We start from the raw sequence: 461,373 nt of genomic DNA on the forward strand, positions 1-461,373 counted from the left end.
ATCGGGGATACGGTTCCCAGTTGTTGCTTGAGGTGGAGCGTATTGCGCGCGAGAAATCCTGTGATTTTATTATGTTAAATACATTCTCATACCAAGCACCGGAATTCTACAAGAAGCACGGATATCAATTGATTACAACGATCGAGAATGCTCCAACAGGGCATTGCCATTATTATTTTAAGAAGGACCTCAATTAAGATAGAATATAGAATACCAAATAAGAGAGAACGTCAGGGGGACATAGTATGGTTACGATCAAAGCCATTGAACTACAGGATCTGCCGGGTTTAAGCGAACTGTATGATGAGTTGATAGGAACACCTTCGAACGAGCAGCGGATGAAAAAGATGTTTCATTACATACAGCAGAATGGTCATTATCACGTGCTTGGGGCATTTTACAATGGCAAATTGGTCGGGTCCGTTATGGGCATTGAGTGTATGGATCTGGTGGGTCCATGTAAACCGTTCATGGTTGTGGAGAATGTGATTGTGTCGGATCAGGTGCGCAGACAGGGGATTGGTCAGAAGTTGATGCTCCAGATTGAGCAGATTGCCAGGGATCTCGGTTGTGATTACATGATTCTAGTGTCTGGCGATCAGCGCAAGGAAGCGCATATATTCTATGAGAAACTAGGCTTCAAGGATGAGAAGGTTCAGGGTTACCGGAAGCATTTCTAATTAAACGATCAGATGAAAAGTTCTTACACAAGTGGAAGGATTACTTAATGAGCATGGCGAATAAGGCATAGTCTTAATAAAAGAGATGAATAAGAGGGAGGCACTCTCGTGTTCAAAAAATGGGCTAATGTTTTCATGATTCTGAGCCTGGTATTCGTCGTCTGTTCCCCCACTTCCCATGCGGCTGCCAAAACGGTCAAGGTAACCGTGACGCTGGTAAGCGCAGAGCTTGTGGAGAATAACTCTGTCGGCAATGAATGGGCCATCGGAGCAAGTGTGAACGGCAAAGAGTTGGAAGAGGGCTCGTCGGTTACATTAAACCTGAAATCCACAGGTACATTGAAACTGGAAGCCATCGCCGAAGAACAGGACAAGATTCCTGACTATGGGAGCAAAAGCACCAACGTCAAACTATCTTCGTTCTCCAAATCAACCAACAAGACACTTTCCGTGGTGGTCACCGAGAACAGAGGAAGATATTCTGGTAACACAGCGACTTGGGCGTTCAAGTTTAAGATTAGCAAAAAGTGAATAGGAATCAGTGTGAGAAAGGGAGCTGAGCTCTCTTTTTTGTTATGTGCAGATAATGGTGAACTGTAGGAAGACGACGTTTCGAGCAACGCTGATCTTTGTTAAACTAATGAGAATAACGGTATAGAAATATAAGATGAATTTTCAAAATAATACATAGGAGGCTAACACAATCATGCGTATCGTAGATAACATTAAAGTCTGGGGGGAGCCGCTGGAGAACGCCGTAAGTCAGGCGGTGACTTGCTCGCAATATGGAGATGTACTGGGTGTGGCTCTGATGGCCGACCATCACAAAGGTTACTCACAGCCCATCGGCGGTGTTGTCGCTTATCGGAATATGATCAGTCCGTCAGGAGTCGGATATGATATCGCCTGTGGCAACAAGGCAGTGCGCACGAATCTGATGTGGAACGATATTCGTGATCAAATAGCAACGATCATGGATGATATCAATTCGACCATTTCTTTCGGCGTGGGGCGCAATAATCCAACACCTGTGGATCATGACTTGTTCGACGATGTGAGCTGGAAGCTGTTTGATACCATTGAACCGGGATTACAGCATAAGCTGAAGACACTTGCACGCAACCAACTTGGAACCGTGGGCAGTGGCAATCATTTCGTGGATATTTTTGTAGAAGAAGCAACGGGAAAGGTGTGGATCGCGAATCATTTTGGCAGCCGCGGATTCGGTCACAAAGTGGCGAGTGGATTCCTTAACCTTGCTGCCGGACGTGAGTTCAGTGGCAAAGCTCCCGGTGAATCGATGGATCAGCCGCCTACATTGTTTGACCTGAACAGTGAAATGGGTGATATGTATTGGGACGCAATGACTTTGGCGGGCCGATATGCTTATGCAGGACGTGACTATGTCATTGAACAGGTGCTCGGAATTCTCGGGGCAAGTGCCGAATATGCCGTACATAACCATCATAATTTTGCCTGGAAAGAACAACACATGGGTGAAGAGGTAGTGGTGGTCCGCAAAGGTGCAACGCCGCTGGCACCCGGACAACTCGGTTTTGTCGGAGGAAGTATGGGTGATATCTCGGTAATTGTGGAGGGGATCCATAGCGAGGAGAATACCGAATCCTACCGCAGCACTGTGCACGGAGCAGGGCGTACGATGAGCCGAACCCAGGCGGCTGGCAAAATGAATTACAAACTGCGCACACGCATGGGCGGCGAGATTAGCGAAGCACAGATGCATGAGGCGATTCGTGCCTATGGTGTCGAGCTGCGGGGAGCGGGCACAGACGAAAGTCCGTTTGTGTACAAGAAACTGCAGGATGTACTGAACGCTCATGCGAATACGCTGAAAATTAACCATGTACTGCGCCCGGTAGGCGTTGCCATGGCCGGAGGCAATGAATTCGATCCGTATAAGGATTAGTCAGAAAAGAGGGTGAAACTTCATGAGAAATTGTGCGATATATAGCTCTCAGTTTGACCTGGATCAGCTGTTTGAAGTGGTTCAATCCATTTATCCAGAGGATTCCATTGAGCGCCGGGAAGACAAGACCCATATTCAAGTGACTCAGAAGAAATGGTTCAGTAAGAAAACAAAGGGCTTCAATATCATGACGAGCCAGACACATCCTGAGGAATTTACGACAATGATTCAGGGGATGCTTGGATTTTTGAGTCAGATTGAGGGGCGCAATGCTGCGCTCCAGGAAAAGGTACTGATCAAATGTTCCACACTGAACATGGTGGTTGGTATTGAGACGGAAGAGGATATCTCGGAAGAATTCTTTGGCGAGTTATTGCGGTTGGCTGATGCGCTGGATGCCGTCATTTTCTGGGGAGGGGGATCTCTGCTCAATGCACAAGGCCAGCTATTGCTGGATGTGAATGGTGAATCCGAAGTGGAGGATTACACGGTGACAGCGCACACCAGTTTCCTTAACGATTCCAGACCCCAATCGGAGTCTGCAATTCAACGTAAAGCGCGGTCAGAGCAACTGTTAACTGAACAAGGAGTTCCGTATAATGCGAACTTGCCCGCCAGAGCCGGAGACGAGTACACGACGATTCGAGGTGAAGCGGAAGTCGCACGACGTGCGGTTGCTTTGTGTCTTGCTGCGCTTAAGGGGGAGTGTCTGGGAGCTGGTGAAAGTGCGGAAGATACCGCAGCGTTGGTTCAGGAAGTGATCGACAAGTATGAGGCGACATCTTTCTTTTCCCCCGTAGAGAAGGCATTTATCGATCAGCACGGAGCGGAGCAGCAGGAGATCATCTCCTTCTCCTGGGGATATGAAGCCTACCACGTGATGTTGTGGGCGCTTGGTTATGTGAAGGAACTGTATGCACCAACGGAGTTGTGTAATGTAGGGAAGGATGTCGGTTATTTGCAGCAGAAGGATAGCTTTACCGACTTTCTCTCGGATGCATCCCTGCGTAGCAAGAGCGAGATTTTGGATGAAGCAGATCTGATCTACCGTTACAACTGGGTGTGTGTGGATAGTCGTGTAAATGACAGAACACCTCCCGCTGGTCTGAACGGCGGAGTGGCTTATGAGCGTCATCGTGCATTGAACTGGCTGATCTGTTATCTGGATCAGGCGTGGGATGATGTGCGTACAGATACGTAGAACGGGATGATGTGACGGCCTATTGTAATAGACAATAAATTACACAACATACAACAGTGCAAATACCCCTATAGCCGCACGAATACGGTTAAAGGGGTGTTTGGCGTGCTGTTCTGTGTGGACATAAGCTTTATTCCATATATGCTTTTATCCACTATGCCTGCCAAACTGTTCACGAATAATGACGTCAGCAAGAATTAATTTTTTCTCGACGTTGCTCTCTGGATTCGCAATGCGCCATAACATCTGATCCACTGCACGCGCACCGAGCAACTCCTTGTTCACGTTAACTGTGGCAAGTAATGGGATATTGTCGTATAGATTATCAAATCCCGTGACAACACACTGATCGGGTACACGAATACCCATACTCTCAAGGGCTTCAATGGTGTATAACCCATAGAAATCATTGGCACATACAAAAACTTCAGGCAGATTATCCTCATTGATCACCGAAGTGAACGTCTGGCGGAACTCGTCCAAGGCCTGATTACTCAGCTCAGGAATCTGGTTAACTTCCATCCCGTGACCCATGAGTACAGAAGTGTAAGCAATCCAGCGTTCATAGAAGCTATGAGCATCACTGATATTGCCGACGAACTGGAAGGTTTTGAAGCCCTTGCGGAGCAAATAGAGCATGATCTCACGCATGGATGCAAAGTTATCGGTGAATATGCTGTCGCTGTGGAAAACAGGGTCCAGATGATCCACCATCACGACCGGAATACCAAGACGCTTGATTTCAAGCAGAATTGGCGTCGAGATGGAGCCGACGGTGATGATTCCCCGAATGGCATCCGGATTTAACAAGGTGAATAACTGGTCTGCTGATGGTTCCGTTAGCGTCAGAATATTAATGCCTTTCTGATTTAGCTTGGACGAGATCCCGTTAAATACGGGTCCCCAGTATACGGATTCTTGATTTTGATAACGAACATTGGGAAATAAAATTAAGATCGTACCGCTTGAACGGGTATTCTTCGGGTCCTGAGATTCATTGCTGTTATACAGTTCACCAGACAACATGCTGTTATCTTTGAAATATCCAAGTTTGCCAGCGGCCTTGAGAATGACATCCCTCGTCTGATCGCTAACGCCTGATTTTCCAGACAAAGCCCGTGATACCGCGAATTTCGACAAACCTGTAAAATGTGCAATTTCCTGAATTGTTACCTTCGTCTTCATCATACCATCCTTACACTCGTAGTTCTGCCGTATTCCTTATTTGGAGCGATATCCAACGATTCTAGTATAGCATGATGCATTTCTCTTAATCTAATAACGGACAGAGAATTCAAAATGTTAGTGATGCACAGCATTTTAAGATAGACATTGAACATGAAGGTAAGCACATTTTTAGATAGTATGACGAATTTTGTCTTGGTAATTATTATTTTGTTATTTTTTAAAAATAACAAAATATCGAAAGTGATCCTGATTTCAATAAGCGTGTACTTAGTGGATGTACTCATGAATAAGCTGTAATACAGGAAAATTTGAGCTTAATCAGCATTTTATCAGAATAAATAGAAAATGTTAACAACAAAAATGTTGACGCTTACATTTTGCTGTGTTAAATTTTGTTTGTCAAAAACAAACAAGAAAATAACAAATGGTGGTGGTCGTTTATTTTCGATTGGTTGATGAGCGGGGTTAAGGATGTAGGGTGAACCATGATTGGTATACACATTCGGGGAGGTTGTTAAAATCATGATGAGAAGATGGAATGTTCTACCTCTGATGTTATTGGCTGTATTGCTTTTTGTATCCGCTTGCAGCGGTGGGGGAACAGCGCAGACGGGGACCGATGCAGAGGGAACGACGAACTCAGGCAACAGCACCGAAGTCGCTGAGACAGAGAAAGAAGGCGCAGCGGAAGAAGCTGTAGTGGATGTTCCTGATCTGGGTGGACGTGTCATCAAGGTTGCGGCCTGGTGGGATCTGAAACCGGCAGGAGAGACGGCCTCCGATAAGGCCAGACTCGATAAAATTGCAGAGGTCGAGAAGAAATACAACGTAAAACTGGAATTCATCAACGTACCTTTTGAAGAGTACATGAACAAATTCACAACGTCTGCACTGGCTGGCGAACCGTTCGCCGACATCGTTCAGATGGAATACAAATCCGCACTACCCGCTATCCTCAAAGGGCAACTGTTGCCCATCTCCGAATTCACTACACCTGAGAACAACATCAACCAAGAGGCTAACCTGATTGCAAAATTTCCTGCCATTGCAGGAAATGAATACGCCTTCGAATCTCCAACCAGCATTGGTCTGGGACTTCACTATAACCGTGACTTGTTCAAAAAACTGTCATTGCCTGATCCGCAAGAACTGTATAACCAAGGCGAATGGGATTGGGACAAATTCATGGAACTCGCCAAACAGGCAACCAAAGATACCAATAACGATGGCAAAATCGACGTATACGGATTCTCAGGCTGGGCCCTTGATGTCGTTCGCCATTTTACTGCAGCCAATGGTGGCACGATCGTAGATGATGCAAATAGTAAAGAAGGATTGTCTGATCCGAAAACGATTGAAGCTGCCGAATTCGTCAAACGTCTATATAACGTGGAAAATGTCGTGAAGGTCAAAACTGGCGACAAAACCAACTGGGAGGAAAGCAATACGTTCAAGGATGGAGACGTAGCGTTGTTCACCGCCGCCGAATGGCAGTTGGGCGATCTCACCTTTGCAGTCGGTGTTGTGCCGATTCCGAACGGGCCACAGGGTAGTAAAGAGGTAACCTATGCAAACAACGCGGCATCGGCGAAGTTCATTCCAAAAGGTGTGGAGGATCCACAGATCGTCTACCAAATCTATGAAGAGACCTTCGATATTCCGCAGATTGAAGAGTATCCAGGTCAGGATTATCTGGAAAGTCGTTATACCGACGAGAAGGATATTGCGATCATTCGCGAGCACATCGCTGGAACAGGCCGCATCTTGCTGGATGATGCCTACACAGGATACCCTTTCGGAGACTTTGTGAACGATATCATCAAAAACAATGCTTCCGTGACGGCAACAGCCGAGAAATATAAAGCACAGGCACAAGCGGCCATTGATAAACTCGGCAAACAATAATAACACTTATCACCAGCAAACGATTCAGGCAGGGGGCTCGTGTCGGCAATGTTGCACGGAGCCCCTTTTTCCTGAACCACCAAATCGGCATTGCTGGCATCAGCCTTGATGAGGAGGACTCGTAGGATGGCTGGAATTCTACAACGCAAGACATGGATATTGTCCACAGTGATCATCGTGGCGGCAGCCTGCATCATTCTATATGTAACTTCCGGCGCTGATGTGAAGAGTGCAGACATTCCACCTGGCAGTCTGCCTGCCATTGAAGTGGATGCAATCTTGCAGCAGACCCGGCAGAAAAAGGGTTACGAACAGTATCGATCCGGAACGGATCAGGCTTCGCAGCCGAATGTGGACATCACCATTGAAGCAGGGGATTACATAAGAACCGAAGGTGAAGACGTCCGCAAACTGACTAATTATGAGGGAATGGATGGTGTATCTCTCCATACCGGAGAGACCGGACAAGTCGATTGGACCATTAACGTGCCGGAGACCGGGCTGTATAACCTGTCCGCGATCTATTTTCCCGTTGAGGGCAAGAGTTCGGCCATTGAGCGTGCATTGTACATTGACGGTGAACTTCCATTTGCGGAAGCCGCCTATTTGCAGTTTGATCGAGTATGGGCGAATGAGAAAGATGTCGTTGAACAGGATAACCAAGGCAATGACCTTCGCCCGAGACAAGTGGAGCAACCTCGCTGGATGGAAGAAACGTTTCAGGACTCAGACGGGTACGAACAGGCTCCATTCAAGTTTTATTTGGAAAAAGGGGAACACACGCTAACGCTAAAATCATCGCGTGAACCCATGGTGATCCGGTCCATTCGTCTTTTCAATGAGAAGCCAGCCGTTCCTTACGCGGAGACTGCGGGGGCACAACAGTCGGATTCCTCCGGGCAGCCGAAGGATGTACTGATTCGCATTGAAGGAGAAGCCGCAATTGCCAAATCTTCACCTACGTTATACCCGACGAGCGAAAGGTCAAGTTCTGCTGTATCTCCTTATAGTGCTTCCCAGGTACGCATCAATACGATTGGTGGCTTTAACTGGCGTCTGCCAGGACAATGGATTGAATGGGAAGTGGATGTGCCGGAGAGCGGACTTTATCATATCGGTTTTACCGCACAGCAGAATTTTGTCAAAGGCATCTATTCTACACGCAAACTGACCATTGACGGCGAAGTTCCGTTTGCAGAGATGGCGAAAGCACCTTTCCGTTACCAAAGCGACTATCGCATTGACGTCATGGGAGGCAAGGAAGCATACAAGTTTCAATTGGACAAAGGAAAACATGTGCTACGGCTGGAGAACAGCCTCGGTGACTTTGCACCCCTTATCCGCAATGTGGAGGACAGTCTGTACAACTTGAACTCCATGTACCGACGTATTCTGATGATTACAGGCACGAAGCCTGATGAATTCCGGGATTATCGGGTGGATAAGCAGATCCCGAACCTGCTGGAAGTATTCAGCGGAGAAAGTAAACGTCTCAAGGACGTGGCTGCACAGCTTCGTCTCTTGTCAGGACAGTCCAGCGATCAGGAAGCCTTGATTAAGACGATGGCGCTTCAATTGGACGAGATGATTGACAAGCCAGATACCATTCCAAGACGGCTTGCGGCGTATAAAACCAACACAGGCGGTCTCGGCACATGGGTGCAGCAGGCACGAGAACAACCACTTGAGATCGATGCACTGTACGTCACTTCGATCGACCGCGATATTCCCGGCACAGGCATGGGGCCACTCGCGAAGCTCGGTCATGAAGCGAAGATATTCTATCATTCGTTCTTCATTGATTATAACCAGATCGGCAATGTAGCGACATCGGAAGATCAGCGGACGGTAACCGTCTGGATTGGTAGTGGACGTGACCAGGCGAATACGATGAAAGCGATGATTGACAAGACCTTTACACCAGACAGTGGTATCAATGTCAATCTGAAGCTGGTGAATATGGGAACCTTGTTGCCAGCGACTTTGTCTGGTGAAGGACCGGACGTAGCGATGCAGATCGGCAACGATCTGCCGGTGAACTTTGCGATGCGGAACTCGGCTGTAGATCTGACGCAATTCAGTGATTATAGCAGCGTGGAACAGGAGTTCAGGGAAAGTGCGATCGTGCCGTATGCCTATGATTCAGGCGTATATGCTCTGCCGGAAACACAAACCTTTAATATGCTGTTTTATCGTAAAGACGTGCTTGAAGAACTGGGGCTTGAAGTGCCTCAGAACTGGGAGGATGTTGAAGCTCTGCTCGCGATTCTGAGCAAGAATCATATGGAATTCGGTATGCCAATTGTGACCCAGGCCAATATGCAGGGTGTCAATATTCCGCCGAACTCGCAGTATGCAACGATGCTGCTTCAGAACGGAGGCGCTTTCTATCGTAACGATGACAAAGAGTCGGATCTGGATTCCCGGATCGGAATCGAGACGTTCAAGCAGTGGACGGAGTTCTATACCGATTACAAGCTGGAGCGGGAATATGATTTTGCCAACCGTTTCCGGACAGGACAGATGCCTATTGGACTAACGGATTACACCATGTACAACCAGTTGTCCGTTTTTGCACCGGAGATTCGGGGACTATGGGGATTCGTTCCTGTCCCGGGAACCGTTCAGGCGGATGGAACCTTGAATCGGGATGTACCGGGTGGAGGCAGCGCGGTCATGATGCTGGAGAGTGCCAAGGATCAGGACGCGGCGTGGGAGTTCATGAAGTGGTGGACCAGTACACCGATTCAGGCGGAATTCGGACGGGAGATGGAAGGGCTGATGGGTGCGGCTGCCCGTTATCCAACGGCCAACATCAAGGCACTGGATTCCCTGCCGTGGCCTGCGGAGGATTACGCCAATCTCAAGGCTCAATTCGAAACGGTGAAGGGCATTCCTGAAGTACCCGGTGGTTATTTTACAGGCCGCCATCTGTTCAATGCATTTTACAAAACCGTTGTTGGCCAAGTGGAAGCCAGGGAATCCATTATGGATTATACCCAATATATTCAGGACGAGATTCGCGTCAAGCGTAATGAATTTGGTCTTCCGTAAGCAGAGGGAGGGTTAATCGTGCCACAAATATCACTCCGAGACGGACAAAACAGTCCTCCTGAGAAAGCGTCAAGGATGGGCATGAAATCGTGGTGGAGCTGGAAGCTCCAGGAAATGAAGGCCAGCAAACATTCCTATGTCCTGCTTGCACCTTATATGCTCCTGTTCATCATGTTTACCGTGATCCCGGTTGTCATCTCGATCATACTCAGCTTCACCTACTTTAACATGCTGGAATTTCCGCGTTTTATTGGCTGGCAGAACTATACTCGTCTGTTTCTGGAGGATGATGTATTCCTGATTGCGATCAAGAATACGTTGCTGTTCGCTATTATTACCGGACCAATCAGTTATATTGCCTGTTTCGTCTTCGCATGGATCATTAATGAGTTAACGCCGAAATGGAGAGCGTTCATGACGCTGATCTTCTATGCGCCCTCCATCTCGGGCAATGTATATTTTATCTGGCTGATGATCTTCTCGGGAGATCGTTATGGCATTGCGAATGGGTTGTTGATCAAATGGGGCTTTCTGCTGGAGCCGATCCAATGGTTGAAGACAGAAGCTTACATTATGCCGATCCTCATTCTTGTGCAGCTGTGGCTGAGTCTGGGCACTGGATTTCTGGCCTTTATCGCTGGTTTGCAGACGGTGGACCGGACATTGTACGAAGCGGGAGCGGTGGATGGCATCAAGAATCGCTGGCAGGAGCTATGGTACATCACCTTGCCTTCGATGCGTCCGCAGCTCATGTTCGGCGCAGTCATTCAGCTCACAACCTCGTTTGCCGTGGCCGATGTGTCGATCGCACTGGCCGGGTTCCCGAGCGTGAACTATGCGGCAGAGACGGTGGTCACCCACTTGATCGACTTCGGTACAACACGGTTTGAGATGGGCTACGCCTCGGCGATTGCCACCGTACTGTTCATGATTATGGTGGGCACCAACTTGCTGGTACAGAAACTGCTTCGAAGGGTGGGAGAATAGCTATGGCTGCAATTGCGACAGGCAAAAAGCGGGTAAATCGCTCGCTATCGGGAAGTCTCTCCCTGTTTGCCCTTCTGCTCGTATTTGGTGCCTTCATGGTGCTACCGCTGATCTATGCAATCAACAATGCATTCAAACCATTGGATGAGATTTTCACCTTTCCACCAACGCTATTTGTCAAAAATCCGACGTTCAGCAACTTTACAGATCTGCTGAATCTGCTGAGTGACTCGTGGGTGCCGTTCTCACGTTATATATTCAACACGGTGTTTATAACCGGCATCGGTATCGTAGGCCATGTGCTGCTAGCTTCCGCAGCGGCTTACCCGCTTGCCAAACACAAGTTTCCGGGCAAAGTATTCATGTTCCAAGTGGTCGTACTGTCACTGATGTTCACACCTGCGGTGACGGCCATTCCGAACTATATGATCATGTCATGGCTCGGATGGATCGACACCTACTGGGCCGTTATTATTCCGGCATTTGCCTATTCACTCGGGTTATATCTGATGAAGCAGTTCATGGAGCAGATCCCGGATGCGCTGCTGGAAGCGGCCAAGATTGATGGTGCCAGTGAATATCGGATCTTCTGGTCCATCGTCATGCCCAATGTGAAACCAGCCTGGCTTACATTGATCATTCTACTGTTCCAGATGTTATGGGGCAGTGATGGCAATGGATACATCTACAGCGAGCAGCTCAAGACCCTGCATTATGCAGCAGGTCAGATTATTCAGGGCGGAATATCCCGGGCAGGAGCGGGTGCTGCGGTAGCACTGATTTTGATGAGTGTGCCGATCACGCTATTTATCTTCTCTCAGAGCCGAATCATTGAGACGATGGCGAGTTCGGGCATGAAGGATTAAGGGGGAGCGATATGGCACGCACAGTGAAAAGATGGCTTGTTCTCCTGGCGGCAGTATCTCTGCTGCTAGTGAATGCCGTGCCTGCGGCGGCCTCCCCGGCGCCGTATGAGAGTTATAACTACAACTACTGGAAAGAGGCTGTTCCTTCACCAGATGCCTATCTGCCCGAGCGTACCATATCTGGCCGTGACCTCGGCATTAGTGAGTTCAAAGACCCCGGTGATGTGAATGTTTCACCCTCCGGGTCGATCTATATTTTGGATAGCGGCAACGGCCGAATTGTCGTATTGGACCCAGGCTTTAAGCTGCTGCGCGTAATCGATGGATTCATGATGGAGGGCATCAAGGAGACCTTTAATCTTCCAGGTGGATTATTTGTAGATGAAGAAGAACGCATATACGTCGCCGATACGGGCAACAGTCGTGTAGTTGTCCTGGATGGAGAGGGGACGCTGATACAAACCATCACGAAGCCTGAGTCGGATATCCTATCGACCCAATTCCAGTTCCAGCCCTTGAAGCTGACGGTGGACCATGTAGGCCGAGTGTATGTTGTGGCACAGGGGGTCTACGAAGGCATCATGCAGTTTGACGAGAGTGGGAAATTTATCGGATACGTCGGTACCAACAAAGTGGAGCGGGACTACGGCGAATATATCTGGCGCATGTTATCGACCAAAGCCCAGCGCGCACAGATGGTCCTGTTTGTTCCAACGGAGTTCTCCAATGCGGATATTGATCACAAAGGATTCGTGTATGCGACGAATATTGATCCCGGCTCGAATGAACCGATCAAGCGGCTTAACCCGTCTGGCGAAGATGTACTGAAACGGTTTGGTTATTACGATGTCAAAGGCGATATCCGGTTCCGTAACAATCCCGGTCCATCCAAACTGATTGATGTGAAAGTGCTTGGCAATGGCATGTACAGTGTACTGGATGCGACACAGAACCGGGTGTTCACGTACGACGATGAAGGTCATCTGCTCTACATATACGGTGGCAAAGGAAATCAGGTCGGCACGCTCAAAACACCTGTCGCGATTGAACAATCGGGTGAGCACCACTTGGTTCTGGATCGGGGCAAAAACAACCTTGTCGTCTATGAGCCGACCCGTTTTGGTGCCCGTGTGAATGAAGCGGTGGCACTCCACTATCGGGGCGAGGACACAGAGGCCGTGAATATATGGAGAGAAGTGCTTAAGCTGAATGCTAACTATGACATCGCTTATATCGGTATCGGCAAGTCCTTATTAATGGAGAAGAAAAACGAGGAAGCGCTGGGTTACTTCGAACTTGGAATGGACCGCAAGAGTTATTCTGTCGCGTTCAAGAGGCATCGGCGGGAGATGATGAAGGAACATTTCGGTACATTCCTGACCGCTGCAATCGCGCTGATTGTCATTCTGATCCTGACCCGGGTAGCGGTTAAATGGAGACGGAGGAGGCAGGTTGATCGTGAAGCAGGATTTCATTAAGTTTCCGCTGCATCTCATTTTTCACCCGATTGATGCATTCTGGGACCTCAAGTCGGATAACCGGGGACGGCTTCTTGTTGCTTATGCGACACTGGCGCTTACCATTGTCATGATGATTTTGCAAAAGCAGTACGCTGGATTTCTCGTCAATTACATCGATCCTCGTACGATTAATAGCATCATCGAGATCGCCACGGTTGCGGTCCCTTTCTTTCTATGGTGCACGGCCAACTGGGCGGTAACGACCTTGATGGAAGGGGAAGGCAAGTTCAGGGAAATCGTTCTGGCGACAGGTTACTCGCTCATTCCAATTATTCTGATCTATGCCCCAATGATCGTGATCAGCCGGTTCATGGTGCAGGAGGAGACTGCTTTTTATTATCTGTTCAATAGTATTGCGTTCTTCTGGTTTGTGTTACTTCTGTTCATTGGCATGATGACGGTCCACCAGTACACGGTGATTAGAACAATCATTACAATGGTGCTGACACTCATTGTGATGGGCATTATCGTATTCCTTGGCGCACTGGTCTTCAGCATGCTGCAACAGTTGTACGAATTCGGTTATAACATTTACCGCGAGTTGATTTTTCGGACCTAAAGGAGGCGGCATCCGTGAACAAAAAGCAACGATTATATACGGTGCTGGCTGGTGGTGCAGCTGTAATTATGATTGCAGCCGGGCTGCTGTATATAAACAACAGGGGGGTTCCTGCCGTAGAAGCCGCGGCTTATCTGGATATGACAACCAAAGCCATGCCCGTCACGGAGGACCCGTTGCAGTTCCGTAAGGACTCCTCGCAGGGTGTGCCGGGTATGCAACTGGTCGCCGAAGATCAGAGACTCGCCCTGTATTATAACGAGGAGACAACGGAAATTGCAGTACGTGACGGGAAAAGTGGAGAGATCTGGTATAGCAACCCGAAAGAACGGGCTGAGGACGGTCTTGCTTCCGCTTATGAAAAAGAGGTGCTGTCCTCCCAGTTGAATGTGTCTTTCCGGGATGCGATGGGCACACTGGAGAACTTTCCGAATTTCAGCTCCAGTATTAGCAATAAACAATTCACAGTGGGTCAGATCGATCAAGGGATTCGGGTGAATTATACGCTTGGTGATACGTCACTTGGCATTGATGCGCTGCCTAAACTGATTAGCAAACAGCGTCTGGAGGAGAAAGTGCTTTCCAAGCTGGATGCTACTGTCGCAAGGTACACATCTGCCCGATATTATCCAACCAAGAGCAATCCGGATATTCTGGAACGGCTGGATGGACAGATTTCGAAGCAACTTGTGCTGAACAAGATGCTGGTTGCCTTTGAGACGGCGGGTTACACGGTGGACGATCTGGCTTTTGACAATCAGGAGAATGGAGTCGAAGGCGGAGGTGTATCGGATAAGCCCAGCTTCGTCATTTCTGTGGAATATCGACTTGAGCAGGGGGCACTTGTTGTGACCGTACCTCTGAGTCAAGTAGAAGAAAGTGGGCAATACCGCATTCGGAATATTGATTTGCTCGCTTATTTTGGTGCGGCGGATACGAAGGGTGAGGGTTACATGCTCGTGCCCGACGGTTCAGGCAGCCTGATCCATCTGAACAACGGAAAAACCCAGGAAGAGCAGTATGTACAGCGGGTATATGGCGCAGACCCAAATGATAATTCGCTCAGTCGTCCTCAGGTTAGCGAATCCGCGTATATGCCTGTGTTTGGTCTGAAGAACGGGGAGAATGCCTGGTTTGCAGTCATTGAAAAAGGGGATGGCATTGCCAGTATCTCTGCGGATATTGGCGGCAGACAGAATAGCTACAACCATGTACACGCGACCTTCTCCCTGCGCGGAGAGGATGAGCTAGAGATGTACACCTCGCAGAAAATGCAGGAGATTCAGCTGCTTAGCGATGAGCCTTTCCGTGGAGATATTCAGGTGCGTTATCATTTTCTTCATGGAGAAGATGCCAGTTACTCAGGAATGGCCCGCCTGTATCAGCAGCAGTTGATCGAGCAGGATGTATTGCAGCCACTCTCAGAACAGACGGAGTTGCCGTTTTATGTGGATGTGCTTGGTGCAGTGGACAAAAAGGCTTCGTTCCTGAGTGTGCCTTATCGGACCACCTTAGCCATGACGACGTACGAACAGGCCACCGAAATGGCGGCGAAGTTACAGCAGGAAGGTGTGAACCGCGTACAGATGCGTTATCAGGGATGGTTCGGTGGCGGCATCAGCCATCATACGCCAACCCGGGTGAAATTGGATAGTGAAGTAGGTAGTCGTTCCGAGCTACAAGCATTGTCCGCTAAGCTGGAGCAGTCGGGTGGAGCTCTGTTCCCGGATGTGGCTTTCCAGCACATGTATCACGATGATTTGCGCTTTGCTCCTTCCTCGGATGCAGCTCGGTTTGTAACGAAGGAGACCGCGGAACTGTATCCATACAATCCTGCCCTTAATCGCATGGATCAGAGTAAGGACAGCTATTATTTGCTCTCAGCGGCCAAGCTTCCTTATGTGGTGAGTGAGTTTGCTGACAAATTCAATAAACTGGGCCTTGGTGGATTATCTCTTCGTGATCTCGGGCAGGTCCTGACTTCAGATTATCGGGATAGTCGGGTGATTCATCGGGAGACGGCGAAGAACATTGTGAAGGAGCAGCTGGGCAAGCTGGAACAATCCTATCCGAACCTGATGGTATCCGCAGCCAATAGTTACGCTTGGGGAAGTGCACAACATGTTGTGAATGTACCCGCAGGGTCGAGTCGGTTCAATATTACCGATGAAGAAGTTCCTTTTTATGCGATGGTCATTCATGGATACATGAACTATGCGGCATCTCCGATGAACACGTCGGGGGATCAGGATCTCCGCAAACAGTTGCTGCGCAGTCTGGAGCTTGGGGCAGCTCCATATTTTCAATGGACCTATGAACCATCATCCAGGCTGAAGCTGACGAATTATGATTCGGCCTACGCAACGGAGTATGCATATTGGGTGGATGATGCCGTTGCCTTGTATAAGCAGGCCAATGAAGTGCTGGGAAATCTGGCGAATGAGCAGATTCTCAAGCATGAACGCATTCAGGATGGCGTGGTCCGAATCACCTATACTGGGGGTACATCCATCCTTGTGAATTACAATGCGGATGCAGTAACCGTGGATGGAACAACGGTTGGCGGGACGGACTATGTGGTGGGAGGAATGAACCGATGAGGACCATTCGATTATCGCTGAAGTCACGGAGAGCGCTGCTTGGACTTGCATTTATTTCTCCGTGGTTGCTCGGTTTCATCTTCCTCTTTGCCACACCACTCCTGCAATCGATTCGGTTCAGTCTGAGTAATCTGTCCGTTGCTCCGGGCGGGTACGTTCTGGACTTCGTTGGATTTAAAAATTTCAAGGATGCACTTCTGGTTGACGCTACATTCAACCGGATTCTAGTGGATTCAGTTGGAGCGATGGTACTGAACGTGCCGATGATTCTGTTCTTCAGTTTGTTTACGGCGACATTGCTCAACCAGAAGTTCAGAGGCAGAACGATGGCACGTGCGATCTTTTTCCTGCCGGTTATTCTGGCTTCCAGTGCAGTCGCAGCAGCTGAGTCTGCGGGATTAATCAATCTAATGGGGGATGCGAGTGCGGTGGATGCATCAGCTGATGGCGGTGCTTCGTTCAACGTGGTATCCATTGTGCGGATGCTGGCGGATGTGGGACTACCGATGGCCTATGTGGATTACATTGTAGAAGCCATCATGCGGATCTATGAGATTATTAGTAGCTCAGGCGTTCAGATTCTGATCTTCCTCGCCGCGCTGCAATCAGTACCAGGATCGATGTATGAGGTTGCGAAGATCGAAGGGGCGACAGCCTATGAATCGTTCTGGAAAATTACATTTCCCATGGTCAGTCCGTTGATTCTGACGAATGTCATCTATACGATCATTGATTCATTTGCCGGGAGTCCAGTCACACAGGCCATCTACCAAACCGCATTCAAAACCCAGAACTTTGGCTTAAGCTCGGCGATGTCCTGGCTGTACACGCTGGTCATTGGTCTTGTCCTGATCGTAGTAGGCTGGGTGCTGTCACGGCGGGTTCACTACAACTGACGGTTAACATTAAGGGAGGCTTCAGATTATGGCTGCATCAGGGACAGATCGCATGGTGGTAGTTCCGAAGCAGAATTATCACATGCATCGGGTGCGAAACAAGACATCGGACCTTCTCTATTCTATATTCAGATATGCACTGGTCATCGGTATTTCATTTATTATTTTATACCCGTTATTTCTCAAAGTGTCAGTTGCGTTCAAGGATAAGCAGGATATCTACAATCCAACGATCTATATAATTCCCCAGCACTTTACATTGGATAATATCCGGCTAGCGGCGCAAGTGATGGATTACCTGCCTCTGCTGGCGAACACGTTATTGTTCGTTACCATTACAACGCTTCTGACAGCCATGTCCTGTGCGCTTGCAGGATACGGCTTCGCCCGGTTTACTTTTCCGGGTAGCAATGTGCTCTTTGTGCTGGTAATTCTCACGATTCTGGTACCGACAAGTACGCTCATGGTGCCGATGTATCTGCATTTCCGCAGCTTTGACTTTCTGGGCATCATCCAGTTGTTCACCGGAACAAATGGCATCAATCTGCTGAATACGTACTGGCCTTCCATAATTACGGCCGCTACAGCGGGAGGACTGAAGGCTGGACTGTTCATCTATATATTCCGCCAGTTCTTCAAGGGCATGCCGAAGGAAATCGAGGAGGCTGCACTGATTGACGGCGCTGGTGGATTCAAAACATTTGCTCGAATCATGTTGCCCAATGCAATATCGCCATTGATTACGGTCATTTTGTTCTCCTTTGTATGGCAGTACAATGATACATTCTATTCGGCATTGTTCATGAGTGAAAGTCCACTGATCTCGCTGAAGGTGGCTTCCTTACCTGCTCAGGCGAACCAGTTGATTCCGCAACTGATGGGATTTGGCTCGAACTCGGGCATTAAGGCCGATCCAAACTATGTGGCCATGATCGTGGATACAGGCATTTTGCTGGCGATTGCACCGCTGATTATTTTGTATCTGTTTGTACAGCGCTATTTTGTGGAGAGTATTGAACGTTCCGGTGTCGTTGGTTAACATGGTAAACCCAATTGGAGGTGTGAGTGATGACGGTGCGTACGATCAACAGTGCTCCGGTGAATGAAGCAGCGACATCTGAAGCGAGAGAATTAATGGCGTTTCTGGTCGAGCGTTATGGGAAAGGGATGTTGTCAGGTCAGCAGGATTACAGCAATCTGAACTGGATTAATGAAAACACAGGCCGCAAACCAGCTGTGATTGGCTTTGATCTCATGGAATATTCGCCATCAAGAACAGAGCGCGGCGCGGTCTCTCAGGAGATCCGGGATGCGATTGCATGGCACCAACAAGGTGGCATTGTGACGCTGTGCTGGCACTGGAATGCACCGACGGATCTGATCGATGAACCAGGTAAAGAGTGGTGGCGGGGGTTCTATACGAACGCAACCACCTATGATCTAGCATCAGCGCTGGCAAATCCTGAGTCAGAAGAGTACAGACTTTTGATCCGCGATATCGATGTAATTGCATTTCACTTGCAAGAGTTGAAGGATGCTGGTATGCCTGTTTTATTCCGACCCCTTCATGAAGCGGAGGGCGGCTGGTTCTGGTGGGGAGCGAAAGGCCCCGAACCTGCCATACAATTATATCGGTTGTTGTATGATCGATTGGTTCACGAGCACAAACTGCACAATCTCATCTGGGTCTGGAACTCAGAAAAAACGGAATGGTATCCAGGGGATGATGTCGTGGATATTGTGAGTGTAGATGTATACCCGGAGGCAGGAGATCACAGCCCGCTGGCAGCACGTTACGCCAACCTGCGAGAACTTGTGAAGGACAACAAAATCATTGCACTCGCCGAGAACGGTTCCATCCCTGATCCTGAGCAAATGAAGGAACAGGATGTGCACTGGAGTTGGTTCTGTACTTGGACAGGTCGATTCCTCAGAGATGGGACACATAATGATGTGGCGTTTTTGAAGAAAGTGTATAACAGCGAAGAGGTCATTACGCTCGATCAGTTACCGAAGTGGAGTTGGTTGTAGGGCTGTCATCTGAAAGAATACTCAACGTACAAAAAGCGTCAGCAAGGCATGAGAGAATTATGCCAATGCTGACGCTTTTTATATGAAACGATCTCATGTGAATGGATGCAAGTCTCAATGAATGAGCTAATTTGCTGTGCTGGATACCAAATCGCTAATTTTCGGAAACAATGCTTCGTTAGAAGTGAACAGAATGTAGGATTGATTGGTAGTACGGATCAGGATCGTTTCGGAGGCACCGTACGCTGCTCCTATTCGAACGGCTGATAGTTCGCTGCCACCATATGTATCGTCAAGGGTAACTGACGTAATGTTGGAGATGGGAATTTCAATTTTGGAAAACTGCCACCGGATGACCAGTTGATCTTCTATTTTTTTCACGTTAACACCAAACATAGGATGACCTCCTGTTGTGATTCATATCATTGAAGTAATAGCGTATGTCCAGTTTATCATATTTTGGATAAAATTACCTTATTAATAATGAAAAGTGACGATCTCTATCAACTGATATCAGGGATGGGAACTTGATGAAAAACATACAGGATTAACCATGATACATATCGAATACAAATAGAGAAATTAGAGAACTTATACTCCAACATAAAGGGTGTGCCACATGACGAATCTATTCGAACAATGTTCAGGTCAAACATTATCTGCTAATCTGGGATGGCTGAACGAGCCAGCGGATTGGTCCATTGAAGACGGCAAAGTAACGATAACCGTTTCGCCGATCAGTGACTTTTTCATTGATCCGGGAGGTGACCCGGTCAAAGCCTCAGCACCATTTTTACATACGATAGTAAAGGGAGATTTCAGCATTGTCACTCAAGTACAGGTGGACATGAAAGAACAGTATGACTCGGGTTGCCTGATGGTGAGAGTGGACGATACGAATTGGGCTAAAGTTTGCTTTGAGTATTTCGAAGAACAGCCGTCCATTCTCAGTGTCGTGACTCGTGGTAACTCGGATGATTGTGTATCAGCACCTGTAGAGGTTAGCAAGCCTTATTTACGTGTAGCTCGGGCAGGCAACAGCTTTGCGTTCCATTATTCTCAGGATGGAGAGAAGTGGAAGCTGGTTCGCTATTTCGGTCTCGACTGCCCGGAAGAGATCAAAGTTGGCATTGTGGCCCAATCCCCCATTGGGCAGGGGACGACGGTTACTTTTACAAATGTACAGCTTCAACATGGGGTGACGGGAAGTGTTCGCCGGGTAGAGTAACCGGACAAATGAAAGCACAGCATGACAGGTTATTGGGTTGTTTTTCAGTTATATTAGACATCAAGGAGTGATTAACACATGAACTGGATCAACTCATTACAGGTCGCTATTCAATATATGGAAGACCACTTGCTCGAAAATATGACGACGGAGCAGATTGCAGCGCAAGCCCATATCTCTCCTTTTCATTTTCAACGTACCTTTGCCATACTAACTGATGTTACTGTGGCCGAGTACATAAGACGCAGACGATTGACATTGGCGGCACATGAGCTGCTTCAGAGTGATATTAAAATTATCGATTTGGCGCTTAAATATGGTTTCGATACACCGGAATCTTTCTCCAAAGCCTTTCGTAGACAACATGGTATCGCACCCAGTGAGGCTCGAAAGAATAGTAACGCTGTCCAATCGTATAATCGTCTGGTGATTCAAGTGAGTCTACAAGGAGCAGAACCGATGAAGTATAAAATCGTTGAACATCCCGAATTTACGTTGGTCGGAGTAGAGCAAACTTTCTCATATGCAGATGGAGAACATCTGCAAGGCATGGGAAAGATGTGGCAGGAAGTGTGGACGAGTGGTACAGAGGATCGTTTGTTTGAACTGAACAATGGGGATATTCAAGGATTACTCGGTGTCGTTGTGGATCAGAACGAAATTCAGGAGAAACAGATGCAATACTGGATTGCTACGACTTACGATGGTGAAGTACCGGAAGAATTATCAAGCTTCACTATGCCTGCTTCCAAATGGAGTGTATTTGAAGTAGAAGGCCCGATGCCGGAGAGCATGCAGCTACTGTGGAAACAGATTATTTCGGAATGGTTTCCATCCAATCCTTATGAGCACGCGTATATGCCAGAGCTGGAAGTATACCCGGGACCCAACCAACCGCCGCAAATCTGGATACCGATTAAATAAATATTAACCATTTCAAACGCTATACAAATGTAGCCCATAGACAGTCGGATAACCGAAGCTGTTTATGGGTTATTTGGTTGTGATTAATCAGGGATTCGAAGTTGTACAGAGGATGTTCAAGCGTTGTTCATTTTATTGCAACTAGGTAAACATGATATATTGGAACAAGAGTTTATCGCATTAAGAGAACAATAAGGTGAAGTGCAGGGAGGCAAACGTGTTGCATGTGGAGAAATTCGTTCGAGCGATTATGGAGCATGAGGAATTAATGCACGACCTGCGGCGAGTTCGAAGTCTGCAATTGCCTCAATGTTACATAGGCGCAGGATATGTTCGTAATTATATCTGGGATCTTCTTCATGGATATGCCCTTCGCGAGCTGCATAGTGATATCGATGTTGTCTATTATGATGCGTCAGACCTGCTTGAGGAACGAGACATCCAGTTGGAGCGTCAGCTTCGTGAGTTGACAGGCAATGCCAAGTGGTCGGTCAAAAATCAGGCGAGAATGCATCTGCGCAATGGCACAGTTCCTTATCAATCTACTGAGGATGCTCTTCGCTATTGGCCAGAAGTTGTGACTGCCATAGGAGTACAGCTGGATGAAGAGGATCAGGTGAACATCTGTGCTCCGCATGGCTTGCATGATCTGTATCAACTCGTAGTCCGCAAAAGTCCGTTCTTCACGGATGCCGACTATTATAATCAACGCGTACAGAAGAAGTGCTGGCAGGAACAATGGCCGAAACTAACGATAATAACAGCCTGAATAATAAGGGATATGCGGAATTGCGAGTACAAGAAGGAGTGTCTACGGATTTGATAAAAAAGTTCTTACAAAAAAATGGACTGATCATTGATCTTGTCCTGTTGGCATGTTTTGTGGCATTTCTGATCTTCTGGGGCCAAAGGTTTGCAGTCATGTTTTTCGGAATTATCACGGTGGCTTTTATCGTGCTAAGACGAATCGACTATCAGAAGCATGTTATTCTGAAGCGGATTATCCTCACCGGATTTGGCGTGGTTGCCGTCTCTTTTGTCATTATTGAAGCACTTGTATTCACACAGCTTGGTGCGAATGATCCGGAAGAAGCGGATTATGTTATTATTCTGGGTTCGGGTATCAGAGGAACAGAATTGTCATTGACACTGAAGCAAAGGCTGGATGCCAGTCTGGACTACATTCGCAGTCATCCTCAGACACCGGTCATTGTATCGGGTGGGCAGGGACCTGGAGAATCAATTCCTGAAGCACTCGCCATGAAAAACTATCTGATTGAACAGGGGATTAGCCCCGCCCAAGTCATTATGGAAGATCGCTCCACAAGCACACAGGAGAATTTGGCCTTTTCCAAAAAAATCATTCTTGAATCCGGGCTGGAGCACCCCGAGATCATGATTGTCACCAGTGACTATCATATGTTCCGCTCCAAATACATCGCTGCCAAGAACGGTTATGCGGCAGAATACGGCATATCGGCCCCGTCACCGGGTTATCTGAAACCCATCAACATGATCCGTGAATATTTTGCTACGATCAAAACATTTATCTAACGCACATGATAGAAAAGCGGAAACAGGACGAAGCGGAGATCTATGATCTATGCTTCGTCCTGTTTGCATACAAGGATGCTATTGCTCCTTAACGATAGGTTATTTTTCTGAAGGAGCAGGTACAGTTACTGAAACCTTATCCCCAGGGAGAGCTACGATTTCAGGAGATTCACCCGTAAAAGGAACAGTGGCTGATTCTACAACTTTAGCCTCAGAAGGGTTAGTAGTAGAAGGTTCAGTAGCAGACGGAACTGGCACAGCTTCGGAAACTTCATCCTCAGGGAGAGCCTCGATTTCAGGAGTTTCGGAAGGAGCAGTTACAGCTTCGGAAATTCCGACCTTGTTGGGAGAAGCTACGATTTCAGAAGATTCATCAGTAGAAGGAACAGGCACAGCTTCAGTAGCATGGGCTTCTACTTTAACTGTGTGGTTTGATGCCCATACGGCGGTGGACGTACTTACGCCTGTAATAAGCAGGAGGGCTCCCATACTTAACATCCAATGTTTCTTTTTCAGTTTCTTTACATTAAGCATAATCATCAATCTCCTCTTTAATTGTTTGCCTTCACCCGATAGGGACGAACAAAATTGAGCAGGCATTTTCTTGGTTCCTGCCATCACATTTAAAATCGTCTCACCATATCGTCTCCGCTCTTCATGAGACATCTCTTTCACCACCTCTTCATCACAGGCCAACTCGCTCCAGGTATGAATGTCCCGGCGAATCATATGAGTCAAAGGATTGAACCAGTGCAGGGCACTAACTCCCAGGGTCAAAGCTTTGACCCACAGATCTTTATGTTTTAGATGTACCAACTCATGATGAATCACCATGCTGATGTCCATTTTTACCGTATTTTCTGGTGGAAGATATATCGTTGGTTTGAAGAATCCAACCAGTATAGGGCTCCGTACTACGGTGCTGTGAGCAAGCGTGATATTGCTTTTGAGTCCAAAAGCCTCTTTGATTAATGGTAGTTGTATAGCTGCTTCACTGTGACGAAGGACTGGGGTACGTGTACGTGATAGTTCATTCAGAAATCTCCGATAACAGTACACCTGCCATGCAGAAAAACCAATGACGCCAATGCCCCATATGCATAACAAGAACCAGGCTGTGGTTACAGAAATAGTTTGTTCCGGGATAAACGTTCCAGCAAGTAAGCCTGAAGCTGATGCATTCTCCGTACCCGGTATAGTTGATGTCGTTTGGAATGCAATATCCAAAAGCCATGAAAGGCCAAGAGATACCGGAAACACATAAAATAAGAGAGCCAATTTACCGAGTCTGTAGAGCCATTTGGTCGGAAAAACAGGTACGGGTATAAGTCTCAGCGTCAAAATACAAACAGAAACGATACTTCCCGCCACGGTCAGGCTACACAGAATTTCAAAAAAGATGTTCATCATCTGCACCTACTTTTCCGAAAGCCATTTTTTCAGTTCTGAAATGTCGTCGTCTGAAAGCTTGTCGCCGTCATACATGGCTGAAACCAAATTCTTGACTGAACCTTGATAGAGTCCATCAAGAACATGCTGCGTTTCCTGTAGTTTGTAATCTTCGGGCTGTAGAAGAGGCATATAATCATTGGTTCGTCCACGTCTTGTGACGGTAAGTGCGCCTTTATCCACCAACCGTGACAAAAAGGTAGACATCGTCTGCGCTTTCCACGCTTTTCCCTTATCAGCGAAGATGTCCAATAGTTCTGTCGAGGTGACGGGTGGATCGCATGACCATATCACGACCATTAACTCCATTTCTGTTTCGGATAATTTTTGAATCCGGTTCACCGTGAACACTCCTTCACATCGTTATGCGTCCATAACGATCGTATTACTACACTACGTAGTACGTATAAACTACTACAACTTGTAGTGGATAGTCAAGTTATCCTGATAGCTGATTGCCAAACCATGTTATAATATAGGTCATTAATAGAAGAACGATGTAGGAGTGAATGATCATTACAGCATATCAATTACCTGCTCTATATGAGCAGAAGAAAGTTTCAATGCACGAGATGGAAGAGATTGTACGACTGTTGGCCCAAGCACCGCTACTATATGATGATGGACAGAGCATTCAGGTTCAGGACTACATGGGGGGATTGGAGGTCGAACTTGAGCATGAGGTGCGTCGTGCAGTGACCGAGTTGTATGGACTGGCTGTTCAGGCCTGCCGCGCCTTCGCTGATCCATTGGCGTACGAGCAGTTTCAGGATGCGCTTGGGTTACAGGCTGAGTTATGGCAGGAGGGAGTGCTCACTCTTGCGAAGTGGATGGACTGGTTGAAGCAGATTAGTGAAGGAAAGAAAATACTGCCAGAGTATAACTTTACAGCCATGCTTGGCAACTTGCCAGACGGATTCATGATCCATGACTTTTATGATGAACTCCGATATCAATTAGAACAAAACGCTGCAAACGCATGGGCGATCGAAGAGCGGGATCGTTTGTACGCAGCTCTGGGTGCGAATTAAATCAAACCAAATGGTCACCAGCGGTGTTTAATCTAATATAGGCATTATGCATGCATAGAAGCATTCCAATCTATATCTTGCGATTCTTTACCCAGTATGGGAAATGAGGGGATACCGTGAAGAAGATTGTATTGGCTGGTGGAACGGGATTTGTCGGACAGGATTTTGCACAAAGGTTCAAGAAGCTGGGTTACGAGGTGCTGATCATCTCGCGTCAGGCCGGTCATATTGCCTGGGAGGATCGAGCAGGAATCATAGAGGCACTGGAAGAAGCAGAGATGCTGATTAATCTGACAGGTAAATCGGTGAACTGCCGTTATACGGATGAGAATCGCAAAGTCATTCTGGAATCCAGAACCCGTACTACGCGTATTCTTGGCGAAGCCGTGCTGGCTTGTAATCATCCTCCCGAGTTATGGATTAATTCGAGTACAGCAACCATATACAGACATGCCGAAGATCGTCCCATGACGGAAAAAGAGGGCGAGATTGGCTCTGGCTTCTCGGTTGACGTTGCCAAGGCGTGGGAACAGGCTTTCTTCGAATTCAGTCTGCCATCTACGCGTCAGATTGCATTGCGGATTGCGATTGTGCTGGGGGAGGGCGGCGTGATGGTGCCCATGACGAACCTGGTCCGTTTTGGCCTAGGAGGATCGCAAGGTGCAGGAACACAGCAGTTCAGCTGGATTCATATCGAGGATCTGTTCCGCATGGTGATCTATCTGCAGGAGCATCCACACCTGAATGGTGTGTTCAATGCCTCCTCACCGCATCCCGTTACGAATCGCGAGCTGATGGCAAGCCTGAGAGAGCAGATGGGTGTTCGGATCGGATTACCTTCCCCTCGCTGGATGCTTGAACTGGGCGCACGTTTTATTCAGACCGAAACAGAGCTTGTCCTCAAAAGCCGATGGGTGATTCCCGAGCGATTGGAGAGGGAAGGATTCACTTTCACATACGGTACGCTAGATACCGCTCTTGCCGAGATCTTGAATAAGAAGAAATGACACTTCATACAAAAGAAAACACAACAGGAAGGGCAGAGGCATCTGCCCTTTTGTTATATATGTTCAACTAAACATTTACACGATAACGGAGAGGACAGAAAAAACTTGAAGAAGCGAAGCGTTCGCCTAAAAGCTTTCTGAAAGAATGCTGCATCGGAAGCATATGCTTATCCCCGGATTTCCCCATTTTACAAAAGGATTCAAGAAATCTGGGGGTAACAGCGATCGGAAAGTTGTTCTGTCATCGGAGTATCAGTGTAAATACAATTAGCTGAACTTATAGAGGTTTTTCAAAAAGTCCGCTTTTGATTACGAAGGATGCCTAGTGGCATCATCAGCATCGAATATGGTATTCAGCCGAAATGTCCGTTGCTCACGTAGTTTTCCTACGCTCCGCTACTCCATTTCTAGCTTCATCCCATCTTCTCGGTACTGAAAACCGGTCTTTTTGAATACGAACTTATTATCAGTCAGATGAACAGAAAGAGGTTGGGGAAATGCAACTTAGAAGAGTAAGGATCGCGGGAACGGGGAAGTACCTGCCTGAACAGGAAGTTACCGATGAGGAACTGGACCGTCGCTTGGGCGTGCCTGCCGGCTGGGTTAGCAAAGCAACAGGCGTAGGTATACGCCACTATGCTTCGGGTGAAGAAACCTCTTCCTTCATGGGCGCGCGGGCTGCCGAAGCTTCACTAGCGGATGCAGGACTGCAATTCAGTGATATCGACTGCTTGGTGTGTACCAGTGGCACGAAGGAACAACCGTTACCAAGTACGGCGGTGTTTATCCAGCAGGCCATGGGGCAGGAAGATTCGGGCGTACCTGCCTTTGACGTGGATGCAACCTGCCTGAGTTTCCTGAACGGACTGGATGTGATCTCCTATATGGTAGATGCCGGACGTTACCAGCGAGTACTGCTCGTAGCCACTGAGATTGCCTCAGCCGGACTGAATTGGTCGGATAAAGAGAGTGCGGCCCTGTTCGGAGATGGAGCGGCCGCCGTCATTATTGAGCGTTCGCCTGAAGGATCATCGTCGCAGATCGTCCATGCTTCCCTTCAAACCTACAGCCGAGGTGCTCGCTTCTCGGAAATTGCAGGTGGAGGTACACGGATGCATGCTTCGAATTATAAAGCAGATCAGCCTGAACCGTACCTATTTCATATGGATGGACAGGCGATCTTCCGCATGGCTTCCAGACTTTTGCCTGGATTCATCGGCGATATGCTGCAAGCGACCGGGAATCGAATGGAGGATTTCCAATTGGTCATTCCTCATCAGGGAAGTGCCATGGCGATGAGATTGATCCGCAAGAAGCTAGGGATTGCTGAAGATCGATTCATGGACATCACACGAAATCACGGCAATACGATTGCGGCGTCCATCCCGATGGGTCTGCATGAAGCGATTAGACAGCAGCGCATTCAGCGCGGGGATCGCGTGCTGATGATTGGCACGGCTGCCGGATTATCATTGGGAGGACTCATTTTTGACTACTAGATCTGGGGAAACTGAACATCGTGCATCTGCTTCTCTCCGTGTGTTGCTTACAGGCGGAAGGGCCCCCGTAACGCTCGATCTGGCACGCATGCTTCATCGGGCAGGCCATCGGGTCTATGTTGCGGAGAGTGCCGTACGGCATCTGACCAGATCATCTAGTGCAGTGGAACAGTGTGCTGCGGTCCCATCGCCGCGTCATGACACAAGTGCGTATCTGGCGGAGCTGGAACGGTTGGTTCAGGATTGGCAAATTGACCTATTGATTCCGATGTGTGAAGAAGTCTTCTATGTGGCTCAAGGGGCAGACAGACTGCGTTCATACTGTCGTGTTTTGATCTCTTCATTGGAGCAGCTGCATGAGCTGCATCATAAATATGATTTTATCCAGCTCGCAAGATCACTCGGTCTTTCGGTTCCGGATACACGCCTGATCAACAGTCGGCAGGAATGGATGGAAGCTCAGTCTGTTCTGGAAACGATGGGGGATTGGGTATGGAAACCGGTGTATTCCCGTTTTGCCGCCAAAGTTCGCATGCCGACGTTTATGACAGATGACACGGGGGCAAGGACTGATCAGCAAGGAAATGTAAGCCAAAAGAATCATCGACATATCCGTAACGATCCTCCGGACGAAGGGGAATTATCCTCTGTTTCACCTTGGGTTGCACAGGTATTCATTCCTGGTCAGATGTTATGTACATACAGCATAGCGCATGAAGGGCAACTGGTTGCGCATTCCACTTACGACAGCCGCTATCGTACAGGTAGCGTGGGAGCGAGTATTTTTTTTGAACAGGTGGAACATGAAGGTGCCCTTGCGTGGGTGAGACAATTTGCCCAGGCAACGGGGTTTAGCGGACAGATTGGGTTTGATTTTATAGAAGGTCAGAATGGTCGAGTGTACGCAATTGAGTGTAATCCGAGGGCAACGAGTGGGATTCATCTGTTTCACCCCGGAGGTGACTTGGTACGTGCACTGACTGAACCTGAGACATTGATCAAAGAAAGAAAAATGATCATGCCGGCACAGGGCAGCAAAGCCATGCTCATGCTTCCCATGCTGGGAAGCGGGGTTCAGCAGATCTTCGGCAAAGGAAAGTTCTTTGCATGGATAGCAGCGTGGCGTGGCACCAGGGATGTGGTCTATGCACGACAGGATCTTCAACCTTTAATGGAACAATTCGGAGTGGTGCTGGCCGCATGGCGTCTGGCAAGATCGCAGAAGTGCTCGCTGACTGAAGCTTTGACTCACGACATAGAATGGAACGGTGAACAACAATGAACAGAGCATTGGTTACAGGAGCTACGGGATGTCTGGGTAGGCACCTCGCGATCCGACTTGCAAAAGAGGGATGGGAAGTCACCGGTATGGGCCGACAGCCTAAGGTTGGTGCAGAACTTGAGTTGGCAGGAATCCGATTCCAGAGTGGAGATATACGGGATGAGGCAGCAGTAAACGAAGCGTGTATGGGACAGGATGTGGTGTTTCACTGCGCAGCTCTATCCTCCCCATGGGGCCGATATCGTGATTTTTATAGCAGTAATGTAGAAGGGACACAAAATCTCGTAGATGGCGGTATACGTGGTAATGTACAGCGATTCATACACGTCTCGACGCCGAGTATATATTTTAACTACAACCCGCGATATGACGTACATGAGAATGATCCGCTGCCAGCCAAACCAGCCAATCATTATGCAGCCACAAAGCTTCTCGCTGAGCAGGTTGTGATGAAGGGGCATGCGAAGGGACTTCCGTCGATCATGATTCGACCGCGAGCGATCTTTGGCCCGTATGATCAGACGTTATTTCCCAGAATTGTAGCAGCAAATGCGAAATCGGGCGTGCCCATGATCGGTGGTGGACAGGCATTAATCGATCTGACATGTGTGGATAATGTGGTGGATGCCCTATTATTGTGCCGCGATGCCTCTAGCGAAGCACTCGGCCGAGCTTACAATATCTCCAACGGCGATCCGAGGGCGTTCAGTGAGTTGGTAAGCAGCTTGTTTGGCATGCTGGGTATGCCATTGCGTCGTCGAGACATTCCGTATAGGACGGCATATGGAGCGGCAGCATTGCTGGAGCGAGTTCATGGCTTTATTCCTGCGCTGGGTGAACCTCCGTTGACACGGTACACAGTCGGCTCCTTATCTATTCCACAGACATTGGATATTACAGATGCACGGGAGCGATTGGGGTACATCCCTCGGGTATCTATCGAAGAGGGTTTGCAGCAATTTGCAGACTGGTGGAGGGCTGAATCATGCTGACAACAACTCCGGTGAAACTATATTTGGGTGCGGCGGGTTACTGTACACATCCAGAGTTTCTGACGCTGCGCGGTGGTCGGTTGAGCCCGGTGCCTTTCCCGGCAGGATTTGCCTGCATCATTCATCCCGTACATGGACCGATGCTGCTGGATACGGGTTATAGCTCCCGCTTTTTTGAGGAAACGGCTCATCTGCCCAATGCACTGTATCGGCATATTACACCTGTGGTTTATCGTGAAGAGGATAGTGCCGTTCATTTTCTGGCTGGGCTTGGACTGAAAGCTTCCGATATTCGGTATATCATCCTCTCGCATTTTCACGGCGATCACATCGCGGGTGTACGAGATTTCCCGGAGGCTCAATTCATCTATCTGCCCAGAGCTTATGATGCTGTACGCTCACTCGGTCCGATTGCGGCTGTAAAGGCAGGCTTTCTTGCCGGGCTGTTGCCCGAGGGTTTTACGGCCAGATCATTGCCTGTTACGTGTCAGCCTGAGCGGTTGACGAGAATAGGGGAAGGATTCCCTTTTGATGAGGTCTACGATATCTTTGGCGATGGCAGTGTGCTGGGGGTGGATGTATCCGGGCATGCGGAAGGTATGATGGGGCTCCTGCTGCGTACGGAAGAACACGACTATTTCCTGTGCGCGGACGCGGTGTGGTCGAGTCGGGCTTTTCGTGAACAGCGCAGACCTCATGCGCTCGCGGGTATTATTATGTCGAATCGACAGGAATACCATCGTAACTTTGACCGATTGGTTCAGCTGCATCAGCAGTTTCCTCACATTCGGATTGTGCCGAGTCATTGTCGAGATGTACTAGACGCTTGGGGTACAGGAGGGCAGAAACGATGAGCAATACCCTCCGTATTGTGTTTCATTATGCGCTTGCACGTGGGCTGCGAGCATGGAAAACGCGAGAACAACTGGAGCGCTGGCAAGAGCGGCGGGTTATTCGGCATGTTCATCAGATCCGTGTCCGATCTCCATTTTACCGGAAGTGGTGGGGTAGCTTGAACGCATCCGACTGGAGAAGATTTCCGTTGATTGATAAATCGATTATGATGGAGCACTTCGATACACTGAACACGGTGGGCATCACCAAGGACGAAGCGCTGGCTCTTGCAGGTGAAAGTGAAGAAACGCGTGACTTCAAACCTTCCATTCAAGGCGTGACGGTTGGAATGTCTTCGGGTACGTCAGGGAACCGGGGGATATTTCTGGTGAGTGATCGGGAACAGGATGCGTGGACGGGCACGGTGCTGGCCAAGTTGCTGCCTGGTGGACTGTGGAAACCTGCAAAGATTGCGTTTTTCCTGCGGGCCAACAGTAATCTGTATGAATCCGTGCAGCGTGGCAAATTGCAGTTTCAGTACTTTGATCTGCTGGAGCGTGTGGAGACCTTGGTGAATCGGCTGGAAAACTACCAACCTACCGTGTGGGTGGCTCCTCCATCTATGCTGCGTCTGTTGGCGGACGCCTATGTGGCAGGCAATTTGACCACTGTACCGGATAAAATCATCTCGGTTGCCGAGGTTCTGGACCCCCTGGATCGCAAGGTGCTGGAGCAGGTCTTCGGACAGACCGTTCATCAAGTCTATCAGTGTACGGAAGGATTTCTGGGTGCGACCTGTCGTTATGGCACACTGCATTTGAATGAAGACATCGTGCATATTGAAAAAGAGTTCATTGATCTTGCCACCCGGCGGTTTGTACCCATTATTACGGACTTCTCCAGAACATCACAGCCGATTATCCGGTATCGGCTGAATGATATTCTGACTGAGGCGGCGCTACCATGTGCCTGCGGTTCCCCGTGTACCGCCATTGAGCGGATTGAAGGCCGCTGTGATGACACGCTTTATTTTTCAAACATACATACGGGTGAGGCGGTACCGGTCTTTCCGGATTTCGTGACCCGTGCAGTCATTGCGGCTTCGCCGGATATTGAACATTATCGTGTGGTGCAGCAAGGGAACGGGACAATGGAAGTATCTCTTCGGCTTGCCGGGAGCGGAGTGATGGCTCAGGTTGAGACCAATGTACGGAGTGAACTGATGAAGCTGGGAGAACGGCTTGAATGCACTCTGCCTGAGGTCAGATTCGTTCCGTATACGTTCGAACCGGGAGTCACGAAGCTGCGCAGGGTGGAGCGACGGCATAACGGAGTGGCGGATTAGAAGGAGTCTTGCGATCTAGGTAAGAAGTAAGCAATTTACCGAGGAAAGAAGGTCACGCCGTGACAGTAGAGGAACACTTAACAGAAGCCGGACAGGGACGGATTAACACAGGTTCTGATGCAGCGAAAAAGACGAAGGAGGGAGCTAACGCTCCTGTGGCCTTAATTACAGGTACATCCAGTGGTTTCGGTATGCTTACCGCAATCACCCTTGCCATGCAGGGATATGTTGTGGTTGCTACAATGCGTGACCTGAGTCGAAGAGAAGAATTGGTGAAGCTGGCTGAACAGGCGGGGATATCCGAACGTTTGCAATATGTGCAACTGGATGTGACGGATGCTGAATCGGTGCAGAAAGCTGTGAGGTCCGTACTTCTTAATAATGGCCGAATCGATATGCTGGTGAACAATGCAGGATTTGCGGTGGGCGGGTTCATTGAGGAAGTATCGATGGAGGATTGGCGGCGACAGATGGAAACGAATCTATTTGGATTAATCGCCGTGACACGTGCGGTCCTGCCTGTGATGCGTGAACAGAAGCAGGGACTGATTATTAACTTGTCCAGCGTCAGTGGGTTGTCCGGTTTTCCAGGGTATGCGCCCTATGCTGCCTCTAAATTCGCTGTGGAAGGGTTTACGGAAAGTTTGCGCCATGAGATGTCTTCGTTTGGCGTTCGGGTGGTATTAGTAGAGCCTGGCTCTTATCGCACGCCGATCTGGAATAAGGGTCTGGAGGAAATTCACCGTAACGAACATTCTCCATACAAGCATAAGCTGGATGCGGTTCTTCGTTATTCCAAACATGCGAGTGAAACTGCACCTGACCCACAGGAAGTGGCAGATCTGATTGGCCGAATTGCGCGGATGCGTGCACCAAGGCTTCGATATGCGCTGGGAAAAGGTTCGCGTGTGCTGATCATAGGCAAATCGGTACTACCCTGGAAGTGGCTGGAGCGGATCATCGCCCATGGCTTGAAGTAAAGGACACAAGAATTATGATTATGTAATTTCCAAAAGGGAGGGACTAGCCGTGTTCGAAGTTATAGTCATTATGTTACTTCTTATCATTGTGGGTCTGCTCTTTCATATCAATAGCAAGCTGCCAGCGCGTGACCGGCTGAAGGAAGCGATGGAACGTGATCGGAATCAGAAACATAATTAGGATGCTCCAAATTAAAACGCGGAGGTTACCAATGAAAATTGCATTCGTTTTGTTTGATGGACTGACTTTTCTTGATTTTGCCGGATTTTATGATGTGATCAATCGGTTGAATTTCTTTGAACCAACCAAAGGAACGACGTGGGAAACCTGTGCCATAACAGATCAGGTCACGGATGAGTCTGGTTTAACGTTGAAGGTGGATCGAGTGAAGCCTGACCTATCGGAATATGATCTCGTGTTTATCCCCGGGGGCATGGGAACGCGCAAGCTTCGATATGACGAGGCCTTCGTAGGTTGGCTAAAACAGGCTGAGTCTGTGCCTTTGAAGGTTTCGGTGTGCACAGGCTCTCTGCTGCTGGGTGCGGCTGGTTTTTTATCCGGTAAAAAAGCAACAACACATCCCCGTGCATATGATTTGCTTGAGCCGTATGTCGCCGAGGTAATTCAGAAGCGGATTGTAAAAGATGGAAATGTAATTACAGCCGGTGGAGTAGCCACGTCCATTGATCTGGGGATTTATGTTGTTGGTTTGCTCGCAGGGCAGGAAGCGGCGGCGAATGTGAAACTTCAGATCGATTATCCTTATGAGATGCAGGGAGTGGTAGAAGAATGAACGAAGATCGAAAGCAAGAGACCTATATCATTCGCAATATTCAGCGAGATGAAGCAGACATCTACTGGCCTTTGCGACTGGAAGCACTGAAAACACATCCTGAAGCCTTCGGGGCTTCGTTCGAGTTGTCCATTCAGATCCCCATGAATGAAGTGCAAGAGCGCATACATAATGAGCCCGATGATTATATTCTCGGGGCATACACAGCAGAAGGAACTCTCGCGGGAATGATGGGGTTCAAAAGGGAGTATGGCCTAAAACTCAGGCACAAAGGCATGATCTGGGGCGTCTATGTTGCTCCGTCATATCGTGGAAGTGGCTTAGCTTCGCGCTTGCTCCGCGAGGTGCTGGATCGCGGAAGACATCTGGAGGGCATCAAGCAGATTAATCTGAGTGTTGTTACAACGAATGAATCAGCCCGACGTTTATACGAGCGATATGGATTTGAAGTTTATGGCATCGAACGTAACGCATTGGAAGTCCATGGCCAAGGATATGATGAGGCGCATATGAATTACTTTTATGCGGAGCGTTCAACATTGGATGATGATATCAGCACAGGAGGAGTCCGATGACAGATCATGTTGAACATGAAATCGATGGTGTTTCCTTTGTCTTGAAAGAGTCTCATTCTTTCGAATGGTTACGGCCCTTGGGTATGGTCTTTCGCGTATTTGATCAGCAGGATTCAGGGAATCTCTCCTTCGGTATTGTGCAAAAGGATGGAAAGCGATTGTTCGTTAAATATGCGGGAGCACATACAATTCATGCAAATCATACGGGAAGTCCCCCGGAAGCCATTCGTCATCTGAAATCATCTGTTTCCGTCTACGAAGATTTGGCGCATGACACGTTGATTCGACTAACGGATCATTTTGCAACGGATGAGGGTTATGCCTGTGTCTTCGATTGGGTGGATGGGGAATGTTTGCATTCCCAGTGGTATTTCCCGCCTCCTGCCAAGTATGAAGATCCGCGTTCGCCCTACTATCGGTTCAGACAGCTTCCAGTGAAAACACGTATTCTGGCAATGGAGCAGATTCTGAATTTTCATATCGAGGTGGAACGGAGAGGTTATGTGGCTGTTGACTTGTATGATGGCAGTCTAATCTATGATTTTGACAGAAACTTCATGAAAATTTGTGATATCGATCTATATCGGAAGGGCTCTTTTACCAATACCATGGGGCGTATGTGGGGATCTTCCCGCTTTATGTCTCCCGAAGAGTTTGAACTAGGCGCACCCATAGATGCGGTTACCAATGTATTCAACATGGGGGCAACGGCGTTCGGGTTGCTTGGCGGGGAGAAAGATCATTCCTATGCCAGATGGGATGCCGGAGAAGCATTGTATCAGGTTGTGATGCGTGCGGTGAGTGCCGATCGGTCCGAGCGGTATGCAACGATTGCAGAACTCAGTGAGGCATGGAAAGAAGCTATGATGCAAGGTCATGAGTGAGTGGGCAGAATTTTCGCAAATATGCAAAATCCATTCGTATGTGTGTGTGAAAACCCGTATAATGGAAATTATTAAGGGGGTGCAGACGATGTGCAGATATGCCATGTCAGGACCATATAAAGATATCTATGCCTGCTTCAACTGTCGCAAATCATTCAAACAAGTTTCCCGACACGATCTGAGTCCTGAAGTGGCTGCCAAGCTTGAATATAAGTGTCCGCAATGTGCTGTATCTATGGTTAGTATGGGACAGGATTTTCAGGCACCTAAGCAAAATGATACCAAACAATGGACCAAAGTGATGACGCTGTATCGTCATGGTTTTACCTATCATAATTGCGGGTGCGGGGCAGGTTATCGTCCTGCTGAATTACGTCAATTGCCGGTATTTCTGGAGCAGCAGGAAGCTGGTAAAGGCAGTGTAGGCGAACGATTATTGCAAAGGTTAACTTCATAGCTATGATTCCAAAATCTAACCTGTCGCCTATGGAATTGTTGAAAATACAGGCGAGTACCTTATATACGTTCAACGAGCACCAGCGTCTTCTAAGTATTAACGAACCGGGTGGTGGGCAGGCTCCAGCCATTTTTATCGGTGTGACTTCTGCGGGTTCACTAACCTATTATCATGAGCAGTTACCCCCGAATCTAGTGGCTGAGTTGGGCATCGTTAGCCAGCTTCCATTGGATATTCCGAAAATAATTCAAATGGTGGAAACCTTTGAGTTAGTCAACCGTGTGTGGATGGGACCAGCCTATGCTTTTCCTGAAACATCAGATGAGTGGGATCTGAAGGTTCAGTTGATTGGTCAGGAGCAGCGTTATTTGCTGGCGGAGCATTTTCCGGAATTAAAGGATCACTTGCATGAAAAAAAACCTGTTGCCGCTTATGTTATTAACGGTTCTGCTGTGGCAGTGTGCTTCTCTGCAAGGGTCTCCATTCATGGTGCAGAGGCGAGCCTCTATACGGCCCCTGGTCATAGAGGACATGGATATGCAGCAGAGACGGTAAAGTGCTGGCAGTATTATGTTAAGGAGCGTGGACGCATGCCGATCTACAGTACATCCTGGGATAATCTTGCTTCACAGCATGTTGCCCGCAAACTGGGACTAATTCAGTTTGGTGTGGATTTCAGCATCACCACTCAGAATTCGAGGGAGGGCTGTGACGTCCAATGATCCGCACTTTTGTACAAAAGGATCTGCAATATGTCATTGAAGCGCATATCCGTATTTATCGAAAAGAGTATAATTATGATGATAGCTTTGCTGAATTTATCACAAATGCGGTGAATTCGTTTGGACTTACGGGCAATCACTCAAGGGAGATGTTGTGGATCGTTGAGCTGAATCATTCAGCTTCAGGCTCCATAGCTCTTACTCAGGTGAATGATAATACGGCTCAACTACGCTGGTTCCTGATCGAACCGGAAGCGCGTGGTGCAGGATGGGGCGGTCAGCTTATTGAACAGGCCGTTCTTTTTGCAAAAGAAAAGGGCTACACATCCGTGATCCTGTGGACCAATGAGTCTTTGATCGGCGCGCGTAGATTATATCAATCTGTGGGCTTTGAAGTGAAGGAAGTCCGCAAGCAGATGCTGTCAGGCCAAGAGCTTACCGAAGAACAATGGGAACTTGTTCTGTAGTTTGCCGAGGGCTCAAGCTTTACAGCCGAACCTGTTGCGTTAACTCTTTTTTGATAGGAGTGGTACAGTGAATCGCAGAAGACTGATTCTGGGTCTGTTATCCGTATGCACAGCATTGACGGTAGCTGCGTGTTCGACTCGGACAGAAGACCAAGCATTATCAGTAACCATTGAAAGCAAGCTGCAGCAGATGGTTAGCGACCCTGTCCTCCTGACCAGCAGTAATCCAAATGATTATATTGCTGGTAACCGTGAGGTTTACGATGACATCTTGCATACGGGTGAGGCAGGACTGCTTTTACTGCTACAGCAGCTCGAATTCAGTCCGGATAACGGTCTTAAGGAATGGATCATGGCTCAGGCCAGTACTGAACTGCTTGGAGAGCATAACCCCGTAGAGGCATGGCATAGTGGCAAGGACTGGCTCAGACAGTATAAAATGAGCGTAGAATAATGGCTTATCTTCTCTATATTACCTGACTTAGCGGAAGGAATGGAGGAGGCGGAATCGATTCTGAAGAACGATCCGTAACCGGAATGGTTCCCGCAAGTCGTCAAGCACTGTAGTGTGTGATGAGCCGGAAGTACAAACCTCACCTCCAGTCAGCATGAGCAGCATTGAGAGGTTCCTGGAACCCGAAAGAATACATTATAGAGGTGAAATCCTTGACTAAGAAAATTACTTTTTTTGATTCAGGCATCGGTGGTTTAACCGTTTTGCATAAGGCATTACAACAGTTTCAGGAAGAACAATTTCTGTATTATGCGGATACCTTGCATGTCCCATATGGAACCAAGTCTGCGGATGAGGTTAGAGGACATATTTTTGATTGTGTGGAAGCCATCGTTCAGGAGGATGTCCAAGCAATCGTGATTGCTTGTAATACAGCAACCAGTCTGGCTGTGAAGGATCTGCGCGCCAAATACGATATTCCGATTATTGGCATGGAGCCTGCGGTGAAACCAGCCGTGGAGATGAATCGTGACAGTGGGAAGAGAGTGCTTGTATTTGCTACGGCCCTCACCTTGAGTCAAACCAAGTATAACGAACTGGTATCGCGTGTTGATGATCACCACAGTGTGGATTCCATTGCGCTGCCGGAGCTTGTGGAATGGTGTGAACAGCTGGACTTCGACCCAAGCAAAATCGCTGATTATTTCCGGTTCAAGCTAGCAGATCTTGATCTTCAGGGGTATGGCACAGTGGTGCTTGGCTGTACGCATTATCCATTCTATACGTCCATTCTGCGCACGATTCTGCCCGATCATATACAGATTATTGATGGCAGTACAGGTACGGTGAACCATCTGAAGCAGAGGCTTGGACTGGTGGCTCAGCCTGGAGGCAGAACAGGGGAACAGGTCACTTTCCTCAGTTCATCAGGCCGACCGGAAGAGCAGGAGAAGATGTACAGAGCACTTCAATATCTTGAGATGAACTCCAAATAAGTTACACCATAGGAGGTGATAGCTTTGCAGTCCATTTATCTTATCCGTCACGCCAAGGCCACAGGGCAGGAACCCCATGCAGAGCTTACAGCTGAAGGGCTCAGGCAGGCTGAAAAACTTGCAGATATCTTGGCTCATTATTCCATAACGTATATTGTCTCCAGTCCATGGAAAAGGGCCGTTCAGACGGCTATGCCACTGGGCATAGCAACGTTGCAACATATACATACGGATGAACGTCTCCAGGAGAGGATACTTAGCTCCGTTAATCTGCCTAACTGGATGGATGTGCTGAAACGTACATACGATGATCTGGACTGGGTGGAAGAAGGCGGGGAATCTTCCAGAACCGCCGCTGCAAGAGGGATGTCATTATTGGAAGAGTTATGGAGCAGACCTGAACAGCACGGGGCTGTGGTTACACATGGAAACTTGTTATCACTACTTATTCGTGAGTATGAATCATCCTTTGGTTATGAAGAGTGGACCAAACTGTCTAACCCGGATGTGTATGTGTTGGAGCGACAATGGCCAGATGCAGGGCTACCCACCATCCGTAGAATTTGGACAGATTGAACAGCAAAAGAGTGCTCCAGCGATAGTATATCAGCCAGAACACTCTTTTCGTTTATCACCGTACATGTTTACAATGCGGCAACAATGATCATAACCCATCCAGCTAGAAATGCGACTCCGCCGATTGGGGTAATGGCTCCCAATTTTCGAACACCCGTTACACTTAAAGCGTACAAGCTGCCAGAGAATAAGATGATCCCGGCGAACAACAGCCATCCGGCCAGCATGACGAGTGAAGAGGATTCGAGGCGGTCTGCCAGCAGTCCGATCAGGATGATTCCAAGTCCGTGGATTAGGTGATATTGAACGCCGGTTTCATAAATTTTGATCATGTCAGCGGATAATTTGCGCTTGAGCGCATGTGCGCCAAAAGCACCCAAAGCGACAGCCAGGAACATCATAATACTGCCTAAGATAATCAGGGTTTGCAATGTGTTTTTCTCTCCTTTTAAGGGTAATTAGATACAACATCAAATGAGTTGTCCAGCATGAATGTTGTTTACAGTTTGCGCAATTGAATCTGCCCAATGGAGTGATCGGCTTCCTTTTTCAGAATCAGCCGGGCACGTCCTTTGGTTGGCAAAATGTTTTCATGCAGATTCTTCGCATTGATATCCTGCCAGATCTGATTGGCCGTACGCACAGTTTCTTCTTCATCAATATTGGCGAATCGTTGATGGAAAAAGGAATCTGTGTTTTGAAACGCTGTATTGCGGAGCAGCTTGAAACGCTCAACGTACCAGTGCCTTATATGTTCTTCTTCCGCATCAATGTAGATGGAGAAATCGAAGAAATCACTGACCAGTAAAGGCGTTTCTTTTTTGATCTGGAGCACATTGATGCCCTCAATAATGAGAATATCTGGCTGACAGATCTGTTTTTCTTCCCCTTGAATGACATCGTAGGCGAGGTGAGAATAGACCGGCGCTTTCACTTCGGGTTTGCCTGATTTCACATCACCCATGAACTGAATCAGGGATTTGATATCATAGCTTTCCGGGAATCCCTTGCGGTTCATAATGCCCTTCTCTTGCAGCACGGCATTGGGATATAAGAAACCGTCGGTTGTGACCAGGTCAACCTTGGGGCTATTCTTGCCTCTGGCGAGCAGTGCCTGAAGCAAGCGGGCCGCTGTACTTTTGCCCACGGCAACACTTCCCCCGATTCCAATGATGTAGGGGGTGGGGAGAGCTTCTTTTTTCATAAAGGAGGCCGTCAGTCGATTCAGTTCTCGTGAAACTCTTGCATATAAGTCAATAAAGTGGGTAAGAGGCAGATATATATCTTCGACTTCTTGAATCGATACCTCTTCATTCAATCCCTTTAACTGTTCTAATTCGGCTTCCGTCAGTGGAAGAGTGGTCTGATGTTCTTTAAGTTCAGCCCATTCCTTGCGGTTAAACTCGATGTAAGGAGAGTATAAATTCATGAGATCCCGCTTTCTGTATGTAATATAATCGTGGACACAACCTTTAGTGTACCAAATTTCAGGAAACTGACAACACCTTTACATTGTGCATTCCATAATGCCTTTCGTCAAAATGGAGTGAAAAGCAACTTATAGGAAAGTTTAACCCAATTTATGTTAAAGTCAACGTATACCATGCGGAAGGGTGACAGCAAATGATCATATATGAGAGAGAGCATGATTTTGTTTTGACCGCACAGCATGAGCATGGATTAGTAGCCGGAGAAATGGCTTCCCATTGGAAAAGTGAATTGCTTGCCGATGCTGCGCATCGGGATGATTTAATCCTGGCGGCGAGAGAACATGACCGTGGCTGGATCGAACTGGATTCATCTCCGTTCTGGAATGATTACAGTCAATCGCCGTATTCGTTTCGTGATTTTCCGCTGCGTCCGCGTTTTGTATTCTACCATAAAGGCATTGAAGAAGTTCGGCAGAAAAACCTCTACGCCGGATTACTGTGTAGCTTGATGTATACGGAGCTATTTCAGAAAAATCTGGGGGCCAATGCTCAGGATGATGAAGACATCCGAGATTACCTGAACGAAGAGCTTGAACATCAGTTGAGTTGGGAGAAACAGCTTGGTGGCGATGCTGAAGCACTGAAACGAAGGCTGCAAAGCGATGTGGAAATCATGTTATTCTGTGATCAGCTCAGTCTGTTTCTCTGTATGGAGGAACCGGGAACACCTGCTGCACGTTATGATTTTTTTGCAGAAGGACTCAGTTGTACGTTTGATGCCTGTTCCAGACAACCAATTCAGGCAGAGTGGTTATCCAATGAGAAAGTGGGCCTGTCTTTTTTCCCGTTTGATGAAGACTTTACGGTCGTTTTACCCTACAAATCGGTACCGAAGGCAAGTATCCGCAAATTTGGTATGCAGCAGGCTTATCGTCGGGCGGAGTGGAAGGAACGTCGGGTGTTGATTACGGAATTGAAGTGAGAACTCGAACATCCGAGCTCGAGGAGTGCACAGCTTAGAATATCACAAAACAGGCGGGCTTCTGATGTACAGGGCGTCCGCCTTTCGTATGCATATATCATGATGGAATAAAGAAGGAAAACATAGGTTATTCCCAGAAATGTTAGTGTACAGCAGAGAAGCGCACGTTAGCAGGAGGACGATTATGAATACCAGAATAGAGATATTAACGATGTGTATGGTATGGGACAAAATGAATGATCAGGTGCTGCTCATGAATCGGCCGGATCGCAAAGGATTTCCGGGATACATCGCACCTGGAGGAAAGGTAGATTTTCCAGAGAGTATCGTGGATGGTGCCGTGCGAGAGGTTTTGGAGGAGACGGGACTAGCAGTTAATGAGATTACGTATAAAGGACTGGATGAGTTCTGTGATCCCGAACAAGGATTGCGGTACATGGTATTCAACTATTTGGCAACTTCATTTGAGGGTCAATTATTGCAAGATCCGCCTGAAGGCGAACTGTTATGGGTGCCTATGAAGCAGGTGTTCGATTTACCTATGCAGGATTGGTTTGCTGAACGTATCCCGCGTTTTTTCCAGGCGGGTACCTTTGAGCGGAGCGTGATCTGGGAGAAGTCATACGGACGTACTCTGCAAGAAACATTTATGGTGTATAGCGATTCGGTTCTTGAACAGAGTGAAGTTAGATAAGCCGATAGAAAGGTTGGATACAGCATGTAAAATTTCCATTACATGATGGATCATATTGTATCATCCCTATCTATATATTTATATCCATATATTATGATATAATGAAGTTTACTTTTTTTATGGGAGATGACGAGAGACATTATCAAAATCAATCCGGATCAGAAAGTGGTTAATAGATTGAGTGAACTAGTTTGTTGGAACGAAGAATAATATATTTGTAGATTCGCCATACATAGGCTTCTGCAAACATGACGTAAATGAATATTGTACGATGAAAAGGTGGAGATTGGCATGAAATTGTCGTTCCGGATTTTGGACTGGGAAGAAGAGAAACCGTATGAGCTCTTATTGATGGCTGATCCTTCAAAAGCGATTGTTGACGAATACCTGAGCCGGGGTGTTTGTTTTATTGCCGAATATGAAGGAGAGATGGTTGGGGAGTTCGTATTGTTGAAGACTCGTCCGGAGACTGCGGAGATTGTTAATATTGCCGTACAGGAAGAACTGCAGGGACAAGGTGTAGGCAAACATATGATTAAGGAAGCGATGGAAGCTGCGCGGAGACTGGGCTGCCGAATTCTCGAGATTGGGACAGGTAACTCAAGCTTTCATCAATTGAAATTATACCAACGTTGTGGTTTTCGCATTATCGGGGTCGATCGCGACTTCTTTGTGAGGCATTATGAGGAAGAGATTATAGAGGATGGCATCCGCTGTGTAGATATGATTCGTATGGCCATAGATCTGGATGCTGTTACAGAGGATGAGAAGAAATAGGAGATATTCGCTGGGAGTAAGGACCATCTTACAGACGAGGGGAAGAGATGTAAGTGCAACGGTATACGCATATTGGGGTATATGGCTTGGTCGCTTGGGAGCACCAATTCCTGTTGATTCATAAGGCTCGCGGAGCATATCAAGGGAAATGGGATTTACCAGGCGGAAGGCTGGAATTTGGTGAGCGGCCAGAAACTGCTCTTCATCGTGAGATTGAAGAAGAAACGGGCCTAACCCATTTACAATTGGTAATTCGTTCTGCGGAGTCTAGTCTACTTGAATGGGTGCATCAAGGTGAGCCGGAAGAGTTGCACCACATCGGGATGTTGTATGATGTCGTTTTGACCGCAACCAGTCAGCCGAATCGTATCAAAAAGCAACCCGATGGTGAAGATTCATTGGGCGCAGAGTGGTTTACACTGGAGCAGGTTAGAAGTCTTTCCCTAACGCCGTTTGCAGAGTATATGATTAGTCAAAGTAGAGCTTGATGCGCATCATCAACTATATTGTTGACTCAAACTTGCTGTATGCAAAGAAGCTGCTCGGATCGTTTATGTCTGGGCTGGCTTTTTTCTGTTGAGCTTCTGAAGAAAAAACCAATTATTTGTTGAATGTGATGTCAATTGGTTAATGTTTAACTTGACGGTTTGTTTTTGAACATAATGGACCACAATTCAATTAAGGAGGTAAAATGGGGGATCGTATGCCTATTTGCTGTAATTAATCGTTCGTTGTTCTACTCAAATTGCTCGATTTATTCGATTCATCTAATTTATGCATCAATTGAACTAAAAATAGGAAATGCTCCTGAGCGTAAAAGTTTATAGAATAGATATTAGAACACGGACTTCACTTGAAGAAGAGGAGAAGGTGTAACCTTCGAACGGATCAGGACAGTATTCGACATCTGTGCGACGGTATATACAATCATTGTTTTACTTTGATTTTGAAAACGCAGACAAACCTTGACGGGAGCGTCGGACTAACGTTACTACCACCAACAGCACGATTATTGGACTTCATGAAAAATTTCGCTTAAAATGTTGAACGAACGCAAATTACGGCTTAGTCAATGATTTCCGTCAAAAACTTATGACTAAATCAAGACGGAGGGAACGTCGATGACGATCGTGGAAGGCAACAAGAAGCCCTGGGAAAGTTACTATGGCCCCAATATGGGATACGTACAGGAACAATATGAATTATTCACTCAAGACCCTGGTTCGGTTACACCGGCCTATCGGGAATTATTTGAACAATGGGGTGCACCGCCGATGTCTGGCACAGATGCACGTACAACTTCGAATTTCGGCAACGCCCAATCGGCTTCCGGAAGCGTAGACATTCAATTATTACAGAAAGCGGTTACAGCGGGCAAACTGGTATGGAATATCCGTACGTATGGTCATCTTGCTGCAGATATAGATCCGCTTGGAATCAGTGAAGATACAGATACATCTTTGCTGGAGCCCCAGCATTTTGAATTAAACGAAGAAGATCTGAAAGCTCTACCTGCTTCCCTGATCTGGGAAGGTGCAGATGGGCAGACAGCAACCGGATGGGATGCAATCCAGCGCTTGCGCCAGATTTACACTGGACCCATGGCCTATGAGTTCAGTCATGTGCACGAAGTTCAAGAGCGTGAGTGGCTGAATCGCCGTGCGGAATCTCGGACATCACCTGCCCCGCTTACGCCGAAGGAACGCAAGACGTTGCTGGAGCGTTTGGTGGAAGTCGAGCAGTTTGAAGATTACCTTCACAAAACTTTTGTTGGGCAGAAACGTTTCTCCATCGAGGGTAACGATGTGCTTGTACCGATGCTAGATGAGGCTGTTCGCATCATGGCAGAAGCCGGATCAAGCCACATTTTGATGGGGATGGCTCACCGTGGGCGGTTGAATGTACTGGCTCATGTATTGGGCAAACCGTACAGCAAGATTTTCTCTGAATTCCATCATGCTCCGAATAAAGACATGGTTCCATCGGAAGGTTCAACCGGAATTAACTATGGTTGGACGGGGGATGTCAAATATCACATGGGTGCCAACCGTTTTGTGAAAGACGGTGAGACTGTGCAAGCCCGTCTTACTTTGGCGAATAACCCGAGCCATCTGGAATACGTCAATCCGGTTGTACAAGGGTTTGCGCGTGCGGCTCAGGATGACCGTCGTGACCCTGGGTATCCGAAGCAGGACGTAACGAAGGCAGCCACCATTTTGATGCATGGTGACGCAGCATTCCCTGGAGAGGGGATCGTTGCAGAGACGCTAAACTTCAAAGCTCTGCCAGGTTATCAGAATGGCGGAACTATTCATATTATCGTTAACAACCGTCTGGGCTTCACTACAGATAGCAGTGATTCCCGTTCAACGTACTACGCAAGTGACCTTGCCAAGGGGTACGAAATTCCGATTGTACACGTGAATGCGGACAATCCGGAAGCGTGTATTGCAGCCATTCGTATGGCGGCAGAGTATCGCAATCGTTTCAAAAAGGATTTCCTGATCGACTTGATCGGTTACCGTCGTTACGGCCATAATGAAACGGATGATCCTGAAACGACGCAACCTACCGTTTATGACAAGGTGAAAAACCATCCAACGGTAAGCCACTTGTATCAGGATCACTTGAAGCAAGAATCGGTTATCGATGATGCGTCTATTGCGAGCATTCGCGATGGAGTAATGAACAAATTAAAAGAAGCTTATGACCAGATGAAGAAAAATGAAGTACATGAATATTACCAACGAAAAATCAGCGAGCCGGAAGCTGTTACGATTACGCCAACTGCGGTACCACTGGAAAATCTGCGCAGCATTAATGCCGATCTGCTGAAATGGCCTGAGAATTTCAATGTGTATCCGAAGTTGCAGCGGATTTTGCAGCGCCGGAGCACTTCCCTGAACGAAGGGGAAAAAGTGGATTGGAGCCTTGCGGAGACACTCGCATTTGCAACCATTCTGGCAGATGGCAAGCCAATTCGGATTAGTGGACAGGATGCCGAGCGTGCTACATTCGCTCATCGGAACTTGGTGTTGCACGATTCGGAGAATGGAGCAAAGTTCTGCCCATTGCATCACTTGCCACAGGCAAGAGCATCCTTTGCAATCTATAACAGTCCGTTATCAGAAGAATCCGTTGTTGGATTCGAATACGGATATAACGTATATTCACCAGATACACTGGTTATCTGGGAAGCCCAATTTGGTGACTTTGCCAACTGTGCACAGGTTATTTTTGACCAGTTTGTATCAGCCGGTCGCGCCAAGTGGTCTCAGAAATCCAGTCTGGTTATGTTACTTCCACATGCGAATGAGGGTCAGGGACCTGAGCATACAAGTGCTCGTCTTGAACGCTTCCTGCAGCTTTGTGCAGAAGACAACATGACGGTTGCCAACTTGTCGAGTGCTTCCCAGTACTTCCACTTGTTGCGCCGTCAAGCTTCGTTGACTGAAACGGAAGATGCTCGTCCGCTTGTGATGATGTCACCGAAAAGTCTCATTCGGAATCCGCGTGTTGCTTCACCAGCAGTCGAATTCAGCGAAGGCAAGTTTGAGCTTGTGCTGGAGCAAGCTGGACTGGGTACACAGCCGGATCGCGTGGAGCGCATTATTTTGTGCAGTGGCAAGATTGCCATTGACCTGGAAGATGCTTTTGAAAAAGATAAAGCAGATTGGTCATGGCTTCATATCATTCGAGTGGAACAGCTGTATCCGTTCCCGGCAGAAGAGATCAAACGTGTACTCGCACGTTTCAGCAATGTAAAAGAGCTGGTATGGGTGCAGGAAGAAAACAAAAACATGGGTGCCTGGACATACATGGAGCCTCGTCTTCGTGAAGTCGCCCCGGAAGGCACAACCGTTAGATACGAAGGTCGCCCGGAACATGCAAGTCCTTCCAGCGGTTATCAACTTGTGCATAGTATGGAACAGCAACAGATTATTACATCTGCGTTGAAGCAAACGACGAAGAATAATATTCCACTGGGGAGGTAACAGCTGTGAGTGAAATTAAAGTACCTGCAATGGGTGAGTCAATAACTGAGGGAACTGTATCCAGATGGATGGTCAAAGAAGGGGATACCGTTAATCAGGGTGATGTGCTTCTTGAACTGGAAACGGACAAAGTAAATATCGAAATCAGCGCAGAAGAAAGTGGCGTGCTGGAGAAGATCATTCGTCAGGAAGGGGAGACGGTAGAGATCGGTGAAACGATCGGTACACTCTCGGCTGGTTCTGGAGGAGGAAGCGGTGCACCCGCTTCCGAAGCGGCAGCAGCTGAAGAGAAGAAGGCCGCTACTCCTGCACCTGAAGCTCCAACACCACCGGCACCTGTTGCGGCAGCACCAGAGTCATCCGATAGTGGCAAGACAGCTTCACCATCTGCCCGTAAATTGGCACGTGAGCGGGGTATCGAGTTGGATCAGGTTCAGAGCAAAGATCCGATTGGACGGGTATACCAGGATGATGTGAAGAGCCATAGCAATCAGGCGCCTGCTCCTGCTGCTCCACCTGCAAGTAAAGCTCCAGCAGCACCAAGTGCTCCGGCAGCGGGTAGCTCCACCTATACCAAACCAGTTGAGCGTCAACGCATGTCTCGTCGCCGTGCGACCATTGCCAAACGTCTGGTAGAGGCTCAGCAGACAGCAGCTATGTTGACTACGTTTAATGAAGTAGATATGACTGCTATCATGGATGTACGTAAACGCCGTAAGGACAAGTTCAAAGAGAAGCATGAGATTAACCTGGGCTTCATGTCCTTCTTCACCAAAGCAGTTGTGGGCGCTTTGAAAAAATTCCCGACAATCAACGCAGAGATTGATGGCGAAGATGTTGTGCTCAAAAAGTATTATGATATCGGCATCGCCGTATCTGCGAAGGAAGGACTGGTTGTACCGGTTGTACGTGATGCAGATCGTCTGGGCTTTGCCGAGATCGAGAAGAGCATTGCGGATCTGGCATCCAAAGCTCGTTCCAACACGCTGGCATTGTCTGATCTACAAGGTGGAACGTTCACCATCACCAATGGTGGAACATTTGGTTCCTTGTTATCTACACCAATTCTGAATACACCTCAAGTGGGTATTCTGGGGATGCATAAGATTCAGCTTCGTCCAGTGGCAATTGATGCAGAACGGATGGAAAATCGTCCGATGATGTACATCGCGTTGTCCTATGATCACCGGATTATTGACGGCAGTGAAGCCGTACGTTTCCTGGTGACCGTAAAAGAACTGCTTGAAGACCCGGAATCGCTGTTAATTGAAGGTTAATCCATAAGGTTTGATCATAGCTATTATTCATATTGTTTAACAAGAAAGCCCCTGAACTGGAGCGCAGCGTGAGCTGTACATCCGATTCAGGGGCTTCTTGTAATTGGTTATACAGTTTTCAGATCTTTACACAGTGTCAGCCATCTCAGCATGGCTCACTGCATCGTCGTGTTCACTAGAGTTAGGTGTATTCCGCTCTAGCCAGCTCACAACGTGCTGAGCCACTTCTGTTCGGTTGATCTCATGCAGCATTTCATGGCGTCCATCCGGATACAGGCGATACTCAATATTCTCCAGCTGAAGCTTCTTATACTGGGAGACCAGATTAAGAACGCCTTTGCCATGAAGACCGACAGGGTCCTTTTCACCTGAGAACAGGTAAACGGGTTTGTGTTTGGGTATGCGCTCCATATTGTGTGGAAGATGTACTTCAAGCAGCAATTTGAAGAAGTCGCGGAAAAAGCCTGCTGTACAGACTGCTCCGCACAGGGGATCATCAATGAATCGCTGAACCTCTTGTGAGTCCCGGGACAACCAATCAAATGGTGTCGTTGCAGGGCGGAAAGAGCGGTTAAATCCACCAAATACAATCGCATTAAGTAGCATGCTGGGATGAGTAGCCCCCTGAATGCCACACTGCAAGAAGGCCAGTTTCTCTCCAAACCGGAGAAGACCACGTCTGCCATTGGTCCCGGATAAAATAAAGGCATGGTACCGCTCATGACCAGCGTACATGAGATGCTGTACCAAGAACGAGCCCATACTGTGCCCCATTAGAAACAGAGGCACCCCAGGGTTCTCCTTGGCGGCTACTTCGCCCAGATTGATCATATCACTTGCCATCCAGCGGAAGGCATCGATTCCAGCATTACCGAGCAAGCTGGCATTCTCCACGGTTTTGCCATGACCCCGATGGTCATTGGCATAGACCGCGTAACCGTGTCGGGTAAGAGTGTCGGCAAACTCGGCGTATCGGGCCGCAGTCTCACCCATGCCGTGTGCGATTTGCACGACGCCCTTAACATTGCATTCCTGATCGGGAAGCCAGCGGTACACATGAATACGGGTACCTTCACTACCGACCAAGGCAAAGGTAGATTCCTGCATCTCCTGTAATTCCTCCTTCACAGGTTACATATAAGCTTGATTTATGGCAGATAAGAGCGAAGAACAGTGGTATTTCCATCTAATGTATAAGAACCCAGATTGGCTGGCAAGAGATAACATTGTCCGGCTTTCAATTCAATGTTGTCTGATTCAGCATGTGCCCACGACAGCGTTCCTTCGCCTTCACAGACAACGAGAATTGTGAAGCTATCAGGATTGGTGGAGAGTTCCCAGCGTTCAGTCACGATGCCTTTTTCAACCACAAAATAAGGGCATTCCGCAAGCTTGAGCCATTCACCAGGAGTAGCGTTGTTTGTTTTCATCGTTGAGGCACCTGCGCCCTCATAGGCGGTTACATTCAAAGAGTCTTCAACATGCAACTCACGTGGCTTGCCATCCAGCCCTGGACGATTGTAATCGTAGATCCGATACGTCGTATCCGAGTTTTGCTGAATCTCAGCGACAACCACACCCGCACAGAGCGCATGTACCGTTCCTGCAGGGATAAAGAACGTATCACCAGCTTCAACAGGAACCTGACGAAGGGTATCCATCACCGTACCGTTCTCCAATGCTTCTTTCAATGTTGCACGGTCCACACCTTCATTTAAGCCATAGATGATGTGTGCGCCCGGTTTTGCGTCGAGTACATACCACATTTCTGTTTTGCCAAGCTCGCCAGGAGGAAGTGCCTCGTACTCGTCTGTCGGATGAACCTGAACGGACAGGTCATCGTTACAGTCGAGCAATTTAATCAAAAGGGGGAAGCGTCCACCTTTTTCGGAAACGCCTTTGGTTCCAAGCCATTCGGTGCCCAGTTGTTCACGAACTTCATCCAGACCCTTGCCAGCAAGTGCTCCATTTAATACCTTGGTTGTACCATTGGGATGATCTGCAATCATCCAGCCTTCTCCAATATGTCCTTCAGGGGGCGTAAGGCCAAATTGCTCCAGCGCACGACCGCCCCACACACGTTCTTTGAATTCAGGTTGGAATTGTAATGGGTATGGCGTAGACATCAGTAATCTCTCCTCTAGTATATGAAATGGTGGATCGCTTTAATCAGTCATGGGCATGTAGTCGCCATGAACAAACAAGTGAATACGTTTGCATATGTGTATGTAGAACACAGATCGCAGTAAGAGAACGCCAGTAATGGCTCACCTTGCGACTGTGTCTAGTTTATTGTATTTGGTGAACAAAGGAAATTATTTTTTCTCGATTCCGATCAGAAAAGGAGAAGTCTCTCGCTGTAATTGGCGATACATCACGACCTGTGCCTGTTCTACCGGCAGGGCAGAGGACCATTCCAATACAGCTTCTGCTTCCTGTGCCCCTCCGTCATGACCGGGGTAGAGCACAACCGTAATGATCCCGCGAGGACGTAATAAAGCGAGTGCGGCTTCGAGTGCAGCGATGGTGCTGTCTGTCTCGGTGATGATCGAGGAATCTGCACTTTCTGAAGGCAGGTACCCCAGATTGAACATGACCGCCCCAACTTCACCAACCCATGACTCAGGCACCGCTTCTGCCATGCGATCATGGCTCAGTTGAAGCATGGAGATGGAGCCAAGCTTGGCTTCGTCGTCTTGTTTTCGTATACGTGCTTGTGCCAGCGTGAGAGCTTCACTTTGAATATCAAATCCAATGACTTGACCACGTCTGCCTACTTGTTGTGCCAAAAATAGTGTGTCTGCTCCTGTGCCGACGGTTGCATCTATGGCCAGATCACCTGGCTGCAGACGGGAAGCAATCCACTGATGCGCACAGCTGAGAACTGAAAGAAAGCCCATCTATGCTCGCCTCCAATACTTACCTTGCCAGGAATCCCGCTCTCGCAGCTCACGATCAATGGAGTTCAACACTTCCCATTTGTTCATAGACCACATCGGTCCAATCAGCAGATCACGCGGTGCGTCCCCTGTAAGGCGGTGTACAATCATTTCCGGTGGAAGCATCTCCAGTGTATCTACGATCAGCTTAATATACTCGTCCTGATCCAGAAAACGTAAAAGACCGGCTTCGTATTGCTTTACCATTGGTGTTTTGCGCATCAGATGCAGCAGGTGAATCTTGATGCCCTGTACATCCATGTTGGCGACGGCACGTCCAGTATCCAGCATCATTTCATGCGTCTCTTGAGGCAGACCATATATGATATGTGTGCACACACGTATATTCCGTTTGCGCAGTTTCTCAACGGCTTCTTCGTAACACTTCGTGTCGTGCGCCCGATTGATCAATGTCGATGTGGAATCATGGATGGTTTGCAGCCCCATCTCAACCCACAGGTAGGTGCGCTCGTTCAGTTCAGCCAAATAATCAACGACGTCATCTGGCAAACAGTCCGGGCGAGTGGCGATGGACAAACCAACAACACCGGGTTGCTCTAGAATTTCTTCAAAATATTCGCGCAGCTCCTCAACCGGAGCATACGTGTTGGTATAGGCTTGGAAGTAGCCAATATAATGGGCTGTAGGCCACTTGAGATGTTGTTTATCTCTTATCGTATTGAACTGGGTGACCAGATCTTCACGTCTGCTACCAGCAAAATCACCTGATCCACGCGCACTGCAGAAGGTGCAGCCACCTTTGGCAATTGAACCGTCACGGTTCGGACAGGTGAAGCCGGCATCCAGCATCACTTTGAAAACCTTATTGTTAAATTGGTCGCGCATCTCGTAATTCCAGGTATGGAATCGTTTATCTCCCCACAGAAGAGGGGGCTGTAATGCAGGTGCATTCATCTTTAAGGTACTCCTTTGGCAGTCGAATTACAGTAATCATACGTGAACAAAAGAAGAAGCGCTATGCGATTTCCGTCAATGACGATCGATAGCGATTATTGGTGTCTTCATGAACATGTATCATTGTATCAAAAAACTGAAAAAAAAGGGAATCGAAACGCAAAAATAGGCCGTAAAATCAAGGTTTTCTGCTTGCTATAGTTTACACCTTGTGTTATATTTAAATCAACGTCAGACACCATCTAATGGGTATTATTCATCATAGCATTTGAATCAACGTTGACGTCATGGACCATACTATACCGTGAGGTGATATGAATGAATTCCCAAGTTAAAAACAATGAATTGAATCATGTGTCTGTTGAATTGACGGCAGAAGAAGCCCTGGCATTAACAGGTGTTCGTTTTAATGGAAATCCGAAAGTGAAAGCGGCTGCAAGACAAAAAGTTCGCGATGCTTTCGAAAAGACATTTGATTTTTCACACCAAGATAAGGTAGACTATGAACTACTAAAGTAGTTGGACCCCAATTCCAAATAAATCGAAGAGGGAATCTTTGAGATTTGCCCAAAGTGGCAGATCCGAAGATTCCCTTTTCATTGCTCTTTACAATTTGCCGGTTCTTCGGCAAAATAAGTCTGAGACAAGTATGGGACAAACGGAGGAATAAAATGCGTTTACGTGGCAGAAAAGGGATAAGAGAAAATCTGGAGCAACAAGTCGATCTTGTTGTACTGGACCCCAAGCAGCACAAAGGAAAATGGTCGGAACTGTTTGGCAATGACCATCCGATCTTCGTGGAATTTGGTATGGGTAAAGGGCAATTTATCAGCCAAATGAGTTATAAATATCCGGAATTCAATTTTATCGGTATTGATATGTATGATGAACTGGTACGACGTGCCAGTGAGAAAGCTCGTAATGCATGGAGTCAGGCTGATGTGGAGACACCTCCGAACCTGAAGCTTGCGCTGGCGAATATTGAACAGATTGAAGAAGTTTTTGAGCCGGAAGAACTGGAACGCATTTATTTGAACTTCAGTGATCCTTGGCCAAAAGCAAAGCATGCACGCCGTCGGTTGACGCACCCGCGTTTCCTGAAGAAATATACGGAACTGCTTAATCCAAAAGGACAGATCCATTTCAAAACCGACTCGGAGACACTGTTTGATTTCTCACTCAACGCCATTTCCGACTTTGGTCTGCAAATGACGAATCTGTCTTTGAACCTGCATCGCGATGGACTGAATGAAGAGCATGTAATGACCGAGTACGAGCAGAAATTCATGGGCAAAGGCATGAACATTCACCGCGTTGAAGTGATCGTTGGTGAAGAGGCCTTGCGTGATTATCAGCAGATACGTCTGGACAAGTATAAAGTTCGTGAAGCTTCGGATGAGTCTGGCGAAGATCAGGAACAGGAATAAAATTAAATTGATACAAGAAGAGCGACTAATGAGGTGAATGGTTCATTCTCATAGGTCGCTCTTTTTTTGAATTTACAATCGATGTACATTACTCCATAAACTCAAGTCTGGTATGATTTCAAAAGTTCTCTGAATGAAATTCTTTGCGGCGATAATCGTTTGGTGTAACACCATTGAACTTTTTGAACATGCGGTAGAAATAGGAACTGTTGGTGAACCCGGTTCTCTCGGCAATATCGGCAACGGAGTTCTCTGTCTCTACCAGCAAATGCTGAGCTTTGGCTATCCGTGTTTCGTTAATCACATCCGTGAGCCCTTTCAGGGTGAGCTGTTTGTAGAGTCTGCTCACATAGATGGGCGACATGCCCAGTTCATCTGCAATTGAAGTTAGACAGAGATTGGGATCGGCATAGTCCCGCTCGATAATGCCATTGATTTTACGAATCAACTCTTCATGCTTCAGTGTGCGTTTCTCCTCGACTTTGGAACCAAGCTCATCAAACATCCGATAGAAGTGTTCATGTACTTCACTGATGTCTTCAGCGTCTTTAACAGGCAGCATTAAACCATCGGAGACTGAATTAAGCGTGAGCTGATTGTTCTTCTTGAGGGTATTTCGTACATGATTCAATGTCATCGTCAGATGGGATAAAGCTAGCTGGAAGACGGTAAACGGATAGGCGGCTGTCTCGCCGACGATGTCTGCATAGACTTGTTTGGCTTCTCTCGTCTTGCCTGTCATTAGATAATCGACAAGTTGTCTTTCCTTACCTGCCGGGAATGCGTATTCTTTCGTGTGATAAGCCATGATGTCAGCGGTATAGATTAGACAGCCTGGTCCCATGAACAAACGATGCAGTGAAGCTTCGGCTGATCTGGTGTAGGATGCAATACTGTCTTCCAATGAATCTTCTTCCGTGCCGATGGTGCAGGAGATGGAGCATTTTAAATGGGTCATTACAGCAGCCTGCATCATACGTAGCAATTCTTCGATCCGGTTAGGAGCAGGTTGGCCAAGTTGAGGGATTTCTTCTTTTTCATTGAAGATGAGTGTAATCAGATCGCGGCCCATGTCCACCGCTTCCGCATTATAGTGGAGATCAGCCGTCTCGGTGCATATGTTCATCATGGCGTATTTTACAAGCTGGGTCTCGTCACGATACGTTTCATTGAATTCGGTAAAATGGTCAATCCGCAGTAATACTAGCCTGGAAGCACGTTGAACGTCAATGGAGGAACCATAGAACTTCATTCGTTCTTCCAGCATACCTCCGGTTACTGTTTCACGACCCTGCAGAGCTCCTCGCAGAAAATCCTGCCGTAACAAATGAAGACTGCCACGTCGCTCTGCTTCCATCACACGCAAACGAACAAGCACCTTATCAATGGGATGATATAGTTTTCTGGACACAAGGTAAGAGAGCAGCAAGCCTGCGATGAGAAGTCCGACACAAAACAGAACGGTATGTGTACGCATACTCCGTATATCTGAGGTAATCAGATCATACGGTGTTATTCTCACATAACGCCAGCCCAGGTCATCGGGAGCGGTGTACGTAATGAGTGATTTTTCTCCGTCGACCTCTTCCGTAAAGTAAGCAGACTGCTGCATGTCCTGCATGATCGGCTGCATGAATGCTTCGCTGGAGAGATTTTTCATCAATGCACGGTCGCCAAAGTCAGATAAAAGGTCTCCATTCTCATTCACGATAAAGGTCTTGCCTGGTTGATCCACAGCATTCATATTCGGACTGAGCCAATCATCCTTGATATTAACGATGACGGCATAGTTTAGTTTGGCATTGTCATTGATTGTGTCATAACAGAGATAGGTGTAGCTGTTAACCTCTGTCTCTTCGGTAGAACCGACCTGATATGTACGCGGGATGGGCACAAAAGGTTTATAGTCATGGAAGCTCTGAAGGATACTTGTAATCCCCTGATCGTCGATCTCCGCGAAGGACTGTTGCCCATTGCGCACGTCGGAACTGATAAAGAACTCATTGCTTTTGGAGTTATATACATAGATGGATTCGATAAAAGGAAGGGACATACGGTAGTTGTCGAGCTGCTCCATCGCCGATGTGATCTCATAGATATTGGGTTTGGAATAGAGCAGTAATGAAGAGATGGTGTAGTCTTGATAAATCTGATATGACAATGATTTTGCAGTCTCGGTCATTTTGGCCACTTCACGGCTGGTTTGAGTAAGACTGTTCATATCTGTCCGATATACTTGGCGAAGAGCAATACGATTATAATTGACGTACAAAATAGAGGAAGCCACAAGCAAGGTAGCGACAGTGCTGATAATAATGCCGATCAGAATTCGTGTAAAGACCATCTGACTGTCCTCTGAACGTTTACGCATTCCCTTTCCCCCTCGGACCTCCTGTATTGGGTGAACAACGTAGAACTTCATATACATACGCTAGATTTCATATATGGATGAGCAGAAGAGCAAGAGTATCTTGAATTATATATTATGTATGCGTTTACATCAATGCTGAACAGGCCGTTTTGTCTGTTTTCTCTATATAAAGTTCAACTTTCGCTGGATTGTTCACTAGGTTTAGCCTATGCACGATATCAACATTTGTGAACGGATGTGTGTTCATTTCATGGTTCGTTCGTTTTGTTCATAGTTCATTTCGCAGAATCGTTCATTTTCTGACGGGAAGCTTCAGTATCGATGAGCGGAGCGAGCATCTACAATAAAAAGAGAGCTCCACCAGGCAGCACCGCAAGAAATTCGGGAGGGATCGAGCCATGCTCAAAGAATTGAACAAGAACAAAATCATGTTTCTGATGCTGTTGCCCACGCTGATCTTTTTTCTGATTAACTCGTATTTTCCGATGGTCGGCATCTATTATGCGTTTACCCGGTATGATTTTGAAGGAGGATTATTCGGCAGTCCATTTGTCGGTCTGGAGAACTTTAAGTTCCTATGGCAATCGGGAATGCTGCTGAAGCTCACAACCAACACCGTGGGTTACAATCTCGCCTTCATTATATTAGGAAACGGTCTGGCGATCTTCTGTGCGATCATGCTTAGCGAAATCCGGGGCAGGTTATTCAAAAAAATTACGCAATCCGTGATGTTCTTGCCGTATTTCATCTCGTTTGTACTATTGAGTGTAATCGCTTACAACATGTTTAACTACGAGTCGGGTTTCGTGAACACGGTGCTCAAACGTTTCGAGGCTGGCCCGGTCGATATTTATAACACACCCTGGATCTGGGTGTTCCTGATCATCATCTTTTATCTTTGGAAAAATCTTGGATACAGCATGGTCATCTATCTGGCCGCTATAACGGGGATCAGTGACGAGTATTATGAGGCTGCCCGAATCGACGGGGCCAATATTTTTCAGCGAATCTGGTACATCACGGTACCGATGCTGAAGCCAACCTTTGTCATCCTGTTGTTGTTCTCGCTTGGCAGCATTATGAAGGGGCAGTTCGACCTGTTCTATCAACTGATCGGCAACAATGGGGTATTGTACAACGCGACAGATATCATCGATACGTATGTGTATCGTTCACTGAAAGTAACGTTTGATATCGGGATGGCAACTGCTGCCGGTTTGTATCAGTCGTTATTCGGATTCATTTTGATCATGACCGTCAACTATATTATCCGCAAAGTCAATGAGGACTACGCCTTGTTCTAGAACGCCCGCAGGGCAGGAGGGAGAACGATCATGAACACGCCAATGAATACTCACACGCGTGCGAATACGCGTCTTAGAGATTCCGAATTCACCTTCATGTTTCAACTAATTGCCTACAGTGTCATCATCATTTTATCGATCATGTGTTTGATACCGTTTCTGCTCATTCTATCCGGTTCATTCAGCAGCAACGAGTCCATTGTGAGGGATGGTTATCACCTCTTTCCGACGGACTTTTCCCTGGAAGGCTACAAAATGGTGTTCAAATTCCCGACCCAGGTACTCAAGGCTTATGGGGTAACGGTCTTTACAACGGTGGTGGGGACTACCCTTGGACTTTTCCTCATCACAATGGCCGGATTTGTGCTCCAACGTAAGGACTTTAAGTATCGAAATACCTTCTCGTTTTTTATCTACTTCACAACGTTGTTTGGTGGGGGACTCGTGCCTTGGTACATTATGCTGGCGAACTACTTCAATCTTACGGATACCTACACGGTACTGATTTTCCCGGGGTTGATGACGCCATTTCTCATTATCCTGATGAAAAACTTTATTCGTTCAGCTGTGCCGGATGAGTTGATTGAGTCCGCCAAAATTGATGGAGCGAATGACTTCCGCATCTATTTCAGCATAGTGTTGAAACTGGCGATGCCTGGTATCGCAACCGTAGGTCTGTTTCTGGCACTAGGGTACTGGAATGACTGGTTTACTTCATCCCTTTTCATTAACAACCCGGATATGTACCAGCTGCAATTTTATCTCTATAACACGATGAACACGATTACTTTCATTGACCAGATGGCAATTGGCACAGGGATTACGCTCAGTCAGGATGTGCCTACGGAATCAACCAAGATGGCGATGGCTATCGTTGTGACGGGACCAATTCTGTTCCTGTACCCGTTTGTACAACGTTATTTTGTTAAAGGACTTACCATTGGTGCAGTGAAAGGTTAGAACGTGAACACGCTGTGAGTATCAGGCTTCTGGCATCATCTCCGGTCTGAAGCATGGCGAGTCTGCGCTAACATATAAAGGTTCACCACAAAAAGGGAGGATGCGTATGCGTAACAAAACAATTCGGCACCTGTCTCTGGTACTTGCCCTGATGTTATTCGCCGGGGTGCTTGCCGCATGTAATAACGGTTCGGGGGGATCTACGCAAGGAAGTGAGCAGGGAGGAGCATCCGAGAGCAAAGGCGAGAAAGTCACACTTCAATTTTACATGCTTGGGGATGCTCCGAAAGATCTGCCTGTCATTGAATCCGAGATCAACAAGCTGGCTGAGGCTGATCTGAACGTCAATGTGAAATTCAATTACACCTCCTGGACCGACTGGGATCAAAAATATAAACTGCTGCTGTCTTCCGGACAGCCGATCGATCTGATCTTTACAGCGGATTGGACATTCTACCAGTCCTATGCGAAGAAGGGCGCGTTCCTGCCACTGGATGAAATGCTGCCAACAGCAGCCCCAGCACTGAAGGCTCATGTACCTGAAGATATGTGGAATGCTGTCAAAATCAATGACAAAATCTATACAGTTCCATCGACATGGATTGAGTATGTAACCGAGGGAATTGCGTATCGTGATGACTTGCGCGAGAAGTACAATCTTCCGAAGCCGGAATCGCTGGAGACACTCGAAGCGTATCTGGAGGGCATCAAAGCCAATGAACCGAATATGATCCCGATTGCGGATAGCAATGCCAACCATACCCATGGTATTCGTCAATTGACATCCAAGCTGGTTAATACAGCAGGTCAACTCCCATATGGAATGGATATTATGTATGACACACCATCGACCGTAACGTCCTATTGGGGATCGGCGCAGCATCTGGAAGATCTGAAAACATACAAACGTTGGATGGACAAAGGCTTCTTCCCGAAAAACGTACTGAATGTAAAGGATACTTCCAACTCATTGCTGCAAAATGGAAAAGCGGCAGTTGTTCTCTCGGGGGAGAACCCGAACAAATTTAATGCAGATGTCATCAAGGTGCAGTCTACACATCCAGATTGGAAACTGGCTTATTTCCCATATCCGAATGCGAAAGGGTTTGCACAACCGGTTCACCCGATCCACAACGGATTTGCGATTCCGCGTAGCAGTAAAAACCCGGAAAAAGCATTGGCATTTTATGAGAAGCTCGTGACAGATAAACGCTACAACTGGTTGACTGAATACGGCGTTGAGGGTAAAAACTTTGAGGTAGATAATGGTTACTATAAAATGGTCGGCGATGCACAAACAAACGGCTTCCCACGTGAAGGCATGAATGGCTGGGCATGGCGTAATCCGGAATTCATGCTCTATGATAAAACCTTTGATGATGTCCTGACCATGTTTGAAGATCTCGACAAAATCAAAAAGCCGGATATTTTCACAGGGTTTGCTGAAGACTGGACTCCGTACCAAGCCGAGAAGGCTGCATTAGAGCAAGTGGAAAAACAATATTTGTATCCGCTTAATGTGGGATTGGTGGCAGACGTGGAGGCTGGATTGAACACATTTATGGAGAAGGCTAAGCAAGCAGGGTTGGAAAAAATTCAAGCAGAGTACACCAAGCAGTGGCAGGAGTACTTGAAGTCAGCGGGCATCCAATAGTTTGTACTTTCCTTCATACAGAAAAGGTGCCTTCAGATCCGAAGGCACCTTTTCAATGTGGTTGCAGGCTTGTTTGAAGCCGTTGGTTAGAGGCATGATTGACGAAGAATGCGGGAAGCAGCACCTTATTTGGATAAATTCATAAACGGGCCTCTTCTGCGGATGAAGGACGGACGTCCTCCAGCAGATCGATAATACTTTGAGCGCTCTGCATCGGATGAACCTTGGCGATTTCCGCCAGATGACGTTTGCGTTTACGTACAACATCCGGGTAGTGATGCAACAGCTTGTTCATCCATTTGACCACTACGTCGAGCGAAGTTATGGGTTCTCCCAACCCTCTTGCCGTAAAATAATGGACGTTTTCTTCTTCCTGACCAGGTATAGGGTTGTGGAACAACATTGGAATTCCTTTGGCCAAACCTTCGCTGCATGTCATTCCCCCAGGTTTGGTGATCAGCAGGTCGGATACTTCCATCAATTTGTCTACTTCGTTGGTGTACCCCATAATATGAATGTTTTCTTTGCGATACATGGGGTTCTGTTCCATGCTGATCCGTGCTTTATCATTGCGACCCAGACAAAAAATGATCTGAATATCTTCATGCCAGCGTGTCAGCAGCGGATGGACCAGCTTGTCGCTGAGCATTCCCCAGCCGCCACCCATCACCAGTACAGTAGGCATGTTCTTGAGGTTAAATCTGCTTCGAATCTCTTCTCGCCCGGGATGCTCCCAGAAATTTGGATGTACCGGAATGCCCGTGACTCGAATGTTGTCTGTAGGTACGCCGCGTAGCATTAGTTTGGACTTAACCTCATCTGAAGAAACCAGATAAAGGTCTACTTCACGGTTAATCCACGTCCCATGTGCATCATAGTCGGTGATGACTGTGCATAGGGGAACCTGTACACCCAGACGCTTCAATCTGGAAATGACAGCACTTGGGATTGGGTGGGTGCAGACGATCGCATTGGGACGTAGCTGACGCACGACGCTGCGAGTATGTGTATAGAACAGTTTATGCAGCGCCAGCGTTGTCAGCCGGTTCAATGATTTTTTATATTGATGTCTGTATACGTATCCCACGAGTTTGGGTTGGTTGGTAACCGTTTTTTTGTATGCCGTTATAATAAGAGGTGCCATCTTGGGATTTAAAAAACTTCCAAGTTCGAGCACTTTCGTCTGCACGTCTGGCGAGAGCTTTCGCAAATTGCTGGACAGTGCATAGGCGGCTTGAGTATGACCCGTACCAAAGCCTTCAGATAATAGTAATACTCTTTTTTTCTCCACGCTTGCTTCACCTGTTCCTGCTAGGTTTTTCTGAGTCTAACATATCGGCTTTAAGCCCAGAATGCAACTGTTGCAAGTGCGACTAAAGTACCTATTGTGGCACCTGCAAGAACATCGGAAGGGTAGTGTAATCCCAGGTATATTCGAGAGAATCCGACAATAAGGGCCACAGGCAACAATATTAGCAATAAGATCGGATCAGTGGTCATAAATGGAACCGTGACCGAAAAAATGGCAGTCGTGTGTCCTGAAGGAAACGAGTGGTCCGTCAGGGGATTACGAAACGTGATGGTATCCGGCAAGGCCAGATAAGGCCGAATGCGGGGATACAATTTTTTCGCGATGGCTACGGGAATGTGGCTGATCGCAAGAGCGATACAAGCCTGAAGTCCTGTTGTGCTCCATGGAGCCGGAGCGAGCAGCCAGATTAACAAGGATACTGCAATAGAAGAAGTTGCTCCACCCAGATGGGTGAAATAATACAGCCAAAAATTCATAAAACGATTATGAAGTCGGCCGTTGATCCACATAAAAACATTTCGATCATACTCTTGAAACTTTAAGAATAAACGGCTCATATTGGCCTCCTGCCAGTCAGGCCGCCCGTAATGGCGGCAGTATTTCCGGTGATTTTTCTGCATCCGGTTTCGTCCTGATTAGTATATAACCGTTTTTCGTGAACTTGAGGTTATTTCAGGTATATGTTTATCATATTTTTAAATGTTGTCCTTTTCAAGAAGAACACATGTAAAGAACGTAAAATTCATGTTAAAGAGTGGATATATACCCATCTTAACTTTTTGACTTGGGTTAGCCAAAAAAGATACAATGATTCAACATGGCTGAAATGAGGTAAAAAAAAATGTGAGTTTTGGTTTAAACTTTTTGAGGTCTGTTTGCGTTATTTGTTATAGAGCCTCTGACGAAGAATAACATGCTGATGAAAAAGCAGGGACTTTAGAAATAAAAATCAAGTAAACGGCTGAAAATAAGATATAACAGGCATGAATGCGAGGTTGTGGTATCACGAAGTGTCTATTCAGCGTTTAAAGATCACATTTCTGCTTCAGAAAGTGGAATTGGGGTTTTGACAAATGACTGAAAAGAATACAGAATCGATAAAGCAGCCAACTGATAGCAACCAAGCTTTGAAACATTGCCTGATATATTCACGTAGTACACAAAAGAACAGGGTCATATTCTGCAGATCACAAAAAAATAAATTGCAGAATCAGGAAGAGAAATGCTTGAGTAAACTGGGTTTTGAAAAAAAGGGGGTAACAGAGAACGATGTTGGACGCTATATTCGTCACGATGCAGGTCATTCTGGCACTGCTAGCCGTGTACCAATTCACGTTTTCGCTGTTCGGTCTGATTAAGAAAAAGAAAAAGAAACATTATCCGGCGACAAAATCATTCGCTGTACTCGTCGCAGCACACAATGAGGAACAGGTCATTGGTGCCTTGATGGAGAACTTGAAACAACTTGATTATCCGGAAGATCTGTATGATGTGTTCGTCATCTGTGACAACTGTACGGATGGAACGGCTCAAATTGTCAGAGAACATGGGTTAAACGCTTGTGTACGTACCAACGCTGATCTGAGAGGTAAAGGGTATGCCATCGAATGGATGCTTAAATACCTGTGGAAATTGCCACGTCAGTATGACGCAGTTGTTATGTTTGACGCGGATAACCTGGTTGACCGTAACTTCTTGCTTGAGATGAATGATGACTTGAACAATGGTTCGCGTGTTATCCAAGGATACATTGATACGAAAAATCCGGAGGATTCTTGGATCACTGCAGCATACGGTGTATCTTACTGGTACATCAACCGTCTGTGGCAGTTGTCTCGTCATAACTTGAATATGGCGAACTTCCTCGGAGGTACCGGAATGTGTTTCGAGACCAACCTGTTGAAGGAAATTGGCTGGGGCGCAACAAGTCTGGTAGAGGATCTGGAGTTTACGATGCGCAGTGTGCAACGTAATGTGTATCCTGTTTTCAACTATGATGCCAAAGTATTTGATGAGAAGCCATTAACGTTCAAAGCTTCAGCGCGACAACGTCTCCGCTGGATGCAAGGTCACTTTACAGTTGCACGTAGATACTTCTTCCCACTGCTCTGGCAGTCCATTAAGGAAAGAAGCTTAGTGAAATTCGACCTTGCTATCTATGGGGCCAATGTCTATGTTGTATTGCTTACATTCCTGATGACTGCTGCAATGTGGGTAGACATGGCGATTTTCAATGGTCCGCACATTGCGAATATTTATGGATACTTCCCGTTATGGGTCGGATTCGTGGCCATTGGCCTGAATATTCTGACGTTCCTGTTGTCTATGGCTCTGGAGAAGGTTACCTTCGCCAAAGTTTATCTATATCTGATTTTGTTCCCGATTTACCTGTTGTCATGGTACCCGATTACGTTCTACGCTTTCTTTACGCAGAACAACAAACAGTGGAGTCACACCCAACACACGCGTGTTGTGCGCTTGGATGAGGTACAGAGCAAACAAGGGTAAGGAACACGCAAGCATGACTTTGTCGGCATCGGATATAACAAATGTATAATTTCAGAAAATAAAGTTGTAGGGATGTTGACAATGCATTTCGTGGATGGTATAGTATTCAAGTGCTTTAAAACGGCTTTGAAACGAATAGCAATGGAATCACAAGTAGAAGTCCGACTTCTCACCTGATCAACATGATGTTGGCTGGTCAACGATCCCAATAATTTATGAAGTGTATACTCATGAAGAATTGTGTTGATTACAGGGATGTCGGTAGCTTGACCGGCATCCCTTTTATTTTTGTGTAACAGGATATTCAAAATGACCTGGAGGTGGACGGTTATTAGTAAAGATCACATGATTAATGATGAGATTCGGGCGAAGGAAGTACGCCTTGTCGGAGCTGAAGGAGAACAAATTGGGATTACGCCCATTCGCGAAGCACTGCAAATGGCGATTGACCTAAATTTGGATCTGGTCAATGTGGCACCACAGGCTAAACCGCCGGTGTGTCGCATCATGGACTATGGCAAATTCCGCTATGAGCAACAAAAGAAAGAAAAAGAAGCCCGTAAGAACCAGAAAATTGTTGACATTAAAGAAGTATGGTTCCGTTCCAATATTGAGGAGCACGATTATCAAACGAAGCTTCGTAATGTAGTTAAGTTTTTGAACGAAGGCGACAAAGTGAAATGTTCTGTTCGTTACCGCGGACGTGAAATTGCACATGCCGCGATTGGTCAACGGATTTTGGAGCGCGTAAAGGTAGAAGTTGCAGAACTTTGTACTATTGAACGTCAACCGAAATTGGAAGGCCGCAGTATGATCATGATTTTGGCTCCTAAAGCCTGATAACATTGGAGGAGGAAACACAAAATGCCTAAAATGAAAACACACAGCAGTTTGAAAGGACGCTTCAAAATTACCGGTTCCGGTAAAGTCCTTCGTTACAAAGCTCACAAAAACCACTTGCTTTCCCACAAATCCAAACGTGCTAAGCGCGTTCTGAACGGTAACCCAGTTATGGCTGCCGGGGATGTTAGACGTTTGAAACAAGGTTTGGCTAACTTGAAAGGCTAATTCTAATTAGTACATTCCGTATGGGGGATCGGCTACGGCCGTACACATACCACGGATACATTTATATTTATTTGGGAGGTTCTTTAATATGGCAAGAGTAAAAGGCGGTTTTGTAGTACGTCGTCGTCATAAAAAGGTTTTGAAACTGGCAAGAGGTTATTTCGGTTCCAAACACCGTATTTTTAAAACAGCTAATGAGCAAGTAATGAAATCCCTGGTATACGCATACCGTGACCGTCGCAACACGAAACGTAACTTCCGCAGACTGTGGATCGTTCGTATCAATGCTGCAGCACGTATGAATGGTTTGTCTTACAACAAACTGATCCATGGTTTGAAACTTGCTGGAGTAGACATGAACCGCAAAATGTTGGCTGATCTGGCCGTTAACGACATCAATGCGTTCAACTCTTTGGCTACTGTAGCTAAAGGCAAAATCAACGCTTAAATTGTATGATACAAGCCGCCGTACCTATATGGCGGCTTTTTTTACGGCTTGGAAGAAATCCGAAGATGAATCTCTGAATGAGTAGAGCGAATAGGCTATAGTCTGAAAGGGAACAATGAAACCAGATGACTGGTGAATAACAGACCATGGGAATACATAAAATACGAACGGTGAAATAATACAAATGAAAACAGGGGAATTCCACGCATCACTAAAGTATACGGTATGTTTTTGTTATATAACATCACATCGCTGTAACGTTAGTGTGTTAAATCGCTAAATTATTAAGCGTTTTCAATAAAAAAAGAACAAAAATATGTGATATTTGGTGATGAAACATCTGGATTTTAACACTGGTTGATTGTATAATCACCTCTAGTAGGCTAGTCCTAATTTTTCTCTCCATGTCATAATGTTCGGTTTTTCGACAGATGATAGGATGCTTCAAGGGTGAGAATGCGCTTTTTATGTCGAAGAAACCATACATTCTGCATAAAAGTCATTCCAGCTATCTGTTAACCGTTCAAATGTGGGCTGGATTGGAATGAGGATATATCATTAAGGGGGAAAAAGAGAAAATGAAAAAGATGCTCAGCTTGTCTTTGGTAATGTTGCTGGCGGTATCGGTTATGCTCGCAGGTTGCGGTAGCAAACCGAAAGAAGAAACAAATGCCGGAGGAGATACAGGTGGCACATCCACTGAAACTAAATCCGATCTCAAAATCGGTATGGTTACTGACGTAGGTGGAGTTAATGACAAATCCTTTAACCAATCCGCTTGGGAAGCTCTGCAAGCGACTGAAACAGAAACAGGTACTGCAGTTAAATACCTGCAAAGTAAATCCGATGAAGAGTACATTCCTAACCTGAACGAATTCGTTAAAGGCGGATATGATCTGACTTGGGGTATCGGTTTCCAATTGGCTGATGCAATCAAAACGGTTGCTGACCAAAACGCCGATGCTAAACTCGCGATCATTGACAGCGTAGTGGATTCTCCTAATGTTAAGTCCGTAACTTTTGCTGAAGAAGAAGGATCTTTCTTGGTTGGTGTTGTTGCCGGTCTGACAACAAAAACGAACAAAATTGGTTTTGTAGGCGGTATGGAAAGCCCACTGATCAAAAAGTTTGAAGTAGGATTCAGAGAAGGCGTTAAAGCAGTTAACCCTGATGCTCAATTCATTTCTAACTACACAGGTGCATTTGATAAACCTGACCTTGGTAAAGCAGCAGCAGCAACACTTTACAATGAAGGCGTAGATATTATCTTCCACGCTTCTGGCGCGACAGGTAACGGTGTGTTTAACGAAGCAAGTGCTCGTAAGAAACAAGGTCAAGATGTATGGGTTATCGGTGTTGACAAAGACCAATCTCTTGAGTTTGGTGATGAGATCACTTTGACTTCCATGATCAAAAAAGTTGACGAAGCTGTTAAGCGCGTTAACCAAGAAGTAATCGACGGTACATTTGCTGGCGGTTCCGAGAACCTGACGTTGAAAGAAAACGGCGTAGGTATTGCTGATACTTCTACTGCCAACGTATCTGCTGATATACTTGCAAAAGTAGAAGAGTACAAAGAAAAAATCATCAGCGGCGAAATCAAAGTACCTACTGAGTAATTTGATCTTCGTAGCAAAAGAATAATCATTGGGGCCGGTCTTGACCGGCCTTATGACTGCAAGAACAGGAACATTTGATCAAGTCATCATAACAATTGTACAAGGTCATTGTGTATCAACGCTCCGGTAGGAGCTTTTCTTTCGTTTGCGGAACCACACTATATCAGTTATAAGGGTGATTACATGGGTGCAGCAACCCCCGTCGTTGAGTTAAAACAAATTACGAAGCGTTTCCCAGGCATTGTTGCCAACGACGCCATCAGCCTTCAGCTTCGTAAAGGCGAGATCCATGCGCTACTGGGCGAAAATGGCGCTGGTAAGTCAACGTTGATGAATATTGTATTTGGTCTCTATCAGCCAGATGAAGGTTCCATTGAAGTGAATGGCAAGCCTGTCATCATCGACAGCCCTAACCGAGCAATCGATCTTGGCATCGGCATGGTGCATCAGCACTTTAAGCTTGTACAGCCGTTCACGGTAACAGAGAACATTATTTTGGGATCTGAACCAACGAAGGGTCTCAATATTAACTATAAAAAAGCAGCTGCTGAAGTTCAGCGTCTGTCCGAACAGTATGGACTCAAGGTGAATCCTCATGCCAAAATTCATGATATCTCTGTCGGAATGCAGCAACGTGTTGAGATTGTTAAAACATTGTATCGTGGTGCAGATATTTTGATTTTTGACGAGCCTACAGCCGTATTGACTCCTCAAGAGATCAAAGAACTGATGACCATCATGAAGAAGCTCGTTGCCGAAGGCAAATCGATTATTCTGATCACGCACAAACTGAAAGAGATCATGGAAATCTCCGATACGGTAACGATTATCCGTCGGGGTAAAGTGATTGATTCGGTCAAAACATCGGAAACCAATCCAAATGAACTGGCTGAGAAAATGGTAGGTCGGAATGTCACATTCAAAGTGGACAAAAAGCCGGCTACACCTGGAGCGAATGTGCTCGAAGTCAGCAAATTAACCGCCAAGAATAAAGAAGGCATTGCAGTTCTGAACCAACTTAACCTGAACGTACGTGCAGGAGAGATTGTCGGAATCGCAGGCGTGGATGGTAACGGCCAAAGTGAACTGATTGAAGCCCTTACCGGACTTCGTAAAGTCGAGAGCGGTTCGATTCGTTTGGAGGGCAAGGAGCTGTCCAATCATTCTCCGCGCCATATTTCGGAGTCGGGTGTAGCCCACATTCCGGAAGATCGACATAAACACGGACTTGTACTTGATTTTTCAGTGAGTGAAAATATCGTTCTGGAATCGTACTATAAGGCACCATACACCCGTAAAGGGTTCCTTAACTTCGATGCGATCAAAAAGCAGGCGAAGCGGCTTGTGGAGGCATTTGACGTGCGTACACCAAGCATCGAGACCAAAGCTCGTTCCTTGTCCGGAGGAAACCAGCAGAAGGCCATTATCGCCCGTGAGGTGGATAAAAACCCTGAACTGCTTATTGCTGCCCAACCAACGCGTGGTTTGGACGTAGGGGCTATTGAGTTCGTGCAAAAGCAATTGATTGCACAACGCGATCAAGGTAAGGCTGTTCTGCTTATTTCATTTGAGCTAGATGAGATTATCAATGTATCTGACCGAATTGCTGTTATCTATGAAGGTCAGATCGTTGGCGAGGTGCTGCCGGAAGAAACCAATGACAGGGAGCTCGGCTTGATGATGGCGGGCAGCACCCAAAAGAGAGGTACTGCGCATGAATAACGTATTGAAATGGTTTACCCGAGATTCATTTATTTTGCCTGTAGTCGCCATTGTTATGGGTCTGATTCTCGGTGGGGTTGTCATGCTGATCGGTGGTTACAATCCGATTGAAGCCTATGGCGCATTGTTCACCAAGGTATTTGGAGACATGTACAACTTTGGTGAAGCGGTACGGGAAATGACGCCACTGATCATGACAGGACTTGCATTTGCATTCGCGTCACGTGCAGGGCTGTTCAACATCGGGGGAGAAGGTCAATTTCTCGTCGGTATGACCGCTGCAACATTTGTTGGTGTTAAGTTTGCAGGTTTGCCGATCTACCTCCATGCGCCACTGGCTTTGATTGCGGGTGCATTGTTTGGTGGTCTTTGGGCCGCGATTGCTGGTTATCTGAAAGCAACGCGTGGGGTCAATGAAGTTATCAGTAGTATCATGTTGAACTGGATTGGTCTGTATTTGGCCAACCTTATCGTTCGCCAATTCTTGCTATTAAAAGGCGAGAATCGTTCCGTGGATATCAGTGAATCGGCTTCGATTAGTTTGACATGGCTCTCTGAACTGATGGGCAACTCCCGTGTACACATGGGAACGTTGATTGCCATTGTGATGGCTGTGCTCTTTTATATCTATATGTGGAAAACAAAACAGGGTTATGAAATCCGCGCGGTAGGTTACAACCCTAATGCGGCTGAATATGCAGGTATGCATGTTAACCGGAATATCGTAAAAGCGATGTTCATCAGTGGTATGCTTGCAGGTCTTGGCGGTGCATTCCAGGTGCTTGGGGTGTTCCAGTACCAGACTGTAATGTCTGGTTCACCGGGAACGGGTTTTGACGGAATTGCGGTTGCCCTGATTGGTTTGAATCATCCGTTTGGGGTGTTATTGGGGGCAGTGCTGTTCGGTACCCTCACGTACGGATCTGCAGGTATGAGTTTTGCTGCGGATGTTCCGCCTGAGATTATTCGGATTGTGATCGGTTCGATTATCTTCTTCATTGCGGCACAAGGCATCGTGCGCTGGATACTTAAACCGTTCTATTCGAAGCGTAAGAAAGAGAAGGTGTTGTAGATGGACTTGTTGACAATTGGGCAAATTATCAATACGACGCTTGTCTTTGCTACGGCATTGATTTTTGCATCACTCGGCGGAATTTTCTCGGAAAAATCAGGTGTAACCAACCTTGGACTTGAAGGTTTTATGGTCTTCGGTGCCTTTGCAGCTGGAATCGGGGCCCATTATGCGCAAGAGGCGGGCATGGGCGGAACGACATCTGCCTGGATGGGAGTTTTGCTCGCGATTGTATTGGGCGTACTGGTATCGTTAATTCATGCCGTTGCGTCTATCACATTTAAGGCAGACCAGATTATCAGTGGTATCGTTATTAACTTTTTAGCAGCAGGAAGTACGTTGTACTTGGTTAAACTGTTGTTTGAAGGTTCTGGTGATTCACCGTTGGTTCAAGGCTTCAGCAAGTTTGATGTGCCATTCTTGAAAGACATTCCTTTGCTTGGAGAAGCCTTCTTCAAGAACGTATATCCAACGACATATCTGGCCATTTTGTTCGTATTCCTGACGTATTACATCATGTTCAAAACGCCATTTGGTCTGCGCCTTCGTTCTGTAGGTGAACATCCAAGTGCGGCTGATACGGTTGGTGTTAAAGTGCTTCGTTATCGCTATATTGGCGTTATGATCAGTGGTGCGCTTGCGGCTATTGGTGGAGCTGCGATTACGTTGACGACGACGGGTACATTCTCACACAATACGGTTTCCGGCCAAGGTTATATTGCCATTGCAGCTATGATCTTTGGTAAGTGGAACCCGATTGGTGCCTTTGGTGCTGCTGTGTTCTTCGGATTCTCACAAGCGATCCGGAACTATGTACAGTTGTTCGAATGGTCACAAAGTATTCCCCAGGAAATTATTTTTATGTTGCCTTACCTGCTTACCATCATCGTTCTCGTTGCAGCGGTTGGACGTTCTTCGGCTCCGTCTGCACTCGGTGAAGCTTATGATCCGGGTAAAAGGTAACAACCTTCTCCATATCAGTTTAGTTATTCACAGTTTTGATAAAGGGTCCGCCTTGTGCGGGCCTTTTTTTTGTTTCTTGAGTTTCACCAAGCCACTTTTTCACGCTTGCTTTGGTTCTCGTGCAGATACCCATATTTTCAGGTAGGGACAAAGAAACAGGCGAATTCAGTGATGGACGAATACACTGTTTTGAACGATCCGAGGAGGAGGGGAAAGTATGAAACAACAAGTTACGCGTGATGAAGCGATGAAATTAATAGGCAAAAATATTGTTGCAATCAAAAAAGACGGCACTCGGGTTACGGGAAAGCTGTTGAAAGTATCGGGCAACAAACTGGTACTCAAGCGTTTGAATGGCAAAAAAGTACGTACAAAAGCGATTCTGCCACTGGTATTGTTTGATCTGCTCGCTATTGCCACACTGCCTTATGCTTATGGAGGCGGTCCCGGATTCGGTCCTGGATATGGACCTGGACCAAAACCAGGCCCTGGATATGGTCCAGGCTACGGACCGGGATATGGACCTGGAGGACCTGGTGGCGGATTTGGACCGGGTCCTGGATTCGGCCCTTATGGTCCAGGTCCACGCCCACCAGGATTTTTCTAGGACATTCTATAATGTCTTTTCCATTTCGTAGCAGCGGCTTATCATAATGTATCGAATCGCACTATATCCATTTTTTTGATAGAAATGAAGTCCTTTGGTATTGCCTTCATCCACCATAACTTTCGATCTTTTACACCCCCGAGACGCCGCAAAGCTCTCTGCTTTGAGTAACAAAGTTTGCCCATAACGTTTGCGTTGTTCTTTCGGACTAACAGCCATCATATCGACATAGAGCAGTTCCCCGTGCATGAGAAAATGGATGAATGCGACAGCAGCTTTGTCTGGCTCCGGCGAGACAACAAAGGTCATGCCCCTGTTCATTCGCAGGGGTATTTCTTTGCGGATTTTGTTAATTTCTTTTTCACTCATGTGAGAGAGAGGAACAAGTTGAGTGTCAATCAGCTTCATGATGGCGCCATCATCCAGCTTGGATGTGCGTTGCCGAATCACCATGCGGAGCCTCCTTTCAGGACCAGTGGTGCTGCTCGTATATCCTATGCCCGGAGCAAGATAAAAGGTGACTGAATGAAGTGCTGGGATTAGGGCAACCTTAAAGGCTGAAGAGGGAGGATGGAAGGTTCTCTGAATTTTTATGCAAAACAGGTATTGACTTATCGGTTAGAGGAATCATATAATGTTCCTAACATTTAACGAGAATATTTCATCGGCTATGAAGAGGACGAAGTTTTAAGGGCTCTTTTGCTCAGAGAGTGGCTGGAATTGCTGAAACCACCACCATTATCCCTTATATACGAGCTCACCTCGGAGCTGTTTTCCTGAAAAGCACTGGATGTCACTCCTTTCGCGTATTAGGGAAAATCGTATGTCTGCGTTACAGACAACAGGTATGGGAAACGACTATGTTCGTTTGGGCTATTCGTTTTGTTGTACCTGGTAAGGTCCGTTATTGCGAAATTTCGGACAAAGTTGGGTGGTACCACGGAAGCGATAACCTTTCGTCCCTCGCAAGCATGAACTTGTTTGCAGGGATGGAAGGTTTTTTTGTAACTTTAAATGTCAGAATGGTGTAAATTCCGAGAGGAGGATGACTGATGGGAGCTCAAATTCCAGAAGTGCGGTCAACAGATGAATTACGTGAAAAATGGATGAAGCCGGAGGTCATTAGCGGATCTGAAATTCTGCTGAGAAGCTTGTTGCTTGAAGGTGTTGAGTGTGTATTTGGTTACCCGGGCGGCGCAGTGTTGTACATTTACGATGCGATGTATGGTTTCGAGGATTTCAAACACGTCTTAACCCGTCACGAACAAGGTGCGATTCATGCAGCTGACGGTTATGCACGGGCGAGCGGCAAAGTTGGTGTCTGTATCGCTACCTCCGGACCAGGAGCAACGAATCTGGTAACCGGTATTGCAACAGCGTATATGGATTCAGTACCACTCGTAGTCATTACGGGGAACGTCATTTCGAGCCTAATTGGTTCAGATGCCTTCCAGGAAGCTGATATTACGGGGATTACAATGCCAATAACCAAACACAGTTATCTGGTGAAAGATGTAAAAGATCTGTCGAGCGTAATTCATGAGGCATTCCATATTGCCAACACGGGTCGCAAAGGTCCTGTACTGATCGACATCCCGAAAGATGTATCAGCGAACAAAACATTGTTTGAACCGACAACTGAACCTGTTATATTGAGAGGGTACAATCCACGGACAGTACCGAACAAACTGCAGGTTGACCGTTTGGCTCAGGCCATTCAGGAAGCAGAACGTCCAATGATTCTGGCTGGTGGCGGTGTGGTATACTCGGGTGGACATGAAGAACTGTTCGAGTTTGTTGAGAAGACAGGTATTCCAATTACGACTACGCTTCTTGGTCTTGGCGCATTCCCGAGTGGTCATGAATTATGGACAGGAATGCCGGGTATGCACGGAACATACACTTCCAATCAGGCTATTCAAAAAGCGGACCTGCTGATCAATATCGGCGCACGATTCGATGATCGGGTAACAGGCAAGCTGGATGGATTCGCTCCACATGCCAAGATCGTTCATATTGATATCGATCCGGCTGAGATTGGCAAAAACATTGCAACCGATATTCCAATCGTTGGTGATGTGAAGACGGTACTTGAAATAGCCAACAAAGAGGTTGGGCGTGCAGAGCGTGCAGATGCATGGAGAGACCAGATCAAACAGTGGAAACAAGAGAAGCCTTACAGCTATACGGATTCAGACGAAGTGCTGAAACCCCAGTGGGTTGTTGAAATGCTGAATGATACAACCAAAGGTGAAGCGATTGTGACTACGGATGTGGGACAACATCAGATGTGGGCAGCACAATATTACAAATTTAATCAACCGCGTTCATGGGTAACTTCGGGTGGACTCGGAACGATGGGCTTTGGCTTCCCTTCTGCAATTGGTGCTCAGATGGCCAATCCGGACAGACTGGTTATCTCCATTAACGGGGATGGCGGAATGCAGATGTGTTCCCAAGAACTCGCGATCTGTGCCATTAACAATATACCGGTAAAAATTGTGATCATTAACAATCAGGTACTCGGAATGGTTCGCCAATGGCAGGAGATTATCTATGAGAACCGTTACAGCCACATTGATCTGGCAGGAAGTCCGGATTTTGTAAAACTGGCTGAAGCATATGGTGTTAAAGGATTGCGTGCAACGAATAAAGAAGAAGCGGCGCGTGCTTGGCAGGAAGCACTTGATACACCAGGACCAGTCGTTGTAGAATTCGTGGTACGTAAGGAAGAAAATGTGTATCCAATGGTTCCGCAGGGAGCAACAATTGATCAAATGCTGATGGGGGATGCTGACGAATGATAAGACATACGATTTCAATATTGGTTAACGATCAGCCAGGCGTCCTTCAGCGTGTATCAGGGTTGTTCGGTCGACGCGGATTTAACATTGAGAGTATTACAGTAGGTCAATCGGAAGAACCCGGACTTTCCCGGATGGTTATTGTCACCATTGGTGACGATAAAACGCTGGAGCAGATTGAGAAACAATTGTACAAAATCATCGATGTCATTAAAGTGGTTGATTTCAGCCTGAAACCGATGGTAGCTCGTGAACTTGCATTAATTAAGGTAAAAGCTGAGCCTTCCGAACGTCCAGAAATTCTGGGTGTGGTGGAAACATTCCGCGCATCCGTTGTTGATGTTGGTCCAGGCAGCCTGATTGTACAGGTTGTTGGCGATACGGACAAAATCGATGCCATGATTGAATTGCTCAAGCCATACGGCATTCGCGAATTGTCTCGTACAGGCATAACTGCATTGGTACGCGGCAACGTATAAGGCTATAATGGATGAAGAGGGGACGACGGTTAGCTAACATATACAGTTGATCTTTATGTGAGAGTGTCAGTCCCTTAACAGTTATAATGTAACATTTTAGTGATGTAACGCTTGAAAATATAGCTACATTCCCGCATTAATGGGCGGGTGTCTGAACGGATCGGATCAGACCCAAAGACGCTCTCGACACACTAAGCGAGCCGGTCCATTGAGACACCCGCTCATTAATGAAGGGTTCTTTACAATACAAAGGAGGACTTATAAACATGCCAGTAACTACTTATTATGAACAGGATGCAGAGCTTAACGTATTGAAAGGAAAAACGATCGCGGTAATCGGTTATGGTAGCCAGGGCCACGCCCAAGCTCAAAACCTTCGTGATAGCGGATTGAACGTAGTCATCGGACTTCGTGAAGGTAAATCCTTCGACACTGCAAAAAATGACGGATTTGAAGTTCTGTCCCCGGCTGAAGCAACAAGCCGCGCAGATGTAGTTCAAATCTTGCTGCCTGACGAAACGCAAGCTTCTGTATACAAAAACGAAATCGAACCAAACCTCAAAGAAGGCGCTGCATTGCTCTTCTCACACGGTTTCAACGTTCATTTCGGTCAAATCGTTGCTCCAAAAAACAGCGATGTATTGCTGGTAGCTCCTAAGTCCCCTGGTCACATGGTACGTCGTACGTACGTAGAAGGTTTTGGTGTACCAGGTCTGATCGCGATTGAGCAAGATGCAACAGGTAAAGCTAAAGAAATCGGTTTGGCTTATGCTAAAGGTATCGGTTGTACACGCGCAGGGGTTATTGAAACTTCCTTCCGTGAAGAAACAGAAACAGATTTGTTCGGTGAGCAAGCTGTTCTGTGTGGTGGCGTGAGTGCATTGGTAAAAGCTGGATTTGAAACATTGACAGAAGCAGGTTACGCTCCTGAAATGGCATACTTCGAATGTCTGCACGAACTGAAGCTGATCGTTGACATGATGTATGAAGGTGGACTTGCAAGTATGCGTGATTCCATCAGTAACACAGCTGAGTACGGTGACTATGTAACTGGACCTCGCGTGGTAACTGAAGATACGAAGAAAGCAATGAAAGAAGTCCTGACGGATATCCAACAAGGTAAATTCGCACGCGACTTTATCCTGGAAAACCAATCCGGACGTGCATTCTTGACAGCAACTCGTCGTAACGAAGCTGAACACCCAATCGAAGTGGTTGGCGGACAATTGCGTGAGATGATGCACTGGATCAAGAAATAATTATTAACTTTTAGCACATGAACTTTAAGGTATTCAAGTAAACTTAGAGCTTTAACTGGGAATAGCGGCCGTGCTTATGCGTGAGCCGCTATTGCTGGTTCAGAGAAACAATATAATACAAGTACAGGAGGTGCGAAGCGTGCGTAAAATCTATGTATTTGACACAACGCTGCGTGATGGAGAGCAATCCCCGGGAGTCAATCTGAACACTCGTGAAAAGGTGGAAATTGCCCATCAGCTCGAGCGGCTTGGCATTGACCGGATGGAAGCTGGTTTCCCAGCGGCATCTCCAGGTGACCTGGCAGCTGTCAATGCAGTAGCAAATGCGGTCAAAAATGTGACCGTAATAGGTTTGTCCCGTTCCAGAGAGCAAGATATTGATGCGGTTAAGGAAGCACTTAAAGGTGCACAGGACCCGTGCATTCACGTTTTCCTGGCAACTTCGCCTATTCACCGCCAACATAAATTGCGTATGGATAAAGCGCAAGTACTGGATACGGCTCGTTCCGCGATTCGTTATGCGAAGAAAACATTTTCGAAGATCGAATTCTCACTTGAGGATGCAGGTCGTACCGAGTATGATTTCCTCGTAGAAATGGTGAATATGGCTGTTGAAGAGGGTGCAGCGGTGGTGAATATTCCCGATACAGTCGGCTACCTGAGCCCATATGAATACGGAAACATTTTCAAACATCTCAAGGAGAATGTACACGGCATTGAAAAGGTACAGCTGAGTGCCCACTGTCATAATGACTTGGGTATGGCGACAGCCAACACACTTGCGGCCATTCTCAATGGAGCCGATCAGATCGAAGGTACGATCAATGGCATTGGTGAACGTGCAGGGAACACGGCGATCGAGGAGATTGCTATGGCGTTGGAGACACGTCAGGAATTTTTCCAGGCAAAAACATCGCTGCAGTTGTCTGAGATTGCACGGACCAGTCGTCTGGTTAGCCGTTTGACAGGTATGGTTGTACCTGGCAACAAAGCAATTGTTGGGGCGAACGCCTTCGCACATGAATCCGGAATTCACCAGGATGGTATGCTGAAGGAAAAAACCACGTACGAGATCATGACTCCAGAATCCATCGGTCTGAAGGAAAGCAAGCTAGTACTGGGCAAACATTCCGGTCGTCATGCGTTCCGTGAGCGGTTGATTGATCTGGGATATGAGCTGGAAGAAGAAGCGTTGAATCGTGCTTTTGCCCAGTTCAAAGATCTGGCTGATAAGAAGAAAGAAGTGACAGACGAAGATCTGCTCGCGGTAATTGAAGAGAAATTGCAGGATGCACCTGAGGTGTATAAACTGGAATCGATCTTCGTTACGTATGGAGATGAATCGGTACCAACGGCCAAAGTCCGCATTGCGACGCTTGACGGGGATACGGTTGAGAAGCAAGCAGAGGGTAACGGATCGGTAGATGCGATCTACAATGCGATTGACCAGGTGAGTGGGGAAGACGTAACGTTGTCTGACTATTCCATCAAATCGGTAACGCATGGTAAGGATGCATTGGGTGAAGTACATGTTGTGCTGACTCAAAATCAGGTTTCGGTACAAGGACGTGGCGTGAGTACGGATATACTTGGTGCAAGTGCACGTGCTTATGTGGACGGTCTGAACCAATTGATTGAGAAACGCAAAACATATACGAACCGTGTAAACGTGAACCTATAGGTTCTGGTGCAGAAAGCACGAATCCTTCATTGAACTGAACTTCAAGCTGGAACGCATATAAACTGCCAGGATGATCTGTCTTAATCTTAACGGATATAGAAGATCGTTCAGCCTGCTTTGCTCAGTTCAGTGAGGTACGTAAAGAGTCTGACTCTCTCTTGTGGAGGGTCAGACTCTTTTGGTTTTATTTGAGCATTTTGGCGAGCGGTATAATTCGAATTATGGAAAATGCTGATATATATAATTATGACAGTGAAACACAGTGCATGTTATACGGTTATCTATTGCATTGGCTTACGCTATCAAGCTGTTACCACGCATAAGCATTAGGTGCATGTCCACCTGGACCCGGGAAAATCTCATCCAGACGTTTGAGCACGGCTTCATCCAAAGTGACGTCCAAACATTTGAGCGCGGTTTCAAACTGCTCCAGCGTACGCGGTCCGATAATTGGGGCAGTGACTGCCGGATTGGCTGCAACCCAGGCCAAAGCTACTGTATCCTGTGGTTCACCAAGATCACGACACAGTGCTGCGAAGTCTTCAAGCTGAGCTTGCTGCTGCTCGATCCGTCCAGCGATACCTCCGCTACGTGTTCCTTCCAGCTTCTGCAGCGCATTACGCCCCAGTAATCCACCATCCAGCGGACTCCATGGAATGACGCCGAGACCCAGTTCTTTGGCGGCAGGCAATACTTCCAGTTCAGGCAAACGACAGTTGAGGCTATATTTATGTTGTTCGGACACCAGACCGAGGAAATGACGACTCTTGGCCTCGCTTTGAGCGATTGCAATCTGCCATGCCGCAAAGTTACTGGATCCTACATAACCGATTTTACCCTGATGAACGGCATTCTCGAACGAACCCCACAGCTCGTCCCACGATATGGCAGGGTCCACATGGTGCATCTGGTACAGTTCGATATGATCTGTCTGCAAGCGGCGGAGGGAACCCTCCAGATGACGTCTGATTTTATAGGCGGATAGTCCGGCTTCGTTGTTGGGGCCGTCTGTATCATCATGCATGGAGCCATAGACTTTGGTGGCCAGCACTACTTTTTCACGTCTGCCACCGCCCTGATTGAACCAGCGTCCGATAATTTCTTCGGTAAGTCCGGAATTCTCACCCCAGCCGTAGATGTTAGCGGTATCAAAAAAGTTCACGCCTGCATCGAGTGCTGCGTCCATAATGCGGAAAGCTTCTTTCTCATCTGTAGCAGGCCCGAAATTCATGGTACCAAGACAGATTCGGCTGACCTTAAGGCCTGATTTACCCAAATACGAATATTGCATGTTAACTATCCCTCCTGCGTACTGATTTGATTTCAGCTATATTTTACCCCACCGGGAGGGTAAGGAACAACTTGTGAAAGCTAATCTCTATTAGCTTATAGGTAAAATCTATTAAAGTCATAGATTGTATATCTTGGTCAAATGACCTTGGAATATGATACAAAAGAGAGAGTTAATATGAGACGTTACTTTATGAATAATTAATGAATGAAACATAAGGAGTGGACAACCCATGGCAGACGTGAAAAAAATTGCAGTTATTGCAGGTGACGGAATCGGTCCTGAAGTCGTAGCTGAGGCTGAGAAAGTTCTTAAACGTACAGAGGAAGTATTCGGTTACCGTTTTGAGACAGAGCATGCGTTGTTTGGTGGAATCGCGATTGATGAGAAGGGTACACCTCTTCCAGAAGAAACACTGACGGTATGTAAAAGTGCAGATGCGGTCCTGCTTGGAGCGGTTGGCGGTCCAAAATGGGATAACAACAGCAAGGAACTTCGTCCGGAAACAGGTTTGCTGGGTATTCGTAAAGCGCTCGGATTGTTCTCCAACCTGCGTCCGGCTGTCGTATTTGATTGCCTGAAGGATGCTTCAACTCTGAAGCCTGAAGTACTGGAAGGTACGGATCTGATGGTGGTACGTGAGTTGACTGGTGGGATCTACTTCGGTGAGAAGTTCAGACGTGAAAGTGCACAGGGCGAAGAGGCGGTAGATACTTGTGCATATAATGTAACGGAAGTGGAGCGGATCGTTCGTCAGGCGTTCGAGATTGCGCAAGGACGTCGCAAAAAGCTGGCTTCGGTAGACAAAGCCAACGTATTGGAAACTTCCCGTCTCTGGCGTGAAGTCGTGAACCGGGTAGCACCGGATTATCCGGATGTTGAACTGGAGCATGTACTTGTGGACAACTGCGCAATGCAATTGTTGCGCCGTCCAGCCAGCTTCGATGTCATCGTAACGGAAAATATGTTCGGAGATATCCTGAGTGATGAAGCAGCGATGCTGACGGGTTCCATCGGCATGCTGGCATCTGCATCACTGGGAGAGGGCAGCTTTGGACTTTATGAGCCGGTACACGGTTCTGCACCGGACATCGCTGGTCAAGGCCTTGCTAATCCGATTGCAACCATTCTCTCTTTGGCGCTGATGTTCCGCACAACCTTCGGTTATGCAGAAGGCGCGGACGCTATTGAAGCAGCTGTGTCTGATGTACTGAACGCAGGACACCGTACGAGTGATATTGCTGTAGACAAGAGCACAGCGATCAGCACAACCGAAATGGGCGATCTGATCGTCGCAGCTATTCAGAAACAGGCGTAATAATATTACCAACAACATGGCAGCCCTTTGTTTCCAGTTATGGAATGTACAAAGGGCTGTTCCTTTATCATTTTGGCACGAAAAATCCTTATTTATAATTATTATAAAAAAATAATGTTTATAATCTTGACTTTGGGAAGTCCGGATGATAACATTTTACTTGTACTTGTTATCAAGTATCAAATCATTTTAAATACAGGAAAAGCGTTTCGCGTTTTTCTTGATGATGAGCAATCCGCAAGGATGCTTACATAATCCCAAAGGAGGAATTTTTAGTTATGGCAGAACGTTTGGTTGGTAGACCAGCACCGGATTTCGCAATGGAAACAGTATCGGGAGATGGACAAGATTTCGGTTCCGTTAAACTGTCCGATTATCGTGGCAAATGGCTCGTATTCTTCTTTTATCCTTTGGACTTCACATTTGTGTGCCCAACTGAAATTACAGCTTTGAGCGTTGCTTCTGAGCAATTCAAAGCTTTGGATACTGAAATCCTTGGCGTGAGCGTAGACTCCGTACACAGCCACAAAGCATGGATCAATACACCTGTAGACAGCAATGGTCTGGGTCAATTGAACTTCCCATTGGCTTCCGATATCACGAAGCAAGTAGCTAAAGATTACGGCGTTCTGATCGAAGAAGAAGGCGTAGCATTGCGCGGTCTGTTCATCATCGATCCAGAAGGCGAACTGAAATATCAAGTAGTTAACCACAACGATGTAGGCCGTAGTGTTGAAGAAACACTTCGCGTACTGCAAGCACTGCAATCCGGCGGATTGTGTGCAATGAACTGGAAACCAGGCGACACTAACCTGTAAGCCAGGTTAACTTGAACGGTTTTTGTTCAAGCCCTCATCCCGTTAGGGATTGAGGGCTTTTTGCACCCTTTTGCCGGAAGTTATCACGAAGTTAATCAAAAGTGTTTGAACAAGCAGCTAAACGTGTTAATGATGTATTAGAAGAAAGTCTTCTTTTTATCTGTTGAAAGAGGAATTGATGGCCTTTAAGGCGAATAGGGTATGGAAACCCGGTAAATATTCCGGTGCTCTGCATTTATAATCTGTACATGAATGTGATACACTGATGGAACTATTCCTTTTCGGAAGTGCTGGAAGTGTACGGGATTGCATTTTAATAAAAAAGTCCCGGCACGTAATAAGGAGGGTGAACAAAAATGAGTTACTGTTGTGGGGCAAGTATGGTTGGAACGAAGGGCACGCTGAAGCATTACCGCACCCAGGTTCATAATGTTCCCCTGCTGTTTTGCCCGGTGTGTCATCGGGTTGAGGTGCATTATAAAGTGGAAAATGAATATGAGATTCTCGCAGAATACGCGCATGGAGACGGTGCATCCGAGATCGATTTTCAAGATTATGTAACAGAAGATGAAGATGCTATTTTCGAAAACTGTATAAACCGTGAGAGTGAGGATGCCATGGTCATTGTGCAGCGCCAGATTGATATGGCTCTTGATCTGCTCAGACTCGCGAAAGAAACAAAAGACGAGAAGTGGGAAAGTGAACTTAAACGTCGATTAGCTGTGATGAGTCAGCGCAGACTGAAAATTCAGCATAATAAGACCGGACTATAGATGTTCTCGGATATATCATAAAGTAAAGATATTAAAAACGAAGCTGATTTGCCTCCTGGGCGAAACGGCTTCGTTTTTGTGCATTGATCCGGAACTAATTCGAGGTTTTTTTTAAAATAATTTCCATTCGACACTTTCTCCGATTGACTCTCTTCTATAAACTTGTCTATGATAAAAACAGACTTGCAAAAGAGGCGGAGCAAAAAAATGTTCGTGTTTGGGAATAGGAGAATGTCAGAATGGGACAAACGTATATGATTTTCCGGATCGACTGTTGGTTACCGGGAATAGACCAGCTTGAGTTCCGGACATGCCATCCATATTTTCGGCTCAGCCCCCCAACGAAAGGGCACCGGTAATGAAAAATAAAATCGGCCCTTCCTGTTTCTGTGATGATATGATGTCCGAATGGCAAGTTTATCATTTACGTGAAAAGGAGGAACCTGACATGATTAGTGAATTTCAGGATACAGTGCCTCAACCAACGGATGGATTCCCGCCCGTACATCTGGATAACAACAAGTATGAGAATGTACTGGAACATCTGGATAGCGGTATTATGTTGTTTGACAGCCACGGTGTATTGACGTTTATTAACGTTCAGATGGCAAAATTGTTGGAGCTTCCAAGAAGTCTGTTGAGCGGCTGCACCCTGATGCAAATGCTGCATCATCCGCAGATGAGCCGATTCAAGAAAAAGAAAATTTTACGTATTTATCGGGAAACCATCTTCCACCGTAAGCGCTATCATGAGTTGATTGATGAATATGGAAGGCATTGGCTGGTTACTGTGACGTACGGGGATCAGATGGACGGAGACTTCTTGTTCAGCGTCAAGGATGTATCTGATTATAAACAGATTGAACAGACCGCTTATCAAAATGACAAACTTGCGATGCTGGGGCGCATTTCGGCATCTATTGCTCATGAAATTCGTAATCCGTTAACCGCAATCCGTGGGTTCATCCAGTTACTTCGGCCCCATCTGTTGCAGCTTGGCAAAGACGAGTACGCTCGCATCATACTGACAGAAATTGATCGGGCGAACGACATCATCTATGAATTCTTGAATTCTTCTAAACCGTCAGCCCCTCAGAAGACCGTGATGTCTGTCGACTCTTTGCTCAAAGAGGTGGTCTTGCTGACAGAGAGCGAAGGTTTGATGAAGGGATGCGAGATCACGTTGGATGAAGGGGATGCCCCGCTGAATGTGTCCATCGATGTCAAACAGATTAAGCAGGTTATTTTGAATATGGTGAAAAATGCAATGGATGCCATCGAGGAAGTCGGCGAAGAACACACCGGCCTGATTCGAATATCTACCGCTACGGAAAACAAGTTCGTGCAGATCTCCATCGCCGATAACGGTCAGGGAATGGATCATAACACACTTGTGCGTCTGTTTGATCCATTCTTCACGACGAAGGAGAGCGGAACGGGCCTGGGACTCTCGGTAAGTTACCGGATCATCAAGAACCATGGAGGTACCATCTCTGTGGATAGCAAAAAGGGCGAAGGTACGCGGTTTATGATTATGTTACCCTTGGTATATTGAGAAGAGTGGGGCGTAAAGGAGTCGGCAAATAGCCGACTCCTTTGTTTTATGTTGCCAATTAGGGTTATAGTTAGTAATGAATGCGAATACATAAGCTCCATTAACGGAAGGATGAGATACGATGGAAATCCAAGGAATGGAACGAATGAATCAACAAATGATGGATCACGTGGGAAAAGTGATCGTGGGCAAAGAGCATACCATAGAGCTGGTGATGACAGCGATCATAGCATCAGGACATGTGTTGCTGGAGGATGTACCGGGTACCGGGAAAACGATGCTCGCCAAATCGGTAGCCTCCTCATTGGACTGTACATTCCAGCGTATACAGTTTACACCGGACTTATTGCCATCTGACTTGACAGGTATTCATTTCTTCAATCAAAAAGAAGGGGATTTTGAATTCAGACCTGGCCCCTTGTTCGCCAATCTTGTGCTAGCGGACGAGATTAACCGTGCTACACCGCGTACGCAATCAAGCTTGCTGGAGTGCATGGAAGAGCGCCAAATCAGTATCGATGGTTCAACGAGACAGCTGGAGCGGCCATTTATCGTTATTGCTACCCAGAACCCCATAGATAACCAGGGAACTTTTCCGTTACCTGAAGCGCAGATGGATCGTTTTATGATGAAAATTCGCATGGGTTATCCAAGCAGTGAAGAGAGTGTAGAAATTTTGAGACGTACGGTAGCCAGCCGCTCTGTTGACGATTTGTCGGCAGTGATCAGTCGTGAAGAACTTTTGAAGGCCCAGGATACGTATAAAACAGTGCAAATCAACGAAGATTTGCTACGATATATCATTCAGTTAACCGAAGCGACAAGGCAACATCCCGAGCTCTCGCTTGGCGTAAGTCCACGAGGGGCTCAGGCGTTACTCAAGGCAAGTCAGGCCTGGGCTGCACTGCATGGCAGAGACTTTGTTTTGCCGGATGATATTAAAGTTCTGGCGGAACCTGTGCTGGCCCACCGCCTTGTATTTCGTAACCGGGTTAGACAACAAGAGGGCTTGGCTGAGCGCATCATCCAGGAACTTCTGAATCAGACAGAAGTGCCAACGGAGAACCTCGCTACAAGCGAGCGTTAGTCTTATGGCATTATTATGGCTTGTCCTTGTAGGAGGCATTGTCGTTGGCATACATGGTGTATGGTTCGGGCGACCTGCACTGCGAAAGCTCAAGTACAGCAGACAATTCAGCAAGCTGCGTTGTTATGCTGGAGATGAACTTGAGATGGTCGAGACGATATCGAATGAGAAACGAGTCTCCGTACCGTGGCTCAGACTTGAAGCGATGATGCCAGTGTCGTTTGTATTTCGTTCTGGCTCAGGAATGGATATTAGCCAAGGCGAAATCTATCAGAACCATAAGAGTATTTTTACGTTAAAACCGTTTACTCGTATTACGCGCAAGCATCCTTTTATATGTACTCAGCGTGGAATTTATTCATTAAATACAGCAACAATGACAGGTGGGGATCTCTTTGGCGTGTGGCGTTCCACCAAACCGATTCCTTTGCAAATGTCTATGGTCGTGTACCCTTCATTAGTAAATGCAGAGGATCTTCCTGCAATTTATCAGGTATGGCAGGGAGAAGTGGAAGTATCACGATGGATCGTCGAAGATCCGTTCCTGATTCTGGGTGTTCGCCCTTATGGTGCAGGCGACCCCATGAATCGTATCCACTGGAAAGCGAGCGCACGTACGGGCGAATTACAAGTTTACAAGCAGGGATGGACAGCAGATCCGCAATCATGGATTGTAGTTAACATTCAGGAGTCAGCAGATATGTGGAGTGTAGTCACTCGACCAGAGAAGATCGAACGGGCCCTTCGTTACGCTGCTACAGCTGCAGTGGATGCGATCGGTAGAGGGTTGCCGGCAGGCTTCGCTCATAATGGTTATCATGTGGGTGGAGGTCGCGATGCACTTCGGATTGAGCCGGATTACGGCACACCCCATCTGGAAAGGGTACTGGAAGCCATGGCTGCGACCGAGTTGAAATGCATGGTGCCTATGGAGCAATTCCTGAATGATGAAGTACGTTTGAACGAAGAAGCACAGCAAATCCGCAGCTATCTGCTGATTACATCCTATGTATCTGCCGCTATGGAGCACGAGATCGCCCGTCTGCACGAACAAGGACATCGCGTGACGATTCTTCCGGTAGAAGACGTGAAGGGTGATATGAAGGCGGTGAGTGCATGAGGGACAGACAGGTAGCGACGACCAAGGGACTCATAGCGATGCTTGCCGTCTTGATGGCGGCCATATACCTTTTTCCAATATTTACGATTGCTTCATTTTACGCCATGGAACATTTGCCGTACACACTATTCATCCTGGTTGTGCTAGTGGGTTGGTTGGGACAATTCATTCAGCATAAAATTCCGGTCTTTAGCGAGAAAAGTACATTTATTCGTGGATTAACGGCACTCGTCATAGGGCTTTTCTTCGGACTTGTAATTGGGATAAGCCTCATTCTTCCGATGCCGGATATCATCACCTTAGTGCTGTGTGGAGTCATCTCGGCTTATGCAGGTCTGACCTTCGAGGCAGCTTTTCATTCTGTTTTGTTATGGCGTTTGCAGATTGCGGGGGTAATCAGTGCGATCGTGCTTACGGTTGCTTCGAACCAATTGGAATTCATGCAGCCGATACAAGCCTACACCCTGTGGATCTATGTTGCGGGAGTGATCAGCTTTGCCTTCTGGCTGGTTGGACGATATATGCTGCAACTGGATCAGGCAATGCTCAATGACGGCAAGAGAAAATTAGTATTGCGTGAGTTTGCGCGTGCGAATCATCAGCGGTTCATGTGGATGTTTATTGTCATCGTTGCGATCGGTGCTTTCCCAAGTCTGGCTGCATGGCTGCGGCCGCTACGTGACCGCTTGCTTGCATGGATCAGGGGATGGTTTGGTCCGATTTCCGGCGAGGAGCCACGATTGCCAATGGACAACCCCAATCAGCCGCTAAATATACCGAATGACTGGAGAGAGCCGCCATCCGAGCCCTCAGTCTTCTGGAACATTTTAGGGTGGGTAGTGATGTGTGCTGTAGCAGGAGCAATCCTGTGGCTGCTTCTGAGGTTCGGACAAAAAACGATAAACAGACTTATGGATCGATTCAAGGGAATGCTACAACCAGGTGCGAAGAAGGCAGAACCACGTACGGAGTATATGGATGTCAGTGAGACGCTTGAGGCGCCGGAAAAAGTTCGAAAGACTTGGTTTCGGAAGAAAGAAACGCCACCTGTGCAGGATACTGAACGTGTTCGGTATTACTATCGGACTTGGATTGACAAGGCTGCCCATCGAGGAGTGAGAATACAGGGGACACACACTCCGCTGGAGGCTGCCCAGACCATCATTCAAAATGGTGTGAAGCAAGAAGAAGATGAGCTGTCTACGAAACTGCCAGATACGTATAACAGCGTGCGTTATGGAGGAAAAGTCCCGGATCGTTCCGATATGGTTGAGATTGACCGAATCTGGAAATCTTATCGAAGTAAATAAGTCCGGAATCCCTTTACTTTTCTTGTCACGTTCAAGTATCATGAGAGGAATACACAAGTTGGTCAGAAAAGGAGCAGACATTAATGAAGACAAATCATTGCAAAATTGTAGATTGTACGATCCGTGATGGCGGATTAGTGAATAATTGGGACTTTAGCGTGGACTTTGTTCAACAGCTGTATGCTGGGTTGAATGAAGCTGGCGTTGATTATATGGAAATTGGATATAAAAACTCTCCGAAGTTGCTGAAAGGTGCGGAGGAAGCGGGACCTTGGCGTTTCCTGAATGATGATTTCTTGCGTAAAGTTATTCCTCAAAAAGGAAATACCAAACTGTCTGCATTGGTTGACGTTGGACGTGTGGATGAGAACGACATCTTGCCTCGCAGCGAGAGCATGCTGGATCTGATCCGGGTTGCCTGCTACAGCAAAGATGTAGACAAGGCACTTGCACTGGTTCAAACATTCCATGATCGTGGATATGAAACAACACTGAATATTATGGCACTCTCCAATGTTATGGAGAATGAGTTGCTGGAAGCATTTGAATTGATCAAAGAAAGCTCCGTAGATGTGGTTTACATTGTAGATTCCTACGGTAGCCTCGATCATAATGATGTGAAATACCTGGTAGAGAAGTTCAAGACTCACTTGCCTAACAAGCGTCTTGGGGTTCACACACATAACAACATGCAACTCGCGTTCTCCAACACATTGGTTGCGGCGGAGTTGGGAGTTGAACTGCTTGATGCTTCTGTATATGGTATGGGACGTGCAGCAGGTAACTGCCCAACTGAATTGCTCGTAGCTCATCTGAAAGGTACGAAATACAATCTGCGCCCAGTACTTGGTGTACTGGAACAGCTGATGGTACCCCTGAGAGAAAAAGAAGAGTGGGGCTACATTCTACCTTACATGATCACAGGTGCATTGGACGAGCATCCACGTTCGGCGATGGCGCTTCGTTCATCGGAAGACAAGGATAAGGTTGTTGATTTCTATGATAAGTTAACAACACCAGAAGTGAATTTCGACAAGTAATATAGTCTGAAATACAGTTGCAAACTAGGAAAACATGGACTCTTCCCCGAGATCCATGTTTTTTTAGTTCTTAATGCCTTGTTTTTCTCCATTTTTATGAATAAATATTCCTAGGAGTAACTATTTTTTAGTTCACGTATACAGAATTAAATGTTATTATGTACCAGATAGCATGTGTATGCATGTGAATTGAACGTTGGTAAATATGTTTTTTGTCGAATTGTGTAGTGAGCTTGGCAAGTTTGGTTAATGTAATTCAGGATAGGTGATCCCGGGAAGGAAAACACGGCATGAAGGTTAATCTGCAAGATCAGAGAAAAATAGGTTGGGTCGCTGTATGCGGCTTATTGTGTTTCCTCGCAAGTCAATGGTTTCGTTCTTCTTCAAGCTCTGATCTGATCATATCGGGTTACCCTGTTTTGACACTCTTGGGTGGATTCGCTGCGGCGGCGGCTTGTATCGGCATTTATAATCAAAGCTGGTTGTTTCGGACACAGAAGCTCACCCTGCGGAGGGTGTTGTTGACAACACTCTTTTTATTGATTGGTCTGTTTGAACTGGTTCATATCGTTTCATTTGCAGAAGAGATTCCGAACGGAGCGATGATGGAATCGGAATTCTCCTTAATGATGTCAACCATGGGATCTATGGTATGTTCAGTAGGTTTACTGCTTGTGTATACCATAAATGAGAAGGAAATTGCGTTACCGCGCAAATTCTTACTGTTCAGTGGGACATTGGGTACCTTTGTTATTTTATACACATTGGCTATTCAGGAATGGAGCATGTTGCCGAATATGCTTGAGGGTGAAGTGCTTGGTGGGATTTTCACCCGGGTTCATTTTATGGTCGGATTGCTGTATGGCATTATTGCCGTAATTTTGTTTGTACAATGGAAAAAAACCAAGGATGGTGACTTGCCGTCCATTCTATGCGGCATTCTGTGTTTCTTCTTTGGGGAATGTTATTTTGTTTCCGCCACAGGGGTGAACGATCTCAATCTGCTGCTCGGATTGCTGAGTAACTGTATGGCATATTTTTTCATCCAAAAAGGGTTGTACACGTCCGTTGTGGATACGCCCTTCCTGCAACAGCAGGTTGCTGAAGCCAAGATGAATTACATTGCCCATCATGAGGATGTGACGGGGCTTCCAAACCGTCGTCGCCTTTCGCAGCGGTTGAAAATGATGATGGATGATGCCGTGGTGGAGGAACAGCTTGTCGGGGTGCTCGTCCTGAATATTAATCGGTTCAAGACCATTAATGATTCGCTTGGACAGCAAGCAGCTAACCGGGTTCTGCGCCAGGTAGGTCAACGTCTGAAACATTCGTCACTTCCAGGAGAAGAAGTATTCGGCCTGGGAAGAGATGAGTTTGCATTGACGATGACAGATTTCAGCACAACCGATACAGCGTTGCGGAGAACAAGATCCATTTTGCAACTCTTCGAGAAGCCAGTCCTGGTTGATGGTAATGAGTATCATCTTACACTTGGAATCGGGATGGCTATTTTCCCGCACGATGGCGAGTCACCGCAGGAGATTATTCAGAATGCAGATACGGCTCTGCACAATGCCAAGGAACAGGGCATGGAATTGAACCGTTATGCTCATGCGATGCAGATGAAAGCACAGGAGCGTTTGCAGCTTGAGAATGATCTGCGCAAAGCGTTGGATCGAGGTCAATTCTACCTGGTCTACCAGCCGCAGGTTAATCTGCAAAGTGGACTAATCGTCGGCATGGAAGCATTGGTGCGTTGGCAGCATCCGCAGCGAGGCTCGGTATCTCCGGCGGAATTTATTCCTCTGGCAGAAGAGAGTGGGTTAATTGTACCGCTTGGCGAATGGGTGCTTCGTGAAGCGTGTGCACAGAATAAGCAGTGGCAGGAAGCGGGTTATCGTAAACTGTGTGTTTCGGTGAATCTGTCCATGAGACAGTTCAGGCATTCGCATCTATTGGACAATATCAATGGCATTCTCAAGGAGACTGGGCTTGAGCCGGTATGGCTTGAACTGGAGATTACGGAGAGTATGACATTTGATAAAGACCGAGCATTTGAGCAGTTACGTAAAATCAAAGAGATTGGTGTGCATATCAGTATTGATGATTTTGGAACGGGATACAGCTCGTTGCATTATCTGAAGGATCTGCCGATTGACCGGCTCAAGATTGACCGTTCATTCGTTAACGAGGTCATGGAGGACAGCAATAATGCTGCGATCGTATCCACCATCACTTCAATGGCACATCATTTACATCTGAAAGTAACGGCTGAGGGCGTGGAGAACGAAGATCAGATGGTCTTTCTTCGTAATCAGCACTGTCACGAGGCTCAAGGGTATTTCTTCAGTAAACCAATTGAAGCCGCTGATTTCGAAAAGCGGTTTTTGAGAGATGTGGATAAACCCACAGGATAGGGAACAGCGGGGGCGCGTGAGTGCTCCTGCTTTTTTATAGATGGACGCTTAATGAAAAAAATGGTAAATATGACTTGCATGCTACAGAGAATCATGGTATATTATTTTTTGTAAAATCACTGTTAACTTCCGAACGGAACTTAATTATGAATCATCAATCATGCGGGTGTAGTTCAATGGTAGAACTTTAGCCTTCCAAGCTAATAGCGTGGGTTCGATTCCCATCACCCGCTTAACGAAGCAGTACCCAGAGCCCTTGCGATGCAAGGGCTTTTTTCTTTTGCCCTAAAAGAAATATGGGGGTAACCTTTGCTTTTTAACAATGATCTGGTACAATAACGGAGAAATTGATACTACACATGAATGAGAGGTAACCATACGTCCCATGAAGTAAAACACATGAATTGAACCCCAGTTAACTGCAGACGGTTTTATGACGCAGTCAGCCAGAGCGGCTGAGCATTGAGGGGATTCGTGTGTCCAAATTCAGCTATGGGAAAAGGTATGGAGCAAGTAAGCCTTTGAGGTTTACGTGTACCCTCTGATTGGGGTTTCTTTGTTCATGCCGTAGCTTACCTTAGATCTGTCTTTGAATGCTTGATCCAACCCTAAATTGCCAAACCGCCGGCTGATGCCAGCGGTTTTTTTGTTCAGCAAAAAGGATGCAGGAAGGATGAGGCCTCATGATGACATTGGTACGCTTACATGAAGTATCAAAAGAGTGGAACGGTATTGAATTGTTTACAGGATTGAATTTGGAGATTAATGAGGGCGAGAGACTCGCCATTCTGGGTCGCAACGGATGCGGCAAGACAACGTTGTTACGCATCATTTTGGGTGAAGAGCATGGTGGTGGAAGAATTGAACGACATATCCCGCAGCAGGAATGGGGGTTCATGCGCCAGCGCTCGGAGATTGAGGATGGCATGAATGTACTGGATGCGGTCCGGCGTGAGAGCGGTCAGATCTATGAAGTGAAATGGAAATTGGAAGAACTGGAACAGCGCTTGAGCATTAGCGGTGAGGCTGATGATGAGCTGCTTGCAGCCTATACGCAAGTCATAGAGCAATATGAACAGCTGAACGGTTATATGTGGGAGACCGAAGTAGAGAAGGTGCTGACACGCCTTGGATTATCCGCAGAGCATTGGAACAGACCCTATCTTTCCTTGAGCGGTGGACAAAAAACAAAGGCCCGTTTGGCTGGCCTGCTTGTCAGCAAACCCAAATTCCTGATCCTGGATGAACCGACAAATCATCTGGATGAGGGAAGCATGCGTTGGCTGGAAGAGTGGTTATCCTCATACGAAGGTACGCTGTTATTTGTATCACACGATCGTACGTTTATTGATCAGGTAGCAACAGGAGTCGTCGAGTTCAGTCCAGATGCCCTGACCAAATACAAGGGCGGATACTCTGACTACAAGATCCACAAAGAGCGTGAATTACGCGAACAGGAAACGATCTACCGCAGGCAGGAATTGGAACGTAAGGCGCTGGAAGAAACGATTCGAAATTATCAGGAATGGTTCCATAAAGCGCATAATTCGGCGACTGATGTGGAGATGAAGATCACCCAGAGCTTCTACAAGGCCAAAGCTAACAAGAATATTTCACGTTACCATGCCAAACAAAAACAGCTGGAGCGTTTGGAGCGGGAACGGGTGGATAAGCCTCGTGAAGCTGCAAAGTTAAACATGGAATTACAGATGAATACACTGGCTGCACGCCAGCTGCTTGCGCTGGAAGAGGTGAGTTTTTCATATACAGGTAACCAGCTCTTGCTTCGCGACCTTCGAATCGCTGTGGAACGCGGAGATCGTCTTGCCGTACGGGGCCCTAATGGAACGGGCAAGACGACACTGTTGAAGCTGATGATTGGTGAGCTGGAACCTTCGCAAGGCAAGGTCACAAGGCATCCACAGCTGAGAATCGGTTACTTTTCACAAGAGCTGGAAGGACTTCCCGAGAATCTGACGCTGCTGGACAGCTTGCTTACCCTTCCATCCATGACACAAAGTGCGGCACGTACCATTCTGGGATGTTTCCTGTTTTCCAGGGATGATGTGTTCAAGCGCATTGGGGATTTGAGCATGGGGGAAAAGTGCAGAGTGGCATTTCTGAGACTGTACTTTGGCGGAGCGAATCTGCTGGTGCTGGATGAGCCGACCAACTATCTGGACATCGATACCCAGGAAGTCATGGAGAATGTATTGAAACAGGCTTCAGGTGCTTTGGTGCTTGTATCTCACGACCGGATGCTAACGAAGTCACTAGCGAATCGCTTGTGCGATCTGGAACCTGGTGGCACAGCAACCCTGTTTGAAGGAAGTGTGCCGGATTGGGAGGAGTCCATTAAACTTCGGGAGCTGGCGCTCGAGACCCGGGAATCTGATGACGAACGGTTGCGATTGCAGATGCGCTTATCCGAGTTACTGTCTCCTGTGAGCGCTGTTGGAAAAGACAGTCTGACACTGCCTGAACATGAGAGTGAACGAGCAGTCGAGGCAACGGAGATTCGCGAAATCCAGCAGCGCCTGAAACAATTGAAAGATAAGGGTGCAAGCATAAATTAGAAGATGGACGGCTTGCTATTTCAATCTATTTTGCATATAATTATGAACGATCATCGATGGTTACATCGATATAGGGAAGTGTTCAAAAAGATCGGTTTTCAGTACCAAGAAGATGGGATGAAGATAGAAATGGAGTAGCGGAGCGTAGGGAAAACTACGTGAGCAACGGACATTTCGGCTGAATGCCATATTCGATGCTGATGATGCCACAAGGTATCATTCGTAATCAAAAGCGAACTTTTTGACAACCTCTAGAGGTTTAACTTAAAAGCAAACGTGATGATGGAGATAAGTAAGCAGTACCTCTGGACAGGGAGGAAGCGCCGTAGATTGAGAGCGTTTCTGTAGAACAAGGCTGCCGAAATTCACTCCGAAGCGGTTCCCTGAACCTGTTTGTGTGCAGACACAGAGGCAACAGTAGGGGCAAACGGTTAACGGTCGTTATTCCGTACAAAGTGAGACAGAACGAGTTGCAGGCCAAAGGGGCCGTGCAGCAAGGGATGTCTAACAAGGGTGGTACCACGGTCTTTTCGTCCCTTCAGGGGAGAGAAGGCCTTTTTTTGTTGCAAAAACACCACAAAAAGGGGGCAATTACACATGAAAGAACGTTTAGAGGCATTAAAGATCGAAGCGCTGGAGCAGTTGTCTGGTGTGAATGATCCGCAGACGCTCAGTGATCTGCGTGTGAAGTATTTGGGGAAAAAGGGTGCATTGACTGAAATTTTGCGCGGAATGGGTGCGCTTAGTGCAGAGGAACGTCCAGTTATTGGTCAAGTAGCCAATGATGTTCGGGCTGCCATTGAGGAAGTCATCGACAGCAAGCAGGATCAGTTCCAGAAGGAAGAGACAGCGAAGCGTCTGCAATCCGAGAAAATTGATGTGACCCTGCCAGGACGTCGTGGACGTCAAGGCGGACTGCACCCACTGACTAAAGTGGTACAGGAGATCGAAGATATTTTCATCGGTATGGGATACCGCGTTGCAGAAGGTCCTGAAGTCGAAATGGATTATTACAACTTTGAAGCATTGAATCTGCCGAAGAATCACCCGGCGCGCGATATGCAGGATTCCTTCTATGTTACAGAAGACTTGTTGATGCGTACCCATACGTCTCCGGTTCAAGTACGTACCATGCAGAGCATGAAGGGCGAAGTGCCTGTCAAAGTCATCTGCCCAGGTAAAGTATACCGCCGTGATGACGACGATGCGACGCACTCTTTCCAATTCAACCAGGTTGAAGGATTGGTCATCAGCGAAAACATTCGTATGAGTGATCTGAAAGGAACCCTGCTGCAATTCGTGCGCGAAATGTTCGGTTCCCATACGGAAATTCGTCTGCGTCCAAGCTTCTTCCCGTTCACGGAGCCAAGTGCGGAAGTGGATGTAACGTGTGTACAATGTGGCGGCAGCGGCTGTCGGGTATGTAAGCAAACAGGCTGGCTTGAAATTTTGGGCGGCGGTATGGTTCACCCGAAAGTATTGGAAATGGGCGGCTATGATCCGGAGAAATACAGTGGTTTCGCATTTGGTATGGGTGTAGAACGTATCGCCATGCTGAAGTATGGTGTTGATGATATCCGTCACTTCTACAATAGTGATCTGACCTTCCTGAAGCAATTTGGACGGCTGTAATTTTAAGACAAGATAGATTAACCATATAGAGCAAGCGAATGAACCGGGAACACCAATTTATAGATGAAGGAAGTGAACGTCCATGAGAGTATCGACAGATTGGCTGTCTGATTATATTTCCCTTGAAGGTGTGACGCCACAGGAATTGGCAGAGAAAATCACCCGTGCGGGAGTAGAAATTGATGTAGTGGAGAACCGCAACAAGGGCGTGAATAAAGTTGTTGTGGGTTATGTGAAGAGCAAGGAGAAACACCCGGATGCCGACAAACTTAATGTATGTGTCATCGATGCCGGTCAGGAAGAAGATCTGCAAATCGTGTGTGGTGCGAAAAATGTGGATGCAGGCCAAAAAGTAGTCGTAGCCCTGGTTGGAGCGAAGCTCCCTGGTGGATTGGATATCAAAAAAGCCAAACTGCGCGGTGTTGTATCCCTTGGCATGATCTGTTCCGCCAAAGAGCTGGGCATGAACGACAAATTGCTGCCCAAAGATCAGCAGGAAGGTATTCTCGTTTTGCCGGAACAAACAGAGGTTGGCACGCCAATCAGCCAGGTTCTTGGTCTCGACGATCATGTGCTTGAACTGGACCTGACACCGAACCGTTCCGACTGTCTCAGCATGCGTGGTGCAGCTTATGAAGTGGGTGCCATCCTGGGTCGTGAAGTGAAGATTCCGAGTCCCAAAGATGAACTGGTTGAGGTTGGTGATGCGGCTGCGAATCATATCTCTGTAGAGATTAAGGCACAGGAGCAATGCAGTCACTATGCAGCTCGTTATGTAACAGGCATTAAGCTGGGTGCTTCCCCGCTGTGGATGCAAAACCGTCTGATGGCTGCGGGTGTTCGTCCGATTAATAATATCGTTGATATCACGAACTATGTCATGCTGGAATACGGTCAACCGCTACATGCATTTGATGCAGATAAGTTGGAAAAAGGCCATATTGAAGTGCGGATGGCCAACGAAGGCGAAACGATCGTTACGCTCGATGGTCAAGAGCGTAAGCTGGAGCCGCACATGTTGCTCATCACAGATGGAGTGAAACCGGTAGCCATCGCTGGGGTTATGGGTGGCGAGAATTCCGAGGTGTCGGAAAGCACGGTGAATCTGCTCTTGGAGTCCGCCAAGTTCGATGGCGGAACCGTTCGGAAAACGTCGCGCCAACTGGGGCTGCGTTCCGAAGCAAGCATGCGTTTTGAGAAGGAAGTAGACCCGGGCGCGGTCATTACGGCTTTGGATCGTGCGGCTGAACTGATTCAGCGTTATGCTGAAGGTGAAGTGCACCAAGGAATCGTGGAAGCTGGAGCGGAAGCTGCGGAGAAACGTGTAATTCAATTGTCGCTGGATCGACTGAATCGTTATCTGGGAACCGATCTGTCTTTGCTTGAGGTGAAAACCATTTTCGCTCGCTTGCACTTTGCATGTGGTGATGCTGATCAAGGATTGCTGGATGTGGAAGTACCAACACGCAGAGGGGATATTACGCTCGACGTAGACCTGTTTGAAGAGATTGCACGTCTGTACGGATATGACAACATTCCAACCACATGGATTGAAGGACCAACGACTCCGGGTGCTTATACACGCTCACAAGCAATGCGTCGCACCATTCGTGGATTGCTCTCAGGCAGTGGCTGGCAGGAAATGATCAGTTACTCCTTTGTACACCCGGATAAAGCGACTCTGTTCCCGGCGTTGACACAAGGTAGTAAAGCCGTGAAGCTCGCCATGCCTATGAGTGAGGACCGCAGTGTGCTTCGTACAAGTATTTTGCCGCAAATGCTGGATGCAGCGGTGTATAACATGAACCGTAAACAGGATTCACTGGCTGTATTTGAAGTGGGCAATGTATTCTTCACTGAAGAAGATCAGTTGACCAAGCAACCACATGAGATTCCGGTACTGGGCTTGCTGCTCACCGGGAATCGTGCAAGTCAGCAGTGGAATGTTGGAGCGGAGAAAGTAGACTTCTTCGATCTGAAAGGTGCGCTTGAGCATTTGTTCGCCTATGTAGGTCTGGAACAACGCATTCGCTTGGTAGCAAATAGCCCTGAAGGATTCCATCCGGGACGCTCTGCATCGGTTTACCTGGAAGGGAAGGATGGCGGAGAAGGCACATTGATCGGTACAATGGGTCAATTGCATCCGGAACTGCAACAGCAGTATGATCTGAATGATGTGTACATCGCAGAGATTGCACTTGAATCGATCTACAGTGAAGCAGACGCTGACATTCGTTATCGTGAGCTTCCGCGTTTCCCAGCAATGGAACGGGATATCGCGGTTGTTGTGAATGAGGATATTGAAGCTGGAGATATGCTGCGCGCCATTCGTGAATCTGCGGGTGAGTTGCTGCAAACCGTACAGGTATTCGATGTGTTTACTGGAAGTAAACTGGGTGAAAACAAGAAGAGCGTGGCAATGGCACTAGTGTACCGGAATCGTGAACGTACACTGACCGATGAGGAAGTTACTGAAGTTCATGCACGTGTAGTGGCTCGTCTGGAAGAGCAATTTGGAGCGGAATTGCGTAAATAGGACAGAAGAAGATTTTTTGAACAAAGATTAGCAGGAATTGTTTGAAGTCACATCGAATCCTTAGCATTAGAGGATCGATGTGACTTTTTTGTGATTACAGCTTAGAATCAACATACAGACTTGAAGGAGGGCACAACTGTGACTACACCTGATCGTACACGCGTCACCGTAGATATCTACGGGACTTCCTATAAACTGGTTGGCAGCAGTGCCGACTATATGAAACAAGTAGCTAACCTGGTAGATGAGCGTATGAGCGCGATCTCCAAGCAAAATTCCCGTCTGGATACTCCGCGTATCGCGGTACTGGCGGCTGTACATATGGCTGAACAGTCTCTTCAGACTCAGGAAATCCGGAATGAGCTGAAGATGCTTACTGGAGAACGTACAGAACTGAGAAATGAATTGAATCGGTTGAACGCCATACAAAATGAACATCAACAAGAATTGGAACGGCGTGACCAGTCTCTTGCTGAATTGCAGAAGCTGAAGCTTGAAGCTGAGCAGGCGCTGCAGAAGGTCGAAAAGGACAAGCAAGCCGAAATGGCCAAGTTAAACACATTGCTTGAGCAGGAGCGTACCCAGGCAACAGAGCGAGTGCAGAAATTGCAGGCTCAAGCTACCGCACAACTTAAGGAAGCAGAGACTAAGGCAGCGGCACAACTCAAGGAAGCAGAAGTCAAGGCAACGAGACAGCTGAAGGAAATGGAAGAAAAAGCGGCTAATCAGCTCAAAACTGCACAGGCACAGGCCGCTTCACAGCTAAAAGAAGCTCAGAACCGTTCTGTATCCGAACTGCAGCAGGCGCAGGCCAAAGCTGCAACGCAATATAAGGAATTGCAGGACAAGACTGCAGCTCAATTAAAAGAAGCTGAACGCCGTGCCGTTACAGAACGTCAACAAATTGAAGCCAAGGCCGCACAGCAGGTTCAGACAGCCAAGGAAGAAGCCGAGTCCGCCATTCTGTCCGAGTTGGAGCAGGCTGAGGCCAATTTGAAGAAAGCCCAGGAAGAAGCGGCACTGCAATATAACGAACTTCAACAACAGATGGAACTTCGCCTCCAGCAGGCTGAAGAAAAAGCACTGGAACAGACTCATGCTCTGACGGAAGAAGCGAATCAAGAGCGAGCTGCTTTGCAGGAACAAGCGGAGCAGAAGCGCCTGACTCAGGTGAATCAATTGAATGCGGAGTTCAAAGCGATATCCGAGCAGTCGGAACTCGAATGGATGGAGAAAGAAGCAGCACTCGAGGAACAATTGCAGCAAGCTAAGGAAGCAGCGGCATCTCGCGCAATAGAAGCTGCATCCGCTGCGGAAGCCTTACTGCAAGAAGAACGTGGCAAGCTCATGCAGCAGCTGGAGGAACAACGTAAAGAGGCGGAGACTCGACTATTAGATGTCGAAGAGCAATTGGAAGAAGTGATGACCCAGCTCATCAGTGCACAGGATGTGGTTGCAGAGCAAGAACAGCAGCTTCAGCACGAGCGTGGTCAATTGGAAACATTGCGTCATGAGCATGGGGTCCGAAAACAGGAGCAGGAAGTTCAGACTCGCCGAATCACGGAACTGGAGCAGCAACTGGAACAGTTAAAAGAGGATCGTTCCCAGTTGCAGGAGCTTCTGCGTGAGACGGAGCAAGCCGCCCAGCAATCCCGTGATGCACAGGAACAATGGAAGCAGAAGTATAACGAAACTGTGGATAGGGAAACCTCTCTCACAGCGCAGCTGCGCAAACTTCAGGAGCAACATGCACAGCTTGAACAGGAAGCTCAAAACCTTCGTGAGGCTGAAGTGAAGTCGGAAGAGGAACAGCGCAGGTTGCATAAGGTGCTTGAACAGGCTCATGCTGCGGTGCGTACATTGCAGAATGAGATCGGCACGCTTACGGAACGTGAGCAGTCCTTGAAAGACCTTGCAGAGCAACGGTTGGCTGAGATCGGTGACCTGGAGAACCAAATTCTCGAAGTTGCTGAACAAAATGAAACGCTGGAGTCTGGTGTGCAATCCCTTCATGATGAATTGTCCGTGGTGAAGGAAGAGTCTCGTTTCAACCATGAAGAGGCTGTGCATTATCAGAAGGAAGCAGAGCTTTTGGAAGAGAAACGCAAACAGCTTGAAGTTGAGCTGAATGTTGTTCGGGAAGAGTTGAACCGACTTCAGGAGAATTATAAACAAATACGTAACGACTACAGTGATGCATTACAACGGGAAGAGAATTACAGTTCCAAGCTGGATGAATTGAGTACGGAGAAGCAAGAGATTGTAAGAGTGCTTGAAGAAGCAAGACAATCTTCAGCGAAACTATCCGAGCGCTACTCGGAGCAAGAGAGCCGGCTAGCCCAGACTGAGGAAGAAGCGTTGGAGTGGCAGATCAAACATGAAGAACTGTCAGCCAAACAGGCTGAGTTGTCATCCCGTCTGGAGCAGTTGACGAGACGTGAAGAAGAACTCCGCTCCAGCGTTGCACAAGCAGAGCAGAACGACCAGGTGTGGCAACGCCGTGCAGATGAATGGGCGGCTCAGGAACAATCCTGGCATGAGCGCTGGGCTGCGCTTGAGAATGAACTGACGGTATGGAAGAGAGAAAGCGCGGCAAGTAGCGAGTTGCTGGAGGGACTGGAGCAAGAACGACAGCAGCTGGATCAGTTACGGGCAGAAGCAACTCAAGAGAAACAGATCATGGAAAATGAACTGCTTGAGATGGGCGAGCGTTATGAACTGGCAGCTAATCAATTACGTTTGTTACAGGTTGAACGCGAAATGGAGCAGGAAAAGGCAGAGCAGCTGAATACGGAATATCGTCAGTTGCATGATGAATATACGAAATTGCAGACGGAATATAACGAATGGATTGAATTGATTGAACAGGACCAGACCTAGCGGAATGATTGTGGCAGAACTGGCTCGTGGGCAACGCACTCTGGTACAATTTGTTATACTAAAGAAGGAGCTCCCGTCGCTGCGGGGGCTCCTTGTCTTGAATACTATTCTTCAACGATAATTTTGGAGATCATGCTGCTGTGTCCCGAACCACAGAAGACCGAACAGGACATTTCAAACTCACCGACTTTGTCCGGGGTAATCACTTTGGAACTGTTTCTGGTGTCTAGCATAAGATTCAGCTCAGGCACGAGTATTCCATGATTGCCGTTTACATTTTCATAAACAATGTTAACCGGGACACCTTTTTTAAGATGGTACTCGGGTTGATCGAATTCGTAGTTGCTTGCCTTGATGACCAGTTCTTCGCTGGCTGTAACGCCAGCATCGGACCCGTTACTGCCAGAGTCTGCGGACTGATTCGCCCCTCCGCATGCAGCGAGGACCAGAATTAACATACAGGCAGCGAGCCATGCTATGCCCTTCTTCATCATGTGCCTCCTTATAAGTGATATGAATAAAATGTGAATGATTGCTTCAGTCATCATACCGCAATATATGGATGCCTGTACACGCTGCGTATGTCGTTTTGTTGAAAATTGTACATGCTTGAGTGGATGGTTCGTTACTACTTCAAATGAAATAAACCTCATCCGGCACAGGCCTTCAGAGGTTTAGAAGCATTCATGGAGATGAAAAGGAGAAGCTGGGATTAACTTTTAGAGCTTCGTCCGGCATCAAAAGGGGTGGATACCGGGATGAAGAGATCGATAATCCCAATAACCAGCGCAGCGAGAATGGCACCGAGCAGGCTGACCTCAACATGATCTACAACATATTGACCCAGCCAAATCACCAGTGCGCTAACGATAAATCCGACAATACCGCGACCAAACGGGTTGACCCTTTTGCCGAAGATACCTTCAACGATCCAGCCGAGCAGGGCAATGACAAGAGCAAGCAACAGAGCGCTCCAGAAGCCACCAACGGCGAATCCGGGAACGATCCAGCTGACCACCATTAATACAATTGCAGCGATGACAAATCGCACGACATGTCCCAGGAAATTCATGGTGTGTACCTCCTTTTATTCGGGATTGAACTGAGCAGGGCAACTCCAAGGGGTTCGGAGAGGTTGCACAATCCTGACACCTGTAGTTTGTGATGCTATGGTTGAAGTTATGTGTGGAAGGATTCGTTAAATAGCGCAAGAAAGTTTCTTTCGTTATAATACAGATATAGTTTGGAAGGAGTTGTACACTTGGACACGAAAATTTTACACACACTGGAATATCGCAAAATTTTAAATACATTGCTTAGCTATGCCCAAACCACGATGGGGAAAAAGAAAGCGGAGCAACTTGAACCGATCAGTGAACTTGAAGAAGTGAAACGGTTGCTTCAGCAAACCGATGAAGCCTTTACATTTGATCGCTTGAAGGGCTCGCCGTCTTTTGGGGGAATTGTAGATATTACGGCCTCCATCAAACGTGCTGAAATTGGAGGAACGCTTAACCCTCACGAGCTTTTGGGAATATCCAATACGACCTTTGCTGCACGACGATTGAAACGTCTAATTGCCACTCTGCATGAAGATGAGCCCATCGAATCCTTGTTTTATATCAGTGATCAACTGTCAGAGCAAAAGACGCTTGAGGATGCCATCAAAATCTGTATCGACGATAATGCAGAAGTTGCTGACAGTGCAAGCGTAACGCTGGCGCAGATTCGTCGTGAGCTGAGAGGCGGAGAAGCGCGAATTCGCGAGAAGCTGGATTCCATGATTCGATCCTCTACGGTATCCAAGATGCTGCAGGATCAGCTCATCACGATCAGGGGAGACCGTTTTGTTATCCCGGTGAAAGCCGAATATCGTTCGTACTTTGGTGGGATTGTGCATGATCAATCCGGTTCGGGTGCAACATTGTTCATTGAGCCGGAATCCATCGTTGCAATGAACAACAAATTGCGCGAGACCCGTATTCGGGAAGAGCGCGAAATAGAAATTATTTTGCAGAAATTGACGGCACTTGTCAGTGAACAGGGAGAATGGCTGCTGTATGATGTCGACTTGCTGGGATCGCTTGATTTTATCTTTGCCAAGGCACGTCTGGCTCGTGAACTGAAAGCAACGCTACCACGCATGAATGACCGCGGATTCATCAAACTCAAAAAAGGCCGTCATCCGTTAATACCGATCGAAAACGTAGTTCCAATCGACATTGAACTGGGCAATGATTACACATCCATTATCGTGACAGGTCCGAATACGGGTGGTAAAACGGTAACGCTCAAAACGATTGGATTGCTGAGCTTGATGGCCATGTCCGGTTTATTTGTTCCGGCAGAGGATGGCAGTCAGCTATGTGTATTTGATGCGATCTATGCGGACATTGGGGACGAACAGAGTATTGAGCAGAATCTGAGTACGTTCTCAAGCCATATGACGAACATCATTCGCATTCTGAAGAACATGACGCCAAAAAGTTTGGTATTGCTCGATGAACTTGGAGCAGGAACAGACCCGGCTGAGGGATCCGCACTGGCGATCTCCATGCTGGAGCATATGCACCGGACGGGATGTCGCATGGTTGCAACCACCCACTACAGTGAACTGAAAGCATACGCATATGAGCGCAAAGGCGTCATTAATGCCAGCATGGAATTTGACATTAATACACTGAGTCCGACATATCGCCTTCTGGTGGGTGTACCTGGACGAAGTAATGCATTTGCCATTGCAGAGCGACTGGGACTGCCGGGTTACATTCTCGACTACGCCCGTGGCGAAGTGAAGGAAGAAGATCAACGGATCGAGCACATGATTGCTTCTCTTGAAGAGAACCGTCTTACGGCTGAACAAGAGCGTGAGAAGGCAGAGAGCTTGCGCCAGGACATGGAGAAATTACGCAGTCGTCATCAGACGGAACTGGAGAAGCTGGAACAGCAGCGTGATCGCCGGATTGAAAAAGCAGAAGAGGATGCACGCAGCATTGTGGACAAGGCTCGTGCCGAAGCGGAGAAGATTATTGCAGATCTTCGTCTGTTGGCTATGGAAGAAGGGGCTTCTGTTAAGGAGCACAAACTCATTGCCGCTCGCAAACAGCTGGATGAAGCTGAACCGGAGAAGCGCCGGAAGACCGTCAAGAAAACGGCAACAGCACCGAAGACGCGTGCCATCGGTCCTGGTGATGAAGTGCTTGTCTATAGTTTGAATCAAAAAGGTCATGTTGTGGAGATGTCTGGTAGCAAAGACGCGATGGTGCAGCTGGGGATCATGAAAATGAAAGTATCCCTGGATGACCTGGAACTGCAGCAATCGGCTCCCGCAGCCAAACCGAAGCAGAAACCGGTAACTGGCATGAAGCGCACGCGTGATGACAACGTGAAGAGTGAACTGGATCTGCGTGGTACCAACCTGGAAGAAGCCCTGATGGAGACAGACCGTTTCATTGATGAAGCTTTCCTCGCCAACCTGGGCCAAGTTTATATAATTCACGGTAAAGGTACAGGAATTTTGCGTTCCGGTATTCAGGATTACCTGCGTAAGCATAAACATATTAAAAGTTACCGGCTGGGCAATTACGGAGAAGGCGGAAACGGTGTGACCGTCGCAGAATTGGAATAGCCGGACCATGAATCAATGATATTCTGCGGCCTTATGCATGAAGGTCGCAGATGGGGAGAGGGGAACGGTGCGTGAAAGAAAGCATTGACCAATTGCTGTCTCATCCCTTGGGGATGGTGCTCGGTTTTTTCTCGGTAGCGATTATGGAGCTGCTTGTATTTCTGGCTTGCTTCGAACTGGTGACCAAATATAAATGCTGGACGGAGATCAAGAAGGGGAATGTGGCCGTTGCGATGGCCACTGGAGGCAAGATTTTCGGGATCTGCAACGTACTGCGTTTCTGCATACAGGCTAAATCTTCGGTGTATGAAGCCATGACGTGGTCGTTTGTCGGATTTATTCTTTTGCTCGTTGCCTATTTTTTGTTCGAATTCCTCACACCCGTATTCTCCATTGATAAGGAGATCGAAGCGGATAACCGAGCTGTCGGATTGATATCCATGATTATTTCCGTCTCGTTGTCGTTTGTTATTGGCGCGAGCATTATCTAGGGGGACCGGTCATGAAAATATTGATACGGATTCTGTTTGCGGCATCGATTGTTTTTTTTGCCATCGGTGTCATCTATGTAATGAATACATGATTATATGAAAGAGAAAGGTTGATCAATATGGAAACAACAGTATGCCCTTGGTGTCAGACGGAGATTGTATGGGATGAGGAGCTCGGTCCTGAAGAAGAGTGTCCTTATTGCCACAATGAGTTAAAAGGATACCGTACGTTGAACATTAACATCGATGATGAAGAGAACGATGAAGCTGAGGACGATATCTATGATGTAGACGATGTAACGAACGAGAAACAGACTACGGATCTTTCGGATCTGTGGGGGGATGAAGTCGAACTCAAATTGCCGGAGTTGCGAACGTTAACCAAATACGCGGATGAAGGTAATGATCTGATTCAGTATGAACAAGGTGTACAGCAGCAACTTGATCATCAGGAAGAAGTACCAGAGTGCCCGAATTGCCGTGAATTCATGATTCTCGCAGGTACACAAGCCGCAACACAGGATAACTTCACACCAGTTGCTAACGCTGCTTCAGGTGAAGGGTCACTATTGTCAACACCATTCAAGGTGCTAACCTATGTGTGCTCTGGATGTTTCCAAGTTCAATACAGTCTGTCTGAGGATGACCGTCTACGTCTGATTCAGAATCTAAGTGCGCAGAAATAAGCATTTCCGAAGATTTAAACTAATTTCATAGCAATCCTGAAGATTCATCATGTTTTCCTCTTGCTTGGGGCACGTTAACCCTGAGACTTACCTGTGTACAGTTCATTTCAGGTGGATAAAGGAGGAGCAGATGAAGATTACTTTAGGCCGACAATCCATTCTGCTTTTGGGCGTGAATGGATTGTTTGCGTTAGCCGGAGCATTGTCGGGAACCTTTTTGAATGTGTTTCTGTGGAAAAGCCGTCCGGATTATGCCATGTTGGGTTGGTTCACCATCAGTCAGCAACTGGCTATTGGACTCACGTTCTGGCTGGCTGGCAAATGGGTCAAGGAACACAATAAAATGAGTGCATTACGTCTAGGTACTGCGCTGTCTGGCCTTTTCTATATGATTGTCCTCTGGGCGGGTTCCAACGCTGTAGACTGGATTTGGCCTCTAGGCATACTACTGGGTTGTTCGCTTGGGCTATTCTGGATCGCGTTTAATGTCGTGTATTTTGAAATAACGGATCGGGCAAACAGGGATCTATTTAATGGCTGGGTGGGGTTACTTGGCTCAATGACAGGAATTATAGGTCCATGGTTCTCTGGTCTGGTTATTACCCGAATGACAGACAACACAGGATATCGCTTTATATTTACAATATCACTCGTCATTTATGTCATAGCGGTAGTCTTCAGTTTTTTTCTCAAAAAAAGAAAGGTAAGCGGTACATACCGTTGGTCGGAGCCTTGGACACAGATATCCAAACCGGATAGTCTCTGGAGAACCTTGGCTTTGGGTTTATTCGCTCAGGGCGCTCGTGAGGGTGTCTTTGCCTTTCTGATTGCACTGCTTGTCTACGTGGCTACAGCACAGGAGTACAAATTGGGACAGTTTTCACTCATCACCTCAGCCGTGGCACTTGTAAGTTATTGGGCAGCAGGGAAATGGTTTAAACCACAGTATAGATCAAAAGGCATGTTCATCGGAGCCCTGATTCTGCTGCTTGTGCTCCTTCCTCTTCTCTGGAAAGTCACTTATGGTACGTTGTTAATCATGGGGATTGGTAGTGCTGTCGCAATGCCACTATATGTACTGCCAATGATATCAGCGGGATTCGACATGATGGGCACGAGTGGCGAAAATGTGGAGAAAAGGGTTGAACTTGTCGTTTTGAGAGAATTATGCCTGATGCTCGGCAGGCTTTTTGGATTGGCCGTATTTATTGTAACGGTCATGAATGCTCCGTCTCTACGCATGTTAACCTGGCTTATTATTGTCCTAGGTGCTTTTCCGTTAATCGGCTGGATCTTTATGCACAAATTATTGAACCGAACGGAAGGGCAGGAGCCCTCGGCTTAGAGGACAGTCAATATATCGGGGGTTCGTAACCAAAAGGGTACAGTCCCGGGAAAGAGATAAGTTTCCTGGCACTGTACCCTTAATTATTTATAACGCATGCATAGCTTATATACAGCTCAAATCGGATGTTATACGGGAGATGGTTTACTTGTACGTGTGAGTGAGAATAGATCCATATCAGGGTTCTGCTTGCCAGTTATGGCATCTGTAATCAGGGAAGCAGCAATCATACTGTACACCGTCCCGTTGCCTCCATAGCCTTCCACAAAGTAAGAATGCGGATAATCGGGATGTGTACCGATCAGTGGCAGACCATCATTCGTATTACCAAACACGGCACCCCAGGCATAATCGACTGCAAGACCATCTAAAGGGAAATAGGAACGGACCTCTTCCAGAAGTGTATCTCCCCGGTGCTTTGCCCGAATTTCACGTTGATCCTCCCGAGGTATTTCTTCATCCAAACCACCTGCGATGATTCTTCCATCTGGTGTTGTTCGCATATACAAATAGGGACGTGCGGTCTCCCAAATCATGCTGTGCTCAAACCATTCCTTAAGATCGGGTAGCGGCTTGGTAGCAATCGCATAGGTCGTTTTCAGATAGGCTCCGCGATCCTTTTTGATATCCTGTGTCTCGTAACCGGCAGCAAATATGACTTTGCTGGCACGGATCTTACCGTTAGAAGTGTGGCATACTACACCATCTTCATCGTATTCACAGTGTATCATTTCGGTCTGACCATAGATTCGGGCCCCGCGCTTATTGGCAGATTCAAATAAGGCATGAACGAATCGATAGGGGTTCACTTCCGCATCTCCCCGTGTATACAGTGCAGCTGGTTTACTGAAGGGGAAATGTGTTTTGATTTTGTCGGCATTCCACAGTTCAGCTTCAAAGCCGTAGTGCTTCAGCGTTTGATATTCTTCCTCCAATAGGCTCACATCATCTTCACTGCTTGCAAAGCAAAGACTTGTTCGTGGAATAAACCAAGGATCCGTATCCAGAGTACCTGCAATCTGAGTAAGTTGTTTCATGGCTTCCCGGCAAAGTTCATAAAAACGTACGCCTTTGGCTTCACCAAAGGTATGAATACATGAGGTTAGGGTCTTGTCATTCGTGTATTGCAAAAGACCTGTATTGGCAGAGCTGCTGCCTTGAGCAATATCTCGCTTATCAATAACAACCGTGTTAACACCTTTCTCTGAGAGCAGTTTCGAAGTCAGAGCGCCCCCCATACCACCGCCAATGATGAGGCAGTCACACGAGATGTCTTCTCGAAGAGCAGGATAATTAAACGTTGAATTAAAAGTGGAAGGCCAGAACGGTGTGCCATAGACCAGATCCATTAGAAACATCTCCTTTATGATTTTAAATTTGTATACTTTTGTGTGACCGGGCTAACAATAATTGCGCATAAACTTTATGCCGAGGAGGCCATCGAAACATGCAGAATCAAGCTATGCAAGCGTTGAGTCCCAAGGAATTGAACTACATTGCGGACTCGATTACCAATGAAGAACTGCTGATTAAGCAGTGTGCAGCCACCGCTTCCATCACACATAACCCACAAATTCAACAGGCACTGAATCATTATGTTCGCTCACATGAACAGCATCTGAATACCCTTGTCAATGCGCTGCAGCAACATCAATCTCTTGCCCCAGCGCAAGTTCAGTAATCGAAGTCAATTCTAACTGTATAGGAGGAAAACGCATGTATTCTCAATCTTTATCATCTAATGGCGCTTTTATGCAGGAGCAGGATCTGCTGAAGTCGATTCTTGCAGATTTAAGACGAACCTCGCGCGAATATACGACTGCGACAACGGAAGCTTCCTGCCCCATGACACGTCGAATGTTCACAGATTTAACAAATGACACCCTAAGATTACAAGGGGAACTGTTCAATCTGATGCAGCAAAACAACATGTATTCTGTCTCTTCCAAGGCACTTCGTCAGGATGTGGACAAGCAAATTCAGTCTGCACACCAGACGCAACAGAAGTGTCAGCAATTCATCCAGGAGAAGAATACGCAGAACAGTTCATATAGCCAAGCTCCTAATGTGCCTCAGCATCAGCCGAATTACGGTAACCCTTATTACATGTAACCTGTGGAAATGAGGTTTGAAGCACTTGGCTAACCAAGACCATACCACCGCTTGCCTGAATTCAGGGCAGGCGGTCTTTTGTCTTTGCATCAACGTTAAATTCATGTAATATAAGTATTAATTCATTTTCAGGAACCTGGATGACGCTGGAGGGAAAACCATGAAAGATTTGAACGATCTGCAATTAAAAGTTCTGGATCTGCTGAAGGAAGACGCGAGAAGGACTCCCGCACTGCTGTCGACGCTGCTGGGGGAGTCGGAAGACAAGATCAAGAACGCCGTGGCACAGCTTGAACAAGACCACGTCATCGTGAAATACGCAACTGTCGTGAACTGGAGCAAAATAGATGATGAGAAAGTAACGGCACTGATTGAGGTGCAGATCACGCCGGAGCGTGGTCGTGGCTTTGAAGGGATTGCCGAACGCATTTATCTCTATCCGCAAGTGAAATCCGTATATCTCATGTCAGGTGCATACGATCTGCTCGTTGAAGTAGAAGGTGGTAACCTGCGTGAAGTCGCTAACTTTGTGTCGGAGAAACTGTCTCCGATTGACTCTGTACTTTCAACCAAAACGAATTTTATTCTTAAAAAATATAAGCAGGACGGGATTATCTTTGAAGACCATCAGGAAGACAACCGTCTCATGATCTCGCCGTAAAGGAAGATGTGTCATGATAGTGAATGAACAGACAACCGGGAACAACAAGAAAATGACATCTTATCTGGCACCCCTCGTGCAGCAGATACCTCCATCCGGAATTCGCAAATTCTTTGATCTGGTAGGAGACAACAAGGATATTATCACATTGGGTGTGGGTGAACCCGATTTTGTTACACCTTGGCATATGCGTGAAGCCTGTGTATACTCGCTGGAAAGAGGTATGACCAGCTACACATCCAACGCAGGCATGCCGAAGCTGAGAGAAGCCATCAGCGATTATCTCGATACTCAGTTTGATACCAAATATGATCCCAAGGATGAGATTATTGTTACCGTGGGTGGCAGCGAAGCGATTGACCTTGCTTTGCGTGCATTAATCGTACCTGGCGACGAGATTCTTATTCCTGAACCTTCGTACGTGGCTTATTCACCAATCGCTTCCATCGGTGGTGGTATACCCGTCGGTGTGGAAACTTATGCGAAAGATCAGTTCAAGTTAACGGCAGAAGCACTTGAAGCTGGCATCACACCGAAGTCAAAAGTGGTTATTCTGTGTTATCCGAGTAATCCTACAGGAGCCATCATGACGTATGAAGAGTGGCTGCCTATTGCTGAAGTGATCAAAAAGCATGATCTGATTGTGATCGCTGATGAAATTTACGCTGAATTGACCTATACGCAAAAACATGTTAGCTTTGCAGCTATTCCTGACATGAAAGAGCGGACCATTCTCGTAAGCGGATTTTCCAAGGCTTTTGCAATGACAGGTTGGCGGATCGGGTACATGTGTGGTCATCCTGAGCTTATTGCAGCCATGCTCAAAATCCATCAGTATACGGTAATGTGTGCACCGGCCATGGGTCAGGTTGCTGCGCTTGAAGCATTGACGAACGGTTTGGGTGAGAAAGACCGGATGGTAGAATCGTATAATCAGCGCAGACGTTTGATTGTGCAGGGATTCCGGGATATTGGACTCGATTGTCATGAACCTCAAGGCGCATTCTATGCATTCCCGAGTATTCAAAAGACGGGCATGAGCTCCGATCTGTTTGCTGAGCGATTGTTAACCGAGAATAAAGTTGCTGCAGTTCCCGGCAATGTTTTTGGCCCTCAAGGTGAAGGCTTCTTGCGTTGCTCGTATGCTACTTCTGTAACCCAATTGAATGAAGCATTGGAACGAATCGGAAACTTTGTTTACAAAGTGCAAAAAGAGGGTTAATACTAAAATAGAAGTATAGAAAAACTGTGGCATTGTATTATTGGAAAAAAATAACTTTCTTTTACAAAATATTGTGATATAATTTCAATTTGAAATAAGTTTTCATATATTTGGAAACCATTTTTCCAAGGAGGGGTTGGCTTTGTTTTGTGTTGAATATGATTTACCGACTAATCGTGGGCACTATCTGGCAGAAGGCGATCATGGCGACCGATGGTCGGTGAAACCTGATAACGCATCTTTGCATGACATTTCCTTGGAAGATGAGATTCATATGCTTCGTCGCAAGATGGAACAGATCTTCCTCGAAGAGAAATCATTCACATCCGATATTGTAATTGAAATCAGCAGTTTGCTGGATTTAAAGATTAATGAATACATGAAGGCTAACCCGATTAAAGGAAAATAACGTTTTCGCTGGATTGAAACGTTTCATTTTATTGCGTTAGAAGGAAGACCTGAGAGGGTCTTCTTTTTTGTGTGCATAGCAAGGGTGATCCCCTGATCATACAGGTTATTTTTTTGCGTGGAACAATTGTGATATATTGGACATAGGAGACTAAAGGGGGAACTGGAATGAAGAGATTTTGGGGGCTTACTGCGATCATTTCTATCGTTTTTTTGCTTGCGGGTTGTGGTGGTAAAGATGGTTTTTCCATTTTCATCATTGATAACCAAGGAAATCCATCTGTAATCTCAGAGCAGTTGCAGGCTAATTTGCAACAAAAACTGGGCGAGGAACCCAAGGTGGAAGTGATCACCAGTGCGATGTATGATGTTCAGAAAATTATGGTAGAGTATGCGGCTGGTGGACATGATATCTTCATTTTGCCTGAAGCCGACATGAAACAATATGGAAGCAATGGCTCCAACATTCCGCTGGATGATACCTTTGATCCGAAGAAGTTTGAGCGGGGTGTATTTGAAGGCGGTGTATTGGTGGAGAAAGGTGAGGGAGATGACGGTTCAGATCTCAAGCAGGAATCACATCTTTACGGTATTCCGCTCGAAGACATGAAGATGTTTAAAGATGTAGAATATGCTGCGAGTAATTTGTTCGCCACCATTCCGGTGTCCACGTCTAATGTCGAAGAATCCAAGAAAGTGCTGAAGGCGCTGACAGAGTAAAGAAAATACAGAATGGCTATGGAAGGAGGGAAGCGGATTGTTGATTACGGTCACAGGCGGCATAGGTAGTGGTAAAACCCGGTTTGCCCTCAATTACGCAGCCGGGATTAGCCGGGAGGGCGTATATTTATCCACTGGTGATCATGATCCCGTTATTCCCGAATTGCCATCCGCTCATTATCGTGCCATTCATGCCGGGAACGGTCAGCAACTGACAGAGGTGATCACCCAGATTAATCGGGAATCCAATCTGTTTTTGGCGGATCAGCGCATTGTAATTGTAGACAGTCTGACCTCATGGATGGCTGCCGGTTTCAGGACAACAGATGATCTGAATCATCAGCGTTCAGAGACTCAACTTTTGCTCGATGCATTGTTGTCTTATCAGGGGAAGTTGCTTGTGATTACCAATGAAATGCATGGTACATTGCATCCTACCGAGGAAGAACGGATATTTACAGCGAGAATGGCCTCGGTTAACCGGATGCTGCAGATCCATGCTGAAAAGATGTACATGCTGGTATCCGGTCTGGCTATTGATCTGAAGAGTCAGGAAATGCGGTATGAAGACGAAAGGTAACGAGATGACATAAACGGGTGATATGAAGAAGCCTCCTCGACCACGATCATGGTGGCAAGGAGGCTTTATTTATGAAGTCTATCCTTTTTTTATTTTTGCTTTTTGCTACGTCTGATCCACCAGATGATACATCCGATGACAATGATGGCCAGAATGACGTACACTACAATGGAATAAACGTCCATAAAGTGTAAAATGCTCTCCCATGATGCGCCAAGTGCAGCGCCAACGGAGACAAGAATGACATTCCAGATCAGTGTACCAATGGTTGTAAAGAGAAGGAATAAACCAAATTTCATGTTGGACATGCCTGCAGGAATGGAGATGAGACTACGGACGAGGGGAACCATTCGACAGAACAATACGGTCCACATGCCATATTTGTCAAACCATGCATCGACACGGTGAATATCTTCTTTTTTGATGCGCAGAACATGTCCCCAGCGTTCCACAATTTTCTCAAGGCGTTCGACGTCAATGAGGAGTCCGATACCATAGAGTAACACTGCACCAAGGACGGAGCCGATGGTAGCGGCAATAATTACACCTGGAAGGGTGAGACTGGTATAGGTGGTCATGAACCCGCCAAACGGCAAGATGATTTCGGATGGAATCGGGGGAAATACGTTCTCAAGAGCAATAATGAGTGCAATGCCTATGTAGCCGTATTGTTCCATGAAATCGGTTATCCAGTTTTGCATAATCGTCTCCTTTACTTTTGGTTTCCAAAGATTTGTCGTATACTCGGCAGAGCACACCAATTCTTATATACGTGTAAAGCTATAGACTGGTTTCTGAAAAAATGGCATTCCCGTATTCATTATTATATTAACAATTGGAGGGATAACAATGGGTATATATACACGAACAGGTGACGAAGGACAGACTTCGGTCATCGGTGGACGTGTCATCAAGGATGATGATCGAGTTGAGGCGTATGGCACGATTGATGAACTGAACTGTTTTGTCGGTCAGGCGATCAGCCTTATTGACTCTGCTCAGGGAGAATTCGAAGATCTGCGTGAACATCTGCTGGAAGTTCAGCAGGAACTATTCGATTGTGGGTCCGATCTGGCCTTCGTTAAGATTAGTGAAACCAAATATAAGGTAAGAGATGAAATGGTCACGCGTCTGGAACAATGGATCGACCAGTATGATGCTGAGAATCCAAAAGTGGAACGATTCATTATTCCTGGTGGCAGTCAGCTATCCTCTGCTCTACATGTGTGCCGTACGGTATGTCGCCGTGCAGAGCGTCGCACAGTAACACTTGGACAACATACAGATATTAATCCGTCTGTACGACGGTATCTAAACCGACTGTCTGATTATTTCTTCGTGGTTGCACGGACGGCCAACGCGAGACAACAGGTGGCGGATATTGAATATGTGCGGAGCAAAAAAGTATTCCGCCGCAAAGAATGAGCCAATACTATTCGCCGATTGTCTACACGGTGACCGAACAAGAAGATGGCTGGCTGCTGAAGACCGTGCTTCAGCGCCGGCTGCTGGTGTCGCGCAAGCTTTTGTCCAAAATCAAGCTGACCGAACAAGGTGTCATGTTAAATGGAGAGCGCGTGTATATTAGCGTCAAGGTAGCTGCGGGTGATGTCATTGAAGTTCGGATGGAAAAAGAGGAATCGGATGATATTTTGCCTGAACCTATTCCCTTTACTGTTCTGTATGAAGATGAGCACTTGCTTATTGTCAACAAGGATGCGGGCATCATCGTTCATCCGACGCATGGACATTATACGGGTACTTTGGCAAATGGCGTTGTTCATTACTGGAAAACCAAGGGCGAACGCTTCCGGTTCAGACCGATTCATCGACTTGATCAGGAAACGTCAGGTGTGCTCGCAATAGCCAAGAACCCTTATGTGCATCAGCATGTGTCTGAACAGATGATTGCGGGAACGGTGGATAAGAAATATATTGCGCTTGTACACGGAAGCCCTGTTCCGAATCAGGGGGCAGTGGATGGCCCGATTGATCGTGATCCTGAAGAGCCGCATCGCAGAATCGTTACACCTGATGGCTACGCTGCAAGAACGTTGTACACGACCTTAACCCGTTGGGCAGAAGGCAGCGCCAGTGCAGTAAGTCTTAAGCTGGAAAGTGGCAGAACCCATCAGATCAGGGTACATATGACTTCTATCGGCTGCCCGTTGATCGGTGACCGGATGTACAAGACACTACCTGTGCACGAGATCGATGAGCAGACCATAGCTGTTCGGGATGAAAGGGACAGCTGGATCGAACGCCAGGCCTTGCATGCCTGTGAGCTGACGTTCGAACATCCCATTCTACAGGAACGTATAACGTTCCAGGCTCCTTTTCCAGCAGATATGGCTGCGCTGGAGCAGCGTTTGAATGATGAGGCAGCTCCCAGAGAAGAACTGTAGGAAGCTGCGCCGGGGCGTTTAGTTCTAAACCCTATTCACAGGTACCTGCATGGGCTCGTCCTGCTGTGAGTAACGCTGACTGGCTAACTTGTGTGAGGGATGCTTCATGAACCCGAACAACATGCCGCAGGCTAATCATTATGGTTCTATGGTTTAATGTATTGATGTTTAGCAGTTTCATGTTAAATCTTTTAAGATTTCAAATCTTTTAAAGCTTTTAAAGAGATTAGAGCTGTAAGATTTTGATCCAAAAAATATAGCCGAATGTGTGTTTTTGATCTCATTCGCAAAAGTCAGTAAAATTACATGGCGATGGTATCGATTTGGAGCGACTTTTGGATTTGCGAAGCAAACCAAGGGAAGCGAGGAGTCGAAACCGGAGTCACACGATACCGGAGCATTTGGAGGAACACATACATGAGTAACTTAAAAGTATATCAATATGCCAAATGCGGCACATGCCGCAAAGCTGTGAAATGGCTTGAAGCGCAAGGCCATGAGCTGGAGCTGATCCCTATTTTCGACACACCGCCATCAGAAGTTGAACTAACAGAACTGATCCAAAAGAGCGGATTGGAAGTGAAGAAGTTCTTTAATACGAGCGGGGAAGTGTATAAGGAACAGCAATTGAAGGACAAGCTTCCGGGCATGTCCGCTGATGAACAGATTCGTTTGTTGGCTTCCAATGGTCGTCTGATCAAACGTCCGATCGTTACGGATGGAGAAAAGGTGACGGTTGGATTCAAGGAAGAAACGTACGAACAGGAATGGAATAACGCATAAACGTGCTAAATATCAGCCTTGAATTGTTCAAAATTCAGGGCTTTTTTGGCTGATCGATGGTTGGCGGAACTATGCTATAATGATAGAATTAGTTCGATATTTTATTTGCTATAGAAATTGAACTAAACATTTACACGAAAATGGAGAGGACAGAAATAACCTGAAGAAGCGGAGCGTTCGCCTTTATCCCCGGATTTTCCCCCTTTGGAAAAGGGAATCAAAAAAATCTGGGGATAACAGCGATCAGAAGGTTGTTCTGTCATCGGAATGGTAAGTGTAAATATACTTTAGTTTAATTTCTATAGAATCAGGACAGGAGAGAACAAATTCAAGTGAATCAACGTAATGAACCTACTTTGTTGCTGGTAGACGGTATGGCGGTGTTGTTCCGTGCTTTTTATGCGACATCTGCAAGCGGATATATCAGACGTACAAAGGCAGGATTGCCTACCAACGCAGTCTACGGATTTATCCGTTATTTCTGGGATGCGGTTCAGACTTTTGGGCCAAGTCATGTCGTATGTTGTTGGGATATGGGCGGTAAGACGTTCCGCGGTGAAGAATACGCAGCTTACAAAGGCAACCGGGCAGAAGCTCCGGATGACCTGATTCCCCAGTTTGCCCTGATCCGTGAAGTGATGGATAGCCTGGGTATTCCGAATATAGGTGCACAAGGATTCGAAGCCGACGATTGCATCGGAACGCTTGCTAAGTATTACACCGAAGAGACAGATATGAATGTTATGGTACTGACGGGTGACCACGACATGCTGCAACTGATTAATGACCGGACAAGTATCATAATTATGAAAAAAGGCCATGGCAACTACATGGTGTACAACCCTGAAACGCTGATGGCTGAGAAACAACTGACACCTCGTCAAGTGATTGACATGAAGGGTCTAATGGGAGATGCCAGTGACAATTATCCCGGAGTACGGGGAATTGGTGAGAAAACAGCGTTGAAGCTTGTACAGGAATACGGCTCCATTGAAGGGATTTTGAGCAACATGGATAAACTGACCCCTTCGGTGCGTAACAAGATTGAGAATGATCTGGACATGCTTCATCTGTCCCGCAAACTGGCAGAGATTCATTGTGCTGTTCCGGTTGCCTGTGCGCTGGATATCTGTGAATTGCGTCTTGATCCGGATATGGTGATGGACAAGTTTGAACAACTTGAGATGAAGAGCCTTGGCTCTTGGATGGGAGTGGCAATAGGGTGAGCAACATGAAGAACGTACGAACAGGTAAAAAGTGGTGGACAGGGGCTATGGCCCTCGTCCTGGCCTTGCCCGTAATTCTTTCGGGAGCAGTAAGTGCGCCACAGACAGCGGATGCCAAAGCAGCAATTAGCACCAAAGTACAGAAAGTAAAAGCAGCAGGACGCAATTTTACCGTACAGACGGTTACGATTCCGAAGGGAACACCGGTTACGGTGGGACTCGCGAAGAAGCAAGTGGGCCAAACGGCAACATTGCCATCGATAGTGAAAGCTTATGGCGCACAAGCTGCCATTAACGGAGCATTTTTTGAAGCATATAACGGAGCACCAGATCCATATGGCATGTTAATAGCAAATGGTAAGGTCATACATATTGGTAGATATGGAACATCCATCGGATTTAAGGAAGACGGCTCGGCGATCATGGATTCACTTCAGGTGAGCCTGACAGGTAAAGTGACAGATACGAAAGGCAAATCACGCAGTTGGTATGCAACCTTTATTAATCGAACACCTTCAGCGAACGCGAGCATTACGATGCTGTATACACCTGAAAGAGGTGCTACAGTCGGGTTCAAAGGTGGAACTGCGGTTGTCATGGAGAATGGTGTCGTGACCAAAAAAGTACCCAATACGAATGTAGCGATTCCTAAGAATGGCTCGGTATTGGTGTTCACAGGTAATCAGAAGTCTTCTTCGGACCGTTTCACCGTTGGTTCAACCGTAGAAATGAATTATAAGTATACGAACGCCGCAGGCAAAGAGATCCCTTGGCAAGATGTAGTGACTGCTGTTGGGGCAGGACCCCGTCTGGTGAAAGACGGCAAGGTAGCTGTTAATCCGACGAGCGAAGGTTTCAAGGATGCCAAGATTCTTAATGCTTCGGGAGCCAGAAGTGGTATTGCGATCATGGCGGACGGTTCTGTTATGCTGGCTACCGTTTCCGGAGCGACAGTCAAGGAGTGGGCAGCGGTGATGCAGAAGCTTGGTGCCAAACAAGCCATGAATCTGGATGGCGGTGCTTCCTCGGGTATGTATGCCGGGGGCAAAATGCTAACTTCACCAGGCCGGCTCTTGAGTAATGCACTGGTATTTGGTGGCTCTGTGCGTTAAAAGAAAGTAATTATGGGAGGGATGATGCAAATGACACTCACATCTGATCGAAAGTCAGGGGAAGGCAACACAGCAGTTCTGACTATTAATGTAGGTCTGCCGCAGCCGCTCCCTGGGCAGAAGCGTGAAGTGATGAGCGGCATTGTGAAACATCCTGTAACCGACGCGGTTTTCCTGTCATTCTCTGGAATGACAGGGGATGCCCAGGCGGATCTGGTGCATCATGGCGGACCTGACAAGGCCGTTTGTGTATACGATTACAGTCGTTATCCGGCGTTGGAACAGCTGATGGATCGCAAGCTGGACTGGGGAGCTTGTGGAGAAAATCTGACGGTTGAAGGCTGTGCCGAAGAAGACGTACGGATTGGTGATGTGTACGAGTTGGGCGAAGCCACGGTGCAGGTCAGTCAGCCCAGACAACCTTGCTTCAAGCTGGGTGCGAGGTATGACTATAAGGAACTTCCTGTTTATTTTCAGGAGAGTGGGCATACGGGCTTTTACTTTCGTGTACTGCAAGAAGGGGAGGTAAGGCCTTCGTCGATATTTCGACGAATAAGCACCGACCCTACATCAATGACGGTTCTTGAAGCCAATCGAATTATGCATCAGGGGAAAGAAAATGCCGAAGGTATTCAGGCGTTACTGGCCATTCCTGCGCTGTCAGACAGCTGGAGGCAGACGTTAATGAAACGATTGTCCAAGCTGGAGATTAAGTAGCAGGGTAATTATAGTGTCATCAAGTAAAGCAATATCAATTCCTTTTTAAACTAACTTGGGAGTGTGACTAACATGACGATCTTAGGCGCAATTGAAGCAGGCGGAACCAAATTTGTATGTGGTATTGGCACGGAAAATGGAGAAGTTCTGGAACGCGTAAGTTTTCCCACGACGACACCGGAAGAGACAATGGCTCAAGTGATTTCGTTTTTTGAAGGCAAAGGCATTGAAGCTCTGGGCGTAGGTTCATTTGGCCCGATTGATCCGATTGAAGGAAGCCCAACGTATGGTTATATTACAACAACACCGAAACCACATTGGGGACAGTATAACGTCATTGGCAAGCTCAAGGAGCATTTTGATGTACCGATGACATTTGATACGGATGTGAATGGTGCGGCACTTGGAGAAGCAACCTGGGGCGCTGCACAAGGTCTTGAGAGCTGTCTGTATATTACTGTGGGTACAGGCATTGGTGCAGGTGCTGTGGTTGGCGGTAAAATGGTCCATGGATTGTCACATCCAGAGATGGGACATATCATTGTACGCAGACATCCGGAGGATACATACGAGGGTTTCTGTCCATACCATGGTGACTGCCTCGAAGGTCTCGCAGCAGGCCCGGCCATTAACAAACGTTGGGAGCAACCGGCTTATGAACTGCCAGCAGATCATAAAGCATGGGAGATCGAGGCGCATTACCTTGCACATGCACTGATGAACTATGTTCTGATTCTCTCACCGCAGAAAATCGTAATGGGTGGCGGGGTTATGAAGCAGGAGCACCTGTTCCCGATGGTTCGCAGCAAACTGCAGGAGTTGCTTGCAGGATACGTTCAGCATCCGGCACTTCAATCCGATATTGAACAGTATGTTGTTTCGCCAGGACTTGGCGACAATGCAGGGCTGTGCGGTTCGCTGGCGCTTGCCAAATTGGCGTTGAACAAGTAGAACAATAAGGGATTGACGAATTTTACCATTGTGGTATGATATGGGCAACAGCATAGCACGGTTAATGAGGAAGCACCTCTCTTGCATGGATTTTGCAGGAGAGGTGTTTTTTTGTGCGCCTGTAGGTAGCATAACTAACCGTATAGGCTGAAATGTTAAAGGGAGGGAACGGAAAATGGAAGTTATTTTCATGAACAGATTGTCCAGAACATCAGATCAGAATGCAGAGTATGCGCAGCTATGGATTGGGGAAGAGGATGATAGCTGGCAGCTGGGATGGAGTCGTTACGAGGAAGGAGAGCGTGAGGACAGCATTTGGTACGAAGGGACCTCTTGGGAGGAGCTGCTTCATATCTACCGTCATCAGCTTGCCATACAGATGAGTGAGGGGTACCGACCTCAGTTGCAGGGTTTATTTAACGAGAATGAAGATCTGAAGTCACGCAGTTATGGTGGACAGCGGCTCCATTGTTACAGTGAACTATACGGCAATGAGCAGTTATATACGGATCTGTGCACATGGCGCAGGAAGAGAGCTGTGTCTGACCGGAAGGCACCGTATTTTATTGCAACGAACCGCCTGATGCGTTTGATCAGTGCCTTTGTACCGCAGTCGATAGATGAACTCATGCAACTGCCCGGCGTAGGGGAGAGCAAAGCAACCGAGTATGGTACGGAGTGGATGGAGATTACGAATGGGTTGGAGCGTTCAACGACATTCCCGCTGGACTGGGTATACACAGCACTGAAGGAAGAAGAGTATGAGAGCTGGTTATATAAGCAGAGAGAGCAGAAGTACAAGCAGGAACTCGACAAGTTCACCACGCGCAAGCAAGTGCTTGAAGGTATGAAGGAAGGATATACTTTAGAGGAGATTGTTAATCGATCTGGATTATCCCGACGTGAGTTGATTGAGCTGTTAGAGACACTGGATCTCGAAGGTTATGATACCGATTGTCTTCTGGATGTGGAGCTGGCAGTGATGCCAGAGAACGAACAAGAGGCCGTATGGAGTGCGTATGAGGAGCTGGGAGATACGTTCCTGAAGCCAGTATTACATAAGGTATATGGAGGAGAGAAGCCCGACGGAGGCAGTCTGGAGCAGGTCTATGAAAGACTACGCATGATTCGAATCCGCTTTCGTCGGCATGCAGAGACAGAGCAGAATGTAGGTTAGGTGAAGGAAATGAAAAAAGACGAGGCGTTTCTCCCACAGGAGCGCTTCGTCTTTGTTATTTCATTTCATTCTAGTTCATACCCAGTCTTTTTTGCGGAAAATGAAGAACATGCTCAGGCCCAGTGTGACCATCAGGCCAATCACAACAAAATAGCTGTATTTCCAGTTAAGCTCTGGCATATTCGTAAAGTTCATGCCGTAGATACCGGTAATGACCGTCAGCGGCATGAAGACCGTGGTAATGGCGGTAAACACACGCATGATCTCATTCGCCCGATTCGCAATACTGGATTGGTAGGCTTCTCGTAAGTTGCCCATCAGGTCGCGATATGTTTCAAAGGTTTCAGATATTTTTACAGCATTCTCATAGATGTCACTGAAATACTTTTGCAGCTGATCATCAATGAGACGCAGATCTTTTTTGTTCAGTGTGTTAATAACCTCTTTCTGAGGTCCGAGCACTTTCTTCAGCCACAGAATCTCACTGCGCAGCCCGATGATTTCATTCAGATGTGACTTTTTGGTGTGCATCAGAATGTCTTCCTCAAGCTTCTCGATCCGGGCTTCAATTCGGTCACCTACGGTGAAATAATTATCAACAATCAAGTCAACCAGCAAGTAGAGCAGACGATCCGGTGTGCTGATTTCCTGTTCCCACAGGATGGGTTTCAGTGTGCGCAATTCGCTGACCTTCTGCTTCGTAACACTAATGATGAAATGTCTGCCGAGGAACAAGTTCACCGCACGTAGAAATATCTCTTCATCATCGAAACGAATACTATTAATCACAATAAAGTAATGGTTCTCATAAATTTCAATCTTCGGACGTTGTTCTTCATCACTGAGACAGTCTTCCACTGCCAGATCATGCATCAAGAACAGCGGCTGAAGTACCGCCAAATCATCTACGTCCGCATCAATCCAGTAAAATCCTTCCGCTGGTGGAGTCAGCGCCTGCTGAATGTCGTCCACCGGAATAAATACACCGTTGTTAACCAACCGGATTTTCATCGTTAATCTACTCCTTCTGCACCCGCCAACCTGGCGGATATTATCATTATGGGCGCAAAAAGAACAAATCAGCCGGTCGGCAGCGGAGCCTGGAGATCAGGGCTGCGTTCACTATATAATCAAACGGAAGTCACGTCCCGCTGCCGGCATGCTGATGTCAATTCTCTATGCAGTTTGTCGGAATTCGGCTGCCAGTCAGGCCTCGGGTCGCCATCCATTTAATATGTCACCTCTCACATAAGGGTTTATAACACCTTGTTTAGTATACCGCTGGTACAGGGTGCTTTCAAGCGCAAAAATGTGTCTATTTCGCGCCCTGAGGCAGTGTATGACAACGGATGATGAACGGTTCCGATCTGGAATGCAGACGTAGAACTGCAACTTGACGTGATGGCATTAATGTAATAAAGTAGACGGTGAACCATATTAAATTAAAACTTAATACAGCGAAATCTTATCAAGAGTAGGTGGAGGGACTGGCCCGATGAAACCCGGCAACCGGCGGTATACCGCACGGTGCTAATTCTTGCAGCGACCAAGTGTCCGAGTGACACTGTTGTAACTGAGAGATGAGAGAGGCGCATATCTATTTACATATGACCTTTCTCGAAATCCGAGGAAGGTCTTTGTCATATGCCCCGACTTCTCAGCAGTGATTTTCGCTAAGGAACTTGAGATTGTCGTAACTTTGGATGGAACTTCAATTCAATGTTTGGAGACAAGCTCATGGCAGCCTATAACTGTATTGATGTGAAGACATCAAGCCAGCGGTGGCTGCATCTATTTATGCACAAGGAGGAGTTAGACTTACCATGCCAATCAAAATACCCGATACTCTACCAGCAAAAGAAGTACTTGAAGGAGAGAATATCTTCGTCATGGATGAAACTTCTGCATACAAGCAGGATATTCGTCCACTCCGTATCGCTATATTAAACCTGATGCCTACGAAGGAAACGACCGAAACACAATTACTTCGTCTGGTGGGAAACACACCCATTCAGGTGGATGTCGTTCTGGTGCATCCGAAATCCCATACGTCGAAGAATACGTCACAGGAGTATTTGGATTTGTTCTATAAAACCTTCGATGAGATTGAACATCGTCGTTTCGATGGCATGATCATTACGGGTGCCCCTGTGGAACAGATGGATTTCGAAGATGTGAACTATTGGAATGAAATCCAGGAGATCTTCGAATGGACCAAAACCAATGTGACTTCAACTCTGCACATATGTTGGGCTTCCCAGGCAGGTTTGTACCATCATTTTGACGTACCCAAGGTTGCGCTTGATGAAAAGTGTTTTGGCGTCTTCCCGCATACGATCAACAAGCCTCATGTTCCGTTGTTGCGTGGATTCGATGAAGTATTCAACGTTCCACATTCCCGTCATACGGAAGTGAGACGTGAAGATATTGAAAAGAATGAGAATTTAGAGATTTTGGCTGAATCCGAAGAAGCCGGTATTTTCCTGGTTGCTACCAAAGACGGCAAACAGATTTTTGCCACAGGACATGCCGAGTATGACCCCTTCTCATTAAAATGGGAGTATGACCGGGATGCAGCGAAAGGGTTGGATATCGCGCTGCCTAGACATTATTATCCGAATGATGATCCTTCCCGTGTGCCACCGGCTACTTGGCGCGCTCATGCCAACTTATTATTCTCTAATTGGCTCAATTACTATGTGTATCAAGAAACACCTTACGATATTGGCCCGCAAATCTAATCGAGATTACAGGAGGATGCAGCAATGGAAGACAACAACAAGTTGAAAATCGAAAGCCGCTTAGCACAAATTGGGTCCATCAATGAACCGGTAACAGGCGCCATTAACTTTCCGATCTATCAATCCACTGCGTTTCGCCACCCGAAGCTTGGACAAAGCACGGGGTTTGATTATATTCGTACGACCAACCCAACACGCAAAGTGTTGGAAGAAGCAGCCGCAGCGCTGGAGTCCGGTGATGCAGGGTTCGCCTGTAGCTCGGGTATGGCCGCGCTGCAAACCATCTTTGCCATGTTTGGTCAAGGGGATCATCTGATTGTATCGCTGGATCTGTATGGCGGAACCTATCGTCTGCTTGAACGCATCTTGTCCCGTTTCGGCGTAACTGCAAGTTATGTGGACACGAATGACCTTGCAGCACTGGAGAATGTTCGTCAGCCGAATACAAAAGCTGTATTCATCGAGACACCAACCAATCCACTGATGATGATTACCGATGTTGAAGCTGTCGCTTCCTGGGCGAAAAGTTACAACCTGTTGACGATTGTTGACAACACGTTGTTGACTCCATTTTTCCAACGCCCGATTGAACTGGGTGCCGATATCATCATTCATAGTGCTACCAAATATCTGGGCGGACACAATGATGTGTTAGCCGGATTAATCATAACTAAGGGTGAGGCATTATCTGCGGAAATGGCGTTCCTGCATAATTCAATTGGGGCCGTGTTGTCTCCAAGTGACTCCTACCAGTTGATGAAAGGCATGAAAACGCTGGCTCTTCGCATGGAGCGTCACGAGTACAATGCGCTTACCATTGCCAAATACTTGCTTGAGCATCCAGCGGTGGGTGAAGTTTATCATCCAGGCTTGTCGGATCATCCGGGGTATGAAGTTCAGAATAAACAATCCACGGGTAACACAGGTATCTTCTCTTTCAAAGTGAAGGATGCACGTTATGTTGAACCATTGCTGCGTCATATCAAACTGATCGCTTTTGCCGAAAGTCTTGGTGGCGTAGAATCACTTATGACTTACCCGGCGGTACAAACGCATGCGGATATACCGCTTGAAATTCGTGACGCCGTAGGTGTGGATGACCGTCTGCTTCGATTCTCCGTGGGTATTGAACATGCAGATGATCTGATTGCAGATCTCGGCAATGCTCTGACAGCTGCACAACAGGAAGTGGAAGGAGGCGTGCACTCATGAGTGAGTCCAATAACAAGCCAAATTCCGAGTTGAAATTTGATACCAAATTGCTTCATTTCGGTGATGAGATCGACAAAACAACTGGAGCCTCAAGTGTACCGATCTATCAAGCTTCGACGTTCCATCATTTTGATATTTTCAATCCACCTCAACATGATTACAGTCGTTCGGGTAATCCGACACGTCAGGCTTTGGAAGATTACATCACACTGCTGGAGGGTGGAGCACGAGGATTCGCCTATTCATCGGGAATGGCCGCAATATCCAGCGTGTTCATGATGTTCTCCGCAGGGGATCACATGATTGTAACGGAAGATGTATATGGAGGTACGTATCGTTTGCTTACTTCCATATTAAGCCGTATGCAGATCGAGACGACCTTTGTAGACATGACCAATATAGATGAAGTAAAAGCGGCGCTCAAGCCAAATACCAAGGCGGTTTATATGGAAACACCGTCCAACCCGACACTGCGAATCACGGATATCGCTGCCGTGACTAATTGGTCGAAGGAACACGACCTGATCACGATTCTGGATAACACCTTTATGACACCTTACTATCAGCGTCCAATTGAGCTGGGTGTGGATATCGTCGTACATAGTGCTACCAAGTTTCTCGGGGGTCACAGTGATGTGTTGGCAGGGTTAGCCGTTGCTCGAACGGAATCACTTGGCGTACAACTGAAACAGTTGCAAAATGGACTCGGAACTGTACTTGGTGCACAAGAATCCTGGCTTCTGATGCGCGGCATGAAAACCTTGGGGGCTCGCATGGCTCACAGTGAACAGAGCACAGCCAAACTGGCGGCTTGGCTTAATGAGCGCAGTGATATTACCGCTGTCTTTTATCCAGGGCTGGAGGATCATCCGGGCCGCGAGGCACATGAGCGTCAGTCAACAGGATATGGAGCTGTCGTTTCGTTTGACGTTGGTTCAGGTGATCGGGCAAAAGCAGTCCTTAACCGGGTGAAGCTACCCATTGTTGCTGTAAGCTTGGGAGCTGTGGAGAGTATTTTGTCTTACCCGGCGATGATGTCTCATGCGGCAATGCCGGCTGAGGTTCGCCGTGACCGAGGTATTACAGATGGGTTGCTGCGTTTCTCTGTGGGTCTGGAAGACATTGAAGATCTGATTGTAGATTTGGAACAAGCACTTCAGGAATCCTAGAAAAGAAGGGTACCCGAATATGCCTATGCGTATCGTTTAATATCGAATAAATTTGATTCCATATGTAAAAATTTTTACTTATTTTTAAAGCACCTGTACATAAGGTGCTTTTTTTCACATGTAACCTGTGTTACGATATGTGGAGTACAGAAATACGATGTTGCCACCAGAACTTGCTTCTCTTGAACAAGTTGGGACGGATCGTTATATAATTTCTCTTCATGAGGGAGGCTTTTTTACGATGAGTACGGTAGACCGTATCTTAGATAAAGCCCTTCGGGGCGAACGTTTGGACTTGGAAGACACGATTGAGCTATTTGAATCGAATGAAGTGGACAAAATCGGGGCAGCTGCTAATGTTATTATGAAACGCATGCACCCTGAACCATACAGAACATTTGTAATTGGGCGTAACGTCAACTACACGAACGTGTGTGATGTGTACTGCCGTTTTTGTGCTTTCTATCGCAGACCTGGTTCGGATGAAGGTTACGTGCTTCCGGATGAAGTTATTTTCCAGAAGATTCAGGAAACGGAAGATGTGAATGGTACCGAGATTCTGATGCAAGGCGGAACGAATCCGAACCTGCCTTTCAGCTATTACACAGACCTGTTGAAAGCCATCAAGGAGCGGTTCCCGAACATCACGATGCACTCGTTCTCACCAGCTGAGATTATGAAAATGGTTGAAGTTTCCGATGGTCTTACATTGGAAGAGGTCGTCCGTGCCATTCACGAAGCTGGTCTGGATTCCTTGCCTGGCGGCGGCGCTGAAATTCTCGATGACCGCACACGTCGGAAGATTAGCCGCTTGAAAGGTTCATGGCGGGATTGGATGGACGTTATGCAAACGGCACACCGCATCGGCATGAACACTACGGCAACAATGGTTATCGGCCTTGGCGAATCGATGGAAGAGCGTGCATTGCACTTGCTCCGTGTACGTGAAGCTCAGGACGAATGTATTGCGAACAAGTATGACTCCGAAGGTTTCCTGGCGTTCATTCCTTGGACTTTCCAACCGGATAATACGAACCTCAAACTGGAACGTCAGACGCCGGAAGAATACTTGAAGACTGTAGCCATCAGCCGACTGGTGCTGGATAATATCAAGAACATTCAATCCTCTTGGGTAACCATGGGTCCTGAGATCGGTAAGAAGTCGCTTGAATTTGGCTGTAATGACTTCGGTAGCACTATGATTGAAGAGAACGTTGTATCTGCTGCTGGTGCAACATATAAAGTTAACATTGAATCCATTCTCCGTTTGATTCGGGAGTCCGGTTATATTCCGGCACAACGTAACACGCGATATGACATCGTGCGCATGTTCGACGAAGAGAATTCCGTGCATGAAGATTTCGTAATGCAGAACTAATATTTTTATTAGAAAATACGCTTATCAATACTGATCGTAGATGAGTATTGATAAAGCCAAGTCCGCCGACTACTCCGTTTGGAGAGACGGCGGGCTTTTTTGATTTTATTCTGCGGATCAAGGTCATTAAACAGTACATCTTACGCAATTGGCGATATTTTATATTGAAATTGAACTGTTACAATGAAAGGGAACTTGTTTAGTCAGACACGCTGGAAGGGGTTAACCGATGAAGAGAAGAATACTTGGCAAGACGGAACTGGACGTATCTGTATTGAGCTTTGGAGCTTCCTCACTCGGTTCTGTATTTCGTGACATTGACCGAGACGAAGGGGTTCGCACCGTACATGCTGCCGTTGATGCGGGGATGAATTACATAGACGTTTCACCTTACTACGGACTGACGAAGGCAGAGACGGTACTGGGTGAAGCCATTCGTAGCTTGCCGCGCAGTTCGTATATTTTATCCACCAAAGCCGGACGGTATGGGGAAAGTGAGTTTGATTTTTCACGTCAGCGGATTCTGGATAGTGTGCAAGAGAGTCTGAATCGACTGCATACGGACTATATTGACATTTTATTCCTGCATGATATTGAATTTGTACCAGCAGAGATTATTGTAGAAGAAGCTTTTCCAACATTGCTGCGGCTGAAAGAGCAGGGAGTTATTCGTCAGGCGGGGATATGCGGATTGCCTTTACCGTTGTTCGAGAAGGTTCTGCCACAGATCGATGCGGATGCCATTATATCGTATTGCCATTATTCATTGAATGATACTTCATTGTTATCGTTGTTGCCTTTGTTGGAAAAGAAAGAAATTGGCCTTGTTAATGCTTCGCCTCTTTCTATGGGCTTGTTAAGTACCCGAGGTGCTCCTGCCTGGCATCCGGCAGATGAACGGGTGAAACAGCTCTGCTTGAAGGCTGCCCGCTTCTGTGCAGAACAAGGCAGTGACATTGCCAAACTGGCTGTTCAATTCTCGACGGCGAATGAACAAATTCCCACAACACTGGTGAGCAGTGCCAACCAACGCAATATCATCAATAACGCAACGTGGATAGAAGAACCGATAGATCAGAGTCTGCTGGAGGAAGTGCTGCGTATTCTGGCTCCAATGCATAATGAGACGTGGTCCAGCGGACGTCCTGAATATAATCCAAAGCACAACAACATGTCATCAGAAGCATCCAAGGGGGAACAATGATGAGAGCCATTGTATGTGAAGAGATAGACCGTTTAGAGCTCCAAGATCTTCCTCAACCGGAAAGAGCAGAAGGGGAGGCATTGATTTCCATTCGGCGGATTGGTATCTGTGGAACGGATCTGCATGCGTATAAAGGCAATCAGCCATTCTTTACCTATCCTCGCGTACTCGGTCATGAACTTGCGGCTGTTATTGAAGAGATCGGTCCGAACGATGCAGGGCTAAAGCCAGGGGATCAGGTAAGCATTATTCCGTATCTGCATTGCGGTCATTGTATTGCATGTCGCAGTGGAAAAACCAATTGCTGTGTGTCCATGCAGGTCATGGGTGTGCACGTCGACGGAGGCATGAGAGAAAAAATCAGCGTGCCTGTCTCACATCTGCTCTCAGCAGAAGGATTGACGCTGGATGAGACGGCGATGGTAGAACCATTAAGCATTGGTGCCCATGCCGTTAGGAGAGCAGGAATCAAGCCTGGTGAGCATGTGGTTGTGATTGGAGCTGGCCCCATTGGACTTGGCGTGATGGCATTCGCCAAACAGGCGGGGGCGCGTGTTATTGCCGTTGATCGTAATCTGGACAGGTTGGAGCTTAGCCGGGCTTGGGCTGGAGCCGATGACCTGGTACAGGCCAATGAACATACTGTACAACAAGTGGCTGAAATCACCGGAGGTGACTATGCTACGGCTGTTTTTGACGCAACCGGTAACGTGAACTCTATGAATGAAGCCATTCAATATGTGGCGCATAGTGGTCAACTCATTTTTGTAGGGCTGGTAAAAGCGGATATTACCTTTCATGATCCTGAGTTTCACAAGCGGGAGATGAGCATCCTGGGTAGCCGAAATGCAACCCGAGCAGATTTTGAACAGGTCCTGTCGACCTTGCGTCAAAAGAAATTAAGCATGGATGGGTATATCACACACCGCGTGGAATTTGATGAGTTACCTACAGCAATAGACCAATGGTTATTGCCAGATTCACATGTAGTCAAAGCCATCGTTGAACTATAATCACTATTAAGTCTGATAACAAAAAAACGCTCTCTGACCTTGGTGGACAATACTGTCCATCCATAGGGTAAGAGAGCGTTTTTTATTTTTCCGGATTTGTTACAATGCCCGCATGTGGATCAATGTGACGCACAATGGACTTCAACCAGATCATCTCCAGCACGTGTACCTCATAATAAAGTGCACCCGGGATCTGTTTGATCCACCCATCCGCCATAGCGAGTTGTGTTGAGTCAGAAGCTGCTTCCAGCGTTCCAGGTTCACGGCGCAGCCGTTTGCGTACAGCTTTTTCAACTTGAGAGCTTTGCGTAGTCAAAATGCATATTTTGCGTTTGGAAGAGAATCCCCTGAACGCAATGTACACCATTTCATAAGCTATAAGATAGGCGATTACGGAATACATCGCTTGGTCCCAGCCAAAGACAACACCAGCGGCTGTCAGTATCAACAAGTTAAGCAGCATGATTATTTTTTCGATAAGCATCCGTTTCCCGCTAAATACACGTTCAGGTGGACGGGAAGACGGATCACCGATTTCCAGCGTATCCAGTGTCCCACCATACCGCACGACAAGCCCAATTCCGAGTCCGAGGCATAATCCACCAAACATGGCGGCAGCCAGCGGATGCTCTACAAGTGGCGGCATGGGATGAAGCACAATGGCACCGATCGAAAAGACAACCAGACCTAGAACAGTTACCAGTACAAATTTCTTCTGCACAATCTTGTAGGACAGAAATATAAACGGAACATTGAATAAAAATAGGAACAATCCAATCCTCATTTCGGTCCAGTGGGCGAACAGTGAGGAAATGCCTGTAATGCCTCCAATAATGATCTTATTGGGGTGTAAGAACAATTCAAGTCCCACGGAGGCCAGAATTCCGCCCGCAATCACAAGCAACAAATTTAACCAGCGGCGGGTAGAAGATATTCTGGTCTTGGCGGTGTTTGGCACCGGATTAGCCGATATCAGAGGTGCTTTCATAGGTCAGCCTCCTTTGTGCGGCTTTCGAGCCATTCTCCCTGGGTTAATCACAGAAAGATCGGCGTAGAGCCGCGAAGTACGATATTATGTCTGTTCTGTACAGACATAAGAATTATCCTTCTTTCTGCAGAACCTTCGGTTCTTCTTTCTTTTTACGATTATCTTTGAACTTGAATATTTTATCCAATAAACGGAATACATGTTTGGACTCTTTGGTTAATAGAGGACCCAGAATGGCCAGAATCAGTACATACAACGCGGCAAACGGTTGAATCATTGGTAACAGTCCACCGGCTTTACCCATGTTGGCCAAGATGATGGAGAATTCACCCCGTGACACAATGGTTAAACCAATATTGGCCGATGCTTTGGGAGATAGTCCTGCACTGCGTCCAGCCAGCATGCCTGCCAGGAAGTTACCGAACAATGTAATAACAACTGCAATCAGAGCCAGCCATACGGCTTCGCCACCCAGGGACAACGGATCAATGGACAATCCGAAGCTGAAGAAGAAGATTGCTCCGAAGAAGTCACGGAACGGCAGAATCAAGTGCTCAATCCGTTTCGCATGTTCTGTTTCAGCAAGCACCAGTCCAACCAGCAATGCACCGATCGCTTCGGCGACATGAATGGTTTCAGAGAAACCGGCTACCAGGAACAAGGCTCCGAATACAACGAGAGAGAATAGCTCATTCGATCGAATTTTTAGCAATTTGTTTAAGAGCGGTGTTGCTTTACGTCCAAGGATAATCACGATAAGCATGAATCCGAGGGCAATGAGTGCGGACATGAAGACGCCTCCGATGGAGGATGAATCACTGAGCACAAGTCCGGACAAGATCGAGATATATACAGCGAGGAATACATCTTCAAACATAATGATTCCCAGTATCATCTCTGTCTCAGGATTGGCCGTTCGTTTCAAATCGACGAGTACCTTAGCTACGATGGCACTGGAAGAGATGGTGGTTATACCTGCGATAATGAGTGCTTCTGCAGCCGGGAAGCCGGACATAAAACCAAATAATAATCCCAGCGTAAAGTTAATTCCGATGTAGATCGAGCCGCCAACTGCAATAGAGCGGCCCGATTTAATTAAACGACCTACCGAGAATTCAAGTCCAAGGTAGAAGAGCAGGAACAGAATACCGATCCGACCCATAAAATCAATAAAAGGCTGACTTTCAATGAAACGGAAGTCCAGATGCCAGATTTTCATGGCATGTGGGCCAACGGCCATACCGATCAGAATATAAAATGGAACGACCGAAAATCTTAGTTTTGCCGATAAAAGGCCGGCTGCCGCAATGAGCACAAGGGCCAGACCTACTTCGAATATCAGATGATCCATCTATTTACCCCCTTCCAGTCAGGAGGAGGGATTTAAACAGTTTCTGCTGATTGCGTTCGCCAACGGCTACCACCGTGGATTCTGCACTGATAACTACCTCCGGACCTGGGCTGATATGTTTTTTGTGATTTTTCTCTACAACGGCGATCACCGTTGCCCCAGAGTTTTGACGTACGTCCAATTCACCAATGGATTTACCGATACATCCGAAGGATGCTTCGATTTTGTACCACTCGATAATGAGGTCGTCAAACGTTACTTCAATATTTTCAAGCTGCTTCGGTTTGTAAGTCAATCCGCCAACAATAGCAGCAATCTGTCGTGCTTCGTAATCGTCAAGCGTAATCATCGAGATACTTTGATCGGGATCATCATACTCGAAGTGGTACATTTCCCGGCGACCGTCATCGTGAATAATAATGACGATTTTATCACCGCTGCTTGTTTCAATCTGAAATTTTTTGCCGATTCCCGGCAAGTCTGTTTCGCGTACATCCATGGATTGTTGCCTCCTTATAATTAGGGGCTGGCCACAGAAGACAGGCTTATTTCCCGAAAATGAATAATCTGCTGCTCAAAGGAACATCAAATGATGCGGGTAAACAGAGCCAGAAATTCCTGACACAGCCATATGATTTGAATTTGTCGGTGTGGGTACAACAAAAATAGGTACTGTCATAAACATTCGTTTATCTAACGTGTGCTAAAAGGGTTATAAGTTATGCACAAGAACACCGTCTTAAATACAGAGGTGTCTCCATGCAAAAGCAACCTGTAAATACGTCGTAACGGCTAGTGAAGAGCGTTCACGTATTTTGGTGCCATTGGGGTGAGGGATACATACATGCTGGTAAACTTAATAGGCAGCAGAAATAATCTGCGTTTGAACAGACAATACCACGGTTTAAAGGACAGACCCGTTGTAGGGATTCGCAGCATCAATAACAATGCGAGGACAAGAAAGACAGGCTTATTATGCGTAACCGCAATCAGCTTGGACATGACTTGTGGATATTTGCGAATAACAGGTTTCTGCTGGGATTCGGGTATTTGTAGCAACACTTCCTTATTGGAAGTTGCGTCAACAGACACCCCAACGGCAGACTCGGACTGCATCGGAATAGGGAAGCACAAGGCTTGGAAAACGCACAAAATGATAATAATGGTGTAGTGGAGTATTCTAGGTTGTTGTCTCATTTTGGCTTCCCTCCTTTTCCGTGAAACATACTGTTATTAAAATAATAACACATTTTTGTCTTAACTCCAAACCTCTTCATAATATACTGAGAAATCATGACACGCTTTCCATCAATCCGCTTCGTATATCCCCATCAGCCTTGCCATATACTTTGAACAGGAAGGAAAGGAGTGATTCTTGTGGAACTGTTCGCTGTATGGACCGATGTATCGGGGCAAGAGGAAGCAGATCAATTTTATCGTTGTGTCAAGGAAAAAACCAAAGGTTTACATATAAGTAAAAGAGGATTTCGGCTCACCTTCAAACATAATGATGGAAGAGCAACCTGGGTATGCAGAGGGAATGAGAATCACGAAGACTTCCAGCAATGGCTTCCCCGGATCAGTGATCTGCTCTCCCTTGGACTCGCTGACTTCATTATGGAGACGCAAGAACGGAACATGGTGGAGGATATGATTGCCAAGGCATGTTCTGTCATGGATGAGCACGAGGTGGAAAAGGTTAATCGGATATGTATGCCTCTACTATTAAATGGTGATCTGGATCAACCCGGACTTCGGGAGCGCCGCCGTACTACGTTGGCCAGTGGACTGCGTCAGGATCTGGAGGATGTTCATTTTTTTCATCTCGAAGGCATTATCAATTTCCGCATACGTCCATATAAGCAGGAGCTTCAGGAATTAGTGGAGTATGCGCTGGATGAGTTCTGGATGGATCGGCAGTATGAAGAGTTTATGGGGCTGTTAAAATATTTTGTGTTTTTTCAGGAAGCCAAAGTGCCTCTGGTCCATCTTGTGCACAAGGGAATGCATGAATTTCAGGTGCTTGATGCCGGACTTAATCTGTTACCCGTGCAAAAGGATGAGCAGGTCGTCGTAGAGATGCCGGGTCTGGAATTGGAGATGGATATTGAAGATATGATTGTAAGTACACTCATTTCGATCTCTCCAGAGAAAGTCATGCTCCATACACGCACCCCGGATTTGCCGATCATCTCGACCATATGCCAGATCTTTGAAGACAAGGTGCAAATATGTCATCATTGCCCCGAATGTGAAGTACTGCGTTCAGGATTGTTGACAGGTCTTGACGCAAGTGATCTCGGCAATTATAATAACTGTTGATCCATGATTTTTTCATGTGAACCATTGAACCAAAAGCGTTGACAAAGACAACAACCACACGCAAGATCGGTGCAGAGAGAGGAACCTTGGCTGAAATTTCCTCCGGATATCACGTATGGTTTACCCCTTTGTAGCTGCAATTTTGAAAGTGGAGTTAGAATATCGCCTTTATTGGGGATTATCCGCGAGTAAGGATCTGCCGGGTCATGCCCGTTATCGACATGCCAATGAGGGCTGTATTTCCGAATAGGAATGAATCAGCTGAATTAGGGTGGAACCACGAGTATATGTCACTCGTCCCTTTGCCGGGACGGGTGTTTTTTGCGTTCCTTTGCATACTGACTGGAATAGCAATAGATAATCAGTCCATGAACATCTGGACACGAGAGTTACATTTACAGGAGGAATGAGACAAATGGCAGTTAACATTAAACTACCGGATGGTTCGGTACGTGAGTACGCAGATGGCAGCACTATTGAGGACGTAGCCGCTTCGATTAGCAGTGGATTGCGCAAAAATGCCGTAGCCGGCAAGCTGGATGGTATCGTGGTGGACTTGTCCACAACGCTTCATGAGGGAGCATTGGTGGAGATCGTAACTCTGGATTCACCAGAAGGACTTGAAGTGATGCGTCATAGTACAGCTCACTTGATGGCTCAAGCAGTGAAACGTTTATATGGTAACAAAGAGGTACGCCTTGGTATCGGTCCTGTCATTGAAGATGGTTTCTATTATGATATGGACCTTGAACATGCGCTCAATCCTGAAGATCTGCAAAAGATCGAGAAGGAAATGGAACGTATTGTGAACGAGAACTTGCCAATTGTACGTAAGGAAGTTAGCCGCGAGGACGCGATCAAAACGTTCGAAGAAGTAGGCGATCCGTACAAACTTGAGTTGATTCGTGACTTGCCAGAAGACAGCGTGATTACGATTTATGAGCAAGGCGAATTCTTCGACTTGTGTCGTGGTCCTCACGTACCATCGACTAGCAAAATCAAAGTGTTCAAACTGATGAATGTCGCGGGTGCTTACTGGCGTGGAGATAGCAAAAACAAAATGCTTCAACGTATCTATGGTACGGCTTTTGTGAAAAAAGCACAGCTGGACGAGCATTTGCACTTCCTTGAAGAAGCTCGCAAACGGGATCACCGCAAGCTGGGTAAAGAGCTCGAAATGTTCACATTCTCCCAACTGGTCGGACAAGGCCTGCCAATCTGGTTGCCTAATGGTGCGAAGCTGCGCCGGACTCTTGAACGTTATATTGTGGATCTGGAAGAAAGTCTTGGATACCAGCATGTATACACACCGGTTCTGGGTAACGTGGAATTGTACAAAACATCCGGACACTGGGAGCACTACCAGGAAGATATGTTCCCGAAAATGGTTATGGATAACGAGGAACTCGTTCTCCGTCCAATGAACTGTCCTCACCATATGATGGTGTACAAGTCCAGCATGCACAGCTACCGTGATCTGCCAATCCGGATTGCCGAGCTTGGCATGATGCACCGTTACGAAATGTCGGGGGCGCTAACAGGTCTGCACCGTGTACGTGCAATGACACTGAACGACTCACACATTTTTGCACGCCCAGATCAGATCAAAGAAGAGTTCGCTCGTGTTATCGAATTGATTCAAACGGTGTACAAAGATTTCGGTATCAACGAATACCGTTTCCGTCTGTCCTACCGCGATCCGAAGGATACCGAGAAATACTTCCAAAACGACGAGATGTGGGAAATGTCTCAACGCATGCTGCGTGAAGTTGTGGAAGAACTTGACCTTCCATTCTATGAAGCTGAAGGTGAAGCGGCGTTCTACGGTCCGAAGCTGGATGTACAGATCAAAACAGCACTGGGCAAAGAAGAGACCTTGTCTACAGTCCAACTGGACTTCCTGTTGCCTGAACGCTTTGAGCTTGAATATGTGGGAGATGACGGACAGAAACATCGTCCAGTCGTTATTCACCGCGGTGTAATTAGTACCATGGAACGTTTCACAGCATTCTTGCTGGAGAACTTTGCAGGAGCTTTCCCGCTGTGGTTGTCTCCAGTTCAGGCGAAAGTCATCCCGGTATCTGGAAACTTTGACGATTATGCGCGTGAAGTGGAAGCAAAGTTGAAACGTGCGGGAATCTCTGCTGAAGCCGATCTGCGGAATGAGAAGCTTGGATATAAAATCCGTGAGGCACAGCTGGAGAAAATGCCTTATATGTTTGTTGTCGGTGAGAATGAGCGTAATGCAGAAGCGGTATCCGTGCGTAAGCGTGGAGAAGGCGATCTGGGCATGAAACCGCTCGATGAGATTATCGCTCAACTGAAAGAGGAAATTGCAACACGTTTGGTGTAAATGAACAAATGATCTATCAGATAACCAGTGCATAAGTTGCGCTGATCAATCAGAAAAACGCTTGAATGACATGGGATTGAACTATGTTATTCAGGCGTTTTTTCGTCGTGTTTGTTGTGAAAAGTATAGATTAATTGCTTTTTGGAAAACCTTTGCAGTGAGGGGGAGGTTATACAATGAAAAAGCAATTCTCAATTCAAAAAAAACATATACGGGGTTTACTGGTTGGCTGTGTGATGTTCGCCGGGATGATCATTGGACTGGATCAGGCGGATGCGTATACATTTGAAGAGGAAAGTGCAGTACTGCATATCGAGAGTCGCAACAGCAGCAGTGAAGGTCCGGTTATTGAGACTTACAGCAAGCCTATTCAGGAATTTCCGGAACAGGTCAGCGTTCAATACAGCGATGAGGCACAGCTGACAACGATGGTGTATATGGCTTTATTGTGGTCACCGCAACCGATGGTCATTCCAAGGCCTGAGCTTCCTGAGAAACAAGTGGCAGATCCGTCTATGCCGGTGCTTGCTCCGCGTTCAGAACAAATTCTGGGTACACAAAAGGTTACAGCAACGGGATATACGGCAGGTGTGGAGTCTACAGGAAAAGGACCAAAACATCCTCAATACGGAATTACGTATTCCGGTGTAAAAGTACGTCGTGATAAAGAAACAGTTTCCACAATTGCGGCTGATCCGAAATTATTCCCGATGGGTTCCATTCTGTACATTCCGGGCTATGGATATGGGATTGTTGCAGATACCGGTTCAGCGATCAAAGGCAATAAAATCGATCTGTATTTCCCGACAACGAAGCAAGTGTACAAGGAATGGGGTAAAAAGGATGTGGAGGTCCAGGTGATCAGGCAAGGCGCTGGGAAGTGCACAGAAAAGATGCTCAGCGAATTGGCGGATGCGATTGACGTGTACAAATCCGTACCGGACTCCTGGTTGGACAAGGCCATATAATTTCACATGTTCACATGAATAACTGAAGTGCTCTCTTCACATAATACTGACTGGGGACGAACCCCGCGGTGCAGCAATGCAGCGTAAATATGAAGAGAGAGGTGATTCGTTGTGGCTAAAAAATCACAAGGGTACCAAACGCCAAACGAGAAGTACAATGCAGAGTTTGGAGAAGAGAATGCAGCAGCTAAAGTGAAGCAATCCGCTCAACACAAAGTACAAGATAATTTCCAAACACCTGATGAAAAATACAATGCCGAGTTTGGTGTAGAAAACACAGGCCAAACAAGCCAAGGCAAAGCATCAAAATACAAAAAATAATTGAAGATTCATTAACTAAAATGATGATTCAGCACCCTGGAGCAGCAGCTCCGGGGTGTTTTACATATGTGAAGTTTTTACAAATATATCCTCCCATCTCAGTCTCGAGACCGAGAAGACTTCCATCTGCCGCCGCTGTTCTCATTGTCTTGTCTGAGTTACACTGGATACATAATACAGACGAAGGAGACATGAGCGATGAAACGATCTACGCGTGACCGCTGGTGGGTAGGCATACCTCTTATTGCTATTGGTGCGATGATCTTGTTCAGACAATTGGGATATGACATTGATGTAGGATATATTTTCAGAACATATTGGCCGTTATTTTTAATCTGGTGGGGAGTCAAAGGGATCTCCGAGATACGTCGCAACGGGGGCTATGCCTTCATTGGACCGGTAATTGTACTGGCGATTGGTGGATACTTTCTTGCCCGCAACCTGGGATGGATTGATTACTCCATGGGGGAGTTCATTCGTTATCTGATTCCGGTTATGCTGATTGGCGGAGGACTGTTCGTACTGATTGGGCCGCGACGTCGTGATCGGAAGCATCATGACAAGATGCAGCCACCTCCTGCACCTGAGCAACCTTATAAACCGTTGTCCCCTGAGGATTTGGAGATGCCATCTTCGTTTGACGAACAATTCGAGAAAACATTTGGCAAACCGAAACAGGAACAGGAACAGAAGAACGATTCACATGGCCCTCATTTCACAGGATCGACGGATTCATCATCACAAGGGCATCAATATAAGAAGAAATATCAATCGTATAACTCCAGTGATACCGGATATGAAGAACATTATGACGATGGCTACGGGAATGGTTATGGAGATTATGGCAGTGGAAATACCATTAATAAATCAGCATTCATTGGAGATCTGTACATGGGACAGGAAGTGTTCTCGCTAAAACCGATGAACATCTCGGCCTTTATCGGAGATACCGTGATTGATTTGACCAAAGCACAGATTCCTTATGGGGAGACGAAGATTGTCATTTCTTCATTTATCGGTGATGTAAAAGTATTTGTACCAGAGGATATGGATCTGGGTGTGACAGTGACGACGAATTCATTCATTGGAGACATGTCATTGTTGAACCAGAAACGCGGCGGATTCCTAAGTAGTGCTCAAGCTGAAACTGCTCATTATCGTGAAGCCAGCAAAAAGGTGCGGATTATTGTAAGTGTGTTTATCGGAGACGTCAAAGTCAATAAGGTGGGTTAATGCATGATCCGAACAATTCTCAAGGCCAATAAGTGGGAACTGATGATGTATTTTGCGCTAACCGGTCTGATTACGCTGGGTGGATTCTATCTATTGTATGGAGAGGTATTGATGGGGGCTGGACGTCAGCGGGCATGGACCTATGTTGCCGTTGTTGTGCTGGCCACCGTTATCACCGGATACATTGCTGCTTTGCGGCTTCAGCGCAAGATCGATTTGCTTGATCTCAACATGTTGAAAGTGTCCAAAGGCAATCTGGCGGTGCGCATGCCTGAAGCGGATGATGCTTCGTTCGGTCGTGTATATCAGGAGTTCAATGTCATGATGGATTCAATTGAGAAAAAGATGAGACTGCTTCAGCGCCTCGGTGAGCAGGAAGTCATTGAGAAGGAGCAAGCCTCGGAACGGGCTGTGATTGAAGAGCGCAAACGAATGGCAAGGGATCTCCATGACACGGTTAGCCAGCAGCTGTTTGCCATGCATATGTCGGCTTCATCCTTGCCGCGTTTGCTGGAGATGAATCCGGAGCATGGCGGGAAAGTACTGGACCAGTTGATTCAGATGTCACATGTTGCACAACGGCAGATGCGAGGACTGATTGCCCAACTTCGACCGGTGGAGCTGGAAGGGCGTGATCTCACCGCTGCACTGGATAGCTGGTTTCCCGACTATTGCAGGCAGAATGGTCTCAAAGGTGTGAAAGAGCTGGAACTGGATGGCGGAATCTCGGATGCCATTGAGCACCAGCTGTTTCTTGTTATTCAGGAGGCGGTTGCCAATGTCGTGAAGCATGCAGAGGCAGGACTGGTCAGTCTGTCCATACGGGAGAGTGAACATCAGATCAGCATGAGCATCAGCGATGATGGCCAGGGATTTTTGCAGCAAGCCGAGCGTCCAGGGTCTTATGGATTATCCACCATGCGTGAACGGGCAGAGAAGCTTGGGGGGCAAGTTCAGATTATATCGAAGCCGGGAGCGGGAACAACGGTACGGGTATTCATCCCGAAATTCCCGAACGTTCCTGAGTGAACTAGAGGGGGAGACGGAATGAGCGGTAAAGTAAACGTGATGATTGTGGATGATCATGATATGGTGCGAATGGGGTTGAAAACGTATCTGATGCTGGAGCCTACTTTTCATGTGATGGGGGAAGCTGGCCATGGACAGGATGCGCTTGATCAGTTGCGTAAGTTAAATGATAGTGAAATGCCGGACCTGATCCTGATGGATCTGATGATGCCGGTTATGAATGGTGCTGAGGCGACACAAGCCATCATGACTGAGTTTCCGGGGATGAAGATTGTGATGCTCACGAGTTTCCTAGAGGATGATCTTGTTGTTCAAGCGATTGAAGCCGGAGCGGTCAGTTATGTCCTGAAGACGGTCTCTGCCGAAGAACTGATCTATGCTCTTCAAGGGGCCTATAGAGGCATGCCTGTGATGACAGGTGATGTGTCACAGGCCTTAACTCGGGGAATCAGGCAACGTACAGCGAGAGAGAGTGAATCAGGTCTGACTGAACGGGAGAAGGAAGTGCTGTTGCTTATTGCAGAGGGAAAGACCAACAAAGACATTGGAGAAGAACTACATATCAGTATCAAAACCGTCAAAACACATGTGAGCAACCTGCTGATGAAATGCGAGATGGATGATCGTACACAATTGGCTATCTATGCGCATCGTCAGGGCTGGGTGAAAACGAAAGGGTAAAATGCTGTCATGACGGGGAAAATAATCTATTCTTACGTGCTTTTATCTCCTTTTTAATTGTTTTTAAGGTACGGTTAAGGTTTAAAGTACAAAATAAGGACAGTTAAAGAATATCTCTTGGGAATAAGAGATTGGGAGGTAGAGAGGCATGGACGAACGTAATTATAGATCGAACCGTCAAGACGAGGAAAACGAAACCAAACAAACGGAGAACCGGAATTCTTCCGGAACGGACGAATCCTCCTATTATTATTCTTATGGACCTTTTCAGTCCGTGAATCAGGAAGATACAGCAAATCACATGGGAAGCAATAATCAGCGTGAAGAAGGTAATGTAGAGATTACAAAACCTGATCCGGTGAGACCCGTACCTACTTACTATAACAGTGAACCATCCGAGCAAGCGAAAAGATCGTCCGGAGGCGGCGGAAACGGCTCAGGTAACGGTGGAGATCAAGGGAATGGCGGCAAAGGCAACTGGAATTATAATAACCGCAAGCCGCGTTCTTCCGTAAGATCACTTCTGTTCTCCTTTATTGCCGGCATGCTGGTCATTACCGTTCTCATGTACACAGCTGACAGAACGAACATGTTCACACCGGAGACTGCACTTACGAACACAGGCAGTGAAAGCTCGGGACAGGAAGCGTCCACGAACACAGGCGGAGGCAACAATGTAACAGCGTCGTTACTGCCTACAGGCAAAGAAGATGTTTCTTCTGTAGTAACGAGTACAAGTCCAGCAGTCGTCAAAATCGAAACACTCGCGAAGCAGTCCTCACGTACAGGATTGGGTCAGGGTGGATCAAATACAAGTGATCCGTTGTACCAATATTTCTTTGGTAATGGCGGCGGAACGGAAGGCAATCAAGGCCAAAGCCAGCAACCACAAAGCAGTAATCAGCTTGTGCCTATGGGCATTGGTTCCGGGTTCATTTTTGACAAAGAAGGATATATCCTGACGAACCAGCACGTGGTTCAAGGTGCAGATGTGATTCAGGTTACACTGGAGAACAACAGCAAGCCTTATGAAGCGAAACTGCTCGGAAGCAGCTTCGATCTGGATTTAGCCGTATTGAAAATTGAGAAAAACAGTGGTGACGATGCGTTCCCTGTAGCTCCATTGGGCGATTCCAACAGTACGCAAGTCGGTGAATGGCTTGTAGCTATTGGTAACCCTGAAGGGTTCGAACACACCGTTACAGCAGGTGTATTGAGTGCCAAAGAACGTACGATTAGCATTCCGGATGAAGAAACAGGTAAAACACGTGAATATAGCCACTTGCTGCAAACGGATGCTTCCATTAACCCGGGTAACTCCGGTGGTCCGTTGCTTAACCTGAACGGAGAAGTTATCGGGATGAACGTTGCAGTAAGCGCAGATGCACAAGGAATTGGTTTTGCGATCCCATCAAGCGTGATCTCTGAAGCGGTTAAATATCTTAAAGAGAACAAAGAAGTTCCCAAAGAGCCAGTACCATTTATCGGTGCATCTCTGATGGCTCTCACGCCTGAAGTCGCTAAACAAATGGGAACAGATGTGACCGAAGGTTCCGTCGTAGCCAGCACGATCTTCCAATCACCGGCTTACCAAGCAGATCTTCGTGCATATGACATCATCACAGGTGCCAACGGTACGCCATACGCGACAAGTCAGGATCTGATTGATTTTATCAAGAAACAGGAAATCGGCAGTGAAGTGACATTGAATGTGGTTCGTGACGGTAAGAAAATGGATCTGAAAATCAAAATCGGTAACAAAAATGATTTTGATACTTCACAAACAACGGATACACAACAGCAGCAACCATAATATTGGGTTAAGGATTGGCAGAACGGAAGGGTTTGAAGGCCCTTCCGTTTTTTTTGCCCTGAACGAACGGATAACAATGGAGCACGCTTGGATGGAGACTTTTACTTGAAGATGCAGATTGTGCTTCTGCCTGTTACAATGGGATAAAACGTTAGGATAAAGGAGAAAGACCATGCGCTCAACTATTTTGATTGTGGATGATGACGAAAAAATTGTGTCCATGCTCCGCCGCGGGCTGGCTTTTGAAGGATATGAGGTACAGACCGCTTCCAATGGAGCTGAAGGTCTCAGCAAACTGATGGATAAAGAGCCGGACATCGTTGTGCTGGATGTGATGATGCCGCAGATTGACGGATTTGAGGTATGTCGCAGATTGAGGGAAGCAGGCAGCAAAGTGCCAGTGCTGATGCTTACGGCCAAGGATGAAGTACAGAGCCGGGTGACCGGACTGGACACAGGGGCCGATGACTATCTCGTGAAGCCGTTTGCGTTGGAAGAATTATTGGCACGTGTCCGTGCATTGCTGCGCCGCAAGTCAGATATCGCGGGTACACCGGACAATCGTCTGATGTATGAAGATATCATTCTGGACAATGACTCACGTGAAGTGGTGCGAGATGGGCAACGCCTGGAACTGACTGCCAAGGAATTCGAACTGTTGAATTTGTTTATGCAAAATCCAAGACGGGTACTGTCACGCGATCTGATTATGGATAAAATCTGGGGTTATGATTACAGCGGTGAGTCTAACGTGCTTGAAGTGTACATTGCCATGCTCAGACAGAAGACTGAAGAGTACGGTGGCAAACGTCTAATCCAGACCATCCGGGGAGCCGGTTATATTCTGAGAGGTGACTCCTGACATGTCCATTCGGTTAAGACTAACCGCATGGTATTCTGGCATTTTGGCGGCCGTGCTTATCTTTTGGGGCGTTGTAATCTATGCCTTTGTATACTTTAACTCCTATCAGGAAGTCGAACAGCAATTGAAGGTAAAAAGTGCCCGGATTACGGATCAAATTGGTGTAAATCCTCTTTCGCAGTCGTTGGATTTGGACCCATTTACAGAGAGCCAGCTTCAGGAGGCACAAATTTACATTCAACTCTGGGATTATCAGAGTCGTTCAGGCATAATTTCTGGCAATATGAAGAAACTGGAGATTCAGTTTCCGGTATTGAAATCCAATGAAATTCTTGAAAAGCGTGGCATATCCAAAATCTATGTGGATGGAACACCATTTCTGGTGAATCAGCTTCCCCTTTCTCTTCAAGGAACCAATGAGGTACGTGGAATACTTCAGGTAGGAGCTAACGTAAGTTCACAGGAGCGCTTATTAGAGGCGCTTCTTAATATTTTGGTATTTGGCTGGCTGGTGGCGATGGCTTTGGCTATTACCTCAGGTCTCGTACTGGCTCGGAAGTCGATGCGTCCACTTGTGAATGTCATTGATGCTGCGAACCAGATTCAATCCGGGGATGACTTGAGTGTACGAATTCAATATGCAGGACCGAAGGATGAGATTGGGCGTTTGATCGAAACGGTGAATAACATGCTTGAACGTACAGAATTGTCCTTCCGCGGGTTGGAGGAGACGAATGCTGCCCAGCGCCGCTTTGTATCTGATGCATCGCATGAGCTGCGTACGCCGCTGACGACCATTCGCGGAAATGTTGACTTCCTCAAGAAGCTGTGGGATCAGGAGGGAACCGACCGACCGAATCTGGATGAAGAAACGGTAAGACAGATGTCCGTCGAGGCGTTGGAGGACATGGCCGATGAAGGCAAGCGCATGAGCAGATTGATCAGTGACATGCTGTCATTGGCCAGAGCGGATACAGGCCAGAAAATTGAACTCAATCCGATTCCTCTACAGATCTTGGTACAGGAAGTGGCGCGTAGATCGCAATTTCTGGATCATCATGCGGACTGGCGTCCGGGTGATCTTTCGATACTCAATGGTATCTATGTGAACGGCAGCAAGGATTATCTGCAACAGATGCTGTTTATTTTCATCGAAAATGCGTTTAAATACACACCGGAAGGCTCGGTGACCCTGGATGCTGTATTGTACAAAGGTCAGGTAGGACTACGCATCAGCGACACCGGCATTGGGATGGATCGGGACGAAGTGCCGTTCATCTTTGATCGCTTCTATCGGGCAGATGAATCCCGCGGGGCGACACCGGGCATTGGTCTGGGACTTTCGATTGCCAAGTGGATCATTGAGGAACACCATGGATCGGTTGAGGTTGTGACCAGACGTGGAGAAGGAACCACCTTTATTATCTGGTTGCCGGTTGTCTTTGCTCCGCCTATCGAATAAAGGTATAATAGACAGGACTGCAATTACATCGGCAACGTTGCCGAGAAAGAAAGCGGGTGGCAACCAAGTGGAAGTACTGCGAATTTCGCCGCGGGGATATTGTTACGGCGTTGTGGATGCGATGGTGCTCGCACGTCAAGCGGCACGCAATCTGGATTTACCACGGCCTATTTATATATTGGGTATGATTGTGCATAACCAACATGTGACGGATTCCTTTGAAGATGAAGGTATTATTACATTGGATGGTCCGAACCGGATGGATATTTTGAGTCAAGTGGAGAGTGGCACGATTATTTTCACAGCTCATGGTGTTTCTCCAGAAGTGCGCAAGCTGGCACGGGACAAAGGGTTGACGACAGTCGATGCAACATGCCCTGATGTCACCAAGACCCATGATCTCATTCGGGAGAAGACGGCAGAAGGTTATCAGATCATCTATATCGGCAAAAAGAACCATCCTGAACCAGAAGGTGCTGTAGGTGTTGCACCAGATCTTGTTCATCTGATCGAAAAGGAAGAAGAGATCGATGAACTGAACGTACCTGCAGGCAAAATTCTGATCACGAATCAGACCACAATGAGTCAATGGGACATCAAGCATATTATGAGTCGTCTGCTGGAGAAGTTTCCGGGTGCAGAGATTCATAATGAAATCTGCTTGGCGACTCAAGTGCGTCAGGAAGCTGTCGCTGAACAGGCGGGGCAGTCTGATCTGGTTATTGTTGTAGGTGATCCTCGCAGCAATAACTCTAACCGTCTGGCACAAGTGTCGGAGGAGATCGCGGGGGTTACGGCCTATCGTGTATCCGATGTGGCAGAGATTCAGCAAGAATGGCTAAAAGGTGTAAATAAGGTGGCCGTTACTTCGGGTGCTTCAACACCAACACCGATTACGAAGGAAGTCATCCTTTATCTGGAGCAGTATGAACATGATAAGCCGGAGACGTGGGAAATTAAGCGTACCGTGAACATGAGCAAACTACTGCCACCAGTTAGAGAAAAAACACGTACCCCGTAGGGCAAGGGCATGTAAGTGAAGATCAAAAGTTATAAAAGAATTGAGAAGAACCCTGTTACGCAGAACCGATTTCGGAGTCTGCGGAGCAGGGTTCTTTGTGTATATGGATAAGGAATGTGTACCTTGACGCAATAGGAGAACTATGGTATAGTTACTTTAACGGATAAAAGCTTAAAAGCGAACAAGCGTTTAAGCGCGACAGAGTTTTTGGTATTTTAATCAGACGCACGTTAAGAAATTATGGTGCTCTCATACAAGGAAGGATGGGAATTAATATGATCGTTATTGCAGGCAAGGCTACTCCGGAGGAACAGATTCAGGATATCGTTGCAGTTATTGAAAAAGAAGGGCTTCAGGTACACATCTCTCGCGGAGAGGATCGTACTATTATCGGTTTGATTGGCAAAGTTGAACCTAAAATGCAGGAGCATCTTCGCCAAATGAAAGGTGTCGAGAATGTCGTGAAAATCTCGAAGTCCTACAAATTGGCAAGCCGTGACTTCCACCCTGAAGATACGGTGATTTCCATCAAAGGTGTAGATATCGGCGGGAAAGAACTTGTTGTCATGGGTGGACCATGTGCGGTTGAATCCGCTGCGCAGATTGATGAGATTGCCGGGCTTGTGAAAGCTGCTGGTGGGCAAGTGCTGCGTGGAGGTGCATTTAAGCCGCGTACAGGTCCTTACAGCTTCCAGGGAACAGGAGTAGAGGGATTGATCATGATGGCGGAAGCAGGCAAAAAACATGACCTGCTGACCATTACAGAAGTTATGACACCCGAGTATGTGGATATTTGCGCCGAGTACGCAGATATTCTGCAAGTAGGTACACGTAACATGCAGAACTTTGACCTGCTCCGCAAATTGGGAGAGTGTGGCAAACCGGTATTGTTGAAACGTGGCTTCAGTGCGACATATGATGAATTGTTGAATGCGGCTGAATACATTCTTGCGGGTGGTAACCCGAATGTCATGCTGTGTGAGCGCGGTATTCGTACGTTTGAATCCTACACACGGAATACGCTTGATCTGTCCGCGATCCCTGTTCTGCAGTCTCTGAGCCATTTGCCGGTTATTTCAGACCCGAGCCATGGTACTGGGCGCCGTGAACTGGTGGAACCAATGACGAAAGCTTCTGTTGCTGCGGGTGCCAATGGCCTAATCATTGAGATGCATACCGATCCGGATAATTCCATGACAGGAGATGGTGTGCAGTCCTTGTTCCCTGACCAATTCGCCAACCTGCTGCAGGATCTGGAGAAATTGGCACCAATCGTGGGTAAATCATTCAGCACAGCCAAACAACCGGCAGAATTTTTCCCGGCACGTGTAGGCGTGTAATAAGAATTCCATAGTCAAGGTCTGGATCATCATCCGGGCATCTCCTCTGGTCTCGTTCATTGCAACGGAATCAGATAGATGCTCGGTTTTTTGCATATTTTGCAGTTTTGAACGTATTTATTAATCAATAGTGATAAGAAACATTTATGATGTGAAGTTTTTTCCATGATTTAGGTTAAAATAGGGGTCGCTTTACCGCATTAAACTAGTTAAATGTATATAAAACTAGTTGTTATATGAATTTATGTTATTTATAAAGTGTGAGTATAGCTAACATCTCTTCAAAAAATACCTTACATAAGTATTGACGATGTCATGTTTTAAAATTTATAATGACGACAGAAAAAAATTCGAATTTAGACATTTTCTTAGTGGGGTTGTTTAATGTTCGGAATATTTGGGAGGACGAATACATGTCGGTTGAAAACGTATTGAAATCAATTCAAGAGAACAACATCGAGTGGGTAGATTTTCGTTTTGTAGATTTAGCTGGTCGTGCACATCACATCTCGTTGCCAGCTTCGGCTGTTGATGCAGACACGTTCGTAAATGGAGTAGCTTTTGACGGTTCTTCTATCCAAGGTTTCCGCGGAATTGAAGAGTCCGATATGGTTATGATGCCAGATCCTGAAGCGACTTATGTCGATCCGTTCACAGCACACCCTACATTGAATGTTATGTGTGATATCTTCACTCCGGATGGCGAGCGTTATGAGCGTGACCCACGTAGTATCGCTGTTAAAGCAGAAGCTTATTTGCAAGAGAGCGGTGTAGGTACAGCAGCATTCTTCGCACCTGAATCCGAGTTCTTCATCTTCGACGATGTACGTTATGAGAGCGGCACGAACAGCTCTTCCTACTTCGTAGATTCCGAAGAAGCTTCATGGAACACGAACCGCAAAGAAGAAGGCGGAAACCTGGGCTTCAAAGTTCGCACTAAAGGTGGATATGTTCCAGTAGCGCCAGTGGATACACAACAAGATATTCGTAGCGAAATGTGTCGTCTTTTGGAAGAAGCAGGCCTGTCGATCGAGCGTCATCACCATGAAGTGGCGACAGCGGGTCAAGCCGAAATCAACTTCCGTTTTGATACACTGAAGAAAACAGCAGATAACCTGCTTGCATACAAATACATCGTGCACAACACTGCACGTCAATATGGTAAAGTAGCAACATTCATGCCAAAACCATTGTTCGGTGATAATGGTAGCGGAATGCACGTTCACCAATCCATCTTTGATGGCGATTCCCCATTGTTCTATGACAAAGCGGGATATGCTAACCTGAGTGAAATGGCTTTGCACTACATCGGAGGTATCCTGTACCATGCTCCGGCACTGATCGCTTTGACTAACCCTAGTACGAACTCGTTCAAACGTCTCGTACCTGGTTATGAAGCACCAGTAAACCTGGTTTACTCCAAAGGTAACCGTTCCGCAGCAGTTCGTATCCCGGTTGCAGCGGTTACACCTAAAGGTTGTCGTATCGAGTTCCGTACACCGGACTCCACAGCTAACCCATACTTGGCATTCTCCGCAATGCTGATGGCTGGTCTGGATGGAATCAAACGTAAAATCAACCCAACTGAGCTTGGATATGGTCCACTCGATAAAAACATCTATGACCTGTCTGATGCAGATAAAGAAAACATCCGCAGTGTGCCAGCTTCCCTCGAAGAAGCACTTGATGCATTGGCAGCTGATAACGAGTTCTTGACTGAAGGCGGCGTATTCACGAAAGAATTCATTGAAAACTACATCAACCTCAAACGTGATGAAGCGAAAGCAGTAGCGATCCGCATTCATCCGCACGAGTACAGCCTCTACTTCGACTGCTAATCAGTCGAGGTCGGAACAGATCTTGTTCCAACCTAAAGCCTCCGGGACACGCTCTCGGAGGCTTTTCCTTGAATTAAACAATGTAGCGCTTTAACTTTGCAGGGTGATAAAGGAATTTGATGGCCTGAATTCAACACTTCAGTGCATATTGCCCTTGAAGCAGATAGAGAATACTGATATCATAGCGATAATATTCACTTAATATGTCAGAGTTACGGATGGAAAGGGCGGGGGATTTTGTGACAAAAAGAGCGTATAACTTTAATGCAGGACCTGCGGCGTTACCACTTGAGGTACTGGAGCGTGCACAGGCGGAATTTGTAGATTTTCGTAATACAGGCATGTCGATTATGGAGATGTCTCACCGTGGAGCGGTGTACGAGTCTGTACATAATGAAGCTCAGGAGCGTTTGTTGTCGCTTCTAGGCAATCCAAAAGGATACAAGGTTCTCTTTCTGCAGGGTGGTGCAAGCACTCAGTTCGCGATGCTGCCCATGAACCTGCTCGGAGCAGGACAGACAGCAAGTTACGTAATGACTGGCAGCTGGGCCAAGAAGGCTCTGTCTGAGGCGAAGCTGATCGGCGAGACACATGTTGCTGCATCTTCGGAAGCAGAGAAGTTCATGAAATTGCCGGATGTTTCGAATCTCAGTCTGCCTGAACGTACGGCTTATGTGCATTTGACTTCCAACGAAACGATTGAAGGTACGCAATTCAAATCATTCCCGGATACCGGTTCAGTACCTCTGATTGCGGACATGTCGAGTGATATTTTCTGTAAACCATTCGATCTCAATCAATTCGGCATGATCTACGCAGGTGCACAGAAGAACCTGGGTCCATCCGGAATTACGGTTGTGATTGCTCGTGAAGAACTGGTGAGCGAATCGCCTAAAACGATTCCAACCATGCTTCGTTACAGCACGCATGTAGACAACAACTCCCTATACAATACGCCACCTTCCTTCTCGGTATATATGGTGAATGAAGTATTGAAATGGATTGAAGAACAGGGCGGACTGGCTGGTATTGAGCAAAAAAATACGAAAAAAGCGGAATTGCTCTATAACACGATTGATTCTTCAGGTGATTTCTACCGTGGTTGTGTGGAAGCAGAAGATCGTTCTCTCATGAATGTAACCTTCCGTCTTGCTTCCGAGGAACTGGAGAAAAAGTTCATCAAAGCATCTGAGGAAGAAGGATTCGTAGGTCTGAAAGGACATCGCAGTGTGGGTGGTCTCCGTGCCTCCATTTACAATGCTGCTCCTTATGAGAGTGTTAAGGCACTGACAGACTTCATGAGCCACTTCCAGAAGACAAATGGATAATTAAGTATAGGTACGGTGTCATGGACCTTCGTGTCTAATCCTGTGCCTTACCAGAGCCTTCCACATTGACGTGTGGAGGGCTTTTCTTTAAGATTAGAGGGTTGTCGTCAACATGAAACGAAAAGGAGATTGAACACATATGGCTTTACACATCGTTCTGGTTGAACCAGAAATTCCGGCGAACACAGGGAATATTTCGCGTACTTGTGCGGCGACCGGCACCCATCTGCATCTCGTGCGTCCACTTGGATTTCGAACAGATGATGCTACATTGAAACGGGCAGGGCTGGATTACTGGCATGCCGTTCATATTGAATACCACGACTCATTCGAAGAGGTTCAGGAAAAGTATTCGGAAGGTCGTTTCTTCTACGCAACTACGAAGGCCAAGAATCGATATAGTGATTTTGAATTTCAAGATGGGGATTTCCTTGTCTTTGGTAAAGAGACTAAAGGCCTGCCGCCTGAATTAATTGCTGCGAATCCCGACACATGTATGAAAATGCCAATGACTGGTGACGTTAGATCATTAAATCTGTCCAATTCGGCAGCAATTATTGTGTATGAAGCATTGCGTCAGCTTAATTTTCCGGGGTTAGAGGGTTAAATTAGGGTTATTAATGACGGCTAGAATTCGGTAAAAAAACATTTTTCAAAAAAAAGGACAAAAAATGTTTATTTCCAGCAGGATTCGACAAAATGTTGGCGAATCTATAAACATAGTACAAATGTACCTAGAAATTTAGAGTAAGATAGGAGAGGTGTGCCGTAGCTATGAAGCCAGCTGGAGTAGTTCGCAAAGTTGACCAATTAGGTAGGATCGTATTGCCTAAATCTTTGCGTAAAAGGTATCAAATGAATGAGGGAGATCCTGTAGAGATCTTAGTACAAGGGGACCATATTATCTTGGAGAGATATCGTCCAAAATGTATTTTCTGCGGATCCATCGAGGAAGTCAACGAGTTCAAAGAGCGTTACATATGCGCACAATGTTTAGATGAAATGACTCAGCTTCCACAGCACGGGTAAGAAATAACGTCATGGGGTCCATTGACCCCGTGGCGTTTTTTTGTTTTTTTATTATCCAGCCGATGGTACGGTTCCAAATGAATAAAAGGAAAATACGTAAACTAACGTTGGATGCATATAGGTAATACCTTATCCCATACGGCATTCAGGATGCCTTGCATATTTTCTTCCTCACTGTTAATACATATGACAGCTTCCCTTGAGGGAAGGATGATGCACAACTGACCATAGGCGCCATCAGCGCGGTAAGCATCGTGGGAACACATCCAGAACTGATATCCGTAACCTTTTCCCCAATCACCGTCTCCAGTCGTTTCGATCTGCTGGGACGTAGCCTGTCTAATCCAATCCGCAGGTACAAGCTGTGTGCCTTCCCAGTGGCCCTTCTGCAGCAGTAATTGTCCAAATCGACTTAGCTCCTCATTGCTTATCCAAAGACCAGCACAACCGAGTGTTACCCCCAGTGGAGAGGTTTCCCACTCTACATCATGTATGCCAAGCGGCTCAAATAACCGTGGAGTCAGGTAATCTTTCACGGTTTGGCCGGTAGCAGCCTGCAGCATGGCCGAGATCATAAACGTATCGCCACTGCTGTATGTAAATTGTTCTCCAGGCATCCGGTCCAGAGGTAGAGACATGTAATGTTTCGCCCAATCCTTCTCGGTCAATGAAGCACGTTCATCCGCCCAAAGAGGCGGCGAGTCATGGCCTGAAGACATTCGGAGAAGATCACGTAACTTCAGTTCCCGCGGCGAGGGGAGATGGTCCTGCGCAATGGGGACATGATTATAGGTGAAATAATCACCAAGTGTGGCATCCAGATGTATCAGACCTTCTTCAAGCGCAAGTCCAACGGCCATACAGGTAAAGGATTTGCTGATGGAATGTTGTACCCGGCGCTGATCTGTATCCCGGTCCCAATGGGCAAGCAGGTGTCCTTTTTGTAATATGCGAATGGAGATAACATTCAATTGTTGCTCGGTAATCGCTTGGATGAAGCCTTCGAGTTTCTCAGTCATATTAACCTCCCTAATATCAGGTGAAACCTGAGTAAAATCGGTTGGTGAAACGTTTCCGTAATTCGATTGTAAAATCAGAACCCATGTTAGTATAAACCTGCTTTGGTGTCAATTAAAGTTGTAATAGTACTGACTAAAATTTCATTTTTTCGCAATAATAGTGTCTTTGGGCGCAAATTCAGACTTAAAATAGCATGTTTTCGAGAAAATAACGCGAAATTTGTAAAAAGGTTATTGACAGGATTTACTCATCGGGCTTATGATTTATTCGAAACGATTCGAAGAAATCGCTTCCACATTAAAAGTGTTGTAATGAAGTCCATGTGGATCAACGTTGGTTATGTTTTGAAACGATTCGAGAAAATCGTTTCGATAACCCATCGTTTTACAAGGGAATCTACAACAGCCTGCAATCCAACGCCAGTGAAACGAATGAGTAAAGACAGCAGGCGATGATGAGAGGGGTTACATTATGGCACATATAACGATCGAAACTGGGTCGCCAACCTTATGCATGAATACGAGCATACATGTTGTGTCCAGTGACTCCGGAGAGACTTCAGGCGGTACACTATATCTGTTGCACGGGGCAGGCGATAATGCGAGTACCTGGCAGCGGTTAACCACAATTGAGATGTATGCAGCCCAATACGGCTGTACCGTCATTATGCCAGAAGCGAATCGAAGCTATTACACCGATATGGAATACGGCCTGAATTACTTCCACTACATCACTCAGGAGTTACCTGAAGTATGCAAGCGTCTACTCAATCTGAATCCTGATCCGGAGAAAACGTACATTGCCGGTTTATCGATGGGTGGATATGGTGCACTGAAATGTGGGCTAACTTATCCAGAGCGATATCGCAAAGTAGTGTCTTTATCCGGCGTTACGGATATCCAGACACGCCTTCATGATCCCCATATGCCAGCGACCATGATCAAGGAAATGAAAGCGGTTTTTGGAGAACGGTTACAGGTAAAAGCCGATCAGGATATTTACAAACTGTCAGCCAAGCTGCTGGAACAGGGTGTACCTTTACCGGATATCCTCAGTTGCTGCGGCGACAGTGACCCCTTCGTGGAGATGAATCGCGATTATGCGAAATACATGCAGGGGACGGCCTTTGATTTTCGGTATGTGGAGACGCCAGGGGCTCATGAATGGAGATTTTGGGAGCACCACCTGAGAACGATGTTTGATTTTCTGTACAACGACAAGACCACAGTAGAGTGAGGAGATGCAATGTGAAACCTGCAGCCGAAGGACCTAGCAAAAAGCTGAAGGGAAACGTGAAGGGCAATTCGCTCTGGACTGAAATCTGGAAGCACCGAATGACATACACCCTGCTTATTCCGGGGCTTGTCTGGCTAATCTTGTTTGCCTACATGCCGATGGGCGGCCTGTCTCTGGCATTCAAAGATTACAAGGCCAATCTGGGCATCTGGGGAAGTCCATGGAGCGGATTCGAGAACTTCAAATATGTTTTCCGTGATCCAACCTTTATCGATGCCGTATGGCGTACGCTGTACATCAATATTCTGAAACTGATTATTCAGTTCCCGTTCCCGATCATTCTGGCGTTGTTGCTGAATGAATTGCGGATGCGTAGAGGGAAAAAATTGTTCCAAACCGTTCTTACGTTCCCGCACTTCCTGTCCTGGATCATCGTATCCGGTGTAGTCATCAATGTGCTGGCATATGACGGACTGGTAAACAGCGCGCTCGGATTACTCGGGTTGCCAACGATTAACTTCCTGGGATCCGAATCCAACTTTGTACCGATGTTGCTGTTAACTGATATTTGGAAATCAAGTGGATGGGGCGCAATTATATTCCTGGCTGCCATTTCCGGTATTGACCAGGATCAGTATGAATCAGCACAGATTGACGGGGCTTCCCGTATGCAACAGATGTTCAGAATTACGTTACCGAACATCCTTCCAACTATCACGATCATGTTTATTTTGTCCGTTGGTGGATTGATGTCTTCCGGTTTCGACCAGATCTTCAACTTGGCGAATGCGGCTACCAAAAATGTATCGGAAGTACTCGATGTATACATCTATCGGATTACGTTCCAGTCATCAACCGATTTCTCATTCTCGACAGCGGTCAGCTTGTTCCGTTCCCTGGTGAATATGGCCTTGCTGCTTCTTGCTGACAGATTTGCCAAGTGGCTTGGCGGAGACGGTTTGTTCCGATAAGAGAGGAGGAGAAATGAAATGAGCAAGAAAGCTAACAAAAAACCGAGAATTGGCACGGAAAGAATGACACTTCTCGATTACTTCATATTTGCGATATTACTTGTGCTTGCCTTGATGATTCTGATTCCATTCTGGAATGTCATCATGATCTCGTTTGCAACACAAAAAGAGTATGCTGACAATCCATTTTTGATGTTCCCTAAAGAATGGACATTGGATTCCTACAAGGCATTGTTCGCTGACGGAACGATTCTGTCGGGGTACAAAAATACAATTATTTTGCTAGTCATCGGCTTGCCACTTAGCTTGTTCCTGACAACGAGCATGGCATATGGCCTTAGTCGTAACAAATTTCCGTTTAAGAAATTTATCTTTTTCCTGGTACTGTTCACCATGATCTTTAATGGTGGTATCGTACCCCTCTACCTGATCATGAAATCACTTCATCTTACTGGTACGCTGTGGTCCGTTATCCTGGCGGGAAGCTTCAGTGCGTTTAACATGATTCTGATGATGAACTATTTCTACACCTTGCCTGAATCACTCATGGAATCGGCGAGACTGGATGGAGCCGGAGAGTGGAGAATTTTGTTCTCTGTTGTTCTTCCGCTGGCTACACCAATTATGGCTACAATCACATTGTTCTACGGTGTGGCTTACTGGAACAGTTGGTATGATGCGATGATATTCCTTCGAAAAGCGGATCAGTTACCGCTCCAGAATGTACTCCGAAATATTATCGTGACATCTACGACGAATGCATCCAATGCATCCAGTGTGGATGCTGCCCAAGCGAGCAATTTCTCCATGGGTATGAAGATGGCGGCCGTATTTGTCACCATGGTACCAATTATGTGTTTCTTCCCAATGCTGCAAAAACACTTTGCCAAAGGGGTATTAACAGGGGCAATCAAGACCTGATTATACGTATAGGATTTTGCAATAAAATTCTACTAAAAACATGGGGGTAAAACATGAAAACGAACAAAAAGTTGTCAGTACGAGCTCTCTTTGCCATCACGCTTAGTGTAGTTATGCTGATGGTGACCGCTTGTTCCAGCCAAGGAGCTTCAGGTGGTAACGAAAAAGATGCAGAGGGAAATTACAAAGACAACCTGACCATCTCTGTAGCTAACCTGACAGAAATTAAAAACGGGAACCTGGATAATGACTTCCACAAGTTCTGGACAGACAAATTCAATGTAACTTGGGACTACAACTATATCGATTGGGATTCATGGGGCGAGAAGCTTCGTCTGTGGATCAACTCTGGCGACTTGCCGGATGTAGCGGTATGGAACTACGTACATGGCGATGCCATGAACAGTATTGAACAAGGCTTGTTCTACAAATTCCCGGATGACTGGAAAGAACGCTGGCCTAACGTGGCAGCAGCTTACAATTTGACGGGTCTTGGAGACAAGTTGGAAGAATTGACGGGTGGAACATATGTCCTGCCTAGACCAATCTATTTCGAGAACAAACCAGCTGACCCACTGACGAACCAAATTGGTGTCATTGCGCTTCGTAAAGACTGGGCTGAAGCGGTTGGTTTTGAACTGAAAGATGCGTATACAACAACTGAATTGAACGAATATGCTGCGCTTGTGAAAGAAAAAGATCCAGGCAAAGTGGGTAACAAACTTGTACCTCTGTCTTACAATGCTGGAGATGCAATGACAAACATGATTATGCCGAACAGTGTGCATGCCATGACTGACTCTCCGTTCTACAAAGGTGAAGATGGCCAGTTCCACTGGGGACCAGCAGATCCTGAAACGCTGACAGGACTTAAATTGATGCAAAAAGCTTATAAAGATGGACTGCTCAATCCTGAGTTCTACACATGGAAAAACAATGAAGGTCAAAACAACTTTAAAGTAACCGGTACAGCTGCTGTAACAAGTCTGGGCGGACTCGCTTCGTACAGACAAGGCCTGGATTCTGATATGAGAAAAAATCTGGGTGTAGATAGTGATGAACTGGTACACACAGCAATCGTTGTGGGCGATGACGGGAAATATCGTAACATGGAGCAAGCCAACTTCTGGTCGGCATTGATCTTCAATCCAGACATCAGTGATGAGAAATTCGAACGGATCATGGATCTGATCGATTACTCCGCAACAAAAGAAGGACAGCTGCTTATTAACATGGGCTTTGAAGGAACCGATTGGAAATATGATGAGAACCAAGAACTGGTTAGCTTGTTGCCAGAAGGAACAGTATTGGAAGATAAATATCCAGCACGTTTCGAAGGTCTCTACCTGCTGGGTGACGACTTCAGTGTTGTAAACCCTGCAATTAAAAAGGATTACCGTGATAGAGCCGTGAAATTGTTCGAAGAAAAAGCAAAACTCGGTACAGAAGGCAAATCACTTGCAACATACGATTGGGATGTCAACCTGTATGATTCCAAAGCTAAGAGTCAGGCTTCATTCGACTACCAGAACGAATATGCCAACCTGATCCTCAAAAACGGAGATCTGGAGGCAAACTGGAAAGAATGGGTGAACAGTAAAATGTCCCTGGTTCAACCTTACTTGGATGAGCTAAACGATAAATTCTAGTAATCATTCAGTAATTAATTTTGAACCCGGTGCGCGGTCTCTCCCCGAACGCAGCCGGGTTCTTTATTTCAACAATTTGTAGTGGAGGATACTATTGATGAATAACGAGCAGTTGCTTGACTTGGTAAAACAGATGACGTTGGAGGAAAAAACAGCGCAGCTTCTTCAGTTGACTGCCAACTTTTATGAAGGAACGAATGTTGAAGGCCAGATCACAGGGCCCATGGAAGAGATGGGAATTACGGAGCAGTCCGTGGATGCCAGTGGGTCCATTCTGGGGTTGTCCGGTGCGCAGGCCATCATTGATGTGCAGCAAGCTTATATGAAAAAAAGCCGTTTGGGCATTCCGCTCTTGTTCATGGCTGACGTGGTACATGGATTCAAAACCATTTTCCCGATTCCGCTGGCGATTGGTTGCTCATGGGATACCGAGCTTGCTGAGAAAAGTGCTGAAATTGCAGCACGTGAATCAGCTGTATCCGGTTTGCATGTAACCTTTGCACCGATGGTGGATCTAGTTCGTGACCCGCGCTGGGGTCGTGTGATGGAGACGACAGGAGAAGATCCTTATCTGAACAGCTTGTTCGCAGCTGCGTTCGTAAGAGGATATCAAGGAGATAGTCTAAAAGATGAGCCTGATCGCCTTGCTGCCTGTGTCAAACACTTTGCGGCTTATGGAGCGGCTGAAGGTGGTCGGGATTACAATACGGTGGACATGTCCGAGCGTAACTTGCGTGAGTACTATTTGCCAGCGTACAAAGCAGCATTGGATGCGGGTGTGGAAATGGTCATGACTTCGTTCAATACGGTTGACGGTATTCCGGCAAGTGGCAATGAGAAGTTAATGCGTGGCATTTTGCGTGAAGAGTGGGGCTTTGATGGCGTATTGATCTCGGATTGGGCTTCCATTCGGGAGATGATTGCACATGGAGCTGCGGAAGATGACCGTGAAGCGGCGTATCGTGCCATTCGTGCAGGGGTAGATATGGAGATGATGACACCTTGTTATGTGCATCATTTGCCTGAGCTGATTGAGAGCGGTGAAGTGGAAGAGGAGCTCATTGATGAAGCTGTTTTGCGAATTTTGCAACTGAAAGAAAAGCTGGGATTGTTCGACAATCCGCTACGTGCAGCCGATCCGGAACGTGAGCGCGAAATTGTTTTCTCCAAAGAGCATCGTCAGGTATCGTATGAATTGGCAACGAAATCAGCTGTCCTCTTGAAGAATGATGGTAACGTTCTTCCGCTTCAACCGGAAGCTAATGTAGCCCTCATTGGTCCTTTTGCACAGAGTCCAGACATTCTGGGCTGGTGGTCCTGTGAAGGGATTAAGGAAGATGCAGTTAAGCTGGGAACAGCTCTTCAGGAACGTCTGACGGGTGGGAAAGTTCAATTTGCCCAAGGTAGTGATGTTCATGCGATTACAGCTGAACAAATTGCCGAAGCCCTGGAAGTGGCAAGCAAAGCAGATCTGATTGTTCTCGCTCTGGGTGAAGACTCCGAGATGAGTGGAGAAGGTGGCTCACGCACGGATATCCGTCTGCCAGCGGCCCAATTGGAATTGGTCAAACAGCTCAAAGCAGCCGGCAAACCAATTGCCACCGTTATTTTCAACGGCCGTCCATTGGATCTTCATGGTGTCATCGATGAATCGGATGCCCTTCTTGAAGCCTGGTTTCCGGGCAGTGAAGGCGGAGCAGCGATTGCAGATGTTCTGACAGGTGTAGTGAATCCATCTGCACGTCTGACGATGTCCTTCCCGCAGTCTGTAGGTCAGATTCCGGTCTATTACAACCATTTCAATACTGGTCGTCCACTGAACCCGGAGAAGACGGAAGAGCGATATGTTTCGAAATACATTGACAGCCCGAATGAACCGTTGCTTCCGTTCGGTTACGGTCTCTCTTACACTTCCTTCGCTTATAGTGATCTTGAAGTCTCAAGCAATGAGTTGACTGCTGATGAGTCCCTGATTATCAAGGTACGTGTAACAAACACGGGTGAGCGCGCAGGTGTGGAGACGGTTCAATTGTATGTTCGTGATGTAACGGGTGAAGTGGTTCGTCCGATGCGTGAGTTAAAAGGATATGTGAAACTTGCCCTTGCGCCAGGAGAGAGTGGTACAGCCACGTTTACATTAAATGAAGAACAGCTTCGTTATCACCATTCGGACTTAAGTCATCGCAGTGATAAAGGCGAGTTCCATCTTCTTGTGGGTGCAAACAGTCGGGATACCCAGAAGAAATCATTCAGACTCGTTTAATCAGGGAGATGGAAAGAGTAATGTGTCAGGCCTTTCGCTATGGAAGGCCTGACAAACATAACAGGGGAGCGAAGAATGTGGTCAGTATCAAGGATATCGCCAAACAGGCGGGAGTTTCCATCTCCACCGTGTCATATGCGCTGAATGGCAGCAACAAAGTGACCGATGAGACGAGTTCCAAAATTTTGGCCATTGCCAAAGAGCTGAACTATGTTCCTAATGCCGCTGCAAGAACACTGAAGAAGAGGGAATCCAAAATTCTGGGTGTATTCTTGACCGATTTTAGCGGAGATGTATATGGAGACTTGCTGAGTGGCATGAAAGCCGTATGTAATGCCCAAGGTTATGACCTGATCGTGTGCAGCGGTAAACAATCCCATCGCATGCTTCCGGAACGGATGATTGATGGTGCAATCATTCTGGATCATACCTTTGCAAGTGAAGAACTGATGCAATATGCCGATCGAGGGCACAAAATTGTTGTATTGGACCGTGAGATGGATCATCCCAACATTAATCAGGTTCTGCTGGATAACAAAGCCGGGGCAACACTTGCGATGGAACATCTGATTGAACAGGGACACAAGAAGATCTACGTGGTAACAGGACCGGAAGGTTCGTTTGACTCTGTGCAGCGGATGAAGGCTGTAAGACAGGTCGCTGAACGTGAAGCCGATGTGGAATGGATTGAGATCACGGGTGATTTTGAGAAGAGTGGTGGAGAACGAGCCGCAGATCAGATTGTGCAGGCGTATGATGGGCCCGCAGCGGTATTCTGCCTCAATGATGAGATGGCTATTGGCCTGTGTGATCGTCTGGCGGAAAGTGTACTTGGCGTTGGGCAGGAGATTGATGTCATCGGATTCGATAATATTGAACTAAGCAAATACGTGCAGCCGAGATTGGCAAGCATTGATTATTCCAAACGCAAGTGGGGATCACTCGCTGCTGAACAATTAATCAAAATTATCGCTGGCGAACCCGTCGACCATGAACGAATTTACGTAACATTGGTTGAAGGTGGATCTGTGAGTGGTCCTAACCAATCTGATTCTGTGATATCGCTGCGGAATGACCGGGCGGTTAGCTATTGATCCCGAATACAGCAAGAGACAAGGCTTAGAAGAATTGCATCATTCTTTTAAGCCTTGTCTCTTGCTATTTCGAGGAATAAAGCATTAAAACATTAAAAAAGCCTCTCCGGAGAGAGGCTTGGCCTTTACAGACCTTTTGTTTTGTCATTGTTGTAGGATGAAGTGAGAATGCCTGTAATGAAGAGAGTCAATACGACTGCAATAATCCAGAATGTCAGTGAAAACGACATACCCTTCGCACCTCCTGCACAAGCTCATTTTCTTCTATTATAACCATTATAGGTAGAAAAGAAATGCTTCACCTTATTATTTGTAAAATAAAAAGTGTGTGGGTACCGGTCTAAGGCTGCCATCTGAAGGGTTATTCACAACCCGATTATTCAGAATAAGCGAGGAAGATCCACCGCCATCCAGATTATAGGCGTCGATGACCCCAAGCTTGTACAACCGTCCTTGCAACTCTTCAAGGGTAGCACCGGAACTTCCACCCTCATTATATCCGTCGACCACAATGATCAATAACTGGTCGTCTTTATAATTGCCGATGATTGTACGTGGCGCTCGTTTGGGTGATACCTTCCACTTGGCGGGAATCGCGGTTTTGCGCCCATTCTGTAGTAGTACCGGCACAAAGGTAGCCCCGAATTGCGGTTGCAGGCGATCCAGGGAGTTTTTGTCGAAAAACTTGCCTCCGACCAGCTTGCCGGCATCATTAAGTCCTACAAAGAACAGATCTTTGAAACTGGCCTGAAAACCATTCACGTATTTCCCATCCATGACGGTGGTGCTGAGTGGATAACGTTTGCCACCACTGTCAGCAAATCCGCCTGCGTTGATCCCGGCAATTGCACCGTTACGTTTCACAGCCTGCATGGTCGTCTCGGATCGTCCAGGTTCGCTGTCCAGAGCCATCTGCATGGCCGTGGGATCTTTAAGCTTGATCTTCATGGCATAGCCCTTATAGCTGCCAGGATTGACTCTATACATTTCAATTGTCAATCGGTCACTGTCTACCCGTTCAAATGGAACGCCCAGCTTGGCGGAAATCCGCTTGTTATAAATGGTCTCTGGGCGATCCGCCTGAGCAGTAGCCTTCTGCACAAGTGTAGACATCGTACTCGTTGTTTTATTATAGAGCTGCGTCGTTCTTTTAATAGAAGAAGAAGTTTGGATAGCAGCGTCTTTTGCCCCTGCAAGCTCTTGGCTAATTGCTTGGGTCCGGGGTGTAATCGTATCCTCTGACAGTTCGGCAGGAATCAAACCTCCGGGTTCAAGTGGAGGACGAAGCAGCAGCAGGCATAATATCAATCCAACAAAAGGAGCGAGTGCAAGCATAAAAAAACGATTAACCTGTTTGACGGGTGTAATCATTTGAGCAGGTCCATCTTTTTCTGGAGTGTCTCCAGTTGTTTTTTGACTTCGCTCAGCTGGGTATACAGTTTGTTGCTGTTATCCGTTTTGTCACTTGCATTATCCTTGGTAAAAGTCAGCAATTCATTGAAGGATTGCACCTGTCCTTGCAGGTCTGCGACTTCCTTCGATATCGTTGTTAGCTGCTTTTCGTAGTCGGTTTTTAGCGCTGCAATCTGCTGCTGATTATGGGCCTGAAGCTGGTTAATCATCTGTTGCTGGAGATGGTTACTATAATAGTAGGTTCCAACGACTCCGAGTGCAATGAGAACAATCCACATTACCAGAAACAGCTTGATTGAAGATCCGGCCTTGCCTTTGGCGCTCCGGGTGTGATGGATGTCAGAGGGCGGGGCAGATGGTTTCATATCATCACTCCTGGTCATTTATAGGTACAAAAATTTTTCCAGTCCTCATTCTATCATGCCCCTATTGATTACGCAAAAATGAAATTCTTTACTTAATAGAGTAAAAAGAGATTGCATCGGAAGGAAGTCCTAGGATACAATTTCTTATAGATGCAATAAGTAGGAACTTTGGGCAGGTTTTTCGACTTTTTTAGATAGAAATGCAGGAAAATTATACTATATTTTGACCTTTCCGGGCATGGAAAGATGAACGTCATGGTGTTTTTATGACAAAATACAGTGAAAATAGAGCTTATTTAGCAACTTTACCCTGTATTTTTCTGTTTTTCGACATAATCCGACCTATGCTTCTTCTATACTCGGACTGTCGCATAGACAGTGGAACCATCATGGCAGAAGGTAGAAGTTATTTGTCCAATACATAACAGGGGGAACAACAATGAAAAAAGTATGGCAGGTGGTCATCGTAGATATCCACCCCACCAGCATGCTCGGTACAAAATTGATTTTGGAAGAGCAGCAGGATCTGACGGTACGTGGCATGACTTCGACCGGAACAGAAGGGCTCGATCTGGTGAATATTCACCAGCCTGATCTGATTCTCATGGATTATCGACTTCCAGAGGGCCAGGCAGATCAATATATTGCCCAGATGAAGAATCTGTCGGCACATAGTCACATCATCATTTTGACAGATGAAGACAATGTGAAGCTGTTTCGTCATCTGATGAGTCTTGGTGCAAGCGGCATGCTATCGAAACAGGCTTCCCCTAGCCAGCTGATTCATCTGATCTCGGGGTTACGTGAGGGCCATGTATCCATTCCATTATCGTGGTTAAACAGTGCGGAGTGGGCGCAACCCGTCGAGTCTCCAACCGAAGAACGTGTCATTGAATTAACCGAAACCGAAACTTTTATCATGGAAAGAATTGTTCAGGGTGTAACCTATGATAAAATAGCGAGTGAGATCAACGTTAGCAGGCGCTCGATTGATAATTATCTGCGTAAAATATACGTGAAGCTGGAAGTAAGCAGCAGAGCACAGGCCATTGAACGTTATGCCTTGCATGCAAGGCAGGCGAAGACGGTATCCTGACGAACCGGTTTAGTTCTTCCCATCCTCATAACAGGTCAGGTGTGCATCCGGTCATATTCGATGGCGAGCAGGAATAGGTTGTAGGGCTGCGAACTGCGAGTTCAGTTTCGATAGGGATGAAAGGGGATCGGATCGATGAAATATTTCTTTGCTTCCCGTACCAACAGGCTTTTGTCATCACCGCTGAGGGATATACGTGAGATGTCTGGCAGGGATTATTTCATTTCTCTGGCAGAGGAATTGCCTGCGGAGGAGTTGTTTCCTTTCAAATTGCTGGAAGAAGCAGCGGTGTCTGTCTTTAGTTCAGGCCCTTCCGCATTGCAATATGGAGAACCAGCAGGCTACACACCCTTGAGAGAGTGGTTGAACAAAGACTGGAATGCACGCAAAGGCATACGAACGGTACCCGAGCAGATTCTGTTGACGACTGGTACCCAGCAGGCCATCGATCTGGTGATGCGTCTATTACTTGAGCCAGGGGACTCCGTACTGGTGGAACATCCCACATCTCCAGGCTGTTTAGAGGTTCTGGAGATGCAAGGAGCCAAGATTGTACCCGTAATGGGTGATCGGGACGGGATACTGCCAGACCTTTTGGAGCAGCACATGCAGCAGGTGAGACCGAAGCTGCTTTTTGCTGCACCCAGCTTCTCGAATCCGACGGGTGCTCTGTGGAGTATGGAGCGGCGGGAGGCTGTCCTTGAGCTGTGTTCACGCTATGGTGTGTTGCTTGTGGAAGATGATTCTTACGGAGAGCTTCATTTCGATGGCCTTGAGCCGGCGGAATTCTATCGTAAATATCCTTCACTCTTTGCACTGGATACTGCCGACCAGGGTGGACATGTTCTCTACATCGGTTCGTTTAGCAAAACGGTAGCGCCCGCTCTTCGGACCGGATGGGCTGCTGGACATCCTGCGTTGATTCAGGCCATGGCCTCCGTTAAACGGATTGCAGATGGTCAGTCCAGTCCGATGAATCAGCGGCTGTTGTATCAACTGCTCGCCCATTCCCCTTTTCGATGGAGTGATCACCTGTCCATGCTGAACCGGGAATATAAGACAAGGCTCAAACTGATGCTTGAATTGTTGAAGAGACCGGGCTGGAAAGGGTGTCAGTACAACATCCCTGAGGGCGGTATGTATCTGTGGGTACAGTTGCCGGAAGGATTGGATAGTGGCGCTCTGCTCAAGGCGGCTCTGCCCAAAGGTGTATCTTTTCTTCCAGGCTCGCTATGCTCCACAGGTGTACAGGATCAACGTTACATTCGATTGAACTTTAGCCATCCGGGACGCGATGAATTGCTGCTCGGCATGAACTTGATCAGTGAAGCCATATCCGAATTTACGGCTCGCAGCTGAGTCGAATCAAAATAGATTGTAGCAAAATGCAAATTGGTTCATGAACTTAGTGATTACGTTATTGCATCCACTAACATTTTTATATATAATATGTATTAATGAGTTGTTGGTTTCTTTATATAAGCTGCAATTGTGGTGAATTCAGAAAGAGCACTCATATATTTTATCTAACGGGGGAAAATTCAACATGTCTAATATTTTATTCGTTAAAGCAAATGACCGTCCTGCAGATCAAGCAGTCAGCGTTAAATTGTACGATGCATTCTTGAGCGCATACAAAGAGTCCCACCCAGGTGACACAGTTACTGAGCTGGATCTCTACAATACAGATCTTCCTTACTATGGCAACACTGTAATTACAGGTGGCTATAAAGCAGCAAACGGCATTGAAGCAACTGCTGAAGAGCAAAAAGCTGCAGCACTGGCTGCACAACTGCAAGATCAATTCCTGGCAGCAGACAAAGTGGTATTTGCATTCCCGCTCTGGAACTTCACTGTTCCTGCTCCACTGGTGAACTACATTTCCTACCTGAGCCAAGCTGGTAAAATGTTCAAATACACAGCTGAAGGCCCTGTAGGTCTCGTAGGCGACAAAAAAGTGGCATTGTTGAACGCACGTGGTGGCGTTTATTCCGTAGAGCCAATGGCTTCTGTTGAAATGTCTGTTAAATATGTAACTAACGTATTGGCTTTCTGGGGCATTCAAAACCCTGAGCTGGTTATCGTTGAAGGACATAACGCTGCTGCAGATCGTGCTGAAGAAATCGTTACTGCAGGTCTGAAATTGGCTTCCGAAGTAGCAGTGAAATTCTAATAGCATTCTTTTATATAGTACACACAAAAACACCTGTAGTCTCCACTGGAGATTACAGGTGTTTTTGTATTCTCATTTTTTTGAATACGATACGCCAGATGATTCCGAATTAGATATGGCCTGTATTTTTCAAGTACTGCTCCGCTGCTTCAGCGATGTGCGCAAGGTCGTCCTGGTTCTCACCAGATACAGAATATGTTACATCAAGTTCATTCATGGTTCGTTCGATCATATCATTATCCTCAAGCATGTGTGCATGCTCGGTTAACGCTTGTACTCCCTTGATCGTCAGAATATACTTTCCGCGGGAGAGGCGTTCAAACCAGCCATAATAATTTTTTTGCAGAATCGCCGCTGCAGAGCCTACACCTGTCTGTCTGGCAAGGTTGGCGGGAGAGGATTCTCCGTTCGTCCGTAGAGCGGATGCGACACGTAAGGCCTTCTCACGATATGCGGTGACCAGCTGTCTGCGTGTACTGCCTCCCGTATTGTAGTCTCCACTGCGTTCGTCGAATTCCTTGAGCAAACGTTTCCGCCGAATGCCGCTTTTGCGGGTAACTTGATTGTGGCTAGTGAGGGCCGTCTGGGCAGATGGTTCGCACAGTACATCAATTAGGGGAGCTTTGGTTTTGTAAAATGTGACAGTCAGCAGCCCAAGACCGAGTTGTCTGCATAGTGCGGTCAGTTCGCTCCAACGTTGGTTCACGGCTCCGCGTTTGCTGCGATTACGCTCGACGGCCAGATACACAAACGGGCTAAGCTTCAATCGCTGCATGCCCTGCAACAACAGGGAGAGGTTAAATGTTTTTTTCATTTCCACAATGAGTGGTTCGTCCTGGTCCGATCTGACCCCTACGAGGTCACAATGTCTGACTTCCGCCTTGACGTCGAAGCCACGCTGCTCGAAGAAAGCTTTCACAGGCGAATATAATTCAGTTTCGTATTGCACAGCCATCGTCCGTACTCCTTTCCTGAAGTGGCCTGTCTCTGACCATGTGTTGTCCGGTTTCCTGAATTTAGAACCCTCATTATATCATATTCGTTCTTTTTTTTCTGAGGGCACAAGATGTCTGATAGAACAGGGAAAAGCCAAAATTCGAAGTGGTTGATTGAAAAAAAGAGGTCAACTTATCCGAATTGCCGCATAGGTATGTAATACACTTTTCACAACAAAACAAGACGTTTGGACAGAGGGTGGCGGGACTACACAGGACCGCGAGATTGGTATTCAAGCAGGAGCCGCAATTCTATTGATTTCTTCATACCATTCGGAATGGTTGACAATCACACTAAAGGAGCCATGGGAGGTACCAAGCATGAATATTTTTGAACGCGTTGCGGAACATCGGGCAGAGAGTGACCGTTTGACATGGAACGGAACATTTGAAGATTATATTGCGCTGCTGAGAGAGGACCCGACTCCGGCAATGACGGCTCACGCCAGAGTGTATGAGATGATTGAATCGTTTGGCGTGGAAGAAGTAGGTGGGCATAAGCGGTACAAGTTTTTTGAACAGGAGATCTTCGGACTGGATCGATCGATTGAAAAGCTGGTCGAAGAATACTTTCACTCAGCAGCACGCCGTCTGGATGTACGTAAACGGATCTTGCTCCTGATGGGTCCCGTAAGCGGAGGTAAATCGACGTTGGTGACGCTGCTCAAGCGGGGGCTTGAACAGTTCTCGCGGACAGAGAAAGGTGCCATATACGCCATTGATGGATGCCCGATGCATGAGGAACCGCTGCATCTGATTCCACTGGAGCTTCGTCCTGAAGTGGAAAAGGAAATTGGAGTCCGCATTGAGGGTAACCTTTGCCCATCCTGCCAGATGAGACTGCGTACCGAATATGGTGGTGATATCAGCAAGGTGCCGGTGGAACGAGTCCTTGTTTCCGAAGATAATCGGGTGGGGATAGGAACGTTCAGTCCATCTGATCCGAAATCACAGGACATAGCCGATCTGACCGGTAGTATCGACTTTTCTACCATTACGGAGTTTGGTTCCGAATCCGATCCACGTGCCTATCGTTTTGATGGGGAGTTGAACAAGGCGAACCGTGGGCTGATGGAGTTCCAGGAGATGTTGAAATGTGATGAGAAATTCCTGTGGAATCTCTTGTCGCTCACGCAAGAAGGTAATTTCAAAGCAGGACGCTTCGCCCTAATCAGTGCGGATGAAATGATTGTGGCGCATACGAATGAATCGGAGTATAAGTCCTTTATCTCCAACAAGAAAAATGAGGCGCTGCAATCCCGGATGATTGTCATGCCGATTCCGTACAATCTGAAGGTGTCCGAGGAAGAGAAAATCTATGCCAAGCTGATTCAGCAAAGTGACATGAAGCATGTTCATATTGCACCGCATGCACTGCGGACTGCAGCCATTTTTTCCATACTTACCCGCTTGAAGGAAACAAAGAAACAGGGCATGGATCTCGTGAAAAAAATGCGGATGTATGATGGTGAAGAAGTGGAAGGATACAAAGAAGCCGATCTGCGCGAGATGCAAAATGAGTATCTGGATGAAGGGATGTCTGGCATTGACCCACGGTATGTCATCAACCGGATATCCAGTGCTTTGATCAAGCAAAATCTTCAGTGCATTAACGCGCTGGACATTCTGCGGGCCATCAAGGACGGTCTGGACCAGCATGCTTCCATTACGAAGGAAGAGCGGGAGCGTTATCTGAACTTTATCGCTCTTGCACGCAAAGAGTATGATGAACTGGCCAAGAAGGAAGTACAGAAAGCATTTGTGTACTCATTCGAGGAGTCAGCCAGAACGTTATTCGAGAATTATCTCGATAACATCGAAGCATTCTGCAACTGGTCCAAGATTCGTGATCCGCTCACGGATGAAGAGATGGACCCGGATGAGCGTTTGATGCGTTCCATTGAAGAGCAGATCGGGATCTCCGAGAATGCGAAGAAAGCGTTCAGGGAAGAGATTTTGATTCGAATCTCGGCATACTCCCGCAAGGAGCGCAAGTTCGAATACAGCAGCCATGATCGTCTGCGTGAAGCGATTGAGAAGAAGTTGTTTACCGATCTGAAAGACATCGTCAAGATCACAACTTCAACCAAAACACCGGATGCAACCCAATTGAAACGAATGAATGAAGTGATCAAACGCTTAATTGAGGAACATGGATATACCGCAGCCAGTGCGAACGAACTGCTACGTTATGTGGGCAGTCTGCTTAATCGCTAATCGGCAACGAACCATTCCGGATCAGGCTCCTGATGCCTGCTGTGAGGCTCCTTCACAGCAGGGTCGGGGCCTTTTTAGTTCGATGAGGATCTTATACATCTAAAAAGCTGACAAATAAGGTTAATTTTAAAGAGAATTAGTTCTAATGGTATATGTATATTTAGGTATTTTAGTCTATAATCGATACATATATTTACAATTTAAAGTAATATAGTGTTTATTAAGGAGCTGACTGAACCAGATATGAGCAGTATTTCCGCAACAAGACAGAAGCAACTTGATTACATGGGATTAACCGCAGGGGATTTAGCCCTGCTTGCCGATCATCGGCCTGTTTTTAAAAAAGTCGTTAACGAAGTGGTAGATCATTTCTACAATCATGTGGGAAATTATCCTGAATTGGTAGATCTGATTGCCCGATTCTCTACGATTGATCGTCTCAAAGAAACACAGAAGATGTACTGGTTATCGATGACGGACGGGGTCGTTGACGACGCATATATTGAGCAGCGGATTGCGATTGGACTTGTGCATTCCCGTATTGGTTTGTCCGAGGATTATTATCTGGGCACTTATATGGTCTACCTAGATATCGCAACAAGCATATTCCAACAGGTTATCCCTGATTCCTGGCATCTTGTTATCCAGGCGCTTAGCAAAATGTTCAATCTGGATTCACAGCTTGTCCTTGAGGCCTATGAGAAGAAAGAAAAAGAAAAGTTATCACAGCTTGCAGATGATCAACAACATACACTACAGGCGATCACGCAGATTACGCAAGAACTTACGGGCATGATTAGTGAATTAAATGAAAATGCCCTGGCGATCTCGAGTGTAGCGAAGGAAACAGCGGCTTCTCAGGATCAGGCTCAAGTTCTGCTTACCGAATTGACGGGGGAGATCAATCAGATTGGAAAAATGGGTGAACTCATTCGCGAGATATCGGATCAGAGTCATCTTGTCGGTCTGAATGCAGCGATTGAAGCTGCTCATGCAGGAGAGTTTGGACGAGGCTTCGAAGTGGTCGCCAGTGAGGTACGCAAGCTTGCAGCCAGTTCCCGGGATGCCCAGGGTAAAATTCAGTCTAATCTGGAGCAGATCATGAAGAAACTGAGCAGTGTGCAGCAGGAGTCGGATCATACGTCCCGCGGTGCTCGTAGCCAAGCTTCACGCTCGGCTGAACTCGCTGTATTTGCGACAACAATGGAGAAACTGTCTCTGGATTTGAAGAAACTGGAACAGCAGGAATAGACGTTAAAACCATTAGGAAGCTTCCATACCGTTTCAGGCTGTTTTAAGCTATAATGGGTAGACAAACCTGCCGATGTTATAGAAAATGCAGCCGGAGACAGGGGATTTGAAAGAGGTTGAGGTGATCAGATGGCTTCTATCCATGATGTGGCCAAGGAAGCGGGAGTATCTGTTGCAACCGTTTCCAAAGTGATAAACGATTATCCCGATGTAAGTGAAAAAACGCGCAAAAAAGTAAATATAGCCATCGAATTATTGAAATATCAACCCAATGTGGTCGCACGTGGACTTGTAAAACGCCGTTCATGGACGGTGGGTGTACTGTTAACAGTTCCGTTTACGAACCCGTTTGTGTCGGAGTTGCTGGAAGGAATCAAGACAGCGCTGGAGAACAGTGGATACGATCTGGTCCGGTTGTCTACTCGATTCGACGACCCGACATACTCGTTCATCAAACATTGCCGCAGCCGTAATGTGGATGGCGTTGTAGTATTCGGGGAAGGCAGAGAAAACGCGAGTATTCAGGAACTGGTGGATGCAGAGATTCCGACGATGTTTGTTGATACAGACATGTTAGGTAAGCGTGCCGGATACATTACAACGGATAACGCAAACGGGATCTCCATGAGTGTCAAACATTTGCATGAGCTTGGGCATCACAAAATTGCCTATATCTCAGGCACCCTTGGACCTGCCGTAGCCAATCTGCGATTGGAAGGATATCGGGAAGGGCTGAAAGAATGTGGTATTCCGTATTCTACGGTATATCTGGAAGTCTGCGATTATTCATTCGACGGGGGAAGCAAGGCTGCCCGACGATTGCTGGCACTTCAGGATCAGCCAACGGGGATTGTCTGTGCTTCGGATATGTCTGCCTTTGGTGCGATTCATGAGATTGAAAAGCATGGACTGCGTGTACCGGAAGATATCTCGGTTGTCGGATTCGACAACACGTATTATGCCGAGGTGTTCAAACCAGGACTGACCACGGTGAATCAGAATATCTATTCCATTGGCATTAAGTCCATTGAATATCTGATTGCCATGATCGAAAATCCGGCGTATTCTCCTCCTGTTGTTACGGAACCCTCCAATCTGGTTATCCGTCAGACGACAGCACCAGTCAATGAATCATAATTTGGAACAAACAAGAGCACAGCCATAGGCTGTGCTCTTTTATCGTATCGTCTTGTTATGATGATAATAGATAGTTCATTGATTTTCACCGCTGGATAGAGGGTTAACAACAATTTAAAGGGGGTGTTATTTTCACTTATTATGTGTATTGACAATAAAAGGTATAATAACATAAATTTATTTGTAACCGCTTACTTAATATCGAAAAAGTAAGTATGAGTGGCAAAAGTCATACTCACTCGTAAAGGTTGATGACCATGCATCAGGTGTCCCTGATGCCATCCGTGCAACAATGAAGATTGTTGCCAGCGTAATAATCAACAAGTATATCCATGTATGCAGTACATTGTTGTGAAAGGCCCAACGCTTGGCAGAGTCATAGAACGTTGACATGAACCTACGAGGAGGAGATGGAATGCGCGGGAAATGGTTAAGGTTATGCTTGGTAGCTGTGATGGTTTTCAGTTTGTTACCTAGTATCGGTACAGAAGGATCACGTGTGAATGCTGCAGCAGCCGGGGATATGTTACTGGCTCACTCGTATGAGGATGGTACGACTCAAGGGTGGACGGCGAGAGGCGGAGTAACCGTCGCGGCTACCGGAGATCAGGCATATGAAGGGGCGTATTCACTTCAGACCACGGGACGAACAGCGGCATGGCATGGCCCTGCATTATCTTTGACAGGTGTAGTAGAGAAGGATGCAGTAGTTGAGATCTCCGGATATGTGAAGCTGGTCCCAGGCTCCGTACCTGCCAATCTGAAATTTACGGTGGAACGTCGGGATGGCAACGAGCCTGCGCAGTACGATCAAGTGAATGCAGCTCAGCAAGTGACGGATCAGGAGTGGGTCAAACTGCAGGGTCAGTACAGTTTCCAGCAAGGAACCGATCTGTTGTTGTATCTGGAGAGTGGCGATCCCACCAGTGCATACCTGCTGGATGCGTTCAACGTTCGGCTGGTGACACCTGCACCAGAGAATCCGGGTGAGCCTGGCGCACCTGGCGCACAACTGTTTGCGGCTGATTTTGAAGACGGGAACCTCGGCAGTTGGCGTTCACGGGGCAGTGAGCATTTGGAGGTAGTAACCGGCATCGGTCATAACAGCACACACAGCCTGAAAACCTCGTCCCGGACAGAGACATTCCACGGACCACTGATTGAGGTGCTGGATCATCTGCAAAAGGGAAGTACCGTTCATGTGTCGTTCTGGGCGATGTATGATGAAGGACCTGCGAGTCAGGTTATTAACGGTTCATTGGAAAAGGAATATAACGATGATTCCGCAAGCCGTGAATATGCTTCTTTTGCTTCTACGACCTTGAACAAAGGCGAATGGAAGAAGATTGAGGCAGATATCGTCGTTCCGGGAGAAAACAGCGGAATTACCGGATTAAGGGTATATGCCGAGACTCCATGGAAGCAGTCAGAGCAGGTTACTCCGGCTGACACCATTCCTTTCTACATTGATGATGTGTTATTTACAGCTGCAGAGCAGATTGAGATTGAGGAAGATATCCCGAATCTGGCAAGCACGCTTGCAACATCCTATGCGCTGGGAGCGGCGATTGACTTATCTGCACTGGATGAACAAGATCCACATTCCCAGTTGTTAACGAAACACTTTAACAGTATTACCGCAGGTAACTTTATGAAAATGGATGCTATGCAACCACGCGAGGGTCAGTTTGTCTGGTCCGAAGCGGATCGTCTAGTGAACTTTGCTGAAGCGAACAACATGCAGGTGAGAGGGCATACGCTATTGTGGCACAGCCAGGTGCCAGAATGGTTCTTCACCCATCCGGATGATGCATCACAGCCAGCCACGCGAGAACAGTTGCTTCTTCGGATGAAGACACATATTCAAACGATTATGAATCGTTACCAAGGGCAAGTACACACATGGGATGTCGTCAATGAAGTCATCTCGGACGGAGGCGGACTGCGTAATGAGGCGAGCGGCTCCAAGTGGAGAGACATCATTGGAGATGTGGACGGTGACGGGGATGACAGCGATTATATTGAGCTGGCTTTCCGTTATGCGCGTGAGGCCGATCCCGATGCTGTGCTGGTTATCAATGATTACGGGCTGGAGGGTAGTGCAAGCAAGCTGAATGACATGGTGGAACTGGTTGAAAAGCTGCTGGCCAAAGGAACGCCAATCGATGCCGTTGGTTTTCAAATGCATGTATCCATGTATGGACCGGACGTGCAACAGATTCGAGAAGCTTTTAACAGGGTAGCTGCACTTGGAGTGAACATTCAGGTGACGGAACTGGACGTTTCCATCTATTCAGGGTCTTCGGAACAGGAAAAAGCTGTAACGGATGAATTAATGCTAGAGCAGGCTTACCGTTATCGTGAGTTGTTCGACTTGTTCCACGAATTCGATGAACGAGGTGTACTGGATAGTGTGACCGTTTGGGGACTTGCCGATGATGGCACATGGCTCGATAATCATCCGGTGAAAGGGCGTAAAGATGCACCATTGCTGTTTGATCGAAAATTGAAAGCGAAACCTGCTTATTGGGCATTGGTGGACGCTTCCACTCTGCCGGTATATCGCAATGAATGGATAGCACCTAAGGCTAGTCCTTCTCTCCCGGATCGCAAAGGGCAGGAAGATATGCTTTGGGGTGCTGTAAGAGGACTCAATATTCACCATCTGGCAGATGGTACATCCGGAGTTACCGGTGAGGCGAGATTACTATGGGATGCCAAAAAGGTGAATTTGCGAGTGGAAGTGAAGGATACCACACGTCGCAAAGGTGATCAGGTTCAGGTTTTCCTGGCGGAAGAAACGCAGGACACGGTTGCTGCATCTTCTGGAGATAGTTTATCTGCCAAGAAGAAAAATCCACCGCCTGCAAATGGTCAGTATACGTTCAAACGAGAGGGGGGCAAAGGCAAGGATAAGATTGCATATAGCGTACAGGAGACAAAAACGGGTTATGTTGTATACGCATCACTGCCTTTGTCAGCCGCTTTACTTACCGAAGGCCAGGTCTTGTCTCTGGATTTTCGGATTACGGATGAATATGCTGCCGGAAAGACAGCTACGATCGTATGGAATGATATCTCCGATCAGCAGCCGAATATACCTGCCAATCGGGGCAAGCTGAGGCTGGGCTCTGCACTGAAACATGCGAAGGTCACCTATGGCACCCCGGTTGTAGATGGTCAGAAGGATCGGGTCTGGAAAAAGGCAGCATCGATCACGACAGATGTATGGGCGCTTGGGAATTCCGGAGCAACGGCAACAGCGCAGCTGTTATGGGATGAGCAGTATGTATATGTGCTGGCAGACGTGAAAGATCCTCTGCGGAGCAAATTAAGTTCTAATGCCCATGAGCAGGATTCGATCGAGATTTTTATCGACCCGAGCAAAGATCAGACAACATACTACCAGGAGGATGATGCCCAGTACCGGGTTAACTTTGATAATGAGAGTTCTTTTGGAGGAAATGCACGGAAAGAAAGCTTCAAATCAGCCACCCGATTAACAAGTGGGGGCTATATAGTTGAGGCGGCGATTCCACTAGAGAGTGTTCTTGCTGAAGGGAAAAGATGGATTGGATTCGATCTTCAGGTTAATGATGATGGCGCCGGGGATGGCAAGCGAAGCAGTGTCTCCATCTGGAGTGATGCATCAGGTAATTCTTATCGAGATACTTCCGGTTTTGGCAGTCTGTTACTGACTCGCAAATAGAATATTCAGATAAGGATTTGAATACGAAAATGTCAGGTATGTAACATCCGTATTTCTGGAAAAAAGTGTTGATTTTCAATGCTAGGACGTTTAGACTATATACATTGATATTAAACGGGTTCCGATGTATGACACCGGCTTGAACTAAGTCTGTGTTCACAAGTCAAATGATGCGGAGGGAGTGCCTGTCATCCAGACAGCGCACTCGCTTCTTTTTTACATTTTTGCATACATATGAGGCATTTCCCGGCTGAAAGGAAAGAGTGAGTGGAGCACCTACATGGTACGTACAACTTAGAACTTGTTATTTTATCCTATATTATTGCATCGCTAGCTTCGTACGCAGCGCTTGACCTTGCGGGTCGTGTAAGCCGGACTAGTGGGATGGCGCGAAGTGTATGGCTTACCTGCGGCGCAGTCTCCATGGGTTTGGGAATCTGGTCCATGCATTTCGTAGGTATGCTGGCTTTTGTCCTGCCTACGCAGGTCTCCTATTCCACCGGTAAGGTTGTTCTATCTGTTCTGCTCGCTATTATCGCATCAGGTGTGGCCTTGAACATTGCGGGTAGACAATCCGGCAAGATAAGCAAGCTCATGATTGCTGGAGTACTTATGACAGCAGGGATCAGCTCGATGCATTATGTGGGCATGGCAGCGATGTCGACTCCTGTGACGTATGAGGCGGGCAGAGTGGTATTGTCCATTCTGATTGCAGCCATTGCTTCATTCGCGGCATTGTGGCTCATGTTTTTCTTCCGTTATCGTCAATCCAGACATACCTGGGTTTACAAGATGGGGAGCGGTCTCATTATGGGTGTGGGGATATCCGGAATGCACTATACCGGAATGTCAGCTGCGCATTTCCATCATTCAGATGGGTCGATAACTAGTTCAGGGATGCAGATTGAGCCAGGTATTCTCGCCTATTTGATCGCATCGGGCACATTTATTGCACTTGGCTTGACGTTGTTTGGCATATTTATCAATCAGCGAATGTCACAGAAAGATCGACGGATTCATGAGAATGAGCAGTGGTACCAGGCCCTGTATCATAACCATTCGGATGCCATTATTTCAGTGAATAAGGAAGGTATTGTCAAAGGCATTAATGCGGCTGTAACGACGATCACCGGATATCCTGAAAAAGAAGTCATGGATCGTTCCATTGATGAGATTGCTCAACGGATTGATATCGAATGGATCAGTGAATTTGATTCCATCGACTGGGATGATAATGGGATGGAGCAGGCGCACTACATGGCCAAGATGAGAGACATACAGGGTGAACTTCTGGACCTTAGTATTGTTGTAGTTCCTGTTGTGATTGATGGTAAGCATGTGGGAAGTCACATTCTGATCAAGGACATTACGGAAGAGAAACAGGCTCAGGAGAACATTCGTCACCAGGCTTTGCATGATCCGTTGACGGGGCTGCCCAATCGGCGCAAGTTGGATGAAGTGCTGGCTTATACAATTCAAGATTCAGAAGGAAAAGGAAATTCATTTGCCGTTATGGTCATGGATATAGACCGGTTCAAGATGATTAATGACTCGCTGGGACATTCCATTGGGGATGTATTTCTAAGAGAAGTTAGCAACCGGATCATGGCAGCTATAAAAGCTTCTGATCCCCTGGCTATGGAGAATGTTATGCTGGCCCGCATGGGTGGTGACGAGTTCACATTAGTTGTAACCCATGATCAAGCGACAGAGGTACGCGTGGCAGAACTTGCAAAAGAGATTGTGGAAGCCATTCAGTTACCTTACCGCTTGAAGGAGAATGACTTTTACGTGACAGCTAGTATCGGAATTGCGATGTATCCCGATCATGGCGCAGGCGTGGATGCTTTGCTGAAACATGCGGACTCCGCCATGTATGAAGTGAAGAAGAACGGCAAGAATGGTTTTCAGTTCTACACCGCTCAACTGGATTCGGAACTCTATGAACGTATTGAACTGGAAGGTTACCTGCGTAAAGCGTTGGAGCGCGATGAGATGGTCTTGTACTATCAACCACAGATTCGTACCGAGGATAGCCGTATGATTGGTGTGGAGGCTCTTATTCGTTGGAATCATCCACTCAAAGGTCTGCTTGCACCCAATGTGTTCATTCCGCTTGCAGAAGAGACGGGCATGATCTATGAAATTGGCAACTGGACACTGCGGGAAGCATGCAGGCAGATGAAGCTCTGGCATGCCAGTGGTGGACCGCTCATTCCGGTATCGGTTAACTTGTCCAGCCAGCAGTTCCATCAATCCAATTTGGTAGAACAGGTCAAAAATGCACTCCATGAGACAGGGCTGGATGCTCGATATCTGGAGCTGGAGATTACAGAGAGCATGATGATGGATGCAACAGTATCCACGGCGATCCTGAACGAACTAACGGCGCTAGGTGTCAAGATCAGCCTGGATGATTTTGGTACTGGATACAGTTCACTGAGTTATCTGAAGCATTTCCCGATTCACAAGCTCAAGATTGATCGTTCATTCGTGACGGACATTACAGAGAGTCACAGCGATCAAGCCATTGTGGCGACCATTATATCGATGGCACAGAATCTCAAGATGGAAGTCATCGCCGAAGGTATAGAGACGAAAGGTCAACTGGATATTTTGATGCAGAATGATTGCCGCGAGATTCAAGGGTATTATTTCAGTCGTCCACTGCCGGCAAGTGAAGTAGAGCATGACTTTTTTGTACCGCTGCGGTTGCAGGGCAATGGTACACCACCGGTACAATCCTAAATTCTTTTATATGCCAAGCGGCAAGTCCCCGTGTATGTCGGGAACTTGCCGCTTTTTTGGTGTCTTATCTCTTAATAATCTTATCTACAACCTCACAAAAACTTGCGGTGGTGCTTCTTGCCATCATACGTAAACCAGATTGGTTTATCCTCGACACGTGTCTCTACATGTACCGTACGTCCCCAAAGGCGATACAGATAAGGCAGGGTGCGTTCCATATATTTCAGATCCAGCTCGATGCCCTCATATTGATGTTTGAGCACGAGTTCTCCGGTCCGCAAATAGTCAGCATCTTGCACGACCAGATAAGGGGAACCCCCGTTGACACGTGAAAATACGAGCTGATCCCGTATGTTCTCCCAGGCCTTGTCGGTAATTTTCCAGTCCGGGCCTTTTTTCTCAAATACGTAGAGGTCGAGGTCTTCGGTTAATTGCTTGGTCATGTAATTGCGGATAAATGAGGTATCGGAATCGAATTCACGCACCTCGAACATTTTGGCACGACCTTGGCCTGGTTTGCGGCCCCAACGTTCCTGTTCTTCACGGGTTGGATTATCCCAGCGGCGCTCAATATCCTCGAAAATCTTCAGTCCCAGATAATACGGATTCAGACTTTGTTTGGATGGTTGCACCACGGAGGAGTTGAGTTTGGCAAATTCGATCGTATCCTCACTGTTCAGATCGAGCTCGCGTATAATGCGTTGATGCCAGTAGGATGCCCAACCTTCGTTCATGATTTTGGTTTCCATCTGTGGCCAGAAATAAAGCATCTCTTCACGCATCATACTCATGATATCCCGCTGCCAGTCGGTCAACACTTCCGAAAATTCCTGAATAAACCACATAACATCCTTCTCCGGTTCAGGAGGGAAATGATGGACTTGTATGCCTTCGGCTGGTGCTTCTTCGGCCTGCACGACGTCAAGTGACCATAAATCATCATAGCGACCTTCTGGCCGTGGAGCTTTCTCACCACGTTGCTCCCGCATTTTCATCTCCATGTAACGTTGTTTGTCCAAATGGCGGGGTTTAATCAGCTGTGGGTCCACATGTTCCTGAATTGCGATCACGGCATCGATAAATGCTTCAACCGCTTCCGTTCCGTACTCCATCTCATAATTGCTGATCCGATCGGCTGTAGCGGCCATACTTTCGACCATATTACGATTGGATTTGGAGAAGCGGGCATTATTTTTGAAAAAATCGCAGTGCGCCAGTACGTGGGCTACGATCAATTTGTTCTGAATCAAGGAATTGCCATCCAGCAGGAAGGCATAACAAGGGTTGGAGTTGATGACAAGCTCATAAATTTTGCTGAGTCCAAAATCGTATTGCATTTTCATCTTATGAAATGTTTTGCCGAAGCTCCAGTGGCTGAATCTGGTCGGCATGCCGTAGGCTCCGAATGTATAAATAATATCCGATGGGCAGATTTCGTACCGCATGGGGTAATAATCCAGGCCAAATCCATCGGCAATCTCCATAATCTCGGCAATGGCGTATTCTAGGTCGCGGATCTCATCTGTCATCTAACGCTGCCTCCTTCCCTTTTCTGGAAAAAGCTGCGCAAAGCTTTGTACACTTCGCCTTTTTCTTTGATCACATAATACATGAACTGATCCATCTTGATATGACGGTAAGCCGACATCAGTGTGCTGCTGCGGTTGTACTGATTCACCTCGCCGTATCCAAACATGTTGCTGCGCTTCATTAACTCACCAATCAGCTTCACACACCGTTCGTTATCCGAGGTGAGGTTATCCCCGTCAGAGAAGTGGAATGGGTAGATATTGTAGCTGGAAGGTGGGTAACGACTATCAATAATATCCAGTGCCTTCATATATACAGAGGAGCAGATGGTGCCTCCGCTCTCGCCACGGGTAAAGAACTCTTCTTCGGTTACTTCCTTGGCTTCAGTATGATGGGCGAGGAACACAATCTCGACCTTCTCATACTGTCGGCGTAGAAAACGGGTCATCCAAAAGAAGAAGCTGCGCGCGCAGTATTTCTCAAATGAACCCATGGACCCGGATGTATCCATCATGGCAATAATAACGGCGTTGGATTGTGGAATGATCTTGTCTTCCCATGTCTTGTAGCGCAGGTCATCCGGACTGATGTGATGGATGCCTGGTGTGCCGGTTGTTGCATTGCGGCGCAGATTCTCCATTATGGTACGTTTCTTGTCAATATTGGACTGCATGCCTTTTTTTCGAATATCGTTGAATACCACCGTATGTGTCTCAATCAGGTCTTTATCTTTCTGCTTCAGATCGGGTAATTCCAGCTCAGCGAAGAGCATATCTTCCAGTTCCTCAATACTAACTTCGGCTTCCACAATATCATGACCAGGCTGATCACCAGCTTTTTCGCCTTTGCCGGGCTTCTGTGAAGCAGCAGGATCACGACCGATGACGTCTCCGACCTGACTGTCACCGTCTCCTTGACCGACATGTTTTTGCTTCTGGTAGTTATACACAAAACGGTACTCATCCAGACTGCGGATTGGTACCTTGATGATTTGTTTTCCATCAGACATGATGATGTTTTCTTCCGTGATCAGATCAGGCAGATTCTGCTTGATGACATCTTTCACCTTTTGCTGATGGCGCTGTTGGTCCTGGTACCCTTTGCGGTGAAGCGACCAATCTTCCTTCGACACGACGAACGAGTAAGGCTGGTGTGAATTTGACATGTAGGCACCCCCCATTGATTACGCGGCACAGTTTGGCCTGTCGGTAATTAAGTATATTCACGGGCGAGGACGATATGTGATGAGAGTGGATATAAAATGATACAATTACGCAAGTTCACCTCGGAGGTAAGATGAGTCTTAAGAACAGAACCTGCTCCATTTTTTACATAAACAGTGAACAAGTGTGATATCCTTCCTTTACAATAGGAGGAAGACATCGATATGGCATCTAAATAGAGGTTGTTTAAAAAGTCCATTTAGACTTTTTTAAACACGCACTAATATAGAGATGCATGTAAAGGAAGGATTCATGTGAATAAAAAGGCGATTAAGGCTTGGATTATGTATGATTGGGCCAACTCAGCTTATGCAACAACAGTACTGGCGGCAGTATTGCCTGTATTCTATGCTTCGGTGGCTGCAGCTACGCTGGATACGGATACCGCTGCCTCCTACCTGGCCTATACACATTCCATTGGCATGTTGTGCGTAGCTCTGTTAACACCGCTACTTGGTACGTTGGCTGATTTGTCAGGACGGAAGGGTGACTTCCTGCGTGTATTTGCAATCATAGGCGTCTTTGCTACATTGGGATTCAGCGCAATTGGAGAAGGGGACTGGCTCCTTGCTTCTGTGTTACTGGTCATTTCGACCATTGGTTTTGCGGGTGGTAACACCTTTTACGATGCGATGCTGCCGGATCTGGTTCCCGTGGAACGCAGGGACATGATATCCTCCAAAGGTTATGCCTATGGATATATTGGAGGAGGCTTGCTGCTTGCCGTAAACATGCTGATGATACAGCAACCGGGCTGGTTTGGGATGAGCAGTACACTGGCAGGTACAAGGCTTGCGTTCATCTCTGTATCGTTATGGTGGTTACTGTTCTCGATACCGATCTTTCGCCATGCTCCGAGACGACCTGCATCACCGGACATGCCTGGATCATGGAAAGGGTACGCCGTGGTGGGCGTTCGCAGACTGCGGCAAACCTTCCGTCAGATGCGGCGTTTTCCCCAGTTAATCCGTATGCTGGTGGCTTTCTGGTTTTTTAATGACGGCATTAATACCATCATTCTGATGGCTACGATTTATGGGACAAGTATTGGTATTGGTACAGCCGACTTGATGCTCGCACTACTGCTGACACAGTTCATCGGATTTCCGTGCACCTTGTTATTGGGAGCATGGGCACAGCGCTGGGGAGCGAAGCAGGTATTGATCGTGAGTTTATCCGTGTACATATGTATTGTGATTCTTGGTTATTTCATGACACAAGCGAGCCACTTTTATATACTCGCTGGGCTGGTTGGTGTCGTGCAGGGTGTGAGTCAATCCACAGCTCGTTCCCTGTTTAGCAATCTGATGCCAGCTGGCAGAACGGGAGAGTATTTTGGTTTTGTGAATATTACAGGCAAATTCTCTTCGATCTTCGGTCCATTTGTGTTTGGTTATGTTGGGCAGATCACTGGTTCCACGCGTTGGGGCATTCTGTCACTCATCTTCTTTTTCGTCGCTGGAATTGCTGTATTGTTAACCGTGAAGGTACAAAAGGGGATGCAGGATGCTACACTGGCAGATCAGGAAGAAGAGCAAAAAGGGCGTATCGGAGCTGCTGGGAAAAGTTCAAATGTAAGGTTTACGGGCTAGTTTTTCATCGGTTTTCATACTAACTCCTTAATGGATACTCTTGTGGCTTCAGGCATTGTTCCTCACAGAACATGTCTGGAGCTTATTCGCGTTTGTGCATCCTGCTCAGAATTGCTCATGAATAAGTGCTTAAACGACAGACAGCAGAATACAGTGAAAGAGTAACAATTTATGAAAAGGTGAAAATAAAAGATTGACATGATACATTTTGTATCATAGAGTAAAACTATGAATACATAACGTATCTGAGAGTTGTCGAAAGAATACATGTATTTTGCATCACTCTTGGGTAAAATTCCGACGGAATGTTGCAAAATGCTGACCTATAGCGTTCGTAGTAATCGTTTTGCCAAGCACAAAAGTAGAGTCTGGTCTATCCCGGCTGCATGCTTATTTTAATGAACAGAGGAGAGGCTGCCATTGATCGACGCTCAAGGTAACGGACTTGTTTTCTTACTATGTGTTCCCCGCAGTGGTAGCTCGTTATCCACCGTCATGCTGCAAAATCACAGCCGTATATTTGCCACCCAGGAAATGTGGTTTCTGATGAGTCTCGTCGATCTGCCAAAGACCGATTCACGCGCTTATGGTGGCAGCTCCATCATGCGTCAGTTCTACAATGCCATGGTATCTGAGGATGTCTTTGAAAAGGCGTGCAGAAGTTTTGCTCTTGAGATCTACAATGGATTCCTGGAAGGCAGTGGAGCAGATTTCATCGTTGATAAATCTCCTCGTTATTATTACATGCTTGAATGGCTGGATCGTCTGTTCCCGCAGTCCAGGCGCATTCATCTCCAGCGTAATCCTCTGGCCATCGCAGCATCATTCAAAAAGGTAAACCGTCATACAGGTGAAGGATTCGACCTGACTCATAGTCTGCAGAGTAACAAATTAAATATGAAAGCTGTAGATCTCACACTGGGTATGCTCCGTTTGAATGATTATTTTGCCGAACCACACGCCAATGCGCATGAACTGCAATATGAACAATTGGTCGCCAGACCTCAGGAAGAACTCGAGAAACTATGTGCATTTCTGGGAATTCGATATGAACAGGGTATGGAACAGTATGGACAGTTTCTGGACAGTGCAAAATCTGACATGTTCTACAGTATGGGTGTGGGTGATCCATTCCTCTCTTCGCATCAAGAGGCTCATCAGGGTTCTGTTAACAACTGGAAAAGAATATTAGATCCGCAAGAAGTTGAACTGTATTGCCGTGTGATGGGTGCAGATCTGTTCCACCGGATGGGGTACAGTGAACAGCTGGCGGAAGCTGAACAATGGACGGGTGTTCGTTATGAGGCAAGTCCGGATCAGGAGGTCATTGACCGAATCACGCATCAGTTGACGGTAGCGACCGGTTGCCAGTGGCAGCAACAATACCGGCTGCAGCCAGCTGATTCTGTTGTTCGTGATTCGCTCGCGAATCGGAATGATCCAGTTGGCGAAGGAAAGGAAAAGACAGATCCGACGTTGGCTGCGCTGGCAACGATCAGGCAATTGCAGGCCGCACTGCGTGCAGCAGATCATCGTCTGGAACGGGGATACAGTGAGCGTGAGCGCTTGAAAGTCCAGCTGGCCTCCGCTCAAAGCAAAATACAGCGTATCAAATCATGGGTACCATTTGGTCATCAGATCAGCGCCTGGGCTTCACAGCGCAAGATTCTACGGGGAGGGAAATCATGAGCGCCATAGCAGGAATTGTTCACAACGATGGTCAGCAGGCGCTATGGGAAGACAGCTGGCGTTTGTATGCAAGCCTGGGGCATGTTCCTGCAGATACGACAGGCGTATGGAAGGGACATGAGGCGTTCCTCAGCTGTCATGCCCAGTGGATTACACCGGAATCAGTGAGCGAGAAGCTGCCTTTATATGATGAGGATAGCGGTCTGACTATCACAGCAGATGCCATCCTGGATAATCGGGAACAACTGGCTGATCAATTACACATATCCAGAGCGGAACTGGCTATGCTGGCGGATAGTGAACTGATCTTGCGTGCCTATCAACGCTGGGGAGACGATGTAGCTGTCCGATTGCTAGGGGATTTTGTATTTGCCATCTGGGATGATCGGAATCGCAAACTATATGCAGCAAGAGACATTACAGGCATGAGAGCTTTTTATTACCGACATGATGGTTCACGTTTTGCTTTCTGTACACTCATGAATCCGTTGCTCGGGCTTGAAGGGGTACATAAAGAACTTGATGAGACCTGGTTGTCTGAGTTCCTTGCCATTCCTGACATGCATGATTCAGCAGATATCAACTCGACCGTATATCGGGGAATAAGCCAGCTGCCTTCTGCACATACACTTGTCTTCCGGGACGGGAGGCTGGAACTGAAGCAATACCATCGCTGGGATGAAGTGGAGCCTCTAAGACTTAAGTCCGACGGTGAGTATGTAGAAGCGTTTCGAGAGGTCTTTGGGCAGGCTGTCGGATCACGATTGCGAACCCATAGACAGGTGGCTGCTGCATTAAGTGGCGGGTTGGACTCTGGGGCCGTGGTTGGTTTTGCCTCCGGAACACTGAGAAGTCAGGGCAAACGGCTGCATGCCTATAGTTATGTTCCCGTGCCGGATTTCACTGATTATACGTCGAAAACGTTGCTGGCGGACGAGAGGCCCTTCATTCGTTCCACCATTAATCATGTCGGCAATATAACCGAGAACTATCTTGATTTTGAAGGCAGAAGTCCACTTAGTGAAGTAGATACCTGGCTCGACATTATGGAAATGCCCTATAAATACTTTGAAAATTCGTTCTGGATACGCGGATTCTATGAAAAAGCGAGCCAGCAGGATGCAGGCATTCTGCTCACAGGAGCACGTGGTAACTTCACCATCTCCTGGGGGCCGGCTCTGGATTATTACGCCAGTCTACTGAAAAGTGGTCGCTGGTACCGCTGGTTCCGTGAGATGCAGCAGTATAGTGAACGGACCGGCATGCCCTTCTCCCGTATAGCCAAGATCACCGGGAAAAAGGCATATCCGGATTGGTTCAAGGCTCAATCCAAAGGAGCCAGCCAGGCTGCATCCGTGCAGTTGATCCATCCTGATTTTGCGCAAAGAACGGGTGTACTGGAACGACTCAAATCCATTATTGTTCTGCAGGGTGGTGCTCAGGCGGATGCACTCAAAGTGCGTGCCGAGAAATTCAATAATCTGGCCATTGCGAACAAAAACGGTGCTGTAGCCACGAAATGTTCTCTCCGTTATCGGGCTTGGGAGCGTGACCCGACAAGCGATGCCAGAGTCATTCGGTTCTGCTTGTCCGTACCGATTGAACAATATGTGAAACACGGGACAGATCGCTCCTTGATTCGCCGGGCTACTTCACCAGAGTTGCCTGACAAGGTCAGACTGAATCAGCGGGTACGGGGTGTACAGCCGGCGGACTGGTTACATCGCATCATTCCGAATTGGGATGCCTTTACGGCCGAGTTGCGTGCGTTGTGTTCTGACAGCAAGGTTGCTGGCATATTAAACACGGAGCGTATCAAGTCTGCTCTAGCCAATTTTCCGAGTCCGAGACCTGAACTTGCTTCTCATCCAGATCTGCGATTAATGATGCATAGTCTGATCGTTTATCGGTTCATTCGGAAATTCTGAATGAGGGCACATGAAAGGAGGTGAATACGATGCAAATGGAAAAAAAGGAATGGCAAGCACCAGCTCTTGAAGTGTTGGAAGTCAATCAAACGATGGCCGGTACTGGTTACAGACAAATTGACTGGGTAACGGTTCACGATGCGGATCTGTACGATCCAACTTCCTAAGTTATTAAGTTTTATGAAGTGTCATCATACTTAAAGGGCGGAATGCACTAAATCCAGCTTTTCGCCTCCGCCCTTATATTGAGCAACACGAATATAAGGGCTTTTTTTTACATTTTATTACGAAGGAGGCGTCGTTCATTGTTGCCTGTGCATTATGTAGCGTATGGTTTGCGCTGGTCGAGCCAAATTCCAATGCCTGAATTACAGAGCGTACCCAAGGATGCAGAGATTCGTTCTGATGTCGTGGATGTACACATTGAGTCATCAGATCTGAATACATTATGGGAAAAGTGGGATCTCGGCAACGACAACTTTGTGGCACGGGAAGGCAGCCTTTTTTTCAAAATCGAAGATACAGGTCTGTTTCTAATGGAGCACGGAAAGCGCATCGTTGTATGCCCCCAGCCGGGAGCAGATGAAAAGAAGGTTAGATTATTCATTCTGGGCACATGTATGGCGGTCATTATGATGCAACGTGGCATTCTTCCGCTGCATGGTAGTGCAGTTGTTATTGATGGCTGGGCTTACGCATTTGTCGGACATTCGGGGGCAGGTAAATCGACGTTGTCGGCTGCACTCGCATCACGCGGGTATCCGCTTCTCACCGATGATGTTGTCGCACTGACCTGGGATGCCGGGGGAAGAGCCATCGTATCACCTGGTTATCCGCAGCAGAAATTGTGGCAGCCCAGTCTGGATGGCTTCGGCATGAAGGAACAGGATTATGCAACGGTTCATGCAGAGATTACGAAGTATGCGATACCTGTTCAGCACTATTTTCATGAGATGGCTGTGCCACTGGCAGGGGTATTTGAACTTGCTCCACAACCGGAAGAAGACCATACGTCCGTTCAACTGGTTGAAGTGACAGGGCTGGAACGACTGCATCTGTTATGTTCCCATACGTTCCGTGGTGGACTTGTTGCAAGGCAGGGATTGGCGCAATGGCTGTTCGAGACCGTCTCAAGACTCTCGGCAAGTGTGGAAATTGGCAGATTGACCAGAACCGGTGCTGAGTTTACAGCATTTGAGATGGTGGATCGGATCACAGATCATATACGCAAAGGAGTGCATACAGGACAATGACAGCGACTACGCCGATGAATGTGGATGACCGGGTAACCCGGAAGGAAGGCAATCTGGTCAGTGATATGGGCAGTGAAAAAGTCATGATGAGCATTAGCTCTGGAAAGTACTATAATCTCGGAAGTACCGGCGGGAGAATCTGGGATCTGATCGCAGAGGAACGCACGTTGGGTGAACTGGTTGAGGTGCTGGCTGCGGAGTATGAGATTGAGCCAGATGTATGTCGTGAGCAGGTAGTGCAATTCCTGGAACATCTGTCCCGCGAAGGATTAATCGACGTTACTCGCGGAGTGTAGAACCATGCTGCGCAAAATAAAGGCCTATTTCTCCCTTCCGCGCGCGATGCGCCGACTGATCTGGGAAGCTTATGTCCTCCTGGGTTGGGCGCGAATCCTGAAGGCTATGCCATTTGCCAAAATCGCACCAGGGCTAGGGACGCCCATGGTCGAAACACCGATGACCGGACTCGACCGCAGCGAGGTAATCGCGATACGGAATATTTCCAAAGCGATTGTGCTCGCCAGCAAATATACGTTATGGGAAAGCCGCTGCCTGGTGATGGCGATTGCCGGGATGAAGATGCTTGAGCGACGCAAGATAGAGAGTACGTTATATATGGGGACTGCACGGAATAAGCAAGGACATATGATGGCTCATGCCTGGCTGCGAAGTGGGAAATTGATCGTGACCGGAGCTGATACTATGGACCAATATACGGTTGTCGGTGTGTTTGGCAAACGGTGTCCGGAGAAGGGATCTGGGGAGATTGTCTATGATACATGAAAGTGAACTCTATTCATCAACATTTCCGAAGGAGCTTAAACTGATTTTGAGTATGATTAGAGGTGATCTGACGGCTCTATCCCCTGAAGAACTCAAGGCGCGTTTGCAGGGAACGGATTGGCAGCTCTTTTTGCGGCTTGTCTATCATCACCGCTTGTACTCTGTCCTTTACCTGAAAATGAAAGAACTGAACTCCACGATCATTCCGGCGGATGTTATGGAGAGTCTGCGACAACAATATACAGCCAATACGTTTCGTATGTTACATCTGACAGCTGAGATGGAGCAGGTGTGCGGAGCTTTTCGTGAACGCGGCATCCGCAATATTACACTAAAGGGACCGACGCTCGCACATGATCTCTATGGTGATGTATCCATGCGTACTTCCAAAGACTTGGATATTCTGATTCCATTCGATGATGTGGAAGCGGCTGAAGGCATTCTGGCTACCCTCGGATACGTATCCAAGGAAGGGGAGCGGGCACCTACGGTGCGCAGCTGGAAATGGCGGGAACATCATATCTGTTACACCCATCCGGTCAAACGGACTCAAGTGGAGATTCATTGGCGCCTGAACCCGGATTCGGGCAAAGAAACCGATTTTGAATTGCTGTGGAAACGTAGCCGGTTCAGTTCATACACACAGACACCTGTCCGTATGCTCGAACAAGAAGATCTATGGGCCTATCTCGTAACCCATGGTGCACGACACGGCTGGTTCAGACTGCGCTGGTTACTGGATATCGATCAGATGATCCGCAGCATGCCACTCGATGTGAAGAAAGTAGAGAGACGTCTGAAAGCGGAGGGGCGTTTATCGATCGGTTCACAGGCTCTTTATCTGGTTTCGGAGCTGCTGAACACGCCGCTGGATGTAGAGTACAGGTCCTTGATGTCCTTGAGTGACCGTACAGGCAAGCGATTAGCCAACGAAGGCGCAAAGTTCATGAACGACATGCTGGAAAGTCCGGCTGATATGAAAAATTATCAATCGTATTTGTTTAAACTTCGAAGCACGAAGCAGAAGTGGTTCTTCTTTATTGAACGCTTGTATCCAAGTACATGGGATGTGGATCAATTGCCGCTTCCGCGTTCGTTGTTTTTTCTATACTTTCCGTTACGTCCGTTTCTCTGGTTCTGGCGGCGAATTAAAAGGTATACGGTGACGGAAAGGGGTAAAGTATGATCTCGGAATTAAAGTACTTCATGCGAAAGCTGCATCATGTCACGGGGCCCATTCTATATTGGAATCTGCTAGGAATGATCTGTATCAGTCTCATGGAAGGGATCGGCATCTACATGCTTGTTCCGATGCTGAGTCTGATTGGTATATTTGAGATGGGCTCCACAGGCTTAAACATCCCCTGGCTTGGTGAAGTGTTGAATCGTTTTTCTGAAAATAGCCAATTGTTACTCGTACTGTTCACCTTTGTGTTAATTGTCTCCGGACAGGCCTGGATGCAGCGCCTCCAGACGATCCGTAATACGCGAATCCAGCAGCAATTTGTACGAACGCTGCGCATGGAAACCTATGGTGCCATTATCATGGCGCAATGGTCATTTTTTCTCCAAAAACGAAAATCCGATTTTAACCATATATTAACGACTGAACTTGCACGTGTGAGCCAAGGAACGAGCATTATGCTGCAAATGGCAGCCTCGCTGATCTTTACGGGGATACAGATTGGTCTTGCTTTCTGGTTATCTGCCAAGTTGACGGCACTTGTTCTGGTCTGTGGATTGCTCTTATTTATAGTCTTGAGAAAATTCGTCAAGCGAGCCAAGCAGATCGGGGATCAGACCTCTGAATTCTCGCAAAGTTATTATAACGGCATTACCGAGCATTTCAACGGAATTAAGGATATTAAGAGCAACATGCTCGAGCGTTCACATATGAACTGGTTCGAGCGCATGTGCAGACAGATTGAACGCAACGTCATTCAGTTCAGCCAATTGAACAGTGGAACACAGCTGATTCACCGGATGTCCGCGGCTATCATTATTGCGGCATTCATCTATCTTTCTCTCCGTGTAATGACGGTACCTCCGGCAAGTCTGCTGCTTATTATCCTTATCTTTTCCCGCTTATGGCCCAGATTTACGGCGATTCAGTCCAATCTGGAGTACATCAGCTCCATGCTGCCTGCGTTTCGGGTGGTAAGAGAATTGCAAGCGCAGACGGCGAAAAGTCGTGAAATTAGTGAAGAGATTGCTTCAGCTGGAGATGTTGGAAATGACGGGATTCAACCAATGGCACTTATAGAATCTATCACATGTCAGGATGTCTCTTATCGCTATGAGGGCAGTGATACCTACTCATTAATGAATGTGCAAGCTTCTATTCCGGCAAGGGGCATGACTGCAATTGTAGGCAAATCCGGAGCAGGCAAGAGCACGCTGATAGATCTGATTATGGGCCTCGTCAGGCCCGAGACTGGTCGTATTTTGATTGACGGTATACCTCTGTCAGAAGAGCGATTACTGAGCTGGCGAAGTTCCATCGGATATGTTTCTCAGGACCCATTCCTGTTTCATACGAGTATTCGTGAGAATCTGCGTCTGGTTGATCCAAATGCAAGTGAAGAACAGATGTGGAAGGCTTTGCAGTTTTCATCTTCTGCGGCTTTTGTGCGTAAGTTACCTCAGGGTTTGGATACGATTATTGGTGATCGAGGCATTCGTCTATCGGGAGGAGAACGCCAGCGATTAGTGCTTGCCCGAGCTATGCTGCGTAATCCTTCTGTATTGGTGCTGGATGAAGCAACGAGTGCGCTGGACAGTGAGAATGAACAGTACATTCATGAGGCGCTGGAACGGTTGAAAGGACATGTAACCATTATCGTGATTGCACACCGATTGTCCACCATTCGAACGGCAGATCGTGTGATTGTGCTGGACGAAGGTCGTGTCATCCAGGAGGGCGGATATCAGCAGTTATCTACAGACCCGGTAGGCACCTTCAGCAAACTACTGAACATGCAAGCGGGTGTTGTGGGACAGTAGGTGGTTATGACATAACGTAAAGAGGCGCGCCACGATGGGCGCGCCTTTCATGTAAGTCGTTAATATAAGTAGTAACTGATAATTAATGAACCAGTGCTGAATTGGAAGGAAGCGGCAGTTGAAGAGCACCGATCTGTTCCAAATGCTGTACGATCTCCTGCACAGCGTCCTCAATGGACCATTGCTCCGTATCGATAATGAATGAAGGAGATTTGGGTACATCATAGGGGGCAGAAATGCCTGTAAAATGTGGGATGTCACCATTTCGGGCTTTTTTGTACAGGCCCTTGGGATCACGGCGCTCACATTCTTCAATCGAACAGTGCACATAGATTTCAATGAAATCATCCGGTTCAAATAGCTGTCTAACCATCTCCCGATCCTGTTCATGAGGAGAGATAAAGGCTGAAAGGACGAACAGCCCGGCATCTAGCATTAACTTCGACACTTCACCAATTCGCCGCAGATTTTCTTGACGATCCCCAGCTGTAAAACCGAGATCCCGGTTCAGTCCATGGCGCACATTATCCCCGTCTAGAACATAACAACGCACGCCTTGGTCGTAGAGATACTGCTCCAGGGCAAATGCAAGGGATGACTTTCCTGCACCCGATAACCCGGTAAACCAGATGGCACGACTACGGTGTCCATTATGTTTCTCCCGGTCTTGTCTGTTGATGGTGGATGATTGCCAGGTTATGTTGCGCTCTTCCTTTGACATGAGTATCCCGCCTTTTCCCTACCATGATATGTATAATATTTTAACATATTTACAAGATTATAGCACCTTACAGATTTCTTCAAAATAAGCGTGAATCGACAACATATCGGGTATAGATGTAGTACATACATAGCAGGAGGAACAATGTCATGAGTGAAAACATACAAAACATACAGGTTGGATTTAAGTGCCCGGATTGCCAGCAGGATGTCCGAGTGGAATTTATAGATGAACAGGTTAGCACGGTTCGTTGTAAAGGTTGTGACAGAGCGTACACGCTATTGAAACCAACCATCGGTGATGAGATTCTACTTGATTGGGAGCAGGAGGCTTTGTATCACAAGCTGAGAGCAGAGCGGTCTGAACTGGATAATCACAATATGTCGGCCTTGATTATCAAAGTCATCGAGCTACTTACATGGCGTGATCGGGGAGATGGGCAGACCCGTGCGATACAGACTGTGAGGGAGTGGCTCGCTTCCAGTGGCAAACCCCAGACTTTGCTCGAACTGTTTCATCAAACGCCGCCACAAAATGAAAATAAACGTTTCGATCGTTAATGATTTACATACATTAGCCGTTCCTGTGGCATATTACCTGAAGGTGTTTGTATGAGCAAACCACTAACCGAATTTTTCAGGAACAGGAGCGGATAGAATGAAGCGAATGGTTCTATACATACTGTTGGGGCTATTATCCATCAGTATGGTACCGGCACAGGCTGAAGCATCGCCGGTTACCGGAGCTTATCACTTTGGCTTCAAGAAAAGTCAAAATGGTCAGTTGCCCTCCATTGACCAGGAAGGCTTTAAATCGATTTTACAACATAACGATGCCATTTTCTTGGGGGATACGAAGCAGAAGGAATTGTATCTCACGTTTGATAACGGGTATGAGAATGGGTTCACACCTGCCATACTGGATGTTTTGCGTGCCAAGAAGGTGCCTGCGGCTTTCTTTGTGACTGGTCATTATCTCAAGGATCAACCTGAGTTGGTCAAACGCATGGCGGCTGAAGGTCATATTGTGGGTAACCATTCATGGAGCCATCCAGATATGACCCGCATCTCCAATGAGAAGCTTAGGGTGGAACTGGATAAGGTCAAGTCGGAAGTGAATCGGCTAACGGGTCAACAAGCGACCTTTTTGCGGCCACCTCGTGGAATTTTTAACAATCGTACGCTCGCAGAGAGTCATGCCCAAGGGTATGTGAATGTGTTCTGGTCTGTTGCGTATAAAGACTGGGATACGAATGTGCAGCGTGGTGCACAATATGCTCATCAGCAGGTGTTGAAACAGCTGCATCCGGGGGCTGTCATTTTGCTTCATTCGGTATCCAAAGACAACACGGAAGCTCTGGGTTCCATTATCGATGAGGCGCGTAAGCAAGGATATGCTTTTAAAAGTCTGGATGATTTGCGGACCAAAAGTTATTGATCCATTATCATAATGAGCAATGGACCAAGCGTAGGTCATTCAAAAGTTAGCAAAAATATTAAAGGGCATCCTGAGCGATTAAGCTCGGAATGCCCTTTTTGTGTTGTATCGGTATGTCGGTTGCAAGTATTGGATGTGACCACATACAGATCCAGAAGATAGGATCTAGTTATACGATACAATGTTGTGTGTAACTATATAACTGTATTATAGATAATTCCAATCGTTTTGGGACCGCAGTGACTGCATATTACACACCCAGCAGTGGTTAGTTCCACCCGGGCACCCGTCTGTTCTTGCAAAGACTTCTGCAGGTCGAGCGCATCCTCTTCAGCCATGGTATGCACAACGATTAGCAGGTCGGGATCAATCTGTTCCTTCGCGCTGAGCGTGTTTTGCAGCATTTGTTCGAGGGCTTTCTCCCGTTTTCCGCGCACTTTATAGGCAGGTGCCATCTTGCCATCCGTTACTCGGATAACAGGGCGTATCTTCAACAGACTGCCAATCAGGTTCTGCATGCCTGAACAACGCCCGCCTTTGTGCAGATACTCCAGTGTATCAATGACAAACTCCGTGCGCACATTTGGTTTCATTGCCTCAATCAGGTGTGTAATCTGAGTCAGGTTTTGTCCTTTATCGGCCGCATGTACTGCTTTCATCACCATAAGAGCAATTCCGGATGAGAGATTCTGTGAGTCGATGACGGAAATTCGACCTTCCGGAAACTCGGAACTCGCTAATCGTGCATTTTGGTAGGTAGAGGAAAGTTCAGAGGATAAACTGATATATAGAATTTCATCCCCTTGGTCTATGTAAGGTTGAAATGCCGTCATGAAATCAGCGGGTGAAGGTGCAGCTGTTTTGGGAAGACGCCCATCTTGGCTGACACGTTCATATAGCTGTTCAGGCTTAATCTCAGCACCGTCTTTCAGTGATTCTTCACCGAACACCACATACAAGGGGATGATGCCGATATCGTGTTGCTGGATCCATTGGGGAGCCAGATCACTTGTGCTGTCCGCAAAAATTTTGATTCGTGACATGTCAATCTCCTTTGAAATACAAGAATTTTTAGCAAATTAATATAGATTATATCCAGGTGTAAACCCATTCATTTTAATTATAAGGAAACATGACGCTGATGCAAATGGTTACATCATGCTCATGCCTGCCAAAATAAGACCAATGAATGCCAGAATGATGATCCCATTTAACAGCGTCCCGATAATGGCAAAGACTTTCTTGCGATTCTTGAGGATAAGACCAATGATTCCTAGGATGCCTCCGGCCAGGTTAAGAATCAGGCAAACCAGAATAGATAAAGAAGCCAGAATTACCGCTGGATGCAGGGCAAGCTCTTCTGCTTGCAACGGAGTGAGAACTTCGATTGAATCGTTTAGAGCCATGGCGGCAATAAAGAATATCAGAATGTAACCCACGACTGCAACCAATCCAATGACAAAGCTGGCGATTCCAGGTCCGGAATGTTTTAGTGGAGCCATGGGTTGCCTCTCATGATCTGGAGGGTATGGTTCAACCATGTTGTTATTATATTGATCTGTGTTGTTATAACCTGAATTGTAGGAATTGTGATTATCCATAATTGTAATATCCCTCCCTTAATCATCGTACTGAGTGTTATTAACCTAATCGGCGTAAACCAATCTTTTTGAACTTGCACTTAAAATACAACGAATGCATACCTGTTTACTTTTCCATAATTATCGATAAAAATCAAGGATTTACGCCAGTTTTCTACGATATATAGGGTAGGGATAGGAATAGTAAGTATAAACAGACATATGATCTGTGAAGCTCCGCCCTGACTGGTAAAGGGTGAGTGGATTCGCTACAATAAAAGAAGGGAAGAGTTGAATTAAGGGAGAGAACTTACATGCAACGAAGATGGATGATGCTTGGAGCTGTAATGACCATGTTATCGGTGGCAATCGGTGCGTTTGGCGCACACATGCTCAAGGATACAATTGGACCGGCGGCCATAGCTACATATGAGACGGGTGTGCAATATCACATGATTCATGCAGTGGCCTTGCTCATTATCGGCTTGACAGCGGGTCAGCTTGGGGCATCTGCGAAACTGAAATGGGCCGCGCGTCTGTTGTTTATCGGAATTATCGTGTTTTCGGGCAGCTTGTATGTGCTCAGTATTTCCGGTATCAAGATTCTGGGAGCCATCACACCGATTGGTGGGGTAGCCTTCATTGCCGGATGGTTGTTACTGGCATTAGATGTATGGCAGAGAGGTAAGGATCGCTCATGATCCAGCTGAATCAATCTTGTAGGATCATAATTCATTGAACTTAAAAAGCAACTTGCGTTAGAATGTCACGTCATTCTAACGCAAGTTGCTTTTTGTTTTAATCAGATGAAGTTAGAAGTTAGTTACAGAAACTCATCGATTTCATTGGTTCGGAACGTATACACTTGTTTTTCATCTACATGGTAGATACTCACCACACTGGTATCCCGATCAAAATTCAAAATGCGGCAAGGAATGCTCTGATGTTTACCGTTCTTGTTGTTTACAACAATACGGGTTAGACGATTCTCTTTAATAAGCGTGTCAATCCACGCATCAAACGAATTTCCATCGGAAACATTGGATGTTTGGGGGGCAGGCTTTTTCTCGCTAACTGGTTTTTCTTGCTGATTCTGTGCTTTGACTGGAGCAGGTGAGGCAGGTGTCTGAGTTGCAGTGGACGCCTTCTGTGCTGCGTTGGCTTGTGATTTTTTACGTTCATTGTGAAGTGTGACGAAGGAGTCCTTCTTGGACTGGAGTGTCGCTTCAATAATTTTGCCTAGCTCTATGCCGGATTGAATCCGAAAGTCCGCAATTTGTTCCTCTTTGTTTATGAACTCCAACAGGGACTGCAGTGCCAATGCATTTGAGCGGCTCTTAATAAGTATATCGACATTAAATAGAAAGCCGATTTCCTCTTGATTGGATAAGGTTTCTTTCATTCATCCCAGCCCCGTTAAAAAGTATGTCAGCATATAAAACGCTTCAATACACTATATCATTAAAAAGGCAATAATCATAGTGCTGGAGACGCAGAAATATGCCGAAACGAAATGAACCAAGACCTGAAGTGCCCCTTAATTTCTACCCTTAATAGAACAAATATTCTTCCTTTTTCATCCCCTGATCATCCTGTTTGCCTGCGTCAGTCGTGCGGGTCTAATCTATAATTTATTTAATCAGGACAGGAAGCAACAGGGGGAATCGGGAATGGGCAATGCATATCAGGATCGATTGAGGTACGTATATAAAGTTACATCTTCGAGAATTAGAAAAGCGGATTATAATCTCCATCTGACCTATCAAGAAGCGACAGTAAATGGAGAAGTGGCATCTATTGGAAGCCATCAGGTGTTTCGTTTTATAGATCATATTCGTGGCTACAAGGAGAGAGAGGCAGATCTGGCTAGAATCAAGCTGGACATAGAGCAATTAAAAGCTTTAAAAACTAATGCTGAGCATAAAAGAACAATGAAGAAATTACATGGAGAACTGAAAAATCTGAAATTTGTCGATGATTACCTGCTGGTGGTCATTGAAAATAATAAAGACTACGATCGGCTGAATTCATCGAAAGCCTTCTCCATCAACGGCAAAAAATACAAGCGTCTATTGGCTACAACAGGTGGTGCCAAAAGTTCGACGGTCATCTATGTGAGTGAGGATATTCACCCGCTTTTGGAGAAAAGATTGAATAACGGCAGAGATCCGAATAAAGAGCTGGTTCCTGCCAAACTGGAGGCATATAAAGCTCTAGCCTGTAGTACAAGCACACCTGTGTCACATCCCGAACGAGTATTGGTTGTTCAGGATTGCATAACCGAATTTGGGGCAGACATCATTCAGATTGATGATACCGAGACAGAGTTCCCTCGTATTGAGAGTAGGAAAAATGAGCCTATTCAGATGAACATGAGTGATGGATTCGGTCTAATCTCACCTGCACTTAGTGAACGCTGGGCAGCTGAGCTGGGACATGCATATATCCCGAGTGGATTTTGTATTCGTAATAGCTTCTGTAAAGGTATGGTATTTACATTTGATTATCACGCATTCGCAGATCAAGTTGCAGGCAGGTATATGGTGGATGATGCCTGGGGTAACCCTGTGGATATTCGAGAGGTAGACCTGATCATCACAACGTCTATGCTCAAACTCTGGAGCTCGTACAACAGTATCGACGATTATCTGTTATGTTGCGGTTATTATGGCTACACGTTCAGCGTAACAAAAGTTACACCCGAAGAACTGGAGGACGAGCGTCATTTAAACTACCAGTTCATTCAGTCGCTTCAATTAGATGATAATGAGATTGGTGAACTCATTACTCCCACGGTTAACTCAATTAAAGATGTACTGGGTGAGGACTATCGCAAGGCACTGTTATTCCTCAAAGGAATTCATATCCAAGAGAATGACTACAGAAATAGTCCGGATGATTATATCAAAGGGCTGATGGTAGACCCGCGACTTATAGATGATCCTTTTGTACGGAGCAAAATCCATACATTAATACGTAAACGAATGAATGAAGCCAAGATCGGGGTTCTGAGAGTCAAAGGCAATTTCAGTATTATTTCAGGCGATCCTTATACATTGTGCCAGAGCATATTTGGATTACCTTTAATAGGATTGCTGAGCTCGGGTGAGTTCTACTCCAGATATTGGAATGAGCAGCATGTAGACCGCGTGGCTTGCTTCAGAGCTCCAATGACTTGTCATAACAATATCAAGGTGCTTCGTTTCCAAAACACGGATGAGATGCAGCATTGGTATCGCTATATGAACACGGTCACGATCTTGAATTCATGGGATACGACGACACATTCCTTAAATGGTGCAGATATGGACAGTGATCAGGTTTTAACTACAGATAACACAACGATTTTTGGGGCAATTCAGGAGCTTGATGCGATTGTATGTGTACAGAAAACCTCTGCCAAAAAAATTCCGGATGAGAGGGATCTGATTCAGGCCAACAAAGACAGTTTCGGTGATCTGATCGGTTTTACAACGAACAAAATCACATCGATGTTCGATGTATTAGCCAATTATGAGGAGCATAGTGCAGAATATCAGGAAATGATGTACCGAATTCAATGTGGTCAGCATTATCAACAAAATGCTATCGACCAGGCTAAAGGTATTGAATGTAAAAAAATGCCGAAGCACTGGTATGATATTCGCGCTGCGGTAACGGACGAGTCGGCCTTGAAAATGGTAGCGCACAAAAAGCCTTATTTTTTCATATACAATGATCCGGAACAGAAAAAAGAATATACCATCTATGTAGAAAAAACGAGTCAGAAGTGCTTGCAGTTATTTGGCATGACTGTTGATGAATTAGTTTCAAAGAAGGAGCTATCTCCGGATCAGGAACAGTTCCTTGCACAGTATGAACAGAGAATGCCTGTATCCACGGCACCTTCTGTGATGAACCGGTTATGCCATCAAGTGGAAGACGAGTTCAACAAGTTAAAGTTAAAACAGACCGAGCGTCCGTTTGATCATACGATATTGATGAGTACCAAGAAATACTCCCAGGCTCGTTACAAAGAGATTCAACGATTATATCAGATGCATAACGAAGAGCTACGTAGTTATATGACTAACTTGCGCAAGAGCAAGGTGAAAAAGGAAGAAAGATCAGCCCGATGGCAGTTGTTTGTTTCACGCTTTAAGGAGCAGGCTTTGGAAATCTGTAATAACGAAGAAGATCTGTGCAATATGATTGTGGACATGTGTTATCGAAATGCCGAGAAATCAAAGCAATTTGTCTGGGATGTTTCGGGGGATCAAATTATTCGCAATCTATTGCTCAGCAATGATCATATCATCCATTATCCGGTTAGAGATCCGGAGGGCGATATTGAATACGCGGGAAGAACCTTTAAAATGACCCAAATGTATATGAAGGAGCAACGCCCTTGAAAATCATTCTGAATGAACGTCATCATGCCGAGCAAGCAATTGCACATGGGAAAATGGATAAGAAGCCAACTAAAACGTTAATTTGTTTAGCTAAATACGGGCTTGAACAGGGGAAGAACGCCGAAGATGCGTATACATTGTTAAATCAGTTTATGACCAAATATTATCCAGACTACAATGCTGTCCAGTGGGATACATTTCTCAAGCGTATCATTAAGCAGTCTCAGAAGTACATCAAGATGAGGGAGGAGGCAAGCAAAAGCACGCTAATCGAGATTGATCATGTACCTGTAACGCACGAAGAACTTCAAAAGATCAAACAACTTAAAAGTAAACGACTCGAGAAATTGGCCTTTGTTTTACTGGTCTACAGCAAGATTAATAATCGAATCAATGAAAATGATACGTATTGGATTAATAATGAATGGAAAGAAATCTACGGCGATAGTCAAATGGCGGTAAGCAAAAAAGATCAGGGGTTATTGGTTCACAAACTTATTCAATTAGGGTATCTCAAAGAAAGTAAACGCATCGATTCAACTAATGTACAGGTTTTGTTCGCTGTGGAGCATGGTGAGGTTGCCTTCCAGTTAGTTCGCTTCGATGACTTTGTGTTGGAGTACTCTCGCTGGAAAGGAGAAAATATTAAAAATTGTACCGTATGCGGAAAACGGATGCTGGCAAAATCGAACCGGATGAAATACTGCAAGGAATGCAAAAAAACCGGCATTAATCCTATTAGAAAACTTCTCTAAAGCTAGACACAGCAATGCTTTGCATGGTTGTTCAAGAATTTCTTTAATGATAAGCCAGAGACAGGTTTCCTAGTTATGGGGGAGGTATCAACTTGGAAACAGTCTTATAAAGAAAATATGCTACATAACGCTTAGGTAGGTGAATTATGTCAAATGGGATAACTTTAGCACATGTAGAGTCTTTAATTAGAGAAGCGGTGAAACATAGCGGTCCGGGACAGCCTGGAGATTCTGGGGAAACGGAACTCGCCATCAAACGGGCACTGGAGGCTGCTGGCGAAGCCTTACAGGCTGCTGGAAAAGCAAAAGAGGCTTATCAGACGACTCGACTTGTGTACCAGAGTCCAGTTGCTGATTTTGAAGAGTTAAGTATGCAGTACCCTTCTCCTGAAATAGGCTGGACGGTACAGACGTATAAGGATGGCAAGAGATATCGTTATGATGGACAGACATGGGTAGAGATTGATGTATTTGGTCAAAACCTTCAGGTGGTTAATTCTGATATGGATGGACTCATGAGTAGAGCTGAACACCTGAAACTAAATGAGATTCCGTTGGAAGTACAGGATCGCGTTATGGTCTTTTGCAAAGAATCACGGGTGTACCCGGAAGTACTGGGAATTCTAGCCCCCTTTCCATTCAATGGCGAGATTTTACATGTAAAGGGCTACTGCGGAGTTTCTGGAGATACCGCAACTGAAATAAGAATTGAACGTTCCAAGGATCTCATTCACTGGCAGGATGTGATGGGGAGTCCACTGAAATTTGAAGCATTTCAACATCAAGATGACGGTGAGGCTACATTTGAGACCAAAAAAGTGGAGGCTGGAGATATCTTCAGAATCAACATCGTCGAAGCAGGTTCAAACATTCAACACCTTACGATTCAATTAACCATAAGAACATAAAAAAAGGAGATGGATTATTATGACACAACCAATTATTACATGGATGGACGCAACACACAGCAAGGAGATTGTAGCACCGTTTGATTATGGTGTTATTGATGCAGATACCAAAAGTGAAATTCGTATTTTTAATGTGTGGAACAATAAAGGTGGTGCGACAGATGTGTCCAAAATGGAGGACTGCACTTTTACAACGCGGGATATGGACGGGGGCACTGGTGATACGGTTAAATACGATATTGAAGCTGTTAAAAATAACTGGTTTCATGTGCAAGTGGACTCACTTGGGGAGAACGATTTGGATGAAGAGAGCTCTCGTGTAGGCAAGGACTTTTCGAAGCCTATTGGAACTACGGGCAAAACTACGGTGGATCATTCAGGAACACCTTATGCAACACCGCTAGTACCGGGTGCAAAAGAGATTTTGGGAGTCAACAACAATGGAAATCAACAAGACGCCGCAGGTAACTATGTAACGCTGTCTATTCAATGCGAAGTACCCTTGAATGCTCGTAGTGGTAAACAAGAGTTCAAGAAACGTATCTCCTATCGTTACGTTTAAGAAAAGTTAATGATGCAGACAGGCTATTGTAGCCTGTCTTTTTATTTATCTATGAGGAGGAAAAACTGTGATTTTAGGTCAGAAACAGTACTCTCGTTCACCTGTATCTCAAGCTTATATATGGATTGCCGATTATTATGATGGAACATATCTGAGTGAGTATGATCTTCAGACACAACATGCGCACCGCTTTTATGACATCAACAAAGAGAAGTTGGTGTTATTCGGATTGATAGGTCAAGGATCCCAAGTTTATTACAATGTTTCCAATGGGGTCTTCCACATTAATGCTGATCGTTACTCCATATCTTATGAATGTGAGGAGCAGGAGTACCCTTTAACCGGGAGAACGTTTGTATACAATGACATCATCCAATTCAAAAATGGATCCTCAGAAGCGAATATGGCTGGATTTTCAGGGCAGGGGAATTCAGGGGCTTTCAGAAATACGATTGAATGTTTTAACTTTGGTTACAAAAAAACAATGAATCTGAATGATGCACAAATTAATTTTCAATGCGTATGTTCCCTGCCTCTAAAGGAATCCGTATTCTTTCAAATAAAAATTTCTTCTAACCTGGACTTGCCTGGGCAACTCGTTATTCGTAAAAATGGGTTTGTCGTAGATCGAATCATAGCCCCTCTGAGGGCAAATCATGCAGGGATCATAAACTGGGACATTCGTTGAGCTGGATTTTGAGATGAGATAGGTGGTGAGAGTATGGCAATTCAAGAAATTTTACTAGATATAGATCTGTCTGTAGGTGTTTTTCAAGATACGATAGTTGAGGATCAGAAGTTGAAATTAAGGGAACTGGGTCATGATGCGGACGCGAATTCAATTTATCCTGCTACTGGATCTTGGGAGTCCATCGCGATTCGAATTCAGGATAAAATCGCTTCATTTAAAGGTGTGGCTGCACAGGTAGATGTTACGGAGGGCGCAGCATACAAGATTTACTGGAGTACGTCTGAAGACGGTTTTGAGTGGTTGGAGTATGAGGAAGTCTCATCTAATAGCGCTGTGTCCAAATCTCCTGCAAAGTATGCAAAGGTGAAAATTGAGATTTTTGCAGAAAAGAAATATTCCAACTTTTACATAGACGATTTTAATCAGAAGGATAAATACAGTAATCCTTTTATTGAAAGTGAAAATGGTTCACTAGGCTTAAAGAAAATATATCAATTGAACATGGAACGAGTATCTGACACTCCAACAGGCATGGTGTTACGTCAGAAGGTTGAAAACACGAAATTTAAGAAAGTAGATCGAATCAGAGTGAGTAAGGGGTGATTTTATGGCAGCTCCAGCGACTACAGGGCAGTTGAGAGAAAAGCTATCTGATATGGAAATCGGAGACTACATTGTTTGGAAATACGATAATACAATAAGTGGATACATTTTCGGAGGAAGTACGACTGGTTATACAGAAATCCCACTAACAGGAAATCCATTAGCCAGTATGCCTTTGAAATATTTTTGGTATGCCATCAAAGTGGACAAAGGGCTACTAATAGCAGATAGAGTTATAAGTAACACAGTAGCATGGGATTGGTTAAATTCAAATAAATTCGTTGAAGGTTCGCCACGCATTATTAGTGCCACATCAGGTGTTGTTCGTTGCCCAAGTGGGGGAGTAATATATGCAGATGCGAATGGGAAAAAGTCAAACACTGATTTAGGGTTTGGAGCATTTCCCTCTATAAATGAGTGGGATAAGTATCTCATTAATTTTCCTGTAAACAAGATTCTGTCAGGAAAAATTCTAGACGATGTTTTTCATCATTTAAGTAATTATAGCTGGTGCAGAGAAACACCGAATTATGGCACATGGAGAGACAAAGCTGGAAATTCGACTACAACAGCATCTAATAATCAACGCATTGGAAGAGGTAGTAATACCAGAGCACAGTGGAGTGACATAAACTACTCTGCAAGTGGTGGTTCATATGCCACCTGGGGCTTTCGTCCAGTATTTGAATATAAGGAGGTGTAATATATGGCTACAGTAGGAGATCAACTGGCACTGCCAGAATCAGGATGGAGACGATATGATGATACACATGTTGGTTTAAAGTATACAGGGAGTTGGTACAAAGTAACCAGCACAAATTACTATAATGGCAGTGTGAATGTAACGACTAGAGCGGCAGACAACAACTATGTGGCATTTTCTTTTTATGGAACTAAAATTAGAATCGTCTCTGATATTGCTCAAGATAGACATTCGGATAATACGATTACTGTAGATGGTGTAACGGAATCATTTAATACAAATAAAACAGGGACTGGTGTATTAAATGCAATCGTTTATGAAAAAACGAACTTACCTCTTGGATTTCACACAGTTACAATTACGGTAGGGCATAATCGTACTAACTTCATCATGGATGCTATAGATATTGATGAGACAGGTTACTTATATGGGCATGCTTTAACAGTACCTGAAGATGGTTGGAAAAGGTATGATGATGCTGAACCATTCATCAGCTACACGGGGTTTACTCAAAGAAACAGCGCCGTTACAGGTGCATATGAAGGGAAAAGCTCATATAATGCAAATGGATCTGCGGTAGGAGAAGTGGTTTTCTCTTTCGTAGGAACTAAGGTAAGAATTATCTCTTCAACTACCAATACAAGTAGAGCTGAGAGCGTATCTGTTTCTATTGATGGTAATGTTGAGATGTTTACAGCAAGAAGCGCCACGAATCAAGTACAAACGCTTGTATATGAAAAGCAAAATCTACCTTACGGGACGCATACTGTGAAGATTTTCGACTTCAAGGGTGTGCTGACTGGAACTACTGCCGCCGCTTTCGGTCTAGACGCTATAGACATTGATTTCGATGGGTGGCTAGTAAGATCAATTGGATCTGAGATGTTAACACCAGATGAAGGATGGAAGAGATATGATGATAGTCATCCTGCTTTTCTTTATCTCGGAGAGAATTGGATATTTCAAACTCAAACAGGAACGCCAACTCTGTACAATGCAACCCACCACTATTCTGCCAGAGGAATGGGCGGCAATGAAGTTAGGTTTAAATTTTACGGAACGAAAATGAGACTAATATCAAGTATAGGTGTCACTTTTGCAGATGATATTACAGTCGTCATTGATGGAGTTAGTGAGAAATGTAGTGCAAAAATAGCGGCGAATGCGGCAACAACAGATGAAAGACAGCGGCTAACTTACGAAAAAACTAATCTGCCATTAGGTTTCCATGAAGTTAAGATTATCAGTGGAACTAACGGAGAGTGGAGATTAGATATTGATGCAATTGATATCGATTCCACAGGTCGTTTATATCATCCAGACGAAGTAACTGATCCGATAGATCTCACTATTGGCAAGCGAATTCGCTGTTACTATTCTACAAATAATGGATTGGTGGGAAATTTTGCGTTCTTTGGTCAAGAGACAGCGCCACTTATTGCAACTTCTGCTGGTGCAGGTGGAGACTTGTATTTTATTTGTGTAGACAAAGATCCTGCTGGTCGATTGAAACTTATTGCAGATAGAAACATACAGCATAGTATTAGTTGGGATACGATAAATGCAAGCGGTGTTGCTTCTGGTAGTGGGGTTCCGCTTCCGAAGAAAGGATACTATGTGAGCATGATTCCAGCAATGACATCCAATACAACTCCTCAAGGTGTAGCGGCGGCAAGTACAACTTACAGTGCATCCCTTGAAGCATGGAAGGCGTTTGATAAAAACACCACTGATGCAGGATGGCTCATGGAGAATAGCAAGTGGAACGGAGCTTGGATCAGCTATACATTCCCACAACCAACAGTTATTAATAAATATGGCATAAAAGGACCGAATTCTAATGCAAGTACGGATAGCGCTAAGAGTTGGAGGTTCGAAGGATCTAATGATGGAACTAGTTGGATTGTGCTAGACACCAAGACCAATCAACCAGCATGGTCAGCAGGAGAATATCGGGAGCATGTGTTCACTAATAAAGATACTTATAAAACATATCGCCTAGTATTCACTGCAAATAATGGTGGAGCATACGTTCGAACGATGGCAGTTGACATGTTTCAATTGATCGAAGAAGACTCAATGCCAAGTGTAGGTTTATCAATTCTTCGACTCCCTACTGGTGGTATTAATTCTAGTGACAAAGATAACGAGTGGGATATGTACATTGTAAACTCAACACTAAATGGAACGATCATTGCTGGTGACGATAACGTGTGGAATTATAGTGGTGGATCTTCGTGGACTTCCACTACAAATAGCGCTGGTTCGGTAAACAGAACTGGGCGAGGTGCAAGTGGCAATGCAGGAGCAAGCGGATATAATCCAACCTCTTATGTTGCGGCGGCAACTGCTACTGGATTTAGACCATTGATGGCGATTGAAATTCTTCCAATGATCAGATCGTTCATCCATCATGATGGAGCGTATAAGAAATACCAAACTGAAGCTTTAACTTGGAATACAATTTCAGCAACGTTACCATCAGAAGACACTTTTATTAATGACGGAATGGATGATCTCTCTGTATTAGATAGAAAAAACGAAGAGGTCGTTCAGACTATGACTGCCAATGGATTACTAGGAACAGGTAAATTGTTCAAAGGAAGTATCGATCTGAAAAAGTATTTTGAAATAACGAACGTAAGTGTGAAGTAGGGCATAGATGCTCTACTTCTTTTTGTATGTAATTAATGATGATTTTAAGAGAAAGGAGTTGATTGTGTGGTAAATCATAATCCTCTTTATACACAGTATTTAATGGACAAGTGTGGGGTTGCATGGTTTAAGATGAACGAATCTGCTGGAAATTTGATGGATAGTAAAGGTTCGTTTGTTGGAGTCAATAATTCAACATCTGTAGTTTCTGGATTCAGTGGAAATGGTAGGTCATTTAATGGCACTAGTAGCTATATAAGTTTTCCATCCGGAATGATTCCTTTGGGCAGAAAGAGTGTTCGTTTTAAAATAAAACTTTCTACCGAAGGTATAAATAATTATTCATGGATACTTTCAAGTGGTCATAATGGAGAATCTTCTTTTAACATTCTTTTGGATTTTAGAAGTGCGTCTAAAGGTATTAGATTTACATTAAGAGACGCATCTGGAACTACAGGCGAAATATACACCATTGTCACTAACTATTTTGTTGACAATCAGTGGCATGATTATTTATTTACTTGGGATGGAACTACTAATGTTAATGGTGTGAAAGTATATTGTGATGGCATCATTTCCAGCACTGAAACAGCAAAGAAAAATGAAACTGCCATCATCAATAAACCTTTGATTTTAGGAAATATTCCCGCATTGGGTAGTGCAGAGTATTTTAACGGTCAATTAGATGAGCTAGAGATTTACAATGATGTTATTCATCCTTTTGCTAGTAAAATCTTACTTTCGTCAGGTGATAAGTATTATTCCAAAGTTAAACAAATAAACGATAAATCATCCGTTCCTACAATGAATTCCAATGTATCTCCATCAGGTATTGCGAGTGCAAGTAGCATTTATAGTGTAAGTTATGAACCATGGAGAGTATTTAATGGTGTTAATATTAGCAATCTTGACTGTTGGATTACTAACAATGTGAAAACTGGCTGGTTGATGTACAAGTTTGAAAAAAGTAAACAAATAGTGAAATATTCAATAACCTCTAGGAATGACGCTTCTTTTAGAGGAGATTTGAAAAGATGGACTTTCGAGGGAAGCGCAGACGGAGTTGTTTGGGATGTATTAGACAACAGAATTAATGAACGCGAATGGATTCAAAATGAAAGTAGAAGTTATTATATTTTAGACTATGAAAAAGCTTATTTATATTACAGGATAAACGTTATCGAGACACATGCAGTCGGTAACGCGGCTTATATCACAATCGGTATGTTATCATTTTATGAGCATATGTCTGATGTAATGTTGAAATTATCTGATGATTCAGAAGGAAATTTTATGAAATACGGTTTAGATGGTAAAATTAAGTTTTTTTCTGAAACTGTTGAAAAATACAGTTCTATAAGTAGTTCTGATTCATTGCTAAGTTCAGGAAAAACTTTTGAGCACTTAATTGATATGTCAAAACGCCGAGTGGATAAAATTACACTTGGCTAAATTTATGAGGAACACATCTATATGGTGTGTTCTATTTTATTTTGAGAGGAGATGGTGCGAATGGCAACAGTAGGAGATCAACTGCTCAATCCCGAATCGGGGTGGCAAAGGATTGATGATGCAAATAAGAATATTATATATAATGGTAATTGGATTTCTGCTACGGGAGATCCAAATACGTATGCGGGAACAGCTCATTACTTTACTCTAAGTGGAGCAACAACAAATTCGATCGAATTCTATTTTTATGGAACTAAGTTAAGAATCATTGATATGTATTGGTCGAACAGAGTGAATAATGTAACTGTAGAATTAGATGGGGTTATCTCTTCATACAATCCCAATAACTCTACAAACAAATACAGGGTAATTGTATTCGAAAGACTAAACTTACAATATGGTTTTCACAAAGTAAAGTTAACAACCACAAGTACAAGCAATAACTTTTCTCTAGACGCTATAGACATTGATTCTAATGGCGAAATTACCGCACCTCCTTTGAGTAAATTCTTGATTTCATCCGAAGATAAGCACTATAGCATTACAAATGAATACAAAGATAATGCTATTCCTGCAATGACATCTAACACTAGTCCGAATGGAATTGTAGATGCAAGTTCGTTTTACACGACATTTTATCCATGGAAAGCATTTGATAGAATTATTGATCCAAATGGATGGGTTACTAATATCAATGTTCTAACAGGATGGTTAAGTTATGAATTTGATTCACCTAAAACGATCTCTGCCTATTCAGTTCAAGCAGGAACCACTCCTGTTGGAAGATCGCCTAAGAATTGGACTTTTGAAGGATGGAATGGAGTGAGCTGGATTGTATTGGACAATAAGTCTAATCAGTCAGCTTTTGCAGGATCTGAATACAGACTGTATACATTTGATAATAAGGTTGCTTACAAGAAATACAGGATCAATGTAACTGCCAATCAAGGTGCTGGAGATTTTTTAGCGATTGGCGATTTAGGTATGTATGAACTCGATAAATACATATCTTCCGTTGACACTTCAGAAGTGAGTTTTATTAAACATGGCATGGACAAAGGAATGGTTATTGATCTAGAGGATGAATTCATCGAAAGAAGATCGGTGGTCAAGGAAAATTCACCTCTCGGTTTAGGAAAAGTGTTCAAGCAGAAAATCGACACAGTTAAAACACCAATTAAGAAAGCATCAATCACATAAATATGCAAAATATTCTATCTAATTCAGAGCGCAGAAAGGGGATGAGACAATGGCGACTTTAGGTCAAGCACTGCTGACTCCAGAAGAGGGTTGGCAAAGGTACGATGATACCAGTAATATTTTCAAGTATTCTAGTGGATTTGTTTCCTCTCCAAATGCTGTATATTATAACGGAACTTCAAGGCTTTCATCGTCTATAAATTCAACTGTAGAGTTTCAATTTGAAGGTACTAATATTAGGATAATTGGCAATAGTCATAATATGGGATCACCTAACATCTCTATTATGATTGACGGAGTTACTGAAACTTACAGTCAATATAACCAAAATTCTGTCCTTCAGCAAGTATTGTTATACGAAAAAACATTAGGCAGAGGAATTCACACAGTTAAAATAACAACAAATGATGCTCTTTACGTTCTTTTTGACGCAATAGATATTTATGATAAAAAGTACTATAGTACACTTTTTCATGTTAGTGGGTCATATTACTATTATTCAAATTCATGGAACATGCTATCTAGTGGCACAGCAACAGAACAAGATTACATTGACTATGGTATGGACGACATCTCCATCATACCTGAATCCGCATGGTCACAACTTCAAGGTGAAGTAGAACTATGTTACTACACGGACGACCCAACCAAAGCAGAAGCATCCTTCAACATCGAAACTGCCCCCTTCACCCTAGCAGAAGAATGGGAAGACAAAGAGATCAAAATCATCGAATACACCGATGACCCTAACCAAACCGAGTCGACGATTACAATCGAAACCGAACCGTTTACTCTCTACGACGAGTTGGGTGATAGTGTGGATGTTCTATACTACACAGACGATCCATCCAAAACATCAGCGGAACTGAATATTACGGCTAACTACTCCCCATTGGATGAACTTGAGGGAGATTTTGACGTGGTAACGTGGACGAATGATGAAGAGGTAATCGCCGGAAATCGGGACATGGTGCTGACGTATAACGCGCTACCGTTTGAACAGTTAATTGTGCAACCAACAGACATAGCGTTATATGGAGATGTCAAAAAGGTTATTGCTACGAAAGTAACAGAGAACAGTCAGGAAGGTATATTAAGAATGGCTGCTTCATTCGACTCTGGGCTCACATGGAAGACATACCGTTTCAACAAGTGGTTCGATTTGGATATTCAGAATACAATCCTATTCAAGAGAAAAGGAATGAATCTGGAGACACTCAACGCCATCCCTGAAAAGGATTTAATAGCTTTAACTCGAATCGCCTATTACTTCGATAGCAGTAAGCATTATGAAAACAGCTACTTGCTTGACGAAGTGAAGATGGTCGTTGATGCACCGCGTAATGCAGTGGAGTTGAGCGATATGTCACTACAACTGTTAAACACCACTGCTACAATCAATCTGGCCTTCTCTGGTAACAAACTTACAGGTGTGCTGGATGATGCAGATCAGGGCAAGGTTAAGTACCGCGTGTTGTTGAACGGTAAAACGTATTATCCGGCGGATGGCAATTTTACACGACTAGCAGCTTCTCCATTCAATATTGAACTCAATATTGACGAGAGAAATGTTAATTTTGGCGTAGAGAATACCTTGAAGGTTGAATTTCAGGACTATTGGGGTGCAGTAGATTCCTGGGAAACCAAGTTTATCGGATCGTATTCAGGATTAATGTTTATGGATGAGTCTGGAGACTTTCTGTCAGATACCTTTGGTGGTATTTTGAAACAACTTGATTATGGGGTAATCATTGCCGGACAGACAACGTTAACGAAGAAAGTCAGAATCAAAAACTTGCTAGGATATGCTGTGGATCATGTATACCTGGAGATGGATAAGAAGTTCGAAACGGACGGTGTTGAAGTCCAATTGTCCAGACAGGCCGATCCGTTTCTTCCGATCGATTATCTGACCTATGGTCTGATTCAACCGGAGGGTAGCATCGATTTTTATATTCGTATCGCAACAGATATTCATGCCAAGCCGAATCCTAATGGTAATTTTGAAATGAAGGTCACAGCAGACCGGGTGTAGCTCTCAATACAATGAGACAGGAAGTGAGTGGAATTAATAACGGGGAGACTCTATTAGAAAGTTATATACATATTAAAAGTCCGGCAAATCGTTTTGCAGCAAAGTATATCCTGTACAATCAAGTAGATGAAGAACTGCCTTCGACCCTAATAGCTGCTACAAGAAAAGTGTCCGAGATCGTATCCAGTGTATCCGTACGTGTCAGACGGTCACAGGAATTGAGCAATTCGCTATATGTAATGTACAAGGCGCAAGGAGATCTGAGCGCAACCATTCAAGCGGCATCCAAAGTTGATCTTGAAGGCATGTTGTACGTTCGGCCACATAACCGTGCACACGGCAAATATGAATTACTGGAAGCACCGCGTGTAACTGTTAATCTTAAGCCTGTTGCTGATGCAACCACGCGAAGTCAAACTCACTTGCAGACGATCAATTTTGGTGATACACAGCGTATGATGATCGGCAGAGACGAGATGGAGCAATTCGAATCGTTTATACATTTCGGTGATCTGGATACCAGAATACCTGATCTGTTATATCTGGAAGAAGCTAAATTGAGGTTATATTACACAGGAACCCTGGCACCTGGAGCACACATTGAGCTGCATCAGCCGGATACATTGTGGCGGGAGTACGGGATCACGTATGCAAACAGACCTCATTCCATTCAGCTCTTATCGTCCAGTTATATCATGAATACGACTGAACGTTATGTTGAGTTTGATATGATGGCATTACTTCAAATGTGGAGAGAAGGTATTCTTTCGAATGTTGGAATGATTATTCAGTCTAGCGGTAACACGCCGATATATTTCAACACTCGTGAGTCTTCCAAACCACCTGTTTTGCAGATGAAATATATCACTTCTCAGATTTATTCCATCGGTCGAACCGAAATCGAAAGTGAAGTTTTTATTTATGGTGCAGGTCGCAAAGACATAGCTTCAACGTTAGTTGTACACAGTGATATTGGGCTGGACTGGCTCAAATCCCAGTTGTACGTTCACCGCTATGAGGATCACATGCATCATGATATACCTCAAGTAATAGCGGTCAGCCGTCCGGACCTGGATGTAGATCTGATAATAGCTAAACGTGTAGATGCGGAACTAGATTCGAACGTCTCTATTGCTGAAAGTAGGACAGAAGAGAAGGAAACATGGGTTTCTATTTCTAAGCCCGAACTTCACTCGCAGTTCATTACCGCCATACGGACAACTAGAGATACAGAAGGCAATCTTGCGGTTAGAACAGGTCTGGACGACGAAAAAACTGTAGAAATCGCAGTTTCTCATCCTGACCTACCTTCAGTTATTACGGTAGATAGACAAATGTCTCTGGTTAGTACGTTAACGATATCACAGTTGTTCAATGATGGACGGGATACGAGTTTAATTGTATCCATACCTGATCTTCATGCTTCGTTGGAAGTCTCCAATTATATAAAAGCAACTTCGACGTTGGGGTCTTTGTTAACGGTCATGTACGACTGTGATTCGACTGTGATTTCGGAGATTATGGTTAATAAGCCTGATCTGAATAGCATCCTTCAAGTCAGAGCATTAGATCATGATGAGAGGGCAGGCACTCTTGAGATTCCTTATTTGGAAGAACAGCTTGGGCAATTATATATCTCCAGACCTGATGTACTTTCCAGCATTGAAGTCAAGTATATGGATGTTTTGGATAGCCACATTAGTATCAAGGAAAGAGAATATTTGGATGGCTATCTTCAGGTGCGAGAGTGGAAGGATATGCAGTCTACAGTAGATGTGAGACAGATTGTTGATATGGCTACTGAACTGACAATTTCCAAGCCTGATCTGGCCGCGTATATCCTACCAAGAGTTATTGCGAATGAGGAGTTAGATTCAATCGCAAGTATCCGTAAACGGGATGCCAGTGATATAGTGACCACAGTGATTGTGAAGAGTCCAGGGAATCAAGCCTATTTTTACATTCTATAAAATGATATATCATCAAAGAGGGCATTGGCCCTCTTTTTTTTGCGTTTAGGCTCTTGCCCAACTCTAAGCATCTGTACTTTATTGTGTAACAGTCGTCTTCTCGTTATGTTACAATATGTTCATCATATATTAAGGAATGAAGACCATGCGTCAAGAGGACAGCGTATTTGAACAGATTATGAAGCAGAAGAGATTGAAGCGTATCAAGCCTGAAACAAAAAAACTTCAAGTAATACATAAAAAGAAACTAGCTCAGGAGCAATTAAGTGAATTGGATCTCCAGTTCAAACAGACGGTAGCTGAATCAATAGATCGAAGTGCACTTCATAGACGTGTACTGGGAATTAGAAGAGATTTGACGGAGATAAGGCGATTAAAAAATGATGAACATACGTTTTAAGGTAGGCCTGATTTGACTCACCTTGGGTGAGGTGGCTTTTTAGTATGGAGTTTATTCTCTGCGTTGTAATCTCTGATATCTAATCCTATAGACCTACTCCTTTTGACATGGTATGATGATTCCATAATTTAGGAAACGAGGTCTACGTATGAAGAAGTTGGTTTTATCGTTTTTAGCCTTATTATTATTTATCATTTCAACTACATATGCACCCGCACCAGCGACAGCAGCTACTAAGTATGATTTCAAAAACGTAAATTGGGGCATGACTGTTAATCAGGTTAAAAAGAAAGAAAAATCGAAGATATTGGAAACAGTAAAGAGTAAAGATTTCACTTACGTAGTTTATAAAACAAAAGGATTTAGGAAGAATGCGAATTTGTATTACTTGTTTTACAAAAACAAATTAGTCCGTGCAATGTATGTGTTTGACCCAAACAATACAAATGGAACTACAAGGGACTTGATTAGTGAATATTTCAGTTTAAAAAGAGATCTCTTTGATACATATGAGGGATCTATTAACAACAGAGACATTCTTAATCGGAGCGGCAAGCGTGTTACTCCATATGAAGGCGAAGAGAAAGATTTGGCTGCTGGAAAGATAAGCTACCAATGCTATTGGATAGTAGATAAGAAAAAAACACATATTAGTCTTTCCCTCTCTATCTTTGGAAGCTTCTTAATTAATCGAGTAATCTACAGCGATAACTCTCTGGACTTCGATATCGATGAACTAATGGATTCTATGTAAAGTGTAGGTTAAATCAGTGAAGGAGCTGCCTCATTTCCGAGGTAGCTTTTTATATTCCACTAAGCATATTTCTAATATCTAAGTCTGCGAAGAGAATTACCAACAATGCATTTGAACTGTAAGTACCTACATTTTCTCAAACACGGCAGGTGTCCACACGACAATCCAGAATGAGGCATACAATTATCGTGACCTGTGGAAGAGGAGGTGGATCGGGAAATTATGGTGACGATGGAGCCTATTGTAGTCGGAGAACATGTATTGGTTGGGGTAGAAGTCAAGCTGCCCAAAACAACGTTGTTGACCATTAACACATCCAAAGGATATATCATGTGCGGAGCACTCGACGTGGGATTACTTAATGAGAAGCTCGGGGATCGCAAAATTATTGCGGCTCGGGCGGTTGGTGTGCGTACACTGGAGCAATTGTTGCATGCACCTATGGAATCGGTGACAACAGAAGCCGAAGCCATGGGCATTACGGTTGGCATGACGGGTGTAGAGGCTTTGTTGAAAATGATCTAATCACTAACAAAAGGGCTCCCCATATGGGAAGCCCTTCTTTAGCATTCTAATCCAGAGCCTAGTGCACGTCGGTCGTAATCACCAACTCTATATACACGAACTCTTCTTGAATACTCTTATTAAATTATGCTTCTTCCTTCGCGAACAAGGCAGCCAGATTTTCTTGGAAAGGAGCGCGAACAACGCCTTTTTCCGTGATAATAGCTGTTACATATTCGTTAGGCGTTACGTCAAATGCTGGATTGTATACTTTAACACCTTGCGGTGCGGTACGTTTACCAAATCCTTCAGTGACTTCCTCCGTAGCACGTTCCTCAATCGGAATGAGATCTCCGGATGGAGTGGACAAATCGATGGTCGACAATGGGCTTGCTACATAGAACGGAATATTGTGAGCCTTGGCAAGCACGGCCACGCTGTAGGTTCCGATTTTGTTAGCTACATCACCATTCGCTGCAACGCGATCTGTTCCGACGATAACAGCTTGAATCCAGCCTTTGGACATGACCATGCCTGCCATGTTATCACAGAGCAACGTAACGTCAATGCCAGCCTGCTGTAGCTCAAATGCAGTCAGGCGTGCACCTTGAAGTACAGGACGAGTCTCGTCTGCAAATACTTTGAGATGGATACCGCGTTCCTGTGCGAGATACATTGGAGCAGTTGCCGTACCGTACTTCGCTGTGGCCAGTCCGCCTGCATTACAGTGGGTGAGTACACCCATACCATCTTCGAACAAAGGCAGTGCATTCTCGCCGATCATGCGGCACACTTCTTCGTCTTCCTTCTGAATCAACAGGGCTTCTACTTCAAGAGCAGTATTGCCCTCTTCCAGACTCAGGCCAGATTCAACGACCTCATTTGCTTTTTGCATCATGCGATCCAGTGCCCAGAACAAGTTCACCGCTGTTGGACGGGAAGTAGCCAGATGAGCACATATGGATTTTACATGATCCAGCCAGCCTTGAATGGTCGTTCCGTCATATGACTTCGCCCCCAGTACGACACCAAATGCAGCAGCAATGCCGATCGCTGGAGCACCGCGTACTTTCATGGAGTGGATGGATTCCCATACTTCCTCGGGTGTGTACAATTTCAGCATGAGGATGGTTTCGGGCAGCAGACGCTGGTCAAGCATTTCAAGCTTGTCCTTTTTCCAGATGAGAGAGGACAGAGGCTGATATTCAGGGGTTGTCATGGATGATTCCTCCGTTCCTTATGTTAAGCCTTAGTAGTTGAGACAGCTGTAGATACAATATCCAGCACTTCACCGATGGTATTCAAGCGACGATTGTTTTTGATTAACGCTTTACCAATGGCCAATGATTTACGCTGAGAACGTTCACGTTCGGTCGCATCGGAGATGGTATCTATATCCGCCACGTGAGCGAGGCCTACAATACGACGAACCATTTTGGCACCTGCGAAGCCGATCGAATCTTTGAACAATTGTTGCACATACAGATCCTGGTACCCTGGCGTTTTCGCCATTGGATCAATCAGGTCGTTAGCCCAGAGGGCACGGAAACGGGATTCGAACTCAGTCCATACATCACGAACCATATTCAGCAAAAGCGTTTGACGCTCACGCAAAGCGGTCTCATCCTGAATCCATCCTGGCAAGGATGCGTAATTCAAGAGCAGATTCGCAAGGACTGCACCGACATCGAATCCCATGGGGCCGTAATAGGCAAATTCGGGATCAATGACCTTCGTCGATTCAGGTGTAACAAAAATACTGCCTGTATGCAGATCTCCGTGAAGCAGTGCCTGCCCATGTGTCAGGAATTTTTCCCGCAGCAAGGCCACTTCAAGGTGAAGTTCTCCATCTGTACGAAGGGCTTCAGCTTCATCTTCAATGGAAGAATCATAATTATTTTTCTCGGCGATCCGGTAGGGTTCATCAAAGATCAGATCTTCCGTTATTTTGCATTGGTCCGGATTAATGAATCTGCCCTGTTGTTCCTTCTTCAATTGCTGATCCATGCCCAAGTCGGATGTGAAGAACAGCGTTCTTGCCATGAATTCCCCAATATGCTGTGCAAAAAGAGGATAGGTAACACCTTCGATTAGGCCTTTGCGCATGATCACATGATCACTCAGATCTTCCATAACCGTTAACGCGAGGTCATCATCGTAATGATACACTTCGGGTACCATCCCTGGACACAGACGATACTCTTCCTGAAGAATCTCACGTTCGATTCGGGCGCGCACCAGAGACAGTGGCCATGATTCTCCAACCACTTTCGCATAAGGAAGCGCCTGTTTGATAATGATACTTTTATCGGAGTTCTGATCCGTAATGTGGAATACCAAATTCAGATTGCCGTCGCCGATCTCGTGACAATCCAGATTCGCATCTGCCGCAAATGGACCCGGTAATGTTTTGGCCAGTTCAATTGCATCCTGGGGGGTAAAAGGGTGATATTGGGACAAAGGTGCCACCTCCATATATATGAAGAAACAGGAAAACCCACTTCTTTGCTTGGTATATGTCAGTATATCGGAAATAGCGCGGTTTTTGAACTTTTTTTTGAGACAAGCCAAGGCGATCCTGATTCGAACTTCCTGTTCAAGGGTAAAAACAAATAGGCCGGACGGTTGAGAGAAACGCCGCGAGCAGGCCTCCCCGCTACCAAGCGGTGACACATTATTAACTCTCTGTTATACAGTGCAGGACAACCTGATTACCGCTGCATGACAGACTAATTTTAAATAAAGGATGGGATTAATATGGCTACAACAAACAAAACAGATCAAGCAAAATCAGTGGAACAAGTACTTAATCGTCAGGTGGCTAACCTGAACGTATTGTATGTCAAAATCCATAACTATCACTGGTACGTTAAAGGACCTAACTTCTTCACATTGCATGTGAAATTCGAAGAGTTCTACAACGAAGTTACGGTGCAAATGGATGAAATCGCTGAGCGTATTCTTACGCTGAAAGGCAGCCCAGCGGCTACAATGAAAGAATATCTGGAGCTTTCCTCTATCCAGGAAGCAGCAGGCGGCGAAGACGCGAAAACAATGGTGCAAAACCTGATCGAGGACTTCGCTACACTTTCGAATGAATATCAGGAGGGAATCGAAGTTGCAGATGCAGCTGAAGATCAACCAACATCCGATATGCTGACAGGCTTCAAGGCGGATCTGGAGAAACATATGTGGATGCTTCGCTCTTTCCTGGGCTAATAAATCTACTATTGTAGCCTAATACAAGTGTGTCTCTTACGTAAGCCTTCTGCTCCCCGATCTGTTGTCAGAAATGCCCTGAGCGTCTATACTGCTGACAAGAACGAGAGGGGAGAGAAACGCTTATGTTAGAACCAACGATACCGGCTTTAAAAGAATGGGCTTCTGCAATCAAAGCACTGGAAACGGGTCGTCAGATTATGGTGATGCGCAAAGGTGGGATTGTAGAGGAAACCCGACATTTTGAGCTGAAAAGTCCAGCGTTTTATCTGTATCCGACTTATGAACATCAGCGTAAAGAACTGATTAAGTCCTCGGATCAATCCTATGTTGAAGAATCATTGGCCGAATGGGTGCCCGAAGCTTCGACAATCCGCATTACGGCATATGCTGAAGTAACGCAGGATCTGGAGATACGAGATCAGGAGATGCTGGATCGACTTCTTGACTTTCATATGTGGACAGCGGATTTTGCCGAAGACCGTTTGAAATGGAAACGGAAAGATCCGCTCCATGTATTGATTTTACGTGTGTACCTTTTGAAGGAACCGATGGAGATCCCCGTACTGCCTGAATATAATGGTTGCCGTTCATGGATTTCTATTCCGAATGGTCCGGTGCCGAGCGAAATGACGCCGGTGGTGGACGTTGCGGATTTTGACGAACAGGTACAGAAGATTAACGAGATGCTCAAAATGTAAATGGTAACGTTATTAACGGAGGGACTTGTCCATAATATGGATAAGTCCTTTTTTGGATTAGTCTATAGCAGATAACATAAAAGCTTGAATTGCTGTGATTTTTCTCACTGTACATTTGCAGGTAAGATGTTTTCTAATTTGATTCAATTTGTCTTTTATTATAGAATCAGAAAGAATAATGTTTCCTGCAAGGGACAAAGGTTCTTAGGAAATGACTTGATTATCATTGAGAATCAGTTTAGAATTATTCTAAAGTGTTCTTCCTTTACAGAATCAAGTACAGGAGAAATTCAGGGGAAGCCCTGTTCAGATATAATAGGCGCTTTTTCGTTTTCGACAACAAACATCAATTTAATCAATGGAGGGAAACAATACACATGGCTACGAATTTCGTCATTGAAGGTCTGAAAGCGACGATCGAAGGTAAGGAAATCCTGAAAGGCATCAACCTGGAAATGAAAGGTGGAGAAATCCACGCAATCATGGGACCGAACGGAACAGGTAAATCCACTCTGGCTTCTGCATTGATGGGTCACCCTAAATATGAAGTAACAGACGGTACAATTACACTTGATGGTGAAGATGTATTGGATATGGCTGTAGATGAGCGCGCACGTGCAGGTCTCTTCCTGGCTATGCAATACCCAAGTGAAATTGCAGGTGTTACGAACTCCGACTTCTTGCGTAGTGCAATCAATGCACGTCGCGGCGAAGGTAACGAGATCTCCCTGATCAAGTTCATTCGTCAAATGGAAGGTAAAATGAAAGAACTCGACATGAACCCTGAGTTCGCTCACCGTTACCTGAATGAAGGTTTCTCCGGTGGTGAGAAAAAACGTAACGAAATTCTGCAAATGATGCTGCTTGATCCGAAAATCGTAGTACTTGATGAAATTGACTCCGGTCTGGACATCGATGCTTTGAAAATCGTTGCAAACGGCGTAAACGCAATGAAGAGCGAAGATCGTGGTTTCTTGATCATCACTCACTATCAACGCCTGCTTAACTACATTACTCCTGACTATGTACACGTTATGATGCAAGGTCGTATCGTGAAATCCGGCGGACCTGAACTGGCACACCGTCTGGAAGCTGAAGGATATGACTGGGTTAAGGAAGAACTGGGAATTACAGACGAAACTGTAGGTCAAGAAGCGTAAAGACAAAACGGAGGAGGATTAATCAATGACTACACAAACAATTCTTCCGGTTGAATCTGAAGCGCTTCGCGCCTTGTCGGAAAGCAACAATGAACCCGGCTGGTTGACCGAACAGCGGCTCGAAGCTTTGAAGCTTGCGAGCGGGCTTGCGCTTCCTAAACTGGAAAAACAAAAAATCGAACGCTGGAATGTCAGCGAGTACGGAACATATAAAGCAAGTGAAGCTATTTCTTCTTTGACAGAAGTACCTGCTTCCATTAAAGATCTGGTTCAGGATCAAGCTGAAGGCAGCCTGGTTATCCAGCGCAATTCCGGTACGGTCTACTCCAAGGTGTCTGCTGATCTGGCGGCAAAAGGAGTTATTTTTACGGATCTGGCTACAGCGGTTCGCGAACATGGCGATCTGGTAAAACCATATTTGAACACAGCAGTGAAAGCAGATGAGCATTCCCTGGCTGCATTGCATGCGGCACTTTGGAATGGCGGGGTTTTCCTGTATGTTCCGAAAAATGTGGAAATTGAAGTACCACTGCAAGCAGTGCTGCTTACGGATGATGCATCTGCAACGTTTGCACCTCACGTGCTTGTTGTTGCTGAAGCAAACAGCTCTGTAACTTATGTAGATAACTATGTATCTGGCGAACTGTCCGCACCTGTTTTCCACAACGGTGTTGTAGAAGTATTTGCAAAATCCGGTGCTAAAGTACGTTTCGCATCAGTTCATCAACTGAGTGTGAATGTGACTGACGTTTCCTTCCGTCGTGCAGTGTTGGAGAATGATGCTTCCATCGAGTGGATTGTGGGCGAAATGAATAACGGCGATACAGCGAGCAACACGATGACCGTGCTCAAAGGCAATGGATCAAGTTCTGATTCCAAAGTCATCGCTGTAGGTTCCGGTTCACAGAAAATCAACTACACCACAGAAGCTCGTCACTTCGGCAAGAATACGCCAAGCCAGATGATTACACGTGCAGTTATGCGTGAAGAAGCTTCTGCAATCATTAACGGGATCACGAAGATTGAGAAAGGCGCTACCAAAGCCGATGGACAGCAGACAGAGAAAGTATTGATGCTGAGCCCTAAAGCACGTGGAGACGCCAACCCAATCCTTCTTATTGACGAGGATGATGTAACAGCAGGTCACGCGGCTTCTGTTGGTCAAGTCAATGCCGAGCAGATTCATTACTTGATGTCGCGCGGAATTAACCGTACGGATGCCGAACGCTTGATCATTTACGGCTTCTTGGCTCCGGTGGTGGCGGATATTCCTCTGGAAGCACTGCGTACCCAATTGCAGTCTCTCATTGAACGGAAACTCGGACAATGAACCCGTCCATTCGCGAGCAGTTCCCGATCCTCCACCAGGAAATTAACGGACACCCGCTCGTATATTTAGATAGTGCTGCAACTTCACAGAAGCCTCATGCTGTGATTGAAGCAGTCAAACATTATTATGAGTATGAGAACTCCAACGTGCATCGCGGTGTTCATACCCTTGGAAGCCGTGCAACGGACGCCTATGAAGGCGCACGTGAGAAGGTAGCCAAGTTTATCAATGCCCGCCGTACACAGGAAATTATCTTCACCCGCGGGACAACGACAGCCCTGAATCTGGTGGCTTCATCGTATGCCCGCGCCAATTGCAAAGAAGGCGATGAAATTGTTATCACGCAAATGGAGCACCATAGTAATCTGATTCCTTGGCAGCAGGTTGCCAAGGAGACAGGTGCAACATTGAAATACATCCCGCTCCAGCCTGACGGTCATATTGAATTGGCTGACGTGGAGAAGACGATTACGAACAATACTAAAATTGTAGCAATTGCTTATGTATCCAATGTTATGGGACTAATCCATCCTGTGAAACAAATTGCTGAAATTGCACATCGCAATGGTGCTGTCATCGTTGTAGATGGCGCACAAAGCACACCTCACATGAAGGTGGACGTTCAGGATCTGGACTGTGATTTCTATGCATTATCCGGTCACAAAATGTGCGGACCAACCGGAATCGGTGCACTCTACGGCAAAAAGGCGCTGCTGGAGTCCATGGAACCCATTGAGTTCGGCGGTGAAATGATCGATGATGTAGGTCTGTACGAATCCAACTGGAAAGAGCTTCCTTGGAAGTTCGAAGGCGGAACCCCAATTATCGCAGGTGCGGTAGGCTTGGGAGCTGCCATTGATTTTCTGGAGCAGATTGGTATGGATGAAATTGCACATCATGAAAGTGTGCTAGCAGCTTATGCGACGGAACGTCTGTCCGAAATTGATGGGTTAACGATCTATGGCCCAGCTAAGCGGCATGTGGGTGTCGTTACTTTTAACCTAGGTGATGTTCATCCGCATGATGTGGCAACTGTGCTTGATGCGAGTGGCGTAGCCATTCGTGCCGGACACCATTGCTGTCAACCGCTAATGCGCTGGCTTGAAGTTAGCTCAACAGCTCGTGCCAGCTTCTATCTATACAATAACGAACAAGATGTAGATCGGCTTGTCAGCGCCTTAATCCAGACAAAGGAGTATTTTGGCGATGCAACTTGATGATCTGTACAGACGTGTTATAATGGACCACTACAAAAACCCGCGTAACCGCGGAACATTTGATAATGACGCTGTTACGGTGAATTTGAACAATCCAACGTGCGGCGACCGGATTTCACTGCAAATTTTGCTGAAAGACGGAATCGTTCAGGAAGCTAAATATACGGGTGAAGGCTGCTCCATCAGCATGTCCTCGGCATCGATGATGACAGAGGCTGTCAAAGGCAAAACGATGGAACAGGCACTCGATATCGCTAACCGTTTTTCCTCACTGATGAAAGGTGAAGAAGTCGATTTCGACGATTATGAAGATCTCGAAGCCCTATCCGGTGTGAACAAGTTCCCTGCACGCATCAAATGTGCCACTCTGGCCTGGAATGCATTACGCAAAGGGATTGACGAAGAGAACAAAGTACAATAACGATAGGGAGGTAGAGCAAGATGGCTAAAAAAGCACCAGAAATGGAAGAGTACAAATATGGTTTCCGCGACGAGCACAAATCCATCTTTCAAACCGGTAAAGGTCTGACTGCAGAAGTGGTTACCGAGATTTCCAAGATTAAGAATGAACCGGATTGGATGTTGGAATTCCGTCTGAAATCTTTGAAACAATTCGAAAAGATGCCAATGCCGAAATGGGGCGGAGATCTCGACGGATTGGATTTCAATGAAATTCAGTACTACGTTCGTGCTTCTGAAAAACAAGGTAAAACATGGGAGGAAGTTCCTTCCGAAATCAAGGAAACCTTTGATAAATTGGGTATCCCTGAAGCAGAGCAAAAGTTCCTTGCAGGTGTATCGGCTCAGTATGAGTCCGAGGTTGTCTACCACAACATGCAAAAGGAATTGGAAGACCAAGGTGTAATCTTCATGGATACGGATACGGCTCTCAGAGAGCATCCGGAAATCCTGCGTGAATATTTTGCAACGGTTATTCCGCCAGCAGATAACAAATTTGCTGCACTGAATAGTGCGGTATGGTCCGGAGGAAGCTTCATCTACGTGCCTAAGGGCGTTAAATGTGAAGTGCCTTTGCAAGCCTACTTCCGGATTAACTCCGAAAATATGGGACAATTCGAGCGTACACTCATCATTGCGGACGAAGACAGCTTCGTTCACTATGTAGAGGGCTGTACAGCTCCGATCTACAGCACGAACTCACTGCACAGTGCGGTCGTTGAGATTGTTTGTAAGAAAAATGCACGTGTTCGTTACACAACGATTCAAAACTGGGCACCAAACATCTACAACCTCGTAACTAAACGTGCGGTTGCAGAAGAAAATGCAACGATGGAATGGGTCGATGGTAACATCGGTTCCAAACTGACGATGAAATATCCAGCGGTTGTACTGAAAGGCCGTGGAGCTAAAGGTTCCGTACTCTCCATCGCTGTAGCTGGTAAAAACCAGCATCAGGACGCAGGTGCGAAAATGATCCACTTGGCTCCGGATACAACATCTACGATTGTATCCAAGTCCATCAGTAAACATGGTGGTAAAGTAACGTACCGTGGTTTGGCTTCCTTTGGACGTCAAGCGGAGGGCGCGAAATCCAATATCAAGTGTGATACGCTCATTCTCGATAATGAGTCCACATCGGATACAATTCCTTACAATGAAATCATGAATGATAACATCATGCTGGAGCATGAAGCTACAGTATCCAAAGTGTCCGAGGATCAGCTCTTCTACTTGATGAGCCGCGGTCTGACGGATGCAGAAGCTACACAGATGATCATCATGGGCTTCATTGAGCCATTCACGAAGGAATTGCCAATGGAATACGCTGTTGAGATGAATAGATTGATCAAATTCGAAATGGAAGGTTCTATTGGTTAATCCTTGTAATACAAGGATTGTCTAGTATTAGGGACGCACGCGACCTGAATCCGACCTGAATTAATTCATGCAACGCTGATGAAGATCGAGGGGAGTTCCCCTCGGTCTTTTTCTTTTTGTGTGGAAACAGAATTTCCTTTTAAACATGTAATTAGGGGATAATAACAAATGTTCTATTTATACAAATGAAGCGAGCACATTTATTCTTCTCATAATGAATGTTACATATATTTGAATAGATTCAAATATGAGGAGGTATATGATGCGAAGAAGTATAGTCAAAAAGGGAGCATCCTTGGTATTGTCTGCGGTTGTTGCCTTTACGATCTCTCCATTATTTTCACCAACGGCAAGTGCAGCAGAAGGTGGAACGGTAACCGGTTCATTCAATGTACTTAGTTACAACGTAGGTGGTCTTCCGGATCTGGTATCCAGTTCGAACCCGAAGGAGTACACCGTTCAGATTTCTCCCAAATTAAATGACTATGACATCATTAATGTACAAGAGGATTTTAATTATCATAATGAGCTGATATCTCAAGTCACTCTACCGTATTTAACGAAAACAAGCGGAATTGCCGGTTTTGGCAGTGGGTTGAACAGTTTATCCAAATATCCATTCCATGACCTGAAGCGTATTACCTGGGATAAGAGATCGGGTCTTTTTGACAATGGAAGTGATGAATTGACTCCGAAAGGATTCACCGCAGTTACTTATGAGATTGCACCTCAGGTGAAAGTAGACGTATACAATTTGCACGCGGACGCAGGTGGCGACGATAAGTCGCTTGAGGCCAGACGAGATAATATCAGACAGCTCTCCAACTACATCAAGGAGCACTCGGACGGGAACGCGGTTATCGTATTCGGGGATACCAATGCACGGTACACTCGTGCTGCTGACAATATAGAGTTGCTCATGTCCGAGAATGGTTTAAGAGATCCGTGGATCGATTTGATTCGAGGTGGGAGCATTCCTGCTGATGGAGATGCCCTTATGGATGCAACCCATTTAAATGGTCCGAACTATGAGATTGTGGACAAAATTTTGTATCGAGGAAGCAAAGCATTGTCACTTAATGCGCAGAGCTACCGTTTGGAAAATCAAACGTTTGTTGATCCGAGTGGAAAGCAACTCTCCGATCATTATCCGATTACAGCGGAATTCGTGTACAGTACATCTCCAAAGTACCAACTTAGTTCAACGATTGGAGGGTCCGGGGGAACTGGTTTTAATGATCTCAATCAGATTCCAGATGCCATACCCAGCTCTGTAGTGCTTAACTCGGGCAACCGTGTAGATGGCATTTCAACGTTATATGGGGATGGAACGAACCTGACACATGGCGGCCAATCGAACATTGCCACACTGAACCTGGCAGACGGAGAGTACTTAACTCAGGCTACAATTGGTCAGGGGACACGTAATGGAGATAAACGGATCTTTTTCGTGGAGTTGTCCACCAATCTTGGAAATAAAATTGAAGGCGGACAAAAGACCTCGGATGAAATCAAACTTGAGGCACCAGCTGGTTGGTATATCGCCGGGTTTTATGGAAGAGCAGGACAGGAGTTGGATCAACTAGGTGTCATATACCGACCTCTGAATTAAAGTGAGTAGTGGTTAAAATGAAATAATAATATATACATCTCATAGAGTGTTCATAATGGCATAGCGCGCCGCTTGGAATATGTGTTGGAGAGACCACAAGGTTTTCCCCAATGCTATTCTGAGCGGTGTTTTTTTGTAATAAAATAAGACCAATAGCACAAGCCATTTCATAGATTTAAGCATCTAATGATAGAAAAGGATGTGATTGTATGAGCGTGAACCCTTTCGAGGGATATCGGATTACAAGTTCATTCGGCTATCGGATTCATCCCATTCATGGTGGACAGACGTTTCATCGCGGAATTGATCTCGTGACAGAGCCATGGAATGGTCCCGTATATGCATTTATGGAGGGTAGGGTACGTTTTGCTTCCGAGGGAGTTACAGGCTCTGGATTCGGCGGTTACGGGCTTACAGTAGCACTTCAGGATCATCGAGGCTATTTACATTGTTATGCGCACCTTTCGCGTATTGCTGTGACTGTCGGACAACGAGTAAAGCGAGGTCAGCTTATCGGTAATCAGGGAAGCACGGGTCAGAGCACCGGCCCGCATGTACATTATGAGATTCGTAAAACAAGTGCGCCATCGTACGGGTATACAGCCAGTGAAGATGGTGTGACGGAACCGGGAGCATATCTACAGGCCGAATACGGAACTGCATCTCAGGAACAGGAGGCTCCGCCGATGACCACTGAGCAGAAGAGAATGTTTGAAGCTATGCAGAAGACGCTGGAGATTCAGGGAGGATGGATTCAGCAACAGAAGCAACTTTCCAATATGGCTTGTCCCACATGGGCGCAGGAAGCGTTTGACTATTATCGACCGTATATTATGAACGACACAGGCAGTTATGAATTTTGGCGATTACTCGTCATCATGTACCGCAAGGAAAAGGGCATTCAGGTTCATTCGGATTCCGACATATAGATCCCTGCAAAGAACAGGGAGTAACAAAAGATTGATCCACTCAGGGAGATGCAGGCAGACAACCATTTATCGAATATTGCCTGTTCGCCCGGTTCGTCTGGCGTGGAGTGTCATATGTTAGGGTATACCTGATGAAGAGGAGGCAATCACATGAGCGAAGTAGGATATGGCTGTGGGGGCAACGTAGGCGGAGTAGGCGGCGTTGGTGGATACAATATGTTCACAAACACTGGTGCGATCTTGGTACTGTTCATTCTGTTGGTTATCATCACGAAAGCATTCTGCGTGTAATCCAACATGAACGAATCGAGATAGACAAAAGGGAAGCCGCGATGGCTTCCCTTTTTACATATGCCAACCTATACGTTGGTTATTCAAGCTAATGTTTGTTCCTTCGTATGCATGCCTGCGTGCTGTGCAAAAATGAACCTAATGGCTTGTTGCATGCTTACTGTACATAGATTTCAACGATAGCAATATCTCTTTCCTTCGCTAAATCAATAAAGGCCGTAGAGGTCTGAACGAGTGGTCGGAAATAATCTGCAGGATTATTCATGACAATGAGTCCCGTCTGACCCGTGGTGAGCAGAACCCTTTTACCGATAAAATTAGGTAGCATGTGTTTGATCAGTTCCTGTGTTGCTTCACCATTTAACTGACCGAAGCTAAGGCTGTACAATTCGCACAGAACAGAGATAAGCTCCTGTTTGGTCTGATACACCCGATTGGTCGTCATGGCGCTGTATACGTCCGCTACAGCCGTTATACGGGCATATGGATGGATCTCGTCGCCTCGCAGTCCATGTGGATAACCACTTCCGTCCTCGCGCTCATGGTGCTGAAGGGCAACTGTTGCCAGAATTTCATCCTGCGTGGATTCTTTAATAATATCGTATCCATAGAACGTGTGTTTCTTCATTTCATCGAATTCTTCCGTGGTCAATTTACCCGGTTTATGTAACATTTCAGAAGGAATCTTGGACTTTCCGATATCATGAAGATATCCTGCTTTGGCTACCGTTAGACATTCCTCTGGGTTGTAGCCCATCCAGCCGGCGATATAAAAAGCGAGCATTCCGACTTGCAATGAATGGTTGTAGGTATAATCGCTATCCCCGTCCAGCATAAGCAACAAGGAGACAACATCTTTTTGTTTTTCCAGCTGTCCCGTTAGGGTAATTAAAATCTCATCGACCTGTGTCTCATCAATAAAACCCTTCTCCATCGCTTGCTGAAATAGAGATTCAGTACCTTTGATCGTATCGTTAAACAGATTAGTTAACAGACGGGTTTGATCGGAAGGTAAGGTTTGTTCATCAGAGTGTAGGTCGGATGTTGTATGTTCTACATCTGCGTAATCGATTCCATGTTGCAGCAGCTTGGATAGGTCATCTTCACTGAGGGTGGAACCTTTCATCAGCATGTGGAGACCCGAACTGTTGTATACATCATTTTTTAACAGGTCACCAGGTTTAAGATCAGTAACATGCACTCTCACGTATAAACCACCTTTTCCTCGACTAATATCGACACATATCATTATAATAACAAGAAAAAAATGGGTTGACAACGACTTATTTACTATTAAGTCACTCTGTCGAAAAAGGTGTAAGGACTCATTGTTTAGTTATCCATAGGGTTCCAGGGTCCTAGTTGATGTCCTTTCCATTCAGAACCATCTTCCCAAATTTCCTTTTTCCAGATGGGGACCGTCTGTTTGAGTCTTTCAATGGCGTAGCGGCTTGCATCATAACAGTCGTTGCGATGAGGCGAGGAAACGGCAATGACAACACTAATCTCTGCCACATCCACTTTGCCGATGCGATGACTGATTGCGCACAGTACACCGGGCCAGCGATCGGAGATCTCCGTACCGATGGCTGCCATCTGAGAGAGAGCCATCGGCACATAGGCCTCGTATTCCAGATGAACGGTGCGCTGTTCACCGGTCATTTCGCGAGTCGTACCTACAAAAGTAAGAGCTGCACCGTGATTCGCGGTAATGACCAGCGCCGTTGTAGCTTCCACAGACAGGGCGGACTCGGTAATCAAAAATAATCCATCTTCAGTCCGATGCTCAGGAGAGGTAGAATGATGCTTTTCACCGGGCATATCCGTACCATCGCCTCCGGAGACGGGCGGAATCAAGGCAAGTTCGTCTTCTGACTTGAGTATCGTATCGGCAGGTGCGTACTGCTGGTTAACTGCCAAAAAGGATGTCCGTATCTGAGAAGCTGCCTCCGGGTAATCCAGACTCAGTTTTTCTTTTATATCGGCAGCAGTCGGAGTGTCTCCAGTGTACTCAAACTCCAGAAGGGATGTATTTAGACGTTCCGCAATGCCTGCAAATAGTTGAATTGTAAATTTCATGAATATGACTCACCTCTTTTTGATCTCTAAACCCTTTAAATATATCATAACGAAGCGGAAAATGTTATGCTTATCCATTAGAAGAATGAACGTTTATTGAAGAGTGGGGGAGGCGGTGTGATGAGCACCAGAGAGAAGCAAACATTGACGATTCTGCACACCAATGACATCCACAGTCACTTCGGCTCCATGAGCAACATCGCCGCTATGATCAATGAGGAACGTGAACAAGGTGGGAACCTCCTTGTATTGGATATTGGCGATCATATGGACCGTATGGCCGTTGAGACAGAAGGGACGCTGGGCACGGCTAACGTGGATGTGATCAATCTGACGGGCTACGATGCTATAACCATTGGGAATAACGAAGGACTAACCTTTACGCCTGATCAGCTCGCACAGTCCTACGCTGGACTTCTGTGTCCGGTAGTGTGCGGCAATGTCGTGGAACAAGCCACTGGCCTTCCGCCAGTATGGATGAAAACTTCTCTTATCATGGAGAAAGGTCCATTTCGCATTGGTTTGCTGGGAGCTACTGCGCCCTTCACTACCTTCTATGAACTGCTGGGATGGGATGTTCTGGACCCGATGGAGACGTTAAAAGCTCAAGTTGAAGCATTACGTCATGAAGTGGATGTGGTGATTATTCTCTCACATCTGGGACTTTCCACGGATCGGAGACTGGCGGAGCAGATTGCTGGAATTGATGTTATTCTCGGTGGGCATACCCATCATGTTCTCGAAGAACCATTAGTCATTGGTCAGACCGTGCTGGGCGCAGCCGGCAAATTCGGCCAATGGCTCGGGAAAGTGGTTCTGGAACGAACAAGCGTGGCAAAACCTCTTGAACTGGTAAGCAGCGGATGTGTTGCTGCCGAGAGTATATTACTGGATGATCAAGTCTCTCTGGCAATCGCCACGAATCGCACGGAAGCCGAAAGGGCACTGGATCAGACGGCCGTGATTACGGACCGGATGCTGCCCATCCAGTATGATCGGGAGTCTCCATTTGCCACATTACTTGCGCAAGCTGTTCGTCAATTTACAGGAGCTCAGTTGTCTCTGGTGAATGCGGGCCAGCTTCTCGGAGATCTGCCACAGGGAAATGTTACAAAAGGAATGTTGCATTCCCTATGTCCATCTCCTATAAATGCTTGTACAATATGCTTGAGTGGAAGTCATATTCGTGAAGCACTTGAGCAGTCCTTGTTGGACGAGTTTTCTGGTAAAGCCATTGTCGGATTTGGTTTTCGTGGTCAACTTCTCGGCACGCTGTGTATGGATGGAATGGAAGTTCAATACAATCCACATGCCCCAGCCTATGAGAAAATTCAGACCATTTACATCAATGGGGAGCCTATGGACGATCAATGTGAGTATATCGTTGGAACACTGGACATGTTTACGTTCAATGTGGGGTATCCTTCTCTTGCTCATGGAACCGGTACGCTCTATCATCTTCCGAAATTCATACGCGATTTGCTGGAACTGGAATTAAAACGACCAGGGGCGCTGGACGACAGCCTGCGAGCCCGCTGGCATGAAACTAAATAAAGGACTTGCCTTCTGCTGTAGCGGCGGCTAGTGGTAATTACATCTACGGAGCGGGAGAGGATAGGCTGTGCGTTTAGTACATATAAACTTATTGCAGCCTGGCATGAAGCTGGGGAAACGTATTTATAGTGAAGAAGGCCTGGTATTACTTAGTGAGGATGTTGAGCTGACGAGCCGACTGATTGGGCGTCTCAAGGATCTTGGGGTCGGTTATGTGTATATCAAAGATGCTGCGACCGAGGATATCATTGTTCCAGATATGTTGCAGGAAGAGACCCGAAGGAAGGCACTGGTAGAGATCAAGCAGCAATTTCAGAGCATGTCCGGTATGAAAACGAAGAATCAGATTCCTCATTTCGGCAAAGCGCTTAGTGGTGTGATGAATACCATTCTGGAAGACATCGGCAGTCAGAAGGAAGCCATGATTATGCTGATGGACATGAACTCCAGTGATTTTGACCTGTATAATCATTCGCTGAATGTATGTGTGTATACACTGGTTCTTGGTGTCGCTTCGGGGTACACACGCCAGCAATTAATGGAGATTGGTCTGGGTGCCTTGTTGCATGATATTGGTAAGACACAGATTGCACCAGAAATCCTGAACAAACCCTCCAGATTGAGTGACGAGGAATTCAAAATCATTCAGCAGCACACTACATATGGTCACCGCATTCTCAAAGACGAGCCAGGTATTCCGCTTCTATCTGCGCATTGTGCGTTACAGCATCATGAACGAATTGATGGCAGCGGATATCCCTTTGGCCTGAAGGATAAAGAGATTCATGAGTATGCCAAGTGGATTGCGCTTGCTGATTCGTATGATGCCATGACGACGAATCGGGTGTACAAGCAAGCTTTGCTGCCACATCAGGCCGTAGAGGTGCTGTATACTGGCTCAGGAACGCTTTATGAACAACGCATGCTGGAGAAGTTCAGAGATTGTGTAGCAATCTACCCTGTGGGTCTTTCAGTTACGCTCAGTACAGGAGAAGTCGGGGTCGTCGCATCGATTCATTCACGCGTTCCTCAACGTCCGCTGATCCGGGTTCTCAAGGATGCGGAGGGCCAGACCTTATCTTCGCCTTATGAAATCAACCTTCTGACAGCACTGTCTGTGATGATCACAGGTGTAGAGGGTGTGGAGGATGTACCTTCATTCGCCCAAAATGAACGGTTGGAAAGTTAAATAAGCTTTGAAGATGATTAGCGCTCATGTCGTAATATCGGGGCCGTTTCGTGATTCGGCCCGGAGTTACCTGAGTGTTTTTTGTCATGTAATGGACAGGGTCTACGTATGCCGAAGCATTCAAAATTGTGCTATGATAAAAGATAACTCCAAAAAGAGAAACACAAGGTATGATGTAAATAAAACTTTTTAGGTTAATAAAAGGAATAAGGTGAAGAACAATGACCATGCTAAACTCAGGATCGGTACAACCGATGCCTTTATCTCCGACGAATGATCCGTGGGATCCGATCGGCTCTCTGCGTACATATGGACGCCATGTGTTGACCAGTGTAGAAATGACTGTGACACATCTGTGCAACATGAGGTGTGAGCACTGTGCCGTGGGAGATATGCTTACGATGCGTGAAGCACCGGCTCTTCCGTTACCCCTGATGCTGAAACGATTGGATGAAGTCGAGCATCTGCAGACGATTAGTCTGACGGGCGGCGAGCCAAGCTTTAGCCAGAAAACAGTGGATGAGATGATTATTCCACTGCTTAAATATGCCAAGGAACGTGGAATTCGTTCCCAGATCAATTCCAACTTAACGCTAGATATTAGCCGATATGAGCAACTTTTGCCGTATCTGGACGTTATGCATATCTCATTCAACTACCTGAATGCTGACGATTTCCATCAAGTCGGATTTGCGAATAGTGGCAGACCTGTGAAACGTGAAGTAGCGGTGAAGATGTATGAGAAAATGATTGAAAATTCCCGTAAATTAAGTGAAGCAGGCATGTTTATCTCTGCCGAGTCCATGATTAACTTCCGTACACACGACAAACTGGATGGTATTCATCAATTGATTCGTGAGATGGGCTGTGTTCGTCATGAGGTGCATCCGATGTATAATTCGAACTTTGCTTCTTCCCTGCCTGTGTTATCACTGGACCATATGAGAGCAGCGATTCATCGTTTGCTTGATGTGCGTGACAAGGATATGTGGATGCTCTTCGGAACCCTGCCATTCTTCGCGTGCAGTGCCGCAGAGCAGGATCGGGAACTGATCAACCGACTATACAGCGAGCCAAATGTGACGGTACGCAATGATCCGGACGGACGTAACCGGGTTAACGTCAACATGTTTACGGGCAATGTGTATGTGACGGATTTTGCAGACATCCCGGCATTTGGCAACATTCGTGATCGCAAACTGGATGATGTGTTCCATGAATGGTCAGCTGAACATCCGTTGAATCAAACGGTCAACTGCCATTGTGATATCGCATCCTGTTGCGGACCAAACCTGCTGGTGGCAGATATGTATTACAAAGGTGTGGATTTCAAATCGAGAAAGGCAATCACACGTTGATATTCCAGGTGTATTCCTGAAATAGATAGAAAAGGGGAGTTTCAACTTGGATATTCATACCGAATTTCATCTTGGGCAGCTGGTATTTAATCTGGTCTGTGTCTTTTTGCTCGTATTTTTGAATGGCGTATTTGTCGCAGCGGAATTTTCCCTTGTGAAAGTAAGGCAGACACGCTTAACTCAATTGCAGAGTGAAGGAAACCGTATGGCTGGTTACGCATTGAAGGTGAATAGTAAACTGGATTCCTATCTATCAGCAACTCAGTTCGGGATTACACTGACATCGCTTGGACTCGGGTGGCTGGGAGAACCGGCCATCTCCGAATTGCTCGTTGAGCCACTCATGTATAAGATCGGCGTAGGAGATACAGGGCTTATATCGACAGTGTCTGTCATTATCGGTTTCTGTATCATTACGTTTCTGCATATTGTGCTGGGTGAGCTTGCGCCTAAGTCGTTGGCAATTCAAAAAACAGACGGAGTGGCATTGTTTTTATCTGCACCCTTGCTGTTGTTCTATAAAATCTTTTTCCCCTTCATTTGGGTACTGAATGTATCGGCTAATGCATTGCTGCGTTTGGCGGGTATCGAGCCTGCCAGCGAAGGAGAAGCACACTCGGAAGATGAACTTCGTATTCTGATGAAGCAGAGTGCCAAGAGTGGTGTCATCGATAAAGATGAGATCAAACTGATGGACAACATTTTTGATTTCTCCGATATGCTGGCACGTGAAGTGATGCTGCCACGTACAGACATGGATTGCCTGTATACCCATATGTCTTTGGAAGAAAACCTGAAGATTATTAATGCAACCAAGCATTCCCGGTATCCTGTGGCAGTGGAAGATAAGGATGAGATTATCGGATTTATCCACATCACTGATCTGCTGCTGGCTGACCCGGAGCAACAACATGACCTCGCTTCACTTGTCCGTCCGATCTTGAACGTTCCTGAATCCATGGAAATCAGCCATGTGCTTCGTCTGATGCAGAAGAAACATTCTCAGATGACACTGGTGGTTGATGAATATGGCGGTACAGCGGGGCTGCTGACAGCCGAAGAGATTCTGGAAGAGATCGTTGGAGACCTGTATGACGAGTTTGAGGATGAGCGTCCGCATATGGAACGCAGTGGTGATTCATTTTCCGTTGATGGTCGATCTCTTATTGAAGAGGTTCATAAGTGGACCGGAGCCGTCATTGAGGATGAAGAGGTGGATACCATTGGCGGATGGCTGTTCAAAGAGCTTGGAGGAAGTCCGGCCAAGGGCAGAACGCAGGAAATGAACGGATACGTCTTTGAAGTGGAAGAATCCACTCGTTTGCGAATAACCCGGGTTCGAGTGTACAAGCAATCTGTCCCTCAAGATATGAAATCGGAAGAAAAACCGGCAGAATAGTTCTCGTTACAGGACGCAGATTATTGAAATCTGCAAAGATAGAGACCTTCGGAAGTTACCTGAAAAGGTAGCGAACCGAGGGTCTTTTTTTATTGGAGCGAGAAAGCGGAGAATTTCTGGGCTTCGTTCAGGCGAATTTCGGATTAACTTTGGAGACAGCGTCATATGGTTATAGTGACGGGAAATGGGAAGGACCTCAGTAGTATTCAGTTGCACCAATGATGTAATAAGGAGGCGTTGTTCTGTGAAAGATCCGCAGCTTCGTGCTTACGCCCCTTTTGTGGGGCCGTTTGATCCTTGTCCGCCGGTAGCGATTCGGACGTATCTGGTACCTCCGCAATTATTTATTCCATTTCAGCCCATGGGCTGGCCGCAGTACAGTCCGGCAGAAGCGTTAAGATTGGGAACCTTATGGCCTGCATTGTACAGCCCTTATACACCGGCGAGATCGAAGGGAAGGAAGGTGGAAGTGGATGGAACCTGAAGTGCCGAAACCCTGTGACGCTAAATACTACGAATTGCTTGAAGAACTTCAGGCGCTGGATTTCGTGTTAGTGGAACTGAATCTGTACCTGGACACCCATCCAGGAGACTTCCAAAGCATTGAGCAGTACAACAAGTTCAGCCAGGAGCGAATGCGGGTAGCGCATGAATTTCAACAGTTGTACGGACCGTTGATGAACTTTGGGCATGCGTTCTCCAAATATCCGTGGGAATGGTCTCAGACACCTTGGCCATGGCAAGTGTGACGCATCGGCCCCGGGTTTCCTCGCAAGACTATCAGTTCGGGAAGCTCGGGGCGGCCGAAGAAGGGATGTATTTTGATAACGTAGAGGGAGGCGTCTGGCATGTGGGTGTATGAGAAAAAACTGCAATATCCCGTAAGGGTTAGTAAATGTGATCCTCATATGGCAAAATTGCTAGCGGAACAGTACGGAGGAGCGGATGGGGAACTCGCGGCGGCACTGCGGTATCTGAACCAGCGATATACGATTCCGGACAAAATTATTGGGCTACTGACGGACATAGGCACGGAGGAATTCGCTCACTTGGAAATGATTGCCACCATGATCTACAAGTTGACAAAGGACGCTTCGGTGGAGCAGTTGCAAGAAGCGGGACTTGGGCCGAACTATGCGCAGCGTGATTCTGCCTTGTTTTATACGAATTCCTCGGGAGTACCATTTACAGCAGCTTATATCGCTTCAAAAGGTGATCCGATCGCGGATTTGTACGAGGACATTGCAGCAGAAGAGAAAGCCAGGGCTACATATCAATGGTTGATCGACCTGACCGATGACGTGGATCTGCAGGATAGTCTGAAGTTTCTGCGGGAACGGGAGATTGTACATTCCTTGCGTTTCCGGGAGGCGGTAGAGATTCTGAAAGACGATCGGGAGACAAAGAAGATTTTCTGAACAGGTGAAAATAGGAACCTGGCAGTCCGATGAGGGCTGCTTTTTGCTTTGAAGTTATAGAGACGAAAAGAAGTTACGCGTGCTGAAATGTGGATTGCTTTCCAATAAAAAAGACGATCCACTTTGGAAGAAAAGGGATCGTCCTGGTTATTATTTTGGCGAATAAAGGCCTAATACTCTACCACCATGGCAACATTTTGCCACCCGGCTCCAACGGTCCAGAAGAGCACTTTGTCACCACGCTGAATCTGACCTGATGTAACCGCTCGATGCAATGCGATGAATGGACTGCTGGTGGAGGTATACCCGAATTCGTCTCCGATGTAGACGGCAATATCATCACCGATGCCAACGTTCGCGGAGACAGCCCGAATGTTTCCAATGGATAGCTGGGAGAAGCAGGCGGCTTTGATCTCGTCTGGTTCAATCTCGTTGCGTGTCAGCAGGGTACGAATGGACTCCGAAGCGGCATCTACGCAAATTGAATCATCAAATGGGATGAATTTCACATGAAAAGCACCTGCATCTACACCCGTTTTGCCCAGTTTCGCCAGGCCTTCTGCAGGAAAGAGTGAGTTACCATACACACAGGTATCCGTCTGATAGATGGAATCAATGAAACCGACAGCTTGTTCATCCCGCTCAACAATAACTGCCGCTGCTGCATCACCGAAATTGGCGAAGTATACGGGATCATCCGGACTGGCGTGAGGAGCCACGTAATCCGAGCCGATGATTAAGGCACGCCGAATTCGAGGATTACCCAGCATCTGTCGGCTAACCTGTTCAAAAGCAGCAGTCATGCCTGCGCAGTTCGCGTTACTGTCAATGCAGATCGTGTGAGAAGCTCCGTTAATCAGGCGATGAATCATCAGGGAATTCGTAGGAAAGATGTATTCTGGCGTTTGGCTTGCATAAGCAATCAGATCAATATCTGCACCGGTAAGTCCGGTTTTTTCCAGTAGATTACTGGCTGCCTCAAAGGCCATGCTTAGTGAGTTTTCGTCATCGTTGTCAATTTTATAACGTGTATCACGACCAAGTGCCTTTAACAATCCACGAATATCTACACCTCTTGCATCAAAATGTTCAATATAAAAATCATTGTGCACCTTGGTTGCTGGATGATAGATATCGATATCTACAATACGAATTCCGGCCATCTTCATTCTCCTCTTGAGCGGAAGGGTGAATTCACAGCTTGTCCGCCTGGTTTATTAAGTGGTAACGGTAGATATGATTTCGAGATTGTCCAGGCCTACAGACCGACCAAGTCGGGACAATTGCATTTTTAGAATCGCGTTGTTCTCGAGGGTCAACACGACTTTTTTATATTCATCTTTTTTGAACATTTGAAGGCAGCCTTCCAAAAGAGGAACAATCTCCGGAGCAGTAACATTCAACTTTTTGCAATCGATGTTCAAGTCATACTCCTTGGTGTTAATAGGAGCGATCGTATCCTGATAGGCCGAGATGGAACGCAAACCGTCTTCTTGAGAGAAAGAACCCTCCAGTTCAATGTTTAACACCTTGTTCGGAACGTCAGTCTTAAGAATGAAATTTCCCATGCTTGATCTCTCTCCTTTAAATGAGTTAAGGCTATCCTGCTAATGGATACACAGCCCCGTGGGACCTCTGCTGAATCTTCTAAGATGAGAGCTGGTTTGAAGGATAATTTAACCACATTATAAAGGTAGGAATGTAAAAAGATCAATAAAAAAGTCGAATGGTGTATAAAAATGTAGAAAAGTGAATTACTGTATTTCTTTCAAGGTGGCAAGCAATATATTAAATGCACTTATAATGCGTGGAGCACCTATACAAGGCGCCAGATGTAGCAATATTCCCTTGAGCTGATCCACGGTCACTCCCACGCTGAGAGCCATCGTGTAATGCACCCCCAATTGTTCATACTGTCCTTGGGTGATCAACGAAGAGATAATGGCAACTTCCTTCCATTGATCCGTAATCGTGGTGCGCTGAAAAATATCCCCATATGCTGTCCCCATAATAAATTCGGATAATTCGGGAAAATGCTCTTTGATGGGTGCGAGGGCTTTAGCGCCGTACTCACCAGAAAGTTTAGCAAAACGGTCCAGTCCCTGAGCCACATGTTCACTCATGATATGCTCCTCCTAATTCAAAGTTACGGTGCGATGAGCTGTAGGTGGAATCTCGTCGCGATCGGTCAGTAGCTCAATGACAGCCACCTGATTCAACGTTTGTGCTGTGTTCAGCGCAGATGAGAATTCGGCAAGGGTTTCTGCACGGAATGCAACAGCACCCAGAGATTCGGCAAACTTGGATGCGTCCATAGGAACTTCAAATAGGGTGCCATCGATTCTGCCTGTTGTTTTTTCCATTCCTTTGAGTGCCATATCCAGTTGTTTGTTGTTGACGACAATAAAAATAACATTCAGATTGTTGCATACTGCGGCATTGATCTCCATGCCAAGCATCATAAAGCATCCGTCACCGGTGATGCATACGACGGTCTCTTCAGGTGAAGCGGCTTTCGCACCTATCGCCATACCAATGGCATTACCCATGCAGGCAAAGTACGCGTCAAACACAAAGCTGCCAGGTTTCTTGACTTTATATCGCTGAACCGCATGAAATCCATGGCTGCCATCATCGACAAACAGCTTATGATCGTAAGGAAGCAGTTCACTCATCCCGTCCAGCACAGAAGCCAGAGACAAGCGGGGCAGATCCGGTAAAGGTACAGTGTAAACTATGGGGGCCGTGTTTCTCTTTGGAGAAGAATGTTCTACGAGTGTTCCCAGCAAATATTGCATGTTGTCTTTCAAATCACCCGTGATATGTAAGGTTTGAGCGCTCAGAATCTTACCGACAAACGTAGGATCAGCGTCGAATTGAATGAGATGTTCCGGGTGGTTCTCAGGCTTTAAGTTGCAGATGGTCATATCACTCAGACGTGAACCGAGCACGATATAGAGATCACTTTGGTTCAGCATGTCGTCTGCATGCGGGAAACCTCCAACACCACAAGGTCCATGGTACAGGGGATGGTCCCACGCAATTGCTCCTTTTCCACCAGGAGTCGTAATGACGGGAATGTTGAACGATTCGGCCAAATGAAGCAATTCATCGTGAGCTCTGGCGCGACTTACACCTTTACCAGCAATAATTAAGGGACGTTTGGATTGTTGAATTAGAGGAAGAATGCGATTCAGGTTAGATACGCTAAGAAGAGGTTCCGGTTCGGGAATGACAATTCGGCATTGAGATAACAATTCAGTCTGTACGTCAAAAGGTAGACAGAGGTGAACAGGGCCTTTATTGGGGCCAAGTGCAATGGAAAGGGCATGATTCAGTAGGGTGCCGAAGTGATCTCCGCGTTCTACCAGTTTACTGAACAGCGTGGCAGGCCTGAACATCTCGGCCAGATCAGCCAGATAGGAAGAGGAATCCTGACACTGGGGAAGCCCCAGTTCCTGAATGGATTGATGACCTGTGATAAACAGTACGGGCAGATTGTTGGCCTTCGCATGGGCTGCGGCAGTAAGCAGATTGGTTCCGCCCGGACCGGATGTGGCAAAAGCAACGCCAAGCTTGCCCGTCTGAAGGGCATAACCGGATGCGGCAAAACCTGAGCTGGATTCATGACGGCCTGGAATGAATTCTAATCCGTAATCCACCATCTTCAGGACAGCAGGACAGATGGATTTACCAATAATACCAAAGACATGAGTAACGCCTAGATTACGCAGAGTTTCTGCCAAATAGTCCGCAACTGTTCTCATGCGGGACACCTCGCTTCATGAAATAGGTTATTAGAACCATACGCGTATTCCATTATTTGATTGCAAGTCGTTTTCTAAGGTTGTCAGAGGAAATATATGCTTGTTATTAGGAAGAGTATCTTTTTTTGTGGTTTTTTGTCAACCTATTTTGTAAGTCGAAGTTCCTGATTCTTAAGTTGGTAACGCTTAAAGTGTTGCTGGGTAAAGCGAAAATAAATGGTTATATATTCCTGCAACAAATTACCTAATCGAAACACAGATACAATTAATGTAAAATAATGACTAAAAATGGTGGTTTTCAGTCGTGAAATAACATCGCAGTAAGAGGGAGCTCTTTTTTCCCAATAGTGTATAGCGTTGGCAATACGTCGCTTTCTGCTATACTGGAATGGATTGGGGTGAATGAAGTGACAGTGATGAAGATGGCTTTGATTGGGCTGGGTAAAATGGGATTACATATGGTTCATCAAGTTGAGAATACGAAGATGGACACGAAGATTGAGATTGTAGCGGTGTGTGATGCGAATGAGGAAGGTCTGGCGGCTTTTGCAGATTCTCATCCGGGGGTTAGGACGTATACGGATTACAAGCAATTGATGAATGAACATCAGATTGATCTGCTGTATATTGCAGTTCCGCCGAAATTTCATCATCCGGTTGTCATGGAGGCGCTGGAGCGAAAAATACATGTGTTCTGTGAGAAACCGCTTGCCAATAGTGTGGAAGAAGCGAAAGAGATGCTGGATGCAGCGCAACAATCGGGTGTCGTTCATGCCATCCATTTCTCTATGCCACATGAACCTTCAGTATTGAAGCTGCAAGAGATGATCGAGCAGGGCACCGTGGGCACGATTCGCAAAATAGACCTGATTCTGCAATTCCCACAGTGGCCACGATCATGGCAACAGAATGCATGGATTACGAGCCGTGAACAGGGCGGATTTATTCTTGAAGTGGGAATTCACTGGATTCATATGATTCAAAAAGTGTTTGGTGCAGTCCGGGTAGTAAGCACTCAGGTTCAATATCCCGAAAATGGGGATTGTGAGCTTGAAGTACAGGCTGCTCTGGAACTGGAAGATGGAACCCGAATTCAGCTAAACGGTATTTCTCAATTTGCCGGGGAAGAACGTGTATCCATGGTGGTATACGGGACAGAAGGTACGATTGCTTTGGAAAATTGGGATGAATTAAAGAGTGGCCTGGTGGGGCAACCACTATCTCCAGTGGAAGTGCTTGAATCCGCCAGTGAACTGCCTGTTCTTAAACATGTCATTGCCCGTATACAAGGCAAACCGGCCAGAATATATGATTTTAATGATGGGTATCAGGCGCAATTGGTGCTTGAAGCACTACGGAACACGGAACAATCGAGATAAGAAAAGGAGTGCTCAGGTTTTTCAGATAGAGGTGCCCGGCGCACCTTTTCCTGATTCAGCTCTCCTTAACACAAAGAAGCATCGCAGAGGCTCGTGTGAGTCTGTCTGCGATGCTTCTTTGCTTTGATATATGCAATATGATCCAGCTATATAGATACTCAATCAGTAGGTTGAGTCCGGTTACGCAAGCTTGAATCGTTTAACCAGTTGATCAAGCGCGTCGGACATTTCATTTAACTGTTTGGATGTATCCGACATTTCCTGGAGAGAAGCAAGTTGCTCCTCCGTCATCGCGGATACTTCTTCCGTGGCTGATGCCGTATCTTCCACTACAGCCGATACTTCGGTGATGGACTTCATTACAGCCTCACTTCCGGAAGTGAGTTCCTCGACAACAGCGGATACATCCAGCACCTCACCACTGAGATCATGAATATGCTGAGTAATGGTTGAAAAAGCATTACCTGCATCCTCGATAGTTTGCAATCCTTCATTCACATGAAGTGTGCTCGCATCAACCACCTGCACCGTACTTTGAACACCTGCTACTACGGTTTCCAATATACTTGTGATCTCTTTGGCTGAGGTTGCGCTTTGGTCAGCAAGATTACGGATTTCCGAGGCAACAACGGCGAATCCACGTCCATTTTCCCCGGCGCGAGCAGCTTCAATTCCGGCGTTAAGTGCAAGCAGATTGGTTTGTCTTGCAATACCTGACATGGAATCTGCAATGTTGATCACCTGATCAGACATCTTCGAAATGTCGTTAATGGCTTCCTGTACGGAGAGGAAGGATTGCTCAATGGAACTCATTTTGCCTACAGCATTATCAATACGCTGTTGCCCATCCACAGCAATGGATTCCGTACGTACGGCACGTTCAGCCACATCAGCTGCCGAGGAGGCGACCCGATTAAGCCCAGTGAGGGATTGCTGCATCGCAGCTACCATTGTTTGAGTTAGAGCAACCTGTTCGTCGGCGCCTTCAGCGACGCGTTCCATAGCCGTGGCAACTTCTTTTCCGGCGATATGGCTATCGGAGACCCCTTTATCCAATCGATCCGAAGCTGTGCTCAGAGTCATGGCATTGCTCTGCACGTCCAGCATCATTTGCTGCAAACCAGCGAGCATGATATTGGCTGACTCCGCAAGTTCACGAGTTTCGTCTCTCATTGGGGTAGCGATTCTCAGCGTCAGGTCACCATTGGAAGAACCGATGTCATTCAGGGCTTGCTTCACAGTACGGATGTTTCTGACAATGGCACGGGACAAAATTAACGCAGTGATGAAGGAAATAATGGCGACAACGAGAAGTGCCCCGTACAGTTCCAAGTTCAGTATTTTGTTTTTCTGCTTGAGTGCTTCTGTACGGGTGTCGGTCAACGTAAGCTCGTTGGTACGAAACGTATCAAGGGCGGAGCGTATTTGGTCCATGTCTCGTTTACCTGGATCATCGGCAAAGAAATCTAGAATGGCTGGGGTATTATTCGCTTGGCGAAGGGCGATTACAGGTTCACCAGCGATCTGAATCCAGTTCTCCATATTACTATGTATGTCTTCCAAGAGTGCGGTTTGGGCCGGGTTGTCCGAAATTAATAACGCAAGTTCATCTTTGAGCGTACCCAGCTCTTCTTTTCCTTTGGTGTAGGGATCGAGGTAATTGTCCTCACCAGTAATGACGTAACCGCGTTGCCCCGTTTCCATGTCTACCATGTTTCTTTCGAGCTCATACGTTAGAGCATGTACTCTCATATCGTGATCGACCAGAAAATCCAGTTCCTCTTGAAGCTTACTTGTACTGCTCTGAATCAGGAGAATGCAACCGGCAAGTACAGCCAGTACAAGCAAATAACCCAATCCGATCTTATAAAAAATTTTGAAAGTCCTGCGCTTATTCATGTTTGTTATTCCTCTCTATGGGGTATATGTAATTGTCGAAAAAACTGGAAATTTGATTTTTGTAGGCCTTTAGATCGGATGTCTAAAGCACTATTTTTTAGTATTATACGTAAAGAAAGTTTGTTTGTACATAGTTTGTTTAACTTTCATATAATGTTTGTTGTTTTTGTATAAGGTTAGGGTTGCTGAGGTTTTACAATCGTTGGTTTACACGTTCAGATGTTATGTTTATCATGGAAAGGGAACAATTCAGATGACATATACATATCCCAATCCGAAAGGAACATTGGACATGACCAAAGAGACGGTATTACGCAAACCGGAAGCGATGATTTTTGACATGGATGGTACGCTGTTCCAGACAGAGACCCTGTTGTTGCCAGCGTACCAGCAGTTATTTGATACATTACGTGCTGAAGGACATTTTGAAGGTGAAACCCCACCAGAGGAACGGATGCTGGGAAGTTTGGGCATGTTGCTCGAAGATATATGGAAAGTCGTTATGCCTGAGGCGTCTGAAGCGGCACATCGTCGTGCAGACGAACTACTGCTTCAACTGGAGATTGAGGGGCTCGATGAAGGTAGCTCCCAATTGTATCCTGGAGTGAAAGAAACGCTACAAGCATTGAAAGACCAAGGAATACGGCTGTTTGTTGCCAGTAATGGGCTGGAGGATTATGTGAAGGGGGTAGCGTTCGCACACGAGATTATGCCTTTCTTTGAAGGGGTATACAGTGCAGGCCAGTACAAGACGCCCTCCAAAATCAATTTAGTACAGATTCTGCTGGAGAAACATCGGATTCAGGACGCCTGGATGGTCGGGGATCGCTCCTCCGATGTGGAAGCGGGTAAAATGAACCATCAGACGGTCATCGGCTGTGCCTATGCCGGATTCGGTCGTGATGAGGAGCTAGCAGGCTCGGATGCGCTGATCTCTGATTTTAAGGAACTACTGCGTCTGTATGATGAAGCGGAATAAGCGAATCAACGGATAAGAATGTCGATAATCATACGAGAGCGCCCAGGCCCGATATGTATCAGCGGGTTGGGCGCTCTTTTATTCGTGATCAACAAGATCATCTCTTTTTGCGTGCTTTCTTCAATGCAGATGTTCTGTTGCTTGCAAGCCGGGTTGTTCTGATTTGTTTGACTGGGCGACTTGCCCGGTTACGGTATACCCATAATGCATATTCAAGCGGCTGAGTGATGGCCTTATAATACATATCTCGCTCACCGATGCGGGCGAATACTTCACGTGCAGGCTTGGGGTTAACTTCGAGCAGGTAGATACGACCGCTCTTGTCAATCGCCAAATCCAGTGCCAGCTCGCATAAGTCCCCATAGGTATCTTCCAGAAACGAAGCGACATCAATACCGAATTTCTCGGCCGTCGTGTTAATTTCTGCTCGAAGTTCTTCGTCAGGGATCCATTGCTTCATGAGTCGATTCATCGCTACAGCCTGACCGCCGCCATGCAGATTGGAGGTTACACTTTTCTCTGCACCCATGCGTCCTGCGCATCCGGTAAGTTCCCAATGTCCCTCGCCGTTCTTCTGAACCAGCATGCGGTAATCATGCACCCGTCCATTGGGAAGCTGAAGTTGAATGCCCTTCTGTACAAGATATTTGTCTTTCATATTCCAGTGTTGGAGCAACGCACCTAGGCGTGATAGATGGACTTTGCGTGGCGTGATAATACGACGTTTCTGATCCCGTCCCTGAACAAGGACGGTATTCGCCTCGCTACTGCTGCGTTCAACGCGCAGAATACCACGTCCGCCGGTTCCGTTAATGGGTTTCAGGTAGACCAGAGAAGACGCTTTGAGCATCCGGTTTACATCGGACATATCCTGAAATAACACCGTTTCCGGCAGGTGTTCACGAAAGTTAGCTTTTTCCGAAAGGGTCTGATGGATGGTCCATTTATTACGCAGTGGTCTGTTCAGAAAGAGCAGATGTCCATATTTCTCCCGAAAAGCAAGCAGTTGCTGGAATCTGCGGTTACGCTGAATCCGGCAGCGATCAAAGATCAGATCCGGGAATGATCGCCATTCCCGAGACCAGCCTTTTTCCTCATGAAAAACCATCGCCTCAATCTGTTTGCCTCCTGGGTGTACGTCGGCAGGTGTGAATACATAGATATCGAGTCCCCGCTTGCGCCCCTCAAGAATCATTCTGCGATAGATGCTTCGTTCTTCAAGAGCGCGATGTTCATTTAAGTACAACGTCATAATGCCCAGAACAGGTGAGGACACAAACAATCACCTTCTTTTTGCAGTATTCCTGTCTATCATCGTTTGGACTGACGGGCAAGATAAGCGCTGTAGTGAAATATACGTTCCAGTGACCGCCGCCTGATCTGTGGTTCATCGAACTTCATGGGCTTCGCATTGGCTTCGAAGAACCAGATTTCCCCCAGATCATCAATGCCCAGGTCCATGGACATCTCTCCGAGCGTGTAACCTGACCCTCGTTCTACCTGTCTTGCGATCATCAATGAAGTGGATTTCACACGTTTCATCAGGGTAGTTGTCATTTCTTCGCCGAAAAGTTCGGTCAACAGCTTCTCGGGATCCTCCACACTTCCTCCGCGCGGCACATGAGTGGTAATGCTGCGGGAGCCAGCAAGTCTCGCACCTACACCGGTTACGCTCCATTGACCCTTGCTGTTCTTTTGTACAAGAACACGCAAATCGAAGGGACGTTTACGAGAGGAAGCCAGTTCAATGCCTTGTTGCATGATGTAGGGCGTAAGCCCGGTTTCTTTGCGAATTCGTGCCCATAACTTGGCGAGTGTAGCCGTCTTATAGGTCGTGCTTTTCCGTGTGGTCTGTATTTTAAGCCGATAGGGAAGGCGCTCTTTTTCCTGGAATTTCAGCATCATGATTCCTTTGCCAGCTTTGCCACTCTCGGGCTTGAGGTACAGATAGGGATGTGTCCGCAGAACGGCACCGAGAGAAGAAGCGCTGCGCATCCGCCGAGTATGGGGAATCAGTTGCTGAGTCGATTTGGATTTCTTGAGCCATTCGAACAGGTTCCATTTATTGAAGAAGAATGGGTTATACAGTTCGATTCCCGATTGCATGCATTCGTCAATTTTGCGCTGAACGGAAGGTTTTCCTTCATCTTCCCGGTTGGGAATACGATTGTACAGCACATGGGGAAGGGGGAAAGGCTGTGAAACCCACTTTCCACTCCCCTTGTTGTACGTATATCCTTTCACGGTGGGACCACTCACGTTCAGATCCCGCACAGTCACAATGTACACCACATATCCCATGCTCTCGCCTGTCTGCAGAATATCCTGAAAATTTTGATGATTCCCCCTGAACATCCGCTGATTATCATGCATGGTCAAAACAGCAATGACAGGTTTGAAATCATCATGAAGGCTCATCAAATGCCTTCCTTCTTCCGGAACTTGCTCAAATACAGGCAGTGTTCCAAAATGTGCTCCACCGACGATTTTCCCTCCACCCGGAGTGAAGGGTGACGGAAAATGGAGCGCCCGGGTTTGGCGTTCGCTTCGAACATCCATACATGTTCCTCCTGATCAATGCCCAGATCAAAGCCAATCTCACCAATCAGATGCTGGTGCTGGGTTTCAATCGCCTGGGCCAGTGTAATAGCGACGGATTTGGCCTGCTGAAGAACTTCTCCCGAACGGTCGCCGAAGTTGCGACTGAGAGCTTGCTCAGGGGTCATTAGGGAGCCACCATTTTTGATGTGTGTTGTGACGCTGCCACGTCCTGCCTTTTTGGCGCCAATTCCGACAACAACCCATTGATTGTTACCATTTTTGTGCATGTGAAAACGAAAATCAATCGGACATTCATCAATCTCAATCAGTCGTATTCCCTGTTGAACGACATATCCGCGAAGTTGTTTGCCGTGTCTTCCCTGAAGCATGCGCATCAGACTGTTGAAGGACCCGAAGCGCAGGAGAGCATTACCACCTTTTTTGCGATAACGCGCGAAATATCCACGTTTTGGCGAGTAGGTCAGGCGATAGATCCCATTCCCCAGACTTCCGGCAGTAGGCTTATAGTAGACAAACTGATGGCGTTCCAGCATTTCTTTCATCTGTTCCACAGACGGATTGGTAATCGATTCAGGGATATACCGTCCTGCTGTCGGTTCATTTTCCAGCAATGTATAGATATCCGATTTGTTGAAGAAGCTCCAGTTGAAGAATGGAATTTTCCGGCGAATAAATCGCTCCCGCAGTTGGTTAATCGCTGGTGAGAAGTCTGAACGGCGGCTCGGCAACCGGTTGTAAACGACATCGGGCAGGGGTACCGTTCTGCGGGTGAAGCTTCCGTTATCATTCAGAAAAAAACCGGATACCGTCTCGTTCTGCCAATTGATATCCCGGGGAGTAAAGGCATAAATATAGGATTTCCGGCTGCCTTCCCGGAGTAACTGTTTGATGAACCCTGTACGGGAACCGAATGGATTCGTGCTTGTCGAAGGCCCATCGGAGAGTACGCCGATCAGTGGACCTAACTGGACTTCATCATTTTGCAAGTTCCGGAGATAAATACTGCCCCGTTTGGGAACGTTCATCAGATTACGGATGCCTGAGGCGAGATAGAGATGTTTACCTGCTTTTTTGATTGGTTTGATCGTCGCAGGTACCCGGTCACGCCCGAAGCGAAGGTTCACCGTTTTTTTGCCGGACAGGTTGAGGCTCTTCATTAAAGCGTTGGATACATAAACCACTTTATCCGGTTGCTTGGTGAAATGCAGATTGCAAAAGGTCAAACTCATGATTTATCCTCCTATCCTGAAAAGATCCTTGTGCTCCATGGCAAGCGGGCGCTGCGGGCCTCAGCCGCCGTGAATCGGGATGGGTTTCAGGCCAGCTTTGCTGGATGTATTCGGCATTTTCATTGGACGAATGATGTCCGTGAGAACATGTTGTTGCAACAGATAACGGGCATAGGCAAGCGGCCGGGTATAAGTCAGGGCATGCATGCGTCGGTCGCCCGCTTCTGCGAATGAGGTGCGGCCTGGTTTGGAATTGACTTCAATTAGCCAGAGTTGACCATCGGCATCTGCTCCAAAATCAAGCCCCAATTCGGCTAGCCTGCCGAAACGACTCTCCAGCAGGGTGGGGATAAGAGCGGCAGTCTGCCGGATGCTCTTCAGCAGAGCTTCCGTGCGGACCGTTCCATATCGCTGGAGCAGATATGCATGGGCGGGATATGCTCTACCGCCTCCGTGAAGATTCGACGTGAGCGAGCCCACGGGTCCTTCTCGCACCATGCATCCTGTCAGCGTCCAGCGACCTTGCCCGTTCTTTTGCATTAGAGCCCGTATGTCGAACGCTCTTCCTTGATAGCTGAGCTCCAGATAGGGCTGCACGATCATCTTGCGCTCAGCCTGAAGTGTTGCCAGCCAGGAAGATACGGCCTGAGTGTGATCGAAGGTGATACAAAATTTTTCATTATCCGCGTTACGACCCTCCACGATCCATGTGGCTGGAGTCGCTCCCCGAGACAGGCGAAAGGTATTCTTGCCATGGGTACCTGATACCGGTTTGAAGAACAGTCCCATGGGCCAACGTTCCAGCCATGTTTCCCAGGGGATATGCAACCCGATCCGAGTTGTCGGTGCAAGTTTTGCCCGCAATTCAGGATTTCGGGACAGCACACGGTGCACTTCCCATTTTCCTGGTAGGGAAGCAGACCAATAACGGTGCTGATCTGTGCCATTGGTGGATATCCGTTCCTTGAGCTGCTGTCTAACGTTTCTGGGTAGGGGCCGAAGACAACGGTCCATAATGAGGTCGACTGTAGGAATAAGGATCTTCTCCCACGTCCCTTGATGATAGGCATATCCCCATTGAAGAGGGGAATGGGCTGCATCAACCGATATTGGGATCACAATAACCTGAAGGGCATATCGCACACTCCCCAGACTGAGACGACGGCAGAAAAGTTCATCCGTGAAGGGAGGTGAGCCTTCGGTCGCACGTACCAGAATGGCCAGTGTTTTTGTCTGAGCTGATGGAAACATTACGCTGCACCTCTCCTCTATCAGATTTGTGTCCAATAGGGAATCACTTTTCAAAACCCGGCCAGGTACGTGGAGTATTCCAGCATGGCTTTGACCGAAGGACGGATCTTGCTCTCACTCAGTGGTGTATTGTCGTTCTTGGATGGTTTCGAGTTGACTTCGAGCAGCCATACACGTCCAGTGGAGTCTAGGGCCAGATCAATACCAAGTTCGCCAAAGTGAGCAGGGATGGCACTCTCGATCCCTTTGGCGATATCCAGTGCTGCCGTGTGCAATCCTGCATATGCGGAAGCTTTGGCTGATCCGGACAATTGTGTTTTGGCAACGGCTTCCTTCACGGTGCTGAGACTTCCACCCCGTGCCAGATTCGATACGTAGTGACTTCCGCCGGCAATCCGGGCTACGATGGAGGTTACGCTCCATTTTCCGGTACGATTTTTTTGCACGAGCGCACGGAAATCCACGGGTCTGCCACTGTGATCAATGAGAGTCAGCCCTTGTTGGATCTGGTAACGCGTTGTTTTCATTTTCCCAGACATACTGGCATACAGTTTATCCAGAGAAGCATACGTTTGTTTCCGGGTACCCCCGACACCAGTCGCCAAAGTCAGGAAACTTCCGTCCGTCTGACGTGAGACCCGGATGATGCCTTTGCCTAATGAACCGCGAACTGGCTTCAAAAATACAACCGGATGTCGGTTACACATTGTCTTGAGCATGGAGGAAGTCTTGAGCAAATAGGACTCGGGAAGAACTCGTTTAAGCGTTGAAATGGACTTGAGTGCGTCAAATACTTCGTTTTTGTCCAGAAACTTTTCATTGAAGGTTTGCGTGCCGTAGAGCGATTTTACTTCTTTCATAAAATGCTGTACGCTAGGTTTGTTCTCAAGCTTGCGGGACGTTAGCCGGTTATTGACGACGTCTGCTACAGGCAGAACAGTCTTTTTCCAGCCGTCATCATACACCCAGCCTTTCATATAACCCGTTACCGCTCCAATATCCTCCGGTGTGAAAAAGGATACATAGGCGCCCTGCTTACGGCAGGCGTTCACCAGTTCTTGACAGAACATCGTGATGGAGCCAAAGGGCCGATCGGGCTGATCGGGATAATCTTGGCTAACCAGTACACTGATGTAGGGTCCAAGGCGAAGCGTACGGCTGGCTGAACGATAGGATACCCTCAGGACCGAACGCGGAACAAGACCGGTCTTGCTGGCAACCGTCTGATTGATGCGCAGTCCGTCATACCTTGGTACCGGAATGACAGTGACTTCTCGGCGGAAAGAGCCAAATTGCAGCTGAAGCGGCCTTCCTGAAGGGATTTTAAGTGCCTTGAGCACCCCTTCGCCCAGCATGATGACGTCGTCCTGCAGGATGCCCGAGCCGGTAACCTGAATCGTTACTTTTTTAGTGGACATCACGGATCTCCTTCCGGGCGGCAACTTGATGTCTGATCTCGAAGTTGAACGGCATCTGAACATGGCATGTGCTTCATCATATGAGGACATATAACCCTTGGTGATTGACCCATATGGATTAAATGCATTTCATTAGGGGTACGTTATCGAAGGCTTGTTTCAGATCGCCCTTGTTTGACAGGAGAGAAAAGCGTGTATTAACACGGATGAACAAACCAATCTGAGGAGGAATAATAGTGAACATTTATGACAAAGCCAATGATTTGGCCAAAGCACTGAGAGAAAGCAGCGAGGTGGAAGAGATTACTTCCGCGATGAAGCTGATTGAAGCTGATCCGGATGCAAAAGCAATGCTGGATAACTTCCGTGATCAACAAATGGAATTGCAACAACGCATGATGAGCGGGGATATGCCAGCTCCGGATGAGATGGAGAAAATGGAGAAATTGTTTGAAGTACTGAGCTTGAACCTGAACATCCGTCGTTTGTTTGATGCGGAGCGTCGCCTCAGTGTCATCATTGAAGACGTGAACAAAATTATTGCAGACAGCCTGGGTCATCTGTACGGTGGCGCTGAAGCGTAAATGCTTGTCTTGTTTTTTTACCTAAACCTTTCATATTAGCTCCTTATCGTTCATAGACTAGACATATAGAGTCGATCAAGAACGAAGGAGCTGTGAAGGGTGAAGAGGTTGAAAAAAGCAAAACATGTGATCTATCTGCTTATCGCGTTGTCGATGCTGGTCATTGCACTGCCGCGGATTTCCTTTGCTGGAGGAATGGACTGGGTTAATATTTTTGGCATCGTATGGGTGCTGTTCTCTTTATTAATCGTTGGTGCACATCTGCATTTTATTCTCGGTGTGGATGAAGAGAAGAAACGTGCACTGGAAGCCGTTCGCCGGGCGAAGCTGCGGCAGTGGGAGATGAAACTGCTGGACAAGCAAGAGCGGAGCAAGTCTGTATAAGGAATAGCATTACATTCAGTATGCCAGGGCAGGGCCGACAGATTCGGTTCTGTCTCTGGAAAAAAGACCGGATTCCCCTTCATATCAGGGGGTCCGGTCTTTTGTGTACATATAAGATTAGAGATCAATCGGATGATTGAATTCAAGCGGTGGATTTCCCTATGAGAATGGGGCAGGAGATGGGGTTATTTTCCTAAGGGCGTGTTATAATAGATACAGTATAGTACAGATGCATCTTCGGGGGTGGTACAGATGGACGGACAAGAAGAGAACGTAACGAAGCATGAACAGTTACTTCAACATATTGAACAACTGAAGGTTGGCAGTAAAATATCGGTACGTGGACTTGCGCGGGAGCTGGGCGTAAGTGAAGGGACAGCTTATCGTGCGGTGAAAGAGGCCGAGAACTTCGGGCTGGTCGTGACCAAGGAACGAATTGGGACCGTGCGGATTGAGAAGAGACCTCGGGGCATGTCGGAGCAGTTGACCTTTGCGGATGTTGTGACCATTGTGGAGGGCCATGTGTTGGGCGGAAACGAGGGCCTCGCCAAACCGCTGCACAAGTATGTGATCGGTGCGATGAAAGAACAGGCGATGGCCCGTTATATTGACGCTGGGAGTTTGCTGATTGTAGGTAACCGGGAGGATGCTCATTCTCTTGCCCTCGAACAGGGAGCGGGCGTGTTGATTACAGGTGGTTTCGGGACAAGCCGTGAAGTAAGAATTATGGCTGACGAGCTTGGGCTACCGATTATTTCATCCAGACATGATACATTCACGGTGGCTTCAATGATTAACCGTGCGATCTTCGACCGGCTGATTAAGAAAAAAATTATGCTTGTTGAGGATATCATCGGTCAGAAACCTCGCTTGCAGGTGCTGAAGGTGACCAGTTCAGCCGCAGATTTTCATATGCTGGTTTCGGAAACGGGAGAACACCGCTTCCCGGTGGTGGATGAATGGAACCGGGTCATCGGCATTGTGAGTCTGAAGGATGTCAGTGAGCTTACGGCAGATCAGAGTATTGAGAAATGCGTGATACGCCGCCCGATTACGGCCTCACTGCAGACTTCTCTCGCTTCAGCTGCCCAGATCATGACCTGGGAAGGCATCGACTTTCTGCCGATCGTGGATCGGAACCGCAAACTGATTGCGTCCGTCACACGCAAGGAAGTGCTTCAGGCCATGCGGGATGCCCAGAAGCAGCCCCAACTGGGAGAGACGTTTGATCATCTGATCTGGAATGGGTTTGCCGAGGAGCGCGGAGAACAGAATGAACTGTTATTTCACGGATTCATCATTCCCCAGATGGCAACCGACCTGGGGACGATCTCGGAAGGTGTTCTGTTGAATGTGATGACTCAGGCCGGCAGGCGGGCAGCTTGGGATGTAACAGGGAACGACCATGTGGTGGATAATGTGACGACTTATTTTGTAAGGCCCGTACAGATTGAAGATCAGATTCTGGTTCGACCGGTTATTCTGGAAACGAGCCGTCGTACATGCAAGATGGACATTGTAGTTACTCGTGAAGGCAGTGTGGTATGTAAAGCGGTGATGACATTACAATCCATTGATCATGCCTAATTGGGCGAATGATTCCAGGCATAGACAAAGAGAGTACTCCCTGATCGAGAAGCAATGCTGAGTTCCGTTGAAATCGCGGTTCAGGCAACGCTCGATGTAGGGCAGTACTCTCTTTTTTGCAGACCAAACGATAACACTTCAAGATATCATGCAGATTGTCCAGAGGTTTTACCTGATCCATTACTGGACCGTTGTTGAAGCCTGGCATAGTAACTGCGGTTACGTATTCCGGCGAATACATTGTATGCACCCATAATCAGAAATAGCGCTTCCACAACCACAGATAAGGTGGAACCCGTGAAGACAAACATGAGGATTAGCGCAAGCACGATGAGCATGCTACCCATCCAGATATTCGTCCAAGAGCGGTAAAGACCAGCGCTGGCAGCATCCGAGGTTCTGCGTGAACGAATGCTGTTCAGAGCTGCAAAGACCATGACAACGGCAAAGATAGCGATCAGAGCATATTTGAGTACATCGATGAACACAAAGACGCAGCTCCTTTTCTGGAAAGCATTTACTGCCCTTATTGTACCATGCAGAGATGAAGACAAGGGCAGTTTTTTTGCTATTACGCAGGAACATGCATGCGAATCTGTACCCAAACTTGCAGTACGCCTTCCATAACCAGCATGGTCTTGACCTGAACGGTGTACTCCTTCTCCCTGACAGAATACACTTTCTGATTCAGCATAATTCGCGTCATTTTACTGTACTCGTCGATGTTAAATACATCTCTGCCCCGCAGCACCTCAAGTTCGTCCCCGAGCTTCTGTAACATTACTTTCAGAGAAGCTTCGTCCGGACCTTTATCAGATTCTTCTGCGCGCACCTTGATTTCCTTGATAACGGTTTGGCGTTTACTGTATTTTTTCAGCGTTTTGATATCCTCCTCATTCTGATGCAGCTGAAGCTGCAGCTCCTGATTGTTCAGCCACAACGCATTGTAACTCAGGTGAAATACACCATTGTAGACGACACATCCAGCGATCATTCCAAGAACAAATACAGCGGTCATTCGCATCAGCGGGCGGTAACGGGAGAATGGCGGAATCCTCATGAACGCTGTTCCTGTCTCATATTAGCTCCGGCCTCCGCCGCACACCCATTTCACGAGTTCCGTTCCCATATGCGCGCCCATAAAAGCAGAGATCAGATACAGGATTTGTTTGACCGCCGGAGACAGGTTGCCATCCAGGAAATTGCTCTCGATGACACGCATGGGATCGATGGTTCCACCGACAGCAGCTGCGAGTGCCCATATCTTTATTTTTCCGGAAATATCGAGCATCGTCTGTGTCGGAGGCTGAAGCGAGATCACCGCTCCAATACCTCCGATCATCGCGCCGCCCAGCACGATCCCAAACGCAATAAAGAAATCAAGAATGGCTTTGGACAAAAATGTGCTCATTGGCAACACCCCTTTCAGACCCAGCAGCACACCTCCTGTCTTTGGTCTGTCACAGGGGGAGCGGCTTGTACTTCTATTGTATGGGCGTGCCCCCGAACGTTATGATAAAATAGAATAATAAAGTCTCCTTTTAAGAGGTTGTCACGAATTTTAATAGGTGATTCCATTTTTTTATTTATTTAATTCATATATATGAGAAAGATAGGGCAGCAGATGGATCAGAAGATCGATGCTGTGACTATCTGCGGCGAAAGGAAGAAAAAACATGAGTTCTTTTGTGCATTTGCACGTTCACAGCGAATACAGTTTGCTGGACGGCGCTGCGCGTATTCCGGATCTCGTGGGCAAGGCTGCAGATCTCGGAATGACGACACTTGCGCTGACCGACCATGGCGTGATGTATGGTGCAATTCCTTTTTATAAAGCATGTATGGAGCGAGGCATCAAACCTATTATTGGTTGCGAGGCATACATGACAGCAGGGTCCCGCAAAGAGCGGGGAAGCCGCAAGGATCAACCGATTCATCATTTGATTTTGCTGGCCAAAAACATGACGGGTTACCGTAATCTGATGAAATTGTGCTCCATTGGACATCTCGAAGGTTTTCATTACAAACCACGTGTAGATATGGAAAGTCTCGCTGCCCATCACGAGGGGATTATCTGCCTCAGTGCGTGCCTCGGTGGGGAAGTACCACAGCATCTGCTGCATGGACGAGAAGAAGAGGCAAGACGTGCGGCGTTACGCTACAAAAATATCTTTGGTGCAGACTTCTATCTGGAACTTCAGGATCATGGGCTTTCCGAGCAAAAAAGGGTAAATCCGCAGTTGATCAAACTGGCTGCTGAACTTGAGATTCCACTTGTAGCGACCAATGATGCACATTACCTGTCAGAAGAGGATGCTGAGCTTCAGGATGTGCTGATTTGTATCGGAACGGGCAAGACCGTGGACGATGAGAGTCGGCTTCGGATCGGAACCAATCAGCTCTATCTGAAAAGTGAAGAAGAGATGGCTCGCTTGTTTCCTCATGTACCGGAAGCTTTGGCGAACACCGTCCGCATTGCGGAGTCCTGTGAATTGGAGCTGGAATTCGGCAAATCGATTTTGCCGGAGTACAGACCGCTTCCTGATGGGCTCAGCCCTTCGGCGTATCTGCGTCAGCTGTGCGAAGAAGGAATGAAGGAGCGTTACGCGCAGTCCACACGCTGGACAGACGCGGAGCTTCGATCCGAACTTGAACAACGACTGGCGTATGAACTGGGTGTAATCGACAGCATGGGGTTCTCGGATTATTTCCTGATTGTCTGGGATTTTATCGCCTATGCGCATAAACAAGGGATTGTTACTGGACCAGGCCGGGGCTCCTCGGCAGGTAGTCTGGTAGCTTACACTTTGCACATTACCGATGTTGATCCGATGAAATACAACCTGCTCTTCGAACGGTTCTTGAATCCCGAGCGGATCTCGATGCCGGATATTGATATTGACTTCAGCGATGAGCGGCGGGATGAGGTCATTGATTATGTGGCGCATAAATATGGCAAAGCCCATGTCGCCCAGATTATTACGTTTGGAACGATGGCTGCCCGAGCGGCTGTACGTGATGTCGGGCGGGCACTGAATGTGCCTTATGGCGAAGTGGACAAGGCTGCGAAGCTGATTCCAGCGCAGCTCGGCATTAACATCGAGCGGGCCATGGAAGCTACACCTGAACTGAAGGCGCTGTATGAGACCAAACCGAAAACGCGTGAACTGCTGGATATGGCCATGAAGGTCGAGGGCATGCCGCGTCATGCTTCGACGCATGCTGCGGGAGTGGTCATCTCCCGTGATCCGCTGACCGATGCGGTGCCGCTTCAAGAAGGCAGTGAAGGGACCGCTTTAACCCAGTATTCGATGGAAAACCTGGAGTCGATTGGGTTGCTCAAGATGGACTTTTTGGGTTTGCGTACCCTCTCAATCATTGAGCGTTGTGTACGCTGGATTGGGGAACATGGAGAAATTCCGGATTTCCGCCTTATCCCCGATGATGATCCGTTAACGTACGAGATGCTTGGGCGAGGGGACACGATGGGCATATTCCAACTGGAATCTGCCGGGGTACGCCGTGTGCTGAAAGAGATGAAGCCAAGTGTATTTGAGGATGTAATCTCTGTACTTGCCTTGTACCGTCCGGGCCCAATGGAGTTCATATCCAAGTATATTCAGGGCAAGCATGGACAGATCGAAGTGGATTACCCTCATGTGGATCTGGAGCCTATCCTGAAAGATACGTACGGGATCATCGTGTATCAGGAACAGATCATGCAGATTGCCTCCCGGATGGCGGGTTTCTCGCTGGGTGAAGCAGATTTGCTTCGCAGAGCGGTCTCCAAGAAGAAACGGGAAGTGCTGGATCTGGAGCGTGGACACTTTGTACAGGGCAGTCTGAAACAAGGGTATAGCGAAGAAGAGGCAGACCTGGTCTATGATATGATCGTCAAGTTTGCCAATTATGGCTTCCCGCGTGCTCATGCCGCGGCATATGGTGTGCTCGCGTTCCAGACGGCTTATCTGAAGGCACATTATCCGGTTCATTTTATGGCGTCCATGCTGACAGCTGTGATGGGCAGCCATCGGAAAGTGGCAGAGTACGTGGTGGAATGTCGGCGTATGGATATGGAGGTGCTTCCGCCGGATGTGAATGAGAGCGGTATTCTGTTTACGCCTGTATTTGTGCCGTCCGGCAGTGCAGGAACCGGGGATCAGAGCAATGTATCGAAGCAGACTGCGGGAGTAAATGCAGAGAGTGATACAGGCACATTTACCGAAGAACATGCCGGGAACAGTAACGGAAGTTCCTTCGACGAACATCCCGTTCATGAGCATGATGGGTATTCCGGACAAGCCGAATATGGTGAAGCACCTCTGCCGGATGATCCCGGTCCTGGGCCGGAAGAGGACAGTGGTGGATATGAATGGCAAGCAGCGACATCCATGCCTGAGGCACCGGACAACCGGAAGGAACCGGGATTGGTGACGGCTGCTTCAACGGAAAATGGTAATGACCAGGGGCAAGAAGCGTCTTCTTCGCACGCGGATGATGAAAAATTAACGGGTGCAATACGGTTCGGTCTGGCCGCTGTGAAAAATGTCGGTACCCAAGCGATGGAGAGCATCAGGATCGTAAGACAGGAGAGACCGTTCGACAGTTTGCTCGATTTTTGTCGTCGTGTGGATCTACGTGTATGCAACAAACGTGTAATTGAATCGCTGATTCAGGCAGGCGCTTTTGACACCTTGCCTGGGCACCGGGCCCAATTGCTCGCGATGCTGGATGAGACGGTAGAGGCGGCGCTGAAATGGCGCAAGGAACGCGAGGATCTGCAGATTCAATTGTTCGACTTCGTGGAGACGCCGAACTGGGAGATTGAATATCCGGAAATCCCCCCTTATTCTTCAGGGCAGCAACTGGAGCTGGAGCGTGAGTTGTTAGGTTTGTATCTTTCCGGGCATCCGCTGGATGACTATGAAGATATACTGGAATCGAGTGGGGCTGACCGGATCATGGAGCTGACGGAGGCGGCTGACGATACGATGACCGTCGCCGCGGGAATGGTCGTGTCCGTGAAGTCGATTACGACGAAACAGGGCAAGGCTATGGCGTTCATGGAGCTGGAAGACCAGATTGAACGCTGCGAAGTGGTTCTCTTTCCCGAGGTATGGCGGCGTAGCCAGCAGCATGTCGGGAAAGGTGAACTGCTCGTCGTGCGTGCCAAAGTGCAGCAGCAAGACGAAGGGTTTAAGCTGCTGGCTGAGGAAGTGGCGCCGCTATCACCGGCGGCACTGGAACAGCAGCTGCGCAGCCGTGACCGGCGCGGCAAGCCCGGTAGCGGTAGCTCTTCGCGCCCGGCGCAGGCGGCTTCGCCGCGGCGGCCAGCGGGCGCAGGAGCCGAAGCGCAGCGCAGCAGCGCAGGCGGGGAGGCTTCCGCTGTGCGTAGCAGCGGAAGCCAAGGCTCGGCAGCGACGCGCAGCGATGCGGCGAGCTCGGGCGCAGCCACGGCGGCGGCTTCCCGGGCCGGCGGTGCCGCAGAGGCGGCTGGCAGCCCGGAGCAGAGCCGCGGACCGCGGGCGGTCGAGCAGCGGGTGTTCGTGAAGATCGCCCCGCATGCGGAGAAACCTGAGCTTCTGGCACGTCTGAAGCAGCTGCTTCAGGAGCATCCCGGACCTGTAGCGACGGTGCTCTTCTATGAGCAGCAACAGAAGCTGCTTGCGCTGAGTGATGCCTATCGGATCAAGCCATCACCAGCCCTGTTCTCCGAGATGGAGAAGATGCTGGGTGAAGGCACGGTCAAAATTAAATAAGAGGCTATCCCGCAAGTGATAGCTCTTATTCCTATAATATGAAACCTGTTCGGCTAAATGCTGAACAGGTTTTTTCAATGATTATTTTTAGCGCTATTTATTGACCACAGGGTTTAAATAAACGAATTGCAGACCAGTTATAGGCTAGCTGAAGACCAGAGCGGAATGTACAATCCTTTATCAGTCCAGGATGTTACTGGCATTAACCATCCGCACATTTTATGAACATTTTAACAGGTTGCTGCATACACTTGAGAACACCGAAGGACCTCGCGGTCCTCGGGGGATTGATGCGGGAGGTCGAGATATGTCATATGAAATCGTAGAAGCCATGCTGGCCCGGCGGGGTGTACGGATTGATGCCATCGCAGCAATTGTATACCGTCTGCAAAAAGGGTACCACCCCGAACTGACCTTGGACGACTGTGTAACCAGCGTGAAATCCGTTCTGCAGAAACGAGAGGTGCAATATACGCTCTATACCGGTATTGCTCTCGACGAACTTGCGGAGAAAAAACTCTTGCCTCAACCGTTACAGGCTATTATGGAAGCGGATGAATCCCTGTATGGAGTGGACGAGACTCTGGCCCTCGGCATTACTCATGTGTATGGTATGATCGGTTTAACCAGCTTTGGTTATCTGGATAAAGAAAAAATAGGTGTTATTCATGATTTGAACGAACACGCAACAGCCATTCATGTCTTTTTGGATGATCTGGTCGCAGGGGTGGCGGCTGCCGCATCTGCCCGGATTGCACACAAAAATATTAAAGCCAAAAAATACCCCTCAGACCTGTAACCCCCTGCATTTCCATGCTTATATGCTGTTGTCACTCCAATGGCTCATATGAAGTCATCAAGGGCGGCTGAGGCTGCCCTGATAGGCTTGCTGCTGCTTGTCGGAGGGGCTGCACAAGAAGATTTCGTCAACCATATGAGTTATTCGTGGGGGACAAACGTCCCTCATGATCCCGAATTCTCCCCAAAGGTCCCGAACCCTTTCTTGCAGAAAAAAAGTGAGGTATGTTATCATTAGTCCAATATACGGGCTCTGAACATTAGCTTAGGGGGCGGACAAGGCATGTGGACGGTGATTTACATTGCGCCGACAGCAAAGGTTGCGGACAAGATCAAGACCAAGCTTTCGGAAGAAGGTTTTCTGGTACAGACCCGTCCCATCAGTTTATCCAAGCAGCAATTTGAGATTCGCGTCCCTTCTGGGGAATTGGAAGAGGTCCAGGAAGTGCTGAATTCCATTCTGCATTCCTGATTCGTTCGACATCGACGTGCCTTGGCAGATGAAGAAGTACCATCGGTACATAAGGGACTAATCGCGTAAGCGGAGAGAGGAATCGACTTGCATGTATTGTATGCTGCTGTCCTTCCTTCTTTTTTTGTTAGGACAAGGACCGACCTGGTTGCTCCCGGAGACCCTACCAAGATAGATTCAAACATCGGCGCAACAATCTTTCGGTTATTGCAGGTAACATCAATCGTGCTGACAGAAGCCGCTGATCCTTGCCCTGTACCGGCGGATTTTTTTGTTGTGAATGCTGGACAAGGCCCATGGCAGCGTGTGGGTCGTAAGCGGTTTACCGTAGCACGCGGATGAAGCTGCCACAAGCAGCGAACTGCAGGTTGCGGCCATCAAATCAACGGCTGGAGAGGTGTAGTTGTGTTCAAAGATATATTCCAGAAGAAACGGAAGTACGCTACCATACCTTCCGAGCGTGCGCTTCCCGGCGAAGGCCAGGAAGTCCTAGAACGCCCAAAACGTGAAATACCTGAAGGGCTTATGAACAAGTGCAGCAAATGCGGCACCATTCAATATAGCAAGGAATTGGAGAAAAATCTGAAAGTATGTCCTGCTTGCGGTTACCATATGCGCCTTAACGCTATGGAGCGCATTGCTATGGTACTTGATGATCAAGGGTTTGTTGAGTTTGACGCTGATATGATATCGGTTGATCCACTTGGCTTTCCTGGATATAGCAACAAACTGGAACAACAGCGCCTGAAATCGGGTCTGAAAGAAGCGGTAATTACGGGGGAAGGAACCATTGATGGCCTGCCTGTAGTTGTCGCTGTCATGAGTTTTGATTTCTTCACGGGCAGTATGGGTTCGGTTGTTGGGGAGAAAATCACCCGTGCCATTGAGCATGCAACAGAGAAACGCCTGCCATTGATCATTTTCTCCACATCAGGTGGTGCCCGGATGCAGGAGAGTATTCTCAGTCTCATGCAAATGGCCAAAACAAGCGCAGCTTTATCCCGTTTGGATGAACAGGGCGGGCTGTACATTTCGGTCATTACGGACCCAACGACAGGTGGAGTCTCGGCAAGTTTTGCGAGCCTTGGCGATATTAACATTGCCGAACCTGGCGCTGTATTTGGTTTTGCCGGCAGAATCGTTATCGAACAGACGATCCGTCAGAAGTTACCTGATGATTTCCAGACGGCTGAATTTAATATGCAACACGGTCAGTTGGACATGGTTGTGCACCGGAAAGAACTTCGGGCCACTCTTGGCAAGCTTCTGGATATGCATAGTGAAAAAGGAGGGGTCTAAATGGCGGGTGAGTTGCCATATGAAGCGCCTCTGGTTGAGATGCGCAAAAAGATTGATGAACTCGTACAGTTTGGACAGGAAAAAGGCATCGACTTTACGGACGAGATTGCCCGCCTGGAAGAGCGTTACCATAGACTTGAAGAAGAGATCTACACAGGCATAACGGCAGCTCAGAAGATGCATCTGGCGCGTCATCAGCAGCGCCCAACTGCGCTGGATCTGATCCAGCTGATATTTACGGACTTCATTGAGCTTCACGGCGACCGCATGTTCGGAGATGATCTTGCGGTTGTTGGTGGGCTTGCCAAGTTCAATGGAAAGACAGTAACGGTAATTGGACAACAGCGGGGGAAAGATACGAAGGATAATATCGCCCGCTTTTTCGGGAGCGCTCATCCGGAAGGTTTCCGAAAAGGGCTACGTCTGATGAAACAAGCGAACAAATTTGGTCGCCCTATTATTACGTTTATTGATACTAAAGGGGCGTATCCGGGTAATACTGCAGAAGAGAGAGGTCAATCGGAAGCTATTGCGCGCAACCTGATGGAAATGGCGAAGCTTTCGGTACCTGTTATTGTTGTGGTCATCGGCGAAGGTGGAAGCGGCGGTGCCCTCGCTATGGCTGTGGGTAATCGTGTGTTGATGCTGGAACATGCGATCTATTCTGCGATCTCTCCGAACGGGGCTGCTTCGATTCTCTGGAAGGATGCATCCAAGGCAGATCAGGCGGCTGAAGCGATGAAAATAACAGCCAAAGACCTTCTGGAGATGGAAGTCATTGAAGATATCATCCCTGAGCCACGCGGCGGTGCTCACCGGGATTATGAAGCGTCTGCTGCTTTCATCAGCGAAGCTTTGGTCCGTCATCTCGACGAGATGAAGGGTTGGAGTGGGGATCAGCTGAAACAGGATCGTTATGAGAAATTCCGTAAAATTGGATCGGTCACGTTTGAACCTCAAGCACCCATTGAAGCCCCTCAAGAGCCTGTAGAAGTCGATGTGGCGAGTAATTTGTCGGGAAATGCTGAATAATGTGACGAATTTCCTATACAAATGAGCAAAAGTATAGTAAATTTAATAGTTGGAAAAAGAAAAATAGATAAAGAGATATACCTTTAAAATCGGAGGAAACCCAAAATGCGCAAAACGAAAATTGTATGTACCATTGGTCCATCCAGTGAATCTCTGGAGAACACCAAAAAATTGATTATGGCCGGTATGAATGTGGCCCGTCTGAACTTCTCCCACGGTGATTTCGATGAGCACGGCGGACGGATCATTGCGATTCGCCAAGCATGCGAAGAGTTGAACAAAACAGTAGCAATTCTGCTGGACACCAAAGGACCGGAAATTCGGACAGGTAAACTCGAAGTTGAGCCGATTGAATTGGTTCAAGACGAGTACATCACTTTGACAACAGAAGAAATTCTGGGCACCAAAGAACGTCTTTCCATTACGTATACAGATCTTCCGAATGATGTTGAACCGGGATCTACAATTCTGATCGACGACGGTCTGATCGGACTGACTGTGGTGGAAGTGCAAGGCACCGAGATCAAATGCCGTATCGTTAACGGCGGATCGATCAAAAGCAAAAAAGGTGTTAACGTTCCGGGCGTTGCCATTTCTCTGCCGGGTATCACTGAAAAAGACGCTAACGATATCGTATTCGGTATTGAGCAAGGTGTCGACTTCATCGCCGCTTCTTTTGTTCGTAAAGCGAGTGACGTACTTGAGATTCGTGAACTGCTTGAAAAACACAATGCTGGACATATCCAAATCATCTCCAAAATCGAAAACCAACAAGGTGTCGACAACCTCGATGAAATCCTTGAAGTATCTGACGGCCTGATGGTTGCTCGTGGAGACCTGGGTGTTGAGATTCCTGCGGAAGAAGTACCATTGGTACAAAAACGCATGATCGAAAAATGTAATGTTGCAGGTAAACCGGTTATCACAGCTACACAAATGCTGGATTCCATGCAGCGTAACCCGCGTCCAACACGTGCGGAAGCAAGTGACGTGGCGAATGCGATCTTCGATGGTACGGACGCTATCATGTTGTCTGGTGAGACAGCTGCGGGTAAATACCCAGTTGAATCCGTTCTGACTATGTCCCGTATTGCTGAAAAAGCAGAATCTGCTCTGCCTTACCAAGAGCTGTATCTGAAACAACGTGTTGCTCAACAAACAACCGTTACAGAAGCAATCAGCCAATCGGTTGCCCTCTCAGCTCAAGATCTGAACGCAAAAGCGATCATTACTTCAACTGAATCAGGACACACTGCACGCATGATTTCCAAGTATCGTCCAGAATCTCCAATCATCGCTGTGACAACGGAAGATAGAACTTCCCGTCGTTTGGCTCTGGCTTGGGGTGTAACTCCTGTCAAAGGAAGACTGGTTGATTCCACGGATGCTTTGTTCGAAAATGCAATTGAAGGCGGCGTAAAATCGGGACTTGTTAAAGAAGGAGACCTGGTTGTGATCACAGCTGGTGTACCTTTGGGTCGTTCCGGTTCTACCAACCTGATTAAAGTAAGCCAAATTCCAAACAACGCTTAATTTCGTTTTTGGATGGAGAAGCAACAGGAAAGAAGCAATGGGGCGTTAGTGTCCCGTTGCTTTTTTTCCATCTTAATGACACTTTACAGCGATGTAACACGTATGAATGGTAGAGCGAAGGAGGCCGATAACATGCAGGAACAGATCAACGGTAGCTGGTATGCGGCACGTCTTCGTGTACGCTATCAAGAGAGTGACCAGATGGGCGTGGTCTATCACGCGAACTATTTGAACTGGTTTGAAATCGGTCGCACTGAGATGATTCGCCAAATGGGGTATACATATCGTAAAATGGAGGAACAGGGGTTACTGCTTCCCGTAACCGGACTGGATGTGAAATATCACAAACCTGCCCGATATGATGATGAGATTATCATTTTCACCCGTATTGCTGCATTTAGTGGTCTGCGACTGAACTATGAGTACGACATAAGGCGCATGTCTGAAGAACCTGATGAGCATATGGCGATTGGAGAACGGGTATGGTCAGCGGATGAATCACTCCCCGGTGAACGGCTGGTTACAGGCTCTACCCAGCATGTATGGGTAAATGGGGACTGGAAGCCGGTTCGGCTGGATAAGGCAGCCTCTGAGCTATACAGCGCGCTTGAAAAGGTGTGGCTTTCGGGAAAGGGGTAATACGTCAATGCGAAAATGGATGTGGGCTTTACTATTAATCATTCCGGTGATTGAATTATTTGGTTTCATTCTGATGAGTGACTGGATTGGAGCCGGAAAGACATTGCTTCTCATGATCCTCACGTCCTTGATTGGTATAGCAATGTTGCAGTTTGAAGGGCGAAAAGTACTTGTGGACGCCAAATCCGAGATGGAACGCGGTAAGGTACCTGGAAGAAAAATGGTCGATGGTCTTTTTATTTTTGTCGGTGGTTTCTTGCTATTGATTCCAGGCTTTGTCACGGATCTGATCGGGTTTACACTGGTGTTTCCGTTAACACGTCCGGTATACCGTCTGTTCTTCCTGGGATGGCTGGAGAAAAAAATGAAAAGTGGCAACATCACGTTTTATCGTCGTCCGAAATGAATGAAACATGAGTTGTTATGCAAAAAGGCTCCGCTCAGCAGATGATTACTGTTGAACGAAGCCTTTTTTTATTTGTCCTGCGTGCTCATAAGGTCATGCTTCATCGGACACGTCCGTTGATGATATATGTTCTGAGGTCGCGTAACACGTTAGCCCGATTGAACGCATCGAGGATGACCAGACTGACAGGACCAATAATCAAACCCAGTACACCGAACAGCTTCAAACCTACGAACATGCCAACCAGCGTGGCGAGCGGATCGAGTCCTACACTACTGGCAAGCACCTTTGGTTCAATAATCTGACGGGCAATCAACAAGATAAGATAGATAACACTAATGCCAATCCCCAGATACAGATCCCCATTCATAAACAGATATGCTGCCCAAGGCACCATGACCAGACCGACACCCAGATAAGGAAGCAGATCGACCAAACCAATCATCAGAGCGATGGTGAAGGCTGAATTGACTTGCAATATAAGCAGTCCAATCATGACGAATAGTGCTGTAATCGAGATCATGATCAATTGTGCTCTTGCGTATCCGAACAGTGCCTTCTTAAGGTCAGTCCATATGTCGGATATCGGCTTGCGAATGGAAGAGGGTACCCAACCCGAGACGGTGATGCTATGTCGGGTCCAACTTTTGCTAATGAAGAACGTAGACAACAGAACAACGATTAATACCGCACCCATGTTAGGCAGGGAAGTCAGCAGACTCAGAATCATGTTGAAAAATCCGGTGACCAGATCGGTCACGGCTGTACCTACCGTTTCAGTCGTTTTGCTAATATTGCTGTTGATGGTTTCCTGGTAGTTGGGATTTTCCTTGTAAAATTCATTGATCTGCGTAATCAAGCTCTGAATCGTGTCATTCTGAGTCCAACGTACAAACGTGTCTTTGATCTCATCAACGTGGAGATCGAAACTTGTCGTCAGTGAAATGACTTCTTTCACCATACGGGTAATAGCCGCAGACAGTACCACCGCAATGGCTCCAAAATAAAGGATTAATGAAAGAGTCACAGCGAGCCAGCGGGGAAATCGTGCCCGATGCTGAAGCAGCTTCACCAACGGATTCATGGCATAGGCGATAATCCAGGCGATCGCAAAAGGGTATAAGAGCGGAAACAGCAAGTATATGGCAACGGCGATCAGAACGGTCGCAATAATCACCCATAAGCCGCGGAGCAGACGTTTCATTATAATTCTATCCAAGCATCAACTCTCCTTATTTCAATTAAGCCGACCTATGTATGATGCACGAAGCAGTATTAGAAATAGATGGCTATCTTAATTAATATAGAGCATTTACAAGGTTTTGAAACGCCGGGAGGTTAACCTATACCCGAATCTTTCTTTTGCCTAGAGTATGCCTCAGTATTACAGAATATAGCAATAGAAAGTTCTTCATACGACAGAATTGGTTAAAAAACATTAAATGTCAACCTTGTTTTTGTAAAGGCTTTCAAAAATGCTTTATCACTCCGATAAAGAAGTTTGATGTGCGAATGAACTCTCATCATGTTCACATAAACGACAAAATCCAGTATGATGTTATAAGTAAATACCGATTGACAGATAGGAAAACCGTATTTTGAATTATTTGGTAATTTCAAAATGAAAATGTTTACAAAAAGAGGATAGGTGCATTTTGGCACTTATATGACACTCTGGAATGGTTCCTGATTTCGCTTATTAAAGGAGAGATGTAATATGACAGCTACCAAAGGTCTGGAAGGCATTGTTGCAACAACCTCTTCGATCAGCTCTATTGTAGACGGTGTGCTTACATACCGTGGTTACGATATCGACGATTTGGCTGAACATGCCAGCTTTGAAGAAGTTGCCTATTTGTTGTGGTTTGGTAAATTGCCGACAACAGATGAACTGAAATCCCTTCGCAAAAGCCTGAGCGATTACGCGCCGATTCCGAGCGAGTTGATTGCACAAATCCAATTGTATCCGAAAAACGTCAGTACCATGGCAGCACTTCGTTCCGCAATCTCTGCACTTGCACTGTACGACGAGCAAGCTGATGAGATGACAACGGAAGCGAATGAGAACAAAGCCGTTAAGTTGCAAGCACAGTTGCCAACGATTGTGGCAGCCATCGCCCGTATTCGTCAGGGCAAAGAACCTGTGGCTCCAAAAGAAGGCGCTTCCATCGCAGAGAACTTTTTATATATGATGACTGGTGAAGAACCATCCGAGACCGCAGTAAAAGCATTGGACCAAGCGCTTGTCCTGCATGCGGATCACGAGTTGAACGCTTCGACATTTGCAGCACGCGTAACGGTTGCAACGCTGTCGGATATCTATTCCGGTGTAACTTCCGCCATTGGCGCACTGAAGGGACCACTCCATGGCGGTGCGAACGAAGCCGTTATGAAAATGTTGAATGAGATCGGTACGCCAGATCGTCTAGAAGCGGCTATTCAGGAAAAACTGAACAACCGTGAAAAGATTATGGGCTTTGGACATCGCGTATACAAAAACGGTGATCCACGTGCCAAACATCTGCAGAAGATGTCCAAGGAACTGGGCGAGCTGAACAATGACACACGTCTGTATGATATGTCTGTGAAGATCGAGGAGCTGGTAACAGGACAAAAAGGACTGAAGCCAAACGTAGACTTCTATTCTGCTTCTGTATATACCCAACTGGATATTCAACAGGAATTGTTTACGCCGATCTTTGCCATCAGCCGGGTATCTGGTTGGACTGCGCACATTTTGGAACAGCTTGCGGACAATCGCATCATTCGTCCACGTGCGGAGTACACTGGCCCTGCAGAACAAAAATACGTTTCTATTGAACTTCGCTAATAGCCGCAAAAACAGTATAATAATAAGGACGAGGTGAAGGGCTGGAAAGCAGAGGCGTTACTTGCTTGGGCTCTCAGGACCCTTCCCTCAATAAGACTAGTGGTATTATAAATACTGCACATATGAAACCTAGGAGGAATTTAACTATGAAATTAGAAAAATTTGCTCACCCAACTGAAGGCGAAAAAATTCAAATTGATAACGGTACACTTCAAGTACCTAGTAACCCGATCATTCCATTTATCGAAGGTGACGGTACAGGCCGTGACATCTGGAAAGCTTCCAAGCGTGTATTGGATGCAGCTGTTGAAAAAGCATACGATGGCAACAAAAAAATTGCATGGTATGAAGTGTTTGCTGGACAAAAAGCATTCGATACATACGGTGAGTGGTTGCCGAATGATACGCTTGAAGCCATTCGCGAGTATATCGTAGCGATTAAAGGACCATTGACTACGCCAATCGGTGGCGGTATTCGTTCCCTGAACGTAGCCCTGCGTCAAGAGCTTGACCTGTACACTTGCTTGCGTCCTGTTCGTTATTTCGACGGTGTACCTTCTCCGGTTAAACGTCCTGAGTTGGTAGACATGGTCATTTTCCGTGAGAATACGGAAGATATCTATGCAGGAATCGAGTATGCTGAAGGTTCTGAAGAAGTGAAAAAAGTAATCCAGTTCCTGCAACAAGAGATGGGTGCTAACAAAATCCGTTTCCCTGAGACTTCCGGTATTGGTATCAAACCAGTTTCTTCCGAAGGTTCGAAACGTCTGGTACGTGCAGCAATTCAATATGCAATTGATCATAACCGTAAGAGTGTTACCTTGGTACACAAAGGTAATATCATGAAATTTACTGAAGGTGCCTTCAAAAACTGGGGATACGAAGTGGCTGAAGAAGAGTTCGCTGACAAAGTATTCACTTGGGCACAATATGATATCATCAAAGATAACGAAGGTACAGATGCAGCGAATGCAGCACAAAAAGCCGCTGAAGATGCTGGTAAAATCATCGTAAAAGATGCAATTGCCGATATCGCTCTGCAACAAGTATTGACTCGTCCAGGTGAATTCGATGTGATCGCAACATTGAACCTGAACGGTGACTATCTGTCCGATGCACTTGCAGCGCAAGTTGGTGGAATTGGTATCGCTCCTGGAGCGAACATCAACTACGTAACAGGACATGCTATCTTCGAAGCAACTCACGGTACTGCACCTAAATACGCGGACAAAGATGTCGTGAACCCTGGTTCCGTTATTCTGTCCGGCGTAATGTTGCTTGAGCACTTGGGCTGGCAAGAAGCAGCTAACCTGATCTACAAAGGTATGGAAACATCCATTAACAATAAAACAGTAACGTATGACTTTGCACGTCTGATGGACGGCGCTACTGAAGTGAAATGTTCTGAATTCGCGGATCAAATCATTAAAAACCTGTAAGGGGAGATGTGAATCTTGACTATTCAGCGCAAAAAAATCACAGTAGTCGGCGCCGGGTTTACCGGTGCTACGACCGCATTAATGCTTGCCCAAAAAGAACTCGGGGATGTTGTGCTGGTTGATATTCCTCAACTGGAGAACCCGACGAAGGGGAAAGCACTCGATATGATGGAAGCAAGTCCTGTTCAAGGATTTGACAGTCATATCGTCGGCACTTCCAACTACGAAGATACTGCAGGTTCTGAGATTGTAATCATCACGGCGGGTATCGCCCGTAAACCGGGTATGAGCCGCGATGATCTGGTCAATACGAATGCGGGTATCGTGAAGTCCGTTTGTGAAAATGTGAAAAAATATTGCCCTGATTCCATCGTCATTATTCTAAGCAACCCGGTGGATGCGATGACTTATGCTGCTTATCAGACCCTGGGTTTTCCTAAAAACCGTGTTATCGGTCAGTCAGGTGTTCTGGATACAGCACGTTATTGTACCTTCATTGCGCAAGAGTTGAATGTATCTGTTGAAGATGTTCGTGGATTCGTTCTTGGCGGCCACGGAGACGATATGGTACCTCTCGTTCGTTATTCGAGCGTAGGTGGCATTCCAATCGATACGCTGATTCCGGCAGACCGAATCGAATCCATCGTTCAGCGCACACGTGTTGGCGGTGGTGAAATCGTGAATCTGCTCGGTAACGGCAGTGCCTATTATGCACCGGCGGCTTCACTCGTTCAGATGACCGAAGCGATTTTGAAGGACAAGAAACGCATTATTCCAGTGATCGCTTATCTTGAAGGTGAGTATGGCTATAATGATCTGTTCCTCGGTGTACCAACCATTCTGGGCGGTAACGGCATTGAGAAAATATTCGAACTTGAACTGACCGCGGAAGAAAAAGCAGGATTGGATAAATCTGCTGACTCGGTTCGCAACGTCATTTCGGTAGTAAATCTGTAAGTTTGAAAACTTTTTGAACAGTGATAGAGAGAAAACCTCCGGTAAACCCGGAGGTTTTCTTTTCTTTGGATAAGTTCCCCAGTATAATGGGATGTGATGTATAGCACACCGAAAATGTTGAGGAGGATGAAAATTTTGGGAATGATTATGTATCTGCTCCATATTGTTGGAGCACTGGCGATGGGGTTCTATCTGATTCTGCCATTCGTAGTCGGTAAAATCCGTACTTTGAATGCTGCAGCACAAGAGGGAGCATTTGCGTCGCTACGTTCTTTGAACAAAGTCGCGCAGTATGGACTTGTGATTCAACTTCTAACAGGCGGTTACCTGATGACAAAAGGTGAGTATTCTCATATCTGGATGGCTGTCGTTGTCGTTCTGCTCTTGGCTATTGCGGCTATTGGAGGAATTATGGGTAAACCGCTGCGACTCGCTGCAGAAGGTGTGAAAAACAAACGTGATGTAGGTCCTGAACAAAGCAAGATCCGTATGTTCAGTACACTGTTGGCTGTATTTTTGCTAATCATGGTGTACCTGATGGTGAATAGCCAGGTGATCTAATTAAGTTGAACCCGTTTAATTTACCATTACGGAATGTATTATTAGTGGTATGTTAAGCGTTTGCACATGCAACAAGGACAAGCTGATTAAGGTGTAGATGGTGTATACGTTATAACGAATGAAAAATAGACAGCCTCTTGGGCTGTCTATTTTAGTTGTTGCGATGAAGAGATCGGCAGAGAGTCAGGTTATGTGAACTGGAGCTACAGAGATGGCTATCAAACATGCCACCATACATACCCCATCAGACACGGTCAGTATTGGTTAGACTGTACTCACAGCATGGACACGAACTGCATTCCGACCATTGCGCTTGGACTCGTATAAGGCAGTGTCAGCGTCGCGTAACAAGGACTCCAGCGAATCCACACCTCCATTGTACTGAGCAATACCAAAGCTTGAGGTCAGTGTAATAGGGACTCCCTGAACATCGAGCGGTTCATTCAACAAGGCAACTCTCAGTTGCTCTGCAAGTTTCTCGGCTTCCTGGAGGGAGGTATTCGGAAGAGCGATCACGAACTCTTCTCCTCCATAACGAGCAAACAACATTTCAGGGCTCAGGTAACGATTACAGACGGAGACAACATGAATGATAGCCTGATCGCCAACATCATGCCCGTACGTATCGTTGATGCGTTTAAAGTGATCAATATCAAATAATATAAATGAGGCAGGTTGCAGATTAAGGAGGGCTTCACTTAAAATTTCTCGACCTTTATGCAAAAATTGAGTACGGTTGTAAATTTTAGTCAGACCATCGAAATAAGCCAGTTGCTTCAGTTGTTCTTGCAAGAAACGTTGTTCCGTTATATCGATGAGCATAATTAGACTGCCCACGGTCTGCGCATCTTTGTTATACACGTAAGATGTCCTGACCTGATAACATACGGTCTCTCCATTTAACTGCCAGTACAGATCCATTTGCAATCCTTCCCTGCCGTATTCAACCGGAAAAGTCTCTCCAGCAAGGTTAAGCCATATGTCATCCAAGGGTCGGCCGATCATGGTCGGATTAATCTCCGGCAACATGTCACGCATAGATCGGTTGTAATCGACCAGACGATTGGAACTATCCAGTACGATAACACCTTCACGCATGCTCTCGAAAATACTGTCCTTGGCGATCGGCACGATGGTCAGGAGACGAGAGGATAGAATCGCCCAGATATACATGGCAGATGTGATACACATGAGCACCGGTACAGGGTCCATGCCGCCTGGCGTCAAACCAAGCAAGTACAAAAAAGCTGCGACCATGGGAATAATCTGCGAAGTGATAAGCGTAAGTAATTGACGACGATACATCTTCTTGGTGTGTTTCCATTGTCCGATCAGAATAAGACAGGCACACAACAAACATGAGAACGTGAATGCACCGTGTACAACATACCATTGGCCTACTGCGATATCCATCAGAGGTACCGAACTATCTTCTCTTAGCCATACTTTTTTATAAAAAAGATGATGAAAATCATTGGTTGCTACCATACATAGCGTAATGGAAGGGATTACAAACAGCGCGGCAGTTACCTTTTTGGATAGCGTTCTCCCGGTATATTTTATCATCAGGATGAGACCAAGAGATGCGGAGAAGGGCATGCCTATATACTCCACGGTGGTCCAAAATTTCATCTGTTCCAGCGTGTTGCTGGCCAGCTCAATGGCATACCCGAAGGTATATATGGAGAGTGCTGCTGTGTAGAGAATGAATACTTTGGAACTGGGGATCTCGGATCTTCTGAAATAGGTATATAAACACAAAAAGACATTCAGCACAGCTGAAGTGGCTACAAGTGTTATATATGAATTAATGTGCGATTCCATTGTCAGGTCTCCATGTCAGGTTAGAATGATCAAGCCTGTAATGTTAGTCAAAGCATATCTGTATACTGTACATTGTACATCAGCCCAAGCAGCATAGGAATACACTTTGTATCATGAAACAGTCTAATTTCGAATAAATTTCGAATTTTCGGCAAATTGATGAAGATCAAATATCTCAGTCTTCTTTTTACAAAAGTCGGGATCAGTCTTCATACAACCATGATATTTTAGGATTAGCCTTGTCTAAAGTTGACTGTAGTCAAGATCGATATGTTTCCTCATGAATGGGAATAGTCACCATGTCATCTGTGATATGATAGACCGAGCAAGTTTACTTCAGGAGGACAGTCATATGAAAATGAGCAAACAAAATGCAGCACATTATATATGGGGCGGGCAGTGCGATGGTTGGCACCTCGTTCAAAATGAAACACTCAGCATTATTCATGAACGAATGCCCGCAGGAACGGCTGAAATCCGACATTATCATTCGATAAGCCGTCAGTTCTTTTTTATTCTCAGCGGTGAAGCCTGTATGGAACTTAATGGGGACACGGTTGTGCTGGAACCCCATGAAGGGATTGAGATTCCTCCAGGAGAGCCTCATCAGATGATGAACCGGAGCGATGAAGAAGTGGAGTTTCTCGTTATTTCCAATCCTGGTACCCGCGGGGATCGAATTGAACTGGATTCATTGTAGAGTAAGACATTAGATATTAATCTGATCATAAAGGAAGAGATAGATGAGACCGTTCCGAATTCGCCTTGCCATCATTATGATGGTGCTGATCGGCGTATCCGTCATTGTGGCTGGATATACGATGGGCAGAGTGTTTAAGACTACGCATACGACCGCACTGGAGCAAACGATGGTGCGCGAGATTAATTTGCTCAAAGCAACCTTCCCGTTCCATGATGCAAGTGATCCAACCTCGCAAGCTACACGAAAGTATTATTCAGATCGGGCGCTGGAATTAGATCGCCTAACGGATTCCCGGGTAACTTTCATCAATAAAGATGGCACGGTCATCGGAGATTCCGAGAGTGATCCGGCATCGATGGATAACCACTTGAACCGAGAGGAGATTAAGGGTGCCGTTGGAGATGGATACGGGCAGTCCATACGTTACAGTGAAACACTGGGACAGGACATGCTGTACGTGGCACTACCTGTGAATTCGGATCAAAGTGACATGATTGAAATTCCGAGCGGCAAATTTGATGGCTATATTCGTCTTTCCATGAGTTTGCAGGCTGTTGATCAGGGGCTTCAGCGTGGATGGATGATCATGTTTGCTGCACTGGGACTGCTGTTCCTGATTGTCGCGTTTGTCAGTTATCGGGTTGCACGCGGATTAACCTCGCCGATTGAGCATATTACGAAAGTGGCCCATCGCATTACCAAGCTGGAATACGATGCGAGAGTGGACGTCACGCGTAGAGATGAGATCGGACAGCTGGGGCTTGCGATAAACGGAATGGCAGACAGCTTGCAGTCTCAGCTGAAGACGATTCGTGACAATGAAGCGCTGCTACAGAGTGTCCTGGCGAATATGACCGGAGGCATTGTCATGATCGATGCAGGGCAATCCATTGCACTGGTCAATCGGGAAGCGGAGCGTATGTTAGGTATTCAGGCAGGTAAGGTTACAGGTAAGCCTTATACTGAACTGAAAAGACACTACGAATTAACCCGTACCATTGAAGAGAGTGTTGCCCTGAAAGAACGGATGCATGAAGAAGTGAGTGTATTCAACCCGGAGGAAAAATTGATTCGTATTGATGGGGTACCCATGTCCGAAGATGATGGCGGGTATCGAGGCATGTTGTTCCTTTTACAGGACGTGACGGCGATCCGTAGACTGGAGTCGATGCGTAGCGAGTTTGTCGCGAATGTCTCTCACGAGCTCAAGACACCTGTTGCCGCGGTCAAAGGGTTTGCGGAAACGTTGCTCAGTGGCGGGGTACAGGACAAGGAGACGGAGCGCTCATTCCTGAAAATCATCTATGATGAGGGAGATCGACTTAACCGATTGATCGGGGATATTCTGGAGTTATCCAAAATTGAATCCAAACGCGCGCCGCTGCAATGCTCCCCTGTTCATGTACACTCTTTCTTCGAAATGGTGCTGGGCACTTTATCCAAAGTGGCGGAGAAAAAGCAGATTCGTCTGGAAATGCATGTTCCCGAGGAACTGTACATTGAAGCAGATGAGGACAAAATGAAGCAGATATTCATCAATCTCTTATCCAACGGGATCAACTATACGCCCGATGGTGGCCGGGTGAAGTTGCAGGTGACGATGGATAACGATGAGGAAGTCGTGTTTGCGGTGTCGGATACGGGAATTGGCATACCGAAAAAAGATTTGCCGCGAATCTTCGAACGATTCTATCGCGTCGATAAGGGCAGATCCCGTAATTCCGGAGGAACGGGTCTTGGGCTTTCCATCGTGAAGCATCTGGTGGAATTGCATCATGGCAAATTGTCTGTAGAGAGTGAACTAGGCATGGGTACAACGTTCCATGTTATTCTTCCATTCATTCAGGACGAAGAGATGTAGGTGTCAGGTATCAAATGTAAAAAGTATGTATTGTTTTACACAGCGTTAACAATTTAGTGCTATGATAGAAAAAGTGTTGTGGCAACAGACAACCTATGAAGAGAGAAGGGGTATCATGGCACAGCGTTTGCTAGTTATTGAAGATGAACCTACATTATCAAGATTACTCACGTATAACCTGACACAAGAGGGTTATGACGTTACAGCTGAGGATCACGGATCAGCAGGATATGACCGAGCCTTGTCTCAGGAATTTGATCTGATTTTACTGGATCTGATGCTCCCGGGTATGAATGGTCTGGACATTCTGAACAAGTTAAGAATTCAGGGTGTCAGTACACCAGTTATCATTCTGACGGCGAAGACCGGTGAAGCCGAGGTTGTACAGGGGCTGAAATCGGGTGCCGATGATTATATTACCAAACCATTTGGTGTATCGGAGTTATTAGCCAGAGTGGATGCGGTATTAAGACGTTATTCCAATGGTGAAGATTTACCACAGCCTGAGGACAAGGATGGTTCACGAATTATTTTGGGAGAGCTGGAGATCTATCCTCTGAAGTATGAAGTGACACTGGGTGGACAATCCATCAGTCTGCGTCCAAAAGAGTTTGAAGTACTGCTATATTTGGCCAAAAAGCCAGGTGTGGTGCTCACAAGGGATGATCTGATGAACGCGGTGTGGGGCTTCGATTATATTGGAGGTCAACGAACCGTGGATGTTCACGTCAGCTCATTACGTAAAAAGCTGGAGCTAGACCCGGAATCGGTTCACATTGATTCGATTCGCGGTGTAGGTTATAAATTGGTTGTCAAAAGAAAAACTCCCCATCATTCAAGTTAGCAATGATCGGGGAGTTTTATTTTACGTTCATTTAACATAAAGGAAGATTTTTCTTTACGTAGAGGGAGTAGCATGGACTTATCTGAGTGATACTTTGTACCTACATAACCCACCTCAAGACGGAGCTATTACGTAAAGGAGATTGCGCATTTATGCCTATGTTGCTCGAAGTGAAACCCGATCAGCCTCTCGTTGTTTTACATAATGAAGAATTAACTACACCTGAAATGAAGCATAATGAAGTAAGGGTTGTTGCTGAAGAGCCTGTAATCGATTTGCATGACTATTATCGTCAGGTTCCTGTCGCCGGGGTGCATACAACCTGTGGAGAAGCTGCGACGATGATGAATCAGGATCAGGAGCACCCGTGCATCGTATTATGTGATGAGCAGATGAAACCGACCGGGTTATTGATGCGTGAGACGTTATATCGGATGTTGAATGGTCGTTTTGCCGCAGATCTGTTCTACCGTAAACCCGTCATACAAGTAGCGAATGCATCTCCGGTTATTGCGGATATTCATATGGAAGCCACAACGATTATTGATATTGCACTTGGACGCACTGAACAGCATTTCTATGATTGTCTGCTCGTTACGGAACAAGACAGACTGCTCGGTGTGCTGACGATGCGTGACGTGATGTCTCTATCCCGAAGACTGCAACAGGCTGTTACGGAAGAGCGTATACGTACAGTAACCGAGAGCAGACAGGAGATATCCAGAATCAACGATGCAGTCACCAAGCTGGTGCAAGCGGCTAATCAGACTGTACATGAAGCCCGTGAGATCATGGCATTATCCGAGCATGGAGAAGAGAGTTTGAAGCACGTCGATGCTTCCTATAACCGCGTACATCAGCATATGGAGAGCCAAGGACAACATGCGGATTACATGCTGGATTCGATCAAAACCGGCTCAGGCATGGCACATTCCATTCGATCCCTGGCAGATCAAAGTGGACTCCTTGCGCTAAATGCTTCCATTGAAGCAGCTCACGCGGGTGAATACGGACGAGGCTTTCAAATTGTTGCAGGTGAGATTCGAGCGCTTGCGAAACAGACCCGTGAGGTTGCAGGCAACATGTCTTCATTGCTTGAGAATATTGGTGGGTTGACCCTCCAGACAGTAGAACTGGTTAAGGCAAGCGGAACCGAAATTGACAATAGTTCAGTGCATGTGACCTCTGGGGGAGCAACGTTCCGGCAACTGAACAGTGCAGTGAGAGATTTGTCTCGTATAGCAGAGGAGATCGCCATGGAAGGCGGAAAAGCTGGAGAAGTCGCTGAGCATATTCGAATGAAGCTGGATGAGATGGTTGCGGATAGTGAGTGATATAAAAGCAAATCAATAAGGCAGGCATCAGCAATCAGATTGATCCATCAAGCAGATCATGAAGGTTAAGGATGTCTTTTTACATTCCGTTAACATGAAAGTGATACTGTTTTTACAATGAGAGGGTAGGATATTAAAGATGGCCGAGCAGCGATGAATCATTATCAGCATCGGTCTCAACGTAAAGGGAGTTTCAGTGTCCCTGCAGCGAAGGAGAAGTGAACATCCATGAAGGACCTCATTCACATTGAAAATCTTAATTTATACTATGATACGCATCACGCGCTTAAAAATATATCGATGGATCTGCCGGAAAAAACCGTTACTGCGTTCATCGGGCCGTCAGGTTGTGGTAAATCGACATTGCTTCGCACATTGAACCGGATGAATGACATGATTCCGGGTGTTCGTGTGGAAGGACAGGTTATGCTGAATGGCTCCGATATTTACAGTAATGAGATTGAAGTGGAGACCCTGCGTAAACGAGTTGGCATGGTCTTTCAACAACCGAATCCTTTCCCGAAATCCATCTATGATAACGTCGCTTATGGACCACGCTTGCACGGGGTAACCCAAAAGGCTGAACTGGATCAATTGGTGGAACAAAGTCTTGTCCATGCGGCACTGTGGGATGAAGTGAAGGATGTATTGAAAAAGTCGGCACTTAGTTTGTCCGGTGGACAACAACAGCGTCTCTGTATTGCACGGGCGCTGGCTGTACAGCCTGACGTTCTGCTAATGGATGAAGCAACATCGGCACTCGACCCGATCTCCACATTGAAGATTGAGGAACTGGTGAAGGAATTGCATCACAAGTATACGATCGTTATGGTTACCCACAATATGCACCAAGCGGCACGGGTATCTGGACGTACGGTATTTTTCCTGAATGGTGAAGTGGTGGAGGCAGCTGATACGGAGACGTTATTCTCCACACCGCAAGATTCCCGGACCGAGGATTATATCTCGGGAAGGTTTGGTTAAGCGAGCTGAATTGGAACGATCCCGGCATACCCGGAGATGATGGACAAGGAGGACATGAAATCTATGATTCGCAGAAAAGAATTTGATCAGGAGCTTGAAGAGCTACGTACCTTGCTCAAGCAAATGGGTGAACATGTAGGAGCGGCACTGGATGGTGCCATTGAGAGTCTGCAGACGATGAACGCGGAGAAAGCTCAGGTCATCATCAAGAATGATGCGAATCTGAATGCCCTTGAAGACAAAATTATGGAACTTGGCTCTAAACTGATCATCACACAACAGCCGGTGGCAAAGGATCTCAGACGTATCATCGTTGCTTTCAAAATTTCCAGTGATCTGGAGCGTATGGGAGATCTCGCGCTCGACGTGGCGAAGGTAACCCTTCGGATGGATGGACAGAAACTGATTAAACCTCTGGTGGATATTCCGCAAATGGCAGAAATCGTGAAATCCATGATTGATGAATCCATCGAATCTTTCCTGAAAGAAAACACAGACCTGGCCTATAAGATGGCTCAAACGGACGATCAGGTCGATCAATTGTACAGTCACATGATCAGTGATCTCTACACGTTAATGACGGAGCATCCGAATCAGGCTTCTCAGGCTATGTTGCTGATGATGGTTGGACGTTACATTGAACGTATTGGCGATCATGCGACCAACATTGGTGAGAGCACGGTATACCTGGTAACAGGTAAACGTCCGGATCTGAATCAATAGGAAGAGCATTGTTTTGGAATTGGGGAATCAATGCTTGGCAAGAATAGCAATAATACCGAAATGAAGGACTTTCTCCCGGGTGGCCTGTGCACAGGCTGCCTGCGGAGAAGGTTCTTTTTTGCGAGTAAAAATGATGTGAAAAGATGGCTAATCTTTTTGATGTGACAGGTGGGTATGGTATCATGAGAGTAGTTGTAATTTGAAGAGGTTGACCATATGATACGCGAGGTGCTGGAATGGACAAGTTTATTCTCATAGATGGAAATAGCATTATTTACAGGGCGTTTTTTGCAATGCCGCCTTTGACCAATTCGAAAGGTCTGCATACCAATGCGGTATATGGCTTCACTACGATGCTGCTGAGACTGCTTGAAGAGCATAAGCCTACACATGTTATGGTTGCATTTGATGCAGGCAAAATCACGTTCCGCCACGAAGGGTATCAGGAATACAAGGGCGGACGGGAGAAAACACCACCAGAGTTGTCTGAGCAATTCCCTTTGCTCAAAGAACTGCTGAAAGGACTTGGCATTGCCCAGTTTGAGCTGGCTGGGTTCGAAGCGGATGACATCATCGGAACGTTAACCAAACGCGCAGATGAAGCGGGCAGACAGGTGCTCGTTGTATCGGGAGACAAAGATATGCTGCAGCTTGCCTCCGAACATGTACATATCGGGCTGACGCGTAAAGGGGTAACCGATATCGAACTGTATGATCCTGCTCAGATTAAGGAGCGCTATGGTCTGACGCCGTTGCAAATCATTGATCTTAAGGGTCTGATGGGCGATGCGTCCGATAATATTCCGGGGATTCCCGGAGTTGGAGAGAAGACAGCATTGAAGCTGTTGCACCAGTTCGGATCGGTAGAAGATGTGCTGAACGGCACAAGTGAACTGAAAGGCAAAATGAAGGAAAAGATCGAGGCCCACGCCGAAGATGCCCGGATGAGCAAACAACTCGCGACGATTCACCGCGAAGTGCCGCTGGAGCAGACGTGGGAGGATATGCAATTTGCCGGATTAAAAGAAGAACATGCTGGCCCTGCATTGGCCAAACTGGAATTCAAATCTTTGCTCGAACGCCTGTCATTCAGTGGCAGCATCGGTTCTGAACAAGAAGCGGTCCCTGCTGCCGAGGTGCAATCCTCCATTGCAACAGAGGACACGATCAGTGAGCTGTTCAGTTCGCTTGATTCCATTGATGTACTCCACGTGGAAACACATGGGGATAACCCACACCAAGCGAAACTGATCGGACTAGCTGTAGGTTCTGCTGGAGCCTATACATTCATCGCTCCCGAATTGCTTCAATCCGAGGCAGCGGCTCCGGTGCGGGCATGGCTTGGTAATTCAGAGGAGCCTAAGCGCGGGTATGATCTTCATCGTGTAGATCTGGCCCTGCATGCACATGGCATTGAATTCGCTGGTGCGTCATTCGATGTACAACTGGCGGCGTATTTGCTTGATCCAACGGAATCCAACCAGACGATTAGTGGACTCACGACCAAGTATGGTCTACCTTCGCTCGTAGAGGATGACACCGTTATGGGTAAAGGAGCCAAGTACAAGGTGCCGGAAGTGGAGATCTTGGGCGATTTCCTATGCCGTAAAGCTGCTGCAGTAGCAGCCATTATTCCACTTCAGGAGCAGGTGCTAGAAACGGATGAGATGAATTCACTGTTCTATGAGCTGGAAATGCCGTTGTCACGCATACTGGCAGACATGGAGAAACAGGGCATCAAGGCCAATACAGCCGATCTGCAAGCCTTGGGCAGTGAGTTTGAAGAGCAGATCAGCAGGTTGATGGCTGAGATCTATAAGCTGTCAGGAACGGAATTCAATCTGAATTCACCGAAGCAACTGGGTGAGATTTTATTTGATAGACTGGGCTTGCCAGTGGTGAAGAAAACCAAAACCGGTTACTCCACAGATGCGGAAGTATTGGAGAAATTGGCTCCTTATAATGATGTGGTCAAGCATATTCTGCAATATCGTCAGCTTGCCAAGCTGCAATCCACTTATGTGGAAGGGTTACTCAAAGAGATTTCTGATCGCGATGGCAAGGTGCATACGTATTACCGTCAGACCATTGCTGCAACGGGACGGCTTAGCAGTCAGTTCCCGAACTTGCAAAACATTCCGATTCGGATGGAGGAAGGTCGCAAAATCCGGAAGGTATTTGTTCCTTCCGAGCCAGGATGGTCCATTTTGGCAGCAGACTATTCCCAGATTGAACTGCGAGTACTGGCCCACATTTCGGACGATGAGCGCTTGAAGGAAGCGTTTGTCAACGATATGGATATTCATACGAAGACCGCCTCGGATGTTTTTGGCGTGAAGCCTGAGGATGTGGATGGGGATATGCGTCGTTCCGCCAAGGCGGTTAACTTTGGTATCGTGTATGGAATAAGTGATTATGGTTTGTCACAGAATCTGCACATTACGCGTAAAGAGGCTGCACAGTTTATTGATCAGTATTTTGAAGTATTCCAGGGTGTGCGCCGATATATGGATGACATTGTGAAGGAAGCTCGGCAGGATGGTTACGTCAAAACGTTGTTGGAGCGACGTCGCTACCTGCCAGAGATTAACGCCAGTAATTTCAATCTGCGTTCCTTCGCAGAGCGTACGGCGATGAATACCCCTATTCAGGGAACAGCGGCAGATATCATCAAGCTGGCCATGGTACAGATGGATGAAGCGCTGCGGGAACGCAATTTGAAGAGCCGTATGTTGCTTCAGGTGCACGATGAGCTTGTATTCGAAGTGCCTGCCGATGAATTGGAATTGATGAAAGATTTAGTACCTTCGGTTATGGAAAAAGCATTGGAACTGTCGGTTCCGCTGAAAGCCGAAGTCAGCTTTGGTGATAACTGGTACGAAGCGAAATAAATCAAGCGCTGTGCGGTTTTTCCGGTATTTTACAATAGACCTTTCCATGTTTTCGATATAAGAAAAGGGTCCCGCTGAGCGCTATCTTCCGTTATAATATAGGGGAGGTGAGAACATCATGCCGGAATTACCGGAAGTCGAAACAGTCAGAAGAACATTGAATCAACTTATTGTAGGCAAAACGATTGATCATGTTACCGTTAGCTTGCCGCGGATTATTCAGCGGCCGGACGACATAGATGCATTTGCAATGGAACTCGCGGGACATACCGTTATTGGGGTGGAGCGACGAGGCAAGTTTTTGCGTATTTTGCTGGACGGGCTTGTGCTTGTCTCCCATCTGAGGATGGAAGGAAGATACGGTGTGTACGAGCAGCATGAAGATGTGGAGAAGCATACCCATGTGATCTTCCATTTTAATGATGGTACGGAATTACGTTATAAGGATGTGCGCCAGTTCGGTACGATGCACCTGTTCAATGCAGGTGAGGAACTGGTATCGAAACCTTTGCTGAAGTTGGGACTGGAGCCGCTTGATCCGGCCTTTACAATAACTGCATTCCGTGAGGCGGTTGGCAAGCGCACAACCAAAATTAAAGCTGTACTGTTAAATCAGGCATATGTGGTCGGCATCGGGAATATTTATGTGGACGAGGCTCTATTTCGCGCAGGCATCCATCCCGAGACTATTGCCAAGACACTGACCGAAGCTCAGTTAATTGTGCTGCATGAAGCGATTGTGGCAACGTTGCAAGATGCAGTGAATGCAGGAGGATCTTCCATCAAATCCTATGTGAATGGACAGGGTGAGATGGGCATGTTCCAGCATCAACTGAAGATCTACGGACGTAAGTCAGAGCCGTGTGCAACATGTGGTACGTTAATCGAAAAAACGGTAGTTGGTGGCCGTGGTACGCATTTTTGTCCGAACTGTCAGCCGCTGAACATGAACTGAATGAACGAAATAATGAAATCATAGCACCCTTGGATTCCTCCCTCCATATACTGATATGGCAGAAATAAGCGGGCGTATACCCATACTGGCATCTTCAGTTGGCACGAGTACCGCACAGAGGAGGAATCCGGGGTGCTGCATCATTTTATTTCATTGCTGGCGCTTGCTTTGGCGCTTAGTTTAGATGGTTTTGGAGTCGGGATTACATATGGGTTACGGAGGACTAAGATTCCCCTGTTATCTATCGCTGTTATTTCGATCTGTTCGGGATTGGTTATTGCCTTGTCGATGCAAGTAGGTGTGCTGTTGTCCCATGTGGTGTCACCGGATATCGCTTCGATTGTGGGAGCCGTTATATTGATCGGCATTGGTGCATGGTCACTGTTGCAACTTATTCGAAAGCAAGGCAAAGAACAGCTGGAAACAGACACTAGAACGAACGAGGGAACGGAAACATCAGCAACTGGAGTTGGAGAAACACAAGAGACACTGACGGATACAAAAGGCAGGAACCAGGTGCTTGCGCTAGATCTGGAGCAGTCGGCTTCAGGTGGATCGCTGGAACGCATGGTATTTACACTGGAGCTGCGTAAGCTTGGGGTCGTCATTCAGATCCTTCGCAGTCCCTCCAAGGCGGATATGGATAACTCGGGGAGTATATCTGCCCAAGAAGCGATGTGGCTTGGTATTGCCTTGTCTCTGGATGCGTTTGGAGCAGGATTGGGAGCGGCACTTCTGGGATTCCCTACACTATGGACGGCACTCATTATTGCGCTGTTTAGTGGGGCGTTTTTGTCACTCGGCATGAAGGTTGGACTGCGTTTCTCAGCTCTGCGCTGGATGCGAAGACTGTCTGTATTGCCAGCACTATTGTTAATGATTATGGGAATAATGAAGCTGTTATGAGGTGAAACGATGAATATAGGCTTAACCGGCGGGATCGCGACAGGCAAAAGCAGTGTTTCCGCCTATCTCGCCAGTAAGGGAGCGTTGCTCATCGATGCAGACGTTATTGCCCGGGAAGTTATGATGCCCGGGCATCCCGTGTTGGCCGCCGCTGTTGAGCGGTTCGGACAAGCCATACTGAACGAAGATGGAACACTGGATCGGAAAAAGCTTGGAAGTATTGTTTTTCAACAACCAGAGGAACGAAAGGCATTGGAGGCTATCACACACCCGGCGATCCGTAGAGAGATGCGTGAACGGGCTGCCGCATACGCGTTGCAACATCCGGATAAACTTGTGGTATCTGATATTCCTTTGTTATACGAATCGGGTCTGGAAGATGGTTTCGAGGAAGTGATGGTTGTATATGTTCCCAGGTCAGTCCAACGAGATCGCTTGATGAGTCGGGATGGAATGACTGCGGCACAGGCTGAAGCCCGGATGGATGTACAGATGGATATTGAGCGCAAAAAGCAGCTTGCAGACATTGTCATCGATAACAGCGGCCTATGGCCTGCGACGGAGCAGCAAATTGACTCATATCTACAGCGTAAGGGTTTGTTATGAAAATATTACGCAAGAAACGTGTACTGCTGTTGATGTTTGTGTCTTTTGTACTCGTGCTATTTCTGAATACAAACTGGATGGCATGGTTCTATCCGATTCATTATAAGGAAGAGATTCGCGCCCAATCTCAGAGTTATGAGGTTGATCCGTTTCTGATTGCTTCCATTATCAAGGTGGAGACCAATTTTAAGACAAGCAAGGAATCCAAACGTGGTGCCATTGGGCTCATGCAACTGATGCCGGACACGGCGAACTGGATACTGGAACAAGCTAAAATTCCCGACACTTCGCTGGAGGAATTGAAGCACGAGCCTGAACGAAATATTCAATTAGGCACATGGTATCTGCGCAATCTGTCCGATCAATTCGATGGCAATGAAGCGGTTATGATCGCTGCCTATAATGCGGGTCCAGGCAAAGTAAACAGTTGGCTTAGAGATGGTGTATGGGATGGCTCATTTGATACGGTGAAAGATATTCCGTTTGGTGAGACGCGTCACTATGTACAAAGGGTCATTTACTATTATAATCAGTATGTAAAGATCTATAATACGTTCTAAGTATATAAGTAGAAGCACAGAGCAGGCCGGTTATTCACCGGCCGCTCCATGCTCCTCTGTGTAGCGTAATACGATGCAGATATTATTGGTATTGACCTGCCAATTGCTGTTCTGCAATTGTTACCAGACGCTTCGTGATGTATCCACCGATCGAACCGTTCTCGTAAGAAGTCATGTTACCTTGGTATCCGTCTTGTGGGATGCTGATTCCGAGTTCTTGAGCAACTTCATATTTCAGTTGTTCGAGGGCTGCGGAAGCTTTAGTTACCACCAAGTTGTTGGAGTTACCGTTGCTTTGTGCCATTGCTGTTCACCTCCTCGCGGGTTGGTAAAAGTATTATGTGTCGGCAATGCGTTTTTCATTACAAAATGAGTACAGGGAATATGTGGTAAAAAGTAAAACGTGGGAAGTGATCTGATTTGAAATGTCCTTATTGCGCTTTTCTGGGCACCAAAGTCCTTGATTCAAGGCCGGCTAATGAATCAAAATCGATTCGTCGCCGTCGTGAATGTGAGCAGTGCGCCAGAAGATTTACAACGTTTGAGATGATTGAAGAAACACCACTGATCGTTATTAAGAAAGATGGTAGTCGGGAAGAGTTCAGCCGGGACAAGATTCTCCGTGGGCTTATTCGAGCCTGTGAGAAACGTCCAGTCTCTGTAGAGACGCTGGAAATGATGGTATCTGAGGTAGAAAAGTCTTTGCGTAATACAGCCGATGCTGAGGTCGAGAGTCGCCAGATTGGTGAGCTATTGATGGAGCAGCTGTTTCCAGTCGATGAAGTGGCGTATGTGCGCTTTGCTTCCGTGTATCGCCAGTTCAAGGATATCAATATGTTCATGAAAGAACTAAAATCCCTATTGTCCAAAGACAATCTGGAGGATTAGTGAAGTGGGTAAGGGGAGAAGAGCAGTCTGGGGTTCCAGTCCGTGTGTGCCAGTGAAATCGGTTGTTCTTCTCCAATCACTTTGAAGCTTCAAAAAGTGATTGACAGCGAAAGCTGGATTTTATATGATATAGGAGTCGTCTGCGGAACGTAGCAGTGTTGGACAAGTTGTTAATTTTATATCCTGGGGCCTTAGCTCAGCTGGGAGAGCGCATCGCTGGCAGCGATGAGGTCAGGGGTTCGATCCCCCTAGGCTCCACCAAACATACACATAAACGGCAGAGATACCGTTTTTTTAGAAGCCCAAGCGCTAATGTCGCTTGGGTTTTTTGTGGTTTAAATTAGTGGTGCGCTGAAAAGACAAAAATATTTATGCATAAGTCAAGGAGCGTCCAAAGCTCCATATGTTTATATGGTTTATTTATGGAACTATTTTAAACTAATCGAATTGTTGTGCTTCCTTTATAAACGACGTTCTTTTAAAAAAATATGTTCTTATATTGGTGAAATACTCTCGTCTAATCGTTATGAATTCTAGAAAATGATCAAAAAGCTAACGGTGGAAGACAAGCGAATTGAGTGGTAAGAACTTGAGATGTTTCCCCAGCATATTTTAAACTGCGCAAGCTTAATTAGGCAGCGGCCTCGCAGAAGAAGAAAATGATGCTTAGCACGATTACTGGCATTATCGAGACCCGAAGAGATAGAACGTAGGTACACTACAAACTGCGAATCAGGCAATGCACTGGGAAGATAGTGCTAAGGTAGGTAATCAGGTAGATGCTGTTAAGGTAGTTGACTGGAGCCTATAGGACTAAAGTAAATGATACTCCTGTCGCTTGTGGAGCATTTAATTTGTCGAATATGGGAAAAATTTCTGGATTTTGAAGTTGGAATAGGCTATCATTATTGTAGGTATATTTTCCTGCTTTTTACTATGTTATTACATAGAAGGTGCAAAATTTAGAAAGGTCTTACATCTTCCTTGGTGGAAGACATTGAGTGGATAAATCTAGAACCGGAGGGGTTAGTATGTCAGTAAGCGAAAACTTTAGTCAGTTTTGTTCGAATCTTAGAATGAGTGATTCTATTGTAAGTACAGTACAACAAAGATATAAACAGATTACGAAGCGCATAAATCAAGATTACTGGAACAACTCCTCGGAAACATCGCACAGTCTATATGTTGGCTCTTACGGTCGGGGAACAGAAATATGGACAAGTGATATTGATGTGATCGTACAGTTACCGTATGCTACCTATCAAAAGTTTAACAACTACAGTGGGAATGGGCAATCCGCATTATTGAAGGAAGTCAAAGAAGCCCTTCAGAAAACATATAGTAGCTCTCATGTTAAAGGTGATGGGCAGGTTGTTGGAATAAATTTTACGGATAATATAAACTTTGAAATTGTTCCTGCATTTATCAATGATGCCGATAGTTATACATATCCTGACACAAATAATGGTGGAAGTTGGAAGGTAACTGATCCGCGTAAGGAAATTGATGCTATAAACACAAGAAACAGTAGTACAAATAAAAATTTGAAAAGACTTTGCCGCATGGCTCGTGCATGGAAAAACCACTGTGATGTAAGCATGAGTGGTATTCTTATTGATACATTAGCTTACAAATTCATTGGTGAATGGGAGAATAAGGATAAATCGTTTTTATATTATGACTGGATGAGCAGAGACTTTTTTAAATATCTAAAAGAAATTGATAAAGAGAAGAACTATTGGCTTGCACCAGGAAGTAACCGCTACGTATTTAAGGATAAGAACTTCCAAAGTAAAGCCGCAACAGCCTATGATAATTCTTTGACTGCTATTGAGTACGAAACTAAGGATCAGACATCATCTGCGAAATTAACGTGGAGGAAAATATATGGAACGAAATTCCCGAGTTAGTCAAGGGTATAAATTGGAGTCTCAAATCAGAGAGGCATATGGTCGAATTGTTTATACTTTTACATGTCACAATAAAATTGTCCAGAGAATGCTGTCTAAAAACGAGTTTATTAAAGTGTTTCAAATAGTACTCTCAGCTTTAACTACAGGCGGATTTATTGTTGCGATTATCGTTGACGAGAAAATTGCTAGTATTTTAGGGGCATTGATTTCTGTTCTTCTTCTAATTTTGAATGCTTACACTAAAAATTTTGATTTAGTTGAAACTGCTCAAAGTCATCAAAAAGCTGCAGATGCACTTTGGATAATCCGTGAAGAGTATGTATCTCTGTTAACTGATTTTGAATTGCTGGATGATGTTACAGTAATGACGAAAAGAGATGAACTACAGAATAGAACAGCTGAGATATATGCTCAATCACCAAGAACAGATTCTAAAAGCTATGTTGCTGCACAGCGGGCATTAAAGACAGAAGAGGAGCAAACATTCAGTGATGATGAGATTGATGTTATGCTCCCAAATTCCATACGAAGAAAAAATAGAAACTTGAATGACTGAATTATATTTTTTATTTTTTTGTATGTTTTTTTATGATTAATTCACATTGAAGTGAACGATTCCTAGTTTAGGAAATGCAGAGGTGAAGATCCAAGTTCAAGTGGATAAAATATATTGTGAGAGTATAGTTTATTATCTAAGGAACATCTACATTTAATAATTGAGGAGAAGTGTTAATATGAGTAATAAGTTCACAATTCTACTTTTAGGCCCAGCAGGATCGGGTAAATCTACATTTGTTGCTGCTTTAAGCAAAACAGATATTACAAAATATGTCGCTGCAAAAGAAGAAGGCGGAGCAAATACAACAAAGATTACAACTACATATGAATTTAGTAGTTCAACTACTGAGTTTAATGTAGCTGATTGCATTTGTATGGAAGAGGACAAAAAAGAAGCACTACTTTCTGAATTGCAAGAAATGTGTAAACAAGAAAATGGGATAGAGAAAGTTATTAGTAAAGTCAATGATCCATCATTTGCTCAAGTATGTACTCATATTACAATTACTCTACCTTGTAAAGAAGGTATCATTCCTGATAATTGTATTTTTGATTCCATAGTAGTCAGAGATAGCAGAGGACTTGGCGATATTGATGAAAATAGCGTTCCAAACTTTGATGAGTTGGGCATCACATATGATGTAAATGCAATTTTGTTCTTTTCTATATCTCAAATAAAACAACCAGTTATATTTTCTAAAATTATCGATCAGGTGATGCAATTTAATTTGAAAACCCCAATCTTCTCTTTAAGAAGATATCCTAAAGTCACTAAAAATGATCAGGAATTTGAAGAGAAAATCCTGAGAAATATTGAAGTTAGCGATAGGGATTTATTTGATTCTATAATTAAATTGGGGAATGCTGAAAAGGAATATAGACTAAATAATTTTGTGTTTAATCTTCCTGAGGTTGAACAGTGGGCAGGGGTATTAGATATCGATAATGCTGGTTATGAAAAACAAGTAAATAGTTATACTGATGCAATGAAAGAATTTCTATCTTATTCGATCTCAATGTATAACGAACTCTATAATACTTTGGTTAGTAAGATGCAAGGTCAATATCAAGATAAATTTATAAATTTAGTATTAAATAACTTATTGTCAACAAAAGCATTTGAGACGGCCACTAGGATTGTATCATTACCTCATTCAAAACCAAGTGATAACTATGTGGTATATAGAGATACAAAAGCACTGGCTCTTCCAGTTATGTTATCAACTAAAAGAATAACTGAACAACCATTTAGAAGCGAATTGAAAGCGGCAGGAAATAGGTACAAAGATGGAGTAATACCAAGCTATAGCTATTCATGCGTTAATTTTAGAAATATATTTCACATAATAGTTAATCAACTAACAAAGGAATATTCACTTCGTCCATTGTTCTGTACATTTATTGATATGTATTTAGAAAAGTATACAATTACCGCTTATACAGGGTATCAAAATGAAGCATGTAGTCAAAACGCTTTTAAATTTGATTTTTTCCTTTCAGTAAGAGACGAATGCACAAAAATTTTATTGGATAATAAATTAGCAGACAATGAAGGGAAATGGGATGATTTCACTTTTAAGCCTAAAAATAAAAAATACTCAAATGAAGAAGCAATAGCTGTATTTGTATATTCTAGACTAATAAACAAGTTAAGTTTGGATGATATTAAGCCATCCCTTGATGATACTGCATTTGCTTTTGTTGAAAAAACTAAAAAAACAGAAATATATAAACAATTAAAACGTAATTAGATAAAGTTTATATAGCGGAATGCTAAACTTAATAAAGCCTTAATGATTTTAAGTATATAATCGTCTTATGGGTGTGTAAATGACCATACATGGTAGAGCATATCGCTGCCAGCGATGAGGTCAGGGGTTCGATGCCTCTAGGCTCCATATAGTAGTTAAAGAAAACACGCCTTTGATGGCGTGTTTTTTTATTTTTATCTTAATTATTCGACAGGTTAAACCCATGTTTCATCCAATTACCGCGAAAGGCTCTATGTAACTTTATCATTCACGATCTCCAAACCAAGCGCGATGAAGCGAATGTACGCCCTCTTGAATATCCTCCATACTCAAACCACCGAAACCGATCTGAACCATGGATTGCTCAGCCTGAGCTTGTTGTGCCCAGAAGGGCGATACCGGATAGACTCGGGTACCTTCCTTTTCAGCTGTGGCAATCAATTGCTGCTCGTGCATTCCATTATGTACACGCAGTAAAATGTGAAGTCCTGCATCCTCACCAATGATTGTCACGTTAGAGCCCATCAGCTGCTGAATCGTTGAAATCAGTATGGATTGCTTTTGTCGGTATACTTTGCGCATTTTGCGAATGTGGGCTTCCCAATGTCCATTTCTCATAAAAAGTTCCAAGGTATTCTGGTGAAAACGTGAAACGGTCTGATCATACAAACGGTAGTTATGCTTATTATGAAGCTCCAGCAAGTGTTTAGGCAGAACCATGTAGGCAATACGTATTGAAGGGAGCAGGCATTTTGAGAAAGTCCCCAGGTACACTGTATGTTGATGGCTATCCAGACTCTGCAAGGAAGGTATCGGCTTACCGACATATCTAAACTCGCTATCGTAATCGTCCTCAATAATAATGCCATTCTGGTCTGCTGCCCATTTCAGTAATTGCATTCTCTTGTGGAGAGGCATGACCATCCCATAGGGGAACTGGTGAGACGGTGTAATGTAAACAATGAGGGACTGGCTCTCATAGAGCTGCTGAATATGAAGCCCATCCGTTTCCAACGGAATCGGACTAAGCTGTAGACCATGATGTTGAAAAATCGTTCGAGCACCGTCATAGCCAGGCTCTTCCATCGCTATACTGCGGTTATCGGGTTTTAATAATCCAGATAACACGGCAAGTAGATATTGAATGCCAGCACCTATCATGATTTGATCTGATGAACAATTCACACCTCTTGATCCGTGCAGGTACTTGGCAATTTCCATTCGAAGTCCAGGTTCTCCAAGTGGATCACCATAAGAAAATAAGGCCTGATGGTTTTGCTGTAAGCTGAGGTTGGACAATTTACGCCAAGTAGCAAGTGGAAAATGCTCAGCATCCACATCACCATATCGAAAATTGTACTGGATTGATGGATGAGCCAGTGCGTGATCTTCCCACCCTTGTTTACGAACATGAGGAGATGAGGGCAAGGTATCCAATTGCAGATCCATAACGTATAAGCCACTTCTTGGTTTGCTTAGAACGTAACCTTCTGCTAATAACTGTTGATAGGCCAGATCAACGGTATTACGGCTAATATGTAAGTGTACAGACAGCGAACGAATGGATGGAAGCCGTGTCTGAGCTGGCAACTTCCCGTTCATAATTTCTTTCTTAATATATTGATATAGCTGGGTGTATAACGGCTCTTCAGACTCTCTCTTCAGCAATAAGGTTAAATCGATCATCTATAACCTCCTATTGGTTTTGTCAACTGATCCTATAACATAGTTTAGTTTTGTCACTACTTATGGGGTCAATGGACGATTACAATTATATCACGTCCTGTCTGGGTGGGAACATCACTCAAGACGGGGATCACCACTGCTTTAGGAGGAGACTTGAATTGGATAAAAAAATAGACTCCATTGGACAAATGGAGAGAGGTCAACAATCCGCACTGAATATGGGTGCATTTCATAATCATTCCGGTTTCCGGCGTATGTTTGCCCCGGATCAATTGACAATAGGCCTATTTCTACCGCTTAGATTTTATACAGGTAACATGGATGTTCTGAAGGGTCAGGCTGACCTGGTGGATATAATCGATCAACAACATTTTGCATCCGTGTGGGTGCGTGATGTTCCGCTATTTGATCATGGATTCCGAGATGCAGGGCAGGTATTCGATCCATTTGTTTATCTTGCCTACCTTGCTGCAAGGACCAAAAACGTATCCTTGGTAACAGGAAGTGCCATTTTCACGCTTCGCCATCCGATTGATTTAGCCAAGGCAGCCGCTTCCATTGATGTACTTTCGGGCGGACGACTTGTACTAGGCATTGCATCAGGTGATCGTCCTGCTGAGTTTCCGGCATATGGATTACATGTGGATCATCGGGATGAACGTTTTCGAGATACCGTAAAATTCTTTCGTGAGCTGATTCAGCATAACAGTCCCACCATTCAATCATCGCTGGGTCAAATGAGTGGGCTTGATTTGTTACCTAAGCCTGCAACAGGTGGTATACCACTTGTTGTGACAGGTTCAAGTAGGCAATCCTTAGATTGGATCGCAGAGCACAGTGATGGTTGGCTCACCTATCCCGAAGCGACGGCTAATGACTCCGGTCCCCGCATGCTTGGACATAAGATCAATGCGTGGCGTGAAAAAATACCTAATGGCATGTTCAAGCCGCATATGACGAACGAATGGATTGATCTTGTAGAAGATGTCAATTATCCTCGGACACCACTTCGTGGCGGGTACATATTACGTACAGGACGGGCAGGTCTCATTCAGCTTTTGGAGGAATGGCGAGCAGTCGGCGTTAATCATGCTGCACTTGGTATTCAATTTTCGAGTCGGCCACCCGCCGAGGTGATCCAGGAGTTGGCAGAGGAAGTGCTGCCATTATTTCCGACGCATACAGGTACAGCTCCAATAGCTACCGGGTGGTAAGAGAATGAAGTCAATTCATACTGAAATTAACTGGACAACCTTTACACATACTCTGTTCAACGACTTGCCAGTGAATGTAGCTGCAACGGAGCGAGGATTATGCCTGATATCTATGCCGGATGATACCCATATGAATATGAAGGAATGGGTCGTCAAGAAGTTTGTCCATGCAAATCTAGTTGAAGATCAGAACAGGCTTTCTCCATATGTGGAACAGTTGCAAGGGTATTGTGAGGGGAAAAGTAAGGCATTCGATATTCCTCTTGATCTACAGGGGACGAAATTTCAGATATCAGTGTGGCAAGCATTAATGACGATTCCATATGGTCAGATTCGCAGTTATTTGGAGATTGCGAAGATGATCGATCATCCCAAAGCCATCCGTGCAGTGGGCAGCACCAATGGAGCGAATCCGATTCCCATTGTCATTCCATGCCACCGTGTCATAGGCAAAAACGGAACATTGACTGGTTATAGTGGCGGATTAAAGATGAAAGAAAAGTTGCTTCAACTGGAAGGATACGATAGATACACGGTTTCGGGTCATCCTCGATTCAATTTTTAGAAGGTCAGATTATTTTTATACATTCGCCCATTCCCTCCGCGAATGCCCTTCATACAGTATAAAGTGCCTTGTGTTGCAATACTGTAGAACATTTGTTCAATAGGGAGTGGGACGTGTGAAATCATCAACAAAGCTTACCGGACGGGTTATTTATAAAGGAGATCCGGGATATGAAGCGGCGCGCAAGAACTGGGACCCGCATACCGACAAATATCCTAAAGTCTTTGTATTTGCTCAAAAAACGAAAGACGTCTCCAATGCCATCAAATGGGCTCGTGAAAACAATGTACCGATCAGGCCGCGTAGTGGCAGACATGCGCTTGAGGTCAATCTTTCACAGGTTAACGGCGGAATTGTGATTGATGTGAGTGATCTGAATTCCATTAAGCTTGATAAGAAAAATGGAACCGTTGTTGTGGGGACGGGTAATCGAGTGGGAAGAATTGCGAATACCCTTGCCAAGCAAGGATTCATAGCTCCTTTTGGTGATAGCCCTACCGTAGGGATCGGTGGAATTACATTAGGTGGGGGAATTGGGCCTCTCCAGCGTACCATCGGTCTTATCAGTGATAACTTGCTTGAGGTAGAGATGGTGGATGCCAACGGAAAAGTGATTCGGGCCAATAAAAATCGTAATTCAGATCTCTTTTGGGCCTCGAGGGGAGGAGGCGGTGGTAACTTCGGAGTATACACTCGTTACAAATTCAAAGTGCGCCGTGCTCCAGCGAAGGCTACTGTATTTAAAATCACCTGGCCATGGTCTCAATTCGAAGAGGTACTTAAAGTATGGCAGAGGTGGGCTCCCTCAGTTGATACGAGACTGGGCAGCGAGTTGTCCATCGGACCGAAAAAGGGTGGCAACGTCCTTATGGAAGGGCTGTTCTTAGGCTCTAAAACAGAGGCTCTCCGTTTATTACGGCCAATTACGAGTGTTGGCACACCGACAAGTTCCATTGTTCGTTTGTTACCTTACACAGAAGTTGTGAAGTTCTTATTACAACCTGATCCGACCGAGACTCAACGGTATAGCAACCAGTTCTCGTCCGGTTTTGGACGAAAACCATTCCCCGACAAAGCGATTAAATCGATGCGCGCATTTTTGGAGAACTTGGAAGAGGGACCAGGCGGGTTCTATTTCCTCAACTGGGGCGGAGCGGTAAGTCGCAAATCACCTAGATCTACCGCGTTCTTCTGGCGCAAAGAGAAGTTCTATGTGGAATGGACCAGTACGTGGCTCAAACCATCCCATGCCGCCAAAAATATCGCACTCGCTCGTAATACTCGCAAGAAATTGCAACCATACATTGTGGGTTCCTATATCAACGTTCCAGACCAAGGGATCAAGAATTCCGGTCCAGTGTACTATGGAGCCAACTATGCCAGACTGCGGAGAGTCAAAGCCAAGTATGACCCGAAAAATGTATTCAACAATCCGCAAAGCATCACGCCGGCTCGGAGAGTATAATCCATTGTAACCTGTTCAATGAGTGAAGAAACACGCCTTAATTGGCGTGTTTTTTGCTATGTATGTTAGTATAAATGCCAAAACCAAAAATGAAATCAAGTCATTGATATAGAGAGCAGGTGCACGCCATGATTGATGTAGATCAACTAGCCAACACATTTGCAAGCAGTCATTATGAGATACATGAGGTCAACCGATTGGTGATCCAGCCCAGAAGTATACTGCGTGAATTTAAAACTCTGAAGTACGGGTTTCTTTTTGTAATGCGTGGAGAAGCACGAATGACGGTCAATGGAACGATATACGAACTACAATCCGGGTCAGTGTTTCATGCGGCTCCTGGCATGAAGATGGATTCCCGAGTCATCAGCGAAACCGAGTATGAATACTACGCTGTATTCTATGGGTCGGACAAGATAGATGAGAAAAAAGAACAAGACGTCCACAATGCATTGAAGGTCCATTTCAAAATGGATCAGGCAGTCAATCCGAGGATCGTAGAATTATTGGCGATGTTGCAAGAACATGCTTATCATTCTGGGGGGATGGAAAAGCTTCGAGTGAAGCAACTATTTCTGAGTATCCTGGTCGAGGTTCTGATGGGGTACAGGCAGCGGGAAAGTGTAACTTCTCCGAGTGAACAGGTCATTGAGGAAGCTTTGTCTTACATTAATGTCAATTACATGAATCCGCTGACACTGGACGAGTTAGCAGAGACACATGGCATGAATTCCAAGCAGTTTTCCTATTTTTTTCATAAGTATACGGGATTACGACCCATTGATTATGTCATCCATCATCGTATGGAGAGGGCAAGGGATCTGTTGAAATCGGGGAATTTTCTTATCCGTGATGTAGCCATCAGTGTAGGGTATCCTAATCCGTTATATTTCAGCAGAGTGTTTAAAAATAAATTCGGTGTATCTCCCTCAGCATATGCGGATCAGTTAGAAAGGCATTAATACTAATTTCAACATGTACTTGAATTAAATTAGACAATAATACATATGGAATTCGTGATTTGTGTATTCGCATGAGCGCTCATCCTTGCTATCCTATTTAATGATAATGAGAATCATTATTAATATATGTATCAAATACGTGAACCGGCCCATCATTGGGCAGAACATATTTAGAAATGAGGGCATACAGGATGAACGAGCGTGAAGTATTTGATGTAACCATTATCGGTGGAGGACCCGCTGGTTTATTTTCGGCTTTTTATAGTGGGCTGCGTGAGATGAAAACGAAAATTATTGAATTCCAACCTTATCTGGGCGGGAAGGTACATGTTTATCCTGAAAAGATGATCTGGGACGTAGGAGGGTTACAACCTGTTCCCGGTGCCCAGTTAATCGAACAGATCGTCAATCAGGGACTGACATTTCAGCCAGAGGTAGTTCTTGGAGAAAAGATCACGTCCATATCGAAAGATGAACAAGGGTATTTTGCACTGCACACAGCCTCCACAGAGGTGCATTACTCCAAAACCGTGATCTTGGCTATCGGCGGAGGAATCTTGAAACCAATCAAACTGGAGATTGAAGGAGCAGAACGTTTTGAAGTGTCCAATCTACATTACACCGTCAAATCACTCTCCCACTTCAAAGACAAAACGGTTCTCATTTCCGGTGGAGGGAATGCGGCGATTGATTGGGCGAATGAACTCGCACTTATTGCCAAACAAGTCTATCTGACGTATCGGAAAGATACACTGAAGGGGCATGAAGCTGAAATATCTCGTCTTGGCAACAGTTCGGTCGAGTGCCTGCTTAATACAACGATCGAGAAGTTGGTCGCTACAGATGATCATCAACAGATTGAGACGGTTGTGTTGAAACGCAATGAGGATGGCGCAGCACTTGAGCTGGCAGTGGATGAGGTCATCATTAACTATGGCTATGAGCGTGATAAGGAATTGCTGGTCAACAGTCATATTCAGATTGATATGAAGGATCATTGGATTGCAGGAACGCCGGTCAGCGAGACATCCGTACCGGGCATCTATGCTGCGGGTGATATTTTGCATCATGAAGGAAAGCTTCATCTGATTGCCGGAGCGTTCCAGGACGCAGCCAATGCTGTGAATCGAGCGAAGTTGCATGTGGCACCTGAAGCGAATGCACACGGGATGGTCTCCTCGCACAATGATTTGTTTACTCAGAAAAATCGCGAATTAATGAAAGATTTGTACACCAAGTAATGCGGATCTGAAGTGAACGTATTTTCAAAAGAAAACTAAAAAAGCCGCCCTCGGTCATATGACCAAGAGCGGCTTCTTCACATGCCAACTACGCATGCCAGACATTTAGCAATTAAGCTTTAACTTGTTCTCCAGCAAATACTTCAACGTTCATTGGAGCGGCCATGAATGCTGCAGCTTGTTGTACAAAAGCTTGGAAATGCGCGCTTGTGTTGTGGGAAGCTGTAGCAGCTTCATCTTTCCAGAGCTCGATCATTGTGTATTGTTGTTCTTGTTCTGTGCTCTTCGCCAGGTCATAGCTGATATTGCCTTCTTCTTGACGTGTTGCAGCAATCAGTTCTTTCGCAGATGCGAGGAATGCTTGCTCTTGGTCCGGTTTAACTTGCAGATGCGCGTGAATGATAATCATAGTGTATAACCTCCATATTGTGTTTGTTGGATTGTGTTAAGAATGTAAGCTTATTGACCAATATAATCATGACTTACAGGGAAAGCGTCCCTGATATTATGCCCAAGTTGTGATTGTATCTACGGGCAGACGGTAGGAAGGGTGGCCTTCTTTAGCCGATTTACCGATCGAGATCAACATAACAGGTTGATAACGCTCTTTGTCCATGCCGAATGCTTCTGCAATTTGATCTTTTTCGTAACCACCGATTGGGTTGGTGTCATAACCATGAGCACGTGCAGCAAGCATCAATTGCATGGAAGCAAGACCTGCATCAATCAGGTTAACGTCGCGAAGATCGGCAGCAGGCATGTTGTCATAGTAAGGTTTAACAAATTGAACTTGTGCGTCTTTAACTTCTTGTGGCATGTAACCATGCTCTACCGCTTTGCTGAAGATCTCTTCCAGGTATTCAGCATTATTCATGTCGATAAATACGCCAACCACAGCTGCCGAAGTCAACACTTGATTTTGATTGAATTTAGCAAGAGGCGCGAGTTTTTCTTTGCCTTCAGCTGTATCTACAACAAGAAAACGCCAAGGTTGCATATTAACGGAAGAAGGTGCACGTGAAGCTTCTGCCAGAATTTCTGTCATTTCTTCACGACTGATTTTTACCTCAGGATCGTAAAGCTTAACAGAACGGCGACCGTAAGTAATTTCGTTAAAATCATTAGTTTTTTGGAATTTGCTTTCAATTGTACTCATGGATAAATCTCTCCTCTATATATAGGTTTAAAAATTATTCTGCATACGTTCCAGGTAATCGGCGAGAGCCTGAACTTCATCTTCACTGAAATCCTGCAAAATTTGGTTGATGAAATTGGTCTTCTCTGCTTTGTAGCCTTCAATCTGCTTCCGACCATGGTCCGTCAGACGAACAAAAGTTACCCGATTATCTTCGGGGTTCTTGCGTCTGGTAACCATCAGGTCCGCCTCAAGCTGTTTCAAGTGGCGTGTAATCGCAGCACTATCAATGTTAATGATTTTCTGCAGCATGGATTGGTTAATCTCATCGACCTGATCCAGTTCATGCAGAATTTCAAAGCGAGAAGAACTGATGCCAGTACAGCGTTCGAACTTGGGACTGATTTTGTTGCCCAGCACGTTCAGCAGGTTGATGATCTGTTCTTCTTTGGAAACAATACGTGTCATGACTAGACCTCCCGGGTGAATCTGAATCATGAACAACGGCGTATGTTAACCAATAATGAAAGTTGCAGTATACAATGCCATTGCCTAATGATTATTTGGATGCTCTCGATCATTGATGTATCAATAGTTGATGCCTCAATCATTGATGGCTCAATTAATATATCATGCCTTTTAACATTTTGCAACAGGTTCAGAAGAAGAGGATGATTATACCTGTATTATCCCGGTACATAAGCATTGTCGTCTGTATAGGATGTCCATCTGCATAAGTTTATATCGATTGTACAAGTTATTGAGAATTATTATCAATTAATCTATAATAAAAGAAAATGTACATAACGAGCGAACGTAACAGGCAGTTCATACAACAGATGAGAGGGCATGAAGGTGCATCTGGATCGGAGGATAAGTATCAAGGTGATGAATTTGAATGATCACATCAGGCTGTGGAACCATGTTTTTGTCAAAATACTAGATGTACGCCAAAACGCTTTGCATCCTGGCGAGAAGCTGAAGAATTATCAACTGCCAGCGAGCACCTATCTATATATCATCGATGGAAGTGCTCGGATACGAATGGATCAACACAGATATATCGTGGATGGGTTCCACATTGTTCATGGGGGCAAGCACGCGTACTTAAACATGGAGACGGATTCGGGCGTGGCGTATTATATGATTTTGTACAAAGCCATTCTGGCGTTGCCCTGTGGTATGGAGATTCAGCATCTGATGGACCATGAACGTCCGTTCCAGGACCAATATGCACTTGTACCCACCCGTCCGCTAGACATGTATCAATGTATGGAGGAATTGAAACGGGAGTGGGAACAGTCCACGAAACTCGCAAAGTTACATGCCAGAACCTTATTTCATCAGTGGGTATATTTTTTGTTGGAAGACTTATATAGACAATCCATTCAGCCATATAAACCGGATACAGTCATGCAGGCTATTGATTATATGAACGCACATCTGCATGAACCTATAGCTCTTGATGTAATGGCAGAAGCATTGGAATGCAGTGTGGGACATTTATCCAGATTGTTCAAACAAAAGTTGAACATCAGTCCCATCCAATATCTTGGACAGATCCGAATGGAGAGGGCCGCACATCTTCTGGTGCATACGGGCGCTACGTTGCAACAGATTGCTGAACAGGTCGGTTATCCGGATGCGCATTCGCTGAGTCGCAGCTTCAAAAAAATCAAAGGACTATCTCCAATTCGCTACAAAAAAGGATTAAGCCAACGGTTAAGTAAGCCGCAAAAGGCATTGGAATTGAACCATGAGCAAGATTTGCCCAGTGTGATGCAAGAAAATGCCCTTCATCCGCTACATCCCTCTCTATATAATGATATTGATTATCAATATCAAAAGAATGTTGGAGGGGAATTACTGATGCAAGGAAAATTCAAAATCACAGCACTAAGCATGATGCTGTGTCTCACGCTATTACTGGCGGCCTGTTCCAGTCCTGCACCGTCTGCAAGTAGTACACAAACAGAGACTACTGCGACTACTACACAATCGAGTAACCAAGCAGCGGAATCAGGAAAATCGACTGCACAGCCAGAGACGCGAACCATCTCTACATTAAGAGGAGATGTCGTGATCCCGGCCAATCCGGAGCGTGTTGCTTCAGATCAATATATGGGTTATCTGCTGAAACTGGGCATTATACCGGTTGGTGTGAGAACGTTCATGTTGAACGAATCTTGGATTGAGAAGTCCGATATTCCTGCCGACGTCATAGCCGGTATTGAAGATTTGGGAGGAGAATTCCCCATGAATCTGGAGAAGCTGGTATCGCTTGAGCCAGATCTTATCATCGGTTCCATTGATAAAAATATCGAGGATTACGAGAAAATTGCAACGACTGTCTTTTTACCCTATTGGGAGGGTGAAACGACCTCAGGTCCACTCGAAAAACTGCGCCGGATCGCTGGTGTTTTTGGGAAAGAGAAGGAAGCAGAGGCATGGATTACAACTTATGAAGAGAAGGTCGAAGAAGCCAAGAAACGGATCGATGGTATTATTAAAGATGGCGAGACCGTATCCATTGTACAGATCGGTAACAAAGCGATGTATGTCATGGGCGCAGATGGTGGTAACTACGGTAGTTCCACCATCTATGAGATGCTGAAACTGCCTCCTACCCAGCAGGCATTGGAGATGAAGGAAGGCTTCGAAAGTATCTCCCTTGAAGTGCTGCCGGAGTATATGGGAGATCATATCTTCGTATATGGTTCGGGGGACGCAGACGCAGAAGAGGTACTGAACAGTGAAGTGTGGAAACATCTTCCTGCTGTGCAGAAAGGTCAGGTATATGCTTATGGCTCCTTTGGAGATAAAGGCGACGAGTTCGTGATGGAAGATCCATATTCACTGGAATTGCAGCTGGATACGATCACGAACATATTATTGAAAGCTAAAAAATAGAGTCTAATCAGGCGATTACAGGGTTCGATTTGAACAGGGAAGGGACGTCAGGATGGAAGAAAATGATTGGATAAAACGACTGGAGAAACTTTATTTCACTGCTGTCCACGTCTGCCATTACTCCAGCAATCCGGGGGCTGTCCAGCGCAGGATCTGGAAGAGATTCGCCATTTGCAGGGTCATTGCTGGCAGGGGATCTTTGTCTATGGATAACGTTGTCCATACGGTGTCTCAGGACGAGTGGTTTTTGTTGAAGCCAGGAATGCATGTGGAGTTTCAGACGGATATGGAAGCACCTGTCCGATATCAGATCATTTTATTTTCTTGCGTGGCACTTACCCGGAGTCGGAAGGCCTGGCATACCGAGGTACTTGATTTCCCTGTTACGGGCAAGCTTCATATTCCTTCAAGTACACGTGATATTCAGGAGATGATGGATACTCTGGTGAGTGGAAAACACACTTTCACGAGTCTGGAAAAGACGCGCAGGAAACATCTTTTACATCAGTTGTTGATTCAGTTGATGATTCACGTGAAAGAAGAAACCCCACCTGTAGCAGGTATGGATCGGGCACTTGAATACATGACGCATCAGTATATGAAAGACATTCGAATCGATCAGATGGCCCGCATGGCAGGGCTTAGTGTGAATCATTTTATAAGAACGTTCAAACGGCAATTAAACATGACTCCGATCGAATATATTCTTAAACAACGTATGGCTAAGGCTAAGCAGCTGTTATTTTCTTCAGATAAAATCAAGGAAATCGCGGAGCAAGTAGGTTATAGGGACGAGCACTATTTCAGCAGGGTCTTCAAGAAAAACGAAGGTGTCGCCCCGACGTTGTATATGAAAAATAAAGTGAGTCGCATTGCCACATTGTATTACGGGTTGGATGACTACGTAATAACGCTTGGGATGACGCCAGTGTCCGCACTATCTTATGGTCAGAGAGTGGCCCGACATGTTGCTGTTCCTGCGCTTCAAGCGCACAGTCATCAGGGACTTATCCTGGACAGCTTCAATCAGAACTATGACGGGTTGAGGCGAGTCCAACCGGACCTGATCATTACAAGTGATCGTTTAGAGCCGAATGAATCCCTGCATCATATCGCACCTACGGCGATGCTGGAGCACACCAACCATTTTGGTGAGAGACTTCTGTATATGGCGGACATTATGGGCCGTAGGGAACAGGCTGTACATTGGATTGAACAGCATGCTGAACTGGGCCGGATTCTTCAAGGGCGCGTTCAATCGAGGTGGGGGAAGCAGAGTGCTATGTTCATCCGGGTGTCCTCTCATTTCTACCGAATGTATGGATTGAATAACCAGACAGGCGCTCTCTTGTACGATGATCTGGGATTTCAATTGCCACGTTATTTTCCGGAAAAACAGTGGGCTGTGGAGACGAAAGCTGGCGATTTGCAGTTATACGACACGGATCATATATTTGTAATGGTGGATCCGACGGAAGAGGCGCGGGCTCAATTGCGACAATTGCAGCAATCTAGTGAATGGTTGGCATTAAGGGCTGTTCAAGAAGGCTGTGTCTATAATGCAGGAGATATTTTCTTCAAAACGCTGGGTCCAACCGGACGTATGTGGGCTATGCGATATGTAGCAGAGCAACTGGGTGTTACCGTGCGGTGATATTGTGCAAGTGAAGAGCGTGGAATAATCCATGGCAAGCCCGTTCGCTTTTCCCTACTATAGTGATAATGATTATTATTATTAAATAGTAGAGGGGATTTACTACAAATGGTAAGACAGAGAGTAACAACGATGATACTGTTGGCCTTGCTTGTGCTCGTTCTGGCGGCATGTGGCAAGACAGTGGAAGTAACGGAAGCAACGCCTCAGCCACAGGATACACCTGTGGAAGAGAGTGGTACTCAAACGATTGAACATCTCAAAGGAACAGCGGTTGTACCGCAAAAGATAGAGCGTATGGTTGTATTATCCGCCGCCTACATCGATCACATGCTAACGATTGGTGAAAAACCAGCAGGCGTTAATGTAGAGGTACGTTACGGGGGAGATTACCTGCCTTATCTTGCAGATCAGCTGGCCGGTGTTCCAACGGTAGGGTCGGCAGATAGTCCCAATCTGGAGGCTATCCTGCAGATTGGTCCGGATGTCATCGTTGTTGAGAGTCGAACTGCGGAGAGTACATATGAGCAGTTGGAGAAAATCGCTCCGACGATTGTACTTGGTAACGAATGGCTGGATTATGAAGATGACACAACGTATTGGACACAGGATCTGTTGACCATTGCCGGATTATTCAACAAGGTTGATCTGGCCAAGGAGAAAATCGCTGAGGTGGAACAACAGGCAGAACAACTAACAGCGAAGATCGAACAACTGGATCAGAAAAAGCTGGCTTACTTACGTGTAAGAGAGAAGACCTTGCAAATTTATGCGGAAAAAGGGCATCCAACCAACACATTGTTGTATCATGATCTTGGATTTGTACCCACTTCTGTGACGCCTGCCGAACAACGTGAGGACCTGTCCATGGAGAAAATCGCGGATATCGATGCCAATTTCGTCGTTCTTGAGGTTGATCCGAATGCCGAGGAGTATTTGAACAACATCAACGCAAGCTCACTCTGGAAGGGAGTACCGGCTGTTGGTGCAGATCAGGTCTATACAACAGACTCGTTCTGGCTGTTTAAGGGCTGGGGGGTAATCGGTCGCAGCGAGATTATTAACGAAGTTGAAGATATGATTCAATAGATGGAACGTTATCTAGGGCATAACCATTCAGAGATGTCGGCAACATTACAGCATTTTTTTGTGACGACAATTCGAGCGAACTGCGATGATTTCAAGTATCCTTTCCGTGTGAAGGATCTGCTGAATGAAGAGAAACGAGATTCGATATTGCGTGAACAGGCCATGCAGCAAGGGCTTCAACTGGACGGTAAAGGGAGTGTGGCCGTCGGTACACTTTTTGCCAAGCGCTATTCGGTGCTGGTGATGGCCGTGATCTCTGCATTCAGTCTGTACGACATTCCACTTAGTATGGCAGACGATGATGTGCGATTTGAATTGAATGGAGCAGGTGGCATGCGATATGAGACCCGGTTGGAGAGAATCTCTCTGGAGGGTGAAGATTCTGTTCAGCGCAGGTCAGAGAGTATCTTGCTCAAGAAGAAAATGCTGCTACATCTGGAACCTGTTCTGCGAGCGGTAGCTGACGGTACAGGAGCGAGTTATAACGTCATGTGGACTCTGGTTGCGCATAATGTGCAACAATTGTATGTACGTATGGTCAATGATCAAAGAATATGGAAGACGGATCAACGGCTTGCACAGATCCAGGAAGATCAATGCATATGGCTCGACGAAGTAAATGAAAATGCATTTACTTTTGCCATCGAGCTGAATCGTTTTGATCACCCTGAGTGGCAAGGAACGCCGCTCTTAATACGCCGATATTGTTGTTTGGCTTATCAGGTTGGAGACGGCAGTCATTCACATGGTTATTGCAACAGTTGTCCGAAGCTGGATTCGGAATCCCGATTGCGCAATCTTCTACAGCAGTGAACTGACACTTTTGTACCGCATCGTCCGAATCTGTTTCAGACGATCCATGTTCTCTTCGAAACTGGCACCATTTCCGTTCACTCAAAATGAAATTCATAGCCGGTCCATTCCCATGGATCATGATGTTGCGGAATTCTTCCAAGGAATCCTGCTGAACATCGACATGTTCCACAACCTGCAGCGGCTTGAGCCAGCGTCTGCGGGTTTGTTGGTTTTGGACGGGAAAGTTACTGCCGGGTGTACTGACGAGCAATTCCTGACGAACGATGATGGCATCAGGAAACGGCTGAATCTGGTTCAGTTCGCTCGTGAGAGGGTGCAGCCAGATCATGGACTCATTCATATTTCGCAAGGATTCGTCCTTGCATTCAACCTGACGGTTGAACAGCAGTTATTTCATCAGTCGTTTCAGGCAAACGTATGGCTATAATCCGAGTAAGCTCAAGAGTTAAATGAAGTGTCACTTTATTGCGTTTTGCGTTGATTACATGAATCAGATATACTTCAGGTTATTGATCAATTCATAACTGTGCGTTGGAAGGGGAAAATGATGGCTAAAGATACAGCAGCGTCGGTTAATCGGCGAAATGATATTATCTCTGCAGCAATCGATGTGTTCGCGGAAATTGGCTATTATCGTGCGACAACAGCCCAAGTGGCTGAACGGGCACAGATCTCACAGCCGTATATCTTTCGTTTTTTCAAAACCAAAGAAGCTTTATTATTAACTGCAATTGAGGTCTCATGGACACGGGTGATTGATTCGTTTCGAATTGTGGTGGAGACGGCGACGCCAGATCAGTTGGAGAATGATCTCATTGAAGCCTACGATAAGATTCTGGAATCGCACAAGAGCGAAATTTTGCTTCAGATGCAGGCACAGACGATCCGGGAAGAAGTCATTCGTCAGGCCATGCAAAAAGGCATTAGTGATGTACGAAGCATGGTGCTTGAAGCTTTCACCGTTGCAGGTATTGCTGAACCGCTGAAAAGAACCATGATTTTCCTGGCGATCGGGATGTTATGTAATTTATCTACTGCACTGGATATGCCTGAGCTGAAGGACCGATAGAGAGGGATGGGAATTCCCTTTTTAAATTTTAGTTATTGATCAATCACTAATTATGGTTTATATTGTTTTCAGGTAAGTAATTGATCAATAACTAAATGGGTGAGAGAGGTTGATCTACGATGAAAAGAGCTATTGTGATTGGAGCCACAGGTGGAACAGGTGCAGCAATTACGGAAGAATTGATTAAAAGGGGTATTGTTACAATTGCATTTGGGCGATCCCGTCAGAAACTGGAGCAACTTGCGGTAAAGTTGGGATCACCGGATCACCTGCAAATCGCAGTGGGAGATGCATTTCGGTCGGATGATATTATCGCTGCTTCCCAAGAAACGGATGTCATGTTTCATTGTGCGAACGTCCCGTATAACGAGATGGAGAGCAGGCTGATTCCGCTGGGCGAATCCGTGATGGCGGCAGCAGAACACTTGGGTCTGAATGTGGTGGTAATAGACGGAATCTACCCTTATGGCAGAAGACAAATGAAGGAAGTAACCGAAGAACATCCGAAACAGCCACATACCCGCAAAGGCAAGACACGACTTGCATATGAACAGATGTTATTCAGCACAAGATGGACCAGAGCTCAGGTGATGATTGTTCGCTTGCCAGACTATTATGGCCCATCGGCCAATCAGGCTTCCTATCTGGGTTCAACACTTGAAGCGATAGCAAAAGGAAAGATGGCTTTTTTTATCGGGAATATGAAGGTACCCAGAGAGTACATCTATTTACCGGATGCTGCGGTCATGGTGGTGGAGCTGGCAAGCAGAGAGACGACGTATGGACAGAACTGGAACATTCCTGGATCGGGGATCATCTCGGGTCATGACATCGTGCGATTGGCACAGAAGGCTGCTGGAAGAAGCAAACCTGTGATGGCGTTAGGAAGAGTGGGATTGTCTTTGATTGGACTAGGTGTACCCGTTATGAAAGAAATTGTAGAAATGTTATATCTGACCGAGGAACCCCTGATCTTGAGTAGACAGAAGTATGTGGAACGGATTGGCCCGGTTGTGGCAACATCTTTTGAAGAAGGAATTAAGTTGACGATTAAGGAGTTGGAGTTGCGGGGGGAGTAAAGGGGAATATATTTTTTTGGAGAAAAGTAATTGATTGATCACTAACTTTGAAGGTTTCATAGGTATATTGAATAGGGGGCGCACAAAGCTAGTCCCGGGCATAGAGTGTACTATTGTAAAATGCGGGGATTTGACGTGGTGTACAAGGAGGGGGGATTTTCTTGTGAGCGGTATGTCCAAAAGGAAACGCAAAATTTCCTCAATCAGTACAGGTAAACGGAAAGCAAAAAAATTAAAAAAGCACGCTATCCAAAAAAAGAAGAGTAAATCTTGTAAGAAAAACAGATGTTCGTGCAAAAAAAAGAAAAGCCACAGGATTCCTTTCCTTCGCGGCCCACGGGGTTATCGGGGAATGAGAGGATTCACCGGGGCAACTGGAGCTACCGGGTTAACCGGAGACCCTGGGTCTCCAGGCAAAAGGGGACCAAACGGTCTAACAGGACGGACTGGAGTAACTGGAGCTACGGGTGTTACGGGTTCAACTGGAATCACGGGCAGCACCGGAATAACTGGGGTCACAGGTTCCATTGGAGTTACCGGACTGATGGGCAACACAGGTGTGACTGGAACTACCGGATTTACAGGTCCAACCGGTTCAATGGGTGAGGCGGGAGTAACTGGTTCTACTGGAAGTACAGGAGTTACAGGATTTACAGGTGCAACTGGCACCGGATTGACTGGAGTCACAGGAACAACCGGCGCAACTGGAATTACCGGATTTGGTGTTACAGGCGTGACCGGTGTTACAGGAAATACTGGTATAACCGGCTTTACAGGTCCAACTGGAGTTGCTGGATTAGCTGGGGCCACCGGGTTCACTGGAGCAACTGGTCCAACTGGAATTGGTGTGATGGGACTAACTGGAACTACTGGTGAAACAGGAAGAACGGGATCAACAGGAGCAACTGGTGTCACTGGCGAGACGGGGCTAACAGGTCCGACTGGATTAACAGGTATAACGGGAAGTACTGGTCAAACAGGAGCCACAGGAATTACGGGTGCCACTGGGGAAACGGGGATTACAGGTACGGGCCCAACTGGTGAGACAGGTTTTACTGGATCTACTGGAGAAACAGGTATCACCGGAGTCACTGGTGCGACTGGACTAACTGGTTCTACTGGAACAACAGGCATCACTGGACTGATTGGCGCCACTGGTATTACTGGTGAGACGGGTGTAACAGGCGTAACAGGTACGACAGGTGTAACGGGACCAACCGGGGCGACCGGATCTACGGGAGTTACTGGCGTTACGGGCAACACAGGTGTGACTGGATTTACTGGAATTACTGGTGCTACCGGAATTACTGGTGCTACCGGAATTACTGGTGATACAGGGTTAACAGGACCCGCTGGCACAACTGGAGTCACCGGCGCTACAGGAACAACAGGAGTCACAGGTACGACTGGAGCAACAGGAAGCACGGGTACAACTGGAGTTACTGGCGTAACCGGCACAACTGGCGTTACAGGTATCACTGGTGTGACGGGAGCTACTGGAAGCACCGGCACAGCAGGTATTACTGGATTCACAGGTGTTACAGGGGTAACCGGTCTAACTGGAGAAACTGGAACCACGGGAGTTACTGGCGTTACGGGTACTACAGGTACGACAGGTATTACAGGGGAAATCGGTCCAACTGGAGCAACAGGTTCAACAGGAGCAACCGGTACAACAGGTATTACTGGGTTTACCGGCAGTACAGGTGCAATCGGAGCAACTGGTGCCACTGGAGAAGCGGGGCTAACAGGGGCCACAGGAACGACAGGTGTGATGGGAACGACCGGGGCTACAGGCGAAACTGGAATTACAGGTACGACCGGCCCAACCGGTGAGTCAGGTTTGACTGGATCTACCGGAGTTACAGGTACGATAGGAGCAACGGGAAGTACGGGTACGACTGGTGTGACAGGAACCACTGGGGAGACCGGGTCTACGGGAACTACGGGAGTTACAGGCGTTACGGGTAATACGGGTGTAACCGGAGCTACTGGATTTACTGGTGAGATGGGGTTAACAGGAGTCACAGGACCAACTGGTGTCACCGGCACGACTGGCTTAACTGGAACAACAGGCATCACCGGACTGACTGGAGCAACTGGTATTACTGGAGAAACAGGTAGCACAGGAACAACCGGAGTAACTGGTGCGACCGGAGCCACTGGTGTCATTGGGGAAACGGGAGAAACAGGTACGACTGGAACCACGGGAAGTACAGGTGTTACTGGAGCAGCCGGTGCCACTGGCACAACTGGTGTATCAGGGGTTTCAGGAGTAACGGGAAATACGGGTGCCACAGGAATTACTGGCATCACAGGCACTACAGGCACTACGGGAACAGCCGGAGTAACCGGAGAGACGGGAGTAACTGGAATCACAGGTGTGACCGGAGCTACTGGTGTCACTGGAGAGACGGGTCTAACAGGTATTACGGGTGAGACTGGGGTTACAGGAAGCACGGGTACTTCTGGAATAACAGGCACTACGGGGGCAACTGGATTAACTGGTGAGACGGGAGCGACTGGAAATACTGGTCTAACGGGACCCATCGGTGTAACCGGCACGACAGGATTGACTGGCGTTACGGGTACCACAGGTGTGACCGGAGCCACAGGAACTACTGGTGTCACAGGAGAAACAGGAGTCACAGGTATAACGGGCACCACGGGAGTTACTGGAGTAACGGGCCTAACAGGGGGCACAGGCGTTACTGGTGCTACAGGAACTGGAACTACAGGAGCGACGGGAAATACGGGAACAACCGGCATTACGGGGCCCACCGGAGCTACTGGTTCAACTGGAGAAACAGGAGCAACAGGTGTAACCGGGGCCACCGGCGCAACAGGACCAACCGGCACGACTGGCCTAACTGGAGTTACGGGTATCACGGGTACCACAGGCATTACCGGACTGACTGGCGCCACTGGCGTAACTGGTGTCACAGGGGAAACGGGTCTAACAGGAACTATTGGCCCAACTGGTGTTACAGGATTTACTGGAGTAACAGGACCCACGGGCATCACAGGCGTGACTGGTGCTACAGGAAGTACTGGTGAAACAGGAGTTACCGGCACGACTGGTCTAACGGGATCCACCGGGGTTACAGGCACAACCGGAGTCACTGGCGAAACAGGACCAACCGGTACAACAGGTATTACTGGATATACCGGCCCAACGGGAAGTACGGGTACAACCGGTGCGACTGGTGTGTCAGGACCGACTGGTTTAACTGGCGTTACGGGCAACACAGGTATGACTGGATTTACTGGAACTACTGGTGCTACAGGGTTAACAGGAGTCACCGGCGTTACGGGAACAACAGGAGTCACAGGTACGACTGGAGCAACAGGAAGCACGGGTACAACCGGAGTTACTGGTGTAACTGGTGTCACAGGGGAAACGGGTCTAACAGGAATTACTGGCCAAACTGGTGAGACGGGTCTAACTGGGATCACAGGTGCGACTGGACTGACTGGTGTTACGGGAACTACGGGCATCACCGGACCGACTGGTTTTACTGGCGTAACTGGTTTTACAGGTGCTACAGGAGCAACCGGTCTAACGGGTATTTCTGGTGAAACAGGCGCCACCGGTACTACTGGTCAAACTGGTGAGACGGGAGTAACTGGATTCACTGGGGTGTCAGGTACTACAGGATTTACCGGAACGACGGGAGCAACTGGTGCCACTGGCATCACCGGAACTACGGGTATCACAGGTGTGACTGGAACAACCGGAGCTACTGGCGTAACGGGCACAACTGGCATTACAGGGGAAACAGGTGTAACAGGAATCACTGGTCCAACTGGTGTAACGGGATTAAGTGGAGCAACAGGAACCACTGGTAGTACAGGAGAGACGGGGGTAACAGGCGATACAGGTACGACAGGTGTAACGGGGCCAACCGGTACGACTGGCATAACCGGAGTCACAGGTACTACTGGAGTTACAGGAGAAACAGGGAGTACTGGTTCCACAGGAATAACTGGTGCCACAGGAGTTACCGGTATCACCGGAACGACAGGTATTACGGGGACGACTGGTGATACGGGATTAACTGGAGCCACGGGCATTACAGGAGAGACGGGTGTAACAGGCGTTACCGGCACAACAGGACCAACCGGAGCCACTGGTGTGACTGGCATAACTGGAGTCACAGGAGCAACGGGAAGTACGGGTACAACCGGCATTACGGGGGGAACGGGTCTAACGGGAGTCACTGGTGCGACTGGCATAACTGGAGTCACAGGAGCAACGGGGAGTACGGGTTCCACAGGAATAACTGGCGTAACCGGGCCGACTGGTGCTACTGGAATTACTGGTCCAACTGGTGTGACAGGATCAACCGGAGTTACGGGAGTAACTGGACTTACTGGATTCACTGGGGAGACGGGTCTAACCGGGATCACAGGTGCGACTGGACTGACTGGTGCTACTGGGATTACTGGCGTAACCGGATTTACAGGAGAAACAGGAATAACCGGCACGACCGGCGTTACTGGTACGACAGGTGTAACGGGACCAACTGGTGCGACTGGCATAACCGGCACGGCAGGACCAACCGGTGCGACTGGTATTACTGGCGTAACTGGATTTACAGGTGCTACAGGGGTAACCGGTCCAATGGGTATTACTGGTGAAACAGGACCAACCGGCACGACCGGCGTAACTGGAATTACGGGTGTGACTGGAGCTACTGGAGAGACGGGTGTAACAGGCACTACTGGTACGACAGGTGTAACGGGAGCAACCGGAGCCACTGGCATAACCGGTACGACTGGCGTAACTGGTGCTACGGGTACTACAGGTGCGACCGGAGCGACTGGTCTTACAGGAGCCACAGGAAGTACGGGTTCAACAGGAGTTACAGGTATAACAGGCGCGACCGGAGCAACTGGAGAAACAGGAATAACAGGAGCTGCAGGACTAACTGGTGTAACTGGGACTACAGGAACTACAGGTGCAACCGGCCCGACTGGACCAACTGGTGCTAACGGACTTACAGGAGCTACCGGCATAACTGGTGTAACTAGTGCAACTGGAGCTACGGGAGCAACAGGCATCACAGGAACTACAGGTGCGACTGGGGCAACGGGGCTGACAGGAGCTACGGGCCCAACCGGGCCCAACTTTGCAACACAAGGATTCTCGGCCTTCCTGGCGACACTTTCGACAGCAACGAGCGCACAGTTAACCAACTGGACGACAACGAGTCCTTATTACGGTAATGCCAACTTCAATGCAACAACAGGAAATTACACGGTCCCGGTGACAGGGAGATATTCCATTGTGGCCACGATCAATTATGCAACGACCGCAGCGATCGCCCTATCACTGGGTGCTGGAGTTAACCCAGCCTTTCTAGTCCAAAGGACATCACCGACAGTTACAACTCTGGTTAGTGGTTTATTGCCCGTACTCAATATAGCCGTTACACTACTAACACTGCGGGCAGTACTGGGAAGCGGTGCAGTTACTTTGGCGGTAGAAGTGGCATTGAATGCGGGAGATGTAATTGGACTGTTCTATGCCGCAAACGGGCTGACGATTACGTTGAATCTGGGCAGTGGTGCTACGAATGGCATCGTGTGGTCTGTACACGAGATCACCTAAAAACTTCTTAACGGATTGCGCGCCTATGGACAAATTCGTGAAGTTGTAATAAGTTAGTTTGAAGATATTCGAAATATCTTTCGAGAATTGGACTAACAAGTGAGGTGGATTGCATGATTCCTATTTTGGGACGCATCAATGAATTAAGTCGAAAACAACGCAGCAGCGTCGGCTTGACGAAAGCAGAAAAAAGCGAGCAGCAGGAGCTTAGAAAACAATATTTACAGGCTATTCGAGGTCAGGTGCTGACAACGATGTTGGCAGTATCCGTTGTGGACCCACTGGGTCATGATGTGACTCCTGAGAAATTAACCAATGAAAAATTGCAGCGCCGTGAACAAGCCGGCCAATAGCATTCCTTTAATAAGCCAGACCAAGGTTACATCTTGGTCTGGCTTTTTTATTTTCTGCAAAAGCACCCGTCTAGAAGGAAGCGCACAAGAGGGTGAAGGTACCGTCCAGTTAGCTTCGTGCAGATTAACAAGCATGTCAGTTATTTTTAGTTTTGATGACAATAAAGCTGCCGCGAACTTCAATTCATCCCCGATAACTCATATAATAACGCTAATATATTTCAGAAATACAAGGTGAAATCATAATTATTCCAATATAACTGACAACAAACTCACATCAAAAATAATCAAAAAAAAATAGTTCATATATGTATCTCGAAAGGGTTGATGAATCATGAGCCTGGAAGCTTTGAATGAACGTGTGAAGACTGATCTGGATTATTTGTCATTTGGTGGCGCGAACTGGGTACTTCCAAGAGAACATGCGGATGGTCATGTCTATGATGTCGTCATTGTGGGTGGAGGCCAGAGTGGATTAGGGGCGGCATTTGGGCTTCTTCGTGAACGAATCTCCAATATTGTGGTCATTGACGAGAATACATCGGGGCTTGAAGGACCTTGGGAGACTTATGCGCGAATGGTTACTTTGCGTACACCCAAGCATCTGACTTCCATCGATCTAGGTATCCCCTCGTTAACCTTTCGCTCATGGTGGGAAGCACAGGTTGGGCCCGAAGGTTGGGAAGAAGTAGACAAGATCCCGCGTGGAGACTGGATGAATTATTTGCGCTGGTATCGGGAAGTATTGAATCTGCCTGTGCTTAATGAGGTGAAATTGACACTGGTTGAGCCAACAGAGAACGGAATACATCGGCTTCATGTGAACAAGGCAGGAACTCAGATGGATGTCATACTTGCTCGTAAAGTAGTGTTTGCTACGGGAATACAAGGGGGCGGAGAGTGGCATGTACCTTCCATGATTGCCGATAGATTACCTCGGGAGCTATATGCCCATACGTCTGAAGCGATTGATTTTGAACGGTTAAAAGGTAAACGGGTTGCAGTGCTTGGCGGCGGCGCTTCTGCTTTTGATAATGCGAGCTATGCGCTTGCCACGGGTGTGGCGGAAGCTCATGTATTTGTACGGCGGGAACAGCTGCCTAGTGTTAATCCTATTCGTCAGATGGAACAATCCGGTATGATCGAGCGATACCACGCTCTTCCGGTTGCTGATAAATATGAAGTGATCTCTCATTTCTTCAAATTCAATCAACCGCCAACCAACGATACGTTTAATCGTGCAGCAGCCTGGCCTGGATTCGAATTGCATTTGAACTCGCCTTGGCTCAGTGTAGAAGCATCAGATCAGGGAACAATTGTGCATACTGCACAGGGAGCATATGAATTTGATTTTCTGATCATTAGCACAGGTCTTCTCAGTGATCCGGCACTCCGGCCTGAACTCAGACTTGTAGAGTCGCATATCGCACGTTGGGAGGACTGTTATCAGGCTCCGCCAGAGCATCGTAATGCATTGTTGGACGCACATCCATACCTGAGTTCAGGGTTTGCGATGACTAGCAGAAGTGAGCAGGGTGAGGAACAGCTGCATGGACTCTTCGTATTCAATTACTCTGCACTTGCCAGCTGTGGTCTGTCCGCATCGGCCATATCGGGGACCAAGAGTGCGGTGCCGAAACTGGTCTCTGCCATAGCGGATCAGTTGTTCCTTGATGATCGGGAGGTTATTTTGCAACAATTCTATGCGTATGAAGAACAGGAATTTACGGCTACGTGGGCGAAAACGGGTGCCCTTGGCTGATTAAATGCACTCTATAATATGGTGAACGTGTGGCATCTGATGCTGCACGTTTTTTTGTTTTTCACATGATGAAGGTTACACTTGCCTACAATTTGTTGTAAAATGTCGGTTGGAACATGTTAAAGGCAGGGATAATAGATGAATGAAATGAACTATGAACAATTTAGAGCCCATTTGAAGAAAGCGTCACGTAAACGAAATGTACCTTTGATTAAGATCGTTGCATTTCAAGAGAAATACATGAAGATTGAAGAAGTGCAATATTTTGATGTGGAACAAAATCATATGAGTGTTCAGGCTTGCAATACGTTGTGGATGCATCTGGAAAATAAATCTTTCCGTAACATGGTGTCCCAACATTTGCATTTTTATAGAGACATGGAGAATCTGGGGCGGCATTCCTTTGAGAATCTGATCAAAGAACTATATGATACGTCTGTTCCTGTGCTGCTCGACTACAATCCCGCTCATTATTACACCTCGGGGCAGTTAGCTGAGATTCTGGTCATGGACGAGGAGAGGCTGATTGAACAATTGGAGATGGGCCGCTTCAAGGGGGCTTTTATTAATGAGGATGGCAAATGGCTTAAACCCAAACCGGATGCAATGGTTGTAGAGTCATAAACGCCATGAAGTTTCCATGAAAAGAAAAATCCTGCAACCCCGCGCATCAAGCGCTGGAGGCTGCAGGATTTTTAATGGAGATACGAGGGCCACGAAATATCACCTAAAAGATCATGAAGTAAGTAACTTCGTTCGATCGTTAAATACTCAAGTGTTGCGACGAACTGTAAATCCATCTTTGCACCGATTAGGGGTGCCAGGGATTGAGACGATACCTCGTCCTTGAATCATGATCCCTTTTTGAGAGGTGCGAAAAGCAGGATACTGCCCGTTCAGGCGGCACATGTTGAAGGTTACGGGGGTAAGCCGTGCCATGGAGGCGATGGAGCTTCCTACAGTGGGTGCTTCAACAATCCACTCCGCAGAGGACAGCGGACCTGAATAATACTGAATGGTACGGAAGGTCCAACCTAGGGTTAGATTAGAAAGAGTGATGCACCAGGTTTTGCGCGTTAACTTGGAGATGACTGCCCGAATGCGATGACCAGGGGAAACGGGATGTGGAATGATGGTTTCCGCGTCGGGGAGGATCTCCCACCAGGCATAATAGCTGGGCTTGCCTTGAATCCAGTCGTGACCTGTTCCGGTCTGAATGAGACTGCTGTTCTCGAAGCCATCAATGCCAATCCATGCGGATGAATATGAGTTACGTGTACCAGGTAGAACATAAGGGACAGTCCATTCCGCTGAGATGCGGCGGTATTGGTTCTGTGTTCCTGTACGAGCGTAGCCACTCCAGTTGGAGGAGATCCATCCAAAGCGAGGAGAGGAATCTTTCTTTTTCTGATGCAGGGCACAGGGTTTTCGCCGTTTGTGTGGACGATCTGTCATCAGGTCACCACCTTCGATAAAATAGGGACTAGATTATCAGATGCGTGTTCAGGAGTCAGGGGAAGGGACAATTGAATAAGAAAATAAGTCGAAAGATGCGGGTTTTTGAAGGTTTTTAAATTATTTTGAATGAAAGTGGTTGTTTTTTGAGGGATTTATGATACTATATAAGCAGTTGGAGGAATGAAGATGCTGACTGAAGAACGATATGCTGCAATTATAGAGCGCTTACATTTACAGGGAATTGTGAAGTTACAAGAGCTTGTTGATGTACTAGGTGCTTCTGAATCAACGATTAGACGTGATTTGATTGATCTGGAGAGTCGTCAGATGCTCAAACGCATCCACGGCGGTGCCGCACTGGTGAATGAAAAAACGCTGGAACCGGGCATGGAAGAAAAAACGTTCAAAAACATTCAACAGAAAACAACGATTGCCCGTTTGGCTGCACAGGAGATCGAAAATGGTGAATGCATCTATTTGGATGCAGGAACGACAACGTTAGCCATGATTCCTTTTATTGAAGCTAGGGACGTAACGGTTGTTACGAACGGACTTTCACATGTTGAGGCATTGGTAAGCAAACGTATTCGCAGTTACTTGCTCGGCGGTATGATGAAAATTCATACGAAAGCAGTCATCGGCAGTATTGCATTACAGAACATGGATAACTTCCGTTTTGATAAATGTTTTCTTGGGAGCAATGGAGTGGACCCCGAAATGGGGTATACAACACCTGATCCGGAGGAAGCCTTGATTAAAAGGCGTGCACATCAATTGTCGGGAAAATCTTATGTGCTGGCTGATTCCAGCAAAATAGGGGAAATTACTTTTGCCAAATTGTTCGATTTGGAGGAGGCCGATTTGATTACCGAGCAGATGCCAGAACACTGGCGGCTTGGAATCGCCCAGAAAACTAAAATAATTGAGGGATAACGATGATATATACGATAACACTAAACCCGTCCATTGATTACATCGTGGAAGTGGATGAGCTGAAGCTTGGCGGATTGAATCGAATGAATCGGGATTTGAAGCTCCCGGGCGGCAAAGGCATTAATGTTTCTCGCATACTGAATCAACTTGGAGCAGATAACACGGCCATTGGTTTCCTTGGTGGATTCACCGGACGTTTCATTAATGACAAGTTGCAAGAAGATAACATCCAGACAGACTTTGTCACGATTGCAGACGATACTCGCATTAACATTAAGCTGAAGCATGGAGAAGAGACAGAGATTAATGGTCTTGGACCTGCAATCAGTGCAGAAGAGACGGAGCAGTTGCTACACAAATTGTCATCATTGCAAAAAGGAGATATTGTCATTCTCTCCGGAAGCGTGCCACCGTCACTTGGAACGGATTTCTATGATCGTCTCATTAAAGTCTGCAAGCAAACGGGTGCCGAATTCGTAATTGACACAACTGGACCTGCACTAATGGAAGCTCTTGTACATGAACCATTGCTGGTGAAGCCGAATCATCATGAACTGGCTGAACTGTTCGGAGTAACCATTGAGACTCGCGAGGAACTGGTGTTATACGGGCGTAAGTTGCTTGAAGCCGGTGCCAAACATGTGTTGATCTCCATGGCAGGCGAAGGTGCACTATTCATTACCAAAGCGGAAGTTCATCATGCGAACGTGCCAAAAGGCACTGTGAGAAACTCCGTTGGTGCCGGAGACTCCATGATTGGCGGATTCGTAGGTACCTTCGTACAGAGTGGGGACCTGCTGGAAGCTTTCCGCACAGGGGTTGCATCTGGAAGCGCAACTGCGTTCTCGGATGATCTGGCAACACGTGAATGGATTGATGAGTTGCGCAATCAAGTAACCATAACGACAATCTAGTCTAACAATTATATAGAAGTGTTTCACTGTAATTGTAATGTAGTGAGGCCTGCATATCGCGGGCCGATAGAACTTAAGGGAGTGTACCAAGATGAGAATAACAGACTTGATGATCCAGGAAACGATGATCATGGACCTGCAAGCCACAACCAAAGCTGAGGCTATTGATGAACTAATTGCAAGCCTGAACCGAAGCGGACGTATTAATGATCCTGTTCTGTTCAAGGAAATGATCTATAAAAGAGAAGCTGAATCCAGCACGGGGATCGGTGGCGGAATTGCGATGCCACATGCCAAAACAACAGCGGTGAACGAACCGACAGTTGTATTTGCCAAGAGTAGAAAAGGGCTTGATTTTGAAGCGTTGGATGATCAGCCAGCTCATGTGTTCTTCATGATTGCGGCTCCAGAAGGCGCAGGTAATACCCATCTGCGTACGCTTGCAGCTCTTTCCAGGTTGTTGATTGATAGCGATTTCATCTCACAATTGATGAGTACAGATACACCTGCGGAAGTTAGTGCATTGTTTGATGCCAAACAGGCAGAAGCAGCTGAGAAGGAAGCAGCCAAAGAGAAAGCAAAAGCTGAAAAAGCAGCGAATGCGGCATCCGCTACTACTACTGGTCAGCAACAGAATACTTCTGGTGTGATTGTAGGTAATGCCAATTCGGAAGATTTTGTTGTTGCGGTTACAGCCTGTCCAACCGGTATAGCTCATACGTTTATGGCTGAAGATGCACTTAAAAAGAAAGCTCAGGAAATGGGCATTAATATTCGCGTAGAGACAAACGGCTCTGAAGGAGCGCAGAATGTTCTCACTGCTGATGAGATCGCTCGTGCTAAAGGGGTTATCGTTGCCGCAGACAAAAATGTGGAGATGGCACGTTTCGATGGCAAACCGGTATTGCAAAGACCGGTGAGCGATGGAATCCGTAAATCCGAAGAGCTGATTCGCAAGGCTGTTAACGGCGATGCACCGATCTATCGTAGTCAGGGCGGAAATGCCAAGGAAGAGGGCGCAAGCGCTGGCAAGATCAGTGTAGGTAGCAAAATCTATAAAGATCTAATGAACGGGATTTCACATATGCTTCCGTTTGTCGTAGGTGGAGGAATCCTCCTGGCTATTTCGTTCCTGATCGAACAGCTTGCGGGCGAGGATAATCCCCTCTTCCAGCTGCTGCAAACGATTGGTGGCGGAACAGGTGCATTCCACTTCCTGATTCCCGTACTTGCCGGATTTATCGCGATGAGTATTGGTGATCGTCCAGCCCTGATGCCTGGTATGGTCGGTGGATTAATGGCGGTTACCTCAAATGCCGGTTTCCTTGGTGGTTTGGCCGCCGGTTTCTTGGCAGGTTATGTAGTCATTGGTCTTCGTAAGTTGTTCAAAGGATTGCCGAAAGCAATTGATGGTTTGAAACCAATCTTGCTGTATCCGGTATTCGGCTTGCTGATCGTGGGTGCAATCAGTTTCTACGTCTTTGATCCAATCTTTGGTTCCCTTAACACATGGCTTGTAGATGCACTTGGTAATCTGGGTACAGGTAATGCGGTATTGCTGGGTTTGCTGCTTGGCGGTATGATGTCCATCGATATGGGTGGACCGTTCAACAAAGCGGCTTACACATTCGCGATTGGTGTATTCACATCCAGTGGTAACACAGACGGTGCATGGATGGCAGCGGTTATGGCAGGCGGTATGGTGCCTCCTCTGGCGATCGCTCTTGCAACAACATTCTTCAAATCCAAATTTACAGAGCAAGAACGCAAATCAGGTTTGACTAACTATGTACTTGGATTCTCTTTCATTACTGAAGGTGCAATTCCATTTGCTGCGGCTGATCCATTGCGTGTATTGACTTCTTGTATTCTGGGTTCCGCTGTTGCTGGCGGATTGACACAACTGTGGCACATTAATGTACCAGCTCCGCACGGCGGGATCTTTGTTGCAGCACTGGCGAACCACGCATTATTGTTCCTGCTCGCTGTTGCGATTGGTGCTGTGATCTCCGGTCTGATTCTGGGACTGTGGAAGAAGTCACCAACGCTTGTGAAGTAACAAATATAAGAAACATCTCCTGGGTGAAATTCACTTGGGGGATGTTTTTTTATTTCAGCTTTTTGGTTAGGTAGTGGAAAGTTGCCTCCGGATTTGTGTAAAATGCTTATTTAGCTTTTACATTCATCTATGGTAAAATAAATACAATTATATTTTGAAACTATGTTTCGTCTAATGAAACTTATGCAGGAGGAATTGGAATGTCTGATGTAATTAAAAGTCAGGTGCAGAAGCAGTTTGCGAAAAATGCAGGTAAATACGTGACGAGTTCGGGGCATGCCAAAGGTGAGGATCTCGCGTTGCTCGTGGCTTCATCTCAAGCCACTCCGGATATGAACGTGCTGGATATCGCCACTGGGGGAGGGCATGTCGCTAATGCATTGGCTCCACTTGTTCAGCGGGTGGCAGCTCTCGATCTAACGGAGGAAATGCTGCAGGTGGCTGAACAATTTATCCAGGGCAATGGACACCGTAATGTAGATTTTGTTCCTGGGGATGCAGAGAAGCTGCCATTCGATGATGATATCTTTGACCTTGTAACCTGCCGAATCGCTGCTCACCATTTTCCGGACGTTTCTTCGTTTGTTCATGAGGCATTACGAGTTATGAAGCCTGGTGGAAGGTTGTTATTTATTGACAACGTGGCACCTGAACGTGATGAGAATGACCAGTTTTACAATGAAGTGGAGAAGTGCCGGGATGCAAGCCATGTTCGAGCATGGCGCAAAACTGAATGGATTCATATGCTGGAGTATGCTGGATTTCGGACGGAAGCGATGGCTTCCTTCCAGAAACGCTTTAAGTTTAAAGAGTGGTGTAACCGTGCAGCACTGCCCGAGCAGGAGAGGGAGGAGCTTGAAGCAAGCATGTTGAGTGCACCTTCCATCATTCGAAAATTTTTCAACTTTGAAGTGACAGAACACGGGAAGCTTGTCAGCTTCCAAGGAGAAAGTGTGTATATTCAGGCGATTAAACCTACGCATATCTGATTAGGTAAGAAACCCGTGTGGATGAGCTGTTTATGAAAGAGTAAGTGGTTGTACACCGACAAAATAAAACAAGCAGAGTACCTTGAATAGGTAGATCTGCTTGTTTTATTTTCTACACACTAATTTAAACGACAGGCCATTTTACTTTACGCAAGGCATCCAGCAACTCAGGGGGTGCATTCAGATTGTCACGGACCAGATCCCGCGGGGTTAACGCCATCCACTGATTTAGTGACACATCCTCAAAGCGATCACTCCGAAATATCTCCAAAAACCATAAGGTGTCTGTACCAGTATTCTGTATATAGTGTCCCATTGCGACGGGAACATATCCGACATCTCCAGCCCGATAATCAAAGGTGCGAGCAATACCATTGCCTCCGAAGACGGTCATTCTTCCCTGTCCTGTTAGATAGTATTGCCATTCATCCGCATTGGGATGCCAGTGCAGTTCGCGCATGGCGCCAGGTCGGATCTCAACGAGTGCTGCCGCAACAGTAGTCGAAATGGGGAAGTTAGTGGAGTCTACAATCCGCACGCTTCCGCCAGGTGTGATCAGCGGTTCCTGGGCTAACAATCGATGTTTGAATGTGAGAGGAACGGTGCCGTATGGAGACTGAACTTCCTGGCTCTCAATGGAACCCGGAACGGTATCTTGGAAAATATAGACCTGTTCCTTCGGCATTGACTGAAAAGCGGATTCGGGCACGCCAAAATTAACAGACAATACCTCTGGTGGTGTATGGGCAAACCAATCGGATATGGATAACGTATTCAGATCGGAGAAGGACCCGTCATCAAACACGAGCAGAAATTCACAACCATCCTCCAGTCCTTGAATGGAATGGGGCAGACCTTTAGGGAAAAACCAGAGATCCCCAGGCCCGACATCGGCAATAAAATTACGTCCGTTCTGATCTACCGAGGTGATTCTTGCCGTTCCCCAGATCATATAGGCCCATTCGGATTGCTGATGCCAGTGCAGTTCCCGTACACCACCGGGCGTCAGACTCATGTTCACACCAGCCAGTGTAGTGGCAACAGGGAGATCCCGCACGGTGATTTCACGTGACCACCCGCCTTGGTTCAATTGCATATGGGTATCGGAAAAAGACATTCTCAGATTGGGCAATAACCCGTTATCAGTAGCTGGAGGCACCAGCATATCGGGGTTTTGTATATCTCTCATGACGTCTCTGGGTCCCAGATCAGGTCCTCCAGCACCATCACTGCGAATAGGTTGCGGGATGATGAATGGTTTTTCGTTGGGTTGCTGTCCTCTGCTCATTGAGTGATCCCTCCAGATTCAGTAGCATGTTGCACGCGACATTGTATCGTTATGTTTACACCTATGAATCAGGGCCTGGATAATATGAAGGACAAACGACTAAAAAGACGTGACCACATTGGTATTATCCCCTTTTAGTAGACAAGAGAAAAAAGACATCTGTTAAGATGGACTTAATCTTGTCAAACGAAGGGGATTTTTTTCATGGCTAAAAAAGGACAAACTTTCCGGCGGTACTCCTTGGAATTGAAATTGGAGGCGGCCCGGCTGGTCAACGAGGAACATATGAGCATACGTGAAGTAGCAACACGTTTAAATATTCAAAATAAATCTCAGGTACAAGTGTGGGCAGCAAAAGCGAAACAGGGAATGAGTCTAGAACCTGCTCCATCCAAACGGGGACGCCTTAGAACCAAGTTTTCTAGTATGGAAGAAGAGATGGCCTACTTGCGGGCGGAGATTGAATACTTAAAAAAGCAGTATCCAAATCTACACAAGGAGTGACGAGTAAAGATGCCAGATTTCAAATTATAGAGGACCTACGAGCACACCATCGCCTGGTTTGGCTCTTGAAGTTAGCTGCGGTTTCCCGTTCGGGCTATTACAAGTGGAGAAAAAGCAGACAGGCGACAAGCGAACGTAGACAAAAGGATCATGAATTGGAATCGCATCTGCTTGCCATCCATCGCGTTCATCCCTACTTTGGTTACCTTCGAATGACGGTAGCTTTACGGAGAGAAGGCCTTCGGGTCAACCACAAAAAGGTGTACCGATTAATGAAACAATTAGGCATCTGCTCTGTCATTCGAAAGAAACGTCGATTCTTTGGAAAACAAGTTTCTGTGGTGAACCCGAATCGGCTAGAGCGCCAGTTTCAGGCGGATACGCCACGAACGAAGCTGGTTACCGACATTACCTTTATTCGTGCTGGAGAACATTTTGTGTACCTCTCTGTCGTTCAGGATTTATACAATAACGAAATTGTAGCGTGGCATCTTTCTGAACGAAATGACCTCGCTTTGGTCCATAACACGTTGGATAGACTCTGTCAGCATGTGGATCTGAGTGGCGTAATTCTGCACTCGGACCAAGGATTTCAATATACCTCGAAGCCATTTAACCGTAAACTGAAACAACTCGGCATCCTAGGCAGTCACTCCAGGCGTGGGAATTGTTTAGATAATGCCTGTATCGAGTCGTTCTTTTCTCATTTGAAGACTGAGAAAATTTATTTGAATACAGCGGCAAACAAAGCGGAGGTTGAACAGCAAGTAAGCGAATACATATTGTTTTACAACCAAAACCGATTTCAGAAAAAACTAAACGACCGTTCCCCAGTAGAATACCGGGAAACGGCCGCAGCTTAAATCTTGTCTTTTTTGTATTGTCTACTTGACAGGGTTATGACCACTATGGCGTGTTTTTTGTTATGTTAGTGCTCACCATCCATCATGGTTAAGATCGGGTGATTGTGGCCTTTCCAGACTGCGTTGTACGAAAAGCCTGCTCGTAGATCTCGTTTACCCGGTTTAAAACAGCAGGACCTTGCTCTGTGAAACGAAGTGCTTTCGCTTTATTTTTAACCAGGAACGCACCGGATTCGTGTCTGGTTGGATATAAGGCCGCACTGTAGAGCAATGAAGCGCCGTGACTTGGATGAGGGAAGAACCATTTCATGACAGGTTTGATGTAGAAGGGCAGGCCGGATGTTTTGTTGCCCCTTAGCGTATTATTTCCTCCGGGGTCTACGCTTAGCAGGTGTATGCCATCTGCTTTGGCAGACTTCGCAACCTCGCGTGTCCATAGAGATAGACCGAGCTTCGAAGCGGCATAGGGACCAAACAGCTTTTTGAATTCAGCTGGACGTTCCAGGATATTTAGATCAAATTGTTTGACCATACTGAACGCGGTGGTGGAAGTATTGACGACTGTTTTCATCTTCCCTTTGAGCAATAGCTCAACTAATTCCATGTAGATGATGTAAGGGACCACGGTTTGGAGTTCAAAGTGCATTTCATGACCCTGGTCAGAAAAACGAAGTTCGGCAGCGCTGCCCCCGGCGTTGTTAAACAAAACATCAATCGAATCGGTATCGGATGTAATCTGATTCAGTGCCATTCTCAGACTGTCGTAGTTGGTCAGGTTAGCCTGAACCAAACGGAGTTGACCCGAACGTAAGGCGTTCTGAATTTCAGTATCGTCGGTAGGGAAAGCGGAACGGTTGAGACCGATCACCTGCCATCCTTCAGTTAGTAATCTGCGGGTCAGTTCGAGACCGATTCCTGACGTTGAACCTGTGATGAGAGCGGTGCGAAGTTGATTTTGTATATTCATGAATACCTCCAGATAGAATGGGATTACAGAGCGAATCTGTATGCTGCGCTCATTCTATAACTTGGAGTCGACTCCAAGTCAAGAGGGTAGATTGGAACGAATCATGCTTGACTTGGAGCTGACTCCAAGTTGTAATATGGAGAGAGATCAATGCGGAGGAGGGCCATAGGGTGAGCCATAATGAAGTGTTCTCCATTAAAGAAACGTCAGAACAGGCCGGATTATCGGAAGATACGATTCGTTACTATGAGAAGATCGGACTGCTTCCCCGAGCTGAACGCAAAACCAATCGCCATCGGGTATACCGCCGGGAGGATATTCATACGATGAAGTTGATTACTTGCCTGAAAAAGACAGGCATGTCTCTGGAGGAAATGAAGCCTTATCTACAGATGTCCATGGATTCGGATCTGGCAGATTTCCCGGAGGAACGGGAGATGCTGGTGAACCATCGAAAGAAGGTTGAAGCACAGATTGCTTCGCTACAGCAGGTGGTTGATTTTATCGACGAGAAGTTGGATAAACGAAGTATGTATCCTGATGTATGCCCTATTACCGAGGAGAATCAGATGTCTGTGTTTGAGAAAAAGAACATTTTCTCCTGATCGTACAATGATATCGAAAAGAGGAGTTCAACCTTGACCTTACAACAATTAAAATATGTAATTGAAGTGGCGACGCGTGGCTCGATGAATGAAGCGGCCAAACGGCTATTTATCTCGCAACCCAGCTTGTCGAATGCCATTCGGGATCTGGAGCAGGAACTGCGCATTACCATTTTTGAACGTACCAATAAGGGCATATCGTTGTCCAAAGAAGGCGTCGAGTTTCTCAGTTATGCACGTCAGGTGGTGGAGCAAGCCGAACTGCTGGAAAACCGGTATCTGAACGCGAAACCATCGCCGCAGCATTTCTCCGTATCGACACAGCACTATGCGTTTGCGGTGAATGCCTTTGTTCGTTTGGTGCAGCAGTATGGTCAGGATGAATACGAATTGGCGCTTCGGGAGACGAAGACCTATGAGATTATCCAGGATGTGAAAAGCCTGCGAAGTGAAATTGGCATCCTGTATTTGAATGAGTTCAATGCCAAGGTGATTAACAAATTGTTAAAAGATGCAGGCTTGGTTTTCACGAGCCTGTTCACAGCCAAGCCCCATATCTTTATCAGTGTGAAGAACCCGCTCGCGAAGCAGGAGTCGGTTGCGATTGAGCAACTGCAGGATTATCCGTACCTGTCCTTTGACCAGGGGGAGTACAATTCCTTTCATTTTTCCGAAGAAATTCTGAGTACGTTATCTCATCCCAAAAGCATACAGGTCAATGACCGCGCAACGTTGTTTAACCTGCTGATTGGTTTGAATGGTTATACGATCTCTACTGGAGTACTCAGCTCAGACTTGAACGGCAATGAGATTATTCCTGTTCCGCTGGAATGCGAGGAAACCATTAATGTAGGCTGGATAAGTCACAAGAGTACTTCTCTCTCGAATCTGGGCGTAGAGTATGTCCAGGCACTGCATGAGGCGATAGGGTCTTAACACATGTTGAAAGGTGCATATAAAGGCCGTTTCCGTGCAATCAGGAACGGTCTTTTGTTGTTCTTTGACCCGTATTCAAGTATAGGGTGGTGCGTTGTCATCCCTTATAATAGAATGATGATAGGCGATGAATTAGCAGCCAGAGAATGAAGGGAGAACGGTTAGTGAGAGTTCTGTATCGAAATAAAAGTGAACAGCATGAGCTGACGGTATATGATACAAAAAGGCTTTATGGAGAGAAGGGACGGTTTCGTGTATTAGAATTCTCCAACGCAGCTGTGCAGGGCGCAATGGATCTGGATGAGCCTGCCCGGATGGTGCTGGAGTATCCCAGAGCGATAGCGCATCTAATGGAGCGAAATGATCCTGAATTTGATACCGTATTTGTGGTGGGACATGGTATTGGCACATTGCCAACCTACTTGTCTGATCGTCAGGTCAAGGTGGCTGAGCTGGACGCAGAAGTCGTAGAGTTGAGCCAGACCTTTTTTGGATATGAGGGAAGCCCTGTGCTCATTGGGGATGGTCGTGAATTATTAGGACAGGAACCTGCTGGGACATATGATTATATTATTATTGATGCCTTTACGGCAACGGGTACACCTGAGCAGTTTATATCCAGTGATTTTTTTGCGATGGTCAAGGACAAGCTGGACTCGGATGGATCTGTGATTCTTAATGTGTTCGGGCGTGCGGGCAACGATCGGCTTGTCAATGCGATCTATACGACACTTCAGGGACAGTTTGCCTATACACGTGCATTCGCATTACCCGCTGAAACAGCGGACGAAGTCCAAAACCGTATTCTGATAGGCAGTCATCACCCGATCGAATTTCAAATTCGGCACATGGCAGGGTTTGTTGAACAGGAGCCGGAAGAAGGATATATCATTGTTGATTCAGGTAGAGCCTGAACAGTAATCCTGCCAGGAAAAGTAAAATGTCATTAAATCGTCAATCTTACGATGTAATTGTTAAGACTTCACAAACTCTTTATTTGATCTTAACAACTTTCGTATAAGATAGAGGGAACATGCCTTTTCATGAAAATCCGGGGGAAGTTATAACATGATCGCAGAGAACAGAACATCCAGATTACGAAGAAAAATAAAAAATATCAAGAAGATCAGTCTTACGGCTTTGCTCGGCGGGTTGGTCACCATCTCAGTTTTAATGACATTGACTATCATGGTCATCTCATCTTATACATCTCAGAAACAATCACTTATTGATAACACCTTGTCGTTGAATTATGCGAGCGCAGTGCAAATGAGCCAAACGCTGGATTCGCTTTTTTATTCCATGCAGGATAGCTTGAAATATGCAGCCAAGTATTTCACGGAGATGGACTACTCTGATACGGATCAGTTGAATTCCACCCTGGACTTGATCCGCAATAGCAGTAACTTCTTCAACTCTGTAGCTCTGGTGGATGAAACGGGAGTAGTCAGGTCCATATCACCCTATTCACAGGCCAGCGTAGGTCAGCATGTTAGTTCCGATGCAGCAAAAGCGGCGATTAAAGCAAGGGCTTCATATATCTCCGAAGCATACCAGACGCCAAGAACGAAGCGCCGAATTGTATTTGTCAGTGAACCGATCTTCGATTCATCGGGAACGTATCAAGGGACGATCGGTGGAAATATTTTTTTGCAAGAAGATAATATTTTGAGTCTCTCGTTTGGGAGTCAGCTCAAGACAAGCAATGGTTCCTACTTTTTTATTGTAGATCAGAAGGGTACCTTGTTATTTCATCCGAACACGAATCGAATTGGTGAAAATGTCAGTAAGAATGAAGTAGTGCAGAAGCTGCTCCAAGACGAGACGGGGAAAGAACAATACAAGAACCTGGCAGGTGTGGATTCACTTGCGGGTTATTACAAAGTCCCCTCAACAGACTGGGGCGTCGTGATTGTGTCACCAACCCAAACGGTCTACGATCAGTTAAATCATCATATCCGTATGTTGTTGTTATACACTTCAGTGCCTTTCCTGATTCTGACGCTTATTGTAGTGCGGGTTGCACGCAAGCTGGCTAGTCCTTTTGCTATGTTGGCGGATTTGGTGAATCAGGTTGATAAGGGACAAGTGGAGCTGCCTGTGATGAAGCCTCACTGGAACAGAGAGGCAGATCTTCTCACACGAACAGTGGTTGGCGCAATGGCGAACTTTAGGAAGCAGACGAACCAGCTGGCCTATGACGCCAGAACAGATGTCTTAACTGGCATGAACAATCGCAGAACTTTCGAAGAGGTCATCCAGGATTGGATACAGAACGAAGTTCCATTCTCCATTATTGTTCTGGATATTGACCGCTTCAAATCCATTAATGATACATTCGGGCATCATGCAGGGGATGAAGTGCTGAAACACATTGCCAATATCATTCAATTGTCTGTCCGACCAGAAGATGTCTGCGCCCGGTTTGGTGGAGAGGAATTCGTAGTCTTGTTAAGGAATTCCGAGTCTAACGTGGCATTTGAGATTGCTGAACGTATCCGAATAACGGTCGAGGAAAGTATTTTGCCTATTGATCGTTCCGTCACGATCTCGGCTGGGATTGCTGAATATCCGAAGCACTCCACAGCAGCGACAGAATTATTTCACTTGGCAGATAATGCGTTGTATCAAGCGAAGGAAGAGGGGCGTAACCGTACAGTTACGATCCAGACGGTTATCAAATAAGCAAAGAAGCTGATCCCTAGGAAGAAGGGGCAGCTTCTTTTGTCTTTTATACCTCTTGTGAGGATCTGGCCAGAACCTCATTCGTATACGTTTCTCCCCAATCTCGCATGCTGAAGATGATCGGCCGTAGCGTTTCGCCAAATGGTGTGAGGGAATACTCCACTTTAGGTGGAATCTGGGGGTATATTTCACGATGAACAATTCCGCTGCCCTCCAACTCTCGAAGCTGCAGGGTGAGCATACGCTGGGTGATGTCAGGAAACAATTTGCGGATCTCGTTAAATCGCAATGGACCGGAGAATAAGTGATACAAAATGGCGCCTTTCCATTTGCCTCCGATCACACTAAGTGTAACTTCCACGGAACAGCCGTATGGCGCGGGACATGCCTTGGTTGCGTCCTTTTTCATTTTAAGTGCACCTCCATTATACGGTGAATGTCTATGGTATCCATTTGGGTGGTTATATCACATGAAGTCCGTATAGTTCATGAAAGAGCATATCACTTATTATTCAGATGATAAACCCTAATCCTAGCGCAGCCAGATGTGAGTATGTCAAAAAAAGAGCCCCGGTTTCGTCTTGCGAAACATCGAGGTCCGTAGTGATAAAACGATATATTATAGCAGGGCATCGAGGGAATAAGCCCCGGCACCAGCAAGGGCAACACCAAGTAACGATCCAAGCATCACAAGATTATATTCGAATCCTCCGTTCAGATTCCATAGTCCTTTGTCTGCGTGCACTTTGACTATGGCTACAATCATCGGAATCATGAGCAGAACGACACCAATGATCATCCATAGACCAGCTCCAAACAGGAATCCACCGATCAATTCAGCAAGTCCGGCACACACGGCCATGGTCCTGGCAGGCTGCAGACCAATCGCCCCGAAGAATTCAGCCGTCCCTTGTACACCCTCGCCACCAAACCAGCCAAACAATTTCTTGCATGCATGTCCGATCATAATGAAACTAATTACGAGACGAATGATGAGTAAGCCTGTGTCCAACATATGATTATTTCCTCTTCTCTGGATGTATAAAATGGTGAACGTATATACATCACTTCAGTGACGATAGAATAGCGTCGCATAGCGCCATCGTCCCGATATTATCCTTGGCGCTGGAATGGGGGATAGACTGATTCTGGCAACATTCGATGAAATGAGCCATCTCGCCGACGAACCCACGCAGATAAAGGTCTCGATAAGCTCCAGACATGGGGGAGCCAGAAGGGGTATATACAGTATCTTGCTCCTCAAGAGATTTCCAGGGCAGGTTATCCGAGCTGCGGGATTGATGAACAGTAAGTGTGTTAATCTCTTCGGCTGACGCAAATCCGTTATCGAAGGTGACGAGTACACTTTCGCTCTCCCGTGACCATGCACTCATGCCTGTGAAATACGCACTGCCCACAATGTTATTCTCAAATACAAGGGAAATACTCTGGTTAATATGCTCCCCATCCTTCACGGTTGTGCCTGTAACCCGCACGGCTTCTCCAAACAGGAACCGCATCAGATCAACCATATGAATGGCAGCGAGCTTCATGAACTGCTCCTCATCCTTGCAAAATGGAGTACTGTCCACAGCGAATTTCATCTGAAATGAACGAACCTTACCTAGTGAACCACCATCAATGAGTTCCTTGAGCTTCATATATACCGGAGCATAACGTTTCATAAAACCGACCATGACGACGACGCCAGCCTGCTCGGCAGCTTCTGCTACAGTGGCGGCTTCCGCTGCGTTCCATCCGAGCGGCTTATCCACGTATACATTTTTGCCAGCCCGAATACATTCAAGGACAAGAGCGGTCTGGTCTACAGGCTGGGCAACCACAACAACTCCGTCACAAGGTTCCTGTTGTAACATAAGTTGAGCGTTGTCATACGCTTTTCCGTTGCTCCCAAATCGCAGCAGAGCTGCTTCAGAACGTTCGGTACTGCGTGTGGCAATGGCCTGAATCTGCGCTCCGGCTTCAACAACAGAAGGATATATATTCGTCGATGCATGAAACCCGGCACCGATAAAGCAAAGATTGGCTGTTTTCAAAGTGGATCTCTCCTTTATTTTTTCATTCGTATGGATGGTTTTTGTTTAATGCTACGATAGGTTGTTTGAAGTTGAGAAAAAAGGACATATGTTCTATTCGTGAATGGATAAAAAAGAAGTTGCAATTTTATTTTGGAGCATGTATACTCTGAATTACGGTAAAACAAGGAATTGCTTCACCGGAACGCTTTTCATCGAAGGATGAGGAGATACATATTATGCGGTCGTGGCGGAATTGGCAGACGCGCACGGTTCAGGTCCGTGTGGGCTAACCCCCCGTGGAGGTTCGAGTCCTCTCGACCGCATCTAACAAAAAAGGTTCGTGATTTGCTCTAGGGCAATTCACGAACCTTTTTTATTTTGTGGATCAGGATCATTAGTGTGAAGCCTATATTTTGCTATCGGCATTCTAGTGTTGAGTTCGGCGCTGGCGCATAATGACTGCCGTGATGATCCCGGCAATAGCTCCTCCAATACCGAATAGCGTAACACTGGCAACAACTTCAAATGATTGGAGACGAAACAAAAACGCTACACCACTGCCAAAAGTGGTTCCGGCCAGAAATCCGAGCGAAATTCCTAATTCTTTGGTTAATTTCATCGATTCACCTACTTGGAAATGTGAGATATGGATTTGCAAATATTGGGTACAAGCAGTAAAGTGTGATCAGGAAAATCATCACATTGTATTTCCTTTTCTCATTTTGTGGTTTTAATCAGGTAATTATGCATGATATCTCATATGGGAGGGTAAGAGCGGATGAATATGAACGAACGAATTGCAGCGTGGAATGAGGAAGCACAGGAGTGCAACTGCGGTCATCAACATCGAAAAGTGGATATGCTGATTCATCTGGAAGCTGGGGCCATTCAGAGGTTACCAGGTTACTTGTCTGAGCGAGAATATGATCGGGTGACGGTTGTTTATGATCGACATACATTACGGGCCGCCGGGTCTGATGTCCTGAGCAGTATACGGGAAGCGGGAATTCATGTGGATGAGATCGCTCTGCCGGAGAATCGTACGGGTGATATCGTTGCGGATGAAGCGGCTATTGTACAGGTCATGTTGGGTGTGAATCTGGAAAGTCAGGCTGTGATCGCCGTGGGTTCAGGTACCATTCATGATTTGGTGCGATTTGTATGTTCCAAAATGAACAAGCCATTTCTGTCCATACCGACAGCGGCTTCAGTGGATGGGTTTACCTCTGCAGGTGCGCCCTTAATTGTAAGCGGAGTCAAACGGACCTTTCAGGCTGTTCCGCCTGAGGCCATCTTTGCTGATATGAATATCCTGGAGCAAGCTCCCCAAGTCATGACGGCTGCCGGATTCGGAGACATGCTTGGCAAATATACTTCCCTTGCAGACTGGATTGTTTCTCGTGATCTGGGTGGGGAACCGTTCTGTCCGGTCGCTTATCGGATGACAGAAGAAGCACTGAACAGCTGTATAGACCATGTGCAAGCGATTGCTGAAGGACGAGCTGAGGGAGTAGCTGTATTAATGGATGCGCTGATCGTTTCCGGCATTTCCATGCTGATCATTGACCATTCCCGTCCGGCATCCGGAGGTGAGCACCATCTGTCCCACATCTTGGAGATGGATCTGATGCAAGCGGGTGACAGACCGGTTCTGCATGGTGCCAAAGTTGGCGTAGCTTGTGCATTACTTACTGTAAAATATAAAGAACTGGCACAGACATCGGGCGAGCCTGTGTTTGGAATATATGACCATTTGCCAGAGGCTGCTCAGCTTATCGAATGGTTGGAACAAGTAGGCGGACCTGTGACTATTGAACAATTGGGTGTAACCTCGGAGATGGTGGAGCATGCGTTCACAACAGCGCATACGCTTCGTCCTCGATATACCGGTTTGAAATATATCAACGAAGTGCTGAACACAAGGTAAGGATGACTTTTCATGAATAACGGTCTTCTTGCGTTGTATAAGCTTGGCTTGTAGAGGGCTATAATGGCTCTGTTTGGAAGCAGAAGGCAGAGAAGGGGAGATTATCTGACATTACCGACAGAAGAGCCAGGAGAGTGCTTCAGGTTCGGGAGAGAAGGGATACCGTTTATTTAAAAAGGCTCTGGTCTCCTTCAGGGAGAGCAGAGCCTTTTGGCTGTTCGCTTATTTAGTTGTTGCGACGATCTTTCAAGATGACATCTGCGAACAAAATAGTTTTCGGGATGCGGAAAAATTGCTCCGCTTGTTCCTGAAACGCAGCAGAAGGCAGCGTTCCCTGATGCAGCCATTTGCGGAAAGTGCCGGGATGAACCCCGATCCAGTGGCTGACATCTGTCACCGACAAATCATGGACCATACACAAGCCTGTCAAAATACGGTTACTAACCGGAGAACGGGTCACCGTACGCTTCATGAAGCGAGATGACTCGGGTTGACATATGACAGGGCTATTACGGACCACTTCTTCATTGAAGAGAATATGACGCGGGTAGCCGAGTAGTTGGCAAGTTTTGTCCAAATTGGTACTGCCGGGTATCCGTCCTTCGTACACCCACGCACTGACACTGCGTGAAGAGATGGAGAGGTCTTCAGCGAGCTGGGACAACTTGATATCATTGGCCATCAGCACGGCAAGAAGAACACGATTGCGGATTTGACAGCGTGTCGGTTTACGGAATCGTTTAACACGGACGCCTTTTCCCAAGTATTTACGGTTGATCAGAGACCACGCCTGGATGGAATGTTGTTCTGGTTGATTAGGCATATTTCCTCCGATTTTTTTTAACCAAATACTACAATAAACAACGGGGTACTTTCAAGTGCCGGGTTTACCGGTTACAAATGCGTCAATGCGTCAATTCACGATAAAGAGGGAACTACGAACTAGACCATGCGCAATTCACATCCTAGTATATTCCTAGATTACAATGTTTCACTAAAAATGAGGGAACAATTAGAACAGGATTAAAAATAATATAGTTCTAATTACTCATTGATAGGTCTAAAGAACTTTTATCTAATTTTTGTTGATATGATGCGGTTTATTTCCCTGAATTCCCCAATAACATGTTGATTTTCGTTGCCCGGTTGCAAAGAGGATGTGCACAAATCTGAAATGATAAATCCGCAAGTTCAGCATGACATGTGACCTGTCAAATCTCTTACTCTTACATATATTGTAGGGTACTCAAGTGTAAGGGAGAGGTGAGGAACGTGAATCTATCTGTGAATACCTTTGCTGCCATCTCGGGAGCATTTGTTACGTTTGCTTTTGGCGGGTGGGATCAACTGCTGAGCCTACTCGCGGTCGCGATGGCTGTGGATTATATCACAGGTTTGGCAGCGGCGGTTAGAACGGGGACCGGATTGAATAGTAACATTGGGTTCTGGGGGATTGCTCGAAAAGGGCTCATGCTTACCGTTGTTTTGCTTGCCCACCGAATTGACCTGCTTATGGGAACCGATATTATCAAAGGCGGAGCCATTTATTTCTATCTGGTGAATGAACTGATCTCGATCACCGAGAATTATGCCAAAATCGGACTTCCATTGCCAGGAAAGCTCAGACAGGCCATTGCCGTATTGAAGAAGCAGGAAGATCAGGAGTATCTGACAAATCGGGAATGGTCCAAACCGCAGCCAACCACGGACAGCACCAAGCCACAGTCTGAAACAGGACAAACTTGGCAGAATGAATCCACGAAACAGACGGAGGATGGATCTCAAGAGAAATCCGAACCGAAAGGAAACGGTTCGGATTAGTTTTTCATCTCAAGAGAACGTTTCCAAGTATCCTTTCGTAATAGAGAACGTTATGATATATTTTGGATACACGAAAATTCATTCAATTCTACTATTATACTAAACGAGGTGCTTGCTCAGATGATAAAACATATTGTCCTGTTCAAAATGAAAGATCGCTCAGCAGAAAGTATTGAAGCTGCTGCCCAGGTGCTTCGCAATCTGGATGGTAAAATTGATGTTCTGATTTCACTTGAAATCGGGATTGATGTGCTCCGCTCGGACAGATCCTTCGACATTTCACTCACAGCGGAATTTGCGTCACTGGAGGATCTTCAGGCGTATCAGGTGCACCCGCTTCATCAGGAAGTAATCAAGTACATGAACGAAGTCAGAGAACAGTCGATTGCAGTGGACTACGAAATCTAATCTGTCATTCACACTACGTTGAGATAAAGGGGACTCTGCATGAGCGATTTAAGAGACGTTATGGAATTTCTATATATTTTTATTGTGTTTCTGATCGCTTGTCCTGTGATGATATTCTGGCTTAAGCGAAGAGGGAAACGTAACCGATAACTCACTGAACGGGAAGTGAACGAATGTATTATGTGAACAGAGAACAGATTGCCCGCCGGCTTGCTGCTGTACCGGAAGTGGCCGAAGGGCTTCGCCGGGCAGCTCAGGCCTGGGATGGCAGTCTCATGCTGGGGATGGTACAGGAACGTTGTCTTCACCTGGCGATAGAGATTGTTACCGATGTGGGGAGTTATCTGATTGACGGCTTCATCATGAGAGATGCAAGCAGCTATGATGATATTATTCAGATTAATTATGAAGAAAAGGTTTTTGATCATGCGACCTATGAGATTTTGCGTCAGCTTGTCACGTTACGTAAGCCGCTGGTGCAGGATTATTACAGTTGGGAGCGGTCTGAGCTTCATCCGATTAGCATAGAGTTACCGGTTATACTTGAACATTTTACTACTCAGGTTAGCGAGTACGTGGAAAAAGAACTTGGTCCTTTCAATGCGGCACAGCCCGAGGGACAGCGTAAGGAATGAGGGAAATCGCATGACAAATGAATCAAATGAATCAAAAGAATTCAATGAAGTAAATACTGAAAGTAAAGATGCAAATGAAACACCTTCCGGATTCCATCCGGTATATATGGTTGAACTCTTGTTCCGGGAACGTCCGGAGGTGGATCGCCTGCGATTGCAAGAAGCGATGATTCGTCACACAGGACAAGTCAGACTGGATGTGAAGCAAGGTGGCGCAGAACAGGACCATGAAATGCTGGTCTTCTATCATCTGAACCACAAGGTATCTTTCCAGGAAGGAGATATCCCCGCACAGACCTGTATGCTTCCTGTCAACGAAATTGCAGATCGTGCACGCTTTGGCGGGGCTTTACAGCAAGCATGGCATTGGCCGGAGGCAGGACAAGCTGTAGAAGCTGCGCGTTACTCCATTCGGATACATGACATGTTCACAGCAGCCATGCCTCGTAAACAGCGCCTGGAGCTGTTCCAGAAGACTGTACTGGCAATCATGGAGAGCTTGACCTGTGATGCGCTGTATTGGTATGGCAGTGATAAGCTGGTTGAACCGGAAGCATATGCGCAAGCTCAAGAACGCGAGGAACATCTGTATGCGGCCATGAACGTTCGAATGTATCAGGCTGGAGGTACAGAGGAACAGCGTGAGTTGGTCATGGACACAGTAGGATTGTCTGCGCTGGGTGTACCTGATGTACAGTGTCACTTCGTCGGTCTTGATCCGGATACGGTGGCCCAGACCTTGCTGGGTGCAGCGTATTACATATTTGATCAGGGGGATGTTCTGCAGGATGGACAGACACTGGGTTCTTCCGGCGGACGTCGCTGGCGTTGTGAGCATCAGGCGGCACTTATTGCACCAGGACGCTATGTCGTTGATTTGCACCCTGGGGATGAGCATGCAGCGGCTGATCTGGAGCCGGCTCGCCAGACTTGAGTTTATGCGAAAAGCTGAAAAATAAGGGTGCAAAGAGCACGTTCAGATTATTTTTAACATCTGGAGTGTCAAGTCAAGCCTGTGCTGCTTATAATGCATCAACAGAGTAGGCATTCGCCCGGATGGGTGAGCGACAGGCCGTTGCTTCTGATCCGGTACTTAAACGACAGTAAAGGGAGAGATGTGACGTGAAGGATTCTAACAAAAGTTTGTTGTGGGGTGCTCTGATCGGCTCCGTGGTAGGTTCAGTAACGGCATTGTTGCTGGCACCGAAATCAGGACGCGAACTTCGTCAAGATATTACAGAGGGTGCTCGTCAGGTATCGGAGAAGGGTCAGGAACTGGCTGGCAAAGTGGGAGAACAAAGTTCGCAGATCGTATCCAAGGTCAAAGAGACTGCAGATGTCGTGATTCAGGATATTCAATCCTGGCGCAACTGCACTGAAGGCAAAGAAATTCGCATTTCGGCAGCCATTACAGAACCTAATACGGACAATGCAGCAGATGAGTCCGGAATCGATATTGTAGCGAAGCTTCCTGTGGATGAGTCCAAGGACGACAACTAAGCAAAGCTTGGGATTGCAGGCTTTCCTCGATTTAGAGGAGAGCCTGCTTTGTTGTGTGCCCATGCGGAGATGACACAGTGCGCGGGATTTTATTTGAACCCTGCGATGAAATCGGGTAAGATGTAGGTACCTTTTTGCCAGAATGTTCATACGGTAGGAAGAAAGCTCTGGAAACAATCGTTTTGAGAACCAATTCAATGAAGAAGGAAGCGGTGTGTTCGTGCAGCAAGCAATCGCTATATTAGACTCCGGTGTGGGGGGATTGACCGTCGCCAAGGAAGTGATGCGTCAGCTCCCGCGGGAAAAGATCATTTATTTTGGGGATACTGCCCGGACACCGTACGGACCCCGTTCGTCCGAACAAGTGAAACAATTTACGGAACAAATCGTTGATTTCTTGATCCAATTCGATCCGAAGGTTATCGTTATCGCCTGTAACACAGCGACAGCAGCCGCGCTGGATTATATCCGTGCCAAGGTGAATGTGCCTGTCATCGGTGTTATACATCCCGGAGCACGGGCTGCTATCACAGCGACACGTACAGGACGCATTGGTGTGATTGGTACCGTAGGTACCATTGGCAGTGGGGCTTATACATCGGCACTCAAGCAGCTGTCCCCCTATATCGATGTGGTCAGTCAGGCTTGTCCGGCGCTGGTGCCGTTGGTGGAGCAAGGTGAATTTCGTTCCGAGCACACGACACATACGGTGGAGCAATCATTGGATGAGATCAAACAACAGCCAATAGATTGTCTTATTCTGGGTTGTACGCACTATCCTTTTCTCATGGACACCATTCAGGATGTTATGGGACAGGAAGTGAAGCTAATCAGTTCGGCAGATGAAACGGCACGGGAAATCAGTACGATTTTATATGATAAACGAAAGCTGGCCAGTGGGGATGAGACCCCGGTGCATCAATTTTTCTGCACTGGCGATCCACGCATGTTCCAGAATATCACCCGTCGATGGTTGGGAGAGCAGATCTCGAAGACCCCTGTGGTTTGGCAGGTTACGCAATTACCATAGTTATACGCAAAAGTACGCATGAATAGGACTTATAATTAATGTACATTGGCTGTACGACATCCCGGAACTGTGGAGTTCCGGGATTTTTTGTCATGATTCTGCATCGACAGGCAATGAGCATGATTCATGTCACATGACGGACAACCTGGCCTGCATACATATGTTACAGACACGAAAATGGTGAGAACCGGACAGGAGAACGGTCTTTTCCTGTGGAAAGGAGAACAACATGGAACAGCAGTGGATTATCGTTCAGCGGGGAGATACGCTGCCGAGAATTGCGTCAGCACATCATATGACGAAAGAGTTACTTGCTGCACTGAACCCTGAAGCGGCCTCTCAGCCTTACCTTCTGGCAGGTCAGATGCTGCGTATTGTCCCCGGGACAGGTCGCAGGTATGCTGTACCGCCTGGAGAAAGTGTAGTGGGGATTGCAGCGCGCTTTGGTCTGGACGAAGAGGTGTTGCGCCAGGCCAATCCCGAAATCGCCAATATTGCCGACTGGGTTGGGCGCTGTATTCATATTCCGGCTTCGAATGGAAAAACTATTGTAAAGATTCAGGGAGAGTACGGTTATCGAGAATTAATCAACGATATAGACAAACTTGAGAATCAATATCCTTTTATCGAGACGGGTTCAATCGGAACAAGTGTCATGGGCAAGTCACTGCCTTATTTGCGTATCGGGCAAGGACAGAGACATATTCATGTTAACGCTTCCGTTCATGCTAATGAGTGGCTGACAACGGCAGTTCTGATGAAATTTATTGAAGAATATGCCCAGTCATATAGCACGCATAAGGCATGGCATCAATTCCAGACAGAACGATGGATGCAAGAAACAACACTCTGGGCCGTGCCGATGGTTAATCCGGACGGAGTCGAACTGGTTCAGGAAGGTGTGGTCAATCAGCATCCACATGCACAGCAGTTGTTAGCCTGGAATGCCGGCAGATCACATTTTACACATTGGAAGGCCAACATCAGAGGAGTGGATCTGAATGATCAATTTCCCGCCCATTGGGATGAAGAGGCAGCGAGAAGAGGTCTAACCTCACCTGGCCCCCGGGATTATGCAGGAACAGCTCCATTGACAGAACCGGAGGCACAGGCACTTGCGCAGTGGACGCAGCAGCACACCTTCGCTGCGGTTGTCTCTCTTCATAGTCAGGGACAGGAGATCTATTGGAACTACCGTGATCTGGAACCCAGAGAGAGTGCACCGCTGTCGCGCAGACTCGCCAAAGCTTCGGGCTACAAGGCAGTGAAGCTTGGCGGCAGTGATGCCGGATACAAAGACTGGTTTATCCAAGCGTTTGGTAAACCGGGCTTCACGGTGGAAGTTGGATTGGGTGTTAATCCGCTTCCCATAGAACAGTTTGATGATATCTGTATAGAAGTCGGCATGTTGCTGGCTGAACTGTTATCCAATGGGTAATGGAGTTAGGGCTTGCTTATGAAGGTGTGAAACTTAACGGTAGATCATTCGTATAACAGGAACGGACGCTATGAGCGACGTTCCGTTTTTATTTTTTTGAAATCACATACTATGTCATTCGTTCTGAATGGTTTTTGAACGGGTAATAATGGATGTGCCATTTTGGCGACATATATTTATTATTTATTATACGGAGGGATTCAAATGAAGTGGAGAAGACTGCTGTCGTTCAAACGATGGACACAAGTTTTCAAAAGGCTCCCCCGGCTGCTCCGGGCTCCGCAGATTCCTTTGGGAGAAAAGCTGTTGTTTATTATTCCAGCCCTGTTGTACTGGGTACTTCCGGACGTCATGCCGTTTATGCCCATCGATGATATCGGGGTGACGTTGATTCTGATGAACTGGTTTGTAAGCCGTGCGGAACGCAAATATCCTGTGCTTCAGGAAGGGACGCCTTCTTAATTTGTGGGGAAATGGATAGGTTTAACATTGAATTCGCATCAATGTTATTGCGAAGAGCGGTAACTTTCTTTACAATAGATGCTGTAGTTTAAGACTGCTGAAATTGTTGAAACCAGCAATTACAATATAGGAGATGAAGAGAATGAACTGCAAAATTACGCGTAATGCTGCTAAAGTATTGAAGCTTGAATTGGACAAGCCGGAGAACGAAGGAAAAAAACTGCGCGTTGTCATCACCCATGCACATGGTGACCATGCTCACTACGGCCTGGATATCGACACACCAAAAGAAAATGATACGGTTGTATCTACCGATAAAGAGATTGATGTCATTCTCGCGAATGATCAGCCTTTGTTGAACGGTGTTAAAATTGACTACCTCTACTTCCCGGAAGAGGGCTTCGTTATTACGAATCCGTCCCAAGGTAATCACGGCGACCACTAAGGGCGCGAAGAAGGGGAACTCATGGCTAACGATATCCGCGTATGCGAAAAATGTAATCATGTCCGACTGAAATCGATTGTGCCCAAGTTGCAGAAAATGGCTCCAGACACGGAGATCAAAATTGGGTGCAAATCCTATTGCGGTCCTTGCGCGAAACGTGCGTTTGTCTTTATCAACGGTCGGTACATTAGTGCTCCGACAGAAGAAGAAGTGCTCGCCAAAGTCGCAAAGTTCGTGAAGTAACAGGATATAACAAGGTAATTGAACGAAGGGTTCAAACATCCGCAAGGAGGGGCGATGTGCCTCTCCTTTTTTGCGCTTGAGTAATAGTGAACACAAGCTGCGTTAGAATACAGTGCCCTTAATCATTTCATAAATTTCGAAGGTATCTTCTCTAATTTCAATGGCAATGACCGTGGTATCCTTTTTCAGAAAATGTATATGACCCATTCGTTCTTCCTCCAATTCGACCCAACCTGTATCCGCTAGCTTCTGAAAATAATCCATTGGCGGGTATAGTCCTTGCTCACCCCCAATATGTTTCAATTCATACATCACGCCATCTTTAATGTTTCTATTGCCTGAATCAGTTATGACTTTAATGAGCTTTGCATTGCTTGGGACAGGGATGTCTGGGTTTATGGATGAACCTGTATATCCTTTGATCTCGTATGTTTTAGGGGCACAGCCTTGCACCCACATGACTAAAGACAACAAGCAGAGAATTATTATTATTTTTTTCAATTGAATTCCTCCTGACCGGGGATGAGTACTTAATAAACGCAGCAAGACAGGTTAAGGTTACGACAAAAACACAAAAGAGGAATAAGGAAGACTTGTGTTATCCATCCTAAAGGGGTAACAGGAACATGATCATCCCAAGGAGGAATACTCATGCCGAAGCGTTATGATTCCAGTTTGCAGGCTGATACTACTGTATCTCAGGCGCAAAATGCGGTGAACAAGCTTCATTATGCTGTATCTCAGGCCATGTCTCATCCGACGGCACAGACCATTGTACAGGCGGAACGTCGTTTGGCACATACGGAGCAGGCGATGCGTCAAGCAGAGCTTTCGCTCGGAGGACAAGGTGTTGAGTTGGCAGAAGAGATGTTCATCGAGGAGAAGAGACGATTGAATTCCATCCAGAGTCAGCACGGTCAAGGGAATCAATAACGTTCCTGTTCACACCAGAACCCGCAGGGCAGCGATGCTTTGCGGGTTCTTCATGCCTTTTGCAAAAACTCTCGATTGATGGGTCTACTCCGACAGTATGTCGAATGGTCGCTTAAAATTCTGTGAGAAGGTTAATAGAACAAGAGCAGGCAAAATTCCATACGGGAGGTACAGAATGACAAAACATATTACAGATTGTACGATTCTGAACAACGGAGTAACGATGCCATGGCTAGGATTTGGAACATATAAAGCAAAAGGTAAGGAAGTGCAACAGGCGGTCGAGACGGCTTTGGAGGTTGGATATCGCAGTATTGATACCGCGTCCATCTATGGCAATGAGGAAGAAGTAGGACAAGCTATTGCAAGCAGTGGTGTTGCCCGTAACGAACTGTTTGTGACGACCAAGCTTTGGAACGAGGATCAGGGATTTGATTCAACGTTGAGAGCATTTGAAGCGAGTCAGAAAGCACTTGGATTGAATGTAATTGATCTTTACTTAATTCACTGGCCTGGCAGAGACCAGTATAAGGAGACGTGGAGAGCATTCGAACGTCTATATAGCGAAGGAAGCATTCGTGCGATTGGTGTGAGTAACTTTCAAGTACACCATTTGCAAGATATCATAGATGAAGGTGGAACGGTGCCTGCGGTGAATCAGGTAGAGCTGCATCCGGGTCTGATCCAGCAGGAACTTCAGGATTTCTGCGGAGCGCAGGGAATTCAGCTGGAGGCATGGAGTCCTATTATGAAGGGCAAGCTGAACCAAGAGTCGACACTCAAAGCACTAGCCCAGAAATATGGGAAAACACCGGCGCAGATTATTCTGCGTTGGGACATTCAAAATCAGATTGTGACGATTCCGAAGTCGGTTACGCCAGAGCGGATTCGTGAGAATGCGGACATCTTTGACTTTGAATTGTCACCGGATGAGTTGAAGCTGATTGATGCACTGGATTCGGATAAGCGGACGGGACCACATCCGGATCAGCTATTTTGGGATTGAGTGGGTGGCGCTAATTGAATATAATTGTTTGATTAACTACTGGTGGTTGTTCCGGTTACGGAATCGTTCTTTTGATCGCTGTTGTCTCCAAATTTTTTTTTGATTCCTCGTTTCAGAGGATAAAATTTGGAGACAGCTTATGCTTCCGATGCAGCTTTCTTGCAGAAAGCTTTCAGGCGAACGCTTCGCTTCTTCAGAATCGATTCCGTCCCCTCCACAGTAACTGTTCATCAAACACAAATATATACAATGAGCTTGAGTGGTGTGTAGCATATAAAAAAGCAGCAGGATCGGGGATACTCCCCGATCCTGCTGCTTTTGTGTTATTTATTTGAATCGGATGGTGGAACTGCGCAACCGTCATCTGTGCAGACTCCGCTGCCGTCTGTTTCTGTTGTGCTGGATTCAACCATGGTGAAAGGGGAACGCTCGTCCCATGCTTTCTGAATGGCATCCAGGAATACCTCGTCAGGCTGAGCGCCTGATACGGCGAACTTGCGGTCGAATACGAAGAACGGTACACCACGGATGCCCAGTTGCTCACCTTCCGCTTGGTCGGCGCGAACATTGTCCGTGAATTGATCACTCGACAGCACTGCCGCAGCTGCATCACGATCCAGGCCTACTTCTTCTGCTAACTGAGCCAAGACCTCAGGGTCTCCCGAGTGTTTACCTTCAATGAACACAGCTTGGAATATGCGCTCGCTTAGTTCAAGCGCTTTGCCTTGAGTATCCGCCCAGTGTGTCAAGCGGTGAGCTGAGAAAGAATTGGTAGGAATCATGGCATCGATATTGTATTCCAGTCCTGCCGTGCGAGCATTGGCATTCATCTGGGCATTCATGCCTTGGGCCTGCTCCACGCTAATATTATATTTGGAAGCCAGGTATTCCGTATTGGTTTTGCCTGGGTTCAATGCAGCATTTGGATCAAGCTCGAAGCTTTTGAACTGCAGCTTCACTTCATCACGGTGTGGAAACTGTTGCAGCACATTCTCCAGGCGGCGTTTGCCGATATAACAGAAAGGGCATAGAAAATCAGACCATATCTCAATGTTCATTTTATTAAAACCTCCATCATCCTTTTAGTTGAAACTAATATGGTTACAATTATAAAGCCACTTTCTATAATTCGCAAGTTTAGGCTTCGCCCCATTGAAAAAAAGTGTTGAGACTTGCAACGGAAAGGTTGCGGCCTCAACACTTTAATTTTATACCATGCGACTTAAGGATAGGAATCCTGTGGATCTCCGTCGCTCTTAAGCGGGGAGACAACTTACTTATCCTTGTATGCCTTGGACCAATGGTGAGGTTGGATCTCATCCAGTCTTTTGAAAACCAACTGACCAGCAGGGTCGTATACGGCAGCCTTCACTTCTTCACCCCAATAAAACAAGCGTTCCTGGCATACGCCGCAGGGTGTAAGGACCTTGAATTCCGAATGCTCGTCATCACGAGCGATACAGAGGGAGTGGGTGACGCGTTCATTCAATTTGTGGGCTTCCAGATAAGCTCCTGTTTCCATACATAGATGCGTGGCATCGTTGATGACCTCTGGAGCTACGCTAATCAACAGGGAACCAGCTTCGGTATAGACGGCACCGGCACCGCCCCATCCCTGAGGATAACGTTGCTGCACAAAGTTTGCGGCTGCATCGAACAATTGTTGTTCAATATTAAATGATCCTGTGTGTGATGTCATGTAATGAGAGTGCCCCTTTTTAAATCCAATTCAATTCAATATTTCGCGTATTTTTTAGCTTGTCATTACGATTTTGCTCATTGTGATGTTGCTCCTGAACTGTCTTCCTCTCGAAAGCGCTGAATCAAATCATAGGTAATTACGGTGTCCGAGACGTGCAATCGCTTGGTTGCTTCATCATGAGCGGGCCGGCATGCATTGATATCCGTTTTGTCACGTGTGGACAGGTCATAACAAGCACCGCTCTCATAGATATAGTCATCCGATGGAATATAGAATACAGAACCATCCGAGAATGCGCCATTACGCAGCACAACCGTACGGGAAGACCCGTCATAAACGTCGTTACCCATATGATAATAGGACTGGTCGGATACACCGAGCAAATGCATCACGGATGGTGTGATGTCCAGTTGTCCCGAAGGTTCGTCGATGGTTCCAGCAGCAGCTCCATCTGGTAAATGCACGAGCAGAGGCACCTCGTTCATGATCTGAGCCATATCCAGTTCGTTCAGTGAACGTCCAAGGAACTGTTCGTATTGGGATTGTTCCTTAATCGAGTTGTCGTGGTCTCCGTAGAACATAAAGATGGTATTTTCCCATAATCCCCGATTTTTCAGATCCTCCACCATCTTGCCGAGCGCCGAATCTACGTAATGAACCGATTGCAGATAATCACCGAACATTGTTCCCTGGAACGCGCCTACATCCAGCTGCTGTTTCTCTTTAGGCAGGGCATATGGGTGGTGACTGCTGAGTGTAATGAGGAACGAATAGAACGGTTCGGTCACCTCACTGCTCATTTTCTCAACGGATTGGCGGAAAAAGGATTCGTCAGACAGGGACCAGCCAAGCGGGTCATCCTGTGCAAAATCATTTTTACTATAAAACTTGTCGTACTTCATGTTCTGATACATCGTATACCGATTCCAGAAGCCACTCTCATAAGCGTGAAATACGTTGGTGCTATACCCGTTATCCTTCAGAATGGAAGGGAGGGAATCATACGTATGGTCTGCATAGCGTACAAACGCGGATCCAACCGGAAGTGGATGCAGAGAAATGTTTGCTCCAAAATCGGCATCTGACGTTCTGCCCTGACCTGTCTGGTGGTAAAAGTGACTATAATACTGACTTTCCTTCATCAGTTCATTAAAATGCGGTGTAATCTCCTGACCGCCAATGCTTTGGCCAATCATGAAGTTCATAAAAGCCTCACCCTGGACAATGATGACGTTGCTGTCCTTATATTTGCCGAACAAGGCATCGTTCTGCGGTTCAGCTCCTTGCCTTTCAGCGAAGAATGCCTTTGCCTGTTCAACATCCGCGGGTTCAGCCTGCGGCCCGGAGCCGATATGGTCTTTGGCATAGTTGTACAGATCATAACCATGAAAAGCGAGAAGTCCAGTCACATTGTACATGGATACATTCCACCAGTTGTTATCGAACAGGCCCTTGGCCCATGTTTTGCTGTAAAAATAAATCGGGCCGACTGCGAGACCCAGTCCCAGCACAAGGGCAATGCTGCCGGCAGTGAGACGGCGGCGCATCCCCGCCTTGCGATCATTATACGTATAACTTCCATAACCTTGAACAGACGCACTGGCGTGCTTCGAACGGTAACGTCTGCTGAACAGTACGATAGCTGCGAATGGAATGACGACAAGCCAATCGGCAAAGAACCAAAGATCGCTTGTGTAGATCAATGTAGCAATACTGTCACCCAATGCGTCAACTTGTCTGGCCTGCAACAATACCGGGATGGTCAAGAAATCCTGGAAATAGCGATAATACACCATATCGGCATAGATTAGTGCGGTAAGCAGCAGGTTAAGCACCGCGAGAGACACGATCATGCCTCTACGTGGCAGCCACCAGGTCCAGAAGGACAGGAGAAGAAGTGATCCAATAGCAATGACTTTATCCAGCAGTCCCATCGTAATGTTATAGGCGTGCAGATTGTGATGGAGCCACATGAGTTTGAGCAGCATGAGCACAAGAAAAATAAGATATAACGTTAGTGGATGATTCAGAAGCCCGCGTGGCATGGAGCTGCGAGTAGGGCGAGTGACAACCATATGTATGTCCCCCTTGCTTTCGTTGTTTTGTAATCGGAATGTTAAAATAGGGCTCCATCCATTATAGCGTGGCCCCATGGGTTTTCAACTATGCCTAAGGATGAATTGATTTCTATCCAAACGAAGGCCGATGACGGCGAATTCATATGAACAGAATAGCGCACAAAAAAGCACTCCAGCCATAGATGGCAGGAGCACTTTATATTCGAAACAGTTATGAAGATTGTGGTGCTTTATTTCGTGGGGGCAGTGGGCCCAAATACTGATAGTACTGGGTTTCAATTCGTCCGTTGAACAATTTGCGACGCTTGTCTGCTTTATGACCGAAATACTCCTCGAAAGCTTTGGTCGATGTGATTGCGAAAAAGGACCATGTTGGCATGTCTAGATAACTGCGCCCTAATGAGCGGAGCAACTTCTGAACTTCTTTTTCTTCACTCAAACGTTCACCATATGGGGGATTGGTAATGATGACACCATAATCACCCTGTGGTCTAGCGCGATGAGCGGGCAGGACGCTGACTTCAATTTCTTTAGCGAAGCCAGCACTTTTGATCGCTGCCATAGCAACTTCAATCGCTTCGGGATCAATATCGCTACCTGAAATCTGTAACGGGATATCGTCACGTACAGCATCGAATGCTTCTTCGCGCGCCTGTTCCCACAATTCTTCAGGAATGACAGCCCAGTCCTCGGAGTTGAAGGTACGACGAAGTCCTGGTGCAATGTTCCAGCCGATCATAGCGGCTTCAATTAACATTGTGCCTGATCCACAGCATGGATCATAAAAGGGGCGGGATACATTCCAGCGACTGAGCTGAATAAGAGCTGCAGCAAGTGTTTCTTTGAGTGGTGCTTCGGTGACGAGTTTACGATAACCCCGTTTATGCAGACCTGGTCCCGTTGTATCCAAAGTAAGCAGGGCGCGATCGTTCAGCAGAATGACCTCAATCACATAACGAGACCCATCCTCTGGGAACCACTCCGTGTCATAAGTCAGTTTCAGTTTCTCTACGATTGCTTTCTTCACGATCCCTTGTGATGCAGGTACGCTGCTCAACTGAGATTTTTGGGAGCGACCCTCTACAGGAAATTCGCCGTCAGCAGGAATCCACTCTTCCCATGGAAGTGCTTTGGTGCCTTCAAACAATTCGTCGAATGTTGTAGCAGGGAATTCACCCATTTTGACCAATACCCGATCCGAACTTCTCAGCCACAGATTACACCGGCAAATATCAATATAATCCCCAGTGAAGAAAACCCGTCCATTGTCGATCGTAACATCCTCATACCCCAGTTGCTTCAGTTCCCGGGCAACAACAGCCTCGAGTCCCATTGCCGAGGTCGCAATCAATTGCAATTGAGCCATGTGATTCATTTCAACTCCATTTCAAGCTGGAGAAGGAATATCCTTCTCTCTGCTGTATAGTAACGGTGCGGCCTTGCCGCTTTCCGTGAAAAAACTTACAATGAGAAATGCGGTGAACGTATGCAATCCTCTCTCGAGATGATGCACCAGTCAACCGCCTGTGTTGATAACAAACATTTATTATAGAACATTGGCATCCATATGGAAAGCAGTCCAAGTGTCCAAGGAGGATTTTAGTGGTGAATCTGACCCCTGATGAATATGTGAATCAATTATTTCAAGAGGATGACCTTTTGCTGAAAGTGAAAGAGGCCATCCGTTCGAACGGTATGCCGGAAGTTTCGGTTGCTGCGGCGTATGGACGTTTGCTCACGTTTCTAGCCAAGACATCCAAAGCAGAAGCTGCGCTCGAAATCGGCGTGCTGGGCGGTTACAGCGGGATCTGCATTGCACGCGGATTGCGTGAAAATGGGACCCTGACGTCTCTGGAACTGAAAGAGAAATATGCGGCAATGGCGCGTGGTCATCTGGAAGAAGGCGGTTTTGGCGAAAAGGTAGAGTACCGGATTGGCCCGGCGGCAGATAGCCTGGAGCAATTGCAACAGGAAGGTCGCACATTCGATTTCTTCTTTATTGACGCAGACAAGGAAAATTATCCGGTATATCTCGACTATGCCATCAAGCTGGCTCGGCCAGGTGCTGTCATTGTGGGGGATAACTGTTTCCTGCGTGGTCGTACACTGAATCCGGACAAGCAGGGTCCGGCCGTTCTTGCGGTTCGTCGCTTCAATGAACAGATGGCAAGTGATCCCCGTCTGGTAACGACCATGTTACCGGATTACGATGGGCTCGTGCTTGCTTGGGTGAAGTGAGAAGAGGTTGAGGTAACAAAAAGAAGAGACGACACACCTTGAATATCAGGGGCGTGTCGTCTCTTCTTTTTGTCCAGATTTATAAAGGATGAGTGCTTTCTTAGACTTCAGGTGTTCCGTACGTTTCGAACCATTTTTTGATGGTGTCAAAATCATCACTGAAGGATAGTCCAAGCATCAATAACACACGAGCTTGTTGTGGACTCAGGTTATCGCCGGCAATGATACCTTTTCCACCCCCGTATACACTTCCTGAACCCGTCCGAGTGGTGGTCACGAAGATTACACCTTCCTCAATGGCTTTGGTACGAGCTTGTCCCATAGCTCTGGAGATACCGCCAGCTCCTGTACCGGAGGTTACGATGCCTTGTGCGCCGTTGCTCACGAACCCTTCGATGGCTCCGCCTCCAGCTTCTTGATACGAGATCGCAATTTCCACTTTGGCGAGATCAGCTTTTGTGATTTTACTCAGATCGAATACGGGCTTCGCAGTGCCTTCAGGTTTCAAGGCGCGTGCAGGAGCACGGTAGATTCGAATGTTTTCTTCATCAATATATCCTACGGCACCGAGCATCGGTGTCTCAAACGTATCTGTCCGATAATCATTCGTTTTGCTTACACCACGTGCGAGTTGGATGGTGTCATTCAACATCAGTACTGTTCCGAATGAAGTGGTACGACCACTGCCTGCAAGTTTGATGGCGTTGTACAGATTGGCTTGAGCGTCAGAGCCGATGACAGTCCATGGACGCATGGAGCCTGTGATCACGACCGGTTTGTCACTCTGAACCGTCATATCGAGGAAATAGGCGATTTCCTCCATTGTATCTGTACCCGTGGTGACCACAACGCTGTCATACAGGGCAAGAGCTTTATCTACCGTCTGCGACAAGTCATAGAGATCAGCCATGCTATAGGAGCCTGAGCCTGAATTTCCGAATTGGAGCGTGCTAACATCAGCAATCTTCTGCTTATCCGGTAAGGCGTCTACCATCTCTCCAATGGGAAGCGTACCTGCCTTGTAGTTCTGGAAGCTGGTTGCATCCTCGGATTGACCGGCAATCGTTCCGCCAGTTCCGATCACCAATACATTAGGGAGCGCAGATTGCTTGGAGGAGTCTGGTACAGCAGGGATGGAGGTATTGCGAGCTGGAGTAGTAGATGCTGTCTGAACAGCGCCTGTTGTACCTTTTACCTCCGTGGCTGCGTGCGCAGCGTAGGTTCCGATCGGGGACAACGAGATCGTTAACGCTGTTAAAGCTGCGGTACTCCATACGGCCCAGGGACGAAGATTGGATGTTTTTCTCATGAATAGCACTCTCCTTCAAGTAAGTGTGATGTTAAGTTTGTTAAGAAGAATATGTATACCATTTCAAATTGATTGTATTTCATGTTAAGTAATATGACAATTGTAGATATAGATAGAGTAATCGGTTACATTCATAGATATTAGGAGTATATTGATTATTTATAAGGTAAAATGAAAGAAAATTCATTCTAGCAAAGCTAGAATAGAGATGGAATGAGTAGTTTTGAAGAATAATCAGATGTTTTTGTGTTAGTTAATATTACATAATGAGGCTTTTGTCCTGATAAAATGAAGCATTTCAAGAGAGGGAATGTTGGATGCGGGTTTATAGCAGAAGTGGACCTTTCTACAATTAATATTTATCACACAGGCTAGCACAACGAGAGGTAATTAGTAACGTGTAGTAGGTAATGGGTCTCAATTACGTTCCAAAGATTGGTTTCGTTATGGAGTTTTGTTTATAATAGGGGTGATTAACATATGTAAATAAATATATAATATTGATTGGAGGAGAAACGATGAAACAGGCACCCAGAAAGTATGCAAATTACATTCCGATTCGTGAATTAGAGAGTTTGGAAGAGCGGCTATCTCCCTTCCAGGTGTACGCAGAGCTTCGTGATAACACTCCAGTCCGATATGATGAGCATCGAGAATGTTGGGATGTTTTCGGTTATGAAGATGTGAAGTATGTGTTGAAAAACCCGAAACTGTTCTCTTCTGCACGTGACCGTGCCAATACGAGCATGCTGACAACAGACCCTCCCAAGCACAAACAGCTGCGTGATCTGGTGAATCAGGCGTTTACACCCAAGGCCATTGAAGCGTTGGCTCCGCGTATTCAGGAAATTACAGATGAGTTAATTGCTCCACACCTATCAGAAGGACATATGGAACTTATTGATGACCTTGCGATGCCATTGCCCGTCATTGTGATTGCTGAATTGATCGGAGTCCCTGCGACGGATCGTCAAAAGTTCAAGGACTGGTCTGATGTGTTGGTAAAAGGTGCGCGTGATGACAGTGAAGAGGCTTTTCAGGAGCTGTTGGAGGAGAAAAAAAGAAATACACAGGAACTGCATACCTATTTCACTGGCATTATGGAAGAACGTCGGTTGCAGCCGCAGGATGATCTGATCTCGTTACTACTTGCTGCGGAGATTGATGGTGAGCATTTAACCGCCGAGGAAGTGGTCGGTTTCTGTATTCTCTTGCTTGCTGCTGGTAATGAAACAACAACGAACCTGATTACCAATGCGGTTCGTATATTGTCTGAACAACCCGATCTACAGCAGGAGTTGCGAGAAAATCCTGAACGGATTACTACTGCGATTGAAGAGACGTTGCGATATTATCCGCCAATTGTTGCAATCGGGCGTGTCGCCAAGGAAACAGTAGAGTTGAATGGTCAGACAATTCAAGCTGGAGAGCAGGTGATTTCCTGGGTTGGATCTGCCAATCGGGACGGTGCCCAATTCGAACGCCCGGAAGATTTCATTTCTGATCGCAAGCCGAACAGGCATATGGGATTTGGATTTGGCATTCATTTTTGTCTGGGTGCACCGCTCGCTCGTTTGGAGGCAAGGGTCGTTCTGCATACGTTGCTTCAGCACATGGAGCGCATTCAGCTTGTGCCGGGAACGGATCTGCAGCCGATACAAAGTGCCTTTGTGTTTGGGGTGAAACATTATCCGATAGAATTCAATAAATAAATAAATAAATAAATAAATAAATAAATGAATGAAATAACAGATGAATAACAAAAGCCGCTCTCAGGCCAATTAGGCGCTGGAAGCGGCTTTTTCAGATGGAACGGTGGGATGCATTAGTTAAATAATGGATAAGGAATCAGGATTCCCGGATTGTAGCAGGTTTTTTGTACAATTTCAATCTGACCCAAACCATATTGAGCAGCAGCAGTCCACCAGAGACGATAAACAGACCTTCAATCCCAATGAATCCTGCCATAAAACCTCCAATGATCGCTCCAAGCATGTTGCCCAGTGCCAGGGTACTCGTATTAAAACTGAATGCACGGCTAATCATGCTATCTGATGTATAGGAACGGATCAGGGCATTGACGCTTGGAAGCAGGCCACCCATGAACACACCCATCATGAAACGAACCATAATGAGTTGCCACACAGTTTGAACAAATGCCTGCGGGATAAGCATGAGTCCTGTTCCTATGAGTGAGAATGTAAGCACCTTGTGAGGGCCGATCCGGTCACTCAGCTTCCCAAGAATCGGAGACATGGCCATATTGGATAGTCCCGTAACTGCACCGACAAGTCCTGCCCAGAAGGCCACATTTACATCCGATGCATGCAATTTCTGCACATACAGCGGCAAGAGTGACATGGGGCTAATCATCGCAAACTGCAAAAGAAACGTCACAGCAAAGAGTGCGGGCAGTTGAGGTGATTTGTTCAATTCCTTCAGACCGGACAATACGGATTGTGCCGGCAGTTTGGCTGCTTCTTGACGGTCGAATTTCTCTCTCACCAGGAACATGGCGAGCATGGAAGCGACGAAGATCAGTCCACCTGTAATGTAGAAAATGGGGCGGAAGCCTACCGCATCAGCTAGCAATCCACCAATGAGCGGACCCAGGATTGTGCCGGCAACCTGTCCGGATTGACTGATTCCCATAGCGAAACCCATGCGGTCCTTCGGTGTGGTACCCGATATCAGTGCAACAGCTGCAGGGTTGAAACCGGAGATGGTACCGTTAAGCAAACGCAATAAGAGAAGCTGCCAAGGGTTCTGTGCCAGACCCATAAGGGCAATGACGATGGCCATCCCGAATCCTGAACGCAGCAGCATAACCTTTCGACCATACTTGTCAGATAACTTGCCCCAGAGCGGTTGGAACAGAAATGAGGTGAGGAAATTGGCTGCAAATATAAATCCGGCCCAGATGCCAATTTCATGTTCGCCAACAACGCCAAGATCTCTTGCGAGATAAAGGGACAAAAATGGGGTAATCATGGTCATGCCCGAATTGACCAAAAATTGTCCGAACCAAAGCACAATGAGGTTTACTTTCCATGTTTTCAAAGTGCTTTCACTTCCTTTCAAAGATATTTCTGTAATTCTCTAAAAAAACACCATTCTTTCATTATAACATAATTGGCATATGGGGGATGGGTGTAAGGAATGTCATAGTATTGTCACGTAGAACGCATCTGCATGTGGTTGTTACGGCAGTTTAAAAAGGGCATAATGGTAATTATGAGTCCAAAAACTATTGGAGGCTTCTTATATGAGCTATAATGATCGACTGATTCGGGCAAGTTTCAAACAACAGGTAGACCGTGTTCCGGTATGGTACATGCGTCAGGCTGGACGTTACGATCCTGAATATCGCAAAATTAAAGAAAAGTACTCCTTGTTAGAGATTTGCCGACAACCCGAGCTGGCGGCTGAAGTTACACTTATGCCGGTACGTAAACTTGGTGTAGATGCGGCTATTTTGTATTCCGATATTATGAATCCGGTTGCCTCACTGGGCATTGATTTTGACATTGTAAAAAATATTGGACCGGTCATCGATAATCCGATTCGATCCGCTGCAGATGTGGATCGTTTGCGTCCTATTGACGTAGAAGGAGATCTGTCACATATTCTCGAGACCATTCGAATTCTGGATAAGGAGCTTGACGTGCCTCTCATTACATTTGCGGGCGCACCTTTCACTATTGCGAGCTATCTGATCGAAGGCCGACCTTCGAAAGGGTATATCCGCACCAAAACGATGATGTACAGCGAGCCTGAGGTGTGGCATAAGCTGATGCAGAAGCTTGGTGATATGGTTATTACATATGTCCGTGCGCATATTGCGAATGGCGGTAAGGCATTCCAGTTGTTTGACAGCTGGGTTGGAGCACTTTCTCCGAAAGACTTCAGAACATATGTGTTGCCTACGATTACTCGTATCTTTACCGAATTATCGGATTTGAATGTACCGAAGATCTATTTCCCTGGTGTCGCATCTGGCGAATTGTTGCCAGCGTTGCATAATCTGCAAGCCGATGTGATTGGATTGGACTGGAGAGTATCGATTTCGGAAGGTCGTGAGCGACTTGGCGGCAAATTTGCCGTGCAGGGTAACCTGGACCCTTATGTGTTGACTGCACCGATGGAACTGATCAAGGAGCAAGCCAAAGTGATTATTGATGAAGGAATTAAGGAGCCGGGATATATTTTCAACCTGGGACACGGACTATTTCCTGAAGCATCTCTTGAAAAGCTCAGAGAACTAACGGCTTATATTCATGAATATTCTGCCGAAGCATTGAAGACTGGGGTGACGGTAACGAATGACTAATACGATAGGTGTACTGGTGATGTCATATGGCACACCAGAAAATTTGGAGAGTGTTGAAGCGTATTACACACATATCCGCAGAGGGCGGCCGCCTGAACCTGAGCAATTAAAGGAACTGACGGATCGTTATGAAGCCATTGTTGGTGGTGTATTCCCGCTTCGGGAGAACACGGACAATCAGGTCAAGGCTCTGCAGGAGACGTTAAACCGCGATGAGCGTGGCACTGATGTGGAATTCCGTTGTTATCAAGGACTGAAGCATGCCTATCCGTTTATTGAGGATGGCGTGGAACAGATGGCGAAGGATGGAATTCAGACAGCCATTGGTATTGTACTTGCGCCTCATTTCTCAACGATGAGTGTAGGTAGTTATATCAAACGTGCGCGTGAAAAAGCAGAAGAGCTGGGCGTTCATATGTCCTTTATTGAAAGCTATCATCTGCATCCGAAGTTAATTCAGGCTTTGTCTACGCGTGTCAGTGCCAAGTTGGATGCGTTCGAGGAAGCAGGAGCAAAACGCGGAGATGTGAAGGTGTTGTTCAGTGCCCACAGTTTGCCAGCACGCATTGTGGAGATGGGTGATCCATACCCGCAACAATTGCTGGAGACTTCGGAAGTGATTGCCTCACGTGTAGGCATTACCAATTGGCAATTTACTTGGCAAAGTGCTGGACGAACAGCTGAGCCGTGGCTTGGACCGGATATTCTGGATACGTTACAGGAACTTTCTCGTGAACAGGTAGAGGATGTACTTGTGGCCCCAATCGGGTTCGTCTCCGATCATCTGGAGGTCCTCTATGATCTCGATATTGAGGCCAAAGCGATTGCCAAAGAGATCGACATGCGCCTGATGCGTATTGATTCTCTTAATAGTGATCCTTTATACATGGAGACATTAAGCGACGTTATTATAAGCCAATGGCAGCAAGGGTCGGATGAGTAATGGGTGACAAGAAACGCCGTGTTGTTGTCGTCGGCGGTGGCCTTACCGGGCTCAGCGCGGCATTTTATATCCGTAAGCATTACCGGGAAGCGGGCGTTGAACCTGTGATCACTTTGGTCGAGAAAAGCTCGTCCATGGGAGGCATGATCGAGACACTGCATCGGGATGGATTTGTGATTGAAAAAGGACCGGATTCTTTCCTGGCTCGCAAAACAGCAATGATTGATCTGGCCAAAGAATTGGAGATTGATCATGAGCTGGTCAGTCAGAATCCGGAGTCGAAGAAAACGTATATCATGCAGCGTGGCAAGCTTCATCCTATGCCAGCAGGACTCGTTCTGGGTATTCCGACAGAACTAAGACCATTCCTGAGAAGTGGTCTGGTTTCTCCGGCAGGCAAACTGCGGGCGTTGATGGATTTTGTCATCCCGCCGCGTCGTACAACAGAGGATGAATCGCTCGGTTATATGATTGAGCGTCGTCTTGGAGCAGAAGTGCTGGAGAATCTGACGGAACCGTTGCTCGCGGGAATCTATGCGGGTGACATGCGGCGATTGAGCCTCCAGGCTACTTTCCCGCAGTTCGGAGAAGTAGAGCGCGATTACGGCAGCTTGATTCGGGGCATGATGACTGGTCGCAAACCGGCTGAGACGCATACCGGAACGAAACGAAGCGCATTTCTGAACTTTCGTCAGGGACTGCAGAGCCTTGTTCACGCCCTCGTACATGAACTGCAGGATGTGGATCAACGTCTGAACACCGCTGTCAAGTCGCTGCAACGACTTGACGGAGCGGAGACTAGATACCATGTTGAGCTGGAGAATGGTGAACAGCTAGAAGCGGATGATGTCGTGGTTACTGTACCGACGTATGTCGCGTCGGAGCTGCTGAAGCCTCACGTGGACACAGCGGCACTGGATGCGATTAACTATGTGTCTGTAGCCAATGTGGTGCTTGCTTTTGAGAAAAAAGAGGTCGAGCATGTATTCGACGGATCGGGTTTCCTTGTTCCGCGGAAAGAGGGGCGTAATATTACGGCTTGCACGTGGACATCGACGAAATGGCTGCATACCAGTCCCGATGATAAAGTACTGCTTCGCTGTTATGTTGGTCGCTCCGGTGACGAACAGAACGTAGAACTGCCGGATGAAGCGCTCACGGATCTGGTTCTCAAGGATCTGAGAGAGACCATGGGCATCGAAGCGGTACCGATCTTCTCCGAGATTACACGGCTTCGCAAATCGATGCCACAGTATCCGGTGGGGCACCTCCAACATATTGCCGCGCTTCGTGAGGAGCTTGGCAGCAAATTACCGGGCGTATACATTGCGGGTGCCGGTTATGAGGGTGTAGGTTTGCCTGATTGCATCAGACAAGCGAAGGAAATGTCTGTTCAGGCTACTAAGGAGTTTTCAGTAGAATAAATGCAGCAAGAGAGCTGTCTCAAACGTAGATTTATCTACAGAAGAGACGGCTTTTTTTACATGAATATCTGGAAGTTAATCGAGTTAATACCCTTCCAATCGATACAGTTCCAAGGAATGATGGAAATCCAGAATATGCCTGATATAATGGTATGTATGGCTGTGAAGAAGAAGAGGAGTTGCTTATGTATCCCCCAAGATCAGAGCGAAGTGTAAAGAAGAAAAAGGCTAGTAAACGCACCCGCAATACAATCACAATCATCTGGACAGTTAATATTGTATTGATCATTGCAATTGGTCTGGTGGGCATTTTTTATGTCATGAATACACGTCAGCAACAGGCAGACCAGCCAGTGAAGCAAGAAATAGTCGATCAGGATCAGCCTTCCATTGGAGACGATGCCAAAGGCGGCGATCAAGTAAGTTCTCCAGACACGGAATCTGATGAGACTTCGGATGAAGGTCCCAAAGCTACGGATGAAGAGACAACAGAGGATGCAGAAAAGACAACGGGCGCAGCGACATCTGACTCTTCAGGCAACTCCAGTGGCGGGAAGACGGATTCCGGAACGAAAAAACCTGCGGCAACGTCGACACCATCCAGCACCAAGGGAAATGCAGGTGCGGATACCGAATCAGGGACGTCGAAACCTTCCAATTCAGCGAAGGATATCACGATTAACTTTGTTGGCGATATCCAGTTCTCAGGTAAAGTTGCTGAACTGCTGGATAAGAACGGTTATGACTATCCCTTTGCCAAGCTCGGCAGATTATTCAAGGATGATGATCTTACCATCGGTAACCTGGAGACACCCATAACCCTGGGTGGTACCAGTGCGGCGGACAAAACGTATGTCTACAAATCATCGCCCAAAGCATTGGCGGCAATGGCCTCTGCAGGTTTTGATGCTGTGAATTTGGCTAATAATCATATTCTGGATCAGGGCGTAGAAGGCTTGGTGGATACGTTAACCTATCTCAAGGAGTATGGCATAGCTCACACTGGAGCAGGGATGAATAGAGATGAGGCTTATGCACCAGCTTACCTGGAACGTAAAGGCATGAAGATCGCACTGCTGGGCTTCTCCCGAGTGGTACCGGAAACGAGTTGGAAGGCGGAAGGCAATCGGGCTGGTGTGGCTGAAGCCTATGATTCCACAGGAGCAGTCAAAGCCATCCAGGAGGCCCGTCAGAAGGCAGATCTGGTCATTGTGGTTGCACACTGGGGAGAGGAACGGGTAAGTAATCCGAATAGTGACCAGACCCGATTGGCTCATGAGTTTGTAGATGCAGGTGCGGATCTGGTCATAGGTGGTCATCCTCATGTGTTGCAAGGGTTGGAGTACTATAAAGGGAAGTGGATTGCATATAGTACGGGGAATTTTATTTTCTCCAGATCAACAACCGAAGAAACGTGGAAAACGGCTGTGTTTCAGGCGCGCTGTAGTAGCGACGCGAATTGCAGTATGAAAGTGATCCCTTATGAAGCAGGGCTTGGTCAGGCCATTCCGATGATCGATGAGGCGAATAGACTGCTGCTGGAGCAGATGGCAAAGCTTTCTCCAGGCATTCGATATGATGCAAGTGGAGTCGCTTCGCCAAATTGAGAACCTTTTTGAGGAGGGAATCGAATGAACAACCTTTGTGTAGCGCACCGTGGATTTTCTTCCATTGCACCAGAGAATACGATGGCTGCATTCCTTATGGCTATGGAACGGCCAGAAGTTCAGTGGATGGAGCTGGATGTGCAGTTGTCACGTGATGGTGTGCCCGTGATCATTCATGATTTTACAGTGGATCGTACGACGAATGGCAAGGGCTTGGTTCGGGAAACCAATTGGGCTGATCTGCAACGCCTGGATGCCGGAGCATGGAAAAACAAGACCTACAAAGGAGAACGGATTCCGGCTCTAAGTGAACTGCTTGATCGTTCGTGCGGTAGAGTGCGTTTGAATATCGAACTGAAAACGCAGGGGGATATGTATCCTGGTCTGCCTGCCGCGGTTATATATGAAGTGAGAAAAAGACATATGCAGAATGATGTGGTGATCACTTCATTTGAACCTGCTGCTCTGATTGAAGTGAAAAAACTTGCACCGGAGATCCAGACGGGGCTTATTATCGACGCACGACCAGGTGATCTGTTAACCGCACTGCGGCAAATGAATTGCACATTCCTCTCGATTGGATATACCAATGTAGATAAATCCTTAATGAACGAGATGCGGAGTGTAGGCATTCGTGTGATGGCTTGGACGGTGGATGACAAGACGATTATGAAGAGACTGGCGGCAGTAGATCCAGAGCTTATGTTGTGTACAAACCGACCTGACGTATGGGAACATGCATTTCAGGAGACGAGTAGCCGATTCTTCAGACCGTAATTTACTCCATATACACTAATGAATCCGATAAAGGTGGTTATATACCCATGTTGACTAACATTCGCAATGTATACTGTGTAGGACGCAATTATAAACTTCACGCGGAAGAATTGGGCAACGCAGTTCCGGATGAGCCGATGATCTTTATGAAACCTTCTCACGCAGTTGTATCCCTGAATGGTGAAACCCTTGAATTGCCTGCTACCCAAGGTGAGGTTCACTATGAAGCTGAACTGGTCGTGCAAATTGGCCGTAGTTATGAGCCAGGTGTGGCGGTAGATGAGCTGGTGGATGCGTATGCGTTTGGTATTGATTTTACGTTACGTGATGTACAGACTGTGATTAAGAAAAAGGGTCACCCTTGGACAGCGGCCAAAGGGTTCAAAAATTCTGCACCAGTTACGGTATTTCAGGCATTTCCAGGTGCAGCAGCGTTGCTGGAGAAAGACTTTACATTGACCAAAAATGGTGAGGAAGTTCAGCGTGGTAACATTCGTAACATGATCTTCAGTTTACAGGATATTGTGGATTATGTAGGTCACCATTACGGCCTGGGGCCGGGCGATGTCATTTTTACAGGAACACCGGAAGGTGTTGGACCAACACAAGCAGGAGATGTGCTCGAACTGGCATGGGACGGCGAATCCTTGGGTGCCTGCACGATTGGGGGAGCCCAATAAGAGGATTACACATCATACCTGCTTGAGATGAAGAGGGTACAAGAAAGGGGCGTGCATACGCTCCTTTTTGCTGTGCTATCATGGTTGTCTTCAAATCTCTATCGAGAGGATACGCTACTAATCTACGCCAAGCTGTATGCTGTATTTGCGCTCTGTGTGACCAACTCTTCCAATTCAGCTTGTTGTGCAGCATGTTGCTCCGAGCTGATACTTCCCCTTGCGAGTCGCTCATCCAACTGCTCCCTGAGTTGCCTTACTTGTAAAGCTATGACCTCATTCAAGTTACCGTTGTTTTCTTCCGCAATCGTCCTCAGCGATTTGCCGCTGTACAGTTCCTGATACAGATCCGCTTCTGAAGGCTGATTCAGAGCGGTTAGTAGCTCGTCACTGCTTCCCTCACGAGTATCCAAATCAACGATGGACCATTTAGCAGTAGGTATGGGAGAGATGGCCGATTGGCCCCAGGCTGTTCCGGCGAAGGACATAGTGACAATCATTGTGCCTATAATAATGACTCTTTTCATGTTCATATGGATAATCCTCATTTCTGTAGTTGAGTACGAACTGAATCGTAGCTTTTCATTGATGTTTCGATCTGAGAATAGTGTAAACGGGAAACCTGAAGTGAAACTTAAAACAGGATAAGTAATTTCAAACCGGCGGGGAATGACTGTAAAAGTAGATCTATATTCCAATTCACACTTGACAGGTTGGGTTAGTTGGTTATATGATGATCTCAATTATTTTAATACTCATTAAATGAACAGTGAACTAATTTGAACTGAAAACAGAAGCGAGCTGATTGGACCACCAAAGGCTCCCGGGACTACTCCACTATGGAATGTCCTCGGGGGCCTTTTTTTGTGCGCTGTTGAAGCTTCAGATGAATAAGGAGGATATGGAATGAGCGATAGAGATTGGGAAGCATTGGAGCGGACGGACTGGTTATTCCGCAAAATGGTCAGACGATTCGTCAAAGAGCGGGATCGCATCTCTGTAGAGGGCATCAGCCTGCCGGGCATGCTTATCCTGCACAAAATCATTCGTGAGGGAGAACAGCGGCTTGGGGATTTGGCAGAACAGTTGGATTTTACATCCGGTGCCATTACTGCTCTAACTGATAAGTTGGAGAAAAAAGGACTCACCATCCGCAGACGAAAGGAAGACGATCGCCGGACGGTTTTACTGGACATCACATCCAGCGGGCGGGAGATGTATGCGAGAAACAGCAACATTGGAGCCCGATGTATCACGCTTCTGTTTGAGGGTTTTACAACGGAGGAGCTGGAGCAGCAAAGTCAATTCTATGAGCGGGTGGTAGCGAATCTGGAGGGGTTCTCGGACACGGTGCTGGAATTGGCGGAGAACAACGGGATACAAGAACATGATCGGTCCTCCACAAGTAACCTTGAGCAGAAGCAGCGGGACAATACCGGGAAGAGTAACTATCTCAGTTATTGAAATTGAATCAAGTAGTGATATTCGACACTCCATTCTACAAAACATTCTAGGGGAGAGATGATCAATGGGACACTCAACAATATATCCAACTGGAGCAACGCTATACAATCCGGACAAGGCTTGGGGGGGTTATACCGTCTATCAGGCAGGTGAGGAAGGCGTTGTGTTGATCGATATGAATGGCAAGGAAGTTCATCTGTGGAAAGGATTGTTAGGATTTCCGGCCAAAATATTGCCTGGCGGCTACGTGCTGGGCAGCACGGGTCGGAGAGATCCGAAGTTCGGTATTCAGGACAATGTTGATCTGGTCCAAGTGGACTGGGACGGCAACATCGTATGGAAATACAATAGCTACGAACACATCGAAGATCCGGGGTATGAGCCACTGTGGTATGCGCGCCAGCATCATGATTACCAGCGTGAGGGTAACCCGGTAGGTTACTATGCACCTGGGCTTGCGCCGAAGACGAAGAGTGGTAAAACGCTGATCCTCGCTCACAAAAATGTGAGTAACCCGCAAATTTCAGATAAGCCATTGCTTGATGATGCCATTATCGAAGTGGATTGGGAGGGGAAGGTACTCTGGGAGTGGCTGCCTAACGAACACTTTGAAGAATTAGGTTTTGATGAAGCTGCTCGAAATGTTCTGTTCCGTGATCCGAATACACGTTCTTTCGGTCATCTGGGTGGTGGCGTTGGTGACTGGTTACATATTAATTCTGCTTCTTATGTCGGACCCAACCGTTTCTATGAAGAAGGAGACGAACGGTTCCACCCCGACAATATTATCTGGGATGCCAGAGAGGCCAACATAATCGCCATTACAGACAGACAGAGTGGAAAGATCGTGTGGAGATTAGGGCCAGACTATACTTCACCTGAAGTGAAACACATCGGCACAATTATTGGGCAGCATCATGCACATATCATTCCCCAAGGTCTACCGGGAGAAGGCAACTTGCTTGTATTCGACAATGGCGGCTGGGCAGGTTACGGCCTTCCGAATCCGGCTTCCCCATTTGGATTGAAACATGCGATTAGGGATCACTCCCGTGTACTGGAGATTAACCCGGTCACCCTGGAGATTGTCTGGCAGTATACCTCGGCAGAAGCAGGTTTCTCGGTTCCGACGGATTCTTATAAATTTTATAGCCCATACATCAGTTCCGCCCAGCGTTTACCTAACGGCAACACCCTGATAACCGAGGGTTCCAATGGCAGATTGTTCGAAGTCACAGCTGAGCATGAGCCGGTCTGGGAGTATGTCTCCCCATACACAGATGGGCGGAATACCAATATGGTCTATCGCTCATATCGAGTTCCTTATCAGTGGGTTCCTCAGCTGGAAAAACCGCAAGAGGTTGTCATCGAAGCTATTGATGTCTCCACCTACAGGGTGACGGGAGCAGCACCCAAAGGTTCTGCATCCATCGTGAGCGTAGAGACAACTCTTCCTTTTGTGGAGGGTGCAGCCTGTGTGGCAACGTCGGATGAAGGCAAGTCAGGCGGTTAGGCGTCAAGAATCATGACTAGATCGAATGGGGTGTATATTGTGAGAAAACCATCCATAGTAAACGGCGTATTGATATTATTCCTGGCTACGGCACTCCTATTATCTGGATGTAGTTCAGTCGCAGCAGGATCGGGAACCCAAGTCGCTACCGGCAAAAATGCCGATAATGTAAAAATTCGAATCGCAGATACGAGTACCAACCCAACGTTCAGGGTAGCCATTGCCAAAGGTTTCTTTGAAAAAAGGGGCATTGATGCAGAAAGTATTACGTTTGGCTCACCGGCTGAAGGTGTAAATGCACTGTTTATTAAACAGGTAGATATTGCGTATGGAGCCGATTTCCCCGTATTGAATGCTCTGGCTATCAGAGCGGAGCGGATTTGAAAGGCAAGAAAGTGAGTTTCATTCGAGGTACATTTATCCCGTATCTATGGGATGAGTATTTGAAAGATCAGGGATTGGCGCTCAGTGATGTGACGCAAATTGGTCAGGGGGCTTTTGATGAGTCCTACATTGCACTGAAACAGGGAGACCTTGATGCCACTTGGGTAATCGGTTCCGCGTTAACTGATAAATTCGATGCACTCGAAGGAGTGCATCAGCTGACGGATATGTCCGAAACGCCTATACGCCTTGGTATGGGACTGATATCGAGTAATGAATTCATTCAGGCGAACCCCGAAACGGTAAGTGATTTTCTTGCGGCGCTTGATGAGGCATCCACGTATGCGCAAGCGCATTCTGAAGAGGTTGCAGATCTGATGTATAAAGAGACCAAACAGCCTAAAGATGCCACGTTGAAAGACCTTCCAATCAATCCATGGGAAGTTGGATTTACGCAGGCCGCTTATGACAGTTTGGCAGGTCAGAAACAATATATGGTGGATACCGGAATCATTGAGCAGGATTTTGATCTCGATACCAAACTGAATCTGACTTCTCTCCAACAGGCGCTACCGGATAAAGTGACTTATAGTAAATAATTTATATTCGAATGGGAGGTGTCCGTTATGTCTTTACCTGCAACTCAGCATACCATTCATATTGAACAGCTGAGGAAAACGTATCACGCCCCGAGCAATGGGGATGTGCATTATATCATTAAGGATGTCGATCTGGTCATTAAGGGAGGAGAATTCTTTGTCCTGCTTGGTCCCAGCGGGTGCGGGAAGTCAACGTTGCTGAACATGATCGCGGGTTTTATCTCCAAGTCGGGTGGACAGCTCAAGGTAGATAACAAGGAGATTGACAGACCGGGCAGGGATCGGGCGATGGTATTTCAGCAGGCCGATTCGTCTCTTTTTCCATGGTTAACCGTGAGGGAGAATGTTGAATTCGGGCTTCGAATGTCCAAGGTGCCAAAGACACAACGGCGTGAGATCTCTGATCGTTACATTCGGCTTGTTGGACTGAGTGCTCATGAGGGCAAATTTCCGAAAGAGCTATCAGGTGGCATGAAGCAGCGGGTTCAATTGGCCCGGGTACTTGCGAATGACTCGGCGATCTTGCTGATGGATGAGCCATTCGGTGCACTGGACGCGATGACGCGACGGACCATGCAGAAGGAACTGGTGAATATTTGGAAAGAAACCCATAAGACCGTTATTTTTGTCACCCACGATATTCAGGAAGCACTATTGCTTGGTGAGCGCATAGGCATTATGTCCGTAGGTCCATCTTCGAATATAACGGATATTTACCACAACAACTTACCTTACCCGAGGAACATCGCCTCGTCTGAGTTCAACACTTTGTATGACCGAATTCAAGGCCACTTTGAAGAATAACTGAGGTGATATGTGAGATGAAATGGTTGGAGAAAAAATGGGTGTCAATCCCGCTTCTATGGGTAACGGTCATCTTAATCTGGCAGCTCGGTGCCCTCATCTATGGGCCTGACGTAATCCCTGGTCCGTGGCACACGATTCTGGGAGCACGTGAACTGATTGCTGATGGTACCCTGATGCAGTATATCGGAATCAGCTTCACTCGTGTACTGGCGGGCTGGGTACTCGGAAGTATCATTGCCATCCCGGTAGGGCTGATTATTGGCAAAGTTCATCTCATCCGGCTGTTCGCCGAACCGTTCCTTAACTTTATACGTTTTATCCCGCCGATCGCCTTTATTACCTTATTCCTGGTGTGGTTTGGCATTGGAGAGCAATCCAAGATCGCGCTTATTATGTACGCAACCTTCTTCATTGTTGTGTTGAATACACTGACAGGCGTGCTCTCCGTTGAAGAAGATAAAATCCGGTCGGCCCGCAGTATGGGAGCTAATGAAAGGCAGATTCTGCTGCATGTGATTGTTCCGGCAACAACCCCGTATATCTTCACGGGTGTGCGACTGGCGATGGGAACTTCTTATATGGCCATAATCGGTGCTGAGATGATTGCCTCGAATGAGGGAGTCGGTTACTTGATATGGAATTCAAGACTCTTTTTCCGGACGGATTGGATCTTTGTCGGGCTGATTTCCCTGGGCTTTATGGGATTCCTGACGGATCGATTGTTCAACTGGTTTGGTCGCAGAGTACTCTACCGATATGGAGTCATTGGAGGAGCAAAGCGGGTCTGAATTAGAACCTAGGAACACCGAATTACAGACGTTACTTGAAAAGGAAAGTTATCTTGTTTTAACGTTTAATCAATAACCTGTTTTGGTACTTCTACACGAGGCTAAAACAGGTTTTTTGTGTGCTGGCGTAAGGAGTTTCGGCATTGGCATCAAACCGTGGTATAATTGAATTTCAAAAATACAATAAACGTCATGCGGGCTGTACATACGCTGCATGCAGGAGACATTATGGATTGGATTATTGGCGCCGTATGCGCTTCTATGGTGGCAGGTGCTGCCTATGCGAAAAAGTCGCTAACCCTGTCTGGCTGCCTGGCAGCCATCATGATGGGAACGATATATTACGGAGCGGGTAACCTGTTCTGGTTTGGCACGTTATTGTTGTTTTTCATTACTTCAACATTGCTCTCCAGGTTTCGTAAAGATCGGAAGCAGGAGCTGGAGAAATCCTATGCCAAGTCAGGAAATCGGGATGCCGGACAAGTGATGGCTAATGGTGGGATGGGCATGTTCCTATGTCTGGGATACTGGATCTTTCCACATCCGGCATGGGTATATGCTTTCATTGGAGTAATGGCTACCGTTACATCAGATACATGGGCAACCGAACTTGGGAGTCTCAGTCGCAAGCCGCCGCGCTCTGTTCTTACATGGAAGGTACTTACGCCAGGTGCTTCAGGAGGTGTCTCACTTCTCGGCACCGTGGCTGCAGCCGTAGGCGGGGCACTGATTGGTGCGGGAGCATTCTTGTTTTCCTGGATCGCCGGGATCGAAGGTCTTGGTCTGTTTAGTTGGACTTTTGTCGGCCTTGTAGGTGGGTTGGCAGGTGCTTTTGCCGATTCCTATCTGGGCGCAACGGTGCAGATGATGTATCGTTGTACCGTGTGTGGCCGTGAAGTTGAGGTACATGAACATTGCGGGCATCCGACGGTTCGGACTCGTGGCTGGGCATGGATGAGTAACGACCTGGTGAACGTGCTTAGCTCGGTAATCGGCGGATGTGTGGCGATTGGTTTAGGTAACATTTTGGCGTTGTAAGGGGGAGTACATTTGAGCACGGTACAGGGAGACAAATCGGAGGCTATTTTGGATGCGGCCTATGGAATTTTTGGCTCGAAAGGTTTTTATGAGACGAAAATGTCTGATATTGCAGACGAAGCCGGCATCGCAAAAGGCACCATTTACTTATATTTCAAAAGCAAGGAACAATTATTTATCGCAGTATCCAAGCGCGACTGTAACAGCTTTATCAGCCGCCTTGAATATGCTTTGAACTCGCATGAGAACACAGGTGATAAACTTGGAGCAATAGCCAAGACACACCTTACGTATTATTATGAGCGTCGCAATCATACCAAGCTCTTTTTTATGGCACCCAATAATGATCCGGATCTGATGAAATTCATGAAGGCATTTATGAATCAATACATGAGCATGGTGTGTGAAGTACTTGAAAGTGCAAGTGTACCTGAGCCTGTATTACTCGCTGAAGCCTACATTGGAATTCTGGACCGGCTGAAGATGGATATTATGTTGAATCCGGAGTTCAATGAAGAGCATCTGAACAAACGAATTGCTTTTGCAGCAGCATTGTTTCTGGACGGATGCCGTTCTTTTTTACAAGTGTAAAGTGATTGCACAGATGTACATGATATTGAATTTTAATTTACAGAGAAGTGGGTACGAGCAATGAACATAATGACGGTAGAGCAAATTGCAAAAAGTTATGGTGAAAAAATATTGTTCAAGGATGCTTCATTTGGCATGGCTGATCAGGACAAGATTGGTGTCGTTGGGGTAAATGGAACAGGTAAATCCACGTTCTTGCGTGTGATTTCTGGTATGGAACCTGCAGATGCGGGACAGATCTCGATCGGTAATGACGTACGTATTCAGTTCCTGGCACAGAATCCGGATTTCAATCCGGATAATACGGTACTGCAACAAGTATTCGAAGGTGACAGCATGGAAATGAAAACCGTGCGTGAATATACGGAAACGATGGAATTATTGGAACTGAATTCGTCCGATCAAGCCTTGCAAGAGCGGTTATTACGCTTGAATCAGCAAATGGAGCAGCTTCAGCTCTGGCAGATGGAGAGCGAAGCGAAGAGCATTTTGTCCAAATTGGGTATTCGTCAATTCGATGCACTGATGGGCACATTGTCTGGTGGACAACGCAAAAGGGTAGCACTCGCTGCTGCGCTGATTCATCCTTGCGAACTGCTCATTCTGGATGAGCCGACGAACCATATTGATAACGATTCGGTCGTTTGGTTGGAGCAGTACTTGCAGAAGCGCCGCGGCGCACTGCTTATGATTACGCATGATCGGTATTTCCTGGATCGTGTGGCGAATGTCATGCTGGAATTGGATCATGGACGTTTGTTCCGATACGAAGCCAACTATACACGTTTCCTGGAACTGAAGGCGGAGCGGGAAGAACGGGAAGCCTCTTCCGAACAGAAGCGTAAGAACCTGCTTCGGACGGAGCTTGCGTGGATTCGTCGCGGTGCCAAGGCACGGACAACGAAACAAAAAGCGAGAATTGATCGCTTCGAACAACTCAAAGACCAACAAGGAATCCAGCGCTCAGGTTCATTGGAAGTATCGGTTGGCTCCACTCGTTTGGGTAAAAAGATTCTGGAGATCGAGCATCTTTCCAAATCCGTGGGTGGCCGCAAGCTGATCGAAGATCTGAGTTATATTGCCGTACCTGGAGATCGGGTAGGGATTGTCGGACCGAATGGTAGTGGTAAGTCCACGTTGCTACAGATGATATCTGGCAAGTTGGAACCCGATGCAGGCGTGGTTGATGTCGGTCCTACGGTCAATCTGGGCTACTTCACACAGGAGCATCAGGAGATGGATGAAACTCTTCGTGTGATTGAGTACATCAAGGAAGTTGCCGAGAATGTGAAAACAGCCGATGGATCTCTGATTACAGCATCCCAGATGCTGGAGCGCTTCCTGTTTACCCCAGCATCCCAGTGGACGCCAATCTCGCGTCTGTCCGGTGGCGAGAAGCGTCGTCTGTATCTGCTGCGTGTGCTGATGGCTGCGCCGAATGTATTGCTGTTGGATGAGCCGACGAATGATCTGGACATCCAGACACTCGCTGTACTGGAAGACTACCTGGATGATTTCCCTGGTGTTGTCTTTGTGGTATCCCATGATCGCTATTTCCTTGATCGTACTGTGGATAAAGTGTTGTCTTTTGAGGGCAACGGTGCTGTACGTGTACACGTCGGCGACTACAGTGAGTATGCGGAATGGATGCTGAAAAATGCGCCTGGAGCTGCTCAAGAGAGTGACACAGGAGCAGCGAAGGTGAAGCAGTCATCGGAGAAAACGGCTCCCGCTGTGTCAGCGGCTAAACCGAAGTTGAAATTCAGCTTCAAGGAGCAACGTGAATACGACCAGATTGATGAAAATATTGAAAAGGCTGAAGCCAATCTTGTCCGGATTAATAAAGAGATGGAAGAGTCGTTTAGTGATTCTGCCCGTCTTCAGGAGTTGATGGCTGAGCAGGTTGAGGCGGAGCGTCATCTGGACGAATTGATGGAACGCTGGACCGTTCTGAATGAACTTGCAGAGCAGATTGAACAGAGCAAGTCTTGATTTATGAGTAATCATCGCCCTTTCTTCCTTAGTGACGTTATGTCGCATAGGAGGAGAGGGTGTTTTTTTGTCTGCGAATTTGCGATTTAATGTGAAACGTTTAGTATATTCATTACGTTGTATAAGTAAAGAATTCCATAGAAGGGAGAGAACACCACACTTATGTATAAGGAAATTAATGAACAGTTGGCAGTGCTCAAGGAAAAGGGGAGAATTTACGAGAAATGGACCAAGCGTCTGCTGAAGCTTCAAACAGAGGAAAGCGAATGGGAAGCAAAGGTAAAGCGTCGGCTGGAGCATCTCCAGAAGGAGCAGAAGGACGTTGATCGACTGAACAGTATGACATTGTCAGCATTTTTCTATCAACTGATTGGCAAGAAGACAGAGCAGCTGGAGAAGGAAGAGCTGGAACTCATGGAGAGCAAGGCTGCATACGACACTGCTTGTCGCATGTTACAAGACGTACAGGAGCAACGCATTCATGTGGAGCAGGAGTTGGAGGGCGGGCGGCAGTATCAGTACTGGCAGAGTGACTACAACGCTCTGTGGGGGAAGAAGGAAGGGCGTCTGCTGGACCGGGATGAGGAATTGCAACAGATGGCTGAGAATCGGGAGCATCTGGCGAGCGAGCTACAGGAACTGGATGAAGCTTTCCGGGAGGGAGAATATCTGCTCTATGCCCTTGAGCGTGCAGAGAAGGCTTTGGCTTCGGCAGGCAATTGGGGCGTATATGACATGATGGGTGGTGGAGTGATCTCCACACATATCAAGCGAGGACGAATGGATGACGCGCAGGTCGCGATCATGGATGCAGGTAAGCGTCTGCGACGTTTTCAGAAGGAACTGGAGGATGTAGAGATGGCAGTACACGCGGATCTGCATCTGGGAGGTCTGCTTTCATTCGCAGACTATTTCTTCGATAACCTCTTCGTGGACTGGATGGTTCAGGACAAAATTCGCAAAGCCGAACGTCAAGTGAAAGATGGACTGAGCGCGGTTAGGAAGACGATGCATGTGCTAAGAAATGAAATGCGTGACCATAAGACAGAGTTGGAGATATTGGATCATAAATATCATGCATATGTGGAACAGGCAGATTAAGAGACATGACAAAAAAAGACACTTCCAATAGCACACCGATTTATTGTGCTTGGAAGTGTCCTTTTTGGTTAGACAAGACTTATGGATGTCACCATGATGATTTCGTAGAAAAATGATGCTCTTTTACTTGGTTGTGATGTAGGCAGCGAGCAAACGTGCCGTATTCAGGACAGCATCCTTATGTGTACGCTCCATGGAATGAGATGCGTGGACCCCTGGACCGATCAGTGCGGCTCGGATATTGTTTCCACCGCGTAATGCTGCACTGCCATCGGAGCCATACTGGGGATAAATGTCCACGACGTAATCCATGCCATCTTGTTTGGCCAGCTCAATGAGACGGCTGGTCATATCATAGTCATACGGGCCAGAAGAATCTTTGGCACATATGGAAACGTCGGTTTCTTTACAACTGAGGTCATCACCCATCGCACCCATGTCTACGGCGATCATTTCACTGATTTCCGCAGGGATATATGATGCGCCATGTCCGACTTCTTCGTAGTTCGAGATGAGCAGAGAGACGTTATGTAATGGTTTCCAGCCCTCACGATGTGCAGACTCAAGGATGCCGAACAGCGCAGCTACACTGGCTTTGTCATCCAGGTGACGTGATTTGATATAACCACTCGGCGTGATGACTGCACGAGCATCGAAGGAGATAAAGTCACCGACAGCGATCCCGAGTTTCAACACATCTTCCTTGGAGGAGACGACTTCATCGATGCGAACTTCCATATGGCTTTCGGTCCGTTCAAAGGTGCGTGCATCCGGATAGACGTGTACAGACGGGTGAAGGGAGAGAATGGTGCCTGTGTATGTTTTTCCATCCCGAGTATGGATGCTGCAGTACTCGTTTTCGATACTTTGCATGGAAAATCCACCAACAGAGGTTAGTTTCAATGTGCCGTAAGATGTAATGGAGCGCACCATGGCCCCTAGCGTATCCACGTGGGCGCTCAAAGCAATCGTCTTGGACGAATCCTGCCCTGGCAATGTAAGTACTGCACCGCCCTTGTTATTCAGCTCACAGGCGATGCCCAGTGATTCTGCTTCCTCGCGGATCATTTCGATAATATGATGGGTGTAACCACTTGGACTTGGTGTGTCCAGCAATTTTTTCAGAAAAGACAGTACGTAAGATTCATCAATCGTAAAACTCATTGTTTAATTTCCTCCTTGGAACGTGGGTATGGTGTGAAACAAAATACAGCCTGTCTGGGGGAGTGAATGTGATACTACCATTCCTGGCTCGCCAGCAGGCTGTCTCTGATTGGTTACAGTGTTCCCGTAGGGTTTCCTTTGCGCTGACTCTGGATCGAATCATTCTCCAATAGGCTGTCGGATTCATTGGAATCAAGCGAATCCATCGATTTGAAAGAATCCAACGTAGATTTGTTTGTCGCGGAACTTTCCAATTCAGATACACGCAATTTCAATTGTTTGTTCTCGCGTTGCAATCGGTATTGGCGATAGATGCCATATGAACCTACAATAATTCCACCGATCAGGGTACAACCGAGAATGAGCAAGATCAGCGGAATTTGTACCGTGTTAAATAACAGGTTCACTTGTACGGAATCCACATTAATGACCGCAAAGATCCCCGTGAGCAGTGCAAAAACGAGACCTGCTATGAGTGCCCATTGCATTTTCATGGTGTTGCCTCCTTGTTGAACAATTGAGAACTAGATATGCATTACCCATATTCGAGTATGTTGCATCTTGTATTGATGATAAAATCCCCTGCCCAAACGGGCAAGGGATACAGGTCACATGGAAAGACAACCTTATTTGGTTAGCTGCTCCATCTGTTCAATCAATTCCTTGAAGACACTCATAGCTTCACGAATCGGCTGTGGTGTAGACATATCCACACCGGCTTTTTTCAGAATGTTGATGGAGTAATCACTGCCACCGCTCTTCAGGAAGCCAAGATAACGGTCAACAGCCGGTTGGCCCTCTTCCAGGATTTGCTTGGAGAAGCTTGTCGCTGCGGAGAAGCCTGTAGCATATTTGTAAACGTAGAAGCTGTTATAGAAGTGGGGAATACGAGCCCATTCCATTTCAATATCTTTGTCGACAACCATGTCTTTACCGTGATATTTAACGTTCAGATCATAATAGATCTCGGATAACAATTGTGGTGTTAATGCGTCACCTTGTTCGGCACGCTCATGAATGATTTTCTCGAATTCAGCAAACATGGTCTGACGGAATACCGTTGTACGGAATTGATCGGCATAATAGGTCAACAGATACAATTTTTCCTTCGGATCTGTTGATTTATTAAGCAGATAATCCATGAGCAACGCTTCGTTGGTTGTAGATGCAACTTCAGCAAGGAAAATGGTATACTGCGCATCGCGATACGGAAGTGTTGTATCCGAGTAATGTGAATGCAGAGCGTGACCCATTTCATGTGCCAATGTGAACATGCTGTTCAGGTTATCTTTGTGATTCAACAAGACATATGGGTGAGTGCCGTAAGCGCCCCAGGCATAAGCACCTGAACGTTTATTTTCATTCTCATATATATCGATCCAGCGGTTATCATATCCAGTCTGCAATGCGTCTGCATAGTCCTTACCGAGTGGTGTCAGGCCATCTTTGACAGTTTGTTTCGCTTCCTCATACGTAATATCCATTTTGTACTCATCTACGAGCGGAGCGAACAGGTCATACATGTGCAATTGATCCACACCAAGCAACTTTTTGCGCAGGTCCATATAACGATGTAATAACGGAAGGCTCTCGTGAATGGTGTCTACCAGATTGGTATACACATCCGTTGGAATGTTATCTCCATAGAGGGACATTTCCATTACGGAAGGGTACTTCCGTACATTGGCATAGAACATATTTTTGGTTACATTCGCATTTAGGGCAGCCGCAATTGTATTCTTCTGTTTGGCATAGGTTTCGTATACCGCTTTGAAGGCACGTTCGCGAACTTCACGATTCGGATTCTCAAGGAATTGAATGTAGCTGCCGTGTGTCAGCTCAACTTCATTACCATGTTCATCCTTGATTCTCGGAAACTTGAGATCGGCGTTATTCAACATGCTAAAGATCGTCTGTGGTGCTTGTGAAAGGTTGCCTACCTGAGCAAGCAAAGCCTCCTCGGTTTGGCTAAGAACGTGGGCTTTTTCCCGTTTCATCTCTTCCAACGTAAATGTATATGCTGAGAGTTTTTCGTTCGCAATGAACGCGTTCAACTCATCGTCAGGAAGGGAGAGAATCTCCGGTGTGACAAAAGAAAGTGCTTCACCAACCCGTACGCCTAATTTCTGGGCTTTTTGGGACAGGTTTTGATATGTAGGATTCGCTGTGTCTTCATCTTGATGCATACGTGCATACACAAAGAGGCGTTCTATTTTGAGGCTGATCTCATCTTCGAACTCGAAGCAAGATTTGAGTACGTCAGGTTGATTCAGTTTGCCTTGAAATTCGGAGGCCTTCTTGGTCAAAGACGATACTTCTTCATATTCCTGATCCCAGGCATTCTGATCGGCAAATAAATCTTCCAGTTTCCAGCTATGCTCGGCTGGCACCTCGGAACGTTTCAATAATTGACTCATGGAAATCCTCCTTTGATGATCTGATGAATGGTTGGACGAAGCTGCCTTCGTCGCGCTCGCTTGTGTGGAGAGAGACGAAGGAATCAGACTAAGTACCAGTATAACAGATAGCGATTTTTGGTATTTCAACGGCCTTCCTCCTTACGATACGAATAATCTCGTATAGTATGACCTTAGGCACGTTGAAATATTTGAGCATCAGGGTCCCGTGATTAGGTTCCCCATGTTATACAAGAAATAAACGATCAGGAAAAAGGCGAAACAAATGAGCAGGGTAGCAATAAGCGCCATTCCCCGTCTTAGTCGATCCGGGATGGAATTGCGTCCCAGAATAAGCACAATACCAAGGGAAAAGGCAAGGATAATAAAGATGACGACATTGCTTGAGTCAAGCGGCATGGGTTAGACCCCTTTGAAGGCAGCCATCAATTGACGCCATTCATCCTCACGGTTCTCAAAATCTGCTTTTGGGAAACGGCGTTCAGCCCAGTGCATTAACGCAGGACGGCTAAGGAAAGTATGGCATTCTTCGCCCCACTCTTCCGAAATTTCTCGCAGTACGAGATATTTGCCCTGAACTTCTACAGTCATCATATTCCACTTGTCTGTTTTGTATATTTCATGTTTTTTTATCATAGGTAGTCTCCAAACTAACGGTTTTGGTAAAATGATACCGTACCCTACGATTCAAAGCAAATTTTTTCGACATTTATGGAAAGATAAATTGCAAAATGGAAGCCCATACAGTATAATAAGGGTATTCGCCATAGATGGCGATATTTTTAGGAGGTTTTTCATTTGAAAGGTACAGTTAAATGGTTTAACGCAGAAAAAGGCTATGGCTTTATTTCAGTTGAAGGCGGCGAGGACGTATTCGTACATTTCTCCGCAATCCAAGGAGACGGCTTCAAAACATTGGAAGAAGGTCAAGCGGTAGAATTCGAAATCACTGATGGAAACCGTGGTCCTCAAGCAGCTAACGTAAACAAACTGTAAGAATTTATCCGGCTAACGGACTTCTTATACATGATAAATTGATAGCTGAATATTAAGAACCCAAGCACAGTCCCCTCAAGGGAGGCTGTGCTTTTTTTGATTCTACATTTTGGGTGCGAATATCCGTTGCATACGGTGTGGGTTCCCTGTGTTTTCAAGACGCACGATGGGTCATGCTGGACCATAACTTTATTCCGAAACCGATCAGGGCAGCCAGGGAGAAAGCCATGGCGGTGAGATAGAAGGTTTGTCTGCCTGCATGTTCCAGGATCAGTCCGCCCAACGTGCCACTTAGCAGTCCCGAGGCACTGGACCACACGATAGTGAACAAAGCCATACCTGTAGCTCTGTAGCTATCGGGAACAAGGCGAATGATGTAGCGGACAGCGGTAACGTAGAAAATACCGAAGGTAACGCTGTGCATCGTCTGAATGGCAACGACAGCTGCAGGTGTATCGGATATAGACATGAGAAGCAAACGAACCGTATACATCAGTGCAGCAAAAGCAATAAGCGGCAGTTCTTTATACCGGTTTCCATACTTGCTAAGCAGCAGGAATATGGGGATCTCACTTACGGAAGAGATCAGCAAAGACCAACCGATCAGCCCCTCGCTGGCACCCAGCTCTTTTAGCGTGATGGTAAGAAAAGCTTCGTTCATCCGATGTCCCATGGCTAGCAAAAATACACAGCCAAAAAAGGTGAGCACATCTCTGCGTTTCAAAATAGCCCATAGCCCCGAAAGATCCATTTTACTACTACTTCCCGAAGGTTGATCCTTCAATTGAAAACTGATAAGTAATGTTGTCGCAGCGAGACCGACACAAACCCAGATCGTCCATCCTGGACCAAAAGATCCAAGGAAGTACCCGATACTTAATGCGAAGAAGGCATACCCAATCGATCCGAAGACTCGAATGGAAGTGAAATTTCGACCATACTTGCTGGCCGTTGTGATAGCCATCGTATCGGAGAGTGGATAGACGGGATAATAGAAAAAGTAAAACAGGGTCACGAGTACAAATACCTGACCGAAAGTCGTTGCATTGGCGAGCATGATACCTGTTATCAATTGACCACCAAGCAGAATAATCATCACTTTGCGTACCGTTTGGTAGCGGTCGCTGGCCATGCTCCAAAACATATTGGAGAACACAGAGATGAGGGGCCCGATTCCGTAAAGGTAACCGATCTCCACCCGGCTAAAGCCCAGATGACTAAAGTAAAGTTGGAAATAGGATACCACCAGAACGGTGGAACCGAAGATGGTGAACATGAGAGCCCGCAGCCAGTTCTGATCCGGGCGGGCGTTGTGACTTAATTTCATGATGAGAGACTCCAATCCTGATAACAGTTCAATGATTTTATTACCCCTTCAGGGATGACGATTTACTGGTAGACGGCACGGACATTGTAGGTTCTTGCTGCGTGCGCCGGATAACAAGCCAGACAATGATAAGTTCGGCGAGCAGGCCAAGGGATTGGGCAACAGCACCAATCATGCCGTTCCAGGCAGGAAAAATACTAACAAGAATAAGCAGTACAATTACCGTGCAGATGGCATTCGCCGTTTGTGAACGAAACATCGTTTTCGTCTGACCGCGGAGAAGAATGATGCCATTGCTGAAATCCAGAAAAGGGAAGATCAGCGGAAATAAGACGAACGCACGCAGTGTCCAGAGACTTTGTTCCAACAATTCACCCTGCACGCTCATGATATTTTCGAATACCCATGGTCCCAGGGGGGTATAGGCAATCGACACCGTCATTGCAAACGGGATAAATCCCGTGACAAGCGCGAATTTCCGTACCAGTTTGGCGTCTACAAGGTAGAAATTAAGCACGATCTGATGGATGTATGTAAAAAAGCTTAGCATTAACTGCATCAGACTGCTTGCTATGGCAAAGGAAGAAATGGCTAGTGCAATCCCGGTCGTTTTGCCAAGTACGATGTTAATGACCGGTCCTATAAACAGCGCGACAAAGCTGGATAACAACAGCGGCTTATAAAAGCGAAATACGTCTCCCTTGCTCTCGACGGGATGATCCTCTAGCTTGGCGGGCATCTTGCGCTTGATGCTGTTTCCCTCCAAAAAGCTGACCAGCGCTTCAATCATCATGCCAGCAGCAAAAATGATAGCGCCTACACGTCCGCTGTTAATGCTGTCTGTATATATGAAATACAGGGATAGTCCATACATGCCGGCTAAACGGAATACCATGCCAATTGTTAACCACTTGGTTCGGTTATTCGTAATGATGATCCCTTGATAGATGTTGCGGATCACCGAAAAGATACTCACATACATGAGGATTTCATATACATCAATGACTTTGTTCAGCAGATCCGGACTTACACCAAACAGGTATTTGAATACCCCGGTACCCACGGGAGAGTATACGATGAGAAAACCAATGAGAAGCACACAGGCAAGAAATATTTTGGTCACAAACGTGAGGGCCTGAAAGGAAAGGCGATCGCGAACCAGTGCGGAACAGGTTTGCCGCAGCAGGGTGGAGGGGCGTTCGGTGAGGGTTAACAAGCTACCGGCGATAGCATAGCTGGCAATAACCGTCTCGGGATGAGCGGAACGTGCTAATGTGCTGTTTATAATGACGTGAGAAATGGTGACGAGAGAGGCGGAAATGCCAAGTGGCACAAAAAAAGAAAATAACCGTCTCCACGAAAGTGATTCACTTGACGACATGTCAACGACTCCTTTGATGGATGAAATATGCCTAGTATATCACAAAGCTTTGAACGCCGATGCGATTTTTTGTGCGGAATATGCGGCAGATCATTTGTACAATTAAGGGGATCATATTATAATAGGAATGGTTAAAAATCGCTCTAATACGTATTCAACCAAGTGGAGGCACATTTATTTTGAGCCAATCAAATCGAAAACGTCATCAATATCCGCGTGGACCGCTGGCATTGATGAGAGGGGTGTACAAATACACCATTCCGGAAACACGGAAGGCATTGAATGGATGGCGTGCCCAAGCTGAGGCGATTCCGAATGAGGAATTGCGTACACAGGCACTTGCCAGTCTGAAGGATAAGCAGTTCCACTGTGAAGGCGGAACCGTCTACGCTCTAGCTGATTTGCCCAACAGACACATTCTGATTCCGCTGATCGTTTCATATCAAACTATTAGTGATTATTTGGACAATCTGTGCGACCGCAGCACCTCGATGGACCCGGATGACTTTCGTCTTCTCCATCAATCCATGCTTGATGCGGTAGATCCCGAAGCAATTCCCGTCAATTATTATGCCCTCCGTGAGGAGCAGGATGACGGTGGATATCTGCGGAATCTGGTGACCACATGTCAGGAACTGACCCGTCAGTTACCAGGCTATGCGTCCGCCAAGCCCCAAATTCAGGATCTGGCAGGCCTATACACGGACCTGCAGGTATATAAGCATATCAAGCCGGAACTGAGAGAAACGGCACTGCTCGAATGGTGGTCGGAGCACCGCCATCGCACACCTCAGTTTCGTTGGAACGAATTTGCTGCTGCAACTGGCTCTACACTGGGCGTATTCATGCTGTTTTTGGCTGCGAGTGACGATCAGTTGACCGAAGAGCAAGCGGCCTCGATCCACACGGCCTACTTCCCACATGTATGCGCATTGCACATTATGCTCGATTACTTAATTGATCAGGATGAGGACCGCATCGGGGGAGATCTCAACTTCTGCAACTATTATGAGAATGTTGAGACAATGCTGGACCGAATTGCTTTTATTGTGGAGATGGCACGCAGCGATGTGCAGAAGATTCCGGGAAGCTCCTTTCACCGGATGATCATCGAAGGACTAATTGCCATTTACCTGTCTGATCCCAAAGTCAGCGAACAGCAGGAAGTTCGCGTCGTGTCCAAACGTCTGATGAAGAATAGTCCAATGACAAGAATATTTTTCTTCATTTTCAGTCGCTGGATACGGAAAAATATGTAAGTCAGGTGTGTTGTTACGGAGCCTGAAGTGAAACTAGAGGAGGAAGAAACATCATGACAGCAGTAAAGAAAATCGCAGTATTAACGAGCGGTGGTGATTCACAGGGGATGAACGCAGCTGTTCGTGCGGTTGTTCGCAGCGGACTGTTTCACGGTCTCGAAGTGTACGGAGTCCAACGTGGATACCAGGGTCTTTTGAATAATGACATTTTCCCAATGGATTTGCGTAGTGTAGGGGATATCATTCAACGTGGGGGAACGGTTCTTCAATCGGCACGTTGCAAAGAGTTCTACACCGCTGAAGGTCAGCAAAAAGGGGCGGACATTCTGCGTGCGCGCGGCATTGACGGTCTGGTTGTTATCGGTGGAGATGGTTCCTACAACGGAGCGAACAAACTGAGCAAGCTGGGTATTAACACCATGGGTCTGCCAGGAACGATTGATAACGACATTTCATTCACTGACTATACGATCGGATTCGATACAGCTGTAAGCGTAGTGGTTGATGCGGTGAACAAATTGCGTGACACAATGTCTTCACACGAACGTTCTTCCATCGTTGAAGTTATGGGTCGTCACTGTGGTGATATCGCTCTGCATGCCGGACTTGCTTCGGGCGCTGAAACGATTCTTGTTCCAGAAGTCCCGTTTGACATGGACGAAGTGGCAGATCGCATGAAAGCCAACTTTGCACACGGTAAACGTCACAGTATTATCATTGTTGCTGAAGGCGTGGGCAAGGGTGAGGATGTAGCGAAAGAATTGATGGAACGTTGCCCGACGTATGAGCCGCGTGTAACCGTTCTGGGTCACATTCAGCGTGGCGGTACGCCAACACCTTTCGACCGTAACCTGGCAAGCCGTCTGGGCGACTTCGCTGTTCGCAGTCTGATTGCAGGCGAGACAGACAAAGGGTGTGGCATTATCAAGGGTGAGCTTACCTTGACGGATATCGATAAAGTGGTTAACACAAAAAAAGATTTCGATATGGAGACTTACGAGCTTGCACAACGTTTGTCCCAATAATTCGATTCATAAGCAAAGAGCACAATCCCCTATGGACGAGGATTGTGCTCTTTTTGTTGTTTTCAGGATTTAGTACATCGATGCTAGACCTTGCGGAGTGCGGCTTGTTTTTGTACCAGGAAGAGTCTCCAGAGAAGCGCTGTTGCTCCTACAGCAAGGCCGGCAATGAGTCCGATCCAATATCCAAAGGCGCCGAGTGAAGTATACGTAGCTGTAAGATAACCTACAGGCAGACCAATGATCCAATACGCAACGAACGTAATGATCAGTGCCGGATTAACATCTTTGTAGCCCCGCAATGCTCCCTGAGTCGGTGTGGCAATTGCATCCGAGATCTGAAAGAAAATGGCGTAGATGAGGAAATGCTGCGTAAGTGCAATGACCTCTCGATCGTTTGAATATACGCCTGCAATCTGTTCGCCAAACACAATCAACACAATAGCTGTCAGTAGTGAAAGCCCGATGGCTCCACCAATTCCAAGCAGGCTGTATTGTTTGGCGTCTCTCAGACGTCCTGCACCTGCTTCAAAGCCCACAAGGATCGTAAGAGCCATACAGATGCTCACAGGCAACATGTAGAGCGTAGAAGCGAAGTTCAGTGCCGCCTGATGGGCAGCGATCGTTGTGGTGTCAAAACGGCTCATCATTAAAGTTACAGCAGCGAAGATGGACGTTTCGAAAAAAGTTGCGAATCCAATCGGCACACCAATCTTGAGTAACTCTTTCCACTTCGCCAAGGATACACGGGTCCATTGACGGAAAATACCGTATTTGGCGAAAGGTTCGACCCGATGCACAAAAAAGAGACTAATGAGAAAAATGAGCCAGTACGTACAAGCTGTAGCGACTCCAGCACCAACACCGCCCAATTGAGGGAAACCCCAACGGCCGAATATCAGCAAATAATTCAAAAAGATGTTAACGGGGAGAGAGACTAACGTAATGAACATCGTAGTCCGCGTCTGGCCGAGTGCATCCATGAAGCTGCGCAGCACCGTATATCCGAAGAGTGGGATAATGCCAAAAGCGAGTGCACACAGAAAATAGAAGGCGACTTGGGCAACTCGGGGTTCCAGAGGCATTCCGTTTAGTATAGGACCAAGTAACAACGCCCCAGCTCCGATAACGACGAGACTGACCGCAATTCCGAGATACAACGCCTGTATGACGTTATACCCGATCTGATCATTACGTTTGGAACCTAACAGATGTGAAACGACAGGTGTTATACCGATTAAAATCCCACTTAGTCCAGTTTGAACTGGCATCCACAGACTTGTACCGATTGCAACGCCTGCAAGGTCGGCCGGGGAAAACTTGCCTGACATATTCGTGTCGAAGAACGACATGGCCGAGAGGGCGATTTGAGTGGTGAAGATGGGCAAAAATATAATCAGGAATTGCTTCACTTTTTGTGAAAAGCTTGTTGTGTTCATGTTCACTGGCAGTGCCTCGCTATTCTAAAGAGATGTCATCCAAGTGTCATATATGGACAGCTATTTATTGTAGTGGATTTTGTTGAGTTTGAATAGGGACAGAAGCAGAGTAGGGGTGTACAGAAAAAAATCAGCACCAAAAAAACCTCGCTCCGCTTCAAGCGGAACAAGGTTGGATGAATGGAGAAATATGAAAGAGTGCGGATTACTTATATTGTACACCTGACGTGTATCGGTTAGAGGCATTCCAGAGCAGATATTCATGCACATCCATGTCTTTCATTGCTCTAATCTGGTCTTCCACTTGTTTCTTGCCATACTTGATATAATGTCCACTGCCCAGCCAGCTTGCTGTGAAGTCCTGGATCCACGGACGAATGACGGGTTTGAGTTCCTTCGTAGGGTCCAGTTTCTTGTGTGTGTCTTGCATCGAGCCCTTGATGGTCGTGTAAGGATCTTTGTCAGGGTCCTTTACCCCATACCAGCCAGTTGAATAGTGACTCGGGTATACCATGGGTGAGATGACATCCACATTTTCCGATATTTTAACAAAGTCCTGTCCAATACCTTCAGCCGCAGGTACAGAAGCTGCATAACCAAAAATATCAACCGAGACACGAACACCTAGCGGTGCCAGTTCCTTACGTGCATATTGCACGAATTCAGCCACAACATCGACGCGTGACTTGTCGGATTTGGTATATTTCAGTACATCGGCACGAGTTTCAAACCCTTCCGGGAAACGAACATAGTCAAACTGAATCTCTTTGAAACCAAGTTTGGCCGCTTCCTTGGCAATCTCAATATTGTAGTCCCATACTTCCTTGCTGTACGGATTCACGAAGCTATCGCCCTTGCCATTCGCCCAAACGGATCCATCCTTGTTTCGGAAGGAAAGCTCTGGATTCTTCTTGGCAAGAATGGTGTCTTTGAATACAACGACACGTGCAATGGGGTAGACCTCGTGTTTTTGTAATCGTTTCATCAAGGCATCGATATCGCGAATAAAGGGTTGCGATTTGCCCATTTTCTGTAGCGCTTTGTTTTCTGTGGGATAAGTTATGTATCCGAGATCGTCTTTGATATCGATGACCATGGCATTCAGTTCTGTATTGTCTGTCAGATCCAGCAATTCTTTCATACGTGCGCCGCCGGCGCTGTAGGCCGTTACATAAATACCTTTGACCACGGGTGCGTCAGGTTGTGGATCGATTTTGGCAGGTGGATTATCGGCATCAATAACGACCTGATCTTTTTGAGATTGGATAATTGCGGTGTTGAAACTGTTGGTTAACGATTGGAACTGGGGATTTCCCTGGTCCGCCACTGCGGGGGCACCACCAAAGCTTCCAAAGGCCATAGCCAGTAAAGCCCAAAACATGTTCATTCATTTCCACTCCCTTATGTGCATTCCATGTATGAATTATACATTAAAGCCTCCGGGCTTTTAACCATATTAATCAAGTAATGAAACACATGGAAAAAATGAAAACCGCTTCCTGCTGAGGAAATCCCCAGCAAGAAGCGGCGCGATCAATCTAAAAAAATTATTGAATGTAAATCTCATTTTGATGCTCACAAATACTGTACTGAATGATTTCCATTGCGTCTCCCTGTTCCAGGATGCCCAGCCCATCCCGGAGGACAATCAGTGAGTCGAGTTCATTCGGTTTCAAGAAAGGGAGCATTTCCGGGCACCATCTGTTGACAATCTCAAACAGTTTTACCGTTTCCATATCCACATTAATCACCCTTTCCTACTCGAATTCCAAAATGGTAAGTCATTCGGCGCGATTCGGGAAAGCATATGGCCTGTGAAAATTGAAGGGTTGAACCTGCTATACAACATATTTAGGAGCCGTACACCGTTATTATACCACAATGTTGTGAATTGTTAACCGTACATGTGTCTCAACTTCTGCGGAATGAACCCATAACACCAACCGTTTCCACAATGTTAACAAAGGCTTTTGGATCTGTTTCCTTGATAATGCGTTTGATTTCAACCAACTCGTAACGGGTTGTAACGGTCATGAGCATGTCCTTTTCAATATCCGTGTATGCCCCTTGAGTCTTGATTTTGGTAACTCCGCGAGGCCGAACCAGTAATTTTCCTAACATGGCTTCGGTTTCGTTCGTAATAATGTACAGTGTTACTTTGACGTGACTGATGTGGATCAGATCCAGCACCTTGCCTGTAATATAGATGGATACCATGGAGGCCAGAGCTATATTCCAGTTATCACTCAGATATCCTGCAAGCAAAATGATTGCACCGTTCATGCCGGCCATTACTGTACCAATCGGAAAGTCTCGATTACGTGTGAAAATGGAACCGACAATGTCCAGACCGCCTGTGGAGCCGCCGACTCTGAAGGAAACGCCAGTGCCCAGTCCAATAAGCACACCACCAAATACAGAGCTTAACAAAGGGTCTGTAGCCACAGCAAAAACAGGCAGAAGCGCGATGAACCAAGAAGTGGCTGCTACCGAGAGAATACTTAATGTAATGAAACGACGTCCAAGAATAAACCAACCTGCAATGAGCAGGGGAATGTTAAGAACAAAATACATTATACTAAGATTCAACGTTGTAAAATAACCCAGAAGCATTGAAATACCGGACACCCCGCCGCTTAAAAGCTGATGGGGGACCAAAAACCAGTTAAAGCCGCAGGCAATAGCTGCAGCACCCAAAATGATCACTAAAGAGTGCCAAATTATTTTGGGCAATTTAATCACCTCATTTATATTTAAAACCAGATTGCTGGTAATCTTGAATTGTTTTGTGATATAATGATTTGTGGATATTCTTGAGTAGGAAACTTTTCCCAAATGGAACGATTTAATTTGAAATGTTTCAAACACATGTATGTAGTTTTAGTCTTATATTGGGGACCCATTCATGGAATTATAATCGTTCGTGAAAATAATTCGCCCAGTTGGGATACCCTATAAATATTAACGCTACTTAAGAATACAGACAACAAAGTGGATTGTCCACCATGTCCACCATATAAAAGGAGCATGAATAATTTTGACAAATTTAAACTTCACAGATTTCAATCTTGAACCACTGGTGCTGCAAGCCATCACTGAGCTCGGGTTTGAAGAAGCAACACCGATCCAATCCAAAGCGATTCCTTTGGCACTCGAAGGCAGAGACTTGATTGGTCAAGCACAAACGGGTACGGGTAAAACAGCTGCATTCGGTATTCCGTTGATCAGCAAAATCACGAAAAGTGACGAAAAAATCCGCGCCCTCATTATGGCACCTACACGTGAACTTGCAATCCAAGTTGCTGAAGAGATCGAAAAACTTACTCGCTTCAAAGGTCTGCGCTCCCTGCCAATCTACGGCGGACAAGATATCGTTCGTCAGATTCGTGCACTGAAAAGAAAACCACAGATTATCATTGGTACACCTGGACGTCTCCTTGACCACATCAACCGCAAAACAATCAAACTTGATGATGTACAAACTGTTGTATTGGATGAAGCAGATGAAATGCTCGACATGGGTTTCATGGAGGATATTCAATCTATCCTGAAACAAGTACCAGACGAGCGTCAAACGATGCTGTTCTCAGCAACAATGCCTCCTAACATTCAAAAATTGGCTCAACAATTCTTGAACAATCCTGAGCACGTATCTGTAATTCCTAAACAAGTTAGTGCGCCATTGATCGACCAAGCTTACATTGAAGTACCTGAGCGTCAAAAATTCGAAGCACTTAGCCGTTTGCTGGATATGGAATCTCCTGAACTGGCGATCGTATTCGGACGTACTAAACGTCGTGTTGATGAATTGGCTGAAGCTTTGCAAAAACGTGGATATTCTGCTGATGGTCTCCATGGTGACCTTTCCCAGAACCAACGTGATACAGTAATGCGTAAGTTCCGTGACGGCAGCATTGATGTACTCGTTGCAACAGACGTAGCTGCACGTGGTCTCGATGTATCCGGCGTAACTCACGTTGTAAACTTTGACCTTCCGCAAGATCCGGAAAGCTATGTTCACCGTATTGGTCGTACAGGTCGTGCCGGTAAAGAGGGTGCTGCATGGTCCTTCGTTACACCGCGTGAGATTGATCACTTGCACTTCATCGAGCGTGTAACACGTCACCGTATTCCACGTAAACCACTGCCAACAATGGCAGAAGCGGTTGAAGGCAAACAACGTTTGACAGCAGAGCGTTTGCTGGAAATCGTACAATCTGGCGAACTGAACGAATACAAAGGTATTGCGATTCAAATGCTTGAGCAATATGATTCTGTTCAACTGTTGTCGGCTGCTCTGAAGCTCCTGACAGGTGACAAAAAAGACGCTCAAGTTGACCTTACTCCTGAAGATCCGATCCGTGCTAAACGTCGTAAACCGGATGTTCGCTCAGGCGGACGTAAACCATCTGGCTACAGCGGTAACCGCAGCAGTGGTAGCGGCAGTGGTGGTGGCTACAACCGTGATCGCAACAGCAGTGGCGGCGGACGTGGTGGCTACAACCGTGATCGTAACAGCGGCAGCAGCACTGGCGGTGGAAGCAGAGAAGGTGGTTACAACCGTGACCGCAAACCGCGTCCAAGCAACAACGAAGGACGTCGTCCAGCGAAAGATTCTTCTTTCGAGTAATATAAACGTATGAACTGGAAAATGGAGCAGGCAACTGCTCCATTTTTTTATTTTCAAAAGGTTGTTCTGTCTTTTGCTCACTATCAAAAGCGCTGGTCAAGGGCATAGCTGATCTCTTTTCGGGAAGTACTGGCTTTTCCTATCTATAATAAGGTATATTAATATTAGACTTCAGGTAATACGCAAGGCTGCGGAGGAGGAGAAATGTTTGGAATTTAAAGGAGCTATGGGTGGGATCTACCGGCTTACAGAGTGGATTACGAGACTGGCCGCAACCAATCTGTTGTGGGCTATTTGTTCGTCTCCGTTCTTGTTTTTCTTGATTATGAAACTGCTCGTGATGCAGCAGAACCTCGCCAACGAATCATTGCAAATGAACTGGGCTATAGCCATTGTGGCACCGCTTACACTGTTCCCGGCGACTTCGGCGCTGTTTACGGTTGTTCGTAAATGGAATATGGGCGACACGGATGTGCCGATCTTCCGTACTTTCTTTGTAGGTTACAAGGAAAACTACAAGCAAAGTTTGATTGGGGGCATTTTTTACACGCTGCTGTTCGCGATTATGTATCTGGATTATACGGTGTACATGACGCAGTTCCGTAACATGCAGCTCGTGGGAATCATTATGCTTGTGCTGCTTCTCTTGTTATTTGTATCACTCTTTAACTTTTTCTCGATGGTTGTACACTACCATATGTCCATCGGGCTCATTATCAAAAATGCAGTATTGCTAACGCTGATCAGACCTTTCCGTGTATTCTCCACATTGCTGGGAAGCGGATTGTTGTTCTACATCGGTTTCCGTTATCCGGTCTTGTTCATCTTCTTCATTATTAGTATCATCGCCTGGTTTGCTTTCTTTAACTTCTACGCAACTTTCAACAAAATGCAGGAGCAGATGGAGAAGATGCAGTTGAAGAAAGAAGAAGAGGAAGCCGCTGCGCTGGCTGAGAAATCAGCAGAGAACGGTGAAGCATCTGAGACATCAGACGACAAAAACATTACACTGCAAAAATAAAACATGATGGATCGCCATTTACTTTTTACACAGTTAGGGATATAATAATTGTACATCCTGCGATGTACGTTTCGGTTATTCGTTGTTTTGAACCAATGATGATGTCTTCGGGAGATCAACACAGAATGTTGCTGAAAAGCCCTGTCTATACGACATGGGGACTTCAAAAAGCATTTTTGCGGTCACCCACCTGCCAAGCAGGTTCATAAGACAATGTAGCCGGACGGCATAGGCGGGTTCCTAAATTTTCATGTACAGCACCCTGACTTTTCCTCTTTTGAAGGAATTTCAGGGTGTTTTTATGTTGTGATGAATGGTTTTGATTGGTTTAGTGATAAATATGATGCTTACCCTTTTGTTACTACTTGAACAATGTTACACTAAGATACATAAATGGAACGGTTACATTCAAAGGAGGAAGGGTCTTGACCTTAAAGAGAACGCTCGTCGGTATCATCCGCAGCATGGAGGGAACCAGCGATCGAGCCAAGGATCCCAAATTAAAAACACGGTACTATAACTTATCCAAAGACAGAGCCTGGGAAGAAGTTTCTTCGACACTCAAAAAGATTCCAGGGTATAAAGTGCTGCACGAAGTGCCTTCTGTTGGAGAAGTTATACTGGAGAAACGGACTACCTTTGGACGGACGATGGACATTACAGTTTCCATTATCTCGGTAAGTCCTGTTCGCAGTGCGGTGGATATGTATTCTGCTTCCCGTGGTTCACTTGGAGACTTGGGCTCTAACTATCGGACGATTATGAATTTATTCTCTGTACTGGATAAAAAGCTGAGCAAGTATAAAGCAAATGATTGAAATAGATGGTGAATAACAAAAAGCGAGAGAAGGTTAACCTTCCTCGCTTTTGTTCTGAACGTATGAAAACTTCTACAGCAAAGCTTTTACAGCAGCAATTGCTTGCTCGAAGTTAGGGGAGTCTGTCATTTCAGGCAGGTACTCCACATATGTAATCCGGTCTTCAGCATCCACCACAAAAATGGAACGCATGTCCAACTGGAATTCTTTGATCAGAACGCCATAGTCTTCACCGAAAGAACGTGTTTTGTAGTCTGACAATGTTACTACGCGGTCAACGCCAGCTGCTCCGCACCAACGGGCTTGAGCGAACGGAAGGTCAACACTTACTGTCAAGACAACAACATTGTCTCCGAGTTCTCCAGCTTCAACATTGAAACGACGAGTTTGCGCATCGCATACGCCAGTATCCAGGGAAGGAACAACGCTGATTAATTTGATTTTGCCTGCGAAGTCTTTCAGGGATGCATCTTCAACCAGGTTCTTGCTCAGTGTGAAATCGGGTGCTTGATCGCCCACTTTCAATTCGGGTCCGATCAATGTAATAGGGTTGCCCTTAAATGTGGCTGCGCCAGTACGTTCTTGTGTCATAATAATGTTCCTCCTTATAAATTGGTGATCCGTGCCAAAATCCATTATAATCTTTTATGAAAGGCATTGTCCAATTCGGGCATGTACCATTACGATGGATCAGAGATGTAAGTCCGATCTGAACAGGGTGGAGTGAAAGAAGAAATTTATGATATTTATTCGCTATGAGAACTGGAAAGGTTATCTGAAGTATTTCCCTTTGACGTCGCTTTTTTTAATTGCCAATGTAGTCATGTTTATTGTGTTAACGGTGAACGGTGGATCAACGAACAATATGGTGCTGCTGAAATTCGGGGCACTCACGAATTATGAACTGTTCGCAGATGAGTGGTGGCGTTACATTACATCCATCTTCCTGCATGCGGGCTTCAGTCATTTATTGTTTAACAGTTTTGCGTTAATAGTATTTGCACCACCGATGGAGCGACTGCTTGGGTCGGTAAGGTATGGAGTGTTGTACCTGGGTGGCGGCGTATTGGGCAATATTCTTGCTGTTGCTTGGTACAACTCGATTGGGAGCATCACCATCTCGGTAGGCGCTTCAGGAGCGATCTATGCCGTCTATGGTGCATTCCTGTATGTGGCCCTGTTCCAGCGCACCATGATGGATGAGGCTTCGCGCAAAACGATGTACACCTTGCTTGTGTTCGGGATTATATTCTCCTTCGCCATGTCAGGCATTAACTGGATGGCTCATTTAGGCGGATTGCTGGGTGGATTCTTTATTTATGGACTGTTGATCAGATTGTGGAAACCCCGCAGCTTAAAGCGGTAGTCAGAACGTTCTCAAGATGGAATGCAATCAAGGATAAGTAGGGTATAACAGATTGGAGCGATCAGGCGAGTGGAATTAAGACAGTTGCATTACTTTTTGAAAGTGGCACAGAAGGAACATGTAACACAGGCTGCTGAAGAGTTGCATGTGGCACAGTCAGCGGTGAGTCGTCAGATTCATCAGCTGGAAGAAGAGCTTGGCGTGGACCTTTTTATGCAAAAGGGGCGAAACCTGCAGTTGACTGCCGTGGGACAGCTTTTTTGCAAACGGATTGAAGGCATATTGAAAGATCTGGATAAGGCGGTCGGAGAAGTTCATGAGTTTCTGGACCCGGAGCATGGGGAGATTCGAATTGGATTTCCGCATAGCCTGGGGATTCATCTCATTCCTTCCGTTGTGGCTGCTTTCCGTCAGCGTTACCCTAACGTGAAATTCAGATTTAAGCAGGGGATGTTTCCTACGCTCATTCGTGATGTGTTATCAGGAGAGGTAGACTTGGCATTCATATCTCCTTTTCCGGAGAAGCATGATCAAGTGGATGGGGATATTGTACTCACGGAGGAGTTACATGCCATTCTTCCTCCGAATCATCCGTTAGCTGGTGAGGAGACGATTGCGCTCGAACAGCTCAAGGATGATAAGTTCGTATTATTCAGCAAAGGTTATTCTCTTCGTCCTATTGTGTGGCATGCATGTCTGGAAGCCGGTTTTACACCCAAGATCGCTTTTGAAGGTGAAGAGACCGACACGATCCGTGGGTTGGTCGCTGCGGGCATGGGGGTCAGTCTGTTGCCTGAGATGGCGTTATTCCAGACGAACCCGTTGCAGCCGGCACATGTGGCCATCTCTCATCCCAAAGTAACACGCACCATCGGGTTAATTCACCGTGCAGATGACAAACTGCCGCTAGTTGCCCAGTCCTTTCGTTCATTCTTGCTTCATTATTTCGGTTTACAACAAAACAATACCCCATCCGATTAACGGTGGGGTATTGTTTTTGTGTTATGGGGTTTGGAATTAATCGCGGTTGTTGAAGATTCCGATGTAACGGATCAATTCAAGCAGTGAGATCAAGGCTGCAGCGACATAAGTCAAAGCTGCGGCATTCAGAACTTTAGCAACACCTTTTTCTTCTTCATTGCGGATATAACCTTCAGATACCATAATCTCTCTTGCACGATTGCTGGCGTTGAACTCAACCGGCAATGTGATAAGTTGGAACGCAACGGTTACGGAGAAGAAGATGATACCGATACCTACAAGGTTCATGGCATTGAAGATGAATCCTGCAATCAACAGGAACGGAGCTAATCCGGATGCAAAGTTCACAATTGGGAAGATCCGGTGACGCAGTGCCAGCATCGGATAACTTTCTTTATGCTGAATGGCGTGGCCAACTTCGTGACACGCTACCGAAACAGCTGAGATTGAGTTTTCATAATATACTGGTTCCGATAAGCGTACAACCCGATTGATCGGATCGTAGTGATCAGACAGTGTGCCACGTACTGGCTCAATTGGAACATCATGCAGGCCGTTAGCGTCGAGCATCTGGCGAGCTGCATCGTAGCCGGTGATTCCATTCTGGTTCGGTACCTCTGACCAACGTCTGAAAGTACCTTTAACGCGAAATTGCGCCCATAAAGAGAGCAAAAAGGCGATAATGATCAATACGAACATACCGTTATTAAAACTCATATTCATTCCTCCGCTTTCTAATAATAAGCTACATCATGGTGTTCTCAAGCAAGATTTTCAGTGCCTCCATTGTACCGGCACTTTTGGTAAGTAGTCCTGCCATCATCTTGCGTGCTTGTACAGGTTTCATCTCCCCGAGTAGCGGTTTGAGTTCGTTAACCTCTCGCTCAAGTTGTTGCACATGAAGCTCCAATGTTGTCAATTTGCTGGCAACTTGTTCTTCCGTACTAACCAGACGCCACTTCTCAAGAGATTGCTTAATCTCGTCGAGACTATACTTCTCTTGTTTCATCTGTACAATACGTTCAAGCCTGGTTAAAGTTTCATTACTATAGAGACGATAATTTTTTTGTGTACGTTCTTCGGGAGCGATCAGTCCAAGCTTCGTGTAATAATCAATCGTCCGTTCACTAACACCAGCGGTCTTGGCAAGTTCGCCAATCCGAAAAAGTTTCATATCCCCAATGATATTCACCTCGCTTGCAAGTTCAAATGTAGGGAATTGTAGTTTCCGCTTGCGAATTTATATACTACGCCCAATTTTTCTTACTAATAAGTATGATACATGATCTTTAACCGTACAGTCAAACGTTATGCTTTGGTAATCAGCATACTTCATTTCTATATCTATGTGCTCATAGAATGTGATTATGTACTTAAGTGCAAGAAAAAGACGCATGACTTTATTCCCAGAAATAATTTTCAGATTTGATGAAAATACTCTTGTCAACTTTCCTCTCTTCTGCTTATAATGACATTAAGAGTTTCACGATATGTGAAGAAACTTAACATAAGAGGGAGTGGGGTATATGAGAAAGAAATGGTTGGTTTCCGTGTTAGTAATGCTTACTTTATTAGCTTTTCCGGTCAGTGCATTCGCAGCTGCGGAGGGGCCGACTAACATTGAACTTCAAAGTGGTTTGAACTCAGCCTTTACGTTTCTGGCTGTTGTACTCGTGTTCTTGATGCAAGGGGGATTTGCTTTACTTGAAGCGGGTTCAACACGAATGAAGAATGCAGGACACATTGCGGGTAAGACCATCCTGACATTGGGAATTTCAGTTATTGCCTTCTGGGCTTTGGGCTTCGGTCTTGGTTTCGGTAATGGTAACAGCTTCTTTGGAACAACAGGATTCTTCCTGAGCGGTGACAAGATGGCTGCTTCCTTCGAATCACTGGCTTTCTCCGATGTTCCACTGACTGTTAAATTCGTATTCCACCTCGCTTTTGCGGCGGTATCTCTGGCCATTGCCTGCGGTGGTATGGCTGAACGTGCAAAGATGAGCGTATATATTGTTTTCGGTACACTTTATACCATTATCATGTATCCGGTTGTTGCTCACTGGGTATGGGGCGGCGGCTGGTTGGCTGAGCTGGGTATGCAAGACTTTGCAGGATCGACGGTTGTTCACTTGACTGGTGCGACTGCAGCTTTGGTAGCGACCATCTTGTTGAAACCACGTATTGGTAAGTACAACAAGGACGGCAAACCTAACATCATACCAGGTCACAACCAAGTGTATTCCGTACTCGGGGTAATTATCCTCTGGATCGGTTGGTTCGGATTTAACCCAGGTAGTACGTTAACTGCCTTGGACGATGGATTCTTTGGTTATGTTGCATTGACTACTAACGTAGCTGCTGCAGCAGGTGGTGTTGCTGCACTGTTAATTTCATGGGCAGTTCTTGGCAAGTCCGATATTCCTAGCATGTTGAACGGTGTGCTTGCGGCACTCGTTGCAATTACAGGTGCTTGTGCCTTCGTTGAACCTTGGGCAGCTCTGGTTATCGGTGCTTTGGCTGGTGTTATCACATTCTTCACAGCACAGTACTTCGATCGTAAAGGAATCGACGATCCAATCTACGCTTTCTCCGTACACGGTGTTGCTGGTATGTGGGGAGCAATCTCCACAGGTTTGTTCGCTACACCAGAACTTGCTGAGCATGCGGGTGTAGGTCAAGCGGGTCTGTTCTATGGCGGTGGATTCCACCAATTGGGCGTACAGCTTCTTGGTCTGGCAGGTGCTTTTGCCTTCGTACTGGTAATGTCCTTCATTATCCTGGGCGGAATGAAAGCGATCATGGGCATCCGTGTTACTGAAGAAGAAGAAACAATGGGTCTGGATATCAGTGAGCACGGTACTTACGGATACCCTGAACAAATGAAAAATGTAGATTCTAAATCCAATGGTGGTACGTTCAGCTCCTGAGGTGATTAATGCTGATACATGCTTCAAGGAGGCTGGACATGATGGAACCTATCTCGTATACAAACTATTCCTGGTCTTATCAGGGAATCGATGGTGCGGTGTCTTCTCAAGAACTGCGCCAGGCACGTGTGATATTACAGAACGAGCTCCAGGAATTGTTGTCCGCTTCCTTGTCGCCGATCGAGTGGTACCAAACGGTAAATGAACTGCATGACCGGATTGCACGGAAAGCAGTAGAGTTATGCATTCAGGGGATGGTTGAGGAAGGCTTCGGCCAACCTCCCGTCCCCTATGCCTTTATCGTATTTGGCAGTTCCGGCAGGGAAGAAGCAACGTTATGGAGTGATCAGGACAATGGCATGATCATTAGCGATACGCTACATGAAGGTAAAGAGGAATATTTTGCTCAGCTCGGACAACGACTGACGGATATGTTGGAAGAGCTTGGTTACGCCAAGTGCGAAGGCAAAGTCATGTGCTCAGAGCCACTCTGGAGAAAAACGCTGGCGTCATGGAAGCAACAATTAGCAGATTGGAGCTCGGATCTGAATTGGGAGCCCGTTCGTAATCTGATCATTGCTTCAGACATGCGTTTTGTGGCAGGGGAGCAAAGCTTGGCAGAGGAATGGATCACGAGTTTTTATGAACAGTTTAGACTGGTTCCTGAACTTTCGGATGCAGTTCTTCGCAATACGGTTAAACACAAAGCGACATTAAATGTACTTGGTCGTGTGGTCACAGAGCGATTCGGTGAACATGCAGGCGGATTTGATGTTAAGTATGGCTTGTATATTCCGCTGGTGAACAGTGCCCGTTATTTGGCTCTGCAACATGGGATCAAGGAGTCGTCTACGTTAAAAAGAATGGAGAGACTGACATCCCTTGAGGCTGTTCCGTTTACATTACTGGATGCATGCCAGCGGGCCTTCATTGCTGCTCTGAAATTTCGTAGAAGTACACCAGTTGTCATCCAACGTGACTTGCAGCATAGCAGTGGGTTCCTGGATGAGAAGCAGATGAAACAAAAACAGATTCATTATGAGCTCAGGGATACGCTCGGGTTGGTACGAAGAGTGCATCGAGCTTTGCAAAGACAGTTGCGTTTTGCAGAAAGGAGACGTCCATGAGAGAGCCGGTAAGGGGCAATACAGGATTCTGGAATTCGCTGCGTCAGGGAGGGGTTCCTTCCGCCATCGCTTCCATTATGGGAGCCCCTACGGCGCAACACATGGCGTTTATCCGCTCAATGATGAGAGAACAGCGCCGACCTGAGGTACTGCATACGCCTCTAAATGAGCTGGACGCTGTTGTATTTGATCTGGAAACGACGGGTTTCTCTCCCCAGCATGGGGATGAGATTATCTCATTTGGTGCGGTCCGTATACATGGTGGTGTGGTGCTGGAAGGAGAACAGTTCTATACGGTGGTGCAGTCCAAGACTGCGGTTCCGGAACATATTACTGAACTGACGGGCATCACACAGCAGATGACGCTGGACGCACCGACTTTGCTGGAGGGGCTGCATGATTTCATGTCTTTTGTAGGTGGAAATGTTCTGATTGCGCACGCAAGTGCGCATGACCGAGCTTTTCTGAATGCAGCTCTGTGGCGGACTTCCAAGGTAAGGTTGACGCATCGTTTAATCGATACGATGATGTTGGCCCGCTGGCTTGAACCAAGCAGGCCGGGGTACGGTCTGGATGAATTGCTGGAATCCAGAGGTATTCCAATCTATGGACGTCACCATGCGCTGGAAGATTCGAAAATGACTGCACAGTTATGGTCCTGCTACCTGGAGGACATGACTCGTAAAAATGTGGAGACCTTGGGGGATCTGTATACCCAGTTAAGTCACGCATAATGGAACGGGAAGCAGATTGTACGAAGGGACAATATGGTGTGACTGATCTTGTTGTACCTTCGAGGATTCAATCTGATAACCGTTCAGATGCATGTGAGATCGTAATCCGACTGTAAGGTCAGGTGAGCCGATGAGGTACATCTGGAGTAAACCGGCGAAGGCCGGAAGCGCTTGGATGTCCTCTACGGATGGAACGGGCCTTGTATGCGGATGAGAATGGAAGATGCCAATGAGCTTAGGTTCGGAGAATACGCACCGAATCCATTCGGCATCGTCCAACGCAAAATGGTGCAGCGGGTCAGGTGCTACGTTACGAATGGGCTGAAACCGACTGATTCGTATGCCGCCCGCTGCGGTTTCACCCAGCAAAACCCCGCAGGCTTCTTGCGGCAGCGAAAGGAACATGTGCTTTGACATCTCTTTTTCTACGGAAGAAGGGATGTAGAAGACGTTTTGCTGCCCGTGAAGTGCTGCCATTTGTATTCACCCCTCTCTCTTTGGCTCCTGCTTAGGCAGGAGTCCTTTTTCATTTTATTTTGTGTGCTCCGGATTGTAAAATTTTAAAGGAAAAGGGTACAATATTAAAGAGAACAGTTGAGAATCATGTTTTAATGAACTGTCATAGAGCGTGATCAACATTTAGCATGCACAGAAATTATGGTTTTAGTTCTAATTATATAAAAGGGTGGCGGGTTATGAAACGAAACAAATACATACTCCTCGGTGTTATATTGCTTGTTAGCATTACCATGGCACGGAATACAGAGGTTGGAATTTCCACTGTATTTAAGCAGGATGAACCTGTACCTACAGAGACGGGACCACGTGCGGGTCTTCTGGCACCTGCTTTTTCTCTGACAGCAATGGATGGGAAAACGTACAGTGCAGGTGGCGCCAAAGATAAGGCCACGTTCGTCAGCTTCTGGGCATCCTGGTGTGAGCCATGTAAGCAGGAAGCTCCGGAACTGAATAGAATGGCTGCGAAATACAAGGATAAGCTTGATCTGTATGGCGTTAATGTAACATCTTACGATAAACTGAAGGATGCCAAAGCTTTTGTGGATGAGTACCAACTGACGTTCCCTGTTCCCTTGGACGAAAAGGGGACTGTGTATGCTCAATACAACGGAGTGGCTTTTCCAACGAATGTTCTAATTGACTCCAGAGGGGTTATTCAGGAGATAATCTTGGGTATTTTGCCTGAAAAAGAGTTGGAACGTAAGATTAAAGAGCTTGTCGCAAACTAATTTTCACTTAAAAAAAGGAGCCTCCGTTACCCATGATTCATGGATACAGAGGCTTCCTTTTATTTTCCGGGAAATAAGCTTTAGTGGTTGCTTAACCCGTGAGCAGGAACAGGGAGTGTACCCGGCTCATCCTGCAATTTTTCTTGAAGTAACGCATAGCGGAAACTGTGCACGAGAGCTTCCCAACTTGCTTCAATCACGTTCTCGGATACACCAACAGTATTCCATGTGTTCTCTGTATTTTTGGATTCGATCAATACACGAACTTTGGCAGCTGTGGCATCCTTCTCATCCAATACACGGACTTTATAGTCAGAGAGATGCATGTTGGCAAGTGAAGGGAAGTATTGCACCAGCGCTTTCCGAAGCGCGTTATCGAGTGCATTCACCGGACCGTTTCCTTCAGCAGCGGTATAGACACTTGTTCCAGCCACATTAAGTTTGACAAAAGCTTCAGAAACAACGGATTTGCCTGCCGTTTTCTCCACAAGCATTTTGAATGATTCGAAAGTAAACAATTCTTTCATGTCACCGTTCGCTTCACGAATTAACAATTCGAGCGATGCATCTGCACCTTCGAACTGGTAACCCTGATGCTCCAGATCTTTGATTTTCTCAATAATCTGACGTGAATTGGCACTGCTTGGATCAAACTCAAGACCCAATTCCTGTGCTTTGGACACGATGTTACTTTGTCCAGCAAGTTCCGAAACCAGCACACGCTGTTTGTTACCGACCAGTTCAGGCACAATATGTTCGTAGGTACGTGAATCCCGCAAGATAGCAGAGACGTGAATACCACCTTTGTGAGCAAAAGCAGCATTACCGACATAAGGCTGATTAATCGGCATATTTACATTGGCAATCTCGCTGACATAACGGGCCACATTCGTAAGTTGTCTCATGGAATCTTCCGTAACACATTCATAGCCAAGCTTCAGTTGCAGGTTCGGAATAATGGAAGCCAGATTGGCATTGCCGCAACGCTCTCCATAACCGTTCATCGTTCCTTGAACCTGACGAGCTCCGGCTTGTACAGCGCTGAGTGTATTAGCTACAGCCAGTTCACAATCATTGTGTGTATGAATGCCGAGCTGTGCATGAGGAAGGCTTCTGTGCAGTGTAGATACGATCTCGTGCACCTCGTTCGGCATCGTTCCGCCATTGGTATCACACATGACTAGCCAGTCCGCTCCAGCCTCATGAGCCTTGGTCAAGACAGCTTGAGCATACTCGGGATTATGTTTGAATCCGTCAAAGAAGTGTTCAGCATCGAAGATCACCTCCATACCATTCTGTTTCAGATAGGCGATGGAATCATAGATCATGGATAAGTTTTCTTCGAGTGTGGTCTGCAAAGCCGTATGCACATGGAAGTCCCATGATTTACCGACCAGGGTGGCAGCCTGCGCGCCCGATTCGATCATGCGCTTCAGGTTGGCGTCTTCACTAGCGATGCTGCCTTTACGGCGTGTACTACCAAAAGCAACGACCTTTGCGTTCAGGTTTAATTCCTTGACTCTTTTGAAAAACTCAATGTCCTTGGTATTGCTGCCTGGAATTCCGCCTTCAATATAATGGACACCCAGGTCATCAAGCTTCTTGGCAATTTTGAGTTTGTCGTCTGCCGATAAGCTGACACCCTCCCCTTGTGTGCCGTCACGTAAAGTCGTATCGAAGATGGAAATGGCCTTTGACATGAAGATCCTCCTTTGAGATAAAGCGCTTTTTTAAAAGTTTGGATTGTAAGTTGGGAAAAGCTGTTAAGTACGTTAATGGACGAATCCTTCGATTCGGCAACGCTACACTGTGTTAAACTCAATGCGCTGATTTGTCCTAAAGTCGTCAATTTGTATAATTAATTATTATAGCACCATTATAGCCAAATGCTACATAGAATTCGCAGTATCATGTAACAATTAACGGATTTTAGAGAAAAAAGAAGGATGTTAATCATAATCCGGATGTATGTTATAATCTATTATTGAGTTTTAATTGGAATATATGGAAGAAAAGGAGGGTTGATTATTCGATCTTTAATCAATTTTCGCAGAAAATAAAAGCCCGTGACTGAATTTACATAACGGGTTTGATATACTATAGAAGAAAGCGAATTACGTTTCATTAATTAGTGTGCATGAAAGGGCGGGGTTCATGATGTCTTCAGAGGGCAATCCTCCAGCGAATGTGGATCAATATTACCCTACTGCCGGACGGGTGATTCTGCATGTGGATATGAATGCTTTCTACTGCTCTGTACATGAAGCGGAGGAACCGGATCTATATAGAGGAAAAGCAACAGCCGTTGCGGGCAGCAGTGAACTGCGCAAGGGTGTAATCGTCACCTGCTCATATACCGCCCGTAACCGAGGGATCTCAACAGGTATGGTTGTAAACCAAGCCATGAAGAAGTGCCCTGATCTCATTGTGATTCGTCCTGATTTTCATTTATATCGCAAATATTCAAGAAACTTCATGCAAATTGCGTATAGTTATACCCCTCTACTTGAGGCGACGTCCATTGATGAGTGCTATCTTGATATTACAGGTTCGAGGCAATTCGGGAATCCAATGGAGATTGCGGAGAGCATTCAGCGTAGAATCAAGGATGAGTTGGGGCTTCCTTGTTCCATTGGCATTGCACCCAACAAGTTATTGGCGAAAATGGCTTCAGATCTGAAAAAACCGAACGGTATCTCCATTTTACGGATGAGGGATGTACCTCGGATTCTTTGGCACAGGCCATGTAACGAAATGTTTGGCATTGGTAAAAAGACGGCTGAAAAGCTGAAAAAATTGGGCATTGAAACGATTGGTCAATTGGCCAAATCGGATGAAAACATGTTGACCGAACTATTCGGAGTCAATGGAGCGTGGCTCAAAAATTCTGCGAATGGCATTAACCATTCTCCGGTTCACGCTGAACGGGAAGCCAATAAATCCATTGGGCATACGACTACTTTACCGGCGGATGTATCAGATGTGAATGATATTCATCGGGTTTTCCTCAATATAAGTGACCAGGTAGCCAGAAGATTGCGCAAGCACGAAATGTTTAGCCAGGGTATTCAGATTACGATTCGGACACCGGATATGAAGACGATCACCCGATCACGTTTGATGGAAGTACCAACGGAGGATGCATCGGTCATCTATCGTGAAGCCTGTCAATTATTTGCGAAGCATTGGGGTAGTGGAAAGCCCGTCCGTATGCTGGGTGTGACACTCCAAAACCTGATTCCAAGAGAAGAGTCCGCTGTGCAGATGGACTTGTTCGAATATGAGCAGAAGCCCAAGAAGGACAATCTGATTCGCATTATGGATCAGTTACGTGATAAATTTGGTGAGAATGCTGTTGTGACCGCAGGCATGCTTGGAGATGATCCTTCCGTGCTGCTTCGCAATCATAAAGTGCGGGGCACTTCCCTGCAAAAAGATAACTTGCAAAGTCTTGATTAAATAAGGGATAATAGAGACTTGTGGTTGGAAAATGATTTGTAATTATTCTTACTTTGTATTAATATGTTTCTAGATAAAAACACTGTACGTTTCGAATTTTAGGAGGAGAGAATGTAAATGAGTAAATATACTTGGGTTGAAAAAGACACATGCATCGCATGTGGCGCTTGTGGAGCAACGGCTCCAGACATCTACGATTACGATGATGAAGGTTTGGCAGAAGTTATCTTTGACGGAGATGCTAACCATGGTGTCAAAGCTATTCCAGACGATTTGTTTGACGATATGCAGGATGCATGTGATGGCTGCCCTACAGATTCCATCAAAGTAGCGGACGAGCCTTTCAATAAAGAAGGCTAATTATTCTCCTATGAACACAGAGCACTTTCTTTTGTCTTAACGACAAGGGAGGGTGCTTTTTTTATGACTCCATTAAACTGTAAACATATGATCTATGATCAAGGACGAACATTGTCGAAAACTCATTTTTTCACCGGGTACTGAAGTCCTATGGATTTAACGCCTGATTATGCCGATATATAATGATATACGTAAAAGGCGAAATAGTGGAGGATCGGATGCAAAATACTCATCTAAGAACATATGTCAAGAAACATCCCGAAAACAAAATGGCTTGGTACTTGCTTGGAAAGGAGTACTTGGGCGAAGGGCAGGAGGCGAAAGCCAACTATTGTTTCCAGCAAGCGGGCGAGGTTTACGAAGCATTTGAACGTAGTAAAGCTCCAGCTGACATCTGGGTGGACTATCAGGAGAAACTGGTGGAGATGTCTGAGCAAAAGGAGAAAAAACAACGTAGACGCAAAATGTGGCTTACGTTGTTAATGCTGCTTGTGCTGGCAGGTCTGCCACCTGCGGACGCTCCGGGCTTCAGTCGTGAAGCAGCTGACGCACTGTCAGCAGCACTGGAATCCACAGATGACATGGCAGCGCCTGTAGAGGCGGATAAACAGACTGGGACTGCATCCATTGCGCCAAGTAATGTGTTCACCGCTGCGGCATTTGGTGGAGGCAACCATGGCGAGGCTGCGCTCGCAGCTGCCTGGTCCGGATCAGGTCCGAAAGTAGAGACTTCCGCTGTACTGGGTATGCAAACCTCGGATGACTGGTCTTTATGGAAGCGAAATATGCCTGTGAAATACATAGTACAAACCAATACAAGCGGGAAATTAACAGCACAGAGTTATGATGCCAAGCAATGTAACTGTGAACCTCCTGAAGTCACGCCGAAAATCAAAAAGATGGCCTTGGCGTGGACCGCCAAGCAGGAAGCCGCTGCATCATTATCAAGTGCGATCGTTGCCTATCGCAAAAAAAATAACGCTTGGCCCAAGAGTGTAACGCAAATGGCCCAGCCATTTCCGAATAATATTCTGGGAGAAACTGCGCCAGGTATGACCGAGATGTTTCCGAAGCTGTTAGCTTTGCATCAAGGAAAAGCACAGGAAGGAAAAAGCGATTCGAGTGGTCAAGAGAATGGTTCAACGACTTCGAATACGTCTCAAGGCAACAATGCCGCTTTTGCAGATACGCTGGGAGGTCATCCTTTTTTGCAGGAACCGCTTGAGATTGTCATTGATAAGGATAAACACAAACTTGCATTAATCAGTGGGGATACCATTGTTCGTATGTATGATGTGGGACTTGGCGGTGATCGAACACCGGAGGGTTCATTTGTTATTACAGATAAAGTGGTCAATCCGAATGGACGCTCGAACGGGGAGTTCGGAAGCAGAGGTATGCAACTCTCGAATACGAATTATGCCATTCATGGAACCAACGAGCCAGACAGCATCGGACTGGATGAGTCCCTTGGATGTGTGAGAATGCGTACAGGAGATGTAGAAGAGTTATTCGCTCTCGCTCCGCAAGGCACTCCGGTACGCATTGGAGAAGATGTACTGCCAGATCTAACGCTTGTTCCAGAAGCGAAGCAACGTTATCAGCATACGCTTGTTCCTAAGCAGAATAATCCGAACAAAACGTATCACTGGCTGAATTAATCTGCTGGATATGTAGAATCAGATGGAATCAGCCTGAATCATCTACATGTTGGCAATAATGATAAGAGCACCAATGATGATGATCAAGCCGCCTACACTGGCTGCTGTCCATGCAATGGCTTTGCGATTCACTTCTTCTTTCTTTTGCTGTAATGCAGGTGGTTTACGTTTGGGAGCCATGAGTTATTCCTCCTTATTGGAATAGAACTGGTGTAGAGTAACCATGCTCTCATTGTAAAGAATTCAACTCGTCATTTCCAGTGGGCGGGTGGATTTCTTGTGAGCATTTTGCATCATTCGATTTGTGGTGTCTATGCGCAAACTACTTTCCTTTTTAATAAGAAACAGATAGACTTGTGTGTAGAGTGTTTTTTTACATATGAAAAGACGGAAAACGGCTTTTTGGCGTACCGGACCAGAACGGAGTGAGTGATTTGTTATACAGAAGTCTTGCTAAACCTTTGTTGTTCAAAATGGACCCTGAGCAGGCCCATCATCTGATTATTGGCGGCCTTAGTGGCGTGGGCAGTATCCGTCCGGTTCCTTCCGGGCTGCGTGTGATGTACGGCGTTCGTGAAACGTCTGATCTGGCTGTTGACATGTTTGGGTGTCATTTCCCTACACCTGTCGGTCTGGCTGCGGGTCTGGACAAAAACGGACAGGCAGTAACGGGCTTTTCTTCCATTGGCTTTGGATTCATGGAAGTGGGAACGGTGACGCCACTTGCACAACCAGGTAACGATCAGCCACGGTTGTTCCGTTTACCTCCAGATGAGGCTTTGGTGAACCGGATGGGCTTCAACAATCTCGGTGCGGAAGCCATGGCTGTTGAGTTGGCGCGTCTTCAGGATCGTCGCATTCCAGTGGCTGTTAACATCGGCAAGAATAAGGCAACTTCTAATGAAGACGCTCACTTGGACTATTCGAAGTGCATTCAGGCGCTATATGATTATGCTGACCTGTTTGTAGTTAATATCAGTTCACCAAATACACCGGATTTGCGTAATCTGCAACATGGGAATGAATTGAAGGAACTGCTCGCTGCGGTCATGAACGAGATGAACGTGCAGCATGCGCGAGCGGGTGGAGCGATCAAATCCGTGCTGGTGAAGATCGCACCGGATGTGAATGATCAGGAACTTGAATATATGGTTCGCACAATTGCAGACAGTGGTGTTGCAGGCATTATTGCTACGAATACAACCATCAGTCGCGCAGGACTTTCCCACCAACATGCGAAGGAAACGGGTGGTCTGAGCGGTAAACCTTTACGTGACCGTTCAACGGAGATTATTCGCCAGATCTATCGCCAGACCGAAGGAAAACTTCCGATCATCGGTTCAGGTGGCATTTTCACAAGTGAGGATGCGTACGAGAAAATTAAAGCCGGAGCAAGCCTAGTCGAAATATACACAGCATTGATTTATGAAGGGCCTGAGGTGAATCGGCGCATTCATGCCGGACTGCGTGAGTTGCTGCGCAAGGACGGTTATGGTCATATCTCCGAAGCGGTTGGTGCGGAGCATCGTTAAGAAGCAATGTGAATCCCCGGAATGAAAATATAGAAGCATGGAAGAGCGTAAAATGGTTCGGGACTCTTCCCCCCACCAAACATCATGTATAATGGAATAGAACAGGGGATGCTATAGAGACAGGAGGCATAAGCATGGACGGTAGAGACTGGGGTACATTTTTACTTCCTTATGAACAAGCGGTAGAGGAATTGAAAGTCAAGTTTAAGACAATGCGAGCGGAGCTGAAGAAACGGGAAGAGTATGCCCCGATTGAATTCGTTACCGGTCGTGTCAAAAAAATATCCAGTATTCTGGAGAAATCCAGACGACTGAATGTGTCGCTTGATGACGTGGAAACAGGCATTGAGGATATTGCAGGTATCCGCATTATGTGCCAGTTCGTAGATGATATCCGTCGGGTTGCCGAGTATATTCGAGGCCGTAAGGATCTCACGGTGTTAATTGAGAAAGATTATATTACGAATTTCAAAGAGAGCGGCTATCGCAGCTTCCATATGATTATTGAATATCCCGTTCAGACGGCTCTGGGACAAAAGATCGTATTGGCCGAGATTCAGATCCGGACGCTTGCCATGAACTTCTGGGCTACCATTGAACATTCTCTAAGTTATAAGTTTCGGGAAAGCTTGCCGGATGACATGCGTGCCAGGCTGAAAAAAACGGCTGAGGCCGCTTTTGTACTGGATAATGAGATGTCTGCGATTCGTCTACAGATTCTGGAGGCACAGAAGGCCTTTGAGGATGATTCCAATATCGTATCAAGAACATTGAATATCATTCATCAACTGTATTTCTATCACCTTGTCAGTGAAGCGATTGAGGCACAGAAGCGTTTTAACGATTACTGGGAACGACATGACATGGAAGGGCTCAAAGACTTGCTGGATGATGTGAAAGAACTTCTGAACAACGCCAGAAAGGGCGAAAATCCGGATGAGCAACTATGAGCCACTATACATTGACTACTTAATCTACTTCAATCGGGATCAGGATTATTTCGAGTGCCATGAGGTGCTGGAAGAATTGTGGCTTGAGCGGAATCGGGATTCTCTCTATAAGGGATTGTTGCAAATTGCTGTTGGTCTGTACCATTTCAGGAATGGCAATCTCCGCGGAGGCATCATGATGTTACAGAGTTCAGTTGATCTTTTGGAACCTTATCCTGATACGACTCTGGGCATTGAGCTTGGGGTTTTGGTACAGGAAGTAAAGGGAATCGTGAAGCAACTGTCTGAGCCCGACGCTCAGTCTGTGACTTATAGGGATTTGTCCATACGTATTGTTGATGAGGCACTGGAACAGGAGATACATGCAAGATCGCTTGAGCTGAAGCCTAATATTCCTCAGCGCCGGAGTCCTACTAGAGGGCGAATATACGAAGAGAAGATGAAGGCGATGGGTCAGGGTAAAAGTTAAGCCGTAATCAGCGTTAGCATTCAAATGAGCATTCCATGGATGTGAAATTCCATGTATATGAAACACCCCGACGATTCCTGTAAAGGAAAAGGTCGGGGTGTTTTTGAATGTTGCGTCATATTTTTATCCGTTAGCTTGCGGAAGGAGTGGCACTGCCTTTATATTTTTGGAAGAATTGTTTGTAATCATCCAGCGTATAGCCTTGGTCACTGCCATTCTCTTGCAGTCCGCCAACCATACGATCCTTCTCGACACCAGCCTCGTAATACACGAGTGTAGGTGTGAATTCGATGTTGTAATCAGTCCATCCCGCTTCGAATTCGCGCAGATTAAACTGCGGAAGTTCGATACCTTCACTGTCAACTAGTGGCATCAACTGAGGTGTTGTGGCACGGCAGTGCGAGCAGTCGGAAGCGAAGAAATACACAAAGAAGCTATCTTTGTTATCAATTTTGGCTTTGAGATCAGTGGGTACAATAATTTGTTGATAGTTCGGATCACTAAGTAGCTCCCGAGTAGCAGGATTGAGCTTGGAAGCAGCGATGCCATAAGCATTTTCCACCGAATCCATCTGTTTCTTGGATTGCTGGTCTACAACAACCAATGCTGCAATCATAATAATTAAAATACCCAGGAAAATCAGGATCGCAGCACTTTTCTTTTTCTTCTTGGACTTCATTGGACATCCCCCATCGATCATATCGAAATATAGTTTTGGCAAAAATAGAGGTTGGGATAATATGCATAAACACCCGAATTTTTGCTCAGGAATCAATCTACTTGCCATTATACTACATTACACGCTGTAGTGGAATAGATACGATATGATAGGAAAGCAAAGCTTGGATATGATAAAATAAAGCGATAATGCAATCTTACCAAGACAGGATGAGTGGGAATATGGGTGTAAAGCTACCTTCAATATTTGCCGAGCGAATGAAAAGTTTGCTTGGCGATGAGTTTGAACAATTTATGAAATCTTATGAGCAGTCTCCACATGCGGGGCTGAGAGTGAATACGCTGAAGATATCGATGGAACAATTCGATGAGATTGCTCCATTTGATCTAAGATCTATTCCGTGGTGTGAGACAGGGTTCTATGTACCTCATGGTGTTAAACCAGGTCTACACCCTTATTATCATGCAGGCCTTTATTATATACAGGAACCAAGTGCTATGGCTCCAGTTGAATTATTGCAAGTGGAACCTGGGGATCGCGTGCTTGATCTCTGCGCTGCTCCGGGTGGGAAAACGACACAGATCGCAGCAAAGCTGCAAGGCAAGGGCGTGCTTGTCACGAACGATATCCATGCCGAACGCACGAAAGCGCTGGCCAAGAATGTGGAATTGTACGGGGTGCGGAACGCCGTTGTGTTGAATGAGTCGCCCGAGCGGATCGCAAATGCATTTCCTCATTATTTTGACAAAGTATTAATTGATGCGCCTTGTTCAGGTGAAGGCATGTTCCGCAAAGATGAGGACATGGTGAAATCGTGGGAACATCATTCGGTGGAAAAATGTGTGCTCATGCAGCGGGATATTTTGGAGATTGCGGCACGATTGCTGGCTCCGGGAGGCACAATCGTGTACTCGACATGTACCTTTGCGCCGGAGGAAAATGAAGCAATGATTGCGGAGTTCTTGAATGTAAACCATGATTTCGTTGTCAAAGACATTCCTGAAGAGAACGGATTCGCTCCAGGACGTCCGGAATGGGTACGTCAGATGATGCCAGAGAAGGCTGAAGAGACGGAAGTTGTACTGGATCAAACGCGTGGCACCGCAAGATTGTGGCCTCACCTTTTGGAAGGAGAAGGGCATTATGTCGCTGTATTACAGCATCGTGCAGGGCAAGGATTGGAAACAGATCAATCTGGAGTAGTTAAAGAAGGAGCAATGGAGTATGGACAGGTCGTGGATGTGTCCAGGATTGAAGTAAAGGGGAACAAGGATCACTCTATTGCTGCTTCTTCAATTGCTATGACCAAGGCTGATCGTAAAAAGGAACGTTTGTTGCGAATCGAATCCAGAGAGTCCCATGATCGACAGATTGGTGGCGGCAAGAATTCGGGTAGACAGGGCAAAAAAGGTAAAGATTACGGTGGACGTAAATCGGAACGGGGTCAGGGACGCGGAGTTGATGCGGCAAGTATTGATCCGGTTGCGATCTACACTCAGTTTATGAAAGAACAACTGGAGGTTGAATTAGACGGAGAAACGGTATGTTACGGAGACCGGGTATATCAATCATCGGTTGGTGCAGCTCGGTTGGAGGAACTGAAAGTCATTCGTCCAGGCTGGTTTGTGGGTACGATCAAGAATGGACGATTTGTTCCGTCCCACCCGCTTGCGTGTGCTTTGAATGCATCTGAGGCGCGGCGAAGCGTGAATCTGTCATCCGCTGATGGCGAAGCCGTGAGGTACCTCAAGGGTGAAACGTTGAATATTGAAGAAGAACGAGTGGTGCTCAAGGCGGACACAGTTGCCAAAGGGTACGTTCTTGTATGTGTAGATAGTTATGCTGCTGGCTGGGGAAAATGGCTGGATGGTGTGCTGAAGAATGAATATCCGGCAGGCTGGAGGTGGACATCGGTATGAGTGGAAAAGGCAAACAAACGCTGCGTCTGGACAAAATATTAAGTCATATGGGTGTGGGAACACGGAGTGAACTCAAAAAGATGGTGAAGCAAGGCAGAATCCATGTGGACGGCAAAGCAGTGAAAGACAGCGGCGTACAGGTGAATCCAGAGGTCAACGTGATCGAGGCTGATGGAGAGCGGATTGTGTATCGGGAGATGATCTATCTGATGCTGCATAAACCTCCAGGTGTCGTGTCTGCTACCGAGGATAACAGAGATAAGACGGTGCTGGATCTGTTGCGGAAAGAAGACCGGGTCTTTAATCCGTTTCCTGTGGGACGACTGGATAAGGATACAGAGGGACTGCTCATTCTCACGAATGATGGTCCACTTGCCCATGATCTGTTATCTCCACGCAAGCATGTGCCGAAAACCTATGAAGCCCGTGTTCTGGGAAACGTGGATGAAGACGATGTACAACGTTTCAAAGATGGTGTACAGCTGGATGACGGGTATGAGACGCTGCCTGCTGAACTGACTATACTTGGTCAGGAAGAAACGGAAGAAGGCACGATCTCGTCGATCTCGCTTATTATTCACGAAGGGAAATTTCACCAGGTAAAACGTATGTTTCAGGCGGTAGGCAAACGAGTGATCTATCTGAAACGCGTAGCCATGGGTGAGCTTGAATTGGCTTCCGATCTTGCGATCGGAAGTTATCGTGAACTAACCGTAGATGAGTTGAACCTACTTCGGAAGTAAGGATTTTGTTGGTGCGATTACTACAGAGATGAGGATGAAGCTGAAATGACCTATAAATTAATTGCACTTGATGTAGATGGAACACTGCTGAATGATCATCATGAACTTACCGAATGGACTCAGGAGACCTTGATTCGTGCTTCCCGTCAGGGAGCAGAGATCGTTCTGTGTTCAGGCAGAGGTCCTGCGAACACGATTCCTTTTATGGAGCAGATGGGACTGGATGGATATGTGATTACACATAATGGTGCCGTAACGGCACAAGTGGATACACGAGAGGTGGTTCATCATTTTGCATTAGATGGACAAGGACTGGAACCGATCATCGATTACTGCCGGACTAATGGCGTGCATTTTGATATCAATACGGCTTTTGGTCTGTATGTGGATCAACCGGAGGGTTTGGGTTTGCAGGTGCGTGAGATGTACTACAACTTTTTGGCGGAGCCACTGAAGCTACCCAAGTGGGTTGACATGACAGAGCCACTGGCCAAATTCACTGCATTTGGTCCGATTGAACAGATGGATGCAGTACTGCAGGAGTGGTCTACTTGGAATCTGCCTTATTATATGACACGGAGTGGTGACTTTTTTATTGATCTGATGCATCCCGAAGCGTCCAAAGGCGCTGCGCTCAAACGGCTTGCCGAATCCAAAGGAATCTTGCCTTCGGAGATCATGGCGATTGGCAACTATTTCAATGACATTACGATGTTGACCTTTGCTGGTAAAGGCATTGCCATGGATAACTCACCGGATGAGGTGAAAGCTGCTGCCGATGAGGTGACACTCTCCAATAACGAGCAGGGTGTGGCACACGCGATCCAAAAATATGTGTTATCCGTCTAACTTTACATCTTAAATTTGAAATGCATACCTCCCTCATAATCTACCGTCCTCAGGGGCATCCTAAGAGAATAACGTTAGGAATGGAGGAGGACAGGTGATGAAACATGATGTGGAATTGGTTACTGACCTGCGTACATCAGGTGGAGAAGTACAAGATGTGATGGTCAATGGTCAATATGCAGGCTCACTGTTCATTGTATATAGAGAAGGAGATCGCTTATCTGGTAGTCTTCAGATCGAGCAGGAGTCTCTGCCAGATGATACAGAACAACGTATCGTGGAGAAAGTGCATGCCTATGTCCGTTCTCTTGCGGATGCGTTGGAAGCTGCATATTATGAAGTGTTGGTCAGTTGTGGCTCGCTACACTCGGTTCTGCACAAGCCTGAGTCAGAGACCGCATGGTCGTCCGAAGACATGGTTCATGACGAGGAACGTTATGACGATATAGACAGCAGTGATGTTAAGGTAATCCCTGGTTCACAAGCCGAATCGTTTACATATGAAGATCGGGATCATGTTCTGGAGATGGAAATGGTAAGTGCCGGACGCAGCATATCAACGTATATTTTCAATGATGCTGATGGGCAGGAACTTGCGGAAGCTTCCTTAAAACAATATGGCGCCGATGCGCAAGGTGAAATACACTGGTATGACGAGCCTGAAGAAAATCAATTGGAAGCCGCGGCAGAGTTGCTGGTCAGAGAGCTGGATGAGGATATCATTGATACGATAACGATCCGCATGTGGCATCAGGGCAACGAACTCGAGGCGTTAGAGTGGATACATCGCGATTTCTCCGAGGAGTTTGAGGATACGAATGAATCGGATCTGGATGAGTTGGAGGCTGCCGAAGAAGCAAGTTATGTCATGCTGAAACGTAAGGATCGGGAGTTCCGTGTATATGAGCTGTTTCTTCAGGAGCGTGGTGGATTGCCTGTGGGAACAGCAACCATAGACACTTCTCAATCCGATCTGACGGGATACATCGATTATGAGGTTCCTGGAACGAGCATACAGCGAAAGAGCCTGGTCGAAGTGCTGATGCAGGAGTTGGACAAGGAAATGGAGTTTGATACGCTGCACCTTACGATGTTATATCGAAATCAGATTATTGATGAAGCCAGAATAGATGGGTAAAAGGCAGTCGCCTTTTACCTTTTTTTGTTTTCATTTTGACGAAAAATTCATTTCCCGGTATAGTACCATTAGTTTAATAGAGATCAGGAAGTGGAGGAGGACAATCATGCACTCATTCAGGATTAGTAGCGAATATATTAACGATGGTTTTCAAGCCGTTCAGGCGAAGCCTGAGGATACGGAGGATGTGATCTCACTGCTGGTGGAGACAGCCGAATGGCTACAGAGTCAAGGCTCTTCTCAGTGGAACGGCTTGCTTAAAGGAGAAGATTCACATGATACGGCAGGGGCAATTCGACGTGGGGACGTGTTTGTTTTCAAAAAAGGTGCGGACGTAGCGGGCATGGTCATTCTCATGGTTCAGCCCAGCCCGTGGGATGTTCATCTCTGGGGTTCAAAAGCTCACGCTGAGGATGGTGCAATCTATCTGCATCGGCTGGCGATTCGAAGAAAATATGCTCAGGGCGGTCTGGGACGATCGATATTGCAATGGTCCAGTAGCGGCATACAGTTTGAAGGTAAACATACGGTCCGCTTGGACTGCGGAGCGAGCAACACGACGTTGAACGCCTTTTATGCGCGGAACGGTTATACTTTTTTAGGGGAGACCGATGGTTTTAGCACATATGAGAAGCCGGTAGAGTTGCTGAACTAAAATGCTGGGTATGGCTATCCGATGATTACGTTACAGTCAACCCTGAGATTGACGAAGGGATTGCGGCTTTTGCTTCTGAGGGGCACAGTTCGTGAATATGTTGTATATACGACTTGGAAGTTCCGGCTTCCCTATGTCATAATGGACAATAGAGCAGTACTTAGACAAAATAAAGGGATGTACATTGGACAAAGGATAGGTTAATTGAGAGAGATTCTCATTTTAGATCTTTACTGAACATATGTTCTGATATATCATGGATGTAGATGCATTGAGAGAACGTAAGCAAGAAAGGGGGAAACTAACGGTGAAATTGCTGCAGGCGCTTTTCTTTCCTCCGGAGCAGCCCGGAGGTGTATCCTCTATGATTCCGTATATGCAGGAGAGGTTTACAACCCCGAGGTGGGAAATGGATCTGTTCTCGTTGCCCAAGCGAATTCGCAACAAGGGCAGAGAGGAAGTTCAATTCCAAACGTTTGATTGGACCGAATATCAGGATAGTCCTGTTGTCCAGAAATATATTCAAACCTATCGTGATTATCTATGGTGGACCAAACTGCGCATTCAGAAGCCCTATGATCTGATCCATGCCCACCACCCAATTGCAGGACTCGCGATGAAAACGGTTTTCCCGGATACCCCCCTCATTCAGACGATTCACTCCAGTTATGAACGAGAATTAATTCTTAATGGACGCATTGAACCGGATGGACCAGAGCATCGATTCCTGCTTGCGATATATGGGGAGTTGGAGCACCAGGCAGAGCGCCTCTTGACGGTGTCGGATTCGTTCCGTCGTTATTTGGCCCCCTACGTGAAGGAACCGGATGTCATCGGTGTGATCCCCAATGGATTCGATGAGAAGCGGTTTAAGCCGATTCCCCATGATAATGCCATACCACAGCTAGTGACGGTATGTCGGCTTGTTCCGGCGAAAGGACTGGATATTCTTTTCAAAGCCTGTGCGGAACTGAAGGGTCGAGGTCATGATTATGTGTTACACATTATTGGAGACGGACCGATTCGTCCTGATCTGGAAGAATTGGCGCAGCGGTTAGGAATCTATAATGAAACCATCTTCTATGGTTATACACTGCATCCTGAGGAATTCATGCCATTCTTTGATATTTTTGTACTTCCTTCACGGGCAGAAGCATTTGGTTCCGTCTTTGCTGAAGCGGCGCTGAGTTGTCTTGCCCTTGTGGGTACGGATGTAGGTGGTATACCGGAACAGATCGAGAACGGTAGCAATGGGTTGCTTGTACCGGCAGAAGATCCTTCTGCACTGGCTGAAGCGCTTGAAAAGGTGATGTTGGACCCGGCTTACCGTTATGAACTTGCCCGTTCGGCATGTGAAAAAGCCAAAACACATTACTCGCTTGGCAGATCGGTGAATGAGCTGAAAAAGATGTACCTCCAGTTCCCTAGCCAAGCCTAAAACGGAGAGTAACAAGTGCAAGCCGCTGTGCTATACAGCGGCTTTTTTGTCATTTCTCAGGAAAGACTACGCGCGATAACTTGTGGTCATGAACCAAATGATGCTCATATTCATGAAATACATAACCGTGATGTTATGTATTGTTGCGTCCACGAAAGGTGCCCCAGCGGTTCAGCACCAATTTGGCAGCCCAGATTAGTGCCATACTTCCGAAGATGGGGTACAGGATGGATAGCAGAGAACTGAATCCAAACTGGCTGAGTGAGTAACACAGCAGCATAATGGTTAATGTAATGAAACGGGGATGCACGCGTATATGTTGTCTGAGTTGCAAGGTCATTCCGTAGATATCAGCTACAAAAGTACTGAATATTTCCATGAAAATAAGAGATACATATACGGATTGCACTGCCCATCCAAGTTGAAAAGCAATGCTACCCATCGGGATCTCGAATTGGATGATGCCGGGCATCTGTGCTGACATGGCAAAGTGAGCTGCCATCAGCATGAAGCCTACGCCAATGCCTCCCAGTACGCCGCCCCACTTCAACACACTCCGACTGCGGATTTGGTTACCCACAGGCACAAGGACGGCTTGAGCCAACACCAGATTGAACGAAGTGTACAGAAGTGGAGACAGCCACACCTGAAAGGGGTTTGAGTCTGTCGTCAGTGTGATGAATCGGGAGGCACCTGGATGATGAATGGTGCTGGTAATCATGAGCAGGGATAACAGGAGCATCATGGGAACGACGATGCTATTCATTTGAAGGATGGCCTGAATGCCCCGACCAAGAAGCAGATAAGTCCCTACAAGTGTGACAATCAGACCCGTCTGATAATGTAAACCCAGATGTTCGACAAAAACGGAACCTGCTCCTGCAAGCATGACACTGTTCACGCCAATGAGAATGAGAAGGGTCACCCAGGTAATCCATTTGCCTGCCTTGTGGCCGAATAAATGTTTGTTCAGATCCTCATAAGAGCGGGAACCGGTATCGTGAGCAATGAGCATCATTTTGGTACCTAACCAGACAAAGAGCATGGTGGATAAGCCTATGGTGATGGTGGCCCATTTGCCATACTGGGTAAAAAACTGCAGGATTTCCTGCCCTGTGGCGAAGCCGGCTCCGACAACCGTTCCGATGTATGTAAATGCGATCTGCAGCACCCGAAATGCCTGTTTCATGTCTTTCCCCTCTCAGGCCCCTGTATAGTTTGGACATGCGGGTACCATGGTACAAGGTATGCTTGACCCACGAAAGACATGACAATCGATAGCAAGCTCTGGCTTGAAATGCAGCTTAAGGACAGCCCTCGGGCAATTTCGCTTGAACTTATAGACAGATATATGATACTTTTACCTCATAGGATAGGCTTGGGAGGTCAAATCATGGAAGTATTGAAACAACGAATTTTACAAGAAGGTGTTGTCATCTCGGATCAGGTATTGAAGCTGGATGGTCTATTGAACCACCAGATTGATCCTGCATTAACGATGGAGATGGGACGGGAGTTTGCTGCCCGGTTTCGTGAAAGTGGAGTAACTCGGGTCATTACGGTAGAATCCTCAGGCATTCCGGTTGCTTTTGCCGCAGCTCATGAACTTGGGGTACCGCTAGTATTCGCCCGTCGCAAAAAAACGCTTCTGGCTGATCCTGATGCCTACTGTGAACGTGTACCGTCCTTTACCAAAGGAATTGTAACAGACATTATGGTATCCCGCGAGTTCATTCATGAGAATGACCGTATTCTGTTCATTGATGATATCATCGCCAATGGGGATGCTGCTCGTGGAGTCATCAAAATTATTGAGCGTTCCGGTGCGGAACTCGTCGGATTCGGCGTTGTGGTCGAGAAAAGTTTTCAGGCAGGGGCACGCACGATTCGTGAACAGGGTATTCCGGTGGAAGCCTTGGTACGTATTCGTTCTCTGAACGATGGAACGGTACAATTTGACGATAACGAAATGTGACATTTTAAAGGAATAGGGCCTATTTTTTGAACTATGCCTTTGCATGACCGCAGATTTCATTTATAATGGGGTTATGTTAGGGAGAGGAGGCAACACCATGGGGAACCAACCGGCAACAGAACAATTTTTTATTGATAAGCTGGCGGAATCGAAAGTTCATTTTGAACGTGCCCTGGATTGTAAACATACGGAATTCGATGACCTTTATCCCTATATGATTGAACATCCTCAATTTTTCTGGTACAAACGCTATGTTGCCTGGTCAGAATTACTGACGATTGTAGGCTTGTGCGAAGAGTTGTCCTTCTCTTGGAAAGAACAATTTACACCGCATCAAGTGGAGTACCTTGAAGAACGTGTGATGTCCGCCAAAGTGCTTGATTTTTGGTTCGAGAAGAACGACAGCAAAGAGCACGCGCAGCGGTAACTTTCAGTCGGGACATAATTTCGAATGACATGACAGTCCAATACAGTCACGTGAGACCTAAATGACATTTCATTTAGGTCTCTTTTTGTAAATAAATTTGGAATATAGGAGCCAAGAACATGATCAGTGATACAGAATTGGACGCCCTGCGTCTGTCAGGTGAGAAAGTAAGAGTAGTACGGGACGAGCTGGAGTCAAACGATGTAACCGGGATTGTCGTTGCCTGGGATGGCGAGCAGGTATTGATCCGGCGGCAAAATAGACGTGTCGTCAAGCTAGATCGCAGTTACCGATATCAGCTGTTCAGCGAACCGCGCCAGAGTCCACTTGGTGAGTAGCAATCGCTTATGATTGTGGCAAAGCCATGAGCATTTATATGTTTGGAATTACCATGATTTCTTGGCATAATTGGCTCACTCGGGAGAGAAAATAGGTACAGTGGAAACGATCTGTAACTATAGCTGAGAGGGTGTGCTACAAGACATGACATTGATGAATGATAAAGTTCATGCCTACAAGGATCAGATTGGAGCATTAAGCGATGTGCTGCCAGGAGTGGTGAAGTCGTATCATGAGTTTACTGGAGAATGCTTTCAGCCTGGCGTGATTGATGCGAAGACAAAACAGCTAATTGCCCTCGGAATAGGACTGTTCGCCAACAATGAGGTATGTACCTTTTACCATGTAGAAGAAGCTCGTGCCAAGGGTGCAACTGATCAGGAGATCATGGAGACCGTTGCCGTTGCCGGAGCTGTAGGAGGCGGACATGCCCTGTCTCAGGGTGCGATGCGAGTGCAGAAGGCGTTGCATTAAACTTAGGAAATATATGAAAAAATAAAACATGGTCATACCCTGTTAGCACAGGAGTATGACCATGTTTTATTTAAAGTTCATCTTTACTTGTTTTACTGTTAAGTGTTTTATTGTATTTGTCTACGTCAGCAAATTTTTCCATTACGGAATAGCGTGCCTTATAATTTATTACTGACGATTTAGTCCGATATTCAATGGTGGATCGGTCACTGGTCCACTTATAAATAAAAGCGTTATTATAGCTTTCGAGCTCTGGTTTACCATATTTGTTCGTAAGCTCTTCCAAAATTTCATCAGATTCCGGATTAGTTAGAGTACCAAAATCGTAACTTGCTTCAATCAGTAAGTAATCGTCCAAAGGATATTCATATGCTTGCTTCATCATGTCCTCTAATTGCTTATCCAATGTCTTTCGTATCTCGTCTTTTCTTGCGTCCGTCGTATTTTCGTTATCAAGTTCCTCACGCAATTGGTTGTTATCTTCTATTTTTTCTGATATTCCTTCATTAGTAAAGGAGTATTCTGCGTCTGCAGTCTTACCCAGAACCACCACATCGGAATAATTAATACTTTTTTCATGATCATTATGTACTTTTTCTTCATAGTTTGTGTTTTCGTTTTTTTCTTCAGATGAAATGACCTTTTTTATTTTACTCCCCCAAGATACTTCTCTGAAATCTTTAACTGTTTCACTACTGCATCCTAAACTACCTATTACTAAAATAACAAAACTTAAAACAAACAATAACTTTTTCAATTGTTCTCCTCACTCCTTTGATTTCCTAAAACATTTTACAATGTTTAAGAAATCAGTTGAAGACAAAAAATGGTTACAAAAAAGGCATCAGGTTATATACCGATGCCTTTTTGTGTATGAATTACATTTTGCCCAACATTTTATCGTACATAAATTGTCCAGTTACCCGACGTGCTGTCACATAACGATCATTGAAGTATGGATTCGATAACTTCGTAATACTTACACCTTTACTACTGGAGGCATGTGCAAATTGTCCGCCGCCAATATATACACCTGTATGTGAAATGCCTTTGCCCATCGTATTGAAGAACACCAGATCACCTGTGCGAATGTTACTTTTGGATACCGGAGTACCTGCTTTGGCTTGCTGCTGCGAAGTACGTGGCAATTCAATGCTGTATTTGTTGAAAAGATATCTCATAAACCCGGAACAGTCGAAGCCGGCCAAAGTCGTGCCACCCCACTTGTAAGGTATACCTGTCATGTTGTTCACTACGGAGTTGATACTGCTTGCCTCTGTGCTTGTTGCCCCGGATGTAAATAGTACAGCTGCTCCAAAAATGGAGATTATCAGTTTTTTCAAAATCAATGTTCTCCCTTCGATGCCTACGGAGTTAGCTAAGGGTTCGGTAGAAGGTTCCCTATATTTCCTATGTATAAGAATAATTCACCCAAAATGGTTCCCCCGTTTTCAAACATGAAACTCGGCAATGAATAATTAAGTTTTTGTAACTATTTGAAACTATATTGCATAAATGCGTAATTGTCAAACCCATTTAAACCCCTTCGTAATACCTCAATGTTAGCGGAATTAAGGTTTTTATATGAAAGAAGGGATCAAGTCTGGGTATCATTCATGACAAAAACGTCATTATTGATTCGCTTAAGACGATTTTGGATAAATAAATAGGTTTGTCATGAGTTAAAAGAACTATTCCGTAATGTTCAATTAAAGAGATTATATTCATTAAGTTGCATATATTGACAAAAATCGATTTATTGCATATTATCTTCTTATCCAATCCACATATTGGATGAAAATTGATTTTATTGTGTTATAAATTCAAATAAAGGAGGTTAAGGGACTAGTTTTATAAGTAAGGTAGAAGTGGGAGATTTATAAAAACAAAATAGGAGAGTGTTATCTTTGAAAGCAAAAAAAATAGTTACTTTTATTCTGGCATGTACGATGGTCTTCTCAGCAGTTGGAATGGCGGTTCTTCCTGTAACAACGGTATCAGCTGCTGATGCTTCAGGCACAACAGCAAGTATATCTGATATTCTGAAGAACCAGCTGCCAGATGGAGGTTGGAGAAAAGACTACAAACAAACAAGTGGAGAATGGGCGAAGTCCACCATCGACAACAAGGCTACATACTCAGAAATTAGAAGATTGGCGAAGGAATTCAAAAAGACCAATGATCCGCGATACTCCACAGCTGCAATCAAAGGAATTAACTTTTTGATCAACATGCAGTATTCAAACGGCGGATGGCCACAAGTCTATCAAAGCTCGGGATATCACAAACACATCACTTACAATGATGATGCAATGATTAATGTAATGATCATGCTGGATGAAGTAGCAACGCGCAAAGGTGACTTCTCGTTTATCGACAGCACACTTGCTAACCGCAGTAAAAATTCAGTTGCCAAAGGTGTAGATGCGATTCTGAATACACAGGTCGTTTCAGGCGGTAAGCTGACAGCATGGGGACAACAACATGATTCCAGTTCCCTTAAACCGGCAAGCGCAAGAATCTATGAAGTACCATCACTGACGGCTGGAGAGAGTGTAACGATTGTTAAATTCCTGAAAACCAGACCTGCTAACGCTAAAATTACAGCATCCATTAAAGGAGCTGAAGCTTGGTTTAACAAAGTCAAAATTACGGGCTACAAGTATGAAAGAGCGAACGGAGACAGCAAAATTATTGCTGATTCCAAAGCTGCACCGATCTGGGCTCGCTTCTATGAAGTGGGGACAGATAAACCGATCTTTATTGGTCGTGACGGGGTAGTTAAATATAAACTAAGTGATATTGATAAAGAAAGAAGAGGCGGTTACGCATGGTATGGCAACTGGCCTTCCAAGCTGTAACTCGTAACATGCCTAAGGTTTCACAAAGTTAATCCCTAGTAACGATAAGTAAAGCCCGAATCAGACATGGACGTCTGGCTCGGGCTTTATTGTTATTATTTTCAGTGTTGACATGATAAATTGTACATGATATATTATTTCTTGTCGCCAAGATATATCACGAAGATATACAATATGCGGTCGTGGCGGAATTGGCAGACGCGCACGGTTCAGGTCCGTGTGGGCTAACCCCCCGTGGAGGTTCGAGTCCTCTCGACCGCATCATAAGAATGAAAAAAGGTTTCTTGTAAGGCTAACGCCTTCGGGGAACCTTTTTGTTTTGTACCATAAAATCGTCTAATAGGTTACTGAGCGGACACGTGGATACTATCGATATTCGGACCTTCAGTACCGGTCGTTACAACTTTAATGGTATTGCTTCCCGAGTTCATGGGTACTTGAATTGTTTTTTCACCCCAGGTAGACCAGCTTCCCGTTGCAGTAAATGGGGTATTGCTGATCACTTTGGTCCCATTCACGAATACATCAAGGTTACGGGTGCCACTTTCCAACGCATAACGAAACTTTATGTTCTTGGTGCCGCTTATCGTATTGTTGATGTTATTCCATTGAATGCCTGAGTTCGTCAACGCATTGAAATTAACATACCCTGAGCCTGTGTATCCAGGATAGATCGTCTCAATTGCAGCATCGGAGAGAGTTGTTCCTGTCTCCGCTTCATACGTAGTGCCATTCCCCGTATTACCCCCACCGCTGCTCGTAATATTAGCTACAAACGTAGTTACACTTTGAGCAGGGAGTTGAGCAGTAAAGGTTGCATTGGACACCGTAATTGGTGCTCCGCTTGCCAGATTGCGACTGCTATCGGTTACCCATGAGGATACCGTGGAAGCATTGCCATTTTGCAAAACAAATTTCTGACTCGTTGCAGAAGTGCTTCTGTTGATTGCCACAATAACAACCTTGTTATCCCCTTTGTAGGCAGAAACGAATGTGTTCGTATCCGGGTTCTTGGTTGCATCTACTCTAAGATAGCCTGGACGTACAAATTTGGAGAAGTGAGCCATATTATAACCGCGTTTACTAATCGTTCCGTCCTCTTTCATCGGACCATACTGTCTGCGGATGTACCACCATACATAAGCTTGGAAATCACCTTCGACCATAGCGCTGTGCATGTGATAGGACACGTCAAGCGCTTCAGGCCAGCGGTCCGCGGAGTTGCTATCGCTATTCGGATAATAGACTTCAGTCATCCATAGTTCTTTACCGGCTCCTTTTTGCTTGAAGAGTGGATATGCGAAATCTTTGATCTGGGTTCCGTACGTGTGTGCCCCCAGAATGTCCATATTAGCGAGCGCCTGCGGGTCATTCAGAATCGGATCAGATATGTTTTTGAGATACTGGAAGGACTCGGGTGCCATCACTTTTGTACCTTGAATGGAGCCTGCATTCTCTTTCATAAAACGAAGGATTTCCTGAGGTGTCCACCAAGTCCAGTCATGTGCATAATCCGGCTCATTTTGTACCGAAATGGCATACAGGTCCACGCCGTTATTTTTCATGTAGGTTACAAAGTCATTAAGATGCTGTGCATATGCAGTATACTTGTCGTACTTTAGGCGTTTGGCATTGGTATCTCCATTGCGGTTAAAGGTTTCAACCATGTCGCTCGGAGGATTCCATGGGGATGCAAATACGATAGCACCCTTTTCAATAGCACGTTTGGCTGTGGCGACTTCACGAGACCAGTTATTTCGGTCTGGATCGACGTAGATTCTGAGTACAGAAAAGCCTAACTGGTTCTGATCATTGCCAAAAGCAGTTTCTCGTTGCGCGGCAGTCAAGTCACCGATCCATGACGGATGGTTGATACCACCAAAACCGCGAATGAGTTGTTTTTCAGAAGATAAATTAATGGTGGCATCACTTGCTGCCGAAACTTGTGTAGGACTAAGCATGAGGGGCAGAGCTGTTAAGCAGGCCAATAAAACGTTAATCGTCTTTTTTAATTTGAATTTCACTACTTTCATCCTCCTCAAATAGCAAATAGTAAAATAGCTGATGGTCTGGCATTTCATTTATGTAAACCCTTTCAAAACCTCCTCCCTTAAATCATAGGAAAATATAAAGCACTTTAGCTTCTTTCAATTGTTGATTCTACTAAATTATTCCTGAACTGAAAACCTGACAAATTACAGTATTTTTTCTAATTTATTTCTATTATCGATTTATTCAATGACGGTTCTTGTCTGAAAAGAAGAAGGTTGAATGGAAAAGCGATGCTCATACGAAAGTGGAGTTGTCCAGTGGGGGGATGTCGATATTTAAGGAAGGCTTTGGCTTACATATAACTCCCTTCATTATCAAACAATGAGAACACAGATCTAAGGGGAGGGAATCATGATGAAGGAAAAGAGAAAGTATTATCGATTTTTGGCCAGTTGCATGATATTTTTGATTATGATTTACGTCGGTGTTTCGGCAGGAGGGTCTACAGCCGCAGCTTCTGATTCACCATCGAATCATAAACGGTTGGCGATCATTATTGATGACGTTGGTAACGATATGAAGGGAACGGCAGAGATTCTGGCGATGCCAGTCAAACTGACGGTAGCGGTGATGCCATTTTTGCCAACAACGAAGAAAGATGCGATCGCTGCGCATGAAAAGGGAATGGATGTGATCGTGCACATGCCCATGGAACCCAAGAAAGGAAGACCTGAGTGGCTGGGCCCGGGTGCAATCACATCCAATCTAACCGATGAAGAAGTACGGGAACGCGTGGAGAAAGCGATTGATGATGTACCCCATGCCATTGGCATGAACAATCATATGGGTTCCAAAATCACTTCCGACAAACGCATCATGTCGATTGTGCTTGATGTATGCAAGGAGCGAGGCCTCTTTTTTGTAGACAGCCGTACGAATTTTCGCTCCGTGGTGGGGGAACTTGCGATCTCCAAAAATATGCCACCTGTGGGTAATGACGTTTTTCTGGATGATCAAAACTCCAAGCAGCACATTCGCAAGCAAATGGATTTGGCTGTTCAGCGCGCAATTGACAAGAATATTTGTGTTGTCATTGGTCATGTGGGCCAAACGGGGTTAAACACATCTGCTGTGGTTCGTGATTCCGTTTCCCGTCTCCAGGGTCAGGTTGAGTTTGTGGGTATAGGTGATCTGGTACGCGAAGTGTGGAACTGGCATGCTGCTCCTACACTACCGACAGGTAATAAATAATGCCGTTGGCAATGGATTGGGCGATTCGTTTTTGCTCAGCGGGATCACTCATTCTGGCACGATCTGCCGCATTACTCAGAAATCCGGTTTCGACAATGACGGCAGGTTGCTTTACGTAATTCAATAAATAAAAGGGCTTTCCCCATACGACACCATGTCCAGTCCGATACAGTTCGTTCATGGCGTTCTGAATGGATTGGGCTAGCAAGTAGCTCCTACCTTCCTTCTGGTGCAGTACCACCGGGCCGTGTGCAGATGATCTGGGACTCCAGTTCGCATGAATACTGACTACGATGTCTGTACTCACTTCTTCGCTGAGACTTTTACGCTGGGCAAGATCTCTGGTATGACGGGAGCGGCTGTTCAGCCAGCGGTTCTCATCACTAAGTGCATAATCCCCAAGTCGGTTGATGATAACGGCATAACCTTTGCTGCGAAGCAGGAGATACACCTTTTGGCTAATGGCGAGGTTAATATCTTTTTCCAGCACACCTTGGGCTGACGTACCACCGTCAATTCCTCCATGGCCTACGTCAAGCAGGATAACCGGGGCTGCAAAGGCATGATGGCTGGAACGATAAGCATCTCCATCGGTCACCGGCAGCATGGATGGACTGTTCTGGGACGGAGTGGACTGAGCTGAACTTTGAGATAAGGCAAAATCAAGATAGGCTGCTTTTCCATGAGCAACATGGTGGGGCAGGATGGGTAGGCAATGGAAGCTGATTAGCAACGCCACCGAAGCGGTCAGCAGCTTATACATGGGAATACACACTCCTTCATGAATTAGGTATCGGATGCAGATTAATGACTGTATGGATACCTTTGGCATTAGACTGTGCATTCTGAGGGTTTTCATACTTCTTTCAACAAAAAAATGTTTAACCATTGCACATCCTGCACACAATAGAACTATCGTAAGCTCCGTGAATGAGCAGGAGCGAAGGAGGTAGAGGTTATGGCCAAAAGTGATGAGTTGGTAAAATACATTACGCAGCGTGTTGTTCATTATATCGATACACCCAAGGATGAGCGGAAAGGCCGCGCCAAAAAGAAAGAGCCGTGGGCAATGAAATGGTTCGGTATGATTCCGTTTGCTGTATCCCTGTGGGTGGGGAAAAAGGAAAAAGCGATGGAGTCACAGCCTCACAAACGAAGTTCTTCGGGTAAAGGGTGACTACCGCTAACCTATTTCACTAATGGTAAACCAAAAGACGCAATCCCTAATTAAAATGGGAAGGCGTCTTATTTGTTGTTTTACAAATTATCTGACTGTGTCTTAAGAGTTCCCAGTTGATCAAGGTTTCACGATGTAAAAATGACCATCTTGTTGCAATGTGCTCAAAGGCACAAAGCGTTGAATGGACGTATTGCCGCCAATCGCTACATACGGAATAGACTTTGCGTCCTGATCACTATGCCATAGCTGATAACCGCTAACGGGCAGAGGACCGCCATATAAGACATTACGATCATCTGTTGAGAAAACAATCTCTTGATTCTTTTCATGCTGTATCACATCTTGTACACGGTCAGTAGCAACAGGCTTGGATGTAATCCACAACAGATTGTCAGCTGGATTGAATACAGGTCGCAGATGCAGTGGATCGACTGATAAAGATGAAGTTGTGGATAAATCAGTTATGCTGACAGAGACCTGTTTGGAGTCAGCCTCTAGCCGATCCAGGAACTCTGACGGTAATACATCTCCGTTCGTAGCATCAATATAAAGTGCTGGATGATTCCGTTGCTCCACTTTCCAATAAGCCAGCAGGGGAAGAGCATAACGAAGATGAAGCTCTCCTCCGCTAGCAAGTAACGTCTCAAGGTTGACATGTTGTCGATTTAAGGCTTGTCCAAGAAGTTCACTGTTGTACGGTGAGGACTCTCCTTGACCATATTCACTAAGCAGCAGCTGGCCCTGATCTGTGGCGGTAATAATCATATAACCGATCGGTGTGCCTTCAAACTCAGCTTGCACGAGCCAGCTATGTGTACCCGGACCCAGAGGGTAGAAGTCCAGTTCGGCGTTCTTCCAATGTGCTTCGGCGTTAGCCGTACCAAGGGCAACAGCTTGTTGCTCTGCAAACCGTTGTACAGCAGTGGGAGCTAATTTGTCATTCGCAGAGGCAATATGTTTGGTTCTGTCCCCTGTTGGTGATGCGAGCGCGAGTGAGGTTGTTTTTTGTTGTTCAGCATTTGCATTCGACCAAAAGGAGAAAAGGGCAACACAACTGAGTACGCCCAAGGTCATACAAGTTGTTCTACGAACACTGTTCCATCGCATATGAAAGAATCGTTTCAAACTAACACCTTCTTTTCCATTATCCATTGCCTGATCGGTCCTAATTTCATTCTAGGGGACAGGCTATGCAAAGGTTGCTGCAACCTGTCGGGCGGCTGATCATGAATAAACACTACTTTTGCCAGCATTTGCAGGAAAAGTAGTGTCTTCGTCTATGTTTCGTCTATCTTAAGTGAAACATGCCGCTACTAATCGCAGTTACTTTCACTTTGGGCTCATATTGCCAGATCATTTCGGTTCGGCGTGTCTCATATTGCAGTTTCATGGCTTCACGATCGATAGCCGCCTGTTTCGCTTTCTCTTCTTCGGCATCTGTCTCGGTGTCGATCTGTACTGCGGCCTCTGCCGCCAGTTCTACATCTGCTCCAATGGGTTCAGCGTTAGTTAATGCAATAACGGGTCTCAGGAGTACAGGTGTCGTGCGATCAGAATGTCCGGTCTCCGTGCCGGAGGTTAAGTTCTCCGTGGATTCTACTTCAGGCATATCTTCCCGGAGTACCGCTTCATAGTATGTGTCCAACACGTCCAGCTCCAGATCAAGTCGCTCTTGAGCTTTCTCTGCCCAGCTGTAATCGAGTTTCTGCAAGTGGTTCGTCAAATGAGATTCCAAAGCAGCCCCTGCATCGGATAACGAAACTTTAGCTGTCTGCACATGCATGTTCTCCGCTAGCCTCGGACTGAGGTCACGTCGATTCAGCTTCGTGCCAAATTTCTCTATAATTTCACCTGAGCGAAGAGAGATGCCGAGAAAATGCAGTTCCTCCCGTTTCAAGTCACAGGCAAATTCAACTTTGAAACAGACACCGAGCCAAGGCTCATATACGGCTGGCGCTGTAGCGCGCAATTGCCGTTTGGCCGCCTGTTCGAACAGATTCACGAAGGCACCGCCTTCACGGGCTGCACCGAAAATCTGTTGTAGTCTGCGACTGCCGTACACCACATCTTCACGCAATATACGCCCTGGTCCCAGCTGGGGCAGAGATGGCGTGATGCCGAAATAACGACCCAGAATGGTATCCTTCGGTGGCTCACTTGGTGGATTTCCGTTGGTTGCGCCATTCGTACCCGCAGGTGATGTTTGCGCCGCTTTGGCTTCTGCTGCTTCAATGGCCTGCTGATAGCTGTCAGGATCGAATATAAATGTGAAAGACATGGTCTCAGCTGGTGCTCCGGTTCGCTCCACAAACCCCCAATAATAGGGGCGGTTCGTCAACGCTTTGTCCGCTTCAGGCGAGAGTTTGACCGTCACATGGGCAGGGGAACGCTCCATAATCTGACAATCAAGTGATTCCAGATAGGTGAGAACATAAGCCTGCACTTCATGGGGGGACATGGTCATGGATCAGCTACCTCCTTTGCGAAGATCTAACCCGGATACAGCAGGGCCCTCATCCGCGACTTCACGCTGAATGGAGCTCAGCGATTGTCCAAGTGAATCCATCTTGCGGCGAATATCTTCTTCATTTTGTGATTCCAGCATGATTTTGTACAAACTTTTCTCAATAGACTCCTTCTTCTCCAGCCGTTCCAGAATGACATCCAGCCCACCGATGACCATCTCGAACATATTGATCTTCTCATGCAACAGATTCAGAATGTGTTCCTCGATGGTCCCGGTTGTGGACAGGTTGAAAATGTTCACGTCATTCTGCTGTCCCAGCCGATGCACCCGACCGATCCGCTGCTCTACCCGCATGGGATTCCAAGGCAGATCGAAGTTGATCATATGATGGCAAAATTGCAGATTAATACCCTCGCCACCCGCTTCGGTTGCAATCATGGCCTGCACACGGCCGCGGAAGAGATCCATCATCCAATCTTTTTTGCCCCGGTTCATGCCACCCCGATAGGGAACAGCCGTAAGTCCGTTGTTGCGGAAATAGTTTAGCAGATACTCCTGCGTGGCCCGGTATTCGGTGAAGATAATTACTTTTTCATTCATGTTCCGAACCAGTTCCATCGTTTTCTCGGCTTTGGTATTCTCCTTGATCGCTTTAATATGGGCAACGAGTTCCCAAATCTTGTCTCGAAGGGGAGAATCCAGCGGAAGTTTCTTCGACAGATTCACCAGTGTTACGAATACAGCATCCCGACTGCTGCACACTTCCCGTTGTAATGTAACAAGGGAGAGCATGCTGCTCAGGTTGCCCCCAGCTTCCTGGTACTGGTCTTTAACAAAGGAAGTCACGCCATCGTATAGCGCTTGTTCTTCGGGCGATAGTTGCAGATTCACGTTGGAGACGTTCCGTTTGGTAAATTGAACGGGGCCTTCGCCGCGGCGGTTGCGAATCATCACTTTGGATAACTCGTTCTTAAGCTGTTCCTGATTTTTCGGAACCCGCTTGTCGACGACAAAGTTGGCTGCAAAGTCACCCTGACGACCCAGCTGACCCGGCTTCAGCAGGTTGATCAGATTAAACAACTCGCTCATATCGTTCTGCACAGGTGTAGCTGTGAGCAGCAGGCAATACTTTTTGCGCAATTTCAGCATGAATTGATAGTTGGTTGTTTTCTTATTTTTGAGCTTGTGGGCCTCATCAATAATAATCATGTCGTAGTCGGTATTTAGCAGCATATCTTTATGCGGATCACGTTTGGCTGTATCCATGGAAGCAACAACCACTTCATTCTGCCAGGAGTAGGCCTTTTTCTGGGCAATGGCTGGGATGCCAAATTTCGAATTCAACTCTCGTACCCATTGCAGCACAAGAGAGGCTGGCACAAGAATGAGTACCTTGGATACGAGACCCCGAACCATATATTCTTTCAGAATGAGACCGGCTTCAATGGTTTTGCCCAGACCCACCTCATCGGCGAGAATGGCCCGGCCTGACATTTCAAATAATACTTTGCGTGCAGTGTCCATCTGGTGAGGGAGTGGAGTAAGGCCTTGTAGATGCTTCAAACATTGGATCTCGTCAAAATTGGGAATCAGGTTGGTTTCTTCGGCTTGAATACCGAGTTGGAAGAGTCGGTAATCTCCCCAAGGACCTCCTTTATCCAGTCGGGATTCCAATTGATTAATCCAGCTCCGATCAAATTCCAACGGAACAGGCAGCTCGGCTACAGGTTGATTCGTGTGGTGCGGGTTTTTCCGGTTCATGGTGCTTCCTCCCCTGCCATACGTGATGACGTTTTATTCGTAGGTAATAGTATGGACGAATGAGAGTCAGTTCATAACTATGTAAGTTCAAATAAGGAATATTTACACTTGTCACTCCGATGACAGAATAACCTTCCGATCGCTGTTATCCACAAATTTTTTTCATTCTCTTGTCCAAAGGGGGAAAACCCGGGGATACCGTATGCTTTCGAGGCAGCTTTCTTTCAGAAAGCTTTAAGGCGAACGCTTCGCTTTTTCAGGTTTTTTCTGTCCCAAAAAATTCACAGATTTTGTATACGTGAGTTTGAGGGTGTGTGAAGAAGTTTGTCCGAGCAGAGGAGTCTATGAAGATGGACTGTGATAAAAGTCATATGTAAAATCAATATATAGTGTATTATACTTGATTTATATCACTATATGTGGTGTTTGATCATACTTTATTCGTATAGTGTAAATGTAGCGTTATTCGGGGAGGTTGAATGTAGCGATGAAATCGAACCAACAATCGTACCAATTAGAAGGACTTAGCGAAAAAATATTTCTGGACCGATACGCTTGGAAGGACGCTGATTCGAATCATGCCAAGGTCGGGGATGTTGTATTGGTATTAACGAAGGATGATCCCAAGTTCCCAACCAAGGAAGTGGGCGAAATCATAGAACGTCAGGGTCAGCTTGTACAAGTGAGGACTCGAAGCGGAGAGATCATCAAGACGAACGTAGAGAAATTGACACTCAACATAGAAAAAACACCGGAAGAGATGTGGAACCGTCTTGCCAAAGCGATGGCTGCTGTCGAATCCACTGCGGATCAGCAATCAACATGGGAATCCAAGTTCCGCTCCGTGTTGGAAGATTGGAAGTTAGTTCCTGGTGGTCGCATTGCTGCGGGTGCGGGGGCAAGCGATGAGCTGACACTCTTCAATTGTTATGTCATTCCGTCTCCGCAGGACAGTCGGGGTGGCATCATGAGGACTTTGACCGAGATGACAGAAATTATGGCACGTGGGGGAGGCGTTGGCATTAATTTGTCCTCTTTGCGTCCTCGCCGAGCGGTGGTCAAAGGTGTCAACGGATCATCCAGCGGTTCCGTATCATGGGGTGGATTGTTCAGTTATACGACAGGACTGATTGAACAGGGCGGAAGCCGCCGGGGTGCGCTCATGCTGATGATGAATGACTGGCATCCGGATGTGCTTGATTTTATTACCGTGAAACAAACGATGGGGCAGGTGACCAATGCCAATCTGTCGGTATGTGTGAGCAACGCATTTATGGAGGCTGTCAAGCAGGATGGAGATTGGGATTTGGTTTTCCCCGATACGACCGACCCGGACTATGACACCGAGTGGAACGGGGATATGCAGCAATGGAAAGCCGCAGGTCATTCGATGGTGCACTATCGAACGCTGAAGGCTCGCGAAATCTGGCATACCATTATTGAATCAGCCTGGAAATCGGCAGAGCCTGGTGTGGTATTCATGGAGTACTACAACCAGATGTCCAACAGCTGGTACTTCAATCCGATTATCTGTACTAATCCTTGCGCGGAACAGGGTCTGCCTGCCTGGGGTGTATGTAATCTGTCAGCGATCAATCTGTCCAAATTCTACGATGAGACGAATCATGATGTGGCGTGGGATGAACTGGCGGAAACCACTCGGATCTCGGCTAGATTTTTGGACAATGTCATCGATGCAACACCATATCATTTTGAGGAAAACAGACTGAATCAGCAGCGTGAACGCCGGGTTGGGCTTGGTACCATGGGACTGGCAGAGCTGATGATTAAGCTGCGTATTCGATACGGCAGTCCTGAATCTCTTGCATTTCTGGATAAACTGTATGGATTCATGGCAAAGGAGGCCTATCTGGCATCGGCAGAGATTGCAGCAGAGAAGGGTGCTTTCCCAGCATTTGAAGCTGAACCGTACTTACAGAGTGGATTCATGAAAAACATGGTTGCGACGTACCCTGAAGTGGGAGAGGCCATTCGTAAACAGGGCATTCGAAATGTCACGCTGATCACTCAGGCGCCAACGGGAAGTACTGGTACGATGGTGGGCACATCCACAGGTATTGAGCCGTATTTCGCCTTCAAGTATTTCCGTCAAAGCCGTCTAGGTTATGATGAACAGTTCGTACCGATTGCACAAGATTGGCTGGATGAACATCCGGGTGAAGCTTTACCCGACTATTATGTGACAGCGATGGATCTGTCGGCTGAGAACCATATCCGGGTGCAGGCCGCGATTCAGCAATGGGTGGATAGCTCAATCTCGAAGACCGCCAACTGTCCGGCTGATTTTACAGTGGAGGATACGGCAGAGCTATACGAACTGGCCTTCGACCTTGGCTGCAAAGGAGTAACGATATACCGCGATGGTAGCAGGGATGTACAGGTATTGTCCACGTCGAAGAAGGAAGAGACGAAGGCAGAAAATCTGAACACGGCGGAAGCAGGAGAGAAGACTGACGTATCTGCAATAGATAAACCGAATAACATCGGAGGGCAGGCAGGTGTTGGAGCTTTCAATAGCGAGGTTGATGTGGAGACTCTTTCTTCCAATCAAACCTCTTCGTCTGCTACAGTGCTCGATAAACAATATAGAAGCCGTCCCCAGGTACTGCGCGGTGCGACATACAAAATCAATACGCCATTCGGCATGGCATACATTACAATCAATGATCTGGAGGGAACCCCGGGTGAAATTTTCCTGAACGTAGGCAAAGCAGGATCGGATGTGTTCGCGATGGCTGAGGCACTCGGTCGGGTATGCTCACTGTTCCTGCGATACGGAGATCATGGGCATAAGGTTGAACTGTTGATCAAACATCTCAAGGGAATCGGAGGTTCAGGAGCGATTGGCTTCGGAGCCAATCGGGTGGAATCGATTGCAGATGCAGTCGCCAAAGCATTGGAAAGTCATGTGCAGAGCAATGTGCAGGAGAACGAAACTGGAGCATTGAAAGAACAGAACCAAGTGGAGGATCAGAAAACCTTTATCGAATCGAGAGATTTATGTCCTTCCTGCGGCTCGGCATCCTTGATGAATGTGGAAGGATGCAAAACATGCAGCAACTGTGGGTACAGTAAGTGTAATTAAGTATCACTAGAAAAAAGAGAAAGAGAAAAGGCGTTCCATGACTCATCAAGAGTTAGGAATGCCTTTTCGTGTTTTAGCTAACTAACTTGGGTCCTAGGCAAGAAGAAGCAATTATGAGCAAAACTTTCAATCCGGTCTGACATAGGTTTATAATGGATATTGGCTGTTGAGCAAGTCGGCAGCCTTTTGTTATGAATTCAATTGTTTCAATCGATGTGTGCGTGGGTATGCGGGTTCGCGCAAGCCGGACAGGTAATTTTAGCCACTCGATGAAAAGTACTATATTTAACGACAAAATTAGAGTATGATTTTACAGCTATATGAGCTGGCAGGAAAGGTTACATCGGTTTCATCATTTGTAACTACTACTGTAAAGTATGAATCTTATTTCGGGCGTATAATGCTAAACGTGAACTAACGAATGAATATAAAGAATATCGTAATGATTAAAACTTAATGGACAGGCAATACGTCTTCTTTATGTTGTAAATGAAAGATGGAAGGTGCAATACGTATGTTAATGACAACCAGAACGATCAGGAGTTCCTCTATGCCCCCAACACCAATGTTGTTGACTCACAGTAGCAAGGAGGGGCATGCATGTCACAATCTTTAAATAGCAAGAGACATATGAACGGACTTGACGGCTTACGAGCCATCGCTGTACTTGCGGTAATCGCGTATCATCTGAATTTGGATTTTATTCCGGGCGGACTGCTCGGTGTAGGTATATTTTTTGTTCTATCGGGATATTTGATTACAGATATTCTCGTGTCACAGTGGCAGGAACATGGACGCATTTCTCTCGGTGATTTCTGGGTAAGACGGGTGAGGCGTCTGCTTCCAGGCATGCTGACCATGACAGCTGTAGTGATGATCTGGCTGGCCTGTTCAGACCCATCCCGGCTCGCTGCACTTCGTGGTGATATCGTTTCGGGTGTATTATACATAAGTAATTGGTGGTATATCTTTCACAACGTATCCTATTTCGAAAGTTTCGGCCCGCCATCACCTTTTGGACATTTCTGGTCACTGGCTGTGGAAGAGCAATTTTACCTCTTATGGCCTCTTCTACTGATCGCAGCAATCGTAGTGTTCAAAAGAAAGGGATGGCTGGTCGTCTTCATTGTTGTCGCAGCTGAATTGTCTGCTGGCGCAATGGCCATCATGTATAATCCGGATCTGGACCCGAGCCGTGTATATTATGGAACAGACACACGGGCATTCGCACTGCTGGCAGGTGCTGCTCTTGCGGTGGTGTGGCCTAGTCGCAAGCTGTCGAACTCTCTGCCTGGCATGAACAGGCTTGTGCTCGATGTGTCGGGACTGGCTGCGCTCGCACTATTGATCTATATGATGCTGAATAGCAGTGAATATGATCCGTTTCTATATCAAGGGGGCATGGTGCTTCAGGCTATCGCAACGACTTTGCTGGTAGCGGTGTTGGCTCACCCATCATCTTTCCTGGCACGTATTATTGGAGCGAAGCCACTACGCTGGATCGGAGAGCGATCCTACGGATTATATCTGTGGCATTATCCTGTCATTATTTTAACGAATCCCGCGGTGGATACGGGAGGAGCGCATCCTGTGCGAATCATTTTACAGGTTGCTGCAACGGTTGTACTGGCCTCATTGTCCCTTAAATATATTGAAAACCCGATCCGGTACAACGGATTCCGCGATTCTTGGTCCCGTTTATGGGGAAGAGGGCGGTCATCGATTGGTATACGTAATGTATGGTGGAAGCGAGCGGGTCTGTTGATGACGATTCTGCTGTTGTCCTATACGGTATCTCAGATGATGGTCTCTCATGCAGCGAATTCCGACTCCCATTCGGTATCGATGTCCAACACATTGAATGGAGAGAATTCTGTAGCAGAGGAACAGGGGCAGGATGTTGTACCAGCTATTACAGCGACGTCAGGCTCTGGCCAAAAGAACGATGCTCATAGCCATAAACCGGAAGCGGGAACGAAAGATGATTCGGGGAAAAATGACAAGCCGACAGGAGAGTCTACTCCAGAATCGAAACCTGGCGACCAGAACGCTTCTGCAAATCCAGGCAAGGATGGTCAGTCTGATGACAAGCCGGCTGATGACTCTGTGACTAACGAGAATGATGCTCCGGACGACGCTGAAGTGAACCAATCTGATGGTACGGATGATGCACCTGATTCAGCTCAGGAAAATGAAGAAACAGCTCCTCCTGCCGGGGATGGAAAGGTTCATTATACGGTCATTGGAGATTCCGTGATTTTGGATGCAAAACCTTATCTGGAGAAAAGCATATCGGGAGTATACGTGGATGGACATGTCGGTCGTCAAATGTGGCAGGCTGGCGATGTATTGGAAGGCTTGAAGCGAGACAACCAAATGGGCAGCAAAGTGGTGCTGGAACTTGGGACAAATGGTTCTTTTAACTCCAAAAACTTGAATGCTGTGCTTGATGATCTGAAGGATGAAGATCAGGTATATCTGGTTACTGTGCGCGTACCTCGTCCGTGGGAACGAACGGTGAACAGGGCTTTGAATGAGGCTGCATCCAAATACAGTAATGTCTCGCTGATTGACTGGAACAGTGCAAGTGAAGGACATGACGAATATTTTGAAAAAGATGGTGTGCATCTCACTACGCAAGGCTCCGAAGCTTTTGCAGAACTGGTGAAAAACAGTATTCAATAATCACTCCATTTACAATAAGATTTAGCACTTATACATTATATATGGCCTGGGTGTAAGCTACCGATGGCTACAACAAGAGAGAGCTCTCATGGTGAGAGCTCTTTTTATATGTTATGAACAATAAATCGGCAAAATAAGTTCTAACAGGGGAACCGATATTTTTCACCCCTGCATCCGTGGATCGTCACCTTACGATATGATAGCGTTACCATTTACAATAAGTGTAATCAAATCGCCAAGGGGGAATATAGAGATGTTGAAAAAATGGCTTTCGGGTTTTCTGGCAATAACATTGTTCTCCATTGTTCTTGCTGGCTGTACTGGCGGGGATACTTCAGAAGGAGGAAGCGGCAATGACAAAGTAACCGTCACTCTCTGGCACAACTGGACTGGACAGGATGCGAAGGCGGTTGCGATGCGCAAAATTATTGAAGATTTTCGCGCGGCGCATCCAGATATTGAAGTCGTGGATGAAGGTCTACCAACAGATGGTCTCAAAACCCGGCTTCGCACGGTGGCGGCTGCCAACGAGATGCCAGATCTGTTCGTGATGTGGCCGGATGCGATGACCAAGGAATTTGTAAAAGGGGATCTGTTACAGCCCATTAATGCAGAGCTGGACGCGAAGCCGGAGTGGAAAGACAACTTTATCCCGAATGCACTGGATGGATACACCCTGGACGGGAACATCTACTCCGTACCCATGAATCTGGCACCAAGTTCCTTCATTTATTACAATGAAGCACTCTTCAAACAGTACAACGTGAAAGTACCTGAGACGTGGGCGGAATTGGAACAGGCGATTGCCACATTTAATCAAAATAAAGTCATTCCCATGGCGCTTGGCAACAAGGCCAACTGGGTAGCACAATCAACGATATTCAGTACACTGGCTGACCGGATTACTGGCACAGACTGGTTCCTGAAAGCTGCAGCACAAGAGGGTGCAAGCTTTACCGATCCACAATTTATTGAAGCCTTGAACAAGATGCAGGAGCTTGGCAACACCAAAGCATTCCAAGATGGATTCAACAGTATCGATGAGACGCAGATGATGCAGCTTTATTTCCAAGGTAAGGCAGCGATGGTCATGAACGGCGGATGGGCCTTGGCGAACTTGGTGAACAATGCACCTGAAGAGGTGTTGAACAACACCCATATTACGATTCTTCCTCCAGTGGACGGAGGTCAGGGTGAACCAAGAACAACATCCGGTGTTGTAGGAACCGGGCTGGGTGTAAGTAAAAAGCTGAGCGGTGCACAAAAAGAGGCAGCGATGGAGTTGTTCTACGCGCTCGCAGGACCGGAAGGTCAGAAGGCCACATTGGATAGCAGCACATTGGTGAGTTACAAGATTGATCTGGACAAAACCAAGGCGCATCCATTGTTCGTTGAATTATATGATCTGATGCAGGAAGTGAAGATTACGCCAGTATACGATTCCAAGCTAGGATCGGCAACGGTTGAGGTGATTAATAATGCTTTGCAAGAGTTGCTTATGGGAGGTAAGGCCGAAGACATTGCGGCCAAAATACAGGCGGCTCAAGCCAATGCTGTTAGTCAGTGACATTCGTTAAACTAGACAGCGATTGCGATTGTACATCTTGACGATGAATTAACAATGAACTTATAACATCACATATGTGGCTGGTTATCCGTTAAAACCCCTTCCCGGCAGGGGAGGGGTTTTAAGTATAGATGTAACTAGCTCATCGCAGGTTGGGAAAGGCATTCATGGAGGGGAAGTGAACAGATGAACGCACTGCGCAGTCGGCGTTTTATTATGCTGGGGCTGGCCCCGGCAGTCATCATTTATGCATTGTTTGTATTTGTACCGGTCGTGTGGTCAGCGTACTACGGGTTCTTCAACTGGTCTGGCATCGGGGCATCCAAATATATTGGTGTCGATAATTACATTGAGATCTGGCATGACCCTGTATTTTGGCGGGCGCTGAAAAATAACGTTATCTTTGTGTTGGCGTCTGTATTTGGTCAAATTCCGTTAGCACTGATGCTGGCGGTCATATTACACAAGAGTAATCCATTGCAGCGGTTTCTGCGTTCAGCGGTATTTCTGCCGATGGTGTTATCCACTGTAGTTATCGGAATGATCTGGCAGTATATCTATCATCCACAGATCGGGATATTGAACTTTCTGTTGGATGCACTGGGGCTGGAGAGTTGGAAGCTGCAATGGCTGTCCGATGACAAGATTGCCATTTTCTCATTGGTACCGCCGCTGCTCTGGAGCTTTGTGGGGTTGTATCTGATTATCTTCATCTCGGCGCTGCAGAATATTCCCGGCGAGATTCATGATGCTGCCAAAATAGACGGTGCTTCAGGAATAAGGAAGCTGGTTTCGGTCTCTTTGCCGATGATCTGGGGGACGGTTCAGGTTGCGATCATTCTATGTATTTCAGGCAGTCTGAAATCATTCGATCTGGTCTACATCATGACCAAAGGTGGGCCGGCTCATGCGACAGAACTGCTCGCTACGTATATGTATAATTCGACCTTTACAACATACCGTTATGGTTTTGGTAGTGCCATCTCCACAACCATCGTACTGATCTCCCTGCTGCTGATCGGAACAAGCCAGTGGGTCACCAGTCGTAAACGAAAAGAGAACCAATAGAAAGGAGGAGCTATCATGCGTGTGACACCTGTATCCCTACCATCACCACGAAGTGGCTCGGGCCATCCGATTCGCCGCCTTCGCAGCGGAATTGTTTGGACGCTGCTGACGGTCTATGGTATTTTAACATTGTATCCGTTCTATTGGCTCGTGATTAGTGCATTCAAAACGAATGAAGATTTCTATAGCAGGCCCTTCGGTCTGCCGGAAAACTGGAATGTTGCCAATTTCAGCAATGCATGGGAAAGCTCCAGGCTGGGAACCGCTTTTGGCAATTCACTCATTGTATCGGTTGGATCACTTATTTTGACGCTGTTTATTGCAGCGCTGGCTTCATTCATCCTGGCCCGTTTCCAGTTTCGCTGGAAAGGGTTAATCATGACGTTTTTCGTGGTAGGCATGCTCATTCCGATCCATAGTACACTTGTCCCTTTATTTATTCTAATGAAACAAATGTCCCTGCTAAATACGTACTGGGCATTAATCTTACCGTATACGGCCTTTGCATTGCCTACGGCTATTTTCGTGCTTACTGCCTATCTGACAAGTGTTCCACGTGATATTGAAGAGGCGGCTTTCATTGATGGAACAGGACTGTGGGGGCTGTTTACCCGAATCATGCTGCCTATGTCTGTCCCTGCGTTGTCGACGGTTACGATCCTGAGTTTCCTGCATGCGTGGAATGACTTTTCATTTGCGCTTGTGTTCATCAACAAAACCGGATTGAAAACGCTACCGCTGGCCATTGCGAACTTTGCGGATGGATATCAGACTGATTATGGATTAACGCTTGCTGCCATGACACTGTCGGTCATTCCAACGATTATCCTGTATCTCATATTCCAGGAACAGGTTATGAAAGGCATGACAGCCGGAGCAGTCAAAGGGTAAACGAAAGCGCATCCAGAGGAGGAGGAACGTTTGGCACGCTGGCTCACATCTTCGTTACAAAGGAAGCTATCGGTTGTCGTGACGGCTTCAATGATTGTGCCATTGCTGGCCTTGGGCCTGTTCGCCTTTCTGATCTCTTCCCGCATCACAGAGCAAAAAACAAAACTGTCCGGCATGGATACGTTGAAGCAGGTGGAAGCCAATCTTCGTTATATGCTCCAGGATGCCGAGAACCTGTCCATTTTCCTGATTGGAGAACGGGATATTCAGCACTATCTTAGCCAAAATGAGGACCATGAGCTGGACCGGGTGGATATCCTGGGCAGGATGACCAATCTGGCGGCTTCCAAAAAGTATATTGCGAACATCGCCATATATCCAAGCCGATTCGATGCCACATTGTCTACGGCTACCTGGTATGAATCCAATAATTCAAACTTATCTTATCCACCTGTCCCGAGCGGAGAAGCGGTAAAAAAATGGACGGGGGTATATCCGGTTCAGAATTATGCGGGTATACAAAATGTAATCACATTGGTTCGACCGATCCGTAGTATTCATGATTATCGACCCATCGGCTGGCTGGCCATTAGTCTAGACGAGAAGGCAGTATCTAAGGGATGGGCCGCTCTGGGATTGGGTAGAGGAGAAGGCAGACTGGAACTCATCGGCAATACGGGAGAGATCTTGTCCTCGATGGACAAATCACGGCTTGGACTTAAGCTGGAGGATGTCGAACCAGGGGTCACACCGTTAATTCAGGATGTTGGTAGCGGGACAACCACGTATGGTACTGGTGAGGATAAACGGACATTGCTCTATTATCCTGAAGAACTGACGGGTTGGACGTTGGTTGGAACGGTTCCATACGACCAGTATAAGTCTGAGAATCGCTACATCCTTATTCTAACCGGGTGTGCCGTTGCTATGTCTGCTGCGATCAGCGCTGGGCTGGTCTGGTTTACCGTGCGGCGTGTGACAAGGCCCCTTCGTGTACTTACCCGGCATCTGTCTCGAATTGATCCGGAGCGCCCACTTCCTTTGTTTCGGTCTGAAAGTGATGACGAGATCGGCAGGCTTGGGGAGAGTTACAATCTGCTCGGTGCACATATTCAGCTGTTGAAGGAAGAGGTTATTCGAGGTGAAGCTCGCAAAAAAGAAGCGGATCTTCGAGTGCTTCAGGCGCAGATTAACCCACACTTTCTGTATAACACCCTTTCTTCGATTCACTGGATTGCCCTGATGTCTGAAGAGAAGAGAATTGCGGATATGGTTGAGGGCCTGAGTGATTTTCTGCGCATCAGTTTGAATAATGGTCAGGATTACTGTCCTGTGGAACAGGAGATTGCTCATATCCGTCATTATGTGCGTGTGCAGTCGATTCGTTTTCCGGATCAATTCGTGTTGCACTATATCGTAGATCCAGCGCTTGAGCAGCGAATGATGTTGAAGCTGTTGCTGCAACCGCTCGTTGAGAATGCGATGATTCATGGCATTCAGCCCAAAGCAGGCATGGGCACGATCACTGTTATGATTCGCAAGGATCCGGATAATGAACGGATGAATGTGCTGGTGTTGGATGATGGTATCGGCATGGAGCCGAACAGGCTGGACCAATTAAGGTTAAGCATTAGGGAATGGAAAGGAAAACAGCCGGAAAGACACCTAAACCAAGGAGGTTATGGACTCTGCAATGTCAATGAGAGACTGCTGCTCCATTATGGTCCGGATGCGCAGCTCGAAGTGGACAGCAGGGTTGGTGGAGGTACCCGGATTTCGTTTTCCATTCCAATCTTGGAGGGATCGCCATGAGACTATTAATTGTTGATGATGAAGTGATTATTCGTACAGGGCTTGCCAGCGTCATCGCTTGGCCTGAACTTGGAATTGAACTTCTTCAACCTGCTGCTTCGGCAGAGGAGGCGTTAACACGCATGGCTGAGGAACGCCCACATATCCTGATGACGGATATCCGGATGACAGGCAGATCAGGTCTGGAACTGGCAGAAGAGGGCCTGCGATTGCTACCTGAGCTGGAGGTCATTATTTTATCCGGATACGATGACTTTTCTTATGCCCAGCAGGCAATTCGCCAAGGTGTTACAGATTATCTGCTCAAAACAAGCAAGCCGGAAGAGATCATCAAGACGGTGTTACAGGCCAAACAGCGGATATCGGAGCGTTGGGCAGAGAAATCCAGAGAGGGACAGCTTATGCGGGAGAATCGAGAGCGGCTGTTTGCCGGATGGATCATTGATGGTGATATCGCATCTGGTCCTTGTCCTTCATTTTTACAGCCTGATGCTCTTAAGGCAGCAGTTGATGGTCTGGATGATGCACAGATGCTCAGACAAGTCATTGTTCTTCACGCAGAGGGTTGGGATCGATCCTCGGATGCACTATTACGATTTGCGGTGCAAAATACCCTGGAGGATGTGCTGCCTGGTGCCATTGCTCATGTAGAGAAACAGCAAATTATTGGTGTAGTCTCATGGCCGCCTGTAGAACAGGAGTATCTGTTCAGGCTGGAGACTGCATTACGTCGGGTGGAGCAATTATTGAAGTGCACCCTGCGCGCAGCAATAGGTCTGCCTGTTCGTGGATCTGCTGATCTGCACGAGAGCTACAGAACCGCTTCAGCGGCATTCCGATATCGAGGTTTGATGGATTATAAAATGTGGCATTATGAGCACGTTCAGGATCGCCAAGGTGGTAAAACCGTACTTACGCACGAAGAGGAGACCACACTTGGTACCTTGCTGCTGGATAATGATTCGGTCACGTTAACGACATGGACGCGGGAACTTGTGGCTAATCTTATGGCAGAACCGGAAGTCACGCCAGAATCGTTCAGTGCTTGTCTGCACTCAGCCGTCATTGCAGGTCATCGCTGGCTGACCCGCACGATGCGAGCCATAGGGCGGGAAGAATCCGCAAGGCTCGAACCTTGGCAGCCGGAACCGGATGCCGAAGCTGTGGACCTCGGGGATATGCTATTCCACCATCTGTATGGTCTGATGCATGTCTATCATAGCCGAATGGGGCAGGGACAGGCTGCACATGTGCAAAAGGCCATTGGTTATATTGAATCTTCATTGGCACAGGATATTAATTTACAGCAGGTAGCTGGACATGTTCATTTGCATCCAGGCCACCTCAGTGAACTGTTTAAAAAAGAAATGGGTGTGACCTTCGGTGATTTTGTCACCGATATGCGTATACGCAGAGCGATGGATATGCTCGCGGTGTCTCCAGCGAAGGTCAGTGAAGTCGCTGCCATCAGCGGCTATGAAGACGTAAAATATTTTAGCAGGCTGTTCAAAAAACATACTGGCAAGACCCCGAGTGAATATCGCGAGGAGGCATTGTCGTTCAAGCCTTCCGGAAGTTAGAAGTGAGCAGAAGCGAAGCCTGTTTTGTATTTCTGCAAACGTTTTCGATGTGACATTACTCAGGGCTCTTGGGGAGCGAGGGCATAAAGATGAAGATCCATAGTTCAAGTCAGGATTTATCGGGACAATGGAAGATACAGCATTTTGAAGTTGGGGAAAAGCGGGCAATGGATGTGGCAGCTGCTGCGCTGGATGATCGTTTCTGGATCGGGGCTGAGGTGCCCGGCGATGTACATTCCGCACTGGTGGAGCGCAGTATCATCGACCCGCCCTACTACGGTCATAATGATGCCAAAAGTCGCTGGATTGAGCAGAAGGAATGGTGGTACCGTACAACCTTTAATCTGGTCAGAGATGCAGAGACGGAGGAGTATTTTGAACTGGTGTTCGAAGGATTGGATACGTTTGCAACGGTCTACGTAAACGGCCATGAAGTTGGAAAAACGGCCAATATGCTTATGTCACATACGTTTAATGTAACATCTCTGGTACGCAGCGGCTGGAATGCGATTGCTGTCAAGTTTGATCCGCTTCATCTGCATCACCGGGACAAGGAGACCTTCGACTGGTCCTCGTATACGAAGGAACGGCCATGGTTGCGCAAAGCGGCGATGAACTTTGGCTGGGACTGGGGTCCACGTATGGTTACGGTGGGCATTTGGGGTGCGGTAAGGCTGGAAAAACGAACAATCGCGAAGCTGGAAAGTGTGTATGCTCGAACGGAGTCAGTCAGTACAGAGCTGGCTGTCTTACGTATCACGGCGGATGTGAAGTCGGTCTTGTCTTACCGTAGCAGACAGAAACGTGAACAGGCTGTGGTTGCGTCCTGTAATGTTCGTCTGCTGGATCGCAGCGGAAACGAGGTGGCAGGTGCCACTGAACTACCTGTAGAGGGTGGCAAGGCGGACACCACATTGAACGTTACGTCACCACAGTTATGGTGGACTCATGATCTGGGTGAGCCATACCTTTATACGCTGGAGGTTACATTGTATGCAGATGGCGTTGAGGTGGATCGGTATAGCGAGCCTTATGGTTTACGAACGATTGAGTTGGCTCTTCACAATGAACGGGGTGAAGATGCATTTGCTTTTATTCTGAACGGAGTCAAAGTATACGCCAAGGGTGCCAACTGGATTCCAGCTGATCATCTGATCGGGGCCATCCCGAATTCACGGTATCGTGAGCTTGTCGAGCTGTCTGTGGAGGGGCATATGAACATGCTGCGTGTCTGGGCCGGTGGTATATATGAGAAGGATGTTTTCTACGATGAGTGTGATCGGCAAGGGGTGTTGGTGTGGCAGGATTTTGCATTCGCCAATGCGCTGTTCCCGGATTTCAATCGTGATTTCATGGACAATGTAAGGCAAGAGGTTGAAAATAATGTCCTGCGCCTGCGCAATCGTGCCTCTCTTGCCCTCTGGTGTGGGAATAATGAGATAGACTGGCTCTATGATATGAAGTCTGCCAGTGGAGATATTACCAGTCCGTTCTACGGTGAGCTGATCTATCATGAGCTGATCCCTGAGGTGCTGGAACGACTGGATCTGTCTCGTCCGTATTGGCCTTCTTCTCCGTTCGGGGACAGCAATGGTCAGGATGCCAATGATCCGGATGTCGGGGATCGTCACAACTGGCAGGTATGGCACGGTTCGGTCTATCCGAGGAAGCACGGAGAGGCGCCGCTGCTTGACTACAGTATAGAAGGTGTGACGTTCAAAAATTATAAAAACGATCATGCGCTGTTCAGCAGTGAATTCGGTATGCACGCCTCGGCGAATCGTTATACGCTGGAGAAAAATATGCCCGCAGGGCAGTTTTACTGGGGCAGTCCGGAGATGGCTTACCGTAACAAGGATACCAATCACCAAAAAGGTATCTTGCTGATGGAAGGTTACACAGGCATTCCGCAAAATATAGAAGAGTACATGAACTATTCCATGCTGACTCAAGCAGAAGGGTTGCGTTATGGGATTGAACATTTCCGGCGCATCAATCACCGTAACAGCGGAGCGCTCGTGTGGCAATTGAATGACAGCTGGCCGGGAACAAGCTGGTCCATGATCGACTATGAACTGCTGCCGAAGGCATCCTTTTATTATGGGAAAATATTCTTTCATCCTATCCTGTTGTCATTGGAACATGAGCCGGGTGAGCCGCTTGCGTTGTGGGTGGTGAACGATACACGGGACGTCTTGGAAGGCCAGTTACTGCTCAATGTCTATGCATTGCATGGAGAGAAGATCTATTCGAGCACACATGCTGTTGAAGTAAATTCACAATCCTCACTGTGTATTGCTGAATTAACTGAAGCAGAGGTGCTACAGGGCAGACGTGCGGAGGAAGTAATGGTTGAGTTGGTATCTGAAGGGTTTGCGGCGCCGAACAATCGGTACTTCTTGCGTGATCCTAAGGATGTGACTTTGCCTGAGTCTCAATTGAGTGTACATGTGAACGAAGAGGAACAGTCTGTAACGGTTACGGCCAGTGGTGCGATAGCACGATTAGTGAAGCTGGAGCTTCCCCTTGGACGTGTCCGCTTCAGTGACAACTATTTCGATCTGCTCCCTGGTGAGAGCCGGACAGTGAGACTTCGTCATCCAGAGAAGTCATCTCTACCGCTGACAGAACTTCGAGTTAGTGCCATGAACGGCAGAGAAGGGTGATATAACAGACTTCGATTCTTATTCCAGGTTTAAGGTGGTATTCCTGATCAGGGATGCCACCTTTTTTTGCTTTTGTACCAGGTGAGAAGATACTGTCTTCGTTTCAGGCGCTTTTCCTACTCCACAAGCGAAACTTCCAGTCGGGTTCACAACTTGGTACATTAAGGTTAGAATAATATAGAGAAATCGTTTTCAAAGGAGGTGTATTCATGTCATTTATCTTTTTTCCGGAGATGATTATATTCATTCTGATGCTGATTCTGTTGATCATTGGTATTGTATATATTGTTCGTAAGAGCAAACAAGTCCTGCGCCGCTTAAGCAATTTGGAGAAAGCGATATATGAAAAAGATAACATGTCGTCCTATCCCAAGGACGTTGATGGTAATCAAGAAGGAGCATCCCGAGAGGACTCATTTGCTCCACGCAAACGAAAATGAAGAAGGATACGGATTACATATAAAAGAGTTTAAATAAGCCAAACAGCCGATTCTTCTCCACGAGGAAGTGATCGGCTGTTTGGGCATTTGGGAGGTATTTGTATCCCACTTGAAGCTTAATCGGTTATTTTATCTAGTTAAACGGGTTTTAAAGAAAGGATCATAGCGCTGCTGGAAAGAAGATTCCATCTCCACTTGTCGTGCAAGTTGCTGTTGAACCTTTGCTCCGCGAATCGTCTGAAGTTCCTGAAGTTGTGCAGTGGACCCGAATTGATCGGCAGACATTCGAACAAGCAGTTCTGATAGCACGTCTGCGTCTTCGAGCGCGGCATTTAGTCCAAACGCACCGGTTGGCGTCATCGTATGAGCGGCATCACCGATGAGCACAACATTGTCCTGTGCCCAAGATTGGCAATAGCTGCTTTCGACAGATAACAGAACAAAATCACTCCAGCTCTGAATGTTGGCAGCTACAGAATCAGATAGGCAAGGAAACGCGGATACAAGTTTTTCTACAAAAGGAGCAATCGGCTTCTCTCGCAGCTTGGAGTAAGCTCCCTCGGGAATGTTCCATCCGATCTGAACATAACCACCGAATTGGGAGAACAGTGCAAGCTGTTGCCCATCCATACTGGCCATCCGAACAGCTGGTTCCCAACCCACAGGTGCCGGAATACGTGCCCATAACAGGTCATATCCGTGCTTGCGAATCTCGGGAATCAAACCGGAATGTTTGCGTACAGCAGAGTATCTACCATCTGCACCGACAATAACAGATGCTTCAATGTAGGCAGGAACGCCGTTTTGCCGAATATTAATACCAACGGTCTTGCCGCTCTTGTCTCGTAACAAACCGGTCATGATGGTATTAAACAACACTTGTTCATTTGTACTGTGCTGCTGAGCGTGTGATACGATGGCTTCCAGGAGATGATTTTGGGGTACATGAATCCCGACATGAGATTCTCCATTACCCGGCGAAACGGTATGAATACTCTTTCCATTCTCCCAATACTGAATCTCTTCCAAGAGCAGCGCTCCACGTTCCTGGATGAGTGAATAGAGGCCGTGTTTACTTAGGATCGCTTCGCCGTCCACATTGAGTAACTCCCCGCGGAACGACTTGTGCAGGTGTGGTTGTCTCTCAATGAGAATCGTGGAGATTCCTTTTTGATTCAGCAGATAAGATAGCAAAGCACCGCCAGGACCTGCGCCGACGATGCAAACATCCGTTTTTAATGGTGATTGTAAATTCTGATTCATATGCATAAGTCCCTTGCAATATAATTATGGCTCTTGTTTACTTTATAACAACAGATTTATTAAAATCATTAAGTAACTAAAAGTAACTTAAAGATATAGATTATTATAATCAAACCCATCGTAAGAAAGCAAGAGGTGTATGGCAAAATAAAACACACGTCCTCCCGTCAAGTATAGGATATACCAAACAAGCGCATTTTTCACAAACATAATAGTGTAAATATGTTACAATAAACGGTAGGTTATGATGAAAGGCAGGAGGAACGTTTATGAGCCCGGATACGGAGCGAAACTCTCAATTGGCAAATGTAGATCAATTGTTGGAGGCCTTCTTCAGATATAAAAATAAAGTATTGGATCAGCAGCAGAAGACCGAAACCAACTGCAAACTGAATCCGACAAAAAGTCATATATTGGGCATGATTTTACGTGAAAAACGCTGCATGGCGGTGGATGTGGCCAGACAACTCAGTTTGTCTTCCGGCGCAACCACCATTGTACTGAATCAACTGGAAACGGAAGGGTTGATCCAGCGGGTGCGCAGTGAAGAAGATCGTAGAATTGTGTGGCTGTCCCTAACGGATGAGGGAACGCAGCTCGCCAAGACACTTAATGCGAATCGCGGCCGAATGACGTGGGAATTGTTGCAAGCACTTTCCGAGGAAGAGCAACAGCAGATGTTCGGTATGCTGAAGAAAATTGAGCTGAAACTGCTGGAGAACATGAAGTCGTTTGAGCAGATTAATCGGTAGTCCATATATGACTTGATGGTTTGAAGACGTCAGTCCTCATGAGTTCGTCCCTATTTGCGGGGGGATGAACCTTGAAGACTGGCGTTTTTGAGTTGGTTTACAAATTTACAAATGAAAGCGAACCAAATGGTCGGTCATGCCTTCCTGGATCAAAATCTCCTTTTGCTTGCTGCCCATCAGGTCAAAGTGGGGGAATGGCTGCCGCCGATGAATGTATCGTGGGTCCAGTCCATGATCGATACACCAACGCTCCAGACGTTCCAGATCTGCGCAGCCGACTTTGGTTACACTGGTGATGCCAGGAAATCGATTATCAATCCAGAAATGAGTAAGGTAGGCAATCTCACCACGAGCCACTTGTTCTTTCCACGCAGCCAGCTCCTGTCGTTTAATTCCAAATGCCATAGATGCAAGTTCCTTTCCAAACGGGTATTGTCCTGAGCATATTGTAACATCTTATATACAGAATCCATCAGAATTCTTCAATCTATATAAGTTGAACTAAAAATTATTTACATTGACACTACGATGACAGAATAACCTTCCAATCGCTGTTATCCCCAGATTTTTTTATTCCCTTTTCCGAAGGGGAAAATCCGGGGATAGCGTATGCTTCCGATGCAGCTTTCTTTCAGAAAGCTTTTAGGCGACCGCTTCGCTTTTTCAGGTTTTTTCTGTCCTCTCCGTTGTCGCGTAAATGATTAGTTCCACTTATATAAACTGGTCTGAAGCCAGTTGAATGGGTATATGAATATGACAACATTTTTATAACAAAGTCTGGATTATGTTAAAATAAACCTATACAACAAAGGTTTCACCACTTCTATAGCGGAAAGGGATTGTCATCATGGAAATATTTATTGCCGTACTTGTCTTACTGGTGCTGATCGGTTTATCGAACATCCTGAACCGGTTTGTACCTTTTATTCCCGTTCCGCTCATTCAAATCGTGCTTGGTGTAGCTATAGCTCTACTTCCTGCGGGGGTACACTTGCCGTTGAATCCGGAATTGTTTTTTGTGCTTTTCATCGCACCATTGTTATATAACGATGGTAAGCGAACACCAAGGAATGAGTTATGGAATCTGCGTGCACCGATACTTCTGCTTGCGCTAGGGCTTGTATTTGTGACCGTCGTCGTGGCAGGTTATGCCATTCACTGGCTGATTCCTTCGATTCCGTTACCCGCTGCTTTTGCTCTTGCAGCCATACTGTCCCCGACAGATGCTGTGGCCGTTGGCGCCATGGCGGGCCGGGTACATCTGCCCAAAGGCATACATAGGCTTCTTGAGGGTGAAGCATTAATGAATGACGCATCCGGCCTGGTCGCCTTCAAATTCGCGATTGCAGCCACGGTTACAGGTGTATTTTCCCTGGCGAATGCAACCTTCAGTTTTATTCTGATTGCGATTGGCGGACTTCTCGTCGGGGCATTGTTATCTTTTCTGTTAATCAGGCTCGGGGTGTGGATTCGCAGGCTGGGCATGGAAGATGTAACGATTCACATGCTGCTGCAAATTCTGACTCCGTTTGTCATCTATCTGGTGAGTGAAGAGATTGGGGTATCCGGCATTTTAGCGGTCGTAGCAGGTGGCATCATTCACGCCATTGAACGTGATCGCGCAGAATCGGTTCAGTTGAAGATGCAGGTCGTATCTGCGAGCACATGGTCTGTCATTTTATTCATCCTGAACGGTCTGGTGTTCGTCATTCTGGGCGTACAGGTCCCGGATGTGCTGAGTACCATTTTTGAAAATGTCTCGTTTAATAATCTGCAGGTGTTAGGATATGTAGGTTTGATCTCAGTGCTTCTGCTAATCCTGCGCTTTCTCTGGATCTATCTGTTCTGGCAGGGTAATGAATTGCTGCGTACCAAATCTTCTATTGGCAGACCACGATTCAAGGAAATTACAATTATTTCTCTCTCCGGCGTGCGGGGGGCTGTGACATTGGCGGGTGCCTTTTCCATTCCCTACGTGCTTCAGGATGGATCGCCCTTCCCTGAAAGGGATTTGATTATTTTCCTGGCGGCAGGGGTTATTCTCTTCTCCCTGATTGCCGCGAGTGTGTTTCTTCCGGTTCTGGCTAAGGATGATGGTAAATCCACAGAAGAAACACCGCAGAAGTCAGAACGGAAAGCACATGACATTATGCTGAATGCGGCAATACGAGCTGTCAAATCCGAAATGAACGATGAGAACAAAGCTGCGGCACTGGCGGTCGTCTCCGACTTGTCCAAGTACATTAGACAGGCTGCAGGTCAGCTGACCGCCGGTAAGCGCAAAGATATTCAAAAACAAGAAACAGCTATCAACCTGATTGCCACTCGTGCCGAGCGTAAAGAAATCGAAGTGATGCTGGACGAAAATGCGATTGCTTCTGATGCGGCCTTCAAATGTGACAGCTGGCTGGATCGTAAGGAAATGATGCTGGCGAATCGCACCAACACTCAGATCATGACTTCGATCAGCGAGATCGGGCGTGTGTTAGGACATCTGTTCACCAATCGATCCCAGAAGCCGAGCCAACCATTCATGCTTGAAAATGCAGAACTGTTCCGCCAGGTGAAGCTGCGCACCTCTGAAGCGGCAATTAAAGCCATTCGTGCCCATATAAATGATGGTAATCGAGTCGTGGCGTTGTCGGTTATTGCCAAGTATGAGCGAGTGATTGCCAAATTGCGCACCTGGAACCAGGGCATAACGGAAGATCCGTTCAATCAGGAGAAGCTCGAATTGCAGATGGTGGCGATTCAGGAACAGCGCAATACGGTGCAACAGCTGTATGAGAACGGCGAAATTAATCGTGATGTAGCTGCTAAATTGCGCCGGTTTATCAACGATGTGGAAGCGACTGCGTTAAAAAACACCTAATCCGACAAACCCGATATTTTAAATATGCTATAGGGTTTGATATAATATGTAACAAGCAACATGCATCATTGCAGAAATGTACTTATATCGATCAGTGAAGGAGAGATGAGACATGGCAGAACAACAAATTCGGTTGGGCAAGACGGATCTGATCGTGAATCCCATTGGACTGGGTGCGAATGCAGTAGGAGGACATAATATCTATCCGGACATGCTGAATGATGAGACGGGGAAGGAAGTGGTTCGTACAGCCTTGAAACAAGGCATTAACTTTGTGGATACGGCGTACATCTATGGACCGGAGCATTCCGAACGACTGATCGGTGAAGTGTTGAGGGAAACCGGTCAACGTCAGAATACGATTATTGCAACCAAGGCGGCCCATAAATTTGTAGATGGCAAGATTGTCGTGGATAACTCACCTGCTTTCCTGAAAGCGGCTGTAGATGAGGCGTTGAAACGTCTGCAAACCGATTACATTGATCTCTTCTACATCCACTTTCCAGATGAGAACACGCCGAAGGATGAAGCAGTAGATACGTTAAAACGGTTGAAAGACGCTGGCAAAATCCGGGCCATAGGTGTATCCAACTTCTCCATTGATCAGTTGCGTGAGGCCAATAAGGACGGGCATGTAGACGTACTGCAATCCGAATATAATCTGTTCAAAAGAGAAGCGGAGAAAGAGCTGTTGCCGTATACAGCTGAGCATGACATTTCTTTTGTTCCTTACTTCCCTCTGGCAGCGGGGCTGCTGGGCGGTAAATATAATCGTGATACCACATTCCAGGATGGACGCGCGAAGAATCCGCTGTTCACAGGTCAGGCTTTCATTGAAAATCTGGATAAAGTAGAACAACTGCGCAGCATTGCACAATCCAAGGATGTTGAGGTCGCTCATCTGGTTCTGGCCTGGTACCTGACCCAGCCTTCCATTGATGCATTGATTCCAGGCGCCAAGAAACCGGAGCAGGTTATTAATAATCTGAAAACATTGAATGTAGAGCTAACTGCTGACGAAATCGCCGTTGTGGATCAGATCTTTCGTTAATTAGTTCGGGTGAATCGGGAAATGCTAACAGGGAGTTTACGTATGAAGACAAAGTGAGGACACAACATGAACCTGAAGGCAGCCCGATTCATCGGATTGTTCACGCTGATTATTGTGCTGGGCAGCAGTTCTGCGTATGCGAAGCCTGTACAGAAGAACCGTCAGTATTATGAGGAACGAGGAGAGATCGTGTGGGAGGTTCCCACACAGGATAAACTCATCGCCCTGACGTTTGATGATGGACCAGATCCGATTCAGACCCCGCAGATTCTGGCGTTGCTCCAGCAATATCAAGCCAAAGGAACCTTTTTTGTACTTGGAAAATGGGCAGAGAAATTTCCTGAACTGATTAGGCAGGAGCAGCTCGAAGGGCATGAAATCGCCAATCATACGTATGCGCACACGTATGCAGTCCGATCAACAGGCGCGGATAAGTACATGAACGATATGAACGCAGCGGAAAGTTCCATCATTGAAGCAGGTGCGGAGCGTCCATTGTTGTTCAGGCCACCGGGCGGCTACTACAATGACATGGTCATTCAGGCTGCCAAACAAAAAGGGTATACCATTGTCCTTTGGTCATGGCATCAGGATACACGCGACTGGGCTTCTCCAGGTGTATCGGCTATCGTTAACAAAGTGTTGAAGAACGCACGTAATGGGGATATTGTACTTTTTCACGATAAGGTGGAAGGCAAGTCGCATACGATAGCAGCACTTAAAATGATTCTGCCTAAACTGCAGCAGCAGGGATATCGATTTGTGACGGTATCTGAACTACTTGCTGTGAAGGCACGCGAAGCCGCGAAGGATGGAACTTCACCTTCGTCTTTGTTGAAACATGTACAGCCCTGAACATGACATTTGAATCAAAAGCCGCTGGCCTCGATATAAAGGGACCGGCGGTTTCTTTCTATTGGTCTCCCATATGTCTCCATATAAATGTAGAACTAGAAGTAGGAGGTTGTTGTCCGCATAGCTTTCGTTTTGAAACCAAAACGTCTACAATAGATGGAGCTTTGTGATTAAAGGTTATATAGTACACATGATATGTATTAAACATAGAGGGAGTGAATATGATGAATGGACAACAACGAGTAAATATTAAACCGGGTCTGGAAGTGGACATCGTGCTGAAGCAGGATCAAGCTACAGGCAAGCTGACACGTGGCATTGTGAAGGATCTATTAACCAAGTCCCCTACGCATCCACACGGAATCAAAGTACGACTGACGAGCGGCCAAGTAGGACGTGTGAAACAGGTCATTGCAGGAGGCTCGAACTAACTGTGGTCAAAAGCGGGGAGATGATCACTACCGCAGATGTAATGGCTCATCTATCTACAGGTAACGAACGTCAGCAGGACGCAAACCGCGTGTTAAAGAGCAGTGGACTGCTTGATATATTAGCTGACTACCATCCGTATCCAGCAGGTACAGTACCGATTGATATTGATATTCCGGGCAGTGATCTGGATCTACTGTGTTATGCAGAGGATCTGGATGCCTTTGTAGCTGAGATACACAATCGAATCGGAGCCGTTGCTGAGTTTCAATGTGTACGTGGTGGGGATCTTCCAGACCAACGTCCTTATGTGACTTGTAATTTGCAAGTGGGACATTGGCCTATGGAGATTTTTGCCCAATCCGTTCCAGTTAACAGGCAGAATGCATACCTACATATGATCGTGGAGTGGAGATTGTTACAACTGTGGGGAGACGCGGGACACCGTGAGATACGCAGACTGAAACAGGCAGGGTGGAAGACGGAGCCTGCTTTCGCTTCTGTACTTGGACTACGGGGAGATCCCTATGTGGACATGCTGCATTTGGCAGAGATGAAGCGTGAAGATCTCTGGAACTGGGCACGTTCACGCACGTCTTTTTAAACGGTTTAACCTAACCTTTGGTCAGATCAGAAAGATGGCTACAATCGTCGTTACCGCGAGTCCCAGCAGCACAGGCTTGAGGTTGCGTCTTGCAAGTTCAAAAGGACTGACTCCGCAGATCGCAGCAGCAGGAATCAATGCCCATGGAATCAAGGTTCCGCCACCTACCCATATGGCTGCGACCTGACCGAGTGCGGTCAGCACAGGAGCGGAATCTGCCGACCCTGCAAACATGGACGCAATCGAGCCAACCAGGGAAATCCCTGAGAATCCCGAACCATCCATCCCCGTGACCGCTCCGGTCACCGTCATTGTAATGGCTCCCACCGTATCATTCAGTGGCACCAGTCCAGCAAGTGCAACCCCGAGATCATTCACAATTCCGTGTGAACCTTCAGGAAGTGGATTGTGGAACAACTCCGTAATGGCAGCATCCCCCAGATAAAAGAACGCGGCTATCGGAATAACCGGGCCGAATACCTTGAAACCGAACTGAAATCCTTCTATTAAATAGTTGGTCGTTTCTTCTGGTCCCGCATGTCGATGTGCGGCCAGGGTGACAGCGATCAGTATAACCACAGCAGTCCCGCCAATCAGAGCTGTTGCGTCACCACCTTGCAGCTTCAATACAAACATCAGAATCACATCCACTGCGAATAACAGAGGGATAAGCAGAGCGAATGCTTTTTGCAAACGGGGTGACATGGCTTGACGTTCGACTGACAGATTGCCAGGTAGAGAAGTAGACACAGCCTCTGACGAGGAGGGAGGTACCGTTGTCACTGTACCTGATTTCATCTCTTTGCGCAGCATCCAGAAGGCTGTAAGTGTAGATACCGTTCCCATGACAATGACCAGAGGTATGCTGGCCGTCATGACGGAAGTAACCGGTATACCCGCCGCATCAGCTGTAAGTTTGGGAGCCCCCTGAATAATGTAATCCCCTGACAGTGCAATCCCATGTCCGAACAGGTTCATCGCAATGGCAGCTCCGATCGGAGGAAGCCCTACACGTACCGCTACAGGAAGCAGTACAGCACCAACCAGGGCTACCGCCGGAGAAGGCCAGAAAAAGAGCGATACGACCATCATGATCAGTCCAATCCCCCAATATGCCACCTGAGGAGAACGGATAAACCGGGTGACAGGTGTCACCATGACTTCATTAATGCCAGTTCTGATCAGAACACGGCTCATCGCCACAATGATCGAGATGATGAAGATCGTACTTAGCAATTCTTTCGTCGCATAGATAAAACTGCTGAAGATCCCAGCAACTGACCCGCTTAAGGTTTCCGTTGCCAGAAGTCCAATGGTCATAATACCCGCGACACAGATGATGGTGGTGTCCCTGCGCCGGATCATTACCGCAATGATCAAGACGATAAATGCCAGGTAGACATAGTGTAACGCAGTGAGTTGAATATTCATCGAACAGGCCTCCCTACATCCTGGTGACAAACCCGAGGAGTGATATATCGTATGCATGTCAAGATCGGGCGTTCGTGGAGTTCGGGGCTTGCCGCAGCATTTATTTTTAGGGAGAGTGTTCTGAGCTATAAATGAAGGATTTTTTTTACAACTGGAGAATTTATTACAATATGAAGCGTGTTATCCAAACTTGGAGCGGATAGAAGTCACCAGAATTGACATGTGCAGGTCACGGGACCGCATAGACAATGGCAACCAGGGGTGATTACAATAAACATGCCATCATAAGGAAGAAAATAGAAAAAACTATGTTGAACTAAAAGGGCGGGAATCCATAATCTATGAGTTTAATCCGTTCACTTCGTTTTAAGTTTATTGTGGGACTTACATTGATCATGCTGCCACTGTTCATGCTGCTCTATTACAACAACGTCTACGCCATGAAAGTCGTACGTGACAAGGTATCTCTCACCAATATGAATCATCTTGCCAAGAGTGTGGAGCAGAATGAACGTGTATTACAGGAGACGAATCGGTATTTATATAGTCTGGGCGAGCGGGACCCGGATATTATCTCCCTTTTTTTTCTGGAATACGGCAGTGGCGATTATATCATTGCGAAGCAACGCATTATGAATAAATTCATGACAGATATCGGTTTCTATAATCTGATCGATTCCTTTTTTCTATATGATGCCGTTAATGATGATCTGCTGCTCGCCACTTCGGGCAATTACGATGTCAAAAAGTCGGTTGTGCAGGAGAGCATGCCGGTCCAAATGCAGCAGTTGGAAGGCGATATCCAGAAGCCAGAATGGAGCATCGTGCGTGGGGGAACGTGGAATGCGCTGGTGAAAACGGTGCGAATCAACCAGCAGTTCTATGCCGGTGCACTGGTTGATATGAATGCACTGAACCACACACAACAGTTCACAGAATCCGGTGATAGAGGAGGCGCAGTCATTGTTGGATCCGACGGTGGGGCATTATCGGATTCCACATTGAACACTGGACAGATCAAGCTTGCTGCCGCACATCTTCCCGGTCTGAAAGACCCGTATCAGGTGATCTCTGAAGTTATGAACAAGGGAGAGGCACGTCAATATTTGATGCTGGGCATTGCCTCAGCCATGTCCGAGATGAATTATATCGTGCTACTGCCTGAGGAGGACATGATGCGTAACCTCCCGTTCTTCCAGCAGATCATTCGTCTGCTTCCCATTGGTGCGGCGGTAATTCTGGTTACTGCACTGATCTTTTTGCGACAACTGTTATTCCGTCCGATGAATTCACTGATCCGGGGTATGAGAAGGGTGAGCCGCGGAGATCTCGATGTGAAGCTGGAGCCGCCATCTTCCTCGGAACTTGAATTTATGACGCGAAGCTTCAATCAGATGACCAGCGAGATCCGGCATCTCAAGATTGATGTGTATGAGGAACAATTACGGACGCGCGAGGCAGAGTTCAAACAATTACAGATGCAAATTAATCCTCACTTTTACCTGAATTCACTTAATATTATTCATAGTCTGGCTTCCTTGCAAAAGCATGAGCTGGTGCAGCAGATGGCTGGCCATCTGGCTGATTATTTCCGATTCAGCCTGCGTGCAGGCAAACGTGTTATTCGTCTGGATGAAGAGCTGGAGCACATTCGTCATTATTTAGAAATTCAGAAGCTGAGGTTTCCAAGCCGGTTGGATTTTGAACTGGATATTGAACCGGATCTCGGAAAGTATGTGATTCCGCCATTGACGATTCAGCCCTTTGTGGAGAATGCCATTATTCACGGATTTCAGCGGCGAACGCAGCCATTTTTCATTCGGATTGTGGCTTGCCGTGGGAAGATGTTATCTGGTTGTCTCGAACAGACGGTGCTTCAACTGATGATTGTAGATAATGGTGTCGGATTTGATGAGGAACTGCTGGAACGTCTACAGCAGGGACAATACGCTGAAGACCCGGGTGGACAGCATATCGGTATATGGAACGTGGCTCATCGGCTGTTAGTGAAGTATGGTGATCAAGCCAGCTTACAGTTTAGAAATGAGGCGGATAACGGCGCTGCAGTCATCATTGATTTACCCGCTCAGACCGAAGAGGAAGAAGGGGGAGCCTATGCGGAACCTGTTGATCGTGGATGATGAAGTGTATGCATTACAAGCGATGGTGGAAGGTGTTGACTGGCATGCGGCCGGCATTGACCAGGTGTTCAGTGCTTGTGATGCAGAAGAGGCAAGAAAGGTCCTGAAGACAAGTGCCATCGATATCATGATCTGTGATATTGAGATGCCTGGCGAAACAGGGCTTGATCTGCAGAGCTGGGTGCTGAAACATGATCCAGGCATGTTGACGATTTTCCTGACAGGGCATGCGTTGTTCGATTATGCTCAGACGGCCATTAAGCTGAACAGCTTTGATTATGTATTGAAGCCTGCTCCGGCAGATCATTTGATCAAGGTGGTAAGCCAGGCGGTGGAGAAGATCAAGGATGGAGAGCAGCGCACACGTACCAACGAAGTTTATGAGACCGTATACAAACGCTGGAAAACCCATAAACCGCTACTGACAGAACGTTTCTGGAAAGATGCTATCTCTCAGCGCATCACGTTAACCAAACAACGGCTGCAAGAGCTCGCAGAATTGTATGGTGCCGAGATTGATCCACAGGCACGTGTGTTACCCATTGTGATCTCGGTAGAGGAGTGGGTGCGTGAATTTGATTTGCGTGATGAAGAGGTATTAGAGTATGCCCTTCGTAATGCAGCGAGAGAAATGTTGCTTGGCGACAAGCCGGGTGAGGTGTTTCAGGATCATAGTGGATTGAATATTGTGCTTGCTTACGAGCAAGATGGCATGATACCAAGTGCGAGCGAAGTGGCAGAACGTTGTCAGGTGTACATTCAGGAATGTGGTACGTATTTCTACTGCCGGTTGTCCTGTTATGTTGGTGTTCCGGTGGCTGTAACGGAGCTGCAAGGCATGTTAAATGAACTGATGGATATGGAACGGCGCAATATTAAGGAGCTTGAAGAAGTCTTTGTCTACGATGAACGGGGTAGAGATCAGGAAGATCGCTTTTTGCCGATTCCGTGGTTTTCGGAGTTATCTATTCTTTTTGAAACGGGTAAAGTTGGGGATTTGCGCGAGCGTGTGGATGAGATCTTCGAGTTGCTTGCTGCTCAGGAAGGATTGTCTCCTGAAATGCTGCGTCTATACTATCATGCGATGTTGCATGTGGTCTATCCGTTGCTTCATCAGAAAAATGTATCCATACGCAGTCTGTATCCAGGGGAACGTGAGCCGGAAGAGAGTGTAGTCACAAGGTCATTGCCACAGTTGAAGCTGTGGACGTCTGATCTGATTGATCGTGTCATCCCGGTGTTGTACCCGGACGATCACAGCCCAATGACCATTGTGGATCAGTTGTGTATTTATATCGAAACGCATATTGGCGAAGAACTCATGCGAGAGGAACTTGCAGCGTTTGCCGGGTTCAATCCTGCCTACCTATCCCGTTTGTTTCGGAAGGAGAAGGGGATGTCCTTATCCGAGTTTATCCTGCAAGGCAGGGTAGCCAAAGCGAAGACATTACTGTCCCAGTCCACCGTCAAAGTGACGGATATCGCTGGCAAGGTGGGCTACTACAATTACTCGCATTTCACCAAAATGTTCAAAAAGTGCACAGGTATTACACCACAGGAGTTCCGCAAACAGTCACGTACCGTATAACTCATGGCGCAGTATGCTGCGCCTTTTGTTTTGTTTATTTTGGCACTAAAGTCATAATTTGATAAGTTAACAGGTCACCACAGCAGATAGAGGTCTTCCTCGCCCCGCCGTATACTTGAACCACAGGAGCCGCAACGGAGCTTCATCCTGAGGAAGAATTCAAGAGGAGTGAGGGAGAACAAGTTATGAAGACACAACCCGAGGCGGGTAAGGGAGTACGGATATCGGAAATACCGGGAGGAACGGTCCGAAAGCGCAAGTCTGTGTGGCACAATCTTGGCAAATTCAAGGTGCTGTACCTCATGTTTTTGCCAGGCGTCCTGTTTCTGCTGGTGAACAACTATATGCCGATGTTCGGCGTTCTGATCGCATTCAAAAATGTAAACTATGCTGATGGTATTTGGGGCAGCCCGTGGAGTGGATGGGACAATTTCAAATATTTGTTCTCGACCAGTGATGCATGGGAAATTACCCGGAATACACTCGCGTATAACACCGTGTTTATTGCACTCAATCTCTTTGTAGGTGTCGGACTTGCTATTCTGCTTAATGAAGTGAAGAACAAGGCGATGTCCAAGTTGTATCAATCGCTCATGCTACTGCCATACTTCCTGTCCATGATTGTGGTCAGTTATCTGGTACTGGCTTTCCTGGGCAAGGATTCAGGCTTCATGAACTCTACCATTCTACAGATGTTCGGCGGTCAGCCGATCGACTGGTATTCCGAGCCGAAGTATTGGCCGTATATTTTGCCACTGGTGAATACGTGGAAGAATATCGGATATTATGCTGTCATCTATCTGGCAGCTGTTGTGGGTATCGATGAAGAATATTATGAAGCTGCCATACTCGATGGGGCAACCAAATGGCACCAGATACGCTTCATCACCGTTCCGTTTCTCGTACCGTTGATCGTCATTATGACGTTATTGCAAATAGGCCGTATATTCTATGCAGACTTCAGTCTGTTCTACCAGGTTCCACTGGAATCCGGAGCTCTGTTCCCTGTAACGAATGTACTGGATACCTATGTATATCGAACGTTCCTTATCGGTGGAGATATCGGGATGTCATCCGCAGCGGGTCTGTACCAAGCGGTCGTCGGATTCGTACTGGTTCTTGTATCCAATACCATCGTTAGGCGGATGGATAAAGATAATGCATTATTTTGAGAGGAGGCAAGTCAGCTGTGAAATCACGTGATCCACTAGCCGTATCGAAGCGTTCCGCATCCGTTATTCATGCGATGTTTCTATTCTATGCCATTGCCTGTATCGTGCCGATCCTGCTTGTCTTCGCCATCTCATTCTCGGACGAGACAACAGTTATAGCAAATGGGTATAAGCTTATTCCAGAGAAGTTCAGCCTGACGGCCTATGAGTTTCTGTTCAGAGATATGGATCAGATCCTCCATTCCTATGGTATATCCTTTATCGTTACCGTTGTGGGTACCATTACAAGTGTCGCTCTGACTGCACTGTATGCGTATCCGCTCTCACGGAGAGATCTGCCTTATCGTGGTTGGTTTGCATTTTTCATCTTCTTCACAATGTTATTCAATGGGGGGCTGGTACCTTGGTACCTGGTCTATGTCAACGTATTGGATCTGAAAAACTCCATACTGGCACTCATTATGCCACTACTGCTATCCCCATTCTTTGTACTGGTCATGCGTACATTCTTCGCGAACTCCATACCGGTATCCATTCTGGAATCGGCTCGAATTGATGGTGCAGGAGAATTGAGAACGTTTACACGTATCGTGCTCCCGCTCTCCCTTCCGGTAATGGCAACTGTCGCGTTGTTCAGTACACTCAATTACTGGAATGACTGGTACCTTAGTATGATTTTTATATCGGATAACCGGACGATCAGCCTTCAGTACCTTATGTACCGGACGCTGCTCGATATTCAATATCTTACAACCAATTCCAACGTCTCTTCACAGATTTCGTCGCAGGGTGGATTGCTGAATCTGCCGAACAAAACACTGCAAATGGCGATGGCTGTGGTCGGTATTGGTCCAATTGTACTGGCCTATCCATTCTTCCAGCGTTATTTCATCAAAGGTCTTACGGTTGGCGCTGTGAAAGGATAACTCTGGCCGGTTAGCGGAGTGGGCATGGTAAATGAAGATGGACTGAAAGGGCATATATAGAAGTTGCTATGGGTTTAATTGTGAATTGGGGAAAGTGCTGTACGGTTTAACACATGACAGGAGGGGTTCAATTGGTTAGATCATTAAAGGTATGGTCACGCATGATGGCAACGGTTATGGCGCTGAGCCTGGTGCTGGCAGCTTGCTCATCAGACAAAGGTGGAACAACAACACCAGCAGCCGAAGGCGGAGGAGCAAGTGAGGGTGGAGGCAAGCCCTATGAAGTTACGCTTTTCTACCCGGGGACACCACAGAAGGATGTCGCTCTGGTGGAAGCCGAGATCAACAAGAAGATGGAACCGAAGATCGGGGCCACGCTCAAGATCAATGCGATTGACTGGGGACAGTGGGATAACAAGCTGAATCTCATGATCTCCTCGGGCGAAAAATCAGACATTATCTTCACAGCGGCTTGGCAGAACTACACGGTGAATGTAGCCAAAGGCGCATTCTTGCCACTGAATGATCTGCTTGATGCGCATGGTCAGGATATCAAGAAAAACCTGGACCCTGCTTTTCTGGAAGGTTCGCAGGTGGATGGCGTGAACTACGGTGTTCCTACAAATAAGGAACTTGCTGCCACACGTGGCGTGCTGGTGCGTAAAGATCTGGCTGACAAGTATAACCTGGACCTGACAGCTGTTAAGACATGGGCTGATCTGGAGCCGCTGCTCAAAACAATCAAGGAAAATGAGCCAGCGATTACACCATTCTATATGTCCAATACCAATGGTAACGGGCTGTTGGAGAATCTGGATTGGGATTATCTCGGGGATGCTTCCGTACCTGGAGTAATTTCCAAAACAGCAGGCGGAACAACGGTGCTGAATGAAGTGGAGACCCCAGAATTCAAAGAAGCGGCGGAACTCGCTCGCAAGTGGTATCAAGCGGGATATATCAACAGTGATGCTGCGACTTCCAATGTGTTCCCGAAAGACCAGGCGAAGGCTGGAAAAGCATTTCTCTGGACGGATGGTATGAAGCCAGGCAAGGATAAAGAAGAAGAAGGGTATGTGGGTTTCCCACTGACTCAGATTGAGATGACACAGCCGACCATTACGACGGGTGATGCATCTGGAGCAATGCTCGCGATCTCCCGTTCTTCAGAGCAACCGGAGAAAGCGATGCAGGTCATTAACCTGCTGCATTCCGACAAGGAAATTAACAACTTGCTGAACTTCGGAATTGAAGGCACACATTATGTGAAAAAAGACGGACAGGATAATATCATTGCTCTTCCTGACGGGGTTGATGCCAACAGTCGTACCTATAATCCAGGTGCACAGTGGCAGCTCGGTAACCAGTTCCTGAACTTCCTCTGGGATAATGAAGATCCGCAGAAATGGGAAAAGTTCAAAGAGTTTAACGCCAAAGGTGTGAAGTCGCCAGCACTGGGCTTTACGTTCAACAGCCAATCTGTCAAAAATGAAATTGCAGCGGTCAACAACGTGAACAAACAGTTCAAGCCAGGTATGACATCGGGTGCCGTAGATCCGAACGAGATGATTCCGAAATATCTGGAAAAACTCAAAGCAGCGGGCATTGATAAAATCATTGCTGCCAAACAAGAACAACTCGATGCATTCTTGGCTAAGCAATAAATGATCGTCAGGCCATGACAGAGAGCCTATTGTTACTACAAGCTCTTGTCAGCGGTGAATATGGAGGACGTTTTCGGTGAATAACCGAAGACGTTCTTTTTATTGTTGTTTTTTTGATTTGGATTGTTAATCATAATTAGGAAAAATATGATATAATCAGGTGGTTGATTGGGGGTGTTCGTGTGTCGAGAACCAGACTTGTGTTCTCTGGGGCTTTATTGCTTTTTGCAATCATCTTTACATTTAACCACCATCTTGGTTTTTCTGTTGGAGATACCATGCTGTCAGCAATAGGTATATCCCCGTATACTACATCTTATTTAAGTGGTGTTCATATCACACTTTTCCTCGGATTGGGGATCTTCGCGTGTGGGTTCTACCTTACTCGCAAAGAGATTGGGAAGTCGTTCCCGGGTCTTGCTCAAGGGTTATGGATCATCGTTCTCGCTATCGTTCTCAGTTATTCGTACATGACGGATAAATTCATGTATGTAGCCAAGTGGGGAGCTGAAGGCATTGATGGTGTATCCTATGTACAGAATACAAGCTCCTGTTCTTATAATGTCCGAAGTAATGGTGAGACCCGAGCAACCTGTGATCTGACACTCAAAAATTACGGCAGAGCGTCCGTGTCCGCTGTGCTATTGCCTGATCTCGCGCGCAGTTACAAGTTTAAGGACGACCCACTATATGAAGCATTGCAGTCTGTGCAATTAAGACCAGTACATATTGAGATTGGACGCCATGGAACATTTACGGGCGAGTTGGAGTTTTACGGAAAAGCGGAAGCTCCGCTGCTCGTCAATGGGAAACTTATGGATATTGTGCTGGATGTAGGCGTGGATGGTGCGAATACGGTGTTTGATTATGATATTCCATAGTTTATATCTTTGTAGAAGAAACAGAATGAGTACATAAACAGAACTAGAATAAGGTTTATTTGAATAGAAAGATTAAAGATGTATACTGAAATCGGGATAGAGAGCTGGCTAATCGCTGGCTCTTTTTTTGCGTGGAAGTTGTAATTAGTGCAGAAATATTGGTTTTGTCTCCTTTCCCCTTGAATTGGTAACGCTTACGCTAGATAATGGGAATCAGTTTGTCTCAAAAAAATAGTTTGTCTTTACCGCTTACATCATTACAATTAATGTCACGACAAATAAAGACAAGGTGAGATGAAAAGATGTCATATCGGACAAATCTGTTTTCCAAAATGGTCATTCTAATTCTAATTATGCTAATTCCAGTTGTGCTTCTGTACTGGTACTCCAATCACAAAACGACAGCTGTTCTCAGAGATGAGTTGAATCGATCCAATAGCAACCAGCTTGAATTTTTCCAGAATCAGGTGAACACACACATCGAGCTGTTATCCTCATGGCCGAACCTGCTCATACATGATCCTGATATTGCGAGCTTCCGACGAATTTATGCGGACAGTAAATATTTTGACCTAGATGCTATTAATTTGGTTAAGCGTATTCAGAATAAGCTGAGTATTCAGGAGAGTTCATCCAATTGGGCGACAAAGTTATATCTGTATTCCCCTTCGCTGGGCAGGGTGGTTTCCGAAAGGGACGCACGTTCTTACGATAAAGAAGCGCTAAGGGAAAATATCAGTTCCGGCTGGGATGTACGCAAAATTCAGGATGGGGAAGATGATCGGTTCATGTTTAGCTGGATTACGGTATCCCCATACGGCATTAAAGACCCGGTTAATAATGCGGAAACGATTATCAAACTGGAGTTTGATAGTGACAACATTCGGGATATGCTCGACAAATTCAAGGACGATGGCAGACATGATCCATTCTATTTCCGAGAAGAATCGGGAGTTATCTATAACCGGACTTCAGATCGTTCACTAACGAATCAGTTGATGGAAGAACTGTCCATCCATAAACTTCAGGACGTGGATAATCGTACAGTGGTGATCGGGAACGAGCCTTACATGGTCAACACTGTGAAATCCAGTACAACAGGCTGGTATTTGGTGGACTATATGCCTCTATCAGATATTTTGAAGCCCATTCATCAATCAAATATGCTGTTCTATTCTTCCATGATTTGTTTGTTGTTGATGAGTTTTGGTGTGGCGTACTTGTTATATGTGCAGGTGCAGGTGCCAGTGAAACAACTCATTCGTGGGTTCCAGCGCTTGAAGCAGGAAGATTATTCCGTGAGGATTAAGCCAAAGGGCCGCAATGAATTCAGTTTTCTGTCTGAACGTTTCAACTTGATGGTGGAGCAGATCCAACAGTTGTTTGAACACGTTTACCTGGAACAGATTCATGTGCGTGAAGCCCGATTGAAGCAGCTGCAATCGCAGATTAACCCGCACTTCTTCTATAATTGCTTCTCCTTCATTACGAGTATGGCGAAGCTGAAGCGCATGGACGCCGTTGTAGCGATGTCGCATAACCTCTCACGATATTATCGGTATACAACAAGACAGGAACGGGACGTGGTACCGTTGACAGAGGAGATTGAATTTGTCAGCTGTTATCTGGAGATCCAACGGATGCGTATGGACCGCATTCATTACAAGCTTGATCTGTCCGAAGAGATGCTTAGACAGGAAGTACCGCCGCTGATCGTGCAGCCACTGGTGGAGAATGCGGTGATTCACGGTATTGAAGCGGATGCGGAAGCTGGAGAAATAAGAGTATCCGGGGAAAAACAGGGCGGTGTTATGATTCTTGTCGTAGAAGATGATGGGCAAGGCATGACGCAGGAGGCGCGTGAGGCACTTTCCAATAAGCTCAGGGGAACGATGGATCAGGAGATGGGCTGTGGCCTGTGGAATGTGAATCAAAGACTCCAGCTTCGATATGGGGAGCAGGCAGGGATTGATATAACGGAATCGGAACTTGGTGGATTACGCGTTACACTGTCTTGGCCGGCCGAGCAGGAGTATCTTCTGGAGAACGAAGAGTAAACATCTGGAACATGTAGCGCATGTTGAAAAATAGAATCCACTGTAGAACGAACGAGATAGGGAGTGACTAGCTTGATAGATATACTGCTGGTAGATGATGAAACGTATGTAACAGAAAGTCTGGAACTCACGATCCCCTGGGGAGAACTTGGAGTAACGACCGTGCTGCGTGCAGCTTCAGGAAAAGAAGCATTAGAGATTATGGAGGAGAATGCAGTAGACATCGTAGTCACGGATATTCGAATGCCTGGCATGTCGGGACTGGATCTGATTGCAGAGGTAAGCAAGCGCTGGTCTCATATTCGCTGTATCTTGCTGACGGGTCACAGTGATTTTGCTTATGCGAAGAAAGCCATTCAATTGCAGGCAGCGGATTATATCCTCAAACCCGTTAACGATGATGAGTTTATGGGATCGGTTTCAGCAGCCATCACATCTCTTCGCGATGAGTGGGATGAATTCGATAAATATCA

At 46.5% G+C, this 461,373-nt stretch carries 418 protein-coding genes, 4 tRNA genes, 1 other RNA gene, 2 pseudogenes and 2 riboswitches (2 of these 427 cut by a window edge); of the genes and pseudogenes, 322 read left to right on the forward strand and 103 right to left on the reverse strand.

Features of this window, described 5'->3' with window-relative positions:
- The 5 genes from MKX75_RS08165 to MKX75_RS08185 form a co-directional block, all read left to right on the forward strand.
- Window positions 1-197 carry the 3' end of a GNAT family N-acetyltransferase gene (locus tag MKX75_RS08165; RefSeq protein WP_339169259.1) on the forward strand. The gene continues 229 nt to the left of window position 1, outside the view, so only the last 197 of its 426 coding nucleotides appear in the window; its start codon lies beyond the left edge, outside the window; its stop codon occupies window positions 195-197.
- Window positions 198-245: 48 nt separating this feature from the next.
- Window positions 246-680: a GNAT family N-acetyltransferase gene (locus tag MKX75_RS08170; protein ID WP_339169261.1), complete on the forward strand. Its 435-nt coding sequence runs from the start codon at window positions 246-248 to the stop codon at window positions 678-680.
- Window positions 681-788: 108 nt separating this feature from the next.
- On the forward strand, window positions 789-1,211 hold the full coding sequence (locus tag MKX75_RS08175; RefSeq protein WP_339169263.1) for a hypothetical protein: 423 nt from the start codon (window positions 789-791) through the stop codon (window positions 1,209-1,211).
- Between the two features lie 175 nt (window positions 1,212-1,386).
- Window positions 1,387-2,607 carry an RtcB family protein gene (locus MKX75_RS08180; protein ID WP_339169264.1) on the forward strand — a complete coding sequence of 407 codons (1,221 nt, stop codon included), beginning with the start codon at window positions 1,387-1,389 and terminating at the stop codon, window positions 2,605-2,607.
- 22 nt (window positions 2,608-2,629) lie between these two features.
- On the forward strand, window positions 2,630-3,808 hold the full coding sequence (locus tag MKX75_RS08185) for a DUF4272 domain-containing protein (protein WP_339169265.1): 1,179 nt from the start codon (window positions 2,630-2,632) through the stop codon (window positions 3,806-3,808).
- A 147-nt stretch (window positions 3,809-3,955) separates the two neighbouring features.
- Here MKX75_RS08185 and MKX75_RS08190 read toward each other — a convergent pair whose 3' ends face one another.
- On the reverse strand, window positions 3,956-4,996 hold the full coding sequence (locus MKX75_RS08190; RefSeq protein ID WP_339169266.1) for a LacI family DNA-binding transcriptional regulator: 1,041 nt from the start codon (window positions 4,994-4,996) through the stop codon (window positions 3,956-3,958).
- A gap of 525 nt (window positions 4,997-5,521) precedes the next feature.
- Here MKX75_RS08190 and MKX75_RS08195 point away from each other — a divergent pair.
- The 10 genes from MKX75_RS08195 (at window position 5,522) to MKX75_RS08240 (ending at window position 19,414) form a co-directional block, all read left to right on the forward strand.
- A complete protein-coding gene (locus tag MKX75_RS08195) occupies window positions 5,522-6,901 on the forward strand; it encodes an extracellular solute-binding protein (protein ID WP_339170402.1) in 1,380 nt (459 codons plus the stop codon).
- Window positions 6,902-7,027: 126 nt separating this feature from the next.
- Complete coding sequence (locus MKX75_RS08200) at window positions 7,028-9,955, forward strand: extracellular solute-binding protein (RefSeq protein ID WP_339169267.1); 2,928 nt, start codon at window positions 7,028-7,030, stop codon at window positions 9,953-9,955.
- 75 nt (window positions 9,956-10,030) lie between these two features.
- On the forward strand, window positions 10,031-10,942 hold the full coding sequence (locus tag MKX75_RS08205; protein ID WP_062833376.1) for a sugar ABC transporter permease: 912 nt from the start codon (window positions 10,031-10,033) through the stop codon (window positions 10,940-10,942).
- A gap of 2 nt (window positions 10,943-10,944) precedes the next feature.
- Window positions 10,945-11,808, forward strand: coding sequence for a carbohydrate ABC transporter permease (locus MKX75_RS08210; protein ID WP_017689719.1), 864 nt, complete (start codon window positions 10,945-10,947; stop codon window positions 11,806-11,808).
- 11 nt (window positions 11,809-11,819) lie between these two features.
- Window positions 11,820-13,286 carry an NHL repeat-containing protein gene (locus MKX75_RS08215; RefSeq protein ID WP_339169269.1) on the forward strand — a complete coding sequence of 489 codons (1,467 nt, stop codon included), beginning with the start codon at window positions 11,820-11,822 and terminating at the stop codon, window positions 13,284-13,286.
- The gene (locus MKX75_RS08220; protein ID WP_339169270.1) at window positions 13,267-13,887 is read left to right on the forward strand and encodes a YIP1 family protein; all 621 of its coding nucleotides are present in this window, start codon (window positions 13,267-13,269) and stop codon (window positions 13,885-13,887) included. The genes MKX75_RS08215 and MKX75_RS08220 overlap by 20 nt, the downstream gene beginning before the upstream one ends.
- 14 nt (window positions 13,888-13,901) lie before the next feature.
- Window positions 13,902-16,487 carry a DUF5696 domain-containing protein gene (locus tag MKX75_RS08225; RefSeq protein WP_339169271.1) on the forward strand — a complete coding sequence of 862 codons (2,586 nt, stop codon included), beginning with the start codon at window positions 13,902-13,904 and terminating at the stop codon, window positions 16,485-16,487.
- On the forward strand, window positions 16,484-17,383 hold the full coding sequence (locus MKX75_RS08230) for a sugar ABC transporter permease (RefSeq protein WP_062833380.1): 900 nt from the start codon (window positions 16,484-16,486) through the stop codon (window positions 17,381-17,383). Before MKX75_RS08225 ends, MKX75_RS08230 begins: the two co-directional genes overlap by 4 nt.
- 28 nt (window positions 17,384-17,411) lie before the next feature.
- Window positions 17,412-18,422, forward strand: a complete 1,011-nt coding sequence (locus tag MKX75_RS08235; protein WP_339169273.1) for a carbohydrate ABC transporter permease — start codon at window positions 17,412-17,414, stop codon at window positions 18,420-18,422.
- 29 nt (window positions 18,423-18,451) lie between these two features.
- Window positions 18,452-19,414 carry a glycosyl hydrolase gene (locus MKX75_RS08240; protein ID WP_339169274.1) on the forward strand — a complete coding sequence of 321 codons (963 nt, stop codon included), beginning with the start codon at window positions 18,452-18,454 and terminating at the stop codon, window positions 19,412-19,414.
- A gap of 126 nt (window positions 19,415-19,540) precedes the next feature.
- On the opposite strand, the gene MKX75_RS08245 is transcribed toward MKX75_RS08240, so the two are convergent.
- On the reverse strand, window positions 19,541-19,810 hold the full coding sequence (locus MKX75_RS08245) for a hypothetical protein (protein WP_076330220.1): 270 nt from the start codon (window positions 19,808-19,810) through the stop codon (window positions 19,541-19,543).
- Between the two features lie 223 nt (window positions 19,811-20,033).
- Between MKX75_RS08245 and MKX75_RS08250 the strand changes: the two genes are divergently transcribed.
- From MKX75_RS08250 to MKX75_RS08265, 4 genes are all read left to right on the forward strand, one after another.
- The gene (locus tag MKX75_RS08250) at window positions 20,034-20,642 is read left to right on the forward strand and encodes a DUF1349 domain-containing protein (RefSeq protein WP_076330221.1); all 609 of its coding nucleotides are present in this window, start codon (window positions 20,034-20,036) and stop codon (window positions 20,640-20,642) included.
- Window positions 20,643-20,720: 78 nt separating this feature from the next.
- Window positions 20,721-21,566, forward strand: a complete 846-nt coding sequence (locus MKX75_RS08255) for an AraC family transcriptional regulator (RefSeq protein ID WP_339169276.1) — start codon at window positions 20,721-20,723, stop codon at window positions 21,564-21,566.
- Window positions 21,567-21,783: 217 nt separating this feature from the next.
- Window positions 21,784-22,335, forward strand: coding sequence for a nucleotidyltransferase family protein (locus tag MKX75_RS08260; protein WP_339169278.1), 552 nt, complete (start codon window positions 21,784-21,786; stop codon window positions 22,333-22,335).
- Window positions 22,336-22,385: 50 nt separating this feature from the next.
- The gene (locus tag MKX75_RS08265; protein ID WP_339169279.1) at window positions 22,386-23,120 is read left to right on the forward strand and encodes a YdcF family protein; all 735 of its coding nucleotides are present in this window, start codon (window positions 22,386-22,388) and stop codon (window positions 23,118-23,120) included.
- Window positions 23,121-23,219: 99 nt separating this feature from the next.
- Here MKX75_RS08265 and MKX75_RS08270 read toward each other — a convergent pair whose 3' ends face one another.
- Both MKX75_RS08270 and MKX75_RS08275 read right to left on the reverse strand, forming a co-directional pair.
- Window positions 23,220-24,530 carry a M56 family metallopeptidase gene (locus MKX75_RS08270; protein WP_254847787.1) on the reverse strand — a complete coding sequence of 437 codons (1,311 nt, stop codon included), beginning with the start codon at window positions 24,528-24,530 and terminating at the stop codon, window positions 23,220-23,222.
- Between the two features lie 6 nt (window positions 24,531-24,536).
- On the reverse strand, window positions 24,537-24,911 hold the full coding sequence (locus MKX75_RS08275; protein WP_076330224.1) for a BlaI/MecI/CopY family transcriptional regulator: 375 nt from the start codon (window positions 24,909-24,911) through the stop codon (window positions 24,537-24,539).
- 167 nt (window positions 24,912-25,078) lie between these two features.
- On the opposite strand from MKX75_RS08275, the gene MKX75_RS08280 reads away from it, so the two are divergent.
- The 18 genes from MKX75_RS08280 (at window position 25,079) to MKX75_RS08365 (ending at window position 39,463) form a co-directional block, all read left to right on the forward strand.
- Complete coding sequence (locus tag MKX75_RS08280; RefSeq protein ID WP_076330225.1) at window positions 25,079-25,600, forward strand: hypothetical protein; 522 nt, start codon at window positions 25,079-25,081, stop codon at window positions 25,598-25,600.
- Between the two features lie 116 nt (window positions 25,601-25,716).
- Window positions 25,717-26,607, forward strand: a complete 891-nt coding sequence (locus MKX75_RS08285) for a TIGR01777 family oxidoreductase (RefSeq protein WP_076330226.1) — start codon at window positions 25,717-25,719, stop codon at window positions 26,605-26,607.
- A gap of 497 nt (window positions 26,608-27,104) precedes the next feature.
- Window positions 27,105-28,106 (forward strand): beta-ketoacyl-ACP synthase III, encoded by a 1,002-nt coding sequence (locus tag MKX75_RS08290; RefSeq protein ID WP_076330227.1) that lies wholly within the window; start codon window positions 27,105-27,107, stop codon window positions 28,104-28,106.
- The gene (locus MKX75_RS08295; RefSeq protein WP_339169281.1) at window positions 28,096-29,388 is read left to right on the forward strand and encodes an ATP-grasp domain-containing protein; all 1,293 of its coding nucleotides are present in this window, start codon (window positions 28,096-28,098) and stop codon (window positions 29,386-29,388) included. Before MKX75_RS08290 ends, MKX75_RS08295 begins: the two co-directional genes overlap by 11 nt.
- Window positions 29,385-30,380: an NAD-dependent epimerase/dehydratase family protein gene (locus MKX75_RS08300; RefSeq protein WP_339169283.1), complete on the forward strand. Its 996-nt coding sequence runs from the start codon at window positions 29,385-29,387 to the stop codon at window positions 30,378-30,380. The genes MKX75_RS08295 and MKX75_RS08300 overlap by 4 nt, the downstream gene beginning before the upstream one ends.
- Entirely contained in the window at window positions 30,374-31,234 is an 861-nt protein-coding gene (locus MKX75_RS08305) for an MBL fold metallo-hydrolase (protein WP_339169284.1), read from the forward strand. The genes MKX75_RS08300 and MKX75_RS08305 overlap by 7 nt, the downstream gene beginning before the upstream one ends.
- Entirely contained in the window at window positions 31,231-32,559 is a 1,329-nt protein-coding gene (locus tag MKX75_RS08310) for a F390 synthetase-related protein (RefSeq protein ID WP_339169286.1), read from the forward strand. The genes MKX75_RS08305 and MKX75_RS08310 overlap by 4 nt, the downstream gene beginning before the upstream one ends.
- A gap of 59 nt (window positions 32,560-32,618) precedes the next feature.
- A complete protein-coding gene (locus tag MKX75_RS08315) occupies window positions 32,619-33,539 on the forward strand; it encodes an SDR family oxidoreductase (protein ID WP_254847788.1) in 921 nt (306 codons plus the stop codon).
- Between the two features lie 49 nt (window positions 33,540-33,588).
- Window positions 33,589-33,720, forward strand: a complete 132-nt coding sequence (locus MKX75_RS08320) for a hypothetical protein (protein WP_303048943.1) — start codon at window positions 33,589-33,591, stop codon at window positions 33,718-33,720.
- A gap of 31 nt (window positions 33,721-33,751) precedes the next feature.
- Window positions 33,752-34,333 (forward strand): DJ-1/PfpI family protein, encoded by a 582-nt coding sequence (locus tag MKX75_RS08325; protein WP_076330231.1) that lies wholly within the window; start codon window positions 33,752-33,754, stop codon window positions 34,331-34,333.
- Window positions 34,330-34,908, forward strand: coding sequence for a GNAT family N-acetyltransferase (locus MKX75_RS08330; protein ID WP_076330232.1), 579 nt, complete (start codon window positions 34,330-34,332; stop codon window positions 34,906-34,908). The genes MKX75_RS08325 and MKX75_RS08330 overlap by 4 nt, the downstream gene beginning before the upstream one ends.
- On the forward strand, window positions 34,905-35,792 hold the full coding sequence (locus MKX75_RS08335) for a serine/threonine-protein kinase (protein WP_076330233.1): 888 nt from the start codon (window positions 34,905-34,907) through the stop codon (window positions 35,790-35,792). Before MKX75_RS08330 ends, MKX75_RS08335 begins: the two co-directional genes overlap by 4 nt.
- An 88-nt stretch (window positions 35,793-35,880) precedes the next feature.
- Entirely contained in the window at window positions 35,881-36,249 is a 369-nt protein-coding gene (locus MKX75_RS08340; protein WP_076330234.1) for a hypothetical protein, read from the forward strand.
- Window positions 36,250-36,251: 2 nt separating this feature from the next.
- Window positions 36,252-36,971 (forward strand): GNAT family N-acetyltransferase, encoded by a 720-nt coding sequence (locus MKX75_RS08345; RefSeq protein WP_339169290.1) that lies wholly within the window; start codon window positions 36,252-36,254, stop codon window positions 36,969-36,971.
- Window positions 36,968-37,438, forward strand: a complete 471-nt coding sequence (locus MKX75_RS08350) for a GNAT family N-acetyltransferase (protein ID WP_339169292.1) — start codon at window positions 36,968-36,970, stop codon at window positions 37,436-37,438. Before MKX75_RS08345 ends, MKX75_RS08350 begins: the two co-directional genes overlap by 4 nt.
- Window positions 37,439-37,505: 67 nt before the next feature.
- Window positions 37,506-37,892: a hypothetical protein gene (locus tag MKX75_RS08355; RefSeq protein ID WP_339169294.1), complete on the forward strand. Its 387-nt coding sequence runs from the start codon at window positions 37,506-37,508 to the stop codon at window positions 37,890-37,892.
- Between the two features lie 212 nt (window positions 37,893-38,104).
- Window positions 38,105-38,887: a glutamate racemase gene (murI, locus tag MKX75_RS08360; RefSeq protein ID WP_339169295.1), complete on the forward strand. Its 783-nt coding sequence runs from the start codon at window positions 38,105-38,107 to the stop codon at window positions 38,885-38,887.
- 15 nt (window positions 38,888-38,902) lie between these two features.
- On the forward strand, window positions 38,903-39,463 hold the full coding sequence (locus MKX75_RS08365) for a histidine phosphatase family protein (RefSeq protein ID WP_339169296.1): 561 nt from the start codon (window positions 38,903-38,905) through the stop codon (window positions 39,461-39,463).
- A gap of 68 nt (window positions 39,464-39,531) precedes the next feature.
- Here MKX75_RS08365 and MKX75_RS08370 read toward each other — a convergent pair whose 3' ends face one another.
- Together MKX75_RS08370 and coaA are read right to left on the reverse strand one after the other, a co-directional pair.
- Complete coding sequence (locus MKX75_RS08370; protein WP_339169297.1) at window positions 39,532-39,894, reverse strand: DUF423 domain-containing protein; 363 nt, start codon at window positions 39,892-39,894, stop codon at window positions 39,532-39,534.
- A gap of 68 nt (window positions 39,895-39,962) precedes the next feature.
- Entirely contained in the window at window positions 39,963-40,892 is a 930-nt protein-coding gene (gene coaA, locus MKX75_RS08375; RefSeq protein ID WP_062833405.1) for a type I pantothenate kinase, read from the reverse strand.
- Window positions 40,893-41,086: 194 nt separating this feature from the next.
- On the opposite strand from coaA, the gene MKX75_RS08380 reads away from it, so the two are divergent.
- The 6 genes from MKX75_RS08380 to odhB all read left to right on the forward strand — a co-directional run bounded on the left by MKX75_RS08380 (window position 41,087) and on the right by odhB (window position 48,618).
- Window positions 41,087-41,875 (forward strand): DUF3891 family protein, encoded by a 789-nt coding sequence (locus MKX75_RS08380; RefSeq protein WP_339169299.1) that lies wholly within the window; start codon window positions 41,087-41,089, stop codon window positions 41,873-41,875.
- Between the two features lie 184 nt (window positions 41,876-42,059).
- On the forward strand, window positions 42,060-42,569 hold the full coding sequence (locus MKX75_RS08385; RefSeq protein ID WP_339169300.1) for an 8-oxo-dGTP diphosphatase: 510 nt from the start codon (window positions 42,060-42,062) through the stop codon (window positions 42,567-42,569).
- Between the two features lie 291 nt (window positions 42,570-42,860).
- A complete protein-coding gene (locus MKX75_RS08390) occupies window positions 42,861-43,346 on the forward strand; it encodes a GNAT family N-acetyltransferase (protein ID WP_062833408.1) in 486 nt (161 codons plus the stop codon).
- A gap of 53 nt (window positions 43,347-43,399) precedes the next feature.
- Window positions 43,400-43,834 carry an NUDIX domain-containing protein gene (locus tag MKX75_RS08395; RefSeq protein WP_062833409.1) on the forward strand — a complete coding sequence of 145 codons (435 nt, stop codon included), beginning with the start codon at window positions 43,400-43,402 and terminating at the stop codon, window positions 43,832-43,834.
- Between the two features lie 633 nt (window positions 43,835-44,467).
- Window positions 44,468-47,341: a 2-oxoglutarate dehydrogenase E1 component gene (locus MKX75_RS08400; protein ID WP_339169301.1), complete on the forward strand. Its 2,874-nt coding sequence runs from the start codon at window positions 44,468-44,470 to the stop codon at window positions 47,339-47,341.
- A gap of 5 nt (window positions 47,342-47,346) precedes the next feature.
- A complete protein-coding gene (odhB, locus tag MKX75_RS08405; RefSeq protein ID WP_339169302.1) occupies window positions 47,347-48,618 on the forward strand; it encodes a 2-oxoglutarate dehydrogenase complex dihydrolipoyllysine-residue succinyltransferase in 1,272 nt (423 codons plus the stop codon).
- A gap of 126 nt (window positions 48,619-48,744) precedes the next feature.
- Here the strand turns inward: odhB and MKX75_RS08410 are convergent, their stop codons facing one another.
- The 4 genes from MKX75_RS08410 to MKX75_RS08425 form a co-directional block, all read right to left on the reverse strand.
- Complete coding sequence (locus MKX75_RS08410; protein WP_339169303.1) at window positions 48,745-49,725, reverse strand: alpha/beta hydrolase; 981 nt, start codon at window positions 49,723-49,725, stop codon at window positions 48,745-48,747.
- Between the two features lie 41 nt (window positions 49,726-49,766).
- Window positions 49,767-50,744, reverse strand: a complete 978-nt coding sequence (locus tag MKX75_RS08415) for a type I phosphomannose isomerase catalytic subunit (protein WP_062833413.1) — start codon at window positions 50,742-50,744, stop codon at window positions 49,767-49,769.
- A gap of 189 nt (window positions 50,745-50,933) precedes the next feature.
- The gene (locus MKX75_RS08420) at window positions 50,934-51,518 is read right to left on the reverse strand and encodes a class I SAM-dependent methyltransferase (RefSeq protein ID WP_339169304.1); all 585 of its coding nucleotides are present in this window, start codon (window positions 51,516-51,518) and stop codon (window positions 50,934-50,936) included.
- Window positions 51,519-52,472, reverse strand: a complete 954-nt coding sequence (locus tag MKX75_RS08425) for a TIGR01212 family radical SAM protein (protein ID WP_076330245.1) — start codon at window positions 52,470-52,472, stop codon at window positions 51,519-51,521.
- Between the two features lie 318 nt (window positions 52,473-52,790).
- On the opposite strand from MKX75_RS08425, the gene MKX75_RS08430 reads away from it, so the two are divergent.
- Window positions 52,791-52,991 (forward strand): hypothetical protein, encoded by a 201-nt coding sequence (locus MKX75_RS08430; RefSeq protein ID WP_036610190.1) that lies wholly within the window; start codon window positions 52,791-52,793, stop codon window positions 52,989-52,991.
- A 152-nt stretch (window positions 52,992-53,143) separates the two neighbouring features.
- Window positions 53,144-53,899: a tRNA (guanosine(46)-N7)-methyltransferase TrmB gene (trmB, locus tag MKX75_RS08435; protein ID WP_076330246.1), complete on the forward strand. Its 756-nt coding sequence runs from the start codon at window positions 53,144-53,146 to the stop codon at window positions 53,897-53,899.
- Between the two features lie 118 nt (window positions 53,900-54,017).
- Here trmB and MKX75_RS08440 read toward each other — a convergent pair whose 3' ends face one another.
- Window positions 54,018-56,270, reverse strand: coding sequence for an AraC family transcriptional regulator (locus MKX75_RS08440; protein WP_339169305.1), 2,253 nt, complete (start codon window positions 56,268-56,270; stop codon window positions 54,018-54,020).
- A gap of 398 nt (window positions 56,271-56,668) precedes the next feature.
- Here MKX75_RS08440 and MKX75_RS08445 point away from each other — a divergent pair, with 398 nt between their 5' ends.
- The 3 genes from MKX75_RS08445 (at window position 56,669) to MKX75_RS08455 (ending at window position 60,188) form a co-directional block, all read left to right on the forward strand.
- Complete coding sequence (locus tag MKX75_RS08445) at window positions 56,669-57,574, forward strand: ABC transporter permease subunit (protein WP_017689672.1); 906 nt, start codon at window positions 56,669-56,671, stop codon at window positions 57,572-57,574.
- Between the two features lie 30 nt (window positions 57,575-57,604).
- Window positions 57,605-58,534, forward strand: a complete 930-nt coding sequence (locus MKX75_RS08450; protein ID WP_082762701.1) for a carbohydrate ABC transporter permease — start codon at window positions 57,605-57,607, stop codon at window positions 58,532-58,534.
- Window positions 58,535-58,640: 106 nt separating this feature from the next.
- A complete protein-coding gene (locus MKX75_RS08455) occupies window positions 58,641-60,188 on the forward strand; it encodes an extracellular solute-binding protein (RefSeq protein WP_145146706.1) in 1,548 nt (515 codons plus the stop codon).
- Between the two features lie 139 nt (window positions 60,189-60,327).
- Here MKX75_RS08455 and MKX75_RS08460 read toward each other — a convergent pair whose 3' ends face one another.
- Window positions 60,328-61,479 (reverse strand): glycosyltransferase, encoded by a 1,152-nt coding sequence (locus MKX75_RS08460; RefSeq protein ID WP_076330248.1) that lies wholly within the window; start codon window positions 61,477-61,479, stop codon window positions 60,328-60,330.
- Between the two features lie 50 nt (window positions 61,480-61,529).
- Complete coding sequence (locus tag MKX75_RS08465; protein ID WP_062833420.1) at window positions 61,530-62,057, reverse strand: phosphatase PAP2 family protein; 528 nt, start codon at window positions 62,055-62,057, stop codon at window positions 61,530-61,532.
- Between the two features lie 712 nt (window positions 62,058-62,769).
- Between MKX75_RS08465 and MKX75_RS08470 the strand changes: the two genes are divergently transcribed.
- The 9 genes from MKX75_RS08470 to MKX75_RS08510 all read left to right on the forward strand — a co-directional run bounded on the left by MKX75_RS08470 (window position 62,770) and on the right by MKX75_RS08510 (window position 71,507).
- The gene (locus tag MKX75_RS08470) at window positions 62,770-64,008 is read left to right on the forward strand and encodes a glycosyltransferase family 2 protein (protein WP_062833421.1); all 1,239 of its coding nucleotides are present in this window, start codon (window positions 62,770-62,772) and stop codon (window positions 64,006-64,008) included.
- Window positions 64,009-64,353: 345 nt separating this feature from the next.
- Window positions 64,354-64,848 carry a translation initiation factor IF-3 gene (gene infC / locus MKX75_RS08475; RefSeq protein WP_062833422.1) on the forward strand — a complete coding sequence of 165 codons (495 nt, stop codon included), beginning with the start codon at window positions 64,354-64,356 and terminating at the stop codon, window positions 64,846-64,848.
- A gap of 24 nt (window positions 64,849-64,872) precedes the next feature.
- On the forward strand, window positions 64,873-65,076 hold the full coding sequence (rpmI, locus tag MKX75_RS08480; protein WP_017689665.1) for a 50S ribosomal protein L35: 204 nt from the start codon (window positions 64,873-64,875) through the stop codon (window positions 65,074-65,076).
- A gap of 88 nt (window positions 65,077-65,164) precedes the next feature.
- The gene (gene rplT / locus MKX75_RS08485) at window positions 65,165-65,524 is read left to right on the forward strand and encodes a 50S ribosomal protein L20 (RefSeq protein ID WP_017689664.1); all 360 of its coding nucleotides are present in this window, start codon (window positions 65,165-65,167) and stop codon (window positions 65,522-65,524) included.
- Between the two features lie 578 nt (window positions 65,525-66,102).
- Complete coding sequence (locus MKX75_RS08490) at window positions 66,103-67,143, forward strand: BMP family ABC transporter substrate-binding protein (protein ID WP_062833423.1); 1,041 nt, start codon at window positions 66,103-66,105, stop codon at window positions 67,141-67,143.
- A gap of 183 nt (window positions 67,144-67,326) precedes the next feature.
- On the forward strand, window positions 67,327-68,865 hold the full coding sequence (locus tag MKX75_RS08495) for an ABC transporter ATP-binding protein (protein ID WP_062833424.1): 1,539 nt from the start codon (window positions 67,327-67,329) through the stop codon (window positions 68,863-68,865).
- Window positions 68,858-69,937: an ABC transporter permease gene (locus MKX75_RS08500; RefSeq protein WP_062833425.1), complete on the forward strand. Its 1,080-nt coding sequence runs from the start codon at window positions 68,858-68,860 to the stop codon at window positions 69,935-69,937. The genes MKX75_RS08495 and MKX75_RS08500 overlap by 8 nt, the downstream gene beginning before the upstream one ends.
- Window positions 69,938-70,900: an ABC transporter permease gene (locus MKX75_RS08505; protein WP_062833426.1), complete on the forward strand. Its 963-nt coding sequence runs from the start codon at window positions 69,938-69,940 to the stop codon at window positions 70,898-70,900.
- Between the two features lie 217 nt (window positions 70,901-71,117).
- Complete coding sequence (locus MKX75_RS08510; protein WP_076330250.1) at window positions 71,118-71,507, forward strand: hypothetical protein; 390 nt, start codon at window positions 71,118-71,120, stop codon at window positions 71,505-71,507.
- Between the two features lie 6 nt (window positions 71,508-71,513).
- On the opposite strand, the gene MKX75_RS08515 is transcribed toward MKX75_RS08510, so the two are convergent.
- Window positions 71,514-71,960, reverse strand: coding sequence for a GNAT family N-acetyltransferase (locus MKX75_RS08515; RefSeq protein ID WP_139331817.1), 447 nt, complete (start codon window positions 71,958-71,960; stop codon window positions 71,514-71,516).
- Between the two features lie 599 nt (window positions 71,961-72,559).
- On the opposite strand from MKX75_RS08515, the gene ilvB reads away from it, so the two are divergent.
- The 4 genes from ilvB (at window position 72,560) to MKX75_RS08535 (ending at window position 77,730) form a co-directional block, all read left to right on the forward strand.
- Window positions 72,560-74,311 carry a biosynthetic-type acetolactate synthase large subunit gene (gene ilvB / locus MKX75_RS08520; protein WP_062833428.1) on the forward strand — a complete coding sequence of 584 codons (1,752 nt, stop codon included), beginning with the start codon at window positions 72,560-72,562 and terminating at the stop codon, window positions 74,309-74,311.
- Window positions 74,308-74,790 (forward strand): acetolactate synthase small subunit, encoded by a 483-nt coding sequence (ilvN, locus tag MKX75_RS08525; RefSeq protein WP_024628317.1) that lies wholly within the window; start codon window positions 74,308-74,310, stop codon window positions 74,788-74,790. The genes ilvB and ilvN overlap by 4 nt, the downstream gene beginning before the upstream one ends.
- A 266-nt stretch (window positions 74,791-75,056) precedes the next feature.
- Complete coding sequence (gene ilvC / locus MKX75_RS08530) at window positions 75,057-76,049, forward strand: ketol-acid reductoisomerase (RefSeq protein WP_062833429.1); 993 nt, start codon at window positions 75,057-75,059, stop codon at window positions 76,047-76,049.
- A 139-nt stretch (window positions 76,050-76,188) separates the two neighbouring features.
- The gene (locus MKX75_RS08535; RefSeq protein WP_062833430.1) at window positions 76,189-77,730 is read left to right on the forward strand and encodes a 2-isopropylmalate synthase; all 1,542 of its coding nucleotides are present in this window, start codon (window positions 76,189-76,191) and stop codon (window positions 77,728-77,730) included.
- 310 nt (window positions 77,731-78,040) lie between these two features.
- On the opposite strand, the gene MKX75_RS08540 is transcribed toward MKX75_RS08535, so the two are convergent.
- Complete coding sequence (locus MKX75_RS08540; RefSeq protein WP_339169307.1) at window positions 78,041-79,021, reverse strand: aldo/keto reductase; 981 nt, start codon at window positions 79,019-79,021, stop codon at window positions 78,041-78,043.
- Between the two features lie 232 nt (window positions 79,022-79,253).
- Between MKX75_RS08540 and leuB the strand changes: the two genes are divergently transcribed.
- The 14 genes from leuB (at window position 79,254) to MKX75_RS08610 (ending at window position 100,083) form a co-directional block, all read left to right on the forward strand.
- The gene (gene leuB, locus MKX75_RS08545; protein WP_076330251.1) at window positions 79,254-80,339 is read left to right on the forward strand and encodes a 3-isopropylmalate dehydrogenase; all 1,086 of its coding nucleotides are present in this window, start codon (window positions 79,254-79,256) and stop codon (window positions 80,337-80,339) included.
- Window positions 80,340-80,617: 278 nt separating this feature from the next.
- Window positions 80,618-81,157 carry a peroxiredoxin gene (locus tag MKX75_RS08550; RefSeq protein ID WP_036610146.1) on the forward strand — a complete coding sequence of 180 codons (540 nt, stop codon included), beginning with the start codon at window positions 80,618-80,620 and terminating at the stop codon, window positions 81,155-81,157.
- Window positions 81,158-81,513: 356 nt separating this feature from the next.
- Window positions 81,514-81,930 (forward strand): hypothetical protein, encoded by a 417-nt coding sequence (locus MKX75_RS08555; RefSeq protein ID WP_062833433.1) that lies wholly within the window; start codon window positions 81,514-81,516, stop codon window positions 81,928-81,930.
- A gap of 448 nt (window positions 81,931-82,378) precedes the next feature.
- On the forward strand, window positions 82,379-83,485 hold the full coding sequence (locus MKX75_RS08560) for a PAS domain-containing sensor histidine kinase (RefSeq protein WP_062833434.1): 1,107 nt from the start codon (window positions 82,379-82,381) through the stop codon (window positions 83,483-83,485).
- A gap of 121 nt (window positions 83,486-83,606) precedes the next feature.
- Entirely contained in the window at window positions 83,607-84,572 is a 966-nt protein-coding gene (locus MKX75_RS08565; RefSeq protein ID WP_339169309.1) for a MoxR family ATPase, read from the forward strand.
- A gap of 4 nt (window positions 84,573-84,576) precedes the next feature.
- The gene (locus MKX75_RS08570; RefSeq protein ID WP_339169310.1) at window positions 84,577-85,692 is read left to right on the forward strand and encodes a DUF58 domain-containing protein; all 1,116 of its coding nucleotides are present in this window, start codon (window positions 84,577-84,579) and stop codon (window positions 85,690-85,692) included.
- Window positions 85,689-87,002 carry a hypothetical protein gene (locus MKX75_RS08575; RefSeq protein ID WP_339169312.1) on the forward strand — a complete coding sequence of 438 codons (1,314 nt, stop codon included), beginning with the start codon at window positions 85,689-85,691 and terminating at the stop codon, window positions 87,000-87,002. Before MKX75_RS08570 ends, MKX75_RS08575 begins: the two co-directional genes overlap by 4 nt.
- Window positions 87,003-87,085: 83 nt before the next feature.
- Entirely contained in the window at window positions 87,086-88,042 is a 957-nt protein-coding gene (locus MKX75_RS08580; protein WP_076330255.1) for an aldolase catalytic domain-containing protein, read from the forward strand.
- A gap of 290 nt (window positions 88,043-88,332) precedes the next feature.
- Window positions 88,333-90,459, forward strand: coding sequence for an EAL domain-containing protein (locus tag MKX75_RS08585; protein ID WP_062833439.1), 2,127 nt, complete (start codon window positions 88,333-88,335; stop codon window positions 90,457-90,459).
- Window positions 90,460-90,621: 162 nt separating this feature from the next.
- Window positions 90,622-90,692, forward strand: a tRNA-Gly gene (locus MKX75_RS08590).
- A gap of 450 nt (window positions 90,693-91,142) precedes the next feature.
- Window positions 91,143-93,035, forward strand: a complete 1,893-nt coding sequence (gene abc-f / locus MKX75_RS08595; protein WP_339169314.1) for an ABC-F type ribosomal protection protein — start codon at window positions 91,143-91,145, stop codon at window positions 93,033-93,035.
- Between the two features lie 597 nt (window positions 93,036-93,632).
- Window positions 93,633-94,667, forward strand: coding sequence for a phenylalanine--tRNA ligase subunit alpha (gene pheS / locus MKX75_RS08600; protein ID WP_047842255.1), 1,035 nt, complete (start codon window positions 93,633-93,635; stop codon window positions 94,665-94,667).
- 82 nt (window positions 94,668-94,749) lie between these two features.
- Window positions 94,750-97,203 carry a phenylalanine--tRNA ligase subunit beta gene (gene pheT / locus MKX75_RS08605; protein WP_339169316.1) on the forward strand — a complete coding sequence of 818 codons (2,454 nt, stop codon included), beginning with the start codon at window positions 94,750-94,752 and terminating at the stop codon, window positions 97,201-97,203.
- 138 nt (window positions 97,204-97,341) lie between these two features.
- Window positions 97,342-100,083: a hypothetical protein gene (locus MKX75_RS08610; protein ID WP_339169317.1), complete on the forward strand. Its 2,742-nt coding sequence runs from the start codon at window positions 97,342-97,344 to the stop codon at window positions 100,081-100,083.
- 104 nt (window positions 100,084-100,187) lie between these two features.
- Here the strand turns inward: MKX75_RS08610 and MKX75_RS08615 are convergent, their stop codons facing one another.
- Together MKX75_RS08615 and MKX75_RS08620 are read right to left on the reverse strand one after the other, a co-directional pair.
- On the reverse strand, window positions 100,188-100,574 hold the full coding sequence (locus MKX75_RS08615) for a cytochrome C oxidase subunit II (protein ID WP_062833443.1): 387 nt from the start codon (window positions 100,572-100,574) through the stop codon (window positions 100,188-100,190).
- Between the two features lie 221 nt (window positions 100,575-100,795).
- A complete protein-coding gene (locus tag MKX75_RS08620; RefSeq protein WP_036610114.1) occupies window positions 100,796-101,155 on the reverse strand; it encodes a phage holin family protein in 360 nt (119 codons plus the stop codon).
- Window positions 101,156-101,344: 189 nt separating this feature from the next.
- Between MKX75_RS08620 and MKX75_RS08625 the strand changes: the two genes are divergently transcribed.
- The 4 genes from MKX75_RS08625 (at window position 101,345) to MKX75_RS08640 (ending at window position 106,233) form a co-directional block, all read left to right on the forward strand.
- Window positions 101,345-103,711 carry an endonuclease MutS2 gene (locus tag MKX75_RS08625; RefSeq protein ID WP_339169318.1) on the forward strand — a complete coding sequence of 789 codons (2,367 nt, stop codon included), beginning with the start codon at window positions 101,345-101,347 and terminating at the stop codon, window positions 103,709-103,711.
- Between the two features lie 50 nt (window positions 103,712-103,761).
- Window positions 103,762-104,202: a DUF350 domain-containing protein gene (locus MKX75_RS08630; RefSeq protein ID WP_082762702.1), complete on the forward strand. Its 441-nt coding sequence runs from the start codon at window positions 103,762-103,764 to the stop codon at window positions 104,200-104,202.
- 119 nt (window positions 104,203-104,321) lie between these two features.
- Window positions 104,322-104,888 (forward strand): hypothetical protein, encoded by a 567-nt coding sequence (locus MKX75_RS08635; protein ID WP_076330260.1) that lies wholly within the window; start codon window positions 104,322-104,324, stop codon window positions 104,886-104,888.
- 130 nt (window positions 104,889-105,018) lie between these two features.
- On the forward strand, window positions 105,019-106,233 hold the full coding sequence (locus MKX75_RS08640) for an MFS transporter (protein WP_339169319.1): 1,215 nt from the start codon (window positions 105,019-105,021) through the stop codon (window positions 106,231-106,233).
- A 128-nt stretch (window positions 106,234-106,361) separates the two neighbouring features.
- On the opposite strand, the gene MKX75_RS08645 is transcribed toward MKX75_RS08640, so the two are convergent.
- Complete coding sequence (locus tag MKX75_RS08645) at window positions 106,362-107,582, reverse strand: FAD-dependent oxidoreductase (RefSeq protein WP_339169320.1); 1,221 nt, start codon at window positions 107,580-107,582, stop codon at window positions 106,362-106,364.
- A gap of 98 nt (window positions 107,583-107,680) precedes the next feature.
- Between MKX75_RS08645 and MKX75_RS08650 the strand changes: the two genes are divergently transcribed.
- The 7 genes from MKX75_RS08650 (at window position 107,681) to MKX75_RS08680 (ending at window position 111,936) form a co-directional block, all read left to right on the forward strand.
- Entirely contained in the window at window positions 107,681-107,914 is a 234-nt protein-coding gene (locus MKX75_RS08650; RefSeq protein ID WP_062833449.1) for a hypothetical protein, read from the forward strand.
- 35 nt (window positions 107,915-107,949) lie between these two features.
- Window positions 107,950-108,345 (forward strand): spore coat protein, encoded by a 396-nt coding sequence (locus MKX75_RS08655; protein WP_062833450.1) that lies wholly within the window; start codon window positions 107,950-107,952, stop codon window positions 108,343-108,345.
- A gap of 160 nt (window positions 108,346-108,505) precedes the next feature.
- Complete coding sequence (locus tag MKX75_RS08660; protein ID WP_024628343.1) at window positions 108,506-109,006, forward strand: Lrp/AsnC family transcriptional regulator; 501 nt, start codon at window positions 108,506-108,508, stop codon at window positions 109,004-109,006.
- Between the two features lie 13 nt (window positions 109,007-109,019).
- Window positions 109,020-110,228, forward strand: coding sequence for an aminotransferase class I/II-fold pyridoxal phosphate-dependent enzyme (locus MKX75_RS08665; protein ID WP_062833451.1), 1,209 nt, complete (start codon window positions 109,020-109,022; stop codon window positions 110,226-110,228).
- A gap of 142 nt (window positions 110,229-110,370) precedes the next feature.
- On the forward strand, window positions 110,371-110,637 hold the full coding sequence (locus tag MKX75_RS08670; protein WP_062833452.1) for an aspartyl-phosphate phosphatase Spo0E family protein: 267 nt from the start codon (window positions 110,371-110,373) through the stop codon (window positions 110,635-110,637).
- Between the two features lie 167 nt (window positions 110,638-110,804).
- Window positions 110,805-111,356, forward strand: coding sequence for a hypothetical protein (locus tag MKX75_RS08675; RefSeq protein WP_062833453.1), 552 nt, complete (start codon window positions 110,805-110,807; stop codon window positions 111,354-111,356).
- 37 nt (window positions 111,357-111,393) lie between these two features.
- Window positions 111,394-111,936, forward strand: coding sequence for a bifunctional adenosylcobinamide kinase/adenosylcobinamide-phosphate guanylyltransferase (locus tag MKX75_RS08680; protein WP_339169323.1), 543 nt, complete (start codon window positions 111,394-111,396; stop codon window positions 111,934-111,936).
- A gap of 89 nt (window positions 111,937-112,025) precedes the next feature.
- On the opposite strand, the gene MKX75_RS08685 is transcribed toward MKX75_RS08680, so the two are convergent.
- Window positions 112,026-112,637, reverse strand: coding sequence for a DedA family protein (locus MKX75_RS08685; RefSeq protein ID WP_062833455.1), 612 nt, complete (start codon window positions 112,635-112,637; stop codon window positions 112,026-112,028).
- 148 nt (window positions 112,638-112,785) lie between these two features.
- Between MKX75_RS08685 and MKX75_RS08690 the strand changes: the two genes are divergently transcribed.
- From MKX75_RS08690 to MKX75_RS08725, 8 genes are all read left to right on the forward strand, one after another.
- Window positions 112,786-113,361 (forward strand): cob(I)yrinic acid a,c-diamide adenosyltransferase, encoded by a 576-nt coding sequence (locus MKX75_RS08690; RefSeq protein WP_036610088.1) that lies wholly within the window; start codon window positions 112,786-112,788, stop codon window positions 113,359-113,361.
- On the forward strand, window positions 113,358-114,341 hold the full coding sequence (locus MKX75_RS08695; protein WP_339169324.1) for an RluA family pseudouridine synthase: 984 nt from the start codon (window positions 113,358-113,360) through the stop codon (window positions 114,339-114,341). The genes MKX75_RS08690 and MKX75_RS08695 overlap by 4 nt, the downstream gene beginning before the upstream one ends.
- Before the next feature lie 417 nt (window positions 114,342-114,758).
- On the forward strand, window positions 114,759-115,124 hold the full coding sequence (locus tag MKX75_RS08700; protein WP_062833457.1) for an arsenate reductase family protein: 366 nt from the start codon (window positions 114,759-114,761) through the stop codon (window positions 115,122-115,124).
- Between the two features lie 332 nt (window positions 115,125-115,456).
- A complete protein-coding gene (locus MKX75_RS08705) occupies window positions 115,457-116,350 on the forward strand; it encodes a 5'-3' exonuclease H3TH domain-containing protein (protein WP_017689620.1) in 894 nt (297 codons plus the stop codon).
- A 5-nt stretch (window positions 116,351-116,355) separates the two neighbouring features.
- Entirely contained in the window at window positions 116,356-117,462 is a 1,107-nt protein-coding gene (locus MKX75_RS08710) for a phosphodiester glycosidase family protein (protein ID WP_076331239.1), read from the forward strand.
- 30 nt (window positions 117,463-117,492) lie between these two features.
- Window positions 117,493-118,179, forward strand: coding sequence for an MOSC domain-containing protein (locus MKX75_RS08715; RefSeq protein ID WP_076330267.1), 687 nt, complete (start codon window positions 117,493-117,495; stop codon window positions 118,177-118,179).
- Window positions 118,180-118,251: 72 nt separating this feature from the next.
- Entirely contained in the window at window positions 118,252-119,130 is an 879-nt protein-coding gene (locus tag MKX75_RS08720; protein ID WP_076330268.1) for an ROK family protein, read from the forward strand.
- Window positions 119,131-119,320: 190 nt separating this feature from the next.
- The gene (locus MKX75_RS08725) at window positions 119,321-120,307 is read left to right on the forward strand and encodes an HRDC domain-containing protein (RefSeq protein ID WP_339169326.1); all 987 of its coding nucleotides are present in this window, start codon (window positions 119,321-119,323) and stop codon (window positions 120,305-120,307) included.
- A gap of 75 nt (window positions 120,308-120,382) precedes the next feature.
- Here MKX75_RS08725 and corA read toward each other — a convergent pair whose 3' ends face one another.
- Window positions 120,383-121,318: a magnesium/cobalt transporter CorA gene (corA, locus tag MKX75_RS08730; protein ID WP_062833460.1), complete on the reverse strand. Its 936-nt coding sequence runs from the start codon at window positions 121,316-121,318 to the stop codon at window positions 120,383-120,385.
- A 451-nt stretch (window positions 121,319-121,769) separates the two neighbouring features.
- Window positions 121,770-121,894: riboswitch (SAM riboswitch) on the forward strand.
- A 236-nt stretch (window positions 121,895-122,130) separates the two neighbouring features.
- Between corA and metA the strand changes: the two genes are divergently transcribed.
- From metA to MKX75_RS08760, 6 genes are all read left to right on the forward strand, one after another.
- Window positions 122,131-123,048: a homoserine O-succinyltransferase gene (gene metA, locus MKX75_RS08735; protein WP_062833461.1), complete on the forward strand. Its 918-nt coding sequence runs from the start codon at window positions 122,131-122,133 to the stop codon at window positions 123,046-123,048.
- Between the two features lie 24 nt (window positions 123,049-123,072).
- Entirely contained in the window at window positions 123,073-124,260 is a 1,188-nt protein-coding gene (locus MKX75_RS08740; protein WP_076330270.1) for a PLP-dependent transferase, read from the forward strand.
- A complete protein-coding gene (locus tag MKX75_RS08745; RefSeq protein ID WP_076330271.1) occupies window positions 124,257-125,429 on the forward strand; it encodes a PLP-dependent transferase in 1,173 nt (390 codons plus the stop codon). The genes MKX75_RS08740 and MKX75_RS08745 overlap by 4 nt, the downstream gene beginning before the upstream one ends.
- Before the next feature lie 241 nt (window positions 125,430-125,670).
- Window positions 125,671-126,807, forward strand: a complete 1,137-nt coding sequence (gene mqnC, locus MKX75_RS08750) for a cyclic dehypoxanthinyl futalosine synthase (protein WP_062835957.1) — start codon at window positions 125,671-125,673, stop codon at window positions 126,805-126,807.
- Window positions 126,808-127,036: 229 nt separating this feature from the next.
- Entirely contained in the window at window positions 127,037-128,011 is a 975-nt protein-coding gene (locus MKX75_RS08755) for an aldo/keto reductase (protein ID WP_076330272.1), read from the forward strand.
- The gene (locus MKX75_RS08760; RefSeq protein WP_339170404.1) at window positions 128,011-129,024 is read left to right on the forward strand and encodes a zinc-binding alcohol dehydrogenase family protein; all 1,014 of its coding nucleotides are present in this window, start codon (window positions 128,011-128,013) and stop codon (window positions 129,022-129,024) included. Before MKX75_RS08755 ends, MKX75_RS08760 begins: the two co-directional genes overlap by 1 nt.
- 82 nt (window positions 129,025-129,106) lie before the next feature.
- On the opposite strand, the gene MKX75_RS08765 is transcribed toward MKX75_RS08760, so the two are convergent.
- From MKX75_RS08765 to MKX75_RS08780, 4 genes are all read right to left on the reverse strand, one after another.
- A complete protein-coding gene (locus MKX75_RS08765) occupies window positions 129,107-130,012 on the reverse strand; it encodes a YitT family protein (protein ID WP_076330274.1) in 906 nt (301 codons plus the stop codon).
- A gap of 112 nt (window positions 130,013-130,124) precedes the next feature.
- A complete protein-coding gene (locus MKX75_RS08770) occupies window positions 130,125-131,363 on the reverse strand; it encodes a cation:proton antiporter (protein WP_062833467.1) in 1,239 nt (412 codons plus the stop codon).
- 4 nt (window positions 131,364-131,367) lie between these two features.
- Window positions 131,368-131,862, reverse strand: coding sequence for a cation:proton antiporter regulatory subunit (locus tag MKX75_RS08775; RefSeq protein WP_062833468.1), 495 nt, complete (start codon window positions 131,860-131,862; stop codon window positions 131,368-131,370).
- Window positions 131,863-132,155: 293 nt separating this feature from the next.
- Window positions 132,156-132,560, reverse strand: coding sequence for a hypothetical protein (locus MKX75_RS08780; RefSeq protein WP_062833469.1), 405 nt, complete (start codon window positions 132,558-132,560; stop codon window positions 132,156-132,158).
- A gap of 171 nt (window positions 132,561-132,731) precedes the next feature.
- On the opposite strand from MKX75_RS08780, the gene MKX75_RS08785 reads away from it, so the two are divergent.
- The 16 genes from MKX75_RS08785 (at window position 132,732) to MKX75_RS08860 (ending at window position 150,963) form a co-directional block, all read left to right on the forward strand.
- The gene (locus MKX75_RS08785; RefSeq protein WP_076330275.1) at window positions 132,732-133,685 is read left to right on the forward strand and encodes a putative sporulation protein YtxC; all 954 of its coding nucleotides are present in this window, start codon (window positions 132,732-132,734) and stop codon (window positions 133,683-133,685) included.
- A gap of 415 nt (window positions 133,686-134,100) precedes the next feature.
- A complete protein-coding gene (gene thrS, locus MKX75_RS08790; protein ID WP_076330276.1) occupies window positions 134,101-136,038 on the forward strand; it encodes a threonine--tRNA ligase in 1,938 nt (645 codons plus the stop codon).
- Between the two features lie 176 nt (window positions 136,039-136,214).
- Window positions 136,215-137,006, forward strand: a complete 792-nt coding sequence (locus MKX75_RS08795; protein WP_339169328.1) for a 3D domain-containing protein — start codon at window positions 136,215-136,217, stop codon at window positions 137,004-137,006.
- Between the two features lie 111 nt (window positions 137,007-137,117).
- On the forward strand, window positions 137,118-137,327 hold the full coding sequence (locus tag MKX75_RS08800) for a hypothetical protein (RefSeq protein ID WP_062833472.1): 210 nt from the start codon (window positions 137,118-137,120) through the stop codon (window positions 137,325-137,327).
- A gap of 198 nt (window positions 137,328-137,525) precedes the next feature.
- Entirely contained in the window at window positions 137,526-138,560 is a 1,035-nt protein-coding gene (liaF, locus tag MKX75_RS08805; RefSeq protein ID WP_339169329.1) for a cell wall-active antibiotics response protein LiaF, read from the forward strand.
- Window positions 138,561-138,563: 3 nt separating this feature from the next.
- A complete protein-coding gene (locus MKX75_RS08810; protein WP_339169330.1) occupies window positions 138,564-139,589 on the forward strand; it encodes a sensor histidine kinase in 1,026 nt (341 codons plus the stop codon).
- Between the two features lie 18 nt (window positions 139,590-139,607).
- Window positions 139,608-140,270 (forward strand): response regulator transcription factor, encoded by a 663-nt coding sequence (locus tag MKX75_RS08815; protein WP_062833475.1) that lies wholly within the window; start codon window positions 139,608-139,610, stop codon window positions 140,268-140,270.
- A gap of 148 nt (window positions 140,271-140,418) precedes the next feature.
- Window positions 140,419-142,083, forward strand: coding sequence for a trypsin-like peptidase domain-containing protein (locus tag MKX75_RS08820; RefSeq protein ID WP_339169331.1), 1,665 nt, complete (start codon window positions 140,419-140,421; stop codon window positions 142,081-142,083).
- Between the two features lie 172 nt (window positions 142,084-142,255).
- Entirely contained in the window at window positions 142,256-142,945 is a 690-nt protein-coding gene (locus MKX75_RS08825; RefSeq protein ID WP_062833477.1) for a response regulator transcription factor, read from the forward strand.
- 1 nt (window position 142,946) lies between these two features.
- On the forward strand, window positions 142,947-144,407 hold the full coding sequence (locus tag MKX75_RS08830) for a HAMP domain-containing sensor histidine kinase (protein ID WP_062833478.1): 1,461 nt from the start codon (window positions 142,947-142,949) through the stop codon (window positions 144,405-144,407).
- Between the two features lie 67 nt (window positions 144,408-144,474).
- Complete coding sequence (locus MKX75_RS08835) at window positions 144,475-145,428, forward strand: 4-hydroxy-3-methylbut-2-enyl diphosphate reductase (protein WP_062833479.1); 954 nt, start codon at window positions 144,475-144,477, stop codon at window positions 145,426-145,428.
- A 275-nt stretch (window positions 145,429-145,703) separates the two neighbouring features.
- A complete protein-coding gene (gene aroF, locus MKX75_RS08840) occupies window positions 145,704-146,768 on the forward strand; it encodes a 3-deoxy-7-phosphoheptulonate synthase (RefSeq protein ID WP_036610039.1) in 1,065 nt (354 codons plus the stop codon).
- Between the two features lie 413 nt (window positions 146,769-147,181).
- Window positions 147,182-148,606 carry a type I glutamate--ammonia ligase gene (gene glnA / locus MKX75_RS08845; RefSeq protein WP_062833480.1) on the forward strand — a complete coding sequence of 475 codons (1,425 nt, stop codon included), beginning with the start codon at window positions 147,182-147,184 and terminating at the stop codon, window positions 148,604-148,606.
- A 239-nt stretch (window positions 148,607-148,845) separates the two neighbouring features.
- Window positions 148,846-149,934 carry a 3-phosphoserine/phosphohydroxythreonine transaminase gene (serC, locus tag MKX75_RS08850; protein ID WP_145146736.1) on the forward strand — a complete coding sequence of 363 codons (1,089 nt, stop codon included), beginning with the start codon at window positions 148,846-148,848 and terminating at the stop codon, window positions 149,932-149,934.
- Window positions 149,935-150,073: 139 nt separating this feature from the next.
- Complete coding sequence (trmL, locus tag MKX75_RS08855) at window positions 150,074-150,541, forward strand: tRNA (uridine(34)/cytosine(34)/5-carboxymethylaminomethyluridine(34)-2'-O)-methyltransferase TrmL (RefSeq protein ID WP_076330283.1); 468 nt, start codon at window positions 150,074-150,076, stop codon at window positions 150,539-150,541.
- A gap of 167 nt (window positions 150,542-150,708) precedes the next feature.
- A complete protein-coding gene (locus MKX75_RS08860; RefSeq protein ID WP_036610032.1) occupies window positions 150,709-150,963 on the forward strand; it encodes an AbrB/MazE/SpoVT family DNA-binding domain-containing protein in 255 nt (84 codons plus the stop codon).
- 101 nt (window positions 150,964-151,064) lie between these two features.
- On the opposite strand, the gene MKX75_RS08865 is transcribed toward MKX75_RS08860, so the two are convergent.
- On the reverse strand, window positions 151,065-151,982 hold the full coding sequence (locus MKX75_RS08865) for a serine hydrolase (protein ID WP_339169332.1): 918 nt from the start codon (window positions 151,980-151,982) through the stop codon (window positions 151,065-151,067).
- Between the two features lie 472 nt (window positions 151,983-152,454).
- Between MKX75_RS08865 and MKX75_RS08870 the strand changes: the two genes are divergently transcribed.
- From MKX75_RS08870 to MKX75_RS08895, 6 genes are all read left to right on the forward strand, one after another.
- Window positions 152,455-153,219 carry an alpha/beta hydrolase family protein gene (locus MKX75_RS08870; protein ID WP_076330285.1) on the forward strand — a complete coding sequence of 255 codons (765 nt, stop codon included), beginning with the start codon at window positions 152,455-152,457 and terminating at the stop codon, window positions 153,217-153,219.
- 11 nt (window positions 153,220-153,230) lie between these two features.
- The gene (locus MKX75_RS08875) at window positions 153,231-154,190 is read left to right on the forward strand and encodes an ABC transporter permease subunit (RefSeq protein ID WP_062833485.1); all 960 of its coding nucleotides are present in this window, start codon (window positions 153,231-153,233) and stop codon (window positions 154,188-154,190) included.
- Window positions 154,191-154,208: 18 nt separating this feature from the next.
- A complete protein-coding gene (locus MKX75_RS08880) occupies window positions 154,209-155,111 on the forward strand; it encodes a carbohydrate ABC transporter permease (RefSeq protein ID WP_062833486.1) in 903 nt (300 codons plus the stop codon).
- Window positions 155,112-155,164: 53 nt separating this feature from the next.
- A complete protein-coding gene (locus tag MKX75_RS08885) occupies window positions 155,165-156,760 on the forward strand; it encodes a hypothetical protein (RefSeq protein ID WP_062833487.1) in 1,596 nt (531 codons plus the stop codon).
- Between the two features lie 97 nt (window positions 156,761-156,857).
- The gene (gene bglX / locus MKX75_RS08890; RefSeq protein ID WP_339169334.1) at window positions 156,858-159,023 is read left to right on the forward strand and encodes a beta-glucosidase BglX; all 2,166 of its coding nucleotides are present in this window, start codon (window positions 156,858-156,860) and stop codon (window positions 159,021-159,023) included.
- 77 nt (window positions 159,024-159,100) lie between these two features.
- Window positions 159,101-160,117: a LacI family DNA-binding transcriptional regulator gene (locus MKX75_RS08895; RefSeq protein WP_339169336.1), complete on the forward strand. Its 1,017-nt coding sequence runs from the start codon at window positions 159,101-159,103 to the stop codon at window positions 160,115-160,117.
- A 306-nt stretch (window positions 160,118-160,423) separates the two neighbouring features.
- Here the strand turns inward: MKX75_RS08895 and MKX75_RS08900 are convergent, their stop codons facing one another.
- Window positions 160,424-161,488 carry a phosphodiester glycosidase family protein gene (locus tag MKX75_RS08900; RefSeq protein ID WP_339169338.1) on the reverse strand — a complete coding sequence of 355 codons (1,065 nt, stop codon included), beginning with the start codon at window positions 161,486-161,488 and terminating at the stop codon, window positions 160,424-160,426.
- Window positions 161,485-161,895, reverse strand: coding sequence for a uroporphyrinogen-III C-methyltransferase (locus tag MKX75_RS08905; protein ID WP_062833490.1), 411 nt, complete (start codon window positions 161,893-161,895; stop codon window positions 161,485-161,487). Before MKX75_RS08905 ends, MKX75_RS08900 begins: the two co-directional genes overlap by 4 nt.
- 439 nt (window positions 161,896-162,334) lie before the next feature.
- Between MKX75_RS08905 and MKX75_RS08910 the strand changes: the two genes are divergently transcribed.
- The 3 genes from MKX75_RS08910 to MKX75_RS08920 all read left to right on the forward strand — a co-directional run bounded on the left by MKX75_RS08910 (window position 162,335) and on the right by MKX75_RS08920 (window position 165,164).
- Window positions 162,335-162,991, forward strand: coding sequence for a response regulator transcription factor (locus MKX75_RS08910; RefSeq protein WP_062833491.1), 657 nt, complete (start codon window positions 162,335-162,337; stop codon window positions 162,989-162,991).
- 135 nt (window positions 162,992-163,126) lie between these two features.
- On the forward strand, window positions 163,127-164,350 hold the full coding sequence (locus MKX75_RS08915; protein WP_062833492.1) for a PLP-dependent aminotransferase family protein: 1,224 nt from the start codon (window positions 163,127-163,129) through the stop codon (window positions 164,348-164,350).
- A 187-nt stretch (window positions 164,351-164,537) separates the two neighbouring features.
- Entirely contained in the window at window positions 164,538-165,164 is a 627-nt protein-coding gene (locus tag MKX75_RS08920) for an FMN-dependent NADH-azoreductase (protein WP_062833493.1), read from the forward strand.
- A gap of 109 nt (window positions 165,165-165,273) precedes the next feature.
- Here the strand turns inward: MKX75_RS08920 and MKX75_RS08925 are convergent, their stop codons facing one another.
- Window positions 165,274-166,119, reverse strand: a complete 846-nt coding sequence (locus MKX75_RS08925; protein WP_339169340.1) for a DUF2161 family putative PD-(D/E)XK-type phosphodiesterase — start codon at window positions 166,117-166,119, stop codon at window positions 165,274-165,276.
- Window positions 166,120-166,480: 361 nt separating this feature from the next.
- Here MKX75_RS08925 and MKX75_RS08930 point away from each other — a divergent pair, with 361 nt between their 5' ends.
- From MKX75_RS08930 to MKX75_RS08950, 5 genes are all read left to right on the forward strand, one after another.
- Window positions 166,481-168,376 carry a PrkA family serine protein kinase gene (locus MKX75_RS08930; protein ID WP_062833494.1) on the forward strand — a complete coding sequence of 632 codons (1,896 nt, stop codon included), beginning with the start codon at window positions 166,481-166,483 and terminating at the stop codon, window positions 168,374-168,376.
- 243 nt (window positions 168,377-168,619) lie between these two features.
- Entirely contained in the window at window positions 168,620-169,627 is a 1,008-nt protein-coding gene (locus MKX75_RS08935; RefSeq protein WP_062833495.1) for a globin-coupled sensor protein, read from the forward strand.
- A gap of 129 nt (window positions 169,628-169,756) precedes the next feature.
- Window positions 169,757-170,764 carry a LacI family DNA-binding transcriptional regulator gene (locus tag MKX75_RS08940; RefSeq protein ID WP_062833496.1) on the forward strand — a complete coding sequence of 336 codons (1,008 nt, stop codon included), beginning with the start codon at window positions 169,757-169,759 and terminating at the stop codon, window positions 170,762-170,764.
- A gap of 415 nt (window positions 170,765-171,179) precedes the next feature.
- Entirely contained in the window at window positions 171,180-174,473 is a 3,294-nt protein-coding gene (locus MKX75_RS08945) for an endo-1,4-beta-xylanase (protein ID WP_339169343.1), read from the forward strand.
- A 267-nt stretch (window positions 174,474-174,740) separates the two neighbouring features.
- Window positions 174,741-177,221 carry an EAL domain-containing protein gene (locus tag MKX75_RS08950; protein ID WP_339169345.1) on the forward strand — a complete coding sequence of 827 codons (2,481 nt, stop codon included), beginning with the start codon at window positions 174,741-174,743 and terminating at the stop codon, window positions 177,219-177,221.
- Window positions 177,222-177,313: 92 nt separating this feature from the next.
- On the opposite strand, the gene MKX75_RS08955 is transcribed toward MKX75_RS08950, so the two are convergent.
- Both MKX75_RS08955 and yhbH read right to left on the reverse strand, forming a co-directional pair.
- Complete coding sequence (locus tag MKX75_RS08955; RefSeq protein WP_062833499.1) at window positions 177,314-178,750, reverse strand: SpoVR family protein; 1,437 nt, start codon at window positions 178,748-178,750, stop codon at window positions 177,314-177,316.
- Window positions 178,747-179,916: a sporulation protein YhbH gene (gene yhbH, locus MKX75_RS08960; RefSeq protein ID WP_062833500.1), complete on the reverse strand. Its 1,170-nt coding sequence runs from the start codon at window positions 179,914-179,916 to the stop codon at window positions 178,747-178,749. The genes MKX75_RS08955 and yhbH overlap by 4 nt, the downstream gene beginning before the upstream one ends.
- Window positions 179,917-180,228: 312 nt before the next feature.
- On the opposite strand from yhbH, the gene MKX75_RS08965 reads away from it, so the two are divergent.
- The 9 genes from MKX75_RS08965 (at window position 180,229) to MKX75_RS09005 (ending at window position 190,222) form a co-directional block, all read left to right on the forward strand.
- On the forward strand, window positions 180,229-181,566 hold the full coding sequence (locus tag MKX75_RS08965) for an MFS transporter (RefSeq protein ID WP_339169346.1): 1,338 nt from the start codon (window positions 180,229-180,231) through the stop codon (window positions 181,564-181,566).
- Between the two features lie 420 nt (window positions 181,567-181,986).
- On the forward strand, window positions 181,987-183,255 hold the full coding sequence (locus MKX75_RS08970; RefSeq protein WP_339169348.1) for a sulfotransferase: 1,269 nt from the start codon (window positions 181,987-181,989) through the stop codon (window positions 183,253-183,255).
- Window positions 183,252-185,183: an asparagine synthase-related protein gene (locus MKX75_RS08975; protein ID WP_145146747.1), complete on the forward strand. Its 1,932-nt coding sequence runs from the start codon at window positions 183,252-183,254 to the stop codon at window positions 185,181-185,183. Before MKX75_RS08970 ends, MKX75_RS08975 begins: the two co-directional genes overlap by 4 nt.
- A gap of 35 nt (window positions 185,184-185,218) precedes the next feature.
- Window positions 185,219-185,350, forward strand: coding sequence for a paeninodin family lasso peptide (locus tag MKX75_RS08980; protein WP_105408482.1), 132 nt, complete (start codon window positions 185,219-185,221; stop codon window positions 185,348-185,350).
- Window positions 185,351-185,488: 138 nt separating this feature from the next.
- Entirely contained in the window at window positions 185,489-186,436 is a 948-nt protein-coding gene (locus MKX75_RS08985; RefSeq protein WP_339169349.1) for an aldolase, read from the forward strand.
- A complete protein-coding gene (locus MKX75_RS08990; protein ID WP_339169350.1) occupies window positions 186,433-186,732 on the forward strand; it encodes a lasso peptide biosynthesis PqqD family chaperone in 300 nt (99 codons plus the stop codon). The genes MKX75_RS08985 and MKX75_RS08990 overlap by 4 nt, the downstream gene beginning before the upstream one ends.
- Before the next feature lie 4 nt (window positions 186,733-186,736).
- Complete coding sequence (locus MKX75_RS08995) at window positions 186,737-187,219, forward strand: lasso peptide biosynthesis B2 protein (protein ID WP_339169351.1); 483 nt, start codon at window positions 186,737-186,739, stop codon at window positions 187,217-187,219.
- 52 nt (window positions 187,220-187,271) lie between these two features.
- Window positions 187,272-188,405, forward strand: a complete 1,134-nt coding sequence (locus MKX75_RS09000) for a nucleotidyltransferase family protein (RefSeq protein WP_339170406.1) — start codon at window positions 187,272-187,274, stop codon at window positions 188,403-188,405.
- Window positions 188,405-190,222, forward strand: coding sequence for an ABC transporter ATP-binding protein (locus tag MKX75_RS09005; protein WP_175623693.1), 1,818 nt, complete (start codon window positions 188,405-188,407; stop codon window positions 190,220-190,222). Before MKX75_RS09000 ends, MKX75_RS09005 begins: the two co-directional genes overlap by 1 nt.
- Before the next feature lie 82 nt (window positions 190,223-190,304).
- Here the strand turns inward: MKX75_RS09005 and cysC are convergent, their stop codons facing one another.
- Complete coding sequence (gene cysC / locus MKX75_RS09010; protein ID WP_076330297.1) at window positions 190,305-190,943, reverse strand: adenylyl-sulfate kinase; 639 nt, start codon at window positions 190,941-190,943, stop codon at window positions 190,305-190,307.
- 149 nt (window positions 190,944-191,092) lie between these two features.
- Here cysC and MKX75_RS09015 point away from each other — a divergent pair, with 149 nt between their 5' ends.
- Window positions 191,093-191,503 carry a hypothetical protein gene (locus tag MKX75_RS09015; protein ID WP_339169353.1) on the forward strand — a complete coding sequence of 137 codons (411 nt, stop codon included), beginning with the start codon at window positions 191,093-191,095 and terminating at the stop codon, window positions 191,501-191,503.
- A 97-nt stretch (window positions 191,504-191,600) separates the two neighbouring features.
- The gene (gene pdaA / locus MKX75_RS09020; protein ID WP_076330299.1) at window positions 191,601-192,380 is read left to right on the forward strand and encodes a delta-lactam-biosynthetic de-N-acetylase; all 780 of its coding nucleotides are present in this window, start codon (window positions 191,601-191,603) and stop codon (window positions 192,378-192,380) included.
- Window positions 192,381-192,574: 194 nt separating this feature from the next.
- Here pdaA and MKX75_RS09025 read toward each other — a convergent pair whose 3' ends face one another.
- Window positions 192,575-193,423 carry a DegV family protein gene (locus MKX75_RS09025; protein ID WP_339169354.1) on the reverse strand — a complete coding sequence of 283 codons (849 nt, stop codon included), beginning with the start codon at window positions 193,421-193,423 and terminating at the stop codon, window positions 192,575-192,577.
- Window positions 193,424-193,531: 108 nt separating this feature from the next.
- On the reverse strand, window positions 193,532-193,981 hold the full coding sequence (locus MKX75_RS09030) for a hypothetical protein (RefSeq protein WP_076330301.1): 450 nt from the start codon (window positions 193,979-193,981) through the stop codon (window positions 193,532-193,534).
- A gap of 293 nt (window positions 193,982-194,274) precedes the next feature.
- Between MKX75_RS09030 and MKX75_RS09035 the strand changes: the two genes are divergently transcribed.
- The gene (locus MKX75_RS09035; protein ID WP_339169355.1) at window positions 194,275-194,661 is read left to right on the forward strand and encodes a DUF423 domain-containing protein; all 387 of its coding nucleotides are present in this window, start codon (window positions 194,275-194,277) and stop codon (window positions 194,659-194,661) included.
- Between the two features lie 122 nt (window positions 194,662-194,783).
- On the opposite strand, the gene MKX75_RS09040 is transcribed toward MKX75_RS09035, so the two are convergent.
- Entirely contained in the window at window positions 194,784-195,362 is a 579-nt protein-coding gene (locus MKX75_RS09040; RefSeq protein WP_076330302.1) for a hypothetical protein, read from the reverse strand.
- 268 nt (window positions 195,363-195,630) lie between these two features.
- Here MKX75_RS09040 and MKX75_RS09045 point away from each other — a divergent pair, with 268 nt between their 5' ends.
- The 15 genes from MKX75_RS09045 (at window position 195,631) to MKX75_RS09115 (ending at window position 213,564) form a co-directional block, all read left to right on the forward strand.
- Window positions 195,631-198,351, forward strand: a complete 2,721-nt coding sequence (locus tag MKX75_RS09045; protein WP_339169356.1) for a hypothetical protein — start codon at window positions 195,631-195,633, stop codon at window positions 198,349-198,351.
- On the forward strand, window positions 198,348-199,106 hold the full coding sequence (locus MKX75_RS09050; RefSeq protein ID WP_076330303.1) for a hypothetical protein: 759 nt from the start codon (window positions 198,348-198,350) through the stop codon (window positions 199,104-199,106). Before MKX75_RS09045 ends, MKX75_RS09050 begins: the two co-directional genes overlap by 4 nt.
- 146 nt (window positions 199,107-199,252) lie before the next feature.
- Entirely contained in the window at window positions 199,253-200,014 is a 762-nt protein-coding gene (locus MKX75_RS09055) for a hypothetical protein (protein ID WP_339169358.1), read from the forward strand.
- 19 nt (window positions 200,015-200,033) lie between these two features.
- Window positions 200,034-200,576, forward strand: a complete 543-nt coding sequence (locus tag MKX75_RS09060) for a hypothetical protein (protein WP_076330305.1) — start codon at window positions 200,034-200,036, stop codon at window positions 200,574-200,576.
- 67 nt (window positions 200,577-200,643) lie between these two features.
- The gene (locus MKX75_RS09065) at window positions 200,644-201,264 is read left to right on the forward strand and encodes a hypothetical protein (RefSeq protein ID WP_339169359.1); all 621 of its coding nucleotides are present in this window, start codon (window positions 200,644-200,646) and stop codon (window positions 201,262-201,264) included.
- Between the two features lie 33 nt (window positions 201,265-201,297).
- Window positions 201,298-201,870 (forward strand): hypothetical protein, encoded by a 573-nt coding sequence (locus MKX75_RS09070; RefSeq protein WP_339169360.1) that lies wholly within the window; start codon window positions 201,298-201,300, stop codon window positions 201,868-201,870.
- A 4-nt stretch (window positions 201,871-201,874) separates the two neighbouring features.
- On the forward strand, window positions 201,875-202,573 hold the full coding sequence (locus MKX75_RS09075; protein WP_339169361.1) for a hypothetical protein: 699 nt from the start codon (window positions 201,875-201,877) through the stop codon (window positions 202,571-202,573).
- 3 nt (window positions 202,574-202,576) lie between these two features.
- The gene (locus MKX75_RS09080) at window positions 202,577-205,228 is read left to right on the forward strand and encodes a discoidin domain-containing protein (RefSeq protein WP_076330309.1); all 2,652 of its coding nucleotides are present in this window, start codon (window positions 202,577-202,579) and stop codon (window positions 205,226-205,228) included.
- A gap of 66 nt (window positions 205,229-205,294) precedes the next feature.
- Entirely contained in the window at window positions 205,295-206,680 is a 1,386-nt protein-coding gene (locus MKX75_RS09085; RefSeq protein WP_339169362.1) for a LamG domain-containing protein, read from the forward strand.
- Between the two features lie 60 nt (window positions 206,681-206,740).
- A complete protein-coding gene (locus MKX75_RS09090) occupies window positions 206,741-207,880 on the forward strand; it encodes a hypothetical protein (RefSeq protein ID WP_339169363.1) in 1,140 nt (379 codons plus the stop codon).
- Between the two features lie 514 nt (window positions 207,881-208,394).
- Window positions 208,395-209,915, forward strand: a complete 1,521-nt coding sequence (locus MKX75_RS09095) for a hypothetical protein (RefSeq protein ID WP_339169364.1) — start codon at window positions 208,395-208,397, stop codon at window positions 209,913-209,915.
- 11 nt (window positions 209,916-209,926) lie between these two features.
- A complete protein-coding gene (locus MKX75_RS09100) occupies window positions 209,927-211,885 on the forward strand; it encodes a DNRLRE domain-containing protein (RefSeq protein ID WP_339169366.1) in 1,959 nt (652 codons plus the stop codon).
- A 145-nt stretch (window positions 211,886-212,030) separates the two neighbouring features.
- Window positions 212,031-212,285 carry a hypothetical protein gene (locus tag MKX75_RS09105; protein WP_076330315.1) on the forward strand — a complete coding sequence of 85 codons (255 nt, stop codon included), beginning with the start codon at window positions 212,031-212,033 and terminating at the stop codon, window positions 212,283-212,285.
- A 148-nt stretch (window positions 212,286-212,433) separates the two neighbouring features.
- Window positions 212,434-213,039 carry a hypothetical protein gene (locus tag MKX75_RS09110; RefSeq protein WP_339169367.1) on the forward strand — a complete coding sequence of 202 codons (606 nt, stop codon included), beginning with the start codon at window positions 212,434-212,436 and terminating at the stop codon, window positions 213,037-213,039.
- A gap of 222 nt (window positions 213,040-213,261) precedes the next feature.
- Complete coding sequence (locus tag MKX75_RS09115; protein WP_017689545.1) at window positions 213,262-213,564, forward strand: DUF1805 domain-containing protein; 303 nt, start codon at window positions 213,262-213,264, stop codon at window positions 213,562-213,564.
- Window positions 213,565-213,688: 124 nt separating this feature from the next.
- On the opposite strand, the gene mtnA is transcribed toward MKX75_RS09115, so the two are convergent.
- Window positions 213,689-214,762 carry an S-methyl-5-thioribose-1-phosphate isomerase gene (gene mtnA, locus MKX75_RS09120; protein ID WP_339169368.1) on the reverse strand — a complete coding sequence of 358 codons (1,074 nt, stop codon included), beginning with the start codon at window positions 214,760-214,762 and terminating at the stop codon, window positions 213,689-213,691.
- 23 nt (window positions 214,763-214,785) lie between these two features.
- Window positions 214,786-216,003 (reverse strand): S-methyl-5-thioribose kinase, encoded by a 1,218-nt coding sequence (mtnK, locus tag MKX75_RS09125; protein ID WP_339169369.1) that lies wholly within the window; start codon window positions 216,001-216,003, stop codon window positions 214,786-214,788.
- A 297-nt stretch (window positions 216,004-216,300) separates the two neighbouring features.
- On the opposite strand from mtnK, the gene MKX75_RS09130 reads away from it, so the two are divergent.
- The 10 genes from MKX75_RS09130 to MKX75_RS09175 all read left to right on the forward strand — a co-directional run bounded on the left by MKX75_RS09130 (window position 216,301) and on the right by MKX75_RS09175 (window position 225,841).
- Window positions 216,301-216,762, forward strand: coding sequence for a Dps family protein (locus MKX75_RS09130; RefSeq protein ID WP_062833522.1), 462 nt, complete (start codon window positions 216,301-216,303; stop codon window positions 216,760-216,762).
- Between the two features lie 125 nt (window positions 216,763-216,887).
- Window positions 216,888-217,463, forward strand: a complete 576-nt coding sequence (locus MKX75_RS09135) for a DUF1802 family protein (protein WP_339169371.1) — start codon at window positions 216,888-216,890, stop codon at window positions 217,461-217,463.
- Window positions 217,464-217,840: 377 nt separating this feature from the next.
- Entirely contained in the window at window positions 217,841-218,623 is a 783-nt protein-coding gene (gene sufC, locus MKX75_RS09140; protein WP_062833524.1) for a Fe-S cluster assembly ATPase SufC, read from the forward strand.
- A 25-nt stretch (window positions 218,624-218,648) separates the two neighbouring features.
- Complete coding sequence (gene sufD, locus MKX75_RS09145; protein ID WP_076330319.1) at window positions 218,649-219,953, forward strand: Fe-S cluster assembly protein SufD; 1,305 nt, start codon at window positions 218,649-218,651, stop codon at window positions 219,951-219,953.
- On the forward strand, window positions 219,950-221,170 hold the full coding sequence (locus MKX75_RS09150) for a cysteine desulfurase (RefSeq protein ID WP_076330320.1): 1,221 nt from the start codon (window positions 219,950-219,952) through the stop codon (window positions 221,168-221,170). Before sufD ends, MKX75_RS09150 begins: the two co-directional genes overlap by 4 nt.
- Entirely contained in the window at window positions 221,160-221,591 is a 432-nt protein-coding gene (sufU, locus tag MKX75_RS09155; RefSeq protein ID WP_017689537.1) for a Fe-S cluster assembly sulfur transfer protein SufU, read from the forward strand. The genes MKX75_RS09150 and sufU overlap by 11 nt, the downstream gene beginning before the upstream one ends.
- Window positions 221,592-221,611: 20 nt before the next feature.
- Window positions 221,612-223,009 carry a Fe-S cluster assembly protein SufB gene (gene sufB, locus MKX75_RS09160; RefSeq protein ID WP_062833527.1) on the forward strand — a complete coding sequence of 466 codons (1,398 nt, stop codon included), beginning with the start codon at window positions 221,612-221,614 and terminating at the stop codon, window positions 223,007-223,009.
- Window positions 223,010-223,271: 262 nt separating this feature from the next.
- Window positions 223,272-224,621 carry a jacalin-like lectin gene (locus MKX75_RS09165; protein ID WP_083679408.1) on the forward strand — a complete coding sequence of 450 codons (1,350 nt, stop codon included), beginning with the start codon at window positions 223,272-223,274 and terminating at the stop codon, window positions 224,619-224,621.
- A gap of 209 nt (window positions 224,622-224,830) precedes the next feature.
- Window positions 224,831-225,550, forward strand: a complete 720-nt coding sequence (locus tag MKX75_RS09170) for a M23 family metallopeptidase (protein WP_076330321.1) — start codon at window positions 224,831-224,833, stop codon at window positions 225,548-225,550.
- A gap of 150 nt (window positions 225,551-225,700) precedes the next feature.
- The gene (locus tag MKX75_RS09175; protein WP_017689533.1) at window positions 225,701-225,841 is read left to right on the forward strand and encodes a hypothetical protein; all 141 of its coding nucleotides are present in this window, start codon (window positions 225,701-225,703) and stop codon (window positions 225,839-225,841) included.
- Window positions 225,842-225,998: 157 nt separating this feature from the next.
- Here MKX75_RS09175 and MKX75_RS09180 read toward each other — a convergent pair whose 3' ends face one another.
- Together MKX75_RS09180 and MKX75_RS09185 are read right to left on the reverse strand one after the other, a co-directional pair.
- On the reverse strand, window positions 225,999-227,048 hold the full coding sequence (locus MKX75_RS09180; RefSeq protein WP_062833529.1) for an HD-GYP domain-containing protein: 1,050 nt from the start codon (window positions 227,046-227,048) through the stop codon (window positions 225,999-226,001).
- A gap of 125 nt (window positions 227,049-227,173) precedes the next feature.
- The gene (locus MKX75_RS09185) at window positions 227,174-227,920 is read right to left on the reverse strand and encodes a molybdenum cofactor biosynthesis protein MoaE (protein WP_339169372.1); all 747 of its coding nucleotides are present in this window, start codon (window positions 227,918-227,920) and stop codon (window positions 227,174-227,176) included.
- A gap of 120 nt (window positions 227,921-228,040) precedes the next feature.
- On the opposite strand from MKX75_RS09185, the gene MKX75_RS09190 reads away from it, so the two are divergent.
- The 7 genes from MKX75_RS09190 to MKX75_RS09220 all read left to right on the forward strand — a co-directional run bounded on the left by MKX75_RS09190 (window position 228,041) and on the right by MKX75_RS09220 (window position 234,838).
- Window positions 228,041-229,474 carry a 5'-nucleotidase C-terminal domain-containing protein gene (locus MKX75_RS09190; RefSeq protein WP_339169373.1) on the forward strand — a complete coding sequence of 478 codons (1,434 nt, stop codon included), beginning with the start codon at window positions 228,041-228,043 and terminating at the stop codon, window positions 229,472-229,474.
- Window positions 229,475-229,541: 67 nt separating this feature from the next.
- Window positions 229,542-230,663 carry an HD-GYP domain-containing protein gene (locus MKX75_RS09195; protein WP_076330324.1) on the forward strand — a complete coding sequence of 374 codons (1,122 nt, stop codon included), beginning with the start codon at window positions 229,542-229,544 and terminating at the stop codon, window positions 230,661-230,663.
- A gap of 221 nt (window positions 230,664-230,884) precedes the next feature.
- On the forward strand, window positions 230,885-232,021 hold the full coding sequence (gene yfkAB, locus MKX75_RS09200) for a radical SAM/CxCxxxxC motif protein YfkAB (RefSeq protein ID WP_091032604.1): 1,137 nt from the start codon (window positions 230,885-230,887) through the stop codon (window positions 232,019-232,021).
- A 46-nt stretch (window positions 232,022-232,067) separates the two neighbouring features.
- Window positions 232,068-233,420 carry a hemolysin family protein gene (locus MKX75_RS09205; protein WP_062833533.1) on the forward strand — a complete coding sequence of 451 codons (1,353 nt, stop codon included), beginning with the start codon at window positions 232,068-232,070 and terminating at the stop codon, window positions 233,418-233,420.
- A gap of 244 nt (window positions 233,421-233,664) precedes the next feature.
- Window positions 233,665-233,904 carry a spore coat associated protein CotJA gene (locus tag MKX75_RS09210; protein ID WP_036609912.1) on the forward strand — a complete coding sequence of 80 codons (240 nt, stop codon included), beginning with the start codon at window positions 233,665-233,667 and terminating at the stop codon, window positions 233,902-233,904.
- Complete coding sequence (locus MKX75_RS09215) at window positions 233,894-234,169, forward strand: spore coat protein CotJB (protein WP_036609910.1); 276 nt, start codon at window positions 233,894-233,896, stop codon at window positions 234,167-234,169. Before MKX75_RS09210 ends, MKX75_RS09215 begins: the two co-directional genes overlap by 11 nt.
- A gap of 99 nt (window positions 234,170-234,268) precedes the next feature.
- Window positions 234,269-234,838 carry a manganese catalase family protein gene (locus MKX75_RS09220; protein WP_017689524.1) on the forward strand — a complete coding sequence of 190 codons (570 nt, stop codon included), beginning with the start codon at window positions 234,269-234,271 and terminating at the stop codon, window positions 234,836-234,838.
- A gap of 170 nt (window positions 234,839-235,008) precedes the next feature.
- Here the strand turns inward: MKX75_RS09220 and MKX75_RS09225 are convergent, their stop codons facing one another.
- The 4 genes from MKX75_RS09225 to MKX75_RS09240 all read right to left on the reverse strand — a co-directional run bounded on the left by MKX75_RS09225 (window position 235,009) and on the right by MKX75_RS09240 (window position 238,605).
- Window positions 235,009-236,001: a 3-oxoacyl-[acyl-carrier-protein] synthase III C-terminal domain-containing protein gene (locus MKX75_RS09225; RefSeq protein WP_076330325.1), complete on the reverse strand. Its 993-nt coding sequence runs from the start codon at window positions 235,999-236,001 to the stop codon at window positions 235,009-235,011.
- A gap of 54 nt (window positions 236,002-236,055) precedes the next feature.
- The gene (locus tag MKX75_RS09230) at window positions 236,056-236,406 is read right to left on the reverse strand and encodes a hypothetical protein (RefSeq protein WP_062833535.1); all 351 of its coding nucleotides are present in this window, start codon (window positions 236,404-236,406) and stop codon (window positions 236,056-236,058) included.
- Between the two features lie 186 nt (window positions 236,407-236,592).
- Complete coding sequence (locus MKX75_RS09235) at window positions 236,593-236,961, reverse strand: carboxymuconolactone decarboxylase family protein (RefSeq protein WP_339169375.1); 369 nt, start codon at window positions 236,959-236,961, stop codon at window positions 236,593-236,595.
- A gap of 12 nt (window positions 236,962-236,973) precedes the next feature.
- On the reverse strand, window positions 236,974-238,605 hold the full coding sequence (locus tag MKX75_RS09240; RefSeq protein ID WP_339169377.1) for a thiamine pyrophosphate-binding protein: 1,632 nt from the start codon (window positions 238,603-238,605) through the stop codon (window positions 236,974-236,976).
- 347 nt (window positions 238,606-238,952) lie between these two features.
- Here MKX75_RS09240 and MKX75_RS09245 point away from each other — a divergent pair, with 347 nt between their 5' ends.
- Window positions 238,953-239,984 carry a Gfo/Idh/MocA family oxidoreductase gene (locus MKX75_RS09245; protein ID WP_339169379.1) on the forward strand — a complete coding sequence of 344 codons (1,032 nt, stop codon included), beginning with the start codon at window positions 238,953-238,955 and terminating at the stop codon, window positions 239,982-239,984.
- 180 nt (window positions 239,985-240,164) lie between these two features.
- On the opposite strand, the gene MKX75_RS09250 is transcribed toward MKX75_RS09245, so the two are convergent.
- Window positions 240,165-241,883 (reverse strand): methyl-accepting chemotaxis protein, encoded by a 1,719-nt coding sequence (locus MKX75_RS09250; protein WP_339169381.1) that lies wholly within the window; start codon window positions 241,881-241,883, stop codon window positions 240,165-240,167.
- 253 nt (window positions 241,884-242,136) lie between these two features.
- Between MKX75_RS09250 and MKX75_RS09255 the strand changes: the two genes are divergently transcribed.
- Window positions 242,137-242,862, forward strand: a complete 726-nt coding sequence (locus tag MKX75_RS09255; RefSeq protein WP_235599365.1) for an HAD hydrolase-like protein — start codon at window positions 242,137-242,139, stop codon at window positions 242,860-242,862.
- 97 nt (window positions 242,863-242,959) lie between these two features.
- Here the strand turns inward: MKX75_RS09255 and MKX75_RS09260 are convergent, their stop codons facing one another.
- Genes MKX75_RS09260 through MKX75_RS09280 form a run of 5 tightly spaced genes read right to left on the reverse strand, consistent with a single transcriptional unit; the run spans window position 242,960 to window position 249,322 of the window.
- Window positions 242,960-244,138: a YheC/YheD family protein gene (locus tag MKX75_RS09260; protein ID WP_235599366.1), complete on the reverse strand. Its 1,179-nt coding sequence runs from the start codon at window positions 244,136-244,138 to the stop codon at window positions 242,960-242,962.
- 35 nt (window positions 244,139-244,173) lie between these two features.
- Window positions 244,174-245,280, reverse strand: a complete 1,107-nt coding sequence (locus MKX75_RS09265; protein ID WP_062833539.1) for a YheC/YheD family protein — start codon at window positions 245,278-245,280, stop codon at window positions 244,174-244,176.
- On the reverse strand, window positions 245,280-246,653 hold the full coding sequence (locus MKX75_RS09270) for a YheC/YheD family protein (protein ID WP_062833540.1): 1,374 nt from the start codon (window positions 246,651-246,653) through the stop codon (window positions 245,280-245,282). The genes MKX75_RS09265 and MKX75_RS09270 overlap by 1 nt, the downstream gene beginning before the upstream one ends.
- A 60-nt stretch (window positions 246,654-246,713) precedes the next feature.
- Complete coding sequence (locus MKX75_RS09275; protein WP_339169383.1) at window positions 246,714-247,904, reverse strand: YheC/YheD family protein; 1,191 nt, start codon at window positions 247,902-247,904, stop codon at window positions 246,714-246,716.
- Window positions 247,905-247,954: 50 nt separating this feature from the next.
- Complete coding sequence (locus MKX75_RS09280; RefSeq protein ID WP_339169384.1) at window positions 247,955-249,322, reverse strand: YheC/YheD family protein; 1,368 nt, start codon at window positions 249,320-249,322, stop codon at window positions 247,955-247,957.
- 236 nt (window positions 249,323-249,558) lie between these two features.
- On the opposite strand from MKX75_RS09280, the gene MKX75_RS09285 reads away from it, so the two are divergent.
- From MKX75_RS09285 to MKX75_RS09295, 3 genes are all read left to right on the forward strand, one after another.
- Window positions 249,559-249,906: a YlbF family regulator gene (locus MKX75_RS09285; RefSeq protein ID WP_036609862.1), complete on the forward strand. Its 348-nt coding sequence runs from the start codon at window positions 249,559-249,561 to the stop codon at window positions 249,904-249,906.
- A gap of 99 nt (window positions 249,907-250,005) precedes the next feature.
- On the forward strand, window positions 250,006-250,290 hold the full coding sequence (locus tag MKX75_RS09290) for a hypothetical protein (RefSeq protein WP_139331819.1): 285 nt from the start codon (window positions 250,006-250,008) through the stop codon (window positions 250,288-250,290).
- Window positions 250,291-250,542: 252 nt separating this feature from the next.
- Window positions 250,543-251,877 (forward strand): DRTGG domain-containing protein, encoded by a 1,335-nt coding sequence (locus tag MKX75_RS09295; RefSeq protein ID WP_062833543.1) that lies wholly within the window; start codon window positions 250,543-250,545, stop codon window positions 251,875-251,877.
- A gap of 146 nt (window positions 251,878-252,023) precedes the next feature.
- Here MKX75_RS09295 and MKX75_RS09300 read toward each other — a convergent pair whose 3' ends face one another.
- From MKX75_RS09300 to MKX75_RS09310, 3 genes are all read right to left on the reverse strand, one after another.
- The gene (locus MKX75_RS09300; RefSeq protein ID WP_083679409.1) at window positions 252,024-252,365 is read right to left on the reverse strand and encodes a YtpI family protein; all 342 of its coding nucleotides are present in this window, start codon (window positions 252,363-252,365) and stop codon (window positions 252,024-252,026) included.
- A gap of 83 nt (window positions 252,366-252,448) precedes the next feature.
- A complete protein-coding gene (locus MKX75_RS09305; RefSeq protein ID WP_017689500.1) occupies window positions 252,449-252,937 on the reverse strand; it encodes a hypothetical protein in 489 nt (162 codons plus the stop codon).
- Between the two features lie 21 nt (window positions 252,938-252,958).
- Window positions 252,959-253,288: a YtrH family sporulation protein gene (locus MKX75_RS09310; RefSeq protein WP_026081169.1), complete on the reverse strand. Its 330-nt coding sequence runs from the start codon at window positions 253,286-253,288 to the stop codon at window positions 252,959-252,961.
- Window positions 253,289-253,553: 265 nt separating this feature from the next.
- On the opposite strand from MKX75_RS09310, the gene MKX75_RS09315 reads away from it, so the two are divergent.
- The 9 genes from MKX75_RS09315 to MKX75_RS09355 all read left to right on the forward strand — a co-directional run bounded on the left by MKX75_RS09315 (window position 253,554) and on the right by MKX75_RS09355 (window position 263,815).
- Window positions 253,554-257,636 carry a DNA polymerase III subunit alpha gene (locus tag MKX75_RS09315; protein ID WP_339169385.1) on the forward strand — a complete coding sequence of 1,361 codons (4,083 nt, stop codon included), beginning with the start codon at window positions 253,554-253,556 and terminating at the stop codon, window positions 257,634-257,636.
- A 307-nt stretch (window positions 257,637-257,943) separates the two neighbouring features.
- Window positions 257,944-258,435, forward strand: coding sequence for a phosphatidylglycerophosphatase A (locus MKX75_RS09320; protein WP_062833545.1), 492 nt, complete (start codon window positions 257,944-257,946; stop codon window positions 258,433-258,435).
- Window positions 258,436-258,717: 282 nt separating this feature from the next.
- Window positions 258,718-258,906: a hypothetical protein gene (locus tag MKX75_RS09325; protein ID WP_017689496.1), complete on the forward strand. Its 189-nt coding sequence runs from the start codon at window positions 258,718-258,720 to the stop codon at window positions 258,904-258,906.
- Window positions 258,907-259,113: 207 nt separating this feature from the next.
- The gene (locus MKX75_RS09330; RefSeq protein ID WP_268801799.1) at window positions 259,114-259,248 is read left to right on the forward strand and encodes a hypothetical protein; all 135 of its coding nucleotides are present in this window, start codon (window positions 259,114-259,116) and stop codon (window positions 259,246-259,248) included.
- A 63-nt stretch (window positions 259,249-259,311) separates the two neighbouring features.
- On the forward strand, window positions 259,312-260,205 hold the full coding sequence (gene accD / locus MKX75_RS09335; RefSeq protein ID WP_036609844.1) for an acetyl-CoA carboxylase, carboxyltransferase subunit beta: 894 nt from the start codon (window positions 259,312-259,314) through the stop codon (window positions 260,203-260,205).
- A complete protein-coding gene (locus MKX75_RS09340; RefSeq protein WP_062833546.1) occupies window positions 260,206-261,237 on the forward strand; it encodes an acetyl-CoA carboxylase carboxyltransferase subunit alpha in 1,032 nt (343 codons plus the stop codon).
- A 105-nt stretch (window positions 261,238-261,342) separates the two neighbouring features.
- On the forward strand, window positions 261,343-262,770 hold the full coding sequence (pyk, locus tag MKX75_RS09345; protein WP_062833547.1) for a pyruvate kinase: 1,428 nt from the start codon (window positions 261,343-261,345) through the stop codon (window positions 262,768-262,770).
- Between the two features lie 132 nt (window positions 262,771-262,902).
- Window positions 262,903-263,409 carry a thioesterase family protein gene (locus MKX75_RS09350; protein WP_062833548.1) on the forward strand — a complete coding sequence of 169 codons (507 nt, stop codon included), beginning with the start codon at window positions 262,903-262,905 and terminating at the stop codon, window positions 263,407-263,409.
- Window positions 263,410-263,416: 7 nt separating this feature from the next.
- On the forward strand, window positions 263,417-263,815 hold the full coding sequence (locus MKX75_RS09355) for an FxsA family protein (RefSeq protein WP_062833549.1): 399 nt from the start codon (window positions 263,417-263,419) through the stop codon (window positions 263,813-263,815).
- A 100-nt stretch (window positions 263,816-263,915) separates the two neighbouring features.
- Here the strand turns inward: MKX75_RS09355 and ytvI are convergent, their stop codons facing one another.
- Window positions 263,916-265,034, reverse strand: a complete 1,119-nt coding sequence (gene ytvI, locus MKX75_RS09360) for a sporulation integral membrane protein YtvI (RefSeq protein ID WP_339169387.1) — start codon at window positions 265,032-265,034, stop codon at window positions 263,916-263,918.
- Between the two features lie 498 nt (window positions 265,035-265,532).
- On the opposite strand from ytvI, the gene citZ reads away from it, so the two are divergent.
- The 4 genes from citZ (at window position 265,533) to MKX75_RS09380 (ending at window position 269,602) form a co-directional block, all read left to right on the forward strand.
- Entirely contained in the window at window positions 265,533-266,645 is a 1,113-nt protein-coding gene (citZ, locus tag MKX75_RS09365) for a citrate synthase (protein ID WP_076330334.1), read from the forward strand.
- A gap of 146 nt (window positions 266,646-266,791) precedes the next feature.
- A complete protein-coding gene (icd, locus tag MKX75_RS09370) occupies window positions 266,792-268,084 on the forward strand; it encodes an NADP-dependent isocitrate dehydrogenase (protein ID WP_076330335.1) in 1,293 nt (430 codons plus the stop codon).
- 15 nt (window positions 268,085-268,099) lie between these two features.
- Entirely contained in the window at window positions 268,100-269,041 is a 942-nt protein-coding gene (mdh, locus tag MKX75_RS09375; protein WP_076330336.1) for a malate dehydrogenase, read from the forward strand.
- Window positions 269,042-269,176: 135 nt separating this feature from the next.
- Window positions 269,177-269,602 carry a hypothetical protein gene (locus tag MKX75_RS09380; RefSeq protein ID WP_139331820.1) on the forward strand — a complete coding sequence of 142 codons (426 nt, stop codon included), beginning with the start codon at window positions 269,177-269,179 and terminating at the stop codon, window positions 269,600-269,602.
- Window positions 269,603-269,866: 264 nt separating this feature from the next.
- Here the strand turns inward: MKX75_RS09380 and MKX75_RS09385 are convergent, their stop codons facing one another.
- On the reverse strand, window positions 269,867-271,426 hold the full coding sequence (locus MKX75_RS09385) for a histidine kinase N-terminal 7TM domain-containing protein (RefSeq protein ID WP_339169390.1): 1,560 nt from the start codon (window positions 271,424-271,426) through the stop codon (window positions 269,867-269,869).
- Between the two features lie 352 nt (window positions 271,427-271,778).
- Here MKX75_RS09385 and MKX75_RS09390 point away from each other — a divergent pair, with 352 nt between their 5' ends.
- From MKX75_RS09390 to MKX75_RS09440, 11 genes are all read left to right on the forward strand, one after another.
- A complete protein-coding gene (locus MKX75_RS09390; protein ID WP_145146775.1) occupies window positions 271,779-272,126 on the forward strand; it encodes a cupin domain-containing protein in 348 nt (115 codons plus the stop codon).
- A 43-nt stretch (window positions 272,127-272,169) separates the two neighbouring features.
- Window positions 272,170-273,990, forward strand: a complete 1,821-nt coding sequence (locus MKX75_RS09395) for an ATP-binding protein (RefSeq protein ID WP_339169391.1) — start codon at window positions 272,170-272,172, stop codon at window positions 273,988-273,990.
- Window positions 273,991-274,105: 115 nt separating this feature from the next.
- The gene (locus tag MKX75_RS09400; protein WP_062833557.1) at window positions 274,106-274,834 is read left to right on the forward strand and encodes a response regulator transcription factor; all 729 of its coding nucleotides are present in this window, start codon (window positions 274,106-274,108) and stop codon (window positions 274,832-274,834) included.
- A gap of 152 nt (window positions 274,835-274,986) precedes the next feature.
- Entirely contained in the window at window positions 274,987-276,168 is a 1,182-nt protein-coding gene (locus MKX75_RS09405) for a methyl-accepting chemotaxis protein (protein ID WP_339169394.1), read from the forward strand.
- Window positions 276,169-276,396: 228 nt separating this feature from the next.
- Window positions 276,397-277,152, forward strand: a complete 756-nt coding sequence (gene pstB / locus MKX75_RS09410; protein ID WP_036609821.1) for a phosphate ABC transporter ATP-binding protein PstB — start codon at window positions 276,397-276,399, stop codon at window positions 277,150-277,152.
- A 63-nt stretch (window positions 277,153-277,215) separates the two neighbouring features.
- Window positions 277,216-277,875 carry a phosphate signaling complex protein PhoU gene (gene phoU / locus MKX75_RS09415; RefSeq protein ID WP_017689478.1) on the forward strand — a complete coding sequence of 220 codons (660 nt, stop codon included), beginning with the start codon at window positions 277,216-277,218 and terminating at the stop codon, window positions 277,873-277,875.
- A 236-nt stretch (window positions 277,876-278,111) separates the two neighbouring features.
- On the forward strand, window positions 278,112-280,766 hold the full coding sequence (polA, locus tag MKX75_RS09420; protein WP_339169395.1) for a DNA polymerase I: 2,655 nt from the start codon (window positions 278,112-278,114) through the stop codon (window positions 280,764-280,766).
- Window positions 280,767-280,884: 118 nt separating this feature from the next.
- Entirely contained in the window at window positions 280,885-281,721 is an 837-nt protein-coding gene (gene mutM, locus MKX75_RS09425) for a DNA-formamidopyrimidine glycosylase (RefSeq protein ID WP_339169397.1), read from the forward strand.
- A 90-nt stretch (window positions 281,722-281,811) separates the two neighbouring features.
- Window positions 281,812-282,627 carry an MntP/YtaF family protein gene (locus MKX75_RS09430; RefSeq protein WP_076330342.1) on the forward strand — a complete coding sequence of 272 codons (816 nt, stop codon included), beginning with the start codon at window positions 281,812-281,814 and terminating at the stop codon, window positions 282,625-282,627.
- Between the two features lie 9 nt (window positions 282,628-282,636).
- Complete coding sequence (coaE, locus tag MKX75_RS09435) at window positions 282,637-283,233, forward strand: dephospho-CoA kinase (protein WP_062833562.1); 597 nt, start codon at window positions 282,637-282,639, stop codon at window positions 283,231-283,233.
- Entirely contained in the window at window positions 283,230-283,793 is a 564-nt protein-coding gene (locus tag MKX75_RS09440) for a lytic transglycosylase domain-containing protein (RefSeq protein ID WP_062833563.1), read from the forward strand. Before coaE ends, MKX75_RS09440 begins: the two co-directional genes overlap by 4 nt.
- Window positions 283,794-283,875: 82 nt before the next feature.
- On the opposite strand, the gene MKX75_RS09445 is transcribed toward MKX75_RS09440, so the two are convergent.
- Window positions 283,876-284,097, reverse strand: coding sequence for an alpha/beta-type small acid-soluble spore protein (locus tag MKX75_RS09445; RefSeq protein ID WP_053783555.1), 222 nt, complete (start codon window positions 284,095-284,097; stop codon window positions 283,876-283,878).
- 116 nt (window positions 284,098-284,213) lie between these two features.
- Between MKX75_RS09445 and nrdR the strand changes: the two genes are divergently transcribed.
- From nrdR to MKX75_RS09470, 5 genes are all read left to right on the forward strand, one after another.
- A complete protein-coding gene (gene nrdR, locus MKX75_RS09450) occupies window positions 284,214-284,681 on the forward strand; it encodes a transcriptional regulator NrdR (RefSeq protein ID WP_062833564.1) in 468 nt (155 codons plus the stop codon).
- A 185-nt stretch (window positions 284,682-284,866) separates the two neighbouring features.
- Window positions 284,867-284,942 (forward strand) — tRNA-Ala (locus MKX75_RS09455).
- A gap of 770 nt (window positions 284,943-285,712) precedes the next feature.
- The gene (locus MKX75_RS09460) at window positions 285,713-286,591 is read left to right on the forward strand and encodes a nucleotidyltransferase (RefSeq protein ID WP_076330343.1); all 879 of its coding nucleotides are present in this window, start codon (window positions 285,713-285,715) and stop codon (window positions 286,589-286,591) included.
- Window positions 286,569-287,150: an SLATT domain-containing protein gene (locus MKX75_RS09465; protein ID WP_076330344.1), complete on the forward strand. Its 582-nt coding sequence runs from the start codon at window positions 286,569-286,571 to the stop codon at window positions 287,148-287,150. The genes MKX75_RS09460 and MKX75_RS09465 overlap by 23 nt, the downstream gene beginning before the upstream one ends.
- A gap of 178 nt (window positions 287,151-287,328) precedes the next feature.
- Window positions 287,329-288,903, forward strand: a complete 1,575-nt coding sequence (locus tag MKX75_RS09470) for a hypothetical protein (protein WP_076330345.1) — start codon at window positions 287,329-287,331, stop codon at window positions 288,901-288,903.
- Between the two features lie 264 nt (window positions 288,904-289,167).
- Here the strand turns inward: MKX75_RS09470 and MKX75_RS09475 are convergent, their stop codons facing one another.
- Window positions 289,168-290,589 carry a PLP-dependent aminotransferase family protein gene (locus MKX75_RS09475; protein ID WP_339169400.1) on the reverse strand — a complete coding sequence of 474 codons (1,422 nt, stop codon included), beginning with the start codon at window positions 290,587-290,589 and terminating at the stop codon, window positions 289,168-289,170.
- 158 nt (window positions 290,590-290,747) lie between these two features.
- Here MKX75_RS09475 and MKX75_RS09480 point away from each other — a divergent pair, with 158 nt between their 5' ends.
- The 5 genes from MKX75_RS09480 (at window position 290,748) to MKX75_RS09500 (ending at window position 296,036) form a co-directional block, all read left to right on the forward strand.
- Window positions 290,748-291,803: an LLM class oxidoreductase gene (locus MKX75_RS09480; protein ID WP_217697044.1), complete on the forward strand. Its 1,056-nt coding sequence runs from the start codon at window positions 290,748-290,750 to the stop codon at window positions 291,801-291,803.
- Between the two features lie 4 nt (window positions 291,804-291,807).
- Window positions 291,808-292,368: a methylated-DNA--[protein]-cysteine S-methyltransferase gene (locus tag MKX75_RS09485; protein ID WP_339169402.1), complete on the forward strand. Its 561-nt coding sequence runs from the start codon at window positions 291,808-291,810 to the stop codon at window positions 292,366-292,368.
- A gap of 115 nt (window positions 292,369-292,483) precedes the next feature.
- Window positions 292,484-293,833: an FAD-binding oxidoreductase gene (locus tag MKX75_RS09490; protein ID WP_076330348.1), complete on the forward strand. Its 1,350-nt coding sequence runs from the start codon at window positions 292,484-292,486 to the stop codon at window positions 293,831-293,833.
- Between the two features lie 128 nt (window positions 293,834-293,961).
- Window positions 293,962-294,795: an AraC family transcriptional regulator gene (locus MKX75_RS09495; protein WP_076330349.1), complete on the forward strand. Its 834-nt coding sequence runs from the start codon at window positions 293,962-293,964 to the stop codon at window positions 294,793-294,795.
- A gap of 191 nt (window positions 294,796-294,986) precedes the next feature.
- Window positions 294,987-296,036, forward strand: coding sequence for an NAD(P)/FAD-dependent oxidoreductase (locus MKX75_RS09500; protein ID WP_339169403.1), 1,050 nt, complete (start codon window positions 294,987-294,989; stop codon window positions 296,034-296,036).
- A 112-nt stretch (window positions 296,037-296,148) separates the two neighbouring features.
- Here MKX75_RS09500 and MKX75_RS09505 read toward each other — a convergent pair whose 3' ends face one another.
- The 3 genes from MKX75_RS09505 to MKX75_RS09515 form a co-directional block, all read right to left on the reverse strand.
- On the reverse strand, window positions 296,149-296,445 hold the full coding sequence (locus tag MKX75_RS09505; protein ID WP_145146789.1) for a putative quinol monooxygenase: 297 nt from the start codon (window positions 296,443-296,445) through the stop codon (window positions 296,149-296,151).
- Between the two features lie 96 nt (window positions 296,446-296,541).
- Complete coding sequence (locus tag MKX75_RS09510; RefSeq protein ID WP_339169404.1) at window positions 296,542-297,192, reverse strand: nitroreductase family protein; 651 nt, start codon at window positions 297,190-297,192, stop codon at window positions 296,542-296,544.
- 27 nt (window positions 297,193-297,219) lie between these two features.
- Complete coding sequence (locus MKX75_RS09515) at window positions 297,220-297,639, reverse strand: MarR family transcriptional regulator (protein ID WP_062833573.1); 420 nt, start codon at window positions 297,637-297,639, stop codon at window positions 297,220-297,222.
- Window positions 297,640-298,059: 420 nt separating this feature from the next.
- Here MKX75_RS09515 and MKX75_RS09520 point away from each other — a divergent pair, with 420 nt between their 5' ends.
- The 12 genes from MKX75_RS09520 (at window position 298,060) to MKX75_RS09575 (ending at window position 314,141) form a co-directional block, all read left to right on the forward strand.
- Complete coding sequence (locus tag MKX75_RS09520; protein ID WP_339170408.1) at window positions 298,060-300,081, forward strand: AraC family transcriptional regulator; 2,022 nt, start codon at window positions 298,060-298,062, stop codon at window positions 300,079-300,081.
- Between the two features lie 66 nt (window positions 300,082-300,147).
- Window positions 300,148-300,294: a hypothetical protein gene (locus tag MKX75_RS09525; protein WP_339169405.1), complete on the forward strand. Its 147-nt coding sequence runs from the start codon at window positions 300,148-300,150 to the stop codon at window positions 300,292-300,294.
- Window positions 300,287-301,735, forward strand: a complete 1,449-nt coding sequence (locus tag MKX75_RS09530) for an AraC family transcriptional regulator (protein ID WP_339169406.1) — start codon at window positions 300,287-300,289, stop codon at window positions 301,733-301,735. Before MKX75_RS09525 ends, MKX75_RS09530 begins: the two co-directional genes overlap by 8 nt.
- A 108-nt stretch (window positions 301,736-301,843) precedes the next feature.
- Complete coding sequence (locus MKX75_RS09535; protein ID WP_339169408.1) at window positions 301,844-302,824, forward strand: ABC transporter substrate-binding protein; 981 nt, start codon at window positions 301,844-301,846, stop codon at window positions 302,822-302,824.
- Window positions 302,825-303,637 carry a (2Fe-2S)-binding protein gene (locus MKX75_RS09540; protein ID WP_339169410.1) on the forward strand — a complete coding sequence of 271 codons (813 nt, stop codon included), beginning with the start codon at window positions 302,825-302,827 and terminating at the stop codon, window positions 303,635-303,637. It abuts the gene before it with no gap.
- A 112-nt stretch (window positions 303,638-303,749) separates the two neighbouring features.
- Complete coding sequence (locus tag MKX75_RS09545; protein ID WP_339169412.1) at window positions 303,750-304,067, forward strand: hypothetical protein; 318 nt, start codon at window positions 303,750-303,752, stop codon at window positions 304,065-304,067.
- Window positions 304,068-304,187: 120 nt separating this feature from the next.
- Entirely contained in the window at window positions 304,188-304,709 is a 522-nt protein-coding gene (locus MKX75_RS09550; RefSeq protein ID WP_062833578.1) for a TetR/AcrR family transcriptional regulator, read from the forward strand.
- 119 nt (window positions 304,710-304,828) lie between these two features.
- Window positions 304,829-305,788 (forward strand): NAD-dependent epimerase/dehydratase family protein, encoded by a 960-nt coding sequence (locus tag MKX75_RS09555; RefSeq protein WP_339169413.1) that lies wholly within the window; start codon window positions 304,829-304,831, stop codon window positions 305,786-305,788.
- Window positions 305,789-306,638: 850 nt separating this feature from the next.
- The gene (locus MKX75_RS09560; protein WP_339170410.1) at window positions 306,639-311,402 is read left to right on the forward strand and encodes a hypothetical protein; all 4,764 of its coding nucleotides are present in this window, start codon (window positions 306,639-306,641) and stop codon (window positions 311,400-311,402) included.
- Between the two features lie 113 nt (window positions 311,403-311,515).
- Window positions 311,516-311,755: a DUF896 domain-containing protein gene (locus MKX75_RS09565; protein ID WP_047842338.1), complete on the forward strand. Its 240-nt coding sequence runs from the start codon at window positions 311,516-311,518 to the stop codon at window positions 311,753-311,755.
- 334 nt (window positions 311,756-312,089) lie between these two features.
- Window positions 312,090-313,517, forward strand: a complete 1,428-nt coding sequence (locus MKX75_RS09570; protein WP_339169414.1) for an NAD(P)-binding domain-containing protein — start codon at window positions 312,090-312,092, stop codon at window positions 313,515-313,517.
- A 138-nt stretch (window positions 313,518-313,655) separates the two neighbouring features.
- A complete protein-coding gene (locus MKX75_RS09575; RefSeq protein ID WP_339169416.1) occupies window positions 313,656-314,141 on the forward strand; it encodes a hypothetical protein in 486 nt (161 codons plus the stop codon).
- A gap of 147 nt (window positions 314,142-314,288) precedes the next feature.
- On the opposite strand, the gene MKX75_RS09580 is transcribed toward MKX75_RS09575, so the two are convergent.
- Window positions 314,289-314,972 (reverse strand): G1 family glutamic endopeptidase, encoded by a 684-nt coding sequence (locus MKX75_RS09580; protein WP_339169417.1) that lies wholly within the window; start codon window positions 314,970-314,972, stop codon window positions 314,289-314,291.
- A gap of 189 nt (window positions 314,973-315,161) precedes the next feature.
- Between MKX75_RS09580 and MKX75_RS09585 the strand changes: the two genes are divergently transcribed.
- From MKX75_RS09585 to MKX75_RS09600, 4 genes are all read left to right on the forward strand, one after another.
- A complete protein-coding gene (locus MKX75_RS09585; protein WP_076330359.1) occupies window positions 315,162-315,908 on the forward strand; it encodes a DeoR/GlpR family DNA-binding transcription regulator in 747 nt (248 codons plus the stop codon).
- 2 nt (window positions 315,909-315,910) lie between these two features.
- Entirely contained in the window at window positions 315,911-316,822 is a 912-nt protein-coding gene (gene pfkB / locus MKX75_RS09590) for a 1-phosphofructokinase (protein WP_339169419.1), read from the forward strand.
- Between the two features lie 91 nt (window positions 316,823-316,913).
- Window positions 316,914-318,881 (forward strand): PTS fructose transporter subunit IIABC, encoded by a 1,968-nt coding sequence (locus MKX75_RS09595; protein ID WP_076330361.1) that lies wholly within the window; start codon window positions 316,914-316,916, stop codon window positions 318,879-318,881.
- Between the two features lie 200 nt (window positions 318,882-319,081).
- On the forward strand, window positions 319,082-319,870 hold the full coding sequence (locus MKX75_RS09600) for a class I SAM-dependent methyltransferase (protein WP_339169420.1): 789 nt from the start codon (window positions 319,082-319,084) through the stop codon (window positions 319,868-319,870).
- Between the two features lie 124 nt (window positions 319,871-319,994).
- Here MKX75_RS09600 and MKX75_RS09605 read toward each other — a convergent pair whose 3' ends face one another.
- Window positions 319,995-321,158: an oxalate decarboxylase family bicupin gene (locus tag MKX75_RS09605; protein WP_339169422.1), complete on the reverse strand. Its 1,164-nt coding sequence runs from the start codon at window positions 321,156-321,158 to the stop codon at window positions 319,995-319,997.
- Between the two features lie 204 nt (window positions 321,159-321,362).
- On the opposite strand from MKX75_RS09605, the pseudogene MKX75_RS09610 reads away from it, so the two are divergent.
- A pseudogene (locus tag MKX75_RS09610) lies at window positions 321,363-322,525 on the forward strand (IS3 family transposase).
- Between the two features lie 88 nt (window positions 322,526-322,613).
- Here the strand turns inward: MKX75_RS09610 and MKX75_RS09615 are convergent.
- Window positions 322,614-323,492, reverse strand: a complete 879-nt coding sequence (locus MKX75_RS09615) for an SDR family NAD(P)-dependent oxidoreductase (RefSeq protein WP_339169424.1) — start codon at window positions 323,490-323,492, stop codon at window positions 322,614-322,616.
- A 170-nt stretch (window positions 323,493-323,662) separates the two neighbouring features.
- Between MKX75_RS09615 and MKX75_RS09620 the strand changes: the two genes are divergently transcribed.
- From MKX75_RS09620 to MKX75_RS09635, 4 genes are all read left to right on the forward strand, one after another.
- Window positions 323,663-324,097: a MerR family transcriptional regulator gene (locus MKX75_RS09620; protein WP_339169426.1), complete on the forward strand. Its 435-nt coding sequence runs from the start codon at window positions 323,663-323,665 to the stop codon at window positions 324,095-324,097.
- Between the two features lie 33 nt (window positions 324,098-324,130).
- Window positions 324,131-325,033 (forward strand): LysR family transcriptional regulator, encoded by a 903-nt coding sequence (locus MKX75_RS09625; RefSeq protein WP_062833595.1) that lies wholly within the window; start codon window positions 324,131-324,133, stop codon window positions 325,031-325,033.
- Between the two features lie 164 nt (window positions 325,034-325,197).
- Complete coding sequence (locus tag MKX75_RS09630; RefSeq protein ID WP_339169427.1) at window positions 325,198-325,947, forward strand: fused MFS/spermidine synthase; 750 nt, start codon at window positions 325,198-325,200, stop codon at window positions 325,945-325,947.
- Between the two features lie 154 nt (window positions 325,948-326,101).
- Window positions 326,102-327,718 carry a sensor domain-containing diguanylate cyclase gene (locus MKX75_RS09635; RefSeq protein ID WP_076330370.1) on the forward strand — a complete coding sequence of 539 codons (1,617 nt, stop codon included), beginning with the start codon at window positions 326,102-326,104 and terminating at the stop codon, window positions 327,716-327,718.
- 46 nt (window positions 327,719-327,764) lie between these two features.
- Here MKX75_RS09635 and MKX75_RS09640 read toward each other — a convergent pair whose 3' ends face one another.
- The 3 genes from MKX75_RS09640 to MKX75_RS09650 form a co-directional block, all read right to left on the reverse strand.
- On the reverse strand, window positions 327,765-328,127 hold the full coding sequence (locus MKX75_RS09640) for a helix-turn-helix domain-containing protein (protein ID WP_062833598.1): 363 nt from the start codon (window positions 328,125-328,127) through the stop codon (window positions 327,765-327,767).
- Window positions 328,128-328,337: 210 nt separating this feature from the next.
- A complete protein-coding gene (locus tag MKX75_RS09645; protein WP_076330371.1) occupies window positions 328,338-328,733 on the reverse strand; it encodes a DoxX family protein in 396 nt (131 codons plus the stop codon).
- 49 nt (window positions 328,734-328,782) lie between these two features.
- Complete coding sequence (locus MKX75_RS09650; RefSeq protein ID WP_062833600.1) at window positions 328,783-329,775, reverse strand: Gfo/Idh/MocA family oxidoreductase; 993 nt, start codon at window positions 329,773-329,775, stop codon at window positions 328,783-328,785.
- 220 nt (window positions 329,776-329,995) lie between these two features.
- Between MKX75_RS09650 and MKX75_RS09655 the strand changes: the two genes are divergently transcribed.
- Window positions 329,996-330,080: transfer RNA gene (locus MKX75_RS09655), tRNA-Leu, on the forward strand.
- A gap of 104 nt (window positions 330,081-330,184) precedes the next feature.
- Here MKX75_RS09655 and MKX75_RS09660 read toward each other — a convergent pair.
- Entirely contained in the window at window positions 330,185-330,376 is a 192-nt protein-coding gene (locus MKX75_RS09660; RefSeq protein WP_076330372.1) for a hypothetical protein, read from the reverse strand.
- Between the two features lie 159 nt (window positions 330,377-330,535).
- On the opposite strand from MKX75_RS09660, the gene MKX75_RS09665 reads away from it, so the two are divergent.
- The gene (locus tag MKX75_RS09665; RefSeq protein WP_083679411.1) at window positions 330,536-331,684 is read left to right on the forward strand and encodes a sn-glycerol-1-phosphate dehydrogenase; all 1,149 of its coding nucleotides are present in this window, start codon (window positions 330,536-330,538) and stop codon (window positions 331,682-331,684) included.
- Between the two features lie 226 nt (window positions 331,685-331,910).
- Here MKX75_RS09665 and MKX75_RS09670 read toward each other — a convergent pair whose 3' ends face one another.
- Window positions 331,911-332,507, reverse strand: coding sequence for a helix-turn-helix transcriptional regulator (locus tag MKX75_RS09670; protein ID WP_017689431.1), 597 nt, complete (start codon window positions 332,505-332,507; stop codon window positions 331,911-331,913).
- A gap of 449 nt (window positions 332,508-332,956) precedes the next feature.
- Between MKX75_RS09670 and MKX75_RS09675 the strand changes: the two are divergent.
- From MKX75_RS09675 to MKX75_RS09720, 10 genes and pseudogenes are all read left to right on the forward strand, one after another.
- A pseudogene (locus MKX75_RS09675) lies at window positions 332,957-333,340 on the forward strand (phage holin family protein); the annotation flags it as partial.
- A 285-nt stretch (window positions 333,341-333,625) separates the two neighbouring features.
- Window positions 333,626-333,913 (forward strand): Dabb family protein, encoded by a 288-nt coding sequence (locus MKX75_RS09680; protein WP_339169430.1) that lies wholly within the window; start codon window positions 333,626-333,628, stop codon window positions 333,911-333,913.
- 173 nt (window positions 333,914-334,086) lie between these two features.
- Window positions 334,087-334,548 (forward strand): HepT-like ribonuclease domain-containing protein, encoded by a 462-nt coding sequence (locus tag MKX75_RS09685; RefSeq protein ID WP_339169431.1) that lies wholly within the window; start codon window positions 334,087-334,089, stop codon window positions 334,546-334,548.
- 10 nt (window positions 334,549-334,558) lie between these two features.
- Window positions 334,559-335,482, forward strand: a complete 924-nt coding sequence (locus MKX75_RS09690; RefSeq protein WP_339169433.1) for a DUF4261 domain-containing protein — start codon at window positions 334,559-334,561, stop codon at window positions 335,480-335,482.
- Between the two features lie 188 nt (window positions 335,483-335,670).
- A complete protein-coding gene (locus MKX75_RS09695; RefSeq protein ID WP_339169434.1) occupies window positions 335,671-336,048 on the forward strand; it encodes a YtxH domain-containing protein in 378 nt (125 codons plus the stop codon).
- A 220-nt stretch (window positions 336,049-336,268) separates the two neighbouring features.
- On the forward strand, window positions 336,269-337,078 hold the full coding sequence (gene racE / locus MKX75_RS09700; RefSeq protein ID WP_062835969.1) for a glutamate racemase: 810 nt from the start codon (window positions 336,269-336,271) through the stop codon (window positions 337,076-337,078).
- Between the two features lie 229 nt (window positions 337,079-337,307).
- Window positions 337,308-338,516: a M14 family metallopeptidase gene (locus tag MKX75_RS09705; RefSeq protein WP_339169436.1), complete on the forward strand. Its 1,209-nt coding sequence runs from the start codon at window positions 337,308-337,310 to the stop codon at window positions 338,514-338,516.
- A 204-nt stretch (window positions 338,517-338,720) separates the two neighbouring features.
- Entirely contained in the window at window positions 338,721-338,978 is a 258-nt protein-coding gene (locus MKX75_RS09710; RefSeq protein ID WP_036670081.1) for a hypothetical protein, read from the forward strand.
- A 142-nt stretch (window positions 338,979-339,120) separates the two neighbouring features.
- Entirely contained in the window at window positions 339,121-339,423 is a 303-nt protein-coding gene (locus MKX75_RS09715; protein WP_036609727.1) for a heme biosynthesis protein HemY, read from the forward strand.
- Between the two features lie 21 nt (window positions 339,424-339,444).
- Window positions 339,445-339,666: a DUF1450 domain-containing protein gene (locus MKX75_RS09720; RefSeq protein WP_017689421.1), complete on the forward strand. Its 222-nt coding sequence runs from the start codon at window positions 339,445-339,447 to the stop codon at window positions 339,664-339,666.
- Window positions 339,667-339,768: 102 nt separating this feature from the next.
- Here MKX75_RS09720 and MKX75_RS09725 read toward each other — a convergent pair whose 3' ends face one another.
- Entirely contained in the window at window positions 339,769-340,167 is a 399-nt protein-coding gene (locus MKX75_RS09725; protein ID WP_339169437.1) for a hypothetical protein, read from the reverse strand.
- A gap of 150 nt (window positions 340,168-340,317) precedes the next feature.
- Here MKX75_RS09725 and MKX75_RS09730 point away from each other — a divergent pair, with 150 nt between their 5' ends.
- Window positions 340,318-340,599, forward strand: coding sequence for a hypothetical protein (locus MKX75_RS09730; RefSeq protein WP_076330379.1), 282 nt, complete (start codon window positions 340,318-340,320; stop codon window positions 340,597-340,599).
- A 175-nt stretch (window positions 340,600-340,774) separates the two neighbouring features.
- Window positions 340,775-341,605 (forward strand): aldo/keto reductase, encoded by an 831-nt coding sequence (locus tag MKX75_RS09735; protein WP_062833610.1) that lies wholly within the window; start codon window positions 340,775-340,777, stop codon window positions 341,603-341,605.
- A 323-nt stretch (window positions 341,606-341,928) separates the two neighbouring features.
- Here MKX75_RS09735 and MKX75_RS09740 read toward each other — a convergent pair whose 3' ends face one another.
- From MKX75_RS09740 to MKX75_RS09755, 4 genes are all read right to left on the reverse strand, one after another.
- Window positions 341,929-342,663 carry a DsbA family oxidoreductase gene (locus tag MKX75_RS09740; RefSeq protein WP_339169438.1) on the reverse strand — a complete coding sequence of 245 codons (735 nt, stop codon included), beginning with the start codon at window positions 342,661-342,663 and terminating at the stop codon, window positions 341,929-341,931.
- A 215-nt stretch (window positions 342,664-342,878) separates the two neighbouring features.
- Complete coding sequence (locus MKX75_RS09745; RefSeq protein ID WP_076330382.1) at window positions 342,879-343,304, reverse strand: cytidine deaminase; 426 nt, start codon at window positions 343,302-343,304, stop codon at window positions 342,879-342,881.
- Between the two features lie 77 nt (window positions 343,305-343,381).
- Window positions 343,382-345,382, reverse strand: a complete 2,001-nt coding sequence (locus tag MKX75_RS09750; protein WP_339169439.1) for an LTA synthase family protein — start codon at window positions 345,380-345,382, stop codon at window positions 343,382-343,384.
- A 214-nt stretch (window positions 345,383-345,596) separates the two neighbouring features.
- A complete protein-coding gene (locus MKX75_RS09755; RefSeq protein ID WP_339170412.1) occupies window positions 345,597-346,751 on the reverse strand; it encodes a class I SAM-dependent RNA methyltransferase in 1,155 nt (384 codons plus the stop codon).
- Window positions 346,752-346,990: 239 nt separating this feature from the next.
- Here MKX75_RS09755 and MKX75_RS09760 point away from each other — a divergent pair, with 239 nt between their 5' ends.
- Window positions 346,991-347,623: an O-methyltransferase gene (locus MKX75_RS09760; protein ID WP_264929685.1), complete on the forward strand. Its 633-nt coding sequence runs from the start codon at window positions 346,991-346,993 to the stop codon at window positions 347,621-347,623.
- Between the two features lie 100 nt (window positions 347,624-347,723).
- Here the strand turns inward: MKX75_RS09760 and MKX75_RS09765 are convergent, their stop codons facing one another.
- Window positions 347,724-348,932 carry an asparaginase gene (locus tag MKX75_RS09765; RefSeq protein ID WP_145146820.1) on the reverse strand — a complete coding sequence of 403 codons (1,209 nt, stop codon included), beginning with the start codon at window positions 348,930-348,932 and terminating at the stop codon, window positions 347,724-347,726.
- A 518-nt stretch (window positions 348,933-349,450) separates the two neighbouring features.
- On the opposite strand from MKX75_RS09765, the gene MKX75_RS09770 reads away from it, so the two are divergent.
- Window positions 349,451-350,644 carry a cytochrome P450 gene (locus tag MKX75_RS09770; protein ID WP_339169440.1) on the forward strand — a complete coding sequence of 398 codons (1,194 nt, stop codon included), beginning with the start codon at window positions 349,451-349,453 and terminating at the stop codon, window positions 350,642-350,644.
- A gap of 136 nt (window positions 350,645-350,780) precedes the next feature.
- Here MKX75_RS09770 and MKX75_RS09775 read toward each other — a convergent pair whose 3' ends face one another.
- Window positions 350,781-351,992, reverse strand: a complete 1,212-nt coding sequence (locus MKX75_RS09775) for an MFS transporter (protein WP_339169441.1) — start codon at window positions 351,990-351,992, stop codon at window positions 350,781-350,783.
- A gap of 205 nt (window positions 351,993-352,197) precedes the next feature.
- On the opposite strand from MKX75_RS09775, the gene hemE reads away from it, so the two are divergent.
- The 6 genes from hemE (at window position 352,198) to MKX75_RS09805 (ending at window position 358,693) form a co-directional block, all read left to right on the forward strand.
- A complete protein-coding gene (gene hemE / locus MKX75_RS09780; protein WP_076330387.1) occupies window positions 352,198-353,262 on the forward strand; it encodes a uroporphyrinogen decarboxylase in 1,065 nt (354 codons plus the stop codon).
- Window positions 353,255-354,205 (forward strand): ferrochelatase, encoded by a 951-nt coding sequence (gene hemH, locus MKX75_RS09785; RefSeq protein ID WP_145146822.1) that lies wholly within the window; start codon window positions 353,255-353,257, stop codon window positions 354,203-354,205. The genes hemE and hemH overlap by 8 nt, the downstream gene beginning before the upstream one ends.
- Window positions 354,205-355,629 (forward strand): protoporphyrinogen oxidase, encoded by a 1,425-nt coding sequence (gene hemY / locus MKX75_RS09790; protein WP_339169443.1) that lies wholly within the window; start codon window positions 354,205-354,207, stop codon window positions 355,627-355,629. The genes hemH and hemY overlap by 1 nt, the downstream gene beginning before the upstream one ends.
- A 185-nt stretch (window positions 355,630-355,814) precedes the next feature.
- Window positions 355,815-357,236 (forward strand): CapA family protein, encoded by a 1,422-nt coding sequence (locus MKX75_RS09795; protein WP_339169446.1) that lies wholly within the window; start codon window positions 355,815-355,817, stop codon window positions 357,234-357,236.
- A gap of 24 nt (window positions 357,237-357,260) precedes the next feature.
- Window positions 357,261-358,013 (forward strand): glycerophosphodiester phosphodiesterase family protein, encoded by a 753-nt coding sequence (locus tag MKX75_RS09800; protein WP_339169447.1) that lies wholly within the window; start codon window positions 357,261-357,263, stop codon window positions 358,011-358,013.
- 47 nt (window positions 358,014-358,060) lie between these two features.
- Complete coding sequence (locus MKX75_RS09805; protein ID WP_339169448.1) at window positions 358,061-358,693, forward strand: fumarylacetoacetate hydrolase family protein; 633 nt, start codon at window positions 358,061-358,063, stop codon at window positions 358,691-358,693.
- Between the two features lie 122 nt (window positions 358,694-358,815).
- Here the strand turns inward: MKX75_RS09805 and MKX75_RS09810 are convergent, their stop codons facing one another.
- Window positions 358,816-359,223, reverse strand: a complete 408-nt coding sequence (locus MKX75_RS09810; protein ID WP_339169449.1) for a hypothetical protein — start codon at window positions 359,221-359,223, stop codon at window positions 358,816-358,818.
- A gap of 373 nt (window positions 359,224-359,596) precedes the next feature.
- Here MKX75_RS09810 and MKX75_RS09815 point away from each other — a divergent pair, with 373 nt between their 5' ends.
- The 10 genes from MKX75_RS09815 (at window position 359,597) to MKX75_RS09860 (ending at window position 368,967) form a co-directional block, all read left to right on the forward strand.
- The gene (locus tag MKX75_RS09815; RefSeq protein WP_339169450.1) at window positions 359,597-360,154 is read left to right on the forward strand and encodes a MarR family transcriptional regulator; all 558 of its coding nucleotides are present in this window, start codon (window positions 359,597-359,599) and stop codon (window positions 360,152-360,154) included.
- 64 nt (window positions 360,155-360,218) lie between these two features.
- Window positions 360,219-361,667, forward strand: coding sequence for an aryl-sulfate sulfotransferase (locus tag MKX75_RS09820; protein ID WP_339169451.1), 1,449 nt, complete (start codon window positions 360,219-360,221; stop codon window positions 361,665-361,667).
- Window positions 361,668-361,679: 12 nt separating this feature from the next.
- Complete coding sequence (locus tag MKX75_RS09825; RefSeq protein WP_339169452.1) at window positions 361,680-362,051, forward strand: hypothetical protein; 372 nt, start codon at window positions 361,680-361,682, stop codon at window positions 362,049-362,051.
- Between the two features lie 11 nt (window positions 362,052-362,062).
- Window positions 362,063-362,650, forward strand: coding sequence for an ABC transporter substrate-binding protein (locus tag MKX75_RS09830; protein ID WP_339169454.1), 588 nt, complete (start codon window positions 362,063-362,065; stop codon window positions 362,648-362,650).
- Between the two features lie 27 nt (window positions 362,651-362,677).
- Entirely contained in the window at window positions 362,678-363,454 is a 777-nt protein-coding gene (locus MKX75_RS09835; protein WP_076330397.1) for an ABC transporter ATP-binding protein, read from the forward strand.
- Between the two features lie 17 nt (window positions 363,455-363,471).
- A complete protein-coding gene (locus MKX75_RS09840; protein ID WP_062833629.1) occupies window positions 363,472-364,245 on the forward strand; it encodes an ABC transporter permease in 774 nt (257 codons plus the stop codon).
- A 228-nt stretch (window positions 364,246-364,473) separates the two neighbouring features.
- Entirely contained in the window at window positions 364,474-365,283 is an 810-nt protein-coding gene (locus MKX75_RS09845; RefSeq protein ID WP_076330398.1) for a DUF92 domain-containing protein, read from the forward strand.
- Window positions 365,284-365,295: 12 nt separating this feature from the next.
- Complete coding sequence (locus MKX75_RS09850; protein ID WP_017689402.1) at window positions 365,296-365,874, forward strand: TetR/AcrR family transcriptional regulator; 579 nt, start codon at window positions 365,296-365,298, stop codon at window positions 365,872-365,874.
- Window positions 365,875-365,934: 60 nt separating this feature from the next.
- Window positions 365,935-367,866: an ABC-F family ATP-binding cassette domain-containing protein gene (locus MKX75_RS09855; protein WP_339169455.1), complete on the forward strand. Its 1,932-nt coding sequence runs from the start codon at window positions 365,935-365,937 to the stop codon at window positions 367,864-367,866.
- Between the two features lie 162 nt (window positions 367,867-368,028).
- The gene (locus MKX75_RS09860; protein ID WP_076330400.1) at window positions 368,029-368,967 is read left to right on the forward strand and encodes a hypothetical protein; all 939 of its coding nucleotides are present in this window, start codon (window positions 368,029-368,031) and stop codon (window positions 368,965-368,967) included.
- A 123-nt stretch (window positions 368,968-369,090) separates the two neighbouring features.
- Here MKX75_RS09860 and MKX75_RS09865 read toward each other — a convergent pair whose 3' ends face one another.
- From MKX75_RS09865 to MKX75_RS09885, 5 genes are all read right to left on the reverse strand, one after another.
- Window positions 369,091-370,131 (reverse strand): M42 family metallopeptidase, encoded by a 1,041-nt coding sequence (locus MKX75_RS09865; RefSeq protein WP_076330401.1) that lies wholly within the window; start codon window positions 370,129-370,131, stop codon window positions 369,091-369,093.
- Window positions 370,132-370,244: 113 nt separating this feature from the next.
- Window positions 370,245-370,625 carry a lipopolysaccharide assembly protein LapA domain-containing protein gene (locus tag MKX75_RS09870; protein WP_145146832.1) on the reverse strand — a complete coding sequence of 127 codons (381 nt, stop codon included), beginning with the start codon at window positions 370,623-370,625 and terminating at the stop codon, window positions 370,245-370,247.
- Window positions 370,626-370,757: 132 nt separating this feature from the next.
- Window positions 370,758-372,548 (reverse strand): oligoendopeptidase F, encoded by a 1,791-nt coding sequence (gene pepF, locus MKX75_RS09875; RefSeq protein WP_339169456.1) that lies wholly within the window; start codon window positions 372,546-372,548, stop codon window positions 370,758-370,760.
- Window positions 372,549-372,746: 198 nt separating this feature from the next.
- Window positions 372,747-372,947, reverse strand: a complete 201-nt coding sequence (locus tag MKX75_RS09880) for a hypothetical protein (RefSeq protein WP_339169457.1) — start codon at window positions 372,945-372,947, stop codon at window positions 372,747-372,749.
- Between the two features lie 3 nt (window positions 372,948-372,950).
- Window positions 372,951-373,184: a hypothetical protein gene (locus MKX75_RS09885; protein WP_017689395.1), complete on the reverse strand. Its 234-nt coding sequence runs from the start codon at window positions 373,182-373,184 to the stop codon at window positions 372,951-372,953.
- Between the two features lie 162 nt (window positions 373,185-373,346).
- Here MKX75_RS09885 and MKX75_RS09890 point away from each other — a divergent pair, with 162 nt between their 5' ends.
- Window positions 373,347-373,544, forward strand: a complete 198-nt coding sequence (locus tag MKX75_RS09890; protein ID WP_017689394.1) for a cold shock domain-containing protein — start codon at window positions 373,347-373,349, stop codon at window positions 373,542-373,544.
- A 154-nt stretch (window positions 373,545-373,698) separates the two neighbouring features.
- Here MKX75_RS09890 and MKX75_RS09895 read toward each other — a convergent pair whose 3' ends face one another.
- Both MKX75_RS09895 and MKX75_RS09900 read right to left on the reverse strand, forming a co-directional pair.
- Window positions 373,699-374,871 carry an MFS transporter gene (locus tag MKX75_RS09895; RefSeq protein ID WP_339169458.1) on the reverse strand — a complete coding sequence of 391 codons (1,173 nt, stop codon included), beginning with the start codon at window positions 374,869-374,871 and terminating at the stop codon, window positions 373,699-373,701.
- Window positions 374,872-374,911: 40 nt separating this feature from the next.
- Window positions 374,912-376,252, reverse strand: coding sequence for a multi antimicrobial extrusion protein MatE (locus MKX75_RS09900; protein ID WP_339169460.1), 1,341 nt, complete (start codon window positions 376,250-376,252; stop codon window positions 374,912-374,914).
- 179 nt (window positions 376,253-376,431) lie between these two features.
- Between MKX75_RS09900 and MKX75_RS09905 the strand changes: the two genes are divergently transcribed.
- Complete coding sequence (locus MKX75_RS09905) at window positions 376,432-377,511, forward strand: tetraprenyl-beta-curcumene synthase family protein (protein ID WP_175623655.1); 1,080 nt, start codon at window positions 376,432-376,434, stop codon at window positions 377,509-377,511.
- 53 nt (window positions 377,512-377,564) lie between these two features.
- Window positions 377,565-378,536, forward strand: a complete 972-nt coding sequence (gene pfkA, locus MKX75_RS09910; protein ID WP_062833640.1) for a 6-phosphofructokinase — start codon at window positions 377,565-377,567, stop codon at window positions 378,534-378,536.
- Window positions 378,537-378,619: 83 nt separating this feature from the next.
- Here the strand turns inward: pfkA and MKX75_RS09915 are convergent, their stop codons facing one another.
- From MKX75_RS09915 to MKX75_RS09930, 4 genes are all read right to left on the reverse strand, one after another.
- Window positions 378,620-379,972, reverse strand: a complete 1,353-nt coding sequence (locus MKX75_RS09915) for an MATE family efflux transporter (RefSeq protein WP_339169461.1) — start codon at window positions 379,970-379,972, stop codon at window positions 378,620-378,622.
- Window positions 379,973-380,177: 205 nt separating this feature from the next.
- Window positions 380,178-381,359: a putative glycoside hydrolase gene (locus tag MKX75_RS09920; RefSeq protein ID WP_076330473.1), complete on the reverse strand. Its 1,182-nt coding sequence runs from the start codon at window positions 381,357-381,359 to the stop codon at window positions 380,178-380,180.
- Window positions 381,360-381,519: 160 nt separating this feature from the next.
- Window positions 381,520-381,708, reverse strand: coding sequence for a hypothetical protein (locus tag MKX75_RS09925; protein ID WP_029880762.1), 189 nt, complete (start codon window positions 381,706-381,708; stop codon window positions 381,520-381,522).
- 175 nt (window positions 381,709-381,883) lie between these two features.
- Window positions 381,884-382,705, reverse strand: coding sequence for a YitT family protein (locus tag MKX75_RS09930; protein ID WP_062833642.1), 822 nt, complete (start codon window positions 382,703-382,705; stop codon window positions 381,884-381,886).
- Window positions 382,706-383,009: 304 nt separating this feature from the next.
- Between MKX75_RS09930 and MKX75_RS09935 the strand changes: the two genes are divergently transcribed.
- The 4 genes from MKX75_RS09935 (at window position 383,010) to MKX75_RS09950 (ending at window position 386,441) form a co-directional block, all read left to right on the forward strand.
- Entirely contained in the window at window positions 383,010-384,602 is a 1,593-nt protein-coding gene (locus tag MKX75_RS09935) for a DEAD/DEAH box helicase (protein WP_062833643.1), read from the forward strand.
- Window positions 384,603-384,810: 208 nt separating this feature from the next.
- Window positions 384,811-385,623 carry a DUF624 domain-containing protein gene (locus tag MKX75_RS09940; protein WP_076330474.1) on the forward strand — a complete coding sequence of 271 codons (813 nt, stop codon included), beginning with the start codon at window positions 384,811-384,813 and terminating at the stop codon, window positions 385,621-385,623.
- A 51-nt stretch (window positions 385,624-385,674) separates the two neighbouring features.
- Window positions 385,675-385,866, forward strand: a non-coding RNA gene (gene ssrS, locus MKX75_RS09945) — 6S RNA.
- A 182-nt stretch (window positions 385,867-386,048) separates the two neighbouring features.
- Complete coding sequence (locus MKX75_RS09950) at window positions 386,049-386,441, forward strand: DUF1499 domain-containing protein (protein ID WP_017689382.1); 393 nt, start codon at window positions 386,049-386,051, stop codon at window positions 386,439-386,441.
- A 72-nt stretch (window positions 386,442-386,513) separates the two neighbouring features.
- Here the strand turns inward: MKX75_RS09950 and tpx are convergent, their stop codons facing one another.
- On the reverse strand, window positions 386,514-387,032 hold the full coding sequence (gene tpx, locus MKX75_RS09955) for a thiol peroxidase (protein ID WP_017689381.1): 519 nt from the start codon (window positions 387,030-387,032) through the stop codon (window positions 386,514-386,516).
- 148 nt (window positions 387,033-387,180) lie between these two features.
- Between tpx and MKX75_RS09960 the strand changes: the two genes are divergently transcribed.
- Together MKX75_RS09960 and MKX75_RS09965 are read left to right on the forward strand one after the other, a co-directional pair.
- Window positions 387,181-387,807, forward strand: a complete 627-nt coding sequence (locus MKX75_RS09960; RefSeq protein WP_339169462.1) for a rhomboid family intramembrane serine protease — start codon at window positions 387,181-387,183, stop codon at window positions 387,805-387,807.
- Window positions 387,808-387,876: 69 nt separating this feature from the next.
- Window positions 387,877-388,788: a LysR family transcriptional regulator gene (locus tag MKX75_RS09965; RefSeq protein ID WP_062833647.1), complete on the forward strand. Its 912-nt coding sequence runs from the start codon at window positions 387,877-387,879 to the stop codon at window positions 388,786-388,788.
- Between the two features lie 36 nt (window positions 388,789-388,824).
- Here MKX75_RS09965 and MKX75_RS09970 read toward each other — a convergent pair whose 3' ends face one another.
- Both MKX75_RS09970 and MKX75_RS09975 read right to left on the reverse strand, forming a co-directional pair.
- A complete protein-coding gene (locus MKX75_RS09970; protein WP_339169464.1) occupies window positions 388,825-389,505 on the reverse strand; it encodes a zinc metallopeptidase in 681 nt (226 codons plus the stop codon).
- Window positions 389,506-389,533: 28 nt separating this feature from the next.
- Window positions 389,534-389,962 carry a MerR family transcriptional regulator gene (locus MKX75_RS09975; RefSeq protein ID WP_017689377.1) on the reverse strand — a complete coding sequence of 143 codons (429 nt, stop codon included), beginning with the start codon at window positions 389,960-389,962 and terminating at the stop codon, window positions 389,534-389,536.
- 352 nt (window positions 389,963-390,314) lie between these two features.
- Here MKX75_RS09975 and MKX75_RS09980 point away from each other — a divergent pair, with 352 nt between their 5' ends.
- From MKX75_RS09980 to MKX75_RS09990, 3 genes are read left to right on the forward strand one after another with little or no spacing between them, the layout of a single operon-like run.
- On the forward strand, window positions 390,315-391,715 hold the full coding sequence (locus MKX75_RS09980) for an ammonium transporter (RefSeq protein WP_339169466.1): 1,401 nt from the start codon (window positions 390,315-390,317) through the stop codon (window positions 391,713-391,715).
- A 38-nt stretch (window positions 391,716-391,753) separates the two neighbouring features.
- The gene (locus tag MKX75_RS09985; protein ID WP_339169467.1) at window positions 391,754-392,842 is read left to right on the forward strand and encodes a DUF294 nucleotidyltransferase-like domain-containing protein; all 1,089 of its coding nucleotides are present in this window, start codon (window positions 391,754-391,756) and stop codon (window positions 392,840-392,842) included.
- Window positions 392,839-393,576, forward strand: coding sequence for an exonuclease domain-containing protein (locus MKX75_RS09990; RefSeq protein WP_062833651.1), 738 nt, complete (start codon window positions 392,839-392,841; stop codon window positions 393,574-393,576). Before MKX75_RS09985 ends, MKX75_RS09990 begins: the two co-directional genes overlap by 4 nt.
- Here MKX75_RS09990 and MKX75_RS09995 read toward each other — a convergent pair.
- Entirely contained in the window at window positions 393,562-394,053 is a 492-nt protein-coding gene (locus MKX75_RS09995; protein ID WP_076330478.1) for a M67 family metallopeptidase, read from the reverse strand. The genes MKX75_RS09990 and MKX75_RS09995 overlap by 15 nt on opposite strands.
- 218 nt (window positions 394,054-394,271) lie before the next feature.
- Between MKX75_RS09995 and MKX75_RS10000 the strand changes: the two genes are divergently transcribed.
- Window positions 394,272-394,823 (forward strand): TlpA disulfide reductase family protein, encoded by a 552-nt coding sequence (locus MKX75_RS10000; protein WP_339169469.1) that lies wholly within the window; start codon window positions 394,272-394,274, stop codon window positions 394,821-394,823.
- An 80-nt stretch (window positions 394,824-394,903) separates the two neighbouring features.
- On the opposite strand, the gene cimA is transcribed toward MKX75_RS10000, so the two are convergent.
- The gene (cimA, locus tag MKX75_RS10005; protein ID WP_062833654.1) at window positions 394,904-396,523 is read right to left on the reverse strand and encodes a citramalate synthase; all 1,620 of its coding nucleotides are present in this window, start codon (window positions 396,521-396,523) and stop codon (window positions 394,904-394,906) included.
- A gap of 457 nt (window positions 396,524-396,980) precedes the next feature.
- Here cimA and MKX75_RS10010 point away from each other — a divergent pair, with 457 nt between their 5' ends.
- The 3 genes from MKX75_RS10010 (at window position 396,981) to MKX75_RS10020 (ending at window position 400,303) form a co-directional block, all read left to right on the forward strand.
- A complete protein-coding gene (locus tag MKX75_RS10010; protein WP_076330480.1) occupies window positions 396,981-398,282 on the forward strand; it encodes a DNA polymerase IV in 1,302 nt (433 codons plus the stop codon).
- A 117-nt stretch (window positions 398,283-398,399) separates the two neighbouring features.
- A complete protein-coding gene (locus MKX75_RS10015) occupies window positions 398,400-398,642 on the forward strand; it encodes a ferredoxin (RefSeq protein WP_017689369.1) in 243 nt (80 codons plus the stop codon).
- 218 nt (window positions 398,643-398,860) lie between these two features.
- Window positions 398,861-400,303, forward strand: coding sequence for a L,D-transpeptidase family protein (locus MKX75_RS10020; RefSeq protein WP_339169471.1), 1,443 nt, complete (start codon window positions 398,861-398,863; stop codon window positions 400,301-400,303).
- Window positions 400,304-400,345: 42 nt separating this feature from the next.
- Here the strand turns inward: MKX75_RS10020 and MKX75_RS10025 are convergent, their stop codons facing one another.
- Window positions 400,346-400,483, reverse strand: a complete 138-nt coding sequence (locus MKX75_RS10025) for a hypothetical protein (protein ID WP_017689367.1) — start codon at window positions 400,481-400,483, stop codon at window positions 400,346-400,348.
- Between the two features lie 254 nt (window positions 400,484-400,737).
- Here MKX75_RS10025 and MKX75_RS10030 point away from each other — a divergent pair, with 254 nt between their 5' ends.
- From MKX75_RS10030 to MKX75_RS10040, 3 genes are all read left to right on the forward strand, one after another.
- Entirely contained in the window at window positions 400,738-401,835 is a 1,098-nt protein-coding gene (locus MKX75_RS10030; protein WP_076330482.1) for a quinone-dependent dihydroorotate dehydrogenase, read from the forward strand.
- 134 nt (window positions 401,836-401,969) lie between these two features.
- On the forward strand, window positions 401,970-402,785 hold the full coding sequence (locus tag MKX75_RS10035; protein ID WP_062833658.1) for a GTP pyrophosphokinase family protein: 816 nt from the start codon (window positions 401,970-401,972) through the stop codon (window positions 402,783-402,785).
- The gene (locus tag MKX75_RS10040; protein ID WP_076330484.1) at window positions 402,772-403,254 is read left to right on the forward strand and encodes a DUF309 domain-containing protein; all 483 of its coding nucleotides are present in this window, start codon (window positions 402,772-402,774) and stop codon (window positions 403,252-403,254) included. The genes MKX75_RS10035 and MKX75_RS10040 overlap by 14 nt, the downstream gene beginning before the upstream one ends.
- 130 nt (window positions 403,255-403,384) lie before the next feature.
- Here MKX75_RS10040 and MKX75_RS10045 read toward each other — a convergent pair whose 3' ends face one another.
- Complete coding sequence (locus MKX75_RS10045; protein WP_036670155.1) at window positions 403,385-403,933, reverse strand: thioredoxin family protein; 549 nt, start codon at window positions 403,931-403,933, stop codon at window positions 403,385-403,387.
- 221 nt (window positions 403,934-404,154) lie between these two features.
- On the opposite strand from MKX75_RS10045, the gene MKX75_RS10050 reads away from it, so the two are divergent.
- From MKX75_RS10050 to MKX75_RS10075, 6 genes are all read left to right on the forward strand, one after another.
- Entirely contained in the window at window positions 404,155-405,852 is a 1,698-nt protein-coding gene (locus tag MKX75_RS10050; protein ID WP_339169473.1) for an RsmB/NOP family class I SAM-dependent RNA methyltransferase, read from the forward strand.
- On the forward strand, window positions 405,849-406,595 hold the full coding sequence (locus tag MKX75_RS10055) for a pseudouridine synthase (protein WP_339169475.1): 747 nt from the start codon (window positions 405,849-405,851) through the stop codon (window positions 406,593-406,595). The genes MKX75_RS10050 and MKX75_RS10055 overlap by 4 nt, the downstream gene beginning before the upstream one ends.
- 45 nt (window positions 406,596-406,640) lie before the next feature.
- Window positions 406,641-407,444, forward strand: a complete 804-nt coding sequence (locus tag MKX75_RS10060; RefSeq protein WP_062833662.1) for a Cof-type HAD-IIB family hydrolase — start codon at window positions 406,641-406,643, stop codon at window positions 407,442-407,444.
- A 97-nt stretch (window positions 407,445-407,541) separates the two neighbouring features.
- On the forward strand, window positions 407,542-408,582 hold the full coding sequence (locus MKX75_RS10065) for a hypothetical protein (protein ID WP_339169477.1): 1,041 nt from the start codon (window positions 407,542-407,544) through the stop codon (window positions 408,580-408,582).
- A gap of 106 nt (window positions 408,583-408,688) precedes the next feature.
- Window positions 408,689-409,237, forward strand: a complete 549-nt coding sequence (locus tag MKX75_RS10070) for a GNAT family N-acetyltransferase (RefSeq protein ID WP_339169479.1) — start codon at window positions 408,689-408,691, stop codon at window positions 409,235-409,237.
- 307 nt (window positions 409,238-409,544) lie between these two features.
- The gene (locus MKX75_RS10075; protein WP_062833665.1) at window positions 409,545-410,675 is read left to right on the forward strand and encodes a glycosyltransferase family 4 protein; all 1,131 of its coding nucleotides are present in this window, start codon (window positions 409,545-409,547) and stop codon (window positions 410,673-410,675) included.
- A gap of 133 nt (window positions 410,676-410,808) precedes the next feature.
- On the opposite strand, the gene MKX75_RS10080 is transcribed toward MKX75_RS10075, so the two are convergent.
- Entirely contained in the window at window positions 410,809-411,864 is a 1,056-nt protein-coding gene (locus MKX75_RS10080; protein WP_339169481.1) for a hypothetical protein, read from the reverse strand.
- Window positions 411,865-412,068: 204 nt separating this feature from the next.
- Here MKX75_RS10080 and MKX75_RS10085 point away from each other — a divergent pair, with 204 nt between their 5' ends.
- The 4 genes from MKX75_RS10085 to MKX75_RS10100 all read left to right on the forward strand — a co-directional run bounded on the left by MKX75_RS10085 (window position 412,069) and on the right by MKX75_RS10100 (window position 413,890).
- Window positions 412,069-412,650: a xanthine phosphoribosyltransferase gene (locus MKX75_RS10085; protein WP_062833667.1), complete on the forward strand. Its 582-nt coding sequence runs from the start codon at window positions 412,069-412,071 to the stop codon at window positions 412,648-412,650.
- A gap of 97 nt (window positions 412,651-412,747) precedes the next feature.
- Window positions 412,748-413,077 (forward strand): hypothetical protein, encoded by a 330-nt coding sequence (locus tag MKX75_RS10090; protein WP_024629266.1) that lies wholly within the window; start codon window positions 412,748-412,750, stop codon window positions 413,075-413,077.
- A 119-nt stretch (window positions 413,078-413,196) separates the two neighbouring features.
- The gene (locus MKX75_RS10095) at window positions 413,197-413,415 is read left to right on the forward strand and encodes a hypothetical protein (protein ID WP_062833668.1); all 219 of its coding nucleotides are present in this window, start codon (window positions 413,197-413,199) and stop codon (window positions 413,413-413,415) included.
- A gap of 145 nt (window positions 413,416-413,560) precedes the next feature.
- On the forward strand, window positions 413,561-413,890 hold the full coding sequence (locus tag MKX75_RS10100; protein ID WP_017689352.1) for a carboxymuconolactone decarboxylase family protein: 330 nt from the start codon (window positions 413,561-413,563) through the stop codon (window positions 413,888-413,890).
- 70 nt (window positions 413,891-413,960) lie between these two features.
- On the opposite strand, the gene MKX75_RS10105 is transcribed toward MKX75_RS10100, so the two are convergent.
- Window positions 413,961-414,647 (reverse strand): hypothetical protein, encoded by a 687-nt coding sequence (locus MKX75_RS10105; RefSeq protein WP_339169482.1) that lies wholly within the window; start codon window positions 414,645-414,647, stop codon window positions 413,961-413,963.
- A gap of 121 nt (window positions 414,648-414,768) precedes the next feature.
- Window positions 414,769-415,233 carry a C40 family peptidase gene (locus tag MKX75_RS10110; protein ID WP_062833670.1) on the reverse strand — a complete coding sequence of 155 codons (465 nt, stop codon included), beginning with the start codon at window positions 415,231-415,233 and terminating at the stop codon, window positions 414,769-414,771.
- A 5-nt stretch (window positions 415,234-415,238) separates the two neighbouring features.
- Window positions 415,239-415,370, reverse strand: a riboswitch (cyclic di-AMP (ydaO/yuaA leader).
- Window positions 415,371-415,788: 418 nt separating this feature from the next.
- On the opposite strand from MKX75_RS10110, the gene pelA reads away from it, so the two are divergent.
- Complete coding sequence (pelA, locus tag MKX75_RS10115) at window positions 415,789-416,751, forward strand: pectate lyase (protein ID WP_062833671.1); 963 nt, start codon at window positions 415,789-415,791, stop codon at window positions 416,749-416,751.
- 176 nt (window positions 416,752-416,927) lie between these two features.
- Window positions 416,928-417,012, forward strand: a tRNA-Leu gene (locus MKX75_RS10120).
- 83 nt (window positions 417,013-417,095) lie between these two features.
- Here MKX75_RS10120 and MKX75_RS10125 read toward each other — a convergent pair.
- Window positions 417,096-418,775, reverse strand: a complete 1,680-nt coding sequence (locus MKX75_RS10125; protein ID WP_139331828.1) for a carbohydrate-binding protein — start codon at window positions 418,773-418,775, stop codon at window positions 417,096-417,098.
- Between the two features lie 424 nt (window positions 418,776-419,199).
- Here MKX75_RS10125 and MKX75_RS10130 point away from each other — a divergent pair, with 424 nt between their 5' ends.
- Complete coding sequence (locus MKX75_RS10130; RefSeq protein ID WP_339169484.1) at window positions 419,200-419,994, forward strand: divergent polysaccharide deacetylase family protein; 795 nt, start codon at window positions 419,200-419,202, stop codon at window positions 419,992-419,994.
- On the opposite strand, the gene MKX75_RS10135 is transcribed toward MKX75_RS10130, so the two are convergent.
- Window positions 419,969-420,757, reverse strand: coding sequence for an N-acetylmuramoyl-L-alanine amidase (locus MKX75_RS10135; RefSeq protein WP_062833674.1), 789 nt, complete (start codon window positions 420,755-420,757; stop codon window positions 419,969-419,971). The genes MKX75_RS10130 and MKX75_RS10135 overlap by 26 nt on opposite strands.
- Before the next feature lie 195 nt (window positions 420,758-420,952).
- Between MKX75_RS10135 and MKX75_RS10140 the strand changes: the two genes are divergently transcribed.
- Window positions 420,953-421,171, forward strand: a complete 219-nt coding sequence (locus MKX75_RS10140; protein ID WP_062833675.1) for a YqzE family protein — start codon at window positions 420,953-420,955, stop codon at window positions 421,169-421,171.
- 120 nt (window positions 421,172-421,291) lie between these two features.
- Here MKX75_RS10140 and MKX75_RS10145 read toward each other — a convergent pair whose 3' ends face one another.
- From MKX75_RS10145 to MKX75_RS10155, 3 genes are all read right to left on the reverse strand, one after another.
- Entirely contained in the window at window positions 421,292-422,281 is a 990-nt protein-coding gene (locus tag MKX75_RS10145) for a hypothetical protein (RefSeq protein ID WP_175623656.1), read from the reverse strand.
- Between the two features lie 181 nt (window positions 422,282-422,462).
- Window positions 422,463-423,638 carry a YqhG family protein gene (locus tag MKX75_RS10150; RefSeq protein WP_076330493.1) on the reverse strand — a complete coding sequence of 392 codons (1,176 nt, stop codon included), beginning with the start codon at window positions 423,636-423,638 and terminating at the stop codon, window positions 422,463-422,465.
- A 3-nt stretch (window positions 423,639-423,641) separates the two neighbouring features.
- Window positions 423,642-425,402: an SNF2-related protein gene (locus MKX75_RS10155; RefSeq protein WP_062833678.1), complete on the reverse strand. Its 1,761-nt coding sequence runs from the start codon at window positions 425,400-425,402 to the stop codon at window positions 423,642-423,644.
- Between the two features lie 487 nt (window positions 425,403-425,889).
- Here MKX75_RS10155 and MKX75_RS10160 point away from each other — a divergent pair, with 487 nt between their 5' ends.
- The 9 genes from MKX75_RS10160 (at window position 425,890) to MKX75_RS10200 (ending at window position 441,217) form a co-directional block, all read left to right on the forward strand.
- Window positions 425,890-428,508: an adenosylcobalamin-dependent ribonucleoside-diphosphate reductase gene (locus MKX75_RS10160; RefSeq protein ID WP_076330494.1), complete on the forward strand. Its 2,619-nt coding sequence runs from the start codon at window positions 425,890-425,892 to the stop codon at window positions 428,506-428,508.
- A 600-nt stretch (window positions 428,509-429,108) separates the two neighbouring features.
- Window positions 429,109-431,193 carry an acyltransferase family protein gene (locus MKX75_RS10165; RefSeq protein WP_339169486.1) on the forward strand — a complete coding sequence of 695 codons (2,085 nt, stop codon included), beginning with the start codon at window positions 429,109-429,111 and terminating at the stop codon, window positions 431,191-431,193.
- Between the two features lie 253 nt (window positions 431,194-431,446).
- Window positions 431,447-432,760 (forward strand): extracellular solute-binding protein, encoded by a 1,314-nt coding sequence (locus MKX75_RS10170; protein ID WP_339169488.1) that lies wholly within the window; start codon window positions 431,447-431,449, stop codon window positions 432,758-432,760.
- A gap of 186 nt (window positions 432,761-432,946) precedes the next feature.
- Window positions 432,947-433,828: a sugar ABC transporter permease gene (locus MKX75_RS10175; RefSeq protein ID WP_339169490.1), complete on the forward strand. Its 882-nt coding sequence runs from the start codon at window positions 432,947-432,949 to the stop codon at window positions 433,826-433,828.
- Window positions 433,829-433,843: 15 nt separating this feature from the next.
- Window positions 433,844-434,719, forward strand: a complete 876-nt coding sequence (locus MKX75_RS10180) for a carbohydrate ABC transporter permease (protein ID WP_339169491.1) — start codon at window positions 433,844-433,846, stop codon at window positions 434,717-434,719.
- A gap of 30 nt (window positions 434,720-434,749) precedes the next feature.
- The gene (locus tag MKX75_RS10185; RefSeq protein WP_339169492.1) at window positions 434,750-436,531 is read left to right on the forward strand and encodes a sensor histidine kinase; all 1,782 of its coding nucleotides are present in this window, start codon (window positions 434,750-434,752) and stop codon (window positions 436,529-436,531) included.
- A complete protein-coding gene (locus MKX75_RS10190; protein ID WP_339169494.1) occupies window positions 436,528-438,111 on the forward strand; it encodes a helix-turn-helix domain-containing protein in 1,584 nt (527 codons plus the stop codon). Before MKX75_RS10185 ends, MKX75_RS10190 begins: the two co-directional genes overlap by 4 nt.
- Window positions 438,112-438,200: 89 nt before the next feature.
- Window positions 438,201-440,777: a glycoside hydrolase family 2 protein gene (locus MKX75_RS10195; RefSeq protein ID WP_339169496.1), complete on the forward strand. Its 2,577-nt coding sequence runs from the start codon at window positions 438,201-438,203 to the stop codon at window positions 440,775-440,777.
- 209 nt (window positions 440,778-440,986) lie between these two features.
- Window positions 440,987-441,217 carry a hypothetical protein gene (locus MKX75_RS10200; RefSeq protein ID WP_339169497.1) on the forward strand — a complete coding sequence of 77 codons (231 nt, stop codon included), beginning with the start codon at window positions 440,987-440,989 and terminating at the stop codon, window positions 441,215-441,217.
- A gap of 129 nt (window positions 441,218-441,346) precedes the next feature.
- Here the strand turns inward: MKX75_RS10200 and MKX75_RS10205 are convergent, their stop codons facing one another.
- Window positions 441,347-442,480 carry an FAD-dependent monooxygenase gene (locus MKX75_RS10205; protein ID WP_339169498.1) on the reverse strand — a complete coding sequence of 378 codons (1,134 nt, stop codon included), beginning with the start codon at window positions 442,478-442,480 and terminating at the stop codon, window positions 441,347-441,349.
- 269 nt (window positions 442,481-442,749) lie between these two features.
- On the opposite strand from MKX75_RS10205, the gene MKX75_RS10210 reads away from it, so the two are divergent.
- Window positions 442,750-443,232 carry a MarR family transcriptional regulator gene (locus MKX75_RS10210; RefSeq protein ID WP_062833690.1) on the forward strand — a complete coding sequence of 161 codons (483 nt, stop codon included), beginning with the start codon at window positions 442,750-442,752 and terminating at the stop codon, window positions 443,230-443,232.
- 105 nt (window positions 443,233-443,337) lie between these two features.
- Here MKX75_RS10210 and MKX75_RS10215 read toward each other — a convergent pair whose 3' ends face one another.
- A complete protein-coding gene (locus MKX75_RS10215) occupies window positions 443,338-443,637 on the reverse strand; it encodes a hypothetical protein (RefSeq protein WP_339169499.1) in 300 nt (99 codons plus the stop codon).
- 442 nt (window positions 443,638-444,079) lie between these two features.
- Between MKX75_RS10215 and MKX75_RS10220 the strand changes: the two genes are divergently transcribed.
- From MKX75_RS10220 to MKX75_RS10240, 5 genes are all read left to right on the forward strand, one after another.
- Window positions 444,080-446,104, forward strand: a complete 2,025-nt coding sequence (locus MKX75_RS10220) for a Na+/H+ antiporter (protein ID WP_339169501.1) — start codon at window positions 444,080-444,082, stop codon at window positions 446,102-446,104.
- Between the two features lie 112 nt (window positions 446,105-446,216).
- The gene (locus tag MKX75_RS10225) at window positions 446,217-447,155 is read left to right on the forward strand and encodes an aldo/keto reductase (protein ID WP_339169502.1); all 939 of its coding nucleotides are present in this window, start codon (window positions 446,217-446,219) and stop codon (window positions 447,153-447,155) included.
- A gap of 66 nt (window positions 447,156-447,221) precedes the next feature.
- Window positions 447,222-448,010 (forward strand): polysaccharide deacetylase family protein, encoded by a 789-nt coding sequence (locus MKX75_RS10230; RefSeq protein WP_076330505.1) that lies wholly within the window; start codon window positions 447,222-447,224, stop codon window positions 448,008-448,010.
- Between the two features lie 224 nt (window positions 448,011-448,234).
- Window positions 448,235-448,441, forward strand: a complete 207-nt coding sequence (locus MKX75_RS10235; RefSeq protein WP_062835973.1) for a YwbE family protein — start codon at window positions 448,235-448,237, stop codon at window positions 448,439-448,441.
- 2 nt (window positions 448,442-448,443) lie between these two features.
- Entirely contained in the window at window positions 448,444-449,043 is a 600-nt protein-coding gene (locus MKX75_RS10240; RefSeq protein ID WP_083679421.1) for a DUF4269 domain-containing protein, read from the forward strand.
- 21 nt (window positions 449,044-449,064) lie between these two features.
- Here MKX75_RS10240 and MKX75_RS10245 read toward each other — a convergent pair whose 3' ends face one another.
- Window positions 449,065-450,474, reverse strand: a complete 1,410-nt coding sequence (locus MKX75_RS10245) for a hypothetical protein (protein WP_076330506.1) — start codon at window positions 450,472-450,474, stop codon at window positions 449,065-449,067.
- 341 nt (window positions 450,475-450,815) lie between these two features.
- Between MKX75_RS10245 and MKX75_RS10250 the strand changes: the two genes are divergently transcribed.
- The 8 genes from MKX75_RS10250 to MKX75_RS10285 all read left to right on the forward strand — a co-directional run.
- Complete coding sequence (locus tag MKX75_RS10250) at window positions 450,816-452,615, forward strand: sensor histidine kinase (protein ID WP_076330507.1); 1,800 nt, start codon at window positions 450,816-450,818, stop codon at window positions 452,613-452,615.
- Window positions 452,590-454,203, forward strand: a complete 1,614-nt coding sequence (locus MKX75_RS10255) for a helix-turn-helix domain-containing protein (protein WP_062833698.1) — start codon at window positions 452,590-452,592, stop codon at window positions 454,201-454,203. The genes MKX75_RS10250 and MKX75_RS10255 overlap by 26 nt, the downstream gene beginning before the upstream one ends.
- Window positions 454,204-454,388: 185 nt before the next feature.
- A complete protein-coding gene (locus MKX75_RS10260; RefSeq protein ID WP_076330509.1) occupies window positions 454,389-455,375 on the forward strand; it encodes an ABC transporter permease subunit in 987 nt (328 codons plus the stop codon).
- Window positions 455,376-455,392: 17 nt separating this feature from the next.
- The gene (locus MKX75_RS10265) at window positions 455,393-456,301 is read left to right on the forward strand and encodes a carbohydrate ABC transporter permease (protein ID WP_076330510.1); all 909 of its coding nucleotides are present in this window, start codon (window positions 455,393-455,395) and stop codon (window positions 456,299-456,301) included.
- A gap of 131 nt (window positions 456,302-456,432) precedes the next feature.
- Entirely contained in the window at window positions 456,433-457,962 is a 1,530-nt protein-coding gene (locus MKX75_RS10270; RefSeq protein ID WP_062833701.1) for an ABC transporter substrate-binding protein, read from the forward strand.
- 182 nt (window positions 457,963-458,144) lie between these two features.
- A complete protein-coding gene (locus MKX75_RS10275) occupies window positions 458,145-458,843 on the forward strand; it encodes a hypothetical protein (protein ID WP_339169504.1) in 699 nt (232 codons plus the stop codon).
- A 302-nt stretch (window positions 458,844-459,145) separates the two neighbouring features.
- Window positions 459,146-460,900: a sensor histidine kinase gene (locus MKX75_RS10280; protein ID WP_339169505.1), complete on the forward strand. Its 1,755-nt coding sequence runs from the start codon at window positions 459,146-459,148 to the stop codon at window positions 460,898-460,900.
- A gap of 72 nt (window positions 460,901-460,972) precedes the next feature.
- On the forward strand, window positions 460,973-461,373 hold the 5' portion of the coding sequence (locus tag MKX75_RS10285; protein WP_062833704.1) for a response regulator. The gene runs 1,228 nt beyond the window's last position; only the first 401 of its 1,629 coding nucleotides appear in the window; its start codon is at window positions 460,973-460,975; its stop codon lies off the right edge, out of view.

This window comes from Paenibacillus sp. FSL R5-0341 (assembly GCF_037975235.1).
Lineage (GTDB): Bacteria > Bacillota > Bacilli > Paenibacillales > Paenibacillaceae > Paenibacillus > Paenibacillus amylolyticus_A.

What these genes read in the sequence shown, in the direction of transcription:
- MKX75_RS10060 (WP_062833662.1), top strand. Translation starts at nt 406,641, where the DNA reads ATGACCTATAAATTAATTGCACTTGATGTAGATGGAACACTGCTGAAT.
- MKX75_RS09570 (WP_339169414.1), top strand. Translation starts at nt 312,090, where the DNA reads ATGAGCCTGGAAGCTTTGAATGAACGTGTGAAGACTGATCTGGATTAT.
- MKX75_RS09185 (WP_339169372.1), bottom strand. Translation starts at nt 227,920, where the DNA reads ATGAAATTTACAATTCAACTATTTGCAGGCATTGCGGAACGTCTAAAT.
- MKX75_RS08505 (WP_062833426.1), top strand. Translation starts at nt 69,938, where the DNA reads ATGGACTTGTTGACAATTGGGCAAATTATCAATACGACGCTTGTCTTT.
- MKX75_RS08325 (WP_076330231.1), top strand. Translation starts at nt 33,752, where the DNA reads ATGAAAATTGCATTCGTTTTGTTTGATGGACTGACTTTTCTTGATTTT.
- MKX75_RS09665 (WP_083679411.1), top strand. Translation starts at nt 330,536, where the DNA reads ATGAATATGAACGAACGAATTGCAGCGTGGAATGAGGAAGCACAGGAG.
- MKX75_RS10025 (WP_017689367.1), bottom strand. Translation starts at nt 400,483, where the DNA reads ATGGCTCCCAAACGTAAACCACCTGCATTACAGCAAAAGAAAGAAGAA.
- MKX75_RS08255 (WP_339169276.1), top strand. Translation starts at nt 20,721, where the DNA reads ATGAACTGGATCAACTCATTACAGGTCGCTATTCAATATATGGAAGAC.
- MKX75_RS10070 (WP_339169479.1), top strand. Translation starts at nt 408,689, where the DNA reads ATGCACTCATTCAGGATTAGTAGCGAATATATTAACGATGGTTTTCAA.
- MKX75_RS09060 (WP_076330305.1), top strand. Translation starts at nt 200,034, where the DNA reads ATGACACAACCAATTATTACATGGATGGACGCAACACACAGCAAGGAG.
- MKX75_RS08770 (WP_062833467.1), bottom strand. Translation starts at nt 131,363, where the DNA reads ATGGATCATCTGATATTCGAAGTAGGTCTGGCCCTTGTGCTCATTGCG.
- MKX75_RS09575 (WP_339169416.1), top strand. Translation starts at nt 313,656, where the DNA reads ATGAATGAAATGAACTATGAACAATTTAGAGCCCATTTGAAGAAAGCG.
- MKX75_RS08230 (WP_062833380.1), top strand. Translation starts at nt 16,484, where the DNA reads ATGAGGACCATTCGATTATCGCTGAAGTCACGGAGAGCGCTGCTTGGA.
- MKX75_RS09045 (WP_339169356.1), top strand. Translation starts at nt 195,631, where the DNA reads ATGGGCAATGCATATCAGGATCGATTGAGGTACGTATATAAAGTTACA.
- polA (WP_339169395.1), top strand. Translation starts at nt 278,112, where the DNA reads ATGGACAAGTTTATTCTCATAGATGGAAATAGCATTATTTACAGGGCG.
- MKX75_RS08555 (WP_062833433.1), top strand. Translation starts at nt 81,514, where the DNA reads ATGAGTTACTGTTGTGGGGCAAGTATGGTTGGAACGAAGGGCACGCTG.
- MKX75_RS09105 (WP_076330315.1), top strand. Translation starts at nt 212,031, where the DNA reads ATGCGTCAAGAGGACAGCGTATTTGAACAGATTATGAAGCAGAAGAGA.
- MKX75_RS08585 (WP_062833439.1), top strand. Translation starts at nt 88,333, where the DNA reads ATGAAGGTTAATCTGCAAGATCAGAGAAAAATAGGTTGGGTCGCTGTA.
- MKX75_RS09820 (WP_339169451.1), top strand. Translation starts at nt 360,219, where the DNA reads ATGGGACACTCAACAATATATCCAACTGGAGCAACGCTATACAATCCG.
- MKX75_RS09270 (WP_062833540.1), bottom strand. Translation starts at nt 246,653, where the DNA reads ATGAGTTTGACCTTTTGCAATCTGCATTTCACCAAGCAACCGGATAAA.
- pfkB (WP_339169419.1), top strand. Translation starts at nt 315,911, where the DNA reads ATGATATATACGATAACACTAAACCCGTCCATTGATTACATCGTGGAA.
- MKX75_RS09895 (WP_339169458.1), bottom strand. Translation starts at nt 374,871, where the DNA reads ATGAAATTAAGTCACAACGCCCGCCCGGATCAGAACTGGCTGCGGGCT.
- MKX75_RS08720 (WP_076330268.1), top strand. Translation starts at nt 118,252, where the DNA reads ATGACGATCTTAGGCGCAATTGAAGCAGGCGGAACCAAATTTGTATGT.
- MKX75_RS10085 (WP_062833667.1), top strand. Translation starts at nt 412,069, where the DNA reads ATGGAAGTATTGAAACAACGAATTTTACAAGAAGGTGTTGTCATCTCG.
- MKX75_RS09275 (WP_339169383.1), bottom strand. Translation starts at nt 247,904, where the DNA reads ATGTTTCCATCAGCTCAGACAAAAACACTGGCCATTCTGGTACGTGCG.
- MKX75_RS09560 (WP_339170410.1), top strand. Translation starts at nt 306,639, where the DNA reads ATGGGACTAACTGGAACTACTGGTGAAACAGGAAGAACGGGATCAACA.
- MKX75_RS09315 (WP_339169385.1), top strand. Translation starts at nt 253,554, where the DNA reads ATGAGTTCTTTTGTGCATTTGCACGTTCACAGCGAATACAGTTTGCTG.
- MKX75_RS09230 (WP_062833535.1), bottom strand. Translation starts at nt 236,406, where the DNA reads ATGGGAAATTTCATTCTTAAGACTGACGTTCCGAACAAGGTGTTAAAC.
- MKX75_RS08510 (WP_076330250.1), top strand. Translation starts at nt 71,118, where the DNA reads ATGAAACAACAAGTTACGCGTGATGAAGCGATGAAATTAATAGGCAAA.
- MKX75_RS09295 (WP_062833543.1), top strand. Translation starts at nt 250,543, where the DNA reads ATGGACGGACAAGAAGAGAACGTAACGAAGCATGAACAGTTACTTCAA.
- MKX75_RS09000 (WP_339170406.1), top strand. Translation starts at nt 187,272, where the DNA reads ATGATTAGAGGTGATCTGACGGCTCTATCCCCTGAAGAACTCAAGGCG.
- MKX75_RS08655 (WP_062833450.1), top strand. Translation starts at nt 107,950, where the DNA reads ATGTATTCTCAATCTTTATCATCTAATGGCGCTTTTATGCAGGAGCAG.
- MKX75_RS09405 (WP_339169394.1), top strand. Translation starts at nt 274,987, where the DNA reads ATGCCTATGTTGCTCGAAGTGAAACCCGATCAGCCTCTCGTTGTTTTA.
- MKX75_RS08575 (WP_339169312.1), top strand. Translation starts at nt 85,689, where the DNA reads ATGAGGGACAGACAGGTAGCGACGACCAAGGGACTCATAGCGATGCTT.
- MKX75_RS10250 (WP_076330507.1), top strand. Translation starts at nt 450,816, where the DNA reads ATGAGTTTAATCCGTTCACTTCGTTTTAAGTTTATTGTGGGACTTACA.
- MKX75_RS09055 (WP_339169358.1), top strand. Translation starts at nt 199,253, where the DNA reads ATGTCAAATGGGATAACTTTAGCACATGTAGAGTCTTTAATTAGAGAA.
- MKX75_RS10205 (WP_339169498.1), bottom strand. Translation starts at nt 442,480, where the DNA reads ATGAATCAGAATTTACAATCACCATTAAAAACGGATGTTTGCATCGTC.
- MKX75_RS10170 (WP_339169488.1), top strand. Translation starts at nt 431,447, where the DNA reads ATGTTGAAAAAATGGCTTTCGGGTTTTCTGGCAATAACATTGTTCTCC.
- MKX75_RS10180 (WP_339169491.1), top strand. Translation starts at nt 433,844, where the DNA reads ATGCGTGTGACACCTGTATCCCTACCATCACCACGAAGTGGCTCGGGC.
- MKX75_RS08560 (WP_062833434.1), top strand. Translation starts at nt 82,379, where the DNA reads ATGATTAGTGAATTTCAGGATACAGTGCCTCAACCAACGGATGGATTC.
- MKX75_RS08745 (WP_076330271.1), top strand. Translation starts at nt 124,257, where the DNA reads ATGAGTGAGTCCAATAACAAGCCAAATTCCGAGTTGAAATTTGATACC.
- MKX75_RS10245 (WP_076330506.1), bottom strand. Translation starts at nt 450,474, where the DNA reads ATGAATATTCAACTCACTGCGTTACACTATGTCTACCTGGCATTTATC.
- MKX75_RS09465 (WP_076330344.1), top strand. Translation starts at nt 286,569, where the DNA reads ATGGAACGAAATTCCCGAGTTAGTCAAGGGTATAAATTGGAGTCTCAA.
- MKX75_RS08930 (WP_062833494.1), top strand. Translation starts at nt 166,481, where the DNA reads ATGAATATTTTTGAACGCGTTGCGGAACATCGGGCAGAGAGTGACCGT.
- MKX75_RS09815 (WP_339169450.1), top strand. Translation starts at nt 359,597, where the DNA reads ATGAGCGATAGAGATTGGGAAGCATTGGAGCGGACGGACTGGTTATTC.
- MKX75_RS10175 (WP_339169490.1), top strand. Translation starts at nt 432,947, where the DNA reads ATGAACGCACTGCGCAGTCGGCGTTTTATTATGCTGGGGCTGGCCCCG.
- MKX75_RS09070 (WP_339169360.1), top strand. Translation starts at nt 201,298, where the DNA reads ATGGCAATTCAAGAAATTTTACTAGATATAGATCTGTCTGTAGGTGTT.
- trmB (WP_076330246.1), top strand. Translation starts at nt 53,144, where the DNA reads ATGCGTTTACGTGGCAGAAAAGGGATAAGAGAAAATCTGGAGCAACAA.
- MKX75_RS09900 (WP_339169460.1), bottom strand. Translation starts at nt 376,252, where the DNA reads ATGTCGTCAAGTGAATCACTTTCGTGGAGACGGTTATTTTCTTTTTTT.
- MKX75_RS08815 (WP_062833475.1), top strand. Translation starts at nt 139,608, where the DNA reads ATGAGCGGTAAAGTAAACGTGATGATTGTGGATGATCATGATATGGTG.
- MKX75_RS08470 (WP_062833421.1), top strand. Translation starts at nt 62,770, where the DNA reads ATGTTGGACGCTATATTCGTCACGATGCAGGTCATTCTGGCACTGCTA.
- MKX75_RS08925 (WP_339169340.1), bottom strand. Translation starts at nt 166,119, where the DNA reads ATGGCTGTGCAATACGAAACTGAATTATATTCGCCTGTGAAAGCTTTC.
- MKX75_RS09640 (WP_062833598.1), bottom strand. Translation starts at nt 328,127, where the DNA reads ATGAAAAAGGACGCAACCAAGGCATGTCCCGCGCCATACGGCTGTTCC.
- MKX75_RS09970 (WP_339169464.1), bottom strand. Translation starts at nt 389,505, where the DNA reads ATGAGTTTTAATAACGGTATGTTCGTATTGATCATTATCGCCTTTTTG.
- MKX75_RS09440 (WP_062833563.1), top strand. Translation starts at nt 283,230, where the DNA reads ATGAAAATATTACGCAAGAAACGTGTACTGCTGTTGATGTTTGTGTCT.
- MKX75_RS10035 (WP_062833658.1), top strand. Translation starts at nt 401,970, where the DNA reads ATGGACGGTAGAGACTGGGGTACATTTTTACTTCCTTATGAACAAGCG.
- MKX75_RS08415 (WP_062833413.1), bottom strand. Translation starts at nt 50,744, where the DNA reads ATGTCTACGCCATACCCATTACAATTCCAACCTGAATTCAAAGAACGT.
- MKX75_RS09845 (WP_076330398.1), top strand. Translation starts at nt 364,474, where the DNA reads ATGGATTGGATTATTGGCGCCGTATGCGCTTCTATGGTGGCAGGTGCT.
- MKX75_RS09265 (WP_062833539.1), bottom strand. Translation starts at nt 245,280, where the DNA reads ATGAGCCTTCATGATGATTTCAAACCTGTCATTGCTGTTTTGACCATG.
- MKX75_RS09165 (WP_083679408.1), top strand. Translation starts at nt 223,272, where the DNA reads ATGCGAAGAAGTATAGTCAAAAAGGGAGCATCCTTGGTATTGTCTGCG.
- MKX75_RS09550 (WP_062833578.1), top strand. Translation starts at nt 304,188, where the DNA reads ATGGCTAAAGATACAGCAGCGTCGGTTAATCGGCGAAATGATATTATC.
- MKX75_RS10135 (WP_062833674.1), bottom strand. Translation starts at nt 420,757, where the DNA reads ATGTATAAGCTGCTGACCGCTTCGGTGGCGTTGCTAATCAGCTTCCAT.
- MKX75_RS09535 (WP_339169408.1), top strand. Translation starts at nt 301,844, where the DNA reads ATGGTAAGACAGAGAGTAACAACGATGATACTGTTGGCCTTGCTTGTG.
- MKX75_RS09220 (WP_017689524.1), top strand. Translation starts at nt 234,269, where the DNA reads ATGTGGGTGTATGAGAAAAAACTGCAATATCCCGTAAGGGTTAGTAAA.
- MKX75_RS09600 (WP_339169420.1), top strand. Translation starts at nt 319,082, where the DNA reads ATGTCTGATGTAATTAAAAGTCAGGTGCAGAAGCAGTTTGCGAAAAAT.
- MKX75_RS10190 (WP_339169494.1), top strand. Translation starts at nt 436,528, where the DNA reads ATGAGACTATTAATTGTTGATGATGAAGTGATTATTCGTACAGGGCTT.
- aroF (WP_036610039.1), top strand. Translation starts at nt 145,704, where the DNA reads ATGATCGTTATTGCAGGCAAGGCTACTCCGGAGGAACAGATTCAGGAT.
- MKX75_RS08410 (WP_339169303.1), bottom strand. Translation starts at nt 49,725, where the DNA reads ATGCAGGAATCTACCTTTGCCTTGGTCGGTAGTGAAGGTACCCGTATT.
- MKX75_RS09975 (WP_017689377.1), bottom strand. Translation starts at nt 389,962, where the DNA reads ATGAAACTTTTTCGGATTGGCGAACTTGCCAAGACCGCTGGTGTTAGT.
- MKX75_RS10065 (WP_339169477.1), top strand. Translation starts at nt 407,542, where the DNA reads ATGAAACATGATGTGGAATTGGTTACTGACCTGCGTACATCAGGTGGA.
- MKX75_RS08190 (WP_339169266.1), bottom strand. Translation starts at nt 4,996, where the DNA reads ATGATGAAGACGAAGGTAACAATTCAGGAAATTGCACATTTTACAGGT.
- MKX75_RS09515 (WP_062833573.1), bottom strand. Translation starts at nt 297,639, where the DNA reads ATGACACGTATTGTTTCCAAAGAAGAACAGATCATCAACCTGCTGAAC.
- glnA (WP_062833480.1), top strand. Translation starts at nt 147,182, where the DNA reads ATGTCGGTTGAAAACGTATTGAAATCAATTCAAGAGAACAACATCGAG.
- MKX75_RS08650 (WP_062833449.1), top strand. Translation starts at nt 107,681, where the DNA reads ATGCAGAATCAAGCTATGCAAGCGTTGAGTCCCAAGGAATTGAACTAC.
- MKX75_RS09250 (WP_339169381.1), bottom strand. Translation starts at nt 241,883, where the DNA reads ATGAATAAGCGCAGGACTTTCAAAATTTTTTATAAGATCGGATTGGGT.
- MKX75_RS08310 (WP_339169286.1), top strand. Translation starts at nt 31,231, where the DNA reads ATGAGCAATACCCTCCGTATTGTGTTTCATTATGCGCTTGCACGTGGG.
- MKX75_RS09605 (WP_339169422.1), bottom strand. Translation starts at nt 321,158, where the DNA reads ATGAGCAGAGGACAGCAACCCAACGAAAAACCATTCATCATCCCGCAA.
- mtnA (WP_339169368.1), bottom strand. Translation starts at nt 214,762, where the DNA reads ATGACAACCCCTGAATATCAGCCTCTGTCCTCTCTCATCTGGAAAAAG.
- MKX75_RS09215 (WP_036609910.1), top strand. Translation starts at nt 233,894, where the DNA reads ATGGAACCTGAAGTGCCGAAACCCTGTGACGCTAAATACTACGAATTG.
- corA (WP_062833460.1), bottom strand. Translation starts at nt 121,318, where the DNA reads ATGAAAATCCGGTTGGTTAACAACGGTGTATTTATTCCGGTGGACGAC.
- MKX75_RS08270 (WP_254847787.1), bottom strand. Translation starts at nt 24,530, where the DNA reads ATGATGAACATCTTTTTTGAAATTCTGTGTAGCCTGACCGTGGCGGGA.
- MKX75_RS08945 (WP_339169343.1), top strand. Translation starts at nt 171,180, where the DNA reads ATGCGCGGGAAATGGTTAAGGTTATGCTTGGTAGCTGTGATGGTTTTC.
- MKX75_RS08210 (WP_017689719.1), top strand. Translation starts at nt 10,945, where the DNA reads ATGGCTGCAATTGCGACAGGCAAAAAGCGGGTAAATCGCTCGCTATCG.
- MKX75_RS08885 (WP_062833487.1), top strand. Translation starts at nt 155,165, where the DNA reads ATGAAAACGAACAAAAAGTTGTCAGTACGAGCTCTCTTTGCCATCACG.
- MKX75_RS09095 (WP_339169364.1), top strand. Translation starts at nt 208,395, where the DNA reads ATGCTATCTAGTGGCACAGCAACAGAACAAGATTACATTGACTATGGT.
- MKX75_RS09190 (WP_339169373.1), top strand. Translation starts at nt 228,041, where the DNA reads ATGAGCACCAGAGAGAAGCAAACATTGACGATTCTGCACACCAATGAC.
- MKX75_RS10100 (WP_017689352.1), top strand. Translation starts at nt 413,561, where the DNA reads ATGACATTGATGAATGATAAAGTTCATGCCTACAAGGATCAGATTGGA.
- MKX75_RS10145 (WP_175623656.1), bottom strand. Translation starts at nt 422,281, where the DNA reads ATGCGATGGAACAGTGTTCGTAGAACAACTTGTATGACCTTGGGCGTA.
- MKX75_RS09715 (WP_036609727.1), top strand. Translation starts at nt 339,121, where the DNA reads ATGAACTGCAAAATTACGCGTAATGCTGCTAAAGTATTGAAGCTTGAA.
- MKX75_RS10195 (WP_339169496.1), top strand. Translation starts at nt 438,201, where the DNA reads ATGAAGATCCATAGTTCAAGTCAGGATTTATCGGGACAATGGAAGATA.
- MKX75_RS10040 (WP_076330484.1), top strand. Translation starts at nt 402,772, where the DNA reads ATGAGCAACTATGAGCCACTATACATTGACTACTTAATCTACTTCAAT.
- MKX75_RS09530 (WP_339169406.1), top strand. Translation starts at nt 300,287, where the DNA reads ATGGATAACGTTGTCCATACGGTGTCTCAGGACGAGTGGTTTTTGTTG.
- MKX75_RS09025 (WP_339169354.1), bottom strand. Translation starts at nt 193,423, where the DNA reads ATGTCACGAATCAAAATTTTTGCGGACAGCACAAGTGATCTGGCTCCC.
- ilvC (WP_062833429.1), top strand. Translation starts at nt 75,057, where the DNA reads ATGCCAGTAACTACTTATTATGAACAGGATGCAGAGCTTAACGTATTG.
- MKX75_RS08500 (WP_062833425.1), top strand. Translation starts at nt 68,858, where the DNA reads ATGAATAACGTATTGAAATGGTTTACCCGAGATTCATTTATTTTGCCT.
- rplT (WP_017689664.1), top strand. Translation starts at nt 65,165, where the DNA reads ATGGCAAGAGTAAAAGGCGGTTTTGTAGTACGTCGTCGTCATAAAAAG.
- MKX75_RS09100 (WP_339169366.1), top strand. Translation starts at nt 209,927, where the DNA reads ATGAGACAGGAAGTGAGTGGAATTAATAACGGGGAGACTCTATTAGAA.
- MKX75_RS10140 (WP_062833675.1), top strand. Translation starts at nt 420,953, where the DNA reads ATGGCCAAAAGTGATGAGTTGGTAAAATACATTACGCAGCGTGTTGTT.
- sufU (WP_017689537.1), top strand. Translation starts at nt 221,160, where the DNA reads ATGCAACTTGATGATCTGTACAGACGTGTTATAATGGACCACTACAAA.
- mutM (WP_339169397.1), top strand. Translation starts at nt 280,885, where the DNA reads ATGCCGGAATTACCGGAAGTCGAAACAGTCAGAAGAACATTGAATCAA.
- MKX75_RS10220 (WP_339169501.1), top strand. Translation starts at nt 444,080, where the DNA reads ATGGAAATATTTATTGCCGTACTTGTCTTACTGGTGCTGATCGGTTTA.
- MKX75_RS08860 (WP_036610032.1), top strand. Translation starts at nt 150,709, where the DNA reads ATGAAGCCAGCTGGAGTAGTTCGCAAAGTTGACCAATTAGGTAGGATC.
- pepF (WP_339169456.1), bottom strand. Translation starts at nt 372,548, where the DNA reads ATGAGTCAATTATTGAAACGTTCCGAGGTGCCAGCCGAGCATAGCTGG.
- MKX75_RS09175 (WP_017689533.1), top strand. Translation starts at nt 225,701, where the DNA reads ATGAGCGAAGTAGGATATGGCTGTGGGGGCAACGTAGGCGGAGTAGGC.
- MKX75_RS08400 (WP_339169301.1), top strand. Translation starts at nt 44,468, where the DNA reads ATGACGATCGTGGAAGGCAACAAGAAGCCCTGGGAAAGTTACTATGGC.
- ilvB (WP_062833428.1), top strand. Translation starts at nt 72,560, where the DNA reads ATGGGAGCTCAAATTCCAGAAGTGCGGTCAACAGATGAATTACGTGAA.
- MKX75_RS08335 (WP_076330233.1), top strand. Translation starts at nt 34,905, where the DNA reads ATGACAGATCATGTTGAACATGAAATCGATGGTGTTTCCTTTGTCTTG.
- MKX75_RS10255 (WP_062833698.1), top strand. Translation starts at nt 452,590, where the DNA reads ATGCGGAACCTGTTGATCGTGGATGATGAAGTGTATGCATTACAAGCG.
- MKX75_RS09680 (WP_339169430.1), top strand. Translation starts at nt 333,626, where the DNA reads ATGATAAAACATATTGTCCTGTTCAAAATGAAAGATCGCTCAGCAGAA.
- MKX75_RS10000 (WP_339169469.1), top strand. Translation starts at nt 394,272, where the DNA reads ATGAAACGAAACAAATACATACTCCTCGGTGTTATATTGCTTGTTAGC.
- MKX75_RS08200 (WP_339169267.1), top strand. Translation starts at nt 7,028, where the DNA reads ATGGCTGGAATTCTACAACGCAAGACATGGATATTGTCCACAGTGATC.
- MKX75_RS09985 (WP_339169467.1), top strand. Translation starts at nt 391,754, where the DNA reads ATGATGGAACCTATCTCGTATACAAACTATTCCTGGTCTTATCAGGGA.
- MKX75_RS08775 (WP_062833468.1), bottom strand. Translation starts at nt 131,862, where the DNA reads ATGGATGTACGCGAAACAGACTTGCCGGGAATCGGCAAAAAATTTCAG.
- MKX75_RS08935 (WP_062833495.1), top strand. Translation starts at nt 168,620, where the DNA reads ATGAGCAGTATTTCCGCAACAAGACAGAAGCAACTTGATTACATGGGA.
- MKX75_RS09840 (WP_062833629.1), top strand. Translation starts at nt 363,472, where the DNA reads ATGAAATGGTTGGAGAAAAAATGGGTGTCAATCCCGCTTCTATGGGTA.
- MKX75_RS10130 (WP_339169484.1), top strand. Translation starts at nt 419,200, where the DNA reads ATGATATTTTTGATTATGATTTACGTCGGTGTTTCGGCAGGAGGGTCT.
- MKX75_RS09915 (WP_339169461.1), bottom strand. Translation starts at nt 379,972, where the DNA reads ATGAACACAACAAGCTTTTCACAAAAAGTGAAGCAATTCCTGATTATA.
- MKX75_RS10055 (WP_339169475.1), top strand. Translation starts at nt 405,849, where the DNA reads ATGAGTGGAAAAGGCAAACAAACGCTGCGTCTGGACAAAATATTAAGT.
- MKX75_RS08760 (WP_339170404.1), top strand. Translation starts at nt 128,011, where the DNA reads ATGAGAGCCATTGTATGTGAAGAGATAGACCGTTTAGAGCTCCAAGAT.
- MKX75_RS08620 (WP_036610114.1), bottom strand. Translation starts at nt 101,155, where the DNA reads ATGAATTTCCTGGGACATGTCGTGCGATTTGTCATCGCTGCAATTGTA.
- coaA (WP_062833405.1), bottom strand. Translation starts at nt 40,892, where the DNA reads ATGAATTTATACTCTCCTTACATCGAGTTTAACCGCAAGGAATGGGCT.
- MKX75_RS09710 (WP_036670081.1), top strand. Translation starts at nt 338,721, where the DNA reads ATGAAGTGGAGAAGACTGCTGTCGTTCAAACGATGGACACAAGTTTTC.
- MKX75_RS08380 (WP_339169299.1), top strand. Translation starts at nt 41,087, where the DNA reads ATGATCATATATGAGAGAGAGCATGATTTTGTTTTGACCGCACAGCAT.
- MKX75_RS09995 (WP_076330478.1), bottom strand. Translation starts at nt 394,053, where the DNA reads ATGGCAGCACTTCACGGGCAGCAAAACGTCTTCTACATCCCTTCTTCC.
- sufD (WP_076330319.1), top strand. Translation starts at nt 218,649, where the DNA reads ATGACTACACAAACAATTCTTCCGGTTGAATCTGAAGCGCTTCGCGCC.
- MKX75_RS09745 (WP_076330382.1), bottom strand. Translation starts at nt 343,304, where the DNA reads ATGACATCACACACAGGATCATTTAATATTGAACAACAATTGTTCGAT.
- MKX75_RS08550 (WP_036610146.1), top strand. Translation starts at nt 80,618, where the DNA reads ATGGCAGAACGTTTGGTTGGTAGACCAGCACCGGATTTCGCAATGGAA.
- MKX75_RS08920 (WP_062833493.1), top strand. Translation starts at nt 164,538, where the DNA reads ATGTCTAATATTTTATTCGTTAAAGCAAATGACCGTCCTGCAGATCAA.
- liaF (WP_339169329.1), top strand. Translation starts at nt 137,526, where the DNA reads ATGAAACGATCTACGCGTGACCGCTGGTGGGTAGGCATACCTCTTATT.
- MKX75_RS09340 (WP_062833546.1), top strand. Translation starts at nt 260,206, where the DNA reads ATGGCGGGTGAGTTGCCATATGAAGCGCCTCTGGTTGAGATGCGCAAA.
- MKX75_RS08725 (WP_339169326.1), top strand. Translation starts at nt 119,321, where the DNA reads ATGAACAGATTGTCCAGAACATCAGATCAGAATGCAGAGTATGCGCAG.
- MKX75_RS08980 (WP_105408482.1), top strand. Translation starts at nt 185,219, where the DNA reads ATGGAAAAAAAGGAATGGCAAGCACCAGCTCTTGAAGTGTTGGAAGTC.
- MKX75_RS09280 (WP_339169384.1), bottom strand. Translation starts at nt 249,322, where the DNA reads ATGTCCACTAAAAAAGTAACGATTCAGGTTACCGGCTCGGGCATCCTG.
- MKX75_RS09130 (WP_062833522.1), top strand. Translation starts at nt 216,301, where the DNA reads ATGGCTACAACAAACAAAACAGATCAAGCAAAATCAGTGGAACAAGTA.
- MKX75_RS08215 (WP_339169269.1), top strand. Translation starts at nt 11,820, where the DNA reads ATGGCACGCACAGTGAAAAGATGGCTTGTTCTCCTGGCGGCAGTATCT.
- MKX75_RS08865 (WP_339169332.1), bottom strand. Translation starts at nt 151,982, where the DNA reads ATGACTGAGAAACTCGAAGGCTTCATCCAAGCGATTACCGAGCAACAA.
- MKX75_RS09980 (WP_339169466.1), top strand. Translation starts at nt 390,315, where the DNA reads ATGAGAAAGAAATGGTTGGTTTCCGTGTTAGTAATGCTTACTTTATTA.
- MKX75_RS08695 (WP_339169324.1), top strand. Translation starts at nt 113,358, where the DNA reads ATGAGCCAATACTATTCGCCGATTGTCTACACGGTGACCGAACAAGAA.
- pyk (WP_062833547.1), top strand. Translation starts at nt 261,343, where the DNA reads ATGCGCAAAACGAAAATTGTATGTACCATTGGTCCATCCAGTGAATCT.
- MKX75_RS09750 (WP_339169439.1), bottom strand. Translation starts at nt 345,382, where the DNA reads ATGGTTGTCACTCGCCCTACTCGCAGCTCCATGCCACGCGGGCTTCTG.
- MKX75_RS09565 (WP_047842338.1), top strand. Translation starts at nt 311,516, where the DNA reads ATGATTCCTATTTTGGGACGCATCAATGAATTAAGTCGAAAACAACGC.
- MKX75_RS09720 (WP_017689421.1), top strand. Translation starts at nt 339,445, where the DNA reads ATGGCTAACGATATCCGCGTATGCGAAAAATGTAATCATGTCCGACTG.
- MKX75_RS09730 (WP_076330379.1), top strand. Translation starts at nt 340,318, where the DNA reads ATGCCGAAGCGTTATGATTCCAGTTTGCAGGCTGATACTACTGTATCT.
- MKX75_RS10045 (WP_036670155.1), bottom strand. Translation starts at nt 403,933, where the DNA reads ATGAAGTCCAAGAAGAAAAAGAAAAGTGCTGCGATCCTGATTTTCCTG.
- MKX75_RS08430 (WP_036610190.1), top strand. Translation starts at nt 52,791, where the DNA reads ATGAATTCCCAAGTTAAAAACAATGAATTGAATCATGTGTCTGTTGAA.
- MKX75_RS09040 (WP_076330302.1), bottom strand. Translation starts at nt 195,362, where the DNA reads ATGAAAGAAACCTTATCCAATCAAGAGGAAATCGGCTTTCTATTTAAT.
- MKX75_RS08710 (WP_076331239.1), top strand. Translation starts at nt 116,356, where the DNA reads ATGAAGAACGTACGAACAGGTAAAAAGTGGTGGACAGGGGCTATGGCC.
- MKX75_RS09765 (WP_145146820.1), bottom strand. Translation starts at nt 348,932, where the DNA reads ATGAGAAAAACATCCAATCTTCGTCCCTGGGCCGTATGGAGTACCGCA.
- MKX75_RS10210 (WP_062833690.1), top strand. Translation starts at nt 442,750, where the DNA reads ATGAGCCCGGATACGGAGCGAAACTCTCAATTGGCAAATGTAGATCAA.
- MKX75_RS09755 (WP_339170412.1), bottom strand. Translation starts at nt 346,751, where the DNA reads ATGGCTCAATTGCAATTGATTGCGACCTCGGCAATGGGACTCGAGGCT.
- MKX75_RS09075 (WP_339169361.1), top strand. Translation starts at nt 201,875, where the DNA reads ATGGCAGCTCCAGCGACTACAGGGCAGTTGAGAGAAAAGCTATCTGAT.
- MKX75_RS08580 (WP_076330255.1), top strand. Translation starts at nt 87,086, where the DNA reads ATGAAGACAAATCATTGCAAAATTGTAGATTGTACGATCCGTGATGGC.
- MKX75_RS09595 (WP_076330361.1), top strand. Translation starts at nt 316,914, where the DNA reads ATGAGAATAACAGACTTGATGATCCAGGAAACGATGATCATGGACCTG.
- MKX75_RS08515 (WP_139331817.1), bottom strand. Translation starts at nt 71,960, where the DNA reads ATGGTGATTCGGCAACGCACATCCAAGCTGGATGATGGCGCCATCATG.
- MKX75_RS09305 (WP_017689500.1), bottom strand. Translation starts at nt 252,937, where the DNA reads ATGAGGATTCCGCCATTCTCCCGTTACCGCCCGCTGATGCGAATGACC.
- pstB (WP_036609821.1), top strand. Translation starts at nt 276,397, where the DNA reads ATGAAGGACCTCATTCACATTGAAAATCTTAATTTATACTATGATACG.
- MKX75_RS09585 (WP_076330359.1), top strand. Translation starts at nt 315,162, where the DNA reads ATGCTGACTGAAGAACGATATGCTGCAATTATAGAGCGCTTACATTTA.
- MKX75_RS09690 (WP_339169433.1), top strand. Translation starts at nt 334,559, where the DNA reads ATGACAAATGAATCAAATGAATCAAAAGAATTCAATGAAGTAAATACT.
- abc-f (WP_339169314.1), top strand. Translation starts at nt 91,143, where the DNA reads ATGATGACATTGGTACGCTTACATGAAGTATCAAAAGAGTGGAACGGT.
- sufB (WP_062833527.1), top strand. Translation starts at nt 221,612, where the DNA reads ATGGCTAAAAAAGCACCAGAAATGGAAGAGTACAAATATGGTTTCCGC.
- MKX75_RS09835 (WP_076330397.1), top strand. Translation starts at nt 362,678, where the DNA reads ATGTCTTTACCTGCAACTCAGCATACCATTCATATTGAACAGCTGAGG.
- MKX75_RS09925 (WP_029880762.1), bottom strand. Translation starts at nt 381,708, where the DNA reads ATGGAAACGGTAAAACTGTTTGAGATTGTCAACAGATGGTGCCCGGAA.
- MKX75_RS08915 (WP_062833492.1), top strand. Translation starts at nt 163,127, where the DNA reads ATGAAATATTTCTTTGCTTCCCGTACCAACAGGCTTTTGTCATCACCG.
- MKX75_RS10050 (WP_339169473.1), top strand. Translation starts at nt 404,155, where the DNA reads ATGGGTGTAAAGCTACCTTCAATATTTGCCGAGCGAATGAAAAGTTTG.
- MKX75_RS09540 (WP_339169410.1), top strand. Translation starts at nt 302,825, where the DNA reads ATGGAACGTTATCTAGGGCATAACCATTCAGAGATGTCGGCAACATTA.
- citZ (WP_076330334.1), top strand. Translation starts at nt 265,533, where the DNA reads ATGACAGCTACCAAAGGTCTGGAAGGCATTGTTGCAACAACCTCTTCG.
- MKX75_RS10225 (WP_339169502.1), top strand. Translation starts at nt 446,217, where the DNA reads ATGGCAGAACAACAAATTCGGTTGGGCAAGACGGATCTGATCGTGAAT.
- MKX75_RS10200 (WP_339169497.1), top strand. Translation starts at nt 440,987, where the DNA reads ATGTCATTTATCTTTTTTCCGGAGATGATTATATTCATTCTGATGCTG.
- MKX75_RS08180 (WP_339169264.1), top strand. Translation starts at nt 1,387, where the DNA reads ATGCGTATCGTAGATAACATTAAAGTCTGGGGGGAGCCGCTGGAGAAC.
- MKX75_RS09090 (WP_339169363.1), top strand. Translation starts at nt 206,741, where the DNA reads ATGGCAACAGTAGGAGATCAACTGCTCAATCCCGAATCGGGGTGGCAA.
- MKX75_RS09885 (WP_017689395.1), bottom strand. Translation starts at nt 373,184, where the DNA reads ATGATAAAAAAACATGAAATATACAAAACAGACAAGTGGAATATGATG.
- MKX75_RS08830 (WP_062833478.1), top strand. Translation starts at nt 142,947, where the DNA reads ATGTCCATTCGGTTAAGACTAACCGCATGGTATTCTGGCATTTTGGCG.
- MKX75_RS08350 (WP_339169292.1), top strand. Translation starts at nt 36,968, where the DNA reads ATGATCCGCACTTTTGTACAAAAGGATCTGCAATATGTCATTGAAGCG.
- MKX75_RS09865 (WP_076330401.1), bottom strand. Translation starts at nt 370,131, where the DNA reads ATGAGTTTTACGATTGATGAATCTTACGTACTGTCTTTTCTGAAAAAA.
- coaE (WP_062833562.1), top strand. Translation starts at nt 282,637, where the DNA reads ATGAATATAGGCTTAACCGGCGGGATCGCGACAGGCAAAAGCAGTGTT.
- MKX75_RS08465 (WP_062833420.1), bottom strand. Translation starts at nt 62,057, where the DNA reads ATGAGCCGTTTATTCTTAAAGTTTCAAGAGTATGATCGAAATGTTTTT.
- MKX75_RS09735 (WP_062833610.1), top strand. Translation starts at nt 340,775, where the DNA reads ATGACAAAACATATTACAGATTGTACGATTCTGAACAACGGAGTAACG.
- MKX75_RS08700 (WP_062833457.1), top strand. Translation starts at nt 114,759, where the DNA reads ATGAGTAACTTAAAAGTATATCAATATGCCAAATGCGGCACATGCCGC.
- MKX75_RS08940 (WP_062833496.1), top strand. Translation starts at nt 169,757, where the DNA reads ATGGCTTCTATCCATGATGTGGCCAAGGAAGCGGGAGTATCTGTTGCA.
- sufC (WP_062833524.1), top strand. Translation starts at nt 217,841, where the DNA reads ATGGCTACGAATTTCGTCATTGAAGGTCTGAAAGCGACGATCGAAGGT.
- MKX75_RS08385 (WP_339169300.1), top strand. Translation starts at nt 42,060, where the DNA reads ATGAATACCAGAATAGAGATATTAACGATGTGTATGGTATGGGACAAA.
- rpmI (WP_017689665.1), top strand. Translation starts at nt 64,873, where the DNA reads ATGCCTAAAATGAAAACACACAGCAGTTTGAAAGGACGCTTCAAAATT.
- MKX75_RS09800 (WP_339169447.1), top strand. Translation starts at nt 357,261, where the DNA reads ATGAACAACCTTTGTGTAGCGCACCGTGGATTTTCTTCCATTGCACCA.
- MKX75_RS08245 (WP_076330220.1), bottom strand. Translation starts at nt 19,810, where the DNA reads ATGTTTGGTGTTAACGTGAAAAAAATAGAAGATCAACTGGTCATCCGG.
- MKX75_RS10215 (WP_339169499.1), bottom strand. Translation starts at nt 443,637, where the DNA reads ATGGCATTTGGAATTAAACGACAGGAGCTGGCTGCGTGGAAAGAACAA.
- bglX (WP_339169334.1), top strand. Translation starts at nt 156,858, where the DNA reads ATGAATAACGAGCAGTTGCTTGACTTGGTAAAACAGATGACGTTGGAG.
- MKX75_RS08910 (WP_062833491.1), top strand. Translation starts at nt 162,335, where the DNA reads ATGAAAAAAGTATGGCAGGTGGTCATCGTAGATATCCACCCCACCAGC.
- cysC (WP_076330297.1), bottom strand. Translation starts at nt 190,943, where the DNA reads ATGTCAAAGGAAGAGCGCAACATAACCTGGCAATCATCCACCATCAAC.
- MKX75_RS09770 (WP_339169440.1), top strand. Translation starts at nt 349,451, where the DNA reads ATGAAACAGGCACCCAGAAAGTATGCAAATTACATTCCGATTCGTGAA.
- MKX75_RS09170 (WP_076330321.1), top strand. Translation starts at nt 224,831, where the DNA reads ATGAGCGTGAACCCTTTCGAGGGATATCGGATTACAAGTTCATTCGGC.
- MKX75_RS08715 (WP_076330267.1), top strand. Translation starts at nt 117,493, where the DNA reads ATGACACTCACATCTGATCGAAAGTCAGGGGAAGGCAACACAGCAGTT.
- hemY (WP_339169443.1), top strand. Translation starts at nt 354,205, where the DNA reads ATGGGTGACAAGAAACGCCGTGTTGTTGTCGTCGGCGGTGGCCTTACC.
- MKX75_RS09960 (WP_339169462.1), top strand. Translation starts at nt 387,181, where the DNA reads ATGATATTTATTCGCTATGAGAACTGGAAAGGTTATCTGAAGTATTTC.
- MKX75_RS10015 (WP_017689369.1), top strand. Translation starts at nt 398,400, where the DNA reads ATGAGTAAATATACTTGGGTTGAAAAAGACACATGCATCGCATGTGGC.
- icd (WP_076330335.1), top strand. Translation starts at nt 266,792, where the DNA reads ATGAAATTAGAAAAATTTGCTCACCCAACTGAAGGCGAAAAAATTCAA.
- MKX75_RS08290 (WP_076330227.1), top strand. Translation starts at nt 27,105, where the DNA reads ATGCAACTTAGAAGAGTAAGGATCGCGGGAACGGGGAAGTACCTGCCT.
- MKX75_RS08880 (WP_062833486.1), top strand. Translation starts at nt 154,209, where the DNA reads ATGAGCAAGAAAGCTAACAAAAAACCGAGAATTGGCACGGAAAGAATG.
- MKX75_RS10095 (WP_062833668.1), top strand. Translation starts at nt 413,197, where the DNA reads ATGATCAGTGATACAGAATTGGACGCCCTGCGTCTGTCAGGTGAGAAA.
- pdaA (WP_076330299.1), top strand. Translation starts at nt 191,601, where the DNA reads ATGAAGCGAATGGTTCTATACATACTGTTGGGGCTATTATCCATCAGT.
- MKX75_RS09990 (WP_062833651.1), top strand. Translation starts at nt 392,839, where the DNA reads ATGAGAGAGCCGGTAAGGGGCAATACAGGATTCTGGAATTCGCTGCGT.
- MKX75_RS08780 (WP_062833469.1), bottom strand. Translation starts at nt 132,560, where the DNA reads ATGAGACAACAACCTAGAATACTCCACTACACCATTATTATCATTTTG.
- mqnC (WP_062835957.1), top strand. Translation starts at nt 125,671, where the DNA reads ATGAGTACGGTAGACCGTATCTTAGATAAAGCCCTTCGGGGCGAACGT.
- MKX75_RS08440 (WP_339169305.1), bottom strand. Translation starts at nt 56,270, where the DNA reads ATGCGTAAACGTTCAGAGGACAGTCAGATGGTCTTTACACGAATTCTG.
- MKX75_RS08795 (WP_339169328.1), top strand. Translation starts at nt 136,215, where the DNA reads ATGAAAAAGCAATTCTCAATTCAAAAAAAACATATACGGGGTTTACTG.
- MKX75_RS10020 (WP_339169471.1), top strand. Translation starts at nt 398,861, where the DNA reads ATGCAAAATACTCATCTAAGAACATATGTCAAGAAACATCCCGAAAAC.
- MKX75_RS09520 (WP_339170408.1), top strand. Translation starts at nt 298,060, where the DNA reads ATGAATTTGAATGATCACATCAGGCTGTGGAACCATGTTTTTGTCAAA.
- MKX75_RS09795 (WP_339169446.1), top strand. Translation starts at nt 355,815, where the DNA reads ATGTATCCCCCAAGATCAGAGCGAAGTGTAAAGAAGAAAAAGGCTAGT.
- MKX75_RS09445 (WP_053783555.1), bottom strand. Translation starts at nt 284,097, where the DNA reads ATGGCACAAAGCAACGGTAACTCCAACAACTTGGTGGTAACTAAAGCT.
- MKX75_RS08665 (WP_062833451.1), top strand. Translation starts at nt 109,020, where the DNA reads ATGATAGTGAATGAACAGACAACCGGGAACAACAAGAAAATGACATCT.
- MKX75_RS08235 (WP_339169273.1), top strand. Translation starts at nt 17,412, where the DNA reads ATGGCTGCATCAGGGACAGATCGCATGGTGGTAGTTCCGAAGCAGAAT.
- MKX75_RS09860 (WP_076330400.1), top strand. Translation starts at nt 368,029, where the DNA reads ATGTATAAGGAAATTAATGAACAGTTGGCAGTGCTCAAGGAAAAGGGG.
- MKX75_RS08420 (WP_339169304.1), bottom strand. Translation starts at nt 51,518, where the DNA reads ATGGGCTTTCTTTCAGTTCTCAGCTGTGCGCATCAGTGGATTGCTTCC.
- MKX75_RS09505 (WP_145146789.1), bottom strand. Translation starts at nt 296,445, where the DNA reads ATGATTATCATTCACGCGCATCTGCAAGTTAAACCGGACCAAGAGCAA.
- MKX75_RS09310 (WP_026081169.1), bottom strand. Translation starts at nt 253,288, where the DNA reads ATGAGCACATTTTTGTCCAAAGCCATTCTTGATTTCTTTATTGCGTTT.
- hemH (WP_145146822.1), top strand. Translation starts at nt 353,255, where the DNA reads ATGACTAATACGATAGGTGTACTGGTGATGTCATATGGCACACCAGAA.
- MKX75_RS08900 (WP_339169338.1), bottom strand. Translation starts at nt 161,488, where the DNA reads ATGATTACACCCGTCAAACAGGTTAATCGTTTTTTTATGCTTGCACTC.
- MKX75_RS09635 (WP_076330370.1), top strand. Translation starts at nt 326,102, where the DNA reads ATGATCGCAGAGAACAGAACATCCAGATTACGAAGAAAAATAAAAAAT.
- MKX75_RS08300 (WP_339169283.1), top strand. Translation starts at nt 29,385, where the DNA reads ATGAACAGAGCATTGGTTACAGGAGCTACGGGATGTCTGGGTAGGCAC.
- trmL (WP_076330283.1), top strand. Translation starts at nt 150,074, where the DNA reads ATGGCTTTACACATCGTTCTGGTTGAACCAGAAATTCCGGCGAACACA.
- phoU (WP_017689478.1), top strand. Translation starts at nt 277,216, where the DNA reads ATGATTCGCAGAAAAGAATTTGATCAGGAGCTTGAAGAGCTACGTACC.
- MKX75_RS09705 (WP_339169436.1), top strand. Translation starts at nt 337,308, where the DNA reads ATGGAACAGCAGTGGATTATCGTTCAGCGGGGAGATACGCTGCCGAGA.
- MKX75_RS09920 (WP_076330473.1), bottom strand. Translation starts at nt 381,359, where the DNA reads ATGAACATGTTTTGGGCTTTACTGGCTATGGCCTTTGGAAGCTTTGGT.
- MKX75_RS09395 (WP_339169391.1), top strand. Translation starts at nt 272,170, where the DNA reads ATGAGACCGTTCCGAATTCGCCTTGCCATCATTATGATGGTGCTGATC.
- MKX75_RS08615 (WP_062833443.1), bottom strand. Translation starts at nt 100,574, where the DNA reads ATGAAGAAGGGCATAGCATGGCTCGCTGCCTGTATGTTAATTCTGGTC.
- MKX75_RS08170 (WP_339169261.1), top strand. Translation starts at nt 246, where the DNA reads ATGGTTACGATCAAAGCCATTGAACTACAGGATCTGCCGGGTTTAAGC.
- ilvN (WP_024628317.1), top strand. Translation starts at nt 74,308, where the DNA reads ATGATAAGACATACGATTTCAATATTGGTTAACGATCAGCCAGGCGTC.
- MKX75_RS08455 (WP_145146706.1), top strand. Translation starts at nt 58,641, where the DNA reads ATGCGTAACAAAACAATTCGGCACCTGTCTCTGGTACTTGCCCTGATG.
- MKX75_RS08660 (WP_024628343.1), top strand. Translation starts at nt 108,506, where the DNA reads ATGAAAGATTTGAACGATCTGCAATTAAAAGTTCTGGATCTGCTGAAG.
- MKX75_RS09580 (WP_339169417.1), bottom strand. Translation starts at nt 314,972, where the DNA reads ATGACAGATCGTCCACACAAACGGCGAAAACCCTGTGCCCTGCATCAG.
- MKX75_RS09545 (WP_339169412.1), top strand. Translation starts at nt 303,750, where the DNA reads ATGGATCATGATGTTGCGGAATTCTTCCAAGGAATCCTGCTGAACATC.
- MKX75_RS09015 (WP_339169353.1), top strand. Translation starts at nt 191,093, where the DNA reads ATGAGTGAAAACATACAAAACATACAGGTTGGATTTAAGTGCCCGGAT.
- MKX75_RS08955 (WP_062833499.1), bottom strand. Translation starts at nt 178,750, where the DNA reads ATGACAGATGAGATCCGCGACCTAGAATACGCCATTGCCGAGATTATG.
- MKX75_RS08345 (WP_339169290.1), top strand. Translation starts at nt 36,252, where the DNA reads ATGATTCCAAAATCTAACCTGTCGCCTATGGAATTGTTGAAAATACAG.
- MKX75_RS09855 (WP_339169455.1), top strand. Translation starts at nt 365,935, where the DNA reads ATGAACATAATGACGGTAGAGCAAATTGCAAAAAGTTATGGTGAAAAA.
- tpx (WP_017689381.1), bottom strand. Translation starts at nt 387,032, where the DNA reads ATGACACAAGAACGTACTGGCGCAGCCACATTTAAGGGCAACCCTATT.
- MKX75_RS10230 (WP_076330505.1), top strand. Translation starts at nt 447,222, where the DNA reads ATGAACCTGAAGGCAGCCCGATTCATCGGATTGTTCACGCTGATTATT.
- MKX75_RS10090 (WP_024629266.1), top strand. Translation starts at nt 412,748, where the DNA reads ATGGGGAACCAACCGGCAACAGAACAATTTTTTATTGATAAGCTGGCG.
- MKX75_RS09670 (WP_017689431.1), bottom strand. Translation starts at nt 332,507, where the DNA reads ATGCCTAATCAACCAGAACAACATTCCATCCAGGCGTGGTCTCTGATC.
- MKX75_RS10080 (WP_339169481.1), bottom strand. Translation starts at nt 411,864, where the DNA reads ATGAAACAGGCATTTCGGGTGCTGCAGATCGCATTTACATACATCGGA.
- MKX75_RS08445 (WP_017689672.1), top strand. Translation starts at nt 56,669, where the DNA reads ATGCTCAAAGAATTGAACAAGAACAAAATCATGTTTCTGATGCTGTTG.
- MKX75_RS08305 (WP_339169284.1), top strand. Translation starts at nt 30,374, where the DNA reads ATGCTGACAACAACTCCGGTGAAACTATATTTGGGTGCGGCGGGTTAC.
- MKX75_RS09235 (WP_339169375.1), bottom strand. Translation starts at nt 236,961, where the DNA reads ATGAGTGAACATGTGGCTCAGGGACTGGACCGTTTTGCTAAACTTTCT.
- MKX75_RS09320 (WP_062833545.1), top strand. Translation starts at nt 257,944, where the DNA reads ATGTCATATGAAATCGTAGAAGCCATGCTGGCCCGGCGGGGTGTACGG.
- MKX75_RS09110 (WP_339169367.1), top strand. Translation starts at nt 212,434, where the DNA reads ATGAAGAAGTTGGTTTTATCGTTTTTAGCCTTATTATTATTTATCATT.
- MKX75_RS08450 (WP_082762701.1), top strand. Translation starts at nt 57,605, where the DNA reads ATGAACACGCCAATGAATACTCACACGCGTGCGAATACGCGTCTTAGA.
- MKX75_RS08570 (WP_339169310.1), top strand. Translation starts at nt 84,577, where the DNA reads ATGGCATTATTATGGCTTGTCCTTGTAGGAGGCATTGTCGTTGGCATA.
- MKX75_RS08340 (WP_076330234.1), top strand. Translation starts at nt 35,881, where the DNA reads ATGTGCAGATATGCCATGTCAGGACCATATAAAGATATCTATGCCTGC.
- MKX75_RS09030 (WP_076330301.1), bottom strand. Translation starts at nt 193,981, where the DNA reads ATGGATAATCACAATTCCTACAATTCAGGTTATAACAACACAGATCAA.
- MKX75_RS09660 (WP_076330372.1), bottom strand. Translation starts at nt 330,376, where the DNA reads ATGAAATTAACCAAAGAATTAGGAATTTCGCTCGGATTTCTGGCCGGA.
- MKX75_RS09880 (WP_339169457.1), bottom strand. Translation starts at nt 372,947, where the DNA reads ATGCCGCTTGACTCAAGCAATGTCGTCATCTTTATTATCCTTGCCTTT.
- MKX75_RS08810 (WP_339169330.1), top strand. Translation starts at nt 138,564, where the DNA reads ATGATCCGAACAATTCTCAAGGCCAATAAGTGGGAACTGATGATGTAT.
- infC (WP_062833422.1), top strand. Translation starts at nt 64,354, where the DNA reads ATGATTAATGATGAGATTCGGGCGAAGGAAGTACGCCTTGTCGGAGCT.
- MKX75_RS10150 (WP_076330493.1), bottom strand. Translation starts at nt 423,638, where the DNA reads ATGACCATGTCCCCCCATGAAGTGCAGGCTTATGTTCTCACCTATCTG.
- MKX75_RS09470 (WP_076330345.1), top strand. Translation starts at nt 287,329, where the DNA reads ATGAGTAATAAGTTCACAATTCTACTTTTAGGCCCAGCAGGATCGGGT.
- MKX75_RS08820 (WP_339169331.1), top strand. Translation starts at nt 140,419, where the DNA reads ATGGACGAACGTAATTATAGATCGAACCGTCAAGACGAGGAAAACGAA.
- MKX75_RS10260 (WP_076330509.1), top strand. Translation starts at nt 454,389, where the DNA reads ATGAAGACACAACCCGAGGCGGGTAAGGGAGTACGGATATCGGAAATA.
- yfkAB (WP_091032604.1), top strand. Translation starts at nt 230,885, where the DNA reads ATGACCATGCTAAACTCAGGATCGGTACAACCGATGCCTTTATCTCCG.
- MKX75_RS09400 (WP_062833557.1), top strand. Translation starts at nt 274,106, where the DNA reads ATGGCACAGCGTTTGCTAGTTATTGAAGATGAACCTACATTATCAAGA.
- MKX75_RS09225 (WP_076330325.1), bottom strand. Translation starts at nt 236,001, where the DNA reads ATGGCCGGAATTCGTATTGTAGATATCGATATCTATCATCCAGCAACC.
- yhbH (WP_062833500.1), bottom strand. Translation starts at nt 179,916, where the DNA reads ATGTCAAATTCACACCAGCCTTACTCGTTCGTCGTGTCGAAGGAAGAT.
- MKX75_RS08630 (WP_082762702.1), top strand. Translation starts at nt 103,762, where the DNA reads ATGGGGAGAGGGGAACGGTGCGTGAAAGAAAGCATTGACCAATTGCTG.
- MKX75_RS09685 (WP_339169431.1), top strand. Translation starts at nt 334,087, where the DNA reads ATGTATTATGTGAACAGAGAACAGATTGCCCGCCGGCTTGCTGCTGTA.
- MKX75_RS09870 (WP_145146832.1), bottom strand. Translation starts at nt 370,625, where the DNA reads ATGAAAATGCAATGGGCACTCATAGCAGGTCTCGTTTTTGCACTGCTC.
- MKX75_RS09080 (WP_076330309.1), top strand. Translation starts at nt 202,577, where the DNA reads ATGGCTACAGTAGGAGATCAACTGGCACTGCCAGAATCAGGATGGAGA.
- MKX75_RS09035 (WP_339169355.1), top strand. Translation starts at nt 194,275, where the DNA reads ATGCAACGAAGATGGATGATGCTTGGAGCTGTAATGACCATGTTATCG.
- MKX75_RS08995 (WP_339169351.1), top strand. Translation starts at nt 186,737, where the DNA reads ATGCTGCGCAAAATAAAGGCCTATTTCTCCCTTCCGCGCGCGATGCGC.
- MKX75_RS09510 (WP_339169404.1), bottom strand. Translation starts at nt 297,192, where the DNA reads ATGAGTACAATTGAAAGCAAATTCCAAAAAACTAATGATTTTAACGAA.
- MKX75_RS10010 (WP_076330480.1), top strand. Translation starts at nt 396,981, where the DNA reads ATGTCTTCAGAGGGCAATCCTCCAGCGAATGTGGATCAATATTACCCT.
- MKX75_RS08635 (WP_076330260.1), top strand. Translation starts at nt 104,322, where the DNA reads ATGGAAACAACAGTATGCCCTTGGTGTCAGACGGAGATTGTATGGGAT.
- MKX75_RS09495 (WP_076330349.1), top strand. Translation starts at nt 293,962, where the DNA reads ATGATTGATGTAGATCAACTAGCCAACACATTTGCAAGCAGTCATTAT.
- MKX75_RS08640 (WP_339169319.1), top strand. Translation starts at nt 105,019, where the DNA reads ATGAAGATTACTTTAGGCCGACAATCCATTCTGCTTTTGGGCGTGAAT.
- MKX75_RS08495 (WP_062833424.1), top strand. Translation starts at nt 67,327, where the DNA reads ATGGGTGCAGCAACCCCCGTCGTTGAGTTAAAACAAATTACGAAGCGT.
- MKX75_RS08975 (WP_145146747.1), top strand. Translation starts at nt 183,252, where the DNA reads ATGAGCGCCATAGCAGGAATTGTTCACAACGATGGTCAGCAGGCGCTA.
- pheT (WP_339169316.1), top strand. Translation starts at nt 94,750, where the DNA reads ATGAGAGTATCGACAGATTGGCTGTCTGATTATATTTCCCTTGAAGGT.
- MKX75_RS09645 (WP_076330371.1), bottom strand. Translation starts at nt 328,733, where the DNA reads ATGTTGGACACAGGCTTACTCATCATTCGTCTCGTAATTAGTTTCATT.
- MKX75_RS09135 (WP_339169371.1), top strand. Translation starts at nt 216,888, where the DNA reads ATGTTAGAACCAACGATACCGGCTTTAAAAGAATGGGCTTCTGCAATC.
- MKX75_RS08195 (WP_339170402.1), top strand. Translation starts at nt 5,522, where the DNA reads ATGAGAAGATGGAATGTTCTACCTCTGATGTTATTGGCTGTATTGCTT.
- MKX75_RS09255 (WP_235599365.1), top strand. Translation starts at nt 242,137, where the DNA reads ATGACATATACATATCCCAATCCGAAAGGAACATTGGACATGACCAAA.
- MKX75_RS08205 (WP_062833376.1), top strand. Translation starts at nt 10,031, where the DNA reads ATGGGCATGAAATCGTGGTGGAGCTGGAAGCTCCAGGAAATGAAGGCC.
- MKX75_RS08740 (WP_076330270.1), top strand. Translation starts at nt 123,073, where the DNA reads ATGGAAGACAACAACAAGTTGAAAATCGAAAGCCGCTTAGCACAAATT.
- MKX75_RS09115 (WP_017689545.1), top strand. Translation starts at nt 213,262, where the DNA reads ATGGTGACGATGGAGCCTATTGTAGTCGGAGAACATGTATTGGTTGGG.
- MKX75_RS09355 (WP_062833549.1), top strand. Translation starts at nt 263,417, where the DNA reads ATGCGAAAATGGATGTGGGCTTTACTATTAATCATTCCGGTGATTGAA.
- MKX75_RS09385 (WP_339169390.1), bottom strand. Translation starts at nt 271,426, where the DNA reads ATGGAATCGCACATTAATTCATATATAACACTTGTAGCCACTTCAGCT.
- MKX75_RS08685 (WP_062833455.1), bottom strand. Translation starts at nt 112,637, where the DNA reads ATGCAAAACTGGATAACCGATTTCATGGAACAATACGGCTACATAGGC.
- MKX75_RS09500 (WP_339169403.1), top strand. Translation starts at nt 294,987, where the DNA reads ATGAACGAGCGTGAAGTATTTGATGTAACCATTATCGGTGGAGGACCC.
- MKX75_RS09615 (WP_339169424.1), bottom strand. Translation starts at nt 323,492, where the DNA reads ATGAATATACAAAATCAACTTCGCACCGCTCTCATCACAGGTTCAACG.
- pheS (WP_047842255.1), top strand. Translation starts at nt 93,633, where the DNA reads ATGAAAGAACGTTTAGAGGCATTAAAGATCGAAGCGCTGGAGCAGTTG.
- MKX75_RS09740 (WP_339169438.1), bottom strand. Translation starts at nt 342,663, where the DNA reads ATGAACATTGAGATATGGTCTGATTTTCTATGCCCTTTCTGTTATATC.
- metA (WP_062833461.1), top strand. Translation starts at nt 122,131, where the DNA reads ATGCCAATCAAAATACCCGATACTCTACCAGCAAAAGAAGTACTTGAA.
- MKX75_RS09325 (WP_017689496.1), top strand. Translation starts at nt 258,718, where the DNA reads ATGTGGACGGTGATTTACATTGCGCCGACAGCAAAGGTTGCGGACAAG.
- MKX75_RS09810 (WP_339169449.1), bottom strand. Translation starts at nt 359,223, where the DNA reads ATGAACATGAAAAGAGTCATTATTATAGGCACAATGATTGTCACTATG.
- MKX75_RS08765 (WP_076330274.1), bottom strand. Translation starts at nt 130,012, where the DNA reads ATGAAAGCACCTCTGATATCGGCTAATCCGGTGCCAAACACCGCCAAG.
- MKX75_RS09805 (WP_339169448.1), top strand. Translation starts at nt 358,061, where the DNA reads ATGTTGACTAACATTCGCAATGTATACTGTGTAGGACGCAATTATAAA.
- MKX75_RS08280 (WP_076330225.1), top strand. Translation starts at nt 25,079, where the DNA reads ATGATCATTACAGCATATCAATTACCTGCTCTATATGAGCAGAAGAAA.
- MKX75_RS08675 (WP_062833453.1), top strand. Translation starts at nt 110,805, where the DNA reads ATGAAGAGATTTTGGGGGCTTACTGCGATCATTTCTATCGTTTTTTTG.
- MKX75_RS09555 (WP_339169413.1), top strand. Translation starts at nt 304,829, where the DNA reads ATGAAAAGAGCTATTGTGATTGGAGCCACAGGTGGAACAGGTGCAGCA.
- thrS (WP_076330276.1), top strand. Translation starts at nt 134,101, where the DNA reads ATGGCAGTTAACATTAAACTACCGGATGGTTCGGTACGTGAGTACGCA.
- MKX75_RS08690 (WP_036610088.1), top strand. Translation starts at nt 112,786, where the DNA reads ATGGGTATATATACACGAACAGGTGACGAAGGACAGACTTCGGTCATC.
- MKX75_RS09475 (WP_339169400.1), bottom strand. Translation starts at nt 290,589, where the DNA reads ATGATCGATTTAACCTTATTGCTGAAGAGAGAGTCTGAAGAGCCGTTA.
- MKX75_RS08330 (WP_076330232.1), top strand. Translation starts at nt 34,330, where the DNA reads ATGAACGAAGATCGAAAGCAAGAGACCTATATCATTCGCAATATTCAG.
- MKX75_RS09240 (WP_339169377.1), bottom strand. Translation starts at nt 238,605, where the DNA reads ATGAGAACAGTTGCGGACTATTTGGCAGAAACTCTGCGTAATCTAGGC.
- MKX75_RS08645 (WP_339169320.1), bottom strand. Translation starts at nt 107,582, where the DNA reads ATGGATCTGGTCTATGGCACACCGTTCTGGCCTTCCACTTTTAATTCA.
- MKX75_RS09825 (WP_339169452.1), top strand. Translation starts at nt 361,680, where the DNA reads ATGACTAGATCGAATGGGGTGTATATTGTGAGAAAACCATCCATAGTA.
- MKX75_RS09150 (WP_076330320.1), top strand. Translation starts at nt 219,950, where the DNA reads ATGAACCCGTCCATTCGCGAGCAGTTCCCGATCCTCCACCAGGAAATT.
- MKX75_RS10165 (WP_339169486.1), top strand. Translation starts at nt 429,109, where the DNA reads ATGTCACAATCTTTAAATAGCAAGAGACATATGAACGGACTTGACGGC.
- MKX75_RS08390 (WP_062833408.1), top strand. Translation starts at nt 42,861, where the DNA reads ATGAAATTGTCGTTCCGGATTTTGGACTGGGAAGAAGAGAAACCGTAT.
- MKX75_RS09460 (WP_076330343.1), top strand. Translation starts at nt 285,713, where the DNA reads ATGTCAGTAAGCGAAAACTTTAGTCAGTTTTGTTCGAATCTTAGAATG.
- MKX75_RS08240 (WP_339169274.1), top strand. Translation starts at nt 18,452, where the DNA reads ATGACGGTGCGTACGATCAACAGTGCTCCGGTGAATGAAGCAGCGACA.
- leuB (WP_076330251.1), top strand. Translation starts at nt 79,254, where the DNA reads ATGGCAGACGTGAAAAAAATTGCAGTTATTGCAGGTGACGGAATCGGT.
- MKX75_RS08185 (WP_339169265.1), top strand. Translation starts at nt 2,630, where the DNA reads ATGAGAAATTGTGCGATATATAGCTCTCAGTTTGACCTGGATCAGCTG.
- MKX75_RS08490 (WP_062833423.1), top strand. Translation starts at nt 66,103, where the DNA reads ATGAAAAAGATGCTCAGCTTGTCTTTGGTAATGTTGCTGGCGGTATCG.
- MKX75_RS08990 (WP_339169350.1), top strand. Translation starts at nt 186,433, where the DNA reads ATGACAGCGACTACGCCGATGAATGTGGATGACCGGGTAACCCGGAAG.
- MKX75_RS08905 (WP_062833490.1), bottom strand. Translation starts at nt 161,895, where the DNA reads ATGAAACCATCTGCCCCGCCCTCTGACATCCATCACACCCGGAGCGCC.
- MKX75_RS10155 (WP_062833678.1), bottom strand. Translation starts at nt 425,402, where the DNA reads ATGAACCGGAAAAACCCGCACCACACGAATCAACCTGTAGCCGAGCTG.
- hemE (WP_076330387.1), top strand. Translation starts at nt 352,198, where the DNA reads ATGAGCTATAATGATCGACTGATTCGGGCAAGTTTCAAACAACAGGTA.
- MKX75_RS08825 (WP_062833477.1), top strand. Translation starts at nt 142,256, where the DNA reads ATGCGCTCAACTATTTTGATTGTGGATGATGACGAAAAAATTGTGTCC.
- MKX75_RS09350 (WP_062833548.1), top strand. Translation starts at nt 262,903, where the DNA reads ATGCAGGAACAGATCAACGGTAGCTGGTATGCGGCACGTCTTCGTGTA.
- MKX75_RS10160 (WP_076330494.1), top strand. Translation starts at nt 425,890, where the DNA reads ATGAAATCGAACCAACAATCGTACCAATTAGAAGGACTTAGCGAAAAA.
- MKX75_RS10280 (WP_339169505.1), top strand. Translation starts at nt 459,146, where the DNA reads ATGTCATATCGGACAAATCTGTTTTCCAAAATGGTCATTCTAATTCTA.
- MKX75_RS10235 (WP_062835973.1), top strand. Translation starts at nt 448,235, where the DNA reads ATGAATGGACAACAACGAGTAAATATTAAACCGGGTCTGGAAGTGGAC.
- MKX75_RS08425 (WP_076330245.1), bottom strand. Translation starts at nt 52,472, where the DNA reads ATGAATGCACCTGCATTACAGCCCCCTCTTCTGTGGGGAGATAAACGA.
- pfkA (WP_062833640.1), top strand. Translation starts at nt 377,565, where the DNA reads ATGACAGCAGTAAAGAAAATCGCAGTATTAACGAGCGGTGGTGATTCA.
- MKX75_RS09485 (WP_339169402.1), top strand. Translation starts at nt 291,808, where the DNA reads ATGAAGTCAATTCATACTGAAATTAACTGGACAACCTTTACACATACT.
- MKX75_RS08565 (WP_339169309.1), top strand. Translation starts at nt 83,607, where the DNA reads ATGGAAATCCAAGGAATGGAACGAATGAATCAACAAATGATGGATCAC.
- MKX75_RS08250 (WP_076330221.1), top strand. Translation starts at nt 20,034, where the DNA reads ATGACGAATCTATTCGAACAATGTTCAGGTCAAACATTATCTGCTAAT.
- MKX75_RS08755 (WP_076330272.1), top strand. Translation starts at nt 127,037, where the DNA reads ATGAAGAGAAGAATACTTGGCAAGACGGAACTGGACGTATCTGTATTG.
- MKX75_RS09390 (WP_145146775.1), top strand. Translation starts at nt 271,779, where the DNA reads ATGAAAATGAGCAAACAAAATGCAGCACATTATATATGGGGCGGGCAG.
- cimA (WP_062833654.1), bottom strand. Translation starts at nt 396,523, where the DNA reads ATGTCAAAGGCCATTTCCATCTTCGATACGACTTTACGTGACGGCACA.
- MKX75_RS08540 (WP_339169307.1), bottom strand. Translation starts at nt 79,021, where the DNA reads ATGCAATATTCGTATTTGGGTAAATCAGGCCTTAAGGTCAGCCGAATC.
- MKX75_RS08870 (WP_076330285.1), top strand. Translation starts at nt 152,455, where the DNA reads ATGGCACATATAACGATCGAAACTGGGTCGCCAACCTTATGCATGAAT.